Genomic DNA, 438,669 nt, shown 5'->3' on the forward strand with positions numbered 1-438,669 from the left:
ATCGGTCTTGTCCAGCAGAGGATGATCGAGCAGCACGTAGATCATGGTCGGCACGAACAGCGTGAAGTTGATTTTGTCGCGTTCGATGGTCTTGAGCACGGCCTCGGGATCAAAACCTTTCAGCATGTGCACGGTGCCGCCACGCATCAGCGCTGGCAGCACCTTGGTTCCGGCGACATGGCTGATCGGCGCCACCGTGAGATAGCGCGGCGTCTCGGGGATCTCGAAATCGGCCAGGATGGCGGCGGCAAAGCCGCCATATTCGCGATGGTAGCGCAGCGCGCCCTTGGATTTGCCTGTCGTGCCGCCGGTATAGTTCAGCGTCGCGATGTCGTCTGGTCCGGCCAGGCAGCGCGCGGTGGCGCGCCCCGCCTGCTCGATCGCCTGCAACAGGTCGACGCCGTAATCGGCGGGCCCGAGCGTGAACACGGTCTTCACGCCTGCGGCTTTGGCTGCGAGATCGCCACCGCGGTCGCGGAAGGTCGCCGCATCGATGATGAGCATCTCGGCGTCCGAATCCTCGATCTGGAACAGCTGATCGTCCAGTGATCCCAGAGGATGCAGCCAGGTGATCGCAAGCCGCGCGAGCTGCGCGGCGACGCCGGCGCACCAGGTGTCGGCGCGGTTGGCGGTCAAGAGCGCGACTCGGGTGCCGGGCGCGAAGCCGAGCCGCATGAACACGTTCTGCATCCGCCCGATCAGGTCGGTTGCGCCCTGATAGGTGATCGAGCCGCCTGGCCAGCTGAAGGCGGTGCGCGAGGGATAGCGTGCCAGCGCCCGCAGCGTCTGCTCGCACACCGGTGGAAACGCATAGAGCGGATGGCTCATCTGAAAATTCCTCCCTGTCGGTTTTGTGTCTGGCATTTCTTCATGCCAATGTTGGCGATGACGCTAACACAACAAGGAAGTGGCTCAAGCCGGAAGAGGGAAGAAACGCCTTGCCGTCGAACGACATGCTGTCGCGCTTTCGCGAACGCCTCTCGCTGCCGCTGATCGCAGCGCCGATGTTTCTGGTCTCCGGTGTCGAGCTGGTGGTGGCCGCCTGCCGTAACGGCGTGATCGGCTCGTTTCCCACGGTGAATTGCCGCGAGGCGGAACAGCTCGATCAGTGGCTCGCCGAGATCGAGAATCGATTGCAGTGTCATTCCGACGCAAGCGGCAAGGCCGCCGCGCCGATCTGCGCGAACCTGATCGTGCACCGCTCCAACGCCCGGCTGCAGCAGGATCTGGACATGCTGCTGCGTCATAGGCCGGAGATGGTCATCACGTCGGTCGGCTCGCCGGCGCCTGTGCTGGAGCCGCTGCACGATGTCGGCGCGTTGGTGTTCGCCGATGTCGCCTCGATCCGTCACGCGGAGCGCGCGATTGAGGCCGGCGCCGACGGATTGGTGCTGCTCACCGCCGGCGCAGGCGGGCAGACTGGCTGGCTCAATCCGTTCGTGTTCGTGCGCGCGGTCCGCGCCTTCTTTGCGGGTCCGATCGTGCTCGCCGGCGGCATCAGCGATGGCCATGCGCTCCGCGCCGCCGAAGCGCTCGGCTGCGACCTCGCTTACATGGGTACGAAATTCATCGCCACGCGCGAGAGCATGGCGGACGCCCGGTACAAGGCGATGCTGGTCGCAAGCAACGCCGACCACGTCCTGCTCACCACGGCTTTCACTGGCCTGCAGACCAACATGCTGCGGCCCTCGATCGAAGCCGCTGGACTCGATCCCGACAATCTGCCGCAGCGCGGCGCCATCGATATCGGCAAGGATATCGACATCGGTGCCCGCGAAAGCCGCCCCAAGCGCTGGCGCGACATCTGGAGCGCCGGTCATTCGGTCTCAGGCGTGACGGATGTGCTGGCGGTGGACGACCTGGTGGCGCGGACGGCTGAGGAATATCGCGCCGCCCTGTAGCCCGGATGGAGGGAAGCGTCATCCAGGATGAGGGTCCCCATTTAACCCGGCCTTAACCACGTTCGCTCCAACAATAGCTGCGCAGGACAGCCCGCCGCCACGGCCGGGCTGGCGCAGGATCAAAGGGGATGCGACGTGCTTCTTGAGGCCTTTCTCACCAAAACCCCCGCAACCCTCGATGAGCTCTGGATCCGCGTCCACCGTGCCTTGCAGCGCCATCCGCTGTGCCGCAACGTCGAATTCGAGATCGTCAGGATGCCCCGAACCCGCCGGACCAACTGGACCATCAGCCTGCATTCGGTATCGGGGTCCGCGCTGTTCGAGGCCCATGAGATCGTCGCCGACATCCAGGAGGCTTATGAGCTGGCTGCCGCGGCCTGATTTTCGCTGGTTTGGATGCGATTTTTTCGGCTTTTCCCCGCGCTGGCGGTTCCAAGGGCATGCTAACGCCGCAATTGGCGTTCAATTTCACAGAAAGTCCGGCCGGGATGGAGACTTCGTTGACTAGGGCCATTACCATCATCGCGCTGACCTGCTTCCTCGTGGTTGGCGCCGCCGCCACCAGCATTTTGAGCCGCGACAGCGTGCCGATGCCGCGCAGTGAGGTTGCCGCGGGCGATCCCGCGCTCGCTCATCCCGTCTCCAACAAGGAGAGCAAGAAGGACCGCCTCGCGGTCGTGGCCTACGCGCTCGCCGCCTATGAGCCGCAGCCGCAGACCCCAGCGCAGGCGCAGCTTCAGGCCCAAGCCCAGGCCGCCATCCCGGACCTCACGGCTTCGCTGCGTCAGGCCTATGCCTCGACCGAGCCCGCCGATGTCGGTCTGCCGAAATTGACCGAGCCGCCGGCGAACCAGCCTGCGACCGCCCAGCCGACCGCGCCGGCACCCGCGAAGCCGAAGGCGGCCGCCAAACACGCCCCGCAGAAGAACCACGCGCTGCTCAGCGACGCGCAGATCGCCGGCATCAAGGAGCGGCTGAAGCTGACCTCGTCGCAGGAATATTACTGGCCTGCGGTCGAGACCGCGCTCCGCGCCGTCGCCCGCAAGATCCACCAGAACCGCCAGGCAGATCCGAACGTGACCGGCGTGCCGATCGATCCGGACTCCGATGAAGTGCAGCAATTGAAATCGGCGGCCATGCCGCTCCTGTTCCAGCTGCGCGAGGATCAGAAGAACGAAGTCCGCTCGCTCGCCCGCGTCATCGGCCTGGAAAAAGTCGCCGCGATGATCTGAGCGCCGCGGATCCACTTAACTTCTCCGGCAAGCAAGCGGGAGAGGGCGCAGGCCTATCGAGCGCGCCCGGAATAATGCGACTAACGATCGCCCGCGATCAATGCAGCAGATCGTACGCCGCGACGCGATTGATGTCGGCCAGGCGACGATCGGCATTGGCCTGAAGGTCGAGGCTTCCAACCAGGTCAAGCAGACGCTGATAGGCGCGGTCCGCGACGTCGACCGGCAGAGGTTCTTCATCGAAGGCTTCGATGTAGCCGTCGGCGAGATCGCTCAGCAGCCGGCACAAAGCCTGCTGCCCGGGCTCGTCCCTCACCAACGTGTCGAGTTTTTGCTGGAAATTTCTGAAGGTTCGCAAGCCATGGTGCTGCTGCGAGAGCCATGCATGCAAGTCGTTCATATGAGCCTCTTCATGCTACGGAAGAAGCTACCGGCTTATACACGCGGCCGGCCTCTCGCGCCATGGCAATTTTTTTGCCATCCGGCTCTTGAAAGAGACGAACGGGGTAACATCAAGCCTCGTCGCGCCAGCCTCCCAACAGGAAAACCCGGCGCGGTCTGCGATTTGCTCCCGCCTGGGCCTGAACGTCGGTGAGATCGACGCTGCTTCGCTTCATCAGGGCCTTGGCGATGATCCCGATGATGAAAAAGGGCGCGAGATAGACCACGAACACTTCGAGCGCGCGCATGGGACCGCTCCACGTGATTGTGACCCCCTTATAGCACTGGGACGGCGCATGCACTGCCCGAACGCTGCGGTGCGGAAGGTTACACGCGGATGCTGTCCCCGTTCAGTGCCGGTCCGGGCGGGCTTCCGCCCCCGCCCCACGCCGGTATCGGAATTGCGCAGGCGTGCTAATATCCCGAGTCCTTCACGCCCAATTCTCTTGGGCGACGTCTGCATGCAAAGAGGAGAATTCAACCTACAAGATACGGGAGGACACATCATGGCTCGCATAAATCGGCGTGAGCTTCTTAAGCTTTCCGGCGGCGGTGCAGTCGCGGTAAGGACTGGGGGACTAGCGTCAATACTTGCCCTGAAGCAGGCGCCCGCCTTCGCACAAGCAACGACGATTCATTGGCTGCGCTGGAACGATTTCGTTCCCGCCTCGGACGAGGTGCTCCGCAAGACGATCGTTCCCGAATGCGCCAAGGCGCTCGGCATCAAGCTCAACATCGAGATGATCAACGGCAACGACATCCAGGCCCGCACCACCTCGGCGATTCAGTCCGGCACCGGACCGGACGTGATCTGCGCGCTGAACAACTGGGCGCAGCTCTATCCCGAGAGCGTGATCGACGTCAGCTATGTGGCGGAGGAGATCGGCAAGGCGCAGGGCGGATTCTACGAGGAATCCCGCACCGTCGCCAATGACGGCAAGAAATGGATCGCGGTCCCCTGGTGCGTGCTCGGCGCGCAATTGGCGTACCGCAAGTCCTGGTTCGCCGAGGTCGGCTACGACGCCCCGAAGTTCCCGCAAACCTGGGAGGAATATCGTGAGGCCGGCAAGAAACTCAAGGAGAAAGGCCGGCCCCTGGGCCAGACGGTCGGCCACAGCTTCGGCGACCCGCCGACTTATGCCTATCCGTATCTTTGGTCATGGGGCGGCAAGGAGGTCGAAGCGGACGGCAAGACGGTGGCGCTGAACTCCAAGGCAACGGTCGATTCCGTCAAGTTCGCCGTTGGCTTCTGGAAGGACGCCTATGACGAGGGCGGGCTCGCCTGGGACGACACCAGCAACAACCGGGCCTTCCTCGCAGGCACCATCAGCTCCACACTGAATGGCGCCTCGATCTATATCGAGGCCAAGCGCAAGCCGCAGGTCTATCTGACCGAGACCGGCACCCCGCTCTGGCAAGACATCCTGCACGCGCCGCTGCCCAAGGGCGTCGCCGGCCAGTACGGCTATCACCTGCCGATGTCGAACATGCTGATGAAGTATGTAAAGGACCCAAAGCCCGGCAAGGAGTTCCTGCGCTGGATCACCTCGAAGCCGGTCTATCAGGCGTGGTTCGAGTCGCAGCAGGGCTATTCCGTCGGGGCGACCACGATTTGGGAGCAGGACAAGCTCTGGGACAAGGACCCCGTGATGCTGCCCTTCCGGACGGCGGCGCGGGCCGGACGTTTCCCCGGCTACGCCGGACCGGCCGACCGCCGCGCAGCCGAGGTGCTCAGCAAGTACATCGTCGTCGACATGACGGCAAAGGCGATCCAGGGCACGCCGGCGGAAGACGCCGTGAAATGGGCGCACGAGGAGGTCGCAAGGATTTATGCCGCTTGAAGCGCCTTCCTCGGCGCGCTAGGTTTTGATCTCGCCTCGGTGCTGCGGCCCGCGGCCGCAGCGCTCCGGCAGCCGTTCGGAGAACCGCTCGATGGCCGTCGACTCCGTCGCCGCCGCAAGACCCTACGTGGCCGCGCCGCGGCGCGGGCCGGTGACGCGAATTCTCGAGAACGAACACTGGTTCGCTTTCTTCCTGCTGCTGCCGACCGCAGTGCTGCTCGGCCTCTTCATCGCCTATCCCTTTGTCAAGGGCGTGCTGCTGGCCGTGACCGACGCCAAGGTCGGCGTGCCCGGAAACTTCGTCGGACTGCAGAATTTCGCAGTGCTGATGAACGACAGCATCTTCCGGATCGCAGTCTGGAATACGATCCTCTACACGGTGGTGACGACGATCTTCAAGCTGGCGCTCGGCCTGTGGCTCGCTCTGCTGCTCAACCGCCATTTCAGGGGAAAGGCTCTAACCCGCGCCTTCATCCTGTTGCCCTTCATCATCCCGACCGTGCTCTCGACCTTTGCGTGGAAGTGGATGTTCGATCCGACCTTCAGCGTCATCAACTGGACGCTGTTTCACCTCGGCATTATCCGCACCCGCATCAATTGGCTGGGCGATCCCGGGCTTGCGCTGATCTCGGTGATGATCGTCAATATCTGGCGCGGCGTGCCGTTCTACGCGATCAGCCTGCTCGCTGGGTTGCAGACCATCAGCCCGGAGCTGGCCGAGGCGGCCGCGATCGATGGAGCGCGGCCCTGGCAGCGCTTCCGCTACATCACCTGGCCGCTGCTGCTGCCGGTCACCATGGTCGTCGTGCTGTTCTCGGTGATCCAGACATTCGCTGACTTCCAGCTCGTCTATATCCTGACCGGCGGCGGACCGGCCAACGCCACGCAGCTCTTTGCGACCTATGCCTATCAGATCGGCGTCGGCACGGGTCTGCTCGGCGAGGGCGCGGCGATCTCGCTCGCCATGTTCCCGGTGCTGCTCATCGTCGTGGTGGTGCAGCTCCTCTATATCCGCCGCGTGGAGACACACTGATGATAGAGGGCGCGCGCTGGCGACGTTGGATCTTCTTCAATCTCCCGCTCGCACTGTTCGTGATCGGGCTGCTCTTCCCGTTCTATTGGATGATGGTGACGACGGTGCGGCCGGACGCCGAGCTCTATCGTCCCTGGATGGCGCCGAACTACACGCCGTTCTGGACGCTCAATCCCACCCTTGACCATATCCGCTACCTCCTGAACAAGACGCTGTTCAACAGGTGGATGCTGAACACCTTCTTCATCTCGGTGCTGGCCACGGTGATCTCGCTTTTCTGCGGGCTCCTCGCCGGCTACGCGCTCTCCCGGCTCAAATTTCCGTTCGCCGGCAGCCTCGGCACCGGAATCTTCATCACCTATCTCGTGCCGCAGACGCTGCTGTTCATTCCGCTCGCCGATATCATTCGCAACTTCCGCCTCGGCGATACGCCCTGGGCGCTCGTTCTCACATATCCCACTTTCCTCATCCCGTTCTGCACCTGGCTGCTGATGGGCTACTTCAAGGCGATCCCGCGCGAGCTCGAGGAGTGCGCGCGCATCGACGGCGCGACGCGGTGGCAGGCGATGGTCTACATCGTCTTCCCGGTCGCGGTGCCGGGCATCCTTTCAGCCGGAATCTTCGCCTTCACGCTGTCGTGGAACGAGTTCATCTATGCTCTCGTCTTCCTGTCCTCGCCGGAGCAGAAGACGGTCTCCGTCGGCATCACCTCGGAGCTTGTCCGCGGCGATGTGTTCTACTGGGGCTCGCTGATGGCCGGCGCGCTTCTCGGTTCGGTACCGGTAGCGCTGATCTATTCTTTCTTCGTCGAGTACTACGTCGCCGGCATCACCGGGTCGGTCAAAGGGTGACGCATATCCGAAGGGTGAGCCAAAGGGTGAGCTATGGCTCGGGTCATCATACGGGACTTGAACAAGAAGTTTGACGCCGTCCATGCCGTCAAGGACGTGAATCTCGAGATTCACGACAAGGAGTTCGTGGTGCTTGTCGGTCCCTCCGGCTGCGGCAAGACGACGACGCTCCGCATGGTGGCCGGACTCGAAACGATCACGTCGGGCGACATCCTGATCGGTGACCGGGTCGTCAACGAGTTGCCGCCGATGGACCGCGACATCGCCATGGTGTTCCAGAACTACGCGCTTTACCCGCACATGAGCGTCTACGACAACATGGCCTTCGGCCTGAAGATGCGCGGGTTCGATCGCAGCGAGATCGCCAGCCGCGTGAAGGCGGCGGCCGAAATCCTCGGCATCGAGGAACAGCTGAAGCGCAAGCCGCGGCAGCTCTCCGGCGGCCAGCGGCAGCGCGTCGCCCTGGGCCGCGCCATCGTCCGGCATCCACAGGTGTTCCTGTTCGACGAGCCGCTATCGAACCTCGACGCCAAGCTGCGCATCCAGATGCGGGTGGAGATCAAGAAGATCCACGACCGTCTCGGCACCACCGCAATATACGTCACCCATGACCAGGTCGAAGCGATGACGCTTGGCGATCGCGTGGTCGTCATGAAAGATGGCCTCGTTCAGCAGGTGGGCGAGCCGCTCGAACTCTACAACGAGCCCGCCAACCGCTTCGTCGCAGGCTTCATCGGCTCCCCCGCCATGAACTTCGCGACGGTGGAAATGGCCGACGCTGACGGCGCCATCTGGGCCCGCCATGAGGGCATCCGCATCAAGCTGCCGGCCGAGCTCGCGGGCCGCCTCCGGCAGCATGTGGGAGGGAAGGTCACGCTCGGAATCCGGCCGGAAGATCTGCGCCTCGCGTCCGGCAGTGACACGGCGGACTTCAGCTTCGATGCCGTGGTCGAGGTCATCGAGAAGCTCGGCTCCCAGATTCTCCTGGACGTCAGGGTCGGCCCCAACACGATGGTGGCCGCGGTGGAGCCGACCGTGAAGGCGAAAGTGCACGACCGGCTCCGCCTCGCGCTGAACCCCGACCGGCTGTATTTCTTCGACCGTGTGTCGCAAGCGGCAATCTGATGTTTCGTAGCCTGCCGCGTTCGAGGGATGCTTCGGATATGCCCCCAACGATGATCGGGCTTGCTGTCATGGTAGCTTTCTCGTTGGTTGCCTTCACAATGCCAACATCGGTCTGGGCAGCCGGTCCGACGTTGACGGTGTCAGCTGATGGCAGCGTGCAGACCTTCGATCGGGACGCCCTGCTTGCCCGCCCGGATGTCGTCGAAATCACCACGTCGCGTGATGTCGCATATCGCAACGCTCGGACGTATCGGGCCGTGCCGCTCGCGAAGTTATTTGAAGGAATTGGCATTCCGCCCGATGCGGTGGTGGAAGCGGTAGCGCAAGACGGCTTCGTGACCCAACTTCCTCGCGATCTGGTCTATGCCAACAACGGCATCATCGGGTACTTGGCAATCGAACTCGGCGACAGACCGTGGCCGCCAATGCCGGGCAAGGACAAGAGCGCAGGCCCCTTCTATATCGTATGGGTCGGCCATCAAGCGTCATCCGTCCCAACCATGAAGTGGCCGTACCAGGTTGTAAGTTTGTCGGTGCAGGACGCGCCGGCCAGGCGATGGCCCTCGCTCGCAGTTGATTCCAGGCTCCCCGCACTTCATCCGGCGCGAGACGGCCAGATCATTTTCATGAACAAATGCTTCACATGCCACGCGCTGAACCGGGCAGGACCGGCGTCTGTTGGCCCCGATCTGAATCTGCCGATGAACCCGACGGAGTATTTCACCGACGCCGGTTTGCGCGCGTTGATCCGAGATCCGCGCTCAGTCCGGGTGTGGCCCGAGCAGCGGATGCCCAGCTTTTCCGAAGAGGACCTGAGCGACGAGGAAATCGCGCTGATATTGGCGTATTTGAAGCACATGGCGGACAAAAAGAGCCAGGCCAACGAGCGCGGAGGCAGCAAACAGTAAGCAAATCGAAAGCCGCCGAACTGCGCCGCCGGCTCGACATCCGTGAGCCGGCCTGACCCAAAGGGGTCCTCAGCCACAAGCCAGCATCACGGTGCGCGCTTGTATCCCGGCGTTATTCAGTCCCACCTCGGGATGTATTCCTCTTGATTTCCATAGCGTATCACCGGCGCTACGGGCGGGCCGTAGGGATCGACCCGGTCGTCCTCAGGGCGATAGCGATATCGTGGAACGATATAATAATCCCAGTAAGGAATTGTCCTGACCACGGGCACCCTGATGATCGGCCTCTCCCGAACGACTCTGGCCTGCTGCGCATGGGCTGCGGCACCAAACGTCCCCAGACTACACAGCACCACGGCCATTCCGAGAGCTACGGTCATTATCCTCATGCGTCGACCTCCTTGCCACAGAGGCAAACTAACGAGCACCTCTTCATGATTGTTCCAGCTCCGCCTCGCTTAAAGGCGACGGTGGGGGACGCCGGAATCGCGGCGCTTGATTGCTGGCGCCGTCGGTAATCGCCCTCGCCGGCAGTCAGGGTCGTTCGGCATGATCGTTCTTGCGGAACGGGTTGCGCAGCAGCGGGATGAAGCCGATGAGCCAGACCAGAAATGCGCAGGACCAGAGAGCCGCGCTCAGGGTATAGTGAACGCCGATCAGCGATGTTCCCACACCGATTTCCGGCAGCACCCGGGTGGCTGCGGCAGCGACCATGAGGATGATGGCCAGATGCGCCTGCCACGGCAATTCGAGGGAGCGCCCGGTGTGGCGCAGCCCGGCAATGACGAACACGCTCAACACCGCGAGCCCCAGGCTGCCGACCGACAGCATGTGCAAGCCCGAGTTTACCGAGAGAGGCGCGCCGAGCCCTGCAAGGCCAATCAACAGAAAGCCGACGCCACCGAACAGATTGGCGCCAGCCAGCGCAAGCACATGCGTCCGGAAGACGGCGGGTCCGATGAACCATTCTGCGAGGCGATCGAAAAACGCGGCCGCCACGGCGAGCGCCAGATAGGCGGGCACCAATGACGTCGGCGCGACAAGTGCGGCCACCGCATAGACCGCCACGAGCCCGGCGGTGAGATTTTGGCGGCCGGGGTGCGGCCGATACGGCGTGGTCTCGCCGCTCGGATCGAGCGCAAGATTAATGACCACGATGTTGATGCGCGCGAGCGCAAGCGAGAACAGGACAAGGAAGACCATCAGCGCCGACGACAAGAGCCGGCCGGCGAGACCGTCGAGGCCCGCCAGCCAGGCCAGGCGGATGCCGAGCTCCAAGAGCCAGAACAGTGCGACCCAGCAGGCAAAGGACGTGTGCCGCGTACTGCCGCGTTCGATCAGCGCGCTCACAACGTACCAGAGCAGCAGGCCGAGAAACGCAAGGTCGCCGACCGCCGCGATGCCGATGAGCGCATCGGGCCCGACCAGGCCGATGATCCGTGCCGGTAGCCACAGGAAGAGGAGCGCGAGGAGCGAGCGGCCCTGGCGCGGACGCGTATTGGTCCATTCGGGAACCGCCGAGGCGAGGAAGCCTGCAAGCGCAGCGCCGTAGGTCCCGAAGATCATCTCATGTGCATGCCACTGGCTCGCGGGAACAATCGGCGCGAAAGGCTGGTCGAACGCAAAGACGACGACCCAGAGCAGCGGCAGCAGGACGGCATGAATCGCTGCGACCGGAAAGAACAGCCGCAGCCCCTCGACAAGCCAAGGGCTTGTCGTGTCGCGGCCGGCGGGAGCGCAGGCTCGCGTCACGATGCATGCTCCCGCGCGCCGTCGAACAGCTCGTGAAATGCCGGATCGCGCGACCACGTTTCGACGATATCGAACACCTCGCGATCAGTTCTTGTCCCGGGGGTGCCGTCGATTGATCGATCCGTCGCGAAGCCTTCTCCGTTGCCCGAAAGTGCGACGAGACGATGCGCGACACGCACGGCTTCCGCCAGATCATGGGTGACGAACAGCGCGGAGAAATGATCGCGCGCGGCGGCTTCGATGACGAGGTCCTGGAGCACGCGCTTCAATCCGACGTCGACGGCCGCGAACGGTTCATCGAAAAAGACGATGTCGGGATCGACAGCCAACCCGCGCGCGACCGCCACGCGCTGACGCATCCCGCCGGACAGTTCTGCCGGATATTTGTCGAGGTCGCGCGCGTTCAAGCCGACTTCTGCGGCGCGCCGTTCGACCGCCTTCGCGCGCAGCTCCTTTTCCACTCCGACCGAGCGCAGGCCGTAGGCAATGTTGTCGCGCGCGGTCATCCACGGCAGCAGTCGCGGCTCCTGAAACACGACCGCGTGCCGCCGATACTTGCGGTGCAGCCGCCCCTGCGACGGTTCGATCAGGCCCGCCGCGATCTGCAGCAGTGTCGTCTTACCGCAGCCTGAAGGTCCGACCAAGGCGATTACCTGGCCGCTGTCGATCGACAGATCGATCTTTTCAAACACCTGGCGGCCCAGAAAGGCATGGCCGATCGCTTGGAGACGGAGCTTCATCGCTTCACGCCCCAAGGCAGGCCGGCCTCGCGCCAGCGTCCCAGCCAGTCGCGTAGCGGGTGGATGAGCAGGTATTCGGTGGCCAGGACACAGGCGACGACGGCCACGATCAGCGCCATGACCCGCGGAATGTCGAACAATGCCCGCGCCGTCGCAAGCTCGCCACCGATGCCTCCCGAATTGGAGAGAAGCTCGGCCATCACCGTCACCTTCCAGGCGGTGCCCGCCGTGGTGGTCCACGCCGGAAAGAGATAGGAGACCAGGTGCGGCGCCGTGACGGTCCGGAAGCGCATCCATGCGCTCGCGCCGAAGGACCGCGCCATGGCATCGAGCGCACGGTCCCGTGTCACGACTCCTTCGAGACCGCCTGCAAAGGAGATCGGCAGGCCCGCGACGACCACGGTCATGATGGCGGACCCTCCGGTTGATCCAAACCAGACGAGCGCCAGCACGATCCAGGCGATCGGCGGGACACCGAGCACAACGGTGATGATGGGACGCATGAGCCGCATTGCGGCGAACGAGTAGCCCGCGATGGCGCCGGCGATCGTGCCGAACCCGACGGCCAGGACGAAGCCGGCAGCGGACCGCTTTGCTGTTTCCTTTGCGGCCTCGGCAAAGGTCGGCTCCCGGATCAGAGCGGCCAGTGCCTCCAGCGCTTCGAGCGGTGATGGCAGAATGAACGAACCATAGAACTCATGGCCGGCCTGCCAGGCTGCCGTCAGACAGCACAGGCCGGCCGCGCCTGCCCATGCCGACCAGATCGTGCGGCCGAGCCAGCCGAGGAAAACCAGACCTGGTGCGACCTCTCTCACAATGCGTAGAACGCGTCGCTGGGCAGCTTGCCGCCGATAATCCGGGGATCATCCTCGGCCAGCAGCGAGAAAAACGACTCCAGGTCGGAGCGAACTGAGGATGCCGGCAGCGCGATCAGATTGCTGTACGGGACCGCCTCCGCGACGACGGGGCTCATCACACCGAATTGAGCCACCGAGGCCAGCGAAGCGCGCAACGGATTGTTCACGACGAAATTCACGGTCGCCTGCAAGGCGTCTTGAAGCGTCTTCAGTCCGTGCTGCCCGATCCGGTCGACGAAGCCGCGGGTGACGGCAAGACCGGCCTGCGGAATGAAGCCGCTGCCACCGATTGTCCGCGACCATTCCTTCTGGCAGTCGATCGCCCGCGCAAGATGCGTCAGGCCAAGCTTTGCGCGCAGGATCGCGGCGGTCGCAGCCGGTTCCGCCAGAAGCGCTGCGTCGACCCTGCCTGCGAGCAGCATCTGCATCGCTTCCGGCGGCGTGCCGCCATAGTCGAACTTGACGTCCTTCTGGGGATTGAGCCCGGCTCTTGCCAACAGGCGCTGCAGGACGAAATCCGGCATGTCGCTGCGAAACGGCACGGCGATCGTCTTGCCGCGGAGATCCTCGATGCCCATGATCTTCTCGCCTGCCACGACGTAGAGCAGGCCGCGCGTCATGATGTTGAGAAGACGAACATCGAGACCTCGATTATGGAGGTTCGCGGCCACATTGGTGGGAACGATTACGGCCTCCATCGTGCCCGAACTCAGGCCGGCACGCATCTCGTCCGGCGTACGCCATATCTTGAATGCGGCCGACGCGTCGATCTCCTTGAGAGCACCACTCGCAACGGCATGCGCGAGCACAATCGAGGGCGCGGCCGGCGGCCCCCAGAAGGTCAGCGGCCCTGCGGCGATGGCCAGGCCCGGCCGCGGGATGACGGCCGCGCCGGCGGCAGCAAGAAAGGTGCGGCGGGTGAGCATGGTGGTAGCCTTCCTCATTGCAGTGCGGGCGCGTCGGCCGTATGGATTGCCTGCCCCCGGCCAGGACCGGCGCTGTCGACATCGACCGCCATGCGTCCTCCTCTCGTTCAGAATGCCGCCCTGATCCCGGCGTAGAAGCCTCGGCCGTCCCCAGGCAGGAATGCTGCCTGGTCGGGCCTTGCCTGATCGACGATCAGGACCGACGAGGCATAGGTCTTGTTGAACAGGTTCGTGATTTCGCCGAAGGCGCGGAAGTTCTTGTCGATCCTGTATTCGGTGCGTAGGTCGACGACCGCGTAGGGATCGGCGTAAAGCGTGTTCATGTTGTCGACGGGTATGCTGGCTGGGCTCCAGCGAACACCCGCCTGCATCATCCATGCGTCCGTCGCCTGGAATTGAAGCTGGGCGTGGATCAGATGCGGCGGCGCGCCTGCGAGACGGTTGTTGCCGCGCAATGGATCGTTGACGAAGCGGAAGTCCTGGTAGGTGTAGGCGATGCGGGCCGACCACCGGTCGTCGAGCCTGACACCGGCCCCGAGTTCGATGCCGAAATGCGTGGTGCGGTCGGCATTGATCGCGCCGATCGAGGCGCCGGTGACGTCGCGCAGGCTGAGAAGCTCGTTGTCGATCCAGGAGAAATAGGTTACGGCGTCCCACGAGAAGCGGTCTGCGCGACCGCGCCAGCCGCCTTCCACCGTGGTTGCCGTCTGCGCCTTCAGGTCGGGCGTGGTGAACACCGCCGCCGCCAGCATCGGATTGGCCGGGTTAGGCCGTCCGGCGCTGGAGTTCGGTGTACCGTTGATGGTCGCAATCAGGTCGTCATGAGTCGGCGGCTCGAAGCTGCGGCTGCCGGCGACAAAGACTGTCTGCGTTGCGTCGGGACGGTAGGACAGGGCAATGCCCGGAGTCCAGCCGCTGTAGGTGCGCGCGTAGCTCGTGTCCTGCGTCGGCACCGCGCCATTCGGCAGAAGCATCGAGGGATTGGCCGGATTATAGGCAATGGTTGGCCGCGTCGACCCCCCGTACAGATCGTCGTTGTCCCGTGTCGCGTAAGAATAGGAGATCGTCGGCGACAAGGTAACCTGCCGCCATACCGGCACGTTTAGACCCGCGTACAATGACAGCGTCTGGGCCGTCAGCTCATTGTGGCCGAACTGCGCGCCCGCCTGACCGCCCTGATTCAGATAATAGCCGCGATCGGCGGAGCCACCCGTATATTGAACAGTTGCTTCGAGCAGCGGCAGCAGGCTCGCGGCGGGATTGTACGCATAGCGAACCAGCCCTGTGAAATCACCGCCCTGTGTCGTGCGCACGCCGGACGAGATGGGGAAACGAAACATATCGTCGGTGTATGTGTAGCCGGCAGCGACATCGAACAGATGCGCGTCGAAAGTCGCGGTGGTGCGCGAGCCGATCAGGAACTGGCTCGCCTCGCGACGCGGCTTGTCGCGGACGACGTTGGGCCCGGGGTTGATCGCGCCGCCCGGCGTGACGGTTGGTCCAGTGAAGACCTGCCGCGGGTCGGCGTACATCGCACTCTTGGTCAGCGGGCCGGCCACATCGAAGTTGAGGTCGGTATAGCCCATGAAGAAGCGGGTCTTGACGTTTTCGGACAGCGCAACGCCGACATTGCCGCCAACGCTGACGCGGTCCGACGAGTTGTAGTTGCGGAAGCCGTCACGCCGGCTGGCATCAAACTGGAACAGGCCGTCGACGCCATCCTGCCGGAAGCCGGTCTGTCCTGAGACATTGGCCTGTCCAAAACTGCCTCCGGAGGCGGAGAAACGAACGCCGGGGCTGTCCGAGCCAATCGGCGACACAAAGTTCAGTGCGCCGCCTAGCACGGTCGCGCCGAGGCGATTGGCCAGATAGCCCCGATACACCTCGATCGACTGGGCCTGCTGCGGATTGGCGAAGCCGACGATGTAGGAGCCGTCCGCACGATTGAGCGGAAGCCCATCTTGCAGCACGAGAATGCCGCGCTCGACCGGATTTTGTTGAAGGCCTGATCCGCGAATCTGGATACGAGGCTGATCGTTTCCTCCGAAGAAGTCCTGGACAACGACACCCGGAACGCTGCTCAGTGCCTTCGACACGGTGGGATTTCCCGTATTCGCGTAGTCTTCGCGGCCAACCACGCTCGCGCCGCCCCCGAGCGCACCGATTCTCTCCTGGGCAAGTGACGGCGCCGTCTCCCGCGCAGCGGAGCCCGCATTTGCCACGTCCGCACGCACCGGCGAGGGTGGTCTGCGCCGCGACGTCATCGACCGTTTGCGCTGAGTCGAAGGCGTGGCGCGCGGCGGCGCATCGACGGTGATGGGAACCAATTCGATCGCCGCACCAGGCGCAGCCGATTCCGCCAGAGAGTTCTGACTGGTTAGCGTCGGAAGCAGCAAGGCGGAGACGGCCCACGGCAGCAACAATCTCGCACTGCATCGGTTTGCCCCAAATGACGACACTCCGAAGAAGGGTCCCTTTCTGCTGTTCACCACACGTCCCCTATCCCTTCGCGTCGCACGCATTGCCCCAGGCCGGTCCAACCGACCGCGCCCCCTGATGAAATTGATGTTTGAACTGGATGGCGGTCCTGCCATCTCGATCGGCGCGCACCGTGGACGAGCGCAATTGCGAATTATTTGCGCCAGCGCAAAGAGCGGCAGAGCTTCAAGCTATTCCAAAAAGCTTGAGATGCCGTCTGTAGCGCACGGAGGGTGGGAGAGACCTGCCCTGAACTTATCCGCGAGCGGCCGATGTCGTGCCTGTCGCAGCCCGCGGATTGTCCGACAGCGACAAGACGCTCGAGACGAGCGCCTTCCAAGCGCCCGCGACGACCCGGTGCTGAACTCCGGCGATCAAGCGCCGTGCCGAGAGTTAGCAGGAGTACGGCGAATTTCGTGCTGAGCCATCGGGATGGCTCTTCGAATCGTCATCCCGCTCTAGCTCTTTGCTTGAGCATGATCTCCGCGCAAACGCTTCGCGTTTGTCGCGAGGGAAAACCGGTCTCCACTTTTCCGGATCATGCTCTAGCGCACATATCCTTCGATTCGTTCGATGTAGTTCATGAAGCGGGGCATGACTTTCTGAAGTATGCCGGCGCCGGAATCGCACATGTTGAAGTAGCAGGTGGAGATTTTTACTTTTTGATCGAGGGGGAGGGAGGCGGCGTCAGGGATCGATATCTTGAAAATCTGCCCCCTCTGGCGCACATCGCCCGGGATCTGGAATTCAGGCGGCATGGCATCGGTCATGGGCAGCAGGTCCTCCACCACTCCTACGATGGACTGCGTGTAGGAACGCACATAGACGCGCTGGCCGACCTTGAGATCGAGCAGATAGCTGTCCGGTAGATAGGCGAGGATGAAGCTCGGGCCTGTGTAGATGGTGGCGATGTCATTGCTGCCCGGTCCGAGCACGGCTCCGGCGCTCATGACCTTGCTGCCGACATATCCGGCGACCGGCGCATACAGCGCTCCACCGGCATAGGCGCGCTGCAACGATTCATACGTGTCCGACACCTCCTTGAGCGCGCTTTGATAAATGGCCAGTTCTCCTGCAAGCGAGACTCGCTCTGCTTTCAGGGACTGGTGCTTCTCTGCCGCCGCAAATGCCGCGCTGGTCATGTCGGTCAAGAGCTTGTCCACCACGAGGCCGTTCCTGCTCGCGCCGGCTATCTTGTCGAGATATTCCTGCGCCTGCCTGGCGTTGGCCTCGGCGGCCGGCAGCAAGGCACCGATTGCAGCTTGCCTCGTCTCGATCGCCCCGATCCGGGTATTGAGCCTGGCCTTCTCAACGGCGAGCTCCGCGAGCGTGCGGGAGACGGATGTCGATTCGACGATGGCTATCTTCTGCCCAGCCTCCACTCTGTCTCCCGGGCGAACGAAAACCTGCCTCACACGCGTTTCCTGAAAGGGCGCGCCGATGGCGATATGCTCGCGCGTGACCATCCCGGAGGCCTTCAGCAGCACGACTCCGCCGGAGATCAGGTAGACGAGGATTGTGCCGGTGACGGCGAGGCCGATGGAGATGAGGACAAGGTTCCTGAACCGGCTCCAGCGCACCTGGCTGACGTTGAGTGGCGCACTCGGCGCATATTCTTCTAGAGTTGCCATCTTTCTACTCGGCGGCTTGCTGCATCGGACTGACGGTAAGAATCCGCTCCGCTATGCGGCGCGCCGCTTCGCCGTCCCCGAACGGATTGCGGGCCGGCAGAAGCTGCGGGGCATCGGAGCTGGTGAGGCGTCTCACCGCGGCGGTAATCGCATCGCGGTTGGATCCCACCAGCGTCCCAAAGCCGGCCTCGACAACCTCGGGCCGCTCCGTGCTCTCGCGCGTGATGAGGATGGGGAGACCGAAGGTCGGCGCTTCCTCCTGGACGCCGCCCGAATCGGTCACGACCGTCCATGACCGGCTGAGCAGGAAGACGAAGTCGGTATATTGGAGAGGCTTCAGCAAGCGGATATTCTGTTGCGAACCGAGCGCCCGCACGACCTGCGCCCGGATATCAGGGTTGGGGTGAACGGGAAGGAGGATCAGCTTGTCGCCGTCATTTCCAAGCTCGCGGAGTGCCTCGAGAATGCAGTCCAGGGGCGCCCCGATGTTCTCGCGCCGATGCAATGTCGCCAACACGAGCTTCCTGTCGCGCGGGAGGTTCGCGATCTCGTGGTCGATCGGGACATAGCCTCCGGCGAGCCTGGAGCGTGCATAGAGCAGGGCGTCCACCGCAGTATTGCCAACCACGCTAACAAGATCGTGCTGCACACCCTCGCACAGCAGGTTATCGCGCGACCGCTCGGTCGGCGCGAAATGCAATGTTGAGGCGATCGTGACGAGCCGCCGGTTGAACTCTTCCGGCCATGGCGAATGAAGCGTCCCGGTCCGCAGCCCAGCCTCGACGTGCGCAACGGGGACATGGTTCAGAAAGCCCGTCAGCGCACCGGCCGCAGCGGTCATCGTGTCGCCTTGCACCACGACCCAATCATACTTCCCCGACCCGAGCAGCGATTGCATCTGTTGCGTGATCAGCGCGAACTTGCCGGCGAGACTGGGCTCCTGCATGACCCCAGTGCCCGCATATGTAAGCTGGATTTCGAACAGACCCAGCAGCCCATCCGCCAGATCGATATGCTGCCCCGACCAGAAGACATCCACATGCGCGCCGGCTTCGCGCAGGGCGCGATGGACAGGACCGAGCTTGATGATCTCTGGCCGTGTGCCAAAGGCGACGAGGATGCGCATATCTGTTGTTCTCTATGTAGCCGGGAGATCAGCGTGTGGCGGCCAGGAAATCGTCGGGGACGTCGTGGGTCGTTTTCGACCACACGATGGGCGAGGTGGCGAACTGCGATTCGCCCAGATAAATTTTCCACGCGCGGAAGGTGGCGACCATGTTGATGTACAGGGCTACGGGCCATCGTATCGCGACGCCGAGCCAATCGAGCCTGCCGTAGACCCGGTAGCTGGAGGTCAAGCGCGCGACATAGCGAAACACCACAGCGAGAAGATTGAACGACAGAGACCATTGGAAGAGCTGATACATCTCGCGCGGCAGGGTCTCGGGATCGATCAGATCCGCAAGCGCCAGGATCATCAGAACGATGGATCCCGGGGCCAGGAAGTTCGTAATCATTCCCTTGCGATCACGCAGGAAGAAATAGATGTCCCAGAGCTGGCCTTGCCAGCCGAGCTTGTGCATCGCTTCGAACGCGATGCCATAGACCCAGCGGGTCTTCTGCTTGATCGAGGCTTCCAGATGCTGGGGGAAGAACTCGCGAGTTGCGACATAGTCGACCCCCTCGTCGGCCTGCGCCGACGTCGCGGCGAATATCGATCTGAAGCCAGCGCGCTTGGCCTCGACGCCGAGGATGTAATCCTCGGTCACCGTGCCGGACATCAGGACCTGACCATGCGTCTTGAGAAAGTGTCTGACGAGCGCCTGCGTCAGGCAGGTGCCGACGCCGGCGGAGGGAATGGCGGCTCCGACCGCGTTGCGCACGATCAGTTCGCGCGTGTGGCGCTCGGCAAACTCCTCCATATAGGTCGAAGCCACATAGGCCCGTCTGCGGCGGCTGAGCGAGAAGACGGGAACCTGGATGAAATCGAATTCGCCCGCATATTTTGCGTAGACATCAAAGCTGCGTGGATCGATGACATCCTCGCTGTCGTGCAGAACCACGAGGTCGGGAGCCTGCTCACCCGCAAAGGTCTGGGCGAACATCTCGTTGAGCATCTGCCCTTTGGAAGTGGGGCCGGGCAAGCTGTTCACAATGACCCGCACGCGATCGGGATGGGCCGCGGCGAGCGCTTCGGCAACGCTTCGCGTGCCTACATCGTTCGGATAGACGCCGAGGAAGATTGACACGTTCGGATCATCGATCCGGGCGAGGTTGCCCTCGACCATTTTGCCGATGATGTCCTCCTCGCGCCAGTTGGCGACGAAGATTGCAATATTTGGGATCGGACCTGGCTTGGCGGAAGCGCGCCGAAACGGGAAATGCGCGATGCCGAAGGAGAGCAGATCAATAAAAATGTCGTCCAGTGATGATAGGTTTATCAGCAGGCTGACGAGCAGGAAAATCGAGACCAATATTTCGTTCATGATTCGGAGCGGGCTCGCTCCCTATTTGGGGGACCCGCGATACAACCTTTCAAAGCGCATAAGTTTGGTCGCTACTGCGACGGCAACTGGGATCGCGATCGACGTTGCCAGTATTCACCCATTCTGATCGACAGTTGATCTGCATCAACGGAAGGCAAGACTTGTGACGATTTAATTTTCATTAGTCATAAGTTAGTCATAAGATGGAACGGTCGCCCTTAAGCCAAATCCACGCGGGCATCCATTCCGGATAATTACGGCCACGCGGCCTGTGCTTCGCCCAAACTAGCAGACGCTGCCGGTAGCAGATGCGTAGCAACGCCCCGCAGCGCGCAGCTTTGGCTGCCGGACCACTGTCATGCGGTGTGATGGGCGCTTGAGCTTGAAGTTGATGAGGTCGCGGCCCGCGATCCATCAGCTGTTTGAATTGAGTAATGTCCTCTTGCGAGGAGGAAAGAAGGCGCAAGGTCGACGGGAGTCGGTGCCTTATGTCCCCGCCGGCGATCTAGCGCTCGATCGATTGACACGCCCGATTGCAGGCGTCAGCCAATCCATGCAAGCCGCGACGCCGCAATGCTTAAAATGCCAACGGTTTTCTTCCGCGGTTTCTCATTTTTCGTCCCTAGAACAATCAGGTGACGGAAATGGGGGCGATCGATGTCTATCCTCGCGAAGGCATTGCGGTTGACGGGAACGGTCTGGCTGTGGGCGGCGGGCTTGCTTATCGTCTCCAGTCACCTCATCGTTCTGCATCTGGACGGCTTCTGGGCGCTCGTTAACCTCCTCAACCCGTGGAACATCGCGAGTATGCTGACGCTGGATCTCGCAGCGGCTCCCGGATTGCTGCTGCACATGGCGGCTGATCAGCTGACGACAACCTCGTCTCAAACAGATAGGCCGAGTGCCTACGCTCACTTTGCGCGGCGTTCGTTCAGACCGGAACTGCCGTCCCTCGTGCCTTTGAAAAATGGCGCGCCGAATAGTTAATAACCCACCATTGGTAAGCCCTGATCTTTGACAGCGGCGAGCTATTCGCTGTCTGCTGCGGCACGGACCTGCATTGTGGCTCTGTCTGATGGGACGGAGTTGACGCTGGCCTGCGCAATCGGCGCTGCAAAGCAGCCGGGACTTGTCCCGGCGTTCGCGACGGTGGAAATGGCCGAAGCTGACGGCGCCCTCTGGGCTCGCCACGAGGGCATTCGCATCAAGCTGCCGGCCGAGCTTGCGGATCGGCTCCGGCGGCATGTGGGCGAGAATGTCACGCTCGGAATCCGGCCGGAGGATCTGCGCGTCGCATCCGGCGGCGACACGGCCGATCTCAGCTTCGATGCCGTGGTCGAGGTCATCGAGAAGCTCGGCTCCCAGATTCTCCTGGACGTGAGAGTCGGTCCCAACACGATGGTGGCCGCAGTGGAGCCGACCGTCAAAGCGAAAGTCCACGATCGGCTCCGCCTCGCGCTGAATCCCGACCGGCTGTACTTCTTTGACCGTGTGTCGCAAGCGGCGATCTGACGGTCTTTCTTGCGTTAGAGCATGATCCAATCAGGTCGAATTGCAGCCGCTGCATTGACCGCTGCTCGGGCCAAGGCGTCGATCGCAAGCCTACGATGGGAGGCAGCGATAGTTGCCTCCGACTCATCAAGTAAGTCTAATGCTTCTCTGAGAAGAGATAGCGCAACCGAATGGCTGTCGATTGAGCCATGCACCATGATGCCATGCTCCTTCGCACGACGACTTGCCCGTTCAGCGGCTCTCCTTCAAAGCTCACATGTAGTCGGGTAAATGGAGCGAACTATGCACCTCCCGCGACGTGTCGCCAGGCATGGCCTCGGCGTCAGAGGAGCTTAAGCTAGCAAGCACCCGGTTGCGCGCATCGATCTCCACTTGGGTACGTGGCAGCAAAAAAGCCCCTCCGTCGCCGGCAAGGTTCTGATTGGCCACGGCGAAGGGCCGCATCAGCCTTTCGTAGGCAGCGAATGCGTCCGTGGGATCGTCGTGGGTCGCAAGTTCACCGGCGAGGATGTAGGCTCCGACCATTGCGAGGCTTGAACCCTGGCCAGACAAGAACGAAGGAGCGAAGGCGGCATCCCCGACTAACACCACGCGGCCCTTTGACCAGCGATCAAGGTGTATCTGGCTCACTACGTCATAGTAAAGATCGTCTGCCTGCTGCATCGCTTCGACTAGCTTCGGCACTTCCCACCCGACCCCGTCGAATTTTTCAGCGATCAGTCGACGCTGGCTCGCAGGGTCCTGGTGCCGGGAGAAGGGCGGTTCTTCAGAGGCAAAGATCAGAAAGGCATGCAGCGTCGGGCTATCCTTCACTGCCGACAGAACAGCATAGCGGCCTGGGACCGTATAAGTCAGCGATTCATGCGACAGCTCGAGGAAGTTGGGCGTGGTGAAGCCATTGTAGCAATAGCCCAGATAGTGGATGAATGGCTCCTCCGGCCCAAAGATTAGACGTCGCGTATTGGAGTGCAGGCCATCAGCGCCGATGACCACGTCGTAATTCTCGGTCGTGCCGTTTTCGAAGGTGACGGTCACGCCGGCACCATCGTCATCGAGTGATGCGATCGATTCGTTGAAAATGTAGCGGACCGACCCGTCCCGGGTCAGGCCATAAAGAAGCTTGGTGAGTTCACCGCGGGGCAGCTCAATGTCGCGGTTCTCTACGCCGCCCGTTATCTCTTCGGGGCGGATGGTGCCGGCGACGCTGCCGTCAGGAAGCAGAAAGGTAATGCGCTTCGCATGGATATGCGCATCTTTCAGGCCAGGCAGGATACCCATCCGATCGGCGACCTCAACCACAGGACCGCGCACGTCGATCGGATAGCCGCCGCTCCGCACGGCCTCAGCACGCTCGACCACTGTGACATCGAATCCAAAGTGATCCAGCCAGTAGGCGATTGTCGGACCGGCAATGCTTGCACCCGATACGAGGATGCGTCCTCCTTGATGGGTTGTGGAATGATCACTCATAGCAGACGCCTCCATCGTGATAAGATGCTATATGCATCCTATTTGGTTGGCGGCGTCAATAGGATTCGAGCCGCATCTTATGCTGCGCATGGCATGGGTGTCATCGGCTCCGATCCGATTGAGCCGTATGTGTTAATGGAGCGGATGGACCAGTATGCGCAGAAGCCTTGTAGGCGCCCCACCGCAGCGTCGTCGCGGTGCTGCGCTTGAGGACGCGTTGTTGGAGGCGGCGTGGGCCGAACTTGAGGAGCATGGCTATGCCGATCTGACGATAGAGGGTGTTGCACAGCGTGCCGGCACCAGCAGACCGGTTTTATCGCGGCGCTGGGCGGGGCGCGCCGAGCTGGCCGTCGCCGCGATTGGCCACCACTTCGCTCTTAATCCGGTTAACGTCCCGGACTTGGGCAGCGTGCGCGAGGAACTAGCACTGTTGCTGCGCAAGTGGTCAGAACGGGCGACACCCGCACCGGTCAGGTTCATGCTCGACCTGCGCAACGATCTCGCGCCAGCTCGTGGCGACTTGAGCGGTGTGCGCCGTAACCTTGCCGAACAGATCGGCGAAACAGACATGCTTGAGGAAATACTGCGACGCGGCGTCGCGCGTGGCGAAGTGGACGCCGAAAAGTTATCGCCGCGTGTGACAGCTGTCCCAATCGATCTAGCCCGCAATGAGATCTTTGTGACGCTTACGAAGCTATCGGATCAAGTGATTTACGAAATTCTAGACTTGGTGTTCCTGCCGTTGGTGCGAAAGAATTGATGCGGGCAAAAGAGGTAAGCCACTAAGACGTAATCAATAATCATACGCCTCCCAATTTGTCCCAGCGACACTTTGGTTTGGGTGATGGCGTCTCGTAGTGGCGAACAGGCTCCTGGGTTGACACATCAGGCTGACAACGCTCTTCATCATGCCGCAATTTGCGATTGTCGAGATCCGCTAAAATCGATCCGCTTCCCGCACGAGTTGCACAAGTGTCGACGACTATCACGTGAGCTTGCCACGGATCGAATTGGGCAACATTCCACGCCTGATGATGGGTGACTCAAGCCTGCGCGCCTCCCTTGATCGGTATCACCTTCTTGGGATCGAGCCAGTGGTCGATCCGATCAGCCCAATGCTGCATCAGCTTCGTGCGCGAGCCGATCAGTGCGAGCGGTCCGTGCTTCTTGTAGAGACCTTCCACAGTAGAGTTGTCGAGATGCGCGAGCTGCAGCTCGACGACATCGCCATCCCATGCCTTGGCGTCCTTGATCTCTTCGTGGTGAGACAGGGTCGAGAAGGTGGTCCGGAATCCGTGGGCACAATGATCGGTCTTGGTGTCAATGCCCAGCAGCCGCAAGCGCTTGTTGAGCGTGTTGTTTGATAGCGGCGCGTCCTTCGAGCAGGAAAACGCGTACCGGCGATGGCCGGTCAGCTTCTGAACGCTGCGCAGGATTGCAAGTGCCTGCCGTGACAAAGGCACGACATGGTCCCAACCGGTCTTCATTTTGGCGGCCGCGGCGCGGCAGTCGACGTCGGTCTTGATCTGCCTGGGGTTGGCGCCCGCGCCACGGTTCTTGCGGGCCATCTGCTCAAGTCCTTCGTCCGGAATAGCCAAAGTCACCGTGAACGTTTGTTCTCCCGATACCAACAAAAATACCAACAAATCGGACGGCTGGGATCGGATGAGAACAAACGGTGACGAACACCGATGTACGCGGAAAGGCCTGTTTTTCAAGGGCTTCCGGGCAGCGCGCGGACGGTTGCGGACGCTTTGGAACGGGCTTGGTGCCCCTGGCCGGAATCGAACCAGCACTCCTTGCGGAACTCGATTTTGAGTCGAGCGCGTCTACCAGTTCCGCCACAGGGGCATTCGCCCCATCAGCCCCAAGGCTGGCGTCGCGAAGCGGGCGGAATATAGCGGGCGGGGTGTTGGGGTCAACCCGCGCGGTTTTGATCCGGACGCGGCTCGACAGCGGCGGGTCCAGGGGATAGCACGTTGGTATTGCAGGAGCTTTAACCGTGACGCTCGCGACCGCCAATCCGCTGTCCACACGTACATCGGTCAATCCGGCGCTGGCGGCGTCGGCGGCCGTGGCGGTCATCGCGGCGGCGACGCTGGCGGGAGCCTGGTTCTTCCAACTGGTGCTGGAAATCCTGCCCTGTCCGCTCTGCCTCGAGCAGCGCTATGCCTATTATCTCGCGATCCCGCTCGGGGCGCTGGTCGCCTTCGTCGCCGGGAAGGGGGCGCCGCGGCCACTGCTGCTCGCAGGATTGGCGATCCTCGCGCTCGCCGCGTTCGCCAATGCCGGGCTCGGCGCCTACCATGCCGGCGTCGAATGGGGCTTGTGGCAGGGGCCGACCGATTGCACTGGGCCGGTCGGTAATCTCGGCAGCGCCGGCACCCTGCTGCAGCGGCTGGATACGGTGAAGGTGATCCGCTGTGACGAAGTGCAGTGGCGCTTCCTCGGTCTCTCGCTCGCCGGCTACAACGTGCTGATCTCGTTGCTGATGGCCGCCATCGCTGCTTGGGGCTTTGCGCGGACGACGCGCGCCTGATTGCGCGGGAAAGTGCGCTTCGCAGCGGGCGATGAAGTTGCGAGCCCGGAATCCACAGGCGGCCAACCGCTTTTCGTCATTCCGGGGCGCGCCTCTTGGCGCGGGCGCGGAATCCATCGGGCCGGATGCGCTGGGGGAGAAATGGATTCCGGGCTCGATGCTTCGCATCGCCCCGGAATGACGGCGGAGAAAAATTCGCCAGCGATTCCAACGTGATTTGGGTCGTCCAGTCCTCGCGCGAAAAACATTCCGCTTCCGTCGTCGGGCAAATCAGTGATTTAACTCCGCGCGTCTCATCCAAATGAGGGGCGGCTCGCGATCGTCACGAACGTTGCGGTGAGATGCGGTGGACGGGAGTGTTGCGACTGACGAGCGCGGCACTCACGGACGGCGAAGTCGTGTGGTTCTGGCGCCCCGACGCTGGCGCGAAGTTTTTTGCGCGAAGAAATTTGCGCGAGAGATGACGGTGGCAAGAAAGCCCGGTCACCGGGAAGGGCACGAAGTAAGCCGTAAACCACTGCGCAGGGAAAGCCGGTGTTGCTCCGGTTGACCTGTGGTCCTACCCCCGTGCTTTTTGTTGCACGGGGCCCACGGGTGCAACCGGCACCCGGCTTTCCCTGCGCCCTCACTTCAATGAGAGGGTGAAACGAGATGCAAAGCTCGGGCTATGCATGCCGCGAGAACGCGGACGCACATCCTCTCACCATTCTTCACCGTCATGCCCGCGAAGGCGGGCATCCAGTAATCGGCGGCCTCTCGGTTCAAGCTCAGACGCCTCTGGAATACTGGATCTTCCGGTCAAGCCGGACGATGACAGCGGAGAGCTGTTGGACAATTGAATGAGATTTCTCCGCTTGCAAGGACGACCGCTGCTGCACTCACTTCTCTCGTGGCGTCTCGCTCGCCGCGCTCCGGCTGGCCATCAGCCCCAGCGCCAGGCCGCCAATCGCCAGGATCGGGACCAGCCGTTTCACGCCGATCGCGCGGACAAGCTGCAGGCCGGTTGCGATCATCGCGGGGTTGGTGAGGAGGGACTGCCGTGCGGCCCGTGCCATCTCCTCGGCGCGCAGCCGCATCTGCCGCTTGCGTGCGACATACAAGCCGGCGGCGATCAGCGCGAGCACCACGAAGAGCGCGGCGCAGGCGAGGCATGCCCATATCGGACCGTAACTCTGCTGCACCCAAACAAAGAATGCCCCACACAGGAAAGCGAGCGCGATGAGCACGGTTACGGCCATCACGACCGCAAGCGACGTCAGCCGCATGGCATTGCCGGCCTGCTCCCTGACGTCACTGACCAGTCGCTGCAGCATGGGATGGCCGTCCGCCGCTACCTTCGCCAGGCTATGCCGATCAGGAAGCCGAGGCCGAGCGCCAGGCCGACGGTTGCCAGCGGGCGCTGGGTGATGACGTCCTCCAGCGTCTCCTCGATCGAGGAGGCCGCATCCTGCGCAGCGCCCATCATCGCGCTGCCGCGCTCCGACACGTCATCGACGGCGGATTCGGCGCGGTCGCGCGCCTGGTCGTATCCGCGGCGTGCCTGTTTTCGCGCGTTGCCGGCGAACGAGTTGAGCGCGTCGGTGATCTGGTCGGTCAACGCCGCGATATCGTTCTTCACCGCCGCCACGTCCTTTTGCAGGCGTTCATAGGTCGCTTTGTCCGTCATGTCCTTGAATCCGAAATCGCTTGTCGCCACCATCGAACAGCTCCCGAACCAATGTTGCTTGTCGGAAAACGCCGCGTCGGGAGCGAAGTTCCCAACGCGAGGATTGGGTTCATTCCTCCGGCAGATGCGGCGAATTGACCGGCATCAGATGCTCCTTGAGGATCAGTGCGACGATCAGGAGCGGCGAGGCCAGGAAGGCGCCCATCGGGCCCCACAGCCAGGTCCAGAACGCCAGCGCGATGAAAACGGCGAGCGCATTCAGGGCAAGTCTTCGACCGACGATGGTCGGAGTGATGAAATGCCCCTCGAGGAAGGTCAGCACGGTGAAGCAGGCCGGCGCGATCAATCCGGCGGCAATGGTCGAGAAACTAACGAGACCGACCAGCACCAGCACCACGAACATTGCAACCGGCCCGATGATCGGGATGAAGTTCAGCGTGGCAGCGAGCGCGCCGAGACCGGCCGGATTGGGCATGCCAGCGATGGCGCAGATGAAGCCGGTCGCGACGCCGACGCCGATATTAATCATGGTGACCGTGAGCAGGTAGTTGCCGAGATGCTCCTCGATCTCGTTGAGGATCCGCAAGGTGCGAAGCCGCAAGTCGCGATCGCCGAACGCCATGACGAGCGCCCGCCGCAAATCCTTCCAGCTCGCGATGAACAGGACCAGGGTGGCGATGAACAGCAGGAATTCGGCAAGGGTCGGCGACAGGAACTCCAGGGTCGGCTGCACCCATTCGATCTTCGGCAGCTGAAACGGAGTAAGCGTCTCGGAGCCGCCGATCATGCCCTGCAACTCCTGCCAGAGCGCGAGCGGCCGGTCGAAGATGTGCATCTTCTCCTTCAGCCGTACCGCGAGCTCCGGCAGCCGCGTGCTCCATTCCATCACCGGGGAGGAGATGAGCCCGATGATGAAGCTGGCGGCTGTGCTGACCGCGGTCACGATCAGCACTGCACCGACCGCGCGCGGAACGCGATAGCGCGCGAGGACGTTTGCCGCCGGCGACAGCATGGTGCCGACGATGAAGGCCATCGTGATCGGCAGGAAGAATGCCTTGGCAAGGTAGAGAACCGCGACCACGGCAATGACAAGCAGCCCTACCAGCGACAAGGCCACGAGTTCGGTGCGGCGGATGACCGGCGGCAGCTCGGCGTGGCCATTGGGTAAGGGTGTGCCTTCCGCGCCATTGGGCAGGAGACGCTCACTGGGAAGGACACGCACGCTGGTTCTCCCCGCGGCAGGCGCAAATCAGGGCGACGCGCGGCACTGCGCGCGGGCCTCGAAGGGAAATGCTTGGGGGCCAACTCCCCGACAGGCGTCAGGTTCCATCGCGCGATCGTGAGCGTTTGTGTCCTTGACTGATGCGGTCAGGCCACGGCGGCGCCGGAACCGCGAAGCTGTGGGCGGCGTTTGTAGAAGCAAAGCATCAGCGTGATGCGTATCCAATGGGGCAGCACATGACACTGTCATCCGCCATTTTCCGCCGATCCTCGCGCGCGGCAAACGCGCTTGTCTTCGCCACCAGCCTTTTGGTGACGCCAATCGCTCTCTCGAACTCCGCAACTGCGCAGTCGCTAGGCTATGCCTCGACGCCGCAGAACAGCTTTCCGTCCGACGAGGCGCTGACGCCCGAGGCGAGGGATGCGCAAGCCGGCGTGCTGCCAGAGCGGCTGCGACGCGCGGTGGTGCCGTTTGCGACCAGCGAAGCGCCGGGCACGATCATCATCGATACCGGCAACACCGCGCTCTATTATGTGCTCGGGCAGGGCCGCGCGGTCCGCTACGGCGTCGGCGTCGGCCGCGAAGGCTTCACCTGGTCGGGCGTGGAGACCGTCAGCCGCAAGGCGGAATGGCCGGACTGGTATCCGCCGGCCGAGATGATCAAGCGCCAGCCCTATCTGCCGCGCTTCATTGCCGGCGGTCCCGGCAATCCGCTCGGCGCGCGCGCGATGTATCTCGGCTTGAGCCAATACCGCATCCACGGCACCAACGATCCCTCGACCATCGGCAAGTTCGTCTCTTCCGGCTGCATCCGGATGACCAACGAGGACGTCATGGATTTGTTTGGTCGCGTCAATGTCGGCACCAAGGTCGTGGTGCTGTCCAAGCATGCGCCGGTGCTCGCCCGCGGGTCGGATACCAGGACCGCGATCAGCGTGCGCCCGGCGCCGTCGCGGCCGCAGGCGGCGGCGACCACCTCGCCGTCCGGCCAGCAGGCGATGCAACTGAACGTGTCGTCGGTGAATTGAGGCGAAGATGGCCCCGATACCGCATTGGCGATGGATGTTCGGTGCGACGGCACTCGCCGTCGCTCTCGCCGCGCCCGCGGCGCAGGCCCAGGATTTCTTCTCGCTGCTGTTCGGTGGTTTCGGCCGGCCTCCGATGATCCGGCCGCCCTTCGACGACGGCCCGCCCGTTATGCAGCGGATCGAGCGTCCGCACGGCTACGGCAGTGGGGGACAGGCGTATTGCGTGCGCACCTGCGACGGGCGCTACTTCCCGCTCCAGGGCTCCGACAACGCCAGTCGCGCGCAGAGCTGCAACAGTTTCTGCCCGGCGAGCGAGACCAAGCTGGTCTATGGCAGCAGCATCGACGACGCCGAGACGGACGACGGAGAGGCGTATTCGGAACTGCCGAACGCGTTCCGCTACCGAAGCGAGATCGTCGCGGGCTGCACCTGCAACGGCAAGGATCCCGGCGGACTGGCGCAGGTCAAGATCGAGGACGATCCCACCTTGCGCAAGGGCGACATCGTCGCCAGCGAGAACGGCCTGATGGTCGCGGGCCGCCCCGACAGGCGCGGTGCCGCGCTGCAGTTCTCGCCCGCGCCCGACCGCATCCGCGCCAAATACGGGCGCGTGCCGGTCATGGCGCGGGAGTGAGAGGGACTAGGCGGCGCGGATCTTGGCCAGGAAATCGGTGACCTGGTCACCGAGCTCCCGGCTCTGCGTCTCCAGCGTCTGCGAGGCGAGGCGAACGTCGTCGGCGGCGGCCGCCGCAGTATCCGCATCGGTCTTCACGCCGGTGATGTTCTCGGACACGTTCTTGGTGCCCTGTGCGGCAAATTGCGTGCTGCGCGTGATCTCCTGGATCGCGGCGCCCTGCTCCTGGACGGCGGCGGCAATCGCGGTCGCGACCTCGTTAACCTCGCCGATGATGCTGCCGATGCCCTGGATGGCGTCGCCCGCGACCTTCTGGATGTCGGCGATCTGCTCGGAAATCTCCTCCGTCGAGCGACTTGACCTCGGAGGCGACGACGGCGAAGCCGCGTCCCGCCTCGCCGGCGCGGGCGGCCTCGATGGTGGCGTTCAGCGCCAGCAGTATATTTACGGGGTGCGCGTTCGAAATGGCTGAGCTTCGCGCGCAAGCTGGGTTCCCTATCAGGAACCAGGCAAGCTTCCAGTCGTTAAGAAACCACTAAACGCCATTCACGACGTCCCTGGGGGCCGCATGCTCGTCAGCATACTCATCACGTTTCTGGTCGTTATCCTCGTCCTTTACCTGATCAACCTGCTGCCGCTTGACGGCCGCGCCAAGCAGATCGCGCGCGTCGTCGTGATCATCCTCGGCGTGATTTCGCTCTTGAAATACATCGCGGTGTTCTGACGCCGCACGGGCAAAAGCCCCCGGCGTCCAGCCGGGGCTTGTTCGGGCGAGAGCCTATCGCAAGCTTCGGAACCAGTCGTCCACGTCCTTGTGGATCTGGTCCTTGGCGAAACCGTAGCGCTGCTGGAGCTTGCCTTCGAGCTGCTCGCGGCGGCCTTCGATCACGTTGAGATCGTCATCGGTGAGCTTGCCCCATTTCTCCTTGGCCGCGCCCTTGAACTGCTTCCAGTTGCCCTCGATCCGATTCCAATCCATTGCCATCTCTCCGATGCTTCAGTTGAGATGGCGTTGAAACGGATTGATGCCGCACGGGTTCCCGGAAATCGTGCGGCATCGTGACGTGTAGTCTTGTGCAATCAGGTCAGCCGGCGGCCTTGGCTTCGCGACGGCGCGCGGTGAGGATGAATTCGGTATAGCCGTTCGGCTGCTCGCGACCCTTGAAGATCAAGTCGCAGGCAGCCTTGAAGGCAACACCATCGAAGGAGGGCGCCATCGGCTTGTAGAGCGGATCGCCCTTGTTCTGACCGTCCACGACCACAGCCATGCGCTTCAGCGACTCCATCACCTGGTCTCTGGTGATGACACCCTGGTGCAGCCAGTTCGCGAGATGCTGGCTCGAGATGCGCAAGGTGGCGCGGTCTTCCATCAGACCGACGTCGTGAATGTCGGGCACCTTGGAGCAGCCGACGCCCTGATCGATCCAGCGCACCACATAGCCCAGGATACCCTGGCAGTTGTTGTCGATCTCCTGCTTCACGTCATCCGGCGCCCAGTTCGACTGCGACACCGGAATAGTGAGGATGTCGGAGAGCTTTGCGCGCGGTCCGCCCTTCGCCAGCTCCTGCTGGCGCGCGATCACGTTGACCTGGTGATAGTGCAGGGCGTGCAGCGTGGCGGCAGTTGGCGACGGCACCCAGGCGGTGGTGGCGCCGGCCTGCGGATGGCCGATCTTCTGCGCCAGCATGTCAGCCATCTTGTCGGGCGCCGCCCACATGCCCTTGCCAATCTGCGCATGGCCAGGCAGGCCGTCGATCAGGCCGATGTCGACATTCCAGTCCTCATAGGCCTTGATCCAGGGCTGCGCCTTCATGTCGTTCTTGCGGATCATCGGACCCGCTTCGATCGAGGTGTGGATCTCGTCGCCGGTACGGTCGAGGAAGCCGGTGTTGATGAACATCACGCGCTTGGCCGCATTCTGGATACAGGCCTTGAGGTTGACGGTGGTGCGACGCTCCTCGTCCATGATGCCGACTTTGAGCGTGTTCTCCGGCAGGGCGAGCAGCTTCTCGACTTCGCCGAACAATTCGCAGGTCAGCGCGACTTCGTCGGGGCCGTGCATCTTCGGCTTGACGATATAGACCGAACCGGTGCGGCTGTTCTTGATCTTTGACTTGTCCTTGAGATCATGAATCGCGAGCAGGCCGGACACCGCGGCATCCAGGATGCCTTCCGGGATTTCGTCGCCCTTTTCATCGAGCACGGCGTCGGTGAACATGTGGTGGCCGACGTTGCGCATCAAGAGCAGGCTGCGGCCGTGCAGCGTGAGGTCCTTGCCATCGGGCGTCTTGTAGACGCGGTCGGGATTGAGCGAGCGCGTCATGGTCTTGCCGCCCTTCTCGAAATCGGCCGACAGCGTGCCGGTCATGAGACCAAGCGTGTTGCGATAGACCAGCACCTTGTCCTCGGCATCGACGGCGGCGACGCTGTCTTCCATGTCGAGGATGGTGGAGACCGCCGCTTCCAGGATCATGTCGGCGACTCCAGCCGGATCGTCCTTGCCGATCGGATGATTGCGGTCGATCGTGATATCGACATGCAGGCCATTGTTGACGAGCAGCACCGAGCTGGGCGCAGCCGGATCGCCCTGATAGCCCGCGAACTGGGTGGCTGATTTCAGTGCGGTAGTGCTGCCGTTCTTCAGCTTCACCGCGAGCTTGCCACCGCTGACGCTGTACGAAGTCACATCGGTGTGGCTTCCGGTCGCGAGCGGCGCGGCCGAATCCAGGAACGCCTTGGCCTTCGCGATCACCTTGTCGCCGCGCGCCTTGTTGTAGCCCCGGCCAGTTTCGCTCGGATCATGCGGGATCGCGTCGGTGCCGTAGAAGGCGTCATAGAGGCTGCCCCAGCGCGCATTGGCTGCATTCAGCGCGTAGCGCGCATTGGTCAAGGGCACCACGAGCTGGGGACCGCAGATCTTGCCGATCTCTTCGTCGACATTGGCGGTCTCGACCTGCTTGGTCGGCGGCTCCGGGAGCAGATAACCGATTTCCTTCAGGAAAGCGGTGTAGGCGTTGAGGTCGAACTTCTTGCCCTTGTTGGCACGGTGCCAATCGTCGATCTTGGCCTGCAGCGCGTCGCGGAAGGCGAGCAGCTCGCGGTTTTTCGGCCCGAGCTTGGCGATGATGGCGGCGAGCCCCGCCCAGAACGCGTCAGGCGATATCCCGGTGTTGGGGATCGCCTCCTTGGCGATGAAATCGAACAGGACAGGAGCGATCTTCAATCCGTGGGCTTCGACACGCGTCATGTTGGGCTTTCCAAGAGAAGTGGCGTTTACGGACTGTTTTCGGGACGAAAACAGCAAAAAACGCGCCAAAAGGCGGGCGGTTCAGCGCCCTTTTAGCGCTAAAGCCACGGCCATGAGAAGGCCCCCCGGCGGGCCGTTTTACCCCACACCTGTCATGCCCTGCGCAGGCGGGGCATCCAGTACGCTGCGGCTTCTCGGCTCAATTACCGCTGTCTCTGGAATGCTGGATCGCCCGGTCAAACCGGGCGATGACGGGAGGGAGGGCTGCTTTCTAGATATTCGCGGCGAGGTCCGCGACTTCTTCGAACAGGATGCCTGTCCGAGCCAGCATCCGTTCGATCTCGTTGACTGCGTCCGCGACCGATCGGCTGGACGTGTCGATCGTCAGTTCGCTCGCGCCCGGCGGCTCGTAATCATTGGTGATGCCGGTGAAAGAGGGCAGGCGGCCGGCGCGGGCTTTGGCGTAATGGCCCTTGGGATCGCGGCTTTCGCAGATTTCCGCAGGCGTCGCGACGTAGATCTCGCGGAACGCACTGTCCGCGATGCGGCGTGCCGCGGCGCGATCGGCTGCCGCGGGCGAGACCGCAGCGACGATCGCGATATGGCCGTTGCGCGCAAGATGCGTGGCGACCTCGGCGAGGCGGCGGATGTTCTCGCTGCGATCCTTCGGCGAGAAGCCGAGGTCACTGTTGAGCCCGGCCCGCAAGGTGTCGCCATCGAGCAGGATCGGCGAGCCGCCATTCGTGAACAGCCGGCGCTCCAGCGCCAGCGCCAGCGTCGATTTGCCGGAACCGGGCAGCCCCGTGAACCAGAGCACGGCGCCACTGTGGCGATAGCGGGCCGAACGCTCGCCGCCGTGCAAGGCCGACTCCACCGGCACGATGTCGATGGGCATGGCGCGCTGGCCGGCATCGACGGACAGCACGAGGCCGCCGCCGGCGATCCGGCCGTTCACCTCAATCACGAGCCGCCCGGTGCGCGCGCTTTCGCTGTAGGGATCGGCCGCAATCGGCTGCGCCAGCGAGATGTCGATCTCGCCGACATGGTTGCGTGCGATCGAATTGGTTTCCTTGTTGGAGAGCGCGCCAGGATCGACCGCCTTGTCGATCGCGACCACGCTCGCGCGGGTCTCGCGGGTGCCGAGCCGGATCAGTATCTGGTCGCCCTTCGACAGCGGCTTGTCATGCAGCCAGAAGATCCGGGCGTGGATGCGGCGGGTATCGCGCGGGCTCTGGCCGACATGGCCGATGACGTCGCCGCGCTCGATGAAGAGTTCGCGATCGAGCGTGATGCCGACAGAGCGGCCGGCCGTTTGCGGGCCCTGAAGCGGTGTGACCGGCCAGCTCTCCACCGTCCTGATCCTGGCGATCTTGCCGGCCGGCATGATCACGATCTCGTCACCGGCTTTCAGGCTGCCGGATTCGATGCGGCCTGCGATGATGCGGCGGTCGTCGAACTTGTAGATCGCTTGCACCGGCAGCCGCAGCGGCAATGTTTCGGCCGGCCGCGCCGGCTCCAGCGCATCCAGCGCCTCGACCACGCTCGGTCCCTTGTACCAGCCGATCCGCGGCGTGTGCGCGGCGACGCCGTCGCCGTCGCGCGCGGAAATCGGAATCACCGCCGATGGCTTCACGCCAAGACCGGTCAGATGCGCCGATATCTCGTCGCTGATCTCGTCGAAGCGCTCGGCACTGAAATCGACCCGGTCCATCTTGTTGACGACGACCGCGACCTGCTTGATGCCGAGCAAATGCAGGAGATAGCCATGCCGCCGCGTCTGGTCGCGCACGCCTTCCAGCGCGTCGATGATGAGCACGGCGCCGTCGGCCTGCGCGGCGCCCGTGATCATGTTGCGCAGGAATTCGGCGTGGCCGGGCGCGTCGATCAGCACCACGTCGCGCGAGCGGGTGCGGAAGCGGATCTGCGTGGTATCGATGGTGATGCCCTGGTCGCGCTCCGTCTGCAGCGCGTCCAGCAGGAACGACCATTCGAAGGGCATGCCGCGCCGCGCGCTGACGGCTTTCAGCATTTCGAGCTTGCCATCGGGCAGGCTGCCGGTCTCGTGCAAAAGGCGGCCGACGAGGGTGGATTTGCCATGATCGACATGGCCGACGATGACGATGCGGACTTGCGGACGCGTGGTGCCGTTCGGTGTCGCGGAAATCGCGCTCGGAAGAATCATATTCATCGGAAACGCCTTAGCTCGCTTCTCAGAGATAACCGGCGACACGCAGCCGCTCGAACGCATCTTCGGTCTCGTGATCGAGCGCGCGGCCGGCGCGCTCCGGCACCTTGGTGTCTTCGAGCTCGGTCAGGATCTCATCGATATCAGATGCGGTCGACGCGACGGGGAAGGTGATGTCGGCATCACCAAGCGAACGATAGCGCTTGCCGTCCTTCGCCAGATAAAGCGGGATGATCGGGATGTTCTCGCGTTTGGTGTAGGCCCAGATGTCGGCCTCGGTCCAGTGCAGGATCGGGTGGATGCGCAGGTGCGCGCCTTGCGGCGGGGAGGCGTTGAAATGATCCCAGAATTCCGGCGGCTGGTCGCGCACGTCCCATTCGCCCTCGAGGCCGCGCGGCGAGAACACGCGCTCCTTGGCGCGCGTGGCCTCTTCGTCGCGGCGGATGCCGGCGATCAATCCGTCAAAGCCGTGCTTGACCAGCGCGAGCTTCAAGCCCTCGGTCTTGCGCGCCGCGGAGCGCGCGGCGGGCGGCAGCGTGGGGTCGACACTATCGATCGGCGGGCAGGGGTCGACGCGGAGATCAAGGTCCCATTCCCTGGCGTAACGATCGCGGAAGGCGTACATCTCCGGAAACTTCTTGCCGGTGTCGACATGCAGCGCAGGGAAGGGCACGCGGCCGAAGAAGGCCTTGCGCGCGAGCCAGATCATCACGTTGGAGTCCTTGCCGAGCGACCACAACAGGGCGAGCTTCTTCAGCCGGGCGAATGCCTCGCGCAAAATGTAGATGCTCTGCGCCTCGAGTTCGTCGAGGTGATCCATTGAAGGACCTTTCGCGGGTGCTTCGACGAGCATTTTCCGCGACGCCTTTATTCGCTCTTGTCGCTCGGAAGGGCGCACCCGTGCTGCGCCGGATTCGTTGTCGAGAAGATGCATCTCTGTGCCTTGGCCTTAGGAGGCGAAAATTCTATAGTTGCGATGCAATAGAGAAGAAATAAATTTCTCTTTGCGGGCGCTTGTCGAGACATATATAGAATAAAATTCCAGTCAACCCATAAGTTGGGGAAGCGAGCGGCGCATGCGGTTCTTGCCGGTGTTCCTCGATCTGCAAACGGGCGCGGTGCTGTTGGTCGGCGCCGGCGACCTCGTGCGTGCGAAGCTGCGTCTGCTCGCAGCAGCGGGCGCGCGCGTCCGCTGGTTTGCGACTGACGGCAATCATGATGTCAGCGGCATCGATTTGACGCGTGTCGAGCTCGCGACAGGCGATCCGCTTGCTGCCGATCTCAGCGGCGTCATCGCGGTGCTCTGCGCGGGCGCTGGCGACATCGGTGTTGCGATGGCGGCGCGTGCAAAGGCTGTTGGCCTGCCCGTCAACGTGATGGACGATATCGAGCATTCCACCTTCATCTTCCCGGCGATCGTCGATCGCGGCGATGTCGTGGTCGCCGTTGGCACTGGCGGCGCATCGCCGGTGGTGGCGCGCCGCGTGCGCGAGCGGATCGAGGCGATGCTGCCGGCCCGCGTCGGCGATCTCGCGTCCTTCATCGGTCAATTCCGCAAATCGATTCACGCGCGCATTCCCGAATTCGCGCTGCGCCGGCGTTTCTGGGAACGCATTGTCGACGGTCCGATCGGGGCGCTGCTGCTGGCCGGCAAGAGAAGCGAAGCGGAACAGGCCTTGCTGAAAATTTCCGATCCCTCCGCCTTTGCCGGCGCGACTGCGCAGGGCAAGGCCAAGGGCCATGTGACGCTGGTTGGCGCCGGACCGGGCGACCCGGATCTCCTCACCATCAAGGCATTGCGCGCGCTGCAGGACGCCGATGTCGTGTTCTACGACGAACTGGTGTCACCAGAGATTCTCGATCGCGTGCGCCGCGATGCCGCGCGCATTCCGGTCGGCCGCCGCGTCGGCAAGTCCGGCATCGGCCAGGATGCCATCAACAGGCTGATGATCGAGGCTGCGAAATCAGGACAGCGCGCGGTGCGGCTGAAGGGCGGCGATCCCTTCATCTTCGGCCGCGGCGGCGAGGAGATCGAGGCGCTGCGTCAAGCGGGCGTCGCTTATTCGGTGATCCCCGGCATCACGGCGGGTCTCGGCGCTGCCGCGCAATTCGAAACGCCGCTCACCTTTCGCCATGAGGCGCTGCGCATCACGTTCCTCACCGCGCACAAGGCGCGCGACGCCGAGAATGTCGACTGGTCAGCGCTGACCGACCAGAAGATGACCGTCGTCGTTTATATGGGCATGACCGCGGCGCCTACGATCCGCGCCGGCTTGCTCGCCGCCGGGCGCTCGCCGCAAACGCCGGTCGGTGTGTTCGCGCGGGTGACGCGGCCGGATGCCAAGGCCGCAGTCGGAACGCTCGAACATCTGCCGTCGCTGGTCGAGAAGATCGACGGCGGTCCCGCCATCCTCGTCATCGGCGACGTCGTCTCTCACTCCGCGCCGTGGCGTCATGCCAACCTCAACCAAGTGATCTCGGAACTTTTGGAAGCTGCCGAATGACCTCTCCGCTTGAACAGAAGAAAATCAGAATAACCGGGCCTTCGGTGGTGACCGCCAACCGCACCCGCGATGGCGTTGTGATCTATCGCACGGCGCAACGAGGCTGGTCATCGCGACTTGCGGACGCCGCGATCGTCCGCACTTCCGACGATGCGCGGGCGCTGCTTGCCGAAGCGGTCGCCGATGACGTCGGCGCGATCGGCGCTTACATCGCGCCTGTCGAAATCAAGGACAATGGAGAGATTGCACCCGGCAATCTCCGCGAACACATCCGCTCCCAGGGTGTCACCATCGAGCTGCCGGTACCGGCGTAAGGTCTCATCACGATGTATGCATATGACGAACTCGACCGCACGCTCATCAACGAGCGTGTCGAGGAATTCCGCGACCAAGTGAAGCGCCGGCTTTCGGGCGAGCTCACCGAGGACGAATTCAAGCTGCTGCGGCTGCAGAACGGCGTTTATCTGCAGCTCCACGCCTACATGTTCCGCGTCGCGATCCCCTATGGCACGCTGTCATCGAAGCAACTGCGCGCGCTCGCCCATGTCGCGCGCCGCTACGACCGCGGCTACGGGCATTTCACCACACGGCAGAACATCCAGTTCAACTGGATCAAGCTCGCCGAGCTGCCGGACGCGCTCGCCGATCTCGCCGAGGTCGGCATCCATGCCATGCAGACCTCCGGCAACAACATGCGCAACGTCACCTCCGATCAATGGGCCGGCGTTGCGCCCGGCGAGGTCGAGGACCCCCGCATCTGGTCGGAGCTGCTCAGGCAGCACACCACGCTGCATCCGGAATTCTCGTTCCTGCCGCGCAAGTTCAAGATCGCGATCACCGCCTCCGACCACGATCGCGCCGCGATCCGGATCCATGACATCGGCCTGCGGCTGCACAAGAACGCCGACGGCGAGACCGGATTCGAGGTGCTGGTCGGCGGCGGGCTTGGCCGCACGCCGTTCATCGGCAAGACCATCAAGCCGTTCGTGCACGGCCGCGACATCCTGAGCTATGTCGAGGCAATCCTGCGCGTCTACAATCAGTACGGCCGCCGTGACAACATCTACAAGGCGCGCATCAAGATCCTCGTGCACGAGCTCGGCATCGAGAAGTTCGGCAAGGAAGTCGAGGAAGAGTGGCAGCAATTGCGCGACAGTGCGCTGACGCTCGATGACGCCGCGATCGAGGAAGTGCGCTCGCGCTTTTCCTATCCGGCCTACGAGAAGCTGCCGCATATGCCCGACGAGCTGAAGCAGGCGGCGCATGATCCTGTGTTCGAGCGGTGGCGCAAGAACTCGGTGTTTCCGCACAAGGTGCAGGGCTATTCGATCGTGACGCTGTCGCTGAAGCCGGTCGGCGGCCCTCCTGGCGACGCCACCGCCGAGCAGATGGATGCGATCGCCGATCTCGCCGACCGCTATTCCTTCGGCGAGATCCGCGTCGGCCATGAGCAGAACCTGGCGCTGCCGCATGTTGCCAAGCGCGACCTGCCGGCGCTGTGGAAGGCGCTCGATAAGCTCGAGCTGGCGACGCCGAACGTGAACCTTGTCTCCGACATCATCGCCTGCCCGGGGCTCGACTACTGCTCGCTGGCAAACGCGCGTTCGATCCCGATCGCGCAGGAATTGACGCGGCGCTTTGCCAATCATGACACCGCGGGTCTGATTGGTCGGCTGCACATCAATATCTCCGGCTGCATCAACGCATGCGGCCATCATCATGTCGGCCACATCGGCATCCTGGGTGTCGAGAAGAACGGCGAGGAGTTCTATCAGATCACGATCGGCGGCCGTGCCGACGAAAGTGCAGCGCTCGGCACGCTGATCGGCCCCTCGGTGCCCTACGCCGAGGTTGCCGACGTGGTCGAGGACATCGTCGAGGCCTATCTGGCGCTGCGCGACTCCCCGGATGAACTCTTCATCGACACGGTCAAGCGGCTCGGCGTCGAACCTTTCAGGGAGCGGGTCTATGCCACTCGTTAAGAACGGAAAAATCGCAACCGACATCTACGTCCATGTCGCGGATGGCGCGGAGATTCCGCCCGAGGGCGCCATCTTCGTGCAGGCGGCCCGTTTCCTCGAAAACGCTGAGACGCTGTTGCAGCGGCCGGATAAGGTCGGCGTGCTCTGGCCGAACAATCGCGACCTCGACGAGCTTGTGTCCTATCTCGACCGGCTCGCTGCGGTCGCGCTGGTATTTCCATCGTTCCGCGACGGCCGCGCCTATAGTCAGGCGCGGCTGCTCCGTGAGCGCTATCGCTTCAAGGGCGAATTGCGCGCCACCGGCCAGGTGCTGCGCGACCAGTTCGTGTTCATGCTGCGCGCTGGCTTCGACGCGCTCGACGTGAAGAAAGAGAAGGATGCGGACGCCTTCGCTGCGACGGTGAAGCGCTATACGGTGTTCTATCAGCCGACCGGCGACGGCCGCGCCACCGCGCTGAGCCGCCGCACGCAATTGCGCCATTCCGAAAGCGCCGGCCCATGAATGCGCTCGCGCAGCAGATGTCGGTCGAGATACGGGCCGCATTGCCTTTGGCGCAGGAGCTCGATCGCGTCCTGCGCACGGCGACGCCTCACGAAATCATCGAGGCTGCGCTGAAGACGGTCGGCCGTGAGCGCCTTGCACTGGTCTCGTCTTTCGGCACGGAATCAGCGGCGCTGCTACAGGTGATGGCCGACGTCGATCCGGCCATCCCCGTGATCTTCCTCGATACCGGCTGGCTGTTTGCGGAAACGCTCGCCTATCGCGACACGCTGATCGATGCCCTCGGCCTGCGTGATGTCCGCTCGATCAAGCCGCTCGAGGAGACGCTGACCCGCGAGGATCCCGAGCGCGATCTCTGGTTCTCCGATCCCGACGCCTGCTGCCGCATCCGCAAGGTCGAGCCGCTCTCGCGTGCGCTGGCGCCGTTCGCGGCCTGGCTCAACGGGCGCAAGCGCTTTCAGGGCGGCGCCCGTGCCGACATTCCCGTGGTCGAGGAAGATGGCGACCGCCTGAAGTTCAATCCCTTTGCGAATGCGACGCGGGAACAGATCGAAGCGATGTATCGCGACGCCAAGCTGCCGCCCCATCCGCTTGTTACCTCCGGATACATGTCGGTCGGCTGCATGCCCTGTACCAGCCGCACCGCCCCCGATGAGGATACGCGCGCCGGCCGCTGGCGCGGCCGTGCCAAGACAGAATGCGGCATTCATACGATCAAGATTTCTTAGGACAATGACGCTGCGCCGCCGCAAACAATGAAATGCGGTTCCGTTGACTAAAGTGCTCTCCGCCGCGAGTTATGTTCCGCGTGCTCCGGTGTTCCTTCATCCGATTTGAATGGAGATAGAGATGGTCCGTCGTATCCTGCCGCTGGTCGCGGGCTTGCTATGGGCGGGTTCGGCCTTCGCTGCCGATTACTCGCTGCTCAACGTGTCCTATGATCCGACGCGTGAGCTCTATGTCGATTTCAACAAGGCGTTTGCCGCCGCCTATCAAAAGGAGACCGGCAAGACCGTCGAGATCAAGCAGTCGCACGGGGGCTCGGGCTCGCAGGCGCGCGCCGTGATCGACGGCCTGCAAGCCGACGTGGTCACGCTCGCGCTCGCCTACGATGTCGATGCGGTCGCAGCCAAGGGGCTGATCGCGCCGGACTGGCAGAAGCGCTTACAGCAGAATGCCGCACCCTACACTTCGACGATCGTGTTCCTGGTGCGCAAGGGCAATCCCAAGGGCATCAAGGATTGGGACGATCTGATCAAGCCGGGCGTTAGTGTCATCACGCCGAACCCGAAGACCTCGGGTGGCGCGCGCTGGAATTATCTCGCCGCCTGGGGCTATGCGCTGAAGAAGTTCGGATCCGCCGACAAGGCCAAGAAGTTCGTCGCCGATCTCTACCAGAACGTGCCGGTGCTCGACACCGGCGCGCGGGGTTCGACAGTCACCTTTGTCGAGCGCGGCGTCGGCGACGTGCTGCTCGCCTGGGAGAACGAGGCGTTTCTGGCCCAGCGCGCATTCGGCAAGGACAAGTTCGAGATCGTCTCGCCGCCGCTGTCGATCCTCGCCGAGCCGCCGGTCGCGGTCGTCGACGCGGTCGCGAACAAGAAGGGCACCAAGGCGGTCGCCGAGGTCTATCTGAAGTATTGGTATACCAGGGAGGGCCAGGAAATCGCCGCGCGCAATTCCTACCGTCCGCGCGATCCCGAGATCGCCAAGGAATACGAGAAATCGTTCGCCAAGGTTGAACTTTTCACCATCGACGACGTTTTCGGTGGTTGGGCCAAGGCGCAGAAAGAGCATTTCGCCGAAGGCGGCATCTTCGACCAGATCTACAAGAACTGATCTGGAGCATGATCTGGAAAAGTGGGTACCGGTTTTCGACAAGATCATGCGCGAGTTTGCCGCCGCAAAGCCGGAAGCAGGGGGATAGGTGAGCACAGCGGTTGCACGGCGCAGCACTCTGCCGGGATTCGGTCTCACGATGGGACTGACCCTGACATGGCTTTCCGTTATCGTCCTGATTCCGCTCGCCGGCCTCTTTCTCAAGACGCTCGAGCTGAGCTTTGATCAGTTCTGGGGCATCATCACCAGCCGCCGCACGCTGAGCGCGCTGAAGATTTCGTTCGGCCTGTCCTTTGCCGCAGCCTGCGTCAATCTGGTGATGGGCATGATCATCGTCTGGGCGCTGGTGCGCTACCGCTTTCCGGGACGGCGGCTGTTCGATGCCATCGTCGACATCCCCTTCGCGCTGCCGACCGCGGTTGCCGGCGTCGCGCTGACCCAGCTCTTTGCGCAGAAGGGCTGGCTCGGGGCGCCGCTGGCCGAGCTGGGCATCAAGGTCGCGTTCACGCCGATCGGCATTTTCGTCGCCATGGTCTTCATCGGCATTCCCTTTGTGGTGCGGACGGTGCAGCCGGTGCTGATCGATCTCGATCCCGAGATCGAGGAGGCCGCCGCAAGCCTCGGTGCCAACCGCTGGCACACGGTCTTCCGCGTGATCCTGCCGAGCCTGATCCCGGCGCTGCTCACCGGCTTTGCGCTCGCCTTTGCGCGCGCCGTCGGCGAGTACGGCTCGGTGATCTTCATTGCCGGCAACCTGCCGAATGTCTCCGAGATCGCGCCGCTCCTCATCGTGATCCGGCTCTCCGAATTCCGCTATGCCGATGCCACCGCGATCGCAGTGGTGATGCTGCTCGCTTCCTTCGTCATCATCTTCGCGGTCAATCGCCTGCAGCGATGGGCGCAGACCCGCATTCCGATGCACTGAGGGGCCGGAAGCAATGTCGCTGCAATCGAACCTGGCTTCCTTCACCACGCAATTGCGGGCCTATGCCCCGGCGGCCGACCTCAATGTCTCCTCGTCGCCGCAGCAGCGGGAGAAAGGGCGTCCGCACGCAGCCGCCTTACAGCGGGATCTGCGTACCGAGCCCGGGCCGATCCGCTTCCTGATCATCGCGCTGGCGCTGATCTTCCTCACCGTGTTCGTGGTGCTGCCACTGGTCGTGGTGTTCGCGCAGGCGTTTTCACGCGGCATCAATGCCTATTTCAGCGCGCTCGCCGAGCCGGAAGCGCTCTCGGCGATCCGGTTGACGCTTTTGATCGCGGCGATCTCGGTCAGCCTCAATATGATCTTCGGCCTGATCGCGGCCTGGGCGATCTCGAAGTTCGATTTCGCCGGCAAGACCATCCTGATCACGCTGATCGACCTGCCGTTCTCGGTCAGCCCCGTCATCTCAGGCCTGGTGTTCGTGCTCCTGTTCGGCGCGCAGGGCTTCTTCGGGACGTGGCTGCAGGCGCACGACATCCACATCCTGTTCGCGGTGCCCGGCATTGCGCTCGCCACCATCTTCGTGACCTTCCCCTTCGTTGCCCGCTCGCTGATCCCGCTGATGCAAGAGCAGGGCACGCAGGAGGAGGAAGCGGCGATTTCGCTGGGCGCGTCAGGACTGCAGACCTTTTTCCGCGTCACTTTGCCCAACATCAAATGGGGCCTGCTCTACGGCGTGCTGCTGTGCAATGCGCGCGCGATGGGCGAGTTCGGCGCGGTGTCGGTGGTCTCGGGCCATATCCGTGGCGAGACCAACACCATGCCGCTCCTGGTCGAAATCCTCTATAATGAGTACCAGTTCGTGGCGTCGTTCGCGATCGCGTCGCTGCTTGCGATGCTGGCGTTGATCACGCTGGTCGTGAAGACAATCCTCGAACGGCGTCTGGATGAAGGACAGATGGTCAGTGGCGATTGAAGTCAATAACATCGTAAAGAAGTTCGGCGATTTCACAGCGCTCGACAATGTCAGCCTGAAGGTCGGCGACGGTGAGCTGCTGGCGCTGCTCGGGCCGTCCGGCTCCGGCAAGACCACGCTGCTGCGGATCATTGCCGGCCTCGACTGGCCCGAGGCGGGCGAAGTCACGATCGACGGCGAGGATGCGCTCGGCCGTGGCGCCAGCGAGCGCCACGTCGGTTTCGTGTTCCAGCACTACGCGCTGTTCCGCCACATGACGGTGTTCGAGAACGTCGCCTTCGGCCTGCGCGTGCAGCCGCGCGCTATCCGCAAGGACGAGAAGGCGATCCGTGCCCGCGTCAAGGAGCTGCTCGATCTCGTGCAGCTCGACTGGCTGTCTGACCGCTATCCGAGCCAGCTATCCGGCGGCCAGCGCCAACGCATCGCGCTCGCGCGTGCGCTTGCGATCGAGCCGCGCATCCTGCTGCTCGACGAGCCTTTCGGTGCGCTCGATGCCAAGGTGCGCAAGGAGCTCCGTCAATGGCTGCGCTCGCTGCATCAGGAGATCCACGTCACCTCGATCTTCGTCACCCACGACCAGGAAGAGGCGCTCGAGGTCGCCAACCGCGTGGTGGTGATGGACAAGGGCCGCATCGAGCAGATCGGCACCCCTGGCGAAGTTTATGACAATCCGGCGACGGCCTTCGTCCACGGCTTTATCGGCGAATCCATCGTCCTGCCGGTCGATGTCAGCGACGGCGCGGTGCGGCTCGGCGGCAAGCCGCTCAACATCGCCGCCAATGGCGCAGCGCCCGGCGCCTCCAAATTGTTCGTGCGCCGCCATGACATGCAGATCGGCCCGGCGGGAGGCGGCTCGCTGGAAGGAGCGGTGCGCCACGTCCGCTCGTTCGGCCCGATCCAGCGCGCCGAGGTCGCGCTTGCGGGCAGCGAAGGCACGACCGTGATCGAGATCGATGCGCCACGCGACCGGGAACTGCAGGCTGGCGAAATCATTTCGCTGGAGCCCCGCCGCTACCGCATTTTCGCGGTGCAGGAATAGTTTTTGCGCGAAAGGCGCCACGACTGCCGCTGTCATACCCGCGAAGGCGGGTATCCAGTAAACACCACCGGGCATGATTCCCGCGTCGCGCTGTACTGGATCGTCCGCCTTCGCGGACGATGACAGTCACCATGGCGGCAAAAAATCGCCCCGCGTTCACCATTCAGCCACGGTTGGTATGCAACAACGGCAGACCAATCTTGGGGGAATCCTTTCAGTGAAACGGACGACCACGGCCCTTTTCGGGCTTCTGGTGCTGAGCGGCTGCGCGACAGACACTCCACTTCCGGAACAGCCGACCATGTATGTCAACATGGCGGCGCCCGGCGCTATCCTGGACACCCAGGCCGCCGCGACCATGATCTCGCAATACCGTCAGAACAACGGCCTCGGCGCCGTGGTGGTGGACCCTGCGCTCACGACGCTCGCCGAGCAGCAGTCGCAGGCCATGGCCGCCCGCAACAAGATGGACCATGACGCGAAGGCTCCGCTCGGCAAGAGGCTGGAAGGCTCCGGCTATCCGGCGACGGTGGCGGTCGAAAACGTGTCCGCCGGCTATCACACGCTGGCGGAAGCGTTTTCCGGCTGGCGCGATTCGCCGCCGCACCGGGCCAATATGCTCAAGGGCGGTGTCACAAAATTGGGCATCGCGGCGAGCTATGCGCCGAACACGAAGTACAAGGTGTTCTGGACGCTCATCCTGGCGTCAACCTAACTCTGCGTGATCTGGAGCATGATCCGGAAAAGTGGAAACCGGTTTTCCGAAAAGATCATGCTCAAACAAAGAGATGAGATCATGATCCGATCGGATCATGATCTGGCCCTCGATCACGCCGATTGACGCGGTCGCGAACTGCGGCCACGGTGCGCCCCACTATGCTCCTTTGATTGACGGTCACGATGGATACTTCCGATCCCGCGCCCGCCACGACGCCCGCTAAGGCGCAGCGCGTATTGGTTCTGCAGGGCGGCGGCGCCCTTGGCTCGTATCAGGCCGGCGCGTTTGAAGCGCTGTGTCGCTCCGGCTTCGAGCCTGAATGGATCGCTGGCATCTCGATCGGCGCCATTAATGCCGCGATCATCGCCGGCAACGAGCCCGACAAGCAGGTGCCGCGCTTAAAGGAATTCTGGGAGATGGTCTCGTCTCCGGTGTCGTGGAATCCGATCACGCCGGGCGACCGTGCCCGCACGTTGTTCAACGAGACCAGCGCCGCCATCATCGCGACATTCGGCGTGCCTGGCTTCTTCGCGCCGCGGATTCCGCCGGCGCCGTTCTGGCCCACGGTCAGGCCGGAGTCGCAAAGCTATTACGATACCGCGCCCTTGAAGAAGACGCTGGAGCGGCTGGTCGATTTCGACCGCATCAACGACCTCAAGACCCGGCTTTCGGTCGGCGCGGTCGGCGTGACCTCTGGCAATTTCAAGTATTTCGACAATTACGAGTTCAAGAAGCTCGGCAAGAAGATCGGCCCCGAGCACATCATGGCCTCCGGCGCGCTGCCGCCGGGCTTTCCGTCTGTCCTCATCGAGGGCGAGCATTACTGGGATGGCGGCATCGCCTGCAACACCCCGCTCGACTTCGTGCTGGACGAGGAGACCAACCGCGATCTCCTGATCTTCCAGGTCGACCTGTTCAGCGCCCGTGGCCCATTGCCGGTATCCTTGCTGGAGGCCGCTGAGCGCGAAAAGGACATCCGCTATTCCAGCCGCACGCGGATGAACACCGACAAGAACAGGCAGATCCACAATGCGCGCATGGCGGTGCGCGACCTCATCGGCAAGCTGCCGGACTATCTGAAGAACGATCCCTCGGTGGAATTGCTGCGGCAGGCATCCAAGGAAAACACCGTCACCGTGGTGCACCTGATCTACCGCAGCAAGAACTACGAGACGTCGTCGAAGGATTACGACTTCTCCCATGTCGCGATGGTCGAGCACTGGGACGCCGGCGTCCGCGATGTGCATTTGTCGATGCGTCACAAAGAATGGCTAGAACGGCCGCAGTCCGGGGAAACCATGGTGACCTACGATCTCACGGAGGACGTCGATCCGTTCCCCGCAGGCAAGAAGGAGTAAAGCAGATATGGCTACGTTGACAGGCAAGACCGCCGTTGTGACCGGCTCAACCAGCGGCATCGGATTGGCGATCGCGCGCAAATTCGCCAGCGCCGGGGCCAATGTCGTCATCAACGGCATGGGCGTGCCGGCCGATATCGAGCGCGAGCGCTCCGGCATCGAAACCGACTTCAAGGTCAAGGCCGCCTATTCGCCCGCCGACATGACCAAGCCCGCCGAGATCGCCGAAATGATCGCGCTCGGTGAAAAGACCTTCGGCTCGGTCGACATTCTCGTCAACAATGCCGGCATCCAGTTCGTCTCCCCGATCGAGGAATTTCCGATCGAGAAGTGGGATGCGATCATCGCGATCAACCTGTCGTCGGCATTTCACGGGATCCGTGCCGCGGTGCCGGGGATGAAGAAGCGCGGCTGGGGCCGCATCATCAACACCGCGTCCGCGCATTCGCTGGTCGCTTCGCCCTTCAAGTCGGCCTATGTCTCGGCCAAGCACGGCATCGCCGGACTCACCAAGACGGTGGCGCTCGAGCTTGCGACCTTCAAGATCACCTGCAACTGCATCAGCCCCGGCTATGTCTGGACGCCGCTGGTCGAGCACCAGATTCCGGAGACCATGAAGGCGCGCAACATGACCAAGGAGCAGGTCATCAGCGACGTGCTGCTGGAGGCCCAGCCGACCAAGGAATTCGTGACCGCCGATCAGGTCGGCTCGCTCGCGCTATTCCTGTGCAGCGACGACGCCGCGCAGATCACCGGCTCCAACTACTCCATCGACGGCGGCTGGACCGCGGAATAGGTCCGTTCTCGTGCGTCCCTCTCGGCTGCAATCGCGAGGGACGTGATCCCGTCAATCCAACTTGGTTGGACTGAAGGGGCGCCGCGAGGTGTGGCGGATGTGCAGGATATCGATATCCTCGCCGCGAACGCGATAGAATATCCGGAATGGATGGCGGACGACCGCGACAACGCGGACAGAGGATCGTTGCGACACTCGTGGCGCTGACTCGGGTGCGCGGCGAATGCGGTCTAACACGACCAGGAATCGGTCCTCGATGGATCGGGCTATGGTCGGACTTGCGTTAATCGAATAGTAGGTCGCGATTTCGGTGAGATCGGCGAGCGCTCGCCGAGACCAGACAAGCTTCATTTCAGGCGAAACTTCGCAAAGGCAGCCTCAACCTCGCGCTCGGTTGGCACTTCACCGGCATCAATCGAGGCTATCGCGGTATCAATCGCCAGCAGTTCCTCTCGCGTTGCGACATACTCATCGCTTCGCAGTTCATTCTCGATTTGCTCCGCGACGGCGACAAGTTCGTCTTGCGCGGCTTCGGGCCACGTCTGAACACGTTCCAGAAGGTCTTTTAGTTCTGCTGCGGTCATACTGAAAATATACGCCGCATCGGCAGGAATTGCTATGGCCTGGAACCGATCTTCCCGAACGCCAGCACGTGCAGCCCGAGCCGCTGGCGGACGATCCAGAACAGGAGCACGGTCTCGAAGCTCAGCGAGATCGACGTCGCCACGGCGGCGCCGTGGCCGCCGAAGCGCGGCACCAGCGCGACGCACAGCACCAGGTTCATGACGAAGGCGAGCGCGTAGGCGAGCGCGCAGATCTTCTGATGGCCGAGCATGTTGAGGAGCCGTTCGACCGGGCCGATCGCAGCGCGAACCACAAGCCCGATCGCTGCCAGGAACATGATGTCGTAGCCGGCGACGAATTGCGGCCCGAACAGCCAGAGCAGCGGTTTGCCGAAGGCGAGCAGCAGGATGGTCGCCGCCAGCGACGGCCAGAACGTCCACTGGATTGCATGCGCGACATAGGCCGACAGCCGGGCCTTGTCGCCGATCGCGTTGTATTCGGCGAAGCGATGCGCCGTCGTCGCCGACATCGCGTAATGAATGAACGAGACCAGCGCCAGTGTCTTCACCACGGCAAAGTAGACGGCGACCTCGTCGGAGGGGCGGAACTGCTGCAGCACCAGCACGTCGGTGTAGGACAGCAGCAGATAGAAGCTTTCGACCAGCAGGATCGGCAGCGAGACTGCAAGCCAGCCGCTGACGTCGTAGGCTTTCTCGCCTGGCTCGACATGGGCCGCGAGCCTGCGGTTCAGCACCAGCATCTGGCCGATCATGGCGATCCACACCGCTGCGGCGCTGGCGAGCATGGCGGCGGTGGCGCCGAGATGGAAGCCGAGCACGACGGCGCCGGCGGTGAAGCCGATGATCAGCGCCTGGCGCACGATGAATTGCGGCATCAGTCCGAGCCGCATCCAGTCATATGACCGGGCGATGCCGTCCTGGGTGTTGGCGACCACGAAGGCTGGCAGCGTCAGGCAGCCGATATAGAGCGGCACGATCGTTTCGGCATCGATCCATGGCGACAGCAGCTTGACGAGGCCTGCGAGCAGCAGCGAGACCACGCTCGATACCGCAAACGTCAGCCAGCGGCTGCCAGAGAGAAAGCCACGCAGCAGCGCGTGCTCGCCTGCCGTGCGGTATTCGGGAATAAGCTTTTGCGCGGAGGCCGAAATGCCGAAATCCATCATGCTGCCGAGCAGCAGCACCCAGGTCCAGACATAGACATAGACGCCATAATCCGAACTGCCCATCCAGCGCGCGAGCAGGATCTGCGAGAGATAGGCGACGATGGCGCTGACGACGCGGATGACGAAGATCGTCCCCGCCAGCCGCCGCGTGACGGAGGCCTCGCTCGAGCCGCCAACGAGGCCGCGCAGGCGCGCGATCGTGCCCGTGGGCGAAGCGGTTGCGGATTGGGTGTCCATCACGGCCAAGGCGGAGTTCCGAAGCAGGGCGGCGAGGGCCGTGACGTATCAACGAAACGTTAAGAATGGGTTCGGTGGATAGCGGTGAAACCGTAGCCCGGTGGAGCCAACGGGCCGTGCGATGCGCGTCCGATGACAGGCTCCACGCAATGCGGGGCCGGTCTTTCCGCGGGCACTGCTGTGCTCAGGTTGCGCTGTGCATCACCCGGGCTACGGCTTACTCCAGATTGGTGTTGAATTCGTAGGCGCGGTCGCCGCCGACCAGGGTCAACTTCAGCGCGGCGCCATCCGCATTGGCGCCCGGGGGCAGGCCGTCGAGCTCGAAAAAGAAGCGTTTCACCCCGGGTGGCGAGTTCGGCACGAGCTTCGGCACCGGCAGCGCCCAGTCCGGCGTCGGTCCCTCGACGAACAGGCTGACTTCCTTGCCTTCGGGCGCGGCGACGTCGACCAACACGGTCGACTTGCCGCTGCGCTTGACGTCGCGGATCGTGACCGGATTGGGATCGCCGATATTGGCAGGCTTCGGCACCGTATCGAGCGCGGCTGACAGCGCGCCGTCCTCGGTGGAGGCGACGCTCGCAAAGGCAAGTTCGATGCTCGCCTCCACGGGAATACAGAGCTTCTCGCACACGGCATAGTTGATGTTGGCGCGCAGCGTCAGCGGCTTGTCGGCATTCTTGGCGACGATCCGAAGCGGCAGCACCACCTGCTGCTTGTAGCCGAGCGAGGTGCCGCCGGCGCCGTCGTCAAATTTCATCGGCGCCGGCCACAGCACCGTCACCGCGTCGACATTTTCCGACTTGGAGAAATCGAAGCGCGGCGGCACGCCGGAATCGCCGGGGGTCCGCCAATAGGTTTTCCAACCGGGCTCGAGTTGGATGGCGATACCGCCAAGCAAAACCGCGCCGCTGCGCGAGCCGGCGAGCAGCCGCACCGCTGAATGCGCGTCCCGTTGCCAGGGCGAGGAGTCCTCGGCGCGCACTTCTGTCGCTGGCCAGACAACTGAAAGAGTGGCTAGCAGGCCGAGCGCAACCCGCATGGGAACTATGGCGATCATGGGACGTCTTTACCGGCTAGTTCTTTCGTAAACCATTGAATTGCGTGTGATGGATGGCGCGAATGCGGCCTTGTGCTTGATTGACAGAAGCCTCACCCAATATCAGGATGTCAAATCAGCATGGAGGCCTTTCAGATGACTCCTGAAGGCAAAGCACCAAAGACCGCCCGCGGCAAGGCTGCTGTCAGCGGCGACAATTCGTCCGGCAGCGGTTATCTCGACGGTCAGATCCTGATTGCCATGCCGGTTATGGGCGATCCCCGCTTCGAGCGCTCCGTCATCTACATGTGCGCGCATTCCGCCGAGGGGGCGATGGGGATCATCGTCAATCGTCCCGCTGGAAGCATCGATTTCCCGGGGCTGTTGGTGCAACTCGACATCATCCAGAAGGCCGACCAGATCAAGTTGCCGGAAAATGCCGAGACCATGAAGGTGATGAAGGGCGGCCCGGTCGATACCGGCCGCGGCTTCGTGCTGCATTCCAGCGATTTCTTCATCCAGGATGCGACGCTGAATATCGACGACGATATCTGCCTGACCGCGACCGTCGATATCCTGAAGGCGATTGCCAAAGGTTCCGGTCCGAAGCATGCGATCCTGGCCTTGGGCTATGCTGGCTGGGCGCCAGGGCAGTTGGAAAACGAGATCCAGCACAATGGCTGGCTGCATTGCGACGCCGATCCGGATCTGATCTTCGGTGACGACGTCGAGGACAAATACGCGCGCGCTCTGCGCAAGATCGGCATCGACGTCGGCATGCTCTCCAACGAAGCCGGGCACGCGTAAGTCTTTGTCATGCCCCGCGAAGGCGGGGCATCCAATAAGCAGCAGCCTATCGGCTCAATTCACTGCCATCTCTGGAATACTGGGTCGTCCGGTCAAGCCGGACGATGACTGCGGAAGCGCGGACGACGACTACTCCGCCGCCTGCGGCGCGACGGTCGGCTCGGTGCCGGCGACGGTGGCGCGGCGCATGTCGCGCGGCTGCGACTGGTCATAGCGGCGGACGCGATGCATGGTCTGGCGGTTGTCCCACATCACGAGGTCGTGGACCTTCCACTTGTGGACATAGACGAACTCCCGCCGTGTCGCGTGCTCGGTGAGGTCGCGCAGCAGCAGCCGGCCTTCCGGCATGCTCATGCCGCGCACCGCACCCGCATGCGAGGAGAGATAGAGCGACTTGCGACGATGCACCGGATGGGTCCGCACCAGGCGCTGCAGCACCGGCTTGAACATCTCCTTCTCCTCGTCGGTGTAGTCAAGGAAGCCGAGCGAGCCGCGTGAATACATCAGCGAGTGCTCGCAGATCAGGTCTTCGATCTCCGCCTTGGTCTCCTCATCCAGCGCGTCATAGGCCGCGCGCATGTCGGCGAATTCGGTGTTGCCGCCCTTCGGATTCACCACCCGCGCCGACAACAGTGAGAATTTCGCCGGGATCGGCCGGAACGAGCTGTCGGAATGCCACAGGCAATTGCCGAGGTTGAACAGATGGGTGCGGTGACCTCTCGCCAGCGGCTTGCCGTCCTTGCCGAGGTTGGAGACATCGTTCAGCCCGGAGGTGAGGCGATAATCCTCCTTCTTGGTCACGGTGCCGCCGCGCGCGTTCTCGCGCTCGCCGAAGTTCAGCGCGAAGGCCAGTTGCTGCTCGTCTGTGATGTCCTGGTCGTGGAAGACGAGCACGGCGTATTTGTCCATCGCCGCCTCGACTTCGGTCGCTTCCTGCCTGGTCAGCGGCTTTCGCAGATCGAGGCCTGTGACCTCACCGACAAAATGCGGGTGAAGCTGCCGGATCGCGATGGCCATGGCGTTCTCTCCTCTGTGCGGGCAGATTTTTCCGCTTCGTTTGAGGGAAGGCTATCCTGTGACTTTGCCATGTCAACGCGGCGCGGGCGCATGGCCCCTTGCGCGAGGCGGCCCTTCAGACGCTGCAGCGCATCACGCATTCCGCGCCATCAGCCCGCCGTCCACCTGGATCACCGCGCCTGTGAGGAAGGACGCGGCCGGCAAGCACAGGCTCAAGGTCATGTGCGCGACCTCCTCCGGCTCGCCATAGCGGCCGAGCGCCGTGCGGCGCTTGGCATAGATGGTCTTGTGCTCCTCCGGAATCCGGTCGGTGATCCCAGTGCGGATCGGGCCCGGGCAGATGCAGTTCACGGTGATGCCTTCGCGGCCCAGTTCCACAGCAAGCGAGCGTGTCAGCCCGGTAACGCCGGCCTTCGCCGCGGAATACGGACTGTGCAATGCGGTAGCGCCAAGCGCCTCGGTGGAAGCGATATTGACGATGCGCGGGCATTTCGATTTTCGCAAATGCGGCAAAGCGGCGCGGATGATGCGCTGATGCGCCGTCAACATCACCGCGATTGCCTTGCCCCAGGCCTCGTCATAGCCGTTGTCGTCGATCGCAACCCGCACGGAGATACCGGCATTGTTGACGAGGATGTCGAGCCCGCCGAAATGCGCGGCGACGCTGTTGACCACGGATGTGATTGCATCGCGATCGGCGACGTCGAGTAGCCACGCCTTTGCATTCCCTCCGCTCTTGCCAATCTCCTGCGCAACCGCCTCCGTGCCTTCGGCGGTGATGTCGGTGACGGCGACATTGGCGCCCTCAGTGGCGAACACTAACGCAGTGGCGCGGCCCATGCCGCTGGCGGCGCCGGTGACGAGGACGGTCAAGCCTCTCACCGAGCGGCTGAGCTGTGTGAAATCGGACATCGCGCGACTCGTGGGATGGAGCGATCCAGGTTGCAGGATTGACAACGCTGGCATCGATCCGCAGACAGGTCAAACGAACAAGATCAAGACGGAGGAGGCGTGCGATGAACGAACTGGATTTCACTGGCAAGCAGGTTCTTGTTGTGGGCGGCTCCAGCGGCATCGGCAATGGCATCGCACAAGCGTTTCGCGTCAAGGGGGCACACGTGCATGTCTGCGGCACACGCGCCAAGGCGAGCGACTATTCGGCCGAAGAAGGTTCGCATCTCAACGGATTGGAATACTCGCAGCTCGACGTCAGCGACGCTCGTGCAATCGAACAATTCAAACCGGCTTTCGACCGGCTCGATGTGCTGGTGCTGGCGCAGGGCGCGGTGATCTACCGCCGCGGCGAATTCGAGATGGAAGGCTTTCGCAAGGTCGTTGAGGTCAATCTCATGAGCTTGATGGCTTGCGCGACCAAATTCCAGGCGATGCTGAGCGCGAGCAAGGGCTCGCTCATCATGGTCAGTTCGACCGCCGCCTATCATTCGACGATGGGAAATCCCGCTTACAATGCTTCGAAGACCGGTGCGGTCGGATTGACGCGGACGCTTGCCGAGGGCTGGGCGGAGGACGGCATCCGCGTCAACGGCATTGCGCCCGGCCTGGTCGACACCAAGATGACCAAGGTGACGACGGCGAACCCGAAGCGGCTCGAAGGTGCGCTCGAGCGCATTCCGCTGAAGCGGCTCGGCACCCCGCAGGACATGGCGGGAGCGGCGCTGTTCCTGGCCTCGCCGCTCGCGGCCTACATCATCGGCCAGACCATCGTTGTCGATGGCGGGCTGATCCTCTGACCGCAGGAACCGCCGCGCCGCTCGCCGGTTACTTTCTCCGACAATGGGAAGACAATGGAGAGGAGTGACCGCGATGGACAACGATCGGATCGCTGGCGCCACCAAGGATTTCGCCGGCAAGGCGGAAGGCGCTGTTGGTGAAATGACCGGTGACAGCAAGACGGAAGCATCAGGCCGCGCACGCGAAGCGGCCGGAACAGTGCAGAATCTCTACGGCCAGGCCAAGGATGCTGCGCGTGAAGCTGCGGACACGGCAGTCAACTACGCCAAGGAGACTTACGAGAATCGCGGCGAGACCATCCGCGGCGGCCAGCAGGCGCTGACCAAGACCGTGCAGGACAATCCGCTGGGTGCGTTGCTGGTTGCCGGCGGCCTCGGCCTTGCCCTCGGGCTGCTCCTGACGCGCCCGCCACGCCGCCCGCCGCCGCGCTGGCGCTACTAGAGCATGATCCGGAAAAGTGGAAACCGGTTTTCCGAAAAGATCATGCTCAAACAATAACCTAAAGCGCGATAATGATTCATCCTCATCTCATCGCGCTTTAGGGCAGCACGGCGTAGGATGGGCAAAGCGACGCCACGCATGGCAGCTCGAACAAACACCGGTGGAAGCGTGCCCATCATGTGAGTGGTAGGCACGGCGCGACGCGCCTTTGCCCACCCTACGCCGTCACCATCTCATGAAATTGCCAAACGGCGCTTCCGCCGAGCGTCCGACATCTGCCGGTGGACGTGGCACGATCGGCGTCGGCGGACGCGGCGGCGGCGCCGCCTGTTGACGTGGCCCGGCTGCAGGCGACGGGCCGAAGCCGAAGAAACCGCCAAAGGTCGAGGCAGGTGGCGGCTGATTGGTCTGAGTCTGAGACGGCCGGAATAGGCGCTTCTGTGGTGCCGGCTTCGGCGGAGGTGCAGGAGCTGCGGCGGTCGGCGCCGGGGCCGTTCCGGCTGCGCCACCTGCGCCGGCGCCCTCGGGAGTGGTGGCGGCAACCGGCGTTTCGCCCTTGGCCTGCTCGCGACCGATTTCGCGGCGCGGCCAGGCAAAATCGTCGGCGCGGCCCGCAGGCGGCGCGAGCGGTTCGCCCTTTACCAGGGTGCGTGCCGCGAGCGGATCGACCGCGGCCGGACGCGAGCCGGGACCGCCGAGCAGTTGATCGGTGCCGACGGAGGAGGCGACCAGCGGCACAATTGGTCCGGCCAAAGGCCGCGCTGGCTGGCCGGGTGCCGCATTGGCGTCCGGCGTCGCCGGCTCGGTCGGCAACGCGATCGGCGTGCGTGCGAGCAGCCGCGTCACCTCGCGCTCCACATAATGCGCCAGCTTGCGCGCGCCGGCCTTGGTGAAGAAGACGCCGTCCGAGGTGCGGAGCTGGCGGATCTGGCCTTCGAAATCCGGGCCCTTATGCATGAAGCGACCCGCCTCGTCGACGAAGCCGTCCCAGATATCGACATAGGTGATGCCGGCCTTGGCTGCGCTGTCCCGGTACAGCGTATCCAGGAACAGCATGTCGGACGTGCCCTTCTGGCCGCGGATCGCCGGCAGCCCGACCCACAACACCGGCACGCCCTTGCTCTTCAGCACGCCGATCAATTCATCGATCTTCTTGTTGTAGAGCTCGATCCAGCGTTCGTCGCGGAATTCATAGACGCCGTTTGAGGAACGCGCGCTCCGCTCGGGAGCCGCGGTCTGCGGCGCATCGGCGGCATCGTCAGGCGACAATTCGGCATCGACCGGCTTGTCGTCCGGCTTGGCGCCATCCGAAGGCTTGGTGTCCGAAGATTTGGCGTCCTTGGCGCGGGTGTTCTTGTCGTCTTTCTTCTCGGTTTTCTTGTCGTCCTTCTTGTCGACGACGGGCTCGCGGATCGAGATACGGTCGCTGAGGCCGAGCATCACCACGATGGCATCGGCCTTCTCGGCAGCGATGATGCCCCTGGCGGCGGCGGCCCAGTCGGAAGGCTCGCCCTTGGGCTGGTATTTGATCAGGCCGGAGACCGTCTTGTGCTTGCGGATCACGCCCATGTCGGGCTGCTCGGCATAGGCGTCCTCGAGGCCATAGGCGAGCCAGTCCGCCATGGCATCGCCAAGCACCAGCACGTTGCGCTCCGGCGCCGTGTCACGCTTCGCCGGGGGCGGCGCTCGCGAAAAATCCTGGCGCGGTTGCTGCTGCTGCTGTTGTTGTTGCTGCGGCGGCGCATGCTGGAAGGGGGCGAAGAAATCCGAGCCGAACCAGCCGCCATTGCTGCGCGGCGCCGGCCGCTGTTGCGGCGGACCGCCGCCAAATCCTTGAAAGCCGAAGAACTGCGCCGAGGCAGGGCCGGCGATCCCGACCAGAAGCGCGATCGCAACCGCCAGCGCGACCAGGGGGCCGCTCTCGGTGAACACGCGCAGGAAGGGTTTTGGCTTCGGCATCAAAGCTCGGTCGAAATGGATCGTGAAGACAACGCCATACTAGCGGAATCGGGCCGCAGGCGGGCATATTTTCCAGCATAGATCGGACCCGCTCCGCCGCCGTCAAGGCGCCGGTTAAACAGCGGTATTCAGGGCCATTTTTGCGAACCTATCGCGTCCTCAGGCGCTCCAGCACGTCCGAGGTGGCAAATCCGTCGGCCGGGGTGCCGATCGATGCCTGGAAACTGCGCAGCGCTTGACGGGTCTGGCCGCCGATCTGGCCGTCCGGCGTGCCGCGGTAGAAGCCGCGCTGGGCGAGCAACTGCTGCAGTTCCAGCCGCTCGGCGCGCGACAGTATCCGTTCCTGGCGCGGCCAGGGCTGCACGAAGGGCGGTCCGCCGCGCAGGCGATCGGCGAAATGGCCGATCGCCAGTGCATAGGCCTCCGCCGGATTGTACTTCATGATCACCCGGAAATTCTGCAGCATCAAGAAGCCGGGGCCTTCTGCGCCGGCGGGGGCGAGCAGGTAGGCTCTCGTGGCCGGCTGTGGGAACGGCTGGTTGTTGGCGCGCCGGAGCCCGAGTTGCTGCCATTGTGCGAGTGTCATCGCCTTGGAACGGTCGGCCAGCATGTAGTTGAAGTTCTTGGGAACGATGACCTCGTAGCCCCAGCTCTGGCCGGCCTGCCAACCGTCCTTTCTAAGGTTATTGGCGGTCGAGGCGATCAGGTCGGCCGGGTCGTCCACGACGTCGCGCCTGCCATCGCCGTCACCATCGACCGCGTAGCGCTTGAAAGCGGTCGGCATGAACTGCGTCGGACCGAAGGCGCCAGCCCAGGAGCCGCGCATCTGCTCGGGGCGGAGATCGCCGCGATTGAGAATCTCCAGCGCCGAGAGGAATTCGTCTTTGAAGTAGGCCTGCCGGCGGCCGATGCAGGCGAGCGTGGCGGTCGATTGTACCACGCTGCGGTCGCCCATCTGGGTCGAATAATTGGATTCGATACCCCAGATCGCCGCGACCGCGTAGCGGTCCACGCCATAGGTTCTCTCCGCGGCATCGAATTGCGCCTTGTGTTTGGCGAGGATCTCGCGGCCCTTGGCGAGGCGGTTGTCGTTCACGAGGATATCGAGATAGTCCCAGATCGCCTTGGTGAATTCGGGCTGTGAATCCAGCAGGTCCATGATGCGCAGGTCGGGCGTCAGCCCCGCCGTGAAGCGCTCGAAATTCTCGCGTGTGACGTTGCGTCGCGCCGCATCGGGCCACATCGAGGCGACGCAATTGTCGAAACTGGCAGCTGCCTGCCGGATCGCGGCCGCCGTCATCAAAGGGTGACCTGAGGCGCCATCCTCGCCGCTCCATGGCGGAGCCGAACCGTCGCCGGTGGCGGCTGCGGGTGGTGGTGGGGAGCTGGGTGCCGAGAGCAGGTTACTGAACAGTTCCGCCAGCCCGCCCTGGGACTGAGCGAAAGCCTGATTGGAAACAAGCAGAACCCCCGCGATTATCATCGCGCTGGCTCGGCTCCTGGTCGCTGTTCCCGTCCGCCGCATGGCTCGATCTGCCCGTTCCAATGATTGGTTCAGAAGGCCTTGTGACGGTTTCCAACAGCTTAACAAAGGCGAGATTTTGTTTTGATCTGCCCCAAGGACAAAAGCGACGCGGCATCACACATCCGCCTTTGTTCCCGGCTGCAAACCGGATAGCAAGGTGCGATACCCGTCTCACACATTTCAAGGCGCCCCGACAATCCCATGAAGATCCGTAAAGCCGTCTTCCCCGTCGCCGGTCTCGGCACCCGTGTGCTGCCCGCCACCAAGGCAATGCCGAAGGAAATGCTGACCATCGTCGACAAGCCGCTCATTCAATACGTGTATGACGAGGCGAAGGAGGCCGGGATCGAGCATTTCGTCTTCGTCACCGGCCGCAACAAGGGGGTCATTGAGGACCATTTCGACCGCATGTTCGAGCTGGACACCACGCTTGAGGCGCGCGGCAAGAAGGCCGAGATCGACATTCTGGCGCAGAATCAGCCGGAAGCGGGTGCCGTCAGCTTCACCCGGCAGCAGGCGCCGCACGGGCTCGGCCACGCCGTCTGGTGCGCGCGCGACATCGTCGGCAATGAGCCCTTTGCTGTGATTCTGCCGGATGAGCTGGTGCTGAACACACCCGGCTGTCTTGCCCAGATGATCGAAGCCGCGGCCAAGCTTGGCGAGAAGTCAAATTTGATCGCGGTCGAGGAGGTGCCCGACCATCTCACCCACCAATACGGTATCTGCGGCGTAGGGCCGCGCCACGCCCATCCCACCATGTTCGAGATCAATGGCATGGTGGAGAAGCCGCCGAAGGGCACGGCGCCGTCCAACCTCTCGATCACCGGCCGCTATATTTTGCAGCCCGAAATTTTTGAAATCCTGGAGACACAGGAGCGCGGCGCCGGCGGCGAGATCCAGCTCACCGACGCCATGATCGGGCTGGCGAAAACGCAGAAATTCTATGGCGTGGAGTTCGAAGGCGAGCGGCACGATTGCGGCTCCAAGGCCGGCTTCCTGCGCGCCAACCTCGCCTACGGCATGCGACGCCCCGAACTGCGCGATGGCCTGCTCGCCGAGATGAAGAAGTATTTGGAGAAGTGACGACTCAAGCTACCAGCGACAGTGCCTGCAGGCGTGCGACCACGCTCTGGTTGCGGCCATTGGCCTTGGCGGCATAGAGCGCCCTGTCGGCGGCTTCCACCAGGTCGGTCCAGTTCTGACCGGCCAAAGGCGTGAGACTTGCAACCCCAATGCTGACGGTGGTGATGGTCTCCCCGTCGCACCATTGCTCGACCTTGCGGCGGATCATCTCCGCCACGGCGAACGCTTCCACGGCGGTATGACCGGGCAGCAGCACCGCGAATTCCTCGCCGCCCAGGCGCGCCGCGCAATCGCCGGCCCGCCGGACCGAATCCGAGATGCAGATCGCGATGCCGACCAGCACCTGGTCGCCAGCCTGGTGACCGTAGGTGTCGTTGAACGCCTTGAAATGGTCGGCGTCGATAATCAGGAGCGCAAGTGGCGCCGCATGCCGGCCGGCGCGGCGCCATTCCACATCGATCTCAGCATCGAACTTACGCCGGTTCCGCAAACCGGTCAGCGCGTCGGTGGTCGCGAGTTCTTCGAGCTTCTCCTCGGCCTCGGCGCGGCGGCCGATCTCGCGCGCCAGGAACAGCGTGGTGGCGAGCACGAACAGGACCAGTGCCGCCATGATGGCGCCGATCCGGGTCGCTTCCTTGCGCCAAAGACTGAGGACACCGTCGAGTGGTTTTCCGACCACGGTGAACAACGGGCCGTTTCCGCTGCGACGGACATAGAGCCGCGGGGTCTGGTCGATCGGTCCGACACCGGAATAGGATCCGTTCTCCTTCAGATTGTTCGGGGTCCAGTTGCGCCGCTCCGCCAGATTGGTGCCGATGATGTCGAGATCGAACGGCGTGCGCATGATGATCGTGCGGTCGCGGCGCAGCACGGTGATGGTTTCGTCGGGAGCAAGCGTCAGCCGCCCGAACAGCTCATGGAAATAGCTGAAGCGGATCGACCCTGCGACGACGCCAAGGAAGCTCCCGTCTTCGGCGCTGATGCGCCGGCTCAGCACGATTGCGTAGGCGCTGCGGTGAAGCATCGGCTTTGAGATGTAGAGGCCCGTATAGGGCTGGTCCCGATGGATGCGGAAATATTCTTCGTCGCTGCGGTTCTCCGGGCGGGGATCGAGCGTCGACGCATCGACCACCAACTGCCCCGTGCTGTCGAACACCTGGATTGCGCCAAAGTGTTTTGCGGTGGCGGCGTGGTCGAACAGGATCAGGTGCCGGACCTCCCTGCTGACTTGCTTGATCTCCGGCATCACCATGGCGCCGGCGACGGCGCGTAGCGACAGGTCGAACAATTCGATGTTGCGGCTGATATCGGCGTCGATGCCGGCGGCGAGGTTTTCCAGCGTTTGCCGGGCCAGTTCTTCCTCGCCGCGGCGCATATCGAGCAGGACGCTGGTGCAGACAGTGGAAAAGCCGATCACGGTCGCGACCGAGGAAGCGATCAGGAGCTTCGTCGATAGCCGCCAGCGTCGCCTTGCTTGTTGTCGCCGTTCGTGTGGCATGTTTCGTCCCGGGCCATCCTTAAATGCACCGGAAACATTGTTGCTGCCTTAAACGGCGACAGCGTTCCGCGAATGGGTTAACGGTTGGTTGGTTCGACTGACGATTTTCGGCAATGGCGTGAATTCAAGGGACTTGAAGTGAACGATTACGGCCCGTTGCGGGATTATCTGAAGAAGCAGACGCTGCCCGAATTGGTGCTCAGCTTCGAAGAGATCGAGGCCATCATCGATGCGCCCCTGCCGCGCGCGGCACAGCGCGCTTCCTGGTGGGACAGCCTGCGCAGCCCGCAGGAAAGGATGCCGCAGCGCGAAGCCTGTCTCGAGGCCGGCTATGTCGCCACGCGCCAGGCGGACGGCAACAGCGTGAAGTTCAGGCGGCTGCCGCGCAACGCGCGTCGTCCCAGCGAAGGCATCGAACGATAGACAAGGCTGGTTTCGAAACTCAGAACGTCCAGCGGTCTCCCACCTCTCCCCTTGTGGGAGAGGTCGGATTTCACGCGGTACGTGGGAAATCCGGGTGAGGGGTTTGTCTCCGCTTCGGTGGTCCCTCGATAGACCGGGACCTCTCTCACCCGGACGCATTCCGCTTCGCTGTATGCGCTCCGGCCTCTCCCACAAGGGGAGAGGCGAAGCGAAGCAAGCGGAGATATCGATCAGCTCGCGGCTTCCAGCCGCTCCTCGGTGAGCAGGCGCATCGCGGCATCGGCGTCCATCGGCTCGCCGAAGGCGAAGCCTTGCGCGTATTCGCAGCCGAGCTGGTAGAGCTCGACCGCATCCGAATCCGTTTCCGCGCCTTCCGCCACCACGTCCATGCCAAGGTCGTGGGCGAGCGCGATGATCGATTTCAGGATCACCGGCCGCGTGCCGCGGCTCGTGGTGCGGACGAAGGACTGGTCGATCTTGATGGTGTCGAATGGGAAGCGCTGCAGGTAGGACAGCGAGGAGTGGCCGGTGCCGAAATCATCCAGGGAGAGTCCGGTGCCGAGCTCACGGATGCGCGCCAGCATTTGTGCGGCGTGCTCCGGATTTTCCATCACCAGCGATTCCGTCAATTCCAGTTTCAGAGTGCCGCGCGCGACCGAGGAGCGCGACAGCACGGTCCTGATGTCGTGGATCAGATCGTGCCGCAGCAACTGCCGCGAGGAGACGTTGACGGAGGCAAAGATCGGCTCGCGCGCGCGCATCGCGCGCTGCCAGATCGAAAGCTGCCGCGCGGTCTGGTCCATCACGAAGGTGCCGAGGTCGACGATCAGGCCGATCTCCTCTGCAATGGAGATGAATTCGGACGGCGACATCCGCCCGAGCTTGGGATGATCCCAGCGCGCCAAGGCCTCGAAGCCGGCGATCGAGCGGTCCTCGAGCCGCACGATCGGCTGGTAGAGGATCGTGATCTCCTGCCGCTCGATGGCGCGGCGCAGCTCGCTCTCCAGCGTCAGCCTGTCGCTCTTGCGGGCGCGCATCGCCGGCTTGTAGACGTCGATGCGGTCGCCGCCGATGCGCTTGGAATGATACATCGCAAGCTCGGCGTCCTTGATGATCTCGTCAGTGAGCTGCGTCTGCGGGTCGGAGAGCGCAAGCCCGATCGAGGCGGTCAGGAAGATCTCGCGGTCGTTGAAGGCGATCGGGGCGCGGATGGTCTTGCGGATGGTCTCGGCAAAGGCGGTGATCCGCGCCGGATCCTGCTCCGACAACAGGATCAGGCCGAACTGGTCGCCGGCCAGGCGTGCCAGCGTGTCCTGGGGTTTAAGGATGCGGATCAGGCGGCGCGCCAGTGTCAGCAGGATGGAATCGCCGACTGCGATGCCGACGGAGTCGTTGACCTGCTTGAAGCGGTCGAGGTCGATCACCATCAGGGTCGGCCGCAGCGTCGGCACTGTCTTGGCGAGATTGGCGACCGCGCTCAGCCGGTCCATGAACAATTTGCGGTTCGGCAGGCCGGTCAGATTGTCATGAACCGAGTCATGCAGCATCCGCTCTTCGGAATTCTTGATGTCGGTGACGTCGGTGAGCGTGCCGACCACGCGCGAGACCTCGCCGTCGGAGCCGACGACTGGTCGCGCCTTCAGCGCAAACCACATGAAATGGCCGTCCGGCGTGCGCAGCCGGAAATCCTGCAGCAGGCGGCCGCGGCGCTGATCGAGCACGCTGTCCAGCGCGGCGCGGAAACGGTCCTGGTCGAGCGGATGCAACACCTCGAGCCATTTCGCCGCCGGCCCTTCCAGCGTGCCGCGTTTCAGGCCGAGCAGGGCCTCGGTTTCGGGGCTGGTGAACACCTTGTCGGCGGAGACGTCCCAGTCCCAGATCAGGTCGCCCGAACCGGTCAGCGCCAGCGCGCGGCGCTCGACATCGGAGACGACGCCGGTGGTCGCGCCACCGCCGGCAAAGGCGTGCTGCATCACCGTAAAGCCGATCAGCATCACGATCAGCACGAGGCCGCCGAGCAGCGCCGGGCCGACAATGTCGTTGGTGACGCTGCCCGCCACCGTCATGCCGGCCGCGACCACCCAGACCACCAGCAGGAACCAGGTTGGGATCAAGAGCACGGCGCGGTCGAAGCCGTGGGTCGAGAGATAGACGATCAGCGCGAAACCGGCCACGGCGATCAGCACCAGCGACATGCGCGCGATGCCGGAAGCCACCGCCGGATCGAACAGCGCCAGCGCCACCAGCGATCCCAGGAAGAGCAGCCAGCCGATGGTGATGTGGGAATAGCGCACGTGCCAGCGGCTCAGGTTGAGATAGGCGAACAGGAACACGAGCAGCGTCGCCGCCAGGATCGCCTCGCCCGCAGCGCGCCAGACGCGCTCGGCGTTGTTCGACATGTCCAGCACCTTGCCCCAGAAGCCGAAATCAACGCCGATATAGACCAGCACCGCCCAGGCGAGCGCTGCGGCTGCCGGAAACATGATGCTGCCCTTGACCACGAACAGGATCGTCAGCACCAGCGCGAGCAGTCCGGAAATGCCGATCACGATGCCCTGGTAGAGCGTGAACGAGTTGACCTTGTCCTTGTAGGCTTCCGGCTCCCAGAGATAGAGCTGTGGCAACTTGTCGGTGCGCAATTCCGCGACATAGGTAACGACCGCGCCCGGATCGAGCGTGATGCGGAAGACGTCAGCGGTCGGGCTCTCCTGCCGCTCCGGACGGTCGCCGACCGATGGCGTGATGGTGGCGATGCGCGACAGGCCAAGATCCGGCCAGAACAAGCCGGATGACACTATGCGGTAATGCGGCGCGACGATCAGGCGGTCGAGCTGGTCGTCCGTATTGTTGGCGAGCGCGAACACCACCCAATATTGTCCGCCCTCGCGGGCACGCACCTCGATGCGGCGGACGATGCCGTCGGTGCCGGGCGCGGTCGAGACCTGGATGCGGTCGGTCTCGCTGCGCTGGTGGTCGAGGACGGCGGTGAGATCGATCGCCGGCGCGTCGCTGCGGACGCTGACGGCGTCAACTGCGCGCGCCGGAGCGGCGCCGACAACAATCATGAGGGCCAGCGCAAGCGGCGCAAGCCACCTGATCAGACGCAATGTCAGTACTCCGCGCTTTAACGATTCATGCGGGCGAACCGGCGCCCCGCCGTTCCCGGATAAATGCCACGAAAGCGAAGGAAATCAAAGGGTTTCCGGCTACGCTGGACGGTGGAGGAATTAGACAACCAACACAATTTTGCCAATATGTGCGCTGGTCTCCATCCGTCGGTGGGCGTCGGCAGCCTTTTCGAGCGGGAAAGTGCTGTCCATAAGCGGCTTTACGCGCCCTTCGCGCAAGAGCGGCATCACGTTGGCCTCGATCGCCGCGACCATCGCCGCCTTGTCCGCGTTACTACGGGGGCGGAGCGTCGAGCCGGTATGGTGCAGGCGCTTCACCATCAATTTTGCAAAGTTGGCGCTCGCCTTCGGCGTCCCGGCGAGGAACGCGATTTGCACGATTCGCCCTTCGACGGCGGCGGCGTCGTAGTTGCGGTCGATGTAGTCGCCGCCGACCATGTCGAGGATCACATTGGCGCCAGCGCCATCGGTCGCAGCCTTCACTTCGGCAACGAAATCCTCGCTTTTGTAGTTGATTGCGCGGTCGGCGCCGAGCTTGAGACAGGCCACCGCCTTGTCCTGCGAGCCGACGGTGACGATCACCTTGGCGCCGAACGCCTTGGCGAGCTGGATCGCCATGGTGCCGATGCCGGAGGAGCCGCCATGGATCAGCAATGTCTCGCCTTTTTGCAGCGCGCCACGCTCGAACACGTTGTGCCACACCGTCATCAGTGTTTCGGGGATGGCGCCGGCTTCCTCGATCGACAGCGAGGGCGGCGCAGCCATCGCCTGGGCGTCCTGCGCAATGCAGTATTGCGCATAGCCGCCGCCGGCGACCAGCGACATCACGGTGTCGCCGACCTTGTGCCTGGTCGCCCCACGCCCGACCGCAACCACTTCGCCTGATATCTCGAGGCCCGGCAGGTCGCTCGCGCCGGGCGGCGGCGGATAGGAACCGGAACGCTGCGCCACATCAGGCCGGTTGACGCCGGCCGCCTTCACCTTGACCAGGATCTCGCCTTGGCCCGGTACTGGCACCGGGCGCATCTCCGGCAGCAATACTTCGGGTCCGCCGGGCTTGCTGATGCCGACGACGGTCATTTGCGCGGGCAGCTTTTCCATGGTTTTTCCTTGGCAGAATGCGAGGATTCCGAACGCGTCACGTTGATTACCCAGCCCGCATCGGGCTGGCAACCGCCGCAACGGGATCGTGACAGAGCATGACCGGAAAAGGAGACCGGCTTTTCATGCTTCAAGCAAAGCACGGAGGAAGCGCATGGCGATGGAAGATGACGACCGGCCGCGGAAGAAGATTTCGCACGAGATCGGGCAGGACCTGTCGCTGCTCTCGGTCGAGGAATTGACCGACCGCATCGCGATGCTCTCGGCCGAAGTCGAGCGCCTGCGCGAAGCGATGACGAAGAAGCGCGCCTCCAAGGAAGCCGCTAACAGCTTCTTCAAGTCGTAGCGCTGTCGCCCGGGCAAGTGAGCGCAAGCGAACGCGATCCGGGATCCATAACCAAGGCAATTGTGATGTGCGGAGCTTTGGCCCTAGCCCGCCGCAACAACGAACGCTTGCGGTTCTGGGTCCCGGCTCAAGGCCGGGACGACGACAAAAAAGTGGGCGCCTGTCCCAAACTAGGCCAGTGGCCGATATGGCAAACGAAGTTTAAACAAAACCGCTCATTTACGATCAATTAAGCTTTCTCGTTTATGACTGCACTGTCCTCGTTTGGACACCGAGTGGCTCCTGTCCACTCTGTTTGACGCCTCCCTGTTATCAACTTCAAAGCCGCCGGAAACGGCGGCTCTTTTTTGTCTTTGTCACAGGCTTGTCGTCTCCGCCATCCGGCCGGAAACCATAAATCCGGATGCATCTGGACTCTTCGCTCCGCAAGCGCAATGATTTGTTCACCATAGGCTGGCGCAAAGGTCGGCGGCGGGAAAAACCATGATCCAAAAAGGATCATGCTCAAACAAAGATTAAAAGTGGCGTGAGGGCGTTAACCATGCTGGAGCGGTCGCAAAGCGATTCCGCGCTTGTTCTGTTCAGTGAGCGGCTGACCAATTCTGCGGCGTTCGGAGCCTTGTTCCGCGAGGGCATGGACCTGGTCGAGGAGACCGCCGCCTATCTCGATGGCGATGGCCGTAGCGAGGCCAAGGCGCTGGAGCGTTCCGTCAGCCTGACCTATGCGACCGAAAGCATGCGCCTGACCACCCGCCTGATGCAGCTCGCCTCCTGGCTCTTGCTGCATCGCGCGGTGAAGGAAGGCGAGATGACGCTGACCCAGGCCAATCGGGAAAAGACCAAGGTCAAGCTCTCCGCGGCCGATCCGGGCCCTGCGGAACTGATCGAGAAACTGCCGCAACAACTGCAGGACCTGATCGCCCGCTCGATGAGCCTGCAGACGCGCGTACGCCGGCTCGACAGCACGATCCATGCGCCGCCAGCCGATCGCGCCGCGATCGGCAACCCGCTGGTGCCCCAGCTCAACCGTCTGAAGGCCGCGTTCGAGCAGTAATTCCAATGACGGCAAACAAAAACGCCCCTGACCAAGCAGGGGCGTTTTCGCTGAGCTGACGAGGAAAGCGCGGTTTGCGCGCTCAGTCCTTTTTCAGAAAGCCCGAAAACTTCTTCTGGAACCGCGACACGCGGCCGCCCCGGTCAAGGATCTGCTGGGAGCCGCCGGTCCAGGCCGGGTGCGACCTGGGGTCGATGTCGAGCTGCAGCTTGTCGCCTTCCTTGCCCCAGGTGGAGCGCGTCTGGTACTCGGTGCCGTCGGTCATCACGACCGTAATCGTATGATAATTCGGGTGAATATCGGCTTTCATGGCAGTTCCTTCGGCGCGTCGGCGCCCGTCGCAAATGGTCCAAAGATACGGGATTTGGGCAGCTCTATAGCGTAAGGAAACCCGCAAAACAAGCCACCGGGGATCACCGGATTAGGACTCTTCCGGATTTGCCAGCCGCTGCCGCGGGGCCTATTTGGAAAAGATAAAAACTGGTCCTTGTCCCGATGAGCGCAGCCGAACAGCTTGACCACCCACCCAGCACGACGCCGCCACGCCGCGACGCGCTGCTCGAAAGCGAGGCTCTGGTCGAATCCACATTGACCGAGCCGCAAGCGAAGAGCCGCGCCAGGCTGAAGCCGCTGCTCGCGCTCGCGCCCTATGTAGCGCGCTACCGGGGACGGGCCATCCTTGCTCTTATCTCTCTGACGGTTGCGGCGATTACGACGCTGATCGTGCCGATCGCGGTCCGGCGCATGATCGACTTCGGCTTCACAGCCGAAGGCATCGCCATGATCAACAGCTATTTCAGCGTGATGATCGCCGTGGTGGCGGTGCTCGCCGGCGCCAGTGCGTCCCGCTACTATTTGGTCATGACCATCGGCGAGCGCATCGTCGCCGATCTCCGGCGCGACGTGTTCGCGCATCTGATCTCGCTCTCGCCCTCCTTCTTCGATTCCGCGCGCAGCGGCGAATTGGTGTCGCGCCTGACCGCCGATACCACCCAGATCAAATCAGCGGTCGGCGCCTCCGTGTCGATCGCGCTCCGTAACATGATGCTGTTTCTCGGTGCCGCTGCGATGATGGTGGTCACCAGCCCGAAACTCTCTGGCTTCGTGCTGCTCGCTATCCCGATCATCGTGATCCCGCTGGTCGCGTTCGGGCGCTGGGTGCGCCGATTGTCACGCAATGCCCAGGATACGCTCGCGGAGGCCAGCGCCTATGCCTCCGAGCTGGTCGGCGCCATCAGGACCGTGCAGGCCTTCACCAGCGAGCGCCTCGCGGCCACGCGCTTCGGCCGCGAGGTGGAGCAGGCCTATGAGGCCGCACGCAGCTCGACCGTGGCCCGCGCCGTACTAACTCTGATCATCATCTTCATCGTGTTCTCGAGCGTGGTCGTGATCCTCTGGGTCGGTTCGCACGACGTGCTCACGGGCGCGATCACACCGGGACGGTTGAGCCAGTTCATCCTCTATACCGCCTTCGCCGCGAGCGCCCTCGGCCAGCTCAGTGAGGTCTGGGGCGAAATTTCTGCAGCGTCCGGCGCGGCCGAGCGGCTGTTCGAGATCCTGCGGGTCAAGCCGGAGATCACGGCGCCGGCCGCGCCGCGTGCGCTGCCGCAGCCCGCCCGCGGCGACGTTGCGTTCGACAATGTCAGCTTTGCTTATCCGACGCGGCGGTCCGTGAAGACCATCGACGGCGTCTCGTTCTCGGTACGATCAGGCGAAAAGGTCGCGATCGTCGGTCCCTCCGGCGCGGGCAAGAGCACGCTGTTCCATCTCTTGCTGCGCTTTTACGATCCCGCCTCGGGCACGATCTTGTTCGATGGCGTACCGATCCGGCAGGCGGACCCGAACGCGGTGCGCTCGCGCATGGCGCTGGTGCCGCAGGACACCGTGGTGTTCGCGACGTCGGCGCGCGAGAACATCCGCTTCGGCCGGCCCGGTGCAACCGATGCCGAGGTCGAGCGCGCCGCCGATCTTGCCCACGCCACCGAATTCCTCCGCCGCCTGCCTGGCGGCTTCGAGGCGCAGCTCGGCGAACGCGGCGTGACGCTGTCGGGCGGCCAGCGTCAGCGCATCGCAATCGCACGCGCGATCCTGCGGGACGCACCGCTCTTGCTGCTCGATGAAGCGACCTCCGCGCTCGATGCCGAAAGCGAGACGCTGGTGCAGACCGCGCTGGAGGAGTTGATGCGCCACCGCACCACGCTCGTCATCGCGCACCGGCTCGCAACCGTGCTCTCCTGCGACCGCATCCTGGTGATGGAGCATGGCAGGATCGTCGAGCAGGGCACCCACGCCGAGCTGGTCGCCGCCAACGGGCTCTACGCCAGGCTGGCGCGGCTCCAATTCGAGGGAGCGTAAGCTCGCCACGTTTCCCAACAACAGATGTCATTACCCGCGAAGGCGGTGATCCAGTATTCCAGCGACAGTGATGCGATACGGAGAAGCCGCCGCTTACTGGATGTCCCGCATTCGCCGGGCATGACAGCGGAATTTGTGGTAGGCAATTGCCGTTACGGCCTCCACGCCATCTTCAATACCGGACGTCCTGACGTCGGGTTGACATCCTCGCCGGCACGCACAAAGCCGTTTCGTTCATAGAAGCGGATGGCCCGGGCATTGTCCTTGTTGACGAGCAGCTTCACGCCATCAGGTGAAAGGCGTTTGGCTTCATCGACCAGCGCGGTGGCAAGCTTCGAGCCCCAATGTGCGGGATCGACCACGAGCTGGTCGAGATAGCTGCTTCGATCGATGGTCACGAAACCGATCAGCGCATTTGCGTGCTCCGCAACAATAATGCTCGCCTTCGGCACCAGTTCGCTGCGCCAGCGCTCGCGCCACCACGCCACACGCGCATCAAAATCGATCGTCGGATAGGCTTGCTGCCAGGTTCGCCGCCAAAGCTCGATCGCGGCGTCCTCATCCTCGGCGCGGTAGGGGCGAAGTTGAAACTCAATCGCCACTTATCGTTCCGTCAGCTTCAATTCGATACGGCGGTTGCGCTTGTAGGCTTCCTCGGTCTGCGCGGGGTCGAGCGGCTGGAATTCGCCAAAACCGGCGGCGACGAGCCGCTGTGCCGGCACCCCGAGCGAAACCAGATATTGAACCACCGAGATCGCCCGTGCGGCGGAGAGATCCCAGTTTGATTTGAACACCGGGCTGTTGATCGGCCGCACGTCGGTGTGGCCGTCGACACGGAGCACCCAAGGGATGTCGCTCGGGATCTGCTTGTCGAGGTCGATCAGGGCGGCCGCGAGCTTGTCGAGCTCGGCCCGGCCTTCGGGCAGCAGCGTGGCCTGTCCGGTATCGAAGAAGACTTCCGACTGGAATACGAAGCGGTCGCCGACGATGCGGACGTCCGGCCGGTTACCAAGGATGGTGCGCAGGCGGCCGAAGAACTCCGAGCGGTATCTCGACAGTTCCTGCACCCGCTGCGCCAGCGCCACGTTCAATCGCTGGCCGAGATCGGCGATGCGACCCTGCGATTCCTTGTCACGTTTCTCGGAGGCATCGAGCGCTTCCTCGAGCGCGGCAAGCTGGCGGCGCAGTGCGCTGATCTGCTGGTTCAGCACTTCGATCTGCGCCAGCGCCCGCGCGGAGACCTGCTTCTCCGAGTCCAGCGCCTTGTTGAGCTCGCTCGCGCGGCCCTGAGCGTCGCTGCCGGCGCTGGCCAGGCCTTCATAGAGTCCTTTGATGCGGTCGCGCTCGCCTTCGGCCGACGCAAGCCCGGCGCGGAGCTGCGCTATCTGTTCCCCGAGGCTGAGCTTGCCGAGCTTTTCCAGCGACAGCATGTCGTTGAGCTGGGCGATCTTGGCGTTGAGCTGCTCCAGTGCCTTGTCCTTGCCGGAAACTTCCTGCGACAGGAAGAATTGCACCACCAGGAACACCGAGAGCAGGAACACGATCGACAGCACCAGTGTCGACAACGCGTCCACGAAGCCCGGCCAGTAGTTGAAGCCGGATTCACCGCGGCGAGCACGGGCGAGGGCCATTCAAGCTTCTCCGCTAACTCTTCTCCGGCTGACGCGCGAGGCGTTCGAGCAGGCGCTTGATCTCGCGGTTCTGCTCGCCCTGGCCGTCCGCCCATTCCCGGATCATCTGTTGCTCAGTGCGCATATGCGCAACCAGCCCCTGGATCGCTTCGGCGAGATTGGCCATCGCCGCCGTGGTGCCGCGGGTTCCGGCGCCTTCCTCCACCGCGACACGCAGCCGCTCGATCGCGTGCTGCAGGTTGCCGCCACCACCTGCAGCGACGGCACCGTCGCCTCCATATTCGCGGACTGTGCTCGCGAGCCAGTCCTCGAGGTCGGTGTAGAAACGGTTCTGCGCCTGGCTCGACTGCAGGTCGAGGAAGCCGAGGATCAAGGAACCGGCGAGGCCGAACAGCGAGGACGAGAACGAGATGCCCATGCCGCCAAGCGGCGCTGCCAGGCCTTCTTTCAGCGTGTCGAACAGCGTACCGGCATCACCGCCGGCCTTCAGCCCGTCGATCACCTTGCCGACCGAGCCGACGGTTTCGATCAGGCCCCAGAAGGTGCCGAGCAGGCCGAGGAATACCAACAGGCCCGTCATGTAGCGCGAGATGTCGCGCGCTTCGTCCAGGCGGGTCGCGATGGAATCGAGCAGGTGCCGCATCGTCTGCTGGCTGATCGACATCCGCCCGCTTCGCTCGCCGCCGAGAATCGCCGCCATCGGTGCCAGCAATGTCGGCCGCCGCTCGATCGCGAGCCCGGGATCGGCGATCCGGAAATTGTTGACCCATCGCACCTCGGGATAGAGCCGGATTACCTGGCGGAACGACAGGATGATACCGATCAAAAGCACGGCGCCGATCAGCGCGTTCAGCCCCGGATTGGCGAAGAAGGCGGTGATGATCTGCTTGTAGAGGACGATGCCGATCAGCGCGCACAGCACCAGAAATACCAGCATCCGCACCAGGAAAATCCGTGGAGAGGACAATTTGCTGAGTTCGGTCTCCATGTCGGAGCGGGGAGAGGAGGGCATTGCCGGCATGTCCGTTGCGAAAAGCCGCGTTCGGCCGCCAATATGGCACAGCGGCCATGGGAAGAAAGGTCGGAAACCGGAGTGTCACCAGAACTCCGACTGAAGCGGCGTGATCGGCTGCTTCGATACGACTGCCTCAGAACGCGGTGTGTCGGAACCTAGGGCTGGTCTCTAGAGGTTCTCCGGACAGGCCGAACCTGTCATCGGCGCGAGGTCGCGCAGCGAGTCGGGAGCTCTGCGCAGCTCTCGATGGGCGTAATGGAATACCTACAAGCTTCGATAGAATTGCTCTCACAATCCGGTGAATCCCAGAAAGCTTTTCCAGCTCAATGTGTTCCCGTGTGTGACATTGAGCCGCCTGCCTGATGTATTGCGTCGCAGCACCCTGTTCATATCCTATGGCCGTGGGTAGCGTGGAGTCGGCAGCAGCGCCGCGCTTTGACTAATGTTCAACAATCAAACTCGGGGCGACACTGTCAATGTTCGGACGACGCGCACGAACGGCATGCATTCTCCTGATGCTGGCCGCTACGGCGCCAGTGCTAGCCGGCTGCGATGAGCCGACTGCCGCGAGCGCTGCGGCGGAGACGGCGCCCGAACCCGAAGTCAGCGTTGTCGTCGCCAAGCCGCAGCCGCGGGCCGTGCTGCGTGAGTTGCCCGGCCGCGTCGCCCCGACGCGCGTCGCTGAAGTCCGCCCGCGCGTTTCCGGCATCATCGTCGAGCGTCTGTTCCATCAGGGCACCGAGGTCAAGGCAGGCGATCCTCTGTATCGCATCGATCCGCGGCCGTTCGAGGTCGAGGTGCAATCGAATCAGGCCGCGCTGGCGCGCGCCAAGGCCGTGCTCGATCTGGCAACCCAGCACGCGCACCGCGTCAGGACGCTGTACAGCCAGAAGGCGATGCCCGAAGCCGAAAACGAGAAGGCGATCGCCGCGCAGCGCCAGGCCGCAGCCGATGTCACGGCTCGCGAGGCGGATCTCGCGCGCGCCAAGCTCAATCTGGATTATGCCACCATCCGCGCGCCGATCGACGGCATCGTCGGCGCCGCTCTGGTCAGCGAAGGCGCGCTGGTGGTGCAGAACGATCCGACCTCGCTTGCGACCATCCAACAGATTGATCCGATCTATGCCGACTTCACCCAGTCGGTCACCGAGCTCAACCAGCTGCGCCGCGCATTCGAGACCGGCGAGCTCGACCGCATCGCGGCTGACGCGATGAAGGTGCGCCTCGTGCAGGACGATGGCGCGCTCTATCCGATTTCAGGCAAGCTGCTGTTCTCCGACGCCAAGGTCGACGCCTACACTGGTCAGGTGACGCTGCGCGGCGAGTTCCCCAATCCCAGGCGCGAATTGCTGCCGGGCATGTATGTGCGCGTGCTGATCGAGCAGGGTATCGACAGCGATGCGATCGCCGTGCCGCAGCAGGCGATCCAGCGTAATGGCGGCGGCGGCAGCGAGGTGTTCCTTGTGAAGGACGACGGGCACGTCGCAGTGCAGCCGGTGCGCACCGGCTCGCTGCAGAACGGGCAGGTGTTCGTGACCGAAGGTCTGAAGTCCGGCGACCGCGTCGTGGTCGAAGGCTTCCAGAAATTCGCGGCGGGCGACAAGGTCCGGCCGCAGGCGCTGACCGAAGCGGCGGATGCGTCGATCGGTGCGCAAGGGGAAAATAAAGCCGCGCAAGCGCTGCGGTGATCTGAGATGCCGAGCTTCTTCATCGACAGGCCGATCTTCGCCTGGGTCGTCGCGCTCTTCATCTGCCTGATCGGCGCGATCTCGATTCCGCTTCTGGCGATCGCGCAATATCCGATCATCGCGCCGCCCTCGATCTCGATCTCGACCAGCTATCCCGGCGCCTCGCCCGAAAACCTCTATAACAGCGTCACGCGGCTGATCGAGGAGGAGCTGAACGGCGCCAACGGCATCCTCAACTTCGAATCCACAAGCGACTCGCTGGGCCAGGTCGAGATCATCGCCAATTTCGTGCCGGGCACCGAGACCAGCCAGGCCTCGGTCGAGGTGCAGAACCGTCTCAAGCGCATCGAGGCGCGCCTGCCGCGCGCCGTGATCCAGCAGGGCATCCTGGTCGAGGAAGCCTCCAGCGCCGTGCTGCAGATCATCACGCTGAACTCAACCGACGGCAGCCTCGACGAAATCGGCCTCGGCGATTTCATGATCCGCAATGTGCTCGGCGAAGTCCGCCGCATCCCCGGCGTCGGCCGCGCCACGCTCTATTCGACCGAGCGTTCCTTGCGCATCTGGCTCGATCCGGCAAAGCTGGTCGGCTATGGATTGACCGCCGACGACGTCAACAAGGCGATATCAGCGCAGAACGCGCAGGTCGCCTCGGGCAGTATCGGCGCCGAGCCGGCCACGGACTCGCAACGCGTTTCAGCGCTGGTCCTGGTGAAGGGCCAGCTCTCCTCGCCGGACGAGTTCGGCGCCATCATCCTGCGCGCCAATGCTGATGGCTCGACCGTGCGCCTGCGCGATGTCGCGCGGCTGGAGATCGGCGGCCTCAGCTACCAGTTCCAGACGCGCCTCAACGGCAAGCCGACGGCGGGCCTCTCGGTGCTGATGTCGCCGACCGGCAACGCGCTGGCGACCGCAAGCGCGGTGGAAGCCAAGATGAAGGAGCTGTCGCGCTTCTTCCCGGCCAACATCACCTACGAGATCCCCTACAACATCACGCCCGTGGTGGAGGCCGCGATCGAGAAGGTGCTGTCGACGTTGGTCGAAGCCGTGGTGCTGGTCTTCATCGTGATGTTCCTGTTCCTGCAGAACATCCGCTACACCATCATTCCGACCATCGTCGTGCCCGTCGCGCTGCTCGGCGCCTGCGCCATGCTGATGCTCCTCGGCTATTCCATCAACATGCTGACCATGTTCGGCATGGTGCTGGCAGTCGGCATCCTTGTCGACGACGCCATCGTCGTCGTGGAAAACGTCGAGCGCATCATGGCCGAAGAGGGCTTGTCGCCGAAGGAGGCGACCCGCAAGGCGATGTCGCAGATCACCGGCGCCATCATCGGCATCACGCTGGTGCTGGTCGCCGTGTTCATCCCGATGGCCTTCTTCCCGGGATCGGTCGGCATCATCTACCGCCAGTTCTCGGTCACCATGGTGGCTGCGATCTCGTTCTCCGCTCTGCTTGCGATGTCGCTGACGCCGGCGCTGTGCGCGACCTTGCTCAAGCCCGTCACCGCCGGGCACGGTCACGCGCGCAGAGGCGTGTTCGGCTGGTTCAACCGCGCGCTCGATGGCACTCGTGACGGTTACACGCGCACGGTCCGCGGAACGCTGAAGCGCACCGGGCGGCTGATGCTGATCTATGTGGCGCTTCTGGTCGGGTTGGGCTGGGGTTTCGTGCGGCTGCCCGGCGGCTTCCTGCCGGTCGACGACCAGGGCTTCATCACCACCGACGTGCAGACGCCGTCCGATTCCTCTTACGCGCGCACCGAAGCTGCGATCGAGAAGGTCGAGAAGTACTTGCTGGCGCGCTCCGCCATCGAGAATGTCACGTTCCTCACCGGCTTCAGCTTCCTCGGCCAGGGATTCAACACCGCACAGGCCTTCATCACGCTGAAGGACTGGTCGGAACGTGGACCGAAGGATTCGGCGGCCGCGATCGTCGCCGACATCAACCGCGATCTTTCATCGATCCGCGACGCCAAGATCTCGGCGCTGCAGCCGCCGCCGATCGACAACCTCGGCAACTCCTCCGGCTTCTCGTTCCGCCTGCAGGATCGCGGGCAGAAGGGCTATGCCGCGCTCACCGCCGCCGCCGACCGCCTGGTTACCCAAGCCAATGCCAGCCCCGTGCTGCAGAAGGTCTATATCGAAGGTCTGCCGCCGGCACCGCAGATCAATCTGGTGATCGACCGCGAGAAGGCCGGCGCCTTCGGCGTCACCTTCGAGGACATCAACAACACGATCTCAACCAATCTCGGCTCGAACTACATCAACGATTTCCCCAACCGCGGCCGCATGCAGCGCGTCGTGGTGCAGGCGGACAAGTTCACCCGCATGAATGCGGATGACATCCTGAACTACAACGTCAAGAACAACCGCGGCCAGCTCGTGCCGTTCTCGTCCTTTGCCTCGATCGAATGGCAGCGGGGACCGACCCAGATCGCCGGCTTCAACTATTATCCCGCGGTACGCATCTCCGGCGAGGCGCGCCTTGGCTACACGTCGGGCGATGCCCTGAACGAGATGGAGCGGCTCGCCAATATGTTGCCGCGCGGCTTCGGCTATGAATGGACCGGCCAGTCGCTGCAGGAAAAACTCTCGGGTTCGCAGGCGCCATTCCTGCTCGCCTTGTCGGTGCTGGTGGTGTTCCTTCTGCTCGCCGCGCTGTACGAGAGCTGGACGATTCCGCTCGCGGTGCTCCTGACCATACCGCTCGGCGTCACCGGCGCGGTGATCGCCGCGACCATGCGCGGGCTGGCCAACGATGTCTATTTCACCGTCGGTCTGATCACCATCATCGGTCTTGCCGCCAAGGATGCCATCCTGATCATCGAGTTCGCGAAGGATCTGCGGGCGCATGGCAAGCCGCTGATCGAGGCAACCGTGGAAGCCTGTTCGTTGCGTTTCCGCCCGATCCTGATGACCGGCCTCGCCTTCGTGTTCGGCGTGTTCCCGATGGCGATCGCCCACGGCGCCGGCGGCGCCAGCCAGAACGCGCTCGGCACCGTTGTCATGGGCGGCATGATCGCGGTCGTGATCCTGGCGCTGTTGATGGTCCCGGTGTTCTTCGTCAGCGTGCAACGCGTGCTGGCCGGCGACCGCGAGCCGAAGGAAGCCAAGGCGCCGCAGCCGCACGCGCCGCCGGTGCCGGCGCAGACGAGCCATTGACGCGTCATTCCGGGGCGCGCGTCAGCGCGAGCCCGGAATCCATTTCGCCACTGGTTCTGCGGATCAATGGATTCTGGGCCCGCGCCAAGAGGCGCGTCCCGGAATGACAGCGCTCAGGAAAACACGCGCTCGTTACCCCAGCGGCTTCAAAATCTTCACGAGTTCCCCGTGCACGAACTCGTTGCCGCACACGACATTTCCCGTCGTCAGTGCGTTGTCGTGCCCTTCGATGCCAGTGATGGTGCCGCCGGCTTCGCGCACCATGATCTGGCCGGCCGCGATGTCCCAGGGGGAGAGGTTGCGTTCCCAATAGCCGTCGAGCCGGCCGGCGGCGACGAAGGCGAGATCGAGCGAGGCGGCGCCGAAGCGGCGGAAGCCGGCGACCCTGTTCTGCAGCGCCGCCATCTCCTTCAGTGCCAAGCCATGGTCGCCGCGGCCGATGTGGGGCAGCCCGCAGGCGACCACACATTCGTCGAGCTTGCGGCGGCCGGCGACGCGCAGGCGCTGGTCGTTGAGGAACGCGCCCTTGCCGCGCTCGGCGATATAAAGCTCGTCATTGGCGGGGTTATAGATCACCCCGGCAATCACCGTGCCCTCGCGCGCCAGCGCGATCGAGATCGCGAATTGCGGGATGCCGTGTAGGAAGTTGGTGGTGCCGTCCAGCGGATCGACGATCCAGCTATGGCTCTTGTCGGTGCCCTCGCGGGTGCCGCCTTCCTCGCCGAGGAAGCCGTAGCCCGGGCGGGCCTTGGCGAGGTCGGTGTAGAGCATCTCCTCGGCACGCTTGTCGGCCAGCGAGACGAAATTCGCCGGCCCCTTCAGCGACACCTGCAGGTGCTCGATCTCGCCGAGATCGCGCTTGAGGCTGCGGCCGGCGCGGCGCGCGGCCTTGACCATGACGTTGATGAGGGCGGAATAGAGCATGATGGAGGGCTTGTCGGGTGGGAAACGGCCCAATGCCGTCGGAGATTTCCGACCTGCGTGCCCTCTCGGGATGGCGCCGTCAAGGCGTCATTTGCCGGTGCCGAGCCATTTGCGCGCGGCCTCCTCGGCCTTGGCGCGATCCTGCGGGGTCATGTCCATAAGCATGTCGTCCAGTTCCGGATCGCCCTTGCCGGCGGTCTTGGCGACGGTGTGCCATTTCAGCGCCTCGACCTTGTCCTGCGGCGCGCCCTGGCCGGTGGCGAGCACGCGGGCGAGGCGGTTCTGCGCGATCGGCGAATTCTGCCGGGCCGCCTTGCGCAATAGCGCCACCGCCGCCGGCTGATTCCGCGGGGTGCCATTGCCGTTGTAAAGGGCGATCGCATATTCGACCTCGGCATCGACATTGTCGGCAAGCGAGGCCGCCTGCAACAGCCGCACCGATTTCTCGAGATCCTTGGGCACCCCGGTGCCTTCTTTGTAGAAGGTCGCGAGCGCGTATTGCGCTTCGGGGCTGCCGGCGTCGGCTGCCATTCGCAACAATTCGGCACAGCGCTTGAGATCCTGCGGCAGCGTCTGGCCGTCGAGGTAGAGCAGCGCCAGATTATAGGCCGCCTTGGGGTTGCCGAGCTTGGCCGAGGACGCCAAGAGCTTCACGGCTTCGTCCTTGTTCATGGGGCCGCCGCGGCCCGCGAGCCGCATCATCGCGAGCGCGAACATCGCCTCGCGGTCGCCGGCGTCGGACGCGCGCTGGTACCATTCGGCAGCCTTGCCGTAGTCACGCTTGATGCCGAGCCCGTTGGCATAGAGCTCGCCGAGCATGGTCATCGCCTTGGGGTCGTGGGCGTCATTCGCCCGCGTCGTGGCGAGATCGAAGGCGGTCTTGTAGAGGCCGCGCTGATAGGCGCCGTAGACCAGATCGACATTGGGATCCTCGAACTCGTGTGTCGGGCTCGGGGATGGCGTCGGCGAGGGCGCCGGCTTCGGCGAGGGCGCCGGCTTCGGCGTGGCCGGCTTCTTTTCTGCCGCTGCCTTCGGCTTCGGCGTATGCTTCGGCGCTTTTTTCTTCGCGGCCGGCTTGTTGGCTGGCGTTTGCGCGGCCGGCGGCGTCAGCGAAATCTGCGCGACCGCGCCCGTCGCCAGCACAGCGCAGCCGAGCACCACCGCTATCGGACGCAGGAGGCTCATTCCGGCGTCAGTCCTGCCCTTGCTTTTCCAACCGCGCTCGCATGCGCTTCCCGGATGGTCGCGCCGACCTCGGCGAGCGCTGTGCCGGCGCCGCGCGAATCGGCGAAGATGAAGTCGCCGACCAGGACGAAGTCTGCGCCGGCGGATGCAAATTCAAGAGCCTCTGCGCGCGAGGTGGCGTAGCCGATGCAGGGCGGCTCAAACAACTCGTCCCACCAGTTGAGCCGCTCAGCGATCGCCTGTGCCGAGGGCCGCTGCCCCTGCGCATCGGGCTCGCCGAACAGCACGTAATCGGCGCCGAGCTCGCCCGCGGCCATGGATTCGTGCCGCGTCGGCAGCCCGCCGACGCCGGCGATGCGGTCCGGCTTCAGCGACGGCAGCGCCTCCTCCAGCGCGGCAAGGCCGGTGAGATGCGCGCCGTCGGCGCCGGCACGGGCGACGAGCTCGACATGGCCGTCGATCAGGAGCGCGGCGCCAGCGTTCTGGATCACCGGCACGAGCGCCTTCACGCGCGAGATCATCGTGCGCTGGTCGGTCTCGCGCAGCCGCAGCAGCACCGCTGCGACGTCGGCGGCGGCGAGCAGGGCAGGCAGGCTTGCGATGAGTTCAGAGGGATCGTCCACCACCGGCGTCGCGAGATAGAGGCGCGTCGCCGGGCGTGGCGGAACGGGCTTTGCGGCCAACTATGCCACCTTCTTTTCCAGGCCGGTCTCCCACTCGCCTTTGCTCGCGAGCCCGTTCATGCGGGCGCGGTGGCTGAAGGCGCGTTGGCCAGCCGCGACATTCTCGGCCTTGCCGGACCACGCCTTCTGCGGCGCCGCCTGCAGCGCGCGGCCGTAAGAGAAGGTGAGCTTCCAGGGCAGGCCGCCGATCCGGTTCATGGCATCAAGGTGCGCGGTCGCCTCTTCATCGCTCTGGCCGCCGGAGAGGAAGGCGATGCCGGGCACCGCGGCGGGCACGCAGGCCTTCAGCAGGCGGACGGTCTTCTCGGCGACTTCCTGCACCGATGCCTGCTTCGGGCTCTTCTTGCCTGACACCGCCATGTTTGGCTTCAGCACCATGCCTTCGAGTTCGACCCGCTGCACGAACAGTTCATGGAATACCGTGCGCAGCACCTGCTGCGTCACCTCATAGCAGCGGTCGATGTCATGGCCGCCGTCCATCAGCACTTCCGGCTCGACGATCGGCACGATCTGTGCCGCCTGGCACAGCGCGGCGTAGCGCGCCAGCGCGTGGGCGTTGACATGGATCGCGGTCCTGGTGGGAATGCCCTGTCCGATGTCAATGACGGCGCGCCATTTCGCGAAGCGCGCGCCGCGCTCGTAATATTTCTTCAGGCGCTCGGCGAGCTTGTCGAGGCCGATGGTTACGAGTTCGCCGGGACAGCCGGGCAAAGCTTGCGTGCCCTCATCCACCTTGATGCCGGGGATGCTGCCGGCCTGCTCGATCAGCTTGATCAGCGGCGTGCCGTCCTTCGCGTTCTGCCAGATCGTCTCGTCATAGAGGATGACGCCGGAAACATATCTGCTCATCGCCTCCGTCGAGCGAAACAGCATCTCGCGGTAGTCGCGCCGGTTCTCCTCGGTCGATTCCACCCCGATCGCGTCGAAGCGCTTCTTGATGGTCCCTGAGGATTCGTCGGCGGCCAAAACGCCCTTGCCCGGGGTGACCATGGCAAGCGCGATCTTGTTGAGGTCAGCGAGGTTCATAGAACGTCCTCCAGATGGTTTCATGCCCTTGCAAACCAAAATAGGCGGTTATCGGGCAATTGCCTAGAAAACGTTCGCCGCAGCGCGCGGCCGCGCGGTTCGGCGCAGGATTAACATTAAAACCGAACAGCGGCCACAAATCGAACTCCCCTCCGCCTTCCGCGTGCGGGGGGAGCGGAGAGCCTGTAGCCCGGGTGGAGCGAAGCGTAACCGGGACCCCTCTGTCCGTATCGCGAGCGGCCCCCGAGTTACGCTGGCGCTTCACCCCGGGCTACGCCATCCGTAAGCCGATGCAGTTACGCCACCTTCGGATCGAGCTCGCCTTTGGCGTAGCGCTTGGCCATTTCCGCCGTGGTCAGCACCTTCTGGATCTTGCTGGCCTGGCCAGCGGTATTGAACTCCTGCAGCCGCTGCTTGCACAGCTTGGTCATCGCTTCCATCGCGGGCTTCAAATATTTGCGCGGATCGAACTCTTCCGGGTGTTCCTTGAACACCTTGCGGATCTGCCCGGTCATTGCCATGCGGTTATCGGTATCGATGTTGATCTTGCGCACGCCGTTCTTGATGCCGCGCTGGATCTCGCTGATAGGCACGCCCCAGGTCGGCTTCATCTTGCCGCCATGCTCGTTGATGATGTCCTGCAGGTCCTGCGGCACCGAGGAGGAGCCGTGCATGACCAGATGCGTGTTCGGCAGCTTGCGGTGGATCTCCTCGATCACGTTCATGGCAAGGATGTCGCCATCCGGCTTGCGGGTGAACTTGTAGGCGCCATGCGAGGTGCCCATCGCGATCGCGAGCGCGTCGACCTTGGTCTCCTTCACGAACTTCACCGCTTCGTCCGGATTGGTCAGGAGCTGGTCGTGGGAGAGCTTGCCTTCGGCGCCGTGGCCGTCTTCCTTGTCGCCCATGCCGGTCTCGAGCGAGCCGAGCACGCCGAGTTCGCCTTCCACCGAAATGCCGCCGAGATGGGCCATGTTGGTGACGGTCCTGGTCACGCCGACATTGTAGTCCCAGTCGCCGGGCGTCTTGCCGTCGGCTTTCAGCGAGCCGTCCATCATGACCGAGGTGAAGCCGGCCTGGATCGCGGTCATGCAGGTGGTGGGCTCGTTGCCGTGGTCGAGATGCACGCAGACCGGGATCTGCGGGTAGATCTCGGTGAGGGCGTCCATCATGTGCTTGAGCATCACGTCATTGGCATAGGCGCGGGCGCCGCGGGAAGCCTGGATGATGACGGGTGCATCGACGCCGGAGGCTGCCTCCATGATCGACAGCGCTTGCTCCATATTGTTGATGTTGAAGGCCGGCACCCCGTAATCGTGCTCAGCCGCATGGTCGAGCAGTTGCCGCAAGGTAATGCGAGCCATCCGGATTCTCCTTGTAGTTACAGCGCGTTCGCGCGTGTGCTGGTAATCAGCGAATTTTCAGAACTTCGACGCCCGGCAGCGGCTTGCCTTCCATCCATTCAAGAAATGCGCCGCCGGCGGTCGAGACATAGGTGAAATCATGTGCGACGCCGGCCTGGTTCAGCGCCGCGACAGTGTCGCCGCCGCCTGCGACCGAAAGTAGCTTCTTCGCCTTGGTGCGCTCGGCGGCGTGCTTGGCCGCCACCACGGTCCCACGATCGAACGGCGTCAGCTCAAAGGCGCCGAGCGGGCCGTTCCACACCAGCGTCGCCGCATCGTCGATTGCGGCATGGATGCGGGCGGTCGATTGGGGGCCGACGTCGAGGATCATGCCCTCAGTCGGGATCGCGTCCAGGCCATAGGCATGCGACGCCGAATTGGCTGCGAAGTGGAAGGCGACGATGGCATCGACGGGAAGGATAATGGCGCAATTGGAGGCTGCCGCCTTGTCCAGGATGCGCAGCGCAGTCGCGGCGAGATCCTTCTCCGCCAGCGACTTGCCGATGCCGACGCCCTGCGCGTGCAGGAAGGTGTTGGCCATGCCGCCGCCGATCACCAGCGCGTCGACTTTCGTGACCAGGTTCTCGAGCAGGTCGATCTTGGTGGAAACCTTTGCGCCGCCGATAATCGCGATCACCGGCTTGGTCGGGGCTTCCAGTGCCTTGCCGAGCGCATCGAGCTCGGCCTGCATGGTGCGTCCGGCATAGGCCGGCAGCTTGTGGCCGAGGCCTTCGGTCGAGGCATGGGCGCGGTGTGCCGCCGAGAACGCGTCATTGACCCAGATGTCGCCGAGCTTTGCCAATTCCGCGACGAAGGCCGGATCGTTCTTCTCTTCCTCCTTGTGGAAGCGCGTATTCTCCAGGCAAAGGATCTCGCCGTCCTTTAAGCCCGCCACGGCCTTTGCCGCGGCCTCGCCGATGCAATCGTCGGCGAAAGCAACCGGCTTCTTGATCACCTTCGACAGTGCGTCAGCGACCGGCTTCAACGATTCCTTGGGATCGCGTCCCTTGGGACGGCCGAAATGCGCGAGCAGAATGACCTTGCCGCCGTTGTCGGAAAGCTCGGTGATCGTCGGCGCGACACGCTCAAGCCGCGTGGTATCGGTGACGCGTCCATTTTCCATGGGCACGTTGAGGTCGACGCGGAGCAGCACGCGCTTGCCCTTCACGTCGACGTCGTCGAGGGTGCGGAATGATTTTGTCATTGGAGGGTCCTCTGCGGCCATCCTTCGAGACGCCGCGCCAGGCGCGGCGTCTCAGGATGAGGTCTCTCCCTCATGGCGAGAAGCGCGCTTTCGCGCGCGTCTCGAACCATGAAGCCGAGAAATCAGAGCAGCTTTCCGATCGCGACCGCGGTGTCGGCCATGCGGTTGGAGAAGCCCCACTCGTTGTCGTACCAGGACATCACCCGCACCAGCGTGCCGTTCAGCACCTTGGTCTGGTCCATGTGGAAGGTCGATGAGTGCGGGTCGTGGTTGAAGTCGATCGAGACGTTCGGCGCGGTGGTGTAGCCCAGGATGCCCTTGAGCTGCTGCTCCGAGGCACGCTTCATCGCCTCGTTGATTTCCTTGACGTCGGTTGCGCGCTTGGCGACGATCTTCAGATCCACCACCGAGACGTTCGGAGTCGGCACGCGGATCGCGACGCCGTCGAGCTTGCCCTTCAGCTCGGGCAGCACCAGGCCGATCGCCTTGGCCGCGCCGGTCGAGGTCGGGATCATCGACATCGCCGCTGCGCGGCCGCGGTAGAGATCCTTGTGCAGCGTGTCCAGCGTCGGCTGGTCACCGGTATAGGCATGGATCGTGGTCATGAAGCCGGTCTCGATGCCGACCGTGTCGTTCAAAACCTTCGCCACCGGTGCAAGGCAGTTGGTGGTGCAGGAACCGTTGGAGATCACCAAGTGATCCTTGGTCAGCGTGTCATGGTTGACGCCGTAGACGATGGTGGCGTCGGCGCCATCGGCAGGTGCCGACACCAGCACGCGCTTGGCGCCGGCGGTCAGATGCGCGGACGCCTTCTCCTTGGCAGTGAAGATGCCGGTGCATTCCAGCGCGACATCGACGCCGAGATCCTTCCAGGGCAGCTTGGACGGATCGCGCTCGGCCGACACCTTGATCTTGCCGTTGCCGAGGCTGAGCGAGTCGCCATCGACGGTGACGGTGCCCGGGAAACGCCCGTGCACGGAATCATAGCGGAGCAGGTGGGCATTGGTTTCGACCGGGCCGAGATCGTTGATGCCGACCACTTCGATGTCCTTGCGGCCAGACTCGGCGATGGCACGTAGGATGTTGCGGCCGATGCGACCGAACCCGTTGATAGCGACCCGGACTGCCATGCTGTTTCACTCCTCTAATAGCTGCTGCCGTCCCCGCTAGCGCGTGCTCCAGCGAGGGTGTTACGGCGGATCGCCCGGTTCGGCCGGACGAGGACGGATTAGATAGAGGTTACCTAGTCCTTTTTCGGGGCAAGCTCAACCGCTAGCCAACGCGCTTCAGGGCAGCGTGAACGGCGGCCTCGGCGGTAATTCCGAAGTGCTTGAAAAGGTCCTTCACTGGCGCGCTGGCGCCGAAACCGTGCATGCCGATGAATTCGCCCTCCTGGCCAATCACGGCATCCCAACCCCAGCGCACGGCCGCCTCGATCGCGATCTTGACCGGCGCATTGCCGATGATGGCCTTTTTCCGGTCTTCCGGCTGCGCCAGCAACAATTCGAGCGAGGGCACCGACACCACCCGCGACGGGATGCCGCGTTCTGCAAGCTGTTTCTGCGCGTCGACGGCGATCTCGACCTCGGAACCGGACGCGAAGAGTGACACTTTTGCGTCACCTTGCGCCGAGACCAGTTCATAAGCGCCGTGGCTGCACGGATTGTCGGCAGGCGCGGTGGTCCGAAGCTGGGGCACGTTCTGCCGCGTCAGCGCCAGCACCGTCGGACCGTCGATCCGGTTCAGCGCCAGCTCCCAGCATTCTGCAACCTCAATGGCATCGCAGGGACGGAACACGCGCATGTTGGGAATGGCGCGTAGCGCGGCGAGGTGCTCGACCGGCTGGTGCGTCGGGCCGTCTTCGCCGAGCCCGATTGAGTCATGGGTCATGACATAGACGACGCCGGTGCCCATCAGCGCCGCGAGCCGCATCGCCGGCCGCGCATAGTCGGTGAACACCAGGAACGTGGCGCCGTTCGGCGCAAAGCCGCCATGGAGGAAGATGCCGTTCATCGCAGCCGCCATGCCGTGCTCGCGGATGCCGTAATGGATGAAGCGGCCCTTCGGCGTCTTGGCGGAGAAGTTGGTCGCCGACTTCGCCTTGTTGTTGTTGGAGCCGGTGAGGTCGGCCGATCCGGCCAGAAACTCCATCGGCATCGCAGCCGCGATCACCTCGATCGCGGCCTCCGACGACTTGCGGGTCGCGACGTTGAGCGGGGTTTCGAGCAGCGCCTTCTTGTGCCCCTTCAGCGCCTTTGCGAGCGACGCCGGCCGTTCGTGCCGTATCCGGCGCTCGAATTCCGCGCGCTTGCGGCTGCCGAGCTCGGCGAAGCGCGCTTCCCATTGCTGACGCTCCGCAGCGCCCCGCGCGCCGGCTTCGCGCCAGGCCTTCAGCACGTCATCCGGCACTGAGAACGGCTCGAGCGAGATGCCAAGCTTTTCCTTGGCACCTTTCAGCTCGTCCGCACCGAGCGCTTCGCCGTGCACCTTGGCGGTGCCGGCTTTCGTCGGCGCGCCGTAGCCGATCGTGGTCTTGCAGGCGATCAGCGTCGGCTTGCTCGATTTCTGCGCGCGCGCGATCGCATCCGCGATCGCTTTCTGATCCTGGCCGTTGATGTGCTCGGCGGCCCAGCCGGCTGACTTGAATCGCTTCACCTGGTCGACGGAATCCGCAAGCGATGTCGGACCGTCGATCGAGATGCCGTTGTCGTCGTAGAGCACGATCAGCTTGTTGAGCCGCCAGTGACCGGCGAGCGCGATCGCTTCCTGTGACACGCCTTCCATCAGGTCGCCGTCCGAGGCGAGCACATAGGTGTGGTGGCTGACGATCTTCTTGCCGAACTCCGCGGATAGCATCTTCTCCGCCACCGCCATGCCGACCGCGGTCGAGATGCCCTGGCCCAGCGGGCCGGTCGTGGTCTCGATGCCCTTGGTGTGGAAGTTTTCGGGATGCCCCGGCGTCAGCGAGCCCAATTGACGGAAGTGCTTGAGGTGGTCGAGCGTCATGTCCTTGTTGCCGGTGAGGTACAACAGCGAATAGAGCAGCATCGAGCCGTGACCGGCGGAGAGCACGAACCGGTCGCGGTCCGGCCAGGCGGGGTCGGCCGCATCGAATTTCAGAAACTGTGTAAACAGGACGGTCGCGACGTCGGCCGCGCCCATCGGCAGGCCAGGATGGCCGGATTTCGCCTTCTCGACCGCATCCATTGCGAGGCCACGAATGGCGTTGGCCATACGGGTGTGATCGACCTGCGTCATGATGAAAATCCGTCCGAAATGAGAGGCTTGGCTTGCATGCGCCGCCCGGAGGGCCGCCATATGCGGGTGGTAGGCACGAAAGAGAGGGCTGGATAGCACCTCAATTCCGGAAGTCCAAGGGAGGTTCAAGGCAAGGAAACGTGCTTTCGGGGGCAAAAGTTGCGCTCGGCGGGGTCTGCCGAAGGGGGCATGAACCGGCGCGGGCGCCGGTTTCCCGAAAGGGCGGGCCTGGGTAAACCGACAGGAGCGGCGGCCTGTGTGGCTCCATCTATCGGTGCATAGTTTACCGGCGACGTTGCGCCGGCCTCGCTCACCACGTAAATTTCGCCGCCTAAGCGCTTGCCGAACCGTGAGGATTCGCGGAACGGCCACGCCATCGAGGGTCCACTTTGTCTCGTATGAGCGATCGTTCCACCAACGCGGCTGCCAATGCCGAACCCGCTATCGCCGACGTCGATGCCGCCACGAGGCGGCTGATGGCGGCGCTGGATGCGCTGGAAAGCGCCGTCGAGCGGCGGCGCGAGGCTGACCGCGACGAGAACGAACTGGCGAGCCGAATCCAGGCGCTCGGCGCCGACCGCTCGCGACTTGCAGATGAGCTCGATAACTCGCTGGTGAAGACGCGCAAGCTCGAGCGCACCAATCGCGAGATTGCTGAGAAGCTGGGTACTGCGATCGGCACCATCCGCGCCGTGCTCGATGCCGGGGAGGACACGTGATGAGCCACATCAACGTCACCATCAACGGCCGGCAATACCGGATGGCGTGCGAAGAGGGGCAGGAGGTTCGTCTTTTGAAGCTCGCTGAGAACCTTGAATCGCGCATTGAATCGCTGCGCGGCAAGTTCGGCGAGATCGGCGATGCGCGCCTCACCGTGATGGCCGCGCTTACTGCCTGCGATGAACTGGTCGACGCCGGTGCACGCATCCGCAGCCTGGAGGAAGAGATTGAAGCTTTGCGCAACTCCGGAGCCGCCGCGGTCGATCGCGCCCGCGCCACGCAAGTCGCGATCTCGAACGCACTCAACGCCGCCGCCGAGCGGATCGAAAAGACCACGCAGGTGCTCAACCGCACCATCGGTGGTGGCATCGCGATCGGTTGACTCGCTATTTCACCCTCTCCTGAAAGGGGAGGATCGGTTCGCATGCAGCGAAGCGGAATGCGAATCGGGGAGGGGTCAACTCTCTCCACTCGGGCAGTGTCGCTGGTGGAGAGACCTGACCCCTCCCCGCCGCTCATTTCATTCGCGTCACCCTCCCCTTTCAGGGGAGGGTGACGACGGAGGTTTTCCATTCCCGCTGGCGAAACCCTGCGCTCATCGCTACATTACTCCTCGCGAAGCTGCGTTGCGCGTCAGGAGCTATATATCCCCGGGGCCTTATCGATCCTTTAGGGAACTGTCCCTGGCCGGGTCCGTGGACCCGGACATATGGTGCCCACCTACTTTCGTAGGGAACTCCGGGATCGAACGCTTCAACGGCCTCTGCGGCTTCGCGCTCTGGTTTTGTTGCCTGCCGTCGTGCTGCGGCGGTTAAGTTTGTGTATCGATATCATACCCCGCCAACGGGTCGGCCGAATGGCCGCCCGATGACAGGCTCCGGCGGGGGTATCCAGTACGCCGCGGCCTCGCCGTCAAAGTACAACTGTCTCTGCAATACTGGATCATCCGCTTGCGCGGATGATGACAGCGCAACAGGGGTAATCGCATGCGCGCCATCTCTCCGAAGGCTGAGCTTCGCAGCGCCGCGCTCACCCGACGTGATGCGCTGAGCGAGGAGGAGCGCACTGCTGCCGCAGCGAAGATCGCCAAGCGCGGCCTGCCGTTCGAGATCGCGCGCGGCAGAATCGTCTCCGGCTATTCCCCGATCCGCAGCGAGATCGATCCGATGCCGCTGATGCTCGAGCTTGCGGCGCGGGGCGCGCAGCTTGCACTGCCGGCGGTCACTGCGCGCGGCCACTCCCTGGTCTTCCGCGCCTTCGCCAAGGGCGATCGGCTGACGCTTGGCGCGCTCGGCATTCCCGAGCCATCGCCGGCCGCCGCCGAGTTGATCCCCGACATCATGCTGGTGCCGCTCGCGGCCTTCGACCGGGTCGGTCACCGGATCGGCTATGGTGCCGGCTATTACGACTTCACCTTGACCCATTTGCGCAAGGCCAAGCACGTGATCGGCATCGGGCTTGCCTTCGCGGCGCAGGAAATCAAGGCGGTTCCGGCTTTGTCGCACGACGTCGCGCTTGATTATGTGCTAACCGAGCGTAAGACGTTCGATTTCCGGGAGTAGCCTGATTTGCGTATCCTCTTCGTCGGTGATGTCGTCGGCAGGACCGGCCGCACCGCCATCTCAGAGCATCTTCCCCGCATGATCCGTGACTGGTCGCTCGATCTCGTCATCGTCAATGGCGAGAATGCCGCCGGCGGCTTCGGCATCACCGAGGCGATCTACCAGGAATTCCTGGATGCCGGGGCCGACGCGATCACGCTCGGCAACCATGCGTGGAATCAGAAGGAAGCGCTGGTGTTCATCGAGCGCGCGCCGCGGTTGATCCGCCCGCTCAACTTTCCGCGCCACGCGCCGGGCCGCGGCGCCACGCTCGTCGACACCAAGAACGGCAGGCGTGCGCTCGTCCTCAACGCGATCGGCCGCGTCTTCATGGAGCCATCCAACGATCCGTTCGCCGCGGTCGAGCGCGAGCTCGAGGCCTGTCCGTTGCGGCAGGCGGCGGATGCGATCGTGGTGGATTTCCACGGCGAGGCCACCTCCGAGAAGCAGGGCATGGGCTTCTTTTGCGATGGTCGCGTCAGCCTCGTGATCGGTACCCACACCCATGTGCCCACCGCCGATCACCAGGTGCTGCCCGGCGGCACCGCCTATATGACTGACGCCGGCATGACCGGCGACTACGATTCCATCATTGGCATGCAGAAGGAAGAGCCGCTGCAGCGCTTCCAGACCGGCATCCCCTCCGGCCGTTTCGAGCCGGCCTCCGGCGAAGCAACGCTGAGCGGCGTCGCGATCGAGACCGACGACGCCACCGGCCTCGCGCTGCGTATTGCGCCCGTACGCGCCGGTGGACGCCTCGAGCCGGCCGTGCCTGGATTCTGGGTCAGTTAGTTCAAGAACGCGTGCCGACTGCGAACGGGTGCTGCTCGACGCCATCGAGCAACTGAAGACCTAAAGCCGCTTGATCGCGAGGATGTCGCTGCCGGCCGCCTTGATGCGTGCGATGGCCTCAGCGGTGTTCTCGATCACGGTTGCCATGTGATGCGCGTTGGCGTGCACCATCGTTGCCGCGTCGCGCACGATGGCGACATGGCCCTTCCAGAAGATCAGGTCGCCTCGCTGCAGCTTCTTTGTTTCTGCCGCGCTCAGCTCGCGCCCGAGACCCTGCTGCTGCATATCGCTGTCGCGCGGACAGCCGGTGCCGGCGGCGGTCAGCGCGACCTGCACCAGGCCTGAGCAATCGATGCCAAGGCTGCTTTTGCCGCCCCAGAGATAGGGCGTGCCGACGAAACGTTCAGCAACAGCCACGAAATCGGTCTCGATCGCGTCGATGCCGCCGACGTGGCGGCGCGGCAAATGCCAGCCTTCGCGCGTCACCGCAAACCCGCCGTCCTCGCGCGCGAGGTTCAGCCTGGCGCCGAGTGGCAGCGTCTCGACCGGCGGCAGCTTGATCGAGGGGCCGGGAAAGGCGAAGGTCCGCAGCGCCGTCACCTTGTGGGTTGGCGCGGCGGAAGGCTTTGTCAGCGCGGCGTCGGGCAGCCAGCCGACATAGCCGTCGCCATTGAGCTGGCCCCAGGCGAACCCCTCGCTGGTGCGGTCATAGATGGTGACGCGCTCGCCCTTCAGGGCCTGCGTCAGCAGCGTGGCGTCGGAGCGCGGCGCTCCCCAAAGCGGTGCGAGAGCGTGCGCGACCTCGAATTCCTCGCCGGCAACGAACCGCTCTGCGCTCACCTTGCCTTCGAGATATTTCGCGGCGATATCGCCCCGCGTAGGCGTCAGGCGCGGATCATCCATAGCGCTGGCTCAACAGTTTGTAGATCGCGCGCGCCGCCTGGCATTCGCCGCCTTCGGGCCGCGCCGGTTTCGCGCTGGGAGTCCAGCCATAGATATCGACATGCAGCCAGCGTTTGGCGTGCTCGACAAAGCGCTGCAGGAACAGCGCGCAGGTGATCGAACCGGCGAACGTGCCCGACGGCGCGTTGGTGATGTCCGCGGTCTTCGAGTCCATCCAGGCATCGTAGGCGGGCCATAGCGGCATGCGCCACAACGGATCGTGCTCCGCCTTGGCGTGAGCCGCAACTTCGGCGGCCAGCGTGTCATCCTGCGTATAAAAGGGCGGCAGGTCCGGCCCCAGCGCCACGCGCGCGGCGCCCGTCAGCGTGCCCAGGTCGACCAGGAGATCCGGCTTCTCCTCGTCGGCGAACGCCAATGCGTCGGCGAGGACCAGCCGTCCTTCGGCATCGGTGTTGCCGATCTCGACCGTCAGCCCCTTACGAGAGGTGAAGATGTCGAGCGGGCGGAAGGCGTTGCCCGCCACCGCGTTCTCGACCGCGGGGATCAGCACGCGCAGCCGCATCTTGAGCTTCGCGTCCATCACCATCTGCGCCAGCGCAAGCACATTGGCGGCGCCGCCCATGTCCTTCTTCATGATGAGCATGCCGCTCGATGGTTTTAGGTCGAGCCCGCCGGTGTCGAAGCAGACGCCCTTGCCGACCAGCGTCACCTTGGGGTGATCGGGGTTACCCCAGGTGAGATCGATCAGCCGCGGCGCGCGGGGTGACGCCATGCCGACAGCATGGATCAGCGGAAAATTCTGTCGCACGAGCTCGTCGCCCGTGATGCAGTTGAACGCGGCGCCGAACCGGGACGCGATCTGCTCTGCCGCCTGCGCCAGCTCCTGTGGCCCCATGTCGTTCGAGGGGGTGTTGATGAGGTCGCGCGCCAGGCATGCGGCTTCCGCCGTGCGCGAGATGTCGGGTGCATCGATGCCATCCGGCGGCACCAGTCGCACGTCGGGCACGTCGGCCTTGCGATAGCGGGCGAAGCGGTAGCTGCCAAGCGCAAAGGCGAGCGCGGCGAGCCGCGTATCGTGCGGCGCATTGGCGAAGCGGTAGACGCCTGGCGGCAGCAACCCAGGCAGGCTACCCGGCCGGAACGGATCGCGCGACCGGCTTGCCTCATCCTCAAGTCCGAACAGCACCTGTGCGAGCGAACCGTCCGGCGCCGGCAGCGCCAGATATTTGCCGGGCTTGGCCGCAAAGCCATTGGCCTGGGCGAACTGCCGCGCATGGGCGGGAAGCATCTCGCGGATCTGCTCCCAATTCGATTTGGTGACGAAGGTGATGGGAATGGCGTTTGACGCGGATGCGGTTTCGAAGATGGATGGCATGCTGCTCTCATCAAATGGCAGGGGCGCTGCCCAATTAACCAGACGTTAGGGTTAACAGTCTATTGCTGGCACATTCGGCTCAATCTTTTCGCCTGAAATCGTGAGTTAAAGCGCCATGCGTCGACAGTCCAGTCTTGCCCGCGCTCTCGCGGCGGCGGCCCTTTCGGCGCTGCTGGCGGCAGGTCTTGGTGGCTGCCAGACACTCTCCGATGTCGCGGGCTCGCTGACGACACGGACGAAGACCGCCGCAGCCGCGCCGGATGATCCACGCCGTGCCGTCGAATTCTATGGCGAGCGCTATCGCGCCAACCCGAAGGATGTTGAGGCCGCGATCGGCTACGGGCAGGCGCTGCGTACGACTGGACAGCGGGCGCAGGCGGTCGCGATGCTGGAGCAGGCCACGATCGCCAATCCCGGCAACCGTCTGCTGCTCGCGGCCTACGGCCGGGCGCTTGCCGACAACGGCAATGCGCAGGCAGCGTTCGACGTGCTGAGCCGCGCGCACTCGCCCGACAATCCAGATTGGCGCATCCTCTCGGTGCAAGGAACCGCGCTCGACCGGCTTGGCCGCCACGAGGAGGCGCGCCGCTATTATGCGAGCGCGCTGCGTATCGCTCCGGACGAGCCGTCGGTACTGTCCAATCTCGGACTGTCCTACATGCTAAGCCGCGATCTGCCCAAGGCCGAAGAGAGCCTGCGCCGCGCCTATGCCAGCGGCCGTGCCGACACGCGGGTGCGACAGAACCTTGCCCTGGTGGTCGGCCTGCAGGGCCGGTTCGCGGAAGCCGAGAACATCGTCAAGGCCGACCTGCCAGCCGACGAAGCCGCCGCCAACGTCGCCTACCTCCGCGACATGCTGAAGGGCCGCGATAATCCGCGGACCGCGGCAGCGAAACCAGTGCCGGTCGTCGCGCGCGACGACTGATCCGTCCCGAGCGTTGTTGGTCAAGATCCCGCGTCGGGCGGGCACATCCGGCTCAGTGCAGCTCAGTGATCCTGATATAGCTCGGACCGAGAATAACGATGAAGAGGCAGGGCAGGAAGAACAGGATCATCGGCACTGTCAGTTTCGGCGGCAGCGCGGCGGCTTTCTTCTCGGCCTCGGACATGCGCATGTCGCGGTTTTCCTGCGCCATCACGCGCAAGCTCTGGCCGAGCGGCGTGCCATAGCGTTCGGACTGCTGCAGCGCCAGGCAGACCGACTTCACGCTCTCGAGCCCGGTGCGGGTGGCGAGATTTTCATAAGCCGTCTTGCGGTCCTGCAGGTAGGAGAGCTCCGCCGTGGTGAGCGTGAATTCCTCGGATAGCGCCACCGATTGCCCGACGATCTCGGTCGCGACCTTCCTGAAAGCGACCTCGGCCGACATGCCGGATTCGACGCAGATCAAGAGCAGGTCGAGCGCATCGGGGAAGGCGCGCCTGATCGAAAGCTGACGCTTGGTGATGGCGTTCTTCAGGAACAGCATGGGCGCCTGCAGTCCGATATACGCCGCGCCGATGCAGATACCGATCTTCATCAGCATCGATATTTGCAGTTGCGCAACCACGAAAACATAGAGCGCGGCGCCGATCAGCATGACGATCGGCGTCAGAGCGCGGAAGAACAGAAAGGTGATATAGGGAGCGTTGCCGCGATATCCCGCCATGATGAGCTTGTCGCGAGCGCTCTCCTGCGCCACCCATTTGCTCAGGTTGAAGTCTTCCACGACCTTGGAGACAATCTGCTTCGGCGCCTGCCGCAGCGAAGCCTTCTCCGATTTGGCCAGCCGCTCGCGCTCGCGCTGGCGGATGCGCTCGCGTTCGCTCGCCACCGCCTTCATCCGCTTCTGCAGGTTCTCGCCGGCGAACAGCGGCATGATCAGCGAATAGCAGGTTGCGCTCACGGCGATAGCCGCGAGCAGCATGGTCATGAACCTGACGTCGTGGAGTTTGTCGGCCAGAAGATCAATCATGCTTCATCCGTCAGAAATCGAAACTGATCATCTTCTTCATCACGAAGATGCCGATGCTCATCCAGACCACGCAAGCGACCAGCATCAGCTGGCCGGTCGGATGGGTCCACAGCAGGGAGATGTATTCGGGCGTTGTGATATAGACGAGTATCATGATGGTCGGGGGCAGCGCGCCGATGATGCCTGCCGAAGCCTTGGCTTCCATCGACATCGCCTTGATCTTCTCTTTCATCTTTTTGCGGTCGCGCAGCACCCTGGAGAGGTTGCCAAGCGCCTCCGAGAGATTGCCGCCGGATTTCTGCTGAATCGAGATCACGATGCCGAAGAAGTTCGCTTCCGGCACCGGCATGCTCTCATAGAGCCGTGCGCAGGCCTCGCCGAGCGGCATGCCGATCGTCTGGGTCTCGATAATGGCCATGAACTCGCTCTTGAGTGGCTCGGGCGAGTCGCTGGCGACCACCTTGAGCGATTCAAACAGTGGCAGGCCGGCCTTAATGCCGCGCACGATGACGTCGACGGCGTCGGGGAGTGCCTTCAGGAAAGCCGCCTCGCGGCGCTTTTTCAGGAATCCGAGCAGCCAGCGCGGCAGTCCGAAGCCCGCTGCGAAAGTAAGGCCCACCATGCCCAACAGCCCGCCGCCAGCCATGTAGGTGAGCGCGAAGGCGACAGCCGCAAAGATACCCGAAATGATCCAGAACTTCTGGGGCGTCCAGTCGAGACCGGCCTGGGCCAGACGCTTGGCCAGCGAGAGCTTCGCCTCCTTCTGCCGGCGCGCTTCCAGCTCACGCAAGCTTCCTTCGACCTGCTCGCGGCGCGAGCGCTGGGTCCGTTCGGTCTGTCGTGCGGTTGTGGGTTCGGAGCGGGCGACGGAGGCGCGGCGCGCTTCCGCCTGCTTCTCCCCCGACAGCAAAGGATAGAGGAAGACCCAGCCGAGGCCGCCGACGGCGGTTGCGGCGAGGAAGGCGAGGGCGAGTGATTGTAGGTTCATCATCGTCTCCTCACGCCGGCGGCGGCGCTTCGGCGGCATCGAGCGCGGCGGCGAGGCGCTGCTCCTCGTTATAGTAGCGTGCACGCTCCCAGAATTTTGGCCGGCCGATGCCGGTCGAGCGATGCCGGCCGATGATCCTGCCGTTGGCGTCTTCGCCGAGGATGTCGTAGAGAAAGACGTCCTGGGTGATGATGGTGTCGCCTTCCATGCCCATCACCTCGGTGATGTGGGTGATGCGGCGGGAGCCGTCGCGCAGGCGCGCAGCCTGGATAATGACGTCGATCGAGGCGCAGATCATCTCTCGGATGGTGCGCGAGGGCAGCGAGAAGCCACCCATCGTGATCATGGATTCGCAGCGCGACAGCGCCTCGCGCGGGTTGTTGGCGTGCAGCGTGCCCATCGAGCCGTCATGGCCGGTGTTCATCGCCTGCAACAGGTCGAAGGCCTCGGGTCCGCGGACTTCGCCGACGATGATGCGCTCGGGGCGCATACGCAGGCAGTTGCGCACCAGCTCGCGCATGGTGACTTGGCCTTCGCCTTCGATGTTGGGCGGTCTGGTTTCCAGCCGGACCACATGCGGCTGTTGTAGCTGCAGCTCGGCGGCGTCCTCGCAAGTGATGATGCGCTCGTCGTGTTCGATGTAGTTGGTCAGGCAGTTCAGGAGGGTGGTCTTGCCCGAACCGGTACCGCCGGAGATCAAGACGTTGCAGCGGACGCGACCGATGATCTGCAGGATACTCGCGCCTTCGGGCGAGATCGCGCCGAACTTGACGAGCTGCTCCAGCGTCAGCTTGTCCTTCTTGAATTTGCGGATGGTGAGCGCGGGGCCGTCGATCGCGAGCGGCGGCACGATGGCGTTGACGCGCGAGCCGTCGGCGAGGCGGGCGTCGCAGATCGGCGAAGATTCGTCGACGCGACGGCCGACCTGGCTGACGATGCGCTGGCAGATGTTGAGAAGCTGCTGGTTGTCGCGGAATCGGATACCCGTACGCTGGATCTTGCCGCCGACTTCGATGTAAACCGTACCAGCGCCGTTGACCATGATGTCGGCGATGTCATCGCGCGACAGCAATGGCTCAAGCGGGCCGTAGCCGAGCACGTCGTTGCAGATGTCGTCGAGCAGGTCTTCCTGCTCGGCGATCGACATCACGATGTTCTTGATCGCGATGATCTCGTTGACGATGTCGCGGATTTCCTCGCGCGCAGAATCGCCGTCGAGCTTGGCGAGCTGGGCCAGATCGATCGCCTCGATCAGTGCGCCGAAGATGGTTGCCTTGACCTGGTAGTAAGTGTCGGACCGGCGCGTGTCGACGGTCGGTGCGGGCGGCGGCTTGGGCGGGGCGATCGGTGGCGAAGGCATGGTCGGAGCCGCCGTCTCGCGCGCCGGCGCGGCTGCGGCCGAAGGCTCCGTCGCGTGAACGGCGGGCCCCAGTCCCCGCATTTCACTGTCATTTGCGCTACGCTTACCAAACACGACTCTACTCCAGGCCGGCTATTTCGCCCGCAGCTTCTCCAGCAGGGGCGACAGGAACGACCCCTTGGGTTTTTTGGTCTCGCCGCGGCCGGTTAGCCGCTGCGCGATCTGCAGGAACATCTCGATGGTTCGATGATTGGCGGAGATCTCCGCGATCATCTGGCCGTTGTTCGCAGCCGAGCCGAAGATCTGCGGATCGAACGGTATAGCTGCGATCGGCTCGGCCTCGATCGCCTTGGCGAACTCGACGGTGTTGATCTCGGGACGCTTCGGTACGCCGACCTGGTTGAGGCAATAGAGCGGCGCGCGGTCGTTCGGCCGCGAGGCCTTCAGGAGGTCGACCAGGTTCTTGGTGTTGCGCAGGTTGGCAAGGTCGGGGACCGCGACCACCAGGATGTCGTCGGCGGCGATCAGGGCCCGCTTGGTCCAGCCCGACCATTGATGGGGGACATCGAGCACGGTGCAGGGCATGGTCGCGCGAAGCGTGTCGAAGATCGCATCGAAGGCCTCGGTGCCGAAGTCATAGACGCGGTCGAGTGTGGCCGGCGCCGCGAGCAGGCTCAAGTGATCGGTGCATTTCGACAGCAGCCGGTCGATGAAGGCGGTATCGACACGGTCGGGCGAGAACACGGCCTCGGCGATCCCCTGCGGCGGATCCTGGTTGTAGTCGAGGCCGGCGGTGCCGAAGGCGAGGTCGAGATCGGCGACGACGGAATCCAGCGCCAGGTCGCGCGCGATCGCCCAGGCAACATTGTGCGCCACGGTGGACGCTCCGACGCCGCCTTTGGCGCCGACCACGGCAAGGATGCGTCCGACCGCCTTGGCCTCGGGCGCCGAAAACAGGTTGCAGACCGAGCGCACCACGTCGATGGTGACGATCGGCGCGATCAGGTAGTCGCTGACGCCGCGGCGCACCAGTTCACGATAGAGTGCGACGTCGTTGAGGCGGCCGATCACGATCACCCTGGTGCCGGCGTCGCAGACCGTGGCGAGTTGGTCGAGACCACCGAGGATGTCGCCATTGGTCCCGGTCTCCAGGATGATGACGTTTGGCGTTGGCGCCGAGCGGTAGGCCTCGATGGCGGCGGCCATGCCGCCCATCTGGATCTTCAAATGCGCCTTGCCGAGCCTGCGGTCCTCGCCGGCCGACTGCACCGCGGCTGCGGTCTCCACCGTGTCGCAGAACGCCTGCACCGATACCCGTGGCGCCGGCGCAATATGCTCTTCCGCTGGCGGCGAGACGTCAGGCTGGGCGTCGGAGTTCTGGCGCGCGTAGCTGATCATTTGCCGACATTGCTCAGTTTGGCCACGTCGGCCTCGGGATAGGTCGTCGTCGTCGCGACACCCTTGCGGTATTTCTCGAAGGCGACGTCACGTCGCTCGGTGTAAGGCGGCGTCTCGGCGCGTGGCTGGACCAGGTCGCTCGGGTTGTCGACCATGGCGGCAAGGTTGCGCTGGCTGGCGCAGCCGAAATTGTAGTAGGGCTTGTTGTCGAAATAGCTCTTGTTGTTGATTGATGGCCCGAGGTCCTCCGGCCAAATACCGCAGGGCCCGGCTACCGCCGAGATCCGCGCATAGTTGATCCGGATCGCCGCAAAATGGCGCGGATCCTCCGGGCGATATTGGCGAACGGCGACCGCACGCGGCGGCACGCCGGCGGCGGCGAACGTCGCCTGGATCTCGCGCGCCGAATCGGCGGCGGCGCGCGCATTCGGCGTATCGACCGGCGTGTCGATGCTGATCGCGCCGGTACCTTCGCGCAGCCAGGTCTGCGCCAGCCCCATCACGTCGGCGCGCTGCTCCGCAGTGAGGCCGCCGCGGCCGCGGCCGACGAACACCACGATCGAGCGATCGGCTTCCTGGACTGCGATCGGGTGGCGCAGGCGGTAATCGTCGGGAAAGCTAGCCAGCGGCGAGTCATCCGTGTGCCGACAGGCGCCGAGCGCCACCGCAATGCCGATCAGCGCCCCGAGGCGAGCGAGGGCGCGGTTGCGATCGGCGGATCGGTTGAATGTCAGCTTGGATGTCATCGTCCCGCCTCAGTCGGTAATGAAGCCGTAAGTGCCACGGTAATTTCGCGCCGGCTCGGTACGGCCCGGCACGCCATAGATGCGGCTGACGCTGCCGAGGAAATCAGCCTGCGGGTCGGAGGCGTTGGCAAAGCCGTCATCCGGCCGCGACAGGTCCTTCTGTGCCACCGCTCGCACCACATAGGGGGTCACCAGCACCATCAGCTCGGTCTGGTTGTTGACGAAGTCGCGGCTGCGGAACAGCGTGCCGAGGATCGGCAGTTGGGCGAGGCCCGGAAAGCCGTTGATCGCGTGCTTAGTCTGCTCCTGGATCAGGCCGGCCATCGCCATCGCGCCACCGGACGGGATTTCGAGGGTCGTTTCCGCGCGGCGGGTCTTGATCGAGGGAATGGTCAGCGAGTTCACCTGATTGGCGGTGACGGATTGCGAGATCGTGATCGAATTGTCGTTCGACAGTTCGGACACTTCGGTCATCACCCGCAGGCTGATGCGGCCTTCGGTCAGCACGACAGGCGTGAAGTTCAAGGAGATGCCGAATTTCTTGAACTGGATCTGCGTGGTACAGACATGGGTGACGGGGTCGCAGGAGTACCCTGCGGGGATGGGGAATTCGCCGCCGGCGATGAAGGTGGCCGACTCGCCGGAAATCGCCGTCAGGTTCGGCTCGGCCAGCGTCCGCACCACGCCCGCGCTTTCCATCGCGCGCAGCGTCGCCGACACCGACGGAGTGGCGCCGAACGCGGTGGTTGCTGTGTTGTCGGGAACCAGCGCGCGGCCATAGGCCGTGAAGGGGTTGGTATTCCTGAAATTCACCACGGCCGTGCCGTAGTTCAGGTTGGCGGTGAGGTCGATGCCGAGTTGCTTGATAATATTGCGGGCGACCTCGGCGACGGTGACCTTCAGCATCACCTGGTCGCGGCCGCGGACCACGATCGAATTGACCACCTTTTCGGCGCCGCCGGCGAGCCGCGCGGCGAGGTCGCCGGCTTGCTGCGCCTCGATCGGGCTTGAGGCCGTGCCGGTCAGCACCACGCCGTCGCCGACGCCGTCGATCTGGATGTCGGCATTCGGCAGCGCCTGGCGCAGCGCGGCCCTCACGCCGTTGAGGTCGCGCTTCACCGCGATGTCATAGGCGGCGATCTGCGCGCCCGTGGAATCGAAGAACACGATGTTGGTCTGGCCGACCGCGGCGCCGATGATATAGGCGCGCTGCGACGAGCGGATCACGGCATTGGCGATCTTGGGATCAGCCACCAGCACATCCTTGATGTCGCGCGGCAGGTCAACCACGACCGATTTGCCGACCCCGAGCGACAGGAAGCGCGCATTGGCCTGGCCGTCAGCCGCGGGCGGGGCCGCGGCTCGGTAATCGCTCGCCACCACCGGCGTCAGGGCCGGGTTGAGCGTGAACGCAACTGCGGCCGAAAACGACAGGGCGCGAACGACGAAGGCTCGCATCATCGATCGATTCCCCCAGCCCTTCATTCCCGGCGCCCTTTCCCTCACTTCTGTACCGTTTGCGGACTGATGATGCCGTAGCGGATGACGTTGATGCTCTGTCCGCGCCGGCGCGTCTGATTGTCGGCGTTGGCCTCGACGATGTTGACGTCGGCGATGCTGCGCAGCGCCAGCGTCAGCGTGCCGCTCTGGCGAGCCCGCGCCAGCGTTTCCGCCTGCTCGGGCTTGAGCTCGAGCGTCACCGTCTTGCCGATCAGTGCACTGGTGCCGTCCTTCTCCTTCGGCGCCTGATCGATGGCGAGCACGCGGACATTGCTCAGGATGATCTCGGAATTAACGATATCGGCGCTGTTGCCGTCCGGATTCTTCTCGCGCCGGGAAAGGATGACGTCGACCCGGTCGTTGGGCAGGATGAAGCCGCCGGCAGCGGTCTCCGGCGAGATCTCGGTCGAGATCGCGCGCATGCCGGAGGGCAGGATCGCCGCCATGAAGCCGCTGCCATCGGCTTTCACCAGCTTCTGCTCGCGGATCGGCTCGCCCGCGATGAACGGCGCGCGCGCGATCGAGCCGATGACGTCCTTCATGGCGTCCGGTTTGCCGTCGCGCCGCATGAAGGCGCTGCTCGCCGTCGATGCCGGCCAGGTCTGCCACTGCAGGTCTTCGGGCTTGACCGACTGGCCGAGGCCGATGTCGGACTTCGCGACGAGGATGTCGATGGTCGGCAGTTGCGCCACCGGCTGTTTCGTCGGAGCGGGCCTATCGTTGCTGCCGCTCGCCAGATACAGGGCCGCGAGGCCGGCACAGCCGGCGATAGCCAGGACCACAATGCGGGCGGTATTCATTACGCTTCACTTTCCACAGGACGACGCGACGGTTCCCGCCGCTTGATCGGCAGTTGACCAGCTATTCGTCAAAGCATGGTTAATGAGGCGTATCTAAATCGCCTTAACGGGCAGTTACTTCAGCCCGTTCAACGCATTGCGAAATGCGCGAAGTCGACCGCCTTCATCCATTCGGTCTCTGGATAGATCACGAGAGCGCCAAGCGCGAGCGCGATGCCATAGGGGATGCCGCTCTCCCTGGCGTGCAGCCGCAGCAGCCAGGCCTGGCCCAGCAGCGGATAGGGCAGCGGCCATCGTCGAAACTGGAGCAGGAGTAGCGTCAGCGCGCCGCCGAACAGCGACGCGTAGAGAAGATAGGGCAGCAGATGGTCGAACCCGAACCAGAGCGCTGCGCCGGCTGCAACCTTGGCGTCCCCACCACCAATCCAACCGAACGCAAAGCAGGCAAATCCGGCCGCGAGCACGGCGGCGCCGGCACCGGCATGCGAAAGCACCTCGTGGAGCCCCATGCCGCTCGCGAGCGCGAGCACGACAAAGCCCGCGACCAGCGCCAGCGACACGCGGTTGGAAATCGTCATGGAGACAAGGTCGCTCGCGGCCGCGAACGCCATCAGTGCGGGAAACAGCAGCAGGCGAAGAATGTCGAGGATCATGTGATTACACGGCCCGTGCGGGTAGGATGCGGTCGCCTCGAACCTAGCCGCGAGAGATGAAAAATCAGCGAAGGTGGGGTACGTCACCAGACTGCTGCAATGCGGCAGGCGAGCGTGACAACCGCCAGTACCAACGCGACGCAGATGATCTGCGCGGGTGCGTTGTTCACGTTACCGGTGCGAAAGTAGGTCTTTGTAGCCGTAAGTCGTGGAACGGTTGATCTACGCATACTGTCGCCGTCCAACTCGACGAATAAGACAAAGGCCCCGGATTGCCGGGGCCTTTGTTGCTGGCCGAGAGAGCCGATTACTGCAGCCCGTCGCGCACTGCTTCCAACTTGGTGTTGAGGTTGGTGCCGATGGTCGTAAGAACGCCAATGATCACGACGGCAATGAGGGCGGCGATCAGGCCGTATTCGATGGCGGTCGCGCCGGATTCGTCCTTAATGAAACGCGAAACGAGGCTCTTCATAGATTGCTCCTGGTGTGCACGTGGCTGGTCGAACTAACGTTTGGTCACCCCGGCGTTCTCAGCACCGTGACCATGCACGCGACCGTAGGGGTGCGACAATTGCGCAGCAGTTAATTCGATTGCAGAAACATCGCCCCAAATTTGGCAGTTCCGATGCAGAGTCAACGCGGGCTTAAGGCAATCAATAAAATCCAAATGTTTTGGGTTCGGCGCGATTGAATCGCCCCTTTCTTTATACGGGAGCACCGCGCCAGGAGCGCAGCGATCGCGTCCGAGCCGTCTCGTGACTGATCTTCACTGCACAGGACTTGCTTGCGAGACCATCGTGCAATTCGTTCGTTTCCTTCTGGGAGTGAATGCGCGTGAAATTGCCCGCGCGCTTTTTGCACTTCGTTCATGAATTGTTGTCAGTTTAGCACTGTCGGGCGCCGCTTCCACTGCGTATCGCGGTTGTCGGCCTGTCGATGCCCCGGAGTAGAGTATGTCGTTCAAGTCAGAGCGTATCCGTGTGTTGGTAGGCCTCGCCTTCAGCCTTCTCGCAGCGGCCGTCATGGCATGGCCTTCCGCCGGCTTCGCTGCCGCCGATCCTGATCGGATCGAGGTCAATGTTGACCAGGCCAAGCTCGTCAGGCTCCCAAGTGGCATCGCCACCATCGTGGTCGGCAATCCCATGATCGCCGATGTGACGCTGCAGACCGGCGGCGTCGTCGTCGTCACCGGCAAGGGTTATGGCGCCACCAATTTCATCGCGATGGACCGCAACGGCCAGATCCTGGTCGACCGCCAAATCCAGGTCCGGGGACCGAGCGATCAATTGGTCACCGTCTATCGCGGCATCGAGCGGGAATCCTATAGCTGCATGCCGGTTTGCCAGCGCCGCGTGACGCTCGGCGACGGCGAGACCTATTTCAAGTCCACGATCGACCAGGCAGGCACGCTTAGCACCCAGGCGAGCGGGCAGGGCGGGAGCGCGCCCGCCGCCAAGTCGCCCAATTGACGGTAGCTGCGGAGGCCACCAGGTCGGCGGCGCTGCGCCGTCGCGTCCATGCTTAATGCGGGCCTAACGGAACGGGTGGTCCTGTCGCGATCCGACGAAACATTTCGACAATCAGTTTCAGCTAGTCGTTGCGGGTCATCCCGCGAGACTCCTCCGATGCCGCAGCCCCTTGGCTCTTTCCGAAACCTGTTGCGCCGATTTCGCCGCGATCGTCGCGGTGTAACGGCGGTTGAATTCGCGCTCGTCGCGCCGGTGTTCTTCGCGCTGTTGTTCGCGATCATCGAGACGGCGCTGATCTTCTTCGCGGGCCAGGTGCTCGAGACGATCACTCAGGATACCGCGCGCATGGTGCTGACCGGCCAGGCGCAGAACAGTTCGCTCAGTCAGGCGCAATTCAAGGATCTGGTTTGCGGCCACAAGCTCAGCTTCATGTTCGACTGCAAGAATGGCATCTATGTCGACGTTCGCAGCTATCCGCAGGCCACCGTGGTCAAGATTCCCAACCAGATCGATGCGGGCAGCGGCTTCGTCAATGACATGAAATATTGTCCCGGCCAGGACGGCAATATCGTCGTGGTCAGGTTGTTCTATCAGTGGCCGGTCTTGATCATCAAGATGCTCAAACTCGGCGGATACGACCTCCAATACGACCTCTCCAATCTCAATGGCAGCAAACGCCTGCTGTCGGCAACGGCGGTCTTCAAGAACGAGCCTTTTCCGGTTGGCGGGATGACGTGTTCATGAGCGCAATCAAAATGAGTTTGCTTTCATCGACCTGGTCTCGCGTGCGTCGCCAGGTCGGCGCGCTCGTGCATGATTGCCGCGGCATAGCGGCGACCGAATTCGCCATGATCGTGCCCATCATGCTGCTGCTGTTCTTTGGAACGGTCGAGCTCAGCTCCGCCATCGCCATCAAGCGCAAGCTGGCGCTGGTGACACGCGCGGCATCCGACCTGACCTCGCAATCGTTGGACAGCGTCAAGACCACGGACATGCAGAATGTCTTCGCCGCGAGCGGGGCAATCCTGTTGCCCTATTCCCTCACACCGTTGACCGCGACCGTCTCGGAAATATTCATCGACAAGGACAGCATCGCGAAAATCCAGTGGAGCCAATCGGCCACCGTCGCCATGGCCAGCGGCTCGCCACAGGCGACGCTCAAGGCTTCGCCGCACAAGCCGAAGGATACGGTCTCGGTTCCACAGGGGTTGTTGATACCGAACACGTGGCTGATCTGGAGCGAGGTCAATTACACCTACACGCCGACGGTCGGCTATGTGCTCAAGTCCGGCGTTCCGATGGATGACGAAACCTATACCCGGCCGAGGCAGTCGTCCTGCGTCGACTATCCGCCGCCGACGAATTCGATCAACAAGTGCGCGCCGGTGTCCTGAAGCCTGATTTAGCGCGCAATCTGCACGCACAACCAAAAGCAAAAAGCCGCGCAGTAAAGCGCGGCTTTTCTTATCTTCTTGTCCGATGCTCTTGCTTCGGAGCGCCTGATTCGGTCGCGGGCGCAGGCCCGCGGTCGGTCAGCCCGCCGAGCGCAGATTGTCAGCGGCGGATTTGCCGGAACGGCGATCGGCCACGATCTCGTAGGAGATCTTCTGGCCTTCGCGCAGCGTGCCCAGGCCGGCGCGCTCAACGGCGCTGATGTGCACGAACACGTCGTTGCCGCCGTCATCGGGCTGAATGAAGCCGTAGCCCTTGGTTGCGTTAAACCACTTCACGGTTCCCATGCTCACGGGATAGTCCCTTCTCAGATAGACAAGTCAAAACCCACTCTCGGTGGGCTGGTGGATCGAATTTTGGAAGGGTCGTCAGCACCTGAACCGGGATACCGGTGGATGGCTAATGTCGTCCGGCCGAAAATCGATTAGCCCGATATTATGCGAAAAACGGCTCCAAAACAATCCTGACGTGCGCGGATTTCGTTCGAACGCAAAAAGCGCCGCGCTCGCGCAAGACAGCAAGCTGTCGTGCGCGATTCCGGACGTCCTTGGAACACGTCAGCGGCGGCGGAACTGGCCGCCCCGCGACGGGCCGCGCGGCGGGCCGCCGGGCGAACTCGGCCGCTCGTCCTTGTGACGGAATATCAGCCGCCCCTTCTCGAGGTCGTAGGGCGACATTTCAATTGTAACCCGGTCGCCAGCCAGCGTCTTGATGCGGTTCTTCTTCATCTTGCCGGCCGTATAGGCGACAATCTCGTGTCCAGTATCGAGTTGCACGCGGTAGCGTGCGTCGGGAAGGATTTCGGTCACCAGCCCTTCGAACTGGATCAGCTCTTCCTTAGCCATATGGTTCTCCAGAATCGATGACGGCTAGCGCTGCGTTTGGTTGTTGCGGTTGGGTTGCGGTTTGGCTCGGCTTTCGCGATGCAAGAAGGCGACGCCTTGAATGCCGCCCTGGCTGCCCTCGCTCTTGCCGATCTGCGGCGGGCGCGGCGACTCGCCACGTCCCACCTGCGCCGCGCCACCATTACCACCTCGACGGCGGCGGCGGCGAGGGCCTTTTGCGGCCGGCGGCGATTCATTTCCCCTGGCCATATGGGTCCGCGGCGCCGACCGTCCAGCCCGGTGCGGAGCGGCGGCGGCAGGCGCCTGTTCGCGGCTGCCCGGCGTACGGCGGTCTTCCCGCGGCAGCGCCATGCGGATCAAACGCTCGATGTCGCGCAAGTATCCCATCTCTTCTGCGCCCGCGACGAGCGAGATCGCGACGCCGTCGGCGCCGGCGCGTGCCGTGCGGCCGATGCGATGCACATAGGTCTCCGGCACATTCGGCAGGTCGTAATTGACGACATGGCTGATGCCGTCGACGTCGATGCCGCGGGCGGCGATGTCAGTCGCGACCAAAGTGCTTATTTCGCCGGAACGGAACGCCGCCAGTGTGCGTTCACGATGATTCTGCGACTTGTTGCCGTGGATCGCGTTGGCGGCGATGCCGGCCTTCTCCAGCCCCTTCACCACCTTGTCGGCACCATGCTTGGTGCGGGTGAACACCAGCGCGCGGTTAACCGGTTCCTGCTTCAACAGTTGCGCCAGCATGGCGGGCTTGGCGACAAAATCGACCTGGATGATGCGCTGGCTGACGCGCTCGGCGGTCGAGGACACCGGCGTCACCGCGACGCGGGCGGGATCGCGCAGCATCGCTTCTGCCAGTTCGGCGATATCCTTTGGCATAGTCGCTGAGAAGAACAGGGTCTGCCGCTTGACCGGCAGCTTGGCGACGATCTTCCGGATGTCGTTGATGAAGCCCATATCGAGCATGCGGTCGGCTTCGTCGAGCACCAGGAACTCGACCTGGTTCAGCTTGAGGCCGTTGCTCTGCACGAGGTCGAGCAGGCGGCCGGGGGTTGCGACCATGACTTCGACGCCCTGCATCACCGAGCGGACCTGCCGGCCCATCGGCACGCCACCGATCGCCAGCGCCGAAGAAAGGCGGATATGGCGGCCATAGGCATTGAAGCTGTCGAGGATCTGACCCGACAATTCGCGGGTCGGCGAGAGCACCAGCACGCGGCATGATTTCGGCTGCACCTTGGTGCGGTTCTGCAGCAGGCGGTTGAGGATCGGCAGCGCAAAGGACGCGGTCTTGCCGGTGCCGGTCTGGGCAATGCCGATCACGTCGCGGCCTTCGAGCGCGAGCGGGATGGTCTGGGCCTGGATGGGGGTGGGGGTTACGTAGTTCTCTTCCCGAAGCGCGCGGGCGATGGGATCGGCAAGGCCGAAATCCTGAAAGGAGGTCAAAAGGAGGTCTTTCCATCAAAACGTCACGCGCGCCGACGATATTGCCGGGCGCGTGAGGGCATCAGTGATACCCGCGTGTTTGGGGCATCGGTGCTGTTGGCTGATCTAAAGGCAAGCCCGAATCCGCCGAGGTTGTTAGAACCAAGGCGGCTTAGAACACGCAAGCTTGCGCCAACCCGGCGCGATTCGCGCGGGTCACGACAGTCATATGGAACATGAACGCGGCGCTTTCAAGGTAAACTCTGCTCGGTTCGCCGGCCTATTTCCTGAAGCGCAGTCTCAAATGTCGCGACGGCGTCACAATTTGGTGCCGGAAATTTAGCCAAACTGGCCCAATTGCTCACAGAACGGGCTGATTGCCGCTTTAGCATACATTTTTCTCGCCTAATAATTGGGCAGTCATTCTCGCCGTTTCTCCCCAGAATGTCAAATTTCTTTGTGAGGCAGTGACTTAAGTGGTGCTGCGACGGTGGCATAGTTCTTGCGATTCCTTGCCTGCAGGCGGCCGTGGGGCCGTTTCGCATGCGTTCACGCCTGCGTCAGGGAGATGACATTTCATGCTTACACAGCTTACTCACGATAGAGCGACGCTGAGCCGCCGCGGCTGGCTCGCGGCTGCCGCGGGCCTGGTTTTGGGCCTGGCGTCCTCGCCATTTTCTCCGGCCAAAGCCGCTGACGACACCATCAAGGTCGGCGTCCTGCATTCCCTCTCCGGCACCATGGCCATCAGCGAGACCACGCTGAAGGATACGATCCTCTTCCTGATCGACGAGCAGAACAAGAAAGGCGGCGTGCTTGGCAAGAAGCTCGAGGCTGTCGTCGTCGATCCCGCATCGAACTGGCCGCTGTTTGCAGAAAAGGCGCGCGAACTCATTACCAAGGACAAGGTCGCGGTCGTGTTCGGCTGCTGGACCTCGGTCTCGCGCAAGTCCGTGCTCCCGGTGTTCAAGGAGCTGAACAACATCCTGTTCTACCCCGTGCAGTACGAGGGCGAAGAGTCCGAGCGCAACGTGTTCTACACCGGCGCCGCTCCGAACCAGCAGGCGATCCCCGCGGTCGACTATTTGATGAAGGACGAGAAGGTGAAGCGCTGGGTGCTGGCGGGCACCGACTACGTCTATCCGCGCACCACCAACAAGATCCTGGAAGCCTACTTGAAGTCGAAGGGCGTCAAGCAGGAAGACATCATGATCAACTACACGCCATTCGGTCATTCTGACTGGCAGACGATCGTGGCCGACATCAAGAAGTTCGGCTCGGCCGGCAAGAAGACGGCGGTGGTCTCCACCATCAACGGCGACGCCAACGTGCCCTTCTACAAGGAGCTCGGCAACCAGGGCATCAAGGCGACCGATATCCCGGTGGTCGCGTTCTCGGTCGGTGAGGAAGAACTCGCCGGCATCGATACCAAGCCGCTGGTCGGCCATCTCGCCGCCTGGAACTACTTCGAGTCGATCAAGACGCCCGCCAACGAGAAGTTCATCAAGGACTGGCAGGCCTACACCAAGAATCCGAAGCGCGTGACCAACGACCCGATGGAAGCCCACTACATCGGCTTCAACATGTGGGTGAAGGCGGTCGAGAAGGCGAAATCGACCGATCCGGACAAGGTGATCGACGCGCTGCCCGGCATCGAAGCGCCGAACCTGACCGGTGGCGTGTCCAAGATGCTGCCGAACCACCACATTACCAAGCCGGTATTCATCGGCGAGATCAAGGGCAACGGCCAGTTCGACGTGGTGTGGAAGACCCCCGGCCTCGTCGCGGGCGACGCCTGGTCGAAGGAGCTCGAGGGCTCCAAGGACCTGATCGGCGACTGGGTCGGCAAGAAGTGCGGCAACTGGAACACCAAGACCAACAAGTGCGGCGGTCAGGGTTCCTGATCTGGTCCGTTCATTCCGAAGTACTTCCAAGAGACTGGAGAGGGCGGCCGTGTTCGCCGCCTTCTCCTCACCACTCCTGCCGGGGTCGTCACGTGTTTGGCCATTTACTTGAGCGTGTTCGCGCGCTCTTCCTTTCAGTGTTGCTGATTGCTTCCTTCGCGCTGCCGGCTTTCGCCGGCCCGTTCGAGGATGCGGTCGCCAAATTCGCCAATGACGAATTTTCCGACACCGGGGAGGCCATCGAGGCGGTCGCGACGTCGGGCAATCCGCTCGCCTTCCCTATCATCTCTGCGCTCCAGGAGGAGCGGCTGACGGCCGATCCCGAGAGCAAGAAAGTCTTCATCACGCAAACAGACGGCAAGATCATCGATGCCGCCACCGGTGCTGCCGTCGACAAGCTGCCGGACAATGCTGCCTCCGTCCGTCTCAACAACCGCCTGCGCCGCACCGTGGAGGCTGCGCTCGGCAGCCTGACGCTGCTCTCGCCCGATCCCGCCAAGCGCGTCGCCGCCGCGCAATCCGTCTTCAAGAGCCATGACGAGAACGCGCTCTCCGTGGTCGAGGGCGCGCTCGCGAAGGAGACCGACAAGGCGGCAAAGCAGGCGTTCACCGAGGCCCGTGCAGCGATCATCCTGTTCAAGTCTGACGCCTCCGACAACGACAAGCTCGAGGCCGTTTCCGTCATTAAGTCGCGCGGCGACCAGGAGGCGCTGGCGGTACTCACCAGCGCGGCTGCCGACCAGCCGCCATTGATCGCGAAGGCGATCGCGAGCGCGGTCTCCTCGATGCAGAGCAATCTGGCGATGTGGTCGGCGGTGCAGAATGCCTGGTACGGCCTGTCGCTCGGCTCGGTGCTGCTGCTGGCGGCGATCGGGCTCGCTATCACCTTTGGCGTGATGGGCGTCATCAACATGGCCCATGGCGAGATGGTGATGCTGGGCGCCTACACCACCTTCGTGGTGCAGGAGGTGATCCGCACCAGCTATCCCGGCCTGTTCGACTATTCGCTCCTGATCGCCGTGCCGCTTGCCTTCCTGGTCGCCGGCGGGGTCGGCGTGCTGATCGAGCGCAGCATCATCCGCTTCCTCTACGGGCGCCCGCTGGAAACGCTGCTGGCGACCTGGGGCCTGTCGCTGGTGCTGCAGCAGGCGGTGCGCACCATGTTCGGCCCGACCAACCGCGAAGTCGGCAATCCCTCCTGGATGAGCGGCGCCTTCGAACTCGGCCAGATCACCATCACCTATAACCGGCTCTGGATCCTCTGCTTCACGCTGGCGGTATTCGCGATCCTGCTCGCGATGCTGCGCTACACCGCGCTCGGGCTCGAGATGCGCGCGGTGACGCAGAACCGGCGCATGGCGGCTTCGATGGGCATTGCCACCTCACGCGTCGACGCGCTGACCTTCGGCCTCGGCTCGGGGATTGCCGGCATCGCCGGGGTGGCGCTGTCGCAGATCGACAATGTGAGCCCCAATCTCGGCCAGAGCTACATTATCGACAGCTTCATGGTCGTGGTGTTCGGCGGCGTCGGCAATCTCTGGGGCACGCTGGTCGGCGCCTTCACCCTCGGCATCGCCAACAAGTTCCTGGAGCCGGTTGCCGGCGCCGTGCTCGGCAAGATCGCCATCCTGGTCCTGATCATCCTGTTCATCCAGAAGCGGCCACGTGGCCTGTTCGCGCTGAAAGGGCGGGCGGTGGAGGCATGAGCGCGCACATCCTCACCCGCTCGCTGGACCGCGCCGCGACCGCCTTCATCCTGATCGTCGCGGCTGTCGGCATCCTGATCCCGCTGTCGAATCTGCTGCTGCCGCAGGGCTCGTTCCTGCAGGTGCCGACCTATCTGGTTGCGCTGTGGGGCAAGTATGTCTGCTACGCGATCCTGGCGCTCTCCATCGATTTGATCTGGGGCTATTGCGGCATCCTCTCGCTCGGCCATGGCGCCTTCTTCGCGCTCGGCGGCTACGCGATGGGCATGTACCTGATGCGTCAGATCGGCAGCCGGGGCGTCTATGGCAATCCGATCCTGCCTGATTTCATGGTGTTCCTGAACTGGGACAAGCTGCCCTGGTACTGGTACGGCTTCGATATCTTCCCCTTCGCGGCGCTGATGGTGCTGCTGGTGCCGGGCCTGCTCGCCTTCTGTTTCGGCTGGCTCGCCTTCCGCTCCCGCGTCACGGGCGTCTATCTCTCGATCATCACGCAGGCGATGACCTATGCGCTGCTGCTCGCGTTCTTCCGCAACGATTTCGGCTTCGGCGGCAACAACGGCCTGACCGACTTCAAGGACATCCTGGGCTTCAACGTCCAGGCCGACGGCACCCGCGCCGCTTTGTTCGCGCTGAGCTGTCTGGCGCTCATCGTCGGCTTTTTGATCTGCCGGGCGATCGTGACTTCGAAGCTCGGCAAGGTCTTGATCGCGGTGCGCGACGCTGAAAGCCGCACCCGCTTCCTCGGCTATCGCGTCGAATCCTACAAGCTGTTCGTGTTCACGCTGTCGGCGTGCATGGCCGGCGTCGCTGGCGCGCTCTATGTGCCGCAAGTCGGCATCATCAATCCGAGCGAATTCGCGCCGGGAAATTCCATCGAGGCGGTGATCTGGGTCGCGGTCGGCGGCCGCGGCACGCTGGTGGGCGCAGCCCTCGGCGCCGTCGTCGTCAATTATGCCAAGACGTTCTTCACCTCAGGGCCACTTGCGCCGTACTGGCTGTTCATGCTGGGGGCGCTGTTCATTCTGGTGACGCTGCTGCTGCCCAAGGGCATCGTCGGCACCTTCAATTCGTGGTGGGAGCCGTGGAGGGCGCAGCGCGTCTCGGCCAACACGACAAGCGCCGCGCGCGAAGACGGCATCAGCGAACCCAACCCGGCGGAGTAGGCGCAATGAACGTGATGGACACCCGCGCGACCTCCGCGATGCTGTATCTCGACGGCGTGCACGTCTCCTTCGACGGCTTCCACGCCATCAACAACCTCTCGCTCGCGCTCGAGCCGGGCGAGATGCGCGCCATCATCGGCCCCAACGGCGCCGGCAAAACCACGATGATGGACATCATCACCGGCAAGACCAGGCCGGATGAAGGCACCGTGCTGTTCGACGGCGTCACCGACCTGACCCGACTGGACGAAACCAGCATCGCCGAACTCGGCATCGGCCGCAAATTCCAGAAGCCGACGGTGTTCGAAAGCCAGACCGTGCAGGACAATCTGCTGCTCGCGCTCAATGTCGATCACAGCGTCAGGGGCACGCTGTTCTGGCGCGAGAGCAAGGCCGAGACCGAGCGCATCCAGAAAGTGCTGGAGACCATCCGTCTCGCCGACGCGCGCAACCGGCTCGCCGGCAGCCTGTCGCATGGCCAGAAGCAGTGGCTCGAGATCGGCATGCTGCTGGCACAGGATCCGAAGCTGCTCCTGGTCGACGAGCCCGTGGCCGGAATGACTGATGTCGAGACCCACCAGACCGCGGAGCTGCTCAAGGAGATCAACAAGGACCACACCATCATGGTGGTCGAGCACGACATGACCTTCGTGCGCGAGCTTGGCGTCAAAGTAACCTGCCTGCACGAAGGTACGGTGCTGGCGGAAGGGAGCATCGACCAGGTCTCGTCGAACGAGCGGGTCGTCGAAGTGTATCTGGGGCGATAGGCGATGCTGAGAGTCGAGAACATCAACCTCTTCTATGGTGCGGCGCAGGCGCTGCGCGGCGTCTCGCTGTCGGCGGAACCCGGCAAGGTCACCTGCGTGCTCGGGCGCAACGGCGTCGGCAAGACCTCGCTGCTTCGCGCGATGGTCGGCCAGTATCCGATTGCGTCAGGCTCGATCGAGTTCGACGGCAGCGACATCACCGGCCTGAAGCCGTATGAGCGCGCGCGGCGCGGCATCGGCTTCGTGCCGCAGGGCCGCGAGATCTTTCCGCTGCTGACGGTGGAGGAGAATCTCAAGACCGGCTTCGGGCCGCTCAAGCGCGAGAACCGTTTCATTCCCGACGATGTATTCTCGCTGTTTCCGGTGCTCGAATCGATGCTTGGACGCCGCGGCGGTGACCTCTCCGGCGGCCAACAACAGCAATTGGCGATCGGCCGCGCATTGGTGATGCGGCCGAAACTGTTGCTGCTGGACGAGCCGACCGAGGGCATCCAGCCCTCGATCATCAAGGATATCGGCCGCGCGATCTCCTATTTGCGCAATCTCGGAAACATCGCGATCGTGCTGGTCGAGCAATATCTCGATTTCGCCTGCGAGCTCGGCGACAGCTTTGCGGTGATGGACCGTGGCGCGGTGAAATATGCCTGCGACCGCTCGAACCTTGATCCCGCTGAAATCTCCCGCCAAATGGCGCTATAAGGGACGCAACCGGCCAACGGGGGGACGGATGCGTACCGAGATCACGCGCGCAGCTTCAGCGACCTTTGCGGCCAACCGCGCCCGCGGCGCGGTGAGGTTCGGTGTGCAGCTTAAGGATGGTGTCACCCGCCGCGGAAGCTTGCACGAATCCGGCTCGCTCCGCGTCCGCTTTCCCTCGCCCGAGGGCGAGGGGCTGTCGGCCGTGTTCGTCAATACCGCCGGCGGGGTTGCCGGTGGCGATCGCTTTGACATCGATATTGCGGCCGCAGAGGGCGCGCGGCTGACGCTGACGACAGCCGCCGCGGAGAAGATCTATCGTGCGGCCGGACCGGCCGCCCAGCTCAACATCGCGCTCAAGGCCGAGGCCGGTTCGCATCTTTCCTGGCTGCCGCAGGAAACCATCCTGTTCGACCGCGCCCGGATCGCTCGGCGGATCGATATCGACCTGGCCGAGGGGGCTTCGCTCCTGCTCTGTGAGATCGTGGTGTTCGGCCGCTCGGCGATGGGCGAGACGATGCGCGATGGCGAATTCGTCGACCGCTGGCGGATGCGCCGCGGCGGCCGGCTGGTGTTTGCCGAGACCTTCCGGCTGGACGGCAATATCGGCGACAAGCTCGCCCGGCCTGCGGTCGCCAATGGCGGCGTTGCCATCGGCACTGCGCTGATCGTGCCCGGCGACGAGGCAGTCGTGGAGCGAATACGCGAGGTGCAAGACTCCCTCGGTGGCGAAGTCGGCATCTCCTGCTGGAATGGGTTTGCAATGGCGCGCTTCTGTGCCCAAGATGCGATGAGGCTGCGCGCCGACATGATGACGGTGCTCGGCCGCGCCTCTGCCGTCCCGCTGCCGAGGCTGTGGCTCAACTAGATCATTCGAAAACCGTCAGAGTGCTCGCATGAATTTGTCTCCCCGCGAAAAGGACAAGCTTCTGGTCTCGATGGCCGCCATGGTGGCGCGCCGCCGGCTCGAGCGCGGCGTCAAGCTGAACCATCCCGAGGCCATCGCCCTGATCACCGACTTCATCGTCGAGGGCGCGCGCGATGGTCGCACCGTCGCTGACCTGATGCAGGCCGGCGCACAGGTCCTGACCCGGGCGCAGGTGATGGAGGGCATTCCGGAGATGATCCACGACATTCAGGTGGAAGCCACATTTCCGGACGGGACAAAGCTCGTCACCGTGCATGCGCCGATCCGGTAAGGAGCGCAATATGATCCCCGGCGAACTCTTCATTCAGGACGGCGAGATCGAGCTCAATGCAGGTCGCAAGACCGTGACGCTCACGGTCGCCAACACCGGCGATCGCCCGATCCAGGTCGGTTCGCACTACCATTTCTTCGAGACGAACCCGGCGCTCAAATTCGATCGCAAGAAGGCCCGCGGCATGCGCCTCGACATCGCCGCTGGCACTGCGGTTCGCTTTGAACCGGGCCAGACCCGCGATGTGCAGCTGGTGGCGCTCGCCGGCAAGCGCGTCATTTATGGCTTCCGCGGCGAGGTGAAAGGCAAGCTGTGATCCTTGGTGCCACGATCGCTGCCGGCCGGCTGTTGTCTGTTTCGCGTGGCAGGAACGGAGTACGCGGCGGCGCGGTTGAGGCAAGAAGGAGTTTTCGCCATGCTGCAACCGATCCGCCTCATCTCCGAAGCCGCCGAACTCGCTGCCCGCCGTCACAACGGTATGGCCCGCAAGGGTCGTGGCAATGAGCCTTACATCAATCACCTGGCCGAGGTTGCGAATCTGCTCGCAACTGCGACTGACGGCGCAGACGCAGAGCTCGTGGCAGCCGGCTGGCTGCACGACACGGTCGAAGACACCGACACCACGCGCGAGGAACTCGCGACGAAGTTCAGCGAGCGTGTCGCTGCGCTGGTGGTCGAAGTGACCGACGACATGTCGCTCCCCAAGCTACAGCGCCGGCAAAAGCAAATCGAGGACGCTCCGCATAAGTCGCCGGGCGCCAAGATGATCAAGATCGCCGACAAGATCAGCAATACCTGCGCCCGCATCGTGCCGAATCCGTCGGGCGACGCGCGCGAGGATCTCGCCGCTTACGTCATATGGGCCGAAAAAGTTGTGGCCGGATGTCGGAGCGTCAATCCGATGCTCGATGCAAGATTTGATGAAGCCGTCAAAGCAGCGAAAAGCGTGTTTGAAGGCAAGTGAAATGGGGGCTTACGGTGTCCGTGAAAATCAAGCGTTCCGTCTATGCCGACATGTTCGGGCCCACTACCGGCGACCGTGTGCGGCTGGCGGACACTGATCTCATCATCGAGGTGGAGAAGGATTTCACCACCTATGGCGAGGAGGTGAAGTTCGGCGGCGGCAAGGTGATCCGCGACGGCATGGGGCAGTCGCAGGTCACGAACCGGCAAGGTGCGGCCGACACCGTCATCACCAATGCGCTGATCGTCGACCACTGGGGCATCGTCAAGGCCGACGTCGCGATCAAGGAAGGCATGATCGCCGCGATCGGCAAGGCCGGCAATCCCGATATTCAGCCCAATGTGGACATCATCATCGGCCCCGGCACCGACGTGATCGCGGGCGAGGGCAAGATCCTCACCGCGGGGGGATTCGACAGCCACATCCATTTCATCTGCCCGCAGCAGATCGAGCACGCGTTGATGTCCGGCGTCACCTCCATGCTCGGGGGCGGCACCGGTCCTTCGCACGGCACGTATGCTACGACCTGCACGCCGGGGCCGTGGCACATGGGCCGGATGATCCAGTCGTTCGATGCATTTCCGGTCAATCTCGGCATATCCGGCAAGGGCAATGCCTCGCGCCCGGCGGCACTGGTCGAGATGATCAAGGGTGGCGCCTGCGCGCTGAAGCTGCATGAGGACTGGGGCACGACGCCGGCGGCGATCGACAACTGTCTTGCGGTCGCCGACGATCATGACATTCAGGTGATGATCCACACCGACACGCTGAACGAATCCGGCTTCGTCGAGGACACCGTGAAGGCGTTCAAGGGGCGCACCATCCATGCCTTCCACACCGAGGGCGCGGGCGGGGGGCATGCGCCTGACATCATCAAGATCGCTGGGCTGAAGAACGTGCTGCCATCCTCGACCAACCCGACGCGCCCGTTCACGCGCAACACTATCGACGAGCATCTGGACATGCTGATGGTGTGCCACCACCTCGATCCCTCGATCGCCGAGGATCTTGCGTTTGCCGAAAGCCGCATCCGTAAGGAGACGATCGCAGCGGAAGATATCCTGCACGATCTCGGCGCGCTGTCGATGATGTCCTCGGACTCGCAGGCGATGGGCCGACTCGGCGAAGTCATCATCCGCACCTGGCAGACCGCGGACAAGATGAAGAAGCAGCGCGGATCGCTGTCGCAGGACAAGGGCAAGGACAACGACAATTTCCGCGTCAAGCGCTACATCGCCAAATACACTATCAACCCCGCGATCGCGCATGGGATGTCGAAACTGATCGGCTCGGTTGAGAAGGGCAAGCTCGCCGATCTCGTGCTGTGGTCGCCGCCGTTCTTTGGTGTCAAGCCGGACCTGATCATCAAGGGCGGCTCGATCGTGGCCGCCCCCATGGGCGATCCCAACGCCTCAATCCCGACCCCGCAGCCGGTGCACTACCAGCCGATGTTTGCGGCGTACGGAAAATCGCTCACCGCATCCTCGGTGGTCTTCGCGTCCAAGGCGGCGGTCGCCGGCGGGCTGGCGCGCAAACTCGGCATCGGCAAGAAGCTCTATGCGGTCCAGAATACCCGCGGCAAGATCTCCAAGAACAGCATGATCCACAATGACGCAACGCCCAAGATCGAGGTCGATCCGGAGACCTATGAGGTGCGCGCCGATGGCGAGCTTCTGACCTGTGCGCCCGCGGAGGTGCTGCCGCTGGCGCAGCGCTATTTCATGTTCTAAAACCTCTCCCGGCAAATACGCCCAGAACCAAAGCCGGGAGGAAATTCCGTGATTTACGTCGTTGCTACGCTGACCGTGAAGCCCGAAACTCGCGCCGAATTCATTGCGGCCGCCACCGCCTGCATCAAGGAAACGCGGAAGGAGGCCGGCAATATCGCCTACGACCTGCACGAGAGCGTCACCGATCCGACCAAGATGGTGTTCGTCGAGCAGTGGGAGAACGCCGAGGCGCTGGTGCCGCATCGCACCGCCGAGCACATGAAGACCTTCGGCCGGGTCGCGGTGAAGTGCTTCTCGGCGCCGCCAAAGATCGAGGTGATCACGCCCGAGAAGGTGGAAGTACGCTGAGAGAGGAAGAACCGCATGATCCGCGCGACGTCCGTCAATCCACAGCATCGCTGGAGCGAGCAGCCGGCCGATACCGTCGTGCTCGATTTCGACGATCGCCACCGCCGGCGGATGGCGATGACGGGCACGCGCGGGCTGGAGTTCCTGCTCGATCTCGAGAACGCGATAGCGCTGCGCGGCGGCGATGCGCTGGTGCTGGAGGACGGACGATTGATCGAGGTGGTCGCAGCGCCCGAGCCGCTCCTGGAGATCCGCGGCGCCGACCCGCACCATCTGATCCGCGTCGCCTGGCATCTCGGCAACCGCCATCTGCCGACGCAGATCATGAAGAAAGGCCTGCGTATCCGGCGCGACCACGTCATCGAGGCGATGGTGAAGGGGCTCGGTGCGCGCGTGATCGAGATCGAGGCGCCGTTCGATCCTGAAGGCGGCGCCTATGCCGGCCATGCGCATGAAGGCGACGTGGCCGCGCATCACCACACCGGCCATGATCATGGCCATCACCACCATGATCACGGTGATCACCATCACCACGACGAGCATTGCGACCACGATCATCATCACCATCACGACCATTCCCATGCTCATGACCACAAATGAGCCGCCGCGCAGCGAGGCATGGGGCGGGATGACGGAAGGCGAGGCCGCCTCGCTCTACCGCTTGATGACATGGCTGTCGCCGTCGTTCCCGGTCGGCGCCTTCTCCTATTCCAGCGGCATCGAATGGGCAGTGGAGGCCGGCGACATCAAGGATGCCGCCTTGCTGCGCGACTGGCTCGCTGCGATGCTGAGCGAGGGCAGTGGCTTCTGCGACGGCGTGTTCCTCGCCCAGACGCATCAGGCGACAATGGCGCGCGACGTCGCAGGACTGCGCGAGATCGCCGAGCTTGCCGCAGCCTTCGTGCCCTCGCGCGAGCGCCAGCTCGAGACCACGACGCAGGGCCGCGCCTTTATCGATACCGCGCGCGCGGCCTGGCCTTCGCCCGGCCTCGACGAGATCATCGCCGCTTGCGATGGCGCCATCGTCTATCCCGTCGCCGTCGGCCTCGTCAGCGCCACGCATGACATTCCGCTTCCGCCGGTGCTGCACGCGTTCTTCCATGCGGTGGTCTCGAACTGGATCTCCGCTGGCGCCCGCCTGATCCCGCTTGGCCAAACCGATAGCCAGCGCATTCTTGCCGGTCTCGAACCAGTGGTCAGTGCCACCGCAACCCGTGTGCGCGCCGCCTCGCTCGATGATCTCGGCAGCGCCACCTTCCGCGCCGATCTCGCAAGCCTGCGCCACGAGACGCAATATACAAGGCTGTTCCGGTCATGACGCGCTCGCTGTCGTCGTGGCTCTCTCCGTCGTCCACGCGAAAGCGGGGACCCATAACCACAGGTGTTCGTGGTTATGTCGGGCTGGGGCCACGGCCTTTCGCAACAATCAACTCCGGTGGTTATGGGTCCCTGCTTTCGCAGGGACGACGAGGACATTGAGATGGCATCTTCTCACGGCCCGCTTCGCGTCGGCGTCGGTGGTCCGGTCGGATCCGGCAAAACTGCGCTGATGGATCTGCTCTGCAAGTCGATGCGCGAGCGTTACGACATCGCGGCGATCACCAACGACATCTACACCAAATGGGATGCCGAGTTCCTGGTGCGCTCGGGTTCGCTGACGCCGGATCGCATCGCCGGCGTGGAGACGGGCGGCTGTCCGCACACCGCGATCCGCGAGGACGCCTCGATGAATCTGGCGGCGGTCGCCGACATGCGCGCGAAATTCCCGGGCCTTGATCTCGTGCTGATCGAATCCGGCGGTGACAACCTCGCGGCGACTTTCTCGCCGGAGCTTGCCGACCTCACGATCTATGTCATTGATGTCGCCGCCGGTGACAAGATCCCGTCCAAGGGCGGCCCTGGCATCACGCGCTCCGACCTGCTCGTGATCAACAAGATCGACCTTGCACCTCACGTCGGCGCGTCGCTGGAGAAGATGGAAACCGATGCGAAGCGGATGCGCGGTGAGCGTCCCTTCGTCATGACCAACCTGAAGAAGAGCGACGGCCTGAAGCGCATCATCGCCTTCATCGAGGCCAAGGGCGGCCTGCGCCCGAAAGCCGCTGCCAAGGCCAAGGCCAAGGCGGGCTGACCGATTTGTTAATATGATATCCCGTTCGTTAATATTTTGACGGCCGTGATGCACGACGCTCCGTCCAAGCCCAATGCGCGCTGACCTACTCAGCGAAGTCAGGCAAATGGCGGGTGCGACGAAATATTCCATGCCGCAATGGGAACAAAATCCAGCCACTCCCATTAGCCACCTCTGACGCTGCTTTCGCTGCCGGCTGCCGGCGCCAGCTGCCGTTCACGTTAATTGCCGCCTTCCGTTGCGTACCGATGATCTCCACGTCATATTTCGCCGCGGTTGGTACTCACCCCGTCTCCAATCGTTGTCGCCCCCGCAGACGTCAGATGTCCGCTGTTCATCTTCGCCAACCCGCCGTCTCCGAGTAACAGCGTGGTCCGGCTGGGTTTTATTATCGCCTTCATCGCGTTGATCGGGGTACTGCTCTCCGGTCTTGCGGCCTATCGTGTGCACGAGCAGGAGCTGACGCTCGACGGAATCGCGCTGGCGCGGGCGATCGACGTCCACGCCAGCCTGGTGCAGGATCGCCTTACCGAGCGCGAATTGCTCGCCCGCGTCTCCTCAGGCCTGTTTCGTGCGCCGTCGGTGGTGAAGGCCGACATGCTGCAGCCGCTGCGCTCCTCCATCTATGCCTTCAAGACCGATTTCGTGATTGCGGCCTGGATCGCGCGGCTGAGGCCCGACGAACTCGTGGCGGCGGAGCAGGAGCTGAAGAAGGCCGGCTTCCCGAACCCGACGATCCGGGATTTCGATGACCACCCCCTCGACATCAAGGCGATCGACAAGCCCATCAACGTGATGATGGACCTGGAGCCGCGGATGCCCGAGACCATCATCCTGCCCGGCCGCAGCTTCGACCACCATTCCGTGATCGGGCCGATGCTGGCGAAGGCAATGGCGGATGGCAAGCCGGTGGCCTCGGATCCGATTCCGCTCTTGCGCCAGAACGGACCGATCGGGGTCGCGCTCGCCGCGCCGGTGTTTCAGCAGGGCGCCCCTGAGCCGGCGGGATTCGTCACATTTTCGTATGAGCTCGGGCCGTTGATGCTGACGAATGACGACATGTCGCTGTTCTCGGTGGTGCTGAAGGACCCGCGCGATTCCAACGACGAACTGGTCGCCAACGACCAGGGCGTCATCACCTCGCGCGCGGTGCGGCCGGATGGGCCGGCGCCGTCGATGGTTCGGACGGTGACGTTCGGCGGCCGCGACTGGTCTCTCGCCTATTACGCCAAGACGTCCGCCGCCGCCCGGGCAAACCAGACCGCCGCGATCGTGGCGGCGATTGGCCTCGCGCTGACCGGCATCGTCTGCGGCCTGTTCGGCTATGTCGCCTACAACAACCTTCGGCTCAGCCGCGAGATCGAGGTGAGGATCGGGTTCGAGCGGCGGCTGACGGCGGTGATCGACGAGCTCAACCATCGCGTCAAGAACATCCTGGCCGTGATCCAGTCGATCGTCACGCGCACGCTCCGCCATGGCTCGGACATCGATGCCGCGCGCGAGCTCCTGATCGGCCGCATCCACGCGATGTCGAACGTGGTCACCCTCCTCAGCGAGAGCCAGTGGCAGGGCGTGAAGCTGAAGGGACTGTTCGAGGCACGCGCGATCCCGCATGCCGAGCGCATTGCGATCTCCGGCCCCGACATCGCGGTCAGCGCGCGCGCTGCGCAGTCGTTGTCGCTGTTGTTCTTCGAACTCGCCTCGCATTCCGACGAGGGCCTGTCCCTGGTCGGCAAGCATCCGCACATCGTCGCCAACTGGGAAGTCAACGGCAAAGCGCCGGAGGCGATCTTTCATTTCCGCTGGGAGGAGTTCAACACCAGCGAGGCCACCCGCCGCGCGGATTCCGATTTCGGCCTGATCCTGCTCGACCGCGTCGCCCCCGAAGCGCTCGGCGGCACCGCCAAGCGCTACTTCACCGACATCAGCTATGTCTATGAGCTCACCGCGCCGATGGAAACCGTCATCGACATGAACGAGCGTGACCGCACCGAGAAGTTCTCGGCGCCGATCAAGCCGGCACGGTGACGTAGCGCAGTTGTTTTAGGGGAGCACCGTCTTTCCCTCATGGTGAGGAGCGCGTATCGCGTCTCCGGACGATACTTCGCATCGCCGGGAGAACCATGAGGCCCCGCCGCTGGCCTCCCCTTCGAGACAGTCGCTGCGTGACCTCCTCAGGATGAGGGGAAGCAAAGGCGCGTCTACGTCGCGTAGGGTGGGCAAAGGCGAAGCCGTGCCCACCGTCTACGGTTGGTGTAAGAGAAGGTGGGCACGCTTCGCTTTGCCCACCCTACGCACTTACACACTGCTCTCGCCGTCATTGCCGGCTTGACCCGGCAATCCATCATTCCTCAGAAAAATCGCTTTTTCCGGGATGGATGCGCGGGTCAAGCCCGCGCATGACGATGCGTCACATCAGCCGCCATTGCCGCCGATCACGGCGCGCACGGTGTCATCAGGGCCGAAATCTTCCGCGCCTTCGACGTAGAGCAATGCGCTCAATTTCGATCGCGCGCGATTGACGCGGCTCTTGATGGTGCCGACCGCGCAGCCGCAGATCGCAGCCGCGTCCTCGTACGAGAAGCCGGAAGCGCCGACCAGGATCAGAGCTTCACGCTGGTCTTGCGGCAGCTTGTCGAGGGCTGCGCGAAACTCCTCGAACTCCAGATGCGCGTTCTGCGCAGGCTGCGTCTTCAGGGTCTTGGCATAGTTGCCCTCGGCGTCCTCCACCTCGCGCCGCCGCTTGCGATAGTCGGAGCGAAACAGGTTGCGCAGGATGGTGAACAGCCAGGCCGGCAAGTTCGAGCCCGGCTGGAACGAGTCGATGTTGGCGATCGCGCGCAACAAGGTCTCCTGCACCAGATCGTCGGCGCGGTCACCATTGCCGGAGAGCGAAATCGCGAACGCGCGTAGGCTTGGCACCGACGCCAAAATATCGTCGCGAAGTTGGTCGGTGAGAGGCATCAGTCCCTCCCGTCATTTTTTGCAGCTTGCTGCTCGTCAGTTTCGGCCAAATGCTTGGCGGCCTCCGCAGGATCATCGAGCTTGCGGATAAGCTCCGCAAAGCGGTCTGGCACCCCCTGGCGCACCACGTCGTCGTACATGGCACGAAGCTGGTGGCCGATTCTCGATTGGATCTCAGCGTTGAGACCGCCCTGCTTCTTGGTTTCCTTCATGATCTGATCCACGTTTCCCCGAGAGGTTAAGTCCCTGTGTTTCAAGCAGTTTCCTCGAAATTTCGGTCTTGGCCGCGTTTGCTGTCGGTCGTACGCTAATGCGAAGTTCGACTGAAAGTTCCGAATGTCTGGAACTATTTATGGAACTTTATCCGCGCTCACGCGTAGTCCGACGTAACAGGGGAGGCGGGTCGCCCCACGGACGGATGTCCCGACCCGAGAGACGAAGGCATTTCAGGCAGTTGCCTCAAACACAAGGATGGAGTGGGAATGTCCCGATCGCAGCTCGTTGCTGAACACTTGCCATTGTTGCGGCGCTACGCCCGCGCGCTCACCGGAAACCAGGCGTCGGGCGACGCCTATGTCGCGGCCATGCTGGAGGCCCTGCTTCAGGACCCCTCGCTTCTGGACGAAACGCACGGTCCGCGCGCCGGCATGTTTCGGCTGTTCACCCAAATCTGGAATTCGGTCTCCATCAACGACAACGCCGACGTGGCAACGTTGGCACTGCCGCCGGAGCGCCGGCTTTCCAACATCACGCCGCTGCCGCGGCAGGCCTTCCTCCTGCTGTCGCTGGAGGGCTTCTCGGAAGAGGAGGTGGCCTACATCCTCAACATCGATATCGCAGAGACGCGCAAGCTCACGGACATCGCCGGCCGTGAGATGGCTGCCGAGATCGCAACCGATGTCCTGATCATCGAGGATGAGACCTTCATCGCGATGGATCTCGAAAGCCTCGTGCGAAATCTCGGCCACAACGTAATCGGCGTCGCCCGCACCCATTCGGATGCGGTGGCGCTCGCCAAGAACAAGAAGCCCGGCCTGATCCTCGCCGACATCCAGCTCGCCGACGGCTCGTCGGGTCTGGACGCCGTGAACGAATTGCTGCGCGTGTTCGAGGTGCCGGTGGTGTTCATCACCGCCTATCCCGAACGCTTCCTCACCGGTGAGCGTCCGGAGCCGGCGTTCCTGATCTCAAAGCCGTTCCAGCCTGCAATGGTCTCAGCGGTTGCGAGCCAGGCGCTGTTCTTCCAGCGCAATTCGCGCAACCGCGCGCCGCGCGCCGCCTCGGCGTGAACTGACGAGAGTCTGGCTAGGTCGACCGATCCGGCGTGCTAGGCACGCCGGATTTTTTTGAACGATCCGCCAGGCTCGGAATCCCTGCCTGCCTCTCTTTGGCCCTCGGCGTTTTTGCATCGGGGCAGCGCGCGACGTTCGCACTCGTATTGGTTGCGGCGTGCAATGCCAGTGCTCAAGCTCAACCCTGCCGGTTCTCCATCGCGGTTGGCGACGCCGCCGTGACCCGTCGAAATCTCCCCGACAAACCCGACAAAAAAGTAGAGCGCGACCGGCATCACCACGATCGCGCCCTACGTCGCCGGTCAATGGGGCAGGGGGAATAACCGGCTGCCGAAACGACGCCGGCCGCGAAGAAACGTTCCGGCATTTCGAAAAAAATTTTGAACACGGTTAAGTGATCCGAAGACATACGAACGGGGGCGTTTCGTTCGAGTTGTGTGTGTGATCGCCATGGGGCGAGGGATGAATCGCCATGTCACAGATATTGAAGGGAATTTTGGGCACGCTCGCCGTTTCTTTGACGTTCGGCGCCGTGCAATTTGCTGCCGGGCATGATCTCGTCGGAGGCGGGAGCCTCACCACCTCCACCAAGGAGGAACACAACGTCAACCGTGCCGCGAAGGCCGACCGGGCAGCGGTTCCGGCAGCCACCGGCAAGACGGAAACCATTTCGCTGAAGCTCGACAGCCTGGCCGAGAGCTCGGTCGTGATCCGCGTTCCCATAATCAGGGACGAGGCGCGCAGCCGCCCGAAGCCGCCGGAGCTGATCAAATCCGGCGAGCGCAGGATGACTGTCGCCTGCGAGCCCGTTGTGAGCGTGCTGACCGAAGTGGCCAAGCGCCTGCAGCCCGGCCGCTGCGTCACCTGAGCTGATCGTCTTGCATTCATCATTCCGGATGCGATGCAGTCGCCGCTTGCTCTGTTATTCCGCGGTGCGCGCCCGGAATCCGTCGCGCCACTTGCGGAGAGATGATGCTTCGATCCGCTCGCAATAACGAACTCGTCATCCCTCCTTCGACGGGACGACGCCGCTGCGAGACGTGCCACTAATCGTCTACATCCTCCTGCGGCCGGCCAAACAGGTGCACGATGCCGGGGGTCGCCAGCGTCACGAACACGAAGCGCGAGAGGTGGTGCGCGCCGACGAAGATCGGGTCGATGTGCAGCGTCAGCGCCAATGCCAGCATGGCGTCCATCGCGCCGGGGGCAAAGGCCACGACGATATCGGAGAGATGAACCTGCGTGGTCAGCGTGATCGCGGTAACGAAGATCGCGGAGATCAGAATCGCGACTGCAAACGAGCCGAGCCCGGCATTGACGTGGCTACGCAAGGTCGAGAGCTTCATCCGTGCAAAGCGCGACCCGATCAGGGCGCCGATGCCGACCAGCGCGACGCCGCGCACCCAAGGCGGCAGGCCGCCCTCGACCGCGCCGGCGCCGTGCAAGAGGCTCGAGGCGAGCATCGCGCCGAACATCCAGCTTGCGGGAAATTTCGCCCAGCGCAGCACGAACGCGGTAGCAATTGAGGCTGCGATCAGCGCCGCGAGTTCGATCGGCGAGGCGCTGGCGGAGGCGATCGTCGGCGGTGCTGCTGGTGCTATTCCAAGCACCGCCAGCATCAGAGGCAGCGCGGCTGTCAGGATGATCACGCGCATGGTCTGCACCACCGCGATCGCCGCGACGTCGGCGCCCTTCTCGATCGCGAGCATCGTGATCTGCGACAGTGCGCCGGGGCTGCCGGCGAGGAAGGCCGAGGTCTGGTCCCAGCCATGCACGCGCTGCAAATAGAAGCTGCTGCCGAAGATCGAGCAGACGGTGGCGAGCGCCAGCAGCCCGATGGTGAGCGGATAGGCGCTCACATGCTGGATCAGTTGCCGTGACACCAGGGAGCCCAGGGAGATGCCGAGCAGGATCAGCACGGTCTGGGTCACCACCGGCGGCACGGTGAGCGGCCGGCCGGCGAGCGCGGCGATGCCGACCGCGATCATCGCGCCGGAAATCAGCCCACCCGGCAGGTTCGCCCACAAAAACAGCAGGCCGCCCGCGGCGCCGATGACGAGCGTCTCGGTCGCATTGAGGATATTCGCGCGGCTGGGAACGGCAAACGCCATCGATGCGGGGAGCAGGTTCACGCTGGCGTTATGCCAAATCCGTAAGCCCGCGACAAATGCATCTCGCGATTGGAGCAATGCGCCGGATTTTGGACCGCCGGCGCCACTGCTCACCATGCCCTTTTTCGGGAGGGAGAGCGGCCGCCTTTACTTCGTGCCCGCGCTCTTGTCGGCGGCTTCCTTCCGGCATTCGCGGCGGAATTTCTTGCGCTCCTTGCCATGAAGGCCTTTCGCGTCGGCCTGCTTGGAGCATTCCAGCGAAGCGGCGCTGCGTGCCTTCTTCTCTTCCGGCGTCGGCGCCGCCTTCATCTCGGTCTTGGTCTCGGTCTTGGCGGTGTCCTTCGGCGCAGGCGTGGTCGTCTGCGCAAAGCCGGTGCCCGTCAGCAGGAAGGCGGCGAGGGCAGTTGTGGTGGCGAGGGAGGAAAGCTTCGGCATGACGCACCTCGAATGAGCGGATGTGAAGACGGTCGCCGGCAGATGCTGAACCGCCGATGAATATCGCTCGTAGCGGTCGCCACAATATTTTGACCCGGCGGACCGCCAATGCGTTGTCGCAAGTTCCGGTTGCGTTAGGATGCGGCCCTCGTCAACGCGCTGAGGTTTGACGAAAAGGGAGAACAACCATGAGAATTCAAGCCAAACTGTTTTGTGCGATGGCGGCCTCGGGGCTCGCCGCATTCGTGATGTCGGCGCCGGCGCAAGCCCTGACCGCGCAGGAATGCAGCGCCAAGTACCAGGCGGCCAAGGCCGCCGGGACATTGAACGGCCAGAAGTGGAATGACTTCCGCAAGGCCGAATGCGGCGCGAACGCAACGCCAGCCGCTCCCGCGCCTGCTGCACCGACAGCCGCTGCCCCTGCGCCGGCACCGGCCGCGAAGGAGGCCAAGGAAGCTGCTCCTGCGTTACCGGCGGGACCGGCGGTATTCCCGACCGCTGTCGATCCGAAATATTCCAAGGAGACCGAGGGCAAGGCGCGCATGCACACCTGCGTCGACCAGTACAAGGCCAACAAGGCCACCAACGCCAATGGTGGGCTGAAGTGGATCCAGAAGGGCGGCGGTTATTACAGCGAATGCACCAAGCGCCTCAAGGGCGCCGCTTGATCTCCTGGAGCATGATTCGGAAAAGTGGATACCGGTTTTCCGAAAAGATCATGCTCAAACAAAGAGCGAATGGTGTGGCCGGCAGTTCAACGTCGGCCACATCAGCCTTTGGGCTAACTCAGTAAAGCTGCGTGACATCTCCGCCTGCCGAGCGTAGACAGCGAAGGCACCCGCGAGATTTGACATGAGCCCATCGACCGATCGTGTCGCCGGTATCAAGCCGGAACCCACGCGCCGCGCCGCGCTCGGCTTGATGGCCGCCGGCGTCACGCTGCTTGGCGGCACTGCCGCCGCGCAGGAAGAAGAAAAGGTTCTGACGGAAGCAGCGGTGCTGCGCGATCCGGAGATCCCTGTCGCCGGCAATGCCAAGGGCGACATCAGCATCGTCGAGTGGTTCGACTACCAGTGTCCCTATTGTCGCAAGATCGAACCCGAACTGCGGCAACTGGCGCAAGACGACGGCAAGCTGCGCCTAGTGTGGAAGGACTGGCCGATTCTCGGCGATGTGTCGAAGGTTGCGGCACGCATGGCGCTGGCCGCGAAGTATCAGGACAGTTTCCAGGCGGCGCACCAGGCGATGATGGGCCTCACCTCGAAGCTGACCGAGCCACGGATACGGGAGGTGCTCGCCGCCGTCAGCATCGACATCGATCGCCTGAACCGCGATCTCGCGGCCAATGCCACGTCGATTGACGCCATTCTGGCGCGCAACAATGCGCAGGCCGAGGCCTTCGGTTTTCAGGGCACGCCGTCGTTCATCGTCGGTAAATTCCGCGTGCCCGGCATCTTGACCAAGGAGCAGTTCGTGCAGGCCATCGCCGACGCCCGCAAGTCGAACATGAGCCGCTAGATCTGGCGCTCCCGGGAGGGCCTGCTAGCGCGACGAGATTTTCTGCCAATCCTCATGGGCGCGCGCTTTCAGCGCCTTCAGGTCATCGGCGGCAACGTCCCAGTTGACGATGGTACGGCCGTTCTGTGCGACCTGGCCGCTCGCCACGGTTGATGTTCGCATCGAATCATAGAGATAGACGCCCGCGATCAGCAGCAGCGCACCCAAGATCATTCCCAGAAACGTTCGCATGACGATCCCTCCGGTGACCGCTGATAACGGGGATGGCTGGCGGATGGTTCCGGGCTTGGCCAGTTCGCGCCGGAACCGCCCTACGCCCGCCCGAAGGCGCGCATCACATAATCGATGAACACGCGCACGCGCGGCGAGAGCTGGCGGCTGCGCGGGTAAAGCAGGGATACCGGGACCGAGGGCGGCACGCATTCGGTGAGCACTTGGACGAGCGCCCCGCGCGCGAGATCGGCTTCGGCGTGGAAGCGCGGCACCTGGATCAGGCCAAGGCCGAGCCGCGCAATAGCAAGGTAGCTCTCCGGTCCCGTCACCGACATGATTGCCGGCAGCATCACTTCACGCACAATGCCGTCGACCACGAACTCCATTGGCCGTAGCCGCCCCGTCGTCAGCGAACGTATTCCGATCATGCGATGGCCTGCGAGCGCATCGGGACTGGTTGGAGTGCCGAAGCGCTCGAAATAATTGGGCGCCGCGCAGGTCAAGCGCTCCAGCATCGCCACCTGCCTTGCGATCATGTCGCTGTCGGGCAGATGGCCGAAGCGCAATACGCAATCGACGCCCTCCTCGATCAGGTCGATCCAGCGGTCGCTCTCGCTCATGTTGATCTCGATGTCCGGATATTCCGCGAAGAAGCCCGGCAGGTTCGGCAACAGGAAGTGGCGCGCCAGCGTGCCCTGCACTTCCAACCGCAACAGCCCCTTCGGCTTACCGCCGCCGAAGGCGCCTTCGGCATCCTCGAGGTCGGCGATCAGCGACAGGCAGCGGCGGTAATGGGCTTCGCCATCAAGCGTCGGGCGGACGTGCCGCGTGGTGCGCTCGATCAGCCGCACGCCGAGCCGCGCCTCCAGCGATTTGACGGCGTCCGTCACCGTCGAGCGTGGCAGACCAAGATCCTCCGCCGCCAGCGAAAAGCTGCGCCGCTCCACCACGCGGGTGAAGATTCGCATCGCGTCAAACCGGTCCATGTAGATTGTCCGGATATATCGAACAGTGATGCCAACTAATGCATCATTATCCGGAAAGTGGAAGCTCCTACTTTGCTCCTGTCACTCAGCGGCCAAGCCGCCAAACTGAGAGGAGAACAAAATGTCGAACGAAACCAACAAAGTAGCATTGGTGACGGGCGCCTCGCGCGGAATCGGCGCCGCGGTGGCGGAGCGCCTGGCCAAAGACGGCTTCACCGTCGTGATCAACTATGCCGGCGATACCAAGGCCGCCGAGGCAGTGGCGAGCCGGATCGAGGCCGCCGGCCGCCGGGCGCTTACCGCCAAGGCTGACGTTAGCGATCCCAACGCGGTGCGCGGCATGTTCGATGCGGCGGAGGCCGCCTTCGGCGGCGTCGACGTGCTCGTCAACAATGCCGGTATCATGAAGCTTGCGAAGATCGCCGACACCGATGATGCGATGTTCGACCAGCACATCGCAATCAACTTCAAGGGCAGCTTCAATGCGATGCGCGAGGCCGCGCGCCGGCTGCGCGACGGTGGACGCATCGTCAATTTCTCGACCAGCGTCGTCGGCACCAGGCTTGAGACCTACGGCGTCTACACCGCGACCAAGGCGGCGATCGAGACCTTGACCGCGATCCTGTCCAAGGAATTGCGCGGGCGCTCGATCACGGTGAACGCGGTGGCGCCCGGACCGACCGCGACCGATCTGTTCCTGCACGGCAAGTCGCCGGAATTGATCGACCGCTTTGCCAAGATGGTTCCGCTGGAGCGGCTCGGCACGCCCGAGGACATCGCCTCGGTGGTGTCCTTCCTCGCCGGCCCCGACGGCGCCTGGGTCAACGGCCAGACGCTGCGCGCCAATGGCGGCCTGGTCTGAAGCCGCAACCAAAAGCCCGTAGCCCGGGAGGAGCGGAACGCGCAACCCGGGACCCCTGCGCCAGCGTAGCGAGTGGTCCCGGGTTACGCTGGCGCTTCACTCGGGCTACGACACTTCATTCAGCCATTCCAAAATCACCGCATTCATCTCGCGCGGGTAGGTATGGCTGAGATCGTCGATCTCGCGATAGGTGACGGCAGCACCGGTCGCGCTCAGCGCCTGCTGCGTCTGGCGCGCGACCTGCACCGGAAACATCCAGTCGAGCTTTCCATGCACGATATGAATCGGCAATTCGCGCAGCCGTTCTGCATCTGCCATCTCGGCCATCAGCGGATGAAACGTCGCGGCGACCGGCGCAAGGTGGGTGAAGGGCGAACTGCCATCAAGGCCTGAGACGTAGCAGAACGTGCCGCCGTCGCTCATTCCCGTCATCAGCATCCGCGTCTCGTCGATATTCCAGCGCGATCGCACGAAACCGAGGACGCGAAGAAGATTCGGCGTGTCGATGTCATCGCCCATCAACGCCCAGGTGCTTCCACGCGCGGTCGGCGAGACCAGGATGGCGCCGCGGCTGCGGGCATCGCGCAGCCAGCTCCACAAAAAGCCGCGGCCATTGCCGCTGCCGCCATGCAGCGCCATCACCAGCGGCCAGGCGCGATCAGGCGTGTAATATTCCGGCACGTAGAGCGAAAAGCCGCCGCGGCTGCCAGGCTCGTTGCTATCGTGGAGGATGCCGGTCGTGTCACCGGCAGGCTCGGCCAGCCGCGCCAGCAGTTCGGCATCCCCGCGCAAGGCGGGATCGGTGAAGAACTCGTTCACCGGCGGTATTCGTGCGGCCAGCGGATAGAGCGCTTCCAGCGCGCGCGGCGTGTAGCGCAGCGCACGAAACACGCTCACGAGATCACCATTGCCATCCTGCACCGCGCGCAGGCCCTGATAGGCGGCGAGCACCGCGTCGCTTGCGGCTTCGAGCTGCGCCCTGATCGCGGCAAATTGCTCCGGCCAGTCGGCGAGCCGCGGACGAACGGCGCGCAGCGCCTCGTCCGGCTCGCCCGCGATCTCCATCACATGGCCGAACTCCGGCGGGTGCAGATGGCGCGCGATGAAGCTGAGCGATTCCAGCGTCTGCAACAGCGGCGGCAGCACGGCCACGATGTCGTCCACCACGGCCTCGCTCATCGAACCGCTCCTGATCTCAATGCAGCCGCGGCCCCTTCAACAGTTTCGTGCGATCGATCGAGGCCAGCGTGACGTCGAAGGTGACGCCTTCGTGATAGACGGTGAGCGGCACGTCGACGCCAGCGGTGCCGAGCGACCAGAGCTTGCGGTAGAAGCTCGCCTGGCTCAACACCTTTTCGCCGTTGACCGCGAGAATGACGTCGCCGGTCTTCAGCTCGGCGCGCGCCGCCGGGCCCTTGCTTGCGATGCCGACCACGACAATGCGGTTGTCGATCTCGGTGGTGTACATGCCGAGCCAGGGCCGCGACGGCTTGTTGACGCGACCATATTTGCGCAGATCGTCGAACACCGGCGTCAACAGGTCGATCGGCACCATCATGTTGACATGCTCGGAACGCTCGCCGCGCTCGCGTTCGAGTTGCAGCGAGCCGATGCCGACCAATTCGCCCTTGCCGGAGATCAGCGCGGTGCCGCCCCAATTGGGATGCGCGGGATAGGTGAAGATCGCGTCATCGAGCAGATATTCCCAATAGCCCGCGAATTCCTGCTTCGCCACGATCTGGCTCGCCAGCGAACGCGTTCGGCCGCCGGCGCCGCCGACCACGACATTGTCACCGACCTTCGTGGTGGCGGACGAGCCGATCGGCAGCGGCTCGATGCCGGGCTGTCCCAGCGCCTGCACCAGACCGAAGCCGGATTCGAAATCGAAGCCGAGCGGGTGGCCCTCGACTACACGGCCGTCGCCCATATGCAGCCACACGGTTTCCGCTTCAGTGATGAGATAGCCGATCGTCAGCACCAGCCCGTCGTCGATCAGGACGCCATTGCCGGCGCGCTCCGTGCCCAGCGTCTCCGCGCTGAATGCATCGGACGGGATGATGGAATGCAGCCCCACCACGGCAGTGAGCGCGCGCTCGAGGTCAAACTTGTAGTTGCCGGAACTGGGCTGGTGGGCCGGCGGCACTCTCCATTCGGTCAAGGAAGGCATGAAGGATCTCCGTAAGAATCGCGTTTCCTTCGACTAACGCCGCACCCAATAATCAATGTCCGGCCGATCGTCCCAGAGCCAATATAACAACGAAATCGGCCCAGCGCGAGCGGGCTTCACGGTTTGGAACGACTACAGACGTATCAGCCCCGCCATTGCTGATAGTCGCGCCGGACTTTCCCGCCGCTTGCAGCCGGCCGCGTGGGCGCTCGCATGCGCGTCTTGAGCCGATGCGAGACGTCGCATACATGCAGGCCAACCCGGTCCTGTCCGACGGAGCCGAAAATGCTTGGCGGGAGCAAAGATCGTTGAAGGCGGCACGTCGCGCGCCCGCCGCAAGTGCGGGCATCCTGATGTACCGCCGTTTGGGGCCGCGGCTGGAAGTCCTGCTCGTGCATCCCGGCGGGCCTTACTGGAGGCGCAAGGACGAGGGCGCCTGGTCGATCCCGAAGGGCGAGATGGATGGGGAGGAGGATGCAATGGCCGTGGCGCGCCGAGAATTTGCCGAGGAGACCGGCGTCGTCCTTGATCAGCCACTCAACGCGCTCGGCGAGATCCGCCAGCGCGCCGGCAAGCGGGTGATCGCCTTCACCGTTGAAGGCGATCTCGATGTGCACGCTATCAGGAGCAATACGTTCGAGATCGAGTGGCCGCCGAGAAGCGGGAAGATGCAGGCATTTCCGGAGATCGACCGCGCCGAATGGTTCGATCTCGCTGCCGCACGTGCGAAAATCCTCGAAGGTCAGCGGCCGCTGCTCGATCGCCTCGCCGAGCTTGTCGGCCCATCAGGGAGGAGCCCATGAGCGACCGCTTTGATCTCGCGCGCTTCGTTGAAGCGCAGGCTCCCGTTTATCGGCAGGTCGTGGCGGAGCTCAGCCGCGGCCGCAAGCAAAGCCACTGGATGTGGTTCATCTTCCCTCAGCTTGCCGGTCTTGGGTTCAGCGCGATGGCGCAGCGTTTTGCGATCACCTCCCGCGACGAGGCCATCGCCTATCTGCAGCATGACATCCTGGGACCGCGGCTGTTCGAATGTACGCGTCTCGTCAACGCCGTCGAAGCCAAGACCGTCAGGGAAATTCTCGGCAGCCCCGACGATCTGAAATTCCGCTCCTCGATGACCTTGTTCGCCGCCGTGTCGTCAGCGCCCGAATTCCGCGCTGCGCTGAAGAAGTACTATGGCGGTGAAGCCGACCAAAGAACGCTGGCGTTGCTCGGCGGTTAGCCTTCGCCGTCATTCCGGGATGCGCCGGTGGCGCAGGCCCGGAATCCATCGGGCCGCATGAGCAAGTGGAGAAATGGATTCTCTGATGTGCAATTGCACATCATAGCTCGATGCTGTCGCATCGCCCCGGAATGACGGCTTGCGCTCACTCCGCCTTCGCAGTCATCCGCGAGGGCATGATCCGGAACGGGCGATTCTCCTTCAGCCATGCGGCGCGCTGGTCGCGCAACAGCGTGCGGCGGACCTTGCCGGAATCGTCGCGCACCTGCGCATCCACGAATTCAAAGCTCTCCGGATGCTTGTAGCGGCTCAGCCGATCGGCGAGGAAATCGCGCATGCTGTCGGCAATAACTTGCGCGTCGGCCGATGGATCGCACTCGACAATCGCATGCACCCGCTGGCCGAGTTCAGGGTCGGGCAGGCCGACCACGACGCAGGAGCGCACGTCCGGATGCGCGCACACCGCGGCCTCGACCTCCGCCGGATAGATGTTGGCGCCGCCGCGCAGGATCATGTCGGCGAGCCGGTCGCCGAGATAGAGATAGCCGTCTTCATCCAGCCGGCCGATATCGCCGAGCGACTCCCAGCCGTCGGCGCGGCGTTTCGGCTCGGCGCCGAGATAGTGATAGGTGGTGCCGGCGCCGTCACTGGGCAGGAAATAGATCTCGCCGGTCTCGCCGGGCGCGACATCGTTGCCGTCCTCGCCGATGATGCGCAGCCGCGCGGTCTCGCCGATCTTGCCGACCGAGCCCTTGTGAGCGAGCCATTCGACGCCGGAGATGATGCAGGCGCCCTGCCGCTCGGTGCCGCCATAGAGCTCCCAGATCCGCTCCGGGCCCAGCCATTCGATCCATTTCTCCTTCAGCCATGGCGGCATCGGCGCCGCCATGTGGAACACGACCTGTAAGCTCGAGACGTCGTAGCGGTTACGCACGTCGTCCGGCAGCGCCCAGATCCGGTGCATCATGGTCGGCACGAAATTGATCCATTGCGCGCGCTCGGCCTCGATCTGCCGCAGCGTCTCCTCGGCGTCGAACTTGGTCAGGCCGGTGAGCCGTCCGCCGCCGAACAGGGCAAAATGCGAAACGATGAATGGCGCGTTGTGATACAGCGGCCCCGGATTGAGCACGGAGGCGCCGAGCGGCATGCCCAGCGGCAGTGCCGCAGTGGTATCGACCACGGCGGGCAGATGATCGAGGATCACTTTCGGCCGCCCGGTCGAGCCGCCACTCGTCATCGCCTTCCAATAGCGCGCCACGGGCGCTGTGAGCGGCTCGTCGGAATAACCTTCGGGCACGAAGCCGATCGGCAGCGAATTCGGCGCATTCCAGTCGGGCTCGCCGCCAACCACCAGTGCGGGCTTGACGATATCGAGCACCGCCGCTGCCTCGCCGCGCGGCAACCGCCAGGACAGCGAGGTCGGCGTCGCGCCGCACTTCCATACCGCGAAGGTGGTCTCGAAGAAGGCGTTGCTGTTGGGCAGCCCGATCGCGACGAAGTCGCCGGGCTTGACGGCCTTGGCCGCAAACGCCCGCGCGCGGGCATTGGCACCGCGCTCGAGTTGTTCCCAGGTCAGCGTATCCTGTCCATGACGAATTGCGATCGTGCTCGCCGACTGGCGTTCAGCATACCAGCGCGGCACGTCGGCGATCGGGATCAACATGAAGGCGTTTCCATTTGGTGGGCTGCTTGCAGCCGCTTGTGTGTGTTTTGGATGGTGTAGCGTGGCGCACTTCATCAACAGGAGACGATGCGAGTCAAGCCGCGGCTGAGAGCGACGAAGGCGGAAAGCGAATTCGCCATTCGTTCGCGTCAACGACCACTGCCGTCATTCCGGGGCGCGCGTCAGCGCGAGCCCGGAATCCATCGGGCCGCGGGCGCTGGTGGAAAAATGGATTCCGGGTTCGATGCTGCGCATCGCCCCAGAATGACGGCGTGTGTATCTCACCGTCTATCAGCTGATCTCTCGATCGCGCGCGCCGGCGACGCTGCGGGACGTGCTCCGTTTGGTGGCCTGCGCGTGTAGATCTGTTCGATCTCCGCGGCAAAGCGATGCTCGAGTGCCGGGCGCTTGTTCTTCAGCGTCGGCGTCAACAGGCCAGCGGCAACGGTCCATGGCTCGAGCGTCCACCATACTGCGCGCGGTGTCGCATAGGCGGGGAAGCCTTTGACGGCTTCAGTGATCCGTTCGAGGAGGAATGCGCTTTCCGCGTCGGCGCCGCTGCCCAGAAGCCTGGCCTTCTCCCGTTCCCACACTTTCGCATTCAGCACCACGAGCGTCGCGATAAAGGGACGGTTCTCGCCGATCACCATGGCCTGCTCGAACAAGGGATCGGCGAGGATCGCGGTTTCGAGATCGACGGGCGCGATCTTCTCGCCGGTCGAGGTCACCAGGATGTCCTTGATGCGGCCGGTGATACTGATGCGGCCACCTTCGATGCGCGCCTGATCGCCGGTATGCAGCCATCCATCGGCTTCCTTGACCCGGCGCGTCTCTTCCGGCCGGTGCCAATAGCCGAGCATCACGTTCGGCCCGCGCACCAGCAGCTCCTGATCTTCGCTGATCCTGACCTCAACACCGTCGAGCGGCCGGCCAACCGAGCGCGGATCGTTATCGTCAGCGGTGTTGACGGAGACGACGGGTGACGTCTCGGTCATGCCGTAGCCCTGCAGGATGTCCAGTCCGAGCGCGAGGAACACTCGGATCACCCGCTCGCCGATCGCTGCGCCGCCACTGACGGCTACGCGCAGCCGTCCACCGAACTGAGCCAGCACCTTGTCGGCGACCAGGCGCTTGAGCAGCGGCCAGGCCATCCGGTCGAACAGCGACAGCTTGCCGCCTTCCTGCCTCGCATCAAAGCGGCGTCCGCCGACGGCAATGGTAAGATCGAGCAGTTCGCGTTCGAAGGTGCCGGCCGCCTCGCTGTGCTGCATGATCAGCGTATAGATGCGCTCATAGATGCGGGGCACGGAGATCAGCACGGTCGGCCGCACCTGCTTCAAATCGTCGGAGAGCTGCTGTACCGATCGCGCATAGGCGACGCAGGCGCCGGCCGCGATCGGATAGTAGTAGCCGCCGGTGCGCTCGAACGTATGCGACAGCGGCAGGAAGGACAGGAAGATATCGTTCGGACTGGCGGCGATGCGCGCGTGGATCGCCTTGATGTTCGCCACGATGTTTCCGTGCGACAGCATGACGCCCTTGGGGCGCCCGGTCGTGCCGGAAGTGTAGACGATCGCGGCAAGGTCATCCGGTTGCAACGCCACGTCGCTCGTGGTGACCTCGGCCGCGGGCTCCAGCCAGGATTTCAGCGCCACGACACGATGATCGGTCGCTGCCGTGCTTTCGGTACCTTGCAGATCGACGCAGACGACACGCTTGAGCGTGTCAGTCGGCGCGCCGGCGCTCGCAAGGGTCAGCCAGCGGTCGATAGTGTCGACCAGTAGCAGCGATGCCGCGGAATCCTTCAGGATGTAGACGATGCTTTCGGGATTGTCGATCGCGTGCATCGGCACCGGCACCAGGCCGCGCGACAAAGCGGCCTGATCCATCGCGATATGCTCGATGCCATTGGGCATCAGGATGGCAACGCGCTCGCCGGCTGCGAACCCCTCGGCTGCCAGCACGCGCCGCCAGCGGTCGAACTCAAGATCGATCTCGCACCAGGAATGGCTGACCCAGTGCCCGGCCGCCAGCTCGAAATGCCGGTAGGCTTCAGCATGCGGCGTTGCCCGGACGCGCCAACGCAGCAGCTCGGGCAGCGTGCGGACCTGCGCAAGCGTGTCCGGTAAGCAAGCTTGCGGAATCGAATGGGCGCCGGACAGTTTCTCCATTTGCACTTGGCCTCCAGACGACGTTGAGCGTCAAACAAAAACATAAATCTGTCGCATGGGGGCCACATCAAATGTTTGACCTGGCGCAAGAACGGAGACGTCGTGCGGCCGTTGTCGCCGGCAGTGCTGGACTCATTCCTCCAGTGTGAATCCAACCCGCAGCGTGACTTGGTAATGGCGAACCGCGCCATTCTCGATATGGCCTCGCGTCTGCACGACTTCGAACCACTTCATCTCGCGAATGGTCTTTGCTGCGCGGGCGATGGCGTTCTGGATCGCATCCTCGATGCTCGTCTCGGACGATCCGACGAGATCCAGGATCTTGTAGACGTGGTCCTTCTCGGCTGTCGTTGGCATGGCAAACCTCCGTTGCAAGGCGTTTCGGGTCATTTGCGGCGCGTCCTCGATCAGCACCTGTGCTTCCATCCTGCGCCGGCGAGACCAGGCACGTTACGATCGTAACAGACTATCGGTCCTTCGAAATAGAGCTGAAACTCCGCGCGGGCAACATTCGCCTCCTGCACGAGCCGGAATTTGGGCGTGACAGAAGAGCGGAGAGCGTACCATGCGAGCAGAGATCAATGCCGACAATTTTTCCGTGGGCTCCGCTGGCGGCGAAATCCCGACGGTTACCTTGAAGCAACTTGAAGCGGATCCTCACGGCGCCTTCCGTGCCTACCGCAAGGAATACCCTGTGGTGCTGCACGAGACCGGCGGATATTTCGTGCTGCGCTTTTCCGATGTTGACGGTCTGAGCAAGGATCCACGCTTCCGCCCCAGCGGAACGATCTTTCCCGAGATGCAGGGCTTTGGCACCGGAACCATGTTCGATGCGTTCGACTATGGCATGCTGACGGCCGATGGCGATGTACACCGGCGGCGCCGTGCGCCGTTTTCGCGATTGTTTGCTGCCCGCGCGATTAATGAGATGCGTCCGAGTATTCGCCGCACCGCCGAGGACCTCATCGAGGATTGGTATGGGGTAGGCGAGCTAGACTTCTTCAATGAGTTCGCGGCCAAACTGCCTGCCCGCGTCGTTGCCGATCTCCTGGGACTTCCGCGCGAGGACATCCCGGAGTTTACGCTGCTGGTCTATGAGGTGACGAAGATCTTCAGTCTTGGGTTGAACCCCGACGATGTCGTTGGAATCGAGAAGGCGGGGCATCGGCTGCGCGAGTACGTCGATAAAGTCCTCGATGAACGTCGCCGCAGCCCGAGCGGGGATTTCCTGTCCGCCTTCCTGGCTGCCGCTGCCGAAGGCGGTGAAATGTCCCCCGAGGAGATACTTTACCAGATCTTTGCACTGGTCGTCGGTGGCACCGATACCACCAGGGTCGCGATCGTAATGCAGGTTGCTCTTCTGCTTCAGCATCGTGTGCAATGGGCGGAGGTGTGTCGCGATCCGGATCGGATTTCAGGCGCGGTCACGGAGGCGATGCGCTTCGAACCAAGCGTTGGGGCAGTCACAAGGGTCACAAGCGAGGATGCGGACATTGGCGGGACCGTTATTCCGGCCGGCCAGCTTGTCGCGCTATCGACCATGTCGGCCATGCGTGACGAGATGGCCTACGACCGACCTGACATCTTCGATATTCATCGCACTGGCCAGCCACGGCTGCATCCGATCTTTGGCTATGGCGCGCATCGGTGCATCGGCGAGGCGATCGCTCGCGCCGAACTGGAGGAAAGCCTCAGCGCGATCACTGCCCGCATACCGCAGCTCGATCTGGATGTGCCGCCGACAATCAACGGCCATTTCGGCATCCGTCGCGTTGATGCCATGCGAGTGTCCTGGAAGCCGTAGATTGGTCCGGCAACGGTCTGCGCTACAGACGCCGCCGCGACCGCAATTGGCTGGATATCCGGCGGCTGCGGTCTGCCAGCTCGTTCGCCTCGAGATCGACGGCGGCGGAAGCCAGGCGATAGCTGCCGATCATCCCGATGACGTCAGCGGCCGAGACCTGTGGCCGAGCGCCGCCGGAATCGCGCTGGACCGATGGACTGCCGATCGTCAGCCTGGTCGCTGCGTCGACGCAAAGCGCCTGGTACGCCTGCCGCTGGGGCTTGATGATGATCACACATTCCCGGTTGGCAGAGTAAGGCACGCGGAAGCTCAGATATGAGACGGTCATCGTCGATCCTGTTCACGGGCAAAGTTCCGCCGTTCGCGGACGAGGACGCCCGCGGCCATTGCTTCGTGAGATTGGGAACGGGGTTACGTGTCGGTTTCGCTAGCCCGTAGCGACAAGGCGCGCGGACAGAGTGTGGGTCTGGGTGCTCATGACCCAACACGTAACGCGAATCCTTGAAAAGTCGCTTCGAGATATTCCTAAAATTGGATGCAACCGCGGGATTGTCGTCGGCGGGGAATAGCCTTGGCGTTCGCCAGGCTAGCCACGACCGACAAGATGCGCTGCAGAGCGCCAAGCGTGACGTGACAGGGCTTCGAGGCTTCGAACCGTCTCGACGCGAACGAGCGCCGCGTCGGCGGTAAGCGTCCCGTTGGCGACCGCGCCCAGTGTCGCGTTGCGGTGGGGGCGCAGCATTTCGCCAAGTTGCGTCGCACAGCGCTCGAGCTCGGGCATGGCCTCGTCCGTCGAAATCGCGCGCGGACCGGCCATGACGTCGGCGCCAGGCGAGGCCGGCAAGATCGGCGGCGATCCGGCGGCGCGGGACGACGCCACCACTCCGCGCGCAATCGCGGCTGCACTTCGCATCGCTTCTGCGCATAACTCCCGGGCGCGGATGTCCTCCGGTCCGCCACCCACCGAATCGAAATTGATTCCTCCATTCGCCAATTCGGTCAGTCGAGACGCATGGTCGAGCGCATGCAGCGTGCTGGTGAGGTGTCGTTGCTCGTCTTCGGTCTCAGGCGGTCCGCTCACATCCGACAGGAATGTTTGTGCCTGCCGCAAGGCATCGGCCGCATCCGGTACCGATGCGGCGTCCTTCCCCAGACGGATTGGTACGGCGCGGCCGGCCAGGGCCGCTTCGATCGAACCGCATGCCGTTGCGAGCGCGCGTGCGATCGTTTGCCGCACCGCTTCGACCGCCACGATCGGGGTCGCAAGCGCGGAGGAATCGAGGGGCCGCGTGAGCGGTGAGCCGCGCTCGGGCAGAATACGCTCGACCAATCGCGTGAACCAGTCGACCAGCGGCAGCAGGACCAGCACGCCGACGACATTGTACGCTGTGTGATACCCGGCCAGCAACGTGACGCCATCGACGGTGTTCGAAGCACGCACGAGCAGCGGGGTGACGACGGGAAAAAGCGTCAGCGCGATAAGAGCGGCGATAAGCTTGAACAAGACATAAGCGATGGCTAGCCGTTTGGCAGTGGTGCTCGCGCCAATAGCGGCCAAGGCGGAACTCGTCGCCGTTCCGATGTTCTGGCCAATGATCAGTGCGCAGGCCTGGTCCAGCCCGACCGCACCGGCGAAGTAGCCGGACAACGTGACCGCGACGGCGGCTGTTGACGACTGCATCAGCGCGGTCATCACCAGCCCGACCACGACCAGCGCGAGCACGCCGAACAGACCCGACCACCACGGACCTTCGGGACTGGCGAGAACGGTAGGCAGGTCCGCCGGATGCAATCGTTCGGCCAGCCCGCCCATGCCTTGCTGCAGCGTCGTGAGCCCAAAGAGCACAAGCCCGAATCCCGCGAGAGCGGCGCCTGCGCCGGCTATTCGCCCGCGAGCCAGAAGCTTGGTCAACGCACCAACGAAGATCATCGGCAGGGCCGCGGCCGTGAGCGAGACGCGAACGCCGATGAGCGCGACCAGCCACCCGGTCCCCGTGGTACCGACATTCGCGCCGAAGACGAGGCCGAGCCCTTGCTGGAACGTCAACAAACCGGCGCTGACGAGACCGATCGTCGTCATGGTCGTTGCACTGGAGGACTGCACCAGAAGCGTGACGATGGCGCCCCAGAAGGAGCCGAGCAGCGGCGTTGCCGCCGCCTTGCCGAGTACCGTGCGCAGCGTGGAGCCGGCCAGCGCCTTCAGGCCTTCCGTCATCACGGTCATGCCAAGCAGGAAGAGACCTACGCCGCCGAGTGCTGAGATTGCCGTGGACATGCGGGCTCCCGACCATCACGCCAGCTCCGGCACTGTAGCCTAGTTGCGGCGCGAAGGCAGCCGACAAGGCTGTGCGCCCTGTGCAACCAGCGCGCCGCGGTTGCCTATCTCTCGCGGCGAACAATTTGGTTCGTCGCCGTACCTAGCCGGTTGAACCACGGCGCGGCCATGGCTGGTGAACGAGCGCGGACTGGTCATCAGGGTGAACTTTTCCGACGGAAAGCTAACGCTCGATTAGCGCGGTGGAACGCTGGCCTACTCGCGCCCAAGTCAACCGATGGCTCCTGCTGGCCCAAGTCGGTGACCTGGCTCGACGCAAGTATCGGGAAGATTTCGCCATTGACAAACTAATTCGTCAGTATCTAATTTGCTGCCAATGCAGAACAGCCGGCGAACGGCATCAGGAAGGGGAAACGACGATGAGAGGGCTTTTGGCCTGCGCCGTGCTCGCGGCCGCGACATCGGCAGCCAGTGCGCAGGTGTCCGATGACGTGGTGCGGATCGGCGTGCTGACCGACCTGTCGAGTTGGGGCCGCGACAACAGCGGCCCGGGCTCCGTTGAGGCCGCCAAGATGGCGGTCGAGGAATTCGGCCCGACTGTACTCGGCAAGCCGATCGAGATCATCAGTGCCGACCATCAGATGAAGACCGATGTCGGCGTGCAGATCGTGCGCGGCTGGTTCGATAACGGCAAGGTCGACGCCGTGGTCGACATCCCCAATTCCGGTATCGCCATTGCGGTGCATAACATGGCGCGCGAGCGCAACAGGATCGCGCTGCTCTCCGGTCCTGGCGCGAGTTCGTTAACGGACGAGCTGTGCAGCCCGAACACCGTGCATTTCAGCTACGACACCTACGCGCTGTCGAAGGTGACTGCGTCAGCCGTGATCAACCAAGGCGGAAAATCCTGGTTCTTCGTCACCGCGGACTACGCCTTCGGGCAGCAGCTGGAGAAGGACGCCACTCGCTTCATCAACGAGCTGGGCGGCAAGGTGCTCGGCAGCGTGCGGCATCCGACCAACACCGCCGACTTTTCCTCCTTCGCCCTCCAGGCGCAGAGTTCGAAGGCCGACGTGGTTGCCTTTGCCAATGCCGGCCAGGACACCGACAACGCGATCAAGCAGTCCGGCGAATTCGGCCTGGTTCAGGGCGGCCAGAAGCTCGTGGGCCTGTTGATGTTCGACACCGACGTGCACGCGATCGGGTTGAAGGCTGCGCAAGGTACCTACATGACCACGTCGTCCTATTGGAACATGGACGAGGCGACCCGCGCCTGGTCGAAGAAATTCTTCGCGCGCACCAATGTGATGCCGACTATGATCCAGACCGGCGTCTACGGTTCGGTGCTGCACTATCTCAAGGCGATAAAGGCCGCGGGCACCGACGATCCGGCGAAGGTGATGGCGAAGATGCGCGAGCTGCCGATCGAGGATGTTTTCGTCCATGGCGGCAAGCTGCGCGAGGATGGCCGCGTCATTCGCCCCATGTATCTTGCAAAGGTGAAGCCGCCCGAGCAGTCCAAGGAGCCGTGGGACTATCTCGAGATCGTCAAGATCGTGAAGGGCGAAGACGCCTATCGTCCGGTCTTCGAGTCGAAGTGTCCGCTCCTGAAGAAGTGAGGTCGAGCATGATTGGCAACGAGCGCGACACGGGCGACACCTACGAGTGCGATGTGCTCGTGGCCGGATCAGGTGCGGCCGGCATGTCGGCCGCGATCACCGCGCGCTCGCGCGGTCTCGACGTGCTGATCGTGGAGAAGGAATCGCGCTTCGGCGGCACGACCGCGCGCTCCGGCGGCTGGCTCTGGATTCCCGGCACGTCGCTCGCGCGCGCCTATGGTATCGAGGAGACGCCGGATCAAGCGCGCACATATCTGCGGCATGAAGCCGGCAACAATTACGACGCCGCGCGCGTCGACGCGTTTCTCAGCGCCGGCCCCGAGGCGGTTGACTTCTTCACGACCAGGACCGCGGTTCGCTTCGACATGCCGCTGGTGTTCCCGGACTATCATGCCGAGGCGCCCGGCGGCGCGCAAGGCGGCCGCTCGATGGTGACGCGTCCGTTCGATGGCCGCGAGCTTGGCGAGCACATCAAGACGCTCGGCATGCCGCTGCCCGAGCTCACCGTGTTCGGCATGATGCTCGGCTCTGGCAAGGAGATCATCCATTTCATGCGCGCGACGAAATCGTTGACGTCAGCGGTCTATGTCGCAAAGCGCCTGTCGCGTCATCTCATGGACGTGCTCCGCTATGGCCGCGGCATGACGCTGACCAACGGCAATGCGCTCGCAGGAAGGCTGAGGAAATCCGCTCTCGATCTGAACATCCCGATGTGGTTGTCATCGCCGGTAAGCGAGCTGACGGTCGAGAACGGCGCTGTGACCGGTGCGCTCGTCACACGTGACGGACGCGACGTGCGCGTCCGCGCGCGGCGCGGCGTCGTGCTCGCCTGCGGGGGCTTCCCGCATGACGTGGCGCGGCGCAAGAAGATGTTTCCGCACGCGCCAACCGGTGCCGAGCACTATTCACCGGGACCAACCGGCAATACCGGTGACGGCCTGCGGCTTGCGGAAACGGCCGGCGGTCGCATCGAGCGCCTGCCGAATGCGGCCGCCTGGGTGCCGGTCTCGTTGACGAAGCGCAAGGATGGCTCAAGCGGCGTGATGCCGCACTTCATCGACCGCGCAAAGCCGGGCGTGATCGCGGTGATGCGCGACGGCAAGCGCTTTGCCAATGAAGGCAATTCCTATCACGACTTCGTCCAGGCGATGATGAAGGCGGCGAAGCCGAACGAGGAAATCGCGGCCTTTCTCATCTGCGACCACAAGACACTGCGAAAGTATGGCCTCGGCTGTGTGCCGCCCCTCCCCATGCCGATTGGCCATCATCTGCGCACCGGCTATCTCATGCGTGGCGATACGCTGGAGGCGCTTGCAGCACAGGCCGGCATCGATGCGAGCGGTCTCGTCGCGACGGTCGCGCAATTCAACGCCAGCGCGGCACTAGGACACGACGCTGCCTTCGGCAAGGGTTCGAAGGCCTACAACCGCTACCAGGGCGACGCGCTGCACGGCCCGAACCCCTGCGTGGCGCCAGTAGCCCGAGGTCCCTTCTACGCCGTCAAGATGGTGATCGGCGATCTCGGCACCTATGCCGGCATCGTTACCGATGCGAACGCACGCGCGCTCGATGCCGAAGGCCGCGTCATTCCCGGCCTCTATGCCGCCGGCAACGACATGGCGAGCATCATGGGCGGTAATTATCCGGGCGCCGGCATCACGCTTGGGCCGGCGCTGACCTTCGGCTACGTTGCCGGACGTCATCTCGCCGAAAGCGCTACGGAGCGTGGCGCGGCGTGAACGGGAGCGCATGAAACCAGCAAGCCGCGGTATTCAGTCGATCGAGGTCGGCGGACAATTGCTCCGCGTTCTCGCGCGGAGCGGCGAGCCAATGATGCTGCGCGATCTGGCGCGTGAGGCCGGAATGGCACCGGCGAAGGCTCATCCGTACCTCGTGAGCTTTTCGCGCATTGGGCTCATCGAACAGGACGAGACCACGGGGCGCTACGAGATTGGAGCGCTGGCGCTCGAGCTTGGGCTTATCAGCCTGCGCCGCCTCTCGGCCGTGCGGATCGCCACCTCAAAGATCCGGACGCTCGCCAACACCATCGATCATGCGGTCTCGCTCGCCGTTTGGGGCAGCTATGGCCCAACCGTGGTGCAGATCGAGGAGCCTAGTCATCCCGTGCACATCGCGATGCGCGTCGGCTCGGTCATGGCTCTGCTCGAAACGGCCACTGGCCGCGCCTTTGCGGCCTTCTTGCCATCAAAGACGATCAATGCCGCGCTCGACAGCGCCCTCGACCGCTTTGGCGTCGGCTACAATCCGAAGCGCGCGACGAAGGGCGCCAAGGTCTCCGAGATGCTCGCTACAGTGCGTAAGCACGGGCTCGCACGCGCGCTCGGCGATCCCTTGCCCGGCGTCAATGCCCTCGCAGCGCCAGTGTTCGATCACGCCGGCCACATCGCGCTCGTCATCACCGCGATGGGGCCCGAGGCCACGTTCGATGCTGGCTGGGACAGCGCAATCGCGAAGGCCCTCTGCGAGTGTGCCGGCGGGATCTCGAAGCGGCTCGGACATGGCAATCGCGTGGGCGATGGTGATGACACCACAAAGCCGAAATGAGCATGGAATCTGACGGCCGGCCGTCAAGGGCGATTTCGGCGCGCGCTTTTCATGTTAGGCTGCAGACTGGTCCGACGCAGCGGCTACGATATGTTAGTAGACGTCTTTGAACGACCGACGCAGTCCTGCGCGTTGTCATCCGCACGAGGAGCAGTCAAATGAAGGCCATCTCAGCTCTCGCAGCACTAGTGCTGTGGCTCGCCCCGACTTTCGGCGCGCAGGCATCCACGTTCGCTCATTGGTGTGAGCGGGCGGTGAAACAGCGTATGCTGACGCCTTCGGCGTATCGCCGGATCAATCTCATCGAATCGAGGCGGCCGATGTTCTTCGAGCCCTATTTTGCCTGGAGTGGCCCCGATATCGGGCTGTGGCTCCCGCCGCAGGCTACCGGCCGCCCTGTTGCGTTCGTAGAATATGACATTCGCAACAGGTTCGGCGTTCCACTGCGGTCTGCCGCCAAGTGCGTCTACGGTCGAGATTGAAGCCGGGAAACGTGACGCCGTTTTGCGTGCTTTCGACGCTGCTGTGAGTCGCAGCACGCAGGCGTAAATCAAGCGCTACGGATCGAGCTCGGTGTCCCAGTACAGGTAGTCGAGCCAGCTGTCGTGCAAATAGTTCGGCGGGAACAGGCGGCCGTTGCGGTGGAGCTGGTGCACGGTCGGCGCGAACGGCGCCTGCTTCGGAAACATCTTGGCCTGCTGCGGCGTCAGGTTGCCCTTCCTGAGGTTACAGGGCGAGCACGCCGCGACCACATTCTCCCAGGTGGTCTGGCCGCCTTTGCTGCGCGGGATGATGTGATCGAAGGTGAGATCGTCCGCCGAATTGCAGTATTGGCAGGCGAAACGATCGCGCAGGAAGACGTTGAATCGCGTGAAGGCGGGATGAGTGGTCGGCTTGACGAAGGACTTCAGCGAGACGACGCTGGGAAGCTGGATTTCGAAGGAGGGGCTGCGTACCGCCCGGTCGTAATATTCAACGATATTCACGCGGTCGAGGAAGACTGCCTTGATCGCATCCTGCCACGACCATAGCGACAGGGGGTAATAACTCAGCGGCCGAAAGTCCGCGTTCAGGACCAGTACCGGCCAACCGCCTTGCGAGACATGTGCGTTCAAGTAACGCTCCCGGCCTCCGTATCGCTGCGAAGCAGCATGTACCGACATACTACATGCAGCGTGACGGGATTGTGAAGGGCATAGAGGCGTTTATCCTGCTCCGCGCTGCCATGTTCCCGCCGTGATTGCCACCCGGATGCAAGGCCCGTAAACGGGGCCGCAGATACGCTCCTGCGTCGGCGGCCTCAGCAATGTTCACCAAGTCCCGCTATCTCGAGGCACCGCGCCGGCTGCGCGCCTTCGTGCGCGCGCATGAAACAAGCCTGGTGGTCCTGGCGGCGCTAACCGGAACCATTGGCGGGCTGGTGGTGGCCGCCATGAGCGGCGCGGTCTCGGTGCTGCATGTCGCACTGTTCGATCTGCCGTTCGGCGAGCGGCTCTCCAGCCAGATCGGCCTCGACCCGCTGCGCGCCGTGCTGGTTCCAAGCCTGGGCGGATTGTTGCTGGGCCTTGCCTTTCTCGCGCTGGCACGCTGGCGGCCGGGGCGCGAGATCGACCCGATCGAGGCCAATGCCCTCTATGGCGGGCGGATGTCATTTCGCGGTAGCGTGATCGTCGCGCTGCAGACGATCTGGTCCTCTGGCGTCGGCGCCTCCGTCGGCCTCGAGGCTGGTTACACGCAGCTCTCCAGCGGCATCGCGGCTTCGTTCGGCCGCGCCTTCCATTTGCGCCGCATCGACCAGCGCATCATGGTCGGATGCGGAGCGGCGGCGGCGATCGCAGGCGCCTTCGGCGCGCCGCTGGCCGGCGCCTTCTATGCTTTCGAACTTGTGATCGGCGGCTATACGCCCGCGAGCCTCGCGCCGGTCGGGGTCGCCGCGGTCGCCGGCTATTTTGTCGCACATGCCTTCAGCGTGCTGACGCTGGGAGTAAGCGTCGATACCGTCGGCGATGTGCTGGGGCGCGACCTCGCCATCGCCGCGCTGCTCGGCGTGCTGGCGGCGCTGTTCGGCATCGCCATCATGCGCGGCGTCACGCTGTGCGAGACGCTACTGGGAAAGACAAGGCTCTGGCCACCGCTGCGCACCGCGCTCGGCGGTTTCGCCGTCGGGCTGATGGCGCTGCTGACGCCGCAGGTGATGTCCTCGGGTCACGGCGCGCTGCATCTCGGCGGCGTCGTGTCGATGCCGCTCACCTTCATGGCCGGCGTGCTGATCCTGAAGGCGATGGCCTCGATCGTCTCGCTCGGTAGCGGGTTTCGCGGCGGCCTGTTCTTCGCCGCCCTGTTCATGGGCGCGTTGGGCGGCCGGCTGTTTGCCGCTGGTTGCGACATGCTATGGCCGGGCCTCAACCTCGATCCCGACGTCTACGCGGTGATCGGCATGAGCGCGTTGTCGGCGTCTGTGATCGGCGGACCGCTGACGATGTCCTTCATCGCGCTGGAATCGACCGGCAATCTCTGGCTCAGCACGGCGGTGCTGGTCGCCGTCATTATCTCCACCATGCTCACGCGGGAACTGTTCGGCTATTCGTTCGCCACTTGGCGCTTGCATCTGCGCGGCGAGACCATCCGCAGCGCCGCCGACGTCGGCTGGATCCGCGATCTCACGGTGGACAAAATGATGCGCCGGGATATGACGACGGTGAATGCGGATATGCCAATCGCGCAGTTCCGCAAGCAGTTCCCGCTCGGCTCCAAGACGCAGGTGGTCGCGGTCGATAGCGAGGGGCGCTACGCCGGCCTGGCATTGATCGCAGAAGCGCATGCGCCCGATGTCGAGATGAACAACGGTCTCGCCGGCATCCTGCGCCATAGCGACGTCGTGCTGCATCCGTCCATGAACATCCAGGAAGCGATTGCGGTGTTCGATGCAGCGGAAGCGGAATCGCTCGCCGTGGTCGAAGAGGGCGCGGAGCGCTGTCCGATGGGCGTCCTCACCGAGGCGCACGCGATGCGGCGTTATGCCGAGGAATCCGAGCAGCGCCGGCGCGAGGTGATCGGCGAGGTCTGATCGCCGCAGCGAACTACATCGGAACCTTCTCCAGCTTCTGCAGGCAGCGTGCCACCCTCACCTCAGCCGGCATCTCGGTATCGGGAAAGCTGGTCTTCCAGTCGGTGACGCCGACCTCGCCGACATAGATGTCGCCTTTCGAATCCAATGCGATGCCGTGCGGCGCCAGAAACTTGCCGGTCTCGACACCGGGGCCGTTCTCGCCACCGAGCCGCGCGATGCGGCTGCCCTTGGCATCGACGATGGTCAGTCGCGGCCCGAGATTCGGCACCTTGCGGTTGACCGCGAGACCCGGGCCGAGTTCGCCGACCACGAAATTCGGCTGCCTGCCGCCGCAGCAACACAGCGCGCAGGGACGGTGCAGATTGTTCCACTGCGTCTCGTACTTGCCATTGCCGTCGAACACCTGCACGCGATGGTTCTCGCGGTCGGCGACATAGACAAAGCCATCTGCATCGGTCGCGATGTTGTGGACGATGTTGAATTGTCCGGGATCGGTGCCGGACTCGCCCCAGCTCTTCATCAGCCTGCCGTCGGGCGTGAATTTGTGGACGCGGGCGTTGCCGTAACCATCGGAGACATAGATCTCACCCTTTGGCGATAGCGCGGTGTGGGTGCAGCGGTTGAACGGCTCGCCGCTCATGAACGGCGCGGGCTGACTTGGGATGCCGATCGTCAGCAGCACCTTTCCCTCTGCCGAGCATTTGCGCACGGTATGGTCGCCGTCGTCGGTGCAATAGAGGTTATCGTCGGCGTCGATATGCAGGCCGTGGGCGCGGGAGAACAGGCCTTCGCCCCAGCTGCGCAGGAAATTGCCTTCGCGGTCGAACACGATCATCGGATGTTCGCCGCGGTTGAAGACATAGATGCGGTCCTTGCTGTCGACCGCGACGGAGGCGACATCGGTGAGCTGCCAGCCGTCGGGCAGCTTGGCCCAGTTCTGTGCCATGCGGTAGCGATGCTCGCCGGAGCCGAGAATGGTCGCCATCTGATTTCCCCTGGAGCGATGGATTGGGTTATGCAAACGTCGCCCGCGGCCCGACATCGCGCGGCAGCAGGCCTTCCTCGATCGCCTTGATCTGCAGCGCCAGGTGCTTCGAGCCGATCCGGCATTGCGCCAGCCCGCCGGCGATCAGCCAGAGGCCCGCCTGGCGCGTGCGGGTGTACATGTTGCGGAGCTCCTGCTCCTCGCCAAAGCCCCAGATCGTGCCGACGCGGCCGGCGACGTCGGCGCCGAACAGCTTCTTCACCAGTTCCTCCTGGCGCTTGTAGCCGGTCGCGAGCACCACGAGGTCGGCGGCGACAAGCTCGCCGTTCTTCATCCTGGCGCCGTCGGGCACGAACGTCTCGATGTCGGCAAACTGCTTGAGCGCGATCTCGCCTTTCACGACCAGGTCGGAGCAGCCAACGTTGAAATAGTAACCGCCGCCGCGGGTGAGATATTTGAATTGCCAGCCGGTGTTGTCCTCGCCGTAGTCGAGCTTGAAGCCGACGCGTGCCAGGCCCTCGAGCAGGTCCTTGTCCAGCGCTTTCGATTTCTCCGTCACCATCGCGTGGCTCTTGCGCGCGAGCTTGAACGGCATCGATACTGCGATCAAGTCATTGTCGTCGAGCGTCCCCTCATTGTAGGGCGCGTAGACGAGCTGCGCCGATGGCTCGATGCTGACCACCAGCGTCGGGTTGCGCTGTACCAGCGTCACCTGAGCGCCGCTGGAGTAAAGGTCCTGAGCGATGTCGTGGCCGCTATTGCCGGTGCCGATGACGATGGTGCCATTGCCCTTCCAGCTCTCGCCGTCGTCATAGCGGCTGGAATGCATGACCTTGCCGGAAAAATCCTTCAGGCCGGGAATATCAGGCACGTTCGGAATGCCGCTGACTCCGGTCGCGAGCACCACATGCCGCGGGTGCATCTCGCGCGTCGTACCGCCGGCGCGCAGCGTCACGGTCCAGCGGCCTTCGTTCTCGTCGTAATGCCCGCCCTCGAACTCGGTCCCGGTCCAGAAGTTCAGCTCCATCGCATCGACATAAGCGTCGAACCAGTTGGCGAGCTTGTCCTTCGGAATATACGTCGGCCAGTTCGGCGGGAAATGCATATAGGGCAGGTGGTTGACCTGGACCTGGTTGTGCAAGGTGAGCGCGTGATAACGCTTGCGCCAATTGTCGCCGATGCGCTCTTCGCGATCGACGATCAGCGTGTCGACCTGCAACTGCTTCAGCCGTGCGGCGATGCAGAGCCCGCTCTGGCCGCCGCCGACCACGAGGACGGTTGGATCGCGATCGGCATAATCAGCGGAGGCCTTGCGCAAATCGAGCCAGTTCGGTCCGCGGAAGTCACGCGAATAGGCATTGCCGCGCGGGCGGCCGGCGCCGAGCTGCTCCTCAAACCCCTTGAGCTCGCCCAGCTCGGTCAAGAGCGTCCAGGCCTTCAGCGTATTGCCATCGGTAGGGTCAGGGATCAGGCGGACGATTCCGCTGCCGCGACCCTCAGCGGTCTCGAACTTGAACATAGCCTCGATCGCATTGGTGCCGGCCCGCGTCACCTTGCGCGGCGCGCGGCGCTCGGGATCGATCGCCAAGCGGCGTGGTGCCGCGCGGGCCGCATGCTGCTTCAACTCGGCAATGATGGCGTCCGCGCCTTCGACCGTCTGGATGTTCCAGCTCAGCGCCAGCACGTCGCGCCAGAAACCGTCAGGGAGAAACAGGAAATTGAGCGCGCCGTCGCCAGGCTTGCGAAGTGCGTCCTCGAATCGGGCAAGCCAAGTGTCGGCGGCCACCGAGATGTCGTCGGTCTTGTCGAGCATGAGCGTTCCCCGTCACGGCCGTCTTCGCGTCGTGTTCCCTCGCAGCCTATACCTATTCGGCAGGCCGCAGAAAGGCCGTGACGGGATGTCGGCTATTCCGACAGAGAAAGGATATGTCCCACTTCCGGTGGCACCCGGCCGTCGAGGGTATCGAGATAGGCCGTCTGCACGGCGGCGGGACCGCGGCCTTCGGTCACCTTGAGCCATTGCTCGAGCTTTGGCGCGAAGCCGGACCAGGCGACGCCGAAGCGTGTGTCGACCCCGCCGGGTCCCCATTCCTTCGCACGCTTGCGGATCTGGTCGGGCGCGAAGAACCAACTCGGCTTCGCTCCCGGCAATTCCGGCTCGTTCTCTGAGGACAGTCGATGCGTCAGTCCGACGCGCCCGGAATATTTCATCTGCGCGCCAAAATGCAGGTGCAGCGTTTCGCGCAAGCGGCTGTTGCCGGCCATGTCCACGAACGCCGTCGGCTTATCGGAAGGCAGGGATGCGACGCGATCATAGGTGATGACCTCGTCGTAGCAGCCGAGCGATGTCACGAAGCTGGCATTTGCCGCCGACGTCAGGCCGATCACCTTGATGCCTCTGCTGTGCAAGAGATGCGCGAGCCCGAAGGCGGTCTTGCTGGAAGCGGAAGAGAGCATCACGCTCTCGGCGCCAAAAAATTCGTTCTCGGCGAGGAAGTCGTCGACCAGGAACGACAGCATGAACAGCGGCCGCAGTAGGGCCTGGTAGTCGCCCTGCCGCCCGGCAAAGGCGGGATTGCCGCTGACGCGTGCATAGGCGTTGTAGACCGGCGCCACGCCCTGGCGATGTGCAGCGCCGTCGCGCAGGCCGCGCTTGCCGACATCGGTGGCCTCGATCACAAGATGCGTCGCCATCGGGAAATAGCCGAACAGCCGTTCGCCTTCGGCAACGTTCGGGTGGCGAGAGGCGATCACCTCGCCAAATCCCCACACCGGAATGTTGCCAAACCCTTCCGGTGCAGGGAATAGCTGCCAGTATTTGAGCTCGTCGCCGAGCACCGCGTAGGTGATGTTGTTGGCGGTCAGCGCAAAGCTCGTCACCTTGATCAGCAACGTCTCGCTCGGAAGCGTGGCGGCATCGGGCAGAGCCCGCTCGATGAACTTGCATTGCTTGAGATCGTTGCGGGCGACGACGAAATCGGTCGATGTCATGAGGGCGGCTCCGGCTTTGGACGCGCCGCCATCTTTGCGTCGGGCGATGAAGGTTTTGCAACAGCAACATAGTTTAAAACGCTGTTCGCATCAGCGCTCCGATGAAGCGACAGTAATACGCGCGACATACTCAGTTCTCGTAGCCTGGGTCACGCTGCGCTCCATGCGGCCATGGGCCTGGCGGGGGTAATCCTCTGGATTGATATCAGCGACGGCCAACGTAGGCGAGCAGTCGTACTGAAAACCAGGCCGTCGCAGCAAACAGGAGGCCAGCACAAAGGCCAAAGAATGGACGATAGGACAAGCCTTCGAGATATCGATGGAGTTCAAGAGCTTGGAAGAAAGCGATAGTGACGATCCAGATCAATGCGGTGAACCATTTCCACAATATCGGGTCTAGATCACTTTCTTTCCGAGCCCTTCTGAGGACAAAGAAAACGATCAAAGCGACAAAGATCGAAAACCAGGTCATGTTGGGTTCGTCCGTTTGGCGAACAGGTAGACCAAGACGAGTTTCGGTTTTGCCCGATCGGGGATCGCAATCTAATTAAAGTTCGCCCAGCCGCGCACCGGCGCGGCGGAAATACGTCTTATTTCGAGCCCGCAATTACACCCTCGCGTTTCTTCAGCACACGGTAATAGGCCCACCACAGATGCGCGGCGGCGCCGCGCAGCGGGCGCCAGGGCTCGGCCAACGGCGCCATCTGTTTCGCGGTCGGCCGCTCCTTCAACCCCAATCCGATCTTCACCGCTTCCTGCACGGCGAGATCGCCCGCCGGCCAGGCGTCGCCGTGGCCGAGGCAGAACAACAGATAGATGTCCGCGGTCCACGGGCCGATGCCCGGCAGCGCAGTCAGTGTGTTGTGGGCGATGTCGGCGACTTCGTTCGCGAGCACATCGAGGTTCAGCCGTTCGGCGGCGAGTTCGCGCGCGATGTGCTTCAGCGTCTTGATCTTCGCTGCCGACAAGCCGAGCCGGCCAAGCCGGTCGGCGCGGGCTTTGCTGATTGCGTCATGATGAAACGGGTCGAACGCCTTGCTGACGCGGCCCCAGATCGCCGCGGCGCTCGCGGTTGAAAGCTGTTGGCCGCAGATGATGGCGGCGAGCCCGGTAAAGCCCGGTTCGCGCTGGCGAATCGTCGGCATGCCGGTGAGCTCCAGCACCGGCTTCAGCCGCTTGTCCTGCTTTACAAGCATGTGGATGGCATCTTCCAGGTCCGACTGAGTTTCGAAGTGAACGAGCATTACTTTCCTTGCGTCATGGCCGGGCATAAGCGCGCAGCGCGTCTTACAATCAACGTCCCGGCCATCCACGTCCTCTCTTTTCGATCGCATGCTGGTCTGAGCTATAACAACGTGCGAGTCAGCCGGCGCGTGATCCACCTTGACACATTTCTTCGGTGAAGCCGAAGAGCGTGGATGGCCGGGAGTGCCAGGGTTAAGACGCGCTTCGCGCTTGTGCCCGGCCATGACGAGAGTCCAGGAATGTCGCCACCCGTTTTCCGATTCGCGCCGAGCCCGAATGGTTACCTCCATCTCGGCCACGCTTTTTCGGTGCTGCTGAATTTTGACCGCGCTCGCGAGGCCGGGGGACGATTCCTGCTGCGGATCGAGGACATCGATCCGACGCGCTGCCGGCCGGAGTTCGAGATGGCGATCTACGAGGATCTTGCCTGGCTCGGCATCTCCTGGGAGACGCCGGTGTGGCGGCAGTCGGAGCATCTCGACGCCTATCGCGAGGCGCTCGAGCAACTGACCGCGCAGGGCCTGCTCTATCCGAGCTTTGAAAGCCGCGCCGAGATCGCGCGCCTGATCGCCGAGCGCGAGGCGGCGGGACCATGGCCCCGCGATCCCGATGGCGCGCCGCTCTATCCGGGCGCCGCGAGATCGCTGCCGGCATCCGAGCGGCGGCGGTTGATCGAGGCGGGAGCGCCTTACGCGCTGCGGCTCGATATGGCGGCGGCCCGCGCGCGGGCGAAACATCTGACCTGGACCGAGCAGGGCGAGGGGCCGGCCGGCGAGCACGGAACCGTCACCGCGTGGCCGGAGGCTTGGGGCGACGTCATCCTGGCGCGCAAGGAGACGCCGACCAGTTATCACCTCTCGGTCGTGGTCGACGACGCCCTCCAGGGGGTGACCGACGTCATCAGGGGGCAGGACCTGTTCTGGTCGACCAGCGTGCACCGGCTGCTGCAGGAGCTCCTCTGCATCCCTCCGTCAACCTACCGGCATCACCGGCTGATTCGCGATTCGGCCGGGCAGAAGCTGTCGAAGTCGACCAAGGCGACCGCCTTGCGGGAACTGCGCGCCGGCGGCGCGACGCCCGCTGACATCCGCCGTCTCGTCGGCCCGCCCTAAAGTGCGATGAGTTGTCCGCTTGTTTATCTCTCCCGCTTGCTTGCGGGGGAGGTCGGCGCGCCAGCGCCGGGTGGGGGCTCTCTCCACACGCTCGGACAGCGTGAATCGTGGAGAGAGCCCCCACCCCAGCCCTCCCCCGCAAGCGGGAGAGGAGCGCAGCGCCCGTCGTGGAGGCAATTCAACCCTGTCTCATCATGATCCAGAGCCAAGGGGTCCGTCGGCCAAAGGTCTCCGTGACACCCACCACCCCGGCATGCCATTCTGCCGGCCGGGGCAGGGTCTACGAGAATCATGGCGGCAAGATCGCGCGTTGGGCGCACCATTCGGCATCCCAAGAAGAGGCCGTCGCGGAAACGTGTCTTGAAGGCGGCAAAAGCGCGCCGCAGGCGAGCGCCTGCCAAGGCGGCGCCCGGCGTGGTCGAGACTGCGCTGGCGGCGTTCGCGCACGAGGTGCGCACGCCGCTTACCGGCATTCTCGCGATCAGCAACCTGCTGGCCACCTCCGACCTCAACGAGCGTGAGCGGCGCTGGGTCGATACCATCCAGGCCGGCGCCGAGCATCTGGCCAGCCTTGCGACCCTGTTCGTCGATGCGGCGCGAAGCCGTGGCCCCGGCCTCGAGATCCGGCAGGATTTCTTCGACCTGCGCACGCTTATCCGCAACGCCGGGAATTCGCTGGCCGGGCGGGCGGCGGCCAAGGGGCTGGAGGCCTCCGTCGATATTTCGGGACAGCTGCCCGCCTTCGCTATCGGCGATCCCATCCGGCTGCGTGCGGCGCTGGAGAACCTGATCGACAACGCGGTCAAGTTCACCGAGCGCGGAACGGTCGCGTTCGGGGCCGCGCCGACGCGCGCCGGGAAAGGCAAGATCGGGGTCGCCTTTGCCATTTCCGACAGCGGCATCGGGCTGTCGCTCGCTGAGATCAAGCGCCTGTTCCGTCCGTTCTCGCAAGCCAATGTTTCCATCGCCTCGCGCTTCGGCGGCGCGGGCCTCGGCCTGTCCTCGGTCAAGCAGCTTGCACGGGCGATGGGCGGCGACATTGTCGCCAGGCCGCGGCGCGGCGGGGGCACCACGTTCACGCTGACGATCGTGCTGGCACCCGCCAGCGAACCGGCGGCGACCACGGGCAATGCCAAGAGCGACGTTCCGGCGGGGGCGCCCCGTGCGCTGCGGCTGCTCAGCGTCGAGGACAATCCGTTCGGCCGCGTCGTGCTCAACACCATCCTCACCGAGCTCGGCCATCAGGCGGAGTTCATCGGTGAGGGGGAAGCGGCGCCGGAGCGGCTGGCGCAGGGCACCTTCGACGCGGTGCTGATGGATATGGTGCTGCCGGGCATCGACGGGGTCGAGGCGATCAGGCGTATCCGCGCGCTTCAGCCGCCGCTCGGCCGCATTCCGATCATCGGGATTTCCGGCCGCAGCGAGGACGAGGCGGCCTCGCGCGCTGCCGGCGCCGACGCGTTCCTGGTCAAGCCTGTGAGTCCGCGGGCTTTAGCGACTGCGCTGCTTGAAGCGACACGCCGTTCGGCAGCCGCGACTTGATGATCGCCGCGTTCAACTCGCCGCCATAAACGAAGATCGCCGAAATGAAATACAGGAACACCAGCGCGATGATCACCGACGCCAGTCCCGCATACATCGTGACATAGTTGTTGGCGAAGCGCGCCAGGTACTGACCGAACACGATGCCTGAGATCAGCGAGGCCACCACGGTGAAGATGATGCCGGGCAGGATCTGCAGGAAGCTGCGCCGCCCCGCCGGCAACCAGGCGTGCAGGATGAACAGCGCAACGGTGAGCGCCGCGATCGTGATGCCGTAGCGTGTGATGTTGAGGATGCGTTCGTTGCTCTCGACGAAGAACGGAATGTAGAGCCGCGCCGTCTCGAGCATCAACGGACCGAGCACGATCAGGAACGCCATTGCGAGCGACGTGATGGCGGCGACCAGGGTGTAGCCGATGGATTCCAGCCGCAGCCAGTACCAGGACCGCCACTCGACCACTGCATAGGCGCGGTTCAGCGCGATCCGGAGTGCCTCGACGCCATTGGAGGCGAAATAGAGCGCGAGAGCTGCGCCGATGGTCAGGATGTCACCGCGCGTGGTCGTCAGGACATCATGGATCTGGCTGGACAGCGCGTCGGCGACTTGTCTGGGCCAGATCTGCAGCAGCAGGCTGGCGGCCTGGTCGGCCAGTTCCTTGGAGCCGAAAAAGCCGGCCAGAGAGGTCAGCACGATCAGGAACGGGAACAGCGCCATCAGGGTCGACAGCGCGATATGGCTCGCAATCGCCCAGCCGTCGTCGGCGAGGAACGTGTAGAACGCATCCATCACGACACGGTAGACGTAGCGGACCTGCTTCACTTCCCACCCTGATCCGGCCAGCCGAGGCCGCATACCAGCTTCCGATATAATCGCGCCAAATGCCAGATCGTTGCACTTGCTCCATGTGGCGCTTCGGATATCACGGTGTTATCTAACGCTGATGGCACCCTTCTTAAGTACGTTCATCCTCCCTATCGCAGTCGGCGCCGTCGGTGTGGTCCTGTTGCTCGGTCTGGCGAATATGATGCGCGGCGGTTCGCCGAACACCTCGCAGAAATTGATGCGGCTGCGCGTGTTGCTGCAATTCGTCGCCATCGTGATCGCGATGCTCGCGGTCTGGGCGATGGGGCGCTAGTAGTTCTTACCTCTCCCATAGGGAGAGGTCGGATCGCGCAAGCGATCCGGGTGAGGGGTTCAGGTCCCTCGATCTACCGTAACCCCTCACCCGGCGCTTCGCGCCGACCTCTCCCTACGGGAGAGGTGGTCGCGGAAGCTGGAGCTGGACAACACCGGAGCTGAATATGGTCGTGCTCAACAAGATCTATACGCGTACCGGCGATGACGGCACCACTGCGCTTGGAAGCGGCGAGCGACGGCCGAAATATGATCTGCGCGTCAGCGCTTATGGCACCGTGGACGAGACCAATGCCGCGATCGGCGTAGTGCGGCTTCATCTTGCGGGTAGCCCTGAGCTCGACCGCATGCTCGGCCTGATCCAGAATGATCTGTTCGACCTCGGCGCCGATCTCGCGGTGCCCCAGCGCGAGGGCAAGGCGGAGCGTTTGCGGATGCTGGCGAGCCAGGTCGAGCGGCTCGAGCGCGACATCGACACGCTCAATGCCGAGCTCGCGCCGTTAACCTCTTTCGTGCTCCCCGGCGGCACCCCGGCGGCAGCCTATCTGCACCTCGCCCGCACGATTTGCCGCCGGGCGGAACGGATCATGGTGGAACTTGCGGCGAAGCCGGACGAGCCGGTCAGCGCGGCTGGCATCCAGTATATGAACCGCCTGTCGGATTTCCTGTTTGTCGCCAGCCGATTCCAGAACGACAAAGGCGCGGGCGACGTGTTGTGGGTGCCCGGCCAAAACCGCTAGAGTACGTCTTAAGTCCTTAGGGCCGATTTTTGGCTTTCGCGCGTTGACCGCCGATAACGGGACCTTTAGGTTCCGCGCCCGAGCCAACCAACCCCCTAATTTCAAAGCGAAAGAGGATCGATGAAGGTTCTTGTGCCGGTAAAGCGGGTCGTCGACTTCAACGTCAAGGTCCGCGTCAAGAGTGACGGATCGGGCGTGGAACTCGCCAATGTCAAGATGTCGATGAATCCGTTCGACGAGATCGCGGTCGAGGAAGCGCTGCGGCTGAGGGAAGCCGGCAAGGTGACCGAGGTCGTGGTGGTGTCGATCGGCCCGGCGCAGGCCTCCGAGACCATCCGCACCGGCCTTGCCATGGGCGCCGATCGCGGCATCCTGGTCAAGGCCGAAGGCAATGCGGAGCCGCTCGCAGTCGCCAAGATCCTCAAGGCGGTGGTGGACGCGGAGAAGCCCGGCCTCGTCATTCTCGGCAAGCAGGCGATCGATGACGACAGCAACCAGACCGGCCAGATGCTGGCCGCGCTGCTCGGCTGGTCGCAGGCGACGTTCGCTTCCAAGCTCGAGGTCGAAGGTTCTGACTTCAAGGTGACGCGCGAGGTCGATGGCGGCCTGCAGACCGTGAAGCTGAAGGGCCCGGCGATCATCACTACCGACCTTCGCCTCAACGAGCCGCGATACGCCTCGCTGCCCAACATCATGAAGGCGAAGAAGAAGCCGATCGACGACAAGAACGCCGCCGACTATGGCGTCGATCTCACGCCGCATCTCGAAATCCTCAAGACTTCGGAACCGGCAGGCCGCAAGGCGGGCGTCAAGGTCAAGGACGTCGCCGAACTGGTGTCGAAGCTCAAGACCGAAGCCGGGGTTCTCTAAATGACGACATTGCTGATTGCCGAACACGAACACGAGAAGCTGAAGGACGTGACCAACAAGGCGCTGACCGCAGCCAGCCAGTTGGGCGGCGACGTGCATGTGCTGGTCGCCGGCGGCCAGGATGCCAAGGCCGCAGGCGAAGCGGCAGCGAAGCTCGCCGGCGTCAAGAAGGTGCTGGTGGCGGAAGGTGAGGCTTACGCCCACGATCTCGCCGAGCCGCTGGCCGCGCTGATCGTCTCGCTGGCGTCGTCCTATGATGCGATCGTCGCGCCCGCGACCTCGCGCTTCAAGAATGTGATGCCGCGCGTCGCGGCCCTGCTCGACGTCATGCAGGTATCCGAGATCATCAAGGTGGTCGCGCCCGATACCTTTGAGCGTCCGATCTATGCTGGCAACGCGATCCAGACCGTGAAGTCGAAGGACGCCAAGAAGGTGATCACGGTCCGCACCTCGACCTTCGCGGCGACCGGTGAGGGTGGCAGCGCCCCGGTCGAGACCGTGGCGGCTGCGGCCGATCCGGGCCTTTCCAGCTTCCTCGGCGAGGAGGTCGCCAAGAGCGACCGGCCGGAGCTGACCTCGGCCAAGATCATTGTCTCCGGCGGCCGTGCCATGCAGAGCCGGGAAAATTTCGCCAAGTATATCGAGCCGCTGGCCGACAAGCTGGGCGCCGGCGTCGGCGCCTCGCGTGCCGCGGTCGATGCCGGCTATGCGCCGAATGACTGGCAGGTGGGCCAGACCGGTAAGGTGGTAGCACCGGAACTTTATGTCGCAATCGGCATCTCCGGCGCAATTCAGCATCTGGCCGGCATGAAGGACTCCAAGGTGATCGTCGCGATCAACAAGGACGAAGACGCGCCGATCTTCCAGGTCGCCGATTACGGCTTGGTCGCCGACCTCTACCAGGCGGTTCCGGAGTTGACCGAAGCGCTTGGCAAGCTCGGAAAATAAGCAAGCAAGACACACCGGCCGGATGGTCAAGCCCGGCCGGTGTTTCTCGTTTTTGAATGGCGTTTTTCGGCGAAGCAGGTACCTTTCGCCCAGAGCATGATCCGAACTTGGAGCGCCGCTTTGGCGCTAAGTGGGCGCCGGTTTACGAAAAGATCATGCGCAAACGTAAGACTTGTCGGATATAGGGGACATTGTAAGGGACTTGGGCGAGGCGCGATGTGCGCGCCGTCCCGGTGGATGACAACATGACGGTCGCAATCAAGAAGGTCGGCGTGATCGGCTCGGGCCAGATGGGCAACGGCATTGCCCATGTGGCGGCGCTTGCCGGCTTCAACGTGCTTCTCAACGACATTTCCGCCGATCGCGTGAAATCGGCGCTGGCAACCATCAACGGCAATCTGTCGCGCCAGGTGGCCAAGAAGACTATTACCGAGGAACAGCGCAAGCAGGCGCTGTCCCGAATCGTCGCGACCGAAAGCCTCGACGATTTGGCGGATTGCGATCTCGTGATCGAGACCGCAGTCGAGAAGGAGGAGACCAAGCGCAAGATCTTCCATGATCTCTGCGCCGTCCTGAAGCCGGAAGCGATCATCGCCTCCAACTCCTCGTCGATCTCGATCACGCGGCTTGCCGCCTCCACCGACCGCCCCGAGCGCTTCATCGGCATTCATTTCATGAATCCGGTGCCGCTGATGGAATTGGTGGAATTGATCCGCGGCATCGCTACCGATGATCTGACCTTCGACACCGCGAAGGAGTTCGTCAGCAAGCTCGGCAAGCAGATCGCGGTATCGGAGGATTTCCCGGCCTTCATCGTCAACCGCATCCTGCTGCCGATGATCAACGAAGCGATCTATACGCTCTATGAGGGCGTCGGAAATGTCGAGGCGATCGACGCGGCGATGAAGTTAGGGGCCCACCATCCGATGGGGCCGCTGGAACTGGCCGATTTCATCGGGCTCGATACCTGTCTGTCGATCATGCAGGTGCTGCATGAGGGGCTCGCGGATTCAAAATACCGGCCGTGCCCGCTGCTGGTGAAATACGTCGAGGCCGGCTGGCTCGGCCGCAAGACCCAGCGTGGTTTCTACGACTACCGCGGCGAGAAGCCGGTCCCGACGCGGTAGGCAGGCGTTAACCCCTGCCGCCTATGGTGCGCCCGAACTTGGGAGTACCGCGTATGGACATGATGAGCATGGTCTCGGGCATTCTGGCCATGCAGGCCGGCGGCCTGCAGTCGCAGATCCAGACCTCAATCATCAAATCCAATTCGGACGCCGAGAAATTCGCGGTGCAGACCCTGCTGGGTGCCCCGTCCAACGCCAATCTGGCACCGGGCGTCGGCGGCAATCTGAACGTCGTCGCCTAGATCCCTGCCGCGGCCGGCTGCACCGCCGCCGTGATCAGCTTCACCGCATCATCGCTCGCCCATTCGGCCGGTCCCGCAATGGTCGCGATCTCGCAGCCCTTGCCGTCGACCAGCAACGAGGTGGGCATGCCGAGCGCTTTGCCTATGCTCTTAAGATCCTGAAAAACCTTGGCTTTCGCATCGCTGAAATAGCCGAGCCGGGTCAGATTGGCGTCTTTCAGGAAGTTCTTCGGCTTGTCGAAGTCGCGGGTGTCGATGTTGATCGCCACCACCTCGAAATCCTTGCCGCCGAGCTTGGCCTGCAGCGCGTCCAGCGCCGGCATCTCCTTGCGGCAGGGCACGCACCAGGTGGCCCAGAGGTTCACCAGCACGGTCTTGCCGCGCCAGTCCGACAGCTTCCTCGGTTTGCCGTCTGCGTCCTCGAAGGCAAGGTCGGGGACCTGCAGGGGCTTTGTCGCCATCGTCAGGGCGGCGACCTCGCCACGGGCCAGCGGGCCGAGCTTCTTCGCCAGATCGACCGCACCACTGCAGGCCGGGTCACCGGCCGGGCCGCGCCACATCAGCCCGCCAAATCCGGAGACGCCGGCATAGCCGATCAGCGCGCCGACCAGCACTGCGCCGATCACGAGCGGAATCCGGCGTGTGGCGCCACGGGACGGGGGAGTTTCAGGCATTCGTTGTCATCCAACGTTAATTGTGGCTAAGCAGGGCCCGCGCCGGCGCCGGGTCGGTTTCGACAGTCGGGCGATCAAGGGCAGGGCCTGAAGCTTTGAGAAGTCGTGAGCGAGCAATCATGAGCAACAAGATGTGGGGCGGGCGGTTCTCCGAGCGTCCCGACGCGATCATGGAGGAAATCAACGTCTCCATCGACGTCGATCGTCACCTTTATGCCCAGGACATCGCCGCGTCCAAGGCCCACGCCGCGATGCTCGCCGCGCAAGGCATTATCAGCGCGTCTGATGCGAAAAATATCGGTAAAGGTCTAGACACGATTTTGTCAGAAATCGACAAGGGATCGTTCGATTTCAAGCGCGCGCTCGAAGATATCCATATGAACGTCGAGAGCCGGCTGTCGGACCTGATCGGCCCTGCCGCCGGGCGGCTTCACACCGCGCGCTCCCGCAACGACCAGGTCGCGACCGACTTCCGCCTCTACGTCCGTGACACGATCGACGAGACGGACGCAGCACTGGCCACGTTCCAGACGGCGCTGGTTGAGCGCGCGCTGGAACATGCCGCAACCGTGATGCCCGGCTTCACCCATCTGCAGACCGCCCAGCCCGTCACCTTCGGGCATCATTTGCTTGCCTATGTCGAGATGGCGGCGCGCGACCGCGGCCGCTTCACTGATGCCCGCAAGCGATTGAACGAATCGCCGCTCGGCGCTGCCGCGCTCGCCGGCACCTCGTTCCCGATCGACCGGGCCGCGACGGCAAAAACGCTCGGCTTCGACCGTCCGATGGCCAATTCGCTCGACGCCGTGTCCGATCGCGATTTTGTCCTCGAAACCCTGTCCGCCGCCGCGATCACGGCCGTGCACCTGTCGCGCTTCGCCGAGGAGATCGTGGTCTGGACCTCGCCCTTGGTCGGTCTCGTGAGTCTCAGCGACAAGTTCACCACCGGCTCTTCCATCATGCCGCAGAAGCGCAACCCGGATGCGGCGGAACTGGTGCGCGCCAAGACCGGACGCGTGATCGGCGCGCTCACCGCGCTCCTGATCGTGATGAAGGGTCTGCCGCTCGCCTATCAGAAGGACATGCAGGAGGACAAGCAGGGCGCGATGGAAGCCTTTGCCGCGCTGTCGCTCGCGATCCGCGCCATGACAGGCATGGTCAGGGATCTCGTGCCGGACGAAGCGCGGATGAAAGCCGCAGCCGGCGAGGGCTATGCCACCGCCACCGACCTCGCCGATTGGCTGGTGCGCACGCTCAAGATGCCGTTCCGCGAGGCCCACCATGTCACCGGCCGCATCGTCGCGCTGGCCTCGGAGCGGGGCGTCGCCCTGCACGAGCTGCCGCTCAAGGCGATGCAGGAGGTCGAGCCGAAGATCACCGCGGACGCACTCAAAGTGCTGTCGGTCGAATCATCGGTGAAAAGCCGCACCAGTTATGGCGGCACCGCGCCCAGGAACGTGCTTTCCCAGGCGAAAGCCTGGGCAAAGCGGCTGGAAAAAGAGCGAAAATTGGGCTGAACGACAAATTTCGCTGCAATCTCATGGTTATCCGGGGCTCGCCAGAGCAAATCAATGTTTGTATGGTGCGGCCCGCATTGGGGATTTCGTCGTGACCTGTAATCACCGCCTGACCCGGCCGGGATGGGCTCTCATCCTTGTCGGCGTTGCCGCGCTGACGCTCGGCGGCTGCGGACGCAAGGGACCGCTCGACCTGCCGCCGACCGCGAGCTCAGCGCAGACGCCGGCTGCTCCGGAAGGCGATACCGAGACCCGGCGGGCAGCCGAGCCGAGCCTGTTCAATCCGAACTATGGAACGGATGCGCCGCCGGCCGCGGCCAAGGGTCGCCAGCGCTCGTTCGTCCTCGACCCGCTTCTCGACTGAGCGTGCCATGAACCATTTCGACTATCGCGACGGCGTGCTGCACGCCGAAGCGGTTGACCTGTCGAAGCTCGCCGAGACCGTGGGCACGCCGCTCTATTGCTATTCGACCGCGACGCTGGAGCGCCACTACCGGGTGTTCACCGAAGCCTTCGCCGGCGAGAAGGTCCTGGTCTGCTACGCCATGAAGGCCAATTCCAACCAGTCGGTCTTGCGCACCCTGGCAAAGCTCGGCGCCGGCGCTGACGTGGTGTCGGGCGGCGAATTGAAGCGCGCGATTGCCGCCGGCATCGCGCCGTCGAAGATCGTGTTCTCCGGCGTCGGCAAGACCGAGGCCGAGCTGCGCGCCGCGCTCTCCGCCGACATCCTCTGCATCAACATCGAGTCCGAGCCCGAGCTCGAACTGTTGTCGCGGCTTGCGGCCGAGATGGGCAAGACCGCGCGCATTTCGGTGCGCGTCAATCCCGATGTCGATGCCGGCACGCACGCCAAGATCTCGACCGGCAAGTCCGAGAACAAGTTCGGCATCCCGATTGCGCGGGCGCGCGAGGTCTATGCCCGCGCGGCGAAGCTGCCGGGCATCGAGGTGACGGGCGCCGACATGCATATCGGCAGCCAGATCACCGATCTGTCGAAGATGGAGACCGCGTTCCGGATCCTCGCCGAATTCGTGCAGACCTTGCGCGCCGACGGCCACAATATCTCGCACATCGATTTCGGCGGCGGGCTTGGCATTCCCTATTACATGGACCGCGAGGCACCGCCGGCGCCCGACCTCTATGCCGCGATGGTCAAGCGCGTGACGCATAACCTCGGCTGCACGCTGATGTTCGAGCCGGGGCGGATGATTGTCGGCAATGCCGGCATCCTCATCACACGCGTGATCTATGTGAAGCATGGCGAGGCCAAGAACTTCGTCATCATCGATGCCGCGATGAATGACCTGATCCGGCCGACGCTGTACGAGGCGCATCACGACATCCTGCCGGTGCGGCAGGCCAGGAAGGGCGCGCCCATGATCGTGGCCGACGTGGTCGGCCCGGTCTGCGAAAGCGGCGACTATCTCGCGCTCGACCGTTCGCTGCCCGAGCCCAAGGTGGGCGATCTCCTGGCGATCATGACCGCCGGCGCCTATGGCGCGGTGCAGTCCGGCAGCTACAACACGAGGCCCTTGGTGCCGGAAGTGCTGGTCAAGGACGATCAATACGCAGTCGTGCGCCCGCGCGTCGAGGTCGAGGCGCTGATCGCAATGGACAAGCCCGCGCCGTGGCTGTGAGCGGCGACCGCCTTTCACGTTCTCCGCTGTCGTCCCGGCTCAGCGCTCACTTCGTTCGCTTGGCCGGGACGACGAAGGAGTTTTAGCTGGCTCGTGGCGAGCCTTGAAGCTCGCCCCATGGCAGCCGTTCGGCGTCGCAGGATGAGCTCTCCGCTACGCTGATGACAGGCGAAATGTGCCTCGCCAACCCAAGCTCGCGAAGGAATCTGGACCAGAGATAATCCAGCACGGTCCAGAATACCGGTTGTCGCGTGTACACCACGCCGCGAAAGACCACGAACGAGTGCTCCGCGCCTGCAGCAAGATGGCGGATGAGATTCGCGTTCGATCCATCGGGCGTCAGCCTGGCGACGTGCAGCTGGCATGATGCGATGTTGGCCCGGACCATCGGCATATCATTCACGATCTGGTCGGTTACGACCACGTTGAAGTGCCTGGTCTCGAGAAATTCAATGAGATCTTCTTTCAGGTGGCTCTTGTTATCGGCGGGGACCGCGATCTTCCACCCGATCGCCAGCAGGAGCACGGCGGCGATCGATGCCCTAAATGCGCTGGAAGAGCTCACGCCTCACTCCTATCACGCAGAAGCCGACGATCAGGCCCAGTATGATTGTGTTGGCGACAGCGGCGCCCCATTGCGAATGGAACATCGCATAGTGCCATTGGCTCAATCCCATGAAACCGATGCGCGTAACATTCACCGCGATCACCGACACGCAGGCCATCAGGCACCAGAACAGATCGTAAGCGGATCGCTTGTGATCGACGGATTGGCTCACGGTGACCCAGCAGAGAACCGCAAGCGATACGTTGGCGAGCGAAGAACAGGCCGGCAGGATCACGAGAACGCCGGACCCGTCGGCGAAATCAACGATGTCGCCACTCCGAGGCGAGTGCAACAGCCAGCTCACAAGCGAGGCGTCGATTTGCAGTATCAGGTCGGCGAAGAACTGAAACAGCAACCGGCTCCAGAGCATGGGCACGCAGGTCGCCACCAGTATGAGGGCGCCGCGTCGGGTCGAGGGGATGTCGCTGGAGCTGATGAGGTAGAGGCCGAGCGCGGTGACTGCGAACCAGCTCACGGGACCGATGGGCAGAATGACCAGAATGACAAACGCTGCGCCAATCGCGAGGTCCGACGAACGAATCCCGGTCGTTCGGTCTTGAAGAATGAGAGCGATCCCTGCGACGCACGAAATCCAAACAATGATGCTGATTTCAAAAGTATTGAAGAAGGCGTCCACCCATCCAAGCCGGTCGATCGATTGGATGATGCGTGATGTGAAGCCGCTGATACAGCCGAGTGCGAAAAGCCCCGCGAAGAATTCGCCACGCGGGAGGTCCCTCGCTATCGGCGACGCGGCACGATCGGAAATCAATCTATTTAAAATGGTCATTACAATTTAATAGCCAATATAATTAAATATAACCACCGGAAAGTCGGCGCGGCAACAGAGGTTTTTTAATAACAGGCTTCCGGACGGATTTCTCAGTCGAGCGCCCGAAGCATGCGGGAGCCGTTTTAAGCCCGAGCGGCCGAGACGTGCCTTTGACTTAACAAAACAGGACGACAGCAATGTCGCTGCCGCGGGGCAGGGGCGCTGAACTCGGCGCAACCAATAAATCTCGGATAAGACGCGGTATTTTCGCGTGGCCCCATCGTCCCCTCCATTTTCGCAGGGCTGCTATTTTAAATATTAAATCCCGTTGACAGATATTTAAATTAGAGTGAGATTAATATTATCAAATATGGCTGAGTGGAGTGCAGCAATGTCGTTACCAGGCTGGGTTCTCGCGATTTTCCTCTTGATGGCGGCAGCCGTGCCCGCTGGCGTATACTTCTCGGCTTGGCTGTTCTTCCCTCCCAACCAAGTCTACCATTATGAGGGGCAAGGAACGTATCGTGGCGCTCCAGGCCCGGCCGCTGGCGCGGGACTTCCCTTCCTCGTCGCCGCGGGCGTTTATTGGTACGTCAAGCGCCGTCGCAAGTCGAAATAGCGCCGCGCGCGATCGCAAAGCGGCCGACAAAAACACCTTCGTTGAAATTCAGAAGGACCGCCTGCCAGGCGGTCTTTCTTGTTGATTCAAGCATCTTGTCCGCACAGCTCACTTCGCCGCGTGACTGCCCTTTGCCGCACCGACCACCACGCCCGCCGCCTTCTCGATCGGCTTGATCGCGGAGGTGAAATCGGACTCCGGCCCCATATCGCGGATGACGACTTCCCAGAGCCGGCCGACGGCTTCGGCGACTTCCATCGACAGGCCAAGCGACTTCATCTCTTCCAGGCACAGCCGCACGTCCTTCACCATCAAGCCGGTGGCGAAGCCGAAATCGAACGTGCGCGGCAGCACCGAGCGCGGAAACTTGTCGCGGCTCGCCGTGTTCATGCCTGAGCCCGCATTGATGACATCGATCATCACTGCCGGATCGAGCCCGGACTTCACGCCCATCACCACCGCTTCCGAGGTCGCAACCATCGCGGTCGCCGACAGGAAATTGTTGGCGAGCTTCATGGTCTGGCCCGAGCCCGGCTTCTCGCCGATGAAGAACACCTTGCCGATCACGTCGAGCACCGGCTTCAGGCCCTCGTAATCCGGGCGCGGGCCGGAGACCATCACCGCCAGCGTTCCCTTTTCGGCGCCACCAACGCCGCCGCTGACGGGGCTGTCGATCTGCACGATGTTGCGCTTCGCCAGGAGGTCGTGGATGCGCACCGCCATCTGCGAGCCGACGGTGGAGAGATCGACGAAGCGTTTGACGCGCTTGCCCTCGATCACGCCGCCGGCACCGGTTGCGACCTCAAGCGAGGCCTGCAGCGAAGGCAGGCTCGCCATCACGGTCTCGACCCGGTTGGCGACCTCCTGCGGCGAGGATGCGGCTAACGCGCCGCGTGCGGTCAGTCGCTCCACAGCCTCCTTGCGCGTGTCGAACACGGTAAGTTGATGCCCGGCCTCGACCAGCCGGCGCGCCATCGGAAAGCCCATGTTCCCGAGGCCGATGAATCCAATTTCCATGGTAATTCCTTTTTGTCTCTCGCGAGTTCATTGCGCGAAACCGCGCGCTACACACTCGATGTCGTCCCCGCGAAGGCGGGGCCCCATACCCCCAGCCCGAAGTTGCCGCGCCCGGCTGTGGCTCCAGTAATCACATCCGCCTGTGGTTATGGATCCCGGCTCGCGCTTCGCTTGGCCGGGACGACGGCGGCGTGGGTGTCAGCCCTTATCGATCTCGGCGAACACCTCGCGCGCGATCCGAAAGCTGTCGACGGCAGCGGGCATGCCGCCATAGATCGCGACCTGCATCAGGATCTCGCGGATCTCGTCACGGGTGACGCCATTGGTCAGCGCGCCCTTCAGATGCGCGCGCAATTCGTGCGGCCGGTTCAGGATCGAGATCATCGCGATGTTGAGCATGCTGCGGGTCTTGCGCGGCAATTCCTCGCGGCCCCATACCGAGCCCCAGCAATATTCGTTGAGCAGTTCCTGGAACGGCTTGTTGAAGCTGTCGACGTTCTTGAGCGTGTTGGAGACATAGGCCTCGCCGAGCACGGCCTTGCGGATTTCCAGGCCCTTGTCGTGCGTCTTCTGGTCCATGACGTTTCCTCATGCAGTTTAGGAGAGCAACTTGGCTAGGTTGTGAGGCCGCGGACGTTACGGGGTCGCTCACGCGCAGTCACGCCTTCGTGTTATGCGTATTTCCGCGTGTGGGTTTCCGGAATGGAACGGGTGCCTCATTGCCGCCCTTGTGGTAAGGTGATCTGTAGGCCAACCCGGAGATTTTATTGAGCGGCGACCCCTCTGAGCCCGCGCGCGAGCCTGGCGCCGTTGCGCGGCTGAAGCTGAACGAAGCCCTGCAGCGGGCACAATGCGCGATTGCTTGGGAGCGCGTGTGGCCGCATCTGGCCAGGTTTCTGACCGTCATCGGATTGTTCCTGGTTGTCTCCTGGGTCGGACTCTGGCTGGTGCTGCCGCTTGCGGTACGCCTGGCCGGCGTAGGCCTGTTCGCTCTGCTGGCGCTCGCGGCGCTGCTTCCACTGGTTCGTTTCCGCTGGCCGGCCCGCGAGGAGGGCTTGAGTCGGCTCGACCGTGGCACTGGCATCCGCCATCGCCCGGCGACCGCGCTGACCGATACGCTCACGAGCCGCGACCCGGTCTCGCAGGCGCTGTGGCAGGCGCAGCGCGAGCGCACGCTGGCGTCGCTCAAGCGCATCCGTGCCGGCCTGCCGTCGCCGCGGCTTCCGATTCATGATCCATGGGCGCTGCGGGCGCTGGTGATCGTGATGCTGGTTGCGGCCTATGTCGCCGCCGGCGACGAACGTTCTCTCCGTTTCGCCTCCGCCTTCGATTGGAATGGCGTGCTGGCGCCCACCAATGTCCGGGTCGATGCCTGGGTGACGCCGCCGAACTACACGGGCAAGCCGCCGATCATCCTGTCGTCGGCAAACCGCGAAGCTGCTGCCGCCGAGAGCGGGCCATTGGCGGTTCCCGCCGGGAGCACGCTTTTGGTGCGTTCCAGTGGCGGCAATATCGATGTCGTGGCCGGTGGCGGCGTGACCGAGATCGCCCCGAGCGGAGAGGCGCCGAAGGGCACCAACGAGCGGCATTTCAAGATTGCAGGCGACGGCACAGCGCATGTCCGCGCACCCGCGGGTCAGCCGCTGTGGCGCTTTACCGCAACCCCTGACCGTCCTCCGTCGATCGCGCTGGCCAAGGATCCGGAGCGGCAGGCGCGCGGTTCGCTGCAGTTGTCCTACAGGATCGAAGACGATTACGGCGTCACCGAATCCCGCGCCCAATTCATCGCGCGTCCGAGCGATGCGGCCAAAGAACCCAGCAAGGATTCCAGGAACGCGGGAACCAAGACGGCAGACGCCCGGCCGCTGTTCGAGCCGCCGCAGTTCCCGCTCGTGCTGCCGAACGCGCGCACCCGCAATGGGGTCGGCCAGACCGTCAAGGATTTGAGCGAAGATCCCTATGCCGGCGCAGATGTGACGCTGACGCTGACGGCGAAAGACGAGGCTGGCAATGAGGCCAAGAGTGAGCCGTTCAACATGCGCCTGCCGGAGCGGCTGTTCACCAAACCGCTAGCGCGGGCGCTGATCGAGCAGCGCCGCATCCTCGCGCTTGATGCCAACAAGAACGCCGATGTCTATGCCGCGCTGAGCGCGCTGTTGATCGCGCCCGAAATGTTCACGCCGGAGGCGGGCACCTATCTCGGCCTGCACAGCGTGACGATGGAGCTCGAGGCCGCTCATACCGACGATGCGCTGCGCGAGGTCGTCGCCAGCCTGTGGGCGCTTGCCGTCACCATCGAGGACGGCAACATCACCGACGTCGACAAGGCGCTGCGTGCGGCGCAGGACGCGTTGAAGCAGGCGCTCGAGCGTGGCGCGAGCGACGAGGAGATCAAGAAGCTTACCGACAATCTGCGTGCGGCTCTCGACAACTTCATGCGCCAGCTCGCCGAGCAGTTCCGCAACAACCCGCAGCAATTGGCGCGTCCGCTCGATCCCAATGCCAAGGTCCTGAGCCAGCAGGACCTGAAGAACATGCTCGACCGCATGGAGCGGCTATCGCGCTCCGGCGACAAGGACGCGGCGAAGCAATTGCTCGACCAGCTCCAGCAGATGCTGGAGAACCTGCAGATGGCGCAGCCCGGCCAGGGCGGCGACAGCGACATGGAGCAGGCGCTGAACGAGCTCGGCGACATGATCCGCAAGCAGCAGCAATTGCGCGACAAGACCTTCAAGCAGGGCCAGGATTCGCGGCGCGACCGCATGCGCGGCAAGCAGGGTGATCAGTCCATGTCCGACCTGCAGCAGGATCAGCAGGCGCTGCGCGACCGGTTGCAGAAATTGCAGGAGGAGCTCGCCAAGCGCGGCATGGGACAACAGGGCCAGCGTGGCGAAAAGGGTCAGCGCGGCGAACAGGGACAACAGGGCCAGCAAGGTCAGGGCGGCCAGCAGGGTGATCAGGGCGACGGTGATGACGGGCTAGATCAGGCCGATTCCGCGATGGGCGATGCCGGCGGCCGGCTTGGCGAAGGCAATGCTGACGGTGCGGTGGATTCGCAGGGCCGCGCGCTGGATGCGCTGCGCAAGGGTGCGCAGAGCCTCGCCGAGGCGATGCAACAGGGTGAGGGCGAGCAGGCCGGCGATGGCCCCGGCAATCGTGCCGGCAGACAGCAGAGCGGCGGCAACCAGACCGATCCGCTCGGGCGTCCCCTGCACGGCCGCCAATTCGGCGACGACTACACCGTCAAGATTCCCGGTGAGATCGACGTCCAGCGTGTCAGGCGCATCCTCGAAGAACTCCGCCGCCGCCTCGGCGACCCGTCGCGGCCGCAGCTCGAGCTCGACTATCTCGAGCGACTGCTGAAGGATTATTGAGGCGGTTCGGTGCGAGCGCTATCCTCGCGCCTCGCGTGTCATACGCGGGCTTGATCCGCGTATCCATCGATCTTCACGAGAGTCGTTTCCTGGATGGATTGCCGGGTCAAGCCCGGCAATGACAAGCGGAGAACCTACGCCACCTTCCGCGCCGACAGCGCATCAGCCACCGCCGTGCGGATATCCGCGACCGAGAACGGCTTGGTCACCACGTCGTGCACGATCGCATTGAGGCCGGAGGCGCGCTCGCGCTGATCGGCGAAGCCGGTCATCAACAGGATCTTCAGGTCCGGAAAATCACGCGCGCTGGCCAGCGCCAATGCGATCCCGTCCATCACGGGCATCTGGATGTCCGTGAGCAGGAGATCGAAGGCGCCTTGCTCGCGTGCCAGGATTTCCAGCGCGGCGGCGCCGTCCTGCGCGGTGACGGTCTCGTGGCCGTCCATCGCGATCGCGCGCGCCACCAGCGAGCGCATCGAATCTTCGTCGTCGGCTATCAATACCCGCGGCATCGAGCTAACCTCCTTCGCAAGAGACGTTGGGCCAAATTCAACTTCGGTACTACGCGCGGCCGCCACCGCCCGCCAGATCCCGCTTGTTGAAGAAGCGGATATCCACGGTGCGGCCTTCGGGCGGTGGCGAAGCAAGGCGCGACTTGAAATAGGCGCGCTCGCCCGGCTTCAGCACCGGCTGCTCCAGCACCGTGTTCCACGCATAGATCTCGGCACCCTGCGCGTCGCGCACCGCAAAGCGCAACCGTGGCAGTTCCACCGGCTTTCGGGTCTCGCCGACGATCATGCCTTCGATCACCAGCACCAGCTGGCCGTCCATGGTGTCGTCGGTGATCTTGATGTCCTTGAACGCCACCCCGCGCAGATTCACGTCGAGTCCCGCCAGCCTGTAGAACAGTGCGGTTTGCGGCAGCAGGCGCACGACGTCGCTGCGCCACACCACCAGCGCCACAATCAGCGCCGCCATCGCGGCACAGGCACCGGGCAGGCTCGCTCCGGGCATGCTGATGCGGGGCAGGGCAGGCAGCTTGAACAGGCCTGGCAGCCGGCGACGGGGCTTGGCTTCGGTATCCGCATGAGCCTCGGCGTCTTCCCGGGCGACCGACGGCCAGTCCTGTTGGATCGCATCGTCGGCCGGCCAGTCGGCCGAGATCGAGGGGCTGTCGACGACAGGCGCGCGTTCGTCCTCCTCCTGCCGCGCCATCGCCTCCCATTCCGCGGCGACGTCGGACGCTTCGGATTGGCTCGCAGCCGCCATCGCCGGCATCGGCGCCGTGGCCTCGACGGCATCCTCCGGCCGCGCCAGCCAGACCTCCTTGCAGCGGGAACAACGCACCGTACGCCCGGCCGGACCCAAGGTCTCCAGCCGGATCGCGTAGGATGTTGTACAGTGCGGGCAAACGATATGCATGGAGCCCAATCCCCACCATGGATGCGCCGCGATGCTACAAGGCGACCGTTAACGAACCGGAAACCATAACCGAAGCACAAACGCTTCGTTCGGACCGCCGGCCCAAGCGGGCGCGAGGATCGAGCCGAGGTTCGAGGTTCCCGGCCGCCGCCCAAATTGAACCCAACGTCCAACCCCATGTCGAGCGGAGCTAGAGCTTGGTTCGGTTCGAAAATGTCGGATTGCGTTACGGGCTCGGCCCGGAGATTCTGCGCGACCTTAGCTTCGCCATTCCGGCCCATTCCTTCCAGTTCCTCACTGGTCCCTCGGGCGCGGGCAAGACCTCGCTGCTCCGGCTGTTGTTCCTGTCGCTGCGGCCGACGCGGGGATTGGTGAATCTGTTCGGCAAGGACGTTTCGCTGCTGAGCAAGGACCAGGTGGCAAACCTGCGCAAGCGCATCGGCATCGTGCTGCAGGACTTTCGCCTGCTCGACCACATGACGACCTACGAGAATGTCGCGCTGCCATTCCGCGTGATGGGCCGCGACGAATCCAGCTATCGGCGCGAGGTGATCGATCTCTTGAAATGGGTTGGCCTCGGCGAACGGATGGATGCGCTGCCGCCGATCCTCTCTGGCGGCGAGAAGCAGCGTGCCGCGATCGCGCGCGCCGTGATCTCACGGCCGCAATTGCTGCTGGCCGACGAGCCGACCGGCAGCGTCGATCCGACGCTCGGGCGGCGGCTGCTTCGTCTGTTCATCGAGTTGAATAAGTCCGGCACCGCCGTAATCATCGCCACCCACGACATCACGCTGATGGACCAATACGAAGCGCGGCGATTGGTGCTGCACCAGGGACGGCTGCACATCTATGAATAAGATCGGACGAGAGCATGTGCCGCTCGTCGACCTAGGGCATGAACGCCCGCAGGTGTCGGCGAACGCGCGCAACATGTCGCCGATCGTGCCGCGCGCCTCGATCTCCGGCCGCGCGCTGGTCGCCGTCGTGGCGATCATGACCTTCCTGGCCTCGATAACCACAGGGGCGGTGCTTTTGGTCAGCGCCTCCGCGGCCGAGTGGCAGTCGGAAGTCGCCAGCGAGATCACGATCCAGATCCGCCCCACCGCCGGCCGCGATCTCGAGCGCGACGCTTCCGCAGCAGTGGAGACGATGCGGACGCAGGCCGGCATCGTCGAGGTCCGCCCGTTCAGCAAGGAGGAATCGGCCAAATTGCTCGAGCCGTGGCTCGGCAGCGGATTGTCGATCGAGCAACTGCCGGTGCCGCGCGTCATCGTGGCGCGGGTGCAGCCCGGCACCACACTCGACCTCGCCGCGCTCCGGACGCGGATCACGCAGGTTGCCCCCAGCGCCAGCGTCGACGATCACCGCGCCTGGATCGAGCGGATGCGCTCGATGACCGGCGCCACCGTTTTTGCCGGCATCGGCATTCTCGCACTCGTGATCGTCGCGACGATCATCTCGGTATCCTTCGCCACGCGCGGCGCTATGGCGGCGAACCGGCCGATCGTCGAGGTGCTGCATTTCGTCGGCGCCGCCGACAGCTACATCGCCAACCGTTTCCTGCGGCATTTCCTAATGCTGGGCCTCGAGGGCGGGCTGATCGGCGGCGGCATCGCGATGCTGTTCTTCGGCTTCTCCGAATCGATCGCGAGCTGGTTCTCGGGCACTCCGGTCGGCGACCAGTTCGCCGCCCTGCTCGGGACCTTCTCGCTACGCCCGTCCGGTTATCTGGTGCTGGCGCTGCAGGCGGTATTGATCGCCGCGATCACGGCCTGGGCCTCGCGGCGGACGCTGTTCGCCACGCTCGATGACGTCGACTGATGGAACCGTCGGACTCCACTTCGCCCCAAAACGCTCTAGAATTGCGTGCCGGGGAAGGACAGCCGTATCCGATGAACTCTGATCTCGACGACCGATCGCAGCAAAAGCGCCGGCCAGCGCGGCCGCGCGGATGGCTGCGCGCGCTGATCGTCGTGCCGCTGGCCATCTTGTTCGTCGCCGCCGGGCTAGGCTTCATCGCGTTCCTGTCGCAGTTGCGCGGCGCCGAAACCGCGCCCGCGCGCAATGCCGACGGCATCGTGGTATTGACCGGCGGTTCCTCGCGCATCTCGGATGCGGTGGAATTGCTGGCGGCCGGCTACGGCAAGCGGCTGTTGATCTCAGGTGTGCACCCGACCAATGCAGCAAGCGACATTTCCCGCTCGCTGCCCGAGAACAATCAGGCGCTGCTCCGGTGCTGCGTCGATCTCGACCGCTCCGCGGTCAATACCAGGAGCAACGCTGCGGAGACGCGGCGCTGGGCGCGCGAGCGCGGCTTCAAGTCGCTGATCGTGGTGACCTCGAACTACCACATGCCGCGCGCGATCCTTGAATTGTCGCACGCGATGCCGGATGTCGAACTGATCCCGTTCGTCGTGATCGGCGACAAATGGCGCGACGAACCCTGGTGGATGAGTGGCGGAACGCTGCGCCTCCTGCTATCGGAATACGTCAAATATGTCGCGGCGGAGGTGCGGGTGCGGCTGGCCCAGGCCGGTCTCGACCTGAGACCGGAATTCCTCGAGCCTCCGGGCGCACAGGCGCCGCGCCGGCCGGCGACCGCGCAGGTGAACTGACCAGACCAACTCTTTGTCGGGAATTCGATGTCTTCGATCTTCGTGCGCTCGCTCGTCTTCAACGTGCTGTTCTATCTCGTACTGGTGGCGTTGAGCATCCTCGCGATCCCGACCGTGATGCTGCCGCGCGGAGTGATGATGACGCTGGCCGCCTGGTGGGCGAACGCGACGCTGTTCCTGATGCGCGTCGTCTGCAACATCCGGGTCGAATTCCGAGGACTGGAGAAAATCCCGAAAGGACCTTTGATCGTCGCCGCCAAGCACCAGTCGATGTGGGAGACGTTCCAGCTTTTGCGCTTCTTCGATCATCCGCTCTACATGCTCAAGCGCGAGCTGACCTGGATCCCGGTGTTCGGCCAATTCCTGGTCAAGGCCGGGATGGTCCCGATCGATCGCGGCGGCGGTCCGCGCTCGCTGGTCAAGACGTTGCGCCGCGCGGCGGCGGAAGTGAAGCGCGGCCGCCAGCTCGTGATCTTCCCGGAAGGCACGCGGCGCCCGGTCGGCGCGCCGCCGAGCTACAAGACCGGCGTCGCGCAGATCTATACCGAGAGCGGCGTGCCGTGCCTGCCGGTCGCGCTCAATTCCGGCCTGTTCTGGCCGCGCCGCACCTTCATGCGCTATCCCGGGACGCTGGTGGTCGAATTCCTCGATCCGCTGCCGCCAGGCTTGCCGCGCGCCGAATTCATGACGCGCCTGCGCGAGTCGATCGAGGGCGCCACAGATAGCATCGTCGCGGCCGCGCGCGCCGAGCAGGCGCAATTGTTCGGCGTGGTGCCCGATACCGCGAAGGCGAAGGTGTAGCTACGTTCCCTCCTGCAGCGGCAGCTCGATCGGATGCGCGTCGTGCAGCATCGTTGCGAGCTTGTGCAGCTGCGGATCGCGAAAACCTTGGCTCTCGATCGCGAGCACCGTGGACAGCACGTAGTCGCGGTTGTTGCCCGAGCGACCGTGGCCCTGCTGCACGAAGCGGAGCTGTTCGGCGAGCGACAGCCGTCCGGCATATTGCACATGGCTGCGGTCCACCACATAGGCCAGCGCGGCCACACGCGACCGCGGGTCGGCCTCAAGCCACACCGAGCGGTGCACCTCGCGATAGACATTGGTGGTCTGCTCGCGGCTACGCAAGTAAGCGATCGCCTCGCTGCGCCGCTTCGCCGCCACGCGGAACGCAATGCCGCGGCAGGCGCCGCCGCGGTCGAGCCCGAGCACCAGTCCCGGCCGTTCCGGCGTGCCGCGATGGTCGAAGGAATAGACGCAGAGCGCACGATGCTCGCCGATCAGCCGCGCCGCCACCTGTTCCTCGAACTCGAAACCCGGCTTCCACATCAGCGAGCCGTAACCGAATACCCAGAGGTCGTTGTCACCTGATTCGGGCGAGGAGAGGAGTTGCGCGGACATCGGCGCAACGGCTAGCAAACCCGCGAGGCGAAGCGAAGCGGTTTCGTCTGCTCCTGGAACATGATTCCGCTTACATTTGCCAAAATTGACAGCCAGAGGTCGCCGCATGCCTGATATGACCCCCGCGCCGCGCCGGCGCTCCCGTTGGCGTCTCTTTGCCGCCCCCGTCCTCGTCCTGATCCTCGCCATCGCCTGGAGCGCCTTCTGGTTCTATGCCGCGTCCCAGGTCTGGGTGCAGGCCGATGCCTGGCGCGCGCAGGAGGCGAAGGCGGGCCGGGTCTATGATTGCGGCAAGCGATCGGTGGCCGGTTACCCCTTCCGGCTTGAGATCCGCTGCGAGGATGCCAGCGTGACCCTGCTGTCGCAGACCGCGGCGCCGCAGACCTCGTTCACTGCGCGACTCGGCGAGATTCTGGTGGTGGCGCAGGTCTACGACCCCACGCGCGTGATCGCCGAATTCAAGGCGCCGGCGACGCTCGCCGAGCGCGGCGCACAGCCGCAGCTCGCCGTGAACTGGCGCACAGGCCGCGCCAGCGTGGCCGGCTTGCCCGCGGTGCCGCAGCGCGGCTCGCTGGTGTTCGACGATCCCGCGATCGATCGCGTCAACGGCTCGGTGCAGACGCCGCTCGGCCGCGCCAATCACGTCGAGCTGCACGGCCGCCTCGCCGAAGACTCGGCTGCCGACAATCCCGTGATCGAGACCGCGCTGCAGATCAACGGCGGCAGCCTGCAGGATGTGCATCCGGTGCTGGCGACGCCGTTCGATGCCGACATCCGTGCGAAAGTTTCCGGCTTGAAGGATTTCACGCCAAAGCCGTGGCCGGAGCGTTTCCGCGAGATCCAGGCGGCCGGCGGCCATGTCGAGATCGTGCAGTCGCGCATCCAGCAGGGCGAGATGATCGCGGTCTCCGCGGGCAGCTTGAGCCTCAACGCGGCTGGCCGCATCGAAGGCGAATTGCAGATGACGGTCACGGGCCTCGAGCGCGTAATCCCGGCGCTGGGCATCGAGAAGATGCTAGAGGAGGGTGTGCCGCAATCGACGCTCGACCGTGTCGCGCCCGGCGTGAAGACGCAGGACCTCAACAATCTCTTTGGCGCGCTCGACCGCGCGGTCCCCGGCCTTGGCAAGATGGTGAAGCAGAACGCCAATGTCGGCGTCGCCGCCACCGTCAATTCGCTCGGCAGCGAAGCCATGCTGGAAGGCAAGAAGGCGCGCAGCTTCCCGCTGCGCTTCGCCGACGGCGCGGTGTTCCTGGGCCCGATCAAGGTCGGACAGATCCCGCCGCTGTTCTAGCCCGTAGCCCAGATCGATCGCGTCGCGTGGGTTCGTCATTGCGAGCGAAGCGAAGCAATCCATGTCGCCGCTTGTTGAGGCATGGATTGCTTTGTCGCTTGCGCTCCTCGCAATGACGACGGCGCTACTTCTTCTCCAGATTCGCGTGCGGCCGGCCGAAGTCCGGCGCCGCCGAGTCCTGGCCGATCTCGACGATGCCGCGGCGGATCGCGCGGGTGCGGGTGAAGTGGTCGAACAGCGCCTCGCCATCACTGCGGCGGATCGCGCGCGTCAGCTTGGAAAGATCCTCGTTGAAGGTGCCGAGCATCTCCAGCACCGCGTCCTTGTTGCTCAGGAACACGTCGCGCCACATCGTCGGGTCGGAGGCCGCGATGCGGGTGAAATCGCGAAAGCCACCGGCGGAGAATTTGATCACTTCCGACGACGTCACCTGCGCCAGCTCGTCGGCGGTGCCGACTATGGTGTAGGCGATCAGATGCGGCAGATGGCTGGTGATTGCGAGCACGAGATCATGATGGTCGGGCGTCATGATCTCGACCTTGGCGCCGAGTGCGGCCCAGAATTCACGCAGCCTTTCAACCGCGCCCGCATCAGCGCCCTCAGGCGGCGTCAGGATGCACCAGCGGTTGATGAAGAGTTCGGCAAAACCGGAATCGGGCCCGGAGTGCTCGGTGCCAGCGACCGGATGCGCCGGCACGAAGTGCACGCCATCAGGAATATGCGGCCCCATATCCTTGACGATGGCGCCCTTGACCGAGCCGACGTCGGAAACGATGGCGCCCTTCTTCAGGTGCGGCGCGATCTCCGCCGCCACGGGCCCGCAGGCGCCGACGGGAATGCAGAGGATGACGAGATCGGCATCTTTGACCGCTTCCGCATTGGTCGCCACCACGCGGTCGACGATGCCGAGCTCGGCGACACGTGCGCGCGTCTTTTCCGAGCGTGCGGTGGTGACGATCTCGCCGGCGAGCCCCTGCGCCCGCGCGCCGCGCGCGATCGAGCCGCCGATCAGGCCGAAGCCGATCAGCGCGACGCGCTGGAAGTGCGGTGCGCCGTTCACTTCTGATCCATGAAGTCGCGCAGGCCCTCGACCACGAGGCGATTGGCCTCCTCGGTGCCGATGGTCATGCGCAGCGCGTGCGGCAGGCCGTAATTGTTCACCGCCCGCAGCACCAGTCCGCGCTTGGTGAGGAACGCATCCGCCTCGGCCGAGGTCTTGCCTTTCTCGGTCGAGAAATGGATCAGCACGAAGTTGGCGACGCTCGGCGTCACCTTCAGCCCGAGCTTGCGGATCTCGTCCGTCACCCAGCTCCGCCATTTCTCGTTGTGCATCCTGGACATCTCGACATGCGCGGTGTCCTCGATCGCAGCGACCGCGGCGAGCATCGCCGGCCTCGATACGTTGAAGGGACCGCGAATGCGATTCACCGCATCGACGATATGCGAAGGCCCGAACATCCAGCCGACGCGCAGCGCCGCGAGCCCGTGGATCTTGGAGAAAGTGTGCGTCATGACCGTGTTCTCGGTCGTTGCACACAGTTCAAGACCGAGGCCATAGTCGTTGCGCACCACGTAATCGCAATAGGCGGCGTCGATCACCAACAACACATGCGACGGCAGGCCGGCGCGCAGCCGCTTGACCTCGTCGAACGGCACGTAGGTGCCGGTCGGGTTGTTCGGGTTGGCGAGCCAGACCAGCTTGGTCCGCGGCGTAACCGCCTTCAGGATCGCATCGACGTCGGCGGTGTAGTCGGTCTCCGGCACCACGACGTGCTTGGCGCCATTCGCCATGGTCGCGATCGGATAGACCAGGAAGCCGTGGGTGGTGGAGATCGCCTCCGTGCCTTCGCACAGATAGGTGTGGGCGAGCAGGTTGAGGATTTCGTCCGAACCGGCACCGCAGATGATGCGGTTCGGGTCGAGGCCGTAGGCGCGGCCGATCGCCTCGCGCAGCACCTTTGAGGTGCCTTCCGGATAGTCCTCCAGGTGCTCTGCGGCGTGCTTATAGGCCTCGATCGCCTTCGGCGAGGGGCCGAACGGCGTCTCGTTGGCGGAAAGCTTGAACACCTTGCGCCCCGGTTCCGCCACCGGACTCTTGCCGGGGGTGTAGGGCGCAATATCGAGGATGCCGGGGTTCGGCACGGGGCGGGACATCGTTAACTCTCTAACTCCGGATTTGGGGGCGGCCTTGCTTTAAGTCTTGGCTGTCCCGTTCGAGGGCACGGTATAGCGTGTTGCGTGGCTGCCGACGAGAGCCGATGAGCGCACCGAGGCTCCGGCCTTGATCAGCGCCAGCTTGATGTTCTCGAAGCCGATGCCCGCGACCGACACCAGCAGCGCCGCGCCGTCGAAAGCGGTGTCCGGCACCGCCACGATCTCGGCGAGCGGCGCCAGCGCGCGGGCAACCTCGGCGTTCCAGCCGGAGACGCGGACGCTCCACATTTCGACTTCGGTCACCATCGCGTCGTCGGCGACGCGCGAGATCACGAAGACGGGCAGCGCGGCCGGATGATCGGCGCGCTCCAGGAACGGCAGCCGCGCGATGATCTTCGGCGCGCCCTCGGCCTCGAGCTCGATCCACCACGGCGTTCGGCTGGAGATGGCCGACACCAGCGCCAGGTCGCCCTTCGATTTCGCCACTGCGTCGACGGCCGCCTGCGCGCTGAAATGCGAGACATAGGGCACCACGAAGCCGAAATGGAAGCGCGCCGAATCCCGCATCATGGATTCGCCGACCGAGACATCGGCATGCACCGAGAACGGCGCCTGGACGTAAGTGAACGTCGAGATGATGACGCGCCAGATGCTCTCGATGGTGTCGAGCGGCAGGATGCCGCGATGGCGCTCGACCAGGCGGCGCATCATGTCCGCTTCGCGTGCCGGCCGGAACGCGGAGCCGACTTCCTGGGTCTGCTTCACCCTGATCAGGCGATCGATGATGTCGCCACGCGCCATCAAGAGGCGGTGGACCTGCTCATCGATCGCATCGATTTCTTTGCGCAACTCAGCCAGCGAGGGCGGCGCCGGAGGCGGTTTTGACATGCTAGGGCCTGTCGATTCTCTTCAATCAGGGAGCGACCTCGTTCACCTCGCCCCGCGCGCGGGGAGAGGTCGAAATTCAAGCGAGCTTGAATTTCGGGTGAGGGGGACTCTCCGCGAATCCGTCTGTCACCGTGTTCGCGGAGAGAGCCCCTCACCCCGATCCTCTCCCCGCAAGAGCGGGGAGAGGGAGAAGTGTCAGTGACGCGTTTCTGTCCCATGGGGCCTGATGGTGCAAGCTCAGTCTAAAGGTAACGACTAGGTTAACGGCTCGGTTGCCTTGACGCAGGTCGGGTAAGGGACTACTTTCCCTCCATTCCGTGGTCATTTGAGCCGGCCGGCTTGCAGCCACGTTAAAGAACTCGCTAAACAGGCCGGGGACAGATCGATCCCGGCCGAACCTTTGTTCAGGCCGGGTTTTTCATGGCCTGATTTCTGTCCGGGACCTCCGCATCGGGGGAAGGCGCCGCAATGACCAAGGTGCAGTCGATCAAGACACCGTCGATCCAGGGCGAGGATCGCGCCCATGAGGCCGATCATCCATCCTCGCCGGTGGCGAAGTTCGGCACGGATCAGCCGTTGAAGCTCGACTGCGGCATCGACCTTGCGCCATTTCAGATCGCCTATCAGACCTATGGCGAGCTCAATGCCGAGCGCTCCAACGCCATCCTCGTCTGCCACGCGCTGACCGGCGATCAGCATGTCAACAATGTGCATCCGGTGACAGGCAAGCCCGGCTGGTGGGAGACCATGGTCGGTCCCGGCCGGCCGCTCGACACCTCCAGATACTTCATCATCTGCTCCAACGTGCTTGGCGGCTGCATGGGTTCGACCGGCCCTGCTTCGCTCAACCCTACGACCGGCAAGGTGTGGGGCCTGGATTTTCCGATCATCACCATTCCCGACATGGTGCGCGCGCAGGCGATGCTGATCGATCGGCTCGGCATCGAGACGCTGTTCGCCGTGGTCGGCGGCTCGATGGGCGGCATGCAGGCGGTGCAATGGGCCGCGGCTTACCCTGAGCGCGTGTTCTCGACGCTCGCGATCGCCTGCTCGACACGCCATTCGGCGCAGAACATCGCCTTCCATGAACTCGGCCGGCAGGCTGTGATGGCCGATCCGGACTGGCGCAGCGGAAGCTATGTCGACCAGGGCACGCATCCGCATCGCGGGCTCGCGGTCGCGCGCATGGCTGCGCACATCACCTATCTCTCGGATGCAGCGCTGCACCGCAAGTTCGGGCGGCGGATGCAGGACCGCGAGCTGCCGACATTCTCCTTCGATGCCGACTTCCAGGTCGAGAGCTATCTGCGCTACCAGGGCTCGTCCTTTGTCGAGCGCTTCGATGCCAACAGCTATCTCTATCTGACGCGGGCGATGGACTATTTCGACATCGCCGCCGACCATGATGGCGTGCTGGCGGAGGCCTTTCGCGATATCGAGACACGCTTTTGCGTAGTGTCGTTCACGAGCGACTGGCTGTTTCCGACCTCGGAAGCGCGGGCGCTGGTGCATGCGCTGAATGCCTCGAGCGCGCGGGTCTCGTTCGCGGAGATCGAGACCGACAAGGGCCACGATGCCTTCCTGCTCGATGTGCCCGAATTCTTCGATATCTCGCGCGCGTTCCTGCACTCGGCCGGCAAGGCGCGCGGCCTCGGCGATGCGGGGACTTAAGTGATGGCGCTTCAGGAACAAACCTTGCCGCTGCCCGGCGTGGCGCCAGCGCGGACGAGTCATCGCCCGGACCATCTCCTCGTTGCCGAAATGGTTGAGTCGGGCTCCCGCGTGCTCGACGTCGGCTGCGGCGAGGGCGATCTTCTGCAACTGTTGGAGAGCCGGGGCATCGACGGCCGCGGCATCGAGCTGTCGCGCGAAGGCGTCAACCGCTGCGTCGCCAAGGGGCTCGCGGTGGTGCAGGGCGATGCCGATACCGATCTCGTCAACTATCCCGACGATGCTTTCGACTACGTGATCCTGTCGCAGACGCTGCAGGCGACGCGGCAGCCGAAGGCGGTTTTGGAAAATCTCCTGCGCATCGGTCACCGCGCCATCGTGTCGTTTCCGAATTTCGGTTTCTGGAAGATGCGGTTGCAGCTCCTGATCGGCGGCCACATGCCGCGCACCGAAAACCTGCCGGCGACCTGGTACGATACGCCCAACATTCATTTCTGCACCATCAAGGATTTCGTGCAGCTCTGCGACGAGATCCACGTCAAGATGGAGCGCGCGGTCGCGCTCGACCTCTACGGCCGCCCAGTGCCGCTGAACCTGCCCTGGTGGGTCTGGAACATGTTCGGCGAGCAAGGCGTGTTTCTGCTGAGCAGGGGCGGCAAGGGCCGCTAAGCTCTCTCCCCGTCATTCCGGGGCGCGACGAAGTCGCGAACCCGGAATCCATCGGGCCGCAGACTCCGTGGATGAATGGATTCCGGGCTCGCGCTCCGCGCGCCCCGGAATGACAGCTAGACCACCATCGACCGCGGATCGCGCGACAGCCATCGTCCGGCTTCCACCAGCGCGATGAACCGCTCAACCATCTCGTTGAACAGTGCAGGCTCCTCGAGATTCAGCACGTGCCCCGACTTGGGAAAGAACGTCAGCCCCGCCGCGGGCAAATGCTTCTTCAGAAACAGGCTCGGCTCGACGCAATTGTCGTCCTCATCGCCGCAGATGATCAGCGCCGGCGTTCCCACGCGTCCGATCGCGTCCGCCATGGTATAGATCGAGGGCCTCCCGCCCTGGAAACTGCGCATGGTATCGGCCGATCCCTTGGCATCGTGCCGCGCGAGCGCGGCATAGAAGTCGGCATGGCCGCGCGGATCCTTGACGAGGAACGGAATCCGGCCCGGCGCCTCGCGCGTCACCTTGGCGACTTCCGCTGATCCGATCGTTTCATACTGCTCGGCATTGGCGCGGCATTGGGCGCGGAAGGCGTCGAGGTTTTCGAGACTCGAGCCGGAGCCGACGCCGGCGAGCGTCATCGACAGCGCGCGCTCGGGTGCATTCAACGCGACTTGCAGCGACGAATAGGAGCCCATCGACAGCCCGACGAAATGCGCGCGTGCGATACCGAGATGATCAAGCACCGCGAGCGCATCGGTGTAGAAATGCTTGTAAGTGTAGACCTCGGCCGATGGCGGAATGTCTGATGGCGTGTAGCCGCGCGCGGAATAGGCGATGCAGCGGTGGCCGCGCGAGAAATAGCGCATCTGCGGCTCCCAATTGGTGTGATCGGCCGCGAACTCGTGCAGAAAGATGATCGGCGTGCCGCTCCCCGCCTCTTCGAAATAGAGGCGGACATTATCCTTGGCGACGGCATAGGGCATTTTGCGTTTTCCTTGTGAGCCTGCGCCAGCGAGGATCGCAATTAACGTTCGCGGCTGCAATGCGCGGTCTCGTTTCTGTTTTCGCCGCCAAATGTTCGCGAAATGACCTCGCAATTTTTCGCCGCAGCGCGGCACGAAATCTTCTTCTTGCCACATTGCGCATCACAAAACGCATCGCGCCTGTCATCCAGATGTCATCCACAGACGGCGCACCCAGCGAAAACGGGGTGTAACAGAAGGAAAAAATGGGAAGTATGGTTCAGTTGCGTGCGTTCCGCCGGTTGCTTCGAGTTCTGGCACTGGCATTGTGTTCGACGGCAATCGTCGTCTCTATCTCTCCCGCTTCGGCACGGCCTCATCATCACGCAGGGCGCCACGCCCGGGCCTATCATTCCGGTCATCATGCCAAGCATCACTATGTCCATCATCGTCACCGCCACATGAGGCGTGCCTCGCGCTGGGAGCGCGGCGTGGCGCGGATGCAGGCGCAGGATCTTGCCGATAGCAACGCAAGCCTGTCGCCGGAGCCGCAGCAGGCGGCAAGCCTCGGCTCGTCGAACATCGTTGCTGAAGCCCGCCGTTACCTCGGCGGCAACCCGACCAGTCGCGCAAGCCTGTGGTGCGCGCGGTTCATGAACATGGTGCTGCAGCAGGCCGGCTATCGCGGCACCGGCTCCGACATGGCGAGTTCGTTCGCCCGCTATGGGCAGCGTGTCTCCGGCCCGCAGGTCGGCGCCATCGCCGTCATGTCACGCGGACGCCGCGGCGGCCATGTCGGCATCATCACCGGCATCGACGCCAGGGGAAATCCGATCATGATCTCCGGCAACAACGGCAACCGCGTGCGCGAAGCCGCGGTCTCCCGCGGCAAGATCTACGCTTACGTGATGCCGACGAACTAGCCGCTACACTCTCCACCGTCATTCCGGGGCGCGCGAAGCGCGAGCCCGGAATCTATTCATGCACTTGCGCAGGTGGCGAAATGGATTCCGGGCTCGACGCTTCGCATCGCCCCGGAATGACGGAGAAAAAAATTCGCGAGCAATTCCAACGTGATTTGCCTCGTCCACTCCCTGCGCGAAAAACATTTCGCTTCCGTCGTCGGGCAAATCAGCACTATGACTCCGCGCGTCTCACGGCGAATGAGGGGCGGCTCGCGATCGTCACGAACGTGCGGTGGGATGCGGTGGACGCGGGTGTTGCGACTGACGAGCGTGACTATCCGTGGACGGCGAAGTCGTGTGGTTCTGGCGCCCCGACGCTGGCGCTAAGTTTATTGCGCGAAGAAATTTGCGCGAGAGATGACGGTGGCAAGAAAGCCCGGTCACCGGGAAGAGCACGAAGTAAGCCGTAAACCACTGCGCAGGGAAAGCCGGTGTTGCTCCGGTTGACCTGTGGTCCTACCCCCGTGCTTTTTGTTGCACGGGGCCCACGGGTGCAGCCGGCACCCGGCTTTCCCTGCGCCCTCACTTCAATGAGAGGGTGGAACGAGACGCAAAGCTCGGACGTATCACGTCGCGAGAACGCGGACTCACATCCTCTCGGCTGTTTGAAAGTTGAATCGGAAGTTTCGTTTCGCCGCTGTCGGAAACTGGCTCCATCTCACCTCCCCTTGAAAAAGGGGAGGTCGGTTTGCGCTTTGGCGCAAACCGGGTGGGGATCATCTCTCTCCACTCGGGCAGTGCGACTCGTGGCAGACCCCCATCCCGACCTTCCCCCTTTCAGGCCTTTCAGGAGGAAGGAGCGCAGGCAGCCGACAGGCGGCGGGAACCCCGCCCACTCCCGTAACCGGCCGAATCTCCAGCATTTCCGGCCGTCAAAGCCGACTTTGGTAACCTCGCATTAACCACGGTTAGCGTCTGGTTAGGGGCGGAAATGACGCGCGAACAGCCCTTGTTTTGACATGTTGACGGGGGAAGCAGGGCCCGGCCTTGAAGGGCCCTCCCATGTGACAGATGGAAAGCTTTTCGCGCTGGCGCTTACCGCGGCGCCTTGTGCGCGGCTGTTAGGAGCGCTTCGAGCGAGGTGGAGACCGGTTCGCGTGAGCAAGACGCGTCGAAACGAACATCCGGTACCGGCAGCCATTTGCTGCGGGAAGGACAGGGGATCTTTGCGTTGAAAGGATATTGCCGATGAATCCCGCCGACGTGGCGCAGACGGCGCTGCCCATGGCCTCGAGCGACGTTTCGCTGATCGCGCTGTTCCTGCAGGCCCATTGGGTCGTGAAAGCGGTCATGCTCGGGCTGCTCGCCTGCTCGGTCTGGGTCTGGGCGATCGCGATCGACAAGATCTTCCTGTATTCGCGCACCCGCCGTGCGATGGACCGGTTCGAGCAGGCGTTCTGGTCGGGGCAGTCGATCGAGGAACTCTATCGGACGCTGTCGGCCAAGCCGACCCAGTCGATGGCGGCCTGCTTCGTGGCGGCGATGCGCGAATGGAAGCGCTCCTTCGAGAGCCATTCGCGCTCCTTTGCCGGCCTTCAGATGCGGATCGAGAAGGTCATGAACGTGTCGATCGCGCGCGAGGTCGAACGGTTGGAACGGCGGCTCCTGGTGCTCGCGACCGTCGGCTCGGCCGGGCCGTTCGTGGGCCTGTTCGGCACCGTCTGGGGCATCATGTCGAGCTTTCAGTCGATTGCGGCGTCAAAGAATACCTCTCTGGCGGTGGTGGCGCCCGGCATCGCGGAGGCGCTGTTTGCGACCGCAATCGGCCTGATCGCCGCAATTCCGGCGACTATTTTCTACAATAAGTTCATTTCCGAGGTGAACCGGCAGGCCCAGCGCCTGGAAGGTTTTGCCGACGAATTTTCCGCGATCCTGTCGCGCCAGATCGACGAGCGCGCCTGACAAGGCGAGATGTGATGAACGCAAGCGGTGGGTTTTAGATCATGGCGATGAGCATGGCGGGTTCGTCTGATGGCGGTGGCCGCCGTGGCCGGCGCCGCGCCGCCGTGATGGCGGAGATCAACGTCACGCCGATGGTCGACGTGATGCTGGTGCTGCTGATCATCTTCATGGTCGCGGCACCCTTGATGACGTCGAACATCGACATCGACCTGCCGATCGCGAGCGGCGGCAAGTCGATTGCCCAGAACACCCCGCCATTGACGCTATCGGTCAAGCGTACCGGCGGCAGTTGCAATTCGAGCGTGGAACTGTATCTCGGGGACGCCGCGATCTCGGCTGCCGACCTCTTGCCCAAAATCAAGGCTATCCGGGAGACCCGATCGGACAGTGATGCCGTGGTTTATCTGCGCGGAGACAAGGACGTCTGCTACACCGACATGATGAAGCTCCTCGGCCAGATCCGCACCGCGGGCTACAAGGCCAACATCGTCATCATCCCGGAGGGGGGATCTTGAGCCATGGCAAGGCGAGCAGGGTAAGTTGAAGAAGATCAAGGTCGACAAGACGCTGGTGGCATCGATCGCCCTGCATGTCCTCGTGCTGGGATGGGGCCTCGTGTCGTTTTCGACCAAGGCCTATGTCCTGCCGGACGAGGAGACTGTCGCCGTCGATGTGATTTCGTCCGATCAGCTTGCCCATGTGATGGCCGGCCAGAGGGCCGGCAAGAAGGAAAATCCGAAGCCGCTCGTGGAGAAGGTCGCCGAGGCCAAGCCGGTCGACGACACCGTCGGCAAGATCGAGGAAAAGAAGCCGCCCGTCGTCACCGACACGGCGCCGCCCCCGACCCCGAAGGTGGAAGAGAAACCGGTCGAGAAGAAGCCCGACCCGCCGAAGCCGGTTGCCGAGACCAAGCCCAAGGACGAGCCGAAAAAGGAAGAGCCGAAGAAGGAAGAACCAAAGCCAGAGCCGAAGCAGGTCGAAAAGAAGCCGGATCCCACCAAGCCCGATCCGATCGCGGAAGCGCTGAAGAAGGAAGAGAAAAAGCCGCCGCCGAAGCCGCACCAGCAGGCCGCCAAGCCGCCGCCGGAGCAGAAGCCGAAGGAGCGCGTGTTCGACCAGTCGAAGATCGCGGCCCTTCTCGACAAGCGCGATCCGACGCGGCAGGCAGCAGCCGGCGACACGCTCAACATGAACGCGGCTCTCGGCCTTGCCCATGGCAAGGCCGCCGACAATTCGGCGACCTGGGGCGCGATGTTCAAGCAACAGGTCGAGCGCTGCTGGAAGAAGCCCTATGGCGGTATCGAAGCGCAGCAGACCGAGGCGGCCTTCGTGATTCGCCTGAAACGCGACGGCACGCTCGAGGGCATGCCGGTGCCGGAAGGCACGCCGGCGACGCCTTATTTGCGCGTCTATCAGGAGAGCGCGCTGCGCGCGATCATCGAATGCCAGCCGTATAATCTGCCGGCGGCCTTCTTCGACGAATGGAAATATTTTTCGCCCGTGTTCACCGAACGAAAGACCTGAGCGCGGTGTGCGCTCAAGGTCCCATGAAGCAAAGTTCGCCAACGATGACCAATCAGAACAAATCGTTTGAGACGTTTTCCCGCCCGAGCCGCCGCCAGATCATTTCCGGCATGGCCGCGCTCGGCACCCTTGCCGCAGCTCCACGTGGTGCATTTGCGCAAGGAGGCCCCAAGCGCGTGCCGATTCCCGATGGCGAGTTCGCGCCGCTGCCGATCGCGATCCCGAACTTCACGCCTGGCACCCCCGGCGATACCGAAGTCGGCGCTGGCGTCACCCAGGTCATCACCAACAACCTCAAGCGTTCGGGGCTGTTCGCGCCGATCGACCAGGCGGCCTATCTGGAGAAGAACATCAACATCGACGCCGCGCCGAACTTCCAGAACTGGAAATCGGTCAATGCGCAGGCGCTGGTCACGGGACGTATGACCCGGCAGAACAATGGGCGCGTGAAGGCGGAATTCCGCCTCTGGGACGTCAATACCGGCCAGCAGCTCGCCGGCCAGCAATACGATACCTCGGCCGAATATTGGCGGCGCATCGCGCACATCATCTCCGATCAGATCTACGAGCGGCTGACCGGCGAGAAGGGCTATTTCGATACCCGCATCGTCTTCGTCGACGAGACCGGATCGAAGGAGCGCCGCGTCAAGCGGCTCGCGCTGATGGACCAGGACGGCGCCAATGTGCGTTATCTGACCCGCGGCTCGGACCTCGTGCTGACCCCGCGCTTTTCGCCGTCGACCCAGGAAATCACCTATATGGAGTTCGGCCAGGGCGACCCGCGCGTCTATCTGCTCAACATCGAGACCGGCCAGCGCGAGATCGTCGGCAATTTCCCGGGCATGTCGTTCTCGCCGCGGTTCTCGCCGGACGGCCAGCGCATCATCATGAGCCTGCAGCAGGGCGGCAACTCCAACCTGTTCGTGATGGATCTGCGCTCGAAATCGATGACACGGCTCACCGACACGCCGGCAATCGATACCTCGCCGTCCTATGCGCCCGATGGCTCGCGCCTCTGCTTCGAGTCCGACCGCGGCGGCAAGCCGCAGATCTATGTGATGGCGGCGAGCGGCGGGCAGGCGCAGCGCATCTCCTTTGGCGATGGCAGCTACTCGACACCGGTGTGGTCGCCGCGCGGCGACTATATCGCCTTCACCAAGCAGGGCGGCGGCCAGTTCGCGATCGGCATCATGAAGACCGACGGCTCCGGCGAGCGGATCCTGACCTCGGGCTATCACAATGAGGGGCCGACCTTTGCGCCGAACGGGCGGGTCGTGATGTTCTTTCGTGATCCCGGCCAGGGACCATCGCTCTTTACCGTCGACGTTTCCGGCCGCAACGAACTGCGCGTGCCGACGCCTGGCTTCGCGTCCGACCCGGCGTGGTCGCCGTTATTGTCGTAAATTGTCAGGGATCGGCGGGTAACCATTTCCGTTAACCGGCAAAATTTTCCTAGTTAATTGAAATTAAAGGAGAATTTGGGCTGCGTAAAACTCGAAACAAGGTCTTGGTAACGATATTCCCTCAGAAAGACTTCATCAGCGCGAGGTAAAGCTACGCGTCGCAACAGGACGTGTATGAGCAGCATGCAGCTCGCCAACCAGAGCGCGGATTCCGATCAGAAAGTGTCGCCGTCGATCTACGCGGCGCTGATCGATTCGCTATTCCAGAATCCGGCGCCTCTGTTCGCCGGTGCCGCGCTGGTGGCCATGGCGGCTGTGCTGACCGCCCTGAAGACGCAGGAGTTCTGGCTCTGGCCTTGTGTCGCGCTGCTCGTGATCACCGGCGCAGGGCGCGCGGTCGACATGCACTGGTACATGTCGCGCAGGTCCGTCCTGACCGCCGAAGAAGCCGCGCGCTGGGAGGTGCGCTATCAGATCGGCGCGATGGCCTATGCGATCGCGCTCGGCGTCTGGTGTACGGTCACGCTGCTCGGTAGCGACGATGCGGTCGCACACATGATCTGCCTCTCCGTCACAACAGGCTATGTGGCGGCTGGCGCGGGTCGTACCTATGGCCGGCCGTGGATCTTCCATGTCCAGATTGCGCTCGCCTGCGGTCCGACCTCGATCGCACTCGCGATGAAGGGAACACCTTACTACATCGGAATGGCATTCGTCGCCGCCGTGTTCTTCCTCGCTCTGAAGCAGATTTCGACCAACTTGCAGCGGATCTTCGTGCAGGCGCTGGTGGCGGGTGAGCGCGAAGCCGCGCTGGCCAGCCAGTTTGACACCGCGCTGAACAATATGCCGCACGGCCTGTGCATGTTTCGCGCCGACGACCGGCTGGCCGTGATGAATCATCGCTTCAGCGAGATGATGCAGCTCTCGGAAGATCTCGTGCGGCGCGGCGCCAGTGCGGCCGACATCATCGCAGCCTGCGTCAGCTCCGGCTCGATCTCCGAAGCAAGTGGCAGGAGGATTCTCGCCGAGATCGCACACACCGAGACGCGGGACATGATTACCAACGATCCGGACGCGACGCGCGATCGCGCGCTGTCCTGGACGTTCCAGCCGATGACCGGCGGTGGCGCCGTCGTGCTGCTGCAGGACATCACCGAGCGGCGTAATGCTGAAGCCAGGATCAGTCATTTGGCGCGTTACGACGAACTCACGGCCTTGCCCAACCGCGTCCATTTCCGGGACGAGATTGGCCGCTTCCTGGCTGGCCCGCAGGGCGCCGCGCAATTGTCGGCCCTGCTGTTCATCGATCTCGACCAGTTCAAACAGGTCAACGACACGCTCGGCCATCCCTGCGGCGACCGGCTGTTGTGCGCGGTATCCGGACGCCTGCGCGAAATGCTGCGGCCGGAGGACTTCGTGGCCCGCTTCGGCGGCGACGAGTTCGTGGTGTTCCAGCAGAACATCAACTCGCCTGAGGACGCGGCCAGCCTGGCACGCCGCATCGTCGACCGCCTGAGCGAGCGCTACAAGATCGACAATCATCTGGTCGAGATCGGCGCCAGTATAGGCATCGCCATGACCTCGCCGGGCGTTAGCGCCGACACGTTGTTGAAGAACGCCGATATGGCGCTCTACCGCGCCAAATCGGATGGCCGCGGCACCTTCTGCTTCTTCCGAGACGAGATGGCGCAGATCGTGGAAGCGCGCCGGATCCTCGAACTCGACCTGCGGAAGGCGCTGGCGAACGAGGAATTCGAACTCTATTACCAGCCGCTGGTCAATCTCAAGACCGGCAAGATCACGACCTGTGAGGCGCTCTTGCGCTGGAACCATCCGGTGCGCGGCACCGTCTCCCCGATCGACATCATTCCAGTCGCCGAGGACATGGGCCTGATCGTCGATCTCGGCCGCTGGATCCTGCGCAAGGCCTGCATGGAATGCATGACATGGCCCGAAGCAGTCAGTGTCGCGGTCAACCTTTCGCCGCAGCAGTTCCACCAGCGTGACGTGCTGAGCGAGGTCCGCTATGCGTTGGAAGTCTCCGGCCTCCCGGCGCACCGCCTCGAAATCGAGATCACCGAGTCCTCGCTGTTGCGCAACACGCAGCTGACCCATGACGTGCTGTCGCAATTGCATTCGCTGGGCGTGCGGATCTCGCTGGACGATTTCGGTACCGGCTATTCAAGCCTGAGCTACCTGCACAACTTCCCGCTGCAGAAGGTCAAGATCGACCGCTCGTTCCTGGAAGGTATCGATACCGACCGTCCACTGACGCTGCTGCGCGGCGTGGCGCGGCTTTCGGCCGATCTCGGCATGTCGGTGGTGGTCGAGGGCATCGAGACCAATGAGCAGCTGGAACTGGTTGGCGCTGATGGCGCGGTCACCGAGGCGCAGGGGTATCTGTTCAGCCGGCCGGTTGCTGCAGGACGCATCCGACAGTTGCTCAAGGCTTCGTATGGCCGCCATACCGACGATCAGATGTTCGCGGTTGCCTCGCGTTCGATCGCCTGAGATCCCCCGCATACCGTAGTTTTACCGGCGCGCCGCGCCGACGCATGGCCAGCGTACAAGTCGTGCACGCAGCAGTTAACCGTACTGTCGCGATCGCTTTGCACAACAGTTAAGAAGCTGTTAATTTATTCAAATGCGCGTAAAGGTTTAAATACGCGTAAAAGTTGAGTATGTACTGGCGATAGTCAAGGAGTAGCCTATGAGGTCCGCAGCCGAAGCCATGAAGCCGGCTACAGGACGGCTTTCGGACCCGCTGGATCAAGTCGACTACCGTCTCGCCGAGACCGCGGAGGAAAAGGACGAGATCTATCGACTCCGCTATCGCGCCTATCTCCGTGAAGGTGCAATCCAGCCTTCGGCCGACGAGCGCGTCATCGATCAATATGAGGACGCTCCGAACGCCTGGACGTTCGGCGTATACGTTCACGGCGAGCTCTACAGCTCTATCCGGATCAGCGTGCTGACGTCCGAGTGGCGGATGTCGCCCTCGGTTGAGCTGTTCGGCGATGTACTTCATCCCAAGCTCGATCAGGGACTCGTCTTTATCGATTCGACGCGATTTGTCGCCGACCCCGAAAAGGCGCGCAATTTCCCGGAACTGCCTTATGTCACCGTGCGGCTCGGCTCGACCGCCGGCGTTCACTTCAATGCGGACTACGGGTTGGCCATCGTCCGTCCCGAGCATATGGCGTTCTACCGCCGGATGTTCCTGCACGAGGTCTGGTCCGAAGCGCGCCTTTATCCGGGTCTGGTCAAGCCGGTCGGATTGATGGCCGCGCACCTGCCCAAGGTGCGTGAACGGGTGCTTGCTCGTTATCCGTTCCTGCGCTCGAGCGCGTTCGAGCGCAGGATGTTGTTCAGGCGGGGACGAGGCCAGTCTACTACCACCGATGATGTCGGGTCCTCCTTCGCGCAAGCGTCGATCGTTCCGAGTTCCTGAATAATCCGGGTCCCCCGGACTGTTGCAGAAGACCCGCAATCTGCCCGATTCCTCTCGGCGAATCCGGGAAACCGCTGCTTCCGCGCTTGCCTTCACCCTCGCGCCACATTTACAACCCATTAACCAAAGGGGGCGCTTTTCGCCGTTTGTCCGCATTTGATCGGGTCTGGCAAGGTCCCATCAAGGTTGACGGAACGTTCGTTTAACCATCGCCCTGTAGACCGGATGAGAATTCGAAAACGTGAGCGTGGAGGCTCCGGAATGAAATATCAGATGCGAATCCTCCAGGGATTGAAGCTCGCCGCGGTGCTCGCGGTGGCGCTGTCGATGGGTGCTTGCGCCAACAAGAACATCGGCGCTGACGGCGCAATGGCGAGTGCTGCGACCCCGGGGAGCCAGCAGGATTTCGTCGTGAACGTCGGCGACCGCGTTTTCTTCGAGAGCGACCAGACCGACCTGACCCCGCAGGCGATCGCGACGCTCGACAAGCAGGCGCAGTGGCTGCAGAGCTACAACCGCTATACCTTCACCATCGAAGGCCACGCCGACGAGCGCGGCACCCGCGAGTACAACATCGCGCTCGGTGCGCGTCGTGCCCAGGCGGTTCGCGCCTATCTCGCCTCGCGCGGCATCGATCCGAGCCGCATGCGCACAATCTCTTACGGCAAGGAACGTCCGGTGGCGGTCTGCAACGACATCTCCTGCTGGTCGCAGAACCGCCGTGCCGTCACGGTGCTGAATGCGAGCTCGTAAGCTTTTGAAATTCCGCGATTTGCCGCCGGCGCCATGAGGCGCCGGTTTTGTTTGGGCGGCCATTTACTTCAGTCACAATTCCGGCGTACTCCCTGCCTCAATGTGGTTCCGCGTCGATTTTCGTCGTCAGGGCAAGATGTCATCTAGATTTCTTAGAGTTACGAGCGCCGCGGCGATTGCCGCGGGACTGGCTGTTTCCGCACCGGCCTTCGCACAATCCGATGATGCGGACCTTGAAATGCGGGTCCAGCACCTGGAGAACCAGCTTCGACAGCTCACGGGCCAGAACGAGGAGCTGCAATATCGTAATCGCCAGTTGGAGGAGCGCCTGCGCCAGCTCGGCGCCGCGCCGCCCGGCCCCGGCGGCCAGCCTCCAGCCGCTCAGCCTGGCGTACAGCCTGCGCCATCCTATCCGCCACAAGGCGGGCAGCCGGCCTATGGACAGCCGCGGCAGGGGTATGGGCAGCCGCAGCCGGGTTACCGGCAGTCGCAGGGCGGCTACGACCAGACGCAGATCGCAGCTCCCGCTCCAATCGTGCAGGAGCCGGCCGCGCCAGCGGCGGGCGGACGTCGCCGAGGCGATGCCTTCGATCCGACGCAGAACCCGAGCGCCCCAGGCGCGCCGCGCGCACTTGGTGGTGGCCAGATGCCGATTTCGCCCGATGCCGCGGTCGGCGGACGCGGTGCGGGCGAACCGCTCGACCTCGGCAATACCAGCCCACGCAATGCCGGCGCACCGGCAGGGGGCGGCACCACCGCCGCGCTGACCACCTTGCCGCCATCGGCGACATCGAAGGACGAGTTCGACCTCGGCATCGGCTACATGCAGCGCAGGGACTATGCGCTCGCCGAGGAAACCATGCGCAATTTCTCCCAGAAGTATCCCAGCGATCCCCTGATTCCGGATGCGCAGTATTGGCTCGGTGAGAGCTATTTTCAGCGTCAGCAGTATCGTGATGCCGCAGAAGCCTTCCTCGGCGTGACCACGAAATTCGACAAGTCGGCCAAAGCGCCGGACGCGCTGCTGCGGCTTGGCCAATCACTGGCAGCGCTGAAGGAGAAGGAAGCCGCTTGCGCTGCGCTCGGTGAAGTGACGCGGAAATATCCGCGGGCTTCTACGGGCGTCAGAGCCGCCGTCGACCGTGAGCAGAAGCGGATCAAGTGCTAAAGCGGTGCTGCTGGAGCCGTTCGGCTCCGCGATCGATGGCACCGCCATGTCCGATGACAGCAGCGCGATTTCCGCGACCGAAGCCAAGCGTCTCTTAGACGGCTGGAAGCATGCACCAGCGATCGTTCTGGCCGTGTCCGGTGGCCCGGACTCGGTGGCGTTGATGTGGCTCGCCGCCCGCTGGCGCCGGGCACTCAAGCAGGGGCCGCGGCTGATCGCAGTTACCGTCGACCATGGCTTGCGCCCGCAGGCCGCGCGCGAGGCGCGTGAGGTCAAGCGCCTTGCCGGCACGCTCGATCTTCCCCATCGGACATTGCGCTGGACCGGGATCAAGCCGAGCACCGGCCTGCCGGAGGCGGCGCGCGAGGCGCGCTATCGCCTGCTGGCCCAAGCGGCTCGCGCGAGCGGGGCCACCCATGTGCTCACGGCGCACACCCGCGACGACCAGGCCGAAACGCTCCTGATGCGGCTATTACGAGGCAGTGGCATCGCCGGCCTCGCCGCGATGGGGCGCGAAACCGAACGCGAAGGCGTGAGACTGGCGCGGCCGCTGCTCGCTGTTCCAAAGTCGCGGCTGATCGCAACCTTGGAGAAAGCCAGGATCGGCTATGCGGTCGATCCGACCAATCGCGATACTGCGTTCACGCGCCCCCGGCTACGCGCACTGATGCCGACGCTGGCCGCAGAGGGGGGCGATGCCCGGAACCTCGCGCGGCTGGCGGCACGGCTCGCCCGGGCCAATGCCGCCGTGGAGGTGCTGGCTGATGGTGCCGAGCGCTACCTGGCATTGCGCGATGGCAGTGCAGCACGCCCCGGATTCGATGCCGAGGCGTTTGTGGCCCTCCCCGAAGAGATCCGGCTGCGCTTGCTCAAGCGCGCGATCGATCGGGTGGGCCATGAGGGACCGGCCGAACTGGGCAAAGTCGAGGCCCTGCTCGCTGCCCTCGATCAGGCGGTGATCCAGGGCACAGGCAAGCTGAAACAGACGCTCGCCGGCGCGGTCATTGGGCTCGTCAATGGGCGGATCCGCGTCGAGGCGGCGCCGCCGCGCCGGAGCCGGGCCCGCTGATATTCAGGCGAACAGGAAAATTCCTCTCATATCCGCTCAACTACCTCATCTCCGCTTAACCACCCGCAAAAACCCGGGAGTTTTTGCGCCATCATTTGACCGGGAATCGGGCTAGGATGCGCTAAATAGTCCTGTGCAGTTCCCTTGGCAGATACACCCGTGGCACCTAAATTGTATGCAGTCGCTAAGGGGGGATTCCCAGGGGTTGCCTGAAGTGCCTGCCTGAGGCCGCACGAGGATAGTTTTGAGGCCGCGATCCGCGCGACCACGAAGGAAGATCAATGAACGCCAATCTGCGGAATTTCGCCCTCTGGGTTATTATCGTCTTGCTGCTGCTGGCGTTGTTTACGCTCTTCCAGAACCCGGGTCAGCGCGCGTCCTCGCAGGACATCTCGTTCTCGCAGCTCCTGAGCGAAGTCGATCAGGGCCATGTCCGTGACGTCGTGATCCAGGGGCCGGAAATCCATGGCACCTTCACCAACGGCTCGAGCTTCCAGACCTACGCGCCGAACGACCCGACGCTGGTGAAGCGCCTCTACGACGGCAAGGTCCAGATCACCGCGAAGCCGCCGGGCGACAACGTACCGTGGTTCGTCTCGCTCCTGGTCTCCTGGCTGCCATTCATTGCGCTGATCGGCGTGTGGATCTTCCTGTCGCGTCAGATGCAGGGCGGCGCCGGCAAGGCGATGGGCTTTGGCAAGTCGCGCGCCAAGATGCTGACCGAGGCGCACGGCCGGGTGACGTTTGAGGACGTTGCCGGCGTCGATGAGGCCAAGCAAGACCTTCAGGAGATCGTCGAATTCCTGCGCGACCCCGGCAAATTCCAGCGCCTGGGCGGACGCATTCCGCGCGGCGTGTTGCTGGTCGGGCCTCCCGGCACCGGTAAGACGCTGATCGCCCGTGCGGTCGCAGGCGAAGCCAACGTGCCCTTCTTCACCATTTCCGGTTCTGATTTCGTCGAGATGTTCGTCGGCGTCGGTGCATCGCGCGTGCGCGACATGTTCGAGCAGGCGAAGAAGAATGCGCCTTGCATCATCTTCATCGACGAAATTGACGCGGTCGGCCGTCATCGTGGCGCTGGTCTCGGCGGCGGCAATGACGAGCGCGAGCAGACGCTCAACCAGTTGCTGGTCGAGATGGACGGCTTCGAGGCCAATGAGGGCGTGATCCTGATTGCCGCGACCAACCGGCCGGACGTGCTCGATCCCGCGCTGCTGCGTCCCGGCCGCTTCGACCGTCAGGTCGTGGTGCCGAATCCGGACGTTGTCGGCCGCGAGCAGATCCTGAAGGTGCACGTCCGCAAGGTGCCGCTGGCGCCCGATATCAACCTGAAGACCATCGCGCGCGGCACGCCGGGCTTCTCCGGCGCCGACCTGATGAACCTCGTCAACGAGGCCGCACTGACCGCCGCCCGCCGCAACAAGCGGATGGTGACGCAGGCTGAGTTCGAAGAGGCCAAGGATAAGGTGATGATGGGTGCCGAGCGCAAGTCGCTCGTTATGACCGAGGAAGAGAAGCTCCTGACCGCTTACCACGAAGGCGGCCATGCGATCGTCGGTCTCAACGTCGTCGCCACCGACCCGATCCATAAGGCGACCATCATCCCGCGCGGTCGTGCGCTCGGCATGGTGATGCAGTTGCCGGAGCGCGACAAGCTGTCGATGTCGCTGGAGCAGATGACCTCGCGTCTTGCCATCATGATGGGCGGCCGCGTCGCGGAAGAATTGGTGTTTGGCCGCGACAAGGTCACCTCGGGTGCCGCCTCCGATATCGAGCAGGCCACCAGGCTCGCGCGCATGATGGTTACGCGCTGGGGCCTGTCGGAGGAGCTTGGCACCGTCTCCTATGGTGAGAACCAGGACGAGGTATTCCTGGGCATGTCAGTGTCGCGCACCCAGAACGCCTCGGAGGCGACCGTCCAGAAGATCGACTCCGAGATCAAGCGCTTGGTCGAAGAGGGGTATCATGAGGCAACGCGTATCCTCACCGAGAGGCGCGCCGATCTCGAGATGCTCGCCAGAGGACTGCTCGAATTCGAGACGCTGACGGGCGAGGAAATCCAGGACTTGCTCAAGGGCAAGAAACCGAACCGCGAGTCCGTGCTCGAGCCGACCACACCGCGCGCTTCCGCCGTACCGCCCGCCGGCAAGTCGCGCCCGCGTCCCGATCCGGATCCCGGCCTGGAGCCGCAGCCTCAGGCGTAAGCGCTTCTCACAGAAAAGTTCTCAAAGCCCGGCCGTCGAGCCGGGCTTTGTTTTTGAGTGCTCGCGAGCGATCTGTTCGCTGCTCTCGACCGATCGAGAATATGATTGGCGTCTGTCAGATGCCATGGCATCCTTCCGGCAGCCGGATGCGGCAAGTCCGCGCCTTCAGAAGCGCGGCAGAAATAGGGGGAGGGTAGCCAATGCATTGGGCGAAGGCGTTCGGCGCGCTTGGTGCCGTTTCTTTCCTGCTATTGCCCACCGCTTCCATGGCCGCCGACATGCGCGGCGTCACCGCGGCCGAAATCCGGATCGGCCAAACCATGCCTTACAGCGGTCCGGTGTCGGCATTCGGGGCGCTGGGCAAAGGCGAGGTCGGCTATTTCAAAATGCTCAACGAGCGTGGCGGCATCAACGGACGCAAGGTCAGCCTGATCTCGCTCGATGACAGCTATCAGCCACCAAAGACGGTCGAGCAGACGCGGCGGCTGGTCGAGAGCGACGAAGTCGCGCTGATCTTTTCCTCGATCGGCACCGCGCACAATACCGCCATTGCAAAGTACCTGCAGAGCAAGAACATCCCGCAACTCTTTCTGGCATCGGGCGCTTCGAAATTCGCTGATATCGGGCAGTATCCGCAGGCGACGATGGGTGTGCAGGCGCCGTTCCGGTATGAGGCGCGTCTCTATGCACGCCATGCGTTGGCAAAGAACCAGAACGCCAAATTCGCTGTCATCTCGCAGAACGACGACTTCGGCCGCGACTATCTCGCGGGACTAAAGGACGTGCTTGGTGAGAAATATGATGCCGCCGTAACCAGTGCGACCTACGAGATATCAGACCCGACCATCGACTCGCAGATCGTCAAACTAAAGGCTTCCGGCGCGGACGTGTTCGTGATCGCGGCCACGCCGAAATTCGCCGCACAAGCGATCCGCAAGTCATATGAGATCGGCTGGCGGCCGATGACCTTCCTGTCCAACGTGGCGGTGTGGATCTCGACCGTGATGGAGCCTGCGGGCGTCGAGGCCGGCACCGGCATCCTTTCGACTGCCTATGTGAAAGACCCTGATGATCCCGCCTGGAAAGACGATGCCGGCGTGAAAGCCTGGCGTGAGTTCATGAGCAAATATGTTCCGGAGGCCGATCAGCACGACACCAATTACGTCAACGCCTACAACAGCGCGATGGCGCTCGAAGCGGTGCTGAAAGCCTGCGGCGACGACCTCTCGACCGAGAACATTCTGCGGCAAGCGTTCTCGGTCAGGGACCTGCAATTGCCGATGCTGCTGCCTGGCATCAAGATCAACACCTCCCCGACGGACCACGTCCCGGTCGATCAGATGCAGTTCATGCGCTTCAACGGCAAGAGCTGGGAGCGGTTTGGCGAATTGCAGACGGGGAATTGACTGGATGACCCTTGGCGATGGCGCCGTCGTCTCGGGCTTGACCCGGGACCCATAACCACAGGTGCTCGTGGTGTGCAAAGCTAGGTCGACTTGCTCGCCCCACAACGGGCTCCGGTGGTTATGGTCCTGGCTTTCGCCAGGACCACACCGTCATTGCGAGGAGCGCAAGCGACGAAGCAATCCATGCCTCCGCAAGCGGCGAAATGGATTACTTCGCTACCGCTCGCAATGAGTAGTTGACCGACTGAATATCGTCATGCAGTCCCGGGCGCACCGAGATGCACGGCCAGAATGTGCTCCGGCGTCTCGATCACATCGATCCTGTCGCCGTCGCCGCCGACGAAGGCAAGCACGGTGCGCTCGCCGTCGCGCCACATGCTGCCGACGAGCGCGATGTTGATGTGGACGGGCTGCTCCGTCGCGAACCTCGTGCATTGAATCCAGAAGCGCATGGGATTCTCCTTCTTGAACCGCCGCAGAATACGAGACGGGACCTCACTATCTAGGCACGCGACCGCAATTCGCGCGCGGCGGCGACCATATTGGCGAGCGCCGGGCGCACCTCCTCCCACTTGCGGGTCTTTAGTCCGCAGTCCGGATTAATCCAGAGCTGAGTGTCGGAGAGCCGCTGCCTTGCGAGCTTGAGGAGATCGGTGATCTCGCCGACCTCGGGCACGCGCGGCGAGTGGATGTCGTAGACGCCGGGACCGATTTCGTTCGGGTAGCGGCAATTCCTGAACGCGTCGAGCAATTCCATTTTCGACCGCGAGGTCTCGATCGAGATGACGTCGGCGTCCATCGTCGCGATGGCGTCGATGATGTCATTGAACTCGGAATAGCACATATGGGTATGGATCTGGGTCTCGTCGCGCACGCCGGAGCAGCAGATGCGAAAACTGTCGACCGCCCAATCGAGATAGGTACTCCATTCCGACCTGCGCAGCGGCAGGCCTTCCCGCAGCGCTGCCTCGTCGATCTGGATCATGCCGGCGCCCGCCGCCTCGAGATCGAGCACCTCATCGCGGATCGCCAGCGCGATCTGCCGGCACACCTCGCTGCGAGGCAGGTCGTCGCGGACAAACGACCAGTTCAGGATGGTCACAGGACCCGTCAACATCGCCTTCACTGGCTTCGTCGTCAGCGATTGGGCGAACTGCCACCATTCGACCGTCATCGGGTGCGGTCGTGAGACGTCGCCGTAAAGGATCGGCGGCCTGACGCAGCGCGAGCCGTAGGATTGCACCCAGCCAAGTTCGGTGAAGGCGAAGCCGGAAAGCTGCTCGCCAAAATACTGCACCATGTCGTTGCGCTCGAACTCGCCATGCACCAGGACGTCGAGCCCGATATTCTCCTGCCAGCGCACCACGTGCGCCGTCTGATCTTGGAGATAGCTCTTGTATGCCGTGTCGCTGAGTGCGCCCTTGGCATGAGCGGCGCGCGCGTTCCTGACGTCGGTGGTCTGCGGAAAGGAGCCGATGGTCGTGGTCGGGAAGCGCGGCAGGTTGAATCGCTCGTGCTGCACCCCGGCGCGGTCGGCGAACGGGCTGGCACGATGGCGCATGCCATCATCGATGACGGCGAGACGCTGCGCGACAGCCGGGTTGTGAATCCGAGGCGAGATCTTGCGCGCAGCCGCGGCCGCATCGGATGCGCGGATAGCTTCGGACGCATGGTCGCGGCCGCTTCCAAGCGCCGTCCCCAGCGCGGCAAGCTCTTCGAGCTTCTGCACTGAGAATGAAAGCCAGGTTTTCACTTCGGGATCGAGCCTGGTCTCCAGCGCGAGATCGATTGGCACATGAAGCAGCGAGCACGATGGCGCGATCTGGACGCGCTCCTTGCCGAGCTTTGCCACCACAGGCTCGATCCGGTCGAGGATCCGGCTCAAATCGGCGCGCCAGATGTTGCGGCCGTCGATCACGCCGAGTGACAGCACGCGCTCTTTCGGAACGTCCATGAGATCGCCGAACTGTTCAGGCGCGCGCGCGAGATCGAGATGCAGGCCGGCGACCGGAAGATCAAACGCGACCGCCCGATTGCCGCCGAGCCCACCGAAATAGGTTGCCAGCATGATCCTGATATTCGGCGCCGCTTTGGCGATTTCGGAATAGGCGCGCCGCAAGGCTTGCTGCGCGGCGGCGTCCAGATCAAGCACGAGACAGGGCTCGTCGATCTGCACCCATTCCGCACCGCGGGCAGCAAGTTCGCGCAAGACTTCGATGTAGACCGGCAAGAGCCTGTCGAGCAGCGACAGCGTGTCGAAATGCGCGTCCTTGGACTTGGCCAGTTTTAAGAATGTGATCGGGCCGATCAGCACGGGGCGCGTCTGATAACCTAGCGCCTTCGCCTCCTCATACTCTTCGATCGGCTTGCGCGAGGCGAGCGCAAAATACTGGTTCTTGCGAAGCTCCGGCACTATGTAGTGATAGTTAGTGTCGAACCATTTCGTCATTTCGAGCGCCGCCACGCCGTGCGCGTGATAGGCGTGTCCGCAGGCCCCGTCATGCGTGCTGCCTTGGGCGCCGCGTGCCATTGCGAAATAGGTCGCAAGCGGCACCGCGCCGCCGGTCCAGCCATAGGTTTCCGGGATCGCGCCGACCATCGCGCAGGTGTCGAGCACCTGGTCGTAGAACGAAAAGTCGTTCGATGGGATCACAGTGATGCCGAGCTTCTTCTGCCGCGCCCAGTTGGCCGCACGCAGCCCGACACCAGTTTCGATCAGAGTCTTCTCGTCCGATGCACCGGACCAGAAGCGTTCCAGCGCGAATTTCATTTCACGGCGCGGACCGATCCGCGGCGTGCCGAGGGATGCAACAGCAAGTGAAGTGGGAGACATTGGCTTAACCCCATGTGTTGGGGGCAAAGGCCGTAGTGACACGTCTGGATTCCCTAGCGTGACGCGCGCAAGGAATCGCAACGCACCACCGGGACACCCCGCCCGAGGACGTGTATGTTGCCGAGGCAGGTCTCCTGGCTCGCGGGTCTCCGCTCGGGTCCGGCCTTCCCGAAGCCTTGCCGGCTTCAGTGGCAGTTGTGGACCGCGGCTCGCCGCTTACAGTTGCGGGGGCAGCTCCGGCTTTGCACCGGCTTCCCTCTTAGCTTCGGAAAGATCTCTCCGAAGAACCACGACGCGTTCACTTACCGGCAAGATCGCGCGAACGTCAACTCGGCTGACATCACGTGCGCATGGAGCCGGTTGTTCACAGCGTCAACGATGGGAGCGCAAAAATTCTTGCGCTTGGCCCAGGCGTCCCATTGACACCATTGTCCAAATCGCACCAGATGTAGCTGTTACGGTCCGCCATGACGCAAGGAATGGTGGCTAAGAGGGAAGCCGGTGATCGCGCATCGCTCGCGAGAATCCGGCGCTGCCCCCGCAACTGTAAGCAGTGAGTTGCTCCCGATTTTAGACGTCACTGATGCGGCTTCGCATCGGGAAGACGGGGGGTGACGCCGACCTGCGAGCCAGGAGACCTGCCGTGACAGCAAAATAACGTCCACGGGCGGGGTGTCCCGGCGGTCGCTTGCAGGCTCATGCCGGTCCGCCGCCGGCATCATCACGCAGCGTCGCTTTCTGGCATCCGGCCCCAGCAACTCACGGGGTCTGCACGATGTCACTCTCTCTCGATCGCGAAGCAACAGTCGCGCCGCTCATTCACCCGCGACCCGAATCACTTGCAGCGTCGGAAGCGCGGTTGCCGATGCAGGTGATCCGCCGCAATGGCACCGTCTCGCAATTCGATGCCGGCAAGATCTCGGTGGCGATGACCAAGGCTTTCCTCGCGGTCGAGGGACATACCGCGGCCGCATCCCGCCGCGTTCACGAAGCGGTCGAAGCGCTGACGGCCGAGGTGATCGGCGCGCTGTCGCGCCGGATGAGCGAGGGCCGCACCTTTCATATCGAAGACATCCAGGACCAGGTCGAACTGGCGCTGATGCGCAGCGGCCATCATAAGGTCGCGCGCGCCTACGTGCTCTATCGCGAGGAGCGTGCGCGGCAGCGCGCCGAGCAGCAAGCGGCGAAATCCGAGGGCGCACCGAGCGGGCCAATCATCCACGTGACGCTCGCGGACGGCAGCGAGGTGCCGCTCGACCATGCCAGGCTGGCGATGATCGTGGGCGAAGCCTGCACCGGGCTCGACGGTGTCGAGGCCGCGCCGGTGATCGCGGAAATCCAGCGCAATCTCTATGACGGCATCAGCCAGGACGAACTTGCGCTCGCCAGCGTGATGGCGGCGCGCACGCTGGTCGAGCAGGAGCCGAACTACGCCTATGTCAGCGCGCGCCTCTTGCTCGACAAGCTCCGCACCGAAGTGCTGTCCTTCGTGCTTGATACGCCAACAACCGCGTCGCAGGCGGACATGGCTGTGCTCTATGGCGAATACTTCCCTAACTATATCAAGGCCGGAATCAGGACCGAATTGCTCGATCCCGAGCTCGGTCGCTTCGACCTGAACAAGCTCGCCGCGGCGCTGAAGCCGGAGCGCGATCTCGCGTTCCAGTTCTTAGGGCTGCAGACGCTCTATGATCGCTATTTCCTGCATGCCCGCGGCAACCGGATCGAATTGCCGCAAGCTTTTTTCATGCGCGTCGCCATGGGGCTGGCATTGCGCGAGATCGATCGCGAGGCGCGCGCGATCGACTTCTATAATCTCTTGTCGTCCTTCGACTTCATGGCGTCGACGCCGACGCTGTTCAATTCCGGCACGCTGCGGCCGCAACTGTCATCCTGCTTCCTCACCACCGTTCCCGACGATCTCGACGGCATCTTCAAGTCGATCAAGGACAACGCGCTGCTCGCCAAATATTCCGGCGGCCTCGGCAATGACTGGACACGGGTGCGCGGACTTGGCGCGCATATCAAGGGGACCAATGGCGAGAGCCAGGGCGTGGTGCCATTCTTGAAAGTGGCCAACGACACCGCAATCGCGGTCAACCAGGGCGGAAAACGTAAGGGTGCCGTCTGCGCCTATCTCGAGACCTGGCACATCGATGTCGAGGAGTTCCTGGACCTGCGCAAGAATACCGGCGACGACCGTCGCCGCACCCATGACATGAACACGGCAAACTGGGTGCCCGACCTCTTCATGCAGCGCGTCGAGGCTGACGGCGACTGGACGCTGTTTTCGCCGGACGAAACGCCGGATCTGCACGATCTCTACGGAAAGGCTTTCGCCGAACGTTACGCGTCCTACGAAGACAAGGCCGCGCGGGGTGAGATGCGCGTGTCCAAGAAGATCCGCGCGGTCGATCTCTGGCGGAAGATGCTGACCATGCTGTTCGAGACCGGGCACCCCTGGATCACCTTCAAGGATCCCTGCAACCTGCGTTCGCCGCAGCGCCATGTCGGCGTGATCCACTCGTCGAATCTCTGCACCGAGATCACGCTCAACACGTCGGATGAGGAGACCGCAGTCTGCAATCTCGGCTCGGTCAACCTGCTCAACCACGTCGGCGACCGCGGGCTCGACACTGTCAGGCTGCAGCGGACGATCGCGACCGCGATGCGGATGCTCGACAATGTCATCGACATCAATTTCTACACCATCCCCGAGGCGCGACGCTCCAACCTGCGGCACCGCCCGGTCGGCCTCGGGCTGATGGGATTCCAGGATGCGCTGCATGTGCTGCGGATCCCGCTTGCTTCGGACGCAGCCATTACCTTCGCCGACACCAGCATGGAGGCGATCGCCTATCACGCGATCTCGGCGTCCGTCGATCTCGCCGCCGAGCGCGGGCGTTATCCGTCGTTTGAGGGATCGCTGTGGAGCCGGGGCATCCTGCCGATCGATTCGATCGAACTGCTCGCAGAAGCGCGCGGTGAAGTCGAGATGGACCGCTCGCGGACGCTGGACTGGGACGACTTGCGCGAGCGCGTCAAGACGATCGGCATGCGCAATTCCAACGTGATGGCGATCGCGCCGACGGCAACCATCTCCAACATCTGCGGCGTGGCGCAGTCGATCGAGCCCGCCTACCAGAACCTCTATGTCAAATCCAACATGTCCGGCGACTTCACCGTCGTGAACGCTTTCCTGGTCCACGACCTCAAGGCGCGCGGATTGTGGGACGAGGTGATGGTCAGCGACCTCAAATATTTCGACGGCAGCTTAGGCGCGATCGACCGTATCCCCGATGATTTCAAGGCGCTGTATGCGACCGCGTTCGAGATCGACAGCGCCTGGCTGATCGAGGCGGCGGCACGGCGGCAGAAATGGATCGACCAGTCGCAGTCGCTCAACCTCTATATCGCCAATCCCTCCGGCAAGAAGCTGGATACGCTGTATCGTCTTGCCTGGCAGCGCGGCCTGAAGACGACCTATTACCTGCGCTCGCGCAGCGCCACCCATGTCGAGAAGTCGACGCTGAAGGGCACCGACGGCAGGCTCAACGCCGTCACGGTAGCCCCCGCGATGGCCATCGCACCGGATTTGTCCGGCGCCATCGCCTGCTCGATCGACAATCCCGAATGCGAAGCCTGCCAGTGAGCGGCGGAAATAAGGAGTAACGCCATGCTCGACTGGTCAGACCCCGCCACGCCCGCGCGCCACGCGGCCGTTCCCGTCACGAACATCGCCGCAGCCAGCAACCAGACTGGCCTCGGTGCCATCGATCGCCATGGCGGCCGTGTCTCGGTCGACGACAAGCGAATGATCAACTGCCGCGCCGACCTCAATCAATTGCTGCCGCTGAAATACAAATGGGCCTGGGAGAAATATCTCGCCGCTTGCAACAATCACTGGATGCCGACGGAGGTCTCGATGCAGGCCGATATCGCGCTGTGGAAATCGCGCGACGGTCTGACCGAGGACGAGCGACGCGCGATCAAGCGCAATCTCGGCTTCTTCGCGGCTTCCGAAAGCCTCGTCGCCAACAACATCGTGCTGGCGATCTACCGCCATCTGACCAATCCGGAATGCCGGCAATATCTGTTGCGGCAGGCATTCGAGGAGGCCGTCCACACCCACACCTTCCAGTACATCGTCGAGAGCTTGGGGCTCGATGAGGGCGAACTGTTCAACATGTACCGCGAGGTGCCTTCGATATCAGGCAAGGCGGCATGGGCATTGAAGCACACCCAACATCTCGACGATCCCGATTTCAGGACCGGGACGCCGGAAGCCGACCAGGCGTTCCTGCGCGACCTCGTCGCCTTCTATGTCATCTTCGAAGGCATGTGGTTCTATACCGGCTTTGCGCAGATCCTCTCCCTCGGCCGGCGCAACAAGATGATCGGGATTGCGGAGCAATATCAGTATATCCTGCGCGATGAATCTATTCACCTGAACTTCGGCATCGACGTTATCAACCAGATCCGAATCGAGAATCCGCACCTTTGGACGAGGTCGTTCCAGGAGGAGATTCGCGAAATGGTACGGACGGCGGCCGAGCTCGAAGCAGCCTACGGGCGGGACACCATGCCGCGCGGCTTTCTCGGACTGAACGCGGCACTTTGCGAAACCTACATGCACTTCATCGCCGATCGCCGCTCTGCCCAGCTTGGGCTCGCGCCGGTATTCGATGAGGCCGACAATCCTTTCCCCTGGATGTCGGAGGCGATGGACTTGAAGAAAGAGAAGAATTTCTTCGAGACCCGCGTCATTGAATACCAGAACGGCGGCGCGTTAAGCTGGGAGTAACCAACGGCCCGAGAGGCAGCCGCTGCCGGGACCCCTTCCTTTTGTGCATTCCAGTGGTCGCAAATCCGTCTTGCCAGACGCCATGAATAGGTGTTCAGCTTTTGCAGCGATCCGCGCTCGATCGCCCAAAAGCAGTGAAGTCTCGTTCGGCCGATCGCGAGCCGGCGAGGGCCTGGGGACGGAACCGTGCCATGGTCTATCGGCGAACCCATCAAGTGGTGAAACGGCTGGCCGCCCGGCGCAGCGCCATTCTGGCGGCGGCGCGGGAGGCGGCGGCGGATGGCGGCATGGCGGCGGTCCAGATCGCCCCGGTTGCGGTCCGCGCCCATGTCGCGGCCGGGACCGTCTACCGCTACTTCCCGTCAAAGGCCGATCTGATCTCCGAGCTGATCGCCGAGGTCTCGCGCGACGAGCTCGCCGCGATCCGCCGGGCGGCCGATGCCGCGCCGGGACCATCTTCGGCGCTGGCCGCCGCGGTCACCACCGTCGCCGTCCATGTGTTGTCGCAGCGCAAGCTCGCCTGGGGGATTCTGGCCGAACCTGTCGACGTCGACGTTACCGCCTCGCGGCTTGCCAGCCGGCGCGAGATCGCTGGCGAGATCGCCACCCGAATCGATGCCGCGGTGCGCGCCGGTCACCTGCCGGCGCAAGATACTGCGCTCGCCGCCACTGCGCTGCTCGGCGCGTTGCATGAGTCGCTGGTCGGCCCGCTCGCACCCGACAATCTCGACGATCCCGTCAAGCTGCGCGATGCGGTGCAAACAGTGACGCTGCTCGCGCTGCGCGCCGTCGGCGTCATGGACGCCCGCGCTCGCGGCCTCGTGGTGCAGGCCACTACGCCCGCGAAGGCTTTGGTGGGGGCATAGGCGGCGGCGCGATGAGTAGGAGTGGGCAGAGCGAAGCGTGCCCACCATTCGCGAGAACGTCAAGAGATGGTGGGCACGCTTCGCTTTGCCCACCCGGACCCCGTAATGACGTCGAGGAGACGTCGCTTTCGCTCACTTCTCCGCGTCGCTTTGCGAGGCGACGGAAGCGATGCGGACCATGTTGGTGGTGCCGGGGATGCCGAGCGGGACGCCGGCGACGATGATCACGCGCTGGCCGGCGCGGGCAAAGCCATCCCTGAATGCTATGGAGTTGGCGCGGTCGACCATGTCGTCCTGGTCGCGCGCGTCCTCGGCAACGACGCAGTGCACGCCCCACACGACCGAGAGTTTGCGGCCCGTCGCCAGATTCGGGGTGATCGCAACGACCGGTACCTTGGGCCGTTCGCGCGCGACGCGGATCGCGGTCGAGCCCGACGAGGTCCAGCAGATGATTGCCGAGAGGTCGAGCGTCTCGGCGATCTGGCGCGCGGCATCCGCAATGGCATCGCCAACCGTCGGCTCCGGCTCGGCGCGCTGCGCAGTGAGCACGCCGCGATAGGTCGGGTCGCGCTCCACCTCCTCGCCGATGCGGTTCATGGTGGTGACCGCTTCCACCGGATATTTGCCGGCGGCGGATTCCGCCGAAAGCATGATCGCGTCCGCGCCTTCATAGACGGCGGTCGCGACGTCGGAGACCTCGGCGCGCGTCGGCACCGGCGCCTGGATCATCGATTCCAGCATCTGGGTTGCCACCACCACCGGCTTCCCGGCGCGGCGCGCCATCCGCGTCATCTGCTTCTGCAGGCTTGGCACGCGCTCCAGCGGCAGCTCGACGCCGAGATCCCCGCGCGCGACCATCAGCGCATCGGACGCCTCGATGATGTCGGCCAGCCGGTCGATCGCCTGCGGCTTCTCGATCTTGGCCATCACTGCGGCGCGGCCACGGATCATCTTCTTGGCCTCGTGGACATCCTCGGCGCGCTGCACGAAAGATAGTGCGATCCAGTCGATACCCGTCGTCAGCGCGGCCTCGAGATCGGCGCGGTCCTTCGGCGTCATCGCCGAGACCGGCAGGTCGGTGTCGGGCAGGCTGACGCCCTTGCGGTCCGACATCTTGCCGCCGATCACCACGCGCGTCACCGCGTGGTCGGGCGAGGTCTCTTCCGCGATCAGCCGCACCTTGCCGTCGTCAAGGAGCAGCGAGTGACCTGGCCGCAGCGCCGCCAGGATTTCAGGATGCGGAAGCTGGACGCGGGTGCTGTCGCCCGGCGTCTTGTCGGAATCGAGCACGAAGCTCTGGCCGTTGTTGAGCTGCACTGATCCTTCGGCAAAGGCGCCGAGCCGGAGCTTGGGGCCCTGCAAGTCGACCAGGATGCCGATCGGCCGGCCGTAGCTGGACTCGACATTGCGGATGGTCTTGACGAGGTCCCGCATCTTGTCATGCGGGGTGTGGCTCATGTTGATGCGAAAAAGGTCGGCGCCGGCCTCGAACAGCTTGCGGATCATTGCGCTGTCAGAGGAGGCGGGACCCAGGGTCGCGAGAATCTTGATTCGACGCAGTCGTCTCATTGCTTGCTTCCGGGTGGTGCGGCTGGTGGCAAACCAGACGCGCCCGGAGGCGTTCCGCCCGGCGGATTGGTCAGGCCTGGCATGGCGCCCGGGCCGCCCGGAGCGACTCCCCCCGGCATTCCCGGTACGTTTTGTGCCGGCTGTTCGTTGGCTTCGGTGAGTTGCACGGTCCAGGCGCGCTGCTCACCAGTGTCAACCTCGAAGAAGCCTGTGCGGTCATAGCCGCGCGCCAGGCAATTCTCGGTGCCGCGGATGGTGAACTCCTTGTCGCGCGAGCACATGAAGGCCTGGCCCGACCATTCGCCGCCGCGGTCGTAATCGAGCGCATAAATGTAGTAATAGCGGGCGACCAGGTTGCCCCGCAGCAGGGTCTCACAGGAGCGCGAGGAGATGTTCCACCAGCCCTCGGTGGTCCAGCCCTCGGCATCCTTGTAGCCGAGCGCAATGCCGACCCGGCTGGCGGTGTTGTTACAGAGCCGGAAATCCGCCGCTGCCGGGCTGGCCCACAGGCACGCCGCCGCAAGCGCCAGCACGGGAAGAAGACCGGCAAGCAGGCGAGGGGGGAGGGGAAGGGAATCCAGTACGATCATGGGGCGAAGCTACACCGAATCATTGACGATTTCGCGTGGCCCGGCGGCGCCTGTCAACGGAAGGCAGGCGGAGTTCTGCCATCGGAAACCGCCGATCCCACCCGATTTCATCCTGTTTTGCGCAGCGATATGGCAAAATCTGTGACGAAGCCCACCTGATATCAATATGCTGGGAAATGACAAACCGGGATGACGGCCATGACGATTGACGACAAGACCAGAACCGAGCTGGAAGCCGCCGTTTTCCGGCGCCTGGTGCAGCATCTGCAGAACCGCACCGACGTCCAGAATATCGACCTGATGAACCTTGCCGGATTCTGCCGGAATTGCCTCTCCAACTGGATGAAGGAAGAGGCCGACGCCAAGGGCGTCGCGATCAGCAAGGATGAGAGCCGCGAGGCCGTCTACGGCATGCCCTATGACGAATGGAAAGCGAAATATCAGGGCACGGCGACGCCGGAGCAACTGGCCACGATGAAGAAGGCACACCCCGGGCATTGAGGGTCCGAAGTAATCCGTCATCGCGGGATGGTGCGTGAGCACCAGACCCGGAATCTCGAGATTCCGGGTTCGTCCTTCGGACGTCCCGGAATGACGGTGAAACTACGCGGATACGCCAGCATCTCCTGTGGGCGCGCTGTGGATGAGCGCGACGTTTCCTTGACGGGAGGCGTCCCAAACTTGAGGGTCATTTCCGACACGCGATGCGTGAGGAGCGCATACCGCTCAGGACGCCTCAACATCAGTTCCATTTCAGGAGTACACGATGGCCACCTCCGCTGCCGTCAAAGAAGAACCCGCGACCCGATTCGCAAAGGACCAGCTCAAGGCCATCATCGAGCGCATCGAGCGGCTGGAAGAAGAGAAGAAGGCGATCTCGGACGACATCCGCGACGTCTATGCGGAGAGCAAAGGCAATGGATACGACGTCAAAGCCCTGCGCACGATCGTGCGTCTGCGCAAGCAGGATCCGAACGAGCGCCAGGAGCAGGAGACCATCATCGAGACCTACATGCAGGCGCTGGGGATGATCTGAGGTCGTAGCGGGCGTACCACGTCGCTTCATGGACGCTCCACCTCCCCTTGAAAAGGGGAGGTCGGTTTGCGCGTGAGCGCAAACCGGGTGGGGATCAGCTCTCTCCACACGCGCGTCTGCGCCCGTGGCTTGACCCCCATCCCGACCTTCCCCCTTTCAGGGGGAAGGGGAAAACAAGTTCAGCGCAAAGCGGCGGTGCGGACGACGAAGAATGTCGTCGGAAGCGTTGCGGTGGCGGAGCCGGTGAAGGTGTCGCAGCTCATGCCCATCATCGGATCATTCGAGAAGGTCATGTTGATGGCGGCCTGCGGCTTGACGAAATGGGCGCGCATCAAGGTCATGTCGGTATCGCCGAGCACCGTGGTCAGCATGGCGTTGCTTGCGCTCGGCGCCAGCATCACAACCCGCATCCAGAGATCGTTGCCCTTGGCAGCGGAGATGCGATTCGAGGTCGCAATCACGCTGCCCTGACCCTGCGCGCCCTTGGCGACCACCGTGTTGATCTCGGTTGCGGCGGTGCCGGCATTGCGGGTCGGGCGGACGCTGCGCGGGACCGGCGCTGAGGCGGCGACGATGTTGCCTCGCTCAACCGGCGCGTTCACCGCCGGGGCGTAGGCGAGCGCCTTGTTGAAATTCTCGGTCACGCTGGCGGTGGCTTGCGGATCGGCGGCGCCGACCGCCTCGCGCGCCCTAAGCGCCGCGATCTGCGCAGCCGTTGCCTGTTTCGCGGCAGGTAGATCGTCGCCCCAGAAGCCGCGGGCATTGATGATGTCTGCAGGCGTCTCAGGCTTCGGCTCGGACTTTTCCGCAGGCGCCGGTGCAGCCGGCTTGGGCTTTGGCGACGGGATGATCTGAGCGTCGGCTGCGGCGAGCTGGATGGCCGAGGCGAATTGCGGTTTCGCGCGCGGCATCGGCACAGGGTCGGTCGACTTGGAATCGGTAGATTTGGCAGAAGCCAGGACGGTCGCGGGCGCCGGCTTCTCGGCGGCGGCGGGCGTTGCGCCCTCATCGTCCTCGTCAGTCGTGGCAGCCGACTTGCCCGTGAACAGCGCGGTCAGGAAGCCGCCGATCTTGCTGCCGCCAGACGAGGAGCCATCGCCATTGCCACGCCGCTCGATGTCAGCGCGGGCAAGCTCATACCCCTTCAACGGGTTGCCGTCGGAGGGGACGTGGACCGTGCGACCATCCGGGAACACCCTGGCCAACTGGTCGTGCGTCATGCGCGGCCAGTGGCGGATCGAACCGGTGTCGAGGTGAACAAAAGGCGAGCCGGAGGTCGGATAGAAACCGACACCGCCACGCTGTAGGCGCAGGCCGGCATAGCGGATCTGCTCGAGCGGCACGCCGGGAATGAAGAAATCCATTGCATGCCCCAGCATGTGCTGGCTGTAGCGCGCCACCCCGGAGGAGCGGCGGCGGAGCATGGCGTTAGTCGCGGGAGAGCGGTAGGAGGAGATGATGTTGATCGGCTGCTTGCCGTCAACGTCGCGATAGACTTCCCAGAGGATGTCGAAGAGCCGACGATCCATCGTGGTCTCTTCCTGGGTGCGCCAGTCGCGCAGGAGATGGTTGAGCTTCTTCAGCGCGTCTTCATCGTAGCGGCCGTTGCGCTTGAAGGTGATGGTGAGGTCTTCGCCCGAATGAGTGTGGTGGAAGGAGAGGGTGCGGGTCTCGTTCAGGGCGGCGGCGTCGTGAACCGATCCGGCGCCGGCGAGCAGCAATAGCGATACCAGCCCGACCTGACATCCGGCTTTCGGGAACGACAGCAGTTTATCGTGGCGTGCGCGGACAGCCAGCACCGATGAGCCCACCCAGTCGTCGAGCGTTCGACCTTCTTTCTTTCGCAGACCCCGGCGAAAGGCGGTGAACGCATTCTTAAAGCGGGACGGTTAACCGAGATTTACCATCCCGTTTCCCAAGTTAGGTTTAACCTAAACCGTTGACTGTGGCGAAAAAGTGCCGCCACCTGCTCTACATGAAGAATGGTTAATGTAATTGATCCCGCCGGATGGGCGGGATCGTTGATTTTGCTCTAAAATTTGGCGTGTCTGGGGAACGGTGGATTACCAGGTGAACACCCTGCGCGGCTGCGGTTGTCCGCGCCCAATCGGAGCGGGTGGCACGGGCTGGCCGCCGCCGAATAGCCGCTCGAAGAAATTCAGGCCGGAATTGGTGTTCTCGCTGGCGATGCTGACGCCGGGCGGCAGGTTGTTGCGGCTCGGCCGCGAATAGTTCGGCTGCGCATGCGCCACGACTGATTCGAGATCCTTGCCGCGGTTGTTCTTCAACAGCGCCAGCATGCCGCCATCGCGGCCATAGATGTCCTTCCGGAATTGCAGCTTGCCGGCATCGTCCACGAACGCGGTCTGATAGGTGATGTTGACCGGGATCGGGGTTGGGAATTTCAGGTCGATCTCGCTCGATCCATACATGCTCCGGACCCGCTCAGGCGTCCAGTGCTCGTTCGTCATCGTCATGTTGAGCAGCACGGAAGCGTATTGGTCTGGGTTCTGCACGCGCATGCAGCCATGGCTGAAGGCGCGCTCTTCCCTGGCGAACAGGTTTTTGTCGGGCGTGTCGTGCTGATAGACCAGGAACTTGTTCGGGAAGTTGAAGCGGATGCGCCCGAGCGCGTTCGCTTCACCCGGCGGCTGCGAGATGTGGACCGAGCCGTCGCGGCCGTATTCGAGCCGCAGGCCCATCCGCTGCAGCACGGTGGGATCCTGCTGCAAAGCCGGCAGATATTCATTGTAGATGATCGACGGCGGCACGTTCCATGTCGGGTTGACCGTGATGTACTTCATCGTCTCGGTCAGAAGCGGCGTGGCGTGCTGCCCCGGCTTGCCGGTCACGACGCGTGTGGTCCAGACCGGCGCGCCGTTCTGCATCACCCTCAGCGTGTAGTCGGGGATGTTGAGGATGACATAGGCGTTGCCGAGGGACGCCACGCCAAGCTGGCGCGGCAGCCAGCGCCAGCGCTCCATGTTGACGATGACGGTGTCGATCTGCCTGTCGCGCTTCGGACTGTTGATCGCCTTCACGGTGCGATCGTCGAGCACGCCGGTAGGCTTCAACTCGACGCTCCGCTGGAATTTGCGCACGGCTTCGGCGACCTTGGCGTCGTAGCGCGTATCGTCCGGATTCTCGCTAACGCCGAGCTTGGCGCGGAGCTGCGGCACGCGCGGATCGTCCGGCGCCACCGCCGGCTGCTTCTTGGTGCCCTTCTTGTAGGCCAGCACCGGCCCTTCGGCGATCTGGATCACCGGGCCGTCACCCTGGCCGCGCAATTCGGCGAGCTTTGCCTTGAGCTCGCGGTAGAGCTTGTGCGGCGGGTTGTAGCTGTCGAGCGCGGCGGAGGCATCCTTTGCGCCGGTCACATTGGCGAGCACCTCCGACGGATCGATCGGATGTTCGGGATAAAGGATGTCAGCCGAAACCTGCGACCAGTGCATCCGGCCGCTCTGTGCCTGGCGCGCATAATCCAGCATGCTGACGGCGAGCTTCAGCTCGGCATCCGCCAGTGCGTCGGGCGATGCAGCAGCGGCAAAATCCGGCACCGGATAGTCTTCCGGGTTGAGGCCATCGGAGGCGGCGTCCTTGAGCCGCGCGATCACGCCCTTGGCGGTCGCGGTCAGCTTGCCGCCTTGCGTGAACACCGGCGCATAGTCGCGCGCGGAATAGAACTTCTCAACCGCGGCACGCTCGTTCTTGCGTTCGAAGGTGCGCAGCGTCTTGCTCGCCAGCGTCTCGCGAAGCTTGTCGGCAACCGGCTGGTCTTCCGCCGGCACGTTGCTCGCAGCCTTCACCGGCTCCTTGGCAGGCTCGGCTGCAGGCGCATTGGCGGTTGCCGGGGCGGGCGCAGTGGCGGTCGCAGGTGCAGGCGCGGCGGGCGGTGTCACCGTGGCGGTGTCGTTCTTGACCGGCTCCGTCGGCGTATCCTTGGGCGCGTCCTTCGCCACATCGCTTGGCTTCGGCTCGGCGGCGGGCGCCGTGACGACATCCGCAGGCTTCGCTTCGACGTTGGGCTCGGCCGTCCTGGTGGTTGCGTCGGGTTCGCTCGGCTTGATGGCGTCCTTGGTGGCATCCGGCACCGAAGCGGTGGTGTCCATCTTGATATCGGCCGCAGTCGGCGGCGGGACATTGGCAGGCTCGGGACGTGGGATCGCAGCATCGATCGCGAGTTCTGCGGCGCTGGCACGTGGCGCGTCCGACTGCGCCAGTGCTGAGGTCGCGGAGACCGTCAGGAACGTCGCGGCGACGGCCATCAGCACGCGATCGAATCCAGTACGGCCTTTCGAACAGTCACGCATTGTCACACCCCCTGGGGCGAACTGCCCCAGCATTGGAACAGTTCTTACGTCATGGTCCTGGAGCAGGATGACGCTTCGTCGAAGCCGTCATCAGGCTCGATTTGTTTGAGCATGATCTTCCCGGCTCACGCCATAAAGCTTGCGCGGAAACGCCGGCCTCACTCGATCAAAACTCCGCACGCCTGCACGCAACAAATCAACGCAGACGATACATACGCCCCCTTCATGCAGCCAGCGCCATGCGGGGCAACTCACGACAAACTGACCTCGAACAACTACTTGCAGTCGATCTTGCGCGATTCTTGCCACGCGGCTCCCCGTTTGTCTGTCACCCCCAAGCCACGGTTCAATAGGTTCCGGATCGCTCGTGTGACGTCACGACCCAATGCCCACCTTGCGGCATAAGCGCCCATCCATCGGCTCAATTGGCGCCGCTGCCGCCGCCGGCGGAGTCATTTGCCGCGGCCTCGTCGATCTTGCGGTAGAGCGTCGAGCGGCCGATCTTCAGGCGCCGCGCGACCTCCGACATCTGCCCGCGATAGTGCGAGATCGCGAAGCGGATGATCTCGTTCTCCATCTCTTCCAGTGGCCGCACGTCGCCGCTGCTGGTCAGCATCGAGAGACTGCCGGTGGCGGGCAGCGGCGCAATTGGTATGTCGTTACCCGATACCATCGCGGGCGCCGTCGACGGGCCGACGATCAGCGGCTCGCCATGCGCCGGGTTCGGGTCAGCAAGCGGATGCGCGGCAACTTGCGGGAAGTCGGCAAGACCAAGCTGGTCGCCGTCGCTCATCACCACTGCGCGGTACACGGTGTTCTCGAGCTGGCGGATATTGCCGGGCCAGTCGAGTTGCGAAAGATGCGTCATCGCCTCGCCGCTGATGCCGGTGATGTTGCGGTTTTCCTCCGCGTTGAAGCGCGCGAGAAAATGCCGCAGCAGATGTGGGATGTCTTCGCGCCGCTGCCGCAAGGGCGGGATCGTCAGCGGCAAGACGTGCAACCGGTAGAACAAGTCCTCGCGGAATTGGCCGGCCTTCACCAGTTCGAGCAATTGGCGGTTCGTAGCGGAGATGATGCGGACGTCGACCTTCACCGGCTTGCGGCCGCCGACGGCTTCGACCGTGCCCTCCTGCAGCGCGCGCAACAGCTTCACCTGCGCGGTCAGCGGCAATTCGCCGACCTCGTCGAGGAAGAGCGTGCCGCCATGGGCTTCCACGAACTTGCCCATGTGGCGCTCGGTGGCGCCGGTGAAGGCGCCCTTCTCATGGCCGAACAGGATCGACTCGACGAGATTATCGGGAATCGCGCCGCAGTTCACCGCAACAAACGGCTTCGATTTGCGCTCGCTGCTGCCGTGGATGGCGCGCGCGAACAATTCCTTGCCGACGCCGGATTCGCCTTCGATCAATACCGGAATGGCCGATGAAGCGGCCTTCTGCGCGATGCGCAGCACGCCACTCATCGCCTCGCTGCGGGTGATGATATCGGAGAAGGTCAGCCGTCCCTCGCGGCTGTGGCGGATGCGCTGCAATTCACCTTTGAGTGCAGAGGTGTTCAGCGCATTGCGCAAGGATACCTGCAGCCGCTCGAAGCCGACCGGCTTGACGACGAAATCCTGGGCGCCGGCGCGCATCGCCGAGACAACGTTGTCGATGCCGCCATGCGCGGTCTGCACGATCACGGGGACGTTCAAACCAGCGTCACGAATCTTTGCGAGCACGCCAAGGCCATCGAGGCCGGGCATCACGAGGTCGAGCACGACCGCATCGATAGTCTGGCTTTCCTGGGCGGTGAGTGCGGCGATGGCATCGTCGCCGCTATCGACTACGAGGGGCTGGTAGCCGCATTTTTGCACCATGTTTTCGACCAGACGGCGCTGTACTGCGTCATCATCGGCAATCAAAATGGTGGCAACCATGGTTTTCCCCGCGCGTTACGCTTATCTGTCTCGAATCGGGGCACTCTCGCCGAAGCCGATTAACGCCCTCTTAAACGTTGCCGACCCCCGCACATTTCGCCGCCGCATCTCCGATTGAACACAGGCTCCCACCAAGATGATCTCGCGCTCCTCTGCTCTCCGCAAACCACCGCAACGCAAACCGGCCGCCGCCAAATCCGCCGCGACCAAGCCCGCTGCAAACAAGTCCGCCGCGAAGAAGGCCGCGGGCAAGACCGGCAAATTGCCGGAATGGAATCTCGCCGATCTCTATTCCGGCATCGACGCGCCCGAAGTCGCGCGCGACCTTGCGAAGATGGATGCAGATTGCGTCGCGTTTGAGACCGACTACAGGGGCAAGCTCGCGGAACATACGGCGCGGGAAGATGGCGGAAAGTGGCTCGCGGAAGCCGTGCGACGCTATGAAGCGATTGACGATCTCGCCGGCCGGCTCGGCTCCTTTGCCGGCCTGGTGCATGCCGGCGACAGCGTCGATCCCGCGATCACGAAATTTTACGGCGATGTTTCAGAGCGCCTGACCGCGGCCTCGACGCACCTTCTGTTCTTCGCGCTCGAGCTCAACCGCATTGACGATGATGTGATCGAGCGCGCGATGCAGGCGGACGAGCTCGCGTATTACCGACCCTGGATCGAGGACCTGCGCAAGGAGAAGCCTTATCAACTCGAGGATCGCATCGAGCAGCTTTTCCACGAGAAGTCGCAGAGCGGCTATGCCGCCTGGAACCGACTGTTCGACCAGACCATCGCCGGCCTGCGCTTCAAGGTCGGCGCCAAGGAGCTCGCGATCGAGCCGACGCTCAATTTCTTGCAGGACCGCGACGGCTCAAAGCGCAAGGCTGCGGCGGAGGCGCTGGCGAAAACATTCAAGGCCGATGAGCGCACTTTCGCGCTGATCACCAACACGCTCGCCAAGGACAAGGAGATTTCCGACCGCTGGCGCGGCTTCCAGGACGTCGCGGATTCCCGCCATCTCAACAACCGCGTCGAGCGCGAGGTAGTGGATGCGCTGGTCGCTTCCGTGCGCGCCGCCTATCCGAAACTGTCGCACCGCTACTACCGCCTCAAGGCAGGCTGGTTCAAAAAGAAGAAGCTGCCGCATTGGGATCGTAACGCGCCGCTGCCTTTTGCCGCGACCGGTACGATTGCCTGGCCCGAGGCGCGCAACATGGTCTTGACCGCCTATCGCGGCTTTTCGACCGACATGGCCGCCATCGCCGAGCGCTTCTTCACCGACCGCTGGATCGATGCGCCGGTCAGGCCTGGCAAGGCGCCGGGCGCCTTCTCGCATCCGACCACGCCGTCGGCGCACCCTTACGTGCTGATGAATTACCAGGGCAAGCCCCGCGACGTGATGACGCTCGCGCATGAGCTCGGCCATGGCGTGCACCAGGTGCTGGCGGCAAAGAACGGCCCGCTGATGGCGCCGACGCCGCTGACGCTCGCGGAGACCGCGAGCGTGTTCGGGGAGATGCTGACCTTCAAGCGGCTGCTGTCAGAGACCAAGAACGCCAAGCAGCGCCAGGCGCTGCTCGCCGGCAAGGTCGAGGACATGATCAACACAGTGGTGCGGCAGATCGCGTTCTATTCGTTCGAGCGCGCGATGCACACCGAGCGCAAGAACGGCGAACTGACCGCCGAGCGGATCGGCCAGATCTGGCTTTCCGTGCAGACCGAGAGCCTGGGGCCGGCGATCGAGATCAAGCCCGGCTATGAGAATTTCTGGATGTACATCCCGCATTTCATCCACTCGCCATTCTACGTCTACGCCTATGCGTTCGGCGATTGCCTGGTGAACTCGCTCTATGCGGTCTACGAGCACGCCTCCGACGGCTTTGCGGAACGCTATCTCGATATGCTTTCTGCCGGCGGAACCAAGCACTATTCCGAATTGCTCAAGCCGTTCGGCCTCGACGCCAAGGATCCCAGATTTTGGGACGGCGGCTTGTCGGTGATCTCGGGCATGATCGACGAACTCGAGGCGATGGGCTGAGGTTTCTGGGGCGTAAAACATTTGTTGAACGGAACTCGGAGCTCTGTTATACATTTTGTATAACGGAGCTGCCGCTATGAATGAAATGCCGCGAAATACCGCTGAAGGTGAGTTCGTTCAGATCAAGAAGATCGGCAACTCGCTCGGCCTCATCCTATCGAAGGATATTCTTTCCCGGCTGAAGCTGAAGGAAGGCGACAAGCTTTTCATTACCGAGCAGACAGAACGGGGAGTGAAGCTTTCCCCCTACGATCCCAAGCATGCCAAAGCGATGGAGATCGCCAGGCGTTCGTTCAGCACCTACGCGGATACGTACAAGGCCCTCGCAAAGTGAACGAGCCGATTTGGCTGGACGTGGAGGTCATGATCGATCTCCACGCCGAGCAGCTTGCGCTGTTTGGGGGCCCGGATGGCATTCGCGACCAGGGTATGCTGGAATCTGCGCTTGGCCGTCCGATCAATAAATTCACCTACGGCGAAACCGACCTTGCTGCACTCGCAGCATCGTATGCGTTCGGTATTGCCCGGAACCATCCGTTCGTGGACGGCAACAAGCGTGCGGCCTTCGGGGCGATGATCGTCTTTCTGGGCCTCAACGGTGTCGACTTTCTAGTGCCGCCTGAAAATGCCACCGCCATGATCCTCGCTCTGGCGGCCGGCGAGGTCAGCGAGGAAAGCCTCACCCGCTGGATCCGGGATAATTGGCCTTCCGAATGAGGCGATAGGCAGGGTGGCGTTGCCCTGCCATTCGGTTTGCGGTATTGGCACGCCTGAAATTCGGACGTTTGATGACTGGGGACACCGATGGCAAACCATAGCGAAGTGGCTTACACCACCGCCGACGGCAACGACTACATCGAGCACGAGCGGACCTATGAAGGGTTCATCGCGCTGGTCAAATACGGCAGCGCGACGGTCGCCCTTATTCTCGTCCTGATGGCCTTCTTCCTGCTCTGATCCCTCGCCGGCTGCGCCGCCACTGCCGGCGGTGCTCACAAAAATTGCACTCAAACCGGTCCCAAAACCGGTATCCAACGTTGCGGGAGTAACGCTAAGTTTGCATGCGTGCGCTGTCCCGCGCCGCCGGAGGCTTTATGAAGATTGCCGTTGCCAAGGAAATCGACCCGTCCGAGCCGCGGGTCGCCGCGTCCCCTGATACTATCAAGAAATTCAAGGCGCTCGGCGCCGAGGTCGCGGTCGAGTCGGGCGCGGGCATCAAGTCGGGCTTGCCGGATTCGGAATTCACCGCCGCGGGCGCCACGGTCAGCGCGGACGCGGTGAAGGATGCCGACATCGTCATCAAGGTGAAGCGGCCGGAGCCATCTGAACTCTCGAGATACAAGCGCGGCGCACTCGTCATCGCCATCATGGACCCGTACGGCAATGACGCTGCGCTGAAGGCAATGGCTGATGCCGGTGTTTCGGCCTTTGCTATGGAATTGATGCCGCGCATCACCCGCGCGCAGGTTATGGACGTCTTGTCCTCGCAGGCGAACCTCGCCGGCTATCGCGCGGTGATCGAGGGCGCCGAAGCCTTCGGCCGCGCCTTCCCGATGATGATGACTGCGGCCGGCACGGTCCCCGCCGCCAAAGTGTTCGTGATGGGGGTCGGCGTTGCCGGCCTGCAGGCGATCGCGACCGCGCGCCGGCTAGGGGCCATCGTCACCGCCACGGACGTACGTCCGGCGACCAAAGAGCAGGTGGAGAGCCTTGGCGCCAAATTCCTCGCGGTCGAGGACGAGGAGTTCAAGAACGCGCAGACCGCGGGCGGTTACGCCAAGGAGATGTCCAAGGAGTATCAGGCCAAGCAGGCCGCGCTCACCGCCGAGCACATCAAGAAGCAGGATGTCGTGATCACGACGGCGCTGATCCCGGGCCGTCTGGCGCCAAGGCTCGTGAACAGCGAAATGGTCAAGTCGATGCGGCCCGGTTCGGTGCTGGTCGATCTCGCCGTCGAACGCGGCGGCAATGTCGAAGGCGCGAAGGCGGGCGAGGTCGTCGACGTCGATGGCATCAAGATCGTCGGCTACACCAATGTCGCCGGCCGCGTCGCGGCTTCCGCCTCCGGCCTTTATGCCCGCAACCTGTTCGCCTTCATCGAGACGCTGATCGACAAGGCGAACAAGGCACTCGCCGTCAACTGGGATGACGAACTGGTGAAATCTACCGCGCTGACCAAGGATGGCGCCGTCATCCATCCGAACTTCCAGCCGAAAGCCTAAGGAGAGAAGCCATGGAGCATATCGCGCAGGCCGTCGATCCCTTCGTGTTTCGGCTTTCCATTTTCGTGCTGGCGGTGTTCGTCGGCTATTTCGTGGTGTGGTCGGTGACGCCTGCGCTGCATACGCCGCTGATGAGCGTCACCAACGCGATCTCCTCGGTGATCGTGGTCGGCGCGCTGCTCGCGGTCGGCGTCGGCATGATCTCGAGCGGCTCGGGCTGGGCGCGCGGCTTCGGCTTCGTCGCGCTGATCTTCGCCTGCGTGAACATCTTCGGTGGCTTCCTTGTCACCCAGCGAATGCTGGCGATGTACAAGAAGAAGGCCAAGTAAGCGGCGACCTCGGGCGAAGAGGCAAATGGGGACCTGAGATGAACGCCAATCTCTCTGCATTGTTGTATCTCGTGGCGGGTGTGCTGTTCATCCTGTCGCTCAGGGGGCTGTCGAGCCCCGCCACCTCGCGCCAGGGCAACCTGTTCGGCATGATCGGCATGGCGATCGCGATTCTGACCACGCTCGCGAGCCATCCGCCGGCTGACGGCGTCGCCTGGCTGCTGGTCGTGCTCGGTGTCGCCATCGGCGGCACGATCGGCGCTGTGATCGCGCGACGGGTGCCGATGACCTCGATGCCCGAGCTGGTCGCCGCTTTCCACTCGCTGGTCGGCATGGCCGCCGTGCTGGTCGCCGCCGGCGCGTTCTATGCGCCCGAAGCCTTCGACATCGGCACGCCCGGCAACATCCATACCCAGAGCCTGATCGAGATGTCGCTCGGCGTCGCGATCGGCGCTTTGACCTTCACCGGCTCGGTGATTGCGTTCCTGAAACTGTCAGCGCGGATGAGCGGCGCGCCGATCATCCTGCCATTCCGCCATCTCATCAACATCGCGCTCGCCCTGGCGCTGGTGTTCTTTATCGTTGGCCTCGTGCTGTCGGGCAGCGCGCTCGACTTCTGGCTGATCACGATCATCGCGCTGGCGCTCGGCGTGCTTATGATCATCCCGATCGGCGGCGCCGACATGCCGGTCGTGATCTCGATGCTGAACTCCTATTCGGGCTGGGCGGCGGCCGGCATCGGCTTCACGCTCGGCAATTCGGCGCTGATCATCACCGGCGCACTGGTCGGCTCGTCCGGCGCGATCCTGTCCTACATCATGTGCCACGCGATGAACCGGTCCTTCATCTCGGTCATCCTCGGCGGCTTCGGCGGCGAGACCGCGGCGGCAGCCGGCGTGACCGGCGAGCAGAAGCCGGCCAAGCTGGGGTCTGCTGACGATGCTGCCTTCATCATGAAGAACGCCTCGAAGGTCATCATCGTGCCCGGCTATGGCATGGCGGTGGCGCAGGCGCAGCACGCGTTGCGCGAAATGGCCGACATCCTGAAGAAGGAAGGCGTCGAGGTGAAGTACGCGATCCACCCCGTCGCGGGCCGCATGCCCGGCCATATGAACGTGCTGCTGGCGGAAGCCAACGTGCCCTATGACGAGGTGTTCGAACTGGAGGACATCAACTCCGAATTCGCCCAGGCTGACGTCGCCTTCGTGATCGGCGCCAACGACGTCACCAATCCGGCAGCGGAAGAGGACAAATCCTCCCCGATCTACGGCATGCCGGTGCTGCAGGTCTGGAAGGCCGGAACCGTGATGTTCATCAAGCGCTCGCTGGCCTCGGGCTATGCCGGTATCGACAATCCGCTGTTCTATCGCGACAACACCATGATGCTGCTCGGCGATGCCAAGAAGGTGACTGAGAGCATTGTCAAGGCGATGTGAGACTGTTGCGAGCAGCGATGCTCGTCCTCAAATGGCTCCTGATCGTCGCTGCAGTCGGCTATCTCGGAGCGCTCGTGGTGCTGTTCGTCAAGCAGCGCGAGATGTTGTTTCCGATTCCGACGCGGGAGCGAACCTCGCCGGAAGCGGCCGGCTTTCCTGAAGCCGAGGAACATGTGCTCACCACCGGCGACGGCGAAAAGGTCATCGTCTGGTACGTGCCGGCAAAGCCAGGCCATCCCGTGATCCTGCACTTTCCCGGCAATGGAGACTTTCTCGCAGGAAGGGTCAGTCGTTTCCGTGCCATGACGTCGGATGGCACTGGCCTGGTCGCGCTCTCCTACCGCGGCTATGCCGGCTCGAGCGGATATCCGAGCGAGCAAGGCATTCTGCAGGATGCTGCTGCAGCTTACGCCTTCACCGCCGCGCGCTACGCCGCGGAACGAATCGTCGTCTGGGGATTTTCGCTCGGCACAGGGATTGCGGTCTCGCTGGCTTCGGAGCAGCCGATCGGCAAACTGATCCTGGAGGCGCCCTATACCTCGACGGCTGACATTGCTGGTTCGGTACTCCCGTTCGTGCCGGTGCGCTGGCTGATGCGCGATCAGTTTCGCTCCGACGAGCGCATCGAACGCGTCAATGTGCCGCTGCTCGTCATGCACGGCACCAACGATCCCGTAATCTCGATCATCTTTGGTGAACGCCTGTTCGCGCTGGCGCGTGAGCCGAAGCGGCTCGTTCGCTTTGCTGGCGGCGGCCACGACAATCTCGACTATTATGGCGCGATCGAAACGGTGCGGCAGTTCATTGGCGGTGCATAGGTGTAGAATGAGAGTGTGGGGCGTCGTGTTCATCCTGTCGGTATTTGCGCTGCTGCCGAGCCAGGCGCAGGCTGCCGCGACGATCGATGGCGCGGCGATGACTTGGCCGTTTGCCCTTCCTTTCGCCGGCCTGCTGCTGTCGATTGCGCTCGGGCCGCTGCTGTTCCCGAAATTCTGGCATCACCATTACGGCAAGATCGTCGCCGCCTGGTCGGCGCTGACGCTCGCCACGCTCGCCTGGTTCGCCGGAGGCGCAGCTATGCTGGAGAGCTTCGTGCATGCGATGCTCGGCGAATATCTAAGCTTCATCGTACTGCTGTTCGCGCTCTATACCGTAGCCGGCGGGATTCTGGTGACTGGCGACCTGAGAGGCACGCCCTGGACCAACACCTCCCTTCTTGCACTGGGTACGATGATGGCGAGCGTCGTCGGCACCACGGGGGCCGCCATGATCCTGATCCGCCCGCTGATCCGCGCCAACCTGATGCGGCTCCATAACGCGCATGTCATCGTGTTCTTCATTATTCTGGTTGCCAATGTCGGCGGTGCGCTGAGCCCGCTCGGTGACCCGCCGCTGTTCGTCGGTTTCTTGCACGGCGTCGAGTTCTTCTGGACCACGAAGAACATCTGGCCGCAGACCGCGATCGTGGCCGGCATCCTGCTATTGGTCTTCGTCGCGGTCGATCTCTGGCTTTTCCGCAGAGAGCCGGCGGCGCCTCCGAGCAGAGCGGCGCCGATCCGCCTTCACGGCCTGATCAATCTGCTGCTGATCGCCGCTATCATTGCCAGCATCCTGATGTCGGCGAAGTGGCGGCCGGGAATAGCCTTCGACGTCCTCGGCACAGGGGTGGAGTTGCAGAACCTGGTGCGTGATGTCCTGCTGATCGCAATCGCACTGCTTTCGCTATGGCTCACGCCCGATGAGCACCGTGAGGCCAACGGTTTCAACTGGGAGCCGATCCGGGAGGTCGCGAAACTGTTCGCCGGCATCTTCATCGCGATCATCCCGGTTCTGGCGATGCTGCATGCCGGGCGTGACGGGTCCTTTGCCTGGCTGTTGTCCGCCGTCACCGAGCCGAACGGCGCACCGCGGGAGGTCGCCTATTTCTGGTTCACCGGGCTGATGTCAGCGTTCCTCGACAATGCTCCGACGTATCTCCTGTTCTTCGAACTTGCCGGCGGTGACCCGCAGCGATTGATGGGGGAATTGTCGGGGACGCTGGCGGCGATCTCCATGGGCGCCGTCTATATGGGGGCGCTCACCTATATCGGAAACGCGCCAAACTTCATGGTGGCGGCGATCGCGAACGAGAGCGGCGTCAAGATGCCGAGCTTCTTCGGCTATCTTTTGTTTGCGGGTGCAGTGCTGATACCGCTGTTCCTGCTTCTCACCCTTTTGCCGATTGCCCCGGTTCTCAGCATTCACTGAGTGCCGTATGTTGGATCTCCCTGGGCAGCGGAAGGGGGTCTATGAGCGCGCACGGTCCGATGCCGCATACGGCATGGATTTTCCCGGCGCTGGCGATGGCACTGTTCGCCGCGGCGACAGCCGTCGGCTGGGTATTTACCCCGTCTCTCCGCGGATGGCTGCTCGCTGCGATCCTGCTGGCCATCCTGTTCGGCACGGTGTTCGCGGCGGTGCATCATGCAGAGGTGATCGCCGAAGAAATCGGAGAGCCTTTCGGCACATTGGTGCTGACGCTCGCGGTGACGATCATTGAAGTGGCGCTGATCACCACGATCATGCTGGGTGACAAGCCGCAGCCGGCGCTCGCCCGTGACACCGTGTTTGCGGTCGTGATGATCGTTTGCAATGGCCTGGTCGGGCTATGCATCTTCATTGGAGGGTTGCATTACCGAGAGCAGGATTTCCAGGTTTCGGGCGCCAACCTTTATCTCAGCGTGTTGTTTGTATTGGCGACGATAACGCTGGTCTTGCCGAATTATACGTTAACCGCACCTGGGCCGTTCTATTCGGCCACGCAGCTGGGCTTTGTCGACATCGTCACGCTCGCCCTGTACGGCGTCTTTCTTTATATCCAGACCATGCGACACCGCGATTACTTCGTCGTCGAGTCCGCAAACGACGCCGAGGCGCCGAAGAAGTCATCGGGCGCGGTGCTGGCGCTCAGTATTCCGTTGCTCCTGGTTTCCCTCCTTGCCGTCGTGCTGCTGTCAAAGAAGTTCTCGCTCGTCATCGATGCCACCGCGGCGATGATCGGCGCGCCGCCAGCCTTCGCAGGCTTGGTGGTCGCGGTTCTGATCCTCATGCCCGAGGGCGTTGCCGCGGTTTCGGCCGCCCGCAACAATGACTTGCAGAAGAGCATTAATCTCGCGCTCGGCTCGTCGCTTGCGACGATCGGGTTGACAATCCCGGCGGTTGGCATCGCCACTTACACGCTAGACAAAGAGCTTGTGCTTGGGCTCGGCGCGCAGAGCACGGTGCTGTTGCTGCTGACTTTCCTGCTGAGCATGCTGACCTTCGGTACCGGCCGCACCAACATCCTGTTCGGCTTGGTCCATCTGGTGGTATTTGCGGTATTCCTGTTCCTGGAATTCTTGCCCTAGGGAGACAATGACGATGCTTGCCGCCAAATCCGACGTTCAGGTCGATACCCCCGAGGTCCGCGTCACGGAATGGCGGCTGGCGCCAGGCAGTGCGACCGGGCGTCACATCCATGAGATGGACTATGTGATCGTGCCTGTGACCGCGGGCGAGATGACCATCGTGGCGCCCAGTGGGGAGCGGTCGAAGGCTCAGCTCAGTGCCGGCAAGTCGTATTTCCGGAAGGCGGGGGTGGAGCACGATGTGCTTAACGAAACCTCTATCGAGATCGTCTTCCTCGAGATTGAACTCAAGCCGTAAGCATCCGTGATCGCCGGAACCGGCCGATTGCCATTGATCCGTCGCAGTTGATCCCTCAATGTGCCTCAAAGTTCCCGCATCTAGCTGCACGGCGGGGAGTGGCCGGCAATGCTGAAATACCTGACGAAATTTACCGTCGACATCCTTCCCTCGGTGGCTGCGACGGTCATCGGGGCCTACATCGTTAACCACTACATCGTAGCCAAGCCGGAGGCGCCAGCCGCCGCTGCTGTTTCGACCGCGCAGCCGAAGGCGGCCGCCGCAAGCAAGCCCGTCGAAAAACCTGCCGAAGTTTCCAATCTCCCCGAGGCCGGCGTAAAGGCGAAAGGCATATCCGAGCGCACGTTGATGGAGCGCACGGCGTCCGAGAAGGCCACGGTGACTGAGAAGCCCGCAGAGAAGGCGACCGAGAGCAAACCCGCCGAAGCAGGTGCCGAGACCGCAAGCATTCCGCCCGCCGAGCTCCGTCGCCATCAGCCCGCGCCGCGTGAGAAGGCCGTTGCCAAGTTGACGCCAGCGCCGGTGCAGCAGCCTGCAGTCGCGCCGGCCGTTGCACCCGCTTCGCCGCCGCCGGCCGAAGCTGCCGCTGCGCCGGAGGAGCATCGTGACGCCAACGACCTCGCGCGCGCTGCGATCGAGCGGTTGCGCGGTGGCGGTGATGGCGCCCCGCGCGTGCAAGAGACGGCACGCGTGACGGAGGTGCCGCGCGCGCCGGAAGCGTCCCGTGTCGTAACCGCGCCCTCGCTGCGGCCACTGTCGCCGCCAATCATGGTATCGACGCCGCCGAGCGAAGCATTGGGCCAGACCTCGCAACCGAGGCCTCCCTACCAGGCAGATGCGACCGATGATCCAAATCGTCCGACGCCGCCGGCCGAAATCCCGGCGCGTCCGCCGCTGGATTTGCACGCGGAGGCCGCCGAACCCGCCAAGGATCGCACCAACATAGGCGAGGACATGCTGTCATCGATGAAATCGGTGTTCCACGCCGTCCTGCCGAAATAACGGCGATCAGCAAAACTTAGATTCTTGTTTTGACGCGTTTTCTTCACGCGAACCGGTGTCCACTTCGCTTGAAAACGCTCTAACCGCCGGTGCGCGCGAGGCCGCTGCGCGCGGCTTCATCCCTGGGGCGCAATGCTACTGCGCGACTGTACGAAGCCGCCGCCTTGCTCCTGTCTCCCAGCCGCTCATAGGCCTCGCCGCGCACCGTCCAGGCTTGGGCGCTGTTGGGATCGGCCTGCACCGCTTCGTCAAGATCGGCGGTCGCTTCCTTGGCCTTGTTGACGGCGAGATAGCTGCTCGCGCGCGCCAGCAACGGCTCGACGCGCTGCGGCGCCAGGCCGCTCGCCGCAGTGAAATCCTCGATCGCCTGCTGGTGCTGGTTCTGACCCTGATAGATCAGGCCGCGGCCATACAGTGCCTGGGTGTTGTAGGGGTCGAGCGCGAGCGCCTGTTCGAATTCGGCGAGCGCCTGCTCGGTCTTGAATGATCGCGCGAACTCCTGGCCCCGCGCTGCATGCTCCTTGGCATCGCTGACGTTCTGGGGACTGACGCTGCCGGTCGGCTTTTCGGTGGCGGCCTGCTTGGGTTTGTCGTTGTCGGAGTCCCAAGATCCGAGATCGAATGAGCAGCCGCCCAAAGGGACGCAAAGTGCGACGGCAAGCAGGATCGCCGGCCGCGCCATCAGGCGCGGAAGAAGCAAAGGTTCAGAAGGGGCGCGGGATGCCGGAAACACCATCAACGGAACTGCTCGCGTAATGGAAATGCTCGCGTCTGCAATTCCGTATTGGTAGCCGGCCGCGGTGCAAAATGCACCGATCAAAAAGCAAAACGCGGACCGCTTCGGCCCGCGTCTTCATCTTTAGCCTTTACAAGAACGTGCGATCAGCGCGGACCGCGACCAGCGCCCGGACCGCCGCGTCCGCCAGCGCCGCGGTCACCACCGGCGCCAGCGCCGAATACCGGCTTCGGCTTCATCGGCAACAGGCCTTCGCGCTGCAGCTTCTTGCGCGCCAGCTTGCGGGCGCGGCGCACGGCTTCGGCCTTCTCGCGGGCCTTCTTCTCGGAAGGCTTCTCATAATGACCGCGGAGCTTCATCTCGCGGAAAATGCCCTCGCGCTGCATCTTCTTTTTGAGCGCCTTCAGGGCTTGATCGACATTGTTATCGCGGACGAGAACCTGCACGCGGCATCCTCTTTTCGATTGATCGGTTCGGAAATCTGGCAAAGCCAAGGTCGGCAAAAGGCCAGACCCTTAACCCTAGGCGCGCGCATGTATCAGACAAAATCGCAAATGTCCACCAGTGAAGCAGGGATAAGGGCCAAGTAAAGCCACGAAATAGGGCGAAATTGCCATTTAGTGGCCGTGATTGGGGTGATTCGGCGCCAAATGCTTGGCCGCTCCCGCAGCTTTTGCCAGCTCCGGGAAACAAAATAACGGGAGAACTGGTATGGACACACAAAAATATGCCGCCGAGGCGATCGGCACCTTCTGGCTCACATTTACGGGATGCGGCAGCGCCGTGATCGCTGCTGGCTTTCCGCAAGTCGGGATCGGCCTGGTCGGTGTGTCACTGGCGTTCGGATTGAGCGTCGTCACCATGGCCTATGCCATCGGGCATGTGTCCGGCTGCCATCTCAATCCGGCCGTCACCGTCGGTCTTGCCGCCGGCGGACGTTTTCCTGCCGGCCAGATCCTGCCCTATGTGATCGCGCAGGTGGTCGGCGCGATCGTCGCTGCGGGGGTGCTCTATCTGATCGCGACCGGCGCGCCCGGCTTCGATCTGGCCAAGGGCTTTGCCTCGAATGGCTATGACGCGCACTCGCCCGGGCAATATAGCCTGCTTGCCGGCTTCATCACTGAGGTGGTGATGACGATGATGTTCCTGTTCATCATCATGGGCGCGACCCATGGCAGGGCACCTGCGGGCTTTGCGCCGCTGGCGATCGGGCTCGCGCTGACCCTGATCCATCTTGTCAGCATTCCCGTCACCAACACCTCAGTTAACCCGGCGCGCAGCACCGGGCCCGCATTGTTCGTCGGCGGCTGGGCGCTGGCGCAGCTCTGGCTGTTCTGGGTGGCGCCGTTGATCGGTGGCGCGCTCGGCGGGGTGCTCTATCGCTGGCTGAGCGAGGAGCCGACCGGCGTCGTCGAAGGCGTACGACAGGCTTGATCCAGTTTCTGATTTAAGACTTTGCCGGCGGGCTGCTATTTGTTGCCTGCCGGCACTACTTCGGTGGCGCCACTTCGGTGACATGGCCCATCTTGCGACCGGGCCGTGGCGGCCCTTTGCCGTAGAGGTGCACGGTCGCGCCAGGCACCGTCAGCCATTCCTCGTAGCTGAGAATGTCATCGCCGATCAAATTGGTCATGGTCACCGCGCCATGGCGGATCGGCTTGCCGAGCGGCCACCCGGCGATAGCGCGGATGTGCTGCTCGAATTGCGAAATCGAGGCGCCGTCCAGTGTCCAGTGTCCAGAATTGTGAACCCGCGGCGCGATCTCGTTGACGAGCACGGTCGGTCCATCCTTGCCCGCCACCACGAACATTTCGACCCCGAGTACGCCGACATAGTTCAGCGCGTGCGCGATCTTCTCCGCAACCGATCGCGCCTGCGCGGCGAGCCCGGCCGGGATCGCCGCCGGCGCGCGCGAGATCTTCAGGATGTGATCGCGATGCTCGTTCTCGGTGACGTCGAAGCATTCAACCTGGCCGTCCGAGGAGCGCGCAGCGATCACGGAGATTTCGCGCTCGAACGGCACGAAGGCTTCGAGAATCGCGGATTTGGTGCCGAGCTCTTCCCAGACCTGGTCGATATCGTCGCCCTCGCGGAGCATCGCCTGGCCCTTGCCGTCATAGCCGAAGCGGCGCGTCTTGATCACCGCTGGAAGGCCGATACGCGCGATCGCGGCGCGCAGGGTTTCGACCGAGGATACGTCGGCATAATCGGCGGTGCCGATGCCGAGCCTGGTGATGAAATCTTTTTCGATCAATCGATCCTGCGTGGTCTCGAGGACCTTCTGCGACGGCAGGACCGGGCGGCGCGCCGCCAGAACCAGCGCTGTCCCGGACGGCACGTTCTCGAACTCGTAGGTGATGACGTCGACGTCATTGGCGAAGAGTTCGAGCGCCTCGACGTCGGCAAATTCCGCGCAGGTCGCGTGCTGTACCACGTCAAAGGCGGGCGAATCCGGGTCCGGCGAGAACACCTGGCATTTGAGGCCGAGCCGTGCGGCGGCCATCGCCAGCATCCGGCCCAATTGTCCGCCGCCGAGAATTCCGATTGTGTCACCCGGCTTCAGCTTCACTCCTGTCGAAGCCGTCACGCCGATGCCTCCGGATGCTCCTTGATCGCGTCGGTCTGTTCCTTGCGCCAGGCGGCAAGGCGCGCTGCCAGCGCCGGGTCGCTCAGTGCGAGCACGCTCGCTGCCAACAGCGCCGCGTTGATGGCGCCGGATTTTCCGATCGCGAGCGTGCCGACCGGGATACCGGCCGGCATCTGCACGATCGAATACAAGGAGTCGACGCCCGACAATGCCTTCGATTCGACGGGAACCCCGAACACCGGAAGTTCCGTCAGCGCGGCCGTCATGCCCGGCAGATGCGCGGCGCCGCCGGCGCCGGCAATGATGACCTTGAAACCGGCCGCCTTTGCGCCCTTGGCGAACGCATACAGCCGGTCCGGGGTGCGATGGGCGGAAATGATCCGCGCCTCAAACGCCAGCCCGAGGGCGGTGAGCGTTTCGGCGGCGTGGCCCATGGTCTCCCAGTCCGACTGGCTTCCCATGATGATGGCTATTGCGGCGGGCATGTCGTCAATTCTGATCGGGAATCCAGGAGCATTGGCCGGATTATAGGAGCGGCCCTTGACTGATCCAAGGCGTGGCAAGGAATCCGGAATGGACTATCCTGTCTTGGTGAATGCGGGCAAGCCTCATCAGCGGGCCTCAACAAGGATGCTTATGAAAAAGAAGAAGAGGGCGGCTGCATCCGGCGCCGCGAAAAGGAAAAGCGCGGCCGCGCGCAAGGCCGCGCCGCGCCGCGCCCAACCCGCGCCTGCCCAACCCGCGCCTGCCCAAGTCGCACCTGCCCAAGCCCCATCTGCTGCGCTGAACGAGGCCAAAGCGACAATACGCCGCCTCAGGGCGGAACTCGCTGCGGCGCAGGCACAGGTCGCGGAACTGCAGGCGTCCGCGGAGACCGACTTCCTGCTGGATATCTTGAACCGGCGCGGCTTCGAGCGCGAGCTCAACCGCTCGATCGCCTACATCAAGCGCTATCACGCCAGCGGCGCGCTGGTCATGCTCGACGTCGATCGCCTGAAGCCGATCAATGACGCCTACGGCCATGCCGCCGGCGACGCGGTGCTGAAGGCGGTCGTGAAGGCGGTCTCAAGCCAAGTGCGCGCCTCGGACGTGCTCGGACGGCTCGGCGGCGACGAGTTTGCGGTGCTGCTGTGGAACCTGAGCGAGATCGACGCCAAGGCCAAGGCCGCGGCGCTGGAGCAATCGATCGATCGCCTCACCTTCAATTTCCGTGGCCGCAGCGTCAGCGCAGGCGCCTCCGCCGGCGTTGCGATTCTCGGTCCCCACTCCGAGGCGAGCCGTGCGCTCGAAGAGGCTGATAGCGCGATGTATGTGCGCAAGGCGCAGCGCCGGCACGAAATGATGGACCAGCAGTGACTGGCTTCACAGGCCGCCGAGATCGTCCGGCACGTTGCCAAATTTCCGCAACAGCCGCGCATCGCCGAATTCGCCGATCATGGGGTCGCCGGTGCGACTGAAAGCGACCGCGCCGATACTGCCCGGCATCCGCGACATCATCTCGGCGCGCCGCAGCGCGGTGGCGGCACTCTGACACTCCTCGGCATTGCCCGCGACCAATTCACCGCGGTCGTCCTGCACAAAAGGCAGTGCAACGTAATAGGTGATATCGGCCATCGGCGTGCTCCTTGGAGCGTTTTCGAGCGACGTGGGCCCCAGAACCGAAGCTCTGGCTCGCCTCAGGCGGCGTCGTTCTTGGCCTGCTCAAAACAGGTCGCGAGCGCGTCCTGCAATTCCGCGACCTCCGTCTCGAGAAATTCGTTGGCCATGATCAGCGCCTTGATGGTGCTACGCAGATTACCGTCGCACATCGCGATCGCCTGGTCGCAGGCCTCTTCATAGCGGTTGTTGTCGGAGAACAATGACGGCACGGGCATGGCGAAGCTCCTTCCGGTTCTGGCTGGCGACCAGAGTAATGTTCCTCTTTTGTTCTTTTGGAGTCAAGTGGGCGAAAAGATCTCACGATCGGTTGCGACGGGATTGTCGCAGCCGCCTGTGGATGTCGGGGACAGTCAAACAATGCGCGCTGTCAGCGACTCCGTGCAAGGATCCCTCAACTCGTCATTCCGGGGCGCGCGAAGCGCGAGCCTGGAATCCGTTTCGCCACTTACGCGCGCGGCCCGATGGATTCCGGGTTCGTCCTTCGGACGCCCCGGAATGACGACGAAGTGGAGAATGACAAAGTGGAGAACGCCAACAGCTCACGCGATAATGTCGGGCGTGATCTGATCCTCAATGAAGGCGATACGATCGCGCAATTGCAGCTTGCGCTTCTTGAGCCGCTGCAGCATCAGCAGATCCGGCGCCGGTGACTGATGCAGCGCGTCGATGGCCGCGTCGAGATCGCGGTGCTCCTGCTGCAGCCGTGCAAGCTCTGCGTGGAGTTCGCGCTCATCTTCGTCGGTCATGGCTGTGCACTAAGAAATAAGCACGGTGGAGTTGTGGCCCGATCGCTCGGTATCAGCGTGCCGAAATATCCTCCCTCCACGCTCGCTGCGCAAGTTAAGACGGTTCCATAGGCACGCTCTGTTACAGATAACTCCGAAATTGTCGTATCGCTGATTCGCAATCCCCATCGACAGATTATTTGGCTGGTGTACACTTCTTTGTCCTGCCCGAAATTGAGGTTTAACCCACCGAGGAGATTTCGTAATGGCAATCGAGGCGCATCTGGTTGAACTGGAACGCAAGCACAAAATTCTCGAAAGCGAACTCCACGAAGCGCTCTTGCACCTATCTACAGACGACCTGCAAATCACCGAACTCAAGCGCCGCAAATTGATGGTCAAGGACGAGATCGAGCGGTTGAGACATTCCGCCGACGAAACTGTCCACTAGCCAGCCCCCCCGGTAACATATCGCAACGCACACCTCTTGATGCCGGATGGGCGCCGACGCGCTCATCCGCAAGAGAAGCTGTTGCTGCGACCGCTCACACGAGATCGCCGACATAGTCGGCGATCGCGAGCGATGATGTCAGCCCTGGGGATTCGATACCAAACAGATTGATCAATCCGGTGACGCCGTGATCACGCGGCTCCTGGATCAGGAAATCCTGCGTTGCAACCGCCGGTGGAACGATCTTCGGCCGAATCCCGGAATAGCTTGGCATCAGCGCGCCATCAGGGAGTCCGGGCCAGTATTTGCGGATTGCCGGATAGAAGCGGTCCGCGCGCGCGGGATCGACGGCGTAATCGATGCTCTCCACCCATTCCACGTCCGGTCCGAAGCGAGCCTGCCCGGCCATGTCGAGGGTGAGGTGCACGCCAAGCCCGCCAGGCTCGGGCACCGGGTAGATCAGCCGCGAAAACGGCGCCCGCGCGCTGCAACTGAAATAGTTTCCCTTGGCGAGATAGGCACATGGGATCAACTCGAGCGGCATGCCCTCGATGCCCCGGGCGACCGCTGGTGCCCCAAGGCCTGCGGCATTGACGAGCAAGTCGCATTCCAGCGTCATCGGCGCCTCGCCGCCGGCTTCGATCTCGATCCGGCCGGCCGCGGCCTTGGCGCGGAGCAGCGGGGTGTGGAACGCGAATGCCGCGCCGCAGGCCTCCGCATCGCCCCTGAGCGCCAGCATGTAGGCGTGGCTGTCGATGATCCCGGTGGACGGCGACAACAGCGCCGCGTCGCAGTTCAGCGCGGGCTCCAGCGCGCGGGCGGCTTCGCCGGAAAGCAGTTGCATATCGAGCACGCCATTGGCCCCGGCATGGGCGCGGATCGATTGCAGCTTCTCGGTCTCCTTCGGCGTGGCCGCGACGATCAGCTTGCCGCAATTGCGATAGGGAACGCCATGGTCCTCGCAATAGCAGTAAAGCGCGTGCTTGCCGCTGACGCACATTCGCGCCATCAGGCTGCCGGCGCGGTAGTAGATGCCCGCATGGATCACCTCGCTGTTGCGCGAGGAGGTCACGGTGCCGATCCCCTCAGCGGCTTCCAGCACGATCACTTCGCGCCCTGCTTGTGCGAGGCGGCGTGCGACGGCAAGCCCGATCACACCCGCTCCGATGACGACGCAATCAACTCTGTCCATGGATCCTTCAAGTCCGGGAAATGGCGCGAATAGGGTTCTGTTGCTTGTTGTCTATCCGTGCCTTCGTGGCAACGCCTCGAAATGGGAGTCGCGACGCACCGCCATTAGTGCGGTATTAATCATGTCAGGGCAATTGCCCCAAATTAAGCCACATTTTCCGGTTGCATCACGCGGCGTTTACCCGATCCAAACGGCCAAGGCCAGACACTGTAATGCGGAAATCCGCAAGGTGACGGAATGGCTGGCAAGAAGGGGCAGGCAGGCGGGGGGAATCTGATTCCGGCGCTGGCCGTCGTGTGTCTTGTCGCCGCCGTTGCGTCGGCTGGACTGGCTCTTGCGGCAGCCGCCGGCTTTGCACCGTCGACCCATACCGGTACGCTTGCCCCCGACCTGCTCTGGGAGCTTCTGATCGGCGGCATCGTCGTCGCCTCCTTCCTCGGTGCGATCACGTTCTCGGTGCTTTCGGCGCTGCGAAGGATGCAGCGCGTACAACTCCGGCGCAGTGCTTTCGTCAGCTCCGCCCTCAACCATCTGAACCAGGGCGTGGTGATGACCGATGAGCAAAAGCGGATCGTGTTCTGCAACGACCGGTACCTTGAGATCTATGGTCTGTCGCGCTCTGACATACCGCGCAACATGACCGGGCCCGAACTGCTGGAAATGCGCTACAGGCGCGGTCTACTGGATGTCACCCCTGCGGAGTTCTACACCCGGGCGGCCGATCCCGAAGGCATGGTGACAGAACTGCCCAACGGCAAATCGGTCGTGGTCCGGCATTTCGGGCTGCCTAATGGTGGATCGATCGCGACGCACGAGGACTGCACCGACCAGCGGCATCTGTCGCGCAAGCTCGCATCCACCACCCAGTTCCTGGAGTCGGTGCTCGACAACGTACCGGTCTGTGTGGCCGCGAAAAACATCGAGGACGGCCGCTACATCTTCGCCAACCGCGCCTTTGAGCGGTTCTCGCGCTTCTCGCGCGATCGCATCGTCGGCAAGCGTGCCGAGGAGATCTTTCATCCCGAGACGGCGGCTAGCATCGGCGCCGCCGACAAGGCGGCGCTGGAGGCGCCGGAAGGCGCTTTCCGCAACGAGTTCTGGGTCCAGCGTGGCTCGGAGCGGCGCATTCTGGCCTCCAATCGCGTGATCGCGCGCAACGAGAACGGCGAGCCGAAATTCCTGATCGCCTTGTTCGATGACGTCACCGACCGCCGTTCGCTGTCGCGGGAATTGGAGAACGCCAAGAAATTCCTGGAGCTCGTGGTCGACAACATTCCCGTCTCGCTGATCGTCGAGCGCGTCAGCGACGGCCGATACCTGCTCGCCAACCGTTCGGCAGAGACCATCCTCAACCGCAGGCGCGAGGACGCCACCGGGCTGACTGCAACGGATATCTTCAATCCGCGCGAGGCCAAGCTGATCATCGCGCGCGACGAGGCCGCGATCAAGAAACGCGGCCTGCTCACCGAGGAACATCCGATCTCGACCAAGGACGGCTTGCGGCTGTTCCTGACCCGCCGGATGACGGTGCTCGACGAGCACGGCGAGCCGCAATACCTGATCAAGACGCATGAGGACGTCACCGATCGGCGCCAGACCGAATCGCGCATGGCCCATATGGCCTATCACGATGGTTTGACCGACCTGCCGAACCGTGCCGCCTTCCTGCAGGCGCTGGCGCAGATGATCGAGGCCTGTGGCGGCACCGACGAGGAATTCGCCGTGCTTTGCGTCGACCTCGACGGCCTGAAAGAGATCAATGATGTGTTCGGGCATGCCGTCGGCGACAAATTGCTGATCGAGGTGGCCCAGCGCCTGCAGGCCGCGGCGCGCGGCGGCGTGGTGGCGCGCCTGTCCGGCGACGAATTCGGCCTGATCATCGACGGCAAGCAGCCAGCCGCCGGCATCGTCCTCGCCGAGCAGGTGGCGCAGGCGCTCGCCCAGGAATTCTCGATCGACGGTAAATCGGTTCGCACCGGCGTCACCGCGGGCATCTCGGTGTTCCCGCATAATGGCTCGGATGCGGCCTCGCTGCTCGCCAATGCCGGTGCGGCGCTGTTCCGGGCGAAGGCGAAATCGCGCGGCACGATCTCGATCTACGAGCCCGAAATGGACCAGCAGATCCGAGATCGGCGCGTGCTGCATCAGGATCTCTCCGCCGCGATCCGGAACGGCGAATTGTCGCTCTACTACCAGCCGTTGGCTGGGGCGGCCGCAACGGCCGCCGAGAGCACCGTGATTGGTTTCGAGGCCCTGGCACGTTGGCAGCATCCGGCGCGCGGCTTCGTTTCGCCTGCAGATTTCATTCCGCTTGCGGAAGAGGGCGGCCTGATCGTGGAGATGGGCGAATGGATCCTGCGCGAGGCCTGCCGCGAAGCAGCATCCTGGAAGCAGCCGCTGCAGATCGCGGTCAACCTCTCGCCGGCGCAGTTCATGCACGGCGACCTGGTCGGCCTCGTGCACTCGATCCTGCTCGAAACCGGCTTGCGGCCGGACAGGCTCGAGCTTGAAATCACCGAGGGTGTGCTGATCGAGGATTTCGATCGCGGGCTTGCGCTGCTCAGGCGGCTGAAGGCACTCGGCGTGCGCATCTCGATGGACGATTTCGGCAGTGGCTACTCCTCGCTGAGCTATCTGCAGGCGTTTCCCTTCGACAAGATCAAGATCGACCGCGCCTTTGTCATCAATCTCGGCCGCAATCCGCAATCGGCTGCGATCGTCCGCGCCGTCATCGATCTCGGTCACGGTTTGCAGATGTCGATCGTCGCCGAGGGCGTGGAAACTGAGGAGCAGCTCGCCTTCCTGGCAAAGGAGGGCTGCGACGCCGTGCAGGGCTACCTGATCGGTAAACCGGCGCCGGTCGGTCAGTACGCGGCGTTGGTCGGCGACCCCAGCAACGTCGTGGAGCTCGTCCGCAAGACCGGCTAGTCCGGTTAGATTTCGTTGCCCGAGCCTTCATCTCCTCCACGCGAGAGCGTTATGACACGGGTGTGCTGTCCTCGCGGCCCGTTTAGTCCAGTCTTAACCATCAGGCGTCTTTTACTTTTTCGTCGAAGATCTCGCACTGTAGTCTTGTAATCGGTCAGTGCGGAGGATGCCGTGGATCAGCGGGATTGGAGCCGCGTCGAGCAGGAACTCGGCGAGCTCTCGCCAAAGGTGAAGAGGTCTCCGGACGAGCAGCCAGCTCCAGCGCAAAGCAGTTTGGCAAATCCGGTTATGGCATCGGACCAGGACTCGACAGAAGCAATCCTCGAGCAGATCGCTCAGGCCCTCGAAAGAGATGGAATCGTCAGGAAACGCCCCTGAGAACCGACCTCCGAGTCCGCCTGGTATGCGCGAGCGACCAGACGACCCGTTCTCCGACCGAAATTCGGATGTGTGAGTACACGCCCTAGCGGGCCGCAGCACCTTCCATGTTGATCTGATGGACGCGAGCGCGCGACATGCGTCAGCGCGAAATCGGGATCTTCGGCGATGGCCGCATCAAAGGCCGCATCCGCGCCATGCCAAGCCGCAAGGATGCACTCGATGCCATCACGGTAGACGCCGCGGCGCGATCGGAAGCGGTCGTCAGCGGCAGGTGACAGCGGTCCCGGTTCATCATCCGTCCTCCTGACGTGAGGGCGAAATCTGGCAGAGGCGGCTGCGACAACAATATTGCGGAAGACGCCGCGTGAAGCGGTTGAGCCAGTGGCGATCCGCCGCTAGCTTGCGGTCACGATCGGGCTAAAGGAAATCATGGCTGAGGAACTGGCGAACAGCGCAAGTCATTCGACGACGGAAAAAACCGTGCCGCAGAGGGTGACCGATATGCCGCTGCTGCGCATCGAGGGCATCACGAAAAGGTTCGGCAACTTCAGTGCGGTCAATCAGCTCTCGCTCGATATCCGCGCCGGTGAATTCTTCGCCCTGCTTGGCCCGAGCGGCTGCGGCAAAACCACGCTGTTGCGCATGCTTGCGGGATTCGAGGCCCCGGACGAGGGACACATCCTGCTCGCTGGCCGTGACATCGCGCAGGTGATGCCGCATGAGCGGCCCGTCAATATCATGTTCCAGAATTATGCGCTGTTTCCGCATCTCTCGGTGTATGACAACATCGCCTTCGGCTTGCGGCGTGCCGGTATGGAGCGCGGCGAGATCGCGACTCGCGTCGCCGAGATGGTGACCCTCGTCAAGCTCGAGGGGATGGAGAAACGCAAGCCCGACCAGCTTTCCGGCGGCCAGCGGCAGCGCGTGGCCCTGGCGCGCTCGCTGGCGCGCCGGCCGCAGGTGCTGCTGCTCGACGAGCCCTTGGCCGCGCTCGACAAGAAATTGCGCGAGAGCACGCAGGCAGAATTGATGGAACTGCAGCGCCGCCTTGGCATGACCTTCATCATCGTCACGCACGACCAGGAAGAAGCGATGGCGATGGCGAGCCGGATCGGGGTGATGGACGCTGGCTGCCTGGCGCAGGTCGCAACCCCGCGTGATCTTTATGAGGCGCCAGCTTCGCGCTGGGTCGCCGAGTTCGTCGGCGACGTCAATCTGTTCGAAGGGCAGGTCATCTCCCGCGAGCACGGCAGACTGAAGGTCACGACCCGCGAAGCCGGGATCATCACCGTGGCTGAACCTCGCCAGCCGGTGACGAAAGAGACCGTTACCGTCGCGGTCCGGCCCGAGAAAATCAAATTGTCACGACGTGGACTGGCGTCGGGCGTCGACGCGTTGCAAGCGATCAACCGGTTCGAGGGCGAGGTCGCGGCGATCAATTATCTCGGCGGCCTGACCGCGTACAGGATCAGGCTCGACAACGGCGCCGTGGTGCGCTCGGTGATGGCCAATACCGCGCGGCTTGATTTGGACGGCTATGGCTCGAGCGAACGCGTGGCGGCCTGGTTTGCGCCCGACGACGGTATGGTGCTCCAGCAATGAGCACGCGCCGCATCTTTGCCCGTCCGGCGCGCTATGCCGCCATCGCACCCTATCTCTGGATGGCACTGTTTTTCCTGGTGCCGTTCGGCCTTGTGCTGAAGATCAGCCTGTCGCAGACCGCGATCGCACAGCCGCCCTATACGCCAGTATTCGACCTGAGCGAGGGGTGGCAAGCGTTGAAGGCTGCGTTCGAGGAACTGTCGCTGGACAATTTTCGGCTGCTGCTCTCTGACAATCTCTACATCCTGTCCTATCTCCGCAGCCTCGTCGTTGCCGCGACATCGACGCTGATCCTGATCTTGATCGGCTATCCCATCGCCTACGGCATGGCGCGGCTGCCGCAGCGCTGGCAGGGTCTCGCGATGACTTTGGTCATCGTGCCGTTCTGGACGTCGTTCCTGATCCGTGTCTATGCCTGGATCAACATCTTGCAGCATGACGGCTTGTTCAACCGGATCCTGCTCGCTTTGCACCTGGTGTCCGAGCCGGTCACTTGGCTTTCGACCGACACCGCGATGTATATCGGCATCGTCTATTCCTATCTGCCGTTCATGATCCTGCCGCTCTACGCCACGCTCGCAAAAATGGACCGCGCGCTGCTGGAAGCCGCCGAAGATCTGGGCGCTTCGCCGTGGAAGGCCTTCTGGCTCGTGACGTTTCCGCTGTCGCTTCCGGGCGTCGGGGCAGGGGTGTTGCTGTGCTTTATTCCGATCGTCGGCGAGTTCGTGATCCCCGATCTCCTGGCCGGCTCCAATTCGCTGATGATCGGCCAGACGCTCTGGCTCGAATTCTTCACCAACAAGGATTGGCCGGTGGCGTCTGCCGTCGCGATTGCGCTGTTGCTTCTGCTCGTGCCGCCGCTCGTGCTCTATGACCGGCTGCAGCGCCGGCAGGTTGAGGGCCGACACTGATGGCGCACACCGTGAACCGGCTTTCGCGCTTCAACATGACCGCGCTGGCGCTCGGGCTGGCGTTCCTTTACCTGCCGATCGTGATCCTCGTGATCTATTCGTTCAATGCGTCGCGGCTGGTGAACGTGTGGGGCGGCTGGTCGCTGCGCTGGTACGTCGAGTTCTTCAACGATCGCGCCATGCTCGAAGCCGCCTGGATGAGCCTGCGCGTTGCTGCGGTTTCCGCCACATTGGCGACGCTGCTCGGGACGCTCGCGGCCATAGGCCTGGCGCGTGGCGAACGCTTTGCCGGCCGCGCGCTGTTCTCGGGCATGCTCTATTCGCCGCTGGTGATGCCGGAGGTAATCTCGGGCCTCTCGCTGCTCCTCTTGTTCGTGGCGCTGAACGCCGAGCGCGGCTTCTGGACGGTGACCATCGCACACACCACGCTGACCATGTGCTTCGTCACCGTGGTGGTGCAGTCGCGCCTTACGTCGCTCGACCGCAGCCTGGAGGAAGCCGCGATGGACCTCGGCTGCAATCCGGTGAAGGCATTCCTGATGGTGACGCTGCCGCTGATCATTCCCGCCATTGTCGCCGGCTGGATGCTCGCCTTCACGCTGTCGCTCGACGACGTCGTGATCGCAAGCTTCACCACCGGTCCGGGCTCGGCGACGCTGCCGATCCGGATCTATTCGGAAGTGCGGCTCGGGGTGAAGCCGGAGATCAACGCGATCTCTACCCTGGTGATCGCATTGATCGCGGTGCTGATCGTAGCCGCCTCGTTCGCCTCGAAACTGTCGAGTTCCCAGGGCGAGAGCGCCGTGCCGCTGTGAGCGGTCACGACTTCACCGCGCCCGCGGTGAGGCCGCCGACCATGTAGCGCTTGAAGGCGTAGTAGATGGCGGCCGGCGGCAGCGCGTAGATGAAGCCCGTCGTCATCAAGAGCTCCCAGGGCGAATCGTCGGCGGCGAGGAAGTTGCCGAGCGCGACCGGAAGGGTGATGTCGGTGTCCTTTGACAGCAGCAGGAACGCGTAGAGATATTCGTTCCAGGCGAGCAGGATTGCGTAGGTGCCGACCGCGACCAGCGAGGGCATCATCAGCGGCACATAGACCAGGCGGAACAATTGCAGCGTGGTCGCGCCGTCCATGGTCGCGGCTTCGTCGAGCTCAACCGGCAATTTGTCGGATGCCTGCTTCAGCACCCAGATCGCGTAAGGTGAGGCGATGGTCACCATCGCCAGGATCAGCGACCAGTGACTGTTGAGCAATCCGTAATTGCCCATGGTGCGGTACATCGGCACGGCCAGGAACGCGGCCGGGATGAAATAAGTGAACAGCGCCAGATTCATCACGGCGCGGCCGCCGGGCGCGCGCAATCGCGAGATCGAGAACGCGGCTGATGTGGCGATGAACAGCGTCAGTGCGCCCGTCGCGATCGCGATCACCGTCGAATTCCCGAACTGAACCCAGAAGTCCCGCAGGAAATAGTGCTGCTGGCGGAACACAATCTCGAAATTGTGCAGCGTCGGGTGGTCGGGCCAGAGCTTGCCGGAGAACGCGTCCTCCTTCGGCGAGATCGCGAACAGGAACATGTGGTAGATCGGCACCAACGTCCAGATCAGGACGGGGATGCCGATCAGGAGCAGCTTGGCCTCGGTGCCGATCTCGCGCAGGGTAGGCAGCTTCATCGCGACAACCGTTTCATCATGAAATAGACGAGCGGCAGCACCAGCGGCAGCGCGCAGACGATCGAGGCCATTGCGAGATTGAGCTGGTCTAGCCGGAGATAGCGGATGCCGAGCGTCGACAGCACATGGGTGAGGTCGGCTGGCCCGCCGCCGGTCAAGAGATAGACGCTGTTGAAGTCGCCGAGCGTCCAGATCATCGAGAGCAGCGTGCAGGTGACATACAGCGTCCGCATCGATGGCCAGGTGATGTAGCGGAATTTCTGCCAAAAGCTTGCGCCGTCGACGGCGGCCGCCTCGAACAGATCATTGGAGATGGCGAGCCGCCCGGTCATCAGGATCAGCGTCCAGAACGGCAGCGACTTCCAGATGTGGACGGCGATCGCCATGGTCAGCGCGACCGTGGGATCGTTGAGCCAGTTCGGACCGTCGTCGGCGGTGAACTGGAAAATCAGGTGGTTGATCACGCCCCATTCCGGATTGAGCATGAAGCGCACCGACAGGATGGTCGGGATCGACGGCACCGCCCAAGGCAGGATGAACAATACCGACAGCCACCTGATCCAGGCGCGCTGCTGAACGAAGAAGCCCGACAGGAACAGCGCGACCAGCATCTTGATGTTGATGCCGATGACCAGGAAGATCAGCGTGTTGACCGCGGCGCGTGCGAAGATCGGGTCGTTATAGAGCGCGACATAGCTTTCCGGATGGCGCGCGAGCCATAGCCCGTAACCGATCGGATAGACCACGAACGCCAGGAACACGAGCGTATAGGGCGCAAGCAGCAGGATGCCCCAGGCTTGCGGCGTCGACAGCCGCGCCGACAGCGGTGGGCGCGGGACCGCGTGATCGGAAAGCGTGATCGCCATGTCTTACATCGCGTCCTACATCGCCGTGGTAGGGAAGCCGGCCGCGGCGACCGCGGCCGACTTGTTGACGTCAGCCCGCGACTTGCTTGATGCGGGCGATCAGTTCGTCGACCGCCTTGTCCACCGGCACCTTCTCGCTGACGACGCGGTTCATGGCCTTGGCCCAGACATTCTCGTTGTTCAGGATCGTGAACTTGTAGTTCTTGGTGAAGTCGAACGGCGTGGTGCCGCCGGTAAACTGGGTGTAGACCGCCTTGCGATGCCGGTCCGCCTGCCAGAACGGGCTCTTCTGGCCAGCGACCGTGACCGGGAACCAGCGGCCGAGCGCGCCCTCGACATAGGGTCCGAGGTTCTCCTCCTGCAGCAGGAATTTGACGAACTCCTTGCCCTCGGCCTTGTTCTTGGCAGCGGTGAAGATCACGCCGGTCTTGACGTCGGAACGATATTTGATCGGCGTGCCATCCGGCTTGTTCGGGAAGGACGACGTGATGATGGTTTCCTCATAGGCCTTCTTGCCGGCGGCGCGCTGCTCCGGGGTCAAAGCCTGGTTGTTGGAATCCTCGAACCATTTGGCCGCGATCGAGATCGTGAAGTTGTGGGTCATCACGGTGGTCTTGTTGTGGAAGGCGACGTTGTTGTCCGGGTCCTTCCAGGTCGTCGAGGATGGCGGCGTGCAACCCTTGATGTAAGTGTCGGTGTAATCTTTCAGCGCGTGGATCAGCCCGTCGCGCACCTTGGGAGCGTCGACCAGGAGCTTGCCGTCGTCGTCGACGAGCTTGACGTCATAGGCGTCCATGAAGGTGTAGAACGACTGGAACGAGTCGGTCGATTCCACGCCCATCGGCTGGCCGACACCGTAGATGCGATTGCCGGTCGCCTTGCGGATCGCCGGCTGCACCTTGTCGCACCAGAACGACCAGTAATCCGCCCATTTGGTCGGGATATCGCTCGGCTTGAAGCCGGCCTGCTGCAGCATGTCGCCCCAGATCTGCACATGCATGCTCTGCTGCTTCAGCGGGAAGCCGTAATAGCCCTTCTTCTTGGTCTGGTCGTTGTAGAGGTAAGCGGTCTCCAACGTATTCGGGGCGAAGGCCGATTTCATCGGCAGCAGGATGTCCGAGAGATCCTCGAGCTTGCCTTCGAACGCCCATTTGCCGCCGGCCTGCACGTCATACGTATCGGAATAGGCGACGTCGGGCACGGTGCCGGAATCGAGCGCGGCCACCGTCTTCGGGATCATGTCCTGGATTGCGTATTGCGACAGCTCGACCTTGATGCCGGTCTTGGCTTCGAACTTCTTGATCGCCTCGAGGAGCGCGTCGTCCTCGGATTTGTAGAAGCCCTTGCCCCACCAGACCGTGATCTTCTTCTCCTGCGCCATTGCCGGCGCGGTCGCGTGGATCAGCCCGACGGCAGCGACCGCGAAAGAAAACGCAGCAATCACCTTGAACTTCACGTTCTTCTCCCTGTCTTGATGCCGGCTTTTTTTAACCGGTTGGATAAAAGACTAGCGCATGGCTGCGGCCTGATCCAGATGGCGCATCGGAATCTTGGCGCTTCGCCGGTCGTGCGGTTCGCCTTTGAACCACGACGAAAGTCTGATGGTTCAATTCGGCTTGGCGTTCTCGGACGCCGTCGGCGCGCTCGGCGCGCTCGGCGCCGATGCCGCGGCATCGGCGGGCTGCTGCTGCCGCGCGCCGCCGGTGAAGCGCTCGATCACCGAGCGCACGGTGTCGCGAGTCTTGCGGTCCTTCACTGCATCGAGCAACTGCGATGACGCCGGCGAGCGGCGGATCAGACTTTCCGGATCCGGGAACACCAACGGATCATCCCACGGACCCTGCACCACGAACGGCAGGTCAAAGCCGTTGCTGCGGCTCGGCGCCGAATTCAAGCTGGCAACGCCCTTCAGATCGTATTCACGCGACGGCACCGAGGCGGTGCCGGTCAGCGTGATCTTGGCGGCAGGTCCTTCGAGGCGGATATTCTCGGCGGTGGCGACGCCGTCATTGAACCGCACGGCAATCGTCAGATTGTCGTACGGCGTCGAGCCCGAGCGGAAATTGCCGCCGCCGGACAGAGGCCGCCGCTCCAACCGCTTCAGGAGCTGCTCGACATTGAAGCCCGCGATCGCACCATCATGACCGCTCAGCGTCGCGGTGCCGTCGAGCGATTGCGCGAGCCCGAACGGGCTGGAGCCGGAGGCCGTCAGCGAGAGGTTGAGATTGCCGCGGCCGGTGAGCTTGTTGATGCCGAACAATTCGCCGGCACAGGCCTGCAGATCGACATCGGTGAACGCGAGCTGCGCCTTCACATCCGCGACGGCATCCGAGCGCGCGATCCCGAGCGAGCCTTTGGCGATGCCGCCATACATCTGCGCTTCGGCGACCGACAGTGCCAGCGCGCCGTTGCGCAAATTGGCGCCAAGCGCGGTGCGCCCGAGCCTCGTCGAGCCGACCGTCACGCGCGCTGCCGACAGACGCATGTCGAGGTCGGTGGTGGAGAGCGCATTCAGATCGAACAACTGCCGGTTCCAGTCGCGCTGGCCGCTGGCCAGCAGGCGGAAGGTCGAGACGTAAGGCGTGAAATCGAGATTGCCTGCGGCGAGCGTCGCCTGCATCGTCTGTCTGCCATTGTTGGCGAAAGTCATCACGCCCTCGGCGACATTGCCGTCGAGCTCGACATTGACATTGGTGAACGCTACCGAGCCGCCGACGAGATTGGTGCGCGCCTTCAGCGTGAAGCGGCCGAACCCGCCGCCCGCAGGTGGCGCCTGTCCCATCCAGCGCAGCGCGTTGCGTAAGGATACGCTGTCGATGGTGGCGGTGCCCTCCATCATCAGGCTGGTCCGGTTGGCGACGGTGCCGTCGAAGGCGAGCTTGAGCGGCGCGCTGGCAAGCCGCGCCTTCAGCCCCGAGCGGTCGCCCGACAACAGCGCGACGAAGTCGCTGGCGCTGATCGAGCCGTCGACGCGTTCGCCGCGCCAGTCGAACTGCCCGGTTGCGGCAAAGGAACGCGAGATCGACGGCCAGGCCAGCGACAGGTCGATGTCGCCGAGCTTCTCCCTGACATGGTTGGTCTCATCCTCGTAATTGAGGACGCCGTCCTGGATGCGGATCTCCGAGAATGACATCTGGTTCTCGGCGCCGGGCTTCATCGTGCGCGCGATCGTGTCGATGAACGGTGTCCAGTTGCTGTCGCCCTTGACGTCCCTCATGACATGGATATGCGGCCGCAGCATCATGACGTCGGCGATCTCGAACCGCCGGAGCAACAGCGGCAGCAGGCGGAGATTGGCGGTGAGCACGTCCACCTGCAGCGCGGGGTCGATGGTACCGCCGCCCTTCAGCCCGACGTCATGGAACGAGACATAGCTGCCGGGGAACACCGATACGTCGATATGACCGTTGACGACCAGGTCGAGCCCGGTAACGGCCCGGATCTGCGCCTCCACGGCCCGCTGCAGGGCATCACGGTTGAGAAACCAGGATTGCCCGATCAGGCCAAGCAGCGCGAGGCCGAAAAACGCCGCAATCGGCATCCCCAGGCGCTTCATTCCTTGGGCCATCGTCAGTGACATATCCAGGTCGGGTTGAGGTGATCGGGTCGTCGATAAAACTGGGCAGCGCACCGGGCGCCCCTGCCAACCCACGCAACCTGAAGGGTTTTCTTGACGCTTTCAAGGCCGTGATCGAGGTTGTAGGCAGTTGAGTGGGCCAAAGGGGCGTCATTGACGGGTTGCGAAGATTTCGCCTAATAATCCCAACCAATTCCGGCCGCCGCGCCTTTTCTGCATCAGGTCCTCTTTCATGAACAAGGTCTATCCCGACGCCAAATCGGCACTCGACGGCATCCTTAAGGACGGCATGATGATCATGTCGGGCGGCTTCGGCCTCTGCGGCATCGCCGACACCCTCTCCGATGCGATCAGGGATTCCGGGGTCAAGAACCTGACGGTGGTCTCCAACAATGCCGGCGTCGACGGTATTGGGCTGAGCCGGCTCCTGGAGACGCGGCAGATCAAGAAGATGATCTCGTCCTATGTCGGCGAGAACAAGCTGTTCGCCCAGCAGTACCTCGCCGGCGAGCTCGAGCTCGAATTCAATCCGCAGGGCACGCTCGCCGAGCGCATCCGCGCCGGTGGCGCCGGGATCCCGGCCTTCTACACCAAGACCGGCGTCGGCACGCTGATCGCCGAGGGCAAGGAAGTGAAGGAGTTCGACGGCGAGAAATACATCATGGAGCGCGGCCTGTTCGCCGACCTCGCCATCATCCACGCCTGGAAGGGTGATACCGCCGGGAACCTGGTCTATCGCAAGACCGCGCGCAACTTTAACCCGATGATGGCGACGGCCGCGAAGATCACGGTCGTCGAGGTCGAGCATCTGGTTCCGGCCGGCGAGATCGATCCCGATCACATCCACACGCCCGGCATTTTCGTGAAGCGCATCGTCGAGGTCGGCACCGCCAGGAAGCGCATCGAATTCCGAACTACCCGCCCGCGCCCGGCAAGCGCGTCCGCGGCCGCAACGGGAGTAGAAATCTGATGGCCTGGACTCGCGAACAGATGGCAGCACGCGCGGCGAAAGAGCTGCGCGATGGTTACTATGTCAACCTCGGCATCGGCATCCCGACGCTGGTCTCCAATTACATTCCCAATGGCATCGAGGTCAGCCTGCAGAGCGAGAACGGCATGCTCGGCATGGGTCCGTTCCCCTACGAAGGCGAGGAGGACCCGGATCTCATCAACGCCGGCAAGCAGACGGTCAGCGAATTGCCGTCGACCAGCTATTTCTCCTCGGCTGATTCCTTCGGCATGGTGCGCGGCGGTCATATCGACCTTTCGATCCTTGGCGCGATGCAGGTGGCGCAGAACGGTGATCTCGCCAACTGGATGATTCCCGGCAAGATGGTGAAGGGCATGGGCGGCGCCATGGACCTCGTCGCCGGCGTCAAGCGCGTCGTGGTGGTGATGGAGCATTCCGCCAAGGATGGTCCGAAGCTGCTCAAGAAATGCGCGCTGCCACTGACCGGCGAGCGCGTGGTCGACATGGTTGTCACCGATCTTGCCGTCTTCACCATCGACAAGCACGGCAAGGACGGCATGGCGCTGATCGAACTCGCCGACGGCGTCACGCTGGACGAGGTCAAGGCCAAGACCGAAGCCGAGTTTCGGGTCGCGCTGAAGAACACGTGATGATGCCATAGGATGGGCAAGGGCGCACAGCGCCGTGCCCACCGTCCAGTGCGTAGTGCGTAGGATGGGTAGAGCGAAGCGAAACCCATCGGCTTCGTTAGCCAACCACGCGAATGATGGGTTTCGCTTCGCTCTACCCATCCTACGATTCCGATTCAGCGGAATGTTTTTCGCGCGAGCACTGGACGACCCAAATCACCTTGGAATCGCTGGCGAATTTTTCTCCTCCGTCATTCCGGGGCGATGCGAAGCATCGAGCCCGGAATCCATCCAACCGCAGAGCATGCGGCGAAATGGATTCCGGGTTCGCGCTGCGCGCGCCCCGGAATGACGGAGGGGACAGAACGCAGCCTGCAATGTCCTGCGCCTACGCCGGACCGTTTGGCACGTCGGAGAACCTTGTCAGCCATGCCACCGGGCCGATGCTGGCGGCGATGATGAGGAGGGCTGCGAGCGCGCCTTCCTCGAAACTGCCGCGGCTGGCGAACTGGTAGATCGAGGTCGAGAGAGTCTCGACATTCAAAGGCCGCAGCAACAGCGTTGCGGGGAGCTCCTTCAGGCAGTCGACGAAGACGATGATGGCGGCGCCGAACAGTGCAGGCTTCAGGAGCGGCAGATGGATCCAGCGCAGGATCGTCGCCTGACCGGCGCCGACGGCGCGGGCGCTCTCGTCATAGTCGCGCGGGATCTGTTCGAAGCCGGCTTTGATCAGCCCAGTCGGCACCGCCAGGAAGCGGATCGCGTAGGCCATCACCACGGCTGACCCCGAGCCCATCAGGATCAATCCTGGCAGCGATCGACCGGTCCATGCCGCAAGCGTGTTCAGCCCGTTGTCGACGGCGAGAACCGGCGCGAGCAGGCCAAGTGCGATCACGAGGCCGGGCAGCGCGTAGCCCGCCTGCGAGATGTTCATCGCAACGTGCTGCAACGGACTTGGCCGCCAGCGATGGGCGATGATGGTCGAAAAGCCGAGCAGCAGCGCCAGCAGCGTCGCAAGGCTCGCAAAGGCGACCGAGTGGAACGCGTGGCGCCAGAGCGACGCATCGAAATTGGCGAGCAGTCCGCGCTTGACGCTTTGGTGCAGGAGATAGAGCAGCGGCACGACGAAGCCGATCAGCACCGGCAGCAGGCATGCCGCCAGCACCGACCAGGCCTTTGCCCCCACCAGCGGCGTTCGCGGCACCAGCCGCGGGCTCTCGGCGGCAAGTTCGGCATTGGCGTTGCGGCGGCCGTAGCGCTCCATGGCGACCAGACCGGCGACGATGGCGAGCATCAGGCAGGCGAGCTGTGAAGCACCGGCGAGGCTGCCGCGGTTGAGCCAGGTCGTGAAGATCGAGACGGTCAGCGTGCGAACGCCGAGATATTCACTGGCACCGATATCGTTCAATGTCTCGAGCGACACCAGCGCCACGCCGACCGCAAGCGCCGGCCGCGCCATCGGCAGCGAGACGTGCCAGAACACGGTCCATTTGCCGGCGCCCAGCGTTTTCGCGGCCTCGGCGAATTCGGCGGTTTGAAACTGGAACATCGCCCGCGCCGACAGGTAGACGTAGGGGTAGAGCACCAATCCGATCACGACAATCGCGCCGGGCAGGGAGCGAAGATTGGGCAGCCAGCCGACGACGTCACGGAGCGGCAGCCAGATCGCGAGCGTGCGATGGACGAGACCGAGCGGCTCGAACAGATCGGCATAGACGTAAGCTGCGAGATAGGTCGGGACCGCCAGCGGCAGCGGCATCAGCCACAGCAGCATGCCGCGGCCGCGGAAATCATAGCGCGACATCAGCCAAGCCGTGCCGGCGCCGAGCAGCAGCGTCAGCGCGCCGACACCGGCGAGCAGGAGCGCGGTGTCGAGCACCGCCGCCGGCAGCACGTAGTTGATCAGGTCGTGCCACACTTCCGGTGCTGGCTGCATGGCAATCGACACGATCGAGATGACGGGAGCCGCGACAAGCGCAGCCGTCGCGATCGCGATCGCCGCGGCAATTCGCCCGGCATAAGTGCGGCGCTTCATGCCTGGTCGGGACGATTGATCTGACTGGCTGTCCACCTTCACCTCTCCCGCTTGCGGGAGAGGTCGGCGCGCAGCGCCGGGTGAGAGTTCTCTCCACATGAAGAGTCTTGCCGTGGAGAGAGCCCTCACCCCAGCCTTCTCCCGCAAGCGGGAGAAGGAGAATCGGTACCTCACGTTCGCCAACCTCGCGGCGGAGCGGCCCATAGAGTCACCTCTCCCGTTTGCAGGCGGGGGAGGAGACGACGCGGAGAGTTCAGTTGTCAAAGCCGACCTTGTCCACCAGCGTCGCTGCCGTCTTGCGGCTCGCGGCGATCTTCGCGATCGGCAGACTATCGGCATTCAGCGTGCCGTAGCCCGCGATGGTGGGATTGACGGCGACGCCGGCGCGAACCGGATATTCGTAGTTCTGATCGGCGTACATCTGCTGCGCCTTTTCCCCGGCCAGCCACTCGATCAGCTTCACGGCATTGGCCTTGTTGGGCGCGTGCTTGGCCAGGAGTACGCCGGAAAGATTGACGTGGGTGCCGCCGCTCTCGAAGGTCGGCAGGATGACGCGCGTCGCCTCTGCCCACGGCTTTTTGTCGGGATCATTGTTCATCATCAGCGCCCAGTAATAGGTGTTGCCGATGCCGATGTCGCATTTGCCCGCGGCGACGTCGCGCGCAGCTTCGCGGTCGCCGCCCGACGGCTTCTGCGCGAGATTGGCCTTGACGCCACGCAGCCATTCCTCGGCTTTGGCTTCGCCGTACTTGGCCGTGTAGGCCGCGAACAGCGCGTTATTGTAGATATGCTGGCCGGAGCGGATGCAGATCTTGCCTTTCCACTTGGGGTCGGCGAGCTCCTCATAGGTGATCTTGTCCTGCTTGACGCGGTCCTTGGAGGCATAGATCACGCGTGCGCGCATGGAAATGCCGGCCCAATGCCCGTCAGGATCGCGATATTGCGCCGGGACGATCTTCTCGATCAGCTCCGACTTGATAGGCTGGGTCACGCCGGCCTGCACGGCTTCGTCGATGCGGCCGATATCAACCGTCAAGAGTACGTCGGCCGGGCTGTTGGCGCCCTCCGCCTTGATACGTTGCTCCAACCCTGAACTTGCCGAGACGACATTGACCTTGATGCCGGTGTCCTTGGTGAAGGCATCGAACAGCGGCTGGATCAGCTTGGTCTCGCGATAGGTGTAAACGTTGACTTCGCCATTGTCGGCCGAGGCGTTCGAGACGACGGGCAAGGTCAGGCACAGCACCGCCACTGACGTGGCGAGGACGCGAAAATTGATCATGAGGCTGCTCCGGCAGGCGATTGAGTGCCGGACGGAGTAGCGCAGGGGATACAGCAGAGTCCGCGACGCGATGTCGCGAACAGTGCGATTTAGAGTGATTCCAGTATCGTAGTTTAGAGTAATTCCAAGATTCGAGCCTTCGGCAAAAGCATCAGCGGGCATGTTTGCAAGTCCGATCTGCTGCGGCCGACAGTCAACCGCAATCAGGAGCGGCGCGTCTTCGATTGCGCCAACATGTGGCGCCTCGCGATTTCACGTCATTCATCAACGTGCGAGATCAAAATTCACGGCGGCCGTATTGCCGCCGCTGATGATGACGGCGACGCGCTCACCTGGCTCGGGCCGGTAGGCCCCTGACAGGATCGCCGAGAAAGCTGCAGCGCCTCCCGGCTCAGCGACGATGCGCAGGGCGCTCCACAACGTCGCCTGCGCGGCGGCAATGGCCTCGTCGGCGACCAGTACGGTCTGGCGCACATGCCGGCGAACGATCGGAAAGACGTGCTCGCCGACGCGCCGCGGAGCCAGCGAATCCGCTGCGAGCCCACCGGCCTCAGCATCGACGGGATGTCCGGCCTCCAAAGCCCTGGTGAGCGTCGGCGATGCAAACGGCTCCACGCCGATGACCGTGACGCGGCCGGCATACCAGGCGGCGATGCCGGCGATGAGCCCGCCGCCGCCAACCGAGACCAGAACGGTGTCGATGTGCGGCGCTTGTTGATCGAGCTCGAGCGCGAGCGTGCCCTGGCCCAGGATGGTTTCTTGCTGATCGAACGCAGGCACCTGCATCGCTCCGCTTTGCTGTGCCCAGACTTCGCTGGCGGTGAGCGCATCCGCGTAACGATCGCCTTCGATCACGAGCTCGGCGCCATAGTCGCGGATGCGCTGGATCTTGGCCGGCGACGAGACGCTGGGGATGAAGATCTTCGCGGGCTTGCCCAGCTTCATGGCGGCGTAGGCGACCGCGGCGCCATGATTCCCGCCCGATGCCGCAACGACGCCGGCCGCGGGCACCTCGCGCGAAAGCAGATTGCAGAAGGCGCCGCGCGCTTTGAACGAGCCGGAGTGCTGAAGAAGCTCGAGCTTGAGCGCAAGGCGATGGGCGAAAAGGCCGAACTCGCTTCCATCGACCTCTATCACCGGCGTTCGCCGGATGTGGGGCCGGATGAGCTTTTCGCATCGTTCGATCAGTGGCGGGCTTGCACTACCCATTTGCAACCTCCCGGCGGGTTGACAGGAATTAGTCACTTAGCTAATTAGCAATATGGCTTATTCTGGTGAGGACGTCGAGTCGGCAATTCGCGCGCTGGCCAGCGATCGGCGGCGCTTGATCCTGGAATGGCTGAAGCGGCCGAGAGCGCATTTCCCCGCGCAGGTCGACGGCGATCTCGTCAAGGACGGGGTCTGTGGCGTACTGATCGCCGAGAAGCTCGGGGTGAGCCAACCCACCGTGAGCGAGCATCTGAAGATATTGTCGCAAGCGGGCCTCGTGAGCGCCAAGCGCATCAAGCAGTGGACGTTCTACAGGCGCGACGAAGCCCGCATCGCCAAGCTGAAAGCAGCGATTCTCGAGAAGATATAGCCTTGCTCACGCCCGCGTGGTGGCGTGGGGAAAGGCGACTTCGATCAGGGTGCCGGAGCGGCCGCCGGTCTTGATGTGGAATTTGGCGCGGTTGGCCTCCACCAATGCTTTCGTCAGCGACAGGCTGACGGCGGAGGCCTCCGAAGCCTGGTCCGATGGCGGTGGCGTGCGGAACGGCTCGAGGGCGGCGGCAACCTCGTTGTCGTTGAGGCCCTGCCCGGTATCGCGCACGCGCAGCATCACCTCGCCGAAATCCGAAAGCGCGGTCGAGACGATCACCTGCCCGCCGGCATTGGCGAGGTGGATCGAGTTGCCGATCAGGTTGAGCGTGATCTGGCGCAGCGCGCGCGCATCCGCCAGGACCGGCGGCAGCATATGCGCAAGCGAGGTGCGGATGATGATGCGCTCGCGGTTGGCCTGCGGCTGCATCACCGCGACGCAGCTTTCGACCATTTCATTCAGGTTCTGGTCGGTGAGGGCGAGGTCGAGTTTGCCGGTCTCGATCCGCGAGAGGTCGAGCAGATCGTTGATGATCGCCAGCACGTGCTCGCCGGAGGCGCGGATGTCCTTCATGTATTCGAGATAGCGCTCGTTGCCGAGCGCGCCGAAACGCTCGCCGATCATCACTTCGGCAAAGCCGATGATGGCGTTCAGCGGCGTGCGCACCTCGTGGCTGATGCGCGCCAGCATGTCGGCCTTCGCGGTTGCCGCGCGCTCGGCGAGGCGCCTGGCCTCGCGTAGTTCGCTCTCGCTCTTCTTGGCCTGCGACAGATCGCGGAACACCGCAAAGAAGTTCGGCCCCTCGGCGCGGGTGCGGCCCATCGTGATCGACAGCGGCACGAGGCCGCCCTGGCGCACGCGCCCGAGCGCCTCGCGGCCATGGTCGAGCAGGCTGGCGACGCTTTCGCTCTTGATGCTCTCGAGATAGTCGAGCACGACGCGCTGGCTTTCGGGCGCGAACAGATCGGTCAGGTTGCGCTGCACGAGCTCGTCGCCGTCATAGCCGAACAGCGCCTCGGCGCTGCGGTTGCAGGAATTGATGTTGCCTTTGGCATCGAACATCACGATGCCCTCGGCCGCAGTGTCGAGGATGGCGCCGAGCTCTTCGGCATCGGCGAGGCCCGCTCCCGGCGGTACGGGAGGCGGAAGCGCCTCTGCGGTCGCCGCGGCGCCCGCCGCACCCTCGTCGCGCCGCTCGGAGAAGATCAAGGCGAGCGCGGACTCGCCGTCCCAGGAGATCGTGTGGAGGTGCGCCTCCGCACTCCCATGACCGGCATCGCCATGCGGCGGGGCTGCTGCGATCCTCACCGGCGTGCCGGTGTCGGAGCTGCTGCTCGCGGCCGAGACGCCGGGCTCGACATAGAGCGCATCCAGTCCGCCGGCATCCTCCAGCGCGCGCACGCTCTCATATCCCATCCGCTTCAAGAAGGCCGGATTGGCATAGAGCAGGCGGTCGAGCCGGTAGATCAGGACGCCGACAGGCACGAGGTCGAGCAGCGCGCGGTCGCGCCTGGCTTCGCCGCGCGGCGGCGGTTCGGGCTCGCCCAGCCATACCGGCGCAGCCGTCGCGGGCTGCTCCGCGCTGGACGCCTCGAAGGCTGGCTCGTGCGGATCCGGAGGCGGTGCTTCGGCGGCTGGCTCATCATTGGCGGATGACGTCGGCGCTGCGGCGATCTGGCTCTCGAGCCGTGCCGACAATTGCCGCGCCAGTTCGTTGAAGGCGTTGTTCTCGACCGGCGTCAGCGACGGCGGCTTCACTTCGCCGGGCGGACGGAATGGCAGCACGTTGCCGGGCGCCTCGACCGGCGTTTCCGTTGACATGTCCTTGCGCGTATCCAAAGTCGTTTCCAAATCCGTCTGGTGTGAAGTCTCGGACGCTTTCGGCTCGGGCACTTCCGCCCCGTTTGTAGATGCCGCGGGCTCCGTCGGCGGTGCCGCGGCGGATGAGGCCTCGGGGCGCACCTCCAATCCCTCAGGCTCCGCTGGAATTGTGTCGGCGGACAGTGGCTGGGCCGGCGGTCCACTGAAAAATTCGTAGCGGCGCAGCGCCTCCAGCCGCGCCAAGGCGTCGAAATCGCGGCAGACGCCGAAGCCGCGGTAGCCGGCGAAATTGCGCGCGCTGTCGAAGATCGGCAGACCCGACAATTCGACCGGAATCCGGCCGCCGCCGTCGACCGGCCAGTTCAACGTGATGCCGCTCCAGGTGTCATGAGTGGCAAAGGCCGTCATCACCCGGCGTTCGGGATCGAGGGCGAACCTCTCCGCGATGTCGCTCCACAGCCGGCCGAAGCCGGTCGCGGTCTGCGCGCCGATCAGCCGGGTGAATTCGTCCGAGCCGAGCGAGAAGCGGCCTTCGCGGTCCATCTGCCACATGAAGCGCAGCGGATAGCGGCGCGTCTTCGGGACCGGCTCGTCATGCCACGACGGTGTGTTCTCGGATGCGCCGGCCGGCCCCCGTTCATCCGGCGTGGTGTAGGACAAGGGCGTTGCGACCGGACCTGGCGGCTCGTCGGCGACCGGCGCGATGAAGGGCGAAGGCTCGGTTTCCTCGGGCTCTGGATCCAGCGCATCGAACAGCGCGAATTCGGCGGGCGCTTCCCCCGACAGAGCGGGCTGTTCGTAGAACGGCTGCCCGACCGTGGTTTCCGGCGGGGAAGGCGCGGCTTCGGCCTGTGTGGCCGCGGGCACGATCAGCGCGATGAGGCCGATATCCGTGCCGCTGCCGACGCGCTGCAGCACCATGTGGCCGCTGCCGACGGAGGTTTCGACCCGTCCCTGCCGGAGCGCATCTTCGCGCGCGGCGTCGAGGGCGGCGTCGGTGAGATTGCAAAAGCCGAGCAGCGCGCGGGCGGCGTCGCTGGCGCCGACGAACATGCCGTCGCGCGCGAACGCGGCCATCGGCACCTCGACACCCCGGACCAGGCGGGAGAGCCTCTCGAACAGCGGCATCGGGCGGTTAATCGTGCCGCTGGCGGCGGAGATCAACACGGCATGTCGGCCGTCGGCGAATTCGAGCCGCGAGCAGGCACAGGTCGCCAGCATGCCGGGTGCGGCGCCAAAGCCGCGCAGCCGCTCCAGCCGCACCGCGCTGTTTTGCGGCAGGCGGCCGGCGAGCTGCGCGATCTGGCGCCGATGCTGGTCGGCCGGCCCGAACACCTGCTGCGACAGCGCCGCGCCATTGTCGGCGCCGAACGATTGTACGCCGACCGGGTTGGCCCACAATATCCGCTTGCCGTCGATCGACCACAGCCATGTCGGCAGGGGGCTCGTCGCATGCACGGCCAGCCTGGGATCGCCGAGGCCCTGCAACTGGAATTCCGCACTATTCATCGCGACCACTTGACCGCACGGTTTCGCTTCTCGCTCGCCGATGGCTGAAAGAAATCGGCGGCCAAACGATGACAGCCTTAACAGACCGTTAGTATCGCAAGTGCGACGCGGCAGGTCCACGGCCTCGCCAGAGTACCCACGATCCAAAGCCGCGATAACGTTAACTTGCCCGAACGATCAAGCCCGCTTTCGCGTTGTACCGTACAAACCACCGTCAAGGGCCCACGATGGCAAAAAGGCCTGACGTCATTCGGGCCGGGTCTTTTGACGGTAGGCTGATGCGACCCGACGGGAGGACAGGGCCAGAAGGCCCCTGTCAGAGGACAAGGAGTGGACCATGAGCAACGATGCGCGGGACCGTTTCGAGATTCCGAAGGAAGTACGATCGATGGCAGAGGCGAGCGTCGAGCAGGCCCGCAAGGCCTTCGAGAAGTTTTTGGCCGGCGCCCAGGAAACCGCCGGCTCGCTGGAGGAGCGCGGCGCCACGGTTCGCGCCGGCGCCAAGGACATTTCGAGCAAGGCTTTCAGCTACGCCGAAAACAACCTCAAGGCATCGCTGGACTACGCGGAATCGCTGGTGAAGGCCAAGGACATCAACGAGGTGATGCGGCTGCACAGCGAATATGTGCAGGCCCAGATGCGTGCGCTGGCGCAGCAGGCGAGCGAAATGGGCCACGTCGTCAGCCGCGCCGCGATGGACGCGATCAAGCCGAAATCCTGAGTTTGGCGCCGCACTTTACCGCTGGGTCGAAAACCTGGGCTGACGGATGTGGCATCGCATGATTTTGCGTTGCGTTGCACAAAATTGACATGATAAAGAGGTTTACTTGTCCCTGCCCAGGGACAGGGCATTCCGTGAACTAGGAATTAGGCAGCGTGATCCAATTTCGACCGTTCTCGGTCCTCACGGGCCGGCGGCGTTCGCGATGGGGTCACCGGACTTTACCCCGTTGTGAAGGATGCATGCGATGACCAGTTCGACTGACCCATTTTCCGCTTCGATCATCCCGTTCGAAGTTCCCGAGCAGATGCGCGCATTCGCCGAAAAGGGCGTTTCCCAGGCGCGCGACAACTACGCGAAGTTCAAGGACGCCGCCGAGACCCATAACGGCACCATCGAAGCGGTGTTCACCACCGCCAGCAAGGGCGCGAGCGAATACTCCGCCAAGCTGATGGAGTTCGTGAAGGCCAACACCACCTCGGCGCTCGATTTCGCCCAGGAACTGCTCGGGGCCAAGACGCCCTCCGAGGCGCTGGAACTGTGGACCACGCAGACCCGCAAGAGCTTTGAGACCTTCAGCGCCCAGGCCAAGGAGCTGACCGAACTCAGCCAGAAGGTCGCGAACGAGACCGCCGAGCCGATCAAGGCCAGCGCCGCGAAGTATTACAAGCCGGCCGCCTGATCGACGCAGATCACCGAAAGGCCCGGGCAGCCGAGCCCGGGCCTTTTGTTTTGGCCGGGTCGCAATCGTCCGTAGTCCGGATTGCGCTACGCTTCGTCCGGGCTACGGCTTTCGGAGAGCTAAGGAAAGCACCGCGTTCGGCCTTGCCAAAACAGGGCGTTGCACCTAGTTTCCGGCCCATTCGCCGGGCGTTCTTCGTGCCTCGGCCGAGGATGCAGTTGTAGCTCAGTTGGTTAGAGCGCCTGTCTGTGGAACAGGAGGTCGGTGGTTCGAGCCCACCCAACTGTACCAATGAAATCAACCATTTAGTCAGACACCATTTGTTCGCTTCCAATTTGGGTAGCGATTTAGGTATCGATCAACTTTACCCCTGAGAACTTGTTCATCGATCTCTCAAAAATAACACCCCGCGAAGCTCAGGCTGGTCGCGCATTGCAGGGCTAGCTGCGTCTGGACAAAACAAAACTATAGGTAGGACGCAGACGATTTGGCATATGCTTGGGAACCTCCTGAGTCGCCCTGAGATGCTGGTCTCCAAATGGATCGTCGTGAAGAGCTTTTCGGCCGAGTGCGCCAGGGCGCCGAAGCGTTGGCTGCCCTTGCCAATGGTGGGACGAACATCCCCCTTAACGAATACATCGATCGCTCCAGCCTAGACGCGCTCTGTGACTCTTTGGCGCTCGATGCGGAGACCTGGAAGGCAGAAGATCTTGAGCGCATCCTGATCATCCGGGACGGGCTTTACGATCTGCGCAACAAGCTGCGAGATGTGGACGAAAACGCCGCGCATTCCGTCGATCGTATTCTCTCAGCGGGAGATCGGTTGTATGCCGATCTCGAACGCGCCTTTCGTGAACTAAAGAAAGAAGACCTTGAAGCCGCGCAGGCTCACATTGCGGCCCTGCATCGTGGCCCTCATATCGCTGGCGCCGCCGTCCCGCAGACATTGGATGCGATGAGCAGGAGCGCGGGCGAGGTAATAACGCAGGCGCATAGCTCGCTCAGGCATCTCGATCTAAACCTCATGAAGGTCGATCGATCAAATCCGGACTTTGAGGTGTTGAAGAGCGTCAAGCTCTCAGTCCAACGCCTTAGCGCAAGCGTGTTTGCGATCAAGCTGTCGGCACAACAGAACGTCATCTACTATGGCGTTGTTAAGCTGCTCAGTGACGGCGCAGACAAAGTGGTCGCTGAGCTGAGGCAGTTGTTGCAAAAAATCCAGACGAACTATGAAAAGGCAGCGAACTTTATCGGTGAATTAAGCCAGCTTGCGGATCAGGGCTCGCGGTTCTCACGGCTTGTCGCCAATTTCCTAGGAACGGCGTTTCTCGACCTTGATCGAAAAACCGAAGTCGTCGTTCAAATCAAGGTGCAGTCGTACCACAATGGCGAGGCGATCTTATGCGCTGCACCTCAAGGTGACACCATTCTGCTTATCGGAAAGAACGGCAGCGCTTGGGTTGGCGATCCTAAGACAGGTTCGATCAAACCGCGATTTCGCGTACATGACCGGGCAGTTTTTGCCGCAAAGGCCTTCAAGAATGAACTCAACGAAAACGTCCTGGCTATAGGCACAGAGGACGGTCTTGCAATTTTGATGCAGGACATGAGGGATGAACGATATCGAAGTCATATCCGTGAGCGCGTTGTTTCGATCGTATCCCCGCCTTGGGGCGCGAAGGGATCGCGGGGTACAATCGTTTCGGGATCACGGGACGGCACAGTTAGAAGATGGACCTTAGCCGAGGATCGTCTCTCTCAGATCAGTGACGAGTCCTATGAACAGGTCGGACGGCGGCTGCAATGCATGGCCGTCAACGGAATGGACGTGATTGCTGCGAGTTCGAGAGAATTGGTTTTTCTTGACCACAATATGAATACGCTTCGAACCGTGCAGGTGCCCAACGAGGTTGCAAGCATGGATGTCATCAACAACGATACTCTCGTTGTCTGTGGCGAAGGCCACATTACTCATGTAAATCTGGCTGGGGGCTCGTTTTCCCGAATGATCACTGCGTCCAACGATGCAACATATTGCTGTGTCGCAGCTCGCGACATCGACTCTTTCTATTTTGGCACGACCTCGGGGAGAGTTGGTGTCATGCAGCTTTCATCCGGAGTTGAGCTCGGCTCTACGGACGTAGGCTTTCCGCTCAGGGGAATAGTGACCTCGGGAAATAAGCTGCTGGCGTATGGTGGCGAGTGGAACAAGAACGGTCGTGCGGGAAGAGCAGCCGCGTTCCTTACTGTTGAAACTAAAACGCAGCCGGTATCAGAAGCGATTGAACCTTAAATGGCTGAATTAGATGACTGGTTCAAAAAGCAGGCCGAGCCGCTGGGCATATTTGATCTTGCGAGCAAATGGGCTGAAGCCCTCAAGGTAATCGGGGCTGGGAACGGTGCAGGATTGCTCGCTGCCGGAGCCGCCCTGAGCAGCTTCGCTAAGAGTCCTGCGATGTTGCCGAGTATCAAGATCGGCGGGACTTTCTTTTTCATTGGTGTTATGAGTTTCGCCCTTTCGTTCGCGCTAATTCAGCTTGCGATTTTCTCTTACGACGAGATGCTGCACGCGATTAGAACCAAATCCGCCGACGCGGCGAAGAAGAACAAAACAACTTCTTCATCCGCAATGATCGCAGCAAATTGGCTAGCGATTTTATCTGCACTAGCGTTTTTTGGTGGGCTGACTTTTGGATTGATTGCCTTTCTTAAAGCATAGTGCCCATCGAGCCGTTAGCGCATCGGTTCGAGCCCGAATGCGGAACCAGACGGCGGGTTAACCATTGTTTTTAACCCCTGAGGGCGTCCTATTTTGTAAGATGACCCGGAGAGATGCGGGGCCGACAATGAGGACTTTGTACCGTTACGACGATCCGAGAGCCACGACGCGAAAGCGAAAAGTCTACGTCGCGTTTCTGGAGGGCGGAGAGAAAAAGGCTCGTTCCGTGGCGGAACAGCTTAAGATATCGCCCTTTTCTGTCCCAATGTGGCTCCGTGAGTTTAGATCGCCTAAGCCGACGAGCAAACCGAAGAAGAAAGGACAGAAGTCATTTCTGAGCCCGGGTGCAGTTTCGAACCGACGAGTCATGTATCTGGCATATCTTAAAGGGGGTCGTGACGCCGCGATATTAGTTGGGCAGACCATTGGTTTGGCCGAAGTCACCATCCTTCACAACATTAGCTTGTTTAACAAGGGTCAACGCGGCGTGTCTCAGCGGAAGTCCAGGAAAGCAAACAACAGCGAGCGCCCGCCGTCGCTCGACGGGAAGGTTACCTAAACGAGGCGACGGCGGGCTTTCGATCGCGGGACGCTCTCCGCAATCGGCTTGATCATCGCGTCTTGCAGGGTCAGGCCATGATCTCCGGACCGTTACTTGCCTCCGAGGAGGCGCGTCGACCTGTCCAGTGCGACGCCCGATCGCTTGAACGTCGATCGGAATTGGTGTCGGCCACGTCGTCGGGCGGCGACTGCCGACTCTGGGGTCTGGCCTGTCTAACACCGTCTCCCAGCCCACCCCGCGAACGCGATAAAGCCGCGCTCGTGGAGATCGAGCCGCGTCGGGCAACTCCCAACCCGACCGCTCGGACTCGACAGTCCAAGGAACCACAAAGCCGTCGAGGATCGTAATCATGCTGCTGCGCTCGCCATCTTGCGAACCGTGAGGCCAAGCAAAGCCCGAATATCGACGTTCGGCCTGTGCTCGATCAGCGTTCCTTCCTCGCGTGCTGCGTCGATATGCGTGCATTCAAGCCGCTCAAGCTCGAACAATTCCGCCTTGATCTCGTCGAGGCGCTGCTTGCGATCGGCTGCATCCATCTGCAGCGAGGGCTTGGGCCTCGTCGCGTCGATCATCTCATAGAACCGATGCTGCACGAGTGCAGGGTCAATCCAGCTGAGCACTTCCAAGGGCGTTGGTGCTCTTTCCCCGATGACGCCGCGCCCGAACTCTAGCTCGAATTTCCCATGCTCAATGATGAGACGCGCTGGATATCGTTCAGCGAGGGATTGAACATATCGACGTGCCGCAGCCTTCATTTCCTTGGTCGTAGGCGATGCGCGGTCGACACGACCACGCTCCGATACGAGGTTATCGATCTGGCTCCGCAGTCGTCGCACAGCTTGCAGATGGGTCTCGTTCGGCTTTGGTTTCAATTTGATCGGCTTCGCATCATCGAGAGTGACATGCGCCGGCAATAGCTCCAAGTATCTTGCGACTTTCGCATTGAGGTCGGCGAGCGCCCTGTGTCGCGCCTGATTGGCGGGCTGCAATAACTTCAGCCGCTCGATCTCCTGTCTAAGTGCGTCCGCTTTGTCGCCGTGGGGGTTTATGTCATACGCACGGCTTGCCTCGGAGATGGTGCGTTGAGTTGACGTCAGGATAGCGTGCGCCTGATGCTCCGCATCCTTGAGCGTCATGATTTTCGATTGTACTCGGGGCGGTAGTTCAGACATTGATGATTAACCTCCTACGGTTGTGAGGCCCGCCAATTGCTTGGCGAGCCTAGGTCTCTTTTACTTTGCCCACGCTTCCGAGATACGCTTGTCTCTCGCAGCAATGAGTTCGGCGTGAGTTGGCATCGCATTTGATGTCGTTGCCGTGGTCGTCACCTGCTGTTGATCGACGATCGCAGGCGGGTTTCGCCATGCGTTCGAGAGCTTGGCGTTCCTCTCGTCGCGCAAGCGCTCCTTGTTCGTCGCTGCAGATGCATCGAGAACGCCGAAGCCGGGCTTGTGCCCCGCTGCCGATACGTCCGCTGGCGTTACGGCCGGGCCGGCAATCGCATCGGCCATCGCATCGATCACGGATTTGCCGCTGTTGACGGCCTCGACGAACGCGTCCCGCTGGTGCGGCTTGAGCGCCGACGTGGCATCCCGCAGCCGGACGCCCGCGTCCATCATCCTCATAGGCACGCTGACGACCTTGCCGTCTTCGACGATTTCATCACGCCGACGCGTGCGGCGGCCGTATCTGTCGAACACTTCATCGTTGGTAGTCGTAGTCATAGTTCAAACTCCTCTCATAGTTAGAAATCCGCTCAGTCTCTCTGCAGCATTGCTGCGTTCCGAAGGTCCCCCGACCCACTGAAGTGATGCATCGTATTTGTAACGTTTCGTCGAAAGGTGAACGATCGCACCCGCGGCAGAATTGCAGAGGTCATCGTGGTGTCCACCTCGTGGGGGATGGTCGATCGTTTCGCGCGATGATCCGCGTGCCGTTGATCGCTCCAAGGCCGTGAACTGGAGGATCATTCGCTCGTTATCGAGAAGCTGGACACGCTTGGAGTTCAGCATCGGCAGAAACTCGGCATAGATCGCAGATTTTCGCTTCGCGCTCTGCTCAAGCCTCACGCCGTGCTTTGCAAATGCATAAACGACGAAGCCGCCCGCGTAACCATCGCCGACGATGAAATTCACGCCGAAGGATTTAAGTACCTCGCAGTACTCCTTGACGACGTCATCAGTCGAGAACGGCGGACGAGTCTCGCGCAGAACGTCCAGCACTCCGATATCGCCTTCACGATGCGCAATGCCGAGACAGAATGAGTCCTGTCCTGTCCCTCCCGCCGCATCGATGAAGCCCACGTATTTTATGCCCGGTGACGGCATCAACTCATGACGTCCGTCGATGATGCACGCCTCGACAGCCTCGCGGCTAACGAAGGCCTCAAGGTCGCTGCGGAACTGAGCGCCATACTCTGCGGATGCAGACACCGCGTCACGTTCGTACTGCTCGGCTATGAAGGCGGGATCGATTTCCCGGTTCATCACGTCAGTCGCTGCCTGCCAGCACAGCACCCGAGGGTCGTCCTTGCCGTGATACTGGCGATGCATGTTGTAGAGAACACCTCTGCGAGCATATGGGCTGCTGGCTAACAGCAGCATGCTCGTTGGTATGGTGGCCATGCCCGGTCGGATCGCGTTGACCACTTCGACGTCTGGGTTTGAAGAGTCTTCCGATTGCCACCACGCTATTTCGTCGCATGCAGCGCCGACTATCGTGCGACCGCGAACAGTGCGGAAGGAGGAGGTTGTAATCTCTATCGAGATGGAGTTGGACAATTCAAGGCCGTGTTGGGTCTCGCGTTCGATCATGCGCGAGAGCATCGGAACGTTCTTGATCAGGCCTTTGGTGTATCTGAGGATGACGCGAGCCTGATCCTTGTCCGCAGCTAGAACCTGGACGACGCCAAGCTCGCCTTCGTCGAGATATTGACGATAGTCGTGGAAGCATGCGAGCCAGACGGCAATCAATGCGAGGATGCGGGATTTGCCTCCGCGCCGACCGATGACGAGGACGCATTCACGGGCTTGCTGCGTAGGAGGATCGGTGCGGCCTGTGCATTGCTGATAGATCGCAAGCTCCTCATCCGACATGGACAAGCCGAATGCGGCTGCGATGAACGCACGCCATGCGATCCAGCTTTCAGGATTAGGGAAGAACTGCGCGAACAACTTGGGGTCGTCAATGGCGTGTAGCAGCGTGAAGGCGGGTTTTGGTGGAAGCTTGGAGCGTGGTGCGGGCTTGTGGTCTGGGTCTAGTCGTTCTCGCACCAGCTTCTTCTGCTTCATGAAGCCTCGTTTCGGTTCGCCAACCAGAGTGTGAGGTCTTCGCCCATAATCACGGCTCGCATCAGATCATCATCGCGCAGTTCGTCATCCGTGAAGCCGCGCAGCGTGATCAGGCGAGCGCCGCCATCAAGCTCGCGCACGGTGATCACGTGCGCGGAGTGTGTAAGGCCCGGAATGATCGAGGTCTGGATCAGGAGATCGGAGACTTGTGCAATCCCGTCCTTCATGCTCAATCTCCAAGCCGCTCGCGGTGTGATCGGCGAGAGCCGCCACGTGCGGCGTACTCCAATGGGTCTAGGTCGTCGTCATCATCACGCTGTCCCGATGTGGCGCTCAGCAGGCCGACCTTCTTCATCAGCCGGCTTTGCGTGTTCGCGAGGCGCTGGTATTCAAGCCGCTCTTCATGTCCGCACGCGCCAGTCTTCATGTAGGCAAGCTCCATGTCTTCAAGCTGGCATTGCATGAACGCGACGCGTCGAACAAAGGCACGCTCCATCTCCGTGATCTTGTCAGCGCCCCCCAGCGACTCGGTGTATGCGTCAACGAGGTCTTGGAAGCGCAGGCCCCGTGGCGTCCGCATATCGAGCCGTTCCGTGAACAGGCGTGCGCCGGACGTAACTGCGGAGCGTGTTCTGCGCGTCTTGCGGGCCTTCGGTAGAGTGCCGTGCATCCTGCGATCTCTATTTGGACGTGATGCGTGAATACATTCGACGTCTTTCCTGTCTGATTGATACCCAACGGGCTACCTAAGACTAGCCCTGAGTGGCGAGCCCTGTATTTGTTGCGGTTTTCGCCGGTGATTTGCAGTTCCGACCACCTGTTGCATCATCAGGTGGTCTCAAATCAGCGTGCATGGACGCTTAGACGAACTAAATAAATCGGGCGATGGATGCGTGATTGCCACCAAAAATAGGCCGTATTCGATCGTCGATGAAATCCATGTTCGTGATCACACAGAGACTAGGATTTCGGCTTCATCTTTTCCGCTCGCGCTGATACTCACGCCGATAGCCTTCAAGCCGCTGCTTGTCGATTAGGCCTTCCTCGATCAGAAGCTTGACGATCTCGCGCATTTCGTTGCGTACGGTGCTAACGAGAACGGCCGATCCGGGATAATTCGCCCGTCGCAGTTCGTCGCATACTTCTCCGAAGGTATCGGTCTGCAATGTGAGCCGCCTGATTTTTGATTTCAGGCCTCGCTCCGTGACATTCCGTTCTTCCCTTTTCGTGGTCTCATGTTGTGCGGCTTTGGGGCGGCAGAGATATGGCTTGGGCTTATTCTTCCGCGTTCCTATATTGCGCGGGATTGTTTCGAGGCTGATGCGGCGTCGTTTCGCGCCCTTGCCTGCGCACGAGTAGTCGTTGTTCCAGTCCATTATGTTTGGGATTTCCCTCGTTCGATGTCGCGAGGGAGCGGCAGGATAGGCGCTGATCGCTCCGATGACTAGGTCCGGACGGATTTCCGATGGAAATCCCTGTCTCTGGGATGGCGATTGCAGCGGGTACGGGCGCCATGGAGCGGCGTTTCGACGTCCGGACGACATCCGGCCCCCTGTTTGCAAAAACGCGTTGCTCCTGGTATCTGGGTGCCGATGATCAAATATAGGAACGTCCCCCCGATGCGAGCATTCAGCAGGCATGCTGCTGATCCACAGCATATTCTCCTCCGGAGTATCCCCAGCCATGATCCCGTCGCTGGGGTCGCCAAGACCGGGAGGGCGCCATGATGGCAGACAGGCGAGAATTGTTAGCGGGTTGCCGCGTACTGATCGTTGAGGATGAATATTTTCTCGCGGCCGATCTGGAGGCGGAATTGAAATCCTGCGGAGCCGAAATCGTCGGTCCGATAGGCAATCTAAGCGAAGCGGTGAAGCAAGTATCTCGTGACGAATTTGATGTGGCGCTGGTCGACGTCAATCTGCACGGCGAGCCCGCGTATTCGCTGGCCGACGAGTTGGTCAGCAACGAGGTACCGTTCTGTTTTGTAACAGGATACGCTGCGAAGATACTTCCTACCCGATTTCGACAGATAAAAGTGTGGTCGAAGCCGTTCGAGGTAGGCGATCTTGTGGACTATGTTGCGGAGCTTTGCGATAAAACGGTTCGGGGCAAGTTGGCCCACGTCACCGCGTAGGGGTGTATCCCACTTTCGGGTGGAGCTGCTGAGCCCTCAGGAAACCTGAGCGCCTAAGAGTCTCTGAGATAGGCACACTGAGGGCATTCTCCATCCGCCGCCATATCCAGTTCGTCCTTGATCGCCGACATGACGTCCTCGCGCATCCACATGGTCCCATCGCTCTTGAGAAGTGTGGTTGCAAGGGCATACGCGTGGCGCTCTGCATCAGGATCGCCTACGCGAATGATCACGTCAGAATGGCGGGAGCAGGCCTCGATCGCGCCGGTCTTGGCTAGCGCATGTCGGGCTGCGGACTCTAGCGTGTCGACATAGTCATTTATTGACATGGCAGTCTCTCCTCAGACTGCCCCATTGTCAGGCTCTATAGTAAATATGGCATTACGGTCTTTCACGCTGCATCTGCGGCTTGAGAGCTTGATGGGGCTAGGACGCATATTCTTGTCCTCTTAGAATACAATCATCCATACCTAATGCATTGATTTCATTGTATATGGCCTTTTCCTTAGACTTACGACGCGTAGCCCCCCATGTGAGGGTATCTGGCAGCATTACGAGATCATTGCTTGTGTGCAGCGTGACACGCTGATGCTGATCGTGCACACGCTGGACGTAGTCTAATTGATCGTGACGCTTCATATACGCGATTAACGCTGTTGCTTCTGGCAGGCTCCTTGCCTCCTTCATCACCTTGCGGAAAAGCTTTCGTTCCCACTGCCTTCTTTCAAATTCAACAAACCGGATGTGACGAAGCACTAGCCCCGACGGGTCTAGATGCTCTAGCCGGTCTAGGCCCAGATGCCGGATCGGCTCTCCTCGTAGCCTCAGATCGAAATGTGCGCAGATGTTGAGGGGATCAAGCTTGGAGTTCAGGCCCCAGTACAGGCATATATCGCGCAGCGCTCCCTGTATATGAGCGTGAGGACAGTAGTAGCATCCGATCGTCGTGTCTTCGTTCTCGATCTCCAATATTCGCTTTGCGGTTCGATGCATGAGCAGCATGTGCTCTTTCAAGAACCGGTGCTGCTCCTCGACCGTGTAGTCTTCCGCGTGCCTCGCATCGCATCCGATATCGAGCCGGTACAGTTTTCCGGAATTCAGTCGTGTCAGCGCTCGCAACATGTCGGGCTGCGGGCACTGGAAGCCAACGAGCATGTAGCCCATCTTTCGATTTCGATGGTGATGCGGCGTCGCTCCATAGAGCGTCCGCAGCAGGTTCCAATCTTGCCGCGGCAACGTCGACGTTGGAAAGAACACGATGATGGTGTCGATGTAACAATCAAAGATGAGCGGGAATATTGGCGGCTTGTTCGACTTGACGGCAGCAGATATTATTCTCGACATCGACGATCTCTCTCAGCGGTGATCGCTCGTTTCATGAGCTGGACTTTGGACGGTCTGCGTTCGTGATGTTTTTGAGGCCCCCGCGTCGGATGGAAACGTGGGGGCCTCTCTTTTTTCAACGTTGTCTCTTTGTCGATCGATGCTCTCGCTTGATGGCGCGCAATTGCGCGTCCGCGGCTTTCGTGATCGCGTTTGCTTCTTCCACGGTGATCCTTTTGTCGCGAATATCTTCTAGCGCAGTGAGGAGCGTTTCTATTAGTGCATGTAGATCGTCGGTGCGCGAAGCCGTCGGCTGCCTTTCGGAGTCGCTCATTTTACGGCCCTCTTCGCATACTTCTCGACGAGTGCTTCCAGGTCGCTGACGCGGAAATAGAGCTTGCCGCTACGCTGCGGTGTTGCGCTCGCGTTGAGAAAGACCGGACGCAGCTCGCCGGCTTTCATCATTCGGCGCAAATGCGAGATGGAGATGCCGCCAAGCATGGCGCAGGCTTGAGAGCGCGAGACTAGAAGGGGAATTTGCGATGTGGATGGACTTCGAAAATCGACAGGAATGACCTCAGACATAGCTCGATCCAATAGCTACCGCATCCCGCCGTTGGGCAGGGTTGCGAGAGAATTGGATCACAGCCTAAGTCCGTCGTGGACGAAGATGCTCCACGTGATCGACGCCATTGCATCTCAGCGCAGGTCGCCACCGCTCGTGCGGTCCGTGGATAGGATCGCAATCGCGTCCGTTCCTGTCAATCCCGTTGACGCCTAATGACGCCCCCGCTGGGAGACAGCAGGAGCGGGCCTTCCTGTTTTTCCGCATCCTCCCCTCGGGAGCGCGTCCAAACGAACGTAGCTCCCCTCTGACTGCGTCCTAAGCGCGCCTGGATCGCGTCAGGGAAACCACGTTGGACGGGGCCGGGCCGGAAGGCGTCCCCCGGTCCGGAGACAAGCCCACGATTTCCGCGATGTGCTCGGAGAGCCGGAGCAGGGCGTCCGCGCGCTTCTCCTTGAACTTCGACCGGATGTAAATCCGCTTAACTCCGGGAAGCGCGTGCCCGATGGTGACTTCGCCCACTTGCATATCCACGCCGATATCTTCCATCCGAGTGCGAGCAGTGCGCCGCAGATCGTGCAGCGTCCATTTGTCTTTGAATGGCCGAGGTAGAAGCGCCTCGAGTTCGGCTTTGCGCTGGGAGAACGAATTGAATGGCTTATGCTCGCCGTTATGCTCGATACCGAAGACGTAGGGGTTGCCTTTGATCCGCGGCAACGACTCTAGGATTTTGAGCGCAAGGGGTGGTAGGCGTAGAATTTGGCCTGTCCCCTTGGCTCCCTCTTCCTCGCGAATGTGCCAAGTGCCGCCCATGATCTCATCCCATCGGGCCGTTGCAAGGCACTGCCGGCGCTGGGCGGTTAACAGGAGCAGACGAACAAGGCCGCCATAGAGCCCGCCCATCTGCTCAGCGGCCCGCCAGACCATGCGGAGTTCGTCATCATCAAGGACGCGATAGTCCCTCGTTCGCTTTTTCTTGCCGCGCCGCTTCGATTGATAACGGATTGAGGACTCGTAACCTTCGCACAGTCCTTCATCTTCGACCCAAAACAAGAGTGTTCTTACCAAACCGAAGACAATATCGGCTTGCCGGTTCCCGTGTTCGGTGCGCATAGAGAGGCGCAACCCTGCGGCGTCGCTCTTCTTGAGATCGAGGAACCGTTTTTTGCCGAGTTTGGGGATGACATAGCGGCGGTAGCAGCGTGTGACCTCGTCTTTGGTCCGGAAAGTCGAGACCACCTCCTTGATGTAGCGCTCGATCACCTGTTCCATGGTCGCTGTGTGCCACCATGCTTCTTCGTCCGACTTGGGCTCGTTCGAACCCGGCTCCGGCTCGGCTGGTTTGAACAGTTTCGCGGCTTTCCGCGCCGCCTCAACGCTGAATTCTTTAGGGTCCCATCGGCCAAGCTTGTAGGTACGCTTCTTTTCGCCCTTGTTCCCGTAGCGGACGCGGAACGTCCGTGCGCCTCCGTATGACATCCGGAGAATGAGGTCGGGAAACCCAGTATCGAACCAATCTTCCTGGGGGAGGGTCTGCTTGTGCCGAGCGATCCACGTGTCGCTGAAGCGTTGTTTGCGTCTCTCCTTCGGTCTCCTGCCGTTCGATGTCTCTTCACTCACGACGCGCCCCTGAAATCAGTTTTGGGTACCTTTTGGGTAGCGATCGACAGCAAAGATCGCTCATCCCGATGAGCCCAAATGATATCAGTTGAAGGGATTTTGGTCTAAATAACTATCTGATTTTACTATAGATTTTGGCGTTGACACCCCGGATGGTTCTCAATGAATTCCGATGGTGTGATCGAAGACCCTCCTGTGGAACAGGAGGTCGGTGGTTCGAGCCCACCCAACTGTACCACCTCATCTGTACCACCTCATCGAGCCATCATCCCTCCTTGTTCTGGCCATCTTGCTGCTGATGCGATGCCGCGCTTCAGCTGTGATGTTCCCGTCACCGTGTCTTGCCAAGCAAGCAGCCTTCACCGACTATTTCCGAAAGTGATGGCGAGAGGAACAATGACGATTGCCGGCTCCACCAATTTCAGATTCGGTTTGCTGTTGGCCGCGACGGTGATGGTCGCGATATGGCCGCGACCGAGCACCGCTTACACGCCCGAGCAGCAGCAGGCTTGCTCGCCAGATGCAATGCGACTCTGCAGCGCGTTCATTCCCGACGTCGACATGATCACCGCCTGCATGGTCCGCAACAAGGCGCAGCTCTCGCCGCCATGCCGCGCGTTCTTCGGTCCTGATCCGGAGGATCGACGGGAGCGCAGGCGGCGCGCCAGACCCGAGTACTAGAGCTTCGGCTCTGATTGAATCAGAAGCGAAGCTCGAGATTCTTGTTTTGACGCGTTTTCTTCACGCGAACCGGTATCCATCCGGCATCACGTGCGGGACAGGCGTCGCTCGAAGACGCTCTGAAGCGTCACATCGCGAACCAGCGCGATCTGCGGCGCGAATTCGGATGAGCGTTGTTTCAAGTCCTCTACGCGCGACAGACTGACGCCTTGCGGCAGTTTCGCTCGTCAACATCTTCTCGCGGGAGGAGAATCCGGTGAGCGAACATTACAGAATGGAAATAGACCGGCACTTCGCCTGGTTCGAAGGCAAGCTGCCGCCGCGGCCCGCCAGATTTGTTGCGTGGCTGCGCAAGCCGTCGTCGCGCTACGCGCGCTTGCCGCTCGCCATTCTCCTGATGTTCGGCGGCGTCTTCAGCTTCCTGCCGGTGCTCGGGTTTTGGATGTTGCCGCTTGGACTCCTTTTGTTCGCGCAGGACGTGCCAGTGTTACAAAAGCCGACCGCGCGGACTCTCGGGTGGGTTGAGCGCAAGTGGACCGAGCGTCAGCGCGCAAAAGACATGCCGTAATTCGCCGAAAAAACGTGCATTGGCTTCTATTGTCAGTTGTGTGCGCCGCAAGGTGTGACTCAAACAACAACATTTTCCGGCAATTTGCGGCTTATGCCGCATTGTCCGCAAATTTCTGCTTTCGCGAATCATCACGCTGATTCATTTTCGTGGCCTGGGGTCAATCTGGAGGCCAACGTAATGAACGTGATTGTTTTTGCTTCGCGTAAGGGAGGCTCGGGAAAAAGTACGCTAGCCGCCCACCTGGCTGCCCATGTGCACAAATCGACCAAGCCCTGTCTGCTGATCGACGCAGATCCGCAGGGCTCGCTGACGTTGTGGCACAAACTGCGCGGCACCAACGAACCGCCGATCAAGAGCGCCGTCAATTCCGTCAGCGGCATCGTTGCCGCAGCCAAGCGTGACGGGATCGAGTGGGTGTTCATCGACACGCCGCCGAATCTATCGGCCGTCGTCGACGATGCCATCAAGAACGCCACCATGGTGATCATTCCGGCCCGGCCCGGCGTGTTCGACGTCAACGCGGTGCAGGAAACGATCCAGAACTGCCGTTCATCACGCAAGCCCTATGCGGTCGTGATCAACGGCGCGCCGGCCCAGCGCGATAGCGTCGAGAGCCCGATCGTCACGATCGCGCGCGAGTCGCTGGCGAAATTCCGTGCGCCGGTGTGGAGCGGACAGATCACCAATCGCGCCGATCTCCTGATGGCGCTGAGCCATGGCGAAGGCGCCCGTGAATATGATGCCGAGGGGCGCGCGGCGGCTGAGATCGGCCGGCTGTGGGCCGCGATCGAACGTTCGATCAAGGCGATCCGCGGCTCGGCATCGGCAAGCGGCGCGATGCACAAGCAGGCGGCGTAGTCGCAGCAGGCCCTCCAGACTGACAAAAACGCGCGGCCCTCCGCGCGTTTTTGTTGGTGGGTGGATTGTTGGTGAAAGCGCCGTTGGTCCTCGTCATTCCGGGGCGCGCCTCTTGGCGCGAGCCCGGAATTCATTTCGCCGCGTGTTCTGCGGATAAATGGATTCCGGGCTCGCCGCTTCGTGGCGCCCCGGAATGACGGGGTGCGTGGTAACGTTCACGCCACCATCAGCATGTAAAGGATGATCACCGGCGAGAGGGTGAGGATCACCGACCAGATGCCGAGTGCCCAGAGGATGTCCTCGGTCGTAAATCCCTGTTGGTGTGAAACTGGATCAAATTCTTTGTGCACGACGCGCCCCATATTCTTTGGCGCGATGATCGATAGCTTAAGCGATTTAAGTTCCCGCTCGCAATTTCGCTCGCATTTGACCGCAGGTGCTACCGCGGATTAACCACGGCGCGGCGGGCTCTTGTGCACCTCGCCCCGCTTGCGGGGAGAGGTCGAAATTCGCGTTAGCGAATTTCGGGTGAGGGGAGCTTCCGCGCATTCCTCTGCCGATCGTATTCGCGGAGAAAGCCCCTCACCCTAACCCTCTCCCCGTAAGAACGGGGAGAGGGGACGATTCAACGGTCGGCGCGGCCGATCACGTCCATCAACTCGGCGATCTTGCGGCGCTGGTCGGCCTTGTCGCCGGAGGAAATCGCGTGCTCGACGCAATGGGCGACATGGTCGCGCAGGACTTCCTCCTCGACCCGCCGCAGCGCCGCGCGCGCGGCGCCGATCTGGGTCACCACGTCGATGCAATAGCGATCGTCCTCGACCATCTTGGCGAGGCCGCGGATCTGGCCTTCGATCCGTTTCAGCCGTTTCAGACAGGAACTCTTGATCTCTTCACGCATAGAGATCATATACCCCCATAGGGTATCATGTTCAAGGGCCGGACTTCGGCCGGAAAGAGTTCGCCATGGCACAGGCAGGTCACGGTCACGCGCATGAGGGGCACGCGCATCATCACGGCGCGCCGACGCCTAGCTGCTGTGGCGGCAAGCATGGCACCGCAGCCGGCAACGGCGCGCTCGCGACCGATCCCGTCTGCGGGATGAAGGTCGATCCGGCGACAGCAAAGCATCGCTTCAACTATAGAAGCGAGGATTACTTCTTCTGCAGCGCGCGCTGCCGCGAGCGGTTTGCTGTAGAGCCCGAGAAATTCTTGAACCCCCGCGAGAGCGAGCCGCCGCCGCCGGCCGGCACGATCTACACCTGCCCGATGCATCCGGAGGTGAGGCAGGTCGGGCCAGGCTCCTGCCCGATCTGCGGCATGGCGCTTGAGCCGGAGCAGGTGACGCTCGACGACAAGCCCGATCCGGAACTCGTCGACATGACGCGCCGGTTCCGGATCGCGCTGGTGCTGACGCTGCCGGTATTTGTGATCGAGATGGCCGGCCATGCCTTCGGAATCGAACTGGTGCCGATGGGATGGGCGAATTGGATCTCATTCGCGCTGGCGACGCCGGTCGTGCTGTGGGCCGGTGCGCCGTTCTTCGTGCGCGGTTGGCAGTCGCTGGTGACGCGCAACCTCAACATGTTCACACTGATCGCGATGGGCGTCGGCGTCGCCTATGTCTACAGCGTGGTCGGCACGCTGGCGCCGAACCTGTTTCCGCCGGTCTTCCGCGACATGCACGGCCAGGTCGCGGTCTATTTCGAAGCGGCCGCGGTGATCACGGTATTGGTGCTGCTCGGGCAGGTGCTCGAGTTGCGGGCACGCGCGCAGACCTCGGGCGCGATCCGCGCGCTGCTCGGGCTGGCACCGAAGACAGCGCGGCGCATCACCGAGCATGGTGATGAAGACGTCGCGATCGACGCGATCGCGGTCGGCGACTGCCTGCGGGTGCGCCCGGGCGAGAAGGTGCCGGTCGACGGCATCGTCACCGAAGGCCATGCGGTGCTCGACGAATCCATGGTCACCGGCGAATCGATGCCGGTCTCGAAGAACGAGGGCGACCGCGTGATCGGCGGCACCGTCAACCAGAGCGGCGGCTTTGTCATGAACGCCGAAAAGATCGGCCGCGACACCATGCTGGCGCGGATCGTCGACATGGTCGCGAAGGCGCAGCGTTCGCGCGCCCCGATCCAGCGATTGGCCGATCGCGTCGCCGGCTGGTTCGTGCCCGCAGTGATCGCGGTCGCGGTGCTGGCGTTCGTGGTCTGGGCGGCGTTCGGACCCGAGCCGCGCTTCACCTTCGGCCTGGTCGCGGCGGTCACCGTCTTGATCATCGCCTGTCCCTGCGCGCTCGGGCTCGCCACGCCAATGTCGATCATGGTCGGCGTCGGGCGCGGCGCGCATTCGGGCATCCTGATCCGCGACGCGCAGGCGCTGGAGCGGATGGAGAGCATCGACACGCTGGTGCTCGACAAGACTGGCACGCTCACCGAGGGCAAGCCGAAGGTCGTCGGCGTGATCGCTTCAACGGAATTTGATGAGACTGAACTCCTTCGCCTGGCGGCAAGCGTCGAGCGGGGCAGCGAGCATCCGCTGGCCTTGGCAATCCTGAACGCCGCCAGAGAACGCCAGCTCGCGCTCGCCGAGGTCAGCGGCTTCACCTCGCCGTCCGGCAAGGGCGCGACCGGCACGATCGAAGGCAGGCAGGTCGCGCTCGGCAATGCCATGCTGATGGGCGAGCTGAAGATCGCAACCAGCGCGCTCGATGCGGCGGCGGAAGCCGCGCGCCAGGACGGCGCGACCGCGATCTATGTCGCGGTCGACGGGCGCGTGGCCGGCGCGATCGCGATTGCCGATCCGATCAAGCCGTCGGCGAAGGAGGCGCTGGTGGCGCTGCGCAGCGACGGCCTGCGTGTGGTGATGCTGACCGGCGACAATGCGACGACCGCGCGCGCGGTGGCGAAACGACTTGGCATCGATGAAGTCGAGGCCGGCGTGTTGCCGGATCGCAAGAGCGAGGTGGTGCAGCGGCTGCGCGGCGAGGGCCGTGTCGTCGCGATGGTCGGCGACGGCGTCAATGACGCGCCGGCGCTGGCCGCCGCCGATGTCGGCATCGCCATGGGCGGCGGCACCGACGTCGCGATCGAGAGCGCGGGCGTGACATTGCTTACCGGCGATCTCCGCGGCCTGGTGCGGGCGCGACGGCTGTCCGTCGCGACCATGCGCAACATCCGCCAGAACCTGATGTTCGCCTTCATCTACAACGCCGCCGGCGTCCCGATCGCGGCCGGCGTGCTCTATCCGATATTCGGCATCCTGCTGTCGCCGATGATCGGCGCAGCCGCGATGGCGCTGTCCTCCGTCAGCGTCATCGGCAACGCGCTCCGCCTCGCAAAGGTGAGGCTGGATTGATGCTCCCAAACCTCCCCTTGAAAAGGGGAGGTCGGTTTGCGCGTCAGCGCAAATCGGGTGGGGATCTGCTCTCTCCACGAACAGCGGTGCCTGTGGCTGACCCCCATCCCGACCTTCCCCCTTTCAGGGGAAGGAGAACAAAGGTCAGCGCAAGAAGAAGAGGGCTACGCGCTTGCCAGCGAGGCTGATGCCCGCTGTTCGATCTCGGCATCCAGCCGCGCCGCAAGCTCCGCGCTCACCTCGACCATTGGCAGCCGCACTTCCGCGCTGTCGATCAATCCGGTCCGCCATAGCCAATGCTTGGCCGGCGCCGGGCTTGGCTCGACAAACAACAGGCGCGTCAGCTCGCAGATGCTCCGCCATGCCGCCGCTGCGGCGTCGTGCTTGCCCTGCTTCAGCAGCGACCGCACCGAGGTGAACGCTTCCGTCTCGACATGCGCGGACAACAGGATCGCGCCATCGGCGCCGTCGCCGAGCGCATCGAAATATTGCGCGTCCTCGCCGGTCAGCACGCGGAAGCCGGCGGGCCGCCGCTTCAGGAAATCGATCGATTGCGCGCGGTCGGCGCAGCAATCCTTCATGCCGACGATGTTCGGATGCTGTGCGAGTTCAAGCAGCGTCTCGTTGGTGATGTTGACCGCGGTCCGGTAGGGGATGTTGTAGATCAGGAACGGCCACGAGGCGTGATCGGCCAGCGCGGTGAAGTGCTGCAGGAGACCGCGCTGCGACGGCCGGACGTAGTAGGGGCTCGCGATCAGATAGAAGTCGATCGGCCAGGCGGCGGTCTCGTCCAGCACATCCTTGATCTTCGCGGTGCTGGCGCCGGACAGGCCAAGGCAGATCGGCAGGTAGCGCCGGCTTGCATTGATCTCCGCCCGTACCAGCATGACGAGCCGTTCGAACTCGCTGATGTCGAGCGACATGCCTTCGCCCGACGTGGCGCCCAGGATCAACCCGTCGACCGGGCTGCTCGCGTAGTGCCGCATCAGACGGCGCAGCGATGGCTCGTCGAGCTTGCCGTCGCGAAATGGCGTGATCAGGGGCAGCCACAGGCCCTGCAATGGGTCGGATAGATCAGTCATGGTCCTTCTCCTTGGGTCGCGTGAAACGCCGGAGACGGGACCAACAAAAAACCCCGTCCAGACGGCGGGGTCTTCGGGATCGGTTCGGTCGATTTGACTCTATCGCGCGCGTCGATCTCGGCTCCCCGCATGAGGAGCTTTTTTCGACAAAGCTGCGCACGAATTCGTGATCATGTCGCAATATTGCTGAGACAGCCGGAGGTTGTCAACGCGTGTTTGGAGCAGAGGGCGAAAAGAAGCCGGGCTCGACCGAGCCCGGCTTAAGGTATTGGCCACGTGAGGCCGACACAATCACCTTCCAAGAGGGATTACTGAGCTTCCGCACCACTGGAGGAGGGGGACATAAGCGTAGCGCGACCGCTCAGCGCACCAGCACTATGATCCCCATCGGCGCCATGCAGCAACCGTCCGAGCCGCATGTCAGACATGCGGAGTCCGGGCCCTCTACGCAGGCAGGCGATTACGAGGGCCAGCGCTGCGCTTTGCTGACCACGAAGTCGCGGAAGACCTGCACCCGCGCCACCGTCTTCAGCTCTTCCGGATAGACGAAGTAGGTGTCGAGCTGAATCGAATCGGACTCGCCGAACAGCTGCACGAGGCGGCTGTCTTCCTCGACCAGATAGTCCGGCAGCGCGGCGATCCCGAGGCCCTGCTGGCAGGCGCGCACCAACCCTAGGATGTTGTTGACCTTGAAGTAGGGCTCGCGCGGACCAGAACCGTTGCGGCCGGCGTCGATGAGCCAGGCCCGGTTCTGCAGATGAGTCGGAACCTGGGAATCGCCGAGCATGATGATGCGATGCGAGTCGAGGTCGTCGAGCGTGCGCGGCGTGCCGAAGCGCTTGATGTATTCCGGGGAGCAATAGGCGTGGAAGCCGATCGAGAACAGCTTGCGCTGGATCAGATCCGGCTGCGTCGGCTTGCGGGTGCGAATCGCGACGTCGGCCTCGCGCATCGACAGATCGAGATCCTCGTCGGTGACGATCAGCGAGATCCGGATATCCGGATAGAGCGCAGTGAATTCGTCGAGCCGTGGGATCAGCCAGTTGATGCCGAGCGCCGGCGGCGTCGTGATCTTGAGGTCGCCGCTCGGCCGCTCGCGGCTGTCGGTGAGCTTTGCCCGCGCCGCCTGCAATTGCATGAATACGTCATGGGCGGTGCGGAACAAGAGGTCGCCCTGCTCGGTGAGGATCAGGCCGCGGGCGTGGCGGTGGAACAGCGAGACCGAAAGCTCCTGCTCCAGAGCGCTGACCTGCCGCGAGACCGCCGATTGGGAGAGACCAAGCTGCTCGCCTGCATGCGTGAAGCTGCCCGCTTCCGCCGCTGCGTGAAACACCTTCAGCTTGTCCCAGTCCATGTCCGTAAATCCATCGCGTGTTCTAGCCATGATCATTCCGCCGCCGCGCGATCGCTCGCGCGCAAAGCCAGGAAGCGTTCGGCCTCGAGCGCTGCCATGCAGCCGAGACCGGCGGCCGTCACCGCCTGGCGATAGGTTTCGTCCGCCACGTCGCCGGCGGCAAACAGCCCGGGCACGGAGGTCGCAGTCGAATTGGGCGCCACCTCGACATAGCCGGAGGGTTTGAGTTTGATCTGGCCTTTGACGAGATCCGTCGCAGGCGCATGACCGATCGCGATGAAGACGCCGTCGGCCGGCACTTCGGTCAGTGCGCCGGTCCTGACGTTCTTCAAGCGTACATGGGTGACCTTGGTCGGGTTCTCGGCACCGCAGATCTCGTCGACGACGCTATCCCAGACCACCTTGATCTTCGGATGCTTGAACAGGCGATCCTGCAGGATGCGCTCGGCGCGGAAATGATTGCGGCGATGCACGACGGTGACCTGCGAGGCGAAGTTGGTGAGGAACAGCGCCTCCTCGACCGCGGTGTTGCCGCCGCCGACCACCACGACCTCCTTGCCGCGATAGAAGAACCCGTCGCAGGTTGCGCAGGCCGAGACGCCGAAACCCTTGAACTTCTCCTCCGACGGCAGCCCGAGCCAGCGCGCCTGTGCGCCGGTGGCGAGCACGACGGTCTCGGCGAGATAGACATCGCCGCTATCGCAGGTCAGGCGGAACGGCCGCTGCGACAGGTCAAGCTTGTTGACGAGATCGGTGACGATCTTGGTCCCGACATGCGACGCCTGTTTCTCCATCTGCTCCATGAGCCAGGGGCCCTGGATCACGTCGGCGAAGCCGGGGTAGTTCTCGACATCGGTGGTGATGGTGAGCTGCCCGCCCGGCTGGATGCCCTGGATCAGCACCGGCTCCAGCATCGCCCGCGCCGCATAGATCGCTGCGGTGTAGCCGGCGGGACCGGACCCGATGATGACGACCTTGGCATGGACGGGAGCAGGCATAGGCGAATCCCTTCTCAGGGGAGATTTTGTCACGACTTGTGCGGAAAGCGCCTGGAAAGGCATCGCGGCGGCGCCGCCAGAGTCAAATCCAACTCTATTCTATCTGGGTAGCTATGCAAGAATTGCAATCCATATCGGCGATTTTTCCCCGGAGCCGCGAGTCAATCCTGCGCTGCACGCGCAATAAAATTGCGCATGTCGAGCCGAGTGGGCTATGAGAGTTGCTGTCAGAACCAGCAAATCCTCCAAGCCCTTGGGAACCGGACCCGCGTGTCTAAGAACCTTGACGAGATTGATCTCAAAATTCTCGCCGAAATCCAGGCCGATGGCCGAATCACAAATGTGGAATTGGCCAAGCGCGTGGGCATTTCGCCGCCGCCCTGCCTGCGCCGTGTCAGGGCGCTGGAGGAAGCGGGCTATATCGTGGGCTATCGCGGGCTGCTCGACCCGCAGCGGCTCGGCTTCGACGTGACGGTGTTTGCCGCGGTGCACCTATCGAGCCAGGCGGACGCGGATCTGCGCGCGTTTGAGGATTTCGTGCGCAAGGAGCCGCTGGTGCGGGAATGCTGGATGCTGTCGGGCGAGGTGGATTTCATCCTGAAATGCGTCGCCCCTGACATGGCGACGTTCCAGAATTTCGTAACCCAACTCACCGCTGCCCCTCACGTGCGCAACGTCAGGACATCGCTGGTACTGCACAATTCGAAATATGAAGCCTCCGTGCCGCTCGATGTGAAGGCGGGGTGAGGTTTCCTCTCCTTCCCCGTGAAAGGGGAAGGTCGGGATGGGGGTCAAGCCACAGGCGCAAGTGCACGTGGAGAGAGTTGATCCCCACCCGGTTTGCGCTGGCGCGCAAACCGACCTCCCCTTTTCAAGGGGAGGTGGGGGGAGACTACTTCTTGCGCGTGACGACGATGACGGTGGATGCGGCTCTTCTCCTTCCCCCTGAAAGGGGGAAGGTCGGGATGAGGGTCAAGCCACGGGCACCGCTGTTCGTGGAGAGAGCAGATCCCCACCCGGTTTGCGCTGGCGCGCAAACCGACCTCCCCTTTTCAAGGGGAGGTGGGGGGAGACTACTTCTTGCGCGTGACGACGATGACGGTGGATGCGGCTCTTCTCCTTCCCCCTGAAAGGGGGAAGGTCGGGATGAGGGTCAAGCCACGGGCACCGCTGTTCGTGGAGAGAGCAGATCCCCACCCGATTTGCGCTGGGCGCGCAATCCGACCTCCCTTTTCAAGGGGAGGTGAGAGAAGACGCTACTTCTTCCTTGTGGCGTCGATGCTGATCGGGCCGCCGCCGGAGGTTGCGAGGTAGAGGCAGGCGAAGCAGAACAGGATCGCCGCGGTGCCATTGTTGAGCAGTGGCAAGAAGACTGGCGCGGATGGGTTCTTGAACATGTGCCCGAGGAAGTAGGCGAAAGCCATTTCGCCCGACAGGATGAACGCGGACACCCGCGTGAACAGGCCGATCATCAGGAGCGCGCCGAGCACGAGCTCGAGCAGGCCGGCCACCACGATCAGCGGCGGGATGTCCGCGAAATAGGGGATCGCCGGGTATTTGAAGATCTTGGCGATGCCGTACTGAAACAGCAGAAGCCCGGTGATGAAGCGAAACAGGCTGAGCGCGAGCGGCTGCCACTTCGAGAAAATCTGGTCCATCTGTTCTACCCCCTCTGGTGAATTATCGCCGTGGATTGTCCGTGGCGAATGCTCTCGTACGTCGTCGCCGGTGATTCCTCTCGCGACAGAGTGCCGCTGCCCACACCCGGTCAGTCCGATACGCAGAACTGCGCGCGCAGTTCCTTGTGACGAACGAAAGACCTGCGCCGCTACCGGAATGTCCCCTCACAATAGTTATGAAGCATAATCAAATGCAGGTGCTGCAGACGAGGACATGCGACCGTGGTTCCGCTCACAATCCTGTTAACGGGATGTGAATTGGGCTGCCAACAAAAAAGCCGCGTCGAAAAACGCGGCTCTCTTGCACAGTCGAAGCGGAATAAATCTAACGCCATTCGATCTTGGTGATCTCGTAGGCCTTGGCGCCGCCGGGCGCCATCACTTCCACGGTCGTGCCCTTGGTCTTGCCGATCAGCGCGCGCGCAAGCGGCGAGGTGATGGAGATGCGGCCTTTCTTGGCGTCGGCCTCGACCTCGCCAACGATCTGCCACACCGCTTTTTTCTCGGTGTCCTCATCGATCAGCGTAACGGTGGCGCCGAATTTGATAGTGTCGCCCGAGAGCTTGGTGATGTCGATGACGTCGGCGCGCGCGAGCTTGTCCTCGAGCTCCGCGATGCGGCCTTCGTTATGGGACTGCTCTTCCTTCGCAGCGTGATATTCCGCGTTTTCCGAGAGATCGCCATGCGATCGCGCCTCGGCGATGTGCTCGATGATGCGCGGACGATCCACCGACTGGCGGTGCTTCAATTCGTCCGTGAGAGCCGCAAAGCCGTTCGCGGTCATCGGAACCTTTTCCACCATCTCTTAATCCTTCAATCGGGACGCACCGCAGCGGCGCACGGGGAGGCGTTGCTTCGGTTGCGCTGGACTAGGGCCATCACGGCTCAAAACGCCAGCCCGTCCGTTTAGTGATTCTAGGCCCCTGAGGGGCCCAGAATCACTAAACGGACGGTGAGTTCCAGCCGTATCGGCTTCATTACCAACCGTTTAGCGGGCCTTTGGCCCGTGCTGACGGTCAGTGCTCGGAAAAGTAGCTCTGCAGCGTCCGGACCTCAAGGTCCCCGTCCCGGTAGGCGCGGATGCCCTGGGCGGCCGCCACAGCGCCTGAAAGAGTGGTGTAATATGGCACTTTATGCAAGAGGGCAGCGCGCCGCAGAGAACGGCTGTCGGCGAGTGCCTGTGGACCTTCGGTGGTATTGAAGACCAGCTGGACATCGCCATTGGTGATGGCGTCGACAATGTGCGGCCGGCCCTCCAGCACCTTGTTCACCTTCTCGGCCGGCACGCCCTTGTCGGTGAGGAAGCGCTGGGTACCCGATGTCGCCATCACCTTGAAGCCGAGCCCATGCAGCAGCCTGACAGCATCGGTGATGCGGTTCTTGTCGGTCTCGCGCACCGAGACGAACACCGTGCCCTTGCGCGGTACGCGCGTGCCGCCGCCGACCTGGCTCTTGGCAAAGGCAACCTCGAAGGAGCGGTCGATGCCCATGACCTCACCGGTCGAGCGCATCTCCGGCCCGAGCACGGTGTCCACGCCGGGAAAGCGCGCGAAGGGAAACACTGATTCCTTCACGCCGACATGTTCGAGCTTCTTCTTCTTGAGATTGAAGTCGGCGAGCTTCTCGCCGGCCATGATGCGCGCCGCGATCTTGGCGACCGGCGTGCCGATCACCTTGGCAACGAACGGCACCGTGCGCGAGGCGCGCGGATTGACCTCGAGCACGTAGATCTCGCCGTTCTTGATCGCATATTGCACGTTCATCAAGCCGACCACGTCGAGGCCAAGCGCAAGCTCGCGGGTCTGCCGCTCGAGCTCTTCGATCATCCTGGCATCGAGTGAATGCGGCGGCAGCGAGCAGGCGGAGTCGCCGGAGTGGATGCCGGCCTCCTCGATATGCTCCATGATGCCGACGATGAAGACTTCCTTGCCGTCGCAAAGGCAGTCGACATCGACCTCGGTCGCATCGGAGAGATAGCGGTCGAACAGCAGCGGGTTCTTGCCTAGCACGGTGTTGATCTGCCCGGTCTTGTCGTTCGGGTAGCGCGCCTTGACGTCGCCAGGCACGAGCTCAGGCAGCGTCCCGAGCAGGTAGTCGGCGAGCTGGTTCTCGTCGCGGATGATCTGCATCGCGCGGCCGCCGAGCACGTAGGACGGGCGTACCACCAAGGGCAGGCCGAGATCGGCGGACACCAGGCGCGCCTGCTCGACCGAATAGGCGATGCCGTTCTTCGGCTGCTTGAGACGCAGCTTGTCAAGCACGCGCTTGAAGCGGTCGCGGTCCTCGGCGAGATCGATCGCATCGGGCGAGGTGCCGAGGATCGGGACCTCGGCGGCCTCGAGCGCACGCGCGAGCTTCAGCGGGGTCTGGCCGCCGAACTGCACGATCACGCCGTGCAGCGTGCCGTTCTTGCGTTCGGTCGCGATGATCTCGAGCACGTCCTCGGCGGTGAGCGGCTCGAAATAGAGCCGGTCGGCGGTGTCGTAGTCGGTCGACACCGTCTCCGGATTGCAGTTGACCATGATGGTCTCGTAACCGGCATCGTCGAGCGCGAAGCAGGCATGGCAGCAGCAATAGTCGAACTCGATGCCCTGGCCGATGCGGTTCGGCCCGCCACCGAGGATGACGACCTTCTTCTTGTCCGACGGCGCGCTCTCATCGGCGGCGAGACCTGCGAACGGCGCCTCATAGGTCGAGTACATGTAGGCCGTGGGCGAGGCGAATTCGGCGGCGCAGGTGTCGATGCGCTTGAACACCGGACGGACGCCGAGCGCGTGGCGCTTGGCGGTGATCTCGGCTTCCGTGGTCTCGGTCAGCACGGCGAGCCGCGCATCCGAAAAACCCATCGCCTTCAGCATGCGGATGCCGTAGCCATTCGGCGGCAGGCCGTGGGCGCGGACCTTGGCTTCCATCTCGACGATGCCGCGCAGTTCGCTGAGGAACCAGGGGTCGATCTTGCAGGAATTGAAGATCTCCTCGTTCGACCAGCCGAGCCGCATCGCCTGCGCCACCTGCAGCAAGCGGTCCGGCGTCGGCGTGCCGAGTGCGGCGCGGATCGCGTTCTTGTCGTCGTGCTGGCCGAGGCCCTCGATCTCGATCTCGTCGAGGCCGGTCAGCCCCGTCTCCAGTCCGCGCAGCGCCTTCTGCAGGCTCTCCTGGAAGGTGCGGCCGATTGCCATCACCTCGCCGACGGATTTCATCGATGTGGTCAGCGTGGTGGAGGCGCCTGGAAACTTCTCGAAGGCGAAACGCGGGATCTTGGTCACGACATAGTCGATCGTCGGCTCGAACGAGGCCGGCGTCGCGCCGCCGGTGATGTCGTTGGCGATCTCGTCCAGCGTGTAGCCGACCGCGAGCTTGGCCGCGACTTTCGCAATCGGAAAGCCGGTCGCTTTTGATGCAAGTGCGGAGGAGCGCGAGACGCGCGGATTCATTTCGATCACGACCATGCGGCCGTCGGCAGGGTTGATGCCGAACTGCACGTTGGAGCCGCCGGTCTCCACCCCGATCTCGCGCAAGACCGCCAGCGAGGCGTCGCGCATGACCTGGTATTCCTTGTCCGTCAGCGTCAGGGCCGGCGCAATCGTGATGGAGTCGCCGGTGTGCACGCCCATCGGATCGAGGTTTTCGATCGAGCAGATGATGATGCAGTTATCATGTCTGTCGCGCACCACCTCCATCTCGAATTCCTTCCAGCCGAGGACGCTTTCCTCGATCAGGACTTCGTCGGTGGGGGAGGCGTCGATGCCGCGCTCGACGATCTCGATGAACTCCGCCTTGGTATAGGCGATGCCGCCGCCGGTGCCGCCCATGGTGAAGGACGGGCGGATGATGGCGGGCAGGCCGATATGGTCGAGCGCGCGCAGCGCGTCGGGCAGGGTCTTGGTCTGCGTCGAGCGCGGCGTCTCCAGGCCGATCTTGGTCATGGCCTCGCGGAAGCGGCCGCGGTCCTCGGCCTTGTCGATGGCATCAGCCGTGGCCCCGATCATCTCGACGTCGAACTTCTCCAGCGTACCCTGGCGGCGCAGCGACAGCGCGCAGTTCAGCGCGGTCTGGCCGCCCATGGTCGGCAGCAGCGCAAAGCCGCCGGGAACGACGTAGCGCTCCTTCTCGATGATCTTGGCGACGATTTCGGGGGTGATCGGCTCGATATAGGTGGCGTCCGCAAGCTCCGGATCGGTCATGATCGTCGCCGGATTGGAGTTGACCAGGACGATGCGGTAGCCCTCTTCCTTCAGTGTCTTCACCGCCTGGGTGCCGGAATAATCGAATTCGCAGGCCTGGCCGATCACGATGGGACCGGCGCCGATGATCAGGATGGTGGAGATATCGGTTCGTTTGGGCATCAGCTCTCGCGGGAACAGGAATTTCGGCACAAAAAAAGGGCGCGCTACCGCGCGTCCCTATCGCCACAGCGTGAGGGAGGCCCTCGCGCGCGGGGTGGTCTTTAGACCAGATTTTTGGCCTGCGAAACCCCGAAAAGGTCCCCGTCAACCGGCAATTTCGCCGTGGTGGCCGCGGGCTCGCCAATCTGAAGCCGCGGAGCGGCGAAGGTTGGAGGCCCGGCCTGGATTTGAACCAGGATAAAGAGCAATGCACTGCTCCCGCGTCGACGCGTTCCGCCACCGGGCCGAGGCCCATCATTGCCCATTCTGCGACCGCGAGCCATCCCTACCCCGGATTAACCCTAACGGTTGCGTGCACGATCACGGGTGCGGGTGATGCGCGACGAAGGTCATCCGCCATGGATTGTGGCCGATATTGCGGGGGGCGCGGGAGGCCTTGAAGCCCGCGGCCGTCAGCTTCTTCAGCATTTCCTCCTCGCGGTAACGCTGAAGGCCGATTCGCGTGCGCAATTGCCGATAGTCCGACAGCGCCGTGCTGATCAGCCCGAGCAGGGCATCCCTAAGAAAGCCGTGCCGGGCGCCGAAACGTAACAGCGCGATGACGTCCCTGGCCATGCCGACCTCGGGTTGCAGAACATCGCCGAGCACGAAGCGCCCGCAGGGTTTGAGCAGGCGGCGAATGACCGCGAAGGCGGCATCCAGTTCCTCTGCCGTCATGTATTGAGCGACCGAATTCATGACGACGAGATCGACCGAGCCTTCGGCCATCTGCCGCACCTCATCCAGCGAACGTATCCGGATCCTGGCGTTGGGCGCAAAACGCGCGATCAGCCGCCCGCGCACGCCGGGCGCGGGCTCGGCGAGATAAAGCTTGGCGCAGGCATCCGCCACCTGGCCTGCGGACAGCGCCTCACCGCAGGCATAATCGAGCACGATGGCGTCAGGTGAGGAAACATAGGCAATGATATCCCGCGCAATGACCTGAAAATGCACGTCGCGATGCAGCTTGCTGACATAAATCGTATGCGTGGAATCGTAATAATCGATCCATTCGTCCATCGGCAGGGTGCCCGGCAAAAACTTGTGGTTCCGGTATAGGAACCGGCATCTGTATGATGCGTTGAGGGGCCGGCGACCAGGAGTTCGGGCCGCCAGTGTCCGGTTTCCTAACAGGAAGGTCCAACGTGAGCAAAGCCAAGCCTGATCCAAAATCCGATAAAATTTCCCCCGACCTCGATACGCCGACCGATCTGCCCAACGAGGCGGTCGAGAAGGTCTCGGCGGCGCTCAATACGCTGCTGGCGGATGCTTTCGCGCTCTACCTGAAGACCAAGAATTTCCACTGGCATGTCAGTGGCCGGCATTTCCACGATTATCACCTGATGCTGGACGAGCAATCGGATGCGATCTTCGCCACCACCGATCAGCTCGCCGAGCGGGTGCGCAAGATCGGCGGAACCACGCTGAAATCGATCAGCCAGGTCAGTCGGCTGCAGACCATCAAGGACAACAACGAGGACTACGTGCCGCCGCGCGAGATGCTGCACGAATTGATGGAAGATAACAAGCACATCGCGGCAGCGATGCGAAAGGCGCGCAACCTCGCCGACGAGCATGGCGATGCCGCCACCGCAAGCATCCTCGAGACCTTCATCGACGAGACCGAGCGCCGCACTTGGTTCCTGTTCGAGGCCAGCCGCCAGGAAGGCAGCAACGCGGCGTAACGGCGCGGTCTCGAAGGGGCACGAAAATTGCGAACGGGCAGCAGGCGGCAGCCCACTGCCGTTCTGTTTGCGGGCTATAGGAGATTGAGCGGCACCTTCAGGTATCGCTTGCCGTCGGCCTCCGGTCCCGGAAGCTTGCCGGCCTTCATGTTGATCTGCAGCGAAGGGATGATCAGCTTCGGCATCTGCAGCGTGCGGTCGCGCGCTTCGCGCATGGCCACGAATTCGTCTTCCGTGATCCCGTCATGGACGTGGATATTGTGGGCGTGCTGCTCCGCGACGGTCGTCTCCCAGCGAATCTCGCGGCCGTTCGGGCCGTAATCGTGGCACATGAAGAGACGGGTCTCGCTCGGCAGCGACAGAATCCGCCGGATCGAACGGTAGAGGTCGCGGGCGTTGCCGCCTGGGAAATCCGCGCGCGCCGAGCCGCCGTCTGGCATGAACAGGGTGTCGCCGACGAAGGCCGCGTCACCGATCACATGCGTCATACAGGCGGGCGTATGGCCGGGCGTGTAGAGCGCGAAGGCCTTCATCGCGCCGATCTGATAGATGTCGCCGTCCTTGAACAGGCGGTCGAACTGACTGCCGTCGCGCTGGAATTCGGTGCCCTCGTTGAAGATCTTGCCGAACGTCTCCTGCACGACCGTGATCTTCTCGCCGATGCCGATCTTGCCGTCGAGCTTGCCCTGGATATAGGGCGCGCCCGACAGATGGTCGGCATGAACGTGGGTCTCGATCAGCCATTCCAGCTTGAGCCCGGCTCGCGTGATGAAATCGATGATCTTGTCGGCGGATTGGTAGGCGATGCGGCCGGCCGCGTAGTCGATGTCCATCACGGAATCGATCACGGCGCAGGCCTTCGAGCCGGGATCCTTGACCACATAGCTGACAGTATTGGTCGCCGGATCGAAGAACGCGGTGACCTCGGGCTTCACGGAGAGATCGACCGTGTGCGGGGTGTCGGACATGGGCTGCTCCTCTACTCGTAAAGTGATCCGGCAAGCGCCGGTTGCCGCTCAGCGAGCGCGCGGGCGCCGGCCATTCCGACCAGCATGGCGATCATGAACTGGATCGACGCCGACGATCCATAGCCAAGTGCCACGAAGGCGGGACCCGGACAGAAGCCCGCGACACCCCAGCCAACGCCGAAAATCGCCGGCCCGATGATAACGCGAAGATCGACGTCGGTCTTGGCCGGGAGACGAAATGTCTCGCCCAGGATGGGCCGCGGCCACTTCAGCACAAGCCGGAAGCCGACAAAGGTGACAACGACGGCACCGATCATCACAAACATGAGACTGGGATCCCACGCTCCCGTGCCAATCGCCGCGAGGTCGAGGAAGTTGAGGACCTTCGCAGGATTGGACATGCCGGAGATCAACAGCCCAAGTCCGAATGTCAGGCCGATGACGAACCGGATCAGGACGGACATGGCGAGCCTCATGCGAGATGTCGGACGATGAAAGTAGTTGCAAATCCCGTCGCCATGAAGACGAGCGTAGCGATGATGGATCGCAGCGACAGCCGCGAAACTCCGCAAACGCCGTGACCGGAGGTGCAGCCGTTGCCCCATACCGAACCGAAGCCGACCAAAAGGCCCGCGACGGCCAGCAGGATACCGCCGGTCTCGATGGCTTGCGGCGGAAGGCTGCCGGTCGCAACACGTACCACGACGGGCGCGGCGACGAGCCCGGCAATGAAGGCGAGGCAGCCACGCCATTCCTGATGACTGAACGGCGGAAGCAGGCGGGCGGCGATGCCGCTCACTCCCGCGATCCGACCGGCGAACGCCATCAACGCCACGGCGGAAAGGCCGATCAAGGCTCCGCCCAGCAGCGCGGTCATCGGTGTGAAGGTGGTCGGCATCTTGTCTTGCTCCCTCGATGGGCCGCCACTGAGGCGGGACGGCGCGCGAAGTGCGGTGCTGCGAACCGGACGCGTCATCTTAATTGTTCTTGTTTAGTATATTCGAATATACTAACATATATCAAGCATGAAGAATCAAGCCAAACGCAAGGTCCCGGATACGGCCATCGTCGACCTCGAAGAGAAGGCCGAGGAGGCATCACGGCTGCTTGCGGCGATGGCGAATGCAAAGCGGCTGATGGTGCTTTGCAACCTGCTCGACGGCGAAAGATCGGTCGGTGAATTGGCCGAGATCGTGGGGCTGTCCTCGGCTGCGCTGTCGCAGCACCTCGGCAAGATGCGTGCCCTCGACCTGGTTACGACGAGGCGGGATGGGCAGACGATCTATTACCGGCTGGCGAGCCGGGAAGTCCGCGAAATCCTCCAGACGCTTTATCGGCTGTATTGCGCGCCAGCCGCTTGAGCAGGCGGGCGCGGCGACAATCTAGTGGCTCTTGAGGTGACGCTTCAACCAACCCAGGAGCTTGCCGAACTCGGCCGACATTGTGGTGTCCGATTGCGAAAGGATGGTTTCCCGTCCCTGGTCTTCGATGGTGATGACGTAGCTCATCTCGTCGCGAGCTTTTCCGGTGGCCGTCGCGCTGGCAGGCGTCACCATGGCCGCATCTGCCAGCGCCTTGAGTTCGGCCGCCGCTGTGCCGTCGAGCGTCGCGGCGTCGACGACCTGCGGCGGGCGCTGCAGATTGATGCCCGCCGCGAGGCCGCCGCGCTGGAGGAGGGTGACTTTCATGTCCGCCAACTTACCAGCGCCAAGGGCCCAAGACAAAGTCCGATCGGGAGCTTCGGTTCTGATTGAATCAGAACCGAAGCTCTAGATTCTTCCCTTGACGCGTTTTCTTCACGCGAACCGGTGTCCACTTCGCTCGGAAACGCTCTAATGCGCCTTGCTCTTGCTCTTCAATCCCGCAACTTCCTTTGTCAGCACCGCCAATTGCCGCGAAAGCTGCTCGATTTGGCGCGCGACATCAGATGAATCTTCGTCGTGTCCGTTGCCATTGGTCATCGCCGCTTGACGCATGCGCGTCGCGGTTCCGGCCAATGTTCGAACACCGCTGATGCGGATGCCGACTTCCTTCCACGCCGACAGCACCGCCTGCTGCTCGGTGCTATGCGTCCCGTAGAGCTGGCCGGCCTTGAGGTAGGTTGTGTCGGCGAATTCCTGAAATTCCGTCGAGGCGGTCGACGCCGAGAGCGCCGCGTACCAGATGTGGCCCGGCGCTTCCCACGCGAATCCACCGATGCCGATGGCTGCCAGATAGAATGCTTTGTTCGGAATGCCCGAATTGATGTGTACGCCGCCGTTGTCGCCAACATCGTTGTCGGGCAGGTTCACGTACTTGCTCATGTGGTCCGGCTGGGGATCACGTCCGAGGGTAGGATTGTTGTAGGCCTTGCCGGGCTCCTTCAGCGACCGCAGCGCATCGGCACCAATCGCCGGCGTGAAGATGTCCGTTCCGATCAGCCAGTCGGCCTGCGCCGCCGTTTGCTTGCCGACCCACTGCTTGACCAGAGAACCAAAGACATCGGACATCGACTCGTTCAGCGCGCCGGACTGGTTATGATATTGCAGTCCAGCTGTGAACTCGGTGACGCCATGCGTCAGCTCGTGGGCGATGACGTCGATCGACTTCGTGAAGTCGGTGAACAGTACGCCGTCGCCGTCGCCGAAGACCATCTCGCTGCCATCCCAGAAGGCGTTGTTGTACTCTGAACCGTAGTGGACATAGGCGTTGAGGCGCATGCCCTGTCCATCAAGCGAGTCGCGATCAAAGACCTCGCTGTAGAACGCGCGGGTATCGCCCAGCCCTTCGAAGGCACGATTGACCGATTCGTCGCCGGAGGCCGGACCATCTTCGCTGCGGGCGAGCGTTGCTGCGGCGAGGAAGGTGCTGTTCGAGCAGTCCGAGATTGTGCGGCGTCCATGGGATGAAGCCGCTGCGGCCGATGCAAAGAGGCTCCGGACGCTGCGCTCGCCGCGCAGGCGCGAGGTGGCCAATAACGTTCGCAACGCCGCGTCGCGGACCCTGGTGTCGGAGTTGTCGAGCAGTTTCTTGAGAACGTGAGGCGGCGTAATGCAATTGATGCAACGACAATAACTTGCACGCATGACAATCTCCCATTTGTAAGACGCAAGACAAGAATGAAGCGTCGTGCAGTCGGGCGATTGTCTATCTAAGATTGAATCCGTTAAGTGATCTGGCTCACAAGGTTCTCGCAAAGTTACCGTGATAATCTGCGAGATCGGTCAGCCTCACTTCCACAACCGGACCAGCGGGCCGTTCTCGCCCAGCACCGGATCGGTCCTGGGTGTCGCGACCTGCGGGATCGTCTTCAGCGCCTTGGCGTGATTTTCAGGCGTCGGCCGGGTGATCTCCATCGGCGGTCCCGGCGGATAGGCGCCGACCACGCAGAAGTCATCGCTCGAGGAAATCAATTGGTGCCCGGTGCCGGCGGGCAGGATCGCGACATCGCCGGCGGAGATCTCGAGCACCTTGCCGCGCTCGCCGCCGAACTGCACGCGCGCGCTTCCTCGTGAGACGCCGAGTACTTCGTGCACGGTCGAATGATAGTGCAAGTAATCGAAGATGCCGTTGCGCCACATCGCGCCCCAGCCATTGTTGCCGAACAACTCTTCGATGGTTTTCTCTGGGTGGTCGTCGTCGATGTCGACGGTCGCCTTGTAGACCAGGAACGGCAGCCGGTTGTTCGGCACCAGGCCGTCATCCTCGAACACGATCGTGAGCGGCGTTGCATCGGCGCGGGCGACGGACATGGGATCCTCCGTAGGATGGGTAGAGCGAAAGCGAAACCCATCGCTATTGCCGCAAGCCACCAGATGATGGGTTTCGCTTCGCTCTACCCATCCTACAACCCCGTTTCGGCCGCTTACGTTCCTACGCGCGCTTCTTCTCACGCATCAGGTCGGCGAAACGCCTGAAGAGATAGTGCGAGTCGCGCGGGCCCGGTGATGCCTCCGGGTGATACTGCACGGAAAACACCGGCTTGCCGTCGAGCTGGATGCCGCAATTGGAGCCGTCGAACAGCGAGACATGGGTCTGCGTTGCGCCCGCGGGCAGCGTCGCCTGGTCTACGGCAAAGCCGTGGTTCATCGAGGTGATCTCGACCTTGCCGGTGGTCTCGTCCTTGACAGGATGATTGGCGCCGTGATGACCCTGATGCATCTTCCGGGTCTTGGCGCCGACGGCAAGCCCGAGCATCTGATGCCCTAAGCAGATGCCGAAGGTCGGCGTGCCCGACTCGATCACCTTCCGGATGACGGGCACTGCGTATTTCCCGGTCGCGGCGGGATCGCCGGGGCCATTGCTCAAGAACACGCCGTCCGGGTTCATCGCCAGGATGTCTTCGGCCGAAGTGGTCGCGGGCACCACCGTGACCTTGCAGCCGACGCCGGCGAGCAGGCGCAGGATATTGCGCTTGATGCCGTAGTCGACGGCGACGACGTTGAATTCGGGGTTGGTCTGCCGGCCGTATCCCTTGTCCCATTCCCACGGCGTCTCGTCCCAGGTGAAGCGCTGGCCGGAAGTGACCATCGGCACCAGGTCCATGCCTTCGAGGCCGGGCCATTCGCGCGCTTCTTCCCTGAGGCCGTGCAGGTCGAACCTGGCTTCTTTCGAATGCGCGATGACGGCGTTCGGCATACCCTTGCTGCGGATCAGCGCGGTGAGCGCGCGGGTGTCGATGCCCGAGAGGCCGATGATGCCGCGCGCCCTCAGCCATTGATCGAGATGGCGGGTGGCGCGGTAGTTCGAGGGATCGGTGATGGCGGTGCGCAGGATCACCCCGCGTGCGCCCGGCGTTGCCGCCATGTTCACCGTCTCGATGTCTTCGTCGTTGGTGCCGACGTTGCCGATATGCGGGAAGGTGAAGGTGATGAGCTGCCCGGCATAGGAGGGATCGGTCAAGATCTCCTCATAGCCGGTCATGGCGGTGTTGAAGCAGACTTCGCCAACGGCCTGGCCTTCCGCGCCGAGGCCAAAGCCTTCCAGCACGGTGCCATCGGCGAGCACGAGGAGCGCGGTCGGCTTGAGGTCCGGCCAGGCTGATGCGTTTTCGGATGTGGTCATGAGCCCTTTACATAGTTCCCACATTCTGCCGCGTCAAAGCGAAAGGACGTCCATTCACACGGGTTTTGCGCCTATTTGACTGGCGGTTCCGGGGCTTTAAGCTAGGGTTCCCGCCCTGATCTCGTTTCCCGCCAAAATTGCCCGGTTCGGAGCCCGCATGGACAACACGATGCCTATTTTGCTCGTTCCGGGCCTCGTTTCTTCGCCACGGATCTTTGCCCCCGTCGTGCCGGCGTTGTGGCGGTTCGGGCCGGTCACGATCGCCAACCACATCCGCGACGACCATATGGGTGCGATCGCCCGCCGGATCCTGGCGGAAGCGCCGCCGCGCTTTGCATTGGCCGGGCATTCGATGGGCGGCTACATCGCCTTCGAGATCATGCGCCAGGCGCCGGACCGGGTGGCAAAGCTGGCCTTGATCAACACCCAAGCCCGTCCCGACACGCCGGAGGCCTCCGAGCGCCGCCGCGGCATGATGGCCCGCGCCAAGGGCGATTTCCGCGGCGTGCTGGATGAGCTGTTTCCCGGCTTCGTGCACCCATCGCGGCGCGAGGACGCGAGCCTGCGCCAGCTCGTCCACGACATGGGCGAGGATGTCGGCGTCGAGGGCTTCATCCGCCAGCAGACGGCAATAATCAGCCGGCCCGACTCGCGGCCAACGCTAGCCTGGATCAAGTGCCCGACCCTGGTGTTGACGGGCGACGAGGACCACACCATCCCGAATTCGCTGTCGGTGGAGATGGCGAACGGCATTCCTGGCGCCAAGCTCGTGATCTTCCCGAATTGTGGGCACCTGCCGCCGCCGGAGCAGCCGCAGGCGACCGCGGATGCACTGGTCGAGTGGCTGCGGAACTGAGGTTGTTCTCGCGGAACGAACGGCCTAGATGAGGGGTTTGATCATTCAGGGATAAGGCCATGCTGCGCGACGACATCAACAATGCGGTCAAGGATGCCATGAAGGCGAAGGAGGAGCGCAAGCTCTCCACGCTGCGCATGGTGAATTCGACCATCAAGAATGCCGATATCGACGCGCGCGGCCAGGGCAAGCCGCCGCTTTCGGATGCCGAACTGCTCGGCGTGCTGCAGAAGATGATCAAGCAGCGCCAGGAAGCGGTCGAGCTTTACGACAAGGGCGGCCGCGCCGAGCTTGCCGCGCAGGAGCGCGAGGAGATCGCGGTGATCTCGGCTTACTTGCCGACGCAGATGTCGGAGGGTGAGGTGAAGGCCGCGATATCGGCTGCGATCGCCGAGACCAATGCCGCCGGCATCAAGGACATGGGCAAGGTGATCGGCGCGCTGAAGGTGAAGTACACTGGTCAGATGGATTTCGCCAAGGCCAGCGGCCTCGTGAAGGCGGCGCTGACCGGATAGCGTCAAGCCGGCAGTTTCAAACTAAGCGGAGGAAATCATGGCCGACCAGCAAGCCCAACCCTCCGGTCCCGATCTGTCGCAAGGCGTGGCGCCCTCCGACTTCTCCGGTGCGACGCTGCTCGGTCATGTCGGCGATGAAGACGTGCTGCTGGTGCGGTCAGGGTCGGAGGTCTTCGCGATCGACGCCCATTGCAGCCACTATCACGGACCGCTCGCGGAAGGCCTCGTTGTCGGTGAAAGCGTCCGGTGTCCCTGGCATCACGCCTGTTTCGATCTGCGAACCGGCGAGGCTTCGCGCGCGCCGGCGTTGAACGCGCTCGCGGTGTGGAAGGTCGAGCACGAAGGCGACCGCATTGTTGTCCGCGAGAAGCGCGAGCAGCCCAGGCCCCGCGGGAAGGGCGTGATCGATGCGCCCGGCCGCATCGTGATCGTGGGTGGCGGTGCGGCGGGATTTGCCGCCGCCGAGATGCTGCGACGACAGGACTATCGCGGCAGCATCGTGATGCTGAGCGGCGAGGCGGCGGCGCCGGTCGATCGACCGAACCTGTCGAAGGACTATCTTGCGGGCGGAGCGCCGGAGGACTGGCTGCCGCTGCGGCCGGACGATTTCTATTCCGACGCTGCGATCGATCTGCGGCTCAAAACGAAAGTTGCGTCGATCGATCCCAAGGCGCGCCAAGTGGTCCTCGCCGATGGCAAGGCCATTGCCTACGACCGGTTGTTACTGGCGACCGGCGCGGAGCCGGTGCGTCTCCTGGTTCCGGGCGCGGACCAGCCTCATGTCCATCTCTTGCGCTCGCTGGATGATTGCCGCGCGATCATCGCATCCACGAGCGGCGCGCGTCGCGCGGTTGTGGTCGGCGCCAGTTTCATCGGGCTCGAGGTCGCGGCATCGTTGCGGGCGCGAGATATCGAAGTCCACGTCGTGGGGCTGGAGCAGCGGCCGATGGAGCGTGTGCTCGGGCCCGAGATGGGCGACTTCGTCCGCAGCCTGCATGAAGAGCATGGCGTGGTCTTTCACCTCGGCGATACCGTTACTGCGATCGACGGCAAGCGCGCGAATCTGCAGAGCGGCGGCGTGCTCGAAGCCGATCTCGTCGTGATCGGCGTCGGCGTGCGGCCGCGCGTCGCGCTGGCGGAAAAATGCGGGCTTGCGATCGATCGCGGGGTCAGCGTCAATGCGTATCTCGAAACCAGCAGCCCTGGCATCTATGCGGCGGGCGACATTGCCCGCTGGCCGGATCCGCACTCCGGCGAGAACATCCGCGTCGAACACTGGGTGGTGGCGGAGCGCCAGGGCCAGACTGCTGCGCGCAACATGCTCGGCCAGCGCGAAGCCTTTGATGCGGTGCCGTTCTTCTGGAGCCAGCATTACGACGTGCCGATCAACTATGTCGGCCACGCCGAGAAGTGGGACGAGATCGAAATCGACGGCGATATCGCCGCGCGCGACTGCGTGGTGCGATACAAGAGGAGCGGGCGCGTGCTCGCGGTAGCGTCGATCTATCGCGATATTGCCAGCCTCGAGGCCGAACTGGCGATGGAGCGCGGCGCGCTGGCGGCGTAGCAGGCGATGAGATTAGATCAATAGGACGCGGCTGCGCTCCCCCTCCCGCTTGCGGGAGAGGGCTGGGGTGAGGGTGTTTCCACGATGGGACTATCCGTGGGGAGAGAGCCCTCACCCGCTGCGCTCTTCGAGCGCAGCGACCTCTCCCGCAAGCGGGAGAGGTGAAGTCCACCCGGCGGCACGAGCTACTTCGGCTGCAACTTCAACGCTGCCGAGTTGATGCAGTAGCGCAGGCCGGTCGGGCCGGGGCCATCGGGGAAGACGTGGCCGAGATGGCCGCTGCATTTCGAGCAAAGGACTTCGGTGCGGACCATGCCGTGGCTGACATCGGTCTCCTCGTCGACATGGTTTTCCGCCGCCGGCTCCGTGAAGCTCGGCCAACCGCAGCCGGAATCGAACTTGGCATCGGACTCGAACAATGTCTGGCCGCAACCGGCGCAGACATAGGTGCCCTTGCGGTGCTCATGCTCATATTCGCCGCTGAAGGGACGCTCGGTTGCCTTCTCGCGCAGCACCGCATACTGCATCGGCGTTAGTTCCTTGCGCCATTCGGTGTCGTTCTTGACGACCTTGTCTGGGGTCTTGGTGTCGGACATCTAACCTCCTTGAAGTGAAGCGAGGTCGCTTAATTGGTGACCTTGGTGTTGCCGACCAATGTCGGCTTCTCGATGTAGTTCTCCGCAAAGATCTTCTTCAGGTTCTGGACCTTCGGGATGTCATTATACGCAATGTAGGGTTGGTTGGGGTGCAGCGTCAGGTAGTCTTGATGGTAGGCCTCGGCCGGATAGAACGCCTCGAGTGCACCAATCTTGGTCACGATCGGCTTCTTGTAGACCTTGGCGGCATTGAGTTGGGCGATATAGGCCTCCGCCACCTTCTTCTGATCGTCGCTGGTGACGAAGATCGCCGAGCGATATTGCGTGCCGGTGTCCGGGCCTTGGCGGTTCAACTGCGTCGGGTCGTGCACGACCGAGAAGAAGATCTGCAACAGCTTGCCGTAGGACACCTGCTTCGGGTCGTACTTGATCTCAACGGATTCCGCATGTCCCGTCGTGCCGGTCGAGACGATGTTGTAGTCGGCCGTCGCCTTGCTGCCGCCGGCATAGCCGGAGACCGCGCTGACGATGCCGGCGGTGTGCTGGAACACGCCCTGTACGCCCCAGAAGCAGCCGCCCGCGAGTACCGCGGTCTGGATGCCGTCGGCGGATTTGGCGTCGACCGTCGGGGCGGGAATGATCACGGCGTCCTCGGCGGCGCGCGAGGGGACGGCGGCGAAGGAGGCGATGGCCAGCGCGCCGAGGGCGGCAGCGCCGAGCGACAGGCGGCGGAACGGGCGAGTGGACATGGTTTCCTCTTTGGATGGGAGGGCAGGGACCAGTCTAGAACGGAAGCCGGGTTTCGGAAATCGGGCGGTCTTCCCCTGGATGGCGAAGATACGGGCCGGGGACGGGCTTGTTACGGCTGGGTGGACACGAGTCCGTGAGCCAGGGTACCGCCGCAGCGCAAAGGCAAGGAGCACTGTCGGTGGCCTCATCCTTCGAGACGCGCTTCGCGCTCCTCAGGATGAGGGGAAGCTTGGTCGCTCGGTGATGGAGCACCGGGCCGCTAGTCTGCCTGCCTTCGTGTAACTGCTAGACCCTCATGGTGAGGAGGCGCGGAGCGCCGTCTCGAACCATGAGGCCCGAGGCCTGCATGTACGGAGGAGCTATACCACCACGCTTAGCCGCTTCGCCGCCCGCGTGATGCCGGTGTACAGCCATCGCGCGCGGCTGTCCTGGAACGCAAAGCTTTCGTCGAACAGCACGACGTCATCCCATTGTGAGCCCTGCGACTTGTGCACGGTGAGCACGTAGCCGTAGTCGAATTCGTCATAGGGCTTGCGCTGTTCCCACGGGATGGTCTCGATGGCGCCGCCGAAACATTCGCCGCGCACGGAGACTTTCGTGACCTTGTGGCCGAGATCCTCGTCCGGCATCACGCGCATGGTGATGATCTTGGATTTCGATTGCGCGCGCGCCTTCACCCGCCACAGGCCGCCATTGAACAGGCCTTTCTTGCGGTTGTTGCGCAGGCAGACCAGCTTGTCGCCGGCAACGGGCAAGGGATCCTCGATGTTCTGCCGCTGCCGCATCCGCATGTTGTAGGCGCGGCGGGTGTTGTTGCGGCCGACCAGCACCTGGTCGGCGTTCATGACGCGCTCCGGATCGAGCTCGTTGCGCGGCACCACCTCGCTCTCGCCATGGCGGCCGATCTCGAGCTCGCGCCCTTCGCGAATGTCCATCGACATCCGCACGATCGGATCGTCCTGCGCCTGGCGATGCACCTCCGTCAGCATCGCGTCCGGCTCGGCATTGGTGAAGAAGCCGGCGCCCTGGATCGGCGGAAGCTGCGCGGGATCGCCGAGCACCAGCAGCGGACAGTCGAACGACATCAGGTCGCGCCCGAGCTCGGCGTCCACCATCGAGCATTCGTCGATCACGATCAGCTTGGCTTTGGAGGCGGGCGCATCGTCCCATAATTCAAATGTCGGCTGCTCGACGCCGGATTCACGGGCGCGGTAGATCAAGGAATGGATCGTGGAGGCGTTCTCGCAACCCTTGTTGCGCATCACCAGCGCCGCCTTGCCGGTGAACGCCGCGAATTTCACCTCGCCGTCAACGCCCTCGGCGATATGCCGCGCCAGCGTGGTCTTGCCGGTGCCGGCATAGCCGAACAGGCGGAAGATCGGCGGCGTGCCGTTCCTGCCGGGTTTTGCCTTGAGCCAGTCGGCAACGGCTTGCAGCGCGGAATCCTGATGCGGCGTAAAGGTGGTCATGGGTCTCGGCTGGGGGAGCAGGCAGATACCTGCCGCGACTCGGCCCCTCAACCTACTCATTCACGCTGCCGGCGCAAGGTGCCGGCCACCGAAGGTGCCAGACCTATTGCCAGCCGGGAACGCCGCGCATATCAGGCAGATGGTGCGCGATGCCCTTGTGGCAGTCGATGCAGGTCTTCTCGCCCGTGAACAGGAAGCGCTGATGCGCGACGCTCGCCCGCGGCGACTGCTTGGTGATGTCCATCGATTGCGCGCTGTGGCAGTTGCGGCATTCGAGCGAATCATTGGCCTTGAACCGCGCCCATTCATGCAGCGCGAGCTCGAGCCGGTTATCGATAAACTTGTCGCGGGTGTCGATGCTGCCGAAGATATGCCCCCAGACTTCCTTGGAGGCCTGCATCTTGCGGGCGATCTTGTCAGTCCAGTTGTGCGGGACGTGGCAGTCCGGGCAGGTCGCGCGCACGCCGGAGCGGTTGGTGAAGTGGATGGTGGACTTCAGTTCGGCAAAGACGTTGTCGCGCATCTCGTGACAGCCAGTGCAGAACTTTTCGGTATTGGTCAGTTCCAGTGCGGTGTTGAAGCCGCCCCAGAAGATCACGCCGGCGACAAAGCCTGCGAGCACCAGCACGCCGAGCCCGAACACCGAGCTCGGCCGGATCAGCACATCCCATAGCTCGAGGGCAAAACGCCACGCGCGCGTGAACCAGCCTTTGCCTGGCGGCGCTTTGTCGACGTCGCTCATCGATGCCCACCCGGTGCTGCGCGATTCAGGATGCTGTCGATGTCGACGAAATCATTGGTCACCGGCGGCGTCGTGACGTTCTGCGGAACGTGACATTCCGTGCAGAAGTAGCGGCGCGGCGACACCGAGGCCAGGAACTGGCCGTCGCGGTCCATGAAATGGGTGATGCTCACCATCGGTGCTTGCGATTCGCCGGTGCGGGCGCGGGCGTGGCAGGACAGGCATTTGTTGCCGTTCATGTCGACCTGATAGCCGTCGATCGAATGCGGGATCACCGGCGGCTGCTCCGGATAGTTGCGGATCTCCCTTTCCGCGGTGTTGCGCATCGGTGTCATTGGCGGGGCCGGGCCCTCCTCGTTGAGCGGAGCGGGACCACGCAAGCTGGACTTGACGCCTTGCGCGAGCAGCGAACTCGAAGCGGCAATGAGCGCGATGGCGAGAACGACGATAGCGGACTTTCCAATCATGTCGTCGTCACCCTCTCGATGCGCACGGCGCATTTCTTGTAGTCGGTCTGCAGCGACAGCGGATCGGTCGCGTCCAGCGTCACCTTGTTGATGAGCTTCGATTCATCGAACCAGGGCACGAACACCAGGCCGCGCGGCGGCTTATCGCGGCCGCGCGTCTCCAATCGGACGCGGATGAAACCGCGGCGGGATTCCACCTTCACCTCATCGCCGCGGCGCAGCTTCAATTCGGCGGCATCGTCAGGGTGCATGAAGCAGACGGCTTCGGGGAAAGCTCGGTAGAGTTCGGGGACGCGGCGGGTCATGGTGCCGGAGTGCCAATGCTCCAGCACACGGCCGGTCGATAGCCAGAACGGAAAGTCCTTGTCAGGCGATTCCGCCGGCGGCTCGTAGGGCAGCGCGAAGATGCGCGCCTTGCCGTCCGGGAAGCCGTAGAACTGCACGCCCATGCCCTGCTGGACGTAGGGGTCGAGCCCTTCGCGGAATCGCCAGCGGGTCTCCTGGCCGTTGACGACAGGCCAGCGCAAGCCGCGCACCTGATGATAGGTGTCGTACGGCGCGAGGTCATGGCCATGGCCGCGGCCGAACGAGGCGTATTCCTCGAACAGTCCCTTCTGGACATAGAAGCCGAAGGCCTTGGCCTCGTCATTGACATAGCCGGCCTCGATGTCATCAATCGGGAACTGGTCGACTTGGCCGTTGCGGTAAAGCACGTCGAACAGTGTCTTGCCGCGGTACTCCGGCTTCTTCGCGATCAGTTCTTCCGGCCAGACTTCCTCGACCTTGAAGCGCTTGGAGAACTCCATCAGCTGCCAGAGGTCGGAGCGCGCCTCGCCCGGCGCCGACACCAACTGGTGCCAGGTATGGGTGCGCCGTTCGGCGTTGCCATAGGCGCCTTCCTTCTCGACCCACATCGCCGCCGGCAGGATGAGGTCGGCGGCGAGCGCCGTCACGGTCGGATAGGCGTCCGACACCACGATGAAATTATCGGGGTTGCGATAGCCGGGATAGGTCTCCTCGTTGCCGTTGGCGGCCGCCTGCAGGTTGTTGTTGACCTGGATCCAGTAGGCGTTGAGCAGCCCGTCCTTCAGCATCCGGTTCTGCTGCACGGCGTGATAGCCGGGCTTGTCGGGAATGGTGCCTTCCGGAAGCTTCCAGATGTGCTCCGCCTTCTCGCGATGCTCCTTGTTGGTCACGACCATGTCGGCCGGCAGGCGGTGCGAGAAAGTGCCGACCTCGCGCGCGGTGCCGCAGGCCGATGGCTGTCCGGTCAGCGAGAACGGGCTGTTGCCGGGCTCGGAGATTTTTCCGGTGAGGAGGTGGATGTTGTAGACGAGGTTGTTGCACCAGACGCCGCGGGTGTGCTGGTTGAAGCCCATGGTCCAGAAGCTCGTGACCTTGACCTTCGGATCCGCATAGAGTTCGGCGAGCGCCTCCAGCCGGTTCAGCGGGACGCCGGCCATCTCGGCCGCCTTCTCCAGCGTGTAGTCGGAGAGGAATTTGACGTAATCGTCATAGCTTATGTCCTGCGCATCGCCTGCCTTGGCGCGGCCGGTCGCCTTCTTCTCCAGCGGATGCTCGGGCCGCAGGCCGTAGCCGATATCGGTCTGGCCGCGCTTGAACAGCGTGTGCTTGTTGACGAAATCCTTGTTGACCCGTCCGGTCTTGACGATGTGGTTGGCGATCGCGTTGAGCAGATAGAGATCGGTCTGCGGCTTGAACACCAGTCCGATGTCGGCGAGGTCGAACGAGCGGTGCTCGAAGGTGGAAAGCACGGCGACGCGCACATGCGGCGCTGAGAGGCGGCGGTCGGCGACCCGGGTCCACAGGATCGGGTGCATCTCCGCCATGTTCGAGCCCCACAGCACGAACGCATCGGCCGCCTCGATGTCGTCATAGCAGCCCATCGGCTCGTCGATACCGAACGTGCGCATGAAGCCGACGGCGGCGGAGGCCATGCAATGGCGTGCGTTGGGATCGATGTTGTTGGACCGGAAGCCGGCCTTGAACAGCTTCGATGCCGCGTAGCCTTCAAAGATCGTCCACTGTCCGGAGCCGAACATGCCGATGCCGCTCGGTCCGCGCTTCTTCAGCGCAGCCTTGAACTTCTCCGCCATCACGTCGAAGGCCTCGTCCCACGAGACTTCGGTGAAGTCGCCGTTCTTGTCGTACTTGCCGCTCGTCTTGCGCAGCATCGGCTTGGTCAGGCGATCATGGCCGTACATGATCTTGGAGAGGAAATAGCCCTTGACGCAATTCAGGCCACGGTTGACCTCCGACTTGATGTCGCCATGGGTGGCGACGACGCGGTTGTCCTTGGTTGCGACCATCACGCTGCAGCCGGTGCCGCAGAAGCGGCAGGGCGCCTTGTCCCACCTGAGTTCGCTCTCGGCACGCTCGGTGACGAGGTTGGCGGCGCCTGCTGCCACGGGCATGCCTGCGGCGAGCGCGGCCATCGCGGCGGCTTCCAGTTTCAGGACCTGGCGGCGATCCAGCTTGGGGGCAGTCATGGTGTTTCCTTCCCTTTGGTTGAGGGGCCTTCGATCACGCGACATCAGGCAGCGCCCGGATCGACGGCGTGGAACACGAGCGAGGCGGAATAGACGTTGGGCAGCGCGGAAATCGTGTTGAGGGTCGCGCCGAGCGAGCTCGCATCAGGCGCATCGACGACGACCACGAGCTTTCCCTTCTCATCGCGACCGTAAATCTCACAGCCGCGCAGTGCTATGATCGCAGCCTCAAGGGCATCGAGCCGGTCAGGCCGTGCCTGCACCAGGATGCTGGCGATCTCGCCGCCCGGCGGCGGCACGACAGGCTCGGCTTGCAGCACGCGGCCCGTGATGAGCGCCCGGCGATCGATGGCAGTCTGAGCTCTGATCATGGCGTGTGTTCCTTGTCGGCTAATCAATGTGGCGGGGGAGGGCCCGGCGGGCCCGCGATCAGCTGATAGATCCACACGGCAAGGCCGTAGCTGCCCACCGTGGCCACGGCCAAAGCGGGCATCACGACTGCCGTAAGAAAAAGAAATGCGAAGATCTCCATGCGCCTACGGCGCGGCCTCGCGCTCGCATCGTCGCTGGTTGCCGACATACGTCGTCTCGCTTCAATTCAGATATTGTGTGGGGGAAGGCTTCGTTGCCTTCCGTAAAACTAACGACACGGGACATTTTAGCACTGATCCAAATCAATGCGTGCCAAAATTGCATCGGTGGCGCAGTGGATTCGGCGGCGCGCCGCTGGAAGGGTTACTGTTTGGTTGCGGAGCGCATCTTCCGTCACCCGGAATTGGTGGAGGCTGGACTTCGTCCGCCCCGGCAATAGACTGCAGCAAACAAACAAGAACTATGGGAGCGACGCCATGAAATTCGGCATCTTCTACGAGCTGCAACTGCCGCGTCCATGGAACGAGGGCGACGAACTCAAGCTCTACCAGGACGCGTTGACGCAGCTCGAGACCGCCGACCGGCTCGGCTACGACTATGCCTGGGTCGTGGAACATCACTTCCTCGAGGAATACTCGCACTCGCCTGCACCGGAGTCGTTCCTGGCTGCAGCAAGCCAGCGCACCCGCAACATCCGGCTCGGTCACGGCATCCTGCAGCTCACGACCAATCATCCCGCGCGGGTCGCCGAGCGCGTCGCAGTGCTCGATCTCCTCTCCAACGGCCGTTGCGAATTCGGCATGGGCGAGAGCGCCTCGATCACCGAACTGACGCCGTTCGGCCGCGACATGGAGACCAAACGCGAGGTGTTCGAAGAGGCGGTTACCGCGATCTTCCCGATGTTCACCAAGGTCGGCACCGAGCATCACGGCAAATATTTCGACATCCCCTTGCGCAATGTGGTGCCCAAGCCGGTGCAGAAGCCGCATCCGCCGCTCTGGATGGCGTGCTCGCAATTGCCGACCATCGAGCGTGCCGGGCAGCATGGCTTCGGCGCGCTCGGTTTTCAGTTCGTCAGCGCGGACGCGGCGCACGCCTGGGTGCATGCTTATTACAATGCGATCACGAAGCGGCTGAAGAAGCTCGCCGACTACCAGATCAATCCGAACATGGCGCTGGTATCGTTCTTCATGTGCGCCAAGACGGACGAGGAAGCACGCGCCCGCGCCGACGGCGCCACCTTCTTCCAGTTCGCGCTGCGTTATTATGGTGCCTCGCAGAATCGGCAGCGGCCGGCGCCGGGCACCGTCAACATGTGGGACGAGTACAACAGGTGGAAGCGCGACAATCCGGAAGCGCAGGAGGCTGCATTGCGCGGCGGCCTGATCGGCTCGCCTGACACCATCCGGAAAAAACTGCGCCGTTTCCGCACCTCCCATATCGACCAGGTGATCCTGCTGAATCAAGCCGGCAAGAACACGCATGAACACATCTGCGAGTCGCTGGAACTGTTCGCCAAGGAAGTGATGCCGGAATTCGAGCACGATCCCGAGCACGATGCGTGGAAGCAGGGCGTAATGAGCGGCGAGATCAAGCTCGAGGAAATCGACACTGAAGCGTTCAGGGATCGCTATGGAAAACTGTCGATTAACCCTGGCGGGGCGCCGAAGGCCGTGGCAACCGGCTGACGAATTTGTGGGCAGCACCACATCCAGCGTCATGCCCGCGAAGGCGGGCATCCAGTACTCCGCGGCGTCTCGGCTCACGCTCCGGCGGCGTGGTTACCGGATCGTCCGCTTCCGCGGACGATGACAGCGGAGAGCTGCTGCTCGCATCCCAATTTCGTGAAGAAAAGATTTCGCTACGCACAATCCGCGGTTTGAAAGAAACGGCACGCGCATCGCCCGCGTGACAGTGCGGGCATCGCTATTTTTTTGGACCGCTCGACAGCTTCATTCGCGAGCCCCATCATCCTGACGTCGCATGACCGCACGCGTTGATACGCGCTTGATCGTCAGGAGAATTTTGTGATGAAGCGTCGCGAGTTCCTCAAACTGTCGCTTGGCTCTGCAGCGGTCGCCGCGCTGCCCTTGCGCGCGCGAGCCGAAGCGGCGGTGAAGGAAATTCGGATCGGCTACCAGAAGACCGGCGTGCTGGTTATCGCGCGGCAGCGCGCAGCCTTGGAAAGTCATTTCAAGCCGGCCGGCATCGACGTGAAGTGGGTCGAATTCTCGTCCGGCCCGCCGATGATGGAAGCGATGAATGTCGGCAGCGTCGATTACGGTGCAGTCGGCGATTCCCCGCCGGTGTTTGCGCAGGCCGCGGGCGCGGCGATCGTTTACGCGGCCGGCCAGCCGATCACCAACGGCCAGGGGATATTGGTGCCGCGGAATTCGGCGATCCGCACGATTGCCGATCTCAAGGGCAAGCGTATCGGCTTCACCAAAGGTTCCAGCTCGCACAACATCGTGGTGCAGACGCTGGAAAAGGCGGGGCTTACCTACAACGACATCACCCCGGTCTATCTGACGCCGCCGGACGCCGGACCGGCGTTTGCCAATGGCAGTATCGATGCCTGGGCGATCTGGGATCCGTATTTCGCGATCGGCGAGACCAAGCAGAACGGCCGCATCCTCATCAACGCCCACGAGATCACCAAGACCAACTCGTTCTTCATCGCTAACCGCGACTTTTCGAAAAATCACGGCCCCGTCCTGCAGCAGATCAACGACGTCATCGCGTCGACCGCGGCATGGGCGGAAGCGCACCGCGACGAGGTGGCGAAATCGCTCAGCGCCGCCACCGGCATTCCGCTCGACATCCAGACCGTTGCCGCCAATCGGGCAGCGTTCAAGATCGGGCCGGTCACCGACGACATCGTTGCGACCCAGCAGGGCGTGGCCGACCGCTTCTTCAAGCTCGGCCTGATCCCGAGAGAGATCGCGATCCGCGACATCGTCTGGCGCAACCCCCAGAGTTGAGTTCATTTCCACCCAGAGGTCATCATGCGACGCATCATGCAACGCTGGATCACCAGCGCGGTGCCGTCGGTCGGCATCGTCACCGCCGTGGTCGGCGCTTCCTATAGGCAGCGGCTCGGTATGGCGGCTGCTGCAAATCATGAACATTTTCCGAGGTCCGGATCGTGACTAAGCAACCCAACGCCAACATCCTCTGGTTTCTCCCGACCCATGGCGACGGCCGATATCTCGGCACCTCGATCGGCGGACGCGAGGTGAACTTCAACTATCTGCGCCAGATCGCGCAGGCCGCAGACCAGCTCGGCTATTACGGCGTGCTGCTACCGACCGGGCGAAGCTGCGAAGATTCCTGGGTGGTCGCTTCCGCGGTCGCGCCGCAGACCGAGCGGCTGCGCTATCTGGTGGCGGTGCGGCCCGGTCTGCAGTCGCCGAGCGTCGCCGCCCGCATGACCGCGACGCTGGACCGGTTGTCGAACGGGCGGCTTCTGATCAACGTCGTCACTGGCGGCGACCCTGTCGAGAACAAGGGCGACGGCATCTTCCTGGCGCATGACGAGCGCTACGAGGTGACGCGCGAGTTCCTCAACGTCTATAACGATCTGCTTGCCGGCAAGACCGTCAACGTCGAAGGCAAGCACATCCGCATCGAGGACGGCCGGCTCTTGTTCCAGCCGGTGCAGTCGCCGCGGCCGCCGCTCTATTTCGGCGGCTCGTCGGATGCCGGCATCGACGTCGCGGTCGATACCGTCGACAAGTATCTCACCTGGGGCGAGCCGCCGGCACAGGTTGCGGAGAAGATCGCGCGCGTGAAGGCGGTCGCCGACAAGCGCGGCCGCAAGATCTCCTTTGGTATCCGGTTGCACGTGATCGTGCGCGAGACCAATGCGGAAGCCTGGAAGGCCGCCGACGAATTGATCCAGTACGTCACCGACGACACGGTGACGGCGGCGCAAAAGATCTTCTCGCGCATGGATTCGGTCGGCCAGCAGCGCATGGCGGAGCTCCATGGCGGCCGCCGCGACAAGCTCGAGATCAGCCCGAACCTCTGGGCCGGCGTTGGCCTCGTGCGTGGCGGCGCGGGCACCGCGCTGGTCGGCGATCCCGAGACGGTCGCGGCGCGGATCAAGGAGTATCAGCGTCTCGGCATCGATACCTTAATCATGTCGGGCTACCCGCATCTCGAAGAAGCCTATCGTTTCGCCGAACTGGTGTTCCCGCTGCTCTCTCTGGAGCAGGGCGACAACGTGCCGCCGATCCGCGTCAACACCGGGCCGTTCGGCGAGACCATCGGCAACGACTATCGGCCGCAAAAACAGGTATCGGAATCATGAGCCTCATCGACAGCCTTCCGCGCGTCCGCGCGCCCAGATTGCCGCGGGCGGACGGCCTGATCCCCTGGATCGTGCCGCTCGCCATCATCGTCATCTGGCAGCTCGCCTGTGTCACCGGCTTCGTGCCCGCGCGCGTGCTGCCGGCGCCGACTGACGTGGCGCTGGCGGGATGGAAGCTGTTGCTGTCAGGCGAACTGATCCGCAACATCTGGGTCAGCTTCTGGCGCGCCAGCATCGGCTTCTTGATCGGCGGCGGCATTGGCTTTGCCTTCGGCCTCGCCAACGGCCTGTCGCAGCTCTCGGCGAAACTGACCGACACCACGCTGCAGATGGTGCGCAACATCCCGCACCTGGCGCTGATCCCGCTGGTGATCCTGTGGTTCGGGATCGACGAGTCCGCCAAGCTGTTCCTGGTGGCGCTTGGCGTGTTCTTTCCGATCTATCTCAACACTCTGCACGGCATCCGCACCGTCGATCCGCAACTGATCGAGATGGGCCGCATCTATGGCATGACCGATGGCGAATTATTTCGCCGGGTGATCTTTCCGGGTGCGCTGCCGTCGATCTTCGTCGGCCTGCGCTTTGCGCTCGGCATCATGTGGTTGACGCTGATCGTGGCCGAGACCATCGCGGCCTCCTCCGGGCTCGGCTACATGGCGATGCAGGCGCGCGAATTCATGCTGATCGACGTGGTCGTGCTCTCGATCCTGATCTACGCGCTGCTTGGCAAGCTTGCCGACAGCGCCTCGCGCGCGCTGGAGCGGCTGACACTGTCCTGGCACCCGGCTTTCCAGAAACACTGAGGAACCGAGGAATAGACATGCAGGAAGTCCTTCGTTTTCGCTCGCTCGATGCCGCGGCTGTCGCGCGCCCGGATTTTGTCGAGGAGGCGCGCCGGTTCCACCGTAGCCCCGACGCGCCAGCGCGCGGGCTGTCGCTGACGATCCGCGGCTTGCGCAAATCCTTCGGCGACAATGAGGTGCTGCGCGGCATCGACGTGCATATTCCCGCAGGCCAGTTCGTCGCGATTGTCGGCCGCAGCGGCTGCGGCAAGAGCACGCTGCTCCGGCTGATCGCAGGGCTGGAGAAGCCGACCGCCGGCAGCATCAGCTTCGGCGAGGAGGCACGCGCCGAGGATATCCGCGTCATGTTCCAGGAGCCGCGGCTCCTGCCATGGGCGCGCGTGCTGTCGAATGTCGAAGTCGGCCTCGGGCGCGAGCGGTCGTCCGCGGACGCGCAGGCACGCGCCGAAAAGGCGCTGGTCGAGGTCGGCCTGGGCGACAAGCGCGGGCAATGGCCTTCGGTGCTCTCGGGCGGCCAGAAGCAGCGCGTCGCACTGGCCCGCGCGCTGGTCAGCCAACCCCGGGTGCTGGCATTTGACGAGCCGCTCGGCGCGCTCGATGCGCTGACGCGGATCTCGATGCAGCGGCTGCTCGAGCGAGTCTGGCGCGATCAAGGCTTCACCGCGATCCTGGTCACGCATGATGTCTCGGAGGCGGTGGCGCTCGCGGACCGGGTGCTGGTCATTGAAAACGGCCGCATCGCACACGATTTCAATGTCGACATCACGCGCCCGCGCGAGCGCGGCTCGGCCGGGCTCGCAGCACTCGAGGGCGCGATCCTGAAGAATCTCCTGGAAGGAACCGAAGACACGTCCGACGACCTGTGAGGCCTGCATGAACTCCGCCGTCCGCAACATCGCGATCGATCCCGTGGTCACTTCTGACGAGTTTCGCGGCGCCATGCGCCATCTGACCGGCGGGGTCAGCGTGATCACGGCAGGGCAGGGCAAGGAGATCTCCGGCATGACCGTTACGTCGGTCTCCTCGTTGTCGGTCGAGCCAGCCTCACTGATCGTGAGCCTGAACCGCGCCGCATCGTTCTGGCCGCTGGTCAAGCGCTACGGCATTTTCGGCGTGAACATCTTGAACGCGGACCAGGTCGAGATCGCCGAGCGCTTTACCGGCAGAGGCGGGCTGAAAGGCGCCGAGCGCTTCGTCGGCGCCCAATGGACGACGCGCGCCTCCGGCGTGCCGCTATTGGTCGGTGCACTCGCGGCGATCGACTGCGAAGTCGAGGACATCGTAGCGCGCCATTCGCATGCGATCGTCATCGGGCGCGTGCTCGATGTGCAGGTCTCCGCGCGCACCGGGGCGCTCGCCTACTGGCAGGGCCGCTATGTCGCCGTCGACCAGGACGAGGACGCGGCCAAGCTCGCCGACGTCAGCGTGCCGACGCGCGGCGTGCATCTGCGCTAACATCAGGTCGTAACCCGGGTGGAGCGGAACGCGCAACCCCGGACTCGGCACCAACGTTGACGAGAGGCTCCAGGTTACGCTGACGCTTCACCCGGGTTACGATGCTTGAATTTCGGGTGAAGGGGAGTCTCCGCGAGTCCATCTATCACCGTGATCGCGGAGAGAGCCCCTCACCCCAACCCTCTCCCCGTAAGAACCGGGCGAGGGAGAACTGCCGTCATCGCTTTTGGGAACGGAGACGCCGGCCGTGGCGTTTTGTCTCCTCGCGCAATAGAAGGCGTCGGTCTTCTATTGCCGGAAGGAACGAAGCGCGTCATGGGCTTGATGAAACGTCTTGCAACTTGGGTCTTCTACGGCATCGGTGCGCTCGCGATCGCCTATCTCGCGCTCTATGCCTATGCCGCTTTCACCGGACGTGATCTGACGCCCGGTGATCCCATTCATATTTTCCGCAAACCGGACGCGTCGGAATATTCGTAGCTTCGCACTGACGGCGGGAGGCTATCCCGCCGTCGCCAGGCGCTGATAGTCAGCCGTGCCCGATCCCGCCGGCGGGATCGGGACGCCGCCATCGGCGTATTCGTTCAGCTTGTTGCGCAGCGTGCGGATCGAAATGCCGAGGATGTTGGCCGCATGGGTGCGGTTGCCGAGGCAATGCTTCAGCGTCTCCAGGATCAGGTCGCGTTCGACATCGGCAACCGTGCGGCCGACCAGCGCGCGCGTCACCTGCTCTGCGGCGAGGGTGGCGTGTGCGACCGCCGGTGCGGTCCTGGCGAGGTCGAGGCGGTCACCATCCGGGGTCACGATGGCCTCGGCGCCGATCTCGTCGCCCTGAGCCATCAGCACGGAACGGTGAATGGTGTTTTCGAGCTCGCGGACATTGCCCGGCCAGCGGTTGGTGGTCAGCACCCGCCGTACCTCTGCCGACAGCGGCCGCGCCGGCACACCGTTGGCCTCGGCGTACTTCTTCGCGAAATGCTGCGCCAATTCGATGATGTCGGCGGGGCGGTCACGCAGCGGCGGGATCTTCAGGTTGACGACGTTGAGGCGGAACAAGAGGTCCTCGCGGAAGGTGCCGGCGCGCACGGCGTCTGCGAGGTTGCGGTTCGAGGTCGCGATGATGCGGATATCGACCGGCACCGGCTTGGTGCCGCCGACGCGGTCGATCACGCGCTCCTGGATCGCGCGCAGCAATTTGGATTGCAGCCGCACGTCCATTTCCGAGATTTCGTCGAGCAACAGTGTGCCGCCGGTTGCTTCCTCGAACTTGCCGATGCGGCGGGCGATCGCGCCGGTGAAGGCGCCCTTCTCGTGGCCGAATAATTCGGATTCCAGAAGATGTTCGGGGATCGCGGCGCAATTGATCGAGATGAACGGCCGCTTGGCGCGCGCCGAGCGGGAATGCACGTAGCGCGCCAGCACTTCCTTGCCGGTTCCGGATTCGCCGGTGATCATCACCGAGGCGTCCGAGCCTGCGATCTGCTGCGCCAGCTTGATCACCCGGCCCATTGCCTCGTCACGATAGACGAGATCGCGCGAATCGTTGGCAACGGCCGCGAGCACGGCGGCGATCAGTTCCGGGTCGGGCGGCAGCGGGATGTATTCCTTGGCGCCGGCGCGGATCGCTGCTACCGCGGCGCGGGCATCGTTGGAGATGCCGCAGGCCACGATCGGCACGTGGATATGCTCGGCTTCCAGCCGCATTACGAGGTCGCGAATGTCGAGGCCGACATCGACCAGCAGCAGGTCGGCGCCCTTGCCGCCGCGCAACACCGCCATCGCCTGTTCGTTGCCTTCCGCGTGCGTCACGGAAGCGCCATTGTCCATCGCGATCTTGGTGGCGGTCGTGAGCTGCCCCCTCAGGGTGCCGACGATGAGAAGCCGCATGAATGTCTCCTGTCTCCCGCGCGTCCGTCGCGCGCATATCCATTAAAGAGTTAGCTACGCTCTGCCTTGATGATTTCGGTCATGGTCACGCCGAGCTTGTCTTCGACCAGCACCACTTCGCCACGCGCCACCAGGCGGTTGTTGACATAGATGTCGATGGCTTCGCCAACCCGGCGGTCGAGTTCGAGCACGGTGCCAGGGCCGAGCTTCAGGAGCTGGCCGACATCCATCTTGGAGCGGCCGAGCACAGCCGAGACCTGCACCGGCACGTCGAACACGGCCTCGAGATCGGAGGCGATGCGCGAAGCGTTTTCGTCCTCGTGATAGCCCACATCGTCGTCGGCCGTTGGCGCGTCCGCCGCGTTGAGGTCGGGGAGCGGGACATGGGTGTCGGTGTCACTCATCGTCGATCCTTTGGCTCAATCCTCATGGCCGTTGGTCACGGGACGCCATGTAGCGTCCGACAAGCTCGTTGATTTTGGATTCGATCGCCGCGCGTTCCAGCACCATGCCGCCGTCGGCCCACTCGATCCGACAGTCGCCGGTCGCGATCGTCGGCTCTGCCAGGATCACGAGACGGCCCTGGAAGCCGCTCTGCGCGGCCAGCCGCTCGATCTTCTCGCGCGCATCCTCGTAGAGCGCATCGCTGATGCGGACCACGATATGAGGCGTCGAGACCAGATGCGAGAAGCAGTCGGACACCAGCGCCGTGATCTCGCCAAGCGGTTCGCGCGCGGTCAGTTCGCTGCATAATTTGCGCGCGACCGCGACCGCGACGTCGACGGCTTCGGTCTCCATCCGCGCCTCGATGCCGGAAAAGCGTGACGCGATGTTCTTGATGGCGAGCGCGATCTCTTCCAGCGCGAGCGCGGCGCGGCGGTCGCTCTCTGCCCTAGCTTCATGCTGTGCTGCATCGTAGCCGTTGCGATAGGCGCGCGCCTCGGCTTCCGCCACCTTCTGGGCGATCTCGGCGGCGGTCGCGGCGCGCTCGCGCGACTTGGCTGGCGCCGAGAAGTCGGTGTCGAACAGGAATTTTGCGGGCGCAGCCATCAGTACACCAGTTCGTCGTCGGCACGGTTCTTGGTCAACATGATCTCGCCTTTGGCGGCGAGGTCCTTGGCGAGATTGACAAGCAGCGCCTGGGCCTCGTCGACATCGCGCAGGCGCACCGGCCCCATCGCCGCCATGTCATCCATCAGCATCTTGCCGGCGCGCGAGGACATGTTGCCCAGGAAGAAGTTACGGACGTCCTCGTTGGCGCTCTTCAGCGCAATGCCGAGCTTCTCCTTGTCGACATGGCGCATCAACGTCTGGGCGGAGGCGGAATCGAGCTTGACCAGGTCGTCGAAGGTGAACATCAGCGCCTTGATGCGTTCGGCGGATTCGCGGTTTTCCTCCTCCAGCGAGGTGATGAAGCGGGTCTCGGTCTGGCGGTCGAAATTGTTGAAGATTTCGGCCATCACCTCATGGGCGTCACGGCGCCTGGTCTGCGACAGGTTGGACATGAATTCGGTGCGCAGCGTCTGCTCGACGCGCTCGATCACTTCCTTCTGCACCGCTTCCATCCGCAGCATGCGGCCCACGACATCGAGCGCGATGTCCTCGGGCAGGATCGCCAGCACGCGCGCGGCATGCTCAGGTTTCAGCTTCGACAGCACCACGGCGATGGTCTGCGGATATTCATTCTTGAGGTAGTTGGCGAGCACCTCTTCTTGGACGTTGGAGAGCTTCTCCCACATGTTGCGGCCGGCGGGTCCGCGGATCTCGTCCATGATGCCGGAGACGCGGTCAGCCGGCAGATATTGCTGCAGCAGCCGCTCGGTGGCGTCGAAATTGCCCATCAGCGCGCCGGAGGCCGACATCCGCGAGACGAATTCGAGCAGAAGGTCTTCCACCACGTCGGCCTCGACGGTGCCGAGCGTCGACATTGCCATCGACAGTTCGCGCACCTCGTCATCGTCGAGCAGCGACCAGACCTTGCCGCCATATTTCTCGCCGAGCGCCAGCATCAGGATCGCCGCGCGCTTCGGACCGGAGATCGGCTTGCTCCTCGGACGGTCGCTCTGGCGGCTCGACAGCGTCGAGATGACGCTCGTGATGTCCTGGGCGTTCGCGTTCGTGGTTTGTGGGACGCTGGCCATCTCAGGTCTCGGCAGGCTCGGTCAGCCATTGGCGAACAATGGAGACGGTTTCATTCGGATTGCGTTCGGCCAGCTCGCCCACGCGGTTCACGGCCTGGGCATGGACCTGGCCCTGGATCTGGGCGACGTCGATCATGTGCGCGGCGCCGCTGTTGCCGGGCAGGAGCGCCTGGCCCTGTCCGCCCTCGCTGCCGGCTTGTGCGCTGCTGTCGGCCAGTGCGGGCACCGCGGCCTCGGCGCGGCCGGGTGCGGCCTCGGAGGCCAGGATACGCTTGACCAGCGGGCGGATCACCATGAACAGCACGACCAGGCCGAGCAGCATGATCACGCCGAGCTCGATCACATACATCACGTCGTCCTTGGTGAACTGCAGCATGCCAAGCAGGCCGGTCGGCTCGTTGAGCGGGGCGACCGAGGGCGCCTCGGCAAAGCGCAGGTTGACGACCTCGACCTGATCGCCGCGCTTCTGGTCGAAGCCGATCGCCGAGCGCACCAGCGCGGCGATGCGGTCGAGCTGCTCCTTGGGACGGTCCTGGTAGACCTGCTCGCCCTTCTCATTCTTGGCGTAGCTGCCATCGACGAGGACCGCGACCGAGATGCGGTTGACGCGTCCGGCTTCGGTCACCTCGGTCTTGGTGGTGCGGGAGATCTCGTAATTGTTGGTCTCTTCGCTCTTCTTGCTCTGGTCGCGGGCGCGCGCGGCATTGTCCTGGTTCTGGTTGCCGGGCAATTCGTTGTTGACCGTGACCTGGCCGTTATTGTCTGCGGTGAGGCTGGATTCTTCCCGGGTCTGGCTCGAGCGCAGCACGCGCCCTTCGGGGTCGAACTTGTCGGAGGTCTCGGTGATCTTGTTGTAGTCGAAATCGGCAGAGAGCTGGACGCGGGCGCGGCCCTGGCCGACCACGGAGGACACGATGTCCTCGACCTGCTTGCGCATCCGCTTCTCGAAAGCGGCGCGGCGCTCGTCGCCGACGGCGTTGTCGGCATCGCTGGTGGCGCCGTCGGCGAGCAGCTGGCCGGCCTCGTCGACGATCGACACCCGCTGCGGCTTCAGCCCGTTGACGGCGGAGGCGACCACGTGACGGATGGCGCGGATCTGCTGCGGCTCAAGGGTGCCGCGCACCCGCACCACGATGGAAGCGGACGGCTCCGGCGTCTCGCGCGAGAACAGCGGCCGCTCCGGCAGCACCAGATGCACGCGTGCGGCCTGGATACGGTCGATGGCGCGGATGGTGCGTGCGAGCTCGCCCTCCAGGGCGCGCAAATGGTTGATGTTCTGGACGAAGCTCGTGGTGCCGAGCGCATCCGATTTGTCGAAGATCTCGTAGCCGACGCCGCCGCCCTTGGGCATGCCGCCCTCGGCGAGCTTCATGCGGAGCCGCGTGACCTTGTCCTTCGGCACCATGATGACGGCGCCCTCATTCCGCAGCTCGAACGGGATCGCCTGCCGCTCCAGCTCCTTGACGATCGAGGAGGAGTCCTCGACGTTCAAATCGGTGAACAAGGTCGTCAGCTGCGGCGTGGTGACGCGCATGATGACGAAGGCGAAGAAGCCGATCAGCGCGGCGGTGACCGCCACCATCGCCGCCAACCGGGCCGCACCCAGGCCCTTCAGGAAAGCAACCAGACTTTGCACCAACCGCCCCCAGGGATTCGGCCCTCGGAGGGTCCGACTGGGCAATTATTGCCTAGGGTATGGTTTCCATCCGGTTAACGACGGTTAAGAACCGCGGCAGAAAGTGGGACATGAAAAAAACCGGCTTCGCAGAGCGAGGCCGGTTTTCATCAAATTCGATTGGTTTCGAGGGCTTACTGGCGATATTGCTGGATCCGGGTGGTGCGCAGCCCGGCCAGACCGTGCTGATCGATGGAGAATTGCCAGGAAAGGAATTCGTCGACCGTCAGCGTATAGCGGCTGCAGGCTTCCTCCAGGGAGAGCAGACCACCGCGCACCGCGGCAACGACTTCAGCCTTCCGGCGAATGACCCACCGTTTTGTACCGGGCGCGGGCAAGTCGGCAATGGTTAGCGGACTGCCGTCAGGCCCGATGACGTATTTCACCCTCGGGCGATGGGGTTCTGTCATGGCGTACTCACAAACTCTCGACCACTGAACTCACCCCGCCAACCTACGCGTGTCGGCTTAAAATTTACCTAAGCACAAGCGTGCAATACGAATCGCGTTGGAAATGCCGGTAAGGTGGCTCGGCCCAGGCACCTGTGTCAGTGTGGGAAAGCGACCCAGGGCGGCGCCGACGTGTGCCAGATAGGGTCGAACGACAACCGGGGAGGGAGATCGCCCGTGCGCGAGATTGTAGTGCCGATCCTGCTCTGGTTCTCCGCGGTCGGCTGCGGCTTGATGGCCGGGCTCTATTTTGCGTTCTCGACCTTCATTATGGGCGCGCTCGGCCGCATCGACCAGCCATCCGGCATCGCGGCGATGAATGCGATCAATGCCGACATCCTCCGTTCGCTGTTCATGCCGCTCTTCTTTGGCACGACGCTGGTGAGCGCGATCCTCGCCGTCGTCGCGGTCTTCCTCGTGGGCGAGGCTGGGTCGCTGGCGATGCTCGCCGGCGGCATCGTCTATGTGGTCGGCATGTTCGTCGTGACGATGATCTTCAACGTGCCGCTAAACAACGCGCTGGCCGCGGCCGATCGGGCGAGCTCCGATGCGGCTTCCTTATGGGCGCGGTATCTCAAGGAGTGGACATTCTGGAATCACGTGCGGACGATCGCCTCCACGGCCGCATGCGCGCTTTTCATCGCCGCCATCGCGGCGAGCTAGCTCGAACCGGAATCGGAGCCGTCGCCAGAGCCTGACCCAGAGTCATTGCCGTCGTTGCCAGTGCTCGGACGGATCACCCGCTTGATCTGGTCGGTCGTATACGTCTCGCCGCCGATCGAGAGCAGCGGCGGAGTGGCGGTCAGATCGACGGAATCGACGATGCCCTGGACTTCGGTCGAGATCGCGACCGTGTTGCCGGCCGAGTCCTTGCCCGTCGCCGTCAGCGTGTAGCTGCCCGGCGGCCACTGCGTGCCGTCATTGCCCTTGCCGTCCCAGACGAAACTGGAACCACCTGTTTTCAGCGAAAAATTGCCGGAATAGGCAGTCTGGCCGGTCGAGTCGGTGATCGTGATGGTGGCGTTGGTGTCCTTCGGCGCGTTGATATTCCAGGTCGCCGCGCCGTTGAAATTGGCCTTGCTGCCGTCGACCGCAACGGTGTTGCCGACATAGATCAGCGCCTGCGTCGACTGCGCGCTTTTCTCCAGAGCCACAATCGAGCTCAACTGGTCGTTCATCTTGAGCTGCTGCTCGACGCCGGCGAACTGCACGAGTTGCGCAGTGAACTGGTTGGTGTCGAGCGGATCAAGCGGGTTCTGATTCTGCAACTGCGTCGTCAGCAGCGTCAGGAAGGTCTGGAAGTTATCGGCGATGCCCTGCGTCTGGGTTGATGCGGCGTTGTTGCCTGTGCTCGTTCCGGTCGCGGGCGCCGATACGACCGGCGACGGCATAGATACGTCGGTTGCCATGGTGCGCTCCTCTAGACTCTGATATCGACGCCGCCGCTCGCGCCGAGCATGCGGCCATAGCTGCGGCCGGCGACGGTCGCCGGCACGCTGTCTTCTTCGCTGACGATCAGGCGATGGGCATTGGGATGGGACTGGTTGCCGCCATTCTGCCCCGACGATGACTGGTCGCGCAGGCTGAACTGCAGCCCGCTATTGCCGGTCGAGAGACCGGCATTGTCCAGCGCGCGCTGCAGCTGGTTGGCGTCCTGGCGCAACATCTGCAGCGTTTCCGGTCGCTCGACGGTCAGATGCGACGTCACCTGGCCGTTGTTGTCGACATGGATGCGCACATCGATGCGCCCGAGTTCGGGAGGATCGAGCCGGATTTCGAACCGGCTCTTGCCGCTCTTGGCCGAGGCCGCGATCTCCATCGCGAGGCCGCCGACCGGCACCGCATTGTTATGCGTGGCTGCCGCGGTCACGGTCAGTTGCGAATTGGCCGACGGTGTCGTGGGCGCGGATGGCGTCTGCGGCTGCATCATGGCGGCCGCCTGCGCACTATTGTCCGACGCGGCGGCGAACGTTTGTGCCGCATTGGCAGTGCCGGTCTGCACGTGGCTTGCGGCATTCGCGGCTGGCGTCTGCGCGGAATTGCCCGAGGCGTCCGAGTTCACCGCGTCAACAAAAGCGTGCTCGGCCTTCTGCTTGCCCGCGGCCGCGGTTGGCGGGGCGATATCAGGGACAATGCCGGTCGGTGCTTCGGCCGGCGCAGGGGCCGTCGCGCCGTCTTGCTCGCCTGGCGTGGGGATGGCGTCCTTCGCGGTCAGTGTCGGCTTTGACTGGGCCGCGGCCTTTGCTTGCGGCGTCGACGGGGCCGCTGCAGCCAGCGCGATGCCGGTCGCGGCCGTGCCGCCAACTGCCTGCTCACCATCGGAAACGGCGGCTGCGGCTTGGGTGTCGGTGTTGGCTGCATCGGTCTTAACCGCGTTTGCTGCGGCCGGCGCCGTGCCGGCGACCGAAGCCACGGCCGCGATGGCGGCGGCCGCCGTCGCGAGCGGAGCGGTGGCCGTGTCGGATACGGGCGGTGTTGCGGACGCTGCATTGGCGGCGCTGACGACGGCTGCGGAAACCGTCGCGGCGATCACCGTGGTTGCAGCGGTGGCGTTGTCCTGCTTGGACTCGTCACCATCCTTGGCATCGTCCTTGGCCGGGGTGTCGTCCTTCGGCTTCGACGGCTTTGCCGCATCGGATTGGGGCCCGTCAGACTTCGACGTGTCGGATTTCGAATCGGCGGAATCCGGCTTGTCAGCCCGGCCGCTGGAGCCGGCGTCGTTACGCGCATCGACATCGTCCCGCTTGGGGCGGTCGGGGCCGGCGCTATCATCGCGCGACCTTGCGTCCGCCGCCGGAGCCGGATCATCGTTCCGGCGCGCCGGGGCCGGCGCGCGGGAACTGTCGTCAGGGCGTTCGTCACGGGCGGCCGCGTTGCTGTCGACCAGCGCGGCAAAACTGTCATTTCCGGGCGCGGGACCGGAATCGGGCCGCGCCGACGATCTCGGCGAATTGGCCTGAAACGACATGCCTGCCAATGCTTCCTGCGCGACGTTGACCACGACGGACCCTCGGGATGGAATTTCAGTTCCCCATCAGCAAGGAGCGGGCCAGCGCAAGCCCTAGAAAAATATCCTTACATTACAGTAGCTTACGAGATGGATGCTGGATTTGGAACGATGTCGCGGCGGTTCGTTTTTTGCCCGGCGGCAAGATTTGCCGTCCTATATCTCTTCCAAGGACGGCTGATTGCTTCGCGGCGATACGGCCTATATTAAAGGGTGGCTTTTCCTGCGCCCCGATGAGGCCAATCAGCTTTTTTCGGCGATGCTTCAAAGCCTTCTGGGCAAAGTCCGCTTTTAACGCTGGTCGCGGGGGCAACGGCCGCTCGCGATAGAAATCGATGACCTCTTCCATGCGCAACAGTCTCGATCTCGAAGGCCGTCCCGAGGATACCAGGGTCGTGGTCGCCATGTCCGGCGGCGTGGACTCATCGGTGACGGCTGCGCTGTTGAAGTCGGAAGGCTACGACGTGGTCGGGATCACGCTGCAGCTTTACGACCACGGCGCCGCAACCCATCGCAAGGGCGCCTGCTGCGCCGGGCGGGATATTCACGATGCCCGCAACGTCGCCGAGCGGATCGGCATTCCGCACTATGTGCTCGATTATGAGAGCCGTTTCCGCGAATCAGTGATCGACAATTTTGCCGACAGCTACGCGCTCGGCGAGACGCCGGTGCCGTGCATCGAGTGCAACCGCGCGATCAAGTTCCGCGATCTTCTCGCGACCGCGCGCGAGCTCGGTGCTGCCGTGCTCGCGACCGGACATTATGTCGCCTCGCGGCGTCTCGCCGACGGATCGCGCGCGATGGTGTGCGCGGCCGACGCCGATCGCGACCAGAGCTATTTTCTGTTCGCGACCACGCGCGAGCAGCTCGACTATTTGCGCTTTCCCCTCGGCGACATGACCAAGCCGCAGGTTCGCGAACTCGCGCGCCGCTTTGGACTCGAGATCGCCGACAAGCAGGACAGCCAGGACATCTGTTTCGTGCCGACCGGTCGCTACACCGACATCATCAGCCGCTTGAAGCCGACTGCAGTCGCACCCGGCGACATCGTCGATCTCGACGGCAAGGTGATTGGCCATCACCAGGGCATCGTCCATTTCACCGTGGGCCAGCGCAAGGGGCTGGGAATCGCGACCGGCGCGCCGCTGTATGTCGTGAGGCTGGATGCGGCGAGCCGCCGCGTCGTCGTCGGCCCGCGTGAAGCGCTGCGGATGGATCGCATTCTTCTTCGCGACGTCAACTGGCTCGGCGACGGTGCGCTCGACCGCGTCATTGGCGAGGGCATCGAGATGTTCGTGCGCGTGCGCTCGACGCGCGCGCCGCAGCTGGCTTGGCTGCGCAAGACCGATCGCGGCTATGAGGTCGAGCTCGTCGTCGGCGAAGAGGGCGTATCACCCGGGCAGGCCTGCGTGTTCTACGACGCGCCGTCAGGCCGGGCGCGCGTGCTCGGCGGCGGATTCATCAAGAGTGCAGCCGCGAGGAACGTTGCTGCGACGGCGCGGCCGCTCGCCGAGGCCGTGCGCTGATATAATTCGGGGCAGGGGATGGCTGGGGACATCGACCGCGACGGGGTCGAAAAGGCCTATGGGCACTGGGCGCCGATCTACGATTTCGTGTTCGGCAAGGTGTTCGATCAGGGCCGGCAATCGACCATCGCGGAAGCCGACCGGATCGGTGGCCGCGTGCTCGATGTCGGTGTTGGCACCGGACTGTCGCTGGCGGACTATTCGCGCAGCACCAGACTTTGCGGCGTTGATATTTCCGAGCCGATGCTGCGGCGGGCGCAGCAGCGCGTGCGCGCGCTGGGCTTGACCAATGTCGAGACGCTGGCGGTGATGGACGCGAAGAACCTCGCGTTCCCGGATTCATTCTTCGATGCGGTGGTGGCGCAATATGTCATCACGGCCGTTCCGGATCCCGAGGCGACGCTGGATGATTTCATCCGCGTGCTCAAGCCTGGCGGGGAACTGATCCTGGTCAACCACATCGGCGCCGAAAGCGGGCCGCGGCGCTTGTTTGAACTGGCCTTTGCACCGTTTGCCCGAAGGCTCGGCTGGCGGCCGGAATTCCCATGGGGGCGGCTCGCCAATTGGGCCAACAAACATGGCGGCGTCAGCCTTGCCGAGCGGCGCCCGATGCCGCCGATGGGGCATTTTTCGCTGATCCGTTTCCGCAAATCGTGAACGCGGCCGTTGTAGGCGCGGAACCTCCGCGCGCGCGAGCCGTTGCCTTGGCATGCGGATCAATCACTCGCTTCTCGTTTTTGGTGTGCTGATGACGGCTTCCGGAGCGGCGATCGCGCAGGCTCCGCCGAGCCCGACGACTCCACCGGCCCAGACCGCGCCGCCCCAGCCCCAGCGCGGCAACAATTGCGCGCCGATGCAGCAGCCGGCGAACCCCAATGCCGCGCCGAACACCACCACCGGCCAGCGATCCGAGCCGCTCGGCGACAAACTGTCGCGTTCCGAGGGTGTGTTGTGCCCGCCCGCGGGCGTCGACCCAGAAATGCACGCGCCCGCCCCTGATGGGGGCAACACCCCCGTGATCCCACCTCCCGGCAGCCCCGGTGGCGATCCCTCCGTTCGGCCAAAATAGCCCCGTTTCGCAGCTACTTGGCGGGATGCCCCACTTTGCTTGACAGGCCGTCTGCCGCCTCCTTATATGCCGCGCATTCGCGCCGCGGCATCTCGGATGCCGCAACGGCGTCGCCGTGGCGGGGTAGCTCAGCTGGTTAGAGCACGGGAATCATAATCCTGGGGTCGGGGGTTCGAGTCCCTCCCCCGCTACCATGGGCCCACACGAGATTTTGTACGCCAAACTGCGATCTTCCACGATTCTTACACCTAGCGGTAGCGGTTGACGCGGCTGGCGTACTAAGCGGCTGGCGTACTAAGCGGCTGGCTGCACGCGTGCCGGACTCGATATATTTTCGCGGGGCTTGGTCGATCGCGAAAATGGCGGATGGCGGATTACCGACAAGGGCCGCGCAGTTTTGGCATAATGGAGGCGCGCCCCGGCGCCGACCAAATAATCGAGCTGGCGCCGGTCTCCTTTGCTAAATTGGCAACGCTTAGTATCGCTCAACGCAGTGTTTAGTCAGATGATCCCGGTGATGATCCTGCTTAAGCGCAGCTTTATAAATGGTGTGCTCCTTGTCCTGGGCGTCCCGTGACAGCTTCTCGCACTGGCGGGGCCGGAGCCACCGGACCGCCAATAAGGGGGCACTGGCCTTCTTGACTGGATTAGGCTGGGTCAAAGCTTGCGCATTGCTGGTCGCTCGTGACCGTTTTCCCGATCGAACACTCGCAAAATGCGCGAGAGGCCAGACCGGAGCATCGACGTGGCCCCAGCAGTGAAACCGGTGACGCTGTCGATCTGAACGGTGACGGTCCGCCCGACGATCAATTCGTCCGCATTGTCATTCACATCGAGCTTGATCCGGACGGGAATGCGCTGCGCGAGCCTGACCCATGAGAAGGTCGGATTGATATTGGCAAGCATGCTCGCACCCGAACTTCGTTCACGATCTTCGATTCCGCGGGCGATGCTATCAACTTTTCCTCTCAGGATCGAAGCGCCCATCAACCTGACATCGGCAGCATCGCCTACATGGATGCGTGCGAGTTTCGTCTCCTCAAAGTAGCCTTCGACGCGCACCGTATCGGTCTCGATCAAAGCCATGATGCCTCGACCCGCCGGAAGGTAAGAGCCTGGACGGAGATCGAAGTTCGTCACGTCACCATTCACTGGGGCGCGGATCTCAGATCGGGTCAGATTGAGACGTGCGACGTCCAAATCCGCTATAGCCTCATTGTAGGCAGCCTTGGCCTGCAGGTCTGCGGCGCGGATCCCAAAGTGTCGTTGTCGTGGCAGTGCCATTTATTCTTTTTTCCGAGGGGAACGCCCGGCACGAACCTGGCCGCCCGGTCATCGCGGAGCATTCATCGACCCTGGTAGGATTGAGCATCGCAGTCACTGGCCCGTCCTGAGAGCGAAACGAATAAATTAGCAGCAAGTTTACGGCTTGCAGATCGGCGGCGACCACGCGGACGCGGACGGTTCTGGATCCTTATGGTATCGAGCGAGGATCGGCTCAAGAACCTCTTTTGGCCAGAATTTCGGAGCGCCGATTTGCTTCAAGCAGAGGGCGTTCCAATACAGGCCAATGCGTGACGGCGACCGGCGAGCTGCTACGGCTTGCGCGACGGCTTCGATATCGTGCGATTCAGGATAGATGTAAACCGTCGTCGGATCGTCCTTCAGCAGCGGCATGATTTGCGCGGCGTCAGATGGTGACCAACTGGTGCAGCCATCGCTGCGGCCGCCCGAATAGTCCACCAGATTCCCGAACGGAACGTAACCGTTCTGGTTCGCGTACGGACTTCGCGGATCTTTTCGAAGGCATATTCCCTTTAGTGCGATGGCCGCATGTCCGCCGATGAGGCGCTGTCTGGCGTTGGCGGTCTCGCCTTCGCCATCAAACTGAATAAACGACCGTATCAGAACCGCATCCTGTTTCGTCGAGACGCGATAGTAGCCTTTGAAAGACGTCTTCGTCTCACGTGTCACGTAAGCGCCTCCGGCCGTCAGGTACGAATCCATTGCATTGCTAAAATTCTTCGCGCACTCCCTTCCGTTCGAGAAATCTGCGACACCCTTCAAATCGCGACCGCTGCCGTGACCTGCGGAAATCGCACGAAATGACTGGTCAGCTTCGCAAATAATGTAAAACCGCTTTCCTAATCTGCCGTGGCTTAAATCGTTAGGGCGCGTCGCGTCCATGGCAAAATAGCAGGGGTTTTTGACGACCCCTTCGCTCACCTTTCGCAGATAAAGGGCGCGTGCCCTCTGCAAGACTACTTGCGCAATCTGCCCTTCGCCTCCGCCGATATGACCCAGCAACCAAGCCGGGACGGCCGATGGTTGCCCCGCTGCAAGGGATCCAGTCGCTCCGCACACGGCAATTGCGAGACTGAGACTAACGGTCTTGAGAAAGAGCAATACTGGCTGCAACGGAACGCCTCCGCCTTCGATACGTAGAATATCGACCCATTTCAGGAGAACGTAACGCATTGTCTGGGTCTTCATCGCAGCAGGCGCGCCTCGAAAAAAGTTGGATGAAGTTTCGCTTTGGACATCTCAACTCGCCGGTGCGCCCGCGCAGTTCGCGCATTCTCCCTCCAACTCGACAATGGGGTGCAAGGGCCTGAAGCAGTTTGTCTTCGCCACGCCCCGCAAGCCGCGCGCTACCAGGTCCGAGGCCGCTTCCTCCACCGCACAACACTGCCCGCAAACCATGAAGACAACGGTCTCGCCTTCGTATGAGCGAGCACGGGATGTCCCTTGACAGTTAGGGCCTATTACGGTGCAGCGTAAATGTAATAACGTTACATAAAGGGTCAATTGCTCGCCGGTACCATCGCCTTTGCGAGGAGGTCAATGTTGTACCGAAACATCCGGGCGTAGGTCGGGGCCGGTCCATCAGGGCGTGAAAGCGCCTCTGCGTAAAGTTTGCCGCCCGGTTGCGCGCCGGTCGCATTCGCGATCTGTTGCACCAACCGCGGATCATTGGAGGTCTCGATAAAATAGAACTTCACGCGTTCGGCCTTTACCTGATCGATCAGCCTTGCGACCTCGCTTGCGGATGCTTCGGTCTCAGTGGAAAGGCCGAGCGGCGACAGGAACGTGATGCCGTAATCGCGTCCAAGATATCCGAAGGCGTCGTGGCTGGTCAGGATCTTGCGCTGTTGCGCCGGGACCGGGGCGATGCGTGCGTGGGCATAAGCGTCGAGATCGCGCAATTCCCGTATGTAGCGCGCAGCATTCACTCTGAAGTCGTCGGCATCCTCTGGATCGGCGGCACTGAGCGCCTTCTCGATATTGGCCACCCATACCAGGACGTTAAGCGGACTGTTCCAGACGTGCGGGTCATCCGAAATCTGGCCCTTGCGCTGTCGCTCGCGCAGTTTGATGCCAGTCGAGACAATGACCGGTGTGCCTTGATAGCCCGACGCCGTGACGAGCTTCTCGAACCAGCGCTCCAGGCCCTCGCCACTGATGAAGGCGAGATCGGCGTCCTTCAGGTTCCTTGCATCGTCGGGCGACGGCTCGAATTGATGTGGATCGCCATTGGGCCCGACCAGGCTTTTGACCTGCACATGACTGCCGCCGACCTGCTGCACCACGTCTGCCAGCACGCTAAAGCTGGCGACGATGTTCAGCGTTTTGGCCGAAGCCGATGTGGCCATCGCGCCCCAGATCATCAGGGCCGAAAATGCTATGCGGAAGGGGGCGTCTTTCATGTTTCTTTCTCAGCCAGTCAGATGCGGTCGGGGTAGAAGCCGGCGCATAGCCGCGGACGGTCCGAGCAGCAGCGAGCAGCCATAGATTAGGCTTGCCGTCAGGATGATCGTCGGACCCGAGGCGAAGCCGAGGTGAGGAGACGATCAGTCCGATGTAGCCGGATACGGCCGCCGTAGCTGCCGCAGTCAACATCATGCCGGGCAGGGTTCGAGCCCATAGCTGGGCGACCGCCGCGGGCAACATCATCAGTCCCACCGCCATCAGTGTCCCAAGGGCCTGAAAGCCGGCAACGAGGTTGAGGACGACGAGAAAGAGAAACAGGAAATGATAAAGGGACCCCCGACCGGCGACCGCACGCAGAAATCCGGGATCGAAGCATTCCACGACGAGCGGTCGATAGATGATGGCAAGCGTGACGACGGTTATCGAGGTCATGGCGCCGATGAAGTACAGCGCCCTGGCGTCGATCGCCAGGATTGTCCCGAACAGCACGTGCAGAAGATCGATGTTGGAGCCACGCAGCGAAACAATGAGAACGCCGAGCGCGAGCGATGTGAGATAAAAGCTGGCGAAGCTGGCGTCCTCACGAAGCGGCGTGGACCGGCTGACAAGTCCGGACAGCAGCGCCACGCTCAGGCCGGCTACCAATCCGCCCAGCCCCATCGCGGGCAACGAAAGACCGCCGGCTATCAGGAATCCGATCGCAGCTCCCGGCAACACCGCGTGACTCATGGCATCGCCGACCAGGCTCATGCGGCGCAACATCAACAGCACGCCGACAGGCCCGGAGCCCAGCCCGAGCGCAACGCAGGCGATGAGCGCGCGGCGCAGGAATCCGTACTCGACGAACGGCAGGATGAATAGCTGATAGACGGTCATGCCGCGCTCTGGTCCGGCACCTCACAGATGGCAGCGTTCTCGTCCCATCGCTCGGCCATCAGCCGCGCTCGCAGCAGATTATCGGCCGTCATGGTTGTCACGGTCGGGCCCCATGCGATCGGCTCGCGCGCGAGCAGAAGCGCCTGAGGAAAATGCGCGCGCACTTGTTCGACATCGTGCAGCACCGCAATCACCGTGCGTCCGTCCTGATGCCATCGCCTCACGATGTGGAGAAGGTCGTGCGTGGTGCGAGCATCGATGGCGGTGAAGGGTTCATCGAGCAGGATGAGCTTGGCATTCTGCAGCAGCAATCGCGCGAACAGGACACGCTGGAATTGCCCAGCCGACAATGAGCCGATAAGTCGCTGTTCAAATCCGGTGAGCCCAACGGATGAAAGCGCGCGGCGCGCTTCCGACACGTTCCCGGCGGAGACTGCCTCGAAAGCTCCCGCCTGGCGCCATGCACCGAGCAGGACCACGTCGCCGACCGTTATCGGAAAGCGACGGTTGATGTCCGCCGCCTGTGGCAAATACCCGATGTCGATCGGCATCACGTGGCCACGATCGATCCTGCCTGACGCAAGCGGGAGCTCGTTCATCAGAGCTCTGAGAAGGGTCGATTTGCCTGCTCCGTTCGGCCCGACGATTGCTGTCAGGCTTCCGGAGGCAAACGAACCATTGAGATGATGAACCGCAGGATGTCGATCGAACGCGATCGTGACATCTTGCAGATGAACGCCGCTAGGGTTCATGGCCGCACTACCGCCCAGAGAATGGCCAGCCACAGAATCACCAATGTGCCACTCACCGCGCCCAGCCGCAGGAGCGCCGAGCGGGCCATGGTTGAGACAGCGAGGACATCAGATTTGCGCACGGAGGGCCTGCAGCGAGGAGGAGATTGCATCGTAGCGATTATGTAATGTTATTACATAACACAGTGCTTGCCAAGCCTTGACAGACTGCGCGCCGTCACACATTCTAACATTCGATAGAATGATGGACGATGATGAAACCCATTGATCGGCCGCGCGTTGAGGAGGCCGCAGCCATGTTCAAGGCTCTGTCCGATCCGGCGCGGCTCCAAACCCTCATCATTCTGGCTGCGGGCGAGCGGAATGTCGGCGAACTCGCTCAAACCGAACACGAGGCAGTCGGCACGGTTTCGGCACGCCTGAAGGTGTTGCTGCAGGCCCGGCTGGTCAAACGTCGGCGCGAAGGCAAGAACGCGATCTATTCGATCGCCGATGACCATGTATTCAAACTCGTCAAGAATGCCGTTGCGCATGCTGGCGAACACCACTGAGTCAAGGAAAGGACGTCGAAAATGACCACCTGCAACCTTCCGCATCATGCCAACCACGACCACGTGCATGGACCCCAGTGCGGCCACGTTGCCATCCGGCACGGCGACCACGTGGATTATCTGCACGATGGCCATCTTCACCACCCGCACGCCGATCATGTGGACGAACATCGGATTGAGGTGAGCGACACGAACCCGGATCGTTGCACGCCCGACCATCGCTGCTCCGGACATGATGCTGCTCACGTCCATGGCCCTGGCTGCGGCCACGAAGCGGTCCCGCATGGCGACCATGTCGATTATCTCGTCGCCGGGCATCTGCACCATCCCCACGGCGATCATTGCGACGATCATGGTCCGGTGGAGATCGTTCGAAACTAGGATTTTGACTGCACCACGGCTTCGAGCGGCGAGCGCAACAGACTAACGCCCGCCGTTGGTTCGTCGGAAACGCTCCGGGACATCGCGACAGTCAGGGATGACTTTTGCGCACTACGGGATCGATTCCGCTAAGGCCCTAGATTTCGGTGTAGTCCAGGATGGTGTGTTCCCCCGACCAGATCTTGTCTGCGTCATAGACCCGCTCACGCCGCCTAAACCGGAAGTCTGTTCCGAAAACGACCACGCCCGTAGTCAAAGCCTCGCAAACTATTTGCGCGCGATCGACAGGGACGCTGGGGTCTTCCGCGACTTGGGGCTTGGTCATGGACGCTCCGGGGTGTAATATTATGACATGGCGTTATAATGTTACATTCGTTGTCGTCAAGGCGAGATTTAAATGGTTCGTGATCCGGATCAGAGTGCCAGTGGCTTGCATGCAGAAGCGCATCACCATCACGCCATCGATGCCGACGCGGTGCAGAGCCGTGCGCGGGCCTACGCGACATCAAAGAGCATTCCGTTCACCTCGATGCGTCAGCGCGTGCTGGCGTTGCTTGCGGCGTCCGGAAAACCAATGGCCGCGTACGAGATCGCCGAGAAGTTGAGCGATGCGCGGAGGGTGCAGGCGGTTCAGGTCTACCGCGCCCTCGAATTCCTGCAGGAAGCAGGATGCGTCCATCGATTGGTCTCTCGCTCGGCCTATTTCGCTTGCGACCATCTTCATGGGAGCGGCGAGACAGTCGTCTTTATGGTCTGCAGCCAGTGTGGCGCGGTTCAGGAAGCGGCCTCGGACGTGGTCGCGCGCGGTTTGCGGGGCGTGGCGAAAACGACTGGCTTCAAGCCGCGACATCCAATCGTTGAACTCGAGGGCGACTGCGCGAACTGCGCAGGCGAACCCGCAGGCTAGACTCTCACTTAGTTCGCGTTTACGGCGCGACCAATATCTCGGCGTTGACAAAAATGCGTTCCACGGCAGGCTCCTGCGCGGCAGCGCGGATCACGAGGAGATGGCTCGGAGTCCAGGCTAGCTAACCGTCAGCACCAATCAAAATCCCGCCGATCCGCGCGATGAGCGCGCAAGCGCGACGCCGCCAACCGTGAATGTGAGCGCGAGCATCAATGCAGTCCGCCACCAGATGCTCCACCTGGTTTCGTTTGCCGATATTTCCATCCAATGCCATTGAGGCAATGATGACAGGTCTTGCACGGTCATGGCGCGGCTTTCCAGGATTTTGGGAGAGAAATATTGCCGCCAACTGTTGTGAAAAGCCTCCGTCTGATCCTTGAAGGCGAGGAAGCGGCGTGAATCGGTGCCGGCGATTGAGTTCAACGCTTCATTGACGAGGATCGCGGGCGACAGCAAGCTCAGTCGGTCGACAAGCCTCTGTTGTTGCCGCAGCTGCTGATCAAAGCGTTTCAGAAGGGGCTCGATTTTCTCGTCGACTCTTTGCTTGGCCAGAAAAAATGCACGCATCCGCGAAGGCACTTCGATGCGCTCGTCTTTGACCAGCAATGCTTCCGGATCCGAGGCGTAGCGATAATCCGCGCTATAGAGGTCCTCAAATTCGCGCAATGATTCGGCCGTTGCAACGCGCGTGCGGCTGGCCAATTCCGTGCGGGAGGGGGCCGGGCTAACCAAGCCCACGACAAGGTTCATTGTCACCGGCAAGATGAGCACAAAAATCGTCCAGAGTGCCACCACGATCAACGCATTGGTCGAAGAGGAGAGGCCGCTGGCGTTGACCACGACAGCATCAGGAACAGTTGCTCCGCGCCACGGGCTTCGGGACGGATCAAAATCAGGATCGCCAGCGGCAAGGGAATGACGATCGCCAACAGCGCAAGCATGCGCACGACGAGCTTCCCAGTCAGCAACGTGGCGACGGAAAGCGGTTGCGAACACAGCATGCGCAAGGTGCCATGTTCGCGCTCTGCCGACAGCAGGTTATACCCCAGCGTCGTGACCAGCAGAGGCAATACGAATACAATGACGAAGGCGAGATCGAAGTGCCCGCTGAGCAGATTCCAGGGGTTTTCGATCTCCGTGTCGTACATGAACTGGACTTTGCTCAAATAGCTGATGCGGTAATAATTGGGCATCATGTCCGACTGACCGATCGCCAACGCCGCGAGTGGTGCATTGGGGATCACACATGCGTGCTTCGTTATTGAGCGTTCAATGCCAGCCGTACGGATCGCACGCGCGAAGACACTGCTGGAGACATGGGATTGGCCGCTGGCCCCCATCGCTTCCTCCGGCGAGCTCATGTCGCGCGAGGCGTTTGGCTGAAGCCGCATAGACGGTAAGGACGCCGAACGTGACAATGCCAACAATCACGAACAGAACTCGACGCCGCCGCCGACCGCGAGGTGGCTGCGTGCGAGCTATCGTTGATCCCCGAATTGATCGGGAAATCTTCCCAGCACGTTGCGGGGGGTCCTCCTTGGACTGCGCCCGCCAGCTTTGATTTAATCGATCTGGACAGGTCTTTTGAGCTGAGTAGATCGTGCAGCACAAGACGAAGCGCCTCTGGGCGCAAACATCTTCGAAAGTTAGTTGGTTTCGGGCCACGATCGCGATCGTAGGGGCGCTGCTTATGTTGACTAGCGTGTGGTCCGCAGCCGCACACGCGTGTTCGTGCAAACCAATCTCTGTCACGGAGGGCTTCGGCCGAGTTCAGTACGTCTTCATTGGGAAAGTGGTCGAAATAAAGGATCACAGTTGGACCGTGGACGTCGATCGGGTCTGGAAGGGAGCAGAGAAACTCGCCAGCCGCGTTAGGCTGCTGGATGTCTATGCAAGCATTGACTGCGAATTTTACTTCGAACTCGGCCGCACCTATGTCTTTTTCGCAAATGTGGCGAAGAGCAGCCGCTACGTGTACTACCAACCGGACGTATGCAATTGGACGCGGGCATTGCGCTCGACGCGCGTCACCAGTCCGCGCGGCGCGATCTGGCTTGAAGACTCGATCGTGGAGAACTACGGCTCGGGTGAAACGCCAAAAGCGGCGGACCCTTGGGAAGATCGATCGAGCAGCAACTGCGGCGCGGGAAACTGATGCGCCCGCATGTGAGGCGCTTCACGTAGCGTGAGGTCATTCCTTTTTCGGCAAAACCCGCCTGCAGGCGAGTTCGCCGGCGAGTGCCTCGAGGTTTTTGGCACACCTCGAACAGGTCGCGCACAACTCCTGAATTCAATCGACAAGTGACAAATGAATTCCGTCGGATCGAAGCGCTAGCCAGAGCATGATCCGGAAAAATGGACACCGGTTTTCCCTCGCGACAAACGCGAAGCGTTTGCGCGGAGATCATGCTCAAACAAAGAACCAAAGCGGGATGACGATTCGAAGAAAAGTCATCATGCCTTAGGCTTCAGGGAATCCGCGCAACAGATAGGATCGCGTCAGCTCAAGTAGACCGTTCAGGATCAGGCCGACAAGCGAAATCGTGATCAGCGGCACGAACATGTCGACCGCCTGGAACGTCCGCGCCGCGGTCACCAGCGCATGGCCAAGGCCGTCCGTCGAGGTGATCATTTCGGCGAGGAATACGACGATGCAGGAAATGACAAGACCGATGCGGCAGCCGGTGAGGATAGATGGCGCGGCGGCCGGCAGCACCACCTTGAACAGGACCTCGCGCGGCGGTGTCCCCGCTGCCATCGCCGACCAGATCAACTTCTGTTCGACCGTGGATGCGCCGTGATAGGTGGCAAGCAGGATCGGGAACAAGGCGTCGAACGTCACCAAGAGGATCTTGGACTCGTGACCGAAGCCGACAAGCAGCAGCAACGCAGGATACAGCGCGACCTTTGGCAGGGGTGCCAGCACCCGCACGATCGGGCGCACGACGGTGTTGATGGTGGGGTTGACCGCCGCCGCAAGGCCGATCGCAACGCCGAGAATAACTGCGATCGAGAACCCCGTGAACAGCCGGAACAAGGTGGCCGCGATCTCCTGCTGGAAGCTGGTGGTCAACAACTGCTGCACCATGCGTGAGAACACCTGACCGGGCGGTGGGAGCAGCGTGATCGGCGCATAACCAAACGAGATCAGCGCCTGCCAAATCGCGACCAACAGCACGATCGGGATCATGCCGAGAAGCGCATCCGAGGTGATGGCACGCCCGTTCATGAAAAGCTCAGCGGGATATCGAACTGCGGTTCCGACCAGCGCACCAAGCGGGCGCGTAGCCGCTCGAACAGCGCATCGAGCACGATGCCCATGGCGCCAACGATGATGATCATCGCAAACACGGTGTCGTATTGCCCCATGTCCAACGCGTTGAACAGGATGTTGCCCGCGCCGGACTGGCGGGCGATCATTTCGCTGGTGATCATGGTGATCAGCGCCAATACCAGTCCGGTGCGGCAGCCGGTCAAGATCTCCGGCAACGCCGCGGGCAGTACGATGCGCACAAGGCGCTGGGTCGACGAAAGGCCCATGGCGGCGCCGGACCACAGCATCTTCTCTTCAACGGCTCTGGCGCCTTCAAAGCTGTGATAGATCACGGGCAGGCTGACACCCAGAAAGATCACCAGTGTCTTCGAGATGTCGCCGACGCCGAGCCACAGCATGATGATCGGCATCAGCGCAGCCTTCGGCACCGGATAGATCACCATCAGCAGGGGATTGAAGAGCGACGCGACCGCGCGGCTGCGGCCCATCGAAAGTCCGAGAGGAATCGAGATCGCCACCCCGACGGCAAACCCGATCGCCATGCGGCGGAGCGATGCGGCAAAATTGACCAGCGAATCCTTGTCGCCCAGGACAACGGGGATTGCTCGTATCGCCTCAAGCGCCGTCGGAAAACTGTCACTCTTCAGCACCAGCGACGCCAGTTGCCAGACGACAAGCAGGCCGAGGCAGACCAACAATGGTGCGGCCCGTCGTAACATCAACGTAACTCATCGTCGCCAGAATCGTCGAACATGCGCTCGATCTCGACGATGTATTTCTGGTAGCGCGGATCGAGCAGCAGTTCGGTGCGGTGGCGCGGACGCGGCAGGTCGATGTCGATGATCTCGCGGACGCGGCCGGGCGAACGCGTCATCATCACGACCTTGTCCGAGAGGAATACCGCCTCCTCGACCGAATGGGTGACGAACAGCACGGTCTTGCGGTCGCGTTCCCAGATATTGAGCAGGTCGTTCTGCAGCCGTGTACGCGTGTGCGCATCAAGCGCGCCGAACGGCTCATCCATCAGTAGCACTTCGGGATGGTAGGCCAGCGTGCGCGCCAATGCGACGCGCTGCTTCATGCCGCCCGACAGTTCCTTCGGATAGAAGTCTTCAAAGCCTTTCAGCCCGACCATCTCGATGAGAGCCCGGCTTTGCGCCTCGGCGTCCGGGCGCTTGATGCCTTGCTGCCGCGGGCCGTACATCACATTGCCGAGCACGCTCTTCCAGGGGAACAGCGCGAATTCCTGGAAGACCGGCCCGCGGTCGGGACCAGGACCGGTGATCGCCCGCCCTTTCATGCTGGCGACGCCCGCGGTCGGCCGCACGAAACCACCAACAATATATAGCAGCGTCGATTTTCCGCAGCCGGAGGGACCGAGGATGGAGACGAAGGCGCCATCCTCGATCGTCAGCGAGATATTTGATAGCGCCAGGTGATCCTGACGTGCCGAGGTCTGGAACACCTGCGAGACGCCGTCGATCTCAATCATAGCGGCGACAGGCCTCTGCGCCGCCGACGATTCACCGCGCGATTCCGATCGTGATGGCAGGAACGTCATTTCCGCATCTTTCGCCGATCCGGCATCCAGAACGCTGCTAGCAGCGTCTGGATGATCACCGCGGCCCCGCCGATGTCATAGACGTCCTTGGCGGTAAACTTGCCGCCGGGGCGAAGATTTCCGATCAATGGCGTGCGCGCGAATACTGCTCCGACGTCGTCGATGGAAAAGGCTATCCCGGCCTCATTCGCAATCGCAGGAAGATGCAGCACCGCGTTGGTTGAACCGCCGGTCGCCGCCACGATCGCAGCGCCGTTCTCGAGGGATTTACGCGTGACGAGTTCGCGTGGCAGCGGCCCGCCACGCTCGAGCATTTGCATCACGAGCCCGCCGGCCCGGCGCGCAACATGCGCCCGTTCCGGATAGACGCCGGGGATCATCGATACATTGGGAATAGTCAGCCCCATCGCTTCCGACACCATCGCCATGGTGTTGGCCGTGAATTGTCCCGCGCAGGCCCCGATAGTCGGCAGGCAGGTGCGCTCGATGCCGGCGAGAGTCGTCTCGTCGACGTCCCCTGTCATGAAACCGCCGACTGCCTCGTACGAGTCCAGCACGGTGAGTGTCCGTTCACCGAAGCGGCCGGGAAGCGCGCTGCCGCCATAAATGAAGATCGAAGGGACGTTGCAACGGACCATTCCCATCATGACGCCGGGGAGCGTCTTGTCGCAGCCGCCGAAGCCGATCAGGCCGTCATAGGCCAACCCATGCACGACAGCCTCGATCGAGTCGGCGATCAGTTCGCGCGAGAACAGCGAGAACTTCATGCCCTCATGGTTCATGCTGATGCCGTCGGAGACCGAGACCGTCGTGAACTCCCTCGGCGTGCCGCCGGCCGCGGCGATCCCCTCCTTCGCGGCCGCGACCTGGAAATCATGGGTCATGTTGCAGGGTGTCTGCTCGCCCTTCATGCTGACCACGCGATCATCGGCTTTGCAATGGCGTCGTCGTCGAGCCCCATCGCACGCATGAAGGCACGGTGCGGTGCCCGATCGAGGCCTTCGACGGTCACGCGAGAGCGCCACCTCTTCATGCGACTATTCCCTGTTGCCGGTCGGAAGCTATTCGATCGGTGCGACGATGCTCGAATGCTTGAACTGGGCGGCATCGAGCTTCGGGAGCATTCCAGTCTCGGCATAGATGTCGAGCATCTTCTGGATCGCCGGGAAGTTCGGTGCCGCGCCGGGATCACGACCGAAATCGTTGTCCTTGAGTAAATAGGTGTCGAGCACCGCAACCGGCGCCTTCAGCACTTCGGAAACGACCTTGAGCGTCTCCTCGCGGTTGGCGAGCGCCTTCTTCATGCCGGAGGTGATGTCCCGTACATAGGCCTTCACAGCTTCCGGATTCTTGTCCACGAAATCGACGCGGCACGCTTCAAGGATGTGCACAATGTTGGGCATAGCCTGCGACAGCGAGAACAGTTTGCGCGTGCCCCCCTTGGCTTCCGCCCGCGCCGCGAACGGCTGGTTCAGGTTGACGGCATCGACCCTGCCTTGCCGCAACGCATCCTCCGACACGGCGAAACCTACCTCGACCAGCTTGATGTCCTTACCCGGATCGACGCCGTTCTGCTTCAGCAGCATATTGAACGGCCCCTGCGTGCCGCCGCCGATCACGGAAATCCCGACTGTCTTTCCCTTGAGATCGGCGATCGACTTGATCGGCGAGTCGTCCTTGACCGCCCAGTAGACCGAGAAACCGCCCGGCTTCTCGAACACGTGCTGGGCGACGATGTAGGCCTTCAAGTTGCCGCCGACTACGCCGTTGGACAGCGACAGGGGCGCCTGCGTCGCACAGTCGAGCGCGCCCGCCGCCAGCGCCTGCGTCATCGGCGCGGTTCCCTGAAATTGGGTCCATTCGATGTTGTAGGTCTTGCCGAGGTTCGGAAATTCGGCGGGCCGACGCATCATCCAGTATTTTGATTCTTCAGCCGGGATCGTCCAGCCGACACGGATTGTCTGCTGTGCTCGGGTGGAATCCGCACTCGACAGCAGCGAAACTGCCACAGCAATGATCGGCACTATGGAACGTCGCATGTGGCCTATCCTCTGAGACCGCTGGCAGCAAATGGACCATGGTTCAAATAGTGAAGCAAGCGCCCGAGGATGGCGGAACAGCCATTGGCACGACTAAAGTCACCGACGCGCATCATGGAGTACGTCATCGTCCGTTCGCTATGCACGCATAGATCTCAATGGCAAACGAATCGAGCCGATTAGTGGCCGGCCGTCAAATGACGTAGGGAGGATAGGCTCCGTCCAGGCCCGCGACGAGCTTGCCCAGCTCGCTCAAATGGTGGTGGGAGAACAGCAGGTGCTGGCGCGCGGCCTGCACGTCGCCGAGGGCCCGCAGCAGGCGGCTCCCTCGGTAGGCGGCGGCGCCACCACCAAGGTGGTGAGCAGTGGACGTTACCTCCACGCTCGTGTCGCAGGCGTGCATGCCAGCCAGGCAGATGCGAGCTTGCAGCTGCCGGCTGATCGGCTCGCCTCGCTCGGCATGCGCGTGCGCCTCACCGACCGCGGCGCGCAATCCGGCGCTGGCCGCCCGCAGCCGTGTATCTGCGACGGCCAGTTCGGCCATCGAGACCGGCGCGTCGGCCAACTGGCCCCGCCGCGCGGTCCGGCCTTCGCGCGCCTGCCGCGAAACCTCATCGATGGCGCCCCGGGCGATGCCGAGCAAGACGGCGACGAGCGTCGGCAGCAGCGTCGTGTAGACCGGCAGCCGCCATAGCGTGCCGTTGGGCCAGGGTCGGTCGGCGAAGCGGGCGCACCGATCCAGGTAGACCGGGACTTCGGCGGCGACGACGTGGTGGCTGCCGGTCCCGCGGAGGCCCACGACATCCCAGGTGTCCTCGATCGTCAGGTCGGCCATGGGCACGAACACGATGCGCGGCACGGGATCGACTCCATCGGCCTCGTGGAACAGCGCGCCAAGGCCGACCCATGCGCTGTGGAGACAATTGCTCGTGAATGGCCAGCGGCCGCTCAACGTGAATCGGCCACGGTCGTTGACCACCCGGCCGAGCGGGGCGAACATCGTGGCGTTGCCCTGATCCGGGTCAGCGAACACTGTGCCGGCGCCTGTTGCGGACATGTAGCCGGCGAACACGTTGCTCCCTGCGCCGATCGCCGCGCACCACCCGGCGCTGCCGTCGATCGCCGCGATGCGCTCCATGATATCAATCACGTCTGTCATCGGCGCCTCCTGTCCACCGAGGGCTGCCGGCATCAGCAGGCGGTTGATCCCTGTGTCGCGCAGGGCGGTGACAAGCGCGTCGGGGAGGCGGCGGCTGCGCTCGATTTCGTCGGCGGCCGCCTGGACTAGATGCAGGACCCCGTCCACAGCCCGCTTCGTTTGAGCCGTGTCACTCGCCATCGAACCCGCCATGAGGCGGCCGTTCTTCTGCATACGATCGGCAGGCTTCATGTGCATCACCTAATCTCCCTCATTCGATGAACTTGATCACCGGGACGCCACTGGCGGGCTGCTCCCTGGCGTTCGCTGCGGTCTCGCGGTTCGGCGCTGGCGAGAATGCGTCGGAGCGCGAATGCGCAGGCGAGCCCGAGCAGGGCGACCGGTGCCAGTATGGCCGGCGCGGCCTGCCAGCCGAGGTGCGCGACCAACAGACCGAGCGACGCCGGGCCGGCAAATTGACCGAGACTGCTGGCCTGCTGCACCAGCCCGATGGCGGGCGGCACTGCCGATGGGGCCGGCGCTGCATGCGGGGCCGCAGCATAGATTGCGCCTGGTGCAAGACCGCCCACTCCAAGCGCAAGCGCGGCGACGATCGAGATGCCTTGCGGCGGAAGCACGCCGCCATACACGGCAATGCATGAAAGCGCAAAGAATCCGAACGCTGCCGCAACGTTGGCCCAGATCGGCACACCAACTCGCAGCAGGAGGCTCGACGAAAGATGTCCGATCGCGCTGACCGCCAGGACGAAGGCGGTGAGCAGGCCGGCTGCGCCGAGCGGCACGCCATGCACCGACGTGAGCAGAAGCGGCAGCGCAAAGACGAGCGAGAAATATTGGCACGAATACGCGAAGAACGCGAAGGCGAGCAGCAGGCAGCTCGGCTGACGGACGATGGCCAAGGCGTCTGCGAAAAAGCGGGCCGCTTCCGCGCGCGCCGTCGGCGGCATCGCTGGCGCATGGATCGCCAGCAGGATCGTGCACGCGCCTGTCGCCAATGCGTTCACGAGCCAGAAGCTGCGCCAGCCGATCGTCGGCAGCAGCGGCGCGGCCAACAGCATCAGCATGATGCCGATCGGCATGTACGCGCTCCAGGCGGCCATCACAAAATCCCGCTTCTCGCGCGGGACCAGTTGCGCGAACACGCTCGGGATCGCGAGGACGACAGCCAGGAAGCCGACCCCTTCGATGATGCGCGCCGCGAGCAGAACAAGCTCATTGGGCGCACCGGCGCCGATCACGTTGCCAAGCGCCATCGCGCTCATTCCGGTGATCAGCGATCGCCGGAGGCCAAACCGGCCAACCACGACCCCGGCGCCGATGCCCGTTATCGCGCCGAGCGTTGCGAAGGTCGCCACAATCAGGCCAGCGAGATCGACGCCGAGCGCCAGGTCGTTGCGGATCAACGGAATAGAGATGACGGCTTTGCCGATCTGGGCGGAGGCGATGATGCCGCTGCCGATGAGTAGCGACACATGCAGTCTCCACGCGCATGCTACTTTGTCTGAGATCGGTGGATCGATCGACCGGCGTCCTGTCGATGGTGCCAGTTCTTTTTCTACTGTCGCCGTCAAACGAAGCGGGCGCATAGCGAAGCTCCCAGGGCCATCAGGAGGATCCCGGTGAGCCTGTTGAACCAATCCAGCACAGTTTTCCGCAACCTCCGAAACATGGTGTTCGTGCTGAGGACCAGGAAGAGATACCAGGATGCACTGCCGAGCATCACACCGACGGGCGTTGCCAGCGCGCGATCCATGATCAACGGCTCGCCAGCTTCCAGCGCCGACGTGACGCCCAGGTACGGCAGTATCGTCATCGGGTTGGCGGCGGCAATTAACAGGGTCGATGTATAGGCCGAAAGCAAATCTCCGCATGTCGCGTCTCCGCACGTCGCGCCGTGCGCCGCCTGCGTGGATACGAGAATGGTCCTGAGGCCCATCAAGACCAGGACGATCCCTCCCGTGATGCGCAGCGGCGTGTGCAGGGCGAGCGTCATCTGCGTCAACACGGTCCCGCTCACGGCGGCCAGGCTACTGAACATGCCGTGCGCTGTTGCCGCACCAATGCCGCTCGCGATCCCAGTCCAGATTCCGAATGCCAACGTCCGCTGCACGCACATCAAGCCAATCGGGCCGAACGGGATGGCGACACACAGGCCTAGCGCCACCGCTGGCAGCAGGTGTGTGACGAACGGTGTCATTTCCAGAACGGCTTGGCCGCTTCGGCCATGGCCTCTTGCCGCGTCCTGCCGATGTCCTTGAGAAAGTGGTCATCGAGCTCCGCCAAGGCTTGCCGCTGCCGCGACCGCTCTGAACACCGCGCACACCAACGTAGGAACCGTAATCCCCATCCAAGTCGACGATCGCTGGACGTCGCGGCTCCGTTCGCGGTTCTCTTCTGAATCGTGAGCGAATTGATAACAACGGACATGACAATCCTCCTGATAGGCAGAAGTTGCGCGGATGCTATCGGCATGCGCGTCGCTGGCGTGTGAGCTCGTTCACCTCTCACGCCTTCGTGCGATGACGAGCCATGGTCGGCGGTGAAGATGTGCTTGCGGTCTCAACGCAAGCGGCCATCGTCGTGGCGGGCGTACCCGCGCACGGTCGCATCGCGTTCCGCGTAGCTCGCCGTCTGGTCAATATCGGAGCAGCTATCTGACGCCGCGCGCGTCAGCGGCCCAACATTAGAAAGCGAAGCGGTATGACGGAAGGTCCAATCTGCGGATAATCAATCAGTCCAATTCAGGCGGTGCCTCAGGACTGTATTTGTCGGATTGATTGACCTGAGCGCGTCGCTCACGCCGCATTCGAGCGTCGAGACATACGTTCATCGAAGCATCTGCGCAGCCGCCTCAGCCCTTCGGCAATCCGCGCCGTCTCGATCGCCCCATATCCCAGCATGATGCCGACCTGAGGCTCTCCCTCCAGCGGGAAGGATTGAATGGCGACGCCGAGATCAAAGGCCCGTGATGCAATCGCATCGATATCATCAACCGACGCTCTTCGCGCGTAGGCGGCGATATGCAGCCCGGTGCTCGATGGAACAAGATCGAGGTAATGGCCGAAGTTGCTCTTGATCGCCGCGGTCAGCATCTCATGCCGTTCGCTATAGATGCAGCCCACCCTGCGAATGTGGCGCGCAAACGCGCCCTCGTCGATGAACTGCGCCAGCGCGTTCTGCACTATTGTCGCTGTATGCCAATCGGTGACAAACTTCGCCTTGTGCGCCGCCTCTCGCAGCGACGACGGCACGACCATGAAGGCCAGCCGGAGAGTCGGCAGCAACGTCTTTGAGAACGTGCCGACATACACAACGCGGCCGGTCGAATCGAGGGTCTGAAGCGGCTCGAGCGGACGCCCGCCGAAGCGAAACTCGCTGTCATAGTCGTCCTCAACGACAACCGCGTTGTTGCGCTCGGCCCAGGCAAGCAGCGCCCGTCGACGCGACAAGCTCATTGCCATGCCGAGGGGAAACTGATGCGAGGGCGTCACGTAGACCACCCTGGCCTCGGCCGGCAGCGCCTCGACGACCAGACCTGCACTGTCGACCGGCACACCGATCACGCGCGCGCCGAGCGCCTTGAACAAGTCCTTTGGAGGCGAATAGCCCGGTTTCTCCACAGCAACGACATCGCCGGGCGCGAGAAGCACGCGAGCGATGATGTCGAGTGCCTGTTGGGTGCCGCTGGTCACGATGATGTCGTCGGGCGATCCGGAAACGCTTCGTGAGATGCCGATATGGCGAGCGATCGCCGCGCGCAACTCCCAATTGCCTGCAGGATTCTCGTAGACGCCTGCGGTCATCTCGCGCGAGCGCAGCGCACGCGCGACGACCCGCCGCCAGGTTCGATGTGGAAACAGCGAAGCGTCCGGAAGCCCGGCTCTGAAGTCGAAACGCGCCGCGCGGACAAAGAACGTCGGAAGCGATATGGCCTCCCAAACTCCACGCACCCGAATTGCACGGACCGTCGATCGCCTTGTTTTCGATGCCGGACGTTTTGCCCCAAGCTGATGGCTGACGAACGTCCCGGCGCCCGTATGGGACGTCGCGAAGCCTTCCGCGACAAGGCTTTCATACGCAATCATCACCGTCGATCGCGCCACCGTCAGCTCGGCGGCCAGTTCCCGCGTGGGAGGCAGCCGCTCTCCAGGCCGAAGGCGCTCGTCCAGAATTGCCTGCCGGATCTGACGGTAGATCTCGCCACTGAGGTCACTTCGACCAACGAGACTGACATGAAAAGCCACAATCCCCGGCCCTCTTTCGTCCGCATTGGACTGGCAACCTTGCATAAAGGTGAACGTTCCATCAGACCGCAGACGTGGTGATCGCAACCGCAGGTTCCGTAAGCGAGCGTTCACGGAGCTAGGAACATGCCATTGCGGTGGCATGATCATGCGGGTCGATAAGGTCAGGCGGAGAACTGGAGGCAGTATCGCAAGTCAATTCGTTGAGCCGATCGCCTTCAACCAACTCTCCGATCCGATTGTGTCCCGATGCGCGTTGACCTTCATTCAAACGAAGGAAAGCTCCTCGGCGGACTCCAGGATGCGCCTCAACTGCAGCAAGGCTCTCTTGAGGTCATCCCCTGTTGCCGGATGACCGAGGCAGATCCGCACGCCGAGCGTTCCGCGGTCGACCTGCTGCAATGCGCCGGGCGGAGCCAGGGTAATGCCGGCCTGGGCGGCCTGGGCGACCAGCGCGATCAGCGTACGGCCGGCTGGAATAGGCAGCCAGCGATGGAAGCCCGGTGTGGTCGACACGACCGGAAGCCAGTCGGCGAGAACTTCGTCGGCGACCGCGTTGCGCCGCGCCGCTTCGGCTCGCTTCAACTGGACCTGACGATGCAAATCGCCGCTATGGATCAGCCGCGCGACGACTTCGGCCATGATCGGCGAAGCCATCCATCCCGTCGCGCGCATGGCGTTGATGCAGCGATCCCTGAATTTTTCAGGAACGATCATCGTAGCGATGCGCAGTCCCGGCGCGAGGCATTTCGCGAAACTGGTGACGTAGAAGCTGCGTTCCGGCAACAGGAACGAGATCGGTCGAGGAGGCTCGCGGAACAGAAATGCGTAAGCGTCATCCTCGATCAGAATTCCGTCGTGCCGGCGGATGACTTCGGCAATTTCCTGCCGGCGCTCCTGGGGCATAATCGTTCCTGTCGGGGTCTGCAGCGTCGGCGTTGAAAACAGCACGCGCGCCTTCGTTTCCGAAAAGGCGCGATCGAGTTCATCCGGCAGCAAACCATGCATGTCACCGGCGACGCCATGGAGACGATAACCGCTCATCGCCGACAGAGCGATCATGCCGGAGTAGGTGAAGCGCTCCGTCAGCACCGTTCCATTGGGAGACGCGGCCATCCCGAGCGCAATGGACAATCCATGTTGCCCGCCATGCGTGATGAACAGGTGGTCCACATCGGTCACGACGTGGAGCTGCTCGAGCCACTTGGCCATAGTTTCCCGATGCTGCGGCAAGCCTTGATGCGGCAGATAGCCAAGCAATGGTGTCAATGCGCAGTCCGAAAGAACTTCTTCGAGAACATTGGCGATGACCTCGCTTTCGCCGGTCGACGGCGGGACGTTGAGCGCGAGATTCATCGAGGCCGGCGTCTGTCCGTTGGCTATTGTGACGGGGTGGCGCCTTTGAACAAACGTGCCGCGGCCGACTTCTCCCGAGATCAGGCCGCGCGCCTCGGCCTCGGCATAGGCTTTGGAGATCGTGCCGAGGCTCAATCCAAGCTGGGCCGCCATGTCACGCTGAGGCAGCAATCGAGTCCCGGGCTTCAGCGTCCCTGAGGCGATGTCGTTCTCAAGGGCGTGCACGAACGCCAGATATCGCGGCATGTTGCCGTCGGCGAGCGTGGGTAGCCATTCGGCCGGCGATCCTTGGGGCACGATTTTATCCTCGGTCTTCATGATCGTGATCGAGTAGTACAATTCGCAAATTGTTTCAATCGTCGCGTACGACGTTGCAATTTGATGTCCGGGAAATGGAGAAAAGCCGGGAAAAATCGCACTCGAAGACGCCATTTACCATATTGTTGCGTTGCAATGGACCAAACGTGTACGATTGAACTGGAATAAATTTGACATTGCTATGGAGCATGTCTATTCGGACAGCGAATGAAGACGAGTGGGAGAGAGCGTCCTTGATCTACGAAATTCGCATCTACGAGGCGGCAGAAGGAAAGGCCGAGGCCATGCGGGCGCGCTTCAAGGAGCACGTCGTGCCGCGCCTGCCTCGTCATGGCATCGAACTGCTCGGCGTCTTCGAAGCGCCTGCGGAGGATGGCCGCCTCACATATCTGACGCGCTTCAATTCCGAGGACGATAGGACCAAGGCCTGGGCGGCCTTCGGCGCCGACGATGAGTGGCGAGCGATCAAAGCGGCGTCCGAACGCAACGGACCTCTCCTGAAAAATCAGAGCGTGTCCGTGCTTTCGCCGGCGGTCGCCGGTCTCCTGCTCGGGTGACGCGATCGTCGCGAGCCGAGCCGGCGAGAGTATCAAGCGTGGAAGTCACTCCATGAAGCCTGCCCCCTTCGAATATGTCAGACCGGATTCGGTCGCTCAGGCCTGTGAAATGCTCGCGGCGGACGAGGACGCGCGCATTATCGCGGGCGGTCAGACCCTCGTTCCCATGCTGGCGATGCGGCTCGCGCGCGCTGCGAAGCTCATCGATATCTATCGTTTGCCAGAGCTCAATGGAATTCGCGTCGAGGGCGACGTCCTCGTGATCGGCGCGACGACGCGTCAGGTCCAGGTCGAGCGAAGCGCTCTAGCGATGCAGTCGACGCCGCTGCTCTCAAAGGCGCTGCCCTGGGTGGGACATCCGCCGACGCGCAATCGTGGGACGGTCGGTGGTTCGGTCGCCAATGCCGATCCGTCGGCAGAAATCCCGCTGGTTGCGGTGACGTTGGGTGCCGAGATCGAAATCACCAATCCCGATGGCGTGACCAGCATGCCGGCCGACGATTTCTTCATCGGTCCGATGCTGACGTCGGTTATGCCGGGAGATTGCGTAACCGCGGTGCGCTTCCCGATCTGGCGACATGCGCGGGTCGGCACTGCATTCCATGAAGTAAGTGCCCGCAAGTCGGATTTCGCTTTCGTTGCCGCGGCCGCGCAGGTTGCGCTGGACGAAGACGGAAAGTGCATCGCGGCGGCGCTTGGCATCGGCGGGGTCGGTGATCGCGCTCTGCGTCTCGATGTCGCGAAGCTGGTGGGTGAAACGGCCGGCACCGCCAGGTTGAAGGATATCGTCGCCGAAGCGGCCGCTGTTCTGGAGCCGTCATCCGATCTCCATGTCTCGGCCGCTTATCGCATGCGCGTCGCTGTTGCTTTCGGTGTTCGCGCTCTGGAGGATGCGATGACAGATGCTTGCTCCGCTGCAACCCAGTCGAACCGTGGAGCGAAGCAATGGAGGTGACGCTCAAGGTCAACGGTCGCCTGTGCTCTGCCGACGTCGAGCCGCGCAAGACACTGCTGGATGCGATCAGGGAAGATCTGGCGCTGCCCGGAAGCCACGCAGGTTGCGAACACGGCGTCTGCGGCGCGTGTACGGTGCTGCTCGACGGCGAGCCCGTGCGTTCATGCCTGATGTTCGCTGTTCAAGCGGATGGCTACGAGATCACCACGATCGAAGGGCTGGCGCCTGCCCCCGGAGAACTTAACGTGGTCCAGGATGCGTTTTGCGAGACCCACGGTCTGCAATGCGGCTACTGCACACCCGGAATGATTTTGACGGGACATGCGCTGCTACAGCGTACGACTGAACCGACCCGCGAAGAAATCGTCGAGGCGATTTCCGGCAACATTTGTCGCTGCACCGGATACGGGCAGATCGTCGAAGCGATCGAGTTCGCCGGTGAGCGCCTGCGCAAGGCCAATGCCCCGCGCGATTTGAAAGGGGCGGGCGCCAATCAGCCGCAGGTCGATCCGTCGGCCGAAACCGACGCGCCGCAAGAAGGTGTGCTGAAGGCTGCCGAGGCCGATACGCCGCATGGAGATCGTCCGTGAGCCCAGAGCCAGCAGCCTTAAAATTCGTATCATCGAACCGGCGCGTGCGCGAGGATCGGCGGTTCGTCGCGGGGCATGGGCGCTATGTTGCCGACATCGTGCTCGATGGGATGCTGCATGTGGCTCTCGTGCCCTCACAACATCCTGCCGCGAAGATCTTGGCGATCGACACCAGCGCAGCGCTGAAGATGCCGGGCGTTGTCCACGTCTTGACCGGCGACGACCTGGTCAAGGCTGTCGATCCGCTGATGAATGGTCTCGACACGCCGAAGGTCCGCCGCTTTCCGCTCGCGGTCGGGCAGGTCCGCTATGCCGGCGAGTGGGTCGTGGCCGTGGTGGCCGAGACCCGCGCGCAGGCGGAGGATGCTGCGGAGAAGGTGCGGGTCACATACGAGCCGCTGCCCTACGTCATCGATGGCGAAGAAGCCGCGACCGATGCCAGCCCGAAGGTGCATCCCGAACACGGCACCAACGTGCTTTTGGACAAAACGTTCGTCTGGGGCGATGTCGAGAAACATTTTGCCGAGAGCCCGCGCCACCTGTCGTTTCGGGTCGTCTGGGGACGCAATTCGACCGTGCCGATCGAGACCTTCGGCGTGGTGGCGCGATGGGATGCATGGCGGGAGATGCTCGATGTCTGGGCGTCGATCCAGATGCCGAAATATCCGGACCAGATCGCTCGCGCGCTGCGCATCCCGGCCAACAACGTCCGCGTCCATCAGGATGTCGATGTCGGCGGCAGCTACGGCGTCAAGCGCGGCATCAAGCAGACCGTGCTGGTTTCGCATCTCTCGCGCATCCTCAATCGGCCTGTGCGGCTGATCGAGGATCGTCTCGAAAACATGCGCGCCGGCGACGCGCACGGCCCGGAGCGGACGTTCGATGTCGAGATCGCATTCAATGATGAGGGCATCGTCAAGTCGATGAAGATGAAGGCGCTCGACAATGTCGGCGCCTATGCAGGACGTTCGCCATTCCAGCTCGGTAAACCCGTCGGTGCGATCGTCGGTCCCTACAAGATCGAGAGCGTGCAGTATCGTGCGATGGCGGTGCTATCGAACAAGGCGGCTCAGGAGGCGGTCCGCGGCTTCGGTCAGTCTCCAACCAACTATGCGATCGAGGCAGCGATCGACAAAGTGGCCGCTGCGGTCGGCGTTGATCGCATTGAGATCCGGCGTCGCAATTTCATTCGCAGCCACGAGTTTCCATACCTGATCCCGAGCGGCACGCACTACGACAGTGGCGATTATCACACCGTCGTCAGCAAGGTGCTCGCGAGCGCGGACTACGAAGTGCTGGTCAAGGAGCGCGATGCATTGCGTGCATCCGGCGTGATGGCCGGCATCGGCGTTGCCGCCTGCCTGGAGCCCAGCGGCGGCAACTCGTCCTTCGAGCCGTTGCTCAACGAGAAGAACACCACATCGACATGGATGGACTCGTGCCGCATCAACATCGATGGTCTGGGCTTCGTCACGGTCACGATCCATACGACGTCGGCTGGCCAGGGGCACGAGACGTTAGCAGCCACCGTCGTCGGTGAGGTCCTTGAGATCGATCCCGACCTGATCCGGATCGTCCGGCCGGATTCACTCGCCTGTCTGCCGTCGAACAGCCCGGTAGGAAGCCGCATGGCGATCATGCTCGGCGGCGCCTGCTATCACGCCGCCGAAAAGCTGAAGGCGAAGTTGAAGCGGATCGGTGCGCATCAGTTCGGATTGAGCGCCGATGACGTCGTCTATGCGCAAGGTGGCGTATCGGATCCGGGGTCGAACAAAACGCTGTCCTGGGCGGAGCTTGTGAACATCGGTCATCGTCAGTTCCACGCTCTGCCGGCAGGCATGGAGCCGGGGCTCGAGACGACCCATGTCATGCAGGTGCCGACCGGCACCAAGCTGCCGGAGAACGGCCGGGTGCAGATGTATCCGTGTCACTCGTTCGAGTTTCATCTGGTTCTGCTGACATTCGATCCGGAGATCGCCAAACCCGAGATCCGCAAATACGTTATCGGACATGATTGCGGCGTCGTGATCAATCCGCACATCGTCAAGGGTATGACGCTCGGCGGCATCGCGCACGGGATCGGCGCAGCGCTGCTGGAGGAGTTCTCCTACGACAGCGAAGGGCAACTGCTCACTCAAAGCTTCATGGATTATCTCCTTCCATCGTCGCACGAAGTGCCAAATGTCGAGATCGTGCATCACTGCACGCCGTCGCCCTTCACCGTGTTTGGGCAAAAGGGATCGGGCGAAAGCGGCTATCTCGGCTCCCCGGCCGCGATTTCCGGCGCCATCAACGACGCGGTCTCGCCGCTCGGAATATCGTTCTCACGACTTCCGATCCGCATCGCGGCAATCAGCGATGCCATCGCGGCGGTCAAGAACAAGCAAGCAGAGGATTATGCATGATCATCGATTGTCACGCTCATCTTGTACCTCCGAGCCTGCTCGAAGCCATCCGGGCGCAGAAGGACAGCTTTCCGTCGATTCGCGTGATCGAGGATGGCGGCAGCCTTGGATTTTCGTTTGCGGGCGGCAAGCCGACGCGTCCGGTATCGAAGCCGCTGAGCGATATTGCCGCTCGCCTGCAGTGGCTTGATACGAACAAAATCGAGCGTCAGGTCGTCGGTGGATGGCTCGACATGTTCGCTTACGAGATTCCCGCTGAAGAGGGGCTGCGGTGGTCGCGACTGATCAACACACACCTGGCCCAGGCGGCCAAGGAGCAGCCGCGCTTCATACCCCTGGCGACTGTGCCGCTGCAGGATGGTGCGCGCGCGGCCGAAACTCTGCGGGAGGCGCACGCGGCGGGCTTCAAGGGCGCGATGATCGGTACGCAGCCGAAAGGGAAGGGCGGTGTCCTCGATGATCCTGCGCTGATCCCGTTCTGGGAGGCGGCGAACGAACTGGGATCGATGATCTTCATCCACCCGGTGTTCGAGAGTGGCGACGACCGCGTCCACGACTATGGAATGGCGAATGCCGTCGGCCGTATCACCGATACATTGATCGCGATTTCGCGCCTGATCTATGCCGGCCACGTCACTCGCTACGGCAAGGCCAAGATCGTTGCCGGGATCGGCGGCGCTGCGCTGCCCTATGTGATCGGCCGTTTGCGCAGGAACTACTCGCTCGACAAGGACAAGCTTGGCGATCCGGATGCGGCGCTGGCTGCCATGTACTACGACACCATCGTGCAGGATACGCGGGCACTACGTTATCTCGCCGACATCGTCGGGGCCGATCGCATCATGATGGGTTCCGACATGCCTTTCCCGATCGGCGACCTCGCCCCGCTCAAGATCGTCCAGGACACACGGTTCTCGGACGCCGAGCGCTCCTCGATAAATGGCGGTCTTGTCCAGAAACTGCTTGGTCTGTGAGGAAGGAAGCATGAAGCTCGAAATCGGAGGCTCGGAGACCATCCCTGCATCGGTCGATGCGCTGTGGGTTGCGCTCAACGATCCAGCCGTCCTGACCCGGTGCATACCGGGTTGCCGAAGCATGACCGAGATGGCGCCGGACGCCTACAAGGTTGAGATGCAGCTTCGGGTCGCCGCCGTCGGTGGCTCGTTCGAAGGAGAAATCAGTCTGCACGATAAGGAGGCGCCGAAGGTCTGCGGCATCAAGGTATCAGGCGCAGGTTCGCTTGGGCACGGCAACGGCACCGCGCGATTCGAGATCGAGCCCGACGGAGAAGGCTCGAAGCTGATTTACAAGGGCACGGGAGAAATTGGCGGGCTCGTCGCCGGCGTCGGTCAGCGGATCTTGTCCAGCGTCTCCAAGCATCTCATCGGCCGTTTTTTCACCGCGCTCCGCAAGGAGTTCGAGCAGCCCGTTCACGGAGCGGCGGAATAAGAAATGGTCGGCGCCAGTCAGCAAATCATGCGGGTCGAAGTGGAGCAAGGCATCCGCCTGGCGGTGGAAGCTGCTGGCGACGCTGACAAGCCGGCGCTACTGCTGAGTAATTCGCTCGCCGCCGACCTGACCATGTGGGACGAGATCGTCGCACGCGCGGCCGACCAGTTTCGCATCGTGCGTTACGATGCGCGCGGCCACGGTCACTCGGATGTGCCGGCTGGGCCCTATACGATCGAGCAGCTCGGGCGTGATGCGCTCGCGATCATGGATACCCTGGACATCCGGCGTGCGGCCTTTTGCGGTCTGTCGCTTGGTGGATTGACCGGCATGTGGCTCGGCGCAACCCACAGCGAGCGCTTCGGCGGGCTCGTGCTTGCCAACACCGCGGCAAGCTTTCCGCCGGCCGGGATGTGGCTTGACCGGGCGGAGCAGGTGCGAGCCAGCGGGATGCAATCTCTCGCGGACGCGACCATCGAACGATGGCTCACCAAAGCGTATCGGGAAAGTCATCCGCAGAGGTCGGCCGCGCTCCGCGCGATGGTCGAAGGAACTCCGGCGGAAGGATATGCCGCGTGCTGTGAAGTGCTCGCGACAACCGACATGAAACCTCATCTTGGCCAGATCAATTGCCCCGTGCTTGTCATCTGCGGCGCCCACGATTCATCGACGCCACCGGCGCGGGGTGAGGAGATCGTGGCGGGGGTCGAAGGTGCAACCATGGTGACGCTCGACGCGGCGCATATTTCGGCGGTCGAGGCAGCTGACGCTTTCGCAGCGGAAGTCAAGAAGTTCGTGTCTCGAATAACGGGACCGGTAGAGTAACAGGGAGGAGAGGATGAAGAAGGTTGCATTCGCACTAGCATTCTTGTCTGCGCTAACAGCGGCCGCGCCATCGCCTGCGGCGGATCTGCCGAAGATCTCGATCGTCGTGTTCGGCGCGCCTTCTCTCGGAGCGTTCCTTCCTCCGGTGATCAAGGCGCAGAAGCTCGATGAGAAGAATGGAATATCGATCGATTTCCAGGAGCGCACGCCGGACGCTTATACCGCGCAATTCAATTCCGGAGAATTTCAGGTTGGCGGGAGCGCGGCCCTTCTCACCGTCGGACTTGCCGACGTGCGCGGCGTCAAGGCGACGTATCTTTTCAATTTGTTCGACTATTGGGGTGCGGTGGTAACATCACGCGCCGAGATCAAGACCATCAAGGATCTGGAAGGCAAGGAGCTTGCAGCCGCGAAGGGCACGACCAACTACGTCATGTTCGATTGGTTCGCGCGTCAGCTCGGCGCGGACACAAGCAAGTTCTCGGTGATCAATACCGCCACGCCCGGACTGGTCGGCTATGCACTCGCTGATCGCGCCACAGCCATTCAGTTGTGGGAGCCTGCCTATACGACGTTGCACTCCAAGAAGCCAAGCATTCGGATGCTCGATCTCAATATCAAGGAGAGCTGGCAGAAGATGTCCGGCAGCGCCAACATTCCCTATCTCGGCGTTGCTGCACATCGCGATTGGGCTGAAAAGCACAAGGATCTGATCCCGAAGCTCTATGCGACCTACAAGCAGGCGGCTGATTGGGTTGTCGCACATCCGGACGAGGCAGCAACGCTGATCGCCGGAAAGGGGTCGGCCGAGTCCGGCAAGGCGATCGCCGATCTGATCCGGGCAAACGACCGGCTGGGCATGAACGTGACGCCGGCGTCTGCGGTCGTGAAGGAGATCAAAGCAGTCTACGAGGCCGGCAAATCGATTTCATTCCTCCCGTCGCACCCGTCGGATTCGACGATCTACGAGGGACCAATGCAATGACGGCGGCTCAATATCAGCTTTCCGACGCCGGCAGGTTCGGCGCGGCCGCGCTTCGTCGCGTGGGCACCTACCTTTTGCCGTTCGTGGCGGTTGCGGCGGTTTGGCAATTCGCCTCGTTGTTCTTTCCGCCGTTCCTGTTTCCCTCGCTGGTCGATGTCTTCTGGCGCTTCATCGGCATCGTCACCGACTGGGCTCAGTTCTCGGACGTCATCGCCACCGTGCTGCGAATTCTGGCCGGGCTGGCAGGCGCATTCGTCATCGGCGCGCTGCTGGCTGTCTTGATGGCGCAATCGCGCGCGGCGCATGATTTCCTGTCGCCTGTCCTGACGCTATTTCAGGGCATTCCGGCGCTGTCCTGGGTCGTGTTTGCGATCATTTGGTTTCATGGGATCGAGCCGCGCATCTTCTTCATCATGGTGATGACGACGCTGCCGGCCTTCTCGTTCCAGATTCTCGGAGCGCTGCAGGCGATGTCGCGAGATCTGGTCGAGATGGTCATGAGTTTCCGGCCGTCGCGCATCAAACTGTTTCGATCGATGATCATTCCGGCCGTGCTGCCGGACATTTTGACGGCCTGGAAAGTCAATCTCGGCAATGCGTCACGTGTGGTCGTGGTTGCTGAACTGGTCGGCGCGACCGGCGGCGTTGGCTATGAGCTCCTGCAGCAGCAGCAGGTGTTCGACATGGCAGGAGCTTTGGCATGGACGCTGCAACTCGTCTTCTTCGTTCTGATCGTTCAGGCGATCCTGACGCTGATCGAAAGGATCGCATTTCGGTATCGGGCAGTGTCGGAGCGCTCGCTATGACCTCGAACGATTCAACCGAAATGGTCATCCGTCTCGATGGCGTTTCGAAGAGTTTCGGCAAGCCGGGGTTGGCCGGAGCCTACCTGGCGGTTGACAAGCTCGATCTGCAGGTCGCGCAGCGGCAGATGTTGGCCCTGCTCGGCAAGACCGGCTGCGGAAAAAGCACGATCTTCAACATGATCGCAGGTCTGACCGAGCCCACCGAGGGCCGGGTCACGGTAGATGGCCGCAATCCGTTTCGCGAGTTCGACGCGTTTCGCGGCCGCATGGCGATCGTCTTTCAGAACGACAGGCTGTTGCCCTGGCGGACTGCGATCCAGAACGTCGAGCTCGGCCTTGAGATCCTCGAAAAGACGTCTGAAGAACGACGCGCCATGGCGCAGCGTTGGCTGGAGACGCTCGGCCTGCGCGGTCATGAGGACGACTATCCACACGCCCTTTCCGGCGGCATGCGTCAGCGGGTCTCGATTGCGCGCGCATTCGCCACCAACGCGAATATTCTGCTTTGCGACGAACCGTTTTCAGCGCTCGACGAGATGACGGGACGACGACTACGCACCGAGTTCGTCAAGCTGGTGAAAGAGAACGGAAAGACCGCGGTCTTCATCACCCATTCGATCAACGAAGCGCTCGAGATCGGAGATCGCATCGTGGTTCTCAAACGGCCAGCCAACATTGCGATCGACATCCCTCTCACCCCCGCGGCGTCCCAGGAGAGCAAAGAGGCCATCCGGAGCCAGATCCAGCATGTTCTGGCGGCGTGAAGCAAGGCTCGACACGCGCCGCTAGGTGGATGGCTGTCTGAGATCGCGCAAAGACGCCCAGCTGTGCGGCGACGCGGGGTCACCAGCAAGCGGTCGGTTTGGGCCGGGTTCGACGGAACTCGGCTCTCTTATGTCTTATCAACGAAAAGACCAGCGGGGAGAAAATATGTCGCGTCGTCGGTTCGCTCTGTTTACAGCTATCTGTCTTGGCACCAGCACCGTGGTTCAGGCGGCTCACGCCACTGATTGGCCGAACCGGCCCCTCACCATGATCAACCCGTTCGCGCCGGGAGGCCCCAATGACGTGGTCGCCCGTTTGATGGCGCAGCGCATGGGAGAAATCCTGGGCCAGCCGGTCATTGTCGAAAACGTCGGCGGTGCCGGCGGCATGAACGGGGCCGGCCGTGTCGCCAAAGCCGATCCCGACGGCTACACCTTCCTGCAAGGCACGGTCGGCACCCAGGCTCAGAACCAGACGCTCTACAAGAAACCAGCATACAACGCGCTCACAGACTTCGCGCCGGTTGCGCTGGTGATGGAAGCGCCATTGGTCCTGGTCGCGCGCAAGGATCTTCCGGTCAAGGACATGAAGGAATTCGTTGCATACGCCAAGACCAACAAGGACAAGATGCAGTATGGCTCCGCCGGCACAGGCTCGGCGATTCATCTGGGCTGTGCGCTGAGCAACATGATCACCGGCCTCGACATCGTTCACGTGCCCTACAAGGGCGCGAATCCCGCCATGCAGGACCTGATGAGCGGTCGCGTCGATTATCTGTGCGACATCATCACCACCGCCAAGGCGCAGATCGATGCAGGTACGGTGAGACCGATCGCCATTCTGTCCAAGCAGCGGTCTCCAGCGCTGCCGAACATATCCACCGCGATCGAGCAGGGTTTCGATGTCGACGCCTACACATGGAACGCGTTCTTCCTGCCGAAAGGCACTCCGGATGCTATCGTCCATAAGCTCAATCAGGCGACCGTCGAAGCCATGAAGACGCCCGCCGTGCGGGAGAAGCTGGAAGCTGCCGGATTGGTCATGGCTAGGGATGATGAGGTTACCCCTGAGTACCTCGCAAAGTTCGTACAGAGCGAAATCAAGAAATGGGAAGCGCCGATCAAGGCGAGCGGCATCAGCATCGAGTGATATGGGCTTGTCACTCGATGTCCTGCGTCCGATTTTGATCAGGGGGCAGCGTCAGATGTAATACAATGTCAAAATGTATCATCGCAAAAAGCTGGCCTAAATTGCATGGGAATAGCCGCGTCTTGAGCGGAACTTAACCAAATGCCGGCAAGATTCCTTCGGTATGTCGCCCCGCCAAATAGGCAACAGACTCTCCAAAGGGACCTTTCAGATGCTCGCCCGCTACTCGATCCGTACCAAGATCACTGTCGTCGTTCTGTTTCTGCTGGCAGCGATGTCGGCGATAGGCGGGCTGGCGCTGAAGCAGTGAGCGACATCAACGGCTCGACCGTTGAAATCGCAAATAGCTGGCTGCCGAGCATTCGCGCTCTCGGCGAGATCCGCGCGGCCACGATCACCTATCGCGCAATCGTCCGTACGCATCTCTTGTCGACCAACGAATCCGGCAAGCAGGCGCAGGAAGCATTGCTGGCAAAGTGGATCGGCATCCTCGGAGAAGCTCAGAAGCGCTACGAACGGATGATCACCTCGCCCGCGGAACGCGCCATCTACAATGAATCGAAGGCTGCATGGGAAGAGTACCTCGAAGGCGTCAAGCAAGTGCTGGTGCTCTCTCGCAAGAATGAGGATGCGGAGGCACGAACGCTGCACGCCAAGGCTTCGCTGGTCGGGGTGAAGTCCGACGAGATCCTTCAGAAGGACATCGACCTGAACAACAAGGGTGCCGACGCCGCCGCCGCAAATGCGGCAGTGAGCTACGCGACCGCGATGAAGATCGTGCTGGCCTCCCTTGTGCTGACAATGATCCTCGGCGTGTGCGCCGCAATCGTCCTTGTGCGCGACGTCTCGACCGGGATCAAGTCGATCGAAGCTCCGATGCAGGCGTTGGGCAGTGGAGATCTGACCGCCGCGATCCCGCATCAGGAAGCGAACACCGAAATCGGCAACATGGCGAGAAGCCTGCAGGTCTTCAAGGAAGCGTTGATTGCCAAGAAGGCGGCAGACGAAGCCGCCGCTGTCGACGCCAAAGACAAGATCGTGCGCGGAGAGCGCATCAACGCAATCACCCGTGACTTCGAAGCTCTGATCGGCCAGATCGTGGAGGCCGTGTCCAGCGCATCCGTCGAGCTCGAAGCATCCGCCGGCACGCTGACCGGATCAGCCGAGCGTTCGCAGGAACTCACGTCGCTGGTAGTCGCAGCTTCGAACGAAGCCGCCACCAACGTTCAGTCAGTGGCATCGGCGGCCGAGGAGATGTCGTCGTCTGTGAACGAAATCAGCCGTCAGGTGCACGAATCCGCCAGCATCGCGGGCCAGGCGGTGGAGCAGGCGAGTAGGACGAACGACCGCATCGAAGGATTGGCCCAGGCGGCGACGCGTATCGGAGATGTCGTTGATCTCATCAATACCATTGCCGGACAGACCAACCTGCTGGCTCTGAACGCGACCATCGAGGCGGCGCGGGCGGGCGAAGCGGGCCGCGGTTTCGCGGTCGTGGCCTCCGAGGTGAAGACCCTGGCGGAGCAGACGGCGAAAGCTACCGGCGAGATCAGCCTGCAGATCTCGGGGATCCAGGCGGCCACGCAGGAGTCGGTCGGCGCGATCCGCGAGATCAGCGGCACCATCGGACGGATGTCGGAGATCTCCTCAACCATCGCGTCGGCCGTAGAGGAACAGGGCGCCGCGACCCAGGAGATCTCCCGCAACGTGCAGCAGGCGGCCCAGGGAACGATGCAAGTGTCCGTAAATATTTCCGACGTGCAGCGCGGGGCTATCGAGACGCGGTCTGCATCCACGCAGGTCCTGTCCGCTGCCCAGTCGCTATCAACCGAAAGCAGCCGCCTGAAGCTCGAGGTAGGCAAATTCCTGAACTCCGTGCGAGCGGCATAGCCGCTCGCAGACGGAGACTGTCGGCGCATCGCACTGGACCAGGAACATGTGGTCGACCCGAGCCAAGCTCCAGGCCGGAAGCCTCGGGAACCTGGCAATGTCTGGTCTGGCCGTCGACCGGCAAGGACGTTCACGGGCGTACGCCGGTGGATGAAGGGCTCTTGAACACCTCAAACACCGAGGCGGTGTCCTGATCAGCGAACCCCATCGCAAGCGCTTTCTCATAGAAAGGAACGGTCGCAGCAAAAAGTGGGACGGCACAGCCGAGCTCGTTTACGAAGCGATCAATGATCGCCATGTCCTTCTTCCACGTAGCCACCCGCATCGTGGCCGGAGCGTAGGTTCCTTTCGCCATCATAGGCGCCCGCATCTGGAACATGCGGGAGCCGCCGGCGCCGGCGCCTACACATTCGATGACTTGGCGGAGATCGAGGCCGGCACTTTCGGCAACCATCATGGCCTCCGCAGCCGCCACGTTGTGAATGGCAACGAGGAGATTTGCGACAAATTTCATCCGGCTGCCGTTACCGTAGGCGCCGAGGTCTACGCTCTGCTTGGCGAAATCCGCAAAAAGAAGCTCGCATCGCTTGATCGCCGTGGAATCACCACTCGCGTAGACGACCAGATCTCGCATCTTCGCCTGTGCTCCCGTTCCGCTGAGGGGACAGTCGAGCGCGACATGATTGCTGGCATCAAGGATCGACTTGAAGGCGAGCTTATCGTCGAGCGCGAAAGTGCTGAGCTCAACGACGGTATGTGGGCTGGACCCGTGCGCGATCGTCTGCGCGACGATCTGAGCGGCCGCTGGTGTGGGCAAGCTTGTCATGATAGTTCGACTGTGTGCCGCGACCTGGGATGCGCTTTCGACAACTGTGACGCCGGCTTCTGCTGCCTCGTGACGGCGAGCCTCGTCGATGTCATAGCCGATCACGCTCCAGCCGCGCTGGACCAGGTTGGTACTGATCGCGCCGCCCATAATTCCGAGGCCGATGATACCGACGAGTTTTTCTTCAGTGCCTCGTTCGTCCATGTTTCTCTCCCTAAGTTGCTCTCGGCTGGCTGCTCGCTCTATTGGCCGCATTAATGATCAAGCGATAAGCACGCTGGCAAACCAAGTCAATTTCACTGTCGCAAGTATGCGGACAGGATCATCCCTCGTATCGATGGTCTCGTGTGATCGCCAGAAGGGTGCCGATCATCGACGTGTTCGGCCATCAAACAGATCGTCGACGCTCAGGTTGCGCTGCAAGGTGTCGTCCAATTCAGCCTTGCATTCGGCGCCGAAAGACGGTATTTATCACTCGATAATCAAGAAGAGACAAGGGAGTGCGCTATGAAGGTTCTGGGATTCAACCATCTGTCCGTGGGGGCGAAGGACCTGGAAGCCTCGATGCGCTTCTATCAGGAGGTGCTCGGGCTCGAGCCGATACCGACCTACAATTTCGGTTTCAAGACGCGGTACCTGCGCTGCGGTGATCTTCAGCTCCACGTCTTTGAGTTGCAGGACCACATTCCCGTGTACCAACATTTCGCGATCGATGTGGATGATTTCCATGCAGTCTATGAGCGCGCCAAGGCGCTCGGCGCACTCGATTCAACCGCCTTTCGCAACTGCGTGAACGAACTGCCGGATGGATGCGTGCAGATGTATCTGCGTGACCCCGCCGGCAACCTGATCGAAGTGGATTGGCCGGACGTGAACACGCTCGACCGCTCCAAAATTCCCGAGATGAAGCTGCTGAGCGAGTTCGCCGCGCAAGACGCCGAGGGCCTTCGCGCCTCCCTCTATCTTGACCGGCCACACATGAAACCGAACCGGACAGATCGGGCCAGGTGAGGGAGATCGCGATGGCGAGCATCCTTCAGCAACCAACCAATGGCGAAGGTGGCGCTGCCGACAAGCTATATGCAGCGATGCTCGAGCGGGCGCGGGAGTTGTTGCCACGCCTCCGCGGGCGGGCGGCGACAACAGAGCAACTGCGCCGCCTGCCGCCCGACACCGAACGGGCGCTGCATGAGGCGGGGCTGTTCAGGATCCTGCAGCCGAAGCGGGTCGGCGGTTCGGAACTGGATTATGTCGCACTGATCGATTTCGCCGAGGTCATTGCCCTTGCCGATGCGTCCGTGGCGTGGAACTTGGCCAACCTCGCCAGCCACCACTGGATGCTCGGCATGTTCGATCCGCGCGCTCAAGATAAGGTCTGGAAGGAGAATCCGGACGCGTTGATAGCATCGTCGTTCGTATTTCCCGCAGGCCGTGCCAGCAAGGTCGCAAACGGCTATCGCATCTCCGGGCGCTGGCCGTTTTCTTCAGGCGTCGACTCGAGCAGCTGGAACATGCTCGCCGGCATCGTTTCCAGCGACGACGAGGCAGAGGGCATCGAGCACCGAATCTTTCTGGTTCGGTCCGCGGACTATCGCATCATCGACACTTGGGACTCCAGCGGTCTCAGGGGTACGGGATCCAGCGATGTTGAGATCGAGGACCTCTTCGTTCCCGACCACATGACGCTTGCCGTGCGGGACGTAGCCGGAGGACCGCCCCCCGGCAGTCAGGTGAATCCCGGCCCATTGTATGCGCTGCCGGTGTTCTCGCTGTTTCCGTTCGTGCTGTCCGGCGCAGCGTTGGGCAATGCGCAAGGCTGCCTGGATGACTACGTCGAGACCGCCCGGCATCGGGCGTCAACCTATAATCGGATGAAGCTTGGGGATCTGCAGACCACGCAGATCAAGATCGCCGAAGCATCCGCCAAGATTGACGCGGCGCGGCTGGTCATGCGCCGAACCTGCATCGAAGCGATGGCCGATGCAAGGCGCGGACGGATTCCGGATCTTGCCGAGAAAACGCGTTATCGCCGCGACGGCGCGTTCTCGGTCAACCTGTGCACCGAGGCAGTCGGACTATTGTTCACGGCGAGCGGGGCGCGCGGCCTTTACACGGCAGGCACGCTCCAGCGTCAATTCCGTGATGCGCATGCGATCAATGCCCACATCGCCTTCAGCTTCGACGCGGCAGGTACCAATTACGGACGGGTGGCTCTGGGCCTGCCGTCCGAAAATCTAACGCTGTAGCGAGCTTCAAATGGCCACGCCGACCTCTGTTGGCTCGGGCGACGCTGCCCACCGGAGCGGGGCGCCGTTGGACGGACGCGACTTTCGAAAGGCGCTGGGGCGCTTCGGCACCGGCGTCACCATCGTCACGGCTGCCGCCGAAGATGGCACGCCCGTGGGCCTGACCTGCAATTCGTTCGCTTCGGTCTCGCTCAACCCGCCACTCGTGCTGTGGAGCCTTCTCGTCTATTCACAGAGCATGAGCGTCTTCCAGAACGCCTCGCACTTCGCGGTCAACGTGCTCGCGGCCGGTCAACGGGAATTGGCTGCTCGCTTCGCGGCCAGCAAGGCCGACAAGTTCGCAGGAACCGACTGGCGAAGCGGGCTGGGTGGCGCGCCCGTGCTGGCCGGCACGGTCGCGACCTTCCAGTGCCGCACGGTGGACCGGTATTACGGCGGCGATCACATCATTTTTCTTGGTGCCGTGGAGCGCTACGCCTACAACGATGCCGAGCCACTGCTCTTTACACGCGGCGAGTTTGGCCGTTTCAGCCCTGGTGTGTGATCCCTCGCTTATCATGAACAAGAAATCGCCTACCTCCGCTCGCCCCAAATCGAAGCGCCTTTCGCCAGAGGAGCGGCGCCAGGAATTCATCCGCAAGGCAACCGAGTTCTTTGCCGATGAAGGTTTCAATGGCGGCACGCGGGAGCTGGCACGCCGCCTCGGCGTTACCCAGCCGCTCCTGTATCGCTATTTTCCGAGCAAGGACGACCTGATCGAGGAGGTCTATAAGAAAGTTTATCTCGAGCCGCTCGAGAGCGGCTGGGAGAAGCGTCTGGCGGACCGCTCGCGACCGATCCGCGAGCGGTTGTGTGAGTTCTATAACGCGTATACAGACGCGATCTTCACGCGGATCTGGCTACGCATTTATTTGTTTTCGGGTCTGAAGGGGCTCGAGATCAATCGCGCTTACGTCAATGTGGTTCGCGACAAGATCCTGACGCGCATCGTCAGGGAATGCCGCGCTGCGGCCGAGCTGCCCGCCCAGAAGCCCACACCGGCCGAACTGGAGATGGCTTGGGTCTTCCACGGCGGCATCTTCTATTATGGCATCAGGAAATACATCTACGATGCGGCGGTGCTCGAGGACAAGGACAAGATGATTGCGGATGCTGTCGACGTTTATCTTGCGAGCTTTACGCGGATCGTCGAGCCGCGCCGGCTCTCGAGAAAATCAGACCGTCTCCAGCTGGCCGGTGAGGACTGAACGCTGCACCGCCTCGAACACCCGAACGTCGAACCGCATTTCGTCATGCGTCACGGGATAGGCGCCGTCACCGCGAATCGCGCGGCCGAAGGCCTCCAGGTTGTCGCGCACCGCTGGATGCGGCGGATAGTAGGCGACACTGCGGTCGGAGCCCCGAACGACCCGGGTTACGTCCCAGCCGGTCGGCCTTTCCGGATGAGTGCGGTCTCGAATCTCCATCCAGCCGTGTGAGCCTAGCAAGGCGAGCCGGCCCATGAAGGGGGTGGCGAGGATTGCAGTCAACGCTGCGGTGGTGCCGCTCTCGAAGCCAAGCGTGATCGACAGCGTGTCGCCATTTGCGAAGTGGCTGCCCAGAGTAGCGAGCCGCGCCCAGACGGTCGTGGGCGTTCCGAGCAAGGCAACTGACAAATCGACAAGGTGAATGCCGGTCGCCGACAACGGTCCTGCCGGATTTGCCGTTGCGGAGAGCCTCCAATTGTCCGGCGGCAAATCGAGGAACTTGTCCTGGCTGAAATTGGCTTCGACCATCAAGGCCTTGCCGAACTCACCCGCTGCCAGCCTCTGGCGCAGTTCGATGATCGCCGGCTCGAAGCGACGCTCATGACCAATGCCGAGCTGGACCTTGGCCGCCTTCACCGCCGCGAGGGCGCGGTTCGCATCCGATGCGGTGGTGCATAGCGGCTTTTCGCAGAAAACGTGCCGGCCGCTCGCCGCGGCTGCAACGATCTGATCAGCATGCCGGTCCTGCGGCGTGCACAGGATCACCGCTTCGATGTCGCTTCGGTTCAAGGCGGCTTCGAAATTGTCGGCGGTCTCTAAGCCTTTTGCCTCGGCAGCCGCACGGGCAGCCGGTGCCGGATCCACGCCGAGCACCGGCCGGATGATCGAGCTTTCGCTGAGATTAGCGGCGATCGTCTGGCCCCACCACCCGAGGCCGATGACGGCGGCTTTGATCATGATGCGCGGCCCGCACTCTGAGCCTTTGCCAGCGCCTCGCGATACCAGTCGCCGATCTCGCTTCCCGTCATCAGGGCGACACCATCATGGCCAATGACGTGGTCGAGGATCTGCTCGAGGTAGCCGATCCGATGCGGCACGCCGGTGATGTAGGGATGGATCGAAATCGCCATGACACGGGCGTTATCCGCTCCCTCCTGGTACAGCCGATCGAATTGATCGATGCAGCGGCGCAGGAACTGCTCTGAAGGCATATGTTGGAGGGCGTGCACGACGATATCGTTGGTCTCAACGGTGTATGGAATGGTCGTGATCCGCCCGTACGGCGTATCGATGTCCTGCGGAAGATCGTCGATCACCCAGTCGGCGACGTATTCGATTCCGTGTCGGCGCAGCAGATCAAGTGTTTCGTCCGTCTCGGTGAGACCGGGACTCTCCCACGAACGCGGCGGTTTGCCGGCGAATTTCGTAATGATGTCGACCGTACGCTTGATGGCATCGCTCTGGTCCTCGACCTTGTGCATGGGTCCCTGGAGAAAGCCGTGGCCCATGAATTCAAAGCCGGCCTCGCGCGCCGCGGCGGCAACCCGCGGATAGGATTGGCAGACACTTCCGTTGATGGCGAGCGTGGTGGGAATGTTGCGGTCGGTGAGCGCCTTGAACTGGCGCCAGAACCCGGCGCGCATGCCGTATTCATGCCAGGACCAGTTCGGAACGTCAGGCAGCAACGGCTGGCCCATGGGAGGGCTCAGTACCGTGCGCGGCATCGCTTGCTCGATGCGCCACTCCTCCACATTGAGGATAATCCAGACGGCGAGTCGCTTTCCTCCCGGCAACTCAAGCTTCGGCCGGTCGATCAGCGCCTGGTAAGGAATTCGCTCCGACAGCGCCACAGAATGTCTCCTCTATTCTTGTGCCGATCTTCGCCAATTCAGCCTACAACCGTTGGCTGTGACTTGGTTCATTGCAGTCGGGGCAGCACCTTTTCAGCTAAAAGGATCATAGAGCAGCGGCCGAGCTCGCGATCCTTCCAGTCTTTGCCGGCATAGAGCAATGTTCCGAACTCGCCAACCTGCTCTTGAAAGGCGAGCAGCTTGTCGGCGACGCTGGAAGGCGTTCCGTAGATGACCAGGCGGTCACAGATCGATTCCAGGGTGACCTCCTCATCCGGCTGGTCGCGGTGTGTCTTGAACAGTTCGATGCGCCCATTCTTCTTCAGCTTGGTGAAGAGCGAACGGTAGTAGTTCACGTAAGGCCCGTCGGGATCGGTCGCATAAGCCTTGGCAGTCGCTTCATCCTCGGCCACGAAGATGCTCTTGGCAACGCGCCAGTTGGCCGGATCCGCCGCTCGGCCCGCGCGCTGGCAGCCCTCGACATATCTGGGCCAATGGCTCTTGACCCAGGCAGGCATCAGGAAGTTGGCCGAAATCGGCTCCCAGCCGCGGGCGGCAGCCTCGGTGACCCCCTTGGAAAAAGGTGCAACGGCCGTAACGACGATGGGCGGATGCGGCCGCTGCAGCGGCCGCGCGATATAGCCCTGACCGACCTCCGTCATCATGGTTCGCGCCGTGGAGATCGACCAATACTTGCCCTTGATGTCGTATGGCGGTTCGCCCTGCCAGATCGCCAGCACCTGATTGATTGCTTCCACGAACATTTCGTTGCGATCGGCATCGAGATTGCCGAAGAGCTCGGCGTCAGACAGGAGGCCGCCCGGGCTGATTCCGAAGATCAGCCGTCCTTCGAGCATGTGGTCCAGCATCGCGATCGACGCTGCGACGGCAGCGGGGTGCGCATTCGGCAGGTTTACCGTTCCGGTGCCGAGGCGGATGTGCTTGGTCGCAGCTGCAATCCAGGCGATAAACGCGATGCATGAGGTGATGTTTTCGGCGCGGTCGGTCACGTGTTCGCCGACATAGGCTTCGCTGAACCCGAGCTCGTCCGCCAACACGAAGGCTTCGCGATCCTCCTGGAGCGACTGGCGCCAGTCTTTTTGGAGCGGGTGGATCGGCATGGTGAAGAAGCCGAGTTTCATGGGGTATCATCCTGATTTGGAAGGCTCAGCAAGAGTAGCCATTGCCGGCCGCAAGAAAAATGATAATTCTTGCTCAATCGCATTAGTTAATTTGATATGAGAACAATGGTCTCGCTGCGGCAGCTTCGCTCCTTTATCGCCGTGCACGAGGAAGGCTCCTTCACAGCGGCTGCGCTCCGGGAGGGCGCGACCCAGTCCGGCATTTCGCAGCATGTGGCGCAGCTGGAGGAGGAACTCGGCACGGCGCTGTTCGAGCGGCACGGCCGCAACGTCGCGCTTACCGCGGCGGGCCGGACCTATTACGAAGAATGCATCGCGGCGTTGAAGCGGCTCGACGTTGCTGCGCAGAAGGTCGCTGCCGAGAAGCCGAGCGGTCCCCTTCGTGTCGGCCTCATGCCGACCTTCACGCGCTCGCTGCTGCCGCCTGTGCTCGAGAGTTTCCTTCTCGCGGCGCCAGCGGTCCAGATCAACATTACTGAGGCCTATTCCGGCGTGCTTACCGAGATGGTGCGGGCGGGAGAGCTCGACTTCGCCGCAGTGCCCGCGTTTTCCGGAACACCTGGGGTCTCGCAGCGCCTTTTGCTGCGCGACCGTGAGATGCTGGTGCGGGCGCGCCCGCGGGCGACGCGCAGTCATCGCACCATCGCTGGCACCGTCCGCCTGTCCGAGCTCGGACCTTTGAAGGTCGTCGTGCCGGGCTGGCAGAACACCCGCCGCGGCAACATCGAAACTTATTTCGCCGCGAATGGGATCGAGATCGCCCAACGGCTGGAACTTGACGCCATGATGGGCACGCTGCAATTCGTCGCAGCGAGCGACTTCGTTGCGATCCTACCCTTTATCATGATGGTGTCGGACCTGAAGGAGTCGCGATTTGAGATCCGGCCGCTCGAGGATCCGCCACTCCATTCCGAGTTCGTCCTGACTGAGCCGGCACGCAAGGCGATCTCCCCGGCCGCGGCGCTATTTGCAAGGCTCCTCAAGGAGGAGGCGGCACGTGCGCAGGCGCTGTTTGACCGCATGATCATGAGCGGAGCGTCGGTATCCCGGCCGGCCCGGAAGGCGCGGGGCTCCCGTCGGCTCAAGTGATCGATCGATAAACAAACTTGACCTTTGGCAACTTGCAACGTCTAATCCGCCCCAGGCCGGCACGATAAGGCGGCTTGATGAAAAGACCTGGGAGGATGGCCGGCAAATGAAAGCTCCGGCTTTCAGCTATGTGCGCGCGGAGAGTATCGAGCATGCGCTCGAGCTGCTGTCACGCCATGGCAGCGCCGCGAAGATCCTGTCCGGCGGGCAGAGCCTATTGCCCGCGCTCAATCTGAGGCTTGCCGTCCCCGCTATCCTGATTGACATCGGTCGGCTGGATGAGCTGCGCGGTATCAAGCTTCGGGACGACATCGTCGCGATCGGGGCGCTGACCCGTCACGCCGACCTGCTGACCTCGGAAGATATCTCGGCCAGCTTGCCGCTGCTGCGACAGGCCGCGGCTCATGTCGCTCATCCCGCCATTCGCAATCGCGGCACGATCGGCGGGAATCTCGCGCATGCCGATCCGGCATCCGAATTCCCTGCTTGTATGCTTGCGCTCGAAGCGAGAATGGTGATTCGAAGTGAGGGCGGCGAACGGCGCGTCAATGCACGCGATTTTTTCCGGGGAATTTACGAGACAGCACTCGAGCCACACGAACTGCTTACCGCGATTGAAGTTCCGCGGCCACAGCCAGGCTCGCGGACGTATTTCCATGAATTCGTCCGCCGCAGTGGCGACTACGCGATGACGGGTCTCGCCGCTCTTGCGCACGTGGATGGCGCGCAGCTCGGCGATTTGCGCCTTTCATACTTCGCCATTGGTGATCGTCCGCACCTTGCGCGCGCCACCGCTTACTTGGTTGGTGTGGACATCACCGCCGAGCGCATAGCGGAGGCGCAAGCCTCGCTGGACGCCGAGCTTGATCCCCCGGATGACCAGCAGGCCAGCGCAGCCATGCGTCGGCATTTTGCGCGGCTGCTGCTATCGCGCTGCGTGGCAGACGTTCTTGAGCGGCCGGAGCTTGCGATGGAGGTGGTGAGGTGACGGCCACCCGCATTGCGCTCATGGTCAACGGCGAGAGCATCAGCGCGGATGTGCCGGCGCGGCTGAACCTTGCCGACTTTGTGCGCGACCAGCTTGGATTGACCGGGACCCATGTGGGCTGCGAGCACGGGGTATGTGGTGCGTGCACCATGCGCGTCGATGGCGAGATCGTTCGCAGTTGCCTCACGCTCGCAGTGCAGGCAGACGGCTGCGCAGTCGAAACCATCGAAGGCCTGTCCGACAGCGGCGAGATAGCCGATCTCCAAGCCGCTTTCCGTGAACGCAATGCGCTCCAGTGCGGCTATTGCACGCCGGGAATGCTGTTCACGGCGCAGGATCTTCTGCTCAAGTGTGCAAACCCGGAGCGAACCGAAATTCGTGAGCACTTGTCCGGCAACTACTGCCGCTGCACCGGCTATCATGCGATTGTCGATGCCGTGGAGCGTACCGCCAAGGCGAGGCAGCGCCGTCCATGAGTCGCTCCGATCAGCCCAAGGGCCTGACCGCGCTGGATCGGCCGAATTCCTATATCGGCCAATCCGTGCCGCGCCCCAACCTTGACCGTCTGCTGCAAGGGCGGGGGCAGTATGTCAGTGACCTCGTGCTGCCGCGCATGGTTCATGTCGCTTTTGTTCGCTCGCCGCATGCGCATGCGAGGATTTCCGCGATCAATACCGAGGCAGCGAAAGCTATGCCTGGCGTGGTTGCCGTGGTGACCGGCCGCGAACTCGCTGGGGTCGTGACTCCCTGGGTCGGGGTGTTATCGCACTTGAAGGGTTTGAAATCCGCGCCTCAGCACGCCATGGCAATCGATCGGGTCTGCTGGCAGGGTGAGGCGGTCGTCGCAGTTCTGGCGAGCAGCCGCGCGCTCGCCGAAGATGCGGCGGAAGCGGTCGAAATCTCCTACGAAGAATTGCCGGCGGTCACGGATATGCGCTCGGCGCTCGACCCGGCAACGCCGGTGATCCATCCCGATCTCGGCGACAATCTTGCATTCGAACGCAATCACGACGCAGGCGCAGTCGATGCGGCGTTTGCCGAAGCCGACGAGGTGGTTGAGGCGGAGTTTGTTTTCGGCCGTCACACCGGTGTGACGTTGGAGCCAAGGGCGGTCGTTGCCGACTGGAATGTGGGCGAGGGGCGCCTCACTATCTATCAGGGCACCCAGGCGCCCCACATGGTGCAGAACATCGCGGCAAAGCATCTCGGCCTCGCCGAGCAGCAGGTGCGCGTCGTTTGCAAGGACGTGGGCGGATCATTTGGCATCAAAGTCCACATCTATGCCGACGAGATGGCAGCATACGGCCTTGCGAAACTGTTTCGCCGACCGGTGAAGTTCGTCGCTGATCGGGTCGAAAGCTTCAATACCGACATTCACGCGCGTGATCACATCTGCAAGGGACGCATCGCCGTCAACCGTAACGGTTTGATCAAGGCCTTCGAGATCGATGATCTGACCGGCATCGGGCCTTACTCGATGTATCCACGCACCAGTGCGGTCGAGGCGAACCAGGTCGTCAACCTTGTCGGCGGTCAGTACACCACGCCCAACTATCGGGCGCGGGCACGGGTGGTTTTCCAGAACAAGAACGTCACCTGCCAGTATCGTGCGGTGGGTCATCCGATCGCCTGCTCGGTCACCGAAGGTCTTGTCGACCTTGCCGCGCGCCGCATCGGAATGGACCCGGTGCAAATCCGGCGTCTCAACCTGATCGGCGATGATGCCTATCCGTGCGCCTCCCCGACGGGATTGCGCTTCGAGGCGCTCTCGCATCATGCATCGCTTCAGAAGCTGCTGCAGATGATGGACTATGACGTGCTTCGTGCTGAACAGGCCCGGCTGCGTCGAGAGGGAATTCATCGCGGCATCGGCCTTGCGAGTTTCATTGAGGTCACCAATCCTGGCGCGGCCTTCTATGGGGTCGGCGGCGCACGCATCTCTTCTCAGGACGGCGTGACGGTTCGGCTCGATGCCGCAGGTTCCGTGACTTGCTACACCAGTATCACCGAGCAGGGCCAGGGCTCGGAGGCGATCACGGCGCAAATCGTTGCGACCGGGCTCGGCGTGTCGATCGACCGCGTCCGTGTTGTGCTGGGAGATACCGACGCAACACCTTATGGTGGAGGCACCTGGGCTTCGCGGGCGGCCGGCATTGGCGGTGAGGCAGCGCTGCAATCGGCCAAGGCACTGCGCGGCAACATCCTCCAGGTTGCGGCAGCCATCCTGCAGGCGCGCCCTGCGGACCTCGACATCAGCGATAATGCCGTGGTGGATCCGTCAAGCGGAGAACGCAAGATAGAGCTATCCGAGCTCGCCCGTATCGTCTTCTTTCGGCCCGACACGCTTCCGCCGGGGCTGCAGCCGGAAATGGTGGCGACTCGGCACTTCGTTCCGCGCGAATACGGTTTTGCCTTCACGAACGGAATTCAGGCCTCACGGCTCGAGGTCGATACGACAACCGGATTCATCCGTCTGCTCGATCACTGGGTGGTCGAGGATTGCGGCACCGTGATCAACCCCCAATTGGTGGATGAACAGATCCGCGGCGGTGTCGTCCAGGGGCTCGGGGCTGCGTTGTTTGAACATTGCATCTACGATGAGCGGGGCCAGCTCACCAACGCCAATATGGCCGACTATCTCGTGCCCATGGCCGCCGAGATGTCGGATATCGCTGTGGGTCACGTGGTGACGCCGACCAAGGAGAGCGAGCTCGGTGCAAAGGGGGCCGGAGAGGCGGGTACGGCGGGCGCAGCCGCCGCTGTCGCCAATGCGGTCAATGATGCGCTGTCGCCGTTCGGCGTCACCATTGCCGAGATCCCGCTGACCCCGCGCGTGATCCTATCCGCGCTTGGACGCGCATGATGTAGCCTGCACACTTAAATCAGAGAAGACACAGCCAGGGAGAGGAATGCATGACTGAAGATAGCAAATTCACATCGAAGCGAATGAGTCGCCGCCGCGTGCTCGCCACCGCGGGCGTCGGCGCACTGGTTGCCGCGTCGCCTTTCCGCATCAACCTTGCGATGGCGCAGGAGCCGACGATCAAGATCGGCTTTCCGGTGCCGCTGACCGGACCGTATGGCACCGAAGCCCAGGATCAGGTGCGCGCGGCCGAGGTTGCGATCGCAGAGTTCAACGAAGGCGGCGGCCTCAACGGCCGCAAGGCTGAGCTGCTGGTTCGGGACGACAAGCTCAATCCGGGCGAGGCGGCGACCCGTACCCTTGAACTGGTGGAAAAGGAGAAGGTGAATTTCATTGTCGGCAGTCTGTCGGCCGCCGTTCAGCTCGCCGTCAACAACGTCACCAAGCAGCGCGGCATCATCTTCAATTCGATCAGCCAGTCGGATACGATCAACGAAGTCTCCGATTTCAGCAAGTTCACCTTCCATGAGGCGCTGAATCCGCATATGACCGCCGGCGCCGTCGGCCGCTATGCTTTCCCGAAGTTCGGCAAGAAGGTCGCCTTTCTCACCGCGGACTATGCCTATGGCCATGAAATGGTGCGCGGCTTCCAGGAGGCCGGAAAGGCGTTTGGAGTTGAGACTGTCACCGACGTCCGCCACCCGATCGGCACGACGGATTTCTCGGCGCTGTTGCCGCGGATCCAGGCGTTGAAACCGGATATTTTGTGCATCAGCAATTTCGGCCGGGATCAGCAGATTGCGCTGAAGCAGGCCACCGATTTCGGCATGAAGAAGTCGATGAAGATCGTTGCGCCCATTCTGCTCTATACCGGCAGGGTGGCCGCCGGCGCACAGGCTTTCGATGGCGTCGTAGGGGGCACATCCTACTACTGGGGAATCGAGGACAAGGTGGCTTCCGCGAAGGCGTTCAATGACCGCTTCCGGAAGATGCACGGCGGCAAAGTGCCTTCCGACTACGGCGCGCTCGGCTATGGCGGCGTGAAGACTTTGCTGATGGGGGCGCGTGCTGCCGGATCGCTCGATGCCGATAAGGTCATCGCAGCGGTCGAAGCATTGAAGTACGACTACTACAAGGGACCGCAATATTACCGCAAATGCGACCACCAGTCGGTGCAGTCGGTGTTCATCATCGAGTCCAAGGCGAACCCGCAGAAGGGCGACGCCGATGTCTTCAATGTCATCAGCACCGACGAGCCCAACGAGGCCAATCTGCGAACCTGCGAGGCGCTTGGCCACAAGAACTGATCCGTTCCGCCGGGCGCAGCCCTAATTGCGCCCGGCTTCTTTCGTCTCAATCAATGACACCCGGGACGCCATGAGTGGATTGAGTTTCGACCTGATTGCGCTGCAGCTCTTCACCGGGCTTGCTCTCGGTGCGATCTATGTGCTGTTCGCCATTGGCCTGTCGCTGATTTTCGGCATGCTGACCGTGGTCAATTTCGCCCACGGGGCCTTCTACATGGTTGGGGCCTATGCCGGGCTCTTCCTGGTGTCGATGGGCGGCAACTTCTGGATCTGCCTTGTGGGGGTGCCGCTCCTGGTCGGCACTTTCGGCATGATCGTTGAGCGGTTCCTCGTGCGCCCGCTGTACGGCCGCGGCATCGACTATCCGCTACTGCTGACGTTCGGCCTCTCCTACATCATGATCGAACTGATCCGGATCGCGTTTGGCACCAGCGGCTATCCGTTTGACACGCCCGAACTTCTGCAGGGCGCCGTCGACATCGGCGTCGGCTATTTCCCGCTGTACCGGCTGTTTGTCATCGGCGCCACGGCCGTGGTCCTCATCGGCTTGTGGCTGTTCCTTGAACGGACCAGCTTCGGCTTGGTCATCCGCGCCGGCGCGCGCGATCCGCAAATCGTGCGGGTGCTCGGGGTCGATGTCAGCCGGGTCTGGCTCATCGTTTTCGGCATCGGGACGGCAATTGCCGGATTTGCGGGCCTTCTGGCCGCGCCACTGCAGGGCGTAATTCCTGAAATGGGTGCGACCATCCTGGCCGAGGCCTTCGTGGTGACTGTCGTCGGCGGCATGGGCTCGATCGGCGGTGCGGTGCTGGCCGGGCTGCTGGTCGGGGTCGTTGTCAGCATGTCCTCGCTGTTCGCGCCTGAAATGGCCAAGGTGTCCATCTTTGCGCTGATGGCGATTGTGCTGCTGATCCGGCCGCAGGGTTTCTTTGGTCGCGCAGGATTGATGAGCTGACACGATGATCGATATCGCCCCGACCATCGCCGCTTCATCTTCCAGATCGTACAACTGGTTCGACCTGGCCAAGCGTCATCGCGTGCTGCTCGCCAGCATTTTCGTGCTGATCTTCCCGTTCGTGATGCCCTTTACTGCACTTGCCGTGAATATCCTGATCTACGGCCTCTATGCGCTCGGCTTTAACCTCTTGTTCGGTTATCTCGGCCTGCTGTCATTTGGACACGCCGCGCTGTTCGGGACCGGCGCCTATCTCTGCGGCATCGCCATCGTTCATTTCGGGCTTCCCTGGTACGCAGCGATCGCGATTGGCGTCCTGAGCGCGCTGGTCATGGCGACGCTGATCGGGAGTCTCGCCATCCGCACCCGCGGTATCTATTTTGCCATGGTCACCATGGCGCTTGCCCAATGCGTTTATTACATCTTCTATCAGGCGGTGGACTGGACCGGTGGTGAGAACGGCTTGCGCGGCATCAACGTCCGCGCGATCAACTTGTTCGGTCTCCATTTTGATTTCATCAATCCGTTGGTCCGCTACTACGTCGTCGCCAGCTTTGTCATTCTGGCGTTCTTCGTGCTGTCGCGCATTCTCGCATCTCCCTTCGGCGCCGTTATCGAGGCAGTGCGCGAGAACGAGGCCAGGGCGCGCGCTTCGGGGTACAACGTGGTTGCCACGCGCCTGATGACGTTCATCCTTTCCGGCGGTTTCTGCGGTCTTGCGGGATCGCTGGCGGCATTGCATCTGTCGATCGTGCCGATCGAGATCCTTCACTATGAAACCTCCGGAATGGTTGTGATGATGGCGCTGCTGGGCGGCATGGGGACCTTCTTCGGTCCCTTTGTCGGGGCAGCGGTGTTCTTGTTGCTCGAGAATCTCGTCTCGCTTTGGACCGTGCACTGGCAGCTGGTCGTCGGCGGGGTGTTCGTCGTTTGCGTGCTGTTCTTCCCGGAGGGCATCTGGGGCACGATCCTGAAGAGGATCAAGCCATGACCGCGACCGCAGCATCCCCGATCATCCTCCGCACCACCGGCGTCAGCAAGATGTTCGGCAAGTTCGTCGCGCTGAATAACATCAGCGCCGAGTTTGAACGCGGCGTTATCACCTCGATCATAGGGCCGAACGGAGCCGGCAAGAGCACATACTTCAATCTGCTCTCAGGTGCGTTCCGGCCGACGACAGGCAAAGTGGAGTTCGAGGGCAGCGATGTCACCAACCTTCCGCAGCATCGGTTTGCCCATCTCGGGATCGCCAAGTCGTTCCAGATCACCAACATCTTCCCGCACCTGTCCGTGCATGAGAACGTCAGGGTGGGATTGCAGGCCTTCGTCTCCAGATATGACATTTGGCGTCCGCGAAGCATGCTGCCGGGCCTTGCTGAACGCGCTGACGAGTTGCTCGCACTCGTCGGATTGAAGGACCGTCGCGCGCGCCGCGCCCGCGATCTCGCGCATGGCGAGCAGCGCGCGCTCGAAATCGGCATGGCACTTGCGGCAAATCCGCGGCTGCTATTGCTCGACGAGCCGACGGCCGGCATGAGCCCCGAGGAAACGCGGGTCATGATGGATCTCATTGTTCGCCTCGCCGGCGAGCGAACCGTCATCCTCGTTGAACACAAGATGAAGCTCGTGATGGGCATCAGCCACCGCGTGCTCGTTCTGCATCATGGCGAATTGCTCGCGCAGGGAACACCGGCCGAGGTGCGCCAGAACGAGCAGGTCAAGCGTGTCTACCTGGGCCAGCGGGAGCACTAGACTATGCCGGAGCCGATGCTGCGAATCCACAATCTCAACGGATGGTACGGTCCGAGCCATGTGCTCCAAGACATCTCGCTCGAGGTGCATCAAGGCGAGATCGTCTGCCTGATCGGCCGCAACGGTGCAGGAAAGACCACGACGTTGAAAACCATCATGGGTCTGCTCGATCGGCGCAGTGGGTCCGTGACCTTCAAGGGAGAAGAGATCCTGGCCTCACCGGCCCACGTCCGTTTCGCGCGCGGGCTCGCTTATGTGCCGGAGGAGCGCCGCATCGTGCAGGGCCTCTCGGTGCGGGAGAATCTGCGACTTGGGCTCGTCGCCTCGAAGGCCAAGCATGAGGAAACCCGGCGGGTCGAAGAGATCGCAAGAATATTTCCCAGGCTTGCCGAGCGGCTTGAACAGGACGCGGTCACGATGTCGGGCGGCGAGCAGCAGATGCTCGCGATTGCCAGGGCGATGATCGCGCGGCCGGATTTGGTGATGCTCGATGAGCCTTCCGAGGGCATCATGCCGGTTCTGGTGGACGAGATGTTCGAGCTGTTTCGCCGCATGAAAAGCCAGGGCACGACGATTCTGCTGGTCGAGCAAAACGTTGAACTCGCCCTCGCCATCGCCGATCGCGCCTATGTGCTCGATCAGGGCATGGTCGTGCACGAGGCGAGCGCACAGGCGCTGCTCGCCGACGACGAAATCAAGGAACGCTACTGCTCCGTGTGAGAAGTTGCGGCTTGAGCGGCATTCATGCCGTCAGAACGCCAGACCAATCAACAAGAACACAGAGGATCAACCGATGAAAGTCGATCGCGCCGCCATCTACGAAGCCGCAAAGACCCTGTCGAATTGGGGACGCTGGGGCAAGGACGACCAGATTGGCACGCTCAATAACGTGACGCCGCAGGACGTGATCGACGCGGGGCGATTGATCAAGAAGGGCAAGGTATTCGCGCTCGGCCTGTCGCTGAAGGAGCCGATCCAGTCCGGATTATTTGGCGGTCGATGGAATCCGATTCACACGATGCTTGCGACCGGTACGGATGCCACCGCGGGCAACCAGGATACGCCGTCGCCTTACCTTCGATATGCGGACGATGCGATCAACATGCCCTGTCAGGCGTCGACGCAATGGGACGCGCTCTGCCACATCTTCCTGGATGACAAGATGTACAATGGCTACGATGCGCGGCTCGTCGATGCGCGCGGCGCGCGCAAGCTCGGCATCGAGAATGTGAGGGACAAGATGGTCGGCCGCGGCGTTCTGCTCGACGTGGCCCGCTGGAAGGGCGTCGAATCCCTCGATGACGGATACGCGATCACGAATGCGGACCTCGATGGCTGCGCCGCCGCGCAAGGCGTGACCGTCCGCAAGGGTGACTTCGTGCTGGTTCGCACAGGCCACCAGGAGCGGTGTCTCAAGAAGAAGGACTGGTCGGGTTATGGCGGCGGCGATGCGCCCGGCGTCGCGTTCGAGACCTGTTACTGGATTCGGCAGAAGGACATCGCGGCGATCTGCACCGATACCTGGGGCTGCGAGGTTCGCCCGAATGAGACCAAGGACGCGAATCAGCCTTGGCATTGGGTCGTGATACCGGCGATTGGCATCTCAATGGGCGAGATCTTCTACTTGAAGGAACTCGCCGAAGATTGCGCCGCCGATAAGGTGTATGAATTCTTCTTCACCGCCCCGCCGCTGCATCTGCCGGGCGGTGCTGGATCGCCGATCAATCCCCAGGCAATCAAGTAAGCGCGGAGGTTCCATGGCAACCTATTTGAAACGAAGCCGCGATGCTGCGCAGCGCGCGGAGGACGATTCGAAGGTACGCGCCACCGTCGAGACGATCCTGGCCGATATCGAGCGGCGCGGTGACGCAGCGGTGCGCGAGCTTTCCGTCAAGTTCGACCAGTGGGACCGGGCCGATTACCGCCTGACTGACGCCGAAATCCGTCAATGCCTATCAGAACTGTCGCAGCGGAACCTGGATGACATCAAGTTCGCGCAGGAGCAGGTCCGGAACTTCGCTGAACACCAGCGCGCCGCCCTGAAAGACATTGAGGTCGAGACGCTGCCCGGTGTCGTGCTCGGTCACAAGAACATCCCGGTGAATTCGGTCGGCTGCTATGTGCCGGGTGGCAAGTATCCATTGCTTGCCTCCGCGCACATGTCGGTGATCACGGCCAAGGTTGCCGGCGTGCAGCGCATCGTCACCTGCGCGCCGCCCTTCATGGGCAAGCCTGCACCGGCGATCGTCGCGGCTCAGTATCTCGCCGGTGCCGGCGAGATTTACTGTCTCGGGGGCATCCAGGCGGTGGGTGCCATGGCGCTCGGAACGGAATCGATCGCAGGCGTGGATATGCTCGTTGGCCCCGGCAATGCCTTTGTCGCGGAAGCCAAGCGGCAGTTGTTCGGACGGGTCGGCATCGATCTGTTCGCCGGTCCGACCGAGACGCTCGTCATCGCAGATGAAACCGTTGACGCGGAGATGTGTGCCACCGATTTGCTTGGCCAGGCGGAGCACGGGCCGAATTCACCAGCCATCCTTTTGACCAATTCGGAGAAGCTGGCGCGCGAAACGATGGCCGAGGTTGAGCGCCTGCTGAAGATCCTGCCGACGGCGGCAATCGCCGCAAAGGCATGGGAGGATTATGGCGAAGTGATCGTCTGCGCCAGTGAGGAAGAAATGGTCGAGGAGGCGGATCGGATCGCCTCCGAGCATGTGCAGGTCATGACGCGCGATCCGGACTACTTCCTGCGCAACATGACCAACTATGGTGCGCTGTTCCTTGGCCCGAGAACGAACGTGGCCTACGGCGACAAGGTGATCGGCACCAACCACACGCTGCCGACGAAGAAGGCTGCGCGCTACACCGGTGGCCTCTGGGTCGGCAAATTCTTGAAAACCGTCACCTACCAGCGCGTAACGACCGACAGCGCGTCCGCGATGATCGGCGAGTACTGCTCGCGGCTTTGCATGCTCGAGGGTTTCGCGGGGCACGCCGAGCAGGCCAATGTGCGCGTGCGCCGTTATGGCGGACGAAACGTTCCTTATGCCGGGGCGGCGGAATGACCGCTGTCCTCCCGCAGACGCCGTCCTTCCGCCTGGACGGCCGGCGCGCGCTTGTCACCGGCGCCGGGCGAGGGCTTGGCCTTGCAGCCGCGACGGCGCTCGCCCGCGCCGGAGCCGAGGTTACGCTCTGCGCGCGCAGCCGTAGCGAACTCGAAGCCGTGGCCGAAACCATGTGTGCCGAGGGGCTTGCGGCGGATACGCTCGTTCTCGATGTCACCGATATAACGAGCTTTGCGGCAGCAATCGAGGCGCGGCCGCCCTATCATGTCTTTGTCAACAATGCCGGCACGAACCGTCCCAAGCCTTTCACCGACGTCACGCCAGAAGATTTCGACGTCGTCATGGGCTTGAATGTGCGGGCGGCGTTTTTTGCCGCGCAGGCCGTTTGCCGTCGCATGATCGCCGCCAAGATCGCCGGCTCCGTCATTCATGTCTCGTCTCAGATGGGGCACGTCGGCGGCGAGCGCCGTTCGATCTATTGCGCTTCGAAATGGGCGATGGAAGGATTTTCCAAGTCTATGGCCCTTGACCTCGCGCCTCATGGCATCCGCGTGAATACATTGTGCCCCACCTTCATCGAGACACCCATGACGCGTCCGTTCTTCGCGGATGCCACCTTCCGAGCGAACGTCCTCGCCAAGATCAAGCTGGGGCGTATTGGAACGGTCGAAGACGTGATGGGCGCTGTGCTCTTCCTTGCAAGTGACGCTTCGGCATTGATGACCGGCTCTTCGCTACTGATCGACGGTGGGTGGACCGCTGACTAGGCGCAAATTCCACCACGTTGTCGGCGGGCCGATCGCCAGTCCGTCGAGAAGGGCTCGCGTCGGCTTCAAGCCGCCGGGACGGAGCACGCGCTTGCCGAGGCGGGCAGCAGCCAATGCTCCGGCATTCTTGCGACGTCGAGGTCGCTGCCGGGCAGATCGATATTTTGGGCGGAATGAATGTCTGTCATGCGTGATCTCTCCTGCTTGGCGGACTGACGAGTGACCCCTTCGTTAGGCGCCCGTCTGATAAAGCGAGTCCGGAATGGGCCGGTCGCCGAAGTCGATGGCCGATTTGCGAAGGACGCGGCCTGACGGATCCGTAACCAGTCGCGCGCGGCGGTTGCGGTGGAAGAAGGTCAGCCGGAATTCACCCTCGTGGTCATCGACCCCGCGCTCGCAGGCGCTCGTGATCTTCCCTTCGCGCATCAGGACCGGCACCCGCGAGGCGGGTACGTGTAGAAGCTCGCCGATAAGCGCTGCGTCGACCAGGAACGTGTTGTCGTCGAACTCGATGGCGCCGCGGTCGGACGGCCTTGGAGGCTTGGTTTCGTGAGGGCTCTCGATCATCGTATTTCTCCTTGTCGCGGCGCCTAATAAGATATATATAAGATATATCTTATTGCATGAGAGGTCAATCCATGACCATTCCAGTCCGGCTGGATGTCCGCACCGAAGCGCAGCCCGCGCTGCTCAACCGCCAATATTTGCAGCCGGCAGCGAAGCCCTCCGTCGCCCGGCCGGAGCTTTCAACGGCTGAACTCGCGTTCCGGATCTTCGCTGCTTTCCGCGCCCATCCGCACATCAACAATGTGCTGACACACATTGCGCGGGCCAACTGGGTTCAGGTGGAGCAGTCGCTCAACCGGATACTCGATGTCGCGACGGAGAGTGAGGGGCTTTCACCGCTCGAGCAGAACATCGTCGATCTGATGGTCGCCGAGCGCGGCGTCACGGGGAAGATCCTCAAGCCCTGTTTCCATGCTGTTCTGCACAGGCTGCTGGCGCGTGATCGTGCCGAACAGCTGATCTGTCATATCGAAGCCCTGTTTTTTGAACTCGAGTGGAAGGCCCAACGCCCGCCGCCGGCGACGCCTGCACCGAGCGAATCCTCCCGGGAGTTAGACGATGCTGGACGCGGGCCGCAGTGAACGCGTGATCAACGTGGCGGACATCGATCCGCGACACCGTCATGAGATCCTTTCTCGCCTGGTCGAGCATCTCGCCCCGGATGCCACGCTTCAGATCGTTGTGGATCACGATCCCAGGCGGCTGCGCCTGCGGCTCGAAGCACGACATGGTGCACGCTGCGGCTGGTCGTACCTGGAGCAGGGCCCCGATGTCTGGCGCGTTCGCCTGCGCCTGCTCGGTTCCCGAAGTGGAGATACGACAATGGAGGAAGGGAAATGTTGAGCAATTCCCATCACGATATGCGCCCGGCGGACGAGAAGGAACGAATCCATCTCGAATGGCTGATCCGCGAGGACTTTGAGCGGTGCCATCCCGGCGAGACATTGGAGGATATCAAGCGCCGGTCGTCATTTTCGAAAGAAGACAAGGGACTTCTTCGCGACTGGATGGCGGTTGCGGCAATTCGAGCCGCAGCCAGTCGGGCCGGCAGGACCGGTCATCCCGCTTTGTCGAACTCGCTTTCCGAGCGTCTCCCCACACGAGACGCGTCAGCGAACGATTGCTCAGCCTGAGAGCATACGCTCCAATGGCTTGATGAAATCCGATCATGGCAAACCCGCGGCGGATACCTGGGTTGACCGCCTTCTCATGTTGCTGAACGCGCAATCGCCGGCGGACTTTCCGCTCGCCGGCGACGTATCGCCATCGGCAGAGTGCCGCGTTATTGCGGCATCAGGCGAACCACGTCCTGCCTCAGGAGGTAGAGCGAGACGGCAAGCAGAACGACGTCCTTCATCAGGAAGGGCACGTTGCCCGTCATCGCGGGGAAGCCTCCCGCCGCGACGTCCCATCCGTCCGGCATGAACGGGATGATGGTGACGGTCGCGATGAAGGTGCCCGTCGAGCCGAGGGCGCCAAGAACGCCGAGCCGCTTGTCCCAGAAGCCTGCGAGCAGCAGGGACCCGAACGTCCATTCCGAGATGCCGAGGAAATGGCTGGCGCCGGCGTGGCCGAACACGGGATAGAGCCACCAGATCAGCGGCCCGTTGCTGATGAACGGGACCAGCCTTTCGAATTCATACGGAAACCACTTCTGGTAACCGAAGAAGAAGAACATGATCACCATGGAGGCCCGGACGACGTGGTAGTCGAGATCCTCCGCGAGCAAGCCGGACCGGTGCAGCGCGCGGAGAATCGGATTTCGCGTGGTGTTGGCAAGCGTGGACATGGTCGTGATCCTTGTTGAAGATGTGACTGAGCGTCGCCTCACGCGACTGCGGGAAAGTCGATCTCGGTGTCGTTGATGCGGTTGAAGACGTTGGTGAAGGCGATGGTCGCGAAGGCCAGGCTGATGTCGACCAACTGGGCATCGCTGTAGCCCGCAGCCTTGATCGCAGCGAAATCCTCGTCGCTGACGGTGCCGCTGGACTGCGCGAGCTTGCGGACGAAACGGACCAGCGCATCGCGCTTGCTATCGCCCGTAGGATGGCCTTCGCGGATCTGCTTGAGCACGTCCGGATTCACCCCGGCGAGCTGGGCGAGATGATTATGGGCGGCAACGCAGTAGTCGCAGCCGGCGGCGGCACTGATGACGAGCTTGATCACCTCCTGATCGCGCTTGGTCAGGCTGCCCGCGGCGAGCACGGCGTCGGCGACGAGGATCGACTTGAGGGCGGCCGGTCCGTGGGCGGCAATGGCCGCAAAGGCGTTCGGGACCTTGCCAACGGCCTTCTTGATCTGGGCATGGACCTGGCCAGAGAGGCCGGTGTCAGCTTCGAGATTCGGGACTGCAAGACGGGACATGGTGACACTCCTTGTCGAGGGTTGGTGAACGATTGCGGAGTGACAGTATGACCCGTTCTTGAGACGTTGAATGTCTATTAGGCTCGATTATATGCTCTGTCGTCTCAACCGCATCACTTCGGGAGGTCGCCATGGATTGGCTCAGCCGGCTGTTCGAAATGATGCCGGTGCGCGGACGGCTCGACCTGCGCTGCTCTTACGGCGCGCCGTGGCGCATCGATCAGGGGCCCGGCGAGCCGAACGAGATCCCGTATCACGCGGTTGTCGGCGGCTCGGCGCTGCTGGAAGACCCGGCGGGTGGGCGACCGCTTCACCTGGAGGCGGGCGACATCCTGCTGCTTCCGGGCAATCCGCGCCATGTGATGCACGACGGCAGCGGCGCGCGGCCGAAGCCGGCACGAAATCGCCAGCAGCTCAACCTCGTGATCAGTAAGAACACCGGCAGGGGCGAGCGGCTCGACCTGCTGTGCGGACATTTCGCGATCGCGCCCCCGCACGATCGGCTTTTGCGCAGCTATCTCCCGTCACGCCTGGTCGTGCATGCCGGCGCTCGAGCGAGGCAAAAGGACACCGGCGCGCAGCTCGCAGGTCTCGTCGCCCTGATGCGCAACGAGTCGGCAGACGATCACCTTGGCGGCCGCGCAATGCTCAACGCGCTCTCTACGGCGATGTTCGCGCTTGTGCTGCGCCTCGCGAGCGAGATCACGGATGCGCCGCGCAGTCTCCTTGCCTTGGCCGGTCATCCCCGCTTGGCACCGGCTCTGGCCGCCCTGTTCAACGAGCCGGCGCGTGCATGGTCGCTGCCCGAGTTGGCGGAGTTGTGCAACATGTCGCGGGCCACGCTCGCCCGCCAGTTCCAGGATAAGCTCGGACGATCGGCCAGCGAACTCCTGACCGATATCCGGATGACGCTCGCAGCGAACGAACTGAGGAAATCCTCGCTTTCGACCGGCGCCATGGCGGAAGCGGTCGGCTATCAGTCCGAAGCGGCGTTCCAGCGCGCCTTCAAGAGCCACATGGGCTTCACGCCGGCGCAGTGGCGCAAGATGCAGGAGGCGTCCGGCCGGAACGCCTTCGTAACGTCTGCGGGAGCGGCAAATGTGAAATAGGCAGACGAACAGTCGCGTCGCGCGCAATGGCATACAAGCTCGTGGGTGTCTACTGGCGCCACCGACACCGGTGCACTAAATACTTCCGGCCATGCAAGACCACGTGCTCGAGGACTTCATCAACCGCCACTCACGTCTGTTCGTCCTGACGGGAGCAGGCTGTAGCACAAACTCCGGCATCCCGGACTATCGCGATAGCGACGGCAGGTGGAAGCGGACACCGCCGGTAACTTACCAAGCCTTCATTCGCGAACACGCGACCCAGCAGCGGTATTGGGCTCGGAGTCTGATCGGGTGGCGGAGGTTCGGCAGTGCGCGGCCTAACGACGCCCACCATGCGCTGGCCAAGCTGGAAGCGAAGGGACGAAGCAAAATTCTCCTGACCCAAAATGTGGATGGGCTTCACCAGGCCGCGGGCAGCAAGCAGGTCATCGACCTGCATGGACGACTTGATGTGGTTCGGTGCCTGGGATGCGCGTCGACGACGCCGAGGTCGACCTTTCAGGACGAACTGGCTCGCTTGAATGGCGCGTGGCTCGCCTTGGACGCTGCGGTCGCTCCAGACGGAGACGCCGATGTTGAGAAGGAAGATTTCTCAAGTTTTGTTGTACCGCGTTGCCAATTATGCGGTGGTGTTCTCAAGCCGGACGTCGTCTTCTTCGGCGAAAATGTTTCGCGAAACGTCGTCGCCGCCGCGCAAGGACATCTGGGCGAAGCCGACGGCGTGTTGATCGTCGGTTCCTCGCTTATGGTCTATTCCGGCTTTCGGTTCGTGCAGATGGCAGCTCAAAATGGCCTGCCAATCGCGGCCGTCAATCTCGGTCGGACCCGTGCCGATCATCTTCTCACATTGAAGGTGGAAGATCGTTGCGAAGCGGCGCTTGCCTTCCTGCTGTGAGAAATACCGCGAGCATCAGGAACGACAGAACTGCGGTCAGCCTCCAATAGCCCAAAGGATACCGTTCGTCAGGAGGCGTTGGTATCGAGCGTCGCGCCATACCGAAGCCTCATGGCCGAGCGCTGTGTAGAATACTCGCCCCTGGCCGTAAGATCGAGTCCAGGCGAGAGGCCAGCCGTAGAATCGTTGCTGCACCCCTGGCTTGCCAAGATCCGCGGAGTTTTGGTCGAGGCGCAGCAGCACCTGCGATCCACGATGGTCGAAGTCGCTGATTTGGTAGATCTCGTCCTCGAGTCGCCACGTTTGGCCGAGATGCGCGACCAGTGGATTTTTGGGATCGACGACCTGGATGGTCACGGCCTGATGCCATGGATGACCGTTAAAGTAGCCACCGACGAGATCAAGATAATCAGGCCATGCGTAGAACGTGTCCGTGGCTGAATGAACACCGAGGAAACCACCGCCTGAGCGCACAAAGTCAAGAAGAGCTGCTTTTTCCGCGTCGCTCATTGGAAGTTCTCCGGTGGTGTAAAACATCACCGCGGCGTAACGCCTGAGATTCTCCGTTGAAAACTCGGATGTGTCTTCCGTGACAGTGACCTCGAAAGCACCGGAACTCCGTCCAAGCTGTGTCAGTATCGACCTGGAAAACGGTATGACTTCGTGCCGATAACCGGCAGAAAGTGTGAAGTAGAGGATGCGTTCCAGCTGGCGCTCTGCATGGGCGCCAAGCGGTTGGATCGCAGCCGCGCTGCCGAGAAGTGCCAGGAACTCGCGTCGCCTCACGGTTTCTCCTGAAGCCTGCGCAATCATAATCGCGCCCGCACCAACTGGAAGGGCGTTCTCCGCCTGTCCCTCATCACCTGTCCGGTTGTGCTGTATTGAGCTACTTCGAAGAGCGGCAACCAGCTCAGCTGAAATGCCGACCACCTTACACCATCTACTCGATTGCTGCCTTAATAAGATTGAGCAATTCCTGGTACGGCTCACGGCTTGGCGGATCCGACGGTGCTTGCCGCATCAGATCGTAGATCTTCGGAACGAGTTGGACGGCTTGATCGAGTTCGCTGTCGCGACCGGGCTGGTAGCCGCCCATCAAGCGAAGATCGCGTGTGTCCTCGAAGCGCGCGATCATAGCGCGCAACTTTCGCAGCAAATTGCGTTCGTCCGCGGTCCAGACTTGCTGGGCCAGGCGCGACACCGATGAAAGGACATTGACGGCGGGATAGCGCCCCTGATCTGCGACCTCCCTGTCAAGCACGATGTGCCCATCGAGCGTGCCGCGCACCGTATCTGCCACCGGCTCGTTGTGGTCGTCGCCATCGACGAGCACCGAGTAGATGCCGGTGATCGAGCCTTGTCCATCGCTCCCGGGTCCGGACCGTTCGAGCAGGCGCGGCAGGTCGCTGAAGACGCTTGGGGCGTAGCCGCGCGCAACCGCGGGCTCGCCGGTGGCCAGCGCGATTTCGCGGGCCGCGTGCGCGAAGCGTGTCACCGAATCGACGATCAGCAGCACCGATTCGCCGCGATCGCGAAAGTATTCGGCGATTGTGGTCGCGGTCTTCGCTGCCAGGCGGCGCATCATCGGACTCTCGTCGCTCGTGGATACCACCGTGATTGCGCGCGATTGATGCTGAGCGAGCGCCTCGTCAAGGAATTCGCGTACCTCGCGACCGCGTTCGCCGACCAAGGCCGTGACGACGGTGTCGAAGCCCTGGCTTTGGGCAAGCATGGAGAGCAATGTCGTCTTGCCGACGCCCGACCCGGCAAAAATACCAATGCGCTGCCCGACGCAGAGCGGCGTAAACAGGTCGAGCACGCGCACTCCCGTCCGTAAGGGCGTCCGCACGCGGGCGCGGCTGATAGCGGGCGGTGGGCTCGCATCCGTTGACATGATCCGCTCTCCGACCTGCAACGTACCGCCGTCGTCGAGCGGCTGAGCGAGGGCGTTGAGCACTCGGCCCTTCCAACTTGGATGCGGCGAGATCGTCTTCGGCGGAAGGCGATAGGCAACGAGGCCTAGGCCCGCCCCGATGTGGGAATCGAACGGCTTGGCCGTAATCCCGTTACCGTCGATGCGAACGACCTCGCCGAGTTGTACCTGGTTATCGATCTCGAGCCCGATCAGCTCGCCCAGTCTTACAAATCGCGAGAGGCCTGATACGCGGTAGTGCGTTGGTGCGACCTCCGAAACAATGCCGCCAACCCGGACCGTCGGCACGTCTTTGCGGAGCGACGCAAGCGTCGATTCCAGCCGCTCCAGCGCGTTCATCGGTCACCAGGCTCCTATGTTGCTGGCCGCTATGCCTTGGTCGGCTCACCAAGCGATCGAATGGCGTTCTGCATCGAGCTCTCGGAGCCCTCGACGAGGGATGTCACGCTCTGGAACGCGCGCGACGCTGTGATTAGCTGTGTCAGCTCCGATAGCGGGTCGACGTTGGACTCCTCGACATAGCCCTGCTGAAAGCCGGTATACATGAAATCGATGACAGGCGTCGGGGCACGGTCGGGAATGACCCCTGAATTGCCGAAGCGCTCCAGCCTTGCGCTGGCAGGAATGTCGAACAGGCCGAGCACCCCGACCTGGTTGTTGTTTTGCGTAATCGTTCCGTCTCGCGAGATCGTCAACGGTCCGCCCTCGGGATCGACGATGATCGGCATGCCGCCTGCGTCGAGTACGGGGTATCCTGCGACGGTCTGCAGTTCGCCAGTGCGATTGATCTGCATCCGGCCATCCCGTGTGTAAGCTTTACCGGTGGGAGCGCTAAACCCCATCCATGTATTGCCGATAACGGCGACGTCGAGAGTGTTTTCGGTCCGCGTCACACTTCCGGGCTTTCGGGAGATGAAGTTTTCACCGGGGGTCGAAAAGGCGACAGGCTGGGACGCTGCGCGCGACAGTGCTGTTTCGAACTTCACGGCATCGGCGCGGAAAGCGGCTGTCTTCATGTTCGCCAGATTGTTGGCGATGGTCTCAAGCCTCTTTTCGACGGCGACCTGAGCAGAAAGGCTGACATAGAGCGCTGATTGCATACCGGCTATCTTCCGATCTTTAGGTTTCTGCGCGCGGCTTGCTCGGACGTCGAGCCAGATTGGAGATCATCCGATAGGTTGCGATCGTGGGGCACCATCGCGGAAGCAACTCCTGCGCGGACACGAGGATTGAGGCCGGCGGCAAAATCGGCTCGCAAGCTTGCGTGAGGCTGTTCGCGGCGACCCAATGACAGCTTCGTGCAAGGATCGCTGCCTAAACGAATCGCACCAAATTCGGAGCGGTGCGCTTGAGCATTCTTTTTGGCGTCATCATCACCATCGCAAGCCTGCTGGGCGGCTTCATGGCGCTAGGTGGGCACGTGAGCGTGATCTGGCAGCCGTGGGAGTTCGTCATCATCGCCGGCATGGCGATCGGAACCTATATTGTCGCGAACCCCTGGAAGGTCGTCATCGACACGGGTGTCGCGACCGTGCAGGCGCTTACCGTGGCCGTGCCGAAGCAGCGCCACTACCTCGACCTGCTTGGACTGCTGCACGCTCTCATGCGCGAAGTGCGCAACAAGGGGCGCAATGAAGTCGAGGCGCATATCGACGATCCGTCATCGTCGGAGATTTTCCAGAATTTTCCGACTGTGCTCGCCAATGATTCTCTGGTGCATTTCATCTGCGACTATTTTCGCCTGATCGTCATGGGAAGTGCGCGACCGCATGAAATCGAGGCGCTGATGGACGAAGAGATCGAAACGATCGTTCGTAGCAAACTGAAGCCGTACCATTCTCTGATGATGGTTGCGGAAGGCCTGCCGGCACTCGGGATTGTGGCCGCCGTCCTTGGCGTCATCAAGGCGATGGGAGCGCTCGATCAGTCGCCCAAGCTTCTCGGTGGCTTGATCGGTGCGGCGCTGGTTGGAACATTTGCCGGAATCTTTCTCTCGTATGGTCTTGTTGCGCCGTTGGCCCACAAGGTCAAAATGGTGCGCGAACAGCGATGCCGGCTGTACATCATCGTCAAGCAGACGCTGCTCGCCTTCATGAACGGCGCGCTGCCGCAAATCGCGATCGAGCATGGCCGCAAGATGATCGGGCCCGGCGATCGTCCATCGATCGATGTGGTCGAGAACGAAACCATCGCCGGTGCCGCAAAGAGCGGAGGTGGTGAGCCGGTGGCGAAGGTGGCGGGAGCGAAAGCCTAATGTCGGAAAGCAAGCCGTTGCGGCACGAGCAGGCGCCGGATCAGTTGCTCGGCGCTGCCGGAATCTCGGTCGATCGCATGCCGATGCTGCATGTGATCTTCGATCAGATGACCAACCTCTGCGCCGAGAGTCTCCGGTCGATGTCGCCATCGCAGTCCTATTTCTCTCTGACCGGCGTCGGCAGCGATCGCCTTTCCGAGATCCTCGACAGCTACGAATCAGAAGCGATCGTGGCGGTGTTCTACGCTCAGGCGTGGGACGGCCGAATCCTCATCGGCTTCGATCGCGACTTCGTCTACACGATGGTGGAGTTGTTGTTCGGCTCCGACGGCGCAGAGCCGCCGCTTGACATGCCGCGGGTATTCTCAAACGTGGAACTGCATGTTGCAGAAGCGCTGTTCGAGCGCTTCGGCAAGGCATTGCAGGCATCGTTCTCGCGCGCCTCGGATGTCAAGTTCAATCTGGAGCGCGTCGAGACGCGGATGGATTATTTGGCAATCGGACGGCTCAACAACATGGCCGTATACGCCAAGATTCTGGTCCAGGGATTGGACCGCGGTGGCGAGATGTTCATCGTCATTCCACACTCGGTTCTCAATCCTCTCCGCCAGTCTCTCTCGCAGATCGTATCCGGAGAGTCCGTATCCACGGATCCGAACTGGAGCAAGCAGCTGCACAACGAGATTCAGCGCACGGAGGTGGTGCTGAAAGCGGTGCTCGAGGAGCGTTCGCTCACGCTCGGCGAAGTCGCCGGATTCCACGTGGGTCAGGTGATCAAGCTGAATGCGACGCCGAGTACTCTCGTGAGGCTCGAGTGCAACAATCAGCGGCTGTTCTGGTGCCAAATGGGACAGCTGAATGGAGCCTATTCGCTGCAAGTCAAGGAATCGGCGGATCAAAAGCGGGAATTCATCGATGGCATCCTATCTCGTTGATCTTATTCTGCTGGCGGCGCTGCTCGTCACCACCATCCGTGTGACAAGGATGCACCGGGAACTCGTTCACCTGCGCGCCAGCCAGGGAGATTTCGCGTTCATCCTCGGCAAAACGACCGAAACCATGGATGACATGGTGCTCATGGTGCGGGAGTTCAGCGCAGATGGAAAGCAGCTCGTCAACATCCTGGGAAGCAAGATCGAAGAGGCGCGCAAGGCGATCACCGATATCGAGACTCGTGCCGATGTGTCTCGAAGGTAGCCATGATTGGCATAGTCGCCAGAAAACACAATTGCCGAGAAAGCACGTGAAATGAAGCAGCCGTTCGAAGCCGAATCAGCCAGCCCCGCGACAGCGAACGCGTCGGATGCGACCAAGGTGGGAGGCGCCGCTTTCGGGAAGCTGGCAGATCTCGCTGCGCGCGCGGCGGAGGAGACCAGCCGACTTACAAACCTTGAGCCGATTCTGCGCATTCCGGTCACTGTCCAGGTTCTTCTTGGTTCGGCGACGATGCCGGTCGCCGATCTGATGAAGCTTGGGCGAGGCGCCGTTATTCCGCTCGATCACCGCGTGGGCGAGCCGGTGGAAGTCGTTGTCAATGGCCGAATCGTGGCGCGCGGCGCGGTCGTCGTCGTGGAGGATGAGAACTCGCGGTTCGGCGTGTCGCTCACCGAAATCGTCGGAGGATCCGCAGGCGATGTAGAGGCTTGAGGATCTCCGAATGGCGTTCAATGCACCTGCAAAGCGTGGCTCCGAAGCCAGGCAGTTGCGCGGTACCGAGAAGGTCGCCGCGCTTCTTCTGGCCATGGGCCGAGAGCTTTCCGGCGGCGTTCTGAAGGAATTCGATCCGGATGAGATCAGGCTCGTCACGCGCGCAGCGGCGGAACTAAAACCTATTTCGGGTCCCGAGCTAGAGGAAATCATCGAAGAGTTCGCCCAGCACTTCTCTACGGGGCCGAACATCTTCGGAACGGTTGGCGAGCTGGAAAAACTGTTGACCGGCGTTCTTCCTCCCGAACAGGTCACGGACATCATATCAGAGGTGCTCGGCAACAAGACCAAGTCGGTGTGGGAGCGGATCTCTTCCGTGTCGGAAAGCCTGCTGGCCAACTATCTGCTCAAGGAGCATCCGCAAACGGCCTCGTTGATCCTTTCCAGGGTAAAGCCCGCCTGCGCCGCACGAGTGATGAGCCTGCTGCCGGCGGACCTGCGGCATGATCTCATGCGTCGGATGCTGAGCCTGAAACCCGTTGTCGAGGAAGCAATGGGGATCATCGAGAAGACCATGCACGAAGACTTCATGATCAACTTCGCGCGCAACCTCGCATCCGATACCTATCCCCGCATGGCCGACATCATCAACAAGATGGAGCGGACGCAGATGGAGGAATCGCTGAAGAACCTCTCCGAATCGCGACCGAAGTCGGCGGAGATACTGAAGGGGATGCTGTTCACCTTTGACGATATCGTCAATCTCACCGCCAAGGCGCGGATGCTGATCTTCGATCAGGTTCCGACCGATCGCGTGGTGACGGCGCTGAAGGGGACGGATTCGAGCTTCCGTGAACTCATTCTCTCGTCGCTGGCGTCGCGGACGCGACGTCTGGTCGAGCACGAGCTCGCGAACGGTATCCCTTCGAACCAGCGCGAAATCCTGGAGGCGCGACGGGCGATCACGGATCTCGCGCTCGATATGGCCGGACGAGGGGAGATCGAGCTTAATCCAGATCAGGAAGATCAGCCCGTATTCACGTAGAGATTAGCCGTTATGGCCGAAGGACCCGACAAGGAGAGCAAGACCGAAGAGCCGACGGAAAAGAAGATAAGAGACTCCGTCGAGAAGGGCAAAATTCCGGTCTCGCGTGAAGCGTCGGTCTTTTCATCCATGATCGCGCTCCTCATCATCCTAAGCTTCCTTACGATCGACAGTGTCCGGAATCTGGTATCGACGCTGAGCCGGCTGATCGATGATCCATCCGGGATTCGTATCCGCAACGGTGCGGATGCATTGGAATTCATGGCTGTCATCGCGGGCAGTTCGGCAAGTCTGTTGCTTCCAATCGTCATTGTCTTGGCTATAGCCGGGTTGGCGGCCTCGTTTCTGCAGAATGCTCCGCGTCTGGTGTTTGAGAGGATAAAGCCCGACACCTCACGTATTTCGATCTCCCAGGGATGGGACAGAATATTCGGCGGTCAGGGACGCATCGAGTTCGCGAAGGCCGTTTTTAAGTTTTTTGCCGTAGGCATTGTGGTGACCATCGTATTGCGGGCCGAGGAGGCAGTGGCCGTGAATTCATTGTTCAGCGATCCGACCGGCGTTCCGGAACTTATCTTGACCACTGCGATGCGGCTCGTATCGACGATCAGCATCGCCACTATCGTGCTGGTGGCACTCGATCTCGTCTGGGCACGTTTTTACTGGCGGCGTGATCTGCGCATGACCCGTCAGGAGCTTAAGGACGAATTCAAGCAGGCAGAAGGTGATCCTCTGGTCAAGTCGCGGTTGCGGTCATTGGCCCGCGATCGGGCACGCAAGACGATGCTGGCAGCGGTCCCCCGTGCAACGTTGGTCGTGGCCAATCCCACTCACTATGCGATCGCCCTGAAGTATCGACATGGCGAGGACGCCGCTCCTACCGTGCTTGCGAAGGGGCAGGATCTCATCGCCCTCAAGATCAGAGAAATTGCCGAGCAGAACGATGTGCCGGTCGTGGAAGACAAGATGCTCGCGAGATCCATGTACGATGTCGTCCAGGTCGACCGGGTGATTCCGCAAGAGTTCTTTCGCCCGGTGGCCGAGATCATCTATTTCCTGCATTCGCGCAAGCAGAAGGCTGGTGCGTGAGGAACGCTCTGCGTCAATAGCGGAGGTCCACCAGCCTCGGACAAGTTTGGGCTCGTATACGATCCTCACAAGTCGACTGTGACGAGGACGTTGTGGGACCCGTTTATCTCTTCGATCTTGCCTCATCTCACGCTCGCTGGCTGTCGCTCCGGCAGGCCACGATTTCGTCCAACGTAGCCAATGCAAATACGCCCGGCTACGGAGCGCAGGATATCGAGCCGTTCGACAAGATGCTCGATACCAAGGTCGTGCCGCTCGCGGTCACTTCTCCGAAGCACATGACCACCGGCTCGCTCGTACGTCCGCAGGGCACGCGCAAGGAGAACAGCTGGGAAGTCGTTCACTCTGGAAACTCGGTCAGCCTCGAGCAGGAAATGCTCAAGGCCAGCGATATCAGCAAGGACTATTCGTTGAATACCGCAATCGTCAGATCGTTTCACCGCATGTTCATGACCGCTGCAAAGGGCTAACGCGAGGCTTGATGATCGATCCGCTGCAGGCATCAGTTCAAATCGCCAGTTCGGGACTTGAGGCGCAGTCGACCAGGATGCGCGTCGTATCCGAGAATATGGCGAACGCAAACTCCACTGGACGTACGCCCGGCGCCGAGCCCTATCGACGCAAGACTACGACGTTCTCAGCAGAGGTCGATCGCGCGGCGGGTGTGCGGGTCGTGAAGATCAAGGACATCGGCGTCGATCGCGCTCCGTTTCGGGTCGACTACGAGCCCACTCATCCGGCGGCTGGCCAAGACGGCTACGTCAAGCTGCCGAACGTGAATATGCTGATCGAAATGGCGGACATGCGGGAAACCAATCGGTCGTATGAGGCCAACCTGCAGGTGATCAAGCAGGCGAGGTCGATGGTTGCCATGACGATCGATCTGTTGAAGGGGGCATGATCCATGATAACGGAAGCGGTTTCGTCGGTTCTGAAGGGCGCAGCCGGCGTCGTTCAATCAAGCGGTGTTGTGACGTCGGCGCCGGCAGTGACGCAGAAGGCTCAGCCAGCGCTCGGTTTCGACGGCGTCCTGGAGCAGGTCGCCGCTGATGCCATCGGCAGCCTCAAGGGCGGAGAGGCTGCATCGGTCTCCTATATCCAGGGCAAGGTGTCGGCCCAGAGCGTGGTGGAGGCCGTCATGTCCGCCGAGCAGACGCTGCAAATGGCGGTCGCCGTGCGCGACAAGGTCGTGCAGGCGTACCAAGAAGTCAGCCGAATGGCGATCTAAAGGGATAGCAAATGAGAGCTCTTGCCATCGCGGCGACCGGAATGAGCGCGCAGCAGCTCAATGTCGAGGTCATCGCCAACAACATCGCCAACATCAACACGACATCGTACAAGCGTGCGCGAGCCGAATTCACCGACCTGTTCTACCAGGTCGATCGCATGCAGGGCGTTCCGAACCGCACCGGCGAAGCTGCGGTCCCCGAAGGTGCCAAGCTGGGGCTGGGCGTTCGGTCGGTAGCTGTGCGAAAGCTGCATTTGCAGGGTTCGCTGGCGCAAACCGGCAATACCTACGATCTCGCCATCAACGGCAGAGGATGGTTCCAGGTCGTGGGGCCGAATGGCGAAATGCTTTACACCCGCGCCGGGGCCTTCAATACCAATGCAGATAGACAGTTGGTGACGGCGGATGGCTACACTGTCGATCCCGCGATTATCGTCCCGCAAGGGACGGTCGATGTCACGGTCAATGAATCGGGCGAAGTGTTCGCGAAGCTGGACAACGAGATCGCTCCGCGCCAGCTCGGCCAGCTCAATATCGCCAATTTCGCCAACGAGGCGGGCCTCGATCCGCTTGGCGGCAATCTTTACAAGGAGACGCTGGCGTCCGGCGTTCCGGTCGTTGGCGTTCCCGGTGATATCGGCTTCGGCAAGATCCATCAGCATTATCTGGAGAGTTCGAACGTCGATCCCGTGAAGGAGATCACTGAATTGATCTCGGCGCAGCGGTCTTACGAAATGAATTCGAAGGTGATCCAGGCGGCGGACGAAATGGCGTCAACTGTCTCCAAGGGCCTTCGATAGGATTGCAAGCGGAGAAGCGTCTTGAAGCTCGTCCAGTTCGCCCTGGGTCGCATGTTCGCGGCGCTCATGCTCGTTGCGAGCGGCTCGCATGGCGGCGCGATCGCGGAGGAGTCCGTGCACCTGCTTGTGCCGGCAACGGTGATCTATCCGGGAGATGTGATAAAGGACGAGTTGATCATCGATCGCGCCTTCGCGCCGAACATGCCCGGTGCAGCGGCCTTTGCCGCCAACCGGGCATCGGTCGTTGGCCGTGTCGCGCGAAGGACGCTGGTGTCGGGCCAGCCGATCCCGATCAACGCCCTCGAAGAGAACAAACTCGTGACGCGAGGCAATGTCGTCAAGGTGATTGTCGAGGACGGATCGCTTTCCATCGTCACCTACGCTTCTTCGCTGCAGTCCGGCAGTCCGGGGACCATGATCCAGCTTCGAAACCTCGATACGGGTGTGATTATCAGGGGCGTTGTCCAGCCGGACGGTTCGGTGCGGATTCAAAACGGATGATGCTGCGAGTTCTATCATTCATTGTCCTGCTCCTCTCCTCCACCGTCGCCGATGCGGCGGTGCGGATCAAGGATATCGCCAACCTCAGGGGTGTGCGGGAAAACCAGCTTATCGGCTACGGCCTGGTGATCGGCCTCAAGGGGACCGGCGATACCTTGCGCAACGCCCCTTTCACCGAGCAGTCGCTGCAATCGATGCTCGACAACATGGGGATCAACATTCGGGGAACATTGCTCCGGACGCGGAACGTCGCCGCTGTCGTGGTGACGGCCGACCTGCCGCCGTACGCTGCTGGCGGTTCGCGCATGGATGTCGCGCTCTCCTCGCTCGGCGACGCCTCTTCGCTTTTGGGAGGCACTCTCCTCATGACCCAGCTCCGCGGCGCCGATGGCGAGGTCTATGCCGTAGCCCAGGGTGCCGTTGCGGTTGGCGGGTATTCGGTCGAAGGTGCCGCGCAGACCGTCAGCCAGGGCGTTCCAACGTCAGGCCGCATTCCGAACGGCGCGCTGATCGAGCGCGAGGTGCAGGGCAAATTCTATGAGATGGAATCGCTCATTCTCGAGCTGAAAAATCCGGATTTTGTCACCGCCACGCGAATCATCGACGCCATCAATCAATACGGTCAGGGGCGATACCGCGCCAGCATGGCCTTCGAGCGCGATTACCGATCGATCATATTGTCGCGGCCACGCTCGGTTGCGCCGGTTCGTTTCATTGCCGAGATCGGCGAACTGCTGGTTGAGCCCGACACGCCGGCGCGTGTCATCATCGACGAACGGACCGGCACCGTCGTGATCGGCCGCAACGTTCAGGTTTCGACCGTCGCCGTCACCCACGGCAATCTCTCGGTCCGGATCACGGAGATGCCGATCGTGTCCCAGCCGGCGCCATTCTCGCGCGGCGAAACGGTCGTTACGCCGCAAACGTTCATCGAAGCGGGCGAGCCTGGCGCGCAAGTGGCGATCTTGCGTGGAACGGACTTGCAGCGTCTTGTGCGCGGCTTGAACCAGATCGGATTGAAGCCGCAGGGCATCATCGCGATCCTGCAAGCGATCAAGGCGGCGGGTGCGCTGCAGGCTGATCTTGTCATCCAGTAGAATGTCGCGTCAGCGTCGCACAAGCTTGAACGTGCAACGCTTCGGACAGGTGCCGTACGAAGAGCGGATGATGAGGCTCGCGATGTTGCTAGGAAGAAGCATGCTCCTTGTGGGGTGTCTTGCGCTCTCCGCGCAGGCGTCTGCTTGGGCCAAGCCCGAGCAGAAATTGTCGAAGCCGCTGAACCTGGCTACCTTTGCCAAGACGTCCCGCGCGGCGCCATCCCGCCCGGTTGCCAAGCCCGAGGCTCCGTCCGGCAATTCACAGCCCGACCTGCCGCTGACGACCGCGACCGTTGCGAAAGCAGCGCCACCATCGACACCCGGAGAGCCGGCGACAGTCGATCAGCGCGGATCCGACGCTACGGAATTCTGCAAGAACATCACGGATGCGGCGTTGGATGCGCGCGTGGCGTGGCAGCAAAAGCAGCTCGAAGCGTCCGAGGCCAAGCTTCGGGAGCGGATCGCCGAACTGGAGGCGAAACGCGCAGAGTATGAGAAATGGCTGAAGCTGCGCGAAGACTTCCTGAAAAAGGCGGAAGACAACGTCGTCGAGATCTATTCCGGCATGGAGCCGGATGCTGCCGCACGGCAGATTGCCAGCATGGCGGATGAAACCGCGGCCGCCGTACTCGCCAAGCTTCGGGTGCGGACTGCCAGCGCGATCCTGAACGAGATGGAGACCGGGCGCGCGGCCCACCTCGCCGATACCCTGGCGGGCATGCGGCGCCCCGACGACGGGAAGACGAACAAATGAAGGTTCTTCGCTTAACTTCTCTGTTCTCGGTTCTCGCTCTGGGGGGATGCATGAACAGTCTCGCCGAGCTCAACCAGGCGCCCTATCTGTCGCCGATCGGCCAAGGCCTGCACGCCGAAGCGCGCGCGGTTCCCGTCGAGCCGCGCAGCCGATACACCGCAGGCTATCATTCGCTATACGACGAGCGGAGGGATCTTTACCGCGATCCGCGCGCGGCGCGTATCGGTGATCTCCTCACCGTCACCATCTCCATGAACGACAAGGCGACTTTCGACAACAAGACCGACCGGTCGCGGGATTCGAAGACGAAGTTCAGCGCCGACTACCTCGTCGACATATTTGGCTGGTCGCCCAAGGGGCAGGCCAATGGCAACGTCGACTCGCAGACGTCGACCAAGGGGGCGGGTAAGATCGACCGCACCGATGAGGTGAAGTTCTCGGTCGGAGCAGTCGTGGTCGACGTGCTGCCGAACGGGAACCTGCTGATCAGCGGATCGCAAGAGGTACGCGTCAACTACGAACTGCGTATTCTGAACGTAGCCGGGATCGTCCGGCCGCGGGACATCGGCCGCAACAACACCATCGCCTACGACAAGATCGGAGAAGCGCGAATCTCCTATGGTGGCCGCGGCCGACTGATGGAGGTGCAGCAGCCGGCGTGGGGGCACCAGATCTACGACCAGGTCGGGCCGTTCTAGCAGGCTGATGCGGCCAGAAGCGACGAAGCTCGTCAGGCGGCGGGAGCGGGAGATGGGAAACGTGATGCAGTGGTTAGCCGCGTTGTTGCTGCTTACGGTGCTGTCTGCCGTGGCTGGCGGTCTTGCCAGCCTGCATCTCCTGTCTGCGGGACAGCGGATCGCGGATAGCCAGAAGGAGTCGGTGGAGCAGCCGGTTGCCACGGCATTCCATCCAACGGCACGCCTGCGGAAGATCTCGCCGGTGGTAACCAACTTGGCCGCGCCGGCCGGCGCCTGGATCCGTATGGAGGGATCGGTCGTCACCGATCAGATGAACGAAGAAGAGGCGAGCCTTCTTGCAGCCAGGCTGGGCGAAGACATCGTATCTTACCTGCGAACGGTTTCGGCGTCACAAATCGAGGGCGCGCGCGGGCTGCAGTATCTTCGCGAGGATCTCAACGAGCGGGCGACGATCCGTTCGGGCGGAAAGGTGCGCGAACTGATCATCGAAACACTGGTCATCCAATGAAGCGCTTCTGCCTTGTCCTGCTCCTGGCCGTTCTCCCCACCGCGGCGGCGGCCCAGATTCCCGATCTGTCCTCGCTGATCCCGCAGGGCGGCGGAAGCGCCAGTGGCCGGATCATCCAGCTCGTGGCGCTGCTCACGGTGTTGTCGCTGGCTCCCGGACTTCTGATCATGGTGACGAGTTTCACGAGGTTCGTCGTCGCCCTTTCGTTTCTGCGCGCGGGACTCGGACTGCAGACGACGCCGGCAAATATCGTCATGATCAGCCTCGCGCTCTTCATGACTTTCTATGTCATGGCACCGACATTCGACCGTGCCTGGAAGGACGGCCTCCAGCCTTTGATGCAGAACGAAATCTCCGAGCAGGAGGCATATTCCCGTGTCACAGATCCGTTTCGCGATTTCATGCTGGCGCATGTCCGCGAGAAGGATTTGCAAAGCTTTGAAAGCCTGGCGGCCGAAGGATTCAAGACGCGGCCCGACGGCCAACGGATCGATCTCCGCGTGATCATACCCGCCTTCATGATTTCCGAGCTGCGAAGAGCATTCGAGATTGGCTTCCTGGTCATCATGCCCTTTCTCGTCATCGACATGGTCGTCGCCACCCTCACGATGTCCATGGGCATGATGATGATGCCGCCCACCGTGTTCGCGCTTCCTTTCAAGGTGCTGTTCTTCGTGCTGATCGACGGATGGAATCTTCTCGCCATTGGCCTGGTGCGATCATTTCAGTAGCCGCCGTCCTGGACGGCATCCGGATCGCGGATTGCACCTGCTATGTTCAGCTTTGGGTAAGGTTCGGATGCTAATATGAACAAACGGCAGGTTGGGTGCTTCCTCAACCCCAAAGGCATGATGCCGCCCTGCCGTACCGGTGAAAGCCCGGTATGTCCCCAGATAAACACCTCACACTAAAGGGACATAAGCAATGTCTAGCTTGATGACTAACAGCTCCGCCATGACCGCCCTGCAGACCCTGCGGACGGTCAGCGCGGGTCTTGCGACCACCCAGAACCGCATCTCCACCGGCTATCGGGTGTCGACGGCCTCCGATAACGCCGCCTATTGGTCGATCGCCACCACGATGCGTTCGGACAATATGGCTCTGAGCGCCGTGCAGGACGCACTCGGCCTCGGCGCCGCGACCATCGACACGATGTATACGGGCCTGAACGGCACCGTCAGCGTCGTTTCGCAAATCAACGCGAAGCTGGTCGCCGCCCGTACGCCCGGCGTCGATCGCGCCAAGATCCAGAGCGAAATCACCGAACTGCAGAAGCAGCTGAAAAACACCGCCGACAGCGCGGTTTTCAACGGTGAGAACTGGATCTCGGTCGACTCGACTTCCGCGAGCTACAACTCCTCGAAGACGGTCGTTTCGTCCTTCTCCCGCGCCGGCGGTACCGTCAAGATCGATACGCTTTCGGTCGATCTGGAATCGATCAAGCTCTACGACGCGAATCTGGACACCGCCTACGCGGCGCAGACCTTCCCGACCGCCGATACGGCTGCTTATGACGACACAACCGACGTGGGCGGCAACATCACGGTGACGGTCGGCTCTGCCGCCGCCATCAACATCGCGGTGGCGAAGAACACCTCCCTCAAGGACATCGCGACGGCGATCAACAAGCTCGGCATCGATGGCCTGTCGGTCGGCGTCTCGGCGGCCGGCGACAAGCTGTCGTTCAAGAGCCGCAACGACGAGAACGTCGTCATCGACGCCAGCGTCGCCGGTCTCGGTGCCGCGGTCACGCTGACCGCGCTCGCCACGCCTGTCGACACCAAGAAGGGCATCCTCGACCAGACCTACGACGCCTATACCGGTACGGCCTGGGAAACCTTCAGCGTCGCGACGCTGGACATCTCGAAGCTCACCGACAGCGCCGCGGACCTGGCGAAGCTCGAGACCTACATCCAGGGCACTCAGGATGCCTTCGCCAAGATCACGGACTCGGCGACCAACCTCGGCGCGATCAAGAACCGCATCGGCCTGCAGCAGGACTTCGTCAAGACCCTGACTGACTCGCTCGATCGCGGTATCGGCCAACTCGTCGACGCCGACATGAACGCTGAATCGACCCGCCTGCAGGCCCTCCAGGTCCAGCAGCAGCTCGGCATTCAGGCGCTGTCGATCGCGAACTCGGGCAGCCAGAGCATCCTGTCGCTGTTCCGCGGCTAGTCAACTCGACATCGTAGCCACGACGGCCGCGACTGACCCGGTCGCGGCCGTTTTGCGATGTTTGCACCGCGCAACCCTCGGACAAGCTTCACGATCGAGAATCGATTCGGAAGTATCACAGAGGGTTTGATGGTTAACAGCGAACATGCGCAAAGGCTCTGGAACAATCTGCTCGAGCTTGGCCCCAGGCGCCTCACCGTGCTCGCGCTTGTCGGTCTCGCTGTTTTCCTGGGTGTCGGCGGCGGCGCTTATTATTTGAGTCGGCCGGAATTCGATGTGCTCTACACGGGTCTTACCCGGGAAGACGTCTCGCGCGTCGGCGCGGTCCTGCGCGACGCGAACATTGCTTTCGACGTGAATGCTTCAGGTGACACCATCTTCGTGCGACCAGGCCAGACCGCCCAGGCGCGAACGCTGCTGGCCGAGAAAGGTTTGCCGAACAGCAGCAGCGGGGGCTACGAGCTGTTCGACAAGATCGGCTCCCTCGGTCTCACGTCCTTCATGCAGGAAGTCACTCGCGTCCGTGCGCTCGAAGGTGAGATCGCCCGTACGATCCAGGTCCTCAAAGGCGTGAAGGCGGCGCGCGTCCACATCGTCATGGCGGCGCGCGGCTCGTTCAGGCGCGAGCAGCAGCCGCCTTCGGCATCCGTCGTGATCCGGACCGATGGAGCGGCCGATGCGAAGACGGCTCGATCAGTTCGTCACCTCGTCGCGGCGGCGGTTCCAGGGATGGCTCCCGACAAGGTGACCGTCCTCGACAGCGATGGATCGCTGCTCGCGTCCAACGATGAAGCCGCGGCGCCGACGAGCATGGCGAACCTGCAACGCGTCGTCAGTCGGCTGATCCAGGAGAATGTCAGCAAGGCGCTAGCGCCCTATCTGGGGCTCGACAATTTTGAAGTCAGTGTCGCCACCCAGCTGAGCACGGACAAGCGGCAGACCAACGAGACCGTCTACGATCCGGAGTCCCGCGTCCAGAGATCGGTTCGCGCCGTTCGTGAGAAGGAATCGTCGCAGAGTCTCGATCGGCAGACGCCGACGACGGTGCAGCAGAACCTGCCGGATCAGCAGATCAATGCGACCGGTAACAAGAATTCCAACGATGAGAAGCAGCGGCGTGAGGATGTCACCAACTATGAGGTGTCGTCGAAAACCACGACGACCGTGAGTGACGGCTATGTCGTCAACAAGCTGTTCCTTGCGGTGCTGGTCAATCGCCCGCGCCTAGCGGCCAGTCTTGGCGACAAGGCGAGCGATGCGGCCGTGGAGGCAAAGGTCGCAGAAATTAGCCAGCTAGCGGCAACTGCGGCGGGTCTCGATCGCCAGCGCGGAGACCAGATCCAGGTATCGGCGGTCGAGTTTATGGAAGGCGCGCGCGACTTCCCGCCGGTCCCTGCGGTCACCTTTACCGAAGTGCTGATGCGCCAGTCGGGCGCTTTCGTCAGCGCGGTCGCAATCGTCGCCGTCGCGGCGATGCTGATCTGGTTCGGCCTGCGGCCCGCCATCAACGCGATCCTCGACTCCAGGTCAAGCGAGACTGCCCAGCTCGAGATGGGAGAGACGGCCGCGCTGCTGAGCGGCGAGGGCGGCTCGGTGGACCAGTTCGGGGAAGAGGCGCCGAATCTCGTCCAGGATATATCGAAGAAAGTTCAGCACGCTCCCCAGCGACGATTGGAGCAGATTGTTCAGCTCGATGAGAAGCAGGCGGCTGCGATTCTCAAGCAGTGGATTCGGCAGGAGGAGCAGGCATGAGTTCGGAGAAGGTAGCGCGTTTGCTGGCAAGCTTCGATCCGCCGGAGCCGCAGAAGGCGCGCAGCCGTGTCATTCCGTTTGATTACGCCCAGCATTCCGGTCCCAAGGTGCAGCCCCAGCCGACGCCTCCGCCTCCGTCCAACGAGGACGATGCGTATCAGCGTGGAAGATCCAACGGCTATGCGACGGCATTGGCCGAGTTCGAGCAGCAACTTGCCGACGAGAAACACAGGCTGAGCATGCAGCTCGCCGAGGAAAGGCACAATCTGCTGAATGAAACGGCTGCCAGGATCGCCGGCGACATCGCCGAAGCCGGCGCGCAGCTTGAAGCCAAGATCGCTGGGGTGACCGCGCGCATACTTGAGCCGTTCATTTCGAACGCGGTGCAAAAGCAGGCGGTTACCACCTTCGTCGAGCAGCTTGCATCGGTCGCCTCCGATGTTCGCCGGCCGGCTTTGCGGGTTACATGCCCTGCTGAACTGGTGGACGTGCTGCGCAGCAAGCTTGCGGTACGCTCGATTGCGGTGGAACTTCGGGCGGCCCCCGTGGCGGAGGTTTCCGTCACCGTCGATCAGGTCTTTCTTGAAACCCAGATGAAGCTCTGGGCGGAGCGATTGAAGTTCGCGGTCCTGAACTAACATGGCCGATCCAGACAGGTCAGAGCTGATCATCGTTCGACGCCGGAGCAGTCTCGACGGCGGCGAATCACACAACAGTGTCTGGAAAATCGCCTATGCCGATTTCATGACCGCGATGATGGCGTTCTTCCTGGTGATGTGGCTCATCAGCGCCACCAACCAGGAGACGCGCGAAAGCGTTGCCAGCTACTTCAACCCGATCAAGCTGACCGACTCGACCCCCGACCGCAAGGGCATCAACGATGCCAGGCGCGTCGATCCCGGCAAGGCCGTGGAGGAAGACAGCCTGCGGCCGAAACCCGAACCGGGCAAATCGGCACAGCAGATGCAGCGTCCGCAGTCGCCGGCGCCGCGTTTCGGTGAAGCGGCGCTTTTCCGGGATCCTTACGCAGTGCTTTTGGAAATTGCCGGCAGTCCTCCGCGGATCGCGGAAGTGGGCACCTCGCTGGATACGACTCGCAAAGAGGGATGGAAGGGCGGCGAGGCCTTCAAAGATCCGTTTGATCCCATCTACTGGCCCATGACGTCGACAGCCCCGGTGGAAAAGAAGGCGCTGGGCAGCAAGGAACTTGGTAACCTGCCGTTCGACGAAGACGCCGCGGCGCTCAGCCAGGGAAAGGGTCCGCGCCCGTCGGAAGGCAAGCCGGACGTCACGGCGGCCCCCATTCAGCGGTCGGATTCAGCCAAGGGGTCTTCGGCGGCGCCTGAGAAGCAGGATACGGCGACGGCGAAGGCGATTGGCCTGTTCGCCGATGATGACTCCAAGAACGATCCGGCCGCCAATCGCGCATCTCCCGCGCAGGGAGAGAAGGGCTCCAATCCACCCGCAGGAGATAATGGCTCGACCGCTCCTCCGGGCGACAAAGGCTCATCCGCTCCGCAAGTCGAAAAGAAGCCTGCGCAGAGCGAGGTGAGCAAGCTGCAGGCCGCCATATCCGCCGCGCTTGCGCCGCTCGGATCGGCGCGTCCTGTTGCCGAGGTCCGCGAGAGCAATGAGGGTCTCCTCATCAGCCTTACGGACGATGTGAACTACGGCATGTTCGCCACCGGGTCGGCCGAACCCACCGCTGGCCTCGTCCGGGCGCTCGACAAGATCACGCCTTTGATATCGCAAAGCCAGGGACTGGTGATTGTACGCGGCCACACCGATAACCGCCCCTATCGATCCTCGGAATACGACAATTGGAGATTGTCGACCGCGCGCGCCCACATGGCTTACCACATGCTGATCCGCGGCGGACTCGATGCACGGCGCATCGAGCACATCGAGGGTTTTGCCGATCGCCGGCCGAAAAATCTGAACGATCCGTCGGCCGCTGAAAACCGGCGGATCGAGCTGTTGATCCGCGCTCCCTTGCCATGAGCCGCGCAGGAACCATCGCCGTCGCGCTGTTCGTTCTGCTCGGCTCAGCTCGCGCCGAACAGGCTGAAGCGCCGCCGCGCGAACCCTATCAGTTGGTCCGGACGCTCCACGCTTTGCAGGACGAAATCGCGCGCGGCAACCTGGACGCGCACAACGCGCAGCCAGCCTTGCTCAAGCGATTGGGCGAGGAGTTTCAGAAGGCCGATCCGCTGGTCTGGAAGGACCCGAGAAACTCGCGCGCCGTGGTGACCTTCCTGCTGAGCGGAGGATCGCCCCAAGTGGTCGATGCGCTGCGTTCCCGCGGCCTGCTCACTATCGATGGGGCGATCCTCGATGGCGCGGTCGCATATGTGGAAGGCAGAGCGGACGACGCCAAGGCGCGGCTTGGCAGCATCCAAGCGCGCGACTTGCCGCCGACCATCGCGGCCGAAGTTGCACTGGTGCAGTCCGCGCTCGTTGCGCAGACCGACTCGAAAGCTGCGATCGAACGGCTCGATGAGGCGAGACTGCTGATGCCCGGAACGCTGGTCGAGGAGGCAGCGCTGCGCCGGGAAATCTTCGTGGCCGGCCAAGTCGATGATTTCGACAAGTTTGAAGCGCTGGCTCAGAAATATTTCCGACGTTTCAGGCATTCGATCTATGCGGGGAATTTTCGACAACGCCTTGCATTGGCTGTTGCGCGCTTCAGCTTCGCGCAGGCATCGGATCGGTTTCCTCGCCTTGTCGCCTTGCTCGATCAACTCGACGGCGCCGGCCAGCGCGGCCTTTATCTGCTGATCGCGCGCACCGCGCTGGTGCGCGGCAAGGTCGAAATGGCGGATTTGGCGGCAGAGCGCGTGCTGGGGCTCACGGAAGAGGGGAGTACCGAACGCGAGCGCGCACGCTTTTATCGCGCGGCCGCGCGCGTGGTGACAAGCGCGCATGAAGAAGCGCTCTTGGACCTGCAGAAGATCGAAGTTGGCCGGCTTCCCGAACGGGATGCTGAGCTACTGAGGTCAGCGCTCGTCGTCGGGCGCAACGTCAGAAAGGCGCTTCCCTCGGCCCCGGCACAGCAGGATCAGCCAGGCGAGGCGCAGACGTCGATGCGTCCGCGGATCGACTTCAGCCGCTCGCTTGCGGCCGTCAATCGGGCGCAGGTCCTTCTCGACGAATCGAAAGAGCAATTGAAGGAGCGAGCTCGATGAACAAGACCGACCCTTTGATGGCAATGATCCGTCAGCTCACAGGCGGCAAGCCAGCTTCGCGCCTCGTTCCCCAGAATGCGATGGTCGCCAAGGACCACAAAGGCAAGGTCGAGGACGGCAAGGGTAATGCCGGCCAGTTTCGTGACCAGCTGCGGGTGATCGCCGAAGGAGCGAAACAAAAGCCGCAGCTCGACATCAAGAGTGTCGATATGGAGCCGGCGCAGGATCCTGAACCGTCCAATCCCCTCACTGACGTGCTGGATCACGCCGCCGGTCGGCCCAGGGATCGGACGCGACGGCAGGCGAGCGAGACTGCCTCGCACCGGCAGACCGGAGAAATCACATCGCCCGCTCCGGAATGGCGTGCGTCCGAGGCTGCGCTCAGTTCCATGATCTCCAGGCTCGATCAACCGCTCTCTTCACGGGATGACGGCGACACTCCGCGCCCAAGCCGGTCGCAAACCCGGGTCGAGCACCGCACGGACCTGATGACGGCGGGTGAGCCAGCGAAATCTCCAAAGGTGGATGTCGCTCCCGAACAGCGTTTTGCATCATCACTCGGTGCCGTCGAAACGCGGTCCATGCCAACCGTGAAGGTCGCGGTACGTGACCAGGAGACGCATTTCCAGCCTGTCGGTCAGCCGATGCTATTGCAGAAGATCGTCGACCGCATCGCTCCTGATCTGGCAACGGCGCCGACCGCGGCCCCTGCGCCTGCGGCCGACCTCGCTCCACCGGACCTGCGTCGGGGGCCGGATGCGCCGGTCAGGATACTGACCCTGCAACTGGATCCGCCAAACATGGGGACGGTGACCGTGAGGATGCGTCTCGCCGGCGATGCGGTCGAGGTGAGATTGTTGGCTGATCGGCCGGAGACAACGCAGCTGCTGCGTGAGGAGCGCGGCGCGCTGATGGATGCGATGCAGTCCGCCGGCTACACCTTCGACATTACGTCGATTGACCATGGCAGCGCGCGCCACCCGACGTCAGGCGGTGGCCATTCTCACACGCAATCGGACCAGCAGCAGTCGCAGCAGCCCCAGGGCGGATCACAGTTCAACAACGGCGCTTCGGAGCGTCAGTCCAGCGATGCGCAAGCCGGGACGCGTCAGAACAGGCAGGGCCATGACCAGTTCATCAAGCCAACCGAGCGTCGCCAAGATGAAGAGGTTGCGGTCGATCGCAATAGCGGTGCTGTCTATCTGTAGCCTGACTACCGTCGCACGTGCCGATGGGCCCTGCGAGCGTGAGATGGCGCGCGCAGCCCGTGCTCACGCCGTGCCGCTTGGGGTGCTGTATGCCGTGGGCCTGAGCGAAACCGGACGCAGGGGCATGCTGAACCCCTATGCGCTCAATATCGATGGCAGGACAGCCATGGCCAGCGACCTTCGAGATGCTGTCTCCCAGTTTCGCGAGGCCAAGAACAAGGGCGCCAGGTTGGTCGATCTCGGTTGCATGCAGATCAATCATCATTATCACGGACGCGAGTTCGCCAGCGTCGAGGCGATGTTCGATCCGGCGAAAAACGTCGACTATGCGGCGCGCTTTCTCAAGGAATTGCGCGCGCGGGAGGGCAGCTGGACCATGGCCGTTGCGCGCTACAACGCAGGTCCGAACAACAAGGTTGCGCAACGACGCTATATTTGCAGCGTGATCGGAAGCCTGGTGGCGAGCGGCTTCGGCGCGTGGACGAGCGGCGCGCGCGCATACTGCGGCGAGCACACGACCTGAGCTAGAGGAACACGGCGCAGACAGCCTCACACAAGGAAGAGCGCCTTTAATGTCATTCACTCAGAACGGAGGTGATGGATGAGTCTGTATGGTGTTATGCGCACCGGTGGCTCCGGTATGAATGCGCAATCCAACAAGCTGTCGACGGTGGCCGATAACATCGCCAACGTTAACACCACAGGCTACAAGCGCGCCTCCACCGAATTCTCTTCGCTCATTCTGAGGAGCGGGTCCGGCAACTACAATTCCGGCAGCGTGGAGACGCATGTCCGCTATGCCATCTCCGATCCCGGAGCGCCGCAATACACGACATCAGCGACAGATCTCATGATCCAGGGCAACGGATTCTTTGTCGTGACCGATGCCGGAGGCACGCCGTTCCTGACCCGCGCCGGTTCCTTCGTGCCGGATGGCGAGGGCAATCTGGTCAATGCGGCGGGATTCTATTTGATGGGTTATGACGTCAGAAACGGTCCGCCCAATGTTGTCGCGAATGGTCTGACCGGCCTCGACGTCGTCAACATCGCGCAAACGGCTCTTCAAGGTAATCCTTCGACCAAGGCAACATTAGAGAGTGCCAATCTCGACGCCAACGCAGCCGTTACCGCAGGCCCGCCCAACTATACCTCCAAGACCTCGATCGTCACCTATGACAATATCGGGAACAAGGTGACCCTCGACGTCTACATGTTCAAGACGGCGGCCAACACCTGGGACGTGCGAGTATATGACAATGCTGCATCGACGAGCGGCGGCTTCCCCTATTCAAGCGGCCCGCTGGATTCCGATACGTTCACGTTCGACGTCAGTGCGACTGGAAAAGGCCGGCTGGCCGCGGCCAGTCCCACCGCCCTCACGTTCACGATCCCGGGCGGTTCGCCGTTCACTCTCGACCTTTCGGCGATGACGCAGGTCGCCGACGACTTCGCCTTCAAGCCGAACGTCAATGGCAATGCTCCCAGTTCGATCGACAAGGTGGAGGTCGATACCGACGGCACCTTGTACGCGATCTACGCTGACGGGACGCGGCTCGCCACCTATAAAATTCCGCTCGCGACGGTGCCGAGCCCGGACAATCTCGTGCCGGAGGCCGGCAATGTCTACTCGGTCGGGATCGACTCCGGAAACGTGCAGCTCGACTTCGCCGGGCGGAGCGGCCTTGGCACCGTCTCATCGGAGACGCTCGAACAGTCGAACGTCGATCTTGCGGCCGAGCTGACCTCGATGATCGAGTCGCAGCGCGGATATACCGCGAATTCAAAGGTCTTCCAGACCGGCGCCGACCTGCTCGACGTATTGGTCAATCTGAAGCGCTAGGCGGCGCCGGCGCATCGTCGGGGCGGGGGCTCATGTCACTCACGGTTGCACTCAGTTCGGCGCGTACGTCGCTCATGGCGACCAGTGCGCAGGCTTCCGTGATATCGCGCAATATCGCTGGCGCCATGCAGGACGGCTATTCGCGAAAGAACGTGCTGCTCGCGACACTGCCGGGAAACGGGGTCTATGTCGCGGGGATCCAGCGCGCCACCAGCCAGGGGCTGTTCTATAACGTGTTGAAGGCGGCCTCGGCCACCGCCAAGCAGGACTCGATCTACAACGGCCTGCAGAAGATCGCAGCCACGACCGTTGACGACCCGCAGCAGGACCAATCGCCCGCCGCGCAACTTGCCAAGCTGAAGAGCGCCCTGCAGCAATATGCGACGGCACCGGACAATATCACGCTCGCACAAACGGCGGTAACGGCGGCCAAAGGTGTCGCCGCGGCGCTCAATGACGCGACGAAGACGGTTCAGTCGGTGCGGGCCGACGCCGATGCTGACATGGTGTCATCGGTCTCGACCATCAACCAATTGCTGGCCCAGTTCAAAACGGTCAACACCTCGATCGTCAAGGGGACCATCACCGGAAGCGATATCACCGACTACCTCGATATGCGGGACAGCATCCTCTCCAAGCTGTCGCAGGAAGTCGGCATAACCGTCGCCACCCGTGCCAACAACGATATGGTCATCTACACGGATTCAGGCGTCACGCTCTTTGAGACCAACGCCCGGTCGGTCACGCTCGACCCAACCTATGCCTACACGGCGGGCGCCACTGGAAATGCGGTCTACATCGACGGCGTGCCCGTCAGTGGTGCATCCGCCGTGATGCCCATCCATGGGGGAAAGCTCGCGGGCCTTGCCGCGCTCCGCGACGATGCCACTGTTACCTATCAGAACCAGCTTGATGAGATCGCACGCGGCCTGATCGAGGCCTTCGCGGAGAGAGATCAGACTGCCGCGGCGCTGCCCGACGTGCCCGGACTTTTCACCTACCCGGGCGCCTCGGCCATGCCGCCATCGGGCGTCATCGCTTCGGGGCTCGCCGGCACCATCTTCGTCAATCCTTCGGTCGACCAGGGTGCCGGAGGCAATCCGCTGCTGCTGAGGGACGGCGCTATCTCCGGCAACGTTGCCTATCGGTACAACACGGGGGGCGAGGCCGGTTTCTCGGATCGGGTGCAGCAGCTTGTCGATGGCATGGCCGCAAGCCGGCCGTTCAGCCCGCTGGCGCTGGGAAAGCCGAATGCGAGCCTGATCGACTTCGCCGGATCGTCGGTGAGCTGGCTGGAAGCTCAGCGCAAGAGCACGAACGATGAAGCGACTTACAGCCAAACGCTGCTGGAGCGAAGTGCTGAAGCGCTATCCAACGTCAGCGGCGTCAACATGGACGACGAGATGTCGTTTATGTTGCAGGTTGAGCGTACGTTTTCTGCCTCGTCGAAATTGATCGCGACGGTCGACGAGATGTTGAAAGATCTTCTCGCGGCGGTGAGGTAACGGTATGGCTACGACGTTCATTTCGAGCAGCGCGATCTCGACGACCTTGCGCATCGCGGCCATGAAGAGTCAGGCTGCGATCGCGCAGGCGACGAAGGAAGCGACGAACGGCCGCTTTGCCGATGTGGGCCGCGAACTCGGCGCTCTCGCTGGCCGCGATGTGACACTCAGGGCCGAGCTGCTCGATCTCGACAAGCTCGTGGACACCAATGCCCTTATCGCCGGACGGCTCGACATATCGCAGCAGCGGGTGGGCGAGCTGATCAGTACGGCGCAATCCTTCCAGAAGGACTTGTTTGCGGCCCGCAATTCCGCCGACGGCGGCAACGTCATCCTGCAGCCGTCGCGCGCTAACCTCGACAGCCTGATCGGGGCGCTGAACGTCACAATGGACGGTCAATATCTGTTCGGCGGCATCAATACGGGCGTGCAGCCGATGACCAGCTACACGGCCGGTTCGGCCAGCAAGAATGCCGTCGATGCCGCGTTCCTGGCCAATTTTGGCTTCACGCAAAGCGCTTCGGCGGTCTCGAGCATCACCCCCGCAGCGATGCAGAACTTCCTGGATACGACATTCAAGGCGCAGTTCGACGATCCTGCTTGGGGTGCAAACTGGTCGACTGCGTCCGATCAGGTGATGCGGAGCCGGATTTCGACGACCGAGACCATCGACACGTCGGTCAGCGCGAATGAGCCGGCGTTCCGCAAGCTGGCGATGGCCTATACGATGCTGAGCGATCTTGGCACGCAGAACCTCAACCAGGCCGCGTTCCAGGTGGTGGTCGACAAGGCGACCGAAATCATCGGCGATGCGATCAACGACCTTGCTGGCGTCGGTGCCAAATTGGGAACGGCCCAGGAGCAGACGACCAACGCCACGAACCGCCTCAAGATCCAGAGCGATCTGGTCACGAAGCAGGTCACGGCGATGGAAGAGGTTGATCCGGCGGAAGCGTCTGTTCGCGTCACAAACCTGAAAAACCAGTTGGACATGTCGCTGGCGCTCACGGCCCGCATCCAGCAGCTCAGCATCCTCAATTATCTCTGATCCACGACCCCGTCAGTAACCAGCCGGCTGCGAGTTCAATGACATTATCCAGTTACGACGCGGTGATCGAGGATAGCGGGCGCGAGGCGCGTGCCCGCGAGCAACAGGCCTTGAACCACGGGATCGATCTATTGAGGCGCCTGCAGGCCGGAGACCTTGCGCCACCGGAGGATGCGGAGGCGTTGCTGTTCATTCGAAGGCTCTGGGCGTTCTTCGTGGAGGATCTCTCCAGCGCCCGCAATGGGCTTCCTGAAAAGTTGCGCGCCGACCTTATCTCGATCGGGCTGTGGATCATCAGGGAAGCAGATCGAATTCGGCAGCAGAACTCCAGCGACGTCACGGAGCTTGTCGCGATCAACGTCATGATTCGAGACGCGCTCGCATGAAGAAGCCGATCTGTATTTCGCTGCGCGGCGGCGAGCGGATCTATGTCAATGGAGCTGTGCTCCGCGTCGATCGCAAGGTGACCCTTGAGCTGATCAATGACGTGACTTTTCTGCTCGAGAGCCAGGTCATGCAGGTCGCGGACGCGACGACACCGCTGCACCAGATCTATTTCGTTATCCAGCTCATGCTGATGAGCCCTCACGACGTCGAAGAGGCGAAAGCGGTCTACCGGCAGCAGCGATCCGGGCTGCTCGCAGCCATCGAAAACACAGAGATCATGGACGGCCTGGAACAGATCGAGAAGCTGGTCGAATCGAAACGATACTATGAGGCTTTGCGCAAAATTCGCGCTCTGTTCGAGGTCGAGCAGTTGATCTTGACTGGCGGCAATTTGCCAAGGCCTGTCGAAGTCGCGTGAAGCATCAGGAGAGCGATATGAATGTTGACAGCGTGGCTTCTTCAAACGCGACGGCGAACAAGAACTCCGAATCCTCGTCCGCGTCGGCAACGGTGGACTACAATCAGTTCCTGCAGCTCCTGATCGCGCAGATGAAGAATCAGGATCCGACCAATCCGACAGACATGTCGCAATATATGAGCCAGTTTGCGCAGCTATCCGCTGTCGAACAGGCAATCCAGACGAATGCCAAGCTCGACACGCTGCTATCCTCCAGCGCGCTGGCCCAGGCCGAAAGCCTCGTCGGACGCACGGCTGCATTTACGACCCCCGAGGGCGAGGATGTAAGCGGCAAGATCATGTCGGTGAGAATCATCCAGGGCGGAGCCGTAGCGACACTCGACAATGGTGTCGAGGTGCTGCTTGGACCGGGCATCACGATCAGCTGAGCCATGAACGAACGCGACGCCCTCGACATCGTTCAGCAGGCGATCTGGACCATCATCGTGGTCTCAGGTCCCGCAGTCGGGGCCGCGATGATCGTGGGTATCCTGATTGCGCTGCTGCAGGCGCTGACCCAGGTACAGGAGATGACGCTGACGTTCATTCCCAAGATCGTGGTCATGCTGATCGTGGTCGCGGTCTCCGGCTCGTTCATCGGCGCGCATATCTACGCCTTCACCGAATTGCTCTACTCGCGGATCGAGCACGGATTCTAAAGGCGAGGCACGGTCGCCACCACCTTCGCGCAAGCTAGGCGCTGCAAGGTGCTGATATGATGGTGTCGCAGGAATCCCCATGGCTCAAGCACTAAGCCCAGCTCTCCCGAGCGAGCGTCGGATTGGCGCCGACGTTGCCTTTGCGGTCGGCATCGTCGCCATCCTGACGATCCTGGTCCTGCCGGTTCCCTCGGTCCTGATCGATGTCGGTCTCGCCTTCTCTATTGCGCTTTCCGCCCTGATCCTGATGGTGGCGCTGTGGATCCAGCGTCCGCTCGATTTCTCGGCCTTCCCGACGGTGCTGCTGATTGCCACCATTCTTCGTCTCGCGCTGAACGTGGCGACGACGCGGGTGATCCTGTCGCGCGGGGCGGAAGGGGAGCACGCGGCCGGTTATGTGGTGGCAGGATTCTCGAAGTTCGTGATGGGAGGTGACTTCGTCATCGGACTGATCATCTTCGCCATTCTTGTCACGGTCAATTTCGTCGTGATCACCAAGGGCGCCACGCGTATCGCGGAAGTCGGCGCGCGGTTCACGCTCGATGCGATCCCGGGCAAGCAGATGGCGATCGACGCGGATTTATCCGCCGGCCTGATCGACGACAAGGAAGCCCAGCGTCGGCGCAGGGAACTCGAGGAGGAGAGCGCCTTCTTCGGCGCCATGGACGGCGCCTCGAAGTTCGTCCGTGGTGACGCCATCGCTGGTCTTATCATCACCGCCATCAATATATTCGGCGGGATCGTCATCGGCGTGACCCACCATGGTCTGCCGCTCGCGCGTGCCGCCGACGTCTTTACCAAGCTCTCCGTGGGGGACGGACTCGTATCCCAGATCCCGGCCCTCATCGTCTCCCTTGCGGCCGGGCTGCTGGTCTCGAAAGGCGGCACGAGAGGTTCGGCCGAGCAGACGGTGCTCAAACAGCTCGGCGGATATCCGCGCGCGCAGTCGGTGGCCGCGCTCATGATGTTCGTTCTCGGAATGCTGCCGGGCCTGCCACTGCTGCCCTTCGCGTTCCTGGGCGGCGTGATGGCGTTCATGAGCTACGCGCTTCCCCGCCGGCAGGCGGCAAGACGGCAGCAGGAGGAGGCGTTTGCGGCGCAGGAGCGCGAACGAGCGCAGGCCGAATCGAAAGAATCGATCAAGGAATATCTGAAGACGGCGGACGTCGAGCTCTGCGTCGGCAGCCAGCTCGCGGTTCAAATGCTGCATGCGCACGGCGAGCTTGCGCATCGTGTCAGCAAGGTACGTCGCCGCTTTGCGACCCAATACGGGTTCGTGATTCCCGAAATCAAGTTGACGGACGATATGTCCGTTGGGCCGAAAAGCTATCGCATCAAGGTACACGGCACGATCGTGGCGCAGCATGAGCTTCGCATCGGCGAGGTCCTCGTGCTCTTCGATGGTGTTCGCAGGCCGGACGTGCCGGGCGATGAGACGGTGGAGCCAGCCTTCGGCATGAAGGCAATGTGGATCCCTGAGACTTTCCTCGAAGAGGTCAAACGGGACGGCTTCAAGGTTGCGGATAACATTTCCGTCCTACTCACCCATTTGAGCGAAATCATCCGCGGCAACCTATCGCAGCTCCTTTCCTACAAGGACATGCGGGCCCTGCTGGACCGTCTCGATCCGGAGTACAAACGGCTCATTGAGGATATCTGTCCGTCGCAGATTTCCTATTCCGGCCTGCAGGCGGTCCTCAAGCTGCTGCTCGCCGAGCGCATCTCGATCAGGAACCTGCATTTGATTCTCGAAGCCATTGCGGAAATCGCGCCTTACGTTCGCCGCGCCGAGCAAATCGCAGAGCACGTTCGCATGCGCATCGCGCAGCAGATCTGCGGCGACTTTGCCGACAACGGAGTACTGAAAGTGCTTCGGCTTGGAAATCGCTGGGATCTCGCATTCCATCAAAGCCTGAAACGCGATGCCAAGGGCGAGATCGTGGAATTCGACGCCGATCCCCGCCTTGTCGAGCAGTTCGCGGCTGATGTCTCCACTGCGGTTCGAAAGGCAATGGGCCAGGGCGAAAGCGTCGTGCTCGTCGCGCCCCCCGAGGTGCGTCCCTATGTTCGCATGATCACGGAACGAATGTTCCCGACCCTGCCGGTGCTGTCGCACGTCGAGATCGCGCGTGGTGTCGAAGTGAAGTCGCTTGGAGCAGTTTCTTGATCGCGAGCGTATCAGGCTCCGTGCTGGCCACATTTCTGATCTTCTGCCGGGTCGGCACCTGCATGATGATCGCGCCCGGATTCTCCCGGTCCAACATTCCGGTGCAGGTCCGGCTGTTTCTGGCCATCAACGTCACGCTGATGCTGGCGCCGCTGCTCGAAGCCACCGTACGTCCCATTGTGGAGACGGCCGGAACGCCAGCCATCGTCCGCGCGATCATGTCTGAGCTGGTGATCGGCCTCCTGATCGGCCTGACCGCCCGGGTGTTCTTTCTCGCCCTGGAAACCATGGCCACGATGGCTGCATCCGCGATCGGGCTCAGCGGAATAGCCGGAACCGCCGAAGACGGCGAACACATGCCGGCTCTTGTGCCATTCATCACATTGCCGGCGATCGTGCTGTTCTTCATGACCGATCAACATTGGGAGCTGCTTCGCGGCCTCATCGGCTCCTATCGTGTCTGGACGCCGGCGGCCGGCCTAAGCGGCGAGACCGGGCTCTCCGAGCTCACCGATCATCTTTCACAGGCGTTCATCCTGGCGCTCAGGGTGGCCAGCCCGTTCGTCGTTTACGGGGTCATTGTGAACCTCGCGCTCGGGTTCGCCAACAAGCTGACGCCAAGCATACCCGTCTATTTCATCTCGCTGCCCTTCGTGCTCTTCGGCGGCCTTATGCTGGTCTATCTCACCAGTCGCGAACTCGTGCTGCAGTTCACCATCGCATTTTCATCATGGCTGGCCGGTTGATCGACGCATGAAATCAAGGGATCGCAAAATCCGTCGCATTGCGGCTGTGCAGGCGAAGATGCACCGCCTCGCACAATGGGAGCTGATGGAGTGCAATGCGAAGGAGCACGCACTGCAGGAGCGGCAGCGTCGGATCATCGAGGGTTTCAACGACGGCACCGGAGTGCCGCCTTTGGCGGCACAAACCGCGGGGCAGAACCTGAGGACCGCTAGCGTCGAGCAGGGGGTGCTCGCCAAGGCAAAGGAGCGTCTCGCCTCGCACGCAATGACCGAGGCGCGCAAGCTGAAGCAGGTGCTCCGGATGGCCGGAACAGCCGCGCGGCTGGCGTTTCGAGAGCAGGAGAAGCGCGTCCTCGAGGAAATAACTGAAACGGCAGCGAAGCGGCCGGCCGAAAGAAATGCAGGCCAATGAAACAAGTTCGGATCGCCAGGTGAGGCACAGCATGACGGTCACTCCCGTACCGGATCTCATTCTCGATGTAATGGAGGCCGCAGATCCGGTCTCACAGCGCATGGCGGCCGGCAAGCTCGAGCGCGCATCGTCCGCAGGCGGCGAAGAGTTCGCCGCAGCGATGGACCGGAAGATCGAGGCAGGCGCGTTGGAACGAACCGCCGCGTCTGCGCAGGGCATGGACGCCTCGCGCGGCGGCGCGATCGACGGCAGCGGGCACGCCACGATCATCAAGAAGGCAGATACCGATCGCGCCGTCTATCGAAAGTTCGAAGCCTTTGTCCTGCAGACATTCGTCGAGTCGATGCTGCCGCAGAACGCAAGCGAGGTTTTCGGCAAGGGAACCGCTGGCACGATCTGGCGTTCGATGCTGGCTGAGCAGATTGGCAACGAGATGGCCAAGGGTGAGGGGATCGGGATTGCCAGGCAGTTGGCGAAGGCACGGCACGCTGCCGATTCCGCGACCGGTAAAGGCTAGTTTGCAGCAGGATGAGCGCAGCGATGAATCAGAATCACGAGCAGCAAGAAACGTCGGAAATCCTCAAGGTGCAGGAGGAGGCTATTTCGGGGGGAGGCGATTTGCCGGCGCTGTCACAACAGGCGTTGCCCGGGCCAACGGATGCGCAAGATACTGCCGCTCAGTGGCTCGGAACAAACTCCAATGCGTTGAATGCGATCGAGCGGCTCACGGCAACCATTGACGAGGAAACAGACAAGCTTGAGAGCCGGATGCAAGTTGATTTTGAGTCCTTCAGTCAACGCAAGAATCGCGGCCTGCTTGAATTGACAAGGGCCATGCGCGTGACGCAGGGGATCGAGTTCGACCCGCGCGTAGTCGCCCACTTGACGCGCCTGCGCGCAGGCCTCGTCAGAAATCAAGCCGTATTGCAAATGCATCTCGATGCCGTCCGCGAGGTCTCGGCGATCATCGCGAGGTCCATCCAGGAAGTTGAATCGGACGGCACATACTCATTGATGGGGCCGGGCGGATGCAAATAGTCAGGCTGTTACTGGCAGGCGTCTGGGCTTGCATCGTTACGGTCGGCGCAAGCCTGGCCCTGTCCTATTGGAAGGAGGGACATGCCGCGCCTGCCACCAAGCAGGACTATGCGGGTGGGCTCGTCTACGAGAAGACCAGGGTGATCAACGTGCCGATGATCGCAGAAGGCAGCGTGCAAGGCTACATCGTTGCACAGTTTGTCTTCACAGCCGATGCAACAGTCCTTCGCCAGCTTCCGGTGCCGCCTGAGGCCTTCGTTGTGGATGAGGCATTTCGAAACATCTATTCCGATGAGAATCTCGACTTCAAGAATCTCTCGCGGCTCGACCTCGCCCACTTTGCGCGCACGGTCAGAGAGCACGTCAACAGGCGTCTCCAGGCTGAAGTCCTGCAGGACGTGCTCGTCCAGGATTTCAATTATGTTTCGAAGGATCAAATTCGCCGTTAGACCGTCTTCTTAAGTCGTCGAGCCGGTATCCCATGTAGCGCTTTGACTCGATCGGATCGTAGCCGAGGTGGTTGCGGAGCTTCTTGCGAAGCTTGCTCACGTGCCCCTCGATTACGTTTTCGTCAAAGCTCGAGTCGAAAAGACCATAGATCGCATTGAAGAGCTGGGTCTTTGTAAGCCACTTTCCCTGGTGCCCGACCAGGTGTTCGAGAATGCGCAGCTCGCGACGCGGCAAGGCCAGCGTTCTGCCGCCGATTTCGGGATACCGGCCGTCAAGGAAGACGCGGATCAGGCTCGTTGGCGTTTCGGCTGATTGCCCGACAGTTCGCCGACGGATGACGGCCGTACGAACCAGTATCTCGCGAACGTGGATCGGAATATGAACGACGTCGTCGACTCCAGCTTCGAACAATTCGATCGTATCCCTGAGCTGCTTCAGGTTGTTCAGGGCGATGATCGGTGCGTGAGATCTGTTGCGAATGCTCTTGGGAATGCTGGTTCGGTCCGAGCAGTCGCCGAGGATAAACGCGCCGATTGCCATTACGTCATTGCCGACGGCGGATTGCAGCCATTCGCGAAAATCCTTCGATGAGAAGCCGATCGATACGACGCCTTCGCGGTCAAAGCCCGCTGCGTAGCCCCGTGTAACGGTCTCGCGATCATCGATCACGATGAACATGTGGATGCCCCTGTTTGCCCTAGAGTGTTGTTGTGGAATCGAGCAGGCGTGCTCGCTCCGCTTGGTTACGCAAAACAACAGGTACTGACACGACACAAGATACTGAGACCGAAACACGCGCGTCTGGTTCGCCCGAGAGCTTGATCAGGTGCGGGTGGTGCCGCCGTTCGCGGCGATGAGGAAAGCTGCCGTGGTGATGCTGCTCGGCAATCTTTTGGAATTCCTCAGCACTGTCTTTGCAGTTGCAGTTCGGTCTCTATACATCCGACCGTCGTTGCGGCGAGAAGCGAACAGCGTCTTGTTGTTGAAGGTCACATCAAGAATGAACATCTGCTCGTGCACTGTCGAATCGGGACACGTCCATTACGTCGAAGTGCCGTCTGATCGTCAAGCAATTGAACTAAGCATTTCATGCGAGACAACTCATCAGCGAGTGAATGTTGCTTTATTGAAACGCCAACTCGTCAGATTTGTTTGAATACTTGGCATTTCACTCCTCTAAGTTGAGACGGGAGTGCATAGCTTTCTGTCGGTCAGAGCACCACGAGTGGGGATCATCGTCATGGAACTGTCGTAGAAGGTGTTCGTCTTTCGAAGAGATCGTTTTCGACGAACGTCAAACAGCCTCTTCGATAGTTGGGCAACGTTGCCGTGCGAAAATGGCGTCGAAGGCGTGCGCATCGACATGCAGCTTGTGGAGCGTGCGGCGCGTTTACGGCGTGAGCGGAATCTGCGGAAAGCGGGAAGGTGCAGTGCCGGCATTGCCACTCCTGGCATGCCAAGCACTGCACGCAATCGGTCACATCGGGGCGCGTAGGTCGGTCCATGCGATCAGGTCGCACAGGAGCAACATCAGCGCACGGAAACAATGATGCCCTTGCTGGTCAATACTTGCCAGCCGCCGTTCTCGCGTTTGATCTCCTCGATGCGGCCCAGGTTCGGCACATCCTGGCCCTGTGCAACCTCGATTACACCTGTTTGTCCTTCAAGAATGGCAACGCCCTCGTAGGCGCGCCGCACGCGCCAGCCCTGAATTATCTCTTGTCGCGCAGTGGCCGGCCGCGGCTGAATGGTGCCGGTGACTTCAGGGGATGAAACTGCCGCCACGGTTCGCGCAACCTGCGGCTTTTCCTCGGCCATGCGGTCGATCTTTGTGGCCGATAACGACTGATCTCTTTCGACGCGCTCGACGCTTTGGATCAGGCGGCCAAATCGGTCGCTCGTGGCCCTGTTCGTGGCGTCCAATGCTGTGCGGCTCGCCGCGACGTCGCCTGATAGGGTTGCAACAGTGCGTCGCAGTTGCGACATCGCCTCACGCAGGTTGCGGAGCTCGGCATCCGATGCTGCGTTGATGGCAATGGGCCGCAAGAGCAAGTAGGCCACACCGCCGATGGAGATGAGAGAGGAGATCGCGACGATCATCGCAAGCGTGATGAACGGCGCCATCCATGTCCGTGGCTGCGGCTTCTTGACGACGAGTGTGGCAGCCGGGATGGGCGCACGCGCCTTGGGCCTGACGGGCTCTCCGCGGGGCTTTGCGCGTGTGCGCTTCAGAGTCGCGAGCGCCTCCTGGGCAAGCAGCTCGTCAACGGTAGCTGCGGCCACACGAGGGGCGGCGGCTCTTGCCTTGTTGCCCGGTCGCGTCTGCGGCGCTTCGCCCTTGCCCGCGTCGGTGGAGGGCGGTTGCGAGGCAGTCGACGTCGCTGGGGCTGCGGTCTCGTTGGTTGCTGGTTCGGCCATGGTTTGTCGGCGCACAGGCAAATCTGATTTGCTGGATATCACGCGAACCTTACGTGAAACCGACGTCCCCTAAGGCCAACGGGTGTTGCATCGGATCTTCTGCGATCGCCACGGTCCGTCAGGCCGAAGCCGGTCTGCCCGCGAGCCCGTGTATACCAAGGGAGCGCCACGGGTGCGGCGTGGCCTCCATCGTCGGGCGCTGCGGCTGTTCAGTGCTGCTTGCCCAACAGCGCAATGGACAGGAGCGTGTCTTGACTGATGCCTGCGGCCGACCCTTGCAGGATGGCGAGCCCTGGTGACGAAACCTGGCTGCTGTTCTTCAGGTCGTACATGGCAGTAAACCGGTGTAACAGCGCTCCAAGTTTTTCCGGATCGGCGAGATCCTTCAGGTTGAGGTGCTTTTCCACGATCTTTGCTTGCTGATCGATTGCCATGCTCGCCAGCTCGTCGGGTAGGTTGTAGGTGGTTCGGAACACCTGCGCGAGAGCTGGGTCGGCAAGGATATCGTAGGCAGAGGTGATCTGCGCAGACTTTCGCTGGAAATACAGCGCCAGGCGAACGCCGGCATTCGCGTCTCCCTGCTGCGTTTCCAGCGTTTGCTGGAGATAGCTGTTCTGCGTTTCCAGAAGCTGGTCTCGTTTTTGCGGTCCTATTGCAGGGATACGGCTGACGTTGCCGTCCTTGTCGAAATTGAACGATGCGGCGATCTCCGCGAAGCGGGAGTCGCTGGTGCTGTTCGCGAAGCTTTTGGGATCCTCCAGATCGGAACTGAAGACCTTCTTGAGATACTCGTTGGTTACCGTCGCGGGATCCAGGCCTCTTGCAACAAGGATGATATCGACCAATTTCCTGTCTGAGAGCAGCTCGGAAACGCTCTCTATGTCTGCGATTGTGTTCTGATAATACGCGGCGTCCTGCTCGGCCTTTTCTCGAAGTCCGTCCGTTTCCGCAGCGCTTGCAAATCGCGTTTTTGCAATGATGTAGTCCTTTGCAATCTGCGTGACTTCAGCCGAGTTTTGCGCCACGAGAGGCGTTGTCAGGTTGCCCTTGCTGTCAAAGTTGAAAGCGTGCGCGAGCTGTATATATCGATCGTCTCCGGCGGTATATGCATAGCTCATTGGGTTGGCCAAATCGCTCGTGAGCACAGCCTTGATCGTGACCGGCGAGACGTTTTCCGGATCGAGACCAACCGCCTTCAGCGCGAAGTTGTACACGTTCGGCGTAGACACGAACTGTTCAACTGATGTTATGCTGTAGACGCTGGCCCTGAACTGCGTTATCGCGAGGGTTTCCAGTTCTTCCTCAGCGTCGAGATATGTTGCGCCCTTGCTGAGGACAAACTTCTCATTGGTGCTGTTCCGGTTGTCATCGGTCTGAGCGGACGTGCCGGAGGCAAGCGTTCCATCTGCCGAAAACTCGAACGCGCCGGCGAGGTCGAAGTACCGGCCGATCATGCCAAGCGAGTTCTGGTAGCTGGATATATCTGCGTTGCTTTTCGCCAGCCGGTTCGCTTGGGTCGTGATTTTCGCTCTCAGATCGGTCACATCGGCGCCGGGTTGTGATAGCTGCGCCATATACTCCGCTATCTTCGAATTGGCGTCGCTGGCATCCGCGCGGGCTTGATCAATCTTGGCATTGAGCTCGTCCCGCTGGGGAGCCAGGGTCGTGTTGACGTAACTGCTCGGATCGGATGGATCGCTGCTCAAGACTTTCCGTATCGTCTCGCGCGACCAATTGCTGTCATCGATATCGAACGCCGAAAATACATACGTGCGGAGGCGGTCGTCGTTCAACAGTGCATCCACGCTTTTGACGCCGCCGATCGTGGCATTGTAGTAGCGCGTATCTTCGTCGATCGCCTCAACCCGGCTCTGGACTTGTGCCGTATACAGGCCGACCATATCGTCAGTCTGGGTTGACGATTGCGCAGCAGGCGTATCAGCGCCTGTGAAGGAAAATGCGGCGGCAAATTCTCGAAAGCGCTTGTCCGTCAGTTTGTTGGCGAAGCTGTTCGCGTCGAGGAGGTCGCTCTCCAGCACCTTTCTCATGAAGGCTTTTGCATAGATCATATCCTCCAACCCGTATGCCTTCATTGCATACTGGTAGAGCCGATCGTCCTTGAGAAAATCATCGACGGTTCTTACATCGCCTATGTTTTCCTGGTAGTAGGCGGCGCTTCGTGCCACGTCGGGCTGCTGCGCAACTCGCGTCAGGGACTGCTGGAGGTTGCGAACGACGGAATTGTAGCTGGCGTACGTAGACACCATCGAGACATCCTTTTCGGAAAACTGCTGAATATAATGACCATCTTGCTTGCGTGAAGCTGGCAGGGTTGCTGGAAAAAGCGATCGTCCGGCATGGGCGGCTGTTGCACCAGGAGAGATTGAGAAAGGTGCGCGCGGCGGCGGAAAGCCACCACTGATGGTCCGTCAGCCAGTTTCTGACGCGGGCGTCACCGAGAGAGGGCCGCGTGGGTATTGCGCAGGCTGATCAGTTGCGCTGGGCGGTCCAATAGCCGGCGCAGCGCGCATTGCCGGAATGTCCGCTCCAGGTTCCGCGACCTGATGGACCGACGAGCCTGCCAGATCCGGAGGCATATTTCTCGTGAACGGTCACAGAGGCGCGAACTGCGCCGGATCGAGCCACGCGCCCCCTGAAGTTTACCAGATTGGGATGAGTCACGATCCCGTTGATGATGTTGACGGAGAAATTGTACGTCGGATCACAAGGGCCGTATTGCGTGACGAACAGGAGACTCCAAGGGCCGTCGTAGGCAGACCTTGCATCGGCACTACTAACGAGGAGCGAGCTCATACCGGCGATTGCGAGCGCGAGCGGAAGCCGTTTCATGACATTGTCTCCGAGGGTTACTCTGGTAAACAGCGTGAACTTCATTATTGCGAAGCATTTGCGATCTTATCTGCGCCCTGTCAGCGCCTATCCTGATGAGGAACGATGTAGGCAGGCTTCCATGGTCGGTCCCGTAAAATCCCGCTAAGCCAAGTCACTATGCCGTTACAGAAGATGGCGGCGATCTTGCGGGCCGCAGTCTCGCGGGGCTGCGGGAGAAATGCGACATCGGGGAGATCAATCCCAAAGGCCGTTGGCGGAGTGTATCGCGGCGCAAGCGGTGTCATGGCGAAAGGCTGTATCGCGCAGCGACATGCTGATCGACCGAAGGTCAGAAGTGCAGCGCACTCATTTGAAAACTGAAATCGTTTCACTTCCGTAGACGTTCGGAAGCACGCAGTATTCCGGATGTCTGCCGCTGGCGGCCTGGTTCAACGAACTGGTGTATCCGCTTTTCGTCCAGGCTGGTTTTGCTGATCCGATCTATGGCGGGAACGTCGGCAAGGTGTTCTGGGCGCATGATTAGCTATCCCGGCCTGCCCGCGGTGCATGCGGATGACATGGTGCAGTTTCGCGGCAAGCCATATCCCGCCGCGCAGGATCCGAAAGCGATCGGCGATTTCAGCTGAGGATGGATTTGAGGGTCAAGGCGTTGAAATCACGAACGGTCGTGATCTGCGGCGGCGGTTTTACCGCGGGTTTGATCTCGCGTCAGCGTCCCGCCGGTGCGCGTCCTCGCCCCAACCTGCTGACCGAGAGAGGAGTTGTCTGCGCAGGGTGATCGCACTCCCGTGATCTTCGTCGCGCGAGCGATCACGGCATTTCACGTACCTCGAAGTATTCCTCCGGCTCGTATCACGCTGTCAACTTATTGCGAGCAGATGGTGATTACGTTCATTGGCGCGATCGACTTGGGCATTTGGCCGCGCGGATGCGGCGGGTGCACAGTGATACTGCGATCTTTTCAATTCTGCCGAGAGGACCGTGTATCCATATAGGATTGATGGTGAGCGGCCGCGCCCTGCATCTACAGTCGGCAATCGATAGATCTGCGAAGATTTCAGGCCCGCGCGTCCACGGCAGCACCAGTCTGGATCCTCGAACCACAGGACACGAAATCATGGATGCCATTTCTCGTCGCAAAATGCTGGCAGCGACCGCGGCTGGAGGTCTTCTCACGACAACCGCTATCGCGCACGCTCAATCCGCAGACACGATCCCGCAGCCGCAGCGGCCAGGTCGCGGCGGCACTGATCATGGCCCCCGCGATCTGACGCGGGACCGACAAAACCCGGATATGCTCGTGCCGCCCTCGACCGATCACGGCAGCTTGCCGAACCTGCGCTTCTCGTTTTCCGACGCGCATATGCGGCTCGAGACGGGCGGTTGGACCCGCCAGGTGACGCGCCGCGAGCTCGGCGTTGCGACGGCCCTTGCCGGTGTGAACATGCGGCTGAACGCCGGCGGCGTGCGCGAGATGCATTGGCACAAGGCTTCCGAATGGGCCTATATGCTCTACGGCACAGCCCGCATCACGGCGGTCGATGCCAACGGGCGCTACTTCGTCGATGATGTCGGTGCCGGCGACCTCTGGTTCTTCCCCTCCGGAGTTCCGCACTCCATCCAGGGCCTCGGTCCGGACGGTTGCGAATTTCTTCTCGTCTTCGACGACGGCGATTTCGATGAAGACAACACCTTCATGATCGCCGATTGGCTCAAGCGCACGCCGAACGAGGTGCTCGGCAAGAATTTTGGGATGCCGGCGTCGTTGTTCGACCATACTCCCGAGGAGAGCCAGCGCTACATTTTTCCGGCTCCCTTGCCGGGCCCGCTCAGCGGGGACAGCATTCCGGGAGCAACGCCCGTGTCGCAGAGCTTCAGCTCCCGCCTGATGGCGCAGGATCCCATCAAGACCTCGAGCGGGACGGTGCGGATCAGCGATTCGACCGTGTTTCCGGTCAACACCACGACCGCAGCGGCACTGGTCGAGGTCCATCCGGGCGGATTGCGCGAGCTGCACTGGCATCCGAACGGAGACGAGTGGCTCTATGTCATCGAGGGGCAGGCACGCATGGGCGTATTTGCGGGGCAGGGCCAGGCGCGTACCTTCGACCTGCGAGCCGGCGATGTCGGTTACGTGCCGATCGCGATGGGCCATTATCTTGAGAACACTGGCACGAGCCCGTTGCGGTTCCTCGAGACATTCAAGAGCCCTTACTTTGTCGACTTCTCTTTGGACACGTGGATGGCACTGACTCCATCGCCACTGGTGGATGCACATCTGAACCTGGACCGACAAGTGATGGATAGTCTGCGCAAGACAAAGGCGCCGGTCGTTCCGGACTAGGGTCAATTGTCCTCGACGGGCAGAGTGGTGCTTGATGCGCGGAACAGCAGAGAAGAAGTGCCGCGAGTGCCGGCAGTCTCAACTCCGAACATCGAATGATTGGATCACCGAACGAGACTGACGCCTGCGATTTTGCGAGGACTCTCCTCGCCATCGCAGGTCACGACCTTCGCCAACCGCTCCAGATCATCCGAAACATTCACGATCGCCTCGGCGATGGCGCTCGGACAATATCAGAGCTGCACCTGCTCCAGCTCGGCCAAAGCGCTATCGATCGATTGACAGGACAGCTCGGAGTTCAAATTCGATTGGTGCCCACGACATTTTCCATCATGAGCGATACCGTCCTTCTCGGGACGGTTCTCCGCAACCTTGTCAGCAACGCGGTAAAGTTCACAGAACCTGGTGGCAAGGTCCTTTTGGGGTGCCGTCACGTACGGGACAGCATACGCATCGACGTATTCGACGCCGGGGCTTGAGCGGTCAACACTCGCGACAAAATCGACCGGTGAACTCGACCTGGGAGCGGTCTCGAATACCCATCTCACGCAGGATTTGATCGTCGAGCGCAGTGAGCGCGCGAACTGCTCGCCTGACTTCGCGCTCGCTTTTCCATTGCGTCCACAACGAAGGCTCGCTGGAAGGGGAAGTACGGAAAGAAGACCTGTCCACGTGAGACTCCACAACCTGTTGATGGGAGCAAATGTGGTTTTCATTCGTTACGGCATGATAACCCAGCGTGCAAATCTGGTTACATCAGAAATGATCGGCCTGCCGACCGCGAACGCTACGAGCGCCTCGTTGCGATCAAGCAGCGATACGACCCGCACAATTTGTTCCGCGTGAACCATAACATCGCGTCAACGATCGCGAATTTCCAGGAAGCCACGGCCGTTCCCTCGGTCGATTCCACTGCGTTTGCCGCGCAGGCATATGGACCGATCTGGCTCGAATTATCCGTCCTTCATTCCCGTGATCGAGGTGCTGACCGCCCGTGGATCGCGGAGCGGCCAGCGGCCGCTTTCGGCCTGGGCCAGGAAATCGCCGACGATCCGGTTGTACTCCTCCGGTTCCTCGATATTGATCGCGTGTCCCGAATTCGGCATCACCGCAAGCGCGGCCGAGGGAATGCTCTGCTTCATGAGAATGCCCGGCAACAGGCACGGCCAATCCTCATCGCCGGTGATGACCAACGTCGGCACGGTGATGCGCTTCATCTCCTTGACCAGCGAATAGAGCGATGGCCGCTCCTTCTGCACCCCCTGCTGCGTATTGGCCGATCCGGTCGCCGAATGTTCGGCCAGCATCGCCTTGAACTCGGCGTGACCGCGCGGATCCTTGTTTTGATATTGCACGCGCGTCGGCCCGTAGGCATAGCGCTCGGCGAATGCCGACATGCCCTCGCGCCGGATCATGTCGGCGATCACGTCGGCTTCAGCGCGGAACGTCTCGCGCTTGTCGGGCTCGGCGCCATAGCCGCAGCCGCCGATGCAGAGAGACAGCGCCCGCTGCTGATGACGCAGGCCGAAATGCAGCGTCGCGAAGCCGCCCATGGACAGGCCGACGATATGCGCCTGCCGCTCGCCGATATGATCGAGCACCGCGAGGATGTCGTCAGCGGCGCGTGCCTGCGAATAGGATGAAACCTGCTCGGGCACGTCCGACGGCGGGAAGCCGCGCGCGTTGAAGGCAATGGCGCGATAGCGCTTGCCGAAATGCCGCATCTGCGGTTCGTAGCTGCGCAGATCACCGGCGAATTCGTGAACGAAGATGACGGGACGGCCGGCTCCCGTTTCCTCGAAATAAAGCTGCACGCCGTCGTCCGTCGTTGCATAAGGCATGTTGATCTCCCGCCGTCAGATCGAGACTAAGATGTGAAATTTGCTGCCGCCGCCGGCTTGCTCCGCGGCAGGTAGGTGCCATGGCCCTTGGCCCCGACCAGGACGCCATCATCGACCACCACGCGCCCGCGCACCATCGTCAGCACCGGCCAGCCCGTGACCTCGAGCCCCTCATAGGGCGTGTAGTCAGCACCGTCATGGATAAGCTCATGGCGGATCGCGACCTTGCGCTTCGGATCCCACAGCGCCATGTCGGCGTCCGATCCCACCGCGATCGTGCCCTTGCGCGGGTAGAGGCCGTAGATTTTTGCGTGATTGGTCGCGCTGAACGCGACGAAATCGTTGAGGTCGATGCGGCCCTTCACCACGCCTTCCGAGAACAGGATCGGCAGCCGCGTCGCGACACCGGGAATGCCGTTCGGCACCCAGCGGAAACTGGTGCGGCCCTTGGGCACGAGCTTTCCTTGCGGGTCGTCATAGCGGAACGGACAATGGTCGGACGAGAACACGGAGAACACCTTTTGCTGCAGGCCTTCCCAGCACGCCTGCTGGCTTGCGAGGTCGCGCGGCGGCGGCGAGCACACGTACTTGGCGCCTTCCATGTTGAGCTGTTCCAGATCGGTCTCGGTCAGGACCAGGTATTGCGGGCAGGTCTCGCCCATCACCTTCAGCCCGCGTTGCCGGGCGCGGCGAATCTCCTCCATCGCGCCGCGGTTCGACACGTGCACGATCATGATCGGCACGTCGACGAGTTCGGCCAGCGAGATGGCGCGGTGCGTGGCCTCGCGCTCGACCGGAATCGGCCGCGAGGTCGCATGAAAGCGCGGCGCGGTGTTGCCGGCGCGCTCGAGACGATCGGTGAGGAAGCGGATGGCGTCGAAATTTTCCGCATGCACCATCAGCGTCGCGCCGGTCTCGCGCGCAACCGACATGGTTTCGAGCAGCTCGCGGTCGGACAGCGCCAGCCCCTCATAGGTCATGAACACCTTGAGCGAGGTGTAGCCATCCTCCACCAGCGCCGGCAGTTCCTGGCCGAGCACCTGCTCGGTCGGGTCGGTGACGATGAGGTGAAAGGCGACATCGACATGACATTCGCCGTCCGCCAGCGCGTGGTAGCGCCGCAATGCCTCGCGCAGCGTCTGGCCTTTCTCCTGCAGGCAGAACGGCAGCACGGTGGTGTTGCCGCCGAACGCCGCCGAGCGCGTGCCGCTGGCAAAGCCGTCGGCCATGACGATGCCATCGCCGGATGGCTGGGCAAAATGGACGTGGCTGTCGATGCCGCCGGGCAGCACGAGGCGATCGGTGGCATCAATGATCGTCTCCGCCGCGCCGAGATCGTGCCCCAGGGCAGCGATCTTGCCGTCTTGAATTCCGACGTCGCAGGCAAAGGTGTCGGCGGCGGTCGCAACGGTGCCGCCGCGGATGATGGTGTCGAACGGCATCAGCTGGATCCTCCTTCGGCATCATGTCGCTGCCGATGCTCGATGACCGCGCCCAGCGGCTCCGCCAGCCCCATGGTCGCCTTGGCATCGGGGCGGCGGAACGTTCCGGCGATGGGCTTGCGCAGCTTCAGGACTGCGAGCGTCTCGGCCTGCCGCACCGCCGCCGCGATCGGATCGATCGCCGGAACCGGAATGCGATGGCTGACTTTCGCGGCAAGGCCGGCCAGCGGCGCGCCGGAAAGAATGACGACATCGGCGCCATCCTGTTCGACGGCGCGGTTCGCGAGCGTCACCAGCATGTCTTCCTTCTCGGCCTGGACGTCGGCGATGGATCGGAAGCCATCGTCGAGCGTCCGTATACCGGCGCAACGTGCGGAAAGACCGTGCATGGCAACGCATTCCTGGTACCAGGGCGCGAGCGCGCGGGCGAACGTCACGATGGAAAAGCGCTGGCCCACCATGCAGGCGGTCAGCATCGCCGCTTCGGCAAGACCTACCACTGGAATATCGAACAGTTCGCGCGCCCCGAACAGGCCGGGGTCGCCGAAGGCGGCAATGATCGCGGCATCGACACCGGGGCTGGCCTCAGCCAGCATGTCCAGCGCGATGGCGCCGCCGATCTGGGCCTCGGCCCGGGTCGCGATATAGGGCACGCCACGGCTGGCCGTCATCGTCACCAGCTCGGTGCCGGGCGAGGCGACTTGCGCGCCGGCCGCATGCAGCAGGTCGGTCACCGCTGACGTGGTGTTGGGATTGAGCAGCAGGATCTTCACGGCCCGGCCTTTCTCGCTATGTGGCGCATGTTGGGTCGAGCCTTCGCGGTGCTGGCATCGTCCGCATCGGAGTCCAGCGTGGCGGCCATGATCTCGCCGGTGCGGCGGACATGATGGCCAAGCAACTGTCCGGCGCGGTCGGCGTCACCGGCCTTCAGCGCGGCCAGAATGTCCTGATGCTCGCGCACCGATTCGTCCCATCGCCCATGGACTGCCAGTGCGAAGAAGCGCGCGCGTTCCACCCGTGCCAGCAGGATATCATGCGTGGCTTTCAACACTGCATTGCGGGCGAAGCCGACGATGGCGCTGTGAATCTGCTGGTTGACCTCGAAATATTCGCGCAGCTCGCCGCGGTCGTGGTGCAATTCGATCCGCTCCTGCAGCGCCTGCAGTCGCTCCACGTCGCGCTCAACCATTCGCGTCGCGGCAAGCTCGGCGGCGCACCGCTCGATACCGCTCACCGCCTCGAACAGCTCGGTCAATTCATCGCGGCGAAACGGCGCCACCACGGCGCTGCGGTTGAGGCGCAGTTCGACCAGACCTTCGGCCGCCAATTGCTTCAGCGCTTCGCGCAGCGGCGTGCGCGAGATGCCGAGCGCCTCGGACAGATCGCCTTCGAGCAATTGCTCGCCAGGCTTCAGATCGCCGCGCACGATCAGCGTGCGAAGCCGCGTCGCGGCCTGCTCATGCAGGCCGGTGCGCGGCACGCGCAACCGTCGCCGTTGCAGCGCGGTGACGCCGCGGCGCGATTTAGCCTCTTTCCTGGTCTTGGTCGCTTTGGTCTCAGTCACGGTCAGTTTTCGTTCCGGTCATGAATCTTCGCACCTTCAAGTGTCCCGTGGAGGGCGTCAATAAGCTTGGCTGTGGCCCTCAATCGGGATTTGAAACAGGCGGCCCCAGCCGCGAATGCACGACGGATCAACGCCGGTTGCGGCCAGGCATGCCCACAGGGTCACTGCGATCGAATCGAACACCGGGACACCGAGCATCGCCTCGAGTTGCGCGGCGGCGCTGGCGCCCCGCATGTTGGTGCAGACCACCGCGACCGCGTCGCAGCCCTCGCGTGCGACCTCTTCGATCAATGCCGCCACCTCGCTCTCCGGCACGTCCGCGAAGGAAAAATTGTCCTGCAGCGAAAGGTGGCGTTCGGCGACGCAGTGCAAGCCTTCGGAGGCCCAGTTGGCGATGATCTTGTCCTGCACGTCGCGGCGATAGGGCGTCACCAGTCCGATGCGATCCATCCTGCGGCGCCGGAACAGATCGCGGTAGGCGAGCACGGTGGTGCGGGCCTTGATGCCGGTCGCGGCCGTGATCCGTTCGCATAATTGCTCGTCGCGCTCGAAGCCGAGCCAGCTCGCCGATGTTCCGTTCCAGGCAATGACGTCCACTTTCGCATGGGCCAGCAGCTCGGCAGCCCGCAGGATCTCGCTGTCGTCGAACTGGCGGAGCGCGGATTCGGACAGCGCGATTTCGGTCACCTTGAAGCGCGAGAAATGCGCCGAGACATCTGCGATACCGGCCAGCATCGCATAGGTGATCGGTTCCAGCGCGGTGTTGGACGAAGGGGTCAGCATGCCGAGCCGGACCGGACTAGTCATGTTGCAGCCTCAAAGATACGCGGCCATCCGCCGATCAGCGTGTCTAAACCGGCAATTTGCGGCTGTAGTCGATCAGCGTCGAGCAGATCAGTAACGCAACGCCGGCCGCAGCGAAGAACATCAGGGCCAGGAAGTAGGAGCCGGTGGCCTGGACGATCAAGCCGACGACCAGCGGCGTCATGATGCCGGCAATATTGCCGCCGAGATTCATGCAACCACCGAGAAAGCCCGATTTGTCGCGTCCCGCAAGCGCGGAAGGAATCGCCCAGTACATCCCGCACCAGCGCAGGAAGAACAACGTGGAGGACAGCAGCACCACGACCGTCACGGGGTCGCGCACATAGGCCACCAGGAAAATCGATACCGTCGCCATGATCGCGGCAATGCCGAACAGGGTGCGGAATACCAGGTTCGGCGCGCCGCCGCGGCTGCGCCAGTGGTCGCCGATCCAGCCGCCGACCAGTTCGCCGACGAAGCCGGCGAAGAAGATGATGAAGGATGCGCCGCCGAGCACCTTGATGTCGAAATTGTGCACCTTGAACAGGTAAGTCGGCATCCACGTCAACAGGCCATAGAAGGTGGTGTTGAAGAACATCCAGCCCAGGCACATGCACCATACCGAACGGAAGCGGAAATAGGCGATCCAGCTTCCGCCGGAGGAGGGCGGCGTGGCGGCGTCTTCCAGCTCATGCGCTTGTTCGAGGTAGCGCGCTTCGGCTTCATTGACCGACGGGTGCTGCCGCGGATGGTTGCGGATGTAGTACCATGCCCACAAGCCGCACAGCATCGTGCCGACGCCGGCGATGACAAAGGCGATGCGCCAGGAATCGAAGATCGCGATCAACCACGCGATCACGATCGAGCCGAGCGCTGCGCCGAGCGGCGCGCCTCCGTCGAGCAGCGTCGCGCCACGCCCGCGCTCGTTCTGCGTCATCCAGATGGCGTTGAGCTTGCCGCCCGCTGGATAGATTGGCGCTTCCGATGCGCCCAGTCCAAGCCGCGTCAGCAGCAACACCCACCAGTTGGTGGCCACTGCGGCGATCGCCTGGAAAGCGCCCCAGAAGATCGTCGCCAGCGCGATCACGATCCGCGGTTTGTAATGGTCGGCGAGCAGGCCGCCGGGAATCTGCATGGCGGCGTAGGTCCAGAAGAACGAACTCAGGATCAGGCCCTGCATCGCCGGATCGATGTCGAACTCCTTGGAGATCAGCGGCATCGCGACCGAGAGCGAGGCGCGATCGATGTAGTTGATCGAGATCAGGAACAGCATCAGCAGGAAGATATTCCAGCGCACGCCGGTTGGCCTGATGGCGCCTGTCGCGCCGATAGCGGACACCTGATCGCTCATTGCTTCCTCCCAACTGCCGGCAGACTTCCAGCGAGCGTCTCCATTGACGTTCATTCGTCCCCTGACGTCGCCAAGTCTGGTTCAATCGAAGGTTAGCGGCAACAACATTATGTATGCTGCATGCAATATCTACTATCATACTGATATGATTTATATTTCTGGATCAAAGATGTCTGCGGTGCCAAAATTTTAGCGCGCGGCTGATTACGAATTGAGCGCCGCGGATGCGGCCCGGCCGATGGCGTCGACGATGCGCTGCAGTCACCCGGAGCTGTTGAAAATCATTAGCGGCTCCCATCAATCGGGATAGAGCGAGGCTACGGCGTCAGCTCGCCGGACCGGATGCTCTGACAACTTCGCAGGCAAGTCGTGGAAATCAAGCAGAACTTCGTTGTGTCGCAACCTCTGCTCACGGTGTGGGCGTTCTTCCACGACGTTCCAAGCGTTGCTGCGGCGCCATGCTGCACCACCTGCATTGGCTCGGCTACGCGCATTGCCTACGATCGGTTCGCTCGCGATCCGTCCCATACACATCGTTGTGAACGAGGCCTCGTAACGGCGGGCGCCGCCCGTGCGTACGGGATGCCATGACCTTCAACGCGTCAGTATAGTCCAGGCAAGAGGTGATCCGGATGAAGACACCCTTCAACGTCGCCGAAAGTGGAGAGGGATCTTATCGACTGCTGGCTATCCTTCGCTGGGTCATGGTTGTGATCTTCGTGTCGTTTGGCATGCAGAAATTCACGTTGCAGTCGGCGCAGGGCATCGTTCAATACATCAGCAACAGTCCATTTATTTCGTGGTTATCGGTGCTTGGCCTGCGGGGAGAAGCGTATTTCCTCGGCGTTGCCGAGCTTGGTATCGCAGTGCTCCTTGCGGCGGGCGCATTCAGCCCGATCCTGTCAGCCATCAGCTCGCTGCTAGGCGTGATTACGTTCGCCATCACCTGGTCGTTCTTCTTCACGACACCGGGTGTCGTTAAATGGAGTTGGTCGACCGACCCGATGGCCTGGAACTTGACCGGCGAGTTCATCTTCAAGGACATCGTCTTGCTCTGCGTCTGCCTCGTGCTGTTCCTCGCCTCATTGCCTCGATCTTTCAGCCGATCACGCAGTATGTAAGACGGACGGTCCCCTCGCCCCGGCATCTGCTTCGCTGCTGTCGCAGGGCTCTCATTCTCCTGTGCGGGGTTTGCCACCATGCGAGGCGACAACTTCCGAACGCGTCACTTCCCCGCTTGCGCCGTTTCGCTCCCGAGGCGCCGCTGCAGCACCGACCAATAGGTCGCCGGTAGGAAGCGTTGCAGCAGGTCCATCAAGCGGGCGTCACGGCCGATCAGGATGCGCGGCCGGTTGTTCTCGATGCCAGCGATGATGATGCGCGCGGCGGCGGCCGGCGTCGTCCTGGCAGCCGCATCGAACCGCTCGATCAATTGTGCCCGGCGCGCATTGTCGGACACGGCGATGCCGGTGCGGGAATTGCGGACGATGTTGGTGGCGACACCACCGGGATGCACCACTGACAGCCGCACTGGACTTGCCGCCACCGCTAGCTCATGCCGCAGGCTTTCGGAGAAGCCGCGCACGGCGAATTTCGAGGCGCAATAGGCGGTCTGGCCGGGCGGTGCGACGATGCCGAAGATCGAGGAGACGTTGACGATATGCGCTTCGCGTTGCCGCGCGAGCTGCGGCAGGAAAGCGCGCGTCGCATGCACCGTGCCCCAGAAGTTGATGTTGAACAGCCACTCCATCTGCGCCTGGTCGATCTCATGGAACTGGCCGAGCAGGGAGACGCCGGCATTGTTGATGAGAATGTTGAGGGACGGATGCGCGCGGGTTGCGGCGTCCGCGAAGCCCGCGATCTCGCTGGCCTCGCCGACATCGACGCGATGCACCGTGACTTTCCGCGGGGCCACTTTGCCGATCTCGGCGGCCACCGCGGCAAGGCCGGGCTCATCCCGGTCCGCAAGCGCCAGATCGGCGCCGCCCGTGGCAAGCTCGAGCGCGAGCGCCCGGCCGATGCCGCTGGCGGCCCCCGTGACGGCCACCGCACTTCCGCAGATTGTCGTCATGCCACCTGCTCCCAGGGAATGTAGTGACTATCTCTAGCACAGGGTTCCGCGAGTTTTTCGAAATTGGAAATGAACCAGTCCGCGGTGCGGGCTTTAACCTCTTTTATTTCACGAACGGAGGCGCCGATGGAACAGCCAAGGCCGCTTCGCGGAAAAGCACTCGTCGTTGAAGACGACCCGATGCAGAGGCAGATGATTGGGCTCTTGCTGGAAGAGAGCGATTTCGACGTGATCGAATGCGCCAGCGCCGAGGCTGCGGAGGTGATCTTGCAGTACGACGGCGAGGCTCTCGATCTGATGATGACCGATGTCGAGCTCGCCGGCTACAAGGACGGCGTCGAGCTCGCCCATATCGCCAAGCGCTGCAATCCCGCCCTCGGCGTCATTGTCACCTCGGGCAAGCCGCTGCGGCGGAAGCTGCCGGATGGCGCGAAATTCTGGTCCAAGCCCTGGGTGCCGCTGGACGTGATCCGCGAGGCGGAGCGGATGGTGCTGGCGCGGGATGGCCGGCGGTAGCATGCGCGATTTGCAAGGCACCAATCGGAGCAGCGCAAAATCGAACGGCGGGCCGCAGGCCCGCCGGTTTGACAACCCCGGTTCTGAGCGCCCGGGCAGGGCGAGCGCGCGCCGCCGCCCGGGCTGAAACAGTTACTTCTTGGCCTTCTTCTTCTTGGTGGCCTTCTTCGCCTTTTTCGCCTTCTTCGCTTTCTTAGCCATAGTATCCTCTCAGGGTTTAATGGATTGAAACGCGACGCCGAGGCATGCTTGGCGGAGGGCCAACCTCGCAACATCCTCGATTGAGAAGCTCAACAGATTCGCGGCGTGCTGCCGCGGGCTGTCACCTCGCCGTCATCGCGTTATCCACAACTGTTGTGCGTCTTTGACGCGATTTTTCGCCGAACCAGCATGTCCACAGGCCTCCGCCGCATCGAATGGCCGACCCGACAAGGTTAATGCTGCGGAAATTCGATCTTCATCGATTCAAAACCACAGCATCGAATAGACCATCGAATTGAGAGTCCATTAAGCCAGATGACGGCATGTTGCCGCCGCGAGAGAGCCGTCACGGGCGGCCCGTTCACCTACAGAAGGGGCAGGATGCAGATCCTGGATTTGCGGTGCTGAGCGTTCCGACGCTGTGGACGGTATCCGTCACCAACTTCTTCGCGCTCGGCCTGGTCTGGGTCTACGTGCAGCGCTGCTATCCCAAGTTCGAGGCGGCGCGGTTCTGGACCGCGGCGGCATTTGCGGCAACCGCGGGCGCCGCGGCTTCGATGCTGCGCGGCGTGATCGACTTCCCCTTGCTGCTGATCGGCTGCAATGCGCTTCTGACCTTGGCGTGCTGGTTCGTCGTGATGGGCGTCCAGCGCTTCTACACTGTGCCGATCTCCTGGCGCGCGCCTGCGCTCGGCATCGGCCTCACCTGCATCGGCCTCGCCTATTTCCAGTTCGTGCACGACGACATTGCGGCGCGGATCGCGGTCTATTCCCTCGGACAGATCGTGCCGGCGGCGATCAGTTTGCATTTGCTGCGGCGCGAGGACCAGAATGCCGGAGCCCGGCTGGCCGCCATCTGCTGCGTCCTACTCATCATCGGCCACGGCACGCGCTCCGTTCTCGCGCTGCTGCACGTCGGGGGCGATCTCTCGATCGTCGACTTCAACGGGATCCAGGCTGCGCTGATCCTGATCGTGATCTTCCTGTCGATGGCCTGGAACTTCGGCCTGCTGTTGATGGCGATCGACCGGCTGCGCAACGAGGTCGCCGATCTCGCGCTGGTCGATGACCTCACGGGGGTCGGCAATCGCAGGCATCTGGTGCAGCGGCTGACCGAGGAATGCGCCCGCTCCGCGCGCAGCGCCGAGCCGTTCGCGCTGCTCGTGATCGATCTCGACGACTTCAAGGGCATCAACGACAACCATGGCCACGCCGCCGGCGACGCCTGCCTGCAACATTTCGCGCTGATGGCGCAGACCCGGTTGCGGCCCGGCGACATGCTGGCTCGCAGCGGCGGCGACGAGTTCTGCATCGTGCTGCCGTCGTCCTCGCTGCGCGAGGGAACGATGATCGCCCGCCGCGTGCTCGAGGTGTGCCGTGCCGATGCCGCGGAATGCGCGGGCAAGGAGATCCCGATCGCGGTGTCGATCGGGGTTGCGCAATGGACAAGGGAGATCGGCGCCTATCCGGACCGCCTGATCGCCGCCGCCGACCAGGCGCTCTATGAAGCCAAGAAGCGCGGCCGCGACGGCTATGCGATCTCCGAACCGGCGCCGCCGCTGGTGCCCGAAATTGCCGACATGCCTGATATCATGAGCCGCAAGACGGCGTAAGCCGTGTCACGAAAGCCGCATCACGGGGGCTGATGCATGAACCTTCGCCTGCCTGCGGCGGCGCTTTGCACCGCTGTGCTCGTCACGTCGGCCTTCGCGCAGACGCCCGATCTTGCGGCGATCGCGCGATCATCGGGCGCGCCTGACATCCCCGGTCTCAAGATGGTGTGGCTCGCGCCCTGGGGCGATGTCGCAAGGTCCCATCCCTGGCGCAACATCATCGTGCACCAGACCGAAGGACCGGCAGGCTCGGCCCGCGGCGGCGCGCAGGCGCAATCCAGGAATCCGAGCCGGCGCGGCGTGATGGTGTGGGTCGAGACCGACGGCACGGTCTATTGGGCGGTCGACGAGAAGCTCGTCACGACCCATGGCGACGGCGCCAACCGCAACGACAACAAATACATCGACAATGGCCCGACCTATCACCAGGTCGTCGCCAGCAATTCGATCGGCGTCGAATTCGCCGGCAACTACCCCGACGTGACCCGCCCGCCCACGGAGGCGCAAATCGCGGCGTGGCGGATCCTGGTGAAGATCCTGCGCACCCGCTACAGCATCCCGCTCGAGCGCGTCTACGCCCATAACTGGATCGACTTCAAGGACGCCCGCTATTGCGAAGGCTGCGCCTTGGCGAACATGGCGCGGGAGTGGGGCGAGTAGAAAGCGGTCATCGGCGCAAAAAAAAGCCGGCGTTGCCGCCGGCTTTTACATACTATGCTGGCGCCGTCAGTGCGCAGCTTCGAGCGCCGCTTCCTGCTTGGCGATCGTGCCCTTGACGGCCGATTGCACCTTCTCGAAAGCGCGGACCTCGATCTGCCGCACGCGTTCGCGGGAGACGCCGAATTCGGCGGCGAGGTCTTCCAGCGTCATCGGCTCGTCGGCGAGGCGCCGCGCCTCGAAGATGCGGCGTTCGCGCGGGTTGAGCACGTTGATGGCGCCGGTCAGCGCCTGGCGGCGATGATCGAACTCTTCGCTCTCCGCCATCAGGGCTTCCGCGTTTGGCGCGGTGTCGACCAGCCAGTCCTGCCATTCGCCCGCTTCGCCGTCGTCGCGGATCGGCGCGTTGAGCGACGCGTCGCCGCCGAGACGGCGGTTCATGTCGATCACGTCCTGAGCCGTCACGCCGAGGCGCTTGGCAATCAGCTTCACCTGGTCGGGGTGGAGATCACCCTCGTCCAGCGCGGAGATCTTGCTCTTCGCCTTGCGCAGGTTGAAGAACAGCTTCTTCTGGTTCGCGGTGGTTCCCATTTTCACGAGCGACCAGGAACGCAGGATGTACTCTTGTATTGACGCCTTGATCCACCACATGGCGTAAGTGGCGAGGCGGAAGCCCTTGTCGGGCTCGAACCGCTTCACCGCCTGCATCAGGCCGACATTGCCTTCCGAAACGACTTCGGATATCGGCAAGCCGTAGCCGCGATAGCCCATGGCGATCTTGGCCACGAGCCTGAGGTGGCTGGTGACGAGTTTATGTGCCGCGTCGCGATCGTCGTGCTCGCGCCAACGTTTCGCGAGCATATATTCCTCCTGCGGTTCCAGCATCGGGAACCGACGGATCTCGGCGAGGTATCTTGAGAGGCCGGATTCTCCATTGAGAACCGGTAACGTAGCTGTACGGGCCATGCTAGCGCCCTCCAGTGGTTCAGGCCCCCGATAGCGGCGGGCCCGGCAGGCGGCCGCTGTGTTAAAGCCGGCCGGCTTGCGATGTTCCGCGTTGGGTATTCAACGCGAACGCAACATTACACCCAATGGGGCGTGATAGGGAAGGATTGCTGACGTCACGTCCCCGTGTGGCTGATATAACTTATTGTCATATCAAGGTTTTTCCAAGGGGTGCGTCATAGCGCCACCTTCCAGGGTGCGTTTCAGGAGAAGCAAATCCTCCGGTAGTGGCAGCTCCCAATGCAAAATTTCTCCGGTTCGGGGGTGCTCGATAGCAAGCAGGTAAGCGTGGAGCGCTTGGCGGCCTAGGGCGGCGAGTGCGGCCTGCGCGTTGGGGCCGAGATGGCTGGCCTTGGTCTTGAAGTGCGGGCCATAGACGGAATCACCCATCAGCGGATGGCCGATATGGGCGAGGTGCACGCGGATCTGATGGGTCCGTCCGGTCTCGAGCCGGCAGGCCAGCAGGGAGGCGACCGGCTTGCCGTCGTGCCCCTGAAACGCTTCGCTCAGCTCCCAATGGGTGATCGCCTCGCGGCCGCGCTCGCGCACCGCCATCTTCTCGCGCGCATACGGGTGGCGGTCGATCGGCGCGTCAATGGTGCCGCGCTGGCGGTTCGGCACCCCCCAGATGAAGGCCAGATAGCCGCGCTCCATTTCTCCGGTGCGGCCATGGTCGGCAAATTGCGTGGTCAGTGACTGATGGGCCTGATCGTTCTTCGCGACCACCATCAAGCCGGTGGTGTCCTTGTCCAGCCGATGGACGATTCCCGGACGCCGCACGCCGCCGATGCCGGAAAGGCCGGCGCCGCAATGGGCAATCAGGGCGTTGACCAGTGTGCCGCTCTCATGGCCGGCGGCGGGATGCACCACGAGGCCGGCCGGCTTGTCGATGACGATAAGATCGTCATCCTCATAGATGATATCGAGCGCGATATCCTCGCCCTTAGGCTCCGGCGGGACCGCTTCCGGAACCTCGATTCCGACCGCATCGCCTTGGGCGACGTGAAACGCGGGGTCGCGAACGGGAGCGTCCTTCACCGTGACGGAACCGGCGAGGATCAGCGCCTTCAGCCGTGACCGCGACAGTTCCGGAAGGCGCTGCGCGAGGACACGGTCGAGCCGGGGCGAGCCCTCGTCGCCCTGAACGGTGACGGCCAGCCTCTGGACCCCAAGGGAGCCGCCAAGGGCCGGCGGGTCCTGTTCCTCTGCGTTCGCGCTTACTTTCTTCGGCAAAATCGGTTTCCACTTCCGCCGATCATGTTTAAACAGCCGCGCATGACCGAAACAACGTTCCCTGAACCGACCCAAGAGCAGGCCGCCCTGATCGCGCGGGTGCGGCGGATGATGCTGATCGCGGCCCTGACCTCGGCGCTGGCGGTGTCCGTGGTCCTCATCGCCATCGGCTATCGTTTTTACCGCGCGGAGGGAAGCCCTGTCGCCACGACGGACATCACGGCGGCACTGCCGAAGGGCGCGCGCATCGTGTCGACCGGCATCGCCGGCGACAGCCTGGTGGTGACCCTTGATGTAGGCGGGACGACCGAAATTCGCACATTCGACGCAAAAACGCTGAAACCATCAGGAAAACTGCGTTTCGTCAGCGAACCCTGAGCCAAGCTCGCTTGCAGTTTTCGATTTTCAAGGCTATTGCCTGAGGTCTCACGCTCCCTTCGTCTAGCGGTTAGGACGCGGCCCTCTCAAGGCTGAAACAGGGGTTCGATTCCCCTAGGGAGCGCCAAGAAATTCAATGGCTTAGATCCAGATCGGCGAAGTCGTCGAATATCGGTTGAATAAGCGTCGGCGAACGGTAGCGAACCCACCGCGCCAATTTGTAAGCTCATTCTGCCCGCTTCGTCGCCGACTTCCGACGCGCTAATCGCCGATCTGTTCACAGGCCGTCCGCGTACGCAGACAGGCAACTCGAGTCGCTTATCGACACCCGCCGCCCTGCGCGAGGTGCGTGAACTCGGCCACATCATTGAAAATCGAGGCTGCCCGCGCGTGATCGTTCGCGACGACCGCGCCGAGTTCACCAGCAACACCCATATTGGCCTGACAGGAAAAGATAGTGGCACTACATCGCACCTCACAGCCAAGTTTCATGTCCTTAGTACGCATTGTTTTCCTGAGCCTCTTTCTGTCCGTAAGATTGTTCGAAACTCCGCTCCCGGAAGCGTTGTAGAAACGCTGGGGAGGGCAGTCGCAGCGTAGACCGATGCTGTCCTAGAGAGTCCCACGCCAGCGCTTCATAAACGCCATGTTCGGCAACAGCTTCGCTCAGAATGGAGAGCCAGGCTCGGCTGCTTTAACTGTGTGTACCGAAAATTTTATCCGAGTTGATGAGGTGACGGAATCGCCTAAGCTGGCGGAATGATCCGGCTGCTCAATTTCGTGTCGGCCGTGCTGGCCTTGCCATTCAGGTCGAAGTTGCGGCTTGAAGCGGAGAACGCGGCGCTGCGACATCAGTTAATTGTCTTGAGGCGAAGGCTGCATGGCCGCGTCCGGCTGACGAACCGGGATCGCTGGTTCTTGATCCAGCTGTATCGCTGGTTTCCATCAATCCTGAAGGTTCTCACCATCATCCGGCCCGAGACGCTCGTGCGTTGGCACAGGGCCGGTTTTCGCTGCTACTGGCGTTGGAAGTCGCGCCCATTGGGAGGACGACCGCCGATCGACACCGAGCTGCGCGGATTGATCCTGCAGATGAGCATCGAAAATCCGCTTTGGGGCGCGCCGCGCATCCATGGCGAACTTCTCAAGCTCGGGGTTGAGGTCGCTCAATCAAGCGTTGCCAAGTACATGGTCAAACGACGCTGCCCACCAAGCCCGGGATGGCGGACCTTCCTGCGTAATCACGCGCGTGACATTGCCGCCATGGATTTATTCATGGTTCCGACCGTAGGCTTCGATCTGCTCTATGCCTTCGTCATCGTCCGACTGGACCGCAGAGACTTGGTCTGGATCAACGTCACAGCAAACCCGACGGCCGAATGGGTTGCACGTCAGATCACCGAGGCCTTTCCTTGGGATCAGGCCCCAAAATACCTCATTCGCGATCGTGACCGCATCTATGGCAGCCTCGTTACGCGGCGATTGCGCGCCATGGGCATCCGCGACAAGCCGATTGCACCAGCCTCGCCGTGGCAGAATGGCTTTGCCGAACGGCTGATCGGATCGATCCGCCGCGAGTGTTTGGACCACATCATTGTCCTGGGCGAGGTGCATTTGCGTCGGGTCCTGAAATCATACGCCGACCATTACAATTGTGTCAGAACGCATAGGTCGTTGGACAAAGATGCGCCGGTTTCTCGCCCGGTTCAGCGGACCGGAAGCATCAAATCACACGCCATCCTCGGCGGTCTTCACCACCACTACGTTCGGGTGTAGCTGGTTTTCGGTACACACAACGCCGGACAGATGAAAAGCTGCTGACTTCCAGGTGGATCAGCAACGATTTCGATTGTGTCTCCCCGTGGTGGCTTACCAACCGCTAAGGAGATAAATTCTCGGCAGTCTTCATTCTCGCAATACAGGCCCGAATTTTCGGTCCCTGCAATGCCCTTGCTTGCATTCAGGGGCTCCGTCAGGCTTGTCCTCAGATGTATTCGGCGAATGGTCATGAATGATCGCCACAAGCTCACATTCCAACCAACTCGGTCATCCTTTCTTTCTTCCGGCCTCACAAACCTTTTAGACCCCTCTTAGTAGAAGTGCCCTTCGGCATCGTCCCCGACCTGCTGGGCTCATCCAACCCGAGCACACGAGGTGCAAGCGCGCCGGGAAACGGCCCCAGAACCGCCGGGGCCGCCAACCTTGGAGGTTTTCCTCCGGCCTGGGCTGAGGAGTCGGCCGGAAGCCCTAAGTTGACTCCCGGCAAGCCGGCTTCGTTCCTTAAGGCCGGTCTCGGCTCCCGCTCAGTGATCTCGCGGCAGCGCCGGCCACCAGGCTGAGGCGGCCTTACTCTTTCGGATCGGGATGTAGCTCGCGCTTTTGCGCCTCGTACCGCTCTATCAGCAGCGCTATGCCCGATTGGGTCAACTG

432 protein-coding genes, 5 tRNA genes, 1 other RNA gene, 9 pseudogenes and 3 riboswitches (1 of these 450 only partly in view) are annotated in these 438,669 nt (G+C 62.8%); of the genes and pseudogenes, 242 read left to right on the plus strand and 205 right to left on the minus strand.

Translation table 11 applies throughout. The features are described from left to right. Positions 1-828, minus strand: the 5' portion of a protein-coding gene (locus tag J6497_RS01120) for an AMP-binding protein (RefSeq protein WP_225702381.1). 735 nt of this gene lie to the left of the window's left edge; 828 of the gene's 1,563 nt are visible here — the first part of the coding sequence; its start codon is at positions 826-828; its stop codon lies beyond the left edge, outside the window. Positions 829-953: 125 nt separating this feature from the next. Here J6497_RS01120 and J6497_RS01125 point away from each other — a divergent pair, with 125 nt between their 5' ends. From J6497_RS01125 to J6497_RS01135, 3 genes are all read left to right on the plus strand, one after another. After that, complete coding sequence (locus tag J6497_RS01125) at positions 954-1,901, plus strand: NAD(P)H-dependent flavin oxidoreductase (RefSeq protein ID WP_225702782.1); 948 nt, start codon at positions 954-956, stop codon at positions 1,899-1,901. Positions 1,902-2,036: 135 nt separating this feature from the next. Beyond that, positions 2,037-2,282, plus strand: a complete 246-nt coding sequence (locus J6497_RS01130) for a hypothetical protein (protein WP_225702382.1) — start codon at positions 2,037-2,039, stop codon at positions 2,280-2,282. A 119-nt stretch (positions 2,283-2,401) separates the two neighbouring features. Continuing rightward, positions 2,402-3,133, plus strand: a complete 732-nt coding sequence (locus J6497_RS01135; RefSeq protein WP_225702383.1) for a hypothetical protein — start codon at positions 2,402-2,404, stop codon at positions 3,131-3,133. 97 nt (positions 3,134-3,230) lie between these two features. On the opposite strand, the gene J6497_RS01140 is transcribed toward J6497_RS01135, so the two are convergent. Next, positions 3,231-3,533 (minus strand): hypothetical protein, encoded by a 303-nt coding sequence (locus J6497_RS01140; protein WP_225702384.1) that lies wholly within the window; start codon positions 3,531-3,533, stop codon positions 3,231-3,233. Positions 3,534-3,645: 112 nt separating this feature from the next. Further along, positions 3,646-3,822 (minus strand): hypothetical protein, encoded by a 177-nt coding sequence (locus tag J6497_RS01145; RefSeq protein ID WP_225702385.1) that lies wholly within the window; start codon positions 3,820-3,822, stop codon positions 3,646-3,648. Positions 3,823-4,080: 258 nt separating this feature from the next. On the opposite strand from J6497_RS01145, the gene J6497_RS01150 reads away from it, so the two are divergent. The 5 genes from J6497_RS01150 (at position 4,081) to J6497_RS01170 (ending at position 9,332) form a co-directional block, all read left to right on the plus strand. Beyond that, on the plus strand, positions 4,081-5,415 hold the full coding sequence (locus J6497_RS01150; RefSeq protein WP_225702386.1) for an ABC transporter substrate-binding protein: 1,335 nt from the start codon (positions 4,081-4,083) through the stop codon (positions 5,413-5,415). 91 nt (positions 5,416-5,506) lie between these two features. Continuing rightward, positions 5,507-6,448: a carbohydrate ABC transporter permease gene (locus J6497_RS01155; protein ID WP_225702387.1), complete on the plus strand. Its 942-nt coding sequence runs from the start codon at positions 5,507-5,509 to the stop codon at positions 6,446-6,448. After that, on the plus strand, positions 6,448-7,299 hold the full coding sequence (locus tag J6497_RS01160) for a carbohydrate ABC transporter permease (RefSeq protein WP_225702388.1): 852 nt from the start codon (positions 6,448-6,450) through the stop codon (positions 7,297-7,299). The genes J6497_RS01155 and J6497_RS01160 overlap by 1 nt, the downstream gene beginning before the upstream one ends. A 33-nt stretch (positions 7,300-7,332) precedes the next feature. After that, the gene (locus tag J6497_RS01165) at positions 7,333-8,424 is read left to right on the plus strand and encodes an ABC transporter ATP-binding protein (RefSeq protein ID WP_225702389.1); all 1,092 of its coding nucleotides are present in this window, start codon (positions 7,333-7,335) and stop codon (positions 8,422-8,424) included. 50 nt (positions 8,425-8,474) lie between these two features. Then, positions 8,475-9,332 carry a c-type cytochrome gene (locus J6497_RS01170; RefSeq protein WP_225702390.1) on the plus strand — a complete coding sequence of 286 codons (858 nt, stop codon included), beginning with the start codon at positions 8,475-8,477 and terminating at the stop codon, positions 9,330-9,332. 534 nt (positions 9,333-9,866) lie between these two features. Here the strand turns inward: J6497_RS01170 and J6497_RS01175 are convergent. The 8 genes from J6497_RS01175 to J6497_RS01210 all read right to left on the minus strand — a co-directional run bounded on the left by J6497_RS01175 (position 9,867) and on the right by J6497_RS01210 (position 20,202). Beyond that, positions 9,867-11,084 (minus strand): NnrS family protein, encoded by a 1,218-nt coding sequence (locus J6497_RS01175; RefSeq protein ID WP_225702391.1) that lies wholly within the window; start codon positions 11,082-11,084, stop codon positions 9,867-9,869. Beyond that, positions 11,081-11,824 carry an ABC transporter ATP-binding protein gene (locus tag J6497_RS01180; protein WP_225702392.1) on the minus strand — a complete coding sequence of 248 codons (744 nt, stop codon included), beginning with the start codon at positions 11,822-11,824 and terminating at the stop codon, positions 11,081-11,083. Before J6497_RS01180 ends, J6497_RS01175 begins: the two co-directional genes overlap by 4 nt. After that, the gene (locus J6497_RS01185; RefSeq protein ID WP_225702393.1) at positions 11,821-12,639 is read right to left on the minus strand and encodes an ABC transporter permease; all 819 of its coding nucleotides are present in this window, start codon (positions 12,637-12,639) and stop codon (positions 11,821-11,823) included. The genes J6497_RS01180 and J6497_RS01185 overlap by 4 nt, the downstream gene beginning before the upstream one ends. Next, complete coding sequence (locus tag J6497_RS01190) at positions 12,636-13,607, minus strand: ABC transporter substrate-binding protein (RefSeq protein ID WP_225702394.1); 972 nt, start codon at positions 13,605-13,607, stop codon at positions 12,636-12,638. Before J6497_RS01190 ends, J6497_RS01185 begins: the two co-directional genes overlap by 4 nt. A 107-nt stretch (positions 13,608-13,714) precedes the next feature. After that, positions 13,715-15,871, minus strand: coding sequence for a TonB-dependent receptor family protein (locus J6497_RS01195; protein ID WP_225702783.1), 2,157 nt, complete (start codon positions 15,869-15,871; stop codon positions 13,715-13,717). 759 nt (positions 15,872-16,630) lie between these two features. Next, positions 16,631-17,716 carry an HlyD family secretion protein gene (locus tag J6497_RS01200; RefSeq protein ID WP_225702395.1) on the minus strand — a complete coding sequence of 362 codons (1,086 nt, stop codon included), beginning with the start codon at positions 17,714-17,716 and terminating at the stop codon, positions 16,631-16,633. 4 nt (positions 17,717-17,720) lie between these two features. Then, complete coding sequence (wecB, locus tag J6497_RS01205; protein WP_225702396.1) at positions 17,721-18,842, minus strand: non-hydrolyzing UDP-N-acetylglucosamine 2-epimerase; 1,122 nt, start codon at positions 18,840-18,842, stop codon at positions 17,721-17,723. Between the two features lie 28 nt (positions 18,843-18,870). Then, positions 18,871-20,202, minus strand: coding sequence for a glycosyl transferase family protein (locus J6497_RS01210; protein WP_225702397.1), 1,332 nt, complete (start codon positions 20,200-20,202; stop codon positions 18,871-18,873). A gap of 657 nt (positions 20,203-20,859) precedes the next feature. Here J6497_RS01210 and J6497_RS01215 point away from each other — a divergent pair. After that, positions 20,860-21,189 (plus strand): hypothetical protein, encoded by a 330-nt coding sequence (locus J6497_RS01215; protein ID WP_225702398.1) that lies wholly within the window; start codon positions 20,860-20,862, stop codon positions 21,187-21,189. Between the two features lie 75 nt (positions 21,190-21,264). Beyond that, on the plus strand, positions 21,265-21,714 hold the full coding sequence (locus tag J6497_RS01220) for a TOBE domain-containing protein (RefSeq protein ID WP_225702399.1): 450 nt from the start codon (positions 21,265-21,267) through the stop codon (positions 21,712-21,714). A gap of 252 nt (positions 21,715-21,966) precedes the next feature. On the opposite strand, the gene J6497_RS01225 is transcribed toward J6497_RS01220, so the two are convergent. Then, positions 21,967-23,184 carry an FAD-dependent monooxygenase gene (locus J6497_RS01225; protein WP_225702400.1) on the minus strand — a complete coding sequence of 406 codons (1,218 nt, stop codon included), beginning with the start codon at positions 23,182-23,184 and terminating at the stop codon, positions 21,967-21,969. A 154-nt stretch (positions 23,185-23,338) separates the two neighbouring features. Between J6497_RS01225 and J6497_RS01230 the strand changes: the two genes are divergently transcribed. Beyond that, on the plus strand, positions 23,339-23,944 hold the full coding sequence (locus J6497_RS01230) for a TetR/AcrR family transcriptional regulator (protein ID WP_225702401.1): 606 nt from the start codon (positions 23,339-23,341) through the stop codon (positions 23,942-23,944). Positions 23,945-24,227: 283 nt separating this feature from the next. Here the strand turns inward: J6497_RS01230 and J6497_RS01235 are convergent, their stop codons facing one another. Beyond that, positions 24,228-24,752 carry a tyrosine-type recombinase/integrase gene (locus J6497_RS01235; protein WP_225702402.1) on the minus strand — a complete coding sequence of 175 codons (525 nt, stop codon included), beginning with the start codon at positions 24,750-24,752 and terminating at the stop codon, positions 24,228-24,230. Positions 24,753-24,950: 198 nt separating this feature from the next. Continuing rightward, positions 24,951-25,035, minus strand: a tRNA-Leu gene (locus J6497_RS01240). A 151-nt stretch (positions 25,036-25,186) separates the two neighbouring features. Between J6497_RS01240 and J6497_RS01245 the strand changes: the two genes are divergently transcribed. Continuing rightward, positions 25,187-25,723, plus strand: coding sequence for a disulfide bond formation protein B (locus J6497_RS01245; RefSeq protein WP_225702403.1), 537 nt, complete (start codon positions 25,187-25,189; stop codon positions 25,721-25,723). 878 nt (positions 25,724-26,601) lie between these two features. Here J6497_RS01245 and J6497_RS01250 read toward each other — a convergent pair. From J6497_RS01250 to J6497_RS01260, 3 genes are all read right to left on the minus strand, one after another. Beyond that, the gene (locus J6497_RS01250) at positions 26,602-27,036 is read right to left on the minus strand and encodes a hypothetical protein (RefSeq protein WP_225702404.1); all 435 of its coding nucleotides are present in this window, start codon (positions 27,034-27,036) and stop codon (positions 26,602-26,604) included. A gap of 17 nt (positions 27,037-27,053) precedes the next feature. Beyond that, positions 27,054-27,422 (minus strand): ElaB/YgaM/YqjD family protein, encoded by a 369-nt coding sequence (locus J6497_RS01255; protein WP_225702405.1) that lies wholly within the window; start codon positions 27,420-27,422, stop codon positions 27,054-27,056. A gap of 76 nt (positions 27,423-27,498) precedes the next feature. Beyond that, positions 27,499-28,611: an AI-2E family transporter gene (locus tag J6497_RS01260; protein ID WP_225702406.1), complete on the minus strand. Its 1,113-nt coding sequence runs from the start codon at positions 28,609-28,611 to the stop codon at positions 27,499-27,501. 236 nt (positions 28,612-28,847) lie between these two features. Here J6497_RS01260 and J6497_RS01265 point away from each other — a divergent pair, with 236 nt between their 5' ends. Together J6497_RS01265 and J6497_RS01270 are read left to right on the plus strand one after the other, a co-directional pair. After that, positions 28,848-29,639 carry a L,D-transpeptidase gene (locus J6497_RS01265; protein ID WP_225702407.1) on the plus strand — a complete coding sequence of 264 codons (792 nt, stop codon included), beginning with the start codon at positions 28,848-28,850 and terminating at the stop codon, positions 29,637-29,639. A 7-nt stretch (positions 29,640-29,646) separates the two neighbouring features. Continuing rightward, entirely contained in the window at positions 29,647-30,273 is a 627-nt protein-coding gene (locus J6497_RS01270) for a DUF2865 domain-containing protein (RefSeq protein ID WP_376708143.1), read from the plus strand. A 6-nt stretch (positions 30,274-30,279) separates the two neighbouring features. Here J6497_RS01270 and J6497_RS41150 read toward each other — a convergent pair. Further along, a pseudogene (locus J6497_RS41150) lies at positions 30,280-30,712 on the minus strand (methyl-accepting chemotaxis protein); the annotation flags it as partial. Between the two features lie 129 nt (positions 30,713-30,841). Between J6497_RS41150 and J6497_RS01285 the strand changes: the two are divergent. Next, positions 30,842-30,997 (plus strand): Thivi_2564 family membrane protein, encoded by a 156-nt coding sequence (locus J6497_RS01285; protein WP_152535447.1) that lies wholly within the window; start codon positions 30,842-30,844, stop codon positions 30,995-30,997. 54 nt (positions 30,998-31,051) lie between these two features. Here J6497_RS01285 and J6497_RS01290 read toward each other — a convergent pair whose 3' ends face one another. The 4 genes from J6497_RS01290 to cysD form a co-directional block, all read right to left on the minus strand. After that, positions 31,052-31,252 carry a CsbD family protein gene (locus J6497_RS01290; protein ID WP_027579253.1) on the minus strand — a complete coding sequence of 67 codons (201 nt, stop codon included), beginning with the start codon at positions 31,250-31,252 and terminating at the stop codon, positions 31,052-31,054. Positions 31,253-31,358: 106 nt separating this feature from the next. After that, positions 31,359-33,521, minus strand: a complete 2,163-nt coding sequence (locus tag J6497_RS01295; protein ID WP_225702409.1) for a malate synthase G — start codon at positions 33,519-33,521, stop codon at positions 31,359-31,361. A 271-nt stretch (positions 33,522-33,792) separates the two neighbouring features. Then, positions 33,793-35,709, minus strand: a complete 1,917-nt coding sequence (gene cysC, locus J6497_RS01300) for an adenylyl-sulfate kinase (protein WP_225702410.1) — start codon at positions 35,707-35,709, stop codon at positions 33,793-33,795. A 22-nt stretch (positions 35,710-35,731) separates the two neighbouring features. After that, positions 35,732-36,559 carry a sulfate adenylyltransferase subunit CysD gene (gene cysD, locus J6497_RS01305; RefSeq protein ID WP_312010192.1) on the minus strand — a complete coding sequence of 276 codons (828 nt, stop codon included), beginning with the start codon at positions 36,557-36,559 and terminating at the stop codon, positions 35,732-35,734. A 223-nt stretch (positions 36,560-36,782) separates the two neighbouring features. On the opposite strand from cysD, the gene cysG reads away from it, so the two are divergent. The 12 genes from cysG (at position 36,783) to J6497_RS01365 (ending at position 48,345) form a co-directional block, all read left to right on the plus strand. Beyond that, complete coding sequence (gene cysG, locus J6497_RS01310) at positions 36,783-38,210, plus strand: siroheme synthase CysG (RefSeq protein ID WP_225702412.1); 1,428 nt, start codon at positions 36,783-36,785, stop codon at positions 38,208-38,210. Beyond that, positions 38,207-38,524, plus strand: a complete 318-nt coding sequence (locus tag J6497_RS01315) for a DUF2849 domain-containing protein (RefSeq protein ID WP_225702413.1) — start codon at positions 38,207-38,209, stop codon at positions 38,522-38,524. The genes cysG and J6497_RS01315 overlap by 4 nt, the downstream gene beginning before the upstream one ends. A gap of 12 nt (positions 38,525-38,536) precedes the next feature. Beyond that, positions 38,537-40,192 (plus strand): nitrite/sulfite reductase, encoded by a 1,656-nt coding sequence (locus tag J6497_RS01320; RefSeq protein WP_225702414.1) that lies wholly within the window; start codon positions 38,537-38,539, stop codon positions 40,190-40,192. After that, entirely contained in the window at positions 40,179-40,694 is a 516-nt protein-coding gene (locus J6497_RS01325; RefSeq protein ID WP_225702415.1) for a DUF934 domain-containing protein, read from the plus strand. Before J6497_RS01320 ends, J6497_RS01325 begins: the two co-directional genes overlap by 14 nt. Beyond that, complete coding sequence (locus J6497_RS01330; protein WP_225702416.1) at positions 40,691-41,422, plus strand: phosphoadenylyl-sulfate reductase; 732 nt, start codon at positions 40,691-40,693, stop codon at positions 41,420-41,422. Before J6497_RS01325 ends, J6497_RS01330 begins: the two co-directional genes overlap by 4 nt. Positions 41,423-41,531: 109 nt before the next feature. After that, on the plus strand, positions 41,532-42,533 hold the full coding sequence (locus tag J6497_RS01335) for a sulfate ABC transporter substrate-binding protein (RefSeq protein WP_376708144.1): 1,002 nt from the start codon (positions 41,532-41,534) through the stop codon (positions 42,531-42,533). Positions 42,534-42,651: 118 nt separating this feature from the next. Then, on the plus strand, positions 42,652-43,458 hold the full coding sequence (gene cysT, locus J6497_RS01340) for a sulfate ABC transporter permease subunit CysT (RefSeq protein WP_225702785.1): 807 nt from the start codon (positions 42,652-42,654) through the stop codon (positions 43,456-43,458). A gap of 13 nt (positions 43,459-43,471) precedes the next feature. Then, positions 43,472-44,434, plus strand: coding sequence for a sulfate ABC transporter permease subunit CysW (gene cysW / locus J6497_RS01345; protein WP_225702418.1), 963 nt, complete (start codon positions 43,472-43,474; stop codon positions 44,432-44,434). Next, a complete protein-coding gene (locus tag J6497_RS01350; protein WP_225702419.1) occupies positions 44,424-45,473 on the plus strand; it encodes a sulfate/molybdate ABC transporter ATP-binding protein in 1,050 nt (349 codons plus the stop codon). Before cysW ends, J6497_RS01350 begins: the two co-directional genes overlap by 11 nt. Before the next feature lie 217 nt (positions 45,474-45,690). Further along, positions 45,691-46,188: a CAP domain-containing protein gene (locus J6497_RS01355; protein WP_376708145.1), complete on the plus strand. Its 498-nt coding sequence runs from the start codon at positions 45,691-45,693 to the stop codon at positions 46,186-46,188. Between the two features lie 185 nt (positions 46,189-46,373). Continuing rightward, on the plus strand, positions 46,374-47,549 hold the full coding sequence (locus tag J6497_RS01360) for a DUF3734 domain-containing protein (protein WP_225702420.1): 1,176 nt from the start codon (positions 46,374-46,376) through the stop codon (positions 47,547-47,549). A gap of 7 nt (positions 47,550-47,556) precedes the next feature. Then, positions 47,557-48,345 (plus strand): 3-hydroxybutyrate dehydrogenase, encoded by a 789-nt coding sequence (locus J6497_RS01365; RefSeq protein WP_225702421.1) that lies wholly within the window; start codon positions 47,557-47,559, stop codon positions 48,343-48,345. 51 nt (positions 48,346-48,396) lie between these two features. Here the strand turns inward: J6497_RS01365 and J6497_RS01370 are convergent, their stop codons facing one another. From J6497_RS01370 to J6497_RS01385, 4 genes are all read right to left on the minus strand, one after another. Further along, entirely contained in the window at positions 48,397-48,696 is a 300-nt protein-coding gene (locus J6497_RS01370) for a type II toxin-antitoxin system RelE/ParE family toxin (protein WP_225702422.1), read from the minus strand. Beyond that, the gene (locus J6497_RS01375) at positions 48,693-48,929 is read right to left on the minus strand and encodes a hypothetical protein (RefSeq protein ID WP_225702423.1); all 237 of its coding nucleotides are present in this window, start codon (positions 48,927-48,929) and stop codon (positions 48,693-48,695) included. Before J6497_RS01375 ends, J6497_RS01370 begins: the two co-directional genes overlap by 4 nt. 32 nt (positions 48,930-48,961) lie before the next feature. After that, the gene (locus J6497_RS01380; protein WP_225702424.1) at positions 48,962-50,341 is read right to left on the minus strand and encodes an oligosaccharide flippase family protein; all 1,380 of its coding nucleotides are present in this window, start codon (positions 50,339-50,341) and stop codon (positions 48,962-48,964) included. A 208-nt stretch (positions 50,342-50,549) separates the two neighbouring features. Continuing rightward, positions 50,550-51,389, minus strand: coding sequence for a protein-disulfide reductase DsbD domain-containing protein (locus J6497_RS01385; RefSeq protein ID WP_225702425.1), 840 nt, complete (start codon positions 51,387-51,389; stop codon positions 50,550-50,552). 135 nt (positions 51,390-51,524) lie between these two features. Between J6497_RS01385 and J6497_RS01390 the strand changes: the two genes are divergently transcribed. After that, positions 51,525-52,175, plus strand: coding sequence for a YqgE/AlgH family protein (locus J6497_RS01390; protein WP_225702426.1), 651 nt, complete (start codon positions 51,525-51,527; stop codon positions 52,173-52,175). Between the two features lie 129 nt (positions 52,176-52,304). On the opposite strand, the gene J6497_RS01395 is transcribed toward J6497_RS01390, so the two are convergent. Next, complete coding sequence (locus tag J6497_RS01395; protein WP_225702427.1) at positions 52,305-53,192, minus strand: TauD/TfdA dioxygenase family protein; 888 nt, start codon at positions 53,190-53,192, stop codon at positions 52,305-52,307. Positions 53,193-53,324: 132 nt separating this feature from the next. Continuing rightward, entirely contained in the window at positions 53,325-54,104 is a 780-nt protein-coding gene (locus J6497_RS01400; RefSeq protein WP_225702428.1) for an SDR family NAD(P)-dependent oxidoreductase, read from the minus strand. Between the two features lie 104 nt (positions 54,105-54,208). On the opposite strand from J6497_RS01400, the gene J6497_RS01405 reads away from it, so the two are divergent. Together J6497_RS01405 and J6497_RS01410 are read left to right on the plus strand one after the other, a co-directional pair. Next, entirely contained in the window at positions 54,209-54,943 is a 735-nt protein-coding gene (locus tag J6497_RS01405; protein WP_225702429.1) for an SDR family NAD(P)-dependent oxidoreductase, read from the plus strand. A 73-nt stretch (positions 54,944-55,016) separates the two neighbouring features. Beyond that, the gene (locus tag J6497_RS01410; RefSeq protein WP_225702430.1) at positions 55,017-55,385 is read left to right on the plus strand and encodes a CsbD family protein; all 369 of its coding nucleotides are present in this window, start codon (positions 55,017-55,019) and stop codon (positions 55,383-55,385) included. A 225-nt stretch (positions 55,386-55,610) separates the two neighbouring features. Here the strand turns inward: J6497_RS01410 and J6497_RS01415 are convergent, their stop codons facing one another. Both J6497_RS01415 and J6497_RS01420 read right to left on the minus strand, forming a co-directional pair. Beyond that, complete coding sequence (locus J6497_RS01415) at positions 55,611-57,344, minus strand: DUF459 domain-containing protein (protein ID WP_225702431.1); 1,734 nt, start codon at positions 57,342-57,344, stop codon at positions 55,611-55,613. A gap of 148 nt (positions 57,345-57,492) precedes the next feature. Then, positions 57,493-58,827, minus strand: a complete 1,335-nt coding sequence (locus J6497_RS01420) for a lytic murein transglycosylase (RefSeq protein WP_225702432.1) — start codon at positions 58,825-58,827, stop codon at positions 57,493-57,495. Positions 58,828-59,070: 243 nt separating this feature from the next. On the opposite strand from J6497_RS01420, the gene J6497_RS01425 reads away from it, so the two are divergent. Then, entirely contained in the window at positions 59,071-59,952 is an 882-nt protein-coding gene (locus J6497_RS01425) for a UTP--glucose-1-phosphate uridylyltransferase (RefSeq protein WP_225702433.1), read from the plus strand. Positions 59,953-59,956: 4 nt separating this feature from the next. On the opposite strand, the gene J6497_RS01430 is transcribed toward J6497_RS01425, so the two are convergent. Continuing rightward, positions 59,957-61,450 (minus strand): GGDEF domain-containing protein, encoded by a 1,494-nt coding sequence (locus J6497_RS01430; protein ID WP_225702434.1) that lies wholly within the window; start codon positions 61,448-61,450, stop codon positions 59,957-59,959. Between the two features lie 138 nt (positions 61,451-61,588). Here J6497_RS01430 and J6497_RS01435 point away from each other — a divergent pair, with 138 nt between their 5' ends. Then, the gene (locus J6497_RS01435) at positions 61,589-61,873 is read left to right on the plus strand and encodes a DUF7662 domain-containing protein (protein ID WP_225702435.1); all 285 of its coding nucleotides are present in this window, start codon (positions 61,589-61,591) and stop codon (positions 61,871-61,873) included. Positions 61,874-62,103: 230 nt separating this feature from the next. Here the strand turns inward: J6497_RS01435 and J6497_RS01440 are convergent, their stop codons facing one another. Both J6497_RS01440 and J6497_RS01445 read right to left on the minus strand, forming a co-directional pair. Then, a complete protein-coding gene (locus J6497_RS01440) occupies positions 62,104-64,980 on the minus strand; it encodes an EAL domain-containing protein (RefSeq protein WP_225702436.1) in 2,877 nt (958 codons plus the stop codon). Between the two features lie 120 nt (positions 64,981-65,100). Beyond that, positions 65,101-66,102: an NAD(P)H-quinone oxidoreductase gene (locus J6497_RS01445; RefSeq protein WP_225702437.1), complete on the minus strand. Its 1,002-nt coding sequence runs from the start codon at positions 66,100-66,102 to the stop codon at positions 65,101-65,103. A 154-nt stretch (positions 66,103-66,256) separates the two neighbouring features. Here J6497_RS01445 and J6497_RS01450 point away from each other — a divergent pair, with 154 nt between their 5' ends. Both J6497_RS01450 and rcdA read left to right on the plus strand, forming a co-directional pair. Further along, positions 66,257-66,448: a DUF1192 domain-containing protein gene (locus J6497_RS01450; protein ID WP_028163736.1), complete on the plus strand. Its 192-nt coding sequence runs from the start codon at positions 66,257-66,259 to the stop codon at positions 66,446-66,448. A gap of 541 nt (positions 66,449-66,989) precedes the next feature. After that, positions 66,990-67,502 carry a protease adaptor protein RcdA gene (gene rcdA, locus J6497_RS01455; protein WP_225702438.1) on the plus strand — a complete coding sequence of 171 codons (513 nt, stop codon included), beginning with the start codon at positions 66,990-66,992 and terminating at the stop codon, positions 67,500-67,502. Positions 67,503-67,584: 82 nt separating this feature from the next. On the opposite strand, the gene rpmE is transcribed toward rcdA, so the two are convergent. Then, positions 67,585-67,812 (minus strand): 50S ribosomal protein L31, encoded by a 228-nt coding sequence (rpmE, locus tag J6497_RS01460; protein WP_028163734.1) that lies wholly within the window; start codon positions 67,810-67,812, stop codon positions 67,585-67,587. A gap of 185 nt (positions 67,813-67,997) precedes the next feature. Between rpmE and J6497_RS01465 the strand changes: the two genes are divergently transcribed. Beyond that, a complete protein-coding gene (locus J6497_RS01465; protein WP_225702439.1) occupies positions 67,998-69,857 on the plus strand; it encodes an ABC transporter ATP-binding protein/permease in 1,860 nt (619 codons plus the stop codon). A gap of 152 nt (positions 69,858-70,009) precedes the next feature. Here J6497_RS01465 and J6497_RS01470 read toward each other — a convergent pair whose 3' ends face one another. From J6497_RS01470 to J6497_RS01480, 3 genes are read right to left on the minus strand one after another with little or no spacing between them, the layout of a single operon-like run. Beyond that, the gene (locus J6497_RS01470; protein WP_225702440.1) at positions 70,010-70,459 is read right to left on the minus strand and encodes a GNAT family N-acetyltransferase; all 450 of its coding nucleotides are present in this window, start codon (positions 70,457-70,459) and stop codon (positions 70,010-70,012) included. Further along, on the minus strand, positions 70,460-71,488 hold the full coding sequence (locus J6497_RS01475) for a peptidoglycan -binding protein (RefSeq protein ID WP_225702441.1): 1,029 nt from the start codon (positions 71,486-71,488) through the stop codon (positions 70,460-70,462). It abuts the gene before it with no gap. A gap of 13 nt (positions 71,489-71,501) precedes the next feature. Next, positions 71,502-72,500, minus strand: coding sequence for a flagellar motor protein MotA (locus tag J6497_RS01480; RefSeq protein ID WP_225702442.1), 999 nt, complete (start codon positions 72,498-72,500; stop codon positions 71,502-71,504). 479 nt (positions 72,501-72,979) lie between these two features. Here J6497_RS01480 and J6497_RS01485 point away from each other — a divergent pair, with 479 nt between their 5' ends. Together J6497_RS01485 and J6497_RS01490 are read left to right on the plus strand one after the other, a co-directional pair. Beyond that, on the plus strand, positions 72,980-74,191 hold the full coding sequence (locus tag J6497_RS01485; protein WP_225702443.1) for an efflux RND transporter periplasmic adaptor subunit: 1,212 nt from the start codon (positions 72,980-72,982) through the stop codon (positions 74,189-74,191). A gap of 6 nt (positions 74,192-74,197) precedes the next feature. Beyond that, on the plus strand, positions 74,198-77,356 hold the full coding sequence (locus J6497_RS01490; RefSeq protein ID WP_225702444.1) for a multidrug efflux RND transporter permease subunit: 3,159 nt from the start codon (positions 74,198-74,200) through the stop codon (positions 77,354-77,356). Positions 77,357-77,488: 132 nt separating this feature from the next. Here the strand turns inward: J6497_RS01490 and J6497_RS01495 are convergent, their stop codons facing one another. The 8 genes from J6497_RS01495 to tkt form a co-directional block, all read right to left on the minus strand. Further along, the gene (locus tag J6497_RS01495) at positions 77,489-78,280 is read right to left on the minus strand and encodes an inositol monophosphatase family protein (protein WP_225702445.1); all 792 of its coding nucleotides are present in this window, start codon (positions 78,278-78,280) and stop codon (positions 77,489-77,491) included. A gap of 87 nt (positions 78,281-78,367) precedes the next feature. Next, on the minus strand, positions 78,368-79,465 hold the full coding sequence (locus J6497_RS01500; RefSeq protein WP_225702446.1) for a tetratricopeptide repeat protein: 1,098 nt from the start codon (positions 79,463-79,465) through the stop codon (positions 78,368-78,370). Beyond that, complete coding sequence (locus J6497_RS01505) at positions 79,462-80,148, minus strand: thiamine phosphate synthase (protein ID WP_225702447.1); 687 nt, start codon at positions 80,146-80,148, stop codon at positions 79,462-79,464. The genes J6497_RS01500 and J6497_RS01505 overlap by 4 nt, the downstream gene beginning before the upstream one ends. Beyond that, positions 80,149-81,174, minus strand: a complete 1,026-nt coding sequence (locus J6497_RS01510) for a class I fructose-bisphosphate aldolase (RefSeq protein ID WP_225702448.1) — start codon at positions 81,172-81,174, stop codon at positions 80,149-80,151. Between the two features lie 296 nt (positions 81,175-81,470). Beyond that, positions 81,471-82,538, minus strand: coding sequence for a class II fructose-bisphosphate aldolase (gene fba / locus J6497_RS01515; protein WP_225702449.1), 1,068 nt, complete (start codon positions 82,536-82,538; stop codon positions 81,471-81,473). Positions 82,539-82,584: 46 nt separating this feature from the next. After that, positions 82,585-83,781 carry a phosphoglycerate kinase gene (locus J6497_RS01520; RefSeq protein ID WP_225702450.1) on the minus strand — a complete coding sequence of 399 codons (1,197 nt, stop codon included), beginning with the start codon at positions 83,779-83,781 and terminating at the stop codon, positions 82,585-82,587. A gap of 122 nt (positions 83,782-83,903) precedes the next feature. Continuing rightward, positions 83,904-84,911, minus strand: coding sequence for a type I glyceraldehyde-3-phosphate dehydrogenase (gene gap / locus J6497_RS01525; RefSeq protein WP_225702451.1), 1,008 nt, complete (start codon positions 84,909-84,911; stop codon positions 83,904-83,906). A gap of 142 nt (positions 84,912-85,053) precedes the next feature. Further along, positions 85,054-87,039: a transketolase gene (gene tkt / locus J6497_RS01530; RefSeq protein ID WP_225702452.1), complete on the minus strand. Its 1,986-nt coding sequence runs from the start codon at positions 87,037-87,039 to the stop codon at positions 85,054-85,056. 398 nt (positions 87,040-87,437) lie between these two features. Here tkt and J6497_RS01535 point away from each other — a divergent pair, with 398 nt between their 5' ends. The 5 genes from J6497_RS01535 (at position 87,438) to J6497_RS01555 (ending at position 90,152) form a co-directional block, all read left to right on the plus strand. Further along, entirely contained in the window at positions 87,438-87,758 is a 321-nt protein-coding gene (locus J6497_RS01535; RefSeq protein ID WP_225702453.1) for a DUF4164 domain-containing protein, read from the plus strand. Beyond that, the gene (locus tag J6497_RS01540) at positions 87,758-88,141 is read left to right on the plus strand and encodes a cell division protein ZapA (RefSeq protein WP_225702454.1); all 384 of its coding nucleotides are present in this window, start codon (positions 87,758-87,760) and stop codon (positions 88,139-88,141) included. Before J6497_RS01535 ends, J6497_RS01540 begins: the two co-directional genes overlap by 1 nt. Positions 88,142-88,374: 233 nt before the next feature. Continuing rightward, positions 88,375-88,535: non-coding RNA, 6S RNA (gene ssrS / locus J6497_RS01545), on the plus strand. Positions 88,536-88,745: 210 nt separating this feature from the next. After that, on the plus strand, positions 88,746-89,321 hold the full coding sequence (locus tag J6497_RS01550; RefSeq protein WP_225702455.1) for a 5-formyltetrahydrofolate cyclo-ligase: 576 nt from the start codon (positions 88,746-88,748) through the stop codon (positions 89,319-89,321). 6 nt (positions 89,322-89,327) lie between these two features. Further along, entirely contained in the window at positions 89,328-90,152 is an 825-nt protein-coding gene (locus J6497_RS01555) for a TIGR00282 family metallophosphoesterase (protein ID WP_225702456.1), read from the plus strand. A 60-nt stretch (positions 90,153-90,212) separates the two neighbouring features. On the opposite strand, the gene J6497_RS01560 is transcribed toward J6497_RS01555, so the two are convergent. Both J6497_RS01560 and J6497_RS01565 read right to left on the minus strand, forming a co-directional pair. Next, positions 90,213-91,055: a C40 family peptidase gene (locus J6497_RS01560; RefSeq protein ID WP_225702457.1), complete on the minus strand. Its 843-nt coding sequence runs from the start codon at positions 91,053-91,055 to the stop codon at positions 90,213-90,215. Continuing rightward, positions 91,048-92,430, minus strand: coding sequence for a leucyl aminopeptidase family protein (locus J6497_RS01565; RefSeq protein ID WP_225702458.1), 1,383 nt, complete (start codon positions 92,428-92,430; stop codon positions 91,048-91,050). The genes J6497_RS01560 and J6497_RS01565 overlap by 8 nt, the downstream gene beginning before the upstream one ends. 115 nt (positions 92,431-92,545) lie before the next feature. Between J6497_RS01565 and J6497_RS01570 the strand changes: the two genes are divergently transcribed. After that, on the plus strand, positions 92,546-93,355 hold the full coding sequence (locus J6497_RS01570; protein ID WP_225702459.1) for a tetratricopeptide repeat protein: 810 nt from the start codon (positions 92,546-92,548) through the stop codon (positions 93,353-93,355). Positions 93,356-93,407: 52 nt separating this feature from the next. Here the strand turns inward: J6497_RS01570 and J6497_RS01575 are convergent, their stop codons facing one another. The 9 genes from J6497_RS01575 to J6497_RS01615 form a co-directional block, all read right to left on the minus strand. Further along, positions 93,408-94,382 carry a type II secretion system F family protein gene (locus J6497_RS01575; RefSeq protein ID WP_225702460.1) on the minus strand — a complete coding sequence of 325 codons (975 nt, stop codon included), beginning with the start codon at positions 94,380-94,382 and terminating at the stop codon, positions 93,408-93,410. 10 nt (positions 94,383-94,392) lie between these two features. Next, positions 94,393-95,370 carry a type II secretion system F family protein gene (locus tag J6497_RS01580; protein ID WP_225702461.1) on the minus strand — a complete coding sequence of 326 codons (978 nt, stop codon included), beginning with the start codon at positions 95,368-95,370 and terminating at the stop codon, positions 94,393-94,395. A 10-nt stretch (positions 95,371-95,380) separates the two neighbouring features. After that, entirely contained in the window at positions 95,381-96,844 is a 1,464-nt protein-coding gene (locus J6497_RS01585; RefSeq protein ID WP_225702462.1) for a TadA family conjugal transfer-associated ATPase, read from the minus strand. 18 nt (positions 96,845-96,862) lie between these two features. Then, the gene (locus tag J6497_RS01590) at positions 96,863-98,128 is read right to left on the minus strand and encodes a CpaE/TadZ family protein (protein WP_225702463.1); all 1,266 of its coding nucleotides are present in this window, start codon (positions 98,126-98,128) and stop codon (positions 96,863-96,865) included. Next, entirely contained in the window at positions 98,125-98,874 is a 750-nt protein-coding gene (locus J6497_RS01595) for a CpaD family pilus assembly protein (RefSeq protein ID WP_225702464.1), read from the minus strand. The genes J6497_RS01590 and J6497_RS01595 overlap by 4 nt, the downstream gene beginning before the upstream one ends. Before the next feature lie 9 nt (positions 98,875-98,883). Further along, positions 98,884-100,335: a type II and III secretion system protein family protein gene (locus J6497_RS01600; RefSeq protein ID WP_376708147.1), complete on the minus strand. Its 1,452-nt coding sequence runs from the start codon at positions 100,333-100,335 to the stop codon at positions 98,884-98,886. A gap of 41 nt (positions 100,336-100,376) precedes the next feature. Continuing rightward, positions 100,377-101,174 (minus strand): Flp pilus assembly protein CpaB, encoded by a 798-nt coding sequence (gene cpaB / locus J6497_RS01605; protein WP_225702466.1) that lies wholly within the window; start codon positions 101,172-101,174, stop codon positions 100,377-100,379. Between the two features lie 128 nt (positions 101,175-101,302). Further along, positions 101,303-101,827: an A24 family peptidase gene (locus J6497_RS01610; protein WP_225702467.1), complete on the minus strand. Its 525-nt coding sequence runs from the start codon at positions 101,825-101,827 to the stop codon at positions 101,303-101,305. 307 nt (positions 101,828-102,134) lie between these two features. Continuing rightward, positions 102,135-102,299 carry a Flp family type IVb pilin gene (locus J6497_RS01615; RefSeq protein WP_225702468.1) on the minus strand — a complete coding sequence of 55 codons (165 nt, stop codon included), beginning with the start codon at positions 102,297-102,299 and terminating at the stop codon, positions 102,135-102,137. Positions 102,300-102,780: 481 nt separating this feature from the next. Here J6497_RS01615 and J6497_RS01620 point away from each other — a divergent pair, with 481 nt between their 5' ends. From J6497_RS01620 to J6497_RS01630, 3 genes are all read left to right on the plus strand, one after another. Next, the gene (locus J6497_RS01620) at positions 102,781-103,296 is read left to right on the plus strand and encodes a pilus assembly protein N-terminal domain-containing protein (protein WP_225702469.1); all 516 of its coding nucleotides are present in this window, start codon (positions 102,781-102,783) and stop codon (positions 103,294-103,296) included. Positions 103,297-103,452: 156 nt separating this feature from the next. Next, positions 103,453-104,040, plus strand: a complete 588-nt coding sequence (locus J6497_RS01625) for a TadE/TadG family type IV pilus assembly protein (protein WP_225702470.1) — start codon at positions 103,453-103,455, stop codon at positions 104,038-104,040. Next, positions 104,037-104,690 carry a TadE/TadG family type IV pilus assembly protein gene (locus J6497_RS01630; RefSeq protein WP_225702471.1) on the plus strand — a complete coding sequence of 218 codons (654 nt, stop codon included), beginning with the start codon at positions 104,037-104,039 and terminating at the stop codon, positions 104,688-104,690. Before J6497_RS01625 ends, J6497_RS01630 begins: the two co-directional genes overlap by 4 nt. A gap of 138 nt (positions 104,691-104,828) precedes the next feature. On the opposite strand, the gene J6497_RS01635 is transcribed toward J6497_RS01630, so the two are convergent. From J6497_RS01635 to J6497_RS01645, 3 genes are all read right to left on the minus strand, one after another. Further along, the gene (locus tag J6497_RS01635; RefSeq protein WP_225702472.1) at positions 104,829-105,041 is read right to left on the minus strand and encodes a cold-shock protein; all 213 of its coding nucleotides are present in this window, start codon (positions 105,039-105,041) and stop codon (positions 104,829-104,831) included. 264 nt (positions 105,042-105,305) lie between these two features. Next, on the minus strand, positions 105,306-105,593 hold the full coding sequence (gene infA / locus J6497_RS01640) for a translation initiation factor IF-1 (protein ID WP_225702473.1): 288 nt from the start codon (positions 105,591-105,593) through the stop codon (positions 105,306-105,308). A gap of 24 nt (positions 105,594-105,617) precedes the next feature. Continuing rightward, positions 105,618-107,042 carry a DEAD/DEAH box helicase gene (locus J6497_RS01645; RefSeq protein WP_225702474.1) on the minus strand — a complete coding sequence of 475 codons (1,425 nt, stop codon included), beginning with the start codon at positions 107,040-107,042 and terminating at the stop codon, positions 105,618-105,620. A 557-nt stretch (positions 107,043-107,599) separates the two neighbouring features. On the opposite strand from J6497_RS01645, the gene urtA reads away from it, so the two are divergent. The 15 genes from urtA to J6497_RS01720 all read left to right on the plus strand — a co-directional run bounded on the left by urtA (position 107,600) and on the right by J6497_RS01720 (position 121,660). Next, the gene (urtA, locus tag J6497_RS01650; RefSeq protein WP_225115892.1) at positions 107,600-108,925 is read left to right on the plus strand and encodes an urea ABC transporter substrate-binding protein; all 1,326 of its coding nucleotides are present in this window, start codon (positions 107,600-107,602) and stop codon (positions 108,923-108,925) included. Positions 108,926-109,017: 92 nt separating this feature from the next. After that, positions 109,018-110,631, plus strand: coding sequence for an urea ABC transporter permease subunit UrtB (urtB, locus tag J6497_RS01655; RefSeq protein ID WP_225702475.1), 1,614 nt, complete (start codon positions 109,018-109,020; stop codon positions 110,629-110,631). Further along, positions 110,628-111,797, plus strand: a complete 1,170-nt coding sequence (urtC, locus tag J6497_RS01660; protein WP_225702476.1) for an urea ABC transporter permease subunit UrtC — start codon at positions 110,628-110,630, stop codon at positions 111,795-111,797. The genes urtB and urtC overlap by 4 nt, the downstream gene beginning before the upstream one ends. Before the next feature lie 5 nt (positions 111,798-111,802). After that, entirely contained in the window at positions 111,803-112,564 is a 762-nt protein-coding gene (urtD, locus tag J6497_RS01665) for an urea ABC transporter ATP-binding protein UrtD (protein ID WP_225702477.1), read from the plus strand. A gap of 3 nt (positions 112,565-112,567) precedes the next feature. Beyond that, on the plus strand, positions 112,568-113,263 hold the full coding sequence (urtE, locus tag J6497_RS01670) for an urea ABC transporter ATP-binding subunit UrtE (protein ID WP_225702478.1): 696 nt from the start codon (positions 112,568-112,570) through the stop codon (positions 113,261-113,263). Between the two features lie 28 nt (positions 113,264-113,291). After that, complete coding sequence (locus tag J6497_RS01675; RefSeq protein WP_225702479.1) at positions 113,292-114,128, plus strand: urease accessory protein UreD; 837 nt, start codon at positions 113,292-113,294, stop codon at positions 114,126-114,128. Positions 114,129-114,156: 28 nt separating this feature from the next. Beyond that, entirely contained in the window at positions 114,157-114,459 is a 303-nt protein-coding gene (locus tag J6497_RS01680) for an urease subunit gamma (protein ID WP_225702480.1), read from the plus strand. A gap of 10 nt (positions 114,460-114,469) precedes the next feature. Beyond that, positions 114,470-114,775: an urease subunit beta gene (locus tag J6497_RS01685; protein ID WP_225702481.1), complete on the plus strand. Its 306-nt coding sequence runs from the start codon at positions 114,470-114,472 to the stop codon at positions 114,773-114,775. Between the two features lie 99 nt (positions 114,776-114,874). Continuing rightward, positions 114,875-115,423, plus strand: a complete 549-nt coding sequence (locus J6497_RS01690) for an HD domain-containing protein (RefSeq protein WP_225702482.1) — start codon at positions 114,875-114,877, stop codon at positions 115,421-115,423. Positions 115,424-115,437: 14 nt separating this feature from the next. After that, complete coding sequence (gene ureC / locus J6497_RS01695) at positions 115,438-117,153, plus strand: urease subunit alpha (RefSeq protein ID WP_225702483.1); 1,716 nt, start codon at positions 115,438-115,440, stop codon at positions 117,151-117,153. Positions 117,154-117,201: 48 nt separating this feature from the next. Further along, positions 117,202-117,501, plus strand: a complete 300-nt coding sequence (locus J6497_RS01700) for a putative quinol monooxygenase (RefSeq protein ID WP_225702484.1) — start codon at positions 117,202-117,204, stop codon at positions 117,499-117,501. 15 nt (positions 117,502-117,516) lie between these two features. Continuing rightward, positions 117,517-118,101: an urease accessory protein UreE gene (locus J6497_RS01705; RefSeq protein WP_225702485.1), complete on the plus strand. Its 585-nt coding sequence runs from the start codon at positions 117,517-117,519 to the stop codon at positions 118,099-118,101. Next, the gene (locus tag J6497_RS01710) at positions 118,082-118,819 is read left to right on the plus strand and encodes an urease accessory protein UreF (RefSeq protein WP_225702787.1); all 738 of its coding nucleotides are present in this window, start codon (positions 118,082-118,084) and stop codon (positions 118,817-118,819) included. Before J6497_RS01705 ends, J6497_RS01710 begins: the two co-directional genes overlap by 20 nt. A gap of 162 nt (positions 118,820-118,981) precedes the next feature. Next, positions 118,982-119,632: an urease accessory protein UreG gene (gene ureG / locus J6497_RS01715; protein ID WP_225702486.1), complete on the plus strand. Its 651-nt coding sequence runs from the start codon at positions 118,982-118,984 to the stop codon at positions 119,630-119,632. A gap of 369 nt (positions 119,633-120,001) precedes the next feature. Next, positions 120,002-121,660, plus strand: coding sequence for a CHASE domain-containing protein (locus J6497_RS01720; RefSeq protein ID WP_225702487.1), 1,659 nt, complete (start codon positions 120,002-120,004; stop codon positions 121,658-121,660). 387 nt (positions 121,661-122,047) lie between these two features. Here the strand turns inward: J6497_RS01720 and J6497_RS01725 are convergent, their stop codons facing one another. Both J6497_RS01725 and J6497_RS01730 read right to left on the minus strand, forming a co-directional pair. Then, the gene (locus J6497_RS01725) at positions 122,048-122,596 is read right to left on the minus strand and encodes a sigma-70 family RNA polymerase sigma factor (protein WP_027579243.1); all 549 of its coding nucleotides are present in this window, start codon (positions 122,594-122,596) and stop codon (positions 122,048-122,050) included. Further along, entirely contained in the window at positions 122,596-122,808 is a 213-nt protein-coding gene (locus J6497_RS01730; RefSeq protein WP_028165127.1) for a NepR family anti-sigma factor, read from the minus strand. Before J6497_RS01730 ends, J6497_RS01725 begins: the two co-directional genes overlap by 1 nt. A gap of 270 nt (positions 122,809-123,078) precedes the next feature. Here J6497_RS01730 and J6497_RS01735 point away from each other — a divergent pair, with 270 nt between their 5' ends. Both J6497_RS01735 and J6497_RS01740 read left to right on the plus strand, forming a co-directional pair. Continuing rightward, a complete protein-coding gene (locus J6497_RS01735) occupies positions 123,079-123,885 on the plus strand; it encodes a response regulator (protein WP_225702488.1) in 807 nt (268 codons plus the stop codon). A gap of 499 nt (positions 123,886-124,384) precedes the next feature. Next, positions 124,385-124,756 (plus strand): hypothetical protein, encoded by a 372-nt coding sequence (locus J6497_RS01740; RefSeq protein ID WP_312010197.1) that lies wholly within the window; start codon positions 124,385-124,387, stop codon positions 124,754-124,756. Positions 124,757-124,934: 178 nt separating this feature from the next. Here the strand turns inward: J6497_RS01740 and J6497_RS01745 are convergent, their stop codons facing one another. Beyond that, the gene (locus J6497_RS01745; protein WP_249793333.1) at positions 124,935-125,999 is read right to left on the minus strand and encodes an AbrB family protein; all 1,065 of its coding nucleotides are present in this window, start codon (positions 125,997-125,999) and stop codon (positions 124,935-124,937) included. 147 nt (positions 126,000-126,146) lie between these two features. Next, positions 126,147-126,434, minus strand: a complete 288-nt coding sequence (locus tag J6497_RS01750) for a PsiF family protein (RefSeq protein ID WP_225702491.1) — start codon at positions 126,432-126,434, stop codon at positions 126,147-126,149. Positions 126,435-126,622: 188 nt separating this feature from the next. Here J6497_RS01750 and J6497_RS01755 point away from each other — a divergent pair, with 188 nt between their 5' ends. Together J6497_RS01755 and J6497_RS01760 are read left to right on the plus strand one after the other, a co-directional pair. Next, positions 126,623-127,102, plus strand: coding sequence for a hypothetical protein (locus tag J6497_RS01755; RefSeq protein ID WP_225702492.1), 480 nt, complete (start codon positions 126,623-126,625; stop codon positions 127,100-127,102). Positions 127,103-127,355: 253 nt separating this feature from the next. Then, the gene (locus J6497_RS01760; protein ID WP_225702493.1) at positions 127,356-127,952 is read left to right on the plus strand and encodes a DsbA family protein; all 597 of its coding nucleotides are present in this window, start codon (positions 127,356-127,358) and stop codon (positions 127,950-127,952) included. A 24-nt stretch (positions 127,953-127,976) separates the two neighbouring features. Here J6497_RS01760 and J6497_RS01765 read toward each other — a convergent pair whose 3' ends face one another. Continuing rightward, complete coding sequence (locus J6497_RS01765; RefSeq protein ID WP_225702494.1) at positions 127,977-128,183, minus strand: hypothetical protein; 207 nt, start codon at positions 128,181-128,183, stop codon at positions 127,977-127,979. 80 nt (positions 128,184-128,263) lie between these two features. Then, complete coding sequence (locus J6497_RS01770) at positions 128,264-129,151, minus strand: LysR family transcriptional regulator (protein ID WP_225702495.1); 888 nt, start codon at positions 129,149-129,151, stop codon at positions 128,264-128,266. A 121-nt stretch (positions 129,152-129,272) separates the two neighbouring features. Between J6497_RS01770 and J6497_RS01775 the strand changes: the two genes are divergently transcribed. Further along, a complete protein-coding gene (locus J6497_RS01775) occupies positions 129,273-130,013 on the plus strand; it encodes an SDR family oxidoreductase (protein WP_225702496.1) in 741 nt (246 codons plus the stop codon). A gap of 105 nt (positions 130,014-130,118) precedes the next feature. On the opposite strand, the gene J6497_RS01780 is transcribed toward J6497_RS01775, so the two are convergent. Both J6497_RS01780 and J6497_RS01785 read right to left on the minus strand, forming a co-directional pair. Beyond that, the gene (locus J6497_RS01780) at positions 130,119-131,192 is read right to left on the minus strand and encodes a carboxylesterase family protein (RefSeq protein WP_225702497.1); all 1,074 of its coding nucleotides are present in this window, start codon (positions 131,190-131,192) and stop codon (positions 130,119-130,121) included. Positions 131,193-131,208: 16 nt separating this feature from the next. Further along, positions 131,209-132,180: a S1C family serine protease gene (locus J6497_RS01785; protein ID WP_225702498.1), complete on the minus strand. Its 972-nt coding sequence runs from the start codon at positions 132,178-132,180 to the stop codon at positions 131,209-131,211. Between the two features lie 308 nt (positions 132,181-132,488). Between J6497_RS01785 and J6497_RS01790 the strand changes: the two genes are divergently transcribed. Both J6497_RS01790 and J6497_RS01795 read left to right on the plus strand, forming a co-directional pair. Continuing rightward, a complete protein-coding gene (locus tag J6497_RS01790; RefSeq protein WP_225702499.1) occupies positions 132,489-132,983 on the plus strand; it encodes an NUDIX hydrolase in 495 nt (164 codons plus the stop codon). Further along, positions 132,980-133,402 (plus strand): DUF1810 domain-containing protein, encoded by a 423-nt coding sequence (locus J6497_RS01795; protein ID WP_225702500.1) that lies wholly within the window; start codon positions 132,980-132,982, stop codon positions 133,400-133,402. Before J6497_RS01790 ends, J6497_RS01795 begins: the two co-directional genes overlap by 4 nt. Positions 133,403-133,547: 145 nt before the next feature. Here the strand turns inward: J6497_RS01795 and J6497_RS01800 are convergent, their stop codons facing one another. The 3 genes from J6497_RS01800 to J6497_RS01810 all read right to left on the minus strand — a co-directional run bounded on the left by J6497_RS01800 (position 133,548) and on the right by J6497_RS01810 (position 137,593). Beyond that, positions 133,548-135,065 (minus strand): AMP-binding protein, encoded by a 1,518-nt coding sequence (locus tag J6497_RS01800; RefSeq protein WP_225702501.1) that lies wholly within the window; start codon positions 135,063-135,065, stop codon positions 133,548-133,550. A gap of 281 nt (positions 135,066-135,346) precedes the next feature. After that, a complete protein-coding gene (locus J6497_RS01805) occupies positions 135,347-137,236 on the minus strand; it encodes an AMP-dependent synthetase/ligase (RefSeq protein ID WP_225702502.1) in 1,890 nt (629 codons plus the stop codon). A 132-nt stretch (positions 137,237-137,368) separates the two neighbouring features. Then, positions 137,369-137,593 (minus strand): dodecin, encoded by a 225-nt coding sequence (locus J6497_RS01810; protein WP_225702503.1) that lies wholly within the window; start codon positions 137,591-137,593, stop codon positions 137,369-137,371. Between the two features lie 208 nt (positions 137,594-137,801). Here J6497_RS01810 and J6497_RS01815 point away from each other — a divergent pair, with 208 nt between their 5' ends. Continuing rightward, a complete protein-coding gene (locus J6497_RS01815; RefSeq protein WP_225702504.1) occupies positions 137,802-139,040 on the plus strand; it encodes a cytochrome P450 in 1,239 nt (412 codons plus the stop codon). A 22-nt stretch (positions 139,041-139,062) separates the two neighbouring features. On the opposite strand, the gene J6497_RS01820 is transcribed toward J6497_RS01815, so the two are convergent. Then, positions 139,063-139,368, minus strand: coding sequence for a hypothetical protein (locus tag J6497_RS01820; protein ID WP_225702505.1), 306 nt, complete (start codon positions 139,366-139,368; stop codon positions 139,063-139,065). Positions 139,369-139,626: 258 nt separating this feature from the next. Then, the gene (locus J6497_RS01825; protein WP_225702506.1) at positions 139,627-141,315 is read right to left on the minus strand and encodes a Na/Pi cotransporter family protein; all 1,689 of its coding nucleotides are present in this window, start codon (positions 141,313-141,315) and stop codon (positions 139,627-139,629) included. Positions 141,316-141,734: 419 nt separating this feature from the next. Here J6497_RS01825 and J6497_RS01830 point away from each other — a divergent pair, with 419 nt between their 5' ends. The 4 genes from J6497_RS01830 (at position 141,735) to J6497_RS01845 (ending at position 145,981) form a co-directional block, all read left to right on the plus strand. Then, entirely contained in the window at positions 141,735-142,934 is a 1,200-nt protein-coding gene (locus J6497_RS01830; RefSeq protein WP_225702507.1) for an ABC transporter substrate-binding protein, read from the plus strand. 8 nt (positions 142,935-142,942) lie between these two features. Continuing rightward, positions 142,943-144,673, plus strand: coding sequence for an FAD-dependent oxidoreductase (locus J6497_RS01835; RefSeq protein ID WP_225702508.1), 1,731 nt, complete (start codon positions 142,943-142,945; stop codon positions 144,671-144,673). Between the two features lie 10 nt (positions 144,674-144,683). Continuing rightward, the gene (locus J6497_RS01840; RefSeq protein WP_225702509.1) at positions 144,684-145,499 is read left to right on the plus strand and encodes an IclR family transcriptional regulator; all 816 of its coding nucleotides are present in this window, start codon (positions 144,684-144,686) and stop codon (positions 145,497-145,499) included. Between the two features lie 158 nt (positions 145,500-145,657). Then, complete coding sequence (locus J6497_RS01845; RefSeq protein WP_225702510.1) at positions 145,658-145,981, plus strand: hypothetical protein; 324 nt, start codon at positions 145,658-145,660, stop codon at positions 145,979-145,981. A gap of 75 nt (positions 145,982-146,056) precedes the next feature. On the opposite strand, the gene J6497_RS01850 is transcribed toward J6497_RS01845, so the two are convergent. Beyond that, the gene (locus J6497_RS01850) at positions 146,057-146,614 is read right to left on the minus strand and encodes an HNH endonuclease (protein WP_225702511.1); all 558 of its coding nucleotides are present in this window, start codon (positions 146,612-146,614) and stop codon (positions 146,057-146,059) included. Positions 146,615-146,805: 191 nt separating this feature from the next. Between J6497_RS01850 and J6497_RS01855 the strand changes: the two genes are divergently transcribed. Then, on the plus strand, positions 146,806-148,566 hold the full coding sequence (locus J6497_RS01855; protein WP_225702512.1) for a chloride channel protein: 1,761 nt from the start codon (positions 146,806-146,808) through the stop codon (positions 148,564-148,566). Between the two features lie 13 nt (positions 148,567-148,579). Here the strand turns inward: J6497_RS01855 and J6497_RS01860 are convergent, their stop codons facing one another. From J6497_RS01860 to J6497_RS01880, 5 genes are all read right to left on the minus strand, one after another. Further along, positions 148,580-149,554: a peptidyl-alpha-hydroxyglycine alpha-amidating lyase family protein gene (locus J6497_RS01860; RefSeq protein ID WP_225702513.1), complete on the minus strand. Its 975-nt coding sequence runs from the start codon at positions 149,552-149,554 to the stop codon at positions 148,580-148,582. 28 nt (positions 149,555-149,582) lie between these two features. Beyond that, positions 149,583-151,367: a flavin-containing monooxygenase gene (locus J6497_RS01865; RefSeq protein ID WP_225702514.1), complete on the minus strand. Its 1,785-nt coding sequence runs from the start codon at positions 151,365-151,367 to the stop codon at positions 149,583-149,585. 92 nt (positions 151,368-151,459) lie between these two features. Further along, positions 151,460-152,545, minus strand: a complete 1,086-nt coding sequence (locus J6497_RS01870) for a DUF2855 family protein (RefSeq protein ID WP_225702515.1) — start codon at positions 152,543-152,545, stop codon at positions 151,460-151,462. Positions 152,546-152,750: 205 nt separating this feature from the next. Next, positions 152,751-153,017 carry a hypothetical protein gene (locus J6497_RS01875; RefSeq protein ID WP_225702516.1) on the minus strand — a complete coding sequence of 89 codons (267 nt, stop codon included), beginning with the start codon at positions 153,015-153,017 and terminating at the stop codon, positions 152,751-152,753. Positions 153,018-153,135: 118 nt separating this feature from the next. Then, positions 153,136-153,789 carry a DNA-3-methyladenine glycosylase family protein gene (locus J6497_RS01880; protein WP_225702517.1) on the minus strand — a complete coding sequence of 218 codons (654 nt, stop codon included), beginning with the start codon at positions 153,787-153,789 and terminating at the stop codon, positions 153,136-153,138. 240 nt (positions 153,790-154,029) lie between these two features. On the opposite strand from J6497_RS01880, the gene gluQRS reads away from it, so the two are divergent. Next, positions 154,030-154,902, plus strand: coding sequence for a tRNA glutamyl-Q(34) synthetase GluQRS (gene gluQRS / locus J6497_RS01885; RefSeq protein WP_225702518.1), 873 nt, complete (start codon positions 154,030-154,032; stop codon positions 154,900-154,902). Between the two features lie 291 nt (positions 154,903-155,193). Next, complete coding sequence (locus J6497_RS01890; RefSeq protein WP_225702519.1) at positions 155,194-156,444, plus strand: ATP-binding protein; 1,251 nt, start codon at positions 155,194-155,196, stop codon at positions 156,442-156,444. On the opposite strand, the gene J6497_RS01895 is transcribed toward J6497_RS01890, so the two are convergent. Continuing rightward, positions 156,371-157,297 (minus strand): YihY/virulence factor BrkB family protein, encoded by a 927-nt coding sequence (locus J6497_RS01895; RefSeq protein WP_249793303.1) that lies wholly within the window; start codon positions 157,295-157,297, stop codon positions 156,371-156,373. The two genes, J6497_RS01890 and J6497_RS01895, sit on opposite strands and share 74 nt — an antisense overlap. Positions 157,298-157,385: 88 nt before the next feature. On the opposite strand from J6497_RS01895, the gene J6497_RS01900 reads away from it, so the two are divergent. The 6 genes from J6497_RS01900 (at position 157,386) to J6497_RS01925 (ending at position 161,506) form a co-directional block, all read left to right on the plus strand. Next, a complete protein-coding gene (locus tag J6497_RS01900) occupies positions 157,386-157,580 on the plus strand; it encodes a twin transmembrane helix small protein (protein WP_225702520.1) in 195 nt (64 codons plus the stop codon). A gap of 166 nt (positions 157,581-157,746) precedes the next feature. Continuing rightward, the gene (locus tag J6497_RS01905; RefSeq protein ID WP_225702521.1) at positions 157,747-158,319 is read left to right on the plus strand and encodes a cob(I)yrinic acid a,c-diamide adenosyltransferase; all 573 of its coding nucleotides are present in this window, start codon (positions 157,747-157,749) and stop codon (positions 158,317-158,319) included. A gap of 120 nt (positions 158,320-158,439) precedes the next feature. After that, positions 158,440-159,189 (plus strand): electron transfer flavoprotein subunit beta/FixA family protein, encoded by a 750-nt coding sequence (locus J6497_RS01910; RefSeq protein ID WP_225702522.1) that lies wholly within the window; start codon positions 158,440-158,442, stop codon positions 159,187-159,189. After that, positions 159,190-160,137, plus strand: a complete 948-nt coding sequence (locus J6497_RS01915) for an electron transfer flavoprotein subunit alpha/FixB family protein (protein ID WP_225702523.1) — start codon at positions 159,190-159,192, stop codon at positions 160,135-160,137. A 245-nt stretch (positions 160,138-160,382) separates the two neighbouring features. Continuing rightward, a complete protein-coding gene (locus J6497_RS01920) occupies positions 160,383-161,264 on the plus strand; it encodes a 3-hydroxybutyryl-CoA dehydrogenase (protein ID WP_225702524.1) in 882 nt (293 codons plus the stop codon). Positions 161,265-161,317: 53 nt separating this feature from the next. After that, entirely contained in the window at positions 161,318-161,506 is a 189-nt protein-coding gene (locus J6497_RS01925; protein ID WP_225702525.1) for a hypothetical protein, read from the plus strand. On the opposite strand, the gene tlpA is transcribed toward J6497_RS01925, so the two are convergent. After that, positions 161,503-162,180, minus strand: a complete 678-nt coding sequence (gene tlpA / locus J6497_RS01930; RefSeq protein ID WP_225702526.1) for a thiol:disulfide interchange protein TlpA — start codon at positions 162,178-162,180, stop codon at positions 161,503-161,505. The genes J6497_RS01925 and tlpA overlap by 4 nt on opposite strands. A 119-nt stretch (positions 162,181-162,299) precedes the next feature. On the opposite strand from tlpA, the gene argH reads away from it, so the two are divergent. The 3 genes from argH to lysA all read left to right on the plus strand — a co-directional run bounded on the left by argH (position 162,300) and on the right by lysA (position 165,334). Continuing rightward, complete coding sequence (gene argH, locus J6497_RS01935) at positions 162,300-163,697, plus strand: argininosuccinate lyase (RefSeq protein WP_225702527.1); 1,398 nt, start codon at positions 162,300-162,302, stop codon at positions 163,695-163,697. Positions 163,698-163,788: 91 nt separating this feature from the next. Then, on the plus strand, positions 163,789-164,061 hold the full coding sequence (gene lptM / locus J6497_RS01940) for an LPS translocon maturation chaperone LptM (RefSeq protein WP_225702528.1): 273 nt from the start codon (positions 163,789-163,791) through the stop codon (positions 164,059-164,061). A gap of 7 nt (positions 164,062-164,068) precedes the next feature. Then, a complete protein-coding gene (gene lysA / locus J6497_RS01945) occupies positions 164,069-165,334 on the plus strand; it encodes a diaminopimelate decarboxylase (RefSeq protein WP_225702529.1) in 1,266 nt (421 codons plus the stop codon). A gap of 82 nt (positions 165,335-165,416) precedes the next feature. On the opposite strand, the gene J6497_RS01950 is transcribed toward lysA, so the two are convergent. Both J6497_RS01950 and J6497_RS01955 read right to left on the minus strand, forming a co-directional pair. Next, positions 165,417-165,899, minus strand: a complete 483-nt coding sequence (locus J6497_RS01950) for a hypothetical protein (RefSeq protein ID WP_225702530.1) — start codon at positions 165,897-165,899, stop codon at positions 165,417-165,419. After that, positions 165,877-166,416 (minus strand): hypothetical protein, encoded by a 540-nt coding sequence (locus J6497_RS01955; RefSeq protein WP_225702531.1) that lies wholly within the window; start codon positions 166,414-166,416, stop codon positions 165,877-165,879. The genes J6497_RS01950 and J6497_RS01955 overlap by 23 nt, the downstream gene beginning before the upstream one ends. A 688-nt stretch (positions 166,417-167,104) precedes the next feature. Between J6497_RS01955 and J6497_RS01960 the strand changes: the two genes are divergently transcribed. Then, on the plus strand, positions 167,105-167,332 hold the full coding sequence (locus J6497_RS01960) for a hypothetical protein (protein WP_225702532.1): 228 nt from the start codon (positions 167,105-167,107) through the stop codon (positions 167,330-167,332). Between the two features lie 108 nt (positions 167,333-167,440). Here the strand turns inward: J6497_RS01960 and J6497_RS01965 are convergent, their stop codons facing one another. Continuing rightward, on the minus strand, positions 167,441-168,349 hold the full coding sequence (locus J6497_RS01965; RefSeq protein WP_225702533.1) for an NAD(P)-dependent oxidoreductase: 909 nt from the start codon (positions 168,347-168,349) through the stop codon (positions 167,441-167,443). 198 nt (positions 168,350-168,547) lie between these two features. After that, complete coding sequence (locus J6497_RS01970) at positions 168,548-168,928, minus strand: carboxymuconolactone decarboxylase family protein (protein ID WP_225702534.1); 381 nt, start codon at positions 168,926-168,928, stop codon at positions 168,548-168,550. 188 nt (positions 168,929-169,116) lie between these two features. Here J6497_RS01970 and J6497_RS01975 point away from each other — a divergent pair, with 188 nt between their 5' ends. Continuing rightward, positions 169,117-171,723: a TIGR02302 family protein gene (locus J6497_RS01975; RefSeq protein WP_225702535.1), complete on the plus strand. Its 2,607-nt coding sequence runs from the start codon at positions 169,117-169,119 to the stop codon at positions 171,721-171,723. Positions 171,724-171,857: 134 nt separating this feature from the next. On the opposite strand, the gene J6497_RS01980 is transcribed toward J6497_RS01975, so the two are convergent. Together J6497_RS01980 and J6497_RS01985 are read right to left on the minus strand one after the other, a co-directional pair. Then, complete coding sequence (locus tag J6497_RS01980) at positions 171,858-172,235, minus strand: response regulator (protein WP_225702536.1); 378 nt, start codon at positions 172,233-172,235, stop codon at positions 171,858-171,860. A 49-nt stretch (positions 172,236-172,284) separates the two neighbouring features. After that, positions 172,285-173,145: an MJ0042-type zinc finger domain-containing protein gene (locus J6497_RS01985; protein ID WP_225702537.1), complete on the minus strand. Its 861-nt coding sequence runs from the start codon at positions 173,143-173,145 to the stop codon at positions 172,285-172,287. A gap of 197 nt (positions 173,146-173,342) precedes the next feature. Here J6497_RS01985 and ftsE point away from each other — a divergent pair, with 197 nt between their 5' ends. The 4 genes from ftsE to J6497_RS02005 all read left to right on the plus strand — a co-directional run bounded on the left by ftsE (position 173,343) and on the right by J6497_RS02005 (position 176,561). Beyond that, positions 173,343-174,002: a cell division ATP-binding protein FtsE gene (ftsE, locus tag J6497_RS01990; RefSeq protein WP_225702538.1), complete on the plus strand. Its 660-nt coding sequence runs from the start codon at positions 173,343-173,345 to the stop codon at positions 174,000-174,002. Further along, on the plus strand, positions 173,995-174,966 hold the full coding sequence (locus tag J6497_RS01995; RefSeq protein WP_225702539.1) for a cell division protein FtsX: 972 nt from the start codon (positions 173,995-173,997) through the stop codon (positions 174,964-174,966). Before ftsE ends, J6497_RS01995 begins: the two co-directional genes overlap by 8 nt. Positions 174,967-175,037: 71 nt before the next feature. Then, positions 175,038-175,760, plus strand: coding sequence for a YdcF family protein (locus tag J6497_RS02000; protein WP_225702540.1), 723 nt, complete (start codon positions 175,038-175,040; stop codon positions 175,758-175,760). 27 nt (positions 175,761-175,787) lie between these two features. After that, complete coding sequence (locus J6497_RS02005; RefSeq protein WP_225702541.1) at positions 175,788-176,561, plus strand: lysophospholipid acyltransferase family protein; 774 nt, start codon at positions 175,788-175,790, stop codon at positions 176,559-176,561. Here J6497_RS02005 and J6497_RS02010 read toward each other — a convergent pair whose 3' ends face one another. Further along, positions 176,562-177,158, minus strand: coding sequence for a gamma-glutamylcyclotransferase (locus J6497_RS02010; RefSeq protein WP_225702542.1), 597 nt, complete (start codon positions 177,156-177,158; stop codon positions 176,562-176,564). Positions 177,159-177,264: 106 nt separating this feature from the next. Here J6497_RS02010 and J6497_RS02015 point away from each other — a divergent pair, with 106 nt between their 5' ends. Next, positions 177,265-178,452, plus strand: coding sequence for a DUF2125 domain-containing protein (locus J6497_RS02015; RefSeq protein WP_225702543.1), 1,188 nt, complete (start codon positions 177,265-177,267; stop codon positions 178,450-178,452). Positions 178,453-178,576: 124 nt separating this feature from the next. On the opposite strand, the gene J6497_RS02020 is transcribed toward J6497_RS02015, so the two are convergent. From J6497_RS02020 to J6497_RS02030, 3 genes are read right to left on the minus strand one after another with little or no spacing between them, the layout of a single operon-like run. Further along, positions 178,577-179,512 carry a prephenate/arogenate dehydrogenase family protein gene (locus J6497_RS02020; protein ID WP_225702544.1) on the minus strand — a complete coding sequence of 312 codons (936 nt, stop codon included), beginning with the start codon at positions 179,510-179,512 and terminating at the stop codon, positions 178,577-178,579. Then, positions 179,509-180,606, minus strand: a complete 1,098-nt coding sequence (gene hisC, locus J6497_RS02025; RefSeq protein ID WP_225702545.1) for a histidinol-phosphate transaminase — start codon at positions 180,604-180,606, stop codon at positions 179,509-179,511. The genes J6497_RS02020 and hisC overlap by 4 nt, the downstream gene beginning before the upstream one ends. Before the next feature lie 39 nt (positions 180,607-180,645). After that, entirely contained in the window at positions 180,646-181,494 is an 849-nt protein-coding gene (locus tag J6497_RS02030; protein WP_225702546.1) for a chorismate mutase, read from the minus strand. A 307-nt stretch (positions 181,495-181,801) separates the two neighbouring features. Then, a riboswitch (SAM riboswitch) is annotated at positions 181,802-181,881 on the plus strand. 81 nt (positions 181,882-181,962) lie between these two features. On the opposite strand from J6497_RS02030, the gene metX reads away from it, so the two are divergent. Further along, complete coding sequence (gene metX / locus J6497_RS02035; RefSeq protein ID WP_225702547.1) at positions 181,963-183,165, plus strand: homoserine O-acetyltransferase MetX; 1,203 nt, start codon at positions 181,963-181,965, stop codon at positions 183,163-183,165. A 3-nt stretch (positions 183,166-183,168) separates the two neighbouring features. Beyond that, positions 183,169-183,834 (plus strand): methionine biosynthesis protein MetW, encoded by a 666-nt coding sequence (metW, locus tag J6497_RS02040; protein WP_225702548.1) that lies wholly within the window; start codon positions 183,169-183,171, stop codon positions 183,832-183,834. Positions 183,835-183,950: 116 nt separating this feature from the next. Here metW and J6497_RS02045 read toward each other — a convergent pair whose 3' ends face one another. After that, on the minus strand, positions 183,951-184,814 hold the full coding sequence (locus J6497_RS02045; RefSeq protein ID WP_225702549.1) for an alpha/beta fold hydrolase: 864 nt from the start codon (positions 184,812-184,814) through the stop codon (positions 183,951-183,953). Between the two features lie 254 nt (positions 184,815-185,068). Here J6497_RS02045 and J6497_RS02050 point away from each other — a divergent pair, with 254 nt between their 5' ends. The 12 genes from J6497_RS02050 (at position 185,069) to J6497_RS02105 (ending at position 200,638) form a co-directional block, all read left to right on the plus strand. After that, positions 185,069-185,716: a TIGR02594 family protein gene (locus J6497_RS02050; RefSeq protein WP_225702789.1), complete on the plus strand. Its 648-nt coding sequence runs from the start codon at positions 185,069-185,071 to the stop codon at positions 185,714-185,716. A 1,230-nt stretch (positions 185,717-186,946) separates the two neighbouring features. Next, on the plus strand, positions 186,947-187,660 hold the full coding sequence (gene tolQ / locus J6497_RS02055; RefSeq protein ID WP_225702550.1) for a protein TolQ: 714 nt from the start codon (positions 186,947-186,949) through the stop codon (positions 187,658-187,660). Positions 187,661-187,701: 41 nt separating this feature from the next. Beyond that, complete coding sequence (locus J6497_RS02060) at positions 187,702-188,175, plus strand: biopolymer transporter ExbD (protein WP_225702551.1); 474 nt, start codon at positions 187,702-187,704, stop codon at positions 188,173-188,175. 34 nt (positions 188,176-188,209) lie between these two features. Further along, the gene (gene tolA, locus J6497_RS02065; RefSeq protein ID WP_225702790.1) at positions 188,210-189,184 is read left to right on the plus strand and encodes a cell envelope integrity protein TolA; all 975 of its coding nucleotides are present in this window, start codon (positions 188,210-188,212) and stop codon (positions 189,182-189,184) included. A 110-nt stretch (positions 189,185-189,294) separates the two neighbouring features. After that, entirely contained in the window at positions 189,295-190,587 is a 1,293-nt protein-coding gene (tolB, locus tag J6497_RS02070; protein ID WP_225702791.1) for a Tol-Pal system beta propeller repeat protein TolB, read from the plus strand. A 183-nt stretch (positions 190,588-190,770) separates the two neighbouring features. Further along, positions 190,771-193,098, plus strand: a complete 2,328-nt coding sequence (locus tag J6497_RS02075) for a putative bifunctional diguanylate cyclase/phosphodiesterase (protein WP_225702792.1) — start codon at positions 190,771-190,773, stop codon at positions 193,096-193,098. A gap of 199 nt (positions 193,099-193,297) precedes the next feature. Then, complete coding sequence (locus J6497_RS02080) at positions 193,298-194,038, plus strand: N-acyl amino acid synthase FeeM domain-containing protein (RefSeq protein WP_225702552.1); 741 nt, start codon at positions 193,298-193,300, stop codon at positions 194,036-194,038. A gap of 261 nt (positions 194,039-194,299) precedes the next feature. After that, on the plus strand, positions 194,300-194,791 hold the full coding sequence (pal, locus tag J6497_RS02085; RefSeq protein WP_225702553.1) for a peptidoglycan-associated lipoprotein Pal: 492 nt from the start codon (positions 194,300-194,302) through the stop codon (positions 194,789-194,791). Positions 194,792-194,927: 136 nt separating this feature from the next. Continuing rightward, a complete protein-coding gene (ybgF, locus tag J6497_RS02090) occupies positions 194,928-195,959 on the plus strand; it encodes a tol-pal system protein YbgF (RefSeq protein WP_225702554.1) in 1,032 nt (343 codons plus the stop codon). A 46-nt stretch (positions 195,960-196,005) separates the two neighbouring features. Then, entirely contained in the window at positions 196,006-197,028 is a 1,023-nt protein-coding gene (gene tilS / locus J6497_RS02095; protein ID WP_225702793.1) for a tRNA lysidine(34) synthetase TilS, read from the plus strand. A gap of 281 nt (positions 197,029-197,309) precedes the next feature. Beyond that, positions 197,310-199,232 (plus strand): ATP-dependent zinc metalloprotease FtsH, encoded by a 1,923-nt coding sequence (gene ftsH, locus J6497_RS02100; protein ID WP_225702555.1) that lies wholly within the window; start codon positions 197,310-197,312, stop codon positions 199,230-199,232. A 200-nt stretch (positions 199,233-199,432) separates the two neighbouring features. Then, on the plus strand, positions 199,433-200,638 hold the full coding sequence (locus J6497_RS02105; RefSeq protein WP_225702556.1) for an ABC transporter substrate-binding protein: 1,206 nt from the start codon (positions 199,433-199,435) through the stop codon (positions 200,636-200,638). Between the two features lie 254 nt (positions 200,639-200,892). Here J6497_RS02105 and J6497_RS02110 read toward each other — a convergent pair whose 3' ends face one another. Both J6497_RS02110 and metE read right to left on the minus strand, forming a co-directional pair. Continuing rightward, on the minus strand, positions 200,893-201,090 hold the full coding sequence (locus J6497_RS02110; RefSeq protein WP_225702557.1) for a hypothetical protein: 198 nt from the start codon (positions 201,088-201,090) through the stop codon (positions 200,893-200,895). A 50-nt stretch (positions 201,091-201,140) separates the two neighbouring features. After that, positions 201,141-203,471, minus strand: coding sequence for a 5-methyltetrahydropteroyltriglutamate--homocysteine S-methyltransferase (metE, locus tag J6497_RS02115; RefSeq protein WP_225702558.1), 2,331 nt, complete (start codon positions 203,469-203,471; stop codon positions 201,141-201,143). A gap of 107 nt (positions 203,472-203,578) precedes the next feature. After that, positions 203,579-203,778: riboswitch (cobalamin riboswitch) on the minus strand. A gap of 134 nt (positions 203,779-203,912) precedes the next feature. Continuing rightward, positions 203,913-204,131: riboswitch (cobalamin riboswitch) on the plus strand. Between the two features lie 115 nt (positions 204,132-204,246). Between metE and J6497_RS02120 the strand changes: the two genes are divergently transcribed. The 3 genes from J6497_RS02120 (at position 204,247) to J6497_RS02130 (ending at position 209,141) form a co-directional block, all read left to right on the plus strand. Further along, entirely contained in the window at positions 204,247-207,123 is a 2,877-nt protein-coding gene (locus tag J6497_RS02120) for a ribonucleoside-diphosphate reductase subunit alpha (protein WP_225702559.1), read from the plus strand. A 24-nt stretch (positions 207,124-207,147) separates the two neighbouring features. Continuing rightward, positions 207,148-208,275 (plus strand): ribonucleotide-diphosphate reductase subunit beta, encoded by a 1,128-nt coding sequence (locus J6497_RS02125; RefSeq protein WP_225702560.1) that lies wholly within the window; start codon positions 207,148-207,150, stop codon positions 208,273-208,275. Between the two features lie 191 nt (positions 208,276-208,466). Continuing rightward, on the plus strand, positions 208,467-209,141 hold the full coding sequence (locus J6497_RS02130) for a TetR/AcrR family transcriptional regulator (RefSeq protein WP_225702561.1): 675 nt from the start codon (positions 208,467-208,469) through the stop codon (positions 209,139-209,141). Between the two features lie 132 nt (positions 209,142-209,273). Here J6497_RS02130 and pyk read toward each other — a convergent pair whose 3' ends face one another. Together pyk and J6497_RS02140 are read right to left on the minus strand one after the other, a co-directional pair. After that, positions 209,274-210,710: a pyruvate kinase gene (gene pyk, locus J6497_RS02135; RefSeq protein WP_225702562.1), complete on the minus strand. Its 1,437-nt coding sequence runs from the start codon at positions 210,708-210,710 to the stop codon at positions 209,274-209,276. After that, positions 210,707-211,300, minus strand: a complete 594-nt coding sequence (locus tag J6497_RS02140) for a DUF1036 domain-containing protein (RefSeq protein WP_225702563.1) — start codon at positions 211,298-211,300, stop codon at positions 210,707-210,709. Before J6497_RS02140 ends, pyk begins: the two co-directional genes overlap by 4 nt. Positions 211,301-211,498: 198 nt before the next feature. Between J6497_RS02140 and J6497_RS02145 the strand changes: the two genes are divergently transcribed. Both J6497_RS02145 and J6497_RS02150 read left to right on the plus strand, forming a co-directional pair. Then, a complete protein-coding gene (locus tag J6497_RS02145) occupies positions 211,499-211,801 on the plus strand; it encodes a DUF1244 domain-containing protein (RefSeq protein WP_225702564.1) in 303 nt (100 codons plus the stop codon). A gap of 265 nt (positions 211,802-212,066) precedes the next feature. Further along, complete coding sequence (locus tag J6497_RS02150; protein ID WP_028163653.1) at positions 212,067-212,336, plus strand: DUF2312 domain-containing protein; 270 nt, start codon at positions 212,067-212,069, stop codon at positions 212,334-212,336. Positions 212,337-212,515: 179 nt separating this feature from the next. On the opposite strand, the gene J6497_RS02155 is transcribed toward J6497_RS02150, so the two are convergent. The 3 genes from J6497_RS02155 to J6497_RS02165 all read right to left on the minus strand — a co-directional run bounded on the left by J6497_RS02155 (position 212,516) and on the right by J6497_RS02165 (position 218,564). After that, the gene (locus J6497_RS02155; protein WP_225702565.1) at positions 212,516-214,135 is read right to left on the minus strand and encodes a peptidoglycan L,D-endopeptidase MepK; all 1,620 of its coding nucleotides are present in this window, start codon (positions 214,133-214,135) and stop codon (positions 212,516-212,518) included. A 264-nt stretch (positions 214,136-214,399) separates the two neighbouring features. Then, on the minus strand, positions 214,400-216,646 hold the full coding sequence (locus tag J6497_RS02160) for a L,D-transpeptidase family protein (RefSeq protein WP_225702566.1): 2,247 nt from the start codon (positions 216,644-216,646) through the stop codon (positions 214,400-214,402). Between the two features lie 421 nt (positions 216,647-217,067). After that, positions 217,068-218,564 carry a sigma-54-dependent transcriptional regulator gene (locus J6497_RS02165; protein WP_225702567.1) on the minus strand — a complete coding sequence of 499 codons (1,497 nt, stop codon included), beginning with the start codon at positions 218,562-218,564 and terminating at the stop codon, positions 217,068-217,070. A 136-nt stretch (positions 218,565-218,700) separates the two neighbouring features. Here J6497_RS02165 and J6497_RS02170 point away from each other — a divergent pair, with 136 nt between their 5' ends. From J6497_RS02170 to J6497_RS02225, 12 genes are all read left to right on the plus strand, one after another. Continuing rightward, on the plus strand, positions 218,701-220,593 hold the full coding sequence (locus J6497_RS02170) for a M3 family oligoendopeptidase (RefSeq protein WP_225702568.1): 1,893 nt from the start codon (positions 218,701-218,703) through the stop codon (positions 220,591-220,593). 76 nt (positions 220,594-220,669) lie between these two features. Further along, positions 220,670-220,927, plus strand: coding sequence for an AbrB/MazE/SpoVT family DNA-binding domain-containing protein (locus J6497_RS02175; protein ID WP_225702569.1), 258 nt, complete (start codon positions 220,670-220,672; stop codon positions 220,925-220,927). Beyond that, positions 220,924-221,310: a type II toxin-antitoxin system death-on-curing family toxin gene (locus tag J6497_RS02180; RefSeq protein ID WP_225702570.1), complete on the plus strand. Its 387-nt coding sequence runs from the start codon at positions 220,924-220,926 to the stop codon at positions 221,308-221,310. The genes J6497_RS02175 and J6497_RS02180 overlap by 4 nt, the downstream gene beginning before the upstream one ends. 87 nt (positions 221,311-221,397) lie before the next feature. Next, a complete protein-coding gene (locus tag J6497_RS02185; protein WP_225702571.1) occupies positions 221,398-221,550 on the plus strand; it encodes an aa3-type cytochrome c oxidase subunit IV in 153 nt (50 codons plus the stop codon). 137 nt (positions 221,551-221,687) lie between these two features. Further along, positions 221,688-222,815, plus strand: coding sequence for a Re/Si-specific NAD(P)(+) transhydrogenase subunit alpha (locus J6497_RS02190; RefSeq protein ID WP_225702572.1), 1,128 nt, complete (start codon positions 221,688-221,690; stop codon positions 222,813-222,815). 11 nt (positions 222,816-222,826) lie between these two features. Beyond that, positions 222,827-223,144, plus strand: coding sequence for a proton-translocating transhydrogenase family protein (locus J6497_RS02195; RefSeq protein WP_213773539.1), 318 nt, complete (start codon positions 222,827-222,829; stop codon positions 223,142-223,144). Positions 223,145-223,182: 38 nt separating this feature from the next. Continuing rightward, a complete protein-coding gene (locus J6497_RS02200) occupies positions 223,183-224,580 on the plus strand; it encodes an NAD(P)(+) transhydrogenase (Re/Si-specific) subunit beta (RefSeq protein WP_225702573.1) in 1,398 nt (465 codons plus the stop codon). Between the two features lie 17 nt (positions 224,581-224,597). Beyond that, entirely contained in the window at positions 224,598-225,398 is an 801-nt protein-coding gene (locus J6497_RS02205) for an alpha/beta hydrolase (protein ID WP_225702574.1), read from the plus strand. A 7-nt stretch (positions 225,399-225,405) separates the two neighbouring features. After that, positions 225,406-226,827 carry a sodium:proton antiporter gene (locus J6497_RS02210; RefSeq protein WP_225702575.1) on the plus strand — a complete coding sequence of 474 codons (1,422 nt, stop codon included), beginning with the start codon at positions 225,406-225,408 and terminating at the stop codon, positions 226,825-226,827. A gap of 41 nt (positions 226,828-226,868) precedes the next feature. After that, complete coding sequence (locus J6497_RS02215) at positions 226,869-227,966, plus strand: calcium:cation antiporter (RefSeq protein ID WP_225702576.1); 1,098 nt, start codon at positions 226,869-226,871, stop codon at positions 227,964-227,966. Between the two features lie 13 nt (positions 227,967-227,979). Further along, positions 227,980-228,264, plus strand: coding sequence for a cupin domain-containing protein (locus tag J6497_RS02220; protein ID WP_225702577.1), 285 nt, complete (start codon positions 227,980-227,982; stop codon positions 228,262-228,264). A 108-nt stretch (positions 228,265-228,372) separates the two neighbouring features. Next, positions 228,373-229,266 (plus strand): hypothetical protein, encoded by an 894-nt coding sequence (locus J6497_RS02225; protein WP_225702578.1) that lies wholly within the window; start codon positions 228,373-228,375, stop codon positions 229,264-229,266. A gap of 79 nt (positions 229,267-229,345) precedes the next feature. On the opposite strand, the gene J6497_RS02230 is transcribed toward J6497_RS02225, so the two are convergent. Next, the gene (locus J6497_RS02230) at positions 229,346-229,948 is read right to left on the minus strand and encodes a tetratricopeptide repeat protein (RefSeq protein WP_376708157.1); all 603 of its coding nucleotides are present in this window, start codon (positions 229,946-229,948) and stop codon (positions 229,346-229,348) included. A gap of 200 nt (positions 229,949-230,148) precedes the next feature. Next, positions 230,149-230,448, minus strand: a complete 300-nt coding sequence (rpsU, locus tag J6497_RS02235) for a 30S ribosomal protein S21 (RefSeq protein ID WP_027579707.1) — start codon at positions 230,446-230,448, stop codon at positions 230,149-230,151. A gap of 265 nt (positions 230,449-230,713) precedes the next feature. Between rpsU and aqpZ the strand changes: the two genes are divergently transcribed. Continuing rightward, a complete protein-coding gene (aqpZ, locus tag J6497_RS02240) occupies positions 230,714-231,436 on the plus strand; it encodes an aquaporin Z (RefSeq protein ID WP_225702580.1) in 723 nt (240 codons plus the stop codon). A gap of 55 nt (positions 231,437-231,491) precedes the next feature. On the opposite strand, the gene J6497_RS02245 is transcribed toward aqpZ, so the two are convergent. Both J6497_RS02245 and purE read right to left on the minus strand, forming a co-directional pair. Next, positions 231,492-232,589, minus strand: a complete 1,098-nt coding sequence (locus J6497_RS02245) for a 5-(carboxyamino)imidazole ribonucleotide synthase (protein ID WP_225702581.1) — start codon at positions 232,587-232,589, stop codon at positions 231,492-231,494. Further along, positions 232,586-233,074, minus strand: a complete 489-nt coding sequence (purE, locus tag J6497_RS02250; protein ID WP_225702582.1) for a 5-(carboxyamino)imidazole ribonucleotide mutase — start codon at positions 233,072-233,074, stop codon at positions 232,586-232,588. Before purE ends, J6497_RS02245 begins: the two co-directional genes overlap by 4 nt. 151 nt (positions 233,075-233,225) lie before the next feature. Here purE and J6497_RS02255 point away from each other — a divergent pair, with 151 nt between their 5' ends. Further along, the gene (locus tag J6497_RS02255; RefSeq protein WP_376708148.1) at positions 233,226-233,945 is read left to right on the plus strand and encodes a GGDEF domain-containing protein; all 720 of its coding nucleotides are present in this window, start codon (positions 233,226-233,228) and stop codon (positions 233,943-233,945) included. Positions 233,946-233,951: 6 nt separating this feature from the next. On the opposite strand, the gene J6497_RS02260 is transcribed toward J6497_RS02255, so the two are convergent. From J6497_RS02260 to J6497_RS02270, 3 genes are all read right to left on the minus strand, one after another. Further along, on the minus strand, positions 233,952-234,203 hold the full coding sequence (locus J6497_RS02260; RefSeq protein ID WP_225702583.1) for a hypothetical protein: 252 nt from the start codon (positions 234,201-234,203) through the stop codon (positions 233,952-233,954). A 62-nt stretch (positions 234,204-234,265) separates the two neighbouring features. Continuing rightward, positions 234,266-234,463, minus strand: a complete 198-nt coding sequence (locus J6497_RS02265) for a hypothetical protein (RefSeq protein ID WP_225702584.1) — start codon at positions 234,461-234,463, stop codon at positions 234,266-234,268. 324 nt (positions 234,464-234,787) lie between these two features. Continuing rightward, positions 234,788-234,994, minus strand: a complete 207-nt coding sequence (locus tag J6497_RS02270; protein ID WP_225702585.1) for a YdcH family protein — start codon at positions 234,992-234,994, stop codon at positions 234,788-234,790. Between the two features lie 244 nt (positions 234,995-235,238). Between J6497_RS02270 and J6497_RS02275 the strand changes: the two genes are divergently transcribed. Continuing rightward, on the plus strand, positions 235,239-235,424 hold the full coding sequence (locus J6497_RS02275; RefSeq protein ID WP_225702586.1) for a YdcH family protein: 186 nt from the start codon (positions 235,239-235,241) through the stop codon (positions 235,422-235,424). A 94-nt stretch (positions 235,425-235,518) separates the two neighbouring features. On the opposite strand, the gene J6497_RS02280 is transcribed toward J6497_RS02275, so the two are convergent. After that, the gene (locus J6497_RS02280; RefSeq protein ID WP_225702587.1) at positions 235,519-236,616 is read right to left on the minus strand and encodes an NAD(P)/FAD-dependent oxidoreductase; all 1,098 of its coding nucleotides are present in this window, start codon (positions 236,614-236,616) and stop codon (positions 235,519-235,521) included. 237 nt (positions 236,617-236,853) lie between these two features. Here J6497_RS02280 and J6497_RS02285 point away from each other — a divergent pair, with 237 nt between their 5' ends. The 5 genes from J6497_RS02285 (at position 236,854) to J6497_RS02305 (ending at position 243,253) form a co-directional block, all read left to right on the plus strand. Further along, positions 236,854-239,544, plus strand: coding sequence for a sensor domain-containing protein (locus J6497_RS02285; RefSeq protein WP_225702588.1), 2,691 nt, complete (start codon positions 236,854-236,856; stop codon positions 239,542-239,544). A 515-nt stretch (positions 239,545-240,059) separates the two neighbouring features. Then, on the plus strand, positions 240,060-240,200 hold the full coding sequence (locus J6497_RS02290) for a hypothetical protein (RefSeq protein WP_225702589.1): 141 nt from the start codon (positions 240,060-240,062) through the stop codon (positions 240,198-240,200). Positions 240,201-240,354: 154 nt separating this feature from the next. Beyond that, a complete protein-coding gene (locus tag J6497_RS02295) occupies positions 240,355-241,527 on the plus strand; it encodes an ABC transporter ATP-binding protein (protein ID WP_376708149.1) in 1,173 nt (390 codons plus the stop codon). Continuing rightward, complete coding sequence (locus J6497_RS02300) at positions 241,524-242,438, plus strand: ABC transporter permease (RefSeq protein ID WP_225702590.1); 915 nt, start codon at positions 241,524-241,526, stop codon at positions 242,436-242,438. Before J6497_RS02295 ends, J6497_RS02300 begins: the two co-directional genes overlap by 4 nt. Further along, the gene (locus J6497_RS02305; protein WP_225702591.1) at positions 242,438-243,253 is read left to right on the plus strand and encodes an ABC transporter permease; all 816 of its coding nucleotides are present in this window, start codon (positions 242,438-242,440) and stop codon (positions 243,251-243,253) included. The genes J6497_RS02300 and J6497_RS02305 overlap by 1 nt, the downstream gene beginning before the upstream one ends. A 4-nt stretch (positions 243,254-243,257) precedes the next feature. Here J6497_RS02305 and J6497_RS02310 read toward each other — a convergent pair whose 3' ends face one another. The 4 genes from J6497_RS02310 to J6497_RS02325 all read right to left on the minus strand — a co-directional run bounded on the left by J6497_RS02310 (position 243,258) and on the right by J6497_RS02325 (position 248,543). Next, positions 243,258-244,109 (minus strand): carbohydrate ABC transporter permease, encoded by an 852-nt coding sequence (locus tag J6497_RS02310; RefSeq protein WP_225702592.1) that lies wholly within the window; start codon positions 244,107-244,109, stop codon positions 243,258-243,260. Then, positions 244,106-244,975, minus strand: coding sequence for a carbohydrate ABC transporter permease (locus J6497_RS02315; protein ID WP_225702593.1), 870 nt, complete (start codon positions 244,973-244,975; stop codon positions 244,106-244,108). Before J6497_RS02315 ends, J6497_RS02310 begins: the two co-directional genes overlap by 4 nt. A gap of 70 nt (positions 244,976-245,045) precedes the next feature. Next, complete coding sequence (locus J6497_RS02320) at positions 245,046-246,431, minus strand: ABC transporter substrate-binding protein (protein WP_225702594.1); 1,386 nt, start codon at positions 246,429-246,431, stop codon at positions 245,046-245,048. Between the two features lie 150 nt (positions 246,432-246,581). Continuing rightward, complete coding sequence (locus J6497_RS02325; RefSeq protein WP_225702595.1) at positions 246,582-248,543, minus strand: AsmA family protein; 1,962 nt, start codon at positions 248,541-248,543, stop codon at positions 246,582-246,584. Positions 248,544-248,784: 241 nt separating this feature from the next. Between J6497_RS02325 and J6497_RS02330 the strand changes: the two genes are divergently transcribed. Further along, complete coding sequence (locus tag J6497_RS02330) at positions 248,785-249,522, plus strand: CoA transferase subunit A (protein ID WP_225702596.1); 738 nt, start codon at positions 248,785-248,787, stop codon at positions 249,520-249,522. Further along, complete coding sequence (locus J6497_RS02335) at positions 249,522-250,172, plus strand: CoA transferase subunit B (protein WP_225702597.1); 651 nt, start codon at positions 249,522-249,524, stop codon at positions 250,170-250,172. The genes J6497_RS02330 and J6497_RS02335 overlap by 1 nt, the downstream gene beginning before the upstream one ends. A 367-nt stretch (positions 250,173-250,539) precedes the next feature. On the opposite strand, the gene J6497_RS02340 is transcribed toward J6497_RS02335, so the two are convergent. From J6497_RS02340 to J6497_RS02350, 3 genes are all read right to left on the minus strand, one after another. Next, the gene (locus J6497_RS02340; RefSeq protein WP_225702796.1) at positions 250,540-252,186 is read right to left on the minus strand and encodes an ABC transporter permease; all 1,647 of its coding nucleotides are present in this window, start codon (positions 252,184-252,186) and stop codon (positions 250,540-250,542) included. Positions 252,187-252,439: 253 nt separating this feature from the next. Continuing rightward, positions 252,440-253,468, minus strand: a complete 1,029-nt coding sequence (locus tag J6497_RS02345) for a Fe(3+) ABC transporter substrate-binding protein (RefSeq protein ID WP_225702598.1) — start codon at positions 253,466-253,468, stop codon at positions 252,440-252,442. 264 nt (positions 253,469-253,732) lie between these two features. Next, on the minus strand, positions 253,733-254,677 hold the full coding sequence (locus J6497_RS02350; protein ID WP_225702599.1) for a threonine/serine dehydratase: 945 nt from the start codon (positions 254,675-254,677) through the stop codon (positions 253,733-253,735). 52 nt (positions 254,678-254,729) lie between these two features. On the opposite strand from J6497_RS02350, the gene J6497_RS02355 reads away from it, so the two are divergent. Further along, entirely contained in the window at positions 254,730-255,047 is a 318-nt protein-coding gene (locus J6497_RS02355) for an ArsR/SmtB family transcription factor (protein WP_225702600.1), read from the plus strand. Positions 255,048-255,053: 6 nt separating this feature from the next. Here the strand turns inward: J6497_RS02355 and J6497_RS02360 are convergent, their stop codons facing one another. Then, positions 255,054-258,377, minus strand: a complete 3,324-nt coding sequence (locus J6497_RS02360) for a PAS domain S-box protein (protein WP_225702601.1) — start codon at positions 258,375-258,377, stop codon at positions 255,054-255,056. A gap of 337 nt (positions 258,378-258,714) precedes the next feature. Between J6497_RS02360 and J6497_RS02365 the strand changes: the two genes are divergently transcribed. From J6497_RS02365 to J6497_RS02385, 5 genes are all read left to right on the plus strand, one after another. Next, a complete protein-coding gene (locus tag J6497_RS02365) occupies positions 258,715-259,098 on the plus strand; it encodes a phasin (RefSeq protein ID WP_225702602.1) in 384 nt (127 codons plus the stop codon). Between the two features lie 247 nt (positions 259,099-259,345). Then, positions 259,346-259,780: a phasin gene (locus J6497_RS02370; RefSeq protein ID WP_225702603.1), complete on the plus strand. Its 435-nt coding sequence runs from the start codon at positions 259,346-259,348 to the stop codon at positions 259,778-259,780. Positions 259,781-259,994: 214 nt separating this feature from the next. Further along, a tRNA-His gene (locus J6497_RS02375) sits at positions 259,995-260,071 on the plus strand. Between the two features lie 247 nt (positions 260,072-260,318). After that, complete coding sequence (locus tag J6497_RS02380) at positions 260,319-262,073, plus strand: WD40 repeat domain-containing protein (protein WP_225702604.1); 1,755 nt, start codon at positions 260,319-260,321, stop codon at positions 262,071-262,073. Further along, positions 262,074-262,499 carry a hypothetical protein gene (locus J6497_RS02385; RefSeq protein ID WP_225702605.1) on the plus strand — a complete coding sequence of 142 codons (426 nt, stop codon included), beginning with the start codon at positions 262,074-262,076 and terminating at the stop codon, positions 262,497-262,499. Positions 262,500-263,408: 909 nt separating this feature from the next. On the opposite strand, the gene J6497_RS02390 is transcribed toward J6497_RS02385, so the two are convergent. From J6497_RS02390 to J6497_RS02415, 6 genes are all read right to left on the minus strand, one after another. Beyond that, entirely contained in the window at positions 263,409-264,233 is an 825-nt protein-coding gene (locus J6497_RS02390) for a hypothetical protein (protein ID WP_225702606.1), read from the minus strand. A gap of 60 nt (positions 264,234-264,293) precedes the next feature. Next, positions 264,294-264,785, minus strand: coding sequence for a hypothetical protein (locus tag J6497_RS02395; RefSeq protein ID WP_225702607.1), 492 nt, complete (start codon positions 264,783-264,785; stop codon positions 264,294-264,296). 3 nt (positions 264,786-264,788) lie between these two features. Then, positions 264,789-266,351, minus strand: a complete 1,563-nt coding sequence (locus J6497_RS02400) for a terminase large subunit domain-containing protein (protein WP_225702608.1) — start codon at positions 266,349-266,351, stop codon at positions 264,789-264,791. Further along, entirely contained in the window at positions 266,348-266,578 is a 231-nt protein-coding gene (locus J6497_RS02405) for a hypothetical protein (RefSeq protein ID WP_225702609.1), read from the minus strand. Before J6497_RS02405 ends, J6497_RS02400 begins: the two co-directional genes overlap by 4 nt. A 2-nt stretch (positions 266,579-266,580) precedes the next feature. Further along, the gene (locus J6497_RS02410) at positions 266,581-266,847 is read right to left on the minus strand and encodes a hypothetical protein (protein ID WP_225702610.1); all 267 of its coding nucleotides are present in this window, start codon (positions 266,845-266,847) and stop codon (positions 266,581-266,583) included. A 478-nt stretch (positions 266,848-267,325) separates the two neighbouring features. After that, positions 267,326-267,727, minus strand: coding sequence for a hypothetical protein (locus tag J6497_RS02415; RefSeq protein WP_225702611.1), 402 nt, complete (start codon positions 267,725-267,727; stop codon positions 267,326-267,328). Between the two features lie 347 nt (positions 267,728-268,074). Between J6497_RS02415 and J6497_RS02420 the strand changes: the two genes are divergently transcribed. Beyond that, complete coding sequence (locus J6497_RS02420; RefSeq protein WP_225702612.1) at positions 268,075-268,485, plus strand: response regulator; 411 nt, start codon at positions 268,075-268,077, stop codon at positions 268,483-268,485. A gap of 53 nt (positions 268,486-268,538) precedes the next feature. On the opposite strand, the gene J6497_RS02425 is transcribed toward J6497_RS02420, so the two are convergent. The 5 genes from J6497_RS02425 to J6497_RS02445 form a co-directional block, all read right to left on the minus strand. Next, complete coding sequence (locus J6497_RS02425; protein ID WP_225702613.1) at positions 268,539-268,814, minus strand: hypothetical protein; 276 nt, start codon at positions 268,812-268,814, stop codon at positions 268,539-268,541. Between the two features lie 97 nt (positions 268,815-268,911). Continuing rightward, on the minus strand, positions 268,912-269,829 hold the full coding sequence (locus J6497_RS02430; protein WP_225702614.1) for a hypothetical protein: 918 nt from the start codon (positions 269,827-269,829) through the stop codon (positions 268,912-268,914). Positions 269,830-269,944: 115 nt separating this feature from the next. Beyond that, complete coding sequence (locus J6497_RS02435) at positions 269,945-270,142, minus strand: hypothetical protein (RefSeq protein ID WP_225702615.1); 198 nt, start codon at positions 270,140-270,142, stop codon at positions 269,945-269,947. After that, on the minus strand, positions 270,139-270,393 hold the full coding sequence (locus J6497_RS02440; protein WP_225702616.1) for a helix-turn-helix domain-containing protein: 255 nt from the start codon (positions 270,391-270,393) through the stop codon (positions 270,139-270,141). The genes J6497_RS02435 and J6497_RS02440 overlap by 4 nt, the downstream gene beginning before the upstream one ends. 298 nt (positions 270,394-270,691) lie before the next feature. After that, positions 270,692-271,993: a tyrosine-type recombinase/integrase gene (locus tag J6497_RS02445; RefSeq protein WP_225702617.1), complete on the minus strand. Its 1,302-nt coding sequence runs from the start codon at positions 271,991-271,993 to the stop codon at positions 270,692-270,694. A gap of 396 nt (positions 271,994-272,389) precedes the next feature. Between J6497_RS02445 and J6497_RS02450 the strand changes: the two genes are divergently transcribed. The 3 genes from J6497_RS02450 to J6497_RS02460 all read left to right on the plus strand — a co-directional run bounded on the left by J6497_RS02450 (position 272,390) and on the right by J6497_RS02460 (position 274,103). After that, the gene (locus J6497_RS02450) at positions 272,390-272,674 is read left to right on the plus strand and encodes a hypothetical protein (protein ID WP_376708150.1); all 285 of its coding nucleotides are present in this window, start codon (positions 272,390-272,392) and stop codon (positions 272,672-272,674) included. 274 nt (positions 272,675-272,948) lie between these two features. Then, positions 272,949-273,242, plus strand: a complete 294-nt coding sequence (locus J6497_RS02455) for a hypothetical protein (RefSeq protein WP_249793342.1) — start codon at positions 272,949-272,951, stop codon at positions 273,240-273,242. A 180-nt stretch (positions 273,243-273,422) separates the two neighbouring features. Beyond that, a complete protein-coding gene (locus tag J6497_RS02460; RefSeq protein WP_225702619.1) occupies positions 273,423-274,103 on the plus strand; it encodes an AAA family ATPase in 681 nt (226 codons plus the stop codon). A 215-nt stretch (positions 274,104-274,318) separates the two neighbouring features. Here the strand turns inward: J6497_RS02460 and J6497_RS41155 are convergent, their stop codons facing one another. Together J6497_RS41155 and J6497_RS02465 are read right to left on the minus strand one after the other, a co-directional pair. Next, complete coding sequence (locus J6497_RS41155) at positions 274,319-274,453, minus strand: hypothetical protein (protein ID WP_283844384.1); 135 nt, start codon at positions 274,451-274,453, stop codon at positions 274,319-274,321. Positions 274,454-274,728: 275 nt separating this feature from the next. Beyond that, positions 274,729-275,004: a metal-sensitive transcriptional regulator gene (locus J6497_RS02465; RefSeq protein ID WP_225702620.1), complete on the minus strand. Its 276-nt coding sequence runs from the start codon at positions 275,002-275,004 to the stop codon at positions 274,729-274,731. A 65-nt stretch (positions 275,005-275,069) separates the two neighbouring features. Here J6497_RS02465 and J6497_RS02470 point away from each other — a divergent pair, with 65 nt between their 5' ends. Continuing rightward, on the plus strand, positions 275,070-277,460 hold the full coding sequence (locus J6497_RS02470; protein WP_225702621.1) for a heavy metal translocating P-type ATPase: 2,391 nt from the start codon (positions 275,070-275,072) through the stop codon (positions 277,458-277,460). A gap of 164 nt (positions 277,461-277,624) precedes the next feature. On the opposite strand, the gene J6497_RS02475 is transcribed toward J6497_RS02470, so the two are convergent. The 3 genes from J6497_RS02475 to trxB all read right to left on the minus strand — a co-directional run bounded on the left by J6497_RS02475 (position 277,625) and on the right by trxB (position 280,894). Continuing rightward, a complete protein-coding gene (locus J6497_RS02475; RefSeq protein ID WP_225702622.1) occupies positions 277,625-278,542 on the minus strand; it encodes a 4-hydroxy-tetrahydrodipicolinate synthase family protein in 918 nt (305 codons plus the stop codon). A 460-nt stretch (positions 278,543-279,002) separates the two neighbouring features. Next, complete coding sequence (locus tag J6497_RS02480; RefSeq protein WP_027582503.1) at positions 279,003-279,926, minus strand: LysR family transcriptional regulator; 924 nt, start codon at positions 279,924-279,926, stop codon at positions 279,003-279,005. A 2-nt stretch (positions 279,927-279,928) separates the two neighbouring features. Then, on the minus strand, positions 279,929-280,894 hold the full coding sequence (gene trxB / locus J6497_RS02485) for a thioredoxin-disulfide reductase (protein WP_225702623.1): 966 nt from the start codon (positions 280,892-280,894) through the stop codon (positions 279,929-279,931). 270 nt (positions 280,895-281,164) lie between these two features. Here trxB and J6497_RS02490 point away from each other — a divergent pair, with 270 nt between their 5' ends. Continuing rightward, complete coding sequence (locus tag J6497_RS02490; RefSeq protein ID WP_225702624.1) at positions 281,165-281,641, plus strand: Lrp/AsnC family transcriptional regulator; 477 nt, start codon at positions 281,165-281,167, stop codon at positions 281,639-281,641. Between the two features lie 509 nt (positions 281,642-282,150). Here J6497_RS02490 and J6497_RS02495 read toward each other — a convergent pair. The 5 genes from J6497_RS02495 to J6497_RS02515 all read right to left on the minus strand — a co-directional run bounded on the left by J6497_RS02495 (position 282,151) and on the right by J6497_RS02515 (position 287,978). Next, positions 282,151-282,552 (minus strand): DoxX family protein, encoded by a 402-nt coding sequence (locus tag J6497_RS02495; RefSeq protein ID WP_225702625.1) that lies wholly within the window; start codon positions 282,550-282,552, stop codon positions 282,151-282,153. A gap of 346 nt (positions 282,553-282,898) precedes the next feature. Then, positions 282,899-283,375 carry a transcription elongation factor GreA gene (greA, locus tag J6497_RS02500; RefSeq protein ID WP_225702626.1) on the minus strand — a complete coding sequence of 159 codons (477 nt, stop codon included), beginning with the start codon at positions 283,373-283,375 and terminating at the stop codon, positions 282,899-282,901. 214 nt (positions 283,376-283,589) lie between these two features. Further along, positions 283,590-286,919 (minus strand): carbamoyl-phosphate synthase large subunit, encoded by a 3,330-nt coding sequence (carB, locus tag J6497_RS02505; protein WP_225702627.1) that lies wholly within the window; start codon positions 286,917-286,919, stop codon positions 283,590-283,592. A 209-nt stretch (positions 286,920-287,128) separates the two neighbouring features. Then, positions 287,129-287,205, minus strand: a tRNA-Ala gene (locus J6497_RS02510). A gap of 74 nt (positions 287,206-287,279) precedes the next feature. Further along, the gene (locus tag J6497_RS02515) at positions 287,280-287,978 is read right to left on the minus strand and encodes a class I SAM-dependent methyltransferase (protein WP_225702798.1); all 699 of its coding nucleotides are present in this window, start codon (positions 287,976-287,978) and stop codon (positions 287,280-287,282) included. A gap of 125 nt (positions 287,979-288,103) precedes the next feature. On the opposite strand from J6497_RS02515, the gene J6497_RS02520 reads away from it, so the two are divergent. Beyond that, positions 288,104-288,643 carry a Dps family protein gene (locus J6497_RS02520; RefSeq protein WP_225702628.1) on the plus strand — a complete coding sequence of 180 codons (540 nt, stop codon included), beginning with the start codon at positions 288,104-288,106 and terminating at the stop codon, positions 288,641-288,643. A 74-nt stretch (positions 288,644-288,717) separates the two neighbouring features. Here J6497_RS02520 and J6497_RS02525 read toward each other — a convergent pair whose 3' ends face one another. Genes J6497_RS02525 through J6497_RS02535 form a run of 3 tightly spaced genes read right to left on the minus strand, consistent with a single transcriptional unit; the run spans position 288,718 to position 290,509 of the window. Then, complete coding sequence (locus tag J6497_RS02525; RefSeq protein WP_225702629.1) at positions 288,718-289,611, minus strand: MBL fold metallo-hydrolase; 894 nt, start codon at positions 289,609-289,611, stop codon at positions 288,718-288,720. Between the two features lie 11 nt (positions 289,612-289,622). After that, a complete protein-coding gene (locus J6497_RS02530) occupies positions 289,623-290,075 on the minus strand; it encodes a DUF6691 family protein (RefSeq protein WP_225702630.1) in 453 nt (150 codons plus the stop codon). A gap of 8 nt (positions 290,076-290,083) precedes the next feature. Then, complete coding sequence (locus tag J6497_RS02535; protein WP_225702631.1) at positions 290,084-290,509, minus strand: YeeE/YedE family protein; 426 nt, start codon at positions 290,507-290,509, stop codon at positions 290,084-290,086. Between the two features lie 127 nt (positions 290,510-290,636). Here J6497_RS02535 and J6497_RS02540 point away from each other — a divergent pair, with 127 nt between their 5' ends. Further along, positions 290,637-290,972, plus strand: coding sequence for an ArsR/SmtB family transcription factor (locus J6497_RS02540; RefSeq protein ID WP_225702632.1), 336 nt, complete (start codon positions 290,637-290,639; stop codon positions 290,970-290,972). A gap of 21 nt (positions 290,973-290,993) precedes the next feature. Here J6497_RS02540 and J6497_RS02545 read toward each other — a convergent pair whose 3' ends face one another. The 4 genes from J6497_RS02545 to carA form a co-directional block, all read right to left on the minus strand. Beyond that, positions 290,994-291,299, minus strand: a complete 306-nt coding sequence (locus J6497_RS02545) for a protealysin inhibitor emfourin (protein WP_225702633.1) — start codon at positions 291,297-291,299, stop codon at positions 290,994-290,996. A gap of 144 nt (positions 291,300-291,443) precedes the next feature. Then, positions 291,444-292,565 carry a M4 family metallopeptidase gene (locus tag J6497_RS02550; protein ID WP_225702634.1) on the minus strand — a complete coding sequence of 374 codons (1,122 nt, stop codon included), beginning with the start codon at positions 292,563-292,565 and terminating at the stop codon, positions 291,444-291,446. Positions 292,566-292,820: 255 nt separating this feature from the next. Next, positions 292,821-293,342, minus strand: a complete 522-nt coding sequence (locus J6497_RS02555; RefSeq protein ID WP_225702635.1) for a cupin domain-containing protein — start codon at positions 293,340-293,342, stop codon at positions 292,821-292,823. Positions 293,343-293,463: 121 nt separating this feature from the next. Beyond that, a complete protein-coding gene (gene carA, locus J6497_RS02560; protein WP_225702636.1) occupies positions 293,464-294,654 on the minus strand; it encodes a glutamine-hydrolyzing carbamoyl-phosphate synthase small subunit in 1,191 nt (396 codons plus the stop codon). A gap of 157 nt (positions 294,655-294,811) precedes the next feature. On the opposite strand from carA, the gene J6497_RS02565 reads away from it, so the two are divergent. Genes J6497_RS02565 through J6497_RS02575 form a run of 3 tightly spaced genes read left to right on the plus strand, consistent with a single transcriptional unit; the run spans position 294,812 to position 297,592 of the window. Beyond that, complete coding sequence (locus J6497_RS02565; RefSeq protein WP_225702637.1) at positions 294,812-295,510, plus strand: alpha/beta fold hydrolase; 699 nt, start codon at positions 294,812-294,814, stop codon at positions 295,508-295,510. Positions 295,511-295,569: 59 nt separating this feature from the next. After that, a complete protein-coding gene (locus J6497_RS02570) occupies positions 295,570-296,025 on the plus strand; it encodes a GatB/YqeY domain-containing protein (RefSeq protein WP_225702638.1) in 456 nt (151 codons plus the stop codon). A gap of 37 nt (positions 296,026-296,062) precedes the next feature. Beyond that, positions 296,063-297,592 (plus strand): FAD-dependent oxidoreductase, encoded by a 1,530-nt coding sequence (locus J6497_RS02575; protein WP_225702639.1) that lies wholly within the window; start codon positions 296,063-296,065, stop codon positions 297,590-297,592. A 185-nt stretch (positions 297,593-297,777) separates the two neighbouring features. Here J6497_RS02575 and msrB read toward each other — a convergent pair whose 3' ends face one another. The 8 genes from msrB to napE all read right to left on the minus strand — a co-directional run bounded on the left by msrB (position 297,778) and on the right by napE (position 304,706). Further along, the gene (gene msrB, locus J6497_RS02580) at positions 297,778-298,188 is read right to left on the minus strand and encodes a peptide-methionine (R)-S-oxide reductase MsrB (protein ID WP_225702640.1); all 411 of its coding nucleotides are present in this window, start codon (positions 298,186-298,188) and stop codon (positions 297,778-297,780) included. A gap of 29 nt (positions 298,189-298,217) precedes the next feature. Then, positions 298,218-298,937: a peptide-methionine (S)-S-oxide reductase MsrA gene (gene msrA / locus J6497_RS02585; protein WP_225702641.1), complete on the minus strand. Its 720-nt coding sequence runs from the start codon at positions 298,935-298,937 to the stop codon at positions 298,218-298,220. 360 nt (positions 298,938-299,297) lie between these two features. After that, positions 299,298-300,407, minus strand: a complete 1,110-nt coding sequence (locus J6497_RS02590; protein WP_225702642.1) for an ATP-dependent DNA helicase — start codon at positions 300,405-300,407, stop codon at positions 299,298-299,300. A 103-nt stretch (positions 300,408-300,510) separates the two neighbouring features. Further along, positions 300,511-301,149 (minus strand): NapC/NirT family cytochrome c, encoded by a 639-nt coding sequence (locus J6497_RS02595; RefSeq protein WP_225702643.1) that lies wholly within the window; start codon positions 301,147-301,149, stop codon positions 300,511-300,513. After that, positions 301,146-301,616 carry a nitrate reductase cytochrome c-type subunit gene (locus J6497_RS02600; RefSeq protein ID WP_225702644.1) on the minus strand — a complete coding sequence of 157 codons (471 nt, stop codon included), beginning with the start codon at positions 301,614-301,616 and terminating at the stop codon, positions 301,146-301,148. Before J6497_RS02600 ends, J6497_RS02595 begins: the two co-directional genes overlap by 4 nt. Further along, positions 301,613-304,126 (minus strand): periplasmic nitrate reductase subunit alpha, encoded by a 2,514-nt coding sequence (gene napA / locus J6497_RS02605; RefSeq protein WP_225702645.1) that lies wholly within the window; start codon positions 304,124-304,126, stop codon positions 301,613-301,615. The genes J6497_RS02600 and napA overlap by 4 nt, the downstream gene beginning before the upstream one ends. 44 nt (positions 304,127-304,170) lie before the next feature. Beyond that, positions 304,171-304,497, minus strand: a complete 327-nt coding sequence (locus tag J6497_RS02610; protein ID WP_225702646.1) for a chaperone NapD — start codon at positions 304,495-304,497, stop codon at positions 304,171-304,173. A 23-nt stretch (positions 304,498-304,520) separates the two neighbouring features. Further along, a complete protein-coding gene (napE, locus tag J6497_RS02615) occupies positions 304,521-304,706 on the minus strand; it encodes a periplasmic nitrate reductase, NapE protein (protein WP_225702647.1) in 186 nt (61 codons plus the stop codon). 268 nt (positions 304,707-304,974) lie between these two features. On the opposite strand from napE, the gene J6497_RS02620 reads away from it, so the two are divergent. From J6497_RS02620 to J6497_RS02655, 8 genes are all read left to right on the plus strand, one after another. After that, positions 304,975-306,186 carry an LLM class flavin-dependent oxidoreductase gene (locus J6497_RS02620; RefSeq protein ID WP_225702648.1) on the plus strand — a complete coding sequence of 404 codons (1,212 nt, stop codon included), beginning with the start codon at positions 304,975-304,977 and terminating at the stop codon, positions 306,184-306,186. A gap of 342 nt (positions 306,187-306,528) precedes the next feature. Beyond that, on the plus strand, positions 306,529-307,479 hold the full coding sequence (locus tag J6497_RS02625; RefSeq protein ID WP_225702649.1) for a sulfonate ABC transporter substrate-binding protein: 951 nt from the start codon (positions 306,529-306,531) through the stop codon (positions 307,477-307,479). Between the two features lie 24 nt (positions 307,480-307,503). Then, a complete protein-coding gene (locus tag J6497_RS02630; RefSeq protein ID WP_225702650.1) occupies positions 307,504-307,647 on the plus strand; it encodes a hypothetical protein in 144 nt (47 codons plus the stop codon). After that, positions 307,644-308,810, plus strand: coding sequence for an FMNH2-dependent alkanesulfonate monooxygenase (gene ssuD, locus J6497_RS02635; protein WP_225702651.1), 1,167 nt, complete (start codon positions 307,644-307,646; stop codon positions 308,808-308,810). Before J6497_RS02630 ends, ssuD begins: the two co-directional genes overlap by 4 nt. Then, positions 308,807-309,613: an ABC transporter permease subunit gene (locus tag J6497_RS02640; RefSeq protein ID WP_225702652.1), complete on the plus strand. Its 807-nt coding sequence runs from the start codon at positions 308,807-308,809 to the stop codon at positions 309,611-309,613. Before ssuD ends, J6497_RS02640 begins: the two co-directional genes overlap by 4 nt. Before the next feature lie 17 nt (positions 309,614-309,630). Further along, positions 309,631-310,479 (plus strand): ATP-binding cassette domain-containing protein, encoded by an 849-nt coding sequence (locus J6497_RS02645; protein ID WP_225702653.1) that lies wholly within the window; start codon positions 309,631-309,633, stop codon positions 310,477-310,479. A gap of 7 nt (positions 310,480-310,486) precedes the next feature. After that, the gene (locus tag J6497_RS02650) at positions 310,487-311,068 is read left to right on the plus strand and encodes a flavin reductase family protein (RefSeq protein WP_225702654.1); all 582 of its coding nucleotides are present in this window, start codon (positions 310,487-310,489) and stop codon (positions 311,066-311,068) included. A gap of 315 nt (positions 311,069-311,383) precedes the next feature. Then, positions 311,384-311,548, plus strand: a complete 165-nt coding sequence (locus tag J6497_RS02655; RefSeq protein ID WP_225702811.1) for a hypothetical protein — start codon at positions 311,384-311,386, stop codon at positions 311,546-311,548. Between the two features lie 21 nt (positions 311,549-311,569). Here the strand turns inward: J6497_RS02655 and flbD are convergent, their stop codons facing one another. The 6 genes from flbD to sciP form a co-directional block, all read right to left on the minus strand. Continuing rightward, positions 311,570-312,955: a sigma-54-dependent transcriptional regulator FlbD gene (flbD, locus tag J6497_RS02660; RefSeq protein WP_225702655.1), complete on the minus strand. Its 1,386-nt coding sequence runs from the start codon at positions 312,953-312,955 to the stop codon at positions 311,570-311,572. A gap of 50 nt (positions 312,956-313,005) precedes the next feature. Further along, complete coding sequence (fliN, locus tag J6497_RS02665) at positions 313,006-313,359, minus strand: flagellar motor switch protein FliN (protein WP_225702656.1); 354 nt, start codon at positions 313,357-313,359, stop codon at positions 313,006-313,008. A 22-nt stretch (positions 313,360-313,381) separates the two neighbouring features. Continuing rightward, on the minus strand, positions 313,382-314,005 hold the full coding sequence (locus J6497_RS02670; protein ID WP_225702657.1) for a FliH/SctL family protein: 624 nt from the start codon (positions 314,003-314,005) through the stop codon (positions 313,382-313,384). Then, positions 314,005-315,096 carry a flagellar motor switch protein FliG gene (gene fliG, locus J6497_RS02675; protein ID WP_225702658.1) on the minus strand — a complete coding sequence of 364 codons (1,092 nt, stop codon included), beginning with the start codon at positions 315,094-315,096 and terminating at the stop codon, positions 314,005-314,007. The genes J6497_RS02670 and fliG overlap by 1 nt, the downstream gene beginning before the upstream one ends. Before the next feature lies 1 nt (position 315,097). After that, positions 315,098-316,732: a flagellar basal-body MS-ring/collar protein FliF gene (gene fliF / locus J6497_RS02680; protein ID WP_225702659.1), complete on the minus strand. Its 1,635-nt coding sequence runs from the start codon at positions 316,730-316,732 to the stop codon at positions 315,098-315,100. Positions 316,733-316,905: 173 nt separating this feature from the next. Further along, positions 316,906-317,181: a CtrA inhibitor SciP gene (gene sciP / locus J6497_RS02685; protein ID WP_002714638.1), complete on the minus strand. Its 276-nt coding sequence runs from the start codon at positions 317,179-317,181 to the stop codon at positions 316,906-316,908. Between the two features lie 216 nt (positions 317,182-317,397). Here sciP and J6497_RS02690 point away from each other — a divergent pair, with 216 nt between their 5' ends. Beyond that, positions 317,398-317,883, plus strand: a complete 486-nt coding sequence (locus J6497_RS02690; RefSeq protein WP_225702660.1) for an anthrone oxygenase family protein — start codon at positions 317,398-317,400, stop codon at positions 317,881-317,883. On the opposite strand, the gene J6497_RS02695 is transcribed toward J6497_RS02690, so the two are convergent. The 3 genes from J6497_RS02695 to J6497_RS02705 all read right to left on the minus strand — a co-directional run bounded on the left by J6497_RS02695 (position 317,880) and on the right by J6497_RS02705 (position 320,576). Then, positions 317,880-318,629, minus strand: a complete 750-nt coding sequence (locus J6497_RS02695; protein ID WP_225702661.1) for a flagellar hook assembly protein FlgD — start codon at positions 318,627-318,629, stop codon at positions 317,880-317,882. The genes J6497_RS02690 and J6497_RS02695 overlap by 4 nt on opposite strands. 11 nt (positions 318,630-318,640) lie before the next feature. Further along, positions 318,641-320,221, minus strand: a complete 1,581-nt coding sequence (locus J6497_RS41480) for a flagellar hook-length control protein FliK (protein ID WP_225702662.1) — start codon at positions 320,219-320,221, stop codon at positions 318,641-318,643. Positions 320,222-320,300: 79 nt separating this feature from the next. Beyond that, positions 320,301-320,576: a hypothetical protein gene (locus tag J6497_RS02705; protein WP_225702663.1), complete on the minus strand. Its 276-nt coding sequence runs from the start codon at positions 320,574-320,576 to the stop codon at positions 320,301-320,303. Between J6497_RS02705 and mnmA the strand changes: the two genes are divergently transcribed. The 4 genes from mnmA (at position 320,575) to J6497_RS02725 (ending at position 323,016) form a co-directional block, all read left to right on the plus strand. Beyond that, entirely contained in the window at positions 320,575-321,753 is a 1,179-nt protein-coding gene (mnmA, locus tag J6497_RS02710; protein ID WP_225702799.1) for a tRNA 2-thiouridine(34) synthase MnmA, read from the plus strand. The genes J6497_RS02705 and mnmA overlap by 2 nt on opposite strands. A gap of 18 nt (positions 321,754-321,771) precedes the next feature. Further along, complete coding sequence (locus J6497_RS02715; RefSeq protein WP_225702664.1) at positions 321,772-322,410, plus strand: class I SAM-dependent methyltransferase; 639 nt, start codon at positions 321,772-321,774, stop codon at positions 322,408-322,410. 52 nt (positions 322,411-322,462) lie between these two features. Beyond that, positions 322,463-322,822 carry a hypothetical protein gene (locus J6497_RS02720; protein WP_225702665.1) on the plus strand — a complete coding sequence of 120 codons (360 nt, stop codon included), beginning with the start codon at positions 322,463-322,465 and terminating at the stop codon, positions 322,820-322,822. Between the two features lie 117 nt (positions 322,823-322,939). Next, positions 322,940-323,016: transfer RNA gene (locus tag J6497_RS02725), tRNA-Met, on the plus strand. Positions 323,017-323,479: 463 nt separating this feature from the next. On the opposite strand, the pseudogene J6497_RS02730 reads toward J6497_RS02725, so the two are convergent. The 6 genes and pseudogenes from J6497_RS02730 to J6497_RS42410 all read right to left on the minus strand — a co-directional run. After that, positions 323,480-324,103, minus strand: a pseudogene (locus J6497_RS02730) (HlyD family secretion protein); the annotation flags it as partial. Positions 324,104-324,244: 141 nt separating this feature from the next. Continuing rightward, positions 324,245-325,315, minus strand: a complete 1,071-nt coding sequence (locus J6497_RS02735; RefSeq protein ID WP_225702666.1) for a hypothetical protein — start codon at positions 325,313-325,315, stop codon at positions 324,245-324,247. A 311-nt stretch (positions 325,316-325,626) separates the two neighbouring features. Beyond that, entirely contained in the window at positions 325,627-326,529 is a 903-nt protein-coding gene (locus J6497_RS02740) for a metal ABC transporter solute-binding protein, Zn/Mn family (RefSeq protein WP_376708151.1), read from the minus strand. Positions 326,530-326,538: 9 nt separating this feature from the next. Next, a pseudogene (locus J6497_RS02745) lies at positions 326,539-327,409 on the minus strand (metal ABC transporter permease). After that, positions 327,406-328,161, minus strand: a complete 756-nt coding sequence (locus tag J6497_RS02750) for a metal ABC transporter ATP-binding protein (protein WP_225702667.1) — start codon at positions 328,159-328,161, stop codon at positions 327,406-327,408. The pseudogene J6497_RS02745 and the gene J6497_RS02750 overlap by 4 nt, the downstream one beginning before the upstream one ends. Positions 328,162-328,334: 173 nt before the next feature. Next, on the minus strand, positions 328,335-329,066 hold the full coding sequence (locus J6497_RS42410; protein ID WP_446479919.1) for a hypothetical protein: 732 nt from the start codon (positions 329,064-329,066) through the stop codon (positions 328,335-328,337). A gap of 424 nt (positions 329,067-329,490) precedes the next feature. On the opposite strand from J6497_RS42410, the gene J6497_RS02765 reads away from it, so the two are divergent. After that, positions 329,491-330,000 (plus strand): Fur family transcriptional regulator, encoded by a 510-nt coding sequence (locus J6497_RS02765; RefSeq protein WP_225702669.1) that lies wholly within the window; start codon positions 329,491-329,493, stop codon positions 329,998-330,000. Positions 330,001-330,034: 34 nt separating this feature from the next. Here the strand turns inward: J6497_RS02765 and J6497_RS02770 are convergent. The 3 genes and pseudogenes from J6497_RS02770 to J6497_RS02780 form a co-directional block, all read right to left on the minus strand. After that, a pseudogene (locus J6497_RS02770) lies at positions 330,035-330,115 on the minus strand (penicillin-insensitive murein endopeptidase); the annotation flags it as partial. Positions 330,116-330,138: 23 nt separating this feature from the next. After that, on the minus strand, positions 330,139-330,840 hold the full coding sequence (locus J6497_RS41485; RefSeq protein ID WP_225702670.1) for a DUF3526 domain-containing protein: 702 nt from the start codon (positions 330,838-330,840) through the stop codon (positions 330,139-330,141). Then, entirely contained in the window at positions 330,798-331,361 is a 564-nt protein-coding gene (locus tag J6497_RS02780; RefSeq protein WP_225702671.1) for an ABC transporter permease, read from the minus strand. The genes J6497_RS41485 and J6497_RS02780 overlap by 43 nt, the downstream gene beginning before the upstream one ends. Before the next feature lie 461 nt (positions 331,362-331,822). Here J6497_RS02780 and J6497_RS02785 point away from each other — a divergent pair, with 461 nt between their 5' ends. After that, complete coding sequence (locus J6497_RS02785) at positions 331,823-332,155, plus strand: hypothetical protein (RefSeq protein WP_225702672.1); 333 nt, start codon at positions 331,823-331,825, stop codon at positions 332,153-332,155. A 306-nt stretch (positions 332,156-332,461) separates the two neighbouring features. On the opposite strand, the gene J6497_RS02790 is transcribed toward J6497_RS02785, so the two are convergent. The 12 genes and pseudogenes from J6497_RS02790 to J6497_RS41870 all read right to left on the minus strand — a co-directional run. Next, the gene (locus J6497_RS02790; protein ID WP_225702673.1) at positions 332,462-333,229 is read right to left on the minus strand and encodes an ABC transporter permease; all 768 of its coding nucleotides are present in this window, start codon (positions 333,227-333,229) and stop codon (positions 332,462-332,464) included. Beyond that, the gene (locus J6497_RS02795; RefSeq protein WP_225702674.1) at positions 333,226-333,993 is read right to left on the minus strand and encodes an ABC transporter permease; all 768 of its coding nucleotides are present in this window, start codon (positions 333,991-333,993) and stop codon (positions 333,226-333,228) included. The genes J6497_RS02790 and J6497_RS02795 overlap by 4 nt, the downstream gene beginning before the upstream one ends. Beyond that, positions 333,993-334,835, minus strand: a complete 843-nt coding sequence (locus J6497_RS02800) for an ABC transporter ATP-binding protein (protein WP_376708152.1) — start codon at positions 334,833-334,835, stop codon at positions 333,993-333,995. The genes J6497_RS02795 and J6497_RS02800 overlap by 1 nt, the downstream gene beginning before the upstream one ends. A gap of 38 nt (positions 334,836-334,873) precedes the next feature. Then, positions 334,874-335,868, minus strand: a pseudogene (locus J6497_RS02805) (dihydroxy-acid dehydratase domain-containing protein); the annotation flags it as partial. Between the two features lie 28 nt (positions 335,869-335,896). Beyond that, positions 335,897-336,874 carry an ABC transporter substrate-binding protein gene (locus tag J6497_RS02810; RefSeq protein WP_225702676.1) on the minus strand — a complete coding sequence of 326 codons (978 nt, stop codon included), beginning with the start codon at positions 336,872-336,874 and terminating at the stop codon, positions 335,897-335,899. Positions 336,875-337,067: 193 nt separating this feature from the next. After that, positions 337,068-338,264, minus strand: coding sequence for an acyl-CoA dehydrogenase family protein (locus J6497_RS02815; RefSeq protein WP_225702677.1), 1,197 nt, complete (start codon positions 338,262-338,264; stop codon positions 337,068-337,070). A gap of 5 nt (positions 338,265-338,269) precedes the next feature. Continuing rightward, positions 338,270-339,505, minus strand: a complete 1,236-nt coding sequence (locus tag J6497_RS02820; RefSeq protein WP_225702678.1) for an MFS transporter — start codon at positions 339,503-339,505, stop codon at positions 338,270-338,272. 95 nt (positions 339,506-339,600) lie between these two features. Further along, positions 339,601-340,230 carry a LysE family translocator gene (locus J6497_RS02825; RefSeq protein WP_225702679.1) on the minus strand — a complete coding sequence of 210 codons (630 nt, stop codon included), beginning with the start codon at positions 340,228-340,230 and terminating at the stop codon, positions 339,601-339,603. Beyond that, positions 340,227-340,460 carry a DUF1127 domain-containing protein gene (locus J6497_RS02830; RefSeq protein ID WP_225702680.1) on the minus strand — a complete coding sequence of 78 codons (234 nt, stop codon included), beginning with the start codon at positions 340,458-340,460 and terminating at the stop codon, positions 340,227-340,229. The genes J6497_RS02825 and J6497_RS02830 overlap by 4 nt, the downstream gene beginning before the upstream one ends. 368 nt (positions 340,461-340,828) lie before the next feature. After that, a complete protein-coding gene (gene pdxR / locus J6497_RS02835) occupies positions 340,829-342,277 on the minus strand; it encodes a MocR-like pyridoxine biosynthesis transcription factor PdxR (protein WP_225702681.1) in 1,449 nt (482 codons plus the stop codon). 267 nt (positions 342,278-342,544) lie between these two features. Next, on the minus strand, positions 342,545-343,633 hold the full coding sequence (locus tag J6497_RS02840; RefSeq protein ID WP_225702802.1) for an aminotransferase-like domain-containing protein: 1,089 nt from the start codon (positions 343,631-343,633) through the stop codon (positions 342,545-342,547). Positions 343,634-343,693: 60 nt separating this feature from the next. Continuing rightward, positions 343,694-344,065: pseudogene (locus tag J6497_RS41870) on the minus strand (GntR family transcriptional regulator); the annotation flags it as partial. Positions 344,066-344,184: 119 nt separating this feature from the next. On the opposite strand from J6497_RS41870, the gene J6497_RS02850 reads away from it, so the two are divergent. The 12 genes and pseudogenes from J6497_RS02850 (at position 344,185) to J6497_RS02905 (ending at position 356,327) form a co-directional block, all read left to right on the plus strand. Beyond that, on the plus strand, positions 344,185-344,508 hold the full coding sequence (locus J6497_RS02850) for an NIPSNAP family protein (protein ID WP_225702682.1): 324 nt from the start codon (positions 344,185-344,187) through the stop codon (positions 344,506-344,508). A 52-nt stretch (positions 344,509-344,560) separates the two neighbouring features. Beyond that, positions 344,561-345,463: an FAD binding domain-containing protein gene (locus tag J6497_RS02855; protein WP_225702683.1), complete on the plus strand. Its 903-nt coding sequence runs from the start codon at positions 344,561-344,563 to the stop codon at positions 345,461-345,463. After that, a pseudogene (locus J6497_RS02860) lies at positions 345,454-345,912 on the plus strand ((2Fe-2S)-binding protein); the annotation flags it as partial. The gene J6497_RS02855 and the pseudogene J6497_RS02860, both read left to right, overlap by 10 nt. Before the next feature lie 137 nt (positions 345,913-346,049). Beyond that, positions 346,050-348,458 (plus strand): xanthine dehydrogenase family protein molybdopterin-binding subunit, encoded by a 2,409-nt coding sequence (locus J6497_RS02865; protein ID WP_225702684.1) that lies wholly within the window; start codon positions 346,050-346,052, stop codon positions 348,456-348,458. Beyond that, a complete protein-coding gene (locus J6497_RS02870) occupies positions 348,455-349,432 on the plus strand; it encodes an amidohydrolase family protein (RefSeq protein ID WP_225702685.1) in 978 nt (325 codons plus the stop codon). The genes J6497_RS02865 and J6497_RS02870 overlap by 4 nt, the downstream gene beginning before the upstream one ends. Positions 349,433-349,442: 10 nt before the next feature. Next, positions 349,443-349,907: an SRPBCC family protein gene (locus J6497_RS02875; RefSeq protein WP_225702686.1), complete on the plus strand. Its 465-nt coding sequence runs from the start codon at positions 349,443-349,445 to the stop codon at positions 349,905-349,907. A 3-nt stretch (positions 349,908-349,910) separates the two neighbouring features. Then, entirely contained in the window at positions 349,911-350,732 is an 822-nt protein-coding gene (pcaD, locus tag J6497_RS02880) for a 3-oxoadipate enol-lactonase (RefSeq protein ID WP_225702687.1), read from the plus strand. Positions 350,733-350,745: 13 nt separating this feature from the next. After that, positions 350,746-351,717, plus strand: a complete 972-nt coding sequence (locus J6497_RS02885) for an ABC transporter substrate-binding protein (RefSeq protein WP_225702688.1) — start codon at positions 350,746-350,748, stop codon at positions 351,715-351,717. Beyond that, a complete protein-coding gene (locus tag J6497_RS02890; protein ID WP_225702689.1) occupies positions 351,714-352,523 on the plus strand; it encodes an ABC transporter permease in 810 nt (269 codons plus the stop codon). Before J6497_RS02885 ends, J6497_RS02890 begins: the two co-directional genes overlap by 4 nt. Next, positions 352,520-353,287, plus strand: coding sequence for an ABC transporter ATP-binding protein (locus J6497_RS02895; RefSeq protein WP_225702690.1), 768 nt, complete (start codon positions 352,520-352,522; stop codon positions 353,285-353,287). Before J6497_RS02890 ends, J6497_RS02895 begins: the two co-directional genes overlap by 4 nt. Before the next feature lie 25 nt (positions 353,288-353,312). Next, complete coding sequence (locus tag J6497_RS02900; RefSeq protein ID WP_225702691.1) at positions 353,313-354,437, plus strand: Bug family tripartite tricarboxylate transporter substrate binding protein; 1,125 nt, start codon at positions 353,313-353,315, stop codon at positions 354,435-354,437. 211 nt (positions 354,438-354,648) lie between these two features. After that, positions 354,649-356,327 (plus strand): annotated as a pseudogene (locus J6497_RS02905) (methyl-accepting chemotaxis protein). Between the two features lie 130 nt (positions 356,328-356,457). On the opposite strand, the gene J6497_RS02910 reads toward J6497_RS02905, so the two are convergent. After that, on the minus strand, positions 356,458-357,408 hold the full coding sequence (locus tag J6497_RS02910; protein ID WP_225702693.1) for an NAD(P)-dependent oxidoreductase: 951 nt from the start codon (positions 357,406-357,408) through the stop codon (positions 356,458-356,460). Between the two features lie 252 nt (positions 357,409-357,660). Between J6497_RS02910 and J6497_RS02915 the strand changes: the two genes are divergently transcribed. Genes J6497_RS02915 through J6497_RS02930 form a run of 4 tightly spaced genes read left to right on the plus strand, consistent with a single transcriptional unit; the run spans position 357,661 to position 360,646 of the window. Next, positions 357,661-358,164: a VOC family protein gene (locus tag J6497_RS02915; RefSeq protein ID WP_225702694.1), complete on the plus strand. Its 504-nt coding sequence runs from the start codon at positions 357,661-357,663 to the stop codon at positions 358,162-358,164. 11 nt (positions 358,165-358,175) lie between these two features. Further along, entirely contained in the window at positions 358,176-359,399 is a 1,224-nt protein-coding gene (locus tag J6497_RS02920) for an acyl-CoA dehydrogenase family protein (protein WP_225702695.1), read from the plus strand. A 10-nt stretch (positions 359,400-359,409) separates the two neighbouring features. Further along, positions 359,410-359,943 (plus strand): flavin reductase family protein, encoded by a 534-nt coding sequence (locus J6497_RS02925; RefSeq protein WP_225702696.1) that lies wholly within the window; start codon positions 359,410-359,412, stop codon positions 359,941-359,943. A gap of 13 nt (positions 359,944-359,956) precedes the next feature. Continuing rightward, positions 359,957-360,646: a TetR/AcrR family transcriptional regulator gene (locus J6497_RS02930; protein WP_225702697.1), complete on the plus strand. Its 690-nt coding sequence runs from the start codon at positions 359,957-359,959 to the stop codon at positions 360,644-360,646. On the opposite strand, the gene J6497_RS02935 is transcribed toward J6497_RS02930, so the two are convergent. The 3 genes from J6497_RS02935 to J6497_RS02945 all read right to left on the minus strand — a co-directional run bounded on the left by J6497_RS02935 (position 360,614) and on the right by J6497_RS02945 (position 363,638). Continuing rightward, on the minus strand, positions 360,614-361,603 hold the full coding sequence (locus J6497_RS02935) for a Gfo/Idh/MocA family protein (RefSeq protein ID WP_225702698.1): 990 nt from the start codon (positions 361,601-361,603) through the stop codon (positions 360,614-360,616). The genes J6497_RS02930 and J6497_RS02935 overlap by 33 nt on opposite strands. Next, positions 361,600-362,496, minus strand: coding sequence for a polysaccharide deacetylase family protein (locus J6497_RS02940; RefSeq protein WP_225702699.1), 897 nt, complete (start codon positions 362,494-362,496; stop codon positions 361,600-361,602). Before J6497_RS02940 ends, J6497_RS02935 begins: the two co-directional genes overlap by 4 nt. Positions 362,497-362,564: 68 nt before the next feature. Beyond that, complete coding sequence (locus tag J6497_RS02945; protein ID WP_225702700.1) at positions 362,565-363,638, minus strand: LLM class flavin-dependent oxidoreductase; 1,074 nt, start codon at positions 363,636-363,638, stop codon at positions 362,565-362,567. 105 nt (positions 363,639-363,743) lie between these two features. On the opposite strand from J6497_RS02945, the gene J6497_RS02950 reads away from it, so the two are divergent. The 12 genes from J6497_RS02950 to J6497_RS03005 all read left to right on the plus strand — a co-directional run bounded on the left by J6497_RS02950 (position 363,744) and on the right by J6497_RS03005 (position 376,424). Then, positions 363,744-364,727, plus strand: a complete 984-nt coding sequence (locus tag J6497_RS02950) for a LysR family transcriptional regulator (protein ID WP_225702701.1) — start codon at positions 363,744-363,746, stop codon at positions 364,725-364,727. Between the two features lie 106 nt (positions 364,728-364,833). After that, complete coding sequence (locus tag J6497_RS02955; protein WP_225702702.1) at positions 364,834-365,715, plus strand: FAD binding domain-containing protein; 882 nt, start codon at positions 364,834-364,836, stop codon at positions 365,713-365,715. 20 nt (positions 365,716-365,735) lie between these two features. Next, positions 365,736-366,191, plus strand: a complete 456-nt coding sequence (locus J6497_RS02960) for a (2Fe-2S)-binding protein (protein WP_225702803.1) — start codon at positions 365,736-365,738, stop codon at positions 366,189-366,191. Continuing rightward, on the plus strand, positions 366,188-368,578 hold the full coding sequence (locus J6497_RS02965; RefSeq protein ID WP_225702703.1) for a xanthine dehydrogenase family protein molybdopterin-binding subunit: 2,391 nt from the start codon (positions 366,188-366,190) through the stop codon (positions 368,576-368,578). Before J6497_RS02960 ends, J6497_RS02965 begins: the two co-directional genes overlap by 4 nt. A 50-nt stretch (positions 368,579-368,628) precedes the next feature. Next, positions 368,629-369,885 (plus strand): ABC transporter substrate-binding protein, encoded by a 1,257-nt coding sequence (locus J6497_RS02970; protein ID WP_225702704.1) that lies wholly within the window; start codon positions 368,629-368,631, stop codon positions 369,883-369,885. 70 nt (positions 369,886-369,955) lie between these two features. Next, positions 369,956-370,840, plus strand: a complete 885-nt coding sequence (locus tag J6497_RS02975; RefSeq protein ID WP_225702705.1) for a branched-chain amino acid ABC transporter permease — start codon at positions 369,956-369,958, stop codon at positions 370,838-370,840. Positions 370,841-370,844: 4 nt separating this feature from the next. Continuing rightward, a complete protein-coding gene (locus J6497_RS02980) occupies positions 370,845-371,831 on the plus strand; it encodes a branched-chain amino acid ABC transporter permease (protein ID WP_225702706.1) in 987 nt (328 codons plus the stop codon). After that, positions 371,828-372,592 carry an ABC transporter ATP-binding protein gene (locus J6497_RS02985; protein WP_225702707.1) on the plus strand — a complete coding sequence of 255 codons (765 nt, stop codon included), beginning with the start codon at positions 371,828-371,830 and terminating at the stop codon, positions 372,590-372,592. Before J6497_RS02980 ends, J6497_RS02985 begins: the two co-directional genes overlap by 4 nt. A gap of 15 nt (positions 372,593-372,607) precedes the next feature. Next, complete coding sequence (locus J6497_RS02990; RefSeq protein ID WP_225702804.1) at positions 372,608-373,312, plus strand: ABC transporter ATP-binding protein; 705 nt, start codon at positions 372,608-372,610, stop codon at positions 373,310-373,312. A gap of 73 nt (positions 373,313-373,385) precedes the next feature. Then, on the plus strand, positions 373,386-374,336 hold the full coding sequence (locus tag J6497_RS02995) for a cyclase family protein (RefSeq protein ID WP_225702708.1): 951 nt from the start codon (positions 373,386-373,388) through the stop codon (positions 374,334-374,336). A gap of 13 nt (positions 374,337-374,349) precedes the next feature. Then, entirely contained in the window at positions 374,350-375,657 is a 1,308-nt protein-coding gene (hisD, locus tag J6497_RS03000; protein ID WP_225702709.1) for a histidinol dehydrogenase, read from the plus strand. Continuing rightward, positions 375,654-376,424: an SDR family NAD(P)-dependent oxidoreductase gene (locus J6497_RS03005; protein ID WP_225702710.1), complete on the plus strand. Its 771-nt coding sequence runs from the start codon at positions 375,654-375,656 to the stop codon at positions 376,422-376,424. The genes hisD and J6497_RS03005 overlap by 4 nt, the downstream gene beginning before the upstream one ends. Before the next feature lie 65 nt (positions 376,425-376,489). Here the strand turns inward: J6497_RS03005 and J6497_RS41165 are convergent, their stop codons facing one another. After that, positions 376,490-376,612: a hypothetical protein gene (locus tag J6497_RS41165; protein ID WP_283844373.1), complete on the minus strand. Its 123-nt coding sequence runs from the start codon at positions 376,610-376,612 to the stop codon at positions 376,490-376,492. A 43-nt stretch (positions 376,613-376,655) separates the two neighbouring features. Next, the gene (locus J6497_RS03010; protein WP_225702711.1) at positions 376,656-376,991 is read right to left on the minus strand and encodes a DUF6522 family protein; all 336 of its coding nucleotides are present in this window, start codon (positions 376,989-376,991) and stop codon (positions 376,656-376,658) included. Positions 376,992-377,062: 71 nt separating this feature from the next. Between J6497_RS03010 and J6497_RS03015 the strand changes: the two genes are divergently transcribed. Then, positions 377,063-377,572 (plus strand): hypothetical protein, encoded by a 510-nt coding sequence (locus tag J6497_RS03015; RefSeq protein ID WP_225702712.1) that lies wholly within the window; start codon positions 377,063-377,065, stop codon positions 377,570-377,572. Further along, positions 377,550-377,834: a DUF2249 domain-containing protein gene (locus tag J6497_RS03020; RefSeq protein ID WP_225702713.1), complete on the plus strand. Its 285-nt coding sequence runs from the start codon at positions 377,550-377,552 to the stop codon at positions 377,832-377,834. Before J6497_RS03015 ends, J6497_RS03020 begins: the two co-directional genes overlap by 23 nt. Before the next feature lie 439 nt (positions 377,835-378,273). Here the strand turns inward: J6497_RS03020 and J6497_RS03025 are convergent, their stop codons facing one another. After that, complete coding sequence (locus tag J6497_RS03025) at positions 378,274-378,780, minus strand: YkgB family protein (RefSeq protein WP_225702714.1); 507 nt, start codon at positions 378,778-378,780, stop codon at positions 378,274-378,276. Positions 378,781-378,818: 38 nt separating this feature from the next. After that, entirely contained in the window at positions 378,819-379,355 is a 537-nt protein-coding gene (locus J6497_RS03030; RefSeq protein ID WP_225702715.1) for a carboxymuconolactone decarboxylase family protein, read from the minus strand. 131 nt (positions 379,356-379,486) lie between these two features. Between J6497_RS03030 and J6497_RS03035 the strand changes: the two genes are divergently transcribed. Both J6497_RS03035 and J6497_RS03040 read left to right on the plus strand, forming a co-directional pair. Beyond that, positions 379,487-380,464: an AraC family transcriptional regulator gene (locus J6497_RS03035; protein WP_225702716.1), complete on the plus strand. Its 978-nt coding sequence runs from the start codon at positions 379,487-379,489 to the stop codon at positions 380,462-380,464. Positions 380,465-380,555: 91 nt separating this feature from the next. Then, positions 380,556-381,362 (plus strand): NAD-dependent protein deacetylase, encoded by an 807-nt coding sequence (locus tag J6497_RS03040; protein ID WP_225702717.1) that lies wholly within the window; start codon positions 380,556-380,558, stop codon positions 381,360-381,362. Between the two features lie 36 nt (positions 381,363-381,398). On the opposite strand, the gene J6497_RS03045 is transcribed toward J6497_RS03040, so the two are convergent. Genes J6497_RS03045 through flgF form a run of 3 tightly spaced genes read right to left on the minus strand, consistent with a single transcriptional unit; the run spans position 381,399 to position 384,395 of the window. After that, a complete protein-coding gene (locus J6497_RS03045) occupies positions 381,399-382,292 on the minus strand; it encodes a ThuA domain-containing protein (RefSeq protein ID WP_376708153.1) in 894 nt (297 codons plus the stop codon). Positions 382,293-382,302: 10 nt separating this feature from the next. Next, complete coding sequence (fliI, locus tag J6497_RS03050) at positions 382,303-383,634, minus strand: flagellar protein export ATPase FliI (RefSeq protein WP_225702718.1); 1,332 nt, start codon at positions 383,632-383,634, stop codon at positions 382,303-382,305. Between the two features lie 29 nt (positions 383,635-383,663). Next, entirely contained in the window at positions 383,664-384,395 is a 732-nt protein-coding gene (flgF, locus tag J6497_RS03055; RefSeq protein ID WP_225702719.1) for a flagellar basal-body rod protein FlgF, read from the minus strand. A 248-nt stretch (positions 384,396-384,643) separates the two neighbouring features. Between flgF and motA the strand changes: the two genes are divergently transcribed. From motA to J6497_RS03235, 36 genes are all read left to right on the plus strand, one after another. Further along, a complete protein-coding gene (motA, locus tag J6497_RS03060) occupies positions 384,644-385,549 on the plus strand; it encodes a flagellar motor stator protein MotA (protein WP_225702720.1) in 906 nt (301 codons plus the stop codon). Then, on the plus strand, positions 385,549-386,484 hold the full coding sequence (locus J6497_RS03065; protein ID WP_225702721.1) for a flagellar motor switch protein FliM: 936 nt from the start codon (positions 385,549-385,551) through the stop codon (positions 386,482-386,484). Before motA ends, J6497_RS03065 begins: the two co-directional genes overlap by 1 nt. After that, positions 386,465-386,746 carry a hypothetical protein gene (locus J6497_RS03070; protein WP_130223173.1) on the plus strand — a complete coding sequence of 94 codons (282 nt, stop codon included), beginning with the start codon at positions 386,465-386,467 and terminating at the stop codon, positions 386,744-386,746. The genes J6497_RS03065 and J6497_RS03070 overlap by 20 nt, the downstream gene beginning before the upstream one ends. Positions 386,747-386,797: 51 nt before the next feature. Further along, positions 386,798-387,196 (plus strand): flagellar motor switch protein FliN, encoded by a 399-nt coding sequence (gene fliN / locus J6497_RS03075; protein WP_225702722.1) that lies wholly within the window; start codon positions 386,798-386,800, stop codon positions 387,194-387,196. 10 nt (positions 387,197-387,206) lie between these two features. Continuing rightward, positions 387,207-388,241: a flagellar motor switch protein FliG gene (locus tag J6497_RS03080; protein ID WP_225702723.1), complete on the plus strand. Its 1,035-nt coding sequence runs from the start codon at positions 387,207-387,209 to the stop codon at positions 388,239-388,241. Positions 388,242-388,253: 12 nt separating this feature from the next. Beyond that, a complete protein-coding gene (flhB, locus tag J6497_RS03085) occupies positions 388,254-389,330 on the plus strand; it encodes a flagellar biosynthesis protein FlhB (RefSeq protein ID WP_225702724.1) in 1,077 nt (358 codons plus the stop codon). A 92-nt stretch (positions 389,331-389,422) separates the two neighbouring features. After that, positions 389,423-389,800: a flagellar basal body rod protein FlgB gene (gene flgB / locus J6497_RS03090; RefSeq protein WP_225702725.1), complete on the plus strand. Its 378-nt coding sequence runs from the start codon at positions 389,423-389,425 to the stop codon at positions 389,798-389,800. 11 nt (positions 389,801-389,811) lie between these two features. Next, entirely contained in the window at positions 389,812-390,231 is a 420-nt protein-coding gene (flgC, locus tag J6497_RS03095; RefSeq protein WP_028161567.1) for a flagellar basal body rod protein FlgC, read from the plus strand. 6 nt (positions 390,232-390,237) lie between these two features. Then, positions 390,238-390,558, plus strand: coding sequence for a flagellar hook-basal body complex protein FliE (fliE, locus tag J6497_RS03100; RefSeq protein WP_376708158.1), 321 nt, complete (start codon positions 390,238-390,240; stop codon positions 390,556-390,558). Positions 390,559-390,569: 11 nt separating this feature from the next. Next, positions 390,570-391,358 carry a flagellar basal-body rod protein FlgG gene (gene flgG / locus J6497_RS03105; protein WP_225702727.1) on the plus strand — a complete coding sequence of 263 codons (789 nt, stop codon included), beginning with the start codon at positions 390,570-390,572 and terminating at the stop codon, positions 391,356-391,358. 21 nt (positions 391,359-391,379) lie between these two features. After that, positions 391,380-391,859 (plus strand): flagellar basal body P-ring formation chaperone FlgA, encoded by a 480-nt coding sequence (flgA, locus tag J6497_RS03110; protein WP_225702728.1) that lies wholly within the window; start codon positions 391,380-391,382, stop codon positions 391,857-391,859. Further along, positions 391,859-392,956 (plus strand): flagellar basal body P-ring protein FlgI, encoded by a 1,098-nt coding sequence (flgI, locus tag J6497_RS03115; protein WP_225702806.1) that lies wholly within the window; start codon positions 391,859-391,861, stop codon positions 392,954-392,956. The genes flgA and flgI overlap by 1 nt, the downstream gene beginning before the upstream one ends. 100 nt (positions 392,957-393,056) lie before the next feature. Further along, positions 393,057-393,710 carry a MotE family protein gene (locus tag J6497_RS03120; protein WP_312010202.1) on the plus strand — a complete coding sequence of 218 codons (654 nt, stop codon included), beginning with the start codon at positions 393,057-393,059 and terminating at the stop codon, positions 393,708-393,710. Beyond that, the gene (gene flgH, locus J6497_RS03125) at positions 393,707-394,408 is read left to right on the plus strand and encodes a flagellar basal body L-ring protein FlgH (protein ID WP_225702729.1); all 702 of its coding nucleotides are present in this window, start codon (positions 393,707-393,709) and stop codon (positions 394,406-394,408) included. Before J6497_RS03120 ends, flgH begins: the two co-directional genes overlap by 4 nt. A 52-nt stretch (positions 394,409-394,460) precedes the next feature. Further along, positions 394,461-394,916: a flagellar basal body-associated FliL family protein gene (locus J6497_RS03130; RefSeq protein ID WP_225702730.1), complete on the plus strand. Its 456-nt coding sequence runs from the start codon at positions 394,461-394,463 to the stop codon at positions 394,914-394,916. Continuing rightward, positions 394,913-395,647 (plus strand): flagellar type III secretion system pore protein FliP, encoded by a 735-nt coding sequence (gene fliP / locus J6497_RS03135; protein ID WP_225702731.1) that lies wholly within the window; start codon positions 394,913-394,915, stop codon positions 395,645-395,647. The genes J6497_RS03130 and fliP overlap by 4 nt, the downstream gene beginning before the upstream one ends. Positions 395,648-395,852: 205 nt before the next feature. Next, entirely contained in the window at positions 395,853-397,094 is a 1,242-nt protein-coding gene (locus J6497_RS03140) for a flagellin N-terminal helical domain-containing protein (protein ID WP_283844374.1), read from the plus strand. 129 nt (positions 397,095-397,223) lie between these two features. After that, positions 397,224-398,846 carry a flagellar basal-body MS-ring/collar protein FliF gene (gene fliF, locus J6497_RS03145; RefSeq protein WP_225702733.1) on the plus strand — a complete coding sequence of 541 codons (1,623 nt, stop codon included), beginning with the start codon at positions 397,224-397,226 and terminating at the stop codon, positions 398,844-398,846. Positions 398,847-399,037: 191 nt separating this feature from the next. Then, positions 399,038-399,484: a hypothetical protein gene (locus tag J6497_RS03150; protein ID WP_225702734.1), complete on the plus strand. Its 447-nt coding sequence runs from the start codon at positions 399,038-399,040 to the stop codon at positions 399,482-399,484. Position 399,485: 1 nt separating this feature from the next. Then, positions 399,486-400,847, plus strand: coding sequence for a MotB family protein (locus tag J6497_RS03155; protein WP_225702735.1), 1,362 nt, complete (start codon positions 399,486-399,488; stop codon positions 400,845-400,847). Beyond that, on the plus strand, positions 400,844-402,031 hold the full coding sequence (locus tag J6497_RS03160; protein WP_225702736.1) for a chemotaxis protein: 1,188 nt from the start codon (positions 400,844-400,846) through the stop codon (positions 402,029-402,031). Before J6497_RS03155 ends, J6497_RS03160 begins: the two co-directional genes overlap by 4 nt. Next, complete coding sequence (fliK, locus tag J6497_RS03165) at positions 402,028-403,239, plus strand: flagellar hook-length control protein FliK (RefSeq protein ID WP_225702737.1); 1,212 nt, start codon at positions 402,028-402,030, stop codon at positions 403,237-403,239. Before J6497_RS03160 ends, fliK begins: the two co-directional genes overlap by 4 nt. Continuing rightward, a complete protein-coding gene (locus tag J6497_RS03170; protein WP_376708154.1) occupies positions 403,193-403,762 on the plus strand; it encodes a transglycosylase SLT domain-containing protein in 570 nt (189 codons plus the stop codon). The genes fliK and J6497_RS03170 overlap by 47 nt, the downstream gene beginning before the upstream one ends. Before the next feature lie 78 nt (positions 403,763-403,840). Next, entirely contained in the window at positions 403,841-405,079 is a 1,239-nt protein-coding gene (locus J6497_RS03175) for a flagellar hook protein FlgE (RefSeq protein WP_225702739.1), read from the plus strand. 32 nt (positions 405,080-405,111) lie between these two features. Continuing rightward, the gene (flgK, locus tag J6497_RS03180) at positions 405,112-406,584 is read left to right on the plus strand and encodes a flagellar hook-associated protein FlgK (protein WP_225702740.1); all 1,473 of its coding nucleotides are present in this window, start codon (positions 405,112-405,114) and stop codon (positions 406,582-406,584) included. Between the two features lie 4 nt (positions 406,585-406,588). Beyond that, positions 406,589-407,632, plus strand: a complete 1,044-nt coding sequence (locus J6497_RS03185) for a flagellar hook-associated family protein (protein WP_225702741.1) — start codon at positions 406,589-406,591, stop codon at positions 407,630-407,632. A 38-nt stretch (positions 407,633-407,670) separates the two neighbouring features. Continuing rightward, positions 407,671-408,018, plus strand: coding sequence for a flagellar biosynthesis regulator FlaF (gene flaF, locus J6497_RS03190; protein WP_225702742.1), 348 nt, complete (start codon positions 407,671-407,673; stop codon positions 408,016-408,018). A gap of 8 nt (positions 408,019-408,026) precedes the next feature. Beyond that, positions 408,027-408,437, plus strand: coding sequence for a flagellar biosynthesis repressor FlbT (flbT, locus tag J6497_RS03195; RefSeq protein WP_225702808.1), 411 nt, complete (start codon positions 408,027-408,029; stop codon positions 408,435-408,437). Positions 408,438-408,454: 17 nt separating this feature from the next. Then, positions 408,455-408,865 (plus strand): flagellar hook assembly protein FlgD, encoded by a 411-nt coding sequence (flgD, locus tag J6497_RS03200; protein WP_225702743.1) that lies wholly within the window; start codon positions 408,455-408,457, stop codon positions 408,863-408,865. 3 nt (positions 408,866-408,868) lie between these two features. Further along, positions 408,869-409,135, plus strand: coding sequence for a flagellar biosynthesis protein FliQ (gene fliQ / locus J6497_RS03205; protein ID WP_027581587.1), 267 nt, complete (start codon positions 408,869-408,871; stop codon positions 409,133-409,135). 79 nt (positions 409,136-409,214) lie between these two features. Further along, positions 409,215-411,302 (plus strand): flagellar biosynthesis protein FlhA, encoded by a 2,088-nt coding sequence (gene flhA / locus J6497_RS03210; protein ID WP_225702744.1) that lies wholly within the window; start codon positions 409,215-409,217, stop codon positions 411,300-411,302. Next, on the plus strand, positions 411,299-412,048 hold the full coding sequence (gene fliR, locus J6497_RS03215) for a flagellar biosynthesis protein FliR (protein ID WP_225702745.1): 750 nt from the start codon (positions 411,299-411,301) through the stop codon (positions 412,046-412,048). Before flhA ends, fliR begins: the two co-directional genes overlap by 4 nt. A gap of 7 nt (positions 412,049-412,055) precedes the next feature. Further along, positions 412,056-412,460 carry a hypothetical protein gene (locus J6497_RS03220; protein ID WP_225702746.1) on the plus strand — a complete coding sequence of 135 codons (405 nt, stop codon included), beginning with the start codon at positions 412,056-412,058 and terminating at the stop codon, positions 412,458-412,460. Between the two features lie 100 nt (positions 412,461-412,560). Further along, positions 412,561-412,977, plus strand: coding sequence for a rod-binding protein (locus J6497_RS03225; RefSeq protein ID WP_312010205.1), 417 nt, complete (start codon positions 412,561-412,563; stop codon positions 412,975-412,977). A 23-nt stretch (positions 412,978-413,000) separates the two neighbouring features. Further along, positions 413,001-413,498: a hypothetical protein gene (locus J6497_RS03230; protein WP_225702748.1), complete on the plus strand. Its 498-nt coding sequence runs from the start codon at positions 413,001-413,003 to the stop codon at positions 413,496-413,498. After that, a complete protein-coding gene (locus J6497_RS03235) occupies positions 413,489-413,947 on the plus strand; it encodes a hypothetical protein (protein ID WP_225702749.1) in 459 nt (152 codons plus the stop codon). The genes J6497_RS03230 and J6497_RS03235 overlap by 10 nt, the downstream gene beginning before the upstream one ends. Here J6497_RS03235 and J6497_RS03240 read toward each other — a convergent pair. The 5 genes from J6497_RS03240 to J6497_RS03260 form a co-directional block, all read right to left on the minus strand. Continuing rightward, positions 413,913-414,626 carry a response regulator transcription factor gene (locus J6497_RS03240; RefSeq protein ID WP_225702750.1) on the minus strand — a complete coding sequence of 238 codons (714 nt, stop codon included), beginning with the start codon at positions 414,624-414,626 and terminating at the stop codon, positions 413,913-413,915. The genes J6497_RS03235 and J6497_RS03240 overlap by 35 nt on opposite strands. A gap of 144 nt (positions 414,627-414,770) precedes the next feature. Then, positions 414,771-414,968 carry a hypothetical protein gene (locus tag J6497_RS03245; protein WP_225702751.1) on the minus strand — a complete coding sequence of 66 codons (198 nt, stop codon included), beginning with the start codon at positions 414,966-414,968 and terminating at the stop codon, positions 414,771-414,773. A gap of 510 nt (positions 414,969-415,478) precedes the next feature. Then, a complete protein-coding gene (locus J6497_RS03250) occupies positions 415,479-416,072 on the minus strand; it encodes a hypothetical protein (protein ID WP_225702752.1) in 594 nt (197 codons plus the stop codon). 503 nt (positions 416,073-416,575) lie between these two features. Then, positions 416,576-418,633: a DUF1217 domain-containing protein gene (locus J6497_RS03255; RefSeq protein WP_225702753.1), complete on the minus strand. Its 2,058-nt coding sequence runs from the start codon at positions 418,631-418,633 to the stop codon at positions 416,576-416,578. Positions 418,634-418,856: 223 nt separating this feature from the next. After that, a complete protein-coding gene (locus J6497_RS03260) occupies positions 418,857-419,216 on the minus strand; it encodes a hypothetical protein (protein ID WP_225702754.1) in 360 nt (119 codons plus the stop codon). A gap of 1,120 nt (positions 419,217-420,336) precedes the next feature. On the opposite strand from J6497_RS03260, the gene J6497_RS03265 reads away from it, so the two are divergent. Continuing rightward, positions 420,337-421,563, plus strand: a complete 1,227-nt coding sequence (locus J6497_RS03265; protein WP_225702755.1) for a cupin domain-containing protein — start codon at positions 420,337-420,339, stop codon at positions 421,561-421,563. A 755-nt stretch (positions 421,564-422,318) separates the two neighbouring features. Then, positions 422,319-422,414: pseudogene (locus J6497_RS41875) on the plus strand (BBE domain-containing protein); the annotation flags it as partial. Positions 422,415-422,516: 102 nt separating this feature from the next. Here J6497_RS41875 and J6497_RS03275 read toward each other — a convergent pair. From J6497_RS03275 to J6497_RS03300, 6 genes are all read right to left on the minus strand, one after another. Beyond that, on the minus strand, positions 422,517-423,404 hold the full coding sequence (locus J6497_RS03275; protein WP_225702756.1) for an alpha/beta fold hydrolase: 888 nt from the start codon (positions 423,402-423,404) through the stop codon (positions 422,517-422,519). Positions 423,405-423,430: 26 nt separating this feature from the next. Then, positions 423,431-424,846, minus strand: a complete 1,416-nt coding sequence (hydA, locus tag J6497_RS03280; protein ID WP_225702757.1) for a dihydropyrimidinase — start codon at positions 424,844-424,846, stop codon at positions 423,431-423,433. After that, positions 424,846-425,619, minus strand: a complete 774-nt coding sequence (locus tag J6497_RS03285) for an aspartate/glutamate racemase family protein (protein ID WP_225702758.1) — start codon at positions 425,617-425,619, stop codon at positions 424,846-424,848. The genes hydA and J6497_RS03285 overlap by 1 nt, the downstream gene beginning before the upstream one ends. Further along, positions 425,616-426,326, minus strand: a complete 711-nt coding sequence (locus tag J6497_RS03290; RefSeq protein ID WP_312010210.1) for a GntR family transcriptional regulator — start codon at positions 426,324-426,326, stop codon at positions 425,616-425,618. The genes J6497_RS03285 and J6497_RS03290 overlap by 4 nt, the downstream gene beginning before the upstream one ends. Positions 426,327-426,467: 141 nt before the next feature. After that, entirely contained in the window at positions 426,468-427,217 is a 750-nt protein-coding gene (locus J6497_RS03295; protein WP_225702760.1) for a maleate cis-trans isomerase family protein, read from the minus strand. Positions 427,218-427,260: 43 nt separating this feature from the next. Then, positions 427,261-428,565, minus strand: a complete 1,305-nt coding sequence (locus J6497_RS03300) for an MFS transporter (RefSeq protein ID WP_225702761.1) — start codon at positions 428,563-428,565, stop codon at positions 427,261-427,263. Between the two features lie 632 nt (positions 428,566-429,197). On the opposite strand from J6497_RS03300, the gene J6497_RS03305 reads away from it, so the two are divergent. After that, entirely contained in the window at positions 429,198-429,686 is a 489-nt protein-coding gene (locus J6497_RS03305) for a DUF417 family protein (protein ID WP_225702762.1), read from the plus strand. Between the two features lie 104 nt (positions 429,687-429,790). Here the strand turns inward: J6497_RS03305 and J6497_RS03310 are convergent, their stop codons facing one another. Continuing rightward, the gene (locus tag J6497_RS03310) at positions 429,791-430,636 is read right to left on the minus strand and encodes an SDR family NAD(P)-dependent oxidoreductase (protein ID WP_225702763.1); all 846 of its coding nucleotides are present in this window, start codon (positions 430,634-430,636) and stop codon (positions 429,791-429,793) included. Between the two features lie 126 nt (positions 430,637-430,762). Here J6497_RS03310 and J6497_RS03315 point away from each other — a divergent pair, with 126 nt between their 5' ends. The 3 genes from J6497_RS03315 (at position 430,763) to J6497_RS03325 (ending at position 433,626) form a co-directional block, all read left to right on the plus strand. Next, positions 430,763-431,152 (plus strand): response regulator, encoded by a 390-nt coding sequence (locus J6497_RS03315; RefSeq protein WP_225702764.1) that lies wholly within the window; start codon positions 430,763-430,765, stop codon positions 431,150-431,152. Positions 431,153-431,754: 602 nt separating this feature from the next. Further along, positions 431,755-432,966 carry a GGDEF domain-containing protein gene (locus J6497_RS03320; protein ID WP_225702809.1) on the plus strand — a complete coding sequence of 404 codons (1,212 nt, stop codon included), beginning with the start codon at positions 431,755-431,757 and terminating at the stop codon, positions 432,964-432,966. 36 nt (positions 432,967-433,002) lie between these two features. Continuing rightward, positions 433,003-433,626: a peptidoglycan recognition protein family protein gene (locus tag J6497_RS03325; RefSeq protein ID WP_225702765.1), complete on the plus strand. Its 624-nt coding sequence runs from the start codon at positions 433,003-433,005 to the stop codon at positions 433,624-433,626. A gap of 66 nt (positions 433,627-433,692) precedes the next feature. Here the strand turns inward: J6497_RS03325 and rpoH are convergent, their stop codons facing one another. Then, positions 433,693-434,589 carry an RNA polymerase sigma factor RpoH gene (gene rpoH, locus J6497_RS03330; protein ID WP_225702766.1) on the minus strand — a complete coding sequence of 299 codons (897 nt, stop codon included), beginning with the start codon at positions 434,587-434,589 and terminating at the stop codon, positions 433,693-433,695. A 192-nt stretch (positions 434,590-434,781) separates the two neighbouring features. Continuing rightward, positions 434,782-435,786 carry an RluA family pseudouridine synthase gene (locus J6497_RS03335; RefSeq protein ID WP_225702810.1) on the minus strand — a complete coding sequence of 335 codons (1,005 nt, stop codon included), beginning with the start codon at positions 435,784-435,786 and terminating at the stop codon, positions 434,782-434,784. 117 nt (positions 435,787-435,903) lie between these two features. Between J6497_RS03335 and J6497_RS03340 the strand changes: the two genes are divergently transcribed. The 3 genes from J6497_RS03340 (at position 435,904) to J6497_RS03350 (ending at position 438,015) form a co-directional block, all read left to right on the plus strand. After that, positions 435,904-436,239 (plus strand): hypothetical protein, encoded by a 336-nt coding sequence (locus J6497_RS03340; RefSeq protein WP_225702767.1) that lies wholly within the window; start codon positions 435,904-435,906, stop codon positions 436,237-436,239. A 52-nt stretch (positions 436,240-436,291) separates the two neighbouring features. Continuing rightward, positions 436,292-436,366: transfer RNA gene (locus J6497_RS03345), tRNA-Glu, on the plus strand. Between the two features lie 965 nt (positions 436,367-437,331). Then, the gene (locus J6497_RS03350; RefSeq protein WP_225702768.1) at positions 437,332-438,015 is read left to right on the plus strand and encodes an integrase core domain-containing protein; all 684 of its coding nucleotides are present in this window, start codon (positions 437,332-437,334) and stop codon (positions 438,013-438,015) included. Positions 438,016-438,669 lie beyond the last annotated feature (654 nt).

This window comes from Bradyrhizobium cenepequi, from assembly GCF_020329485.1.
GTDB lineage: Bacteria > Pseudomonadota > Alphaproteobacteria > Rhizobiales > Xanthobacteraceae > Bradyrhizobium > Bradyrhizobium cenepequi.

Bases quoted from the DNA above. Each gene is read 5' to 3' on its own strand.
- J6497_RS02875 (WP_225702686.1), top strand. From the start codon at position 349,443: ATGAAGCTCGAAATCGGAGGCTCGGAGACCATCCCTGCATCGGTCGAT.
- J6497_RS02970 (WP_225702704.1), top strand. From the start codon at position 368,629: ATGACTGAAGATAGCAAATTCACATCGAAGCGAATGAGTCGCCGCCGC.
- tlpA (WP_225702526.1), bottom strand. From the start codon at position 162,180: ATGCCTGAAACTCCCCCGTCCCGTGGCGCCACACGCCGGATTCCGCTC.
- J6497_RS01490 (WP_225702444.1), top strand. From the start codon at position 74,198: ATGCCGAGCTTCTTCATCGACAGGCCGATCTTCGCCTGGGTCGTCGCG.
- J6497_RS02825 (WP_225702679.1), bottom strand. From the start codon at position 340,230: ATGACACCGTTCGTCACACACCTGCTGCCAGCGGTGGCGCTAGGCCTG.
- tilS (WP_225702793.1), top strand. From the start codon at position 196,006: ATGTCCGATGACAGCAGCGCGATTTCCGCGACCGAAGCCAAGCGTCTC.
- J6497_RS02750 (WP_225702667.1), bottom strand. From the start codon at position 328,161: ATGAACCCTAGCGGCGTTCATCTGCAAGATGTCACGATCGCGTTCGAT.
- J6497_RS01520 (WP_225702450.1), bottom strand. From the start codon at position 83,781: ATGACAAAATCATTCCGCACCCTCGACGACGTCGACGTGAAGGGCAAG.
- J6497_RS03040 (WP_225702717.1), top strand. From the start codon at position 380,556: ATGCAAGACCACGTGCTCGAGGACTTCATCAACCGCCACTCACGTCTG.
- carB (WP_225702627.1), bottom strand. From the start codon at position 286,919: ATGCCCAAACGAACCGATATCTCCACCATCCTGATCATCGGCGCCGGT.
- J6497_RS02595 (WP_225702643.1), bottom strand. From the start codon at position 301,149: ATGAGCGACGTCGACAAAGCGCCGCCAGGCAAAGGCTGGTTCACGCGC.
- J6497_RS01425 (WP_225702433.1), top strand. From the start codon at position 59,071: ATGAAGATCCGTAAAGCCGTCTTCCCCGTCGCCGGTCTCGGCACCCGT.
- J6497_RS01510 (WP_225702448.1), bottom strand. From the start codon at position 81,174: ATGAACCTCGCTGACCTCAACAAGATCGCGCTTGCCATGGTCACCCCG.
- J6497_RS02130 (WP_225702561.1), top strand. From the start codon at position 208,467: ATGGTCTATCGGCGAACCCATCAAGTGGTGAAACGGCTGGCCGCCCGG.
- gap (WP_225702451.1), bottom strand. From the start codon at position 84,911: ATGGCAGTCCGGGTCGCTATCAACGGGTTCGGTCGCATCGGCCGCAAC.
- J6497_RS02575 (WP_225702639.1), top strand. From the start codon at position 296,063: ATGGCCGACCAGCAAGCCCAACCCTCCGGTCCCGATCTGTCGCAAGGC.
- J6497_RS01880 (WP_225702517.1), bottom strand. From the start codon at position 153,789: ATGCTCGTTCACTTCGAAACTCAGTCGGACCTGGAAGATGCCATCCAC.
- lysA (WP_225702529.1), top strand. From the start codon at position 164,069: ATGAACCATTTCGACTATCGCGACGGCGTGCTGCACGCCGAAGCGGTT.
- sciP (WP_002714638.1), bottom strand. From the start codon at position 317,181: ATGACAGAACCCCATCGCCCGAGGGTGAAATACGTCATCGGGCCTGAC.
- J6497_RS02360 (WP_225702601.1), bottom strand. From the start codon at position 258,377: ATGAATAGTGCGGAATTCCAGTTGCAGGGCCTCGGCGATCCCAGGCTG.
- J6497_RS01475 (WP_225702441.1), bottom strand. From the start codon at position 71,488: ATGGCCCTCGCCCGTGCTCGCCGCGGTGAATCCGGCTTCAACTACTGG.
- msrB (WP_225702640.1), bottom strand. From the start codon at position 298,188: ATGTCCGACACCAAGACCCCAGACAAGGTCGTCAAGAACGACACCGAA.
- J6497_RS01195 (WP_225702783.1), bottom strand. From the start codon at position 15,871: ATGACGTCGCGGCGCAGACCACCCTCGCCGGTGCGTGCGGACGTGGCA.
- J6497_RS03070 (WP_130223173.1), top strand. From the start codon at position 386,465: ATGGCATCCTATCTCGTTGATCTTATTCTGCTGGCGGCGCTGCTCGTC.
- J6497_RS01925 (WP_225702525.1), top strand. From the start codon at position 161,318: ATGGACATGATGAGCATGGTCTCGGGCATTCTGGCCATGCAGGCCGGC.
- J6497_RS02390 (WP_225702606.1), bottom strand. From the start codon at position 264,233: ATGTCTGAACTACCGCCCCGAGTACAATCGAAAATCATGACGCTCAAG.
- J6497_RS01180 (WP_225702392.1), bottom strand. From the start codon at position 11,824: ATGAAGCTCCGTCTCCAAGCGATCGGCCATGCCTTTCTGGGCCGCCAG.
- J6497_RS02960 (WP_225702803.1), top strand. From the start codon at position 365,736: ATGGTCAACGGCGAGAGCATCAGCGCGGATGTGCCGGCGCGGCTGAAC.
- cpaB (WP_225702466.1), bottom strand. From the start codon at position 101,174: ATGAATACCGCCCGCATTGTGGTCCTGGCTATCGCCGGCTGTGCCGGC.
- J6497_RS02165 (WP_225702567.1), bottom strand. From the start codon at position 218,564: ATGGTTGCCACCATTTTGATTGCCGATGATGACGCAGTACAGCGCCGT.
- J6497_RS03240 (WP_225702750.1), bottom strand. From the start codon at position 414,626: ATGTTCATCGTGATCGATGATCGCGAGACCGTTACACGGGGCTACGCA.
- J6497_RS01735 (WP_225702488.1), top strand. From the start codon at position 123,079: ATGTCCCGATCGCAGCTCGTTGCTGAACACTTGCCATTGTTGCGGCGC.
- J6497_RS01480 (WP_225702442.1), bottom strand. From the start codon at position 72,500: ATGCCCTCCTCTCCCCGCTCCGACATGGAGACCGAACTCAGCAAATTG.
- J6497_RS02895 (WP_225702690.1), top strand. From the start codon at position 352,520: ATGACCTCGAACGATTCAACCGAAATGGTCATCCGTCTCGATGGCGTT.
- J6497_RS02515 (WP_225702798.1), bottom strand. From the start codon at position 287,978: ATGGACGAATGGATCGATTATTACGATTCCACGCATACGATTTATGTC.
- J6497_RS02335 (WP_225702597.1), top strand. From the start codon at position 249,522: ATGGCCTGGACTCGCGAACAGATGGCAGCACGCGCGGCGAAAGAGCTG.
- J6497_RS01755 (WP_225702492.1), top strand. From the start codon at position 126,623: ATGAGAATTCAAGCCAAACTGTTTTGTGCGATGGCGGCCTCGGGGCTC.
- J6497_RS01365 (WP_225702421.1), top strand. From the start codon at position 47,557: ATGGCTACGTTGACAGGCAAGACCGCCGTTGTGACCGGCTCAACCAGC.
- J6497_RS01865 (WP_225702514.1), bottom strand. From the start codon at position 151,367: ATGCTCGACAAGACCGACGACATCTCGGTGGCCGCCGACACTTGGCTT.
- J6497_RS01830 (WP_225702507.1), top strand. From the start codon at position 141,735: ATGAGAGGGCTTTTGGCCTGCGCCGTGCTCGCGGCCGCGACATCGGCA.
- J6497_RS02465 (WP_225702620.1), bottom strand. From the start codon at position 275,004: ATGCGTGAAGAGATCAAGAGTTCCTGTCTGAAACGGCTGAAACGGATC.
- J6497_RS02475 (WP_225702622.1), bottom strand. From the start codon at position 278,542: ATGACTGATCTATCCGACCCATTGCAGGGCCTGTGGCTGCCCCTGATC.
- urtD (WP_225702477.1), top strand. From the start codon at position 111,803: ATGAACGTGATGGACACCCGCGCGACCTCCGCGATGCTGTATCTCGAC.
- J6497_RS02705 (WP_225702663.1), bottom strand. From the start codon at position 320,576: ATGGAAGAGGTCATCGATTTCTATCGCGAGCGGCCGTTGCCCCCGCGA.
- J6497_RS01805 (WP_225702502.1), bottom strand. From the start codon at position 137,236: ATGGAGAAACTGTCCGGCGCCCATTCGATTCCGCAAGCTTGCTTACCG.
- J6497_RS03025 (WP_225702714.1), bottom strand. From the start codon at position 378,780: ATGTCCACGCTTGCCAACACCACGCGAAATCCGATTCTCCGCGCGCTG.
- J6497_RS02990 (WP_225702804.1), top strand. From the start codon at position 372,608: ATGCTGCGAATCCACAATCTCAACGGATGGTACGGTCCGAGCCATGTG.
- J6497_RS02030 (WP_225702546.1), bottom strand. From the start codon at position 181,494: ATGTCAAAACCGCCTCCGGCGCCGCCCTCGCTGGCTGAGTTGCGCAAA.
- J6497_RS01465 (WP_225702439.1), top strand. From the start codon at position 67,998: ATGAGCGCAGCCGAACAGCTTGACCACCCACCCAGCACGACGCCGCCA.
- J6497_RS01620 (WP_225702469.1), top strand. From the start codon at position 102,781: ATGTCGTTCAAGTCAGAGCGTATCCGTGTGTTGGTAGGCCTCGCCTTC.
- J6497_RS02255 (WP_376708148.1), top strand. From the start codon at position 233,226: ATGAAAAAGAAGAAGAGGGCGGCTGCATCCGGCGCCGCGAAAAGGAAA.
- J6497_RS01370 (WP_225702422.1), bottom strand. From the start codon at position 48,696: ATGAAGCTTGTCTGGTCTCGGCGAGCGCTCGCCGATCTCACCGAAATC.
- fliG (WP_225702658.1), bottom strand. From the start codon at position 315,096: ATGGCCAGCGTCCCACAAACCACGAACGCGAACGCCCAGGACATCACG.
- J6497_RS02715 (WP_225702664.1), top strand. From the start codon at position 321,772: ATGGCTGGGGACATCGACCGCGACGGGGTCGAAAAGGCCTATGGGCAC.
- J6497_RS02980 (WP_225702706.1), top strand. From the start codon at position 370,845: ATGATCGATATCGCCCCGACCATCGCCGCTTCATCTTCCAGATCGTAC.
- J6497_RS02945 (WP_225702700.1), bottom strand. From the start codon at position 363,638: ATGAAACTCGGCTTCTTCACCATGCCGATCCACCCGCTCCAAAAAGAC.
- J6497_RS02205 (WP_225702574.1), top strand. From the start codon at position 224,598: ATGCTCGTCCTCAAATGGCTCCTGATCGTCGCTGCAGTCGGCTATCTC.
- J6497_RS01835 (WP_225702508.1), top strand. From the start codon at position 142,943: ATGATTGGCAACGAGCGCGACACGGGCGACACCTACGAGTGCGATGTG.
- J6497_RS01900 (WP_225702520.1), top strand. From the start codon at position 157,386: ATGGCACCCTTCTTAAGTACGTTCATCCTCCCTATCGCAGTCGGCGCC.
- flaF (WP_225702742.1), top strand. From the start codon at position 407,671: ATGACATTATCCAGTTACGACGCGGTGATCGAGGATAGCGGGCGCGAG.
- J6497_RS03250 (WP_225702752.1), bottom strand. From the start codon at position 416,072: ATGGCGCCGTTCATCACGCTTGCGATGATCGTCGCGATCTCCTCTCTC.
- J6497_RS01770 (WP_225702495.1), bottom strand. From the start codon at position 129,151: ATGGACCGGTTTGACGCGATGCGAATCTTCACCCGCGTGGTGGAGCGG.
- J6497_RS02310 (WP_225702592.1), bottom strand. From the start codon at position 244,109: ATGAAGCTGCCTACCCTGCGCGAGATCGGCACCGAGGCCAAGCTGCTC.
- flhA (WP_225702744.1), top strand. From the start codon at position 409,215: ATGGCTCAAGCACTAAGCCCAGCTCTCCCGAGCGAGCGTCGGATTGGC.
- J6497_RS02920 (WP_225702695.1), top strand. From the start codon at position 358,176: ATGGCGAGCATCCTTCAGCAACCAACCAATGGCGAAGGTGGCGCTGCC.
- fliN (WP_225702656.1), bottom strand. From the start codon at position 313,359: ATGAGTGACACCGACACCCATGTCCCGCTCCCCGACCTCAACGCGGCG.
- J6497_RS03130 (WP_225702730.1), top strand. From the start codon at position 394,461: ATGGGAAACGTGATGCAGTGGTTAGCCGCGTTGTTGCTGCTTACGGTG.
- J6497_RS01160 (WP_225702388.1), top strand. From the start codon at position 6,448: ATGATAGAGGGCGCGCGCTGGCGACGTTGGATCTTCTTCAATCTCCCG.
- J6497_RS01795 (WP_225702500.1), top strand. From the start codon at position 132,980: ATGAGCGACCGCTTTGATCTCGCGCGCTTCGTTGAAGCGCAGGCTCCC.
- J6497_RS01870 (WP_225702515.1), bottom strand. From the start codon at position 152,545: ATGACATCGACCGATTTCGTCGTCGCCCGCAACGATCTCAAGCAATGC.
- J6497_RS01630 (WP_225702471.1), top strand. From the start codon at position 104,037: ATGAGCGCAATCAAAATGAGTTTGCTTTCATCGACCTGGTCTCGCGTG.
- J6497_RS01290 (WP_027579253.1), bottom strand. From the start codon at position 31,252: ATGGATTGGAATCGGATCGAGGGCAACTGGAAGCAGTTCAAGGGCGCG.
- J6497_RS01775 (WP_225702496.1), top strand. From the start codon at position 129,273: ATGTCGAACGAAACCAACAAAGTAGCATTGGTGACGGGCGCCTCGCGC.
- J6497_RS01200 (WP_225702395.1), bottom strand. From the start codon at position 17,716: ATGGCAACTCTAGAAGAATATGCGCCGAGTGCGCCACTCAACGTCAGC.
- tolQ (WP_225702550.1), top strand. From the start codon at position 186,947: ATGAATCCCGCCGACGTGGCGCAGACGGCGCTGCCCATGGCCTCGAGC.
- J6497_RS02175 (WP_225702569.1), top strand. From the start codon at position 220,670: ATGAATGAAATGCCGCGAAATACCGCTGAAGGTGAGTTCGTTCAGATC.
- J6497_RS02535 (WP_225702631.1), bottom strand. From the start codon at position 290,509: ATGCCGACCACCTTCACACCGATGACCGCGCTGCTGGGCGGAGCCTTG.
- J6497_RS02735 (WP_225702666.1), bottom strand. From the start codon at position 325,315: ATGAAGACCCAGACAATGCGTTACGTTCTCCTGAAATGGGTCGATATT.
- J6497_RS01985 (WP_225702537.1), bottom strand. From the start codon at position 173,145: ATGCATATCGTTTGCCCGCACTGTACAACATCCTACGCGATCCGGCTG.
- J6497_RS01400 (WP_225702428.1), bottom strand. From the start codon at position 54,104: ATGTCCGATTTCACACAGCTCAGCCGCTCGGTGAGAGGCTTGACCGTC.
- fliI (WP_225702718.1), bottom strand. From the start codon at position 383,634: ATGAACGCGCTGGAGCGGCTGGAATCGACGCTTGCGTCGCTCCGCAAA.
- J6497_RS02935 (WP_225702698.1), bottom strand. From the start codon at position 361,603: ATGATCAAAGCCGCCGTCATCGGCCTCGGGTGGTGGGGCCAGACGATC.
- J6497_RS02075 (WP_225702792.1), top strand. From the start codon at position 190,771: ATGCAGCTCGCCAACCAGAGCGCGGATTCCGATCAGAAAGTGTCGCCG.
- J6497_RS02060 (WP_225702551.1), top strand. From the start codon at position 187,702: ATGGCGATGAGCATGGCGGGTTCGTCTGATGGCGGTGGCCGCCGTGGC.
- J6497_RS02015 (WP_225702543.1), top strand. From the start codon at position 177,265: ATGCCTGATATGACCCCCGCGCCGCGCCGGCGCTCCCGTTGGCGTCTC.
- J6497_RS01730 (WP_028165127.1), bottom strand. From the start codon at position 122,808: ATGAAGGAAACCAAGAAGCAGGGCGGTCTCAACGCTGAGATCCAATCG.
- J6497_RS01760 (WP_225702493.1), top strand. From the start codon at position 127,356: ATGGCCGCCGGCGTCACGCTGCTTGGCGGCACTGCCGCCGCGCAGGAA.
- J6497_RS01170 (WP_225702390.1), top strand. From the start codon at position 8,475: ATGATCGGGCTTGCTGTCATGGTAGCTTTCTCGTTGGTTGCCTTCACA.
- hisD (WP_225702709.1), top strand. From the start codon at position 374,350: ATGGCAACCTATTTGAAACGAAGCCGCGATGCTGCGCAGCGCGCGGAG.
- J6497_RS03015 (WP_225702712.1), top strand. From the start codon at position 377,063: ATGACCATTCCAGTCCGGCTGGATGTCCGCACCGAAGCGCAGCCCGCG.
- J6497_RS03020 (WP_225702713.1), top strand. From the start codon at position 377,550: ATGCTGGACGCGGGCCGCAGTGAACGCGTGATCAACGTGGCGGACATC.
- rpmE (WP_028163734.1), bottom strand. From the start codon at position 67,812: ATGAAAGCCGATATTCACCCGAATTATCATACGATTACGGTCGTGATG.
- J6497_RS03010 (WP_225702711.1), bottom strand. From the start codon at position 376,991: ATGATCGAGAGCCCTCACGAAACCAAGCCTCCAAGGCCGTCCGACCGC.
- J6497_RS02410 (WP_225702610.1), bottom strand. From the start codon at position 266,847: ATGGAGCGTGCCTTTGTTCGACGCGTCGCGTTCATGCAATGCCAGCTT.
- J6497_RS01410 (WP_225702430.1), top strand. From the start codon at position 55,017: ATGGACAACGATCGGATCGCTGGCGCCACCAAGGATTTCGCCGGCAAG.
- J6497_RS02215 (WP_225702576.1), top strand. From the start codon at position 226,869: ATGAGCGCGCACGGTCCGATGCCGCATACGGCATGGATTTTCCCGGCG.
- J6497_RS01415 (WP_225702431.1), bottom strand. From the start codon at position 57,344: ATGCCGAAGCCAAAACCCTTCCTGCGCGTGTTCACCGAGAGCGGCCCC.
- J6497_RS01500 (WP_225702446.1), bottom strand. From the start codon at position 79,465: ATGAGCCTCCTGCGTCCGATAGCGGTGGTGCTCGGCTGCGCTGTGCTG.
- J6497_RS01145 (WP_225702385.1), bottom strand. From the start codon at position 3,822: ATGCGCGCGCTCGAAGTGTTCGTGGTCTATCTCGCGCCCTTTTTCATC.
- J6497_RS02050 (WP_225702789.1), top strand. From the start codon at position 185,069: ATGGTTCAGTTGCGTGCGTTCCGCCGGTTGCTTCGAGTTCTGGCACTG.
- J6497_RS01965 (WP_225702533.1), bottom strand. From the start codon at position 168,349: ATGGAAATTGGATTCATCGGCCTCGGGAACATGGGCTTTCCGATGGCG.
- J6497_RS01910 (WP_225702522.1), top strand. From the start codon at position 158,440: ATGAAGGTTCTTGTGCCGGTAAAGCGGGTCGTCGACTTCAACGTCAAG.
- J6497_RS41165 (WP_283844373.1), bottom strand. From the start codon at position 376,612: ATGACAGACATTCATTCCGCCCAAAATATCGATCTGCCCGGCAGCGAC.
- J6497_RS01265 (WP_225702407.1), top strand. From the start codon at position 28,848: ATGACACTGTCATCCGCCATTTTCCGCCGATCCTCGCGCGCGGCAAAC.
- flgG (WP_225702727.1), top strand. From the start codon at position 390,570: ATGAGAGCTCTTGCCATCGCGGCGACCGGAATGAGCGCGCAGCAGCTC.
- J6497_RS02590 (WP_225702642.1), bottom strand. From the start codon at position 300,407: ATGACCACCTTTACGCCGCATCAGGATTCCGCGCTGCAAGCCGTTGCC.
- J6497_RS02765 (WP_225702669.1), top strand. From the start codon at position 329,491: ATGGTTCGTGATCCGGATCAGAGTGCCAGTGGCTTGCATGCAGAAGCG.
- rpoH (WP_225702766.1), bottom strand. From the start codon at position 434,589: ATGGCCCGTACAGCTACGTTACCGGTTCTCAATGGAGAATCCGGCCTC.
- J6497_RS02330 (WP_225702596.1), top strand. From the start codon at position 248,785: ATGAACAAGGTCTATCCCGACGCCAAATCGGCACTCGACGGCATCCTT.
- J6497_RS01235 (WP_225702402.1), bottom strand. From the start codon at position 24,752: ATGGCCCGCAAGAACCGTGGCGCGGGCGCCAACCCCAGGCAGATCAAG.
- J6497_RS02000 (WP_225702540.1), top strand. From the start codon at position 175,038: ATGAACTCTGATCTCGACGACCGATCGCAGCAAAAGCGCCGGCCAGCG.
- J6497_RS02780 (WP_225702671.1), bottom strand. From the start codon at position 331,361: ATGAGCTCGCCGGAGGAAGCGATGGGGGCCAGCGGCCAATCCCATGTC.
- J6497_RS01430 (WP_225702434.1), bottom strand. From the start codon at position 61,450: ATGCCACACGAACGGCGACAACAAGCAAGGCGACGCTGGCGGCTATCG.
- J6497_RS03350 (WP_225702768.1), top strand. From the start codon at position 437,332: ATGAGCATCGAAAATCCGCTTTGGGGCGCGCCGCGCATCCATGGCGAA.
- J6497_RS03140 (WP_283844374.1), top strand. From the start codon at position 395,853: ATGACTAACAGCTCCGCCATGACCGCCCTGCAGACCCTGCGGACGGTC.
- J6497_RS01420 (WP_225702432.1), bottom strand. From the start codon at position 58,827: ATGATAATCGCGGGGGTTCTGCTTGTTTCCAATCAGGCTTTCGCTCAG.
- J6497_RS01390 (WP_225702426.1), top strand. From the start codon at position 51,525: ATGACTCCTGAAGGCAAAGCACCAAAGACCGCCCGCGGCAAGGCTGCT.
- J6497_RS01685 (WP_225702481.1), top strand. From the start codon at position 114,470: ATGATCCCCGGCGAACTCTTCATTCAGGACGGCGAGATCGAGCTCAAT.
- J6497_RS02810 (WP_225702676.1), bottom strand. From the start codon at position 336,874: ATGCGACGTTCCATAGTGCCGATCATTGCTGTGGCAGTTTCGCTGCTG.
- purE (WP_225702582.1), bottom strand. From the start codon at position 233,074: ATGCCCGCCGCAATAGCCATCATCATGGGAAGCCAGTCGGACTGGGAG.
- metW (WP_225702548.1), top strand. From the start codon at position 183,169: ATGGCGCTTCAGGAACAAACCTTGCCGCTGCCCGGCGTGGCGCCAGCG.
- J6497_RS03170 (WP_376708154.1), top strand. From the start codon at position 403,193: ATGAAGAGGTTGCGGTCGATCGCAATAGCGGTGCTGTCTATCTGTAGC.
- metX (WP_225702547.1), top strand. From the start codon at position 181,963: ATGACCAAGGTGCAGTCGATCAAGACACCGTCGATCCAGGGCGAGGAT.
- J6497_RS03185 (WP_225702741.1), top strand. From the start codon at position 406,589: ATGGCTACGACGTTCATTTCGAGCAGCGCGATCTCGACGACCTTGCGC.
- urtE (WP_225702478.1), top strand. From the start codon at position 112,568: ATGCTGAGAGTCGAGAACATCAACCTCTTCTATGGTGCGGCGCAGGCG.
- J6497_RS01215 (WP_225702398.1), top strand. From the start codon at position 20,860: ATGTCTATCCTCGCGAAGGCATTGCGGTTGACGGGAACGGTCTGGCTG.
- J6497_RS03065 (WP_225702721.1), top strand. From the start codon at position 385,549: ATGTCGGAAAGCAAGCCGTTGCGGCACGAGCAGGCGCCGGATCAGTTG.
- J6497_RS02370 (WP_225702603.1), top strand. From the start codon at position 259,346: ATGACCAGTTCGACTGACCCATTTTCCGCTTCGATCATCCCGTTCGAA.
- napE (WP_225702647.1), bottom strand. From the start codon at position 304,706: ATGTCGGCAACCAGCGACGATGCGAGCGCGAGGCCGCGCCGTAGGCGC.
- J6497_RS02315 (WP_225702593.1), bottom strand. From the start codon at position 244,975: ATGGCGATCACGCTTTCCGATCACGCGGTCCCGCGCCCACCGCTGTCG.
- J6497_RS01590 (WP_225702463.1), bottom strand. From the start codon at position 98,128: ATGATCAGCTACGCGCGCCAGAACTCCGACGCCCAGCCTGACGTCTCG.
- J6497_RS02395 (WP_225702607.1), bottom strand. From the start codon at position 264,785: ATGACTACGACTACCAACGATGAAGTGTTCGACAGATACGGCCGCCGC.
- J6497_RS02630 (WP_225702650.1), top strand. From the start codon at position 307,504: ATGCGACGCATCATGCAACGCTGGATCACCAGCGCGGTGCCGTCGGTC.
- J6497_RS01535 (WP_225702453.1), top strand. From the start codon at position 87,438: ATGAGCGATCGTTCCACCAACGCGGCTGCCAATGCCGAACCCGCTATC.
- J6497_RS02915 (WP_225702694.1), top strand. From the start codon at position 357,661: ATGAAGGTTCTGGGATTCAACCATCTGTCCGTGGGGGCGAAGGACCTG.
- flgD (WP_225702743.1), top strand. From the start codon at position 408,455: ATGAATGTTGACAGCGTGGCTTCTTCAAACGCGACGGCGAACAAGAAC.
- J6497_RS02270 (WP_225702585.1), bottom strand. From the start codon at position 234,994: ATGACCGACGAAGATGAGCGCGAACTCCACGCAGAGCTTGCACGGCTG.
- J6497_RS03220 (WP_225702746.1), top strand. From the start codon at position 412,056: ATGAAATCAAGGGATCGCAAAATCCGTCGCATTGCGGCTGTGCAGGCG.
- J6497_RS02620 (WP_225702648.1), top strand. From the start codon at position 304,975: ATGAAATTCGGCATCTTCTACGAGCTGCAACTGCCGCGTCCATGGAAC.
- J6497_RS03300 (WP_225702761.1), bottom strand. From the start codon at position 428,565: ATGAGCGATCAGGTGTCCGCTATCGGCGCGACAGGCGCCATCAGGCCA.
- J6497_RS02400 (WP_225702608.1), bottom strand. From the start codon at position 266,351: ATGAAGCAGAAGAAGCTGGTGCGAGAACGACTAGACCCAGACCACAAG.
- gluQRS (WP_225702518.1), top strand. From the start codon at position 154,030: ATGTCGCCACCCGTTTTCCGATTCGCGCCGAGCCCGAATGGTTACCTC.
- J6497_RS01295 (WP_225702409.1), bottom strand. From the start codon at position 33,521: ATGACGCGTGTCGAAGCCCACGGATTGAAGATCGCTCCTGTCCTGTTC.
- J6497_RS03155 (WP_225702735.1), top strand. From the start codon at position 399,486: ATGGCCGATCCAGACAGGTCAGAGCTGATCATCGTTCGACGCCGGAGC.
- J6497_RS01550 (WP_225702455.1), top strand. From the start codon at position 88,746: ATGCGCGCCATCTCTCCGAAGGCTGAGCTTCGCAGCGCCGCGCTCACC.
- mnmA (WP_225702799.1), top strand. From the start codon at position 320,575: ATGCGCAACAGTCTCGATCTCGAAGGCCGTCCCGAGGATACCAGGGTC.
- J6497_RS02955 (WP_225702702.1), top strand. From the start codon at position 364,834: ATGAAAGCTCCGGCTTTCAGCTATGTGCGCGCGGAGAGTATCGAGCAT.
- J6497_RS03080 (WP_225702723.1), top strand. From the start codon at position 387,207: ATGGCGTTCAATGCACCTGCAAAGCGTGGCTCCGAAGCCAGGCAGTTG.
- J6497_RS01615 (WP_225702468.1), bottom strand. From the start codon at position 102,299: ATGAAGAGCCTCGTTTCGCGTTTCATTAAGGACGAATCCGGCGCGACC.
- J6497_RS01800 (WP_225702501.1), bottom strand. From the start codon at position 135,065: ATGTTGATCCCGATCGCCGACGTGCCGCGCTGGTATGCTGAACGCCAG.
- J6497_RS02380 (WP_225702604.1), top strand. From the start codon at position 260,319: ATGGATCGTCGTGAAGAGCTTTTCGGCCGAGTGCGCCAGGGCGCCGAA.
- flgH (WP_225702729.1), top strand. From the start codon at position 393,707: ATGAAGGTTCTTCGCTTAACTTCTCTGTTCTCGGTTCTCGCTCTGGGG.
- J6497_RS01270 (WP_376708143.1), top strand. From the start codon at position 29,647: ATGGCCCCGATACCGCATTGGCGATGGATGTTCGGTGCGACGGCACTC.
- J6497_RS02495 (WP_225702625.1), bottom strand. From the start codon at position 282,552: ATGGACCAGATTTTCTCGAAGTGGCAGCCGCTCGCGCTCAGCCTGTTT.
- J6497_RS02225 (WP_225702578.1), top strand. From the start codon at position 228,373: ATGCTGAAATACCTGACGAAATTTACCGTCGACATCCTTCCCTCGGTG.
- J6497_RS02800 (WP_376708152.1), bottom strand. From the start codon at position 334,835: ATGACGTTCCTGCCATCACGATCGGAATCGCGCGGTGAATCGTCGGCG.
- J6497_RS02430 (WP_225702614.1), bottom strand. From the start codon at position 269,829: ATGTCGAGAATAATATCTGCTGCCGTCAAGTCGAACAAGCCGCCAATA.
- ybgF (WP_225702554.1), top strand. From the start codon at position 194,928: ATGTCATCTAGATTTCTTAGAGTTACGAGCGCCGCGGCGATTGCCGCG.
- J6497_RS01320 (WP_225702414.1), top strand. From the start codon at position 38,537: ATGTATGCATATGACGAACTCGACCGCACGCTCATCAACGAGCGTGTC.
- napA (WP_225702645.1), bottom strand. From the start codon at position 304,126: ATGACTGCCCCCAAGCTGGATCGCCGCCAGGTCCTGAAACTGGAAGCC.
- J6497_RS01375 (WP_225702423.1), bottom strand. From the start codon at position 48,929: ATGACCGCAGCAGAACTAAAAGACCTTCTGGAACGTGTTCAGACGTGG.
- J6497_RS02985 (WP_225702707.1), top strand. From the start codon at position 371,828: ATGACCGCGACCGCAGCATCCCCGATCATCCTCCGCACCACCGGCGTC.
- carA (WP_225702636.1), bottom strand. From the start codon at position 294,654: ATGACCACATCCGAAAACGCATCAGCCTGGCCGGACCTCAAGCCGACC.
- J6497_RS02640 (WP_225702652.1), top strand. From the start codon at position 308,807: ATGAGCCTCATCGACAGCCTTCCGCGCGTCCGCGCGCCCAGATTGCCG.
- J6497_RS01920 (WP_225702524.1), top strand. From the start codon at position 160,383: ATGACGGTCGCAATCAAGAAGGTCGGCGTGATCGGCTCGGGCCAGATG.
- J6497_RS02340 (WP_225702796.1), bottom strand. From the start codon at position 252,186: ATGAAGCGCCGCACTTATGCCGGGCGAATTGCCGCGGCGATCGCGATC.
- J6497_RS02005 (WP_225702541.1), top strand. From the start codon at position 175,788: ATGTCTTCGATCTTCGTGCGCTCGCTCGTCTTCAACGTGCTGTTCTAT.
- J6497_RS03325 (WP_225702765.1), top strand. From the start codon at position 433,003: ATGAACCTTCGCCTGCCTGCGGCGGCGCTTTGCACCGCTGTGCTCGTC.
- J6497_RS02045 (WP_225702549.1), bottom strand. From the start codon at position 184,814: ATGCCCTATGCCGTCGCCAAGGATAATGTCCGCCTCTATTTCGAAGAG.
- cysG (WP_225702412.1), top strand. From the start codon at position 36,783: ATGCGGTTCTTGCCGGTGTTCCTCGATCTGCAAACGGGCGCGGTGCTG.
- J6497_RS03005 (WP_225702710.1), top strand. From the start codon at position 375,654: ATGACCGCTGTCCTCCCGCAGACGCCGTCCTTCCGCCTGGACGGCCGG.
- J6497_RS02435 (WP_225702615.1), bottom strand. From the start codon at position 270,142: ATGAGCGACTCCGAAAGGCAGCCGACGGCTTCGCGCACCGACGATCTA.
- J6497_RS02265 (WP_225702584.1), bottom strand. From the start codon at position 234,463: ATGCCCGTGCCGTCATTGTTCTCCGACAACAACCGCTATGAAGAGGCC.
- J6497_RS03225 (WP_312010205.1), top strand. From the start codon at position 412,561: ATGGCGGCCGGCAAGCTCGAGCGCGCATCGTCCGCAGGCGGCGAAGAG.
- J6497_RS02010 (WP_225702542.1), bottom strand. From the start codon at position 177,158: ATGTCCGCGCAACTCCTCTCCTCGCCCGAATCAGGTGACAACGACCTC.
- J6497_RS02885 (WP_225702688.1), top strand. From the start codon at position 350,746: ATGAAGAAGGTTGCATTCGCACTAGCATTCTTGTCTGCGCTAACAGCG.
- hisC (WP_225702545.1), bottom strand. From the start codon at position 180,606: ATGTCCCGCCCCGTGCCGAACCCCGGCATCCTCGATATTGCGCCCTAC.
- J6497_RS02110 (WP_225702557.1), bottom strand. From the start codon at position 201,090: ATGCGCTTCTGGATTCAATGCACGAGGTTCGCGACGGAGCAGCCCGTC.
- J6497_RS02625 (WP_225702649.1), top strand. From the start codon at position 306,529: ATGAAGCGTCGCGAGTTCCTCAAACTGTCGCTTGGCTCTGCAGCGGTC.
- J6497_RS01395 (WP_225702427.1), bottom strand. From the start codon at position 53,192: ATGGCCATCGCGATCCGGCAGCTTCACCCGCATTTTGTCGGTGAGGTC.
- J6497_RS02695 (WP_225702661.1), bottom strand. From the start codon at position 318,629: ATGGCAACCGACGTATCTATGCCGTCGCCGGTCGTATCGGCGCCCGCG.
- J6497_RS02570 (WP_225702638.1), top strand. From the start codon at position 295,570: ATGCTGCGCGACGACATCAACAATGCGGTCAAGGATGCCATGAAGGCG.
- hydA (WP_225702757.1), bottom strand. From the start codon at position 424,846: ATGCCGTTCGACACCATCATCCGCGGCGGCACCGTTGCGACCGCCGCC.
- J6497_RS01325 (WP_225702415.1), top strand. From the start codon at position 40,179: ATGCCACTCGTTAAGAACGGAAAAATCGCAACCGACATCTACGTCCAT.
- J6497_RS01890 (WP_225702519.1), top strand. From the start codon at position 155,194: ATGGCGGCAAGATCGCGCGTTGGGCGCACCATTCGGCATCCCAAGAAG.
- J6497_RS02655 (WP_225702811.1), top strand. From the start codon at position 311,384: ATGGGCTTGATGAAACGTCTTGCAACTTGGGTCTTCTACGGCATCGGT.
- wecB (WP_225702396.1), bottom strand. From the start codon at position 18,842: ATGCGCATCCTCGTCGCCTTTGGCACACGGCCAGAGATCATCAAGCTC.
- J6497_RS02365 (WP_225702602.1), top strand. From the start codon at position 258,715: ATGAGCAACGATGCGCGGGACCGTTTCGAGATTCCGAAGGAAGTACGA.
- fliF (WP_225702733.1), top strand. From the start codon at position 397,224: ATGGTTAACAGCGAACATGCGCAAAGGCTCTGGAACAATCTGCTCGAG.
- J6497_RS02795 (WP_225702674.1), bottom strand. From the start codon at position 333,993: ATGTTACGACGGGCCGCACCATTGTTGGTCTGCCTCGGCCTGCTTGTC.
- greA (WP_225702626.1), bottom strand. From the start codon at position 283,375: ATGGTGGAAAAGGTTCCGATGACCGCGAACGGCTTTGCGGCTCTCACG.
- J6497_RS01765 (WP_225702494.1), bottom strand. From the start codon at position 128,183: ATGCGAACGTTTCTGGGAATGATCTTGGGTGCGCTGCTGCTGATCGCG.
- J6497_RS02105 (WP_225702556.1), top strand. From the start codon at position 199,433: ATGCATTGGGCGAAGGCGTTCGGCGCGCTTGGTGCCGTTTCTTTCCTG.
- J6497_RS01565 (WP_225702458.1), bottom strand. From the start codon at position 92,430: ATGCCATCCATCTTCGAAACCGCATCCGCGTCAAACGCCATTCCCATC.
- J6497_RS01315 (WP_225702413.1), top strand. From the start codon at position 38,207: ATGACCTCTCCGCTTGAACAGAAGAAAATCAGAATAACCGGGCCTTCG.
- J6497_RS03340 (WP_225702767.1), top strand. From the start codon at position 435,904: ATGACCGAAACAACGTTCCCTGAACCGACCCAAGAGCAGGCCGCCCTG.
- J6497_RS02540 (WP_225702632.1), top strand. From the start codon at position 290,637: ATGAAGAATCAAGCCAAACGCAAGGTCCCGGATACGGCCATCGTCGAC.
- J6497_RS01610 (WP_225702467.1), bottom strand. From the start codon at position 101,827: ATGATCCTCGACATTCTTCGCCTGCTGCTGTTTCCCGCACTGATGGCG.
- J6497_RS03295 (WP_225702760.1), bottom strand. From the start codon at position 427,217: ATGACTAGTCCGGTCCGGCTCGGCATGCTGACCCCTTCGTCCAACACC.
- J6497_RS02325 (WP_225702595.1), bottom strand. From the start codon at position 248,543: ATGGCCCAAGGAATGAAGCGCCTGGGGATGCCGATTGCGGCGTTTTTC.
- tkt (WP_225702452.1), bottom strand. From the start codon at position 87,039: ATGACGCAGGTCGATCACACCCGTATGGCCAACGCCATTCGTGGCCTC.
- J6497_RS01860 (WP_225702513.1), bottom strand. From the start codon at position 149,554: ATGGCGACCATTCTCGGCTCCGGCGAGCATCGCTACCGCATGGCACAG.
- J6497_RS02210 (WP_225702575.1), top strand. From the start codon at position 225,406: ATGAGAGTGTGGGGCGTCGTGTTCATCCTGTCGGTATTTGCGCTGCTG.
- J6497_RS02290 (WP_225702589.1), top strand. From the start codon at position 240,060: ATGCGTCAGCGCGAAATCGGGATCTTCGGCGATGGCCGCATCAAAGGC.
- J6497_RS02405 (WP_225702609.1), bottom strand. From the start codon at position 266,578: ATGAAGGACGGGATTGCACAAGTCTCCGATCTCCTGATCCAGACCTCG.
- J6497_RS02525 (WP_225702629.1), bottom strand. From the start codon at position 289,611: ATGTCCGACACCCCGCACACGGTCGATCTCTCCGTGAAGCCCGAGGTC.
- J6497_RS02160 (WP_225702566.1), bottom strand. From the start codon at position 216,646: ATGCGTGACTGTTCGAAAGGCCGTACTGGATTCGATCGCGTGCTGATG.
- J6497_RS02565 (WP_225702637.1), top strand. From the start codon at position 294,812: ATGGACAACACGATGCCTATTTTGCTCGTTCCGGGCCTCGTTTCTTCG.
- J6497_RS01150 (WP_225702386.1), top strand. From the start codon at position 4,081: ATGGCTCGCATAAATCGGCGTGAGCTTCTTAAGCTTTCCGGCGGCGGT.
- J6497_RS01540 (WP_225702454.1), top strand. From the start codon at position 87,758: ATGAGCCACATCAACGTCACCATCAACGGCCGGCAATACCGGATGGCG.
- J6497_RS02480 (WP_027582503.1), bottom strand. From the start codon at position 279,926: ATGGCTAGAACACGCGATGGATTTACGGACATGGACTGGGACAAGCTG.
- J6497_RS01750 (WP_225702491.1), bottom strand. From the start codon at position 126,434: ATGCCGAAGCTTTCCTCCCTCGCCACCACAACTGCCCTCGCCGCCTTC.
- argH (WP_225702527.1), top strand. From the start codon at position 162,300: ATGAGCAACAAGATGTGGGGCGGGCGGTTCTCCGAGCGTCCCGACGCG.
- J6497_RS01705 (WP_225702485.1), top strand. From the start codon at position 117,517: ATGATCCGCGCGACGTCCGTCAATCCACAGCATCGCTGGAGCGAGCAG.
- J6497_RS02950 (WP_225702701.1), top strand. From the start codon at position 363,744: ATGGTCTCGCTGCGGCAGCTTCGCTCCTTTATCGCCGTGCACGAGGAA.
- J6497_RS02285 (WP_225702588.1), top strand. From the start codon at position 236,854: ATGGCTGGCAAGAAGGGGCAGGCAGGCGGGGGGAATCTGATTCCGGCG.
- J6497_RS02440 (WP_225702616.1), bottom strand. From the start codon at position 270,393: ATGTCTGAGGTCATTCCTGTCGATTTTCGAAGTCCATCCACATCGCAA.
- J6497_RS02170 (WP_225702568.1), top strand. From the start codon at position 218,701: ATGATCTCGCGCTCCTCTGCTCTCCGCAAACCACCGCAACGCAAACCG.
- cysC (WP_225702410.1), bottom strand. From the start codon at position 35,709: ATGAATATGATTCTTCCGAGCGCGATTTCCGCGACACCGAACGGCACC.
- J6497_RS02910 (WP_225702693.1), bottom strand. From the start codon at position 357,408: ATGCGGCCAATAGAGCGAGCAGCCAGCCGAGAGCAACTTAGGGAGAGA.
- J6497_RS01360 (WP_225702420.1), top strand. From the start codon at position 46,374: ATGGATACTTCCGATCCCGCGCCCGCCACGACGCCCGCTAAGGCGCAG.
- J6497_RS02670 (WP_225702657.1), bottom strand. From the start codon at position 314,005: ATGGCTGCGCCCGCAAAATTCCTGTTCGACACCGACTTCTCGGCGCCA.
- J6497_RS01250 (WP_225702404.1), bottom strand. From the start codon at position 27,036: ATGCTGCAGCGACTGGTCAGTGACGTCAGGGAGCAGGCCGGCAATGCC.
- J6497_RS02200 (WP_225702573.1), top strand. From the start codon at position 223,183: ATGAACGCCAATCTCTCTGCATTGTTGTATCTCGTGGCGGGTGTGCTG.
- J6497_RS01915 (WP_225702523.1), top strand. From the start codon at position 159,190: ATGACGACATTGCTGATTGCCGAACACGAACACGAGAAGCTGAAGGAC.
- J6497_RS01690 (WP_225702482.1), top strand. From the start codon at position 114,875: ATGCTGCAACCGATCCGCCTCATCTCCGAAGCCGCCGAACTCGCTGCC.
- J6497_RS02460 (WP_225702619.1), top strand. From the start codon at position 273,423: ATGAACGTGATTGTTTTTGCTTCGCGTAAGGGAGGCTCGGGAAAAAGT.
- tolB (WP_225702791.1), top strand. From the start codon at position 189,295: ATGGCCGCGCTCGGCACCCTTGCCGCAGCTCCACGTGGTGCATTTGCG.
- J6497_RS03265 (WP_225702755.1), top strand. From the start codon at position 420,337: ATGGATGCCATTTCTCGTCGCAAAATGCTGGCAGCGACCGCGGCTGGA.
- J6497_RS01780 (WP_225702497.1), bottom strand. From the start codon at position 131,192: ATGAGCGAGGCCGTGGTGGACGACATCGTGGCCGTGCTGCCGCCGCTG.
- J6497_RS02720 (WP_225702665.1), top strand. From the start codon at position 322,463: ATGCGGATCAATCACTCGCTTCTCGTTTTTGGTGTGCTGATGACGGCT.
- J6497_RS01595 (WP_225702464.1), bottom strand. From the start codon at position 98,874: ATGACATCCAAGCTGACATTCAACCGATCCGCCGATCGCAACCGCGCC.
- J6497_RS01810 (WP_225702503.1), bottom strand. From the start codon at position 137,593: ATGCCAACGACAGCCGAGAAGGACCACGTCTACAAGATCCTGGATCTC.
- J6497_RS01960 (WP_225702532.1), top strand. From the start codon at position 167,105: ATGTCGTTACCAGGCTGGGTTCTCGCGATTTTCCTCTTGATGGCGGCA.
- flhB (WP_225702724.1), top strand. From the start codon at position 388,254: ATGGCCGAAGGACCCGACAAGGAGAGCAAGACCGAAGAGCCGACGGAA.
- trxB (WP_225702623.1), bottom strand. From the start codon at position 280,894: ATGCCTGCTCCCGTCCATGCCAAGGTCGTCATCATCGGGTCCGGTCCC.
- J6497_RS03175 (WP_225702739.1), top strand. From the start codon at position 403,841: ATGAGTCTGTATGGTGTTATGCGCACCGGTGGCTCCGGTATGAATGCG.
- J6497_RS01855 (WP_225702512.1), top strand. From the start codon at position 146,806: ATGTTCACCAAGTCCCGCTATCTCGAGGCACCGCGCCGGCTGCGCGCC.
- J6497_RS01840 (WP_225702509.1), top strand. From the start codon at position 144,684: ATGAAACCAGCAAGCCGCGGTATTCAGTCGATCGAGGTCGGCGGACAA.
- J6497_RS01495 (WP_225702445.1), bottom strand. From the start codon at position 78,280: ATGCTCTATTCCGCCCTCATCAACGTCATGGTCAAGGCCGCGCGCCGC.
- msrA (WP_225702641.1), bottom strand. From the start codon at position 298,937: ATGTCCACTCGCCCGTTCCGCCGCCTGTCGCTCGGCGCTGCCGCCCTC.
- J6497_RS03305 (WP_225702762.1), top strand. From the start codon at position 429,198: ATGAAGACACCCTTCAACGTCGCCGAAAGTGGAGAGGGATCTTATCGA.
- J6497_RS02150 (WP_028163653.1), top strand. From the start codon at position 212,067: ATGGCCACCTCCGCTGCCGTCAAAGAAGAACCCGCGACCCGATTCGCA.
- J6497_RS42410 (WP_446479919.1), bottom strand. From the start codon at position 329,066: ATGATCGTCGCAATGATCGCCGTGGGGATGGTGCAGATGCCCGGCGAC.
- J6497_RS01675 (WP_225702479.1), top strand. From the start codon at position 113,292: ATGCGTACCGAGATCACGCGCGCAGCTTCAGCGACCTTTGCGGCCAAC.
- J6497_RS02840 (WP_225702802.1), bottom strand. From the start codon at position 343,633: ATGAATCTCGCGCTCAACGTCCCGCCGTCGACCGGCGAAAGCGAGGTC.
- J6497_RS02645 (WP_225702653.1), top strand. From the start codon at position 309,631: ATGCAGGAAGTCCTTCGTTTTCGCTCGCTCGATGCCGCGGCTGTCGCG.
- J6497_RS01140 (WP_225702384.1), bottom strand. From the start codon at position 3,533: ATGAACGACTTGCATGCATGGCTCTCGCAGCAGCACCATGGCTTGCGA.
- J6497_RS01165 (WP_225702389.1), top strand. From the start codon at position 7,333: ATGGCTCGGGTCATCATACGGGACTTGAACAAGAAGTTTGACGCCGTC.
- J6497_RS01335 (WP_376708144.1), top strand. From the start codon at position 41,532: ATGGAGATAGAGATGGTCCGTCGTATCCTGCCGCTGGTCGCGGGCTTG.
- J6497_RS01190 (WP_225702394.1), bottom strand. From the start codon at position 13,607: ATGCTCACCCGCCGCACCTTTCTTGCTGCCGCCGGCGCGGCCGTCATC.
- J6497_RS01155 (WP_225702387.1), top strand. From the start codon at position 5,507: ATGGCCGTCGACTCCGTCGCCGCCGCAAGACCCTACGTGGCCGCGCCG.
- J6497_RS01815 (WP_225702504.1), top strand. From the start codon at position 137,802: ATGCGAGCAGAGATCAATGCCGACAATTTTTCCGTGGGCTCCGCTGGC.
- J6497_RS01980 (WP_225702536.1), bottom strand. From the start codon at position 172,235: ATGCCGCGGGTATTGATAGCCGACGACGAAGATTCGATGCGCTCGCTG.
- J6497_RS03260 (WP_225702754.1), bottom strand. From the start codon at position 419,216: ATGAAACGGCTTCCGCTCGCGCTCGCAATCGCCGGTATGAGCTCGCTC.
- J6497_RS02930 (WP_225702697.1), top strand. From the start codon at position 359,957: ATGAACAAGAAATCGCCTACCTCCGCTCGCCCCAAATCGAAGCGCCTT.
- J6497_RS02545 (WP_225702633.1), bottom strand. From the start codon at position 291,299: ATGAAAGTCACCCTCCTCCAGCGCGGCGGCCTCGCGGCGGGCATCAAT.
- J6497_RS02790 (WP_225702673.1), bottom strand. From the start codon at position 333,229: ATGAACGGGCGTGCCATCACCTCGGATGCGCTTCTCGGCATGATCCCG.
- J6497_RS01485 (WP_225702443.1), top strand. From the start codon at position 72,980: ATGTTCGGACGACGCGCACGAACGGCATGCATTCTCCTGATGCTGGCC.
- J6497_RS02415 (WP_225702611.1), bottom strand. From the start codon at position 267,727: ATGGACTGGAACAACGACTACTCGTGCGCAGGCAAGGGCGCGAAACGA.
- rcdA (WP_225702438.1), top strand. From the start codon at position 66,990: ATGCTGGAGCGGTCGCAAAGCGATTCCGCGCTTGTTCTGTTCAGTGAG.
- metE (WP_225702558.1), bottom strand. From the start codon at position 203,471: ATGTCTCCCACTTCACTTGCTGTTGCATCCCTCGGCACGCCGCGGATC.
- J6497_RS03120 (WP_312010202.1), top strand. From the start codon at position 393,057: ATGCTCCTTGTGGGGTGTCTTGCGCTCTCCGCGCAGGCGTCTGCTTGG.
- pyk (WP_225702562.1), bottom strand. From the start codon at position 210,710: ATGAGACGACTGCGTCGAATCAAGATTCTCGCGACCCTGGGTCCCGCC.
- J6497_RS02350 (WP_225702599.1), bottom strand. From the start codon at position 254,677: ATGGGTAGTGCAAGCCCGCCACTGATCGAACGATGCGAAAAGCTCATC.
- J6497_RS02740 (WP_376708151.1), bottom strand. From the start codon at position 326,529: ATGAAAGACGCCCCCTTCCGCATAGCATTTTCGGCCCTGATGATCTGG.
- J6497_RS02600 (WP_225702644.1), bottom strand. From the start codon at position 301,616: ATGATTGGAAAGTCCGCTATCGTCGTTCTCGCCATCGCGCTCATTGCC.
- flbD (WP_225702655.1), bottom strand. From the start codon at position 312,955: ATGCGGCTTCTCATCGTCGGCACCCTGAGGGGGCAGCTCACGACCGCC.
- J6497_RS02190 (WP_225702572.1), top strand. From the start codon at position 221,688: ATGAAGATTGCCGTTGCCAAGGAAATCGACCCGTCCGAGCCGCGGGTC.
- J6497_RS01825 (WP_225702506.1), bottom strand. From the start codon at position 141,315: ATGTCCACGGCAATCTCAGCACTCGGCGGCGTAGGTCTCTTCCTGCTT.
- cysD (WP_312010192.1), bottom strand. From the start codon at position 36,559: ATGCTCGTCGAAGCACCCGCGAAAGGTCCTTCAATGGATCACCTCGAC.
- J6497_RS02185 (WP_225702571.1), top strand. From the start codon at position 221,398: ATGGCAAACCATAGCGAAGTGGCTTACACCACCGCCGACGGCAACGAC.
- flgC (WP_028161567.1), top strand. From the start codon at position 389,812: ATGATCGATCCGCTGCAGGCATCAGTTCAAATCGCCAGTTCGGGACTT.
- J6497_RS03310 (WP_225702763.1), bottom strand. From the start codon at position 430,636: ATGACGACAATCTGCGGAAGTGCGGTGGCCGTCACGGGGGCCGCCAGC.
- infA (WP_225702473.1), bottom strand. From the start codon at position 105,593: ATGGCTAAGGAAGAGCTGATCCAGTTCGAAGGGCTGGTGACCGAAATC.
- aqpZ (WP_225702580.1), top strand. From the start codon at position 230,714: ATGGACACACAAAAATATGCCGCCGAGGCGATCGGCACCTTCTGGCTC.
- J6497_RS01570 (WP_225702459.1), top strand. From the start codon at position 92,546: ATGCGTCGACAGTCCAGTCTTGCCCGCGCTCTCGCGGCGGCGGCCCTT.
- J6497_RS02450 (WP_376708150.1), top strand. From the start codon at position 272,390: ATGACGATTGCCGGCTCCACCAATTTCAGATTCGGTTTGCTGTTGGCC.
- J6497_RS01785 (WP_225702498.1), bottom strand. From the start codon at position 132,180: ATGCCTTCCTTGACCGAATGGAGAGTGCCGCCGGCCCACCAGCCCAGT.
- fliK (WP_225702737.1), top strand. From the start codon at position 402,028: ATGAACAAGACCGACCCTTTGATGGCAATGATCCGTCAGCTCACAGGC.
- J6497_RS02975 (WP_225702705.1), top strand. From the start codon at position 369,956: ATGAGTGGATTGAGTTTCGACCTGATTGCGCTGCAGCTCTTCACCGGG.
- J6497_RS02830 (WP_225702680.1), bottom strand. From the start codon at position 340,460: ATGTCCGTTGTTATCAATTCGCTCACGATTCAGAAGAGAACCGCGAAC.
- J6497_RS01385 (WP_225702425.1), bottom strand. From the start codon at position 51,389: ATGATCGCCATAGTTCCCATGCGGGTTGCGCTCGGCCTGCTAGCCACT.
- J6497_RS02145 (WP_225702564.1), top strand. From the start codon at position 211,499: ATGACGATTGACGACAAGACCAGAACCGAGCTGGAAGCCGCCGTTTTC.
- J6497_RS01575 (WP_225702460.1), bottom strand. From the start codon at position 94,382: ATGATTGATCTTCTGGCCGACAAACTCCACGACGTCAGGTTCATGACC.
- J6497_RS02420 (WP_225702612.1), top strand. From the start codon at position 268,075: ATGATGGCAGACAGGCGAGAATTGTTAGCGGGTTGCCGCGTACTGATC.
- pal (WP_225702553.1), top strand. From the start codon at position 194,300: ATGAAATATCAGATGCGAATCCTCCAGGGATTGAAGCTCGCCGCGGTG.
- J6497_RS02125 (WP_225702560.1), top strand. From the start codon at position 207,148: ATGCTCGACTGGTCAGACCCCGCCACGCCCGCGCGCCACGCGGCCGTT.
- J6497_RS01625 (WP_225702470.1), top strand. From the start codon at position 103,453: ATGCCGCAGCCCCTTGGCTCTTTCCGAAACCTGTTGCGCCGATTTCGC.
- J6497_RS02385 (WP_225702605.1), top strand. From the start codon at position 262,074: ATGGCTGAATTAGATGACTGGTTCAAAAAGCAGGCCGAGCCGCTGGGC.
- J6497_RS02555 (WP_225702635.1), bottom strand. From the start codon at position 293,342: ATGTCCGTCGCCCGCGCCGATGCAACGCCGCTCACGATCGTGTTCGAG.
- J6497_RS01330 (WP_225702416.1), top strand. From the start codon at position 40,691: ATGAATGCGCTCGCGCAGCAGATGTCGGTCGAGATACGGGCCGCATTG.
- J6497_RS03275 (WP_225702756.1), bottom strand. From the start codon at position 423,404: ATGCCTTATGCAACGACGGACGACGGCGTGCAGCTTTATTTCGAGGAA.
- J6497_RS03235 (WP_225702749.1), top strand. From the start codon at position 413,489: ATGCAAATAGTCAGGCTGTTACTGGCAGGCGTCTGGGCTTGCATCGTT.
- fliQ (WP_027581587.1), top strand. From the start codon at position 408,869: ATGAACGAACGCGACGCCCTCGACATCGTTCAGCAGGCGATCTGGACC.
- J6497_RS01820 (WP_225702505.1), bottom strand. From the start codon at position 139,368: ATGACCGTCTCATATCTGAGCTTCCGCGTGCCTTACTCTGCCAACCGG.
- J6497_RS02455 (WP_249793342.1), top strand. From the start codon at position 272,949: ATGGAAATAGACCGGCACTTCGCCTGGTTCGAAGGCAAGCTGCCGCCG.
- J6497_RS02220 (WP_225702577.1), top strand. From the start codon at position 227,980: ATGCTTGCCGCCAAATCCGACGTTCAGGTCGATACCCCCGAGGTCCGC.
- J6497_RS02080 (WP_225702552.1), top strand. From the start codon at position 193,298: ATGAGGTCCGCAGCCGAAGCCATGAAGCCGGCTACAGGACGGCTTTCG.
- urtA (WP_225115892.1), top strand. From the start codon at position 107,600: ATGCTTACACAGCTTACTCACGATAGAGCGACGCTGAGCCGCCGCGGC.
- J6497_RS02120 (WP_225702559.1), top strand. From the start codon at position 204,247: ATGTCACTCTCTCTCGATCGCGAAGCAACAGTCGCGCCGCTCATTCAC.
- J6497_RS01125 (WP_225702782.1), top strand. From the start codon at position 954: ATGCTGTCGCGCTTTCGCGAACGCCTCTCGCTGCCGCTGATCGCAGCG.
- flgK (WP_225702740.1), top strand. From the start codon at position 405,112: ATGTCACTCACGGTTGCACTCAGTTCGGCGCGTACGTCGCTCATGGCG.
- J6497_RS01995 (WP_225702539.1), top strand. From the start codon at position 173,995: ATGAATAAGATCGGACGAGAGCATGTGCCGCTCGTCGACCTAGGGCAT.
- J6497_RS02965 (WP_225702703.1), top strand. From the start codon at position 366,188: ATGAGTCGCTCCGATCAGCCCAAGGGCCTGACCGCGCTGGATCGGCCG.
- J6497_RS01845 (WP_225702510.1), top strand. From the start codon at position 145,658: ATGAAGGCCATCTCAGCTCTCGCAGCACTAGTGCTGTGGCTCGCCCCG.
- J6497_RS03255 (WP_225702753.1), bottom strand. From the start codon at position 418,633: ATGGTGTCTACGTACGCCAGCTACAATTCCGTCGTTCGCAACCTCCAG.
- J6497_RS01970 (WP_225702534.1), bottom strand. From the start codon at position 168,928: ATGGACCAGAAGACGCACGACAAGGGCCTGGAAATCCGCAAGGCCGTG.
- J6497_RS02275 (WP_225702586.1), top strand. From the start codon at position 235,239: ATGGCAATCGAGGCGCATCTGGTTGAACTGGAACGCAAGCACAAAATT.
- J6497_RS01710 (WP_225702787.1), top strand. From the start codon at position 118,082: ATGCTCATGACCACAAATGAGCCGCCGCGCAGCGAGGCATGGGGCGGG.
- flgI (WP_225702806.1), top strand. From the start codon at position 391,859: ATGCTGCGAGTTCTATCATTCATTGTCCTGCTCCTCTCCTCCACCGTC.
- J6497_RS03035 (WP_225702716.1), top strand. From the start codon at position 379,487: ATGGATTGGCTCAGCCGGCTGTTCGAAATGATGCCGGTGCGCGGACGG.
- J6497_RS01560 (WP_225702457.1), bottom strand. From the start codon at position 91,055: ATGGATGATCCGCGCCTGACGCCTACGCGGGGCGATATCGCCGCGAAA.
- J6497_RS03230 (WP_225702748.1), top strand. From the start codon at position 413,001: ATGAATCAGAATCACGAGCAGCAAGAAACGTCGGAAATCCTCAAGGTG.
- J6497_RS02890 (WP_225702689.1), top strand. From the start codon at position 351,714: ATGACGGCGGCTCAATATCAGCTTTCCGACGCCGGCAGGTTCGGCGCG.
- J6497_RS01210 (WP_225702397.1), bottom strand. From the start codon at position 20,202: ATGAACGAAATATTGGTCTCGATTTTCCTGCTCGTCAGCCTGCTGATA.
- J6497_RS02470 (WP_225702621.1), top strand. From the start codon at position 275,070: ATGGCACAGGCAGGTCACGGTCACGCGCATGAGGGGCACGCGCATCAT.
- pcaD (WP_225702687.1), top strand. From the start codon at position 349,911: ATGGTCGGCGCCAGTCAGCAAATCATGCGGGTCGAAGTGGAGCAAGGC.
- J6497_RS03315 (WP_225702764.1), top strand. From the start codon at position 430,763: ATGGAACAGCCAAGGCCGCTTCGCGGAAAAGCACTCGTCGTTGAAGAC.
- J6497_RS01875 (WP_225702516.1), bottom strand. From the start codon at position 153,017: ATGACCTGGTTTTCGATCTTTGTCGCTTTGATCGTTTTCTTTGTCCTC.
- J6497_RS01225 (WP_225702400.1), bottom strand. From the start codon at position 23,184: ATGAGTGATCATTCCACAACCCATCAAGGAGGACGCATCCTCGTATCG.
- J6497_RS02815 (WP_225702677.1), bottom strand. From the start codon at position 338,264: ATGAAGCCTGCCGATCGTATGCAGAAGAACGGCCGCCTCATGGCGGGT.
- J6497_RS01450 (WP_028163736.1), top strand. From the start codon at position 66,257: ATGGCGATGGAAGATGACGACCGGCCGCGGAAGAAGATTTCGCACGAG.
- J6497_RS02425 (WP_225702613.1), bottom strand. From the start codon at position 268,814: ATGTCAATAAATGACTATGTCGACACGCTAGAGTCCGCAGCCCGACAT.
- urtC (WP_225702476.1), top strand. From the start codon at position 110,628: ATGAGCGCGCACATCCTCACCCGCTCGCTGGACCGCGCCGCGACCGCC.
- J6497_RS01230 (WP_225702401.1), top strand. From the start codon at position 23,339: ATGCGCAGAAGCCTTGTAGGCGCCCCACCGCAGCGTCGTCGCGGTGCT.
- J6497_RS01445 (WP_225702437.1), bottom strand. From the start codon at position 66,102: ATGGAAAAGCTGCCCGCGCAAATGACCGTCGTCGGCATCAGCAAGCCC.
- J6497_RS01905 (WP_225702521.1), top strand. From the start codon at position 157,747: ATGGTCGTGCTCAACAAGATCTATACGCGTACCGGCGATGACGGCACC.
- fliP (WP_225702731.1), top strand. From the start codon at position 394,913: ATGAAGCGCTTCTGCCTTGTCCTGCTCCTGGCCGTTCTCCCCACCGCG.
- J6497_RS02300 (WP_225702590.1), top strand. From the start codon at position 241,524: ATGAGCACGCGCCGCATCTTTGCCCGTCCGGCGCGCTATGCCGCCATC.
- J6497_RS01745 (WP_249793333.1), bottom strand. From the start codon at position 125,999: ATGGCGTTTGCCGTTCCCAGCCGCGCGAATATCCTCAATGCGACCGAG.
- J6497_RS01255 (WP_225702405.1), bottom strand. From the start codon at position 27,422: ATGGTGGCGACAAGCGATTTCGGATTCAAGGACATGACGGACAAAGCG.
- J6497_RS01895 (WP_249793303.1), bottom strand. From the start codon at position 157,297: ATGCGGCCTCGGCTGGCCGGATCAGGGTGGGAAGTGAAGCAGGTCCGC.
- J6497_RS01725 (WP_027579243.1), bottom strand. From the start codon at position 122,596: ATGCCTCTCACCGACCAACTTCGCGACGATATTTTGGCGTCGGTGCCA.
- J6497_RS03030 (WP_225702715.1), bottom strand. From the start codon at position 379,355: ATGTCCCGTCTTGCAGTCCCGAATCTCGAAGCTGACACCGGCCTCTCT.
- J6497_RS02650 (WP_225702654.1), top strand. From the start codon at position 310,487: ATGAACTCCGCCGTCCGCAACATCGCGATCGATCCCGTGGTCACTTCT.
- J6497_RS02195 (WP_213773539.1), top strand. From the start codon at position 222,827: ATGGAGCATATCGCGCAGGCCGTCGATCCCTTCGTGTTTCGGCTTTCC.
- J6497_RS02295 (WP_376708149.1), top strand. From the start codon at position 240,355: ATGGCTGAGGAACTGGCGAACAGCGCAAGTCATTCGACGACGGAAAAA.
- J6497_RS01680 (WP_225702480.1), top strand. From the start codon at position 114,157: ATGAATTTGTCTCCCCGCGAAAAGGACAAGCTTCTGGTCTCGATGGCC.
- J6497_RS02925 (WP_225702696.1), top strand. From the start codon at position 359,410: ATGGCCACGCCGACCTCTGTTGGCTCGGGCGACGCTGCCCACCGGAGC.
- J6497_RS02140 (WP_225702563.1), bottom strand. From the start codon at position 211,300: ATGATCGTACTGGATTCCCTTCCCCTCCCCCCTCGCCTGCTTGCCGGT.
- J6497_RS02870 (WP_225702685.1), top strand. From the start codon at position 348,455: ATGATCATCGATTGTCACGCTCATCTTGTACCTCCGAGCCTGCTCGAA.
- J6497_RS02855 (WP_225702683.1), top strand. From the start codon at position 344,561: ATGAAGCCTGCCCCCTTCGAATATGTCAGACCGGATTCGGTCGCTCAG.
- J6497_RS02230 (WP_376708157.1), bottom strand. From the start codon at position 229,948: ATGGCGCGGCCGGCGATCCTGCTTGCCGTCGCACTTTGCGTCCCTTTG.
- J6497_RS01405 (WP_225702429.1), top strand. From the start codon at position 54,209: ATGAACGAACTGGATTTCACTGGCAAGCAGGTTCTTGTTGTGGGCGGC.
- ureG (WP_225702486.1), top strand. From the start codon at position 118,982: ATGGCATCTTCTCACGGCCCGCTTCGCGTCGGCGTCGGTGGTCCGGTC.
- J6497_RS02355 (WP_225702600.1), top strand. From the start codon at position 254,730: ATGGCTTATTCTGGTGAGGACGTCGAGTCGGCAATTCGCGCGCTGGCC.
- J6497_RS02305 (WP_225702591.1), top strand. From the start codon at position 242,438: ATGGCGCACACCGTGAACCGGCTTTCGCGCTTCAACATGACCGCGCTG.
- fba (WP_225702449.1), bottom strand. From the start codon at position 82,538: ATGGCTCGCATTACCTTGCGGCAACTGCTCGACCATGCGGCTGAGCAC.
- flgF (WP_225702719.1), bottom strand. From the start codon at position 384,395: ATGCAATCAGCGCTCTATGTCAGCCTTTCTGCTCAGGTCGCCGTCGAA.
- fliN (WP_225702722.1), top strand. From the start codon at position 386,798: ATGAAGCAGCCGTTCGAAGCCGAATCAGCCAGCCCCGCGACAGCGAAC.
- J6497_RS01285 (WP_152535447.1), top strand. From the start codon at position 30,842: ATGCTCGTCAGCATACTCATCACGTTTCTGGTCGTTATCCTCGTCCTT.
- ftsH (WP_225702555.1), top strand. From the start codon at position 197,310: ATGAACGCCAATCTGCGGAATTTCGCCCTCTGGGTTATTATCGTCTTG.
- J6497_RS02280 (WP_225702587.1), bottom strand. From the start codon at position 236,616: ATGGACAGAGTTGATTGCGTCGTCATCGGAGCGGGTGTGATCGGGCTT.
- J6497_RS02995 (WP_225702708.1), top strand. From the start codon at position 373,386: ATGAAAGTCGATCGCGCCGCCATCTACGAAGCCGCAAAGACCCTGTCG.
- J6497_RS02260 (WP_225702583.1), bottom strand. From the start codon at position 234,203: ATGGCCGATATCACCTATTACGTTGCACTGCCTTTTGTGCAGGACGAC.
- J6497_RS02610 (WP_225702646.1), bottom strand. From the start codon at position 304,497: ATGATCAGAGCTCAGACTGCCATCGATCGCCGGGCGCTCATCACGGGC.
- J6497_RS03160 (WP_225702736.1), top strand. From the start codon at position 400,844: ATGAGCCGCGCAGGAACCATCGCCGTCGCGCTGTTCGTTCTGCTCGGC.
- J6497_RS02345 (WP_225702598.1), bottom strand. From the start codon at position 253,468: ATGATCAATTTTCGCGTCCTCGCCACGTCAGTGGCGGTGCTGTGCCTG.
- cysW (WP_225702418.1), top strand. From the start codon at position 43,472: ATGTCGCTGCAATCGAACCTGGCTTCCTTCACCACGCAATTGCGGGCC.
- J6497_RS01600 (WP_376708147.1), bottom strand. From the start codon at position 100,335: ATGATGCGAGCCTTCGTCGTTCGCGCCCTGTCGTTTTCGGCCGCAGTT.
- J6497_RS02530 (WP_225702630.1), bottom strand. From the start codon at position 290,075: ATGTCCGTCCTGATCCGGTTCGTCATCGGCCTGACATTCGGACTTGGG.
- J6497_RS01580 (WP_225702461.1), bottom strand. From the start codon at position 95,370: ATGAACCTACAATCACTCGCCCTCGCCTTCCTCGCCGCAACCGCCGTC.